This window comes from Curtobacterium sp. C1, from assembly GCF_021049325.1.
Taxonomy (GTDB): Bacteria; Actinomycetota; Actinomycetes; order Actinomycetales; family Microbacteriaceae; genus Curtobacterium; species Curtobacterium citreum.
In genome coordinates this window covers 1-447,801 of sequence record NZ_CP088076.1, presented here as the reverse complement: position 1 = coordinate 447,801, position 447,801 = coordinate 1, and the positions used below count along the sequence as shown (strand labels likewise).

Sequence of the window (447,801 nt, the reverse complement as noted above, 5' to 3'; positions counted from 1 at the left end):
TCAACGACAACCTGCTCGGCTTCAACGCCGCGTGGGCGTTCCGCGCGAGCGCCCTCGTCGTCGGTGTCCTCGAGACCGTGACCGAGGACGGCGACGAGCGTCCCTTCGCGCAGTACGACCTCGGCCAGTCGCTCGCCGCGCTCACGGTCCAGGCGCACGCCGAGGGCCTGCACGTGCACCAGATGGCCGGCATCGACGCCGAGGGCCTCCGCGCCGCGTTCGACCTGCCGGAGCGCTTCCTGCCGTACACCGTGACGGCGATCGGCACAGTGGCGGACCCCGCGCAGCTCGGCGACCAGGCTGCGGAGCGCGAGGTCGCGCCGCGCACGCGGCTCCCCCTCGACGAGGTCGTCCTCGTCAAGGAGTAATTGACGAGGAACGGTCCGCCCCCCCCCCCCCCCTGGAGCGCTCCAGCGCCACGGGGGCGTACCATGTCCGGACATGGATCAGGACACGACACCGGACCGCACGCAGGACTCGACACCGGACCCCACGCAGGACTCGACACCGGACCCCACGCAGGACACGACACCGGACCCTGGCCAGGACCCCGCCGAGCCGGCCCCGGAGATGAACTTCTACACCCGCAAATGGGTCCGCCCCGAGGACCTCAACGCCAATGGCACCCTGTTCGGCGGCAGCCTGCTGCGCTGGATCGACGAAGAGGCCGCGGTGTACGCGATCATCCAGCTCGGCAACGGCAAGGTCGTCACGAAGTACATGTCGGAGATCGTCTTCGTGTCCTCGGCGAGGGAGGGCGACATCGTCGAGATCGGCCTCGTCGCGACCCGGTTCGGCCGCACCTCGCTCACGATGCGCGCCGAGGCCCGGAACCTCTTCACGCACCGGAGCATCCTCACCATCGACGAGGTCGTCTTCGTGAACCTCGGCGAGGACGGCAAGTCCGCCCCGCACGGGTACACCGACATCACCTACGCGCGCGACCGCGTCCCCGCGACGCACCGGGCCTGACGACCGCCCGCACCGGCGGAGCACGACGGATCTGGCAGGATCGAGGGCATGACCACGCCCCGCCTCGTCGCCTTCGACCTCGACGACACCCTCGCGCCGTCGAAGTCCCCGCTCGACCCGCGCATGCTCGAGACCTTCGCGTCGCTGCTCGCCACGGTCCCGGTCGCGGTCATCTCCGGCGGCAACTTCCAGCAGTTCGAGCAGCAGCTCGTGACGCCCCTGAGCGCCCGCGACGGACTCGTCCTCGACGACCTGCACCTGCTCCCGACCTGCGGCACCGCCTACTACCGCTGGTCCGGGTCCGACTGGGCACTGCAGTACGCCGAGGACCTCACCGACGACGAGAAGTCCCGTGCCCTCGCCGCGGTCGAGACCCAGGCGAAGGCAGCCGGGCTCTGGGAGTCGGAGACCTGGGGTCCGATCCTCGAGGACCGCGGGTCGCAGATCACGTTCTCGGCCCTCGGCCAGTCGGCGCCGGTGGACGTGAAGAAGCGATGGGACCCGACCGGCGAGAAGAAGGACCGCCTCCGCCGGCTCGTGCAGGCCGAGCTGCCCGACCTCGAGGTCCGCTCCGGCGGCTCGACGAGCGTGGACATCACCCGGAAGGGCATCGACAAGGCCTACGGCATGCGCCGCCTCGCCGAGCTCACCGGCATCGCCCTCGACGACGTGCTGTTCGTCGGGGACCGCCTCGACCCCGAGGGCAACGACTACCCGGTCAAGGCACTCGGCGTCCCCTGCCACGCGGTGGAGGGCTGGGAGGACACCGACGCGTTCCTGACGGAGCTGATCCCGACGCTGCGCTGAGCGTGCGCTGACGCGCACTGGGCGGACGGGAGGCACGTGGCGGGCTCGCCACGTGCCTCCCGTCCGTCATCCGGTCACGTCCGCGACGCGACGTGATCAGGCCAGGCCCGACCCGGCCGGGTCGGCTCAGGGGATGCTGCGGACCGCCTCGACGAAGGAGCGGATCCGCGCGACGTCCTTGACCCCGCGCTCCGACTCCACACCACTCGACACGTCCACGCCGTCGGGGTCCAGGGCCTCGACCGCGGCGACCACGTTCGCCGGGGTGAGCCCCCCGGCGAGGATCCACGCCTCGTCCACCTTCCCCGCGATCGTCGCGGGGTCGACGAGCCGCCCGCTGCCCGGCACGGCGGCGTCGAGCAGCAGCAGGTCGTGGTCGAAGGCCGCGCGCTGCTCGGGCGTCTCGCGCAGGAAGTCGTCGGCGGCGACGGCACGGATGGTGAAGAACCCGGCGTCCCGCGCACGCGCGAAGTCACTCGCCGACTCGCCCCCGTGCAGCTGGAGCGTGGTGAGCCCGACCTCGGACGCGATACCGACGATCTCGTCGATCTGCTGGTCACGGAACACCCCGACGGCGTCGATGCCCTCCGGCACCCGCTCGACGAGCTCCTTCGCGAGGTCCGCCGTCACGGTGCGGGGGCTGCCGGCGGCGAAGACGAACCCGACCGCGTCGGCACCCGCGTCCACGGCGGCGTCGACGGTCTCGGGCGTCGACAGACCGCAGATCTTGATCCAGCGCTGGTCGCTCATGGATCCATCCTGCCAGGGACCTGGCCCGTCGGAGGCCGGGTCAGTGCAGGGTGCCCGCGATGTACGCCGCGGTGCACGCGGCGAGCACCCCGAAGGCCGCGAACGACCCGACCAGGACGTTCCGGCGACGCCAGCGACGGACCGCCGCGAAGGTGCCGCGCCGTGCGTGCCGGTGGGCGGCGCGGTGCAGCTTGTGGTCGCGCTTGTGCTTCGTCCGCTCCGGGCCGAGGGGCACCGGGCCGGTGATCTGCGTCGACCCGCCACGGAGCGCGCTCGCGACGGCGACCGCGGTCGGTCGGCGGGCCGGGTCGCGGTGGGTCATCTTCGCGAGCAGGTCGTGCCAGTCCGGGCCGACCGAGTCCGGGACCTCGGGGTCGTGCCGCAGCCGGGCGAGGGCCGCCTCGATCAGGGTGCCCGAGTACTCCTGCTTGCCGGTCAGCGACTCGAGGAGCACCAGGCCGAGCGAGTACACGTCGGTCGCGAAGCCGATCGGCTCCCCGGCGACCTGCTCCGGGCTGAGGTACGCCGCGGTGCCGATGATCGTGCCGTCGTTCGTCAGGCGGGAGCCGTCGACGAAGTGCGCGACGCCGAAGTCGGTGAGCTTCACGGCGCGGGCGAAGCCGGAGGCGCCCTCGTCGTTGATGAGGATGTTCGCCGGCTTCACGTCGCGGTGCACGATGCCGCGCGAGTGCACGTACGCCAGGGCGTCGGCTAGCTGCGCCCCGAGGTCGGCGACCTCGTAGTTGTGCAGCGGGCCGCCCGCGAGCCGGCGGAGGAGCGTCGTGTCGGCGATGAGCTCCATCACGATGAAGCGGTGCGGGCCGTCCCCGAACTCGTGGGTGCCGGCGTCGTACAGCGGCACGAGACCCGGGTGCGACAGCATGCTGAGCAGCCGGATCTCGCGCTCCTGGCGGACCCGGTCGGCCGTCGTCATCGAGTCCGGCGTCGCGAAGAGCTTGACCGCGACCGCACGGTACGTGTGTTCGTCGCGAGCTTCGTAGACCGACCCCATGCCGCCCGTGCCGATGAGCTTGACGAGCCGGTAGCGGCCCGCCAGGACCGTGTCGGCCCGCGCGCTGTCGACCAGGGTCATGCTGCACTTCGATCCATCGAGAGCCATCGGGTTCCGCGGCAGACGCCGACAAGGTGACTCACGGTCAACGGTACGCGTCCCACCTCGGATCCGCGGTGCCGTTACGACATCGTGATGGGGGACAGATCCCCGTGGATCCGCGAAAGGGCGGGGGTAGCGTCCGGGTTCCCGGAGAGCCCGGGACTACGCAAGGAGGACATCGTGGCGCTGTCGAAGGGCGACGAGGTGCACTGGAACACCTCGCAGGGCAAGACGACCGGCAAGCTCGTCGAGAAGAAGACGAAGGACTTCACGTTCGACGGTCAGGACTTCAAGCCGACGGACGACGACCCGTACTGGATCGTCGAGTCGGAGAAGTCCGGCAACAAGGCCGCGCACAAGGAGTCGGCCCTCACGAAGAAGTGACCGCTCAGTCGTTCGCGGGTGCCGCACGTCGGCGCCCGCGATCGGCGCGTTCCGCCCGGGCACGCCGGACCCGTCGCACCACGAACGTCACCACGACGACGGCGATCGCGACGTAGAGCACCCGGTCGATCCACTCGGTGTACTGCTCGACCTTGTCGTACTGGGTCCCGAACGCCGCTCCGAGCAGCACCAGGCCGCTGTTCCAGATGCCGCTCGCGATGATCGTGAACACCGAGAACGTGCCGAGGTGCATCCGGTCGGCGCCTGCCGGCAGCGAGATCAGGCTCCGCACGATCGGCACGAACCGGCCGAAGAAGACCGCGCTCCTGCCGTGCCGGTGGAACCAGTCCGCGGCCTTGCGGAAGTCGTCCTCGTCGACGAGCGGCAGCTTCCCGAGCCAGCGCACGGTCCGTTCGAACCCGATCACCGCGCCGAGCCAGTAGAGCACGAGCGCGCCGAGGTACGACCCGAGCGTCGCGAGCAGCAGCACGAGCACGAGGTTCATCCGCCCGGCTCCCGCCAGGAACCCCGCGAGCGGCAGGATCACCTCGGACGGGATCGGCGGGAACACCGTCTCGACGAAGAGCATGATCGCGACGCCCCACTCGCCGAGGGCGTCGATGACCTGCAGCACGAAGCCGGACAGGCCGCCGAGGTCCTCGGTGCCCGCCTCCTGACCCGCACTCCTGGTCGAGGCGGGCAGGGTCGGCGGCAGCGTGAGGGCGGTCGTCATGGGTCCACTCTGTCTGAGCGTCCTGCCAGGAGTCGGCACGCCACCTGTGCGCGAGCCGAGTGCGCGTGGTGCCGCCGCGCTCGGCGACGTGCCGCCGAGGTGCCAAGACTCGCCGCTGCGTGCGCGCCCGGGTGCGACGGACGTCCGCTCCGCACCACGAGGTGCCGGAATTCCGGCACCTCGAGGCACAGGGCGGGCAGGGCGGGAACGGGGGTGCGGCAGACGGACGGGAGGCACGGTGCCAGCTGGCACCGTGCCTCCCGTCCGTCTGGGTGTTGCGTCAGACCGCGGCGGGCGCGCGCTGGCCGATCGTCTCGCCGGCCACCGCCGCCTGGTCGGCGGCCGCCGCCTCGGCGGCGGGTGCCTTGCGCACCCACTTCTTCAGGCCCACCAGGACCAGCGCGGACACGACCGTGCCGGCCACGATCGCGACGATGAACATCGCGACGTCCCCGATGGCGAAGAACACGAAGATGCCGCCGTGGGGTGCGCGGGAGGTCACACCGGCCGCCATCGAGATCGCACCCGTGACCGCGGCGCCGATCATCGACGCCGGGATGACGCGCAGCGGGTCGGCCGCGGCGAACGGGATCGCACCCTCGGAGATGAACGACGCGCCGAGCAGCCACGCGGCCTTGCCGTTCTCGCGCTCCGGCTTCGTGAAGCCCTTGCGGTACAGGACGGTGGAGGCGAGCGCCAGGGCCAGCGGCGGGACCATGCCCGCGGCCATCACGGCGGCCATGATCTCGAACGGCACGACGTTCGTGGCGGTCCCGGCACCGAGCCCGGCGACGGCGAACGAGTACGCGACCTTGTTGACCGGGCCACCGAGGTCGAACGCCATCATCAGGCCGAGGATCACGCCGAGCAGGATCGCCGAGGCGCCGTTGAGCGAGTTGAGCCAGTTCGTCAGCTGCGTCATGAGCCAGGCGATCGGGCCGCCGAGCACGAGCAGCATCAGGCCGGAGGCGATGATCGACGCGAAGAGCGGGATGATCACGACGGGCATCAGGCCGCGGAGCCAGCGCCAGGTCGGGATGCGCCCGATCCAGTACGCGGCGGCACCGGCGATGAGACCACCCACGAGCCCGCCGAGGAAGCCGGCGTTCATGAAGACGGCGATCGACCCGGCGACGAAGCCCGGCGCGATGCCGGGGCGGTCGGCGATCGCGTAGGCGATGTACCCGGCGAGTGCGGCGACGAGGAACCCGAGGGACACCCCGCCGATCTGGAACGCGGCGGCGCCGAGGTAGTAGCCGAGGCCCTCCGGCGGCAGGTTGAGCAGCGTGTAGTTCGTCAGCGTGTACACCGCGTTGTTCTGCCCGGAGTTCCCGTGCGGCAGCGCGATGGCGTAGCCGGCGAGCAGGAAGCCGAGCGCGATGAGCAGACCGCCGCCCGCGACGAACGGGATCATGTAGCTGACGCCGGTGAGCAGCCAGCGCTTGAGCGCCTGCCCGAAGTGCTCGTCGGCCTTGTTCGACTCGGCGGTCGTCGCAGCCCCGCCCTGCACGCGTGCGGCGTGCGGGTCGTCGGCGGCGCGGAGGGCCTCGGCGATCATCTTGTCCGGCTCGTCGACACCGCGCTTGACCGGTCCGGACACCAGCGGCTTGCCGGCGAAGCGGTTGCGGTCGCGGACGTCCACGTCGACCGCGAACACGACGGCGTCGGCGCGGGCGATCAGGGCGGGGTCGAGCGGCTCGACCTGCGAGGAGCCCTGCGTCTCGACGTGCATCTCGGCACCGGCGCGCTCGGCGGCGGCGACCAGGGCGTCGGCGGCCATGTAGGTGTGCGCGATGCCGGTCGGGCAGGCGGTGACGCCGACGATGACCTTGCGGGCGCCCGAGCCGGTGGTGGTCGGGGCCGGGGCGGCGGCAGCGGGCGCCGGGGCGCCGACGCCGGCCTCGGCGACCTCGCCGCCGACCTCGCGCTGCACCAGGTCCACGACGTCCTGCGGTGTCGCGGCCGCACGGAGCGCCGCGGTGAAGTCGTCGCGGATGAGCGCACGCGCCAGGGTCGACAGGACCGTCAGGTGGTCCTTGTCCGCACCCTCGGGCACCGCGATCATGAAGACGATGTCCGCGTCGCCGTCGGGCGCACCGAACGGCACCTTCCGCGCCAGGCGGGAGAACGCGAGCGTCGGGCTCGAGACCGAGGCGGACCGGGCGTGCGGGATCGCGATGCCGCCGGGCACGCCGGTGCCGACGCTCGCCTCGCGCTTGATCGCGTCCTCGGCGAGGGCGCTGCCGTCGGCGGCACGGCCGGTGGCGGCGACGCGGTCGGCGAGCACGCGGATGACGTCGGAGGACGTTCCGCCGAGGTCCTCGTCGAGGCCGACGAGCTCCGCGCTGATGAGGCGCTGCGTCGTGTCTGCGGACATGGGGTTGCTCCTTTGCAGTGGCGCCGAGGCGCGGGCATTGCTGTTCGGGGGTGGTGCTGCGAAGTGGTGGTGGTGCGAAGTGGTGGTGGTGCGGTGGGGGTCGGTCAGGCGATCGGTGCCGGGACCTGCGCCGGGTGCAGGGTCCGGACGGTCACGCTGCCGGGGTCGGTGTGGTCGAGGGCCGGCACGTCGCTGCCCGGGAGCGCCGCGGCGGCCGCTCCGGTGGCGACGGCCTGGGCGAGCCGCTCGGCGGGGGTGGCACCGGCGACCTCGGCGAGCAGGTAGCCGGCGAGCGAGGAGTCCCCCGCGCCGACCGTCGAGCGCGCGACGATGCGCGGTGCGGCGGCGGCGAAGGCGCCCTCGTCCGAGACGAGCACGGCTCCGGCGCTGCCGAGCGTGAGCAGGACGGCGTCGACGTGCTTGTCGCGCAGGCGCTGGGCAGCCACCGCGGCGGCGTCCGGGTCCTGCTCGTACGCGTCCGGGTCCCCGCCGACGACCTCGGCGAGCTCCTCGGCGTTCGGCTTCACCAGGTCGATGCGCTCACCGGACTGCAGCAGCGCGGTGAACGGCAGACCGGACGAGTCGACGGCGATCCGGACGGTGTCCCCGTGGCGATCGCGCACGGCGCGGACGAGCACGGCGAGCGCGTCGTCGGGCAGTCCGGGCGGCAGGGAGCCGGCGAACACGACCCAGCGGGCGGCGGGCCCGGTCGCGGTCGGCCCGGCGGCGTCGGCCACGAGCGCGGCGAGGTCGTCCAGGCGGCCGGCGAGCGAGGGGCCGGGCTCGTTGAGCTTCGTCGTCGTGCCGGTCGGCTCGGTCACGGTGACGTTCGAGCGGAGCGGGGCGCCGATCGGGAGCGCCACGGTCGGGATGCCCCGCGTCGCGAGGCCGAGCAGGACGGGGTCGAGCTCGTCGCCGGGCAGGACCGCGAGGGTGTCCCCGCCGCTGGCGACGACGACCCGCGAGACGTTGACGCCCTTGCCGCCGGGCTCGGCGGTCGTGTGCACGGCGCGTTGGACGGCCCCGCGCTGCAGCTCGCCGGCGAGCTCGATGGTCCGGTCGAGGGACGGGTTGGGCGTCACGGTGACGATGCGGGTGCTGGCGGTGCCGTTCATGCGACCACGACCTCCACGTCGGCGTCGGCGAGCGCACCGGCGAGGTCCGCCGGGGGCTCCTGGTCGGTGACGAGCGTGTCGATCTCGTCGAGGCGGGCGAAGCGCATGAGCGCCTCGACCCCGTGCTTGGCGGCGTCGGCGAGGACGACGCTCCGGCGGGCGGCGAGCACGTAGGCGCCCTTGACGCCGGCCTCGTACTCGTCGGGCGTGCTCAGACCGAAGCCGGCGGACAGGCCGTTCGTGCCGACGAAGGCGACGTCGGGGCGGAGGCCGGCGATCTGCTCGACGGTCGCGGTGCCGACGGCGGCGCTCGTGACCCCGCGGACCCGGCCGCCGAGCAGGTGCAGCTCGACGTGGGGGCTGTGCTGCAGGACGGCGGCGATCGGGACGGAGTTCGTGACGACCGTCAGCGTGGCACCGGGGGTCGCGGGCTCCCACCGGGCGAGCTCCGTGGCGACCGCGGCGCAGGTCGTGCCGGCGTCCAGGGCGATCGACCCGGTGAAGGTCGGCGGGACCAGGCGCATCGCGGCCCGGGCGATCGCGGTCTTGGCCGTGCCGTGCTGGCCCTCGCGCTCGGCGACGGAGAGCTCGACCACGCTGGACCGGCCGACGGGGACGGCCCCGCCGTGGACGCGACGCAGCAGTCCGGCGGTCTCGAGGGCGTCGAGGTCGCGGCGGACGGTCTCGGTGGTGACGTCGAAGTGCTCGGCGAGGTCGGCGACGGACACCCGCCCGGCCGACTGCAGCGCGGCGGCGATGGCGTCCTGCCGCTCCGTTGCGTACATGCCCGAACTCCTTCGTTCCCGTTGGTTTCAGGAACTGTACGTCCGGAAGTCACATGATCGCAACTGTTTCATCCCAGAACCAACACGAACGAAGGTCCGGGGAGCGTGATCAGGCGTCGAAGGGCACCCGGTCGCTCGAGCCCACGCCGGCTCGCTGCCGGTAGGACAGGTGCCCACCGAGGTAGCCGCCGACACCGACGATCGTCAGGCCGACGAACCCGAGTGCCTTGCCCGCCGCGGTGTTGCCCTTCCGGCGCTGCCACCACGACAGTCCGAAGAACGTGATGCCGACCCAGTTCACCGCCTGGTGCACCCAGCCGGTCCGCCGCTGCTCGAGCGACAGCTCCGCCCAGTCGACGTACCCGGCGACCGAGGCGCTGCTCGCCGACACGAGTCCGACCCCCGTGAGGGTCTGTGCGGCACGGGCGTTCCCCTTCCCGCCGATCGTGTCGAGCACCGCCGCGGAGATCCACGCCCCGAGCGGCACCTGCACCATGAGCGGGTGCAGGGGGTGCCCGATCGGCACGCCGTGCAGCAGCCGACGGAGCGCCGCCGGCTTCGCGACGGCGCGCACGACGCGGGTGTCCAGGTCGACGGCCTCGTCGAGCACGCTCGCGCGCTCGATGGCGTCCGTGATGCGTCGCAGGATCGGCAGCTCAGGCATGCCCTGGACGCTAGGCCTGGAGGCCCGGTGCCGGTTCCAGGAACCGGCACCGGGCCTCCAGGCGGTCGCGTCCGGCGGACGAGGCGACCAGTCAGACGGCCGCGAGCGCGGACGTCGGCGGGATGCGCGCGGCGCGCGCCGCCGGGTAGAGCCCGGACACCCCGCCGATCAGGACGGTCGCGCCGAGGCCGCCGCACACCGCCCAGAGCGGGATCGCCACCGGCCAGCCCCGCCCGACGGCGAAGGCCACGGTCACACCGACACCGATCACCACGCCGGCCACGCCACCGAGGAACGACAGCAGGAGCGACTCGACCAGGAACTGGTCCCGGATGTTCCGCCGCCGCGCCCCGAGCGCCCGACGGACGCCCACCTCGGCACGGCGCTCGAGCACCGTGATCACCATCGTGTTCGCGACGCCGATGCCACCGACGAGCAGCGCGACCCCGCCGATGCCCACCAGGAGCCCGGTGAACGAGTCGTCGGTGGCGTTCTTCGCGGCGAGCGCGTCGGACGGCCGGGTGACCCCGACGTCCTGCGGGGCGAGCGGGCTGATCGACCGCGCCACGACGTCCCGCACGGCGGCCACCTGCTCGGGGTCGGTCCGGAGGAACACCGACGTCGGGTGGCCGTCGAAGCCGAGCTGGCCCGCGAGCGACCGCGGCACGAACACCTGGCCGTCCAGGCTGTCCTCGAGCTCGACCGGGGCGAGGATCCCGACCACCTGGACCCACTGCCCGCCGATCCACACCCGGGTGTCCGGGCGGAGGTCGTCGATGCCGAGCGCCCGGGCCGCGTAGTCGCCGAGGACGACCTGGGGTGGGGCGTCGTCGGCGGTGTCGAGCCAGCGCCCCTGGGCGACCGAACCGCCGAGCGTCGCGGGCACATCGCCCCACGCGGCGAGGACGCCGATGCCCTTCGACTCGTTCGCCGGGATGTACGGGTTGCGGTAGACCCGGCCCTCCGTCACCGTGCCGACACCGGCGACCTGCTCGACACCGTCCTGCCGGGCCACGGAGTCCACCGCGGTCTCCGGGAGCGGCGGGGTCTCGCTGAAGCCCTGGGCCTCCGTCGCCGTGAGGACGTTCGTGCCGAGCCGGTCGAGCACCTGGTCGAGCGCGGCCTTGCTCGAGGACGAGATCCCGACGACCGCGATCATCGCCGCGATGCCGATCGCGATGCCGAGCGCCGACAGGACCACCCGGGTCGGACGCGTGCGGAGGCCGAACACCCCGAGGCGCAGCAGGTCCCGGGGGCCGACGGCGTTCCGGGCGCTCATGCGACACCGCCCGGACCGCCGTGGATCGCGGCGGCGAGTTCCGCGGCGTCGGACGACGAATCGGACTGCACGAGCCCGTCCCGCATCCGGATCTGCCGGGGCAGCGAGGCCGCGAGCTCCAGGTCGTGCGTGATGACGAGGACCGTCGTGCCGCCCGCGTTGAGCTCCCGCAGGAGTTCGAGGATCGCGGTGCCGGAGGCCGTGTCGAGCGCCCCGGTCGGTTCGTCCGCGAGCAGGATCGTGGGCTCGCCGACGATCGCCCGGGCGATGGCCACGCGCTGCTTCTCGCCGCCGGACAGCTGGTTCGGCCGGTGGTCGACCCGGTGCCCGAGCCCGACCCGCTCGAGCGCACGGACGGCCCGGGCCTGCCGCTCCGCGCGACGGGTCCCGGCGTACAGCAGCCCGTCGGCGACGTTCTCGGCCGCGGTGGCACCGGACTGCAGGTGGAAGTGCTGGAACACGAAGCCGACGTGGTCCGCGCGCAGCCGGGACAGGGCGTCGTCGGACATCGTGCCGACGTCGTTCCCGGCGATCGTCACCGTGCCCGACGTCGGCCGGTCGAGCGTGCCGACGATGTTGAGCATCGTCGACTTGCCCGAGCCCGACGGTCCGACCACGGCGACGAGCTCCCCCGCCGCGACGTCGACGGACACCCCGCCGAGGGCACGGACGTCCCCGTAGACCTTCGTGACGTCCTGCAGCCGGAGGACGCTGTCGGCCGCCGCTCCACCGCTCGACACACCGCGGTCCGGGGCGACTGGTCGGCGCCGGAGGCCGATCACGAGGGCACCACCACGCGGTCGCCCTCGCGGACGTCGCCCGTGATCGCGGCCCGCCCCTCGGCGACGAACCCGACCTCGACCGGCACGCGCTCCGTCATGTCGCCGCGGACGACGTCCACGGCGAAGCCGGACCCGGATCCCGCCGCGAGCGCGGACACCGGCACGGACAGGACGCCCTGCTCGGTGCGGCCGGCGGCGATCACCTGCGCGGACCCGCTCTCCGGGACCGTCCGGTCGCCGGCGTCGAACGAGATCGTCGCGTCGACGACCTGCGAGCCGTCCTTCGACTCCCCCGGCGCGGCGTCGACGACCCTGCCGGGCAGGGCGTCCCCGGCGCCGTTGATGCGCACGGACACGTCGGTTCCGACCGCCAGGCGCTCGGCGTCGCGGGACGGCACGGTGACCGTGACGACCCGTCGCGTGCTCGTCACCTGCAGGACCGGACCGTTCGCGGGCTGCCCGAGCTGCCCGGCGACCGAGTCGACGCGCACGTCCCTGTCGACGAACGCGACCTGCTGTGCGTCGATCCGACCGGTGACCTCCAGCCCGCGGTCCTCCTGCCACTCCCGGACGGCGCGCTGGGTGCGCGGGCCGAACGTGTCGTCCTGCGCGACGTCGTAGCCGAGGGCCGCCAGGTTCTGGTTGAGCTGCGTGACGTCCTGCCCCTCGTCGCCGCGCTCGAGCGCGCGCCACAGCGGGACCGTGCCGTGCATCGACCGGACGGGCTGCTCGTCGACGGCGTACAGCGGCTGGTCCCGGCCGATCGTCGCACCGGGCTCGGGCAGCCAGGTGAGCGTGCCCTGCGCGGCACCGACGAGCGGCTTCGACGCGCCGTAGCCGAGTGCGCCGGACAAGGTCTTCGAGTCGACGAGGTCGCCCTTCGTGACCGGTGCCGTGCTGCGGTCCGCCGGACGTTCCTCGGCCGCGGACGAGCGGTCGGACGTCCCGACGAGCGCCCACGTCCCGGCACCCGCAGCGAGCACCGCGACGAGGGCCGCTGCCGTCACGAGCGTCCGGCGTCGGTGGCTCGTGCGCGATCGCCCGGTCATCGGTCGAGGGTCTGGGTGTCGGGGGCGAACTCGGCGAGGCACTTCGCACTGACCTCCTCGAACTCGGGTTCCGCTGCTCGGGGGTAGCCCTGGAAGTCCAGGACACCGGCCGGCTGTTCCGGCAGGTCGTCGAACCCGTTCTCACGGATGCAGTCGGCGACCTGGGCGTACTGCCGCTCCCACTCCTGCTCCTGGGAGGCGTCGGCGCGCTCGACACCGGCCTGCTCGCTGCAGGCGGCGGCACGCTCCCCGAACGCGTCGGCGTCCGCGTCGGCCGGCGCCTGGTAGGTCCCGCTCCGGAGCTCCGCGTCGGTCGGGTCCTCGACCGAGAAGCCGGCGTCGCGCATGCAGTCGCCCCACTGCGCGCCGAGGCCACCGGCAGCGCCGGTGCTCGTCGGGGCGGAGGATGCATCCGAGCAGGCGGTCAGCGCGAACGGGGCGCCGAGGACGAGGGCGAGCACCGCAGCGGCGCGGACTGAGCGAGGAGTGATCGTGCTGTTCATGCGACCAGCACATCGCACACCGTGTTTCGCCAGCGGGTCGTCCCGGGTTACACCGACGAAACGCGGATGCGCACGCGCAGCCCGCCGCCCTCCCGCGCTGCCACGTCCAGTGTCCAGTCGTGCGCGTGGACCACCGCGGCCACGATCGACAGGCCGAGACCGCTGTGGCGCCGGCTCCCCTGCTCGCCACCGCGACGGAACGGTTCGAGCAGTCCCGTGACGGTCCCGGGATCGACCGGTGCGCCGGTGTTCTCCACGACGATGCCGTCGGCCGTCAGGCGCACCCACACCGTGCCGCCCGGGACGTTGTACTCGACGGCGTTGTCGACCAGGTTCAGCAGGAGCTGTCGCACGAGCGTGGGTTCGCCGACCACGGTCCCGACCGACACGGCGTCGACGGTGGGCCGCAGGGCGATGCCCGCCGTGTCCGCGGTCGCGCCGAGCTGGGTCGCGACGTCGTCGAGGAGTGCCGCGAGGTCGAGTGCCTCGACGCCGTCGAGCCCACGGTCGGCCTCCGCGAGCACGAGCAACGACTCGACCAGGTGCTCCGTCCGTCGGTTCTGCTCGAGCAGCTCGGCGCGGGCGGCGGCGACGTTCCGCGGACCGGCGTCGTCGGGCAGCCCGATCTGCAGCGCTGCACGCTGGACGGCGAGGGGCGTCCGGAGCTCGTGCGCCGCCTGCGCCACGAAGCGGCGCTGCCCCTCGAAGGACGTCTCGAGCCGGTCGAGCAGCCGGTCGATCGTCCGGGACAACCGTCGGAGTTCGTCGTCCGGGCCGCCGAGGGCGATCCGTTCGTGCAGTGTGGACGCCGAGATCCGGTCCGCGGTCGCCGTCATCCGGTCCACCGGCCGGAGCATCCGACGGCTCACCACCCACCCGACGGCACCGGCGAGCACACCGACCCCCGCGACGGCGACCGCCGACCACTGCCACTGCTGCTGGGCGACCACCGCCACGATGCTGACGGAGTCGCCGCCAGCGGAGCCGGGATCGGGCAGGACCGACGGACGGGGCGCCGGCTCCCACGGGACCGTCGTCGCGCCTCCGTCCAGCCCCACCTGGCCGCCGATCGACCACTGCGACGCGAGGTTCACGAACACGAGCGCCGCGACGGTCAGCGCCATCGCCGCCGCCGCGAACGCCAGTGCGGTCCGGGCGCCGATGCTCCAGATGCGCGTCACAGCGCGTAGCCCTGCCCGGGTACGGTCCGGATCGGGTCCGGTGCGCCGAGCTTCTTGCGGAGCTTCGACATCGTCACCCGGACCGCTGCCGTGAACGGGTCGATGTTCATGTCCCAGACCTTCTCGAGCAGCTCCTCGGCCGGGACGACCCGACCGTCGGCACGCAGGAGCACCTCGAGGACGCCGAGCTCCTTGCTCGTCAGGTCGAGCGGCCGCCCGTCCCGGGTCGCCACGCGTCGGTTCGAGTCCACGACGAGCCCGGCCCGCTCGAGCACGGGCGCGACCGGGGCGACGGTCCGTCGTCCGAGCGCACGGACCCGGGCGACGAGCTCGGGGTACTCGAAGGGCTTCGCGAGGTAGTCGTCCGCGCCGAGCTCGAGTCCGTGCACGCGGTCGGACAGCGTCGTCGCCGCCGTCAGCATGAGGATCCGGGTGAGCGTGCCCCGCTCGGCGTGCCGACGGGCGACCTCGTCCCCGTGCATCCCCGGCAGGTCGCGGTCGAGCACCACGACGTCGTAGTCGTTCACCGCGAGCAGTTCGTCGGCGTCGTCACCGCGGTGGGCGACGTCGACGGCCATGTCCTGTCGGGCGAGGCCCCGGGCGATCAGGTCGGCCAGGGAAATCTCATCGTCCACCACGAGTACGCGCATGCCTGACATTTCACATGCGAGACCTCTGAAGACGCTGGGCTGGGGGTGACTCGACGGCGGTGTGGACGGTCCGTGGTTCCGTCCGCCCACCGTCGCGCCTCCGCCGTTCCGTCACCGTGACGGCCTGGAGGCGCGGTGCCGGTCCACGACCCGCACCGCGCCTCCAAGCCGGCCACGCGCGCATCGCGCGCTACTCCTCGACGACCTCCGCCAGCTGGAAGGGCTCGACCACCAGCTCGTCGCCGCCCGCGGCGACGTCGACACGAACGGTGTCGCCGTCGCGCACGTCACCGGACAGGATGGCGCGCGCCAGCCGGTCGTCGATCTGCCGCTGCATGAGGCGGCGGAGCGGCCGCGCACCGTAGACCGGGTCGTACCCGCGGTCGGCGAGCCAGCTGCGCGCTGCCGGGGTGACGGCGAGCTCGAGTCGGCGGTCCGACAGCCGCCGGGCGAGCCGGTCGACGTACAGCGACACGATCTGGCCGAGGTCCTCGCTCGTGAGCGCCTGGAACACGACGATGTCGTCGAGCCGGTTCACGAACTCGGGGCGGAACGCCTGTTGCACGAGCTCGCGGACGGCCTCCTCGCGCTGCTCGTCCGACAGGGACAGGTCGGTCATGAACTGGGAACCGAGGTTGGACGTCAGGATGAGGATCGTGTTCCGGAAGTCGACCGTCCGGCCCTGCCCGTCGGTCAGCCGCCCGTCGTCGAGCACCTGGAGCAGGACGTCGAAGACCTCCGGGTGCGCCTTCTCGACCTCGTCGAGCAGCACGACCGAGTACGGCCGACGACGGACGGTCTCGGTGAGCTGTCCGCCGGCCTCGTAGCCGACGTACCCGGGCGGGGCGCCGATGAGCCGCGCGACCGAGTGCTTCTCGCCGTACTCGCTCATGTCGATCCGGACGAGGGCCTTCTCGTCGTCGAAGAGGAACTCGGCGAGCGCCTTCGCGAGCTCGGTCTTGCCGACACCGGTGGGGCCGAGGAACAGGAACGAGCCCGTCGGACGGTCCGGGTCGGAGATACCCGCGCGGGTGCGCCGGACGGCCTCGGACACGGTGCCGACCGCGCTCCGCTGCCCGATGATCCGGCGGCCGAGCTCGGTCTCCAGGTGCAGCAGCTTCTCGGTCTCGCCCTGCAGCAGCCGCCCCATCGGGATGCCCGTCCACTGCGCGATGACGGCCGCGATGTCCTCGTCGGTGACGCTGTCGTTGACCATCCGCTCGGCACTCTCGGCCTGCTCGGCGGCGGCGAGCTCGGCCTCGATGCGCGGCTTCTCGCCGTACTCGAGCCGGGACACGGTCTCGTAGTCGGCCTCGCGCTGTGCCCGCTGGCTACGCATGTTCAGCTCGTCGAGCTGCTGCTTCAGCTCACCGATCCGGTTCAGGCTCGCCCGCTCGGCCTGCCAGCGCTGCTCGAGCTCGTCGAGCAGCGTCTGCCGTCCGGCGAGCTCGGCGCGCAGCGTCTCGAGGCGCGCCTTCGAGGCGTCGTCCTTCTCCTGCTTCAGCGCGAACTCCTCGACGCGCAGTCGGTCGACGGTGCGCTTGAGCTCGTCGATCTCGACCGGGCTGGAGTCGATCTCCATGCGGAGTCGGCTCGCTGCCTCGTCGATCAGGTCGATGGCCTTGTCGGGCAGCTGGCGGCCGGAGATGTACCGGTTCGACAGGCTCGCCGCGGCCACGAGCGCGGAGTCGTTGATCGTCACCTTGTGGTGCGCCTCGTACCGCTCCTTGAGCCCGCGGAGGATCGCGACGGTGTCCTCGACCGTGGGCTCCCCCACGAAGACCTGCTGGAAGCGGCGCTCGAGCGCGGCGTCCTTCTCGATGTACTCGCGGTACTCGTCGAGCGTCGTCGCGCCGATCAGCCGGAGCTCACCGCGCGCGAGCATCGGCTTGAGCATGTTCGACGCCGCGACCGATCCCTCACCGCCGCCGGCGCCCATCAGGGTGTGCAGCTCGTCGATGAAGGTGATGACCTGCCCGTCGGACTCGTCGATCTCCTTGAGGACGGCCTTGAGCCGCTCCTCGAACTCACCCCGGTACTTGGCGCCGGCGATGAGCGCGGACATGTCGAGCGAGACGAGGCGCTTGTCCTTGAGCGAGTCGGCGACGTCACCGGCGACGATGCGCTGCGCGAGCCCCTCGACGACGGCGGTCTTGCCGACACCGGGCTCGCCGATGAGCACCGGATTGTTCTTCGTGCGGCGGGTGAGCACCTGGGACACCCGGCGGATCTCGGCGTCCCGTCCGATGACCGGGTCGAGCTTGCCGCTGCGGGCGATCGCGGTGAGGTCGACGCCGTACTGCTCGAGGGCGGTCTTCTGCCGTTCCTGCGAGTCAGGGGCGCCCTGGAGGTTCGCCATGCGGTCCGTCCTTTCCGTGCCGTGGAGATGTACTTGAGCCTACTCGACTCAACTCAGGTGCGCGCGGGATCATTCCGGATCCCGATCGCGCTGACGACGGCGCCGGCGGCGAGCAGGCACGCCATCACGACCGCGGCGCGGTGGAAGCCGGCGGTGCTCATCCCACCGCCGAGGACGACCCCGGCGAGCGCCACCATCACCAGGCTGGCGATCCGCGCGAGGGCGTTGTTCACGGCCGACCCGACACCGGCCTCGGACTCCGGGACCGACCCGAGCACGGCGCTGGTCAGGGGCGTCACCATCGTGGCGATCCCGACCCCCACGAGCACCAGGCCCGGGAGCACCGACCACCAGTACGCCCGCGGGTCCTGACCGGCGGCGAGCATGACGAGCGCCCCGACGGCGGCGACCGCGGGCCCGGCCGCCATGAACCACCGCGGGCCGTAGCGTCCGGCCAGGGCTCCGACGGTGGAGGACAGCAGCAGGAGCAGCAGGGTCGGGGGCAGCGTGGCGAGGCCGGCGAGCCAGGCCGGGAAGCCCCAGACCTCCTGGACGAAGAGCGTCACGACGAAGCCGACCATGCCGAGTGCGCCGTAGACGGACAGCGTCGCGGCGTTGCCGACCGAGAAGTTCCGCGCGCGGAAGAGCTCGAGCGGCACGAGCGGCACCCGACCGGATCGGGTGACGTGACGCTCCCACGGGACGAAGGCCAGCAGGGACGCGGCGCCGACGACGAGCGCCACGACGACCACGGGGTCTGTCCAGCCGAGGCGCTCCTGCTCGATGAGCCCGAGCACCACCCCGCCGACGCCGAGCACCGCGAGCACCGCGCCGGTCACGTCGATCCGTGGCCGGTGGGCCGGGTGGACGTCGCCGGTGATCCGGGTCACGAGCACGATCGTGACGACGATCGGCACCGCGGTGAGCACGAAGATCCAGCGCCAGCCGATGCCGTCCACGATGAGCCCGCCGACCAGCGGACCGAGGATCATCGCCGCGCTCGACCAGCCCGTCCACGTCCCGATCGCCTTCGTCTGCGCCGGCCCCCGGAACGCCGCGACGATGAGTGCGAGCGAGCTCGGGGTGACGAGGGCACCGCCGACGCCCTGCAACGCGCGCGCGACGATGAGGACGGCGCCGGTCGGGGCGGCGGCGCAGACCACCGAGGCGACCCCGAACACGACGAGGCCCCACGTGACGATCCGGACCCGACCGAACACGTCGGAGAGCGATCCCGCGACGAGGATCAGCGAACCGAGCGTCACCAGGTAGGCGTCGACGACCCACTGCTGCACGACGAGGCCGCCGCCGAGGTCCTGGCGGATCGCGGGGAGCGCCACGTTCACGACGCTCGTGTCGAGACCCACCACGAACGAGGCGAGGATCGCGACGACGAGCACGGTGCGACGGTCGTCCCGCAGGGGTGCCGTGGCGGCCGGGGCGCTCATCGGCCCATCATCCTCCGCGGGCGGCGCGGGCGCCGGGAACGCCGAAGCCCCCGCGACCGGTGGTCGCGAGGGCTGCCGACAGGACGGGGCTTGGGTCCTGGATCCGTGGGGGAACCGGCGGTGCGTTACTGCCGGCTGTCCGAGTTCGGCTGCACCGAGGGGCCGGGGTTGACGACCGGCTGCGCGGGAGCGGCCGACTGCGCCGTACCCGTGGTGGTGTCCGGCGCGACGGTGGTGACCGTCGTGTCGTCCTTGCCCTTCTTGTCGTCCCCCATCTCCTTCTTGAAGATGTTGATCGACTGACCGAGGCCCTTGGCGAGTGCCGGGAGCTTGGTCGCACCGAACAGCAGGATGATGATGCCGAGGATGATCAGCAGGTGCACCCCGCCGAGGCCTTGCAACATGGTGACTCCTTGGATCGAGTTCTGGTCGCCGCTGGTTCCGAGTCGCCGTCGACACGTCGGGCGGAAGTCCGTGGTGCCACCATGCTAACCCGCACACCTCCGGAAGCACAGGCGAGCGTCCGAACCGTCACCGTTCGCACAGGCAGGCCCCGCACGGCAGCACCCCCGGAGGCCGTTGCTCTCCGGGGGTGCGCACTTCCGATCGCGGGTCAAGGCACGACGGTGAAGTACAGAGTATCAGTGACCGAGATGGTCGTCGAGCGAGCTCAGGACGAAGGGCTCGCCGAGCCGCCGGACGTCGGCGTCCGTCAGCCCGCGGAGCCGGAAGTCCACCCGCTCCCCCGGCAGCAGCGTCATGAACCCGCGGTCGACGGTGCCGGTCGGGGCGAGCCGGTCGGGCTGGACGAGCAGGTCCCGCACGAGCGAGTCCGCCTCGACGACCAGGTCGTGGCCGTCCCCGTCCGCCGCCGGCGTCACCGTGGTCCGGTACCGCGCCGGCTCCCAGCGCACGTCCTTGTCCGGGGCGGCCGTCCAGACCGCGCGCCGCCAGTCCATGTCCGCCACGACGAGCTCGCGCGTCGGGTCGTCGAGGACACCCACCGACTCGGGCAGTGCGACGACCGCGACCCCGGCCTCGGACAGGCGGACCGGGAGCGTCACCTCGGCGAGGATCGTGCCCGCGACCGTCACCCGGCGGACACGCACGACGCTGTCCCGGCCGGCGCGTGCCGACCGCACGGCGACCTCGACGGGCGACTGCCCGAAGGCGCCTGGTGACACCCCGAGGGACAGCGTGTCGGACAGGGTGACCAACTCGGCCGTCCCGCCGGCGGAGGCCGACGGGACGTCGCGCGCCGCGCCTCCAGGCTGGTCGTCAGCAGCCGGGAGTGACGCATCCGCCGGAGCGGACCCGTCGTCCGGACCAGACCCGTCGACCGCACCGGACCCGTCAGCCGCTTCGGCACCAGCCGGACCCGACGCACGGGTCACCGGACGGATCGTCAGCAGGACGTCGTCGTACAGGCGGCGGAGCTCGTGCGCGAGCGGCTTCAGCCGCCCCGCCGAGTCGACCGCCGACCACGACGACACCGGCCACAGGTCGTTCAGCTGCCACAGCACGACACCCGTGTTGCGTGGCCAGTGGGTGCGCCAGTGCTCGACGCCCGTCGCGATCGCCCGCGCCTGCTGCAGTTGCGTCAGGTAGTGCCAGCGGTCGAACTCCGACGGGTCCACCGCGCCGAACCGCGGCGCGATCCCGCGGGCGAGCTTCGCCATCCCGTCGTCGGCCTTCTGGTGGTGCACGACGCCCGGCGCGTCGACGCGGAGCGGCTCGTCCGTGACGGCGTCCCGCAGGGTGCGCCACGCGGGCGGCGCCTGCCAGCCGAACTCCGACACGAAGCGCGGCACCGAGTCGCGGTAGTGCTCGTCGGACAGGCGGTTCCAGACGTCCCACGAGTGGTGCGTCTCGTGGTCGACGTCGTTCGCGAACAGGCTCTCGGAGCCGGACCACGGCGACGCGACCGTGTAGAAGCGCGAGGGGTCGACCGCGTCGACGATCGTCGGCAGCAGGTCGAGGTAGTAGTCGAGCCCCCAGCCGCGGTCGCCGAGGACCTCGCCCCAGCCGTCGACGTCGTGCAGCCAGATGTTCTCGTTGTTGCCGTTCCAGAGCACGAGCGAGGGGTGGCCCGAGAGCCGGGCGACGTTGTCCCGCGCCTCGGCGACGACCTCGCTGCGGATCGGCTCGATCTCCGGGTAGGCCGCGCAGGCGAACGCGAAGTCCTGCCACACGAGCAGCCCGAGCTCGTCGCACACGTCGTAGAACTCGTCGGACTCGTAGACCCCGCCGCCCCAGACGCGCACGAGGTTCACGCCGAGGTCAGCCGCGACCCGCAGCCGGTCGAGCACCCGGCCACGGTCGACCCGCGAGACGATGACGTCGTCCGGGATCCAGTTCACCCCGCGGACGTCGACGACGGCGCCGTTCACGACCACGTCGAAGGGCTTGCCGACGGCGTCGTCGGTGGTGTCGATCCGCGCCGAGCGGAAGCCGGTCTTCGCAGTCCGGCGGTCCAGGACCTCGCCGTCGACCGTCTGCAGCTCGACCGTGACGTCGTACCGAGGCTGGGCGCCGTACCCCCTCGGCCACCAGCGGAGCGCGTCCGGTACGCGGACGGTGACCACGGTCTCGTCGTCCTTCGGCGTCAGCTGTGCCCGGGAGCGCTGCCGCGTGGTGCCGCCGTCGACCGTCGGTCCGGCGACCGTGACGACGAGCACCAGGTCGTCGTCCTCGCCGTCCTGGTCGAGGTCGTTCATCCCGGAACGCTCGACCCGGATGTGGGCGTCGAGGACACCCTCGCCCGCCTCGACGTCGACGAGGGGCTGGACCTCGGCGAGCCGGGCCGTCGACCACCGCTCGATCGCGACCGGACGCCACGGGCCGCTCGTCACGGCGGTGAGTCCCCAGTCCCAGCCGAAGTTCGACGCCTGCTTGCGGACGTACGGGAACGGCTCGTCGTACGGGCCGGGCATCGCGCCGGCGCGCGCGGCGACCCGACCGGCCTCGCGGTAGGGCGACTCGAACAGCAGCTCGAGCTCGCGCTGCCCCGCCGGACCGGGCACGTCGTTGAGGTCGAAGCGGTAGCGGCGGTGCATGTTCCGCGTGGTCCCGAGGACCACGCCGTCCAGGGCCAGCTCGGCGACGGTGTCCAGGCCGTCGCACACCAGGTCGACGCGCTCGAACCCCCGAGGGTCGACGTCCACGGACCGCCGGTACGCCCAGTCCGCGCGGCCGACCCAGGCGGACGCGTCCTCGTTGCGGTCGAACGTCGGGTCCGCGATCACGCCCTCGCGCTCGAGGTCGGTGTGCACCTGCCCGGGGACGGTCGCGGAGAGCGCACGACCGACGAGGTCGGCGGGTGCCCCGCTCGGCACCTGGTCCCCCGCGATCGCCACGGTCCAGTCGTCACGGAGTTCCTCGCGCTCGAGGGTCATGCGGGTCCTTCGTCGGGTCGTCACGGGCGGCGGTCGGGCCGGGCGGTCGGCAGCGTCGAGGTCACCACCGGCGACGTGCACCGAGCACCGAGCACCGGCGACCGACGTGCAGCCCACGCCGTCGCTGATGGTAGTACGTCAGGCCGCCACGACATCGAGACAGGCCCCTCGTCGCGAGTCCCGCGCACTCGGGATGACTTCAGGAGAAATGCAATATGTTGCAGCCTCGCGACCGGCACCGTGCCGTTCGCTCGAACATGAGGAGTCCCATGCGCACCCGCACCCGCATCACCACCGCCCTCGGAGCCACCGCCGTGGCTGCGGCGCTGTCCCTCGGCGCCGCCCTCCCCGCGAACGCCGCGACCGCCGCCGTGGCCCCGGCAACCCCCGCTGCCGTGTCGTCGGCACAGTCGGTCGCCGCACCGGTCGTGCTCGGCGACGTCGAGGAGGGGCGCGACACCTTCCTGATCGGCTCCGGCGCGCCGGGCGCCCAGGTCACCGTGACCACGCTGCTCTACGGCACGGAGGAGCGGAGCTGGACGACGACGGTCGACCGCGACGGCTACTGGGAGCTGTCCATCGGACGGTTCACCACGTACCTCCGCACCTTCGAGGTCCAGCAGCAGCTCGACGGTGCCCTGTCGCCGATCACGACCTACCGCGGCTGACCCGCCCACGACGGCCGTCCTGCCTGCGAACGGCAGGACGGCCCGTCCGGCCCGCGGCGGACCGACCGGCCCACGGCGTGCCAGTCTGGTGCCGTGATCACCGTCGAGCTCGCCCGGTCCCTCCGCGACGCCGGACTCCGCTGGCACCCGGCCACCGGCGACCGCTTCGTCATCGACAAGCCCGGCGTCGACGACGACGTCTACACGGTGTCCGAGATGACCGTCGAACGGCACGACTACCCGAGCGGCACCGTGCTCGGCTTCAACGGCACGACCGAGTGGGCGCTCGACTCGGTCGAGGCGTCCGAGTCGCTCTGGCTACCGCGCGAGGACCAGCTGCGCGAGCTGCTCGGCCCGGCCTTCGTCTCGCTGACGGCGGGGTTCACGGTGACGGCGACGATCGACGGTACGGCTCGGGAGTTCCCCGCTCCCGACGCGGCACAGGCGTACGCCGACGCGCTCCTCGCCTACATCACGGCGTCACTCGCGTAGCGGGGTCGTCTCCGTCGCGGAGTCGCTCGGGGAGCCCCGGTCGGGGGACGCGCCCGGCTGGACGTTCCCGGGAAGCGCGCTGGGGGCGGTTTGGTTGCATGTCGTCATGACCGTTCCGAACATCACGCTCAACGACGGCAAGACCATCCCGCAGCTCGGCTTCGGGGTGTACCAGATCGAGCCGGAGAACACGAAGGAAGCCACCCTCACCGCCCTCGAGGTCGGCTACCGCCACATCGACACCGCCGAGATGTACGGCAACGAGAAGGAGGTCGGCGAGGCCATCGCCGAGTCCGGCATCGACCGCTCGGAGATCTTCGTCACCTCGAAGCTCAACAACGGGTTCCACGACCCCGAGGCGGCGCTCGAGAACGGCAAGAAGTCGGCCGACCTGCTCGGCGGCTACACCGACCTGTTCCTCATCCACTGGCCGCTGCCGACCGTCTCGGACTTCGTGCCGACCTGGCAGGCCATGGAGGAGCTCTACCGCGGCGGCACCGCCCGCTCGATCGGTGTCTCGAACTTCCAGACCCACCACCTCAACCGACTCGCCTCCGAGACCACGATCACCCCGGCCGTGAACCAGATCGAGGTGCACCCGTACCTCGTGCAGGAGGAGCTCCGCGCCTACGGCCGCGAGCACGGCATCGCGACCGAGGCCTGGTCCCCGATCGCGCAGGGCCTCGTGCTCGACGACGAGACCATCACCCGGATCGCCGGCAACTCCGGCAAGACCCCGGCACAGGTCGTCCTCCGCTGGCACATCCAGCGCGGCGACATCGTCTTCCCGAAGTCGGTCACCCGCTCGCGCGTCGAGGAGAACTTCGCGATCTTCGACTTCGAGCTGTCCGACGACGACATGACGGCGATCACCTCGCTCGACAAGGGACACCGCACCGGTCCCGACCCGGACACGTTCGACTACGTCCCGGCCTGACGGCCGCAGGTCGCCCGAGGCGACCCACACGACGACGGGAGGCCCGTGGCGCACGCAGCCACGGGCCTCCCGTCGTGCGTCAGGACCGCCGTGAGGCGGTGACCGTGAACTTGGCGGTCCGCACGACCTGCCGCGTCGGCCCGACCAGACGCTCCAGGAGCGGCCGGTAGCGCAGGTGCGAGTTCCAGACGCACCACAGTTCACCGCCGGACTGGAGGATCGTGGCCGCGTTCCGGAACATCGCCTCGGCCGCGTCGGTGCTCACCGTGGTGCCCTCGTGGAAGGGCGGGTTGCAGAGGACGAGCTGCGCCGAGCCCTCGTCGAGCTCGTCGCCCGCGTCCGACCGCACGACCGTGACCCGGTCGGCCACACCGTTCGCCGCCGCCGTGGCCCGCGTCGACGCGACCGCGATCGAGGAGACGTCCGTCGCGACCACGCGGACCTGCGGCCGGCGCCGCGCGATCGCGGTCGCGATGACGCCGTTGCCGCAGCCCAGGTCGACGACCGTCCGCGCCGTCGGGACCGCCTGTTCGGCGACGTCGAGCAGCACCCGGGTGCCCTGGTCGAGCGACGTGCCCGCGAAGACCCCGCCGTGTGCGACGAGCGTCATGCCGAGCTCGTCGACGTGCACCGCGCGCGGCCACGGGTTCGTCGTGTCCGCCCGCACCGCGGCGGCGCGCAGGGGGTCCTGCGCGACGAGGAGCCGCGACTTCCCCCGTCCGCGTGAGGCGGTGACCTCGCCGAAGTACCGGCGGAGCACGTCGTTCTGGGACAGCGTCATGTGCTTGGTGACCCCGCCGCACAGCAGCACCACGTCCGGGGCCGCCCACCGCGCGACGGCGCGGGCGAGCTCGTCCAGGCGGTCGTTCGACTTCGAGAGCCGGAGCAGCACGAGCCGGACGTCACGGAAGGCCTGTTCGGCGGTCTCGGCGTGCCGGAAGCCGCGCAGGCCGAAGGTGCCGGCGGCGGCCTGGAGCGCACGGACCCCGACGAGGGAGTCCTGCACCACCCGGACGTCCGAGGCGCCGTGCACCGTGATCAGCCCGAGCGTGAGCACCCCGGCCCGGTCGTCGACGACGGCGACCTCGCCGGGCTGCCGGAGCGCGTCACCGTGCACGTGCGGTGCCTCGTCGAGCAGGAACCGGTCGGTGCCGTCGATCGTCACCAGGTCCGGTCCCCCGTCGTCGGGGTCCCGCCGGAACTGGTCGGCGAAGTCAGACACGCGCATCCGGTCAGCGTACTGAGCGGCCGCTGCGCCCGGCGCTCCGGCCCGTCCGTATATCAGATGTTCATCGGCGCCCGATGTCCCCTATCGTCGAGCCATCGCGGCGATCGGTCCGCGTCTGGTCACGGAACGGGAGGGGCGGGATGTTCGTCCAGGAACAGGCGTTCGGCGCCCGACCCCTGCTCCGGGACCTCGCCCGCGAGCGGCTGCGCGACGAGATCATGGCCGGCGTGCTCGCCCCGGGCACCCTGCTCGACGACGGCGACCTCGCCCGGCGCCTCCGCTGCTCGCGGACGCCCGTCCGTGAGGCGTTGTCGGACCTCGAACTCGCCGGTCTCGTCGAACGCCGGGCCAACCGGTACACCCGCGTCGCCCTGCCCCGCGCCGCCGACATCGTCCCGACGCTGCAGGCGCTCGGTCTGCTCTACGGCGGTCTGGTCCGCGTCTCGGTGCCGCGGCTCGAGGACACCGCACGAACCGCGCTCGGACGACGGATCGGGGCGCTGCTCGACACGGTCCGGCTCGGGGACTGGGACGCCGTGACGGACACGGCAGCGCCCGTCTACCGGAGCTTCATCGAGTCGTGCGACAACCCGGTGCTCTGCTCGGCGCTCCGCGGGTCGATCGACGCCCTGACCTTCCGCCTGCGGCACGAGGACCTGCCGACCGCACTGCCGTGGGACCAGATCGCGAACGGGGTCGTCGCGCTGCGGCTCGCGGTCGAGGGCAACGACGGTCGGCTGGCGGAGCGGGCGCTCTGGTCGATGCACCTGCTGCCGGATCCCGACCGGCCCGCCTGACCTGGGATCCCGGGTCCCAGCGCGCTCAGCGACGCGGCCGTTCTTCGTGGCACGACTGCGGCCGGGGCCGGACCACCACGTGTGTGGCAGCCCGGCCCCGGCCCGTGTCGAGGTGCGTCAGTGCGACGGCACGAGCGAGACCGTCGACCCCACCGGAGGAGACGTGTGATGTTCTGGATGCAGTGATGTGTCAGCCGCGCGGTGGTCGCCAGAGCACCACCTGCGTGTTCCGCTGCGGCCGCATCCCGGCACGCAGCGACACCGCCGCGCCCGTGGTCGTCGCGGCGAACACCCGCGCGCCCGGCCGGTTGATGAGCTGGTCCGCCAGCGCGGTCTCGAGCTCGCTCACCCGCGCGCGGAGCGCCCGGTTCTCGTTCTCCAGCTCGAGCACGCGACGGATGCCCTCGAGCGAGACCCCCTCGGACCCCAGGCGCGCGATCTCCCGCAGCTGCACGACGTCGCGCATCGAGTACCGACGCGAGCCCCCGCGGGTCCGCCCGGGGACGACCAGGCCGAGCCGGTCGTACTGCCGCAGGGTCTGCGGGTGCATCTCGGCGAGCTCCGCCGCCATGGCGATCGCGAAGACGGGCGAGTTCTCGTCCATGTCGGTCACGGCTTGTTCCCTTCCGTCGTCCGCGTGGTCTGGAAACCAGTCTGGAGGCCCGGTGACGGTTCCTGACGGAGCCGCACCGAGCCTCCAGTCCGGTTCGTTGCTGTGGTCGCGCAGCGTCAGCTGCGCGCCTTGGCGAGGAGGTCCTCGCGAGGATCCTCGTCGGGCAGTGCCGCGCGGAGGGCCTCGACGGCCTCGCGCTGCTTGTCCGACAGGTGTGACGGCACCGCGACCTGCACGGTTGCGAGCAGGTCACCGGTCCCGCTCTTCGTCGCGACGCCGCGTCCCTTGACGCGCAGGACGCGACCGGAGGGCGTGCCCGGAGCGACCTTCAGCTTGACGGGGTCGCCGCCGAGCGTCGGGACCTGGATCGTCGCGCCGAGCGCCGCCTCGACGAACGTCACGGGGACGTCCACCCGCAGGTTGAGCCCGTCGCGCTCGAACACCGGGTGCTTCCGGACGGTGACGCTGACGACCAGGTCGCCGGCCTCGCCCCCGTCCGGACTCGGCTCGCCGCGGCCACGCAGACGGATCTTCTGCCCGTCGGCGACACCCGCGGGGATGCGGACGTTCACCGGCCGGCCGTTGCCCTGCGAGAGCTTGACGGTGTCGCCGGCGATCGCGGTCGTGAAGTCGAGCGTCGTCGACGCGGTGACGTCACGGCCCTTGGTCGGACCACCGAAGCCGCGGAAACCGCCGGACGACTGCCCGAAGCCCCCGCCGCCACCGAACATCCCGCCGAGGATGTCCTCGAAGCCACCGGCACCACCGCGACCTCCGCCCTGACCGAAGCGCACGCGCTGCCCGCCCTGTTGGCCGAACATGCCCCCGAACACGTCCTCGAACCCGCCCTGGGCGCCCGGGCCACCCGCCGTGAAGCGGGCGCCCGAGCCCATGGCGCGGACCTGGTCGTACTCGGCGCGCTGCTCCTTGTCGGAGAGCACCGAGTAGGCCTCGCTGATCTCCTTGAAGCGGGACTCGGCCGCGGCGTCCCCCGGGTTGGAGTCCGGGTGGTACTGCCGGGCGAGCTTCCGGTAGGTCTTCTTCAGCTCAGCGTCGCTCGCCGTCTTGTCGACGCCGAGGACCTTGTAGAAGTCCTTGTCGAACCAGTCCTGACTGGCCATCGAGCCCTACCTTCCGTTCCTGGTCGTGCCGAGCCGGCTCAGGCCGGGACCGCGACGGCGACCTTGGCCGCACGCAGGACGCGGTCGCCGAGCTTGTAGCCCGGCTCCACGACGTCCGCGACGGTCTGGTCGGTCGCACCCGGCGTGGGCAGCTGCACGATCGCCTCGTGCACGTTCGGGTCGAAGGTCTCACCCTTCTCGCCGATCTGCACGAGCTTGAACTTCTCGAAGCCACCGCGGATCTTCTGCCCGATGACCTGCATCGGCCCGTCCGTCAGGTCCCCGTGCGCCTCGGCACGGGTCAGGTCGTCCAGGGCCGGGAGCAGGGCGCGGACGACCTCGGCGATGACGGCGTCGCGGTTCGCCTCGCGGTCGCGCTCGACGCGCTTCCGGAAGTTCACCAGCTCGGCCTGTGCACGGAGCATGTCGGCGCGCATGTCGGCGACGAGGTCGCGGTCCTCCTGCGACAGCTTGTCCTCAGCGATGCCGCGCGCGGCGTCGTCCAGGAGTGCCTGGTCCTCCGGGGAGAGGTCCGACTGGGGGCCGCCGGCGGCGGGGGCGTCCGTGGGAACTTCCACGTCCGGCCCCTCCGCCTCGATGAGGTCCTCGGGCTCCTGCGCGTTGGTGGCGTCGCCCTCGACCTGGGGCTCGGCGTCCTCGGGCACGTTGTCCTTGGGATCCGTCATCGTTACTTCTTGTCCTTGTCGTCCTCGTCGTCCACGACCTCGGCGTCGACGATGTCCTCGTCGTCCTGCTGCGCCTGGCCGTCGGCGGTCGGCTGCTCGCCACCGGCCGCGGCACCCGCGTCCTGCTGCGAGTAGATGGCCTGGCCGAGCTTGCCCTGCGACTCGTTGAGCTTGTCGTAGGCGGTCTTGACCGCGTCGTCGTCCTCACCCGCGAGGGCGGACTTCAGCGCGTCGACGTCGCCCTGCACCTCGGACTTGACGTCCGCGGGCAGCTTGTCGTCGTTCTCCTTGATGAGCTTCTCGATCGAGTAGACGAGCTGCTCGGCCTGGTTGCGGCGCTCGTTCGCCTCGCGACGGGCCTTGTCCTCGGCCGCGTGCTCCTCGGCCTCGCGGACCATGCGCTCGATGTCCTCCTTCGGCAGCGACGAGCCGCCGGAGATGACCATCGACTGCTCCTTGCCGGTGCCCTTGTCCTTCGCGGACACGTGCACGATGCCGTTGGCGTCGATGTCGAACGTGACCTCGACCTGCGGGACGCCACGCGGCGCCGGCGCGATGCCGGTGAGCTCGAACGTGCCGAGCGGCTTGTTGTCGCGGGTGAACTCGCGCTCGCCCTGGAAGACCTGGATCGCGACCGACGGCTGGTTGTCGTCGGCGGTCGTGAAGGTCTCGCTCCGCTTGGTCGGGATCGCGGTGTTGCGGTCGATGAGCTTCGTCATCAGGCCGCCCTTGGTCTCGATGCCGAGCGACAGCGGCGTGACGTCGATGAGCAGGACGTCCTTGCGCTCACCCTTCAGGACACCGGCCTGCAGCGCGGCACCGACGGCCACGACCTCGTCCGGGTTGACGCCCTGGTTCGGGGACTTGCCGCCCGTGAGCGACTTGACGACCTCGGCCACGGCGGGCATGCGGGTCGAACCACCGACGAGCACCACGTGCGCGATGTCGTTGACGCTGACACCCGCCTCCTTGATGACGTCGTTGAAGGGCTTCTTCGTGCGGTCGAGCAGGTCGGAGGTCATCTGCTCGAACTGCGCGCGCGAGATGGTCTCGTCGAGGTTGAGCGGGCCGTCCGCGGTCAGCGTCAGGTACGGCAGCTGGATGCTGGCGCTCAGCTGGCTCGACAGCTCCTTCTTCGCCTGCTCGGCCGCCTCCTTGAGACGCTGCTTCGCGATCTTGTCCGTGGACAGGTCGACGCCGTGCTCGTCCTTGAACTTCTTGACGAGGTGGTCGACGATCCGCTGGTCCCAGTCGTCGCCGCCCAGGCGGTTGTCACCCGAGGTCGCGCGGACCTGGATCGTGGAGAAGTCGTCGTCCTTGCCCACCTCGAGCAGGGAGACGTCGAACGTGCCGCCACCGAGGTCGAAGACCAGGATGAGCTCGTCTTCCTTGCCCTTGTCGAGGCCGTACGCGAGCGCAGCGGCGGTCGGCTCGTTGATGATGCGGAGGACGTTGAGGCCGGCGATCTCACCGGCGTCCTTCGTGGCCTGGCGCTCGGCGTCGTTGAAGTACGCCGGGACGGTGATGACCGCGTCGGTGACGTCCTCGCCGAGGTACTGCTCGGCGTCGCGCTTGAGCTTGCCGAGGGTACGGGCCGAGATCTCCTGCGGCGTGTACTGCTTGCCGTCGATCTCGACCTTCCAGTCGGTGCCGATGTGGCGCTTGACACTCGCGATGGTGCGGTCGACGTTCGTGACGGCCTGGCGCTTGGCGGTCTCGCCGACCAGGACCTCGCCGTCCTTGGTGAACGCGACGATCGACGGCGTGGTGCGGAGGCCCTCGGCGTTCGCGATGACGGTGGGCTCACCACCCTCGAGCACGCTGACGACCGAGTTGGTGGTTCCGAGGTCGATGCCTACTGCACGTCCCATGTTGTGGTGCTCCTTCTGTCGGGTGCGTGGTTGCGGAAGTCTGCGGACTTGCGTCCGATGGACTCAACCTTACTCCAGACTGGAGGCACGTCAACTGTGAACGACGAAAGTTGCGTCACCTCGGCGCAACTCACAGGAGATGGCGAAGCTCGTGTGCCCCTGACATGTGTGATATTTTGGATGGCACATCTGCCGTGCCGATCCATGGCGCGGCCCGACCGAAAGACCCCTCACACACATGAAGTCATTCCTTCGAGCTGCGGCCGCGACCGGCGTCGCCGCAGCCACCCTGGCCGCCGGCATCAGCTTCGGTCCGGCAGCGACGGCCGATCCGGCAGCAGTTGCCGCTGAAGCCTCCTCCGGCGTGCCGGTACAGTTCGCATCCAACGAGCCGCGCCTCTACGTCGGCACGCCGTACTACGGCTACGTGGACAGCTTCGGCAACAGTCGCCAAGCCTCGACTGCAGGAGATGCGATCAAGTACGCTGCGATCCTGCGGGCGGTGCCCACCGGGCAGACGACTGCGAACGGCTTCCCGACCTACTTCATCAAGGCTCCCAACGGCAACTGCGTCGCTCACGAGCACCTCGCTGACGGCGGGGGCTCCTGGGACATCATCACGGGGCTGAGCTGCGGGACCGTCGGGGAGAACGGTCGCTGGTTCCTCGAGCCGAGCAAGGGACTGCGGCTGGAAGACGGGTACACCGTCTCGACGGGCTTCACCCCGCGCGGCGGTCAGATGGCGGCGATCCGCGGGTACGCCACGAAAGACCGCTGGGCGCTCTTCCCGGAGACGCTCGGAGTGTGGGCAAAGGCGGTCTCGGTCGACATCGAGGCCGGGACCGCGCAGCTGGCCGACGGTGTTGCGCCCCCGGCGGCCTCGTCGGTCGAGGTGTCCTACGAGGACAAGACGGGGAAGACCGCCCGGTTCGACGAGGACGTCATCGACGGCACGTGGTCGGCCTCCCTCCGGAACTTGAAGCTCGGCGTCACCACGGTGCACCTCACGGCGTTCGACGGCGCCGAGGTGGTCGCCGAGGCCGACGTCGAGGTCGACCTGCCGGTCACCCCGCTCACCGCCGAGGCCACGTTCGGCGATGAGCTCGACGAGGTCGCGACGATCTCCGGTACCGCGACCGCGGAGACCGTGGTCAAGCTCTTCCACGGCGAGAAGCAGATCGCGTCGACGACATCGCTGAAGGACGGCAGCTACTCGATCCCGGTCAACGCACCGAACATGGCGGGCGCGTTCGACCTGACGGTCACGCAGACGATCCGAGGGGAGGACGCGACGCCGAAGGAGCTGTCGATCGACTACGGCGCCGGCGTGTCGATCACCTCGCCGGCCCAGGGCGTCGAGCTCCAGCCGGGCGACCAGCTCGCCATCACGGGCGCGGCGCAGAAGTCCTCGAAGATCCGCGTCTACGAGAAGGGCAAGCCGGAAGCCATCCTCGCCGAGACCACCGCGGGCAAGACGACGGACACCTACCGCGTCGTCCTGCGCGACCTGGAGGACCGCGAGTACCAGCTCGTCGTCGACGCCCTGTCGAAGGGCTACAACCACACCACCGCGGAACTCTCGGTGAACCCGGGCAAGAGCGTCGAACTGGACCCGGCGACCGTGACCACCGAGTCCTTCACCCCCGGCAAGACGAACACGTTCGAAGGCACCGCGACGAAGGACGCGACGCTGCGGGTCGTGAACCGTTGGGGCACCGACCTGCTCGGCAAGGACGTCACGGTCAAGACAGACGGCACGTGGTCCTTCGACCGGGCCGTGTCCGCCTCGTCGACCAAGTTCGAGTTCAGGCTCGTGCAGACCAAGGGCAACCTCAGCACCACAAGCGAAGTCTTCACGATCGCCGCCGACACGGCGAACTCCCTGGTCGACCCGACGGTGACCGCACCCACCGCCGTCGTCCTCGGCGTGAACAACACCTTCACCGGCACCGCCACCGAGGACGCCAGCCTGAAGATCGTCAACGCCTCCGGCACCGACCTGCTCGGCCACCCCGTCACCGTCACCGGCTCCGGCGACTGGACCTTCGACCGCGTCGTGTCGTGGAACGCGAAGAACTTCACGTTCTACATCGAGCAGACCAAGAACGGCACCACCAAGAAGACCGGCCCCTACGTCATCAACCCCGCCGACCCGGCAGCCAGCCTGGTCGACCCGACGGTGACCGCACCCACCGCCGTCGCTCTCGGCGTGAACAACACCTTCACCGGCACCGCCACCGAGGACGCCAGCCTGAAGATCGTCAACGCCTCCGGCACCGACCTGCTCGGCCACCCCGTCACCGTCACCGGCTCCGGCGACTGGACCTTCGACCGCGTCGTGTCGTGGAACGCGAAGAACTTCACGTTCTACATCGAGCAGACCAAGAACGGCACCACCAAGAAGACCGGCCCCTACGTCATCAACCCCGCCGACCCGGCAGCCAGCCTGGTCGACCCGACGGTGACCGCACCCACCGCCGTCGCTCTCGGCGTGAACAACACCTTCACCGGCACCGCCACCGAGGACGCCAGCCTGAAGATCGTCAACGCCTCCGGCACCGACCTGCTCGGCCACCCCGTCACCGTCACCGGCTCCGGCGACTGGACCTTCGACCGCGTCGTGTCGTGGAACGCGAAGAACTTCACGTTCTACATCGAGCAGACCAAGAACGGCGCCACCAAGAAGACCGGCCCCTACGTCATCAACCCCGCCGACCCGGCAGCCAGCCTGGTCGACCCGACGGTGACCGCACCCACCGCCGTCGCTCTCGGCGTGAACAACACCTTCACCGGCACCGCCACCGAGGACGCCAGCCTGAAGATCGTCAACGCCTCCGGCACCGACCTGCTCGGCCACCCCGTCACCGTCACCGGCTCCGGCGACTGGACCTTCGACCGCGTCGTGTCGTGGAACGCGAAGAACTTCACGTTCTACATCGAGCAGACCAAGAACGGCGCCACCAAGAAGACCGGCCCCTACGTCATCAACCCCGCGACCAACTGACACCCGGATCGCACACGAGAGTGCCCCTTCTATTCGGAAGGGGCACTCTTGCTGTATATCACCGTTGGAACAGCACATGTCGGTCATTAGCGTAGGTGGCACCTATCAGAACGGAGTCCCCCATGCGATCCGCCCTCTCGGTCGTTGCGATCATCGCAGCGGCCACCCTGAGCGTGGGCACGGTGCCCGCGCACGCCGATCCCGCACCACACGCCGTCGATCTCGACCTCGGCCCCGCTGTGCTCCAACGAGGGGAGACCGGCGCGGTCGACATCGGGTTCACCGAACTCGGCGGGCGACCCGGCAGCGTCGAAGGTGAGGTCACGGTCACCGTTCCCACCGGGACGACGATCCCTGCGACGGGCAACGACGCCGTCGGGCAGTACCGCAACAACGGATGGCCCACATGGCTCACGACGAACTCGGTGCGTCTGACCGACGCGCGCCTCGATGCTTCCCGGACGCACGCGACGTACCGCTTGCAGGCACCGGCCGCCTTCGACACGAACGTCCAGCTGCGGTTCGCGATCCCGGTCGAGGTCGCGCGGACTGCGCCACTCAGCGGACGTCTCTCGTACACGGCGGTCGGGACACGTGCAGGGGGCCCCACCGGCTCGTGGAGCGTGGACGGATCGACCTCGACCACCATTGCCGCAGGGCTGACGGGAGCGGACGGTCCGGCGACGGCCCTCACGCGCGGCTCGTCCACTCCCGTCCCGGTCACGGCGACCACCACGACGCCGTTCGGTGCCGTGGACGGGACCGTCGAGGTCGCCGCGCCCGCCGGCACCGTCTTCGCCCCGGGCCAGTCCACCGTCTCCGGGTGGTACGAAGAAGCAGGGAGACTCCGTCGCGAGGACGGCGTGCAGCTGACCGGGGGCGTGGTGCTCGAGGGTGGCAAGCGGTACCGCTGGACGTGGCACAGCGGAAGTGCCTGGTCGGTCGGCCGCGACACCCGGCTCGGGTGGGACATCGCCGTGCAGACTCCTCCCGACGCTCCGGCCGGAGCGGGACGGCTCACGGCGACGATCAGCGGCTCCGCGGCGCAAGGCCCCTTCTCGACCGAAGCGCGCACTCCGACGACCATCCCCGTCAACGACGAGGTCCTGGTCGGAGCCGACGCTCCCCCGGTCACCCTCGAAGTCGGCGCATCGACACCGGTCGAGAGCCGCCTGAGGACCACCGTCGCCACCTCGAGCCCGCTGGCCGGATCGATCGTCCGGTTCGCCGCACCGGCCGGCACCACCCTCGCGGACGACACCGCGATCCGCGGTGGGTACCGGCTTCCGGGCGCCGGAGCGTGGACCGCGTTCGACCGCGATCAATTCGTCGACGGGGAACTGACCGACGACCGGAAGACCCTCACCTACCGGTGGGCCAGCACGGGATGGACCCTCCCGGCAGGGACACTCCTGCGGTTCACTGTCCCCGTCCGGACCCCCGAGAGCGCTGCGCCCGGTGACGGTGCACTCACGATGTCGGCCGTCGGCAGCACACCGGCCGGCTCCTTCGCAGCGTCAGCGACCACGTCGGTGACGTTCCCGGCGGCACCCGTGCTCGCTCCGGTCCACGTGCAGAACGAGCGCGTCGTCACCGGTTGGGACAACGTGCTGCGTGGTGATGCCGAGCCGGAAGCGACCCTGCGCATCACCGACCGGTTCGGTGCGGAGCTTGCCTCGGCCAGGGTCGATCCGAACGGCTCCTGGTCCGCGGTGGTTCCGGTCGCCGTGAACGCTTCCGAACTCCGCCTCGGGTTCGAGCAGACCCTCGGGAGCACCACCGAGCCTGGCGGAGCGGTCACACTGCCGGTGGTTGCTCCGCCGAGCGTGTCCTCGACGACCACGACCATGGTGCCCGGCCTGCTCAATCACTTCGAAGGGACGGGTCCGGCACGCGCTCGGTACCGCGTGGTGAATCGATGGGGTACCGACCTCGTGCCGGGCGAATCGGACATCGCGGCGACCGGGTCGTGGCAGTTCGACCGGACGGTCTCGAACGGGGCGACCTCGTTCGCCTTCCGCCTCCAGGTGGCGATCGACGGCTGGGAGGCTCGCACGCCGGAATTCACGGCTGCCGCCGCCGCTCTGGTACCCGCGACCGTCAGCACGACGACGGTCGTCCCGGGCACGGAGAACCGCTTCGAGGGGACCGGCACCGCGGGTGCCGCGTACCGGGTGGTGAACGACTGGGGGACGGAACTCGTGCCGGGCGAGCGGGAGATCGGCACTGACCGCCGGTGGGAGTTCCGCCGCGTGGTCGACCACCGGGCACGCGATTTTCGGTTCCGCATCGAGCAACGGCGCGGTGGCCAGGTCCTGCTCTCCGACCGCTTCGTGATCCCCGCGGCGGATCGGCAGCGCACGGACGGGTGAACGTGCGACGACGGGTGCGGCCCCGACTTCGAGGCCGCACCCGTCGACGCATCGATGCACGAACGTCGTGGCTACGCCGGTGGCCCGCCGTCGGCACCGCGGTCGAACCAGCGCCAGCCGTGCCGGGGCATCACTGCGATCAGGAGGGTCGCCACGAGGAGCCCGTGCGACAGCATGGAGGTCAGGATCGACGTGTTCGACAAGGTGACGGCGCTCATCACGACGAGCACGCCGACGACCGGCACCGGGATCCCCACGCTCCATCGGTCGAGACACCGGAGCCACACGGCCAGCACTGCCGCGATGACGAAGAGCCCGACGGCGCCGAGGTTCGCGTAGCCGTCAGCGAACAGGTTCGCGTTGGCGTTCACCTGCGACCCGGGGAGCATGTACTGCCCGATCGTCTTCGTCGGTGTGGTGTCGTACGGCGACGTCACCCACAGGCGGGTGAAGGACGTCGCCCAGAGCGCCACCGGGTGGTCCGAGAAGTAGTCCGCGTAGACCGAGGTCAGCAGCCCGGGGGTCACGATGAACCGCCTCGAGAACAAGGACGTCCACGTGATGCCGCCGTGCAGCAGGTCGGCGCCGGCGCTGAGGAGCATGAGGAGCACCGGGCCCAGCAGGAGCGGTGTCCCGGACCGTGGTCGCCGACGACGGAGCACCAGTGCGATCGCGACCATCGCGGGGATCGAGAAGAGCACGGTCTTGAACCCGGTCGTGGAGTAGATGACGAACTGCCCGAGCGCGGCCAGGACGACGAGCGGCCAGACGCGGCGAGAGAACGCACGGATCATGACGTACACGTTGACGACGTAGGCCTGCCCGCTCAGCAGGTAGCCGAGCGGGCCGCCGGCGGAGAGGTCGTCCGCGTACGCCGCTCGGACGTCGTACACGTCGTCGAGGGACACGAAGTGGAAGCTGAAGCCGGTGGTCGTCGCCATGACACCGTAGGTCGCCGCCGAGTACACCGCGCAGAGCACCCACGCGAGCGCGTTCCGGTCGACGACCCGGGAGCCGATCCGGACGGTGTCGGGCGCGGTCCGTCGATCGGCTGCGGACAGGTCACCACGGGCGCTCGCGGCGCAGGCGCGGTCCCTACCCCACCGGACCGCCACGACGGCCGCCGCGAACGCGGTCGCGAGCAGGAACGAGAAGCGTGCCGCTGCTGCCGGCGTGAGGTACCCGGTGTAGCCGGCCATCAGGATCGCCGGAGCGAGGCAGACACCGAAGAGCATCCACAGCACGACGTCGGAGGCGCGGGTGATCCGCGCCGGGAGCACCAGTGCGACCCCCACCGCGATGAGCGTGGCGAGCACCCGGTCCTGCCATGGCTGCGACACCACCGTGTACCCGGCGTAGGCGAAGGGGCCGGAGATCAGCCCCGCGTAGACCGCGTGCAGGCTCGCCGCGTAGACGACGACGACAGCGGCGAGGATCGTCGGTCGCCCGAGGACCCGGGCCGACCGGAGCCCGGGCAGGTGCGTGGCGGTCGCCGTGCCGGCGCTCAGGACCGTCATCGGACCGGGTCTCCGATGAGCGTCCGGTACATCTCCACCAGGGCTCGTTCTTCGCGGTCCCACCGGAACGTCTCCCGCGCCGCCGCAGCTGCGGCGGCTCCGTGGCGGGCGAGCAGTCCGGGGTCTCCGGCGTAGTCGGCGATCGCACGCGCGACCGCTGCCGGATCGGTGGGGTCCACGAAGGTGACGCAGTCGTACCCGCGCAGCATGCGCCTCCAGAGCGGGAAGTCCGACGCCACGATGGCCAGCCCGGCCGCCATGTTCTCGAACAGCTTGGTCGGGAGGCAGTCGAGGTGGGCGGGCGTCGGCAAGAGCGTGACGACACCGATGCTCGACGCCGCGAGGAGATCGCGCGCCGCTCCGGGGGAAACCTGACCGTGGAGTTCGACCCGACCGCGCTCGACCCCCTGGTCGAAGCCGTCGACGAGAGCTGCCGGACGGATCGGTCCGGCCAGACGGAGTCGCCACCCCTCCGGGAAGGACGAGTGCAGGACGGCATCCGCGAGGACCTCCGCGCCGCGCGCGACGTCGAGTGCGCCGACGAAGGCGACGGCGGGCTCGCGGTCGTGTGCCTGCTCGTCGTCGTCGCGCAGCCGGGGGAAGTTGCGCACGAGGACGGTCTTCCGCTCGTCGAACCGGTCGCCGATCGTCTCGGTCGCGGCGACGACACGATCCGCCGTCCCGGCGACGCGGACGACCACGGACGCGAGCACCCGTGCGAGTGCGGTCCCGATGCGACCGAGGTAGGCCTTCGTGCGCACCTGGTTCGGCAGGTCCTCGTGCGCGTCGAACACCACGCGTCGGCCGAGCAGGCGGAGGACGGGGATGCCCCAAACGAGTTCGGGGTCGTGGAGGTGCAACACGGTCGCGCCACTGCGCCACCCGATCCAGAGCGCCTGCGCGGAGCTCATCACCACGCGCTGCAGGCGTCGTCGACGAGGAACGGTCCGGAGCTGCACCCCGGTCTCGGGCACGTCGAGGTCGCTCTCGACGGCGACGAGCAGGACCCGCCAGCCGGCAGCAGCGAGCCCGGCCGCCTCGCGCAGGTGCACGCGGTTGTCCGTCCACGGGTGCGCACTCGAGATGTGCGCGATGTCCACGCGGCTCATCGGACAGCCCCTGCGACCTCGAGCACCTCGTCGGCGACCAGGCGCGCGCTGTGTCCGTCACCGTAGGGCGTCGCGCCCGTGATCGGTGTCGTGAGATCGTCGAAGGCCGCCCCGATCGTCGTCGGGTCGTCACCGACGAGCGTGTTCCACCCGAGGTCGACCGTCTCGACCCACTCGGTCTCGCTCCGGACGGTCACGGTCGGGCGCTGGAGCAGGAACGCCTCCTTCTGCAGCCCGCCGCTGTCGGTGACGACGCCGACGCTGTCGCGCACGGTCCGGACGAGCTCGGGGTAGCTCACGGGGTCGGCAACGACGACGCCGGGTCGGTCGAGCAGCAACCGGTGTCGCGCAGCGCTGGCGCGCAGCCGCGGGTGCGCGAGCAGCAGCACGCGACGGCCCACCGACGCCAGTCCCTCGAGGACGGCCGTCAACCGCTCGGGGTCGTCGGTGTTGGTCGGACGGTGGAAGGTCGCGACGACGTACGGGTCGGTCCCGATCTCGGCCGGGAGGCGCGGTGCGGTCCCGGCGACCGCGTCACGGACCGCGAAGAGCACGTCCGTCATCACGTCGCCGACGAGTCGGCTCCGCTCGCCGAGGCCCTCGCGTTGGAGGTGCGCCATGGCGGCCGCGGTGGGCGCGAGACACCGGTCGACCGTGTGGTCGGTGGCGACCCGGTTGATCTCCTCCGGCATCGTCCGTGCGAACGACCGCAGTCCGGCTTCGAGGTGGACCGTCGGGATGTGGAGCTTCACGGCGGCCAGCGCACCCGCGAGCGTGGAGTTCGTGTCGCCGTAGACGAGCACCGCGTCGGGTCGCTCGGCGGAGCAGACCGCCTCGATGCGTTCGAGCATCCGCCCGGTCTGCGCCCCGTGGGTCGCAGACCCCACCTCGAGCTGGTGAGACGGCTGCGGGATCGCGAGGTCGTCGAAGAACACGTCCGACATCGCCGGGTCGTAGTGCTGGCCGGTGTGCACGATGACGTGCTCGCACCTGCCTGCGAGCGCCCGAGCGACCGGGGCGAGCTTGACGAACTGTGGACGTGCGCCGACGACGCTCAAGATCTTCACGGTCGGGTCTCCTTCTGCAGCGATGTGTGCGGGACGGGGTTCAGGGGAGCGAGCTCGTCGAGCACCTCGGCGAGCCGCTCCGTGAGCACCGAGTAGGTGAACGCGGCATCGACTCGGTCGTGGGCGCGCTCGGCCAGGGCGACTCGGTCCTCGGGGCGCATGCGCACGACCGAGGCGATGCCCTCGGCAAGCGCCGCGGGGTCGTCGGCATCCACGACGACCCCGGTCCGGTCGTCGAACACGGGTACGGGCCCGGCGGCTCCGATCACCACGGGACGTCCGACCCGGGCGTACTCGAACAACTTGTTGAACGCGACGCCCCAGCGGTACAGCGGTAGATCCCGCATGTTCGCCACGAGGCAGTCGGAAGCACGGCCGATGGCACGGGCTTCCTCCTGTGGCACACGCCCGGTGAACTCGATGCGGGACGCCGCCGGGCCGGCTGCTGCGCGACGCCGGAGGCCGTCGAGCGCGGGACCGTCGCCGACCACCTGGAGTCGGACACGGACGGCGAGGCTCGTGATCGCCGGCTGCGACATCGCGTCGACGACGGCTTCGAGGGCGTTGGCCCGGCCGACACTGCCGAGGTAGGTGACGACGAACTCGTCCGGACGGTGTCCGACCGGACCGATCTCCTCGCGGTGTGCATCGCTCGTGCCGTTCGAGATCCACGTGCAGGGCAGGATGGCGCCGAGGCGCGCGTAGTACTCGCCGGCACCAGCGAGCGGGGACACCAGGGCGTCCGCTCGACGGAGCAGCGCGCGCTCGACGACGCGCAGCGCCCGCACCGACAGCGATCGCTCGGACTTCCCGCCGAGGGCGACGAGCGTCTCGGGCCACAGGTCGCGCGGTTCGAACACGAACCGCGCGCCGGACCGTCGTGCCAGGAACGCGGCAGCCAGGGCAGCGAACGGGTGGAACGAGCTCCCGACGACGACGTCCGGACGTGGCAGGTCCCGCAGCATGCCCGGCACGAGCACCAGGGCGCTGAACACCGCCATGTCGAGCACACGGCCGCCGGGACCGCGGTACTGACGGCCCCGCACCCGGACGACCTCGTGGGTGCCTGCGTCACGACGCTCGCGAACGGTCAGGCCGCGCAGGGTCTGGCGTCCGGACGGGTGCGCGGTGCTCGATCCCACGAGGACGGCGTGCCACCCGTAGGTGCCCAGGAGACGCGCGAACTGCTCGTGGCGAGAGGTCCTGCCGTCCCGCTCCGACTCGGCGACGTAATGGTTCACGATCCACACGACGTGGCCGCTCACCGAGTGCTCGTCTCTGGTCGGAGTTCGTGCATGGTGGCGCAGTCCACGGCACGGACACCGTGGGCTGTCGTGACCACGACGGCCGTGCGGACCAGGATGCGGAGGTCGAGGAGCAGGGACCACTGGTCGACGTACTCGACGTCCAACCGGAAGCGTTCATCCCAGCCCAGGGCGTTGCGTCCGCTCACCTGCGCCAGGCCGGTCAGGCCCGGACGCATCTCGTGTCGTCGTCGCTCGGCGGGGGTGAACCGCTCACGGTAGGTGGTCGGCAGCGGGCGCGGACCCACGAGGCTCATCTCGCCGCGCAGCACGTTCACGAGACCGGGCAGCTCGTCGAGGCTCGACGCCCTGAGGAAGCGGCCGAGGCGGGTGAGTCGATCGGCGTCCGTCACGAGACCGCGAGCCGGGTCGGCGTGATGCATCGTGCGCAGTTTGACCATGGTGAACGGTTCGCCGTGCTGCCCGAGGCGTTCCTGGCGGAACAGGACGGGCCTCCCGAGGCGCACGGCCACGAGCAACATCGCGACGCCCAGCGGGACCACCGCGGCCAGCAACAGCGCCGATCCGACGAGGACGTCGACGAACCGCTTCACCGTGGCCGACGGGGTGCCGTCGACCAGTCCGGGCATGGTCATGCTGTCGACCCCCGCTTCCGCATCCGCTGCGCGCTGCCCCGCACGACGGGCTGCGCGCTGTAGGCGTACTCGGTGTACCGGTCCTTCCCGGCCCGGCTGCGGGTCATGGTGACCACGGCACCCTGCACCGTGGACCCCACGGTCCGCAGCGCCTCGATCGACGCAGAGACGTCGGCGCGGCGGACTCGACCGGAGGCGACGACGAGGAGCACGTTCTGGACGGACGCGGAGACGAGAGCCGCGTCGCTCACCGAACCGAGCGGCGGGGTGTCGACCAGGACGTAGTCGAAGTCCTCGGAGACCGCCTCGATGAGCGCGCCGAAGGCGGGAGAACCGAGGAGTTCGCTCGGATTCGGCGGGATCGTCCCGGCCGGGAGCAGCTGCAGTCCCGCGGTCCCCCACGGCTGGAGCACGTCCTCGAGCTCAGCTCGGCCGATGAGCAGGTCGGACAGCCCGACGCTGCCCTCGACACCCATGACGTTCGCCAGGTTCGGTCGGCGGAGGTCCGCGTCGATGACGACCGTGCGCAGTCCGCCCTCCGCGAGCGCCACCGCCAGGTTGGCGATCGTCGTCGTCTTGCCCTCCGAGGGACGAGAGCTCGTGACGGCGACCGTCCGTGCGCCCTCCGGACGGGACGCGAGGAACTGCACGTTCGTCCGCAGGCTCCGGAACGCCTCCGCTCGGACGCTCGCCCGCTCGTCGCGCAGGATGAGGGGCCGCTTGGTCGCCTCCTGGTCGAACCCGATGTCCCCGAGCACCGCGAGGTCCCACGTGGACTGGATCTCATCGCGGCCACGGACCTTCGTGTCGAGGGACCACCAGAGGAAGGCGGCGAGCACGCCCACGGCGCCACCGGCCAGCGCGCCGAGCGCAGCGTTCGCGGTGGTGCGCGGTTCCGTCGGCGTTGTCGGCACCGTGGGCGGCGACGTCTCGGTCACCGTCACCCCGGTACCCGCGCCGGCGTTCCCGTCGGCGTTCGCGTTGGCGTCGAGGCGCTGTTGGACGACCTCCGTGAAGCTGCGCGCCACGGCCTCGGCGAGCGCGGCAGCTCGTTGCGGGTCCGGCGACGTGACGGAGACCTCCATCACGACGCTGCCGGTCGGCGAGGTGGCCGAGACCGCCCGGGCGAGCGCGTCGGCAGATGTCGACATGCCGAGCTCCTCGATCACTGGTTCGAGGACGATCGGTTGCGAGACGAGGTCGAGGTACGAGCGGATGCGCTGCTGCGCTGCGTTCGATCCCTGTGCCAGTTCGAGTGCCGACGACTCGGCGTCGCCTCCGACGGACACCCAGAGCTTGGTGGTCGCCCGGTACTGGGGCGTGACGGTGGCGGAGAGGGCCATCGCCGCCGCGCAGCCCAGCAGGATGCCGGCGACGACGATGTACCAGCGGGAGAGGAGCGCTTTGAGGAGCGGGGTCACCGGTGTGTTCCTTTCGAGACGGGGTGGGGATGGACGGCGGTCGGTGGACGGGGCGGCGGACGGTCCGCCGCCCCGAGCAGGTCACCGCGCGGAGAGGGTGTTCCCCTCGCCTTCATCGCTCACTTCGGGGGCCGCGCCGGTGTAGGTCACGGTGTTGCCCGATCCGAGGACGGCGATCTTCTGGACACCGGGCTCGCCGATCGTGATGGTCGCGTTGCTCGCTTCGACCGTGAGCACCTTCACCGCGCCGAGCTCGTAGGACTGGTCGGAGGTGATGATGTTGACGCCGTCGCAATCGACGACGCGTACCGGCTTCTCGGAGCGGTCGACGGACACCTGGGCGGCTCCGTCGAGGCACTCGTTGTACGTGACCTTCGTCGGCTCGGCCGCCGAGGCCTTCGGCTTCGAGGACGCCGACTCGGTCGGGCTCGGGGACTGGCCGCCGGAGCAGGACGAGAGCAGGATCGCGACGAGGACGGCCCCGGTTGCCGCGGTGGCGGTTCGGAAGGCAGGTCGGAGGGACATGGGGTTCCTTTCAGGATGGAGTGGAGCGGATGGGTTCACCGGGCTGCGTCGTGGTGCCGAGCCGCGGTGGCGACGAGCACCCACAGCACCGCGTAAGCGGTTGCCGCGAGCGCGACGTACGTCATGAGGAGGACGGGGGTGCTCGCCCCGGCGACGACCGCCACGAGGAGACCACCCGTCACGAGGAGCGTCCGTCCGACGTCCCAGCCCAGCTGCGTGGCTTGGCGTTCGAGCAGCGGGAGGACCTGGGACACGGGTGACGTGACGAGTTGGAGGGCGTGGACGACGACGAGGACGCGAGCGAACTCGCCGGCGGCTCGCCAGCTCTCGCCGAAGACGAGCGCGAACAGCTCGGGGCCGGCGACCACCACGACCACGGCAGCGCAGGACGCCGGGACGAGGAGCCGCCCGGAGGTCCGCACGACCAGGGGCAGCAGATCACGGTCTGCTGCCCGGAGGCGTTCCGCGAACAGTCCCGCGAAGGACTGCGCGACCGCCTCGGCGAGGACGCCGACCGGTGTCGCCAGCACCCGGACGCTGAGTCCGACGAGACCGGCGACCAGCACCCCCTGACTCGCCGCGATGACGAGCCACGGGAGCTGCTGTCCCGCGACGTTCATCAGTGCCGAGCCGGGCGTGTACCAGACGAACCGACGGTAGCGGCGCAGGGTGGCGCGGACCACGCGGAGCGGTACCGGGCCGTGACCGTCGCGCCGACGTGGCCCGGCGCCGACACCCAGGCTCGCCACCAGCCGACCCACCGTGGGCGCGAGGACGAGTCCGAGCGCACCCGTGGGCGCGAGGACGACTCCGCTCACGACCTGGACGATGCCCTGCACGGCGTTCCGCTGCGCGATGCGACCGTGCGCTCGGTGCCTGATCAGGAGCGCAGCGACGACTCGCTGGCCGCCGATCGCCGCCGCGCCGCACGGGATCGTCCACCACAGGTCGAACAGGCCCGGTGCTGAGAACCGTTCAGCGAGTGCACCTCGTCCGAGGTACGCGACGATCGCGACGACGATCGACCAGGCCACGAGCGACGCAACAGCCGATCGTGCGAGCGCACGGGCGCCGGTGTGGCTCCGCGGCAGGGGTACCGCCCGCTCCAGACCGAGTGTGACGACTGCTCCGACCATCGCCGACGTACTCGTCACCACCGCCAGCGTCCCGAAGCCCGAAGGCGTGTACAGCCGGGTCAGCAGGGGCGAGGCGAGGAGGACCACCCCCTGGCCGATCACACTGCCGGTCAGGATCTTGCCCACCCCGGAACGCCAGGGTCGCCATGAGCCGGCGACGCGGCGCGCCACGTCAGCTACCGGGCGGCGGCGCACCGATGACACGGAAGGCGCACTGCCACGATGCCGCGTCGAGCACTCGACGCCCGTCGACCACGGCTCGGACACCCGGGACGTCGTGGGACGTCCAGCGCCGGTATTCGGCGTGGTCGCTCTGGACGATCACCCCGTCGGCGTGCTCGCCACGGCGCGCGGGACGGAGACCGAGCTCCTCGAGCTCCTGGGCCGTGTAGAGCGGGTCGTGCACCGACACCTCGGCGCCGTGGGCGACGAGCGCCTCGACGGTCGGGAACACGCCGGAGAATGCGGTCTCCTTCACGCCACCTCGGTAGGCAGCCCCGAGGACCAGCACACGTCGAGCGCGGAGGTCGCCGAGCTCGGCGCGGAGGAGTTCGACCGCGTGCGCAGGCATGGTCTCGTTGCGTGCCCGTGCGGCGCGGACGATCGTCGCGTCGGGGTCGTTCCACAGGTACAGCCGCGGGTAGACCGGGATGCAGTGCCCTCCGACGGCGATGCCCGGGGTGTGCAGGTGGCTGTACGGCTGGGAGTTGCACGCCTGGATGACCTGCTCGACGTCCACCCCCGCCCGCTCGGCGAACCGGGCGAACTCGTTGGCGAGTCCGATGTTCACGTCGCGGTAGGTGGTCTCGGCCAGCTTCGCCATCTCGGCGGCCTCGGCCGAACCGATGTCCCAGACGCCGTTCGGGCGCGGCAGGTCGTCTCGGTCGTCGAACTGGAGGACGGACTCGTAGAAGGTGACGGCACGCGCGGCACCCCGCTCCGACAGCCCGCCGACGAGCTTCGGGTAGCGCCGGAGGTCCGAGAAGACGCGCCCGGTCAGCACCCGTTCGGGAGAGAACACGACGTCGAAGTCGCGTCCCTCGACGAGCCCGGAACGCTCCTCGAGCCGCGGTGCCCACCGACTGCGGGTCGTCCCCACGGGCAGCGTGGTCTCGTAGGCGACGAGGGTGTCGGGGGTGAGGTGGTCGCCGAGGGCATCGGTTGCAGCGTCCATCCAGTCGAAGGCCGGCGTTCCGCCGCCGTCGACGAAGAGCGGTACGACGACGACCACCGCGTCTCGGTCGGGCACTCCTCGGGCGTAGTCCGTCGTCGCGCGCAACCGTCCGGCGGCCACGACGTCGGACAGCGCGAGCTCGAGGCCTGCTTCGCCCGGGAAGGGCGCGGTGGCCGCGTTGACCGACTGGACGACACGGTCATCGACGTCGATCCCGATCACGTCGTGGCCGCTCGTCGCGTACTGGACGGCGAGCGGGAGACCGATCTTCCCCAGGCCGATGACGCCGATCTTCATGCTGGTGTCCCTTCAGTGTGCTCGCTCGGGGCGAGTGGGTGGACGATGCTGAGCGTGCGTGCCGACTCGATCGCTGCCTCGGCGACGCGGAGGGTCTGGAGACCGTCGCAGAGGGGAACGATGCGGCTGCGGTCGCCGAGCACGGCGTCGCGGAACGCCTCGTGTTCTGCGACGAGGGGTTCCCGCTTGGCGAACGCGAAACGGGTCACGGGCCCCTCCGACACGCCCCGGAACGCCGAGACCGCGTCCCACTCGGTGGCGACCGTGCCGTTCTCGTGGAACCACAGGTCCCCGGTGAGGGTGTCGGCGACGAACGATCCACCCTCGCCGGTCACGATCGTCACGCGTTCCTTGAACGGCGACAGCCAGTTGACGAGATGGTTCGTGACGGTGCCGTCGGCGAGTGTCCCGGAGAACGCGACGAGGTCCTCGTGCTCGCGCCCGCTCTTGTGGGCGGCCTGCGCGAAGAGCCGGACGAACGGACTGCCGAGCAGCCACGAGGTCAGGTCGATGTCGTGTGTCGCGAGGTCCTTCACCACGCCGACGTCCGCGATCCGGGCGGGGAAGGGGCCCTGCCGTCGGGTGACGACCTGGTACACCTCGCCGAGCTCGCCGGCGTCGAGTCGACGCCGGAGCTCCTGGAGGGCGCTGTTGTACCGCTCGATGTGTCCGACGGCGCCGACGAGGCCGGCCTCGTCGAACCGAGACACCATCCGAGTGGCTCCTGCGACGTCGGAAGCCACGGGCTTCTCGACGAGACAGTGGACACCTGCTTCGGCGAGTTCGAGGGCGATGGCTTCGTGGGCTGAAGTCGGGACCGCCACGACTGCCGCGTCGATCCCGAGTCGGAGCACGTCCGAGGCCGACGGCATCACCGGAACACCGTCGGCGACGCCGTGGCGATCGCCGAGGGCGTCGGCGACCGCCACCAGTTCGACCCCGGGCAGGGAACGCAGGACGCGCGTGTGGTGGCGCCCCATCATCCCGAGCCCGATCACGGCCGTGCGCACGGCGCCCATCAGGCACCCGCCCGGGACAGTGCTTCGACGCCCTGGACGACGCGGTCCAACTGGCGCTTGGTCAGGGTCGGGTACACCGGCAGCGCGAGTACCTCACGAGCGGCACGTTCTGTCTCCGGTAGATCGAGATCGAGAGCGAAGGACGGGAGCCGGTGCGCCGGCGTGGGGTAGTAGACGCCGGATCCGACGCCGTACTCGAGTTCCAGGGCACGGGCGAAGCCGTCACGGTCCTCCGGCACCCGCACCACGTACTGGTGGAAGACGTGCTCGGCGCCGGGCGCCGTCAGCGGCGTCCCGACCGTCGTGATCTCGCGTGAGAGGTACGCGGCGTTCGCCTGCCGCTGCGCGGTCCATCCGAGCACCTTCAGGAGCTGCACGCGCCCGATGGCAGCGTGGAGCTCGCTCATGCGCACGTTGAACCCGACCACCTCGTTCTCGTAGCGGCGTTCCATGCCCTGGTTGCGGTACAGCCGGAGGAGGCGGTCGACGTTCGCGTCGGCGACGGTGATCATGCCCCCCTCCCCCGCGGTCATGTTCTTGGTGGGGTAGAAGGAGAACGCGCCGGCGACCCCGAAGGTGCCCACGGCACGGCCGCACCACCGCGCTCCGTGCGCCTGCGCAGCGTCCTCGACGACGGCGAGTCCGTGCGATGCCGCCAGCGCGCCGAGCGCCGTCATGTCGGCGGGGTGACCGTACAGGTGCACCGGCATGATCGCGGTGGTCTGCGGCGTGATGGCTGCACGGGCGGCGGCCGACGACATGCAGTACGTCTCGGGGTCGATGTCGACGAACACCGGCGTCGCGCCGGCCAGGGCGACGGCGTTCGCAGTCGCGGCGAAGGTGAACGACGGGACGATGACCTCGTCGTCCCGTCCCACGCCTGCGGCCAGCAGGGCGAGGTGCAGCGCGGACGTCCCCGAGTTGACGGCGACGGCGTCGCGCCCGTCGACCAGGGTCGCACCGAACTCGCGCTCGAACGCCGCGACCTCGGCGCCCTGAGCGAGCATCCCACTCGCGAGCACTGCGTCGACGGCGCGTCGCTCGTCAGTCCCGATGAGCGGCTTGGCAGCGGGGATGAAGTCCGACTCGGCTCCGACCGAGGCCATGAGGTCGGTCATGCGGAGACCTCCTGGAGGACGTCACCGTCGAGCCGGTGCTCAGCACCCGTCACCGGGCACGTGAGGAGTCCCGAGGAGTCGGGGACGAGACGACGGCCGGCTCGCCCCACCCAACCGATCCTGCGCGCCGGCACCCCGACCACGAGGGCGAAGTCGGGCACGTCACTCGTCACGACGGCGCCGGCAGCGATCATCGACCAGGCCCCGATCGACGCGGGCGCGACGCACACCGCCCCTGCTCCGATCGACGCGCCGTCACCGACCGTCACACCCACGCTCTCCCAGTCGTCGACAGTCTGCACCGAGCCGTCCGGCCGGACCGCCCGTGGCGTCCGGTCGTTGGTGAACACGACACCCGGCCCGACGAAGACGCCGTCCCCGATCGCCGCGGGTTCGTAGAGGAGCGCGCCGTTCTGGATCTTGCACCGCGATCCGACCCGGACGCCACGCGCCAGGGTCACGCCACGTCCGACGACGGTCTCCGCCCCGATCGTGACGTCCGGTTCGACGTGCGTGTCATCCCAGACACGGGTTCCCGAACCGAGCTGCGCGGACGAGGCGACGACTGCGCCGCGAGCGACGAACGGCGGCGCCGATGCAGCGGTCAGGTCGGATCCTTCGGGCATGGGTTCTCCTTCGGTGAGCAGGTCGAGTTTCGACTCGGACGAGCGTACAACATATCACCCGTTATTCCAAAACACTCGATGTTTTGTCATGTGATATCCTCATCGCGTGACCCGATCGATCCTCCTCTCCCCGCCCGATGTCGGCCCCAGCGAAGCCGCGGCCGTCACCAGGGCAGTGGAGAGCGGGTGGGTCGCGCCGGTCGGTCCGGAACTGACGGCCTTCGAACGCGAAGCCGCTGCACGCGTCGGTCGGGCACACGCCGTCGCCGTCTCCTCCGGCACGGCAGCGCTCCACCTCTCGCTGCTCGCAGCCGGAGTGGGTCCTGGCGACGTGGTGCCGACATCGACGATGACCTTCGCCGCCACCGCGAACGCGATCCGGTACACGGGCGCCCGACCCGTGTTCGTCGACTCGACGGACCTCGACGGCAACATCGACGTCGCCCTCCTGGGTTCGGTCCTGCGACGGCTGCGCGACGACGGGCACCGGATCGGCGCGGTCGTCCCGGTCGACCTCCTCGGCCACGTCGTCGACTACACCGCGATCGGTGCGCTGTGCGACGAGTTCACGGTGCCGCTGATCGCTGATGCCGCCGAGTCCTTCGGATCCCGCCATCGCGGTCGGCCGGTCGGTGCCTTCGGCTTCACGTCGTGCGTGTCGTTCAACGGGAACAAGATCATGACGACCTCCGGTGGCGGCATGGTCTTCACGGACTCCCCCGACGTCGCCGAGCGGCTGCGTCACCTGGCCACGCAGGCCCGTCAGCCCGTCGCGCACTACGAACACAAGGAAGTCGGCTACAACTACCGGCTGAGCAACGTGTTGGCCGCACTCGGTCGCGCCCAGCTCCAGCGCCTCGACGCGATGATCGAGCGTCGACGAGTCGTTCGGGCTGCCTACCGTGACGTCTTCGACAGTGTCCCGGGCGCGCGCGTGCTCGGCCGTGCACCACAGGACCAGCAGGAGAACTGTTGGCTCACGGCCGTGGTCGTGGACCCGCACCGTGCGGGATGGAGCGCGCCGGACCTCGCACAGGCGCTGGCGGCGGCGGACATCGAGAGCAGGCCGCTCTGGAAGCCGATGCACCTGCAACCCGCGCACGCAGGTTCGGACGCGGCCGTCACCGGTGTCGCGGAGGCCCTGTTCACCCGGGGCCTCACCCTGCCGAGCGGATCATCGCTCCGGGACGATGACCTCGACCGTGTCCTCGCAGTGATCCGGAGCGTCGCAGGATGACCGGCAAGGGCGCGATCACCATCATCGGCGGCGGCGGCTTCGGTCGCGAGACCGCAGACGTCGTGCGTGCTGCCGGCCTCGAGGTCCTCGGGGTCGTCGACGATGCACCGTCACCGTCAGCCCTGCAGGTGCTCGACCGGATGGGGATCCTGCACCTCGGGGACCTGACGACATGGCTGATCGACGCCGAGGACGCCCACTACGTGATCGCGATCAACGACCCCGCCGTCCGCGCCTCGATCGACCAGCGCGCGACCGCGGCCGGGGCCGTCGCAGCGACGGTCGTCCATCCGTCGGCCTCCGTCGGCTCGCTCGTCGAACTCGGACCCGGTGCCGTCGTCTGCGCCTCCGCCGTCATCGGGTCGCGCGTGCGCGCTGGGCGACACCTGCACTGCAACCCCGGCGCCGTGGTCGGACACGACGTCTCCCTCGGCGACCACGTCTCCCTCAATCCTCGGGCGACTGTGTCCGGCACGGTGTCGATCGGAGCTCGGACGGTGGTCGGCGCGGGCGCCGTCGTCCTCCAGGACCGCACCATCGGGGCAGACGCCGTGGTCGCGGCGAGTTCGTGCGTCACCCGGGACGTCACGGGCCGCACCACCGTGGTGGGCGTTCCCGCCCGACCCCGCTAGCCCGTCACCCATCCTCGTCCGCCTCAGCACCTGGAGCACCGTGAACCACTCCTTCAGACCGACCGATCCGTCCCGCCGGAAGCACCTCGCGCTCGACGACATCGACATCGCGCGCCTGATCGGCCACGCCTCAGCCCCGAGCGACCTCGAACTCGCCGCGGACTTCCTCCACGGGCGCCGGGTCCTCGTCACGGGCGCCGGCGGATCGATCGGCAGTGAGCTCTGCCGACAGATCCGCCGGTTCGAGCCGGCCGAGGTGATCATGCTCGACCGCGACGAATCCGCGCTCCAGGCCGTCCAGGTCTCGATCGCCGGGCACGGGTTGCTCGACACACGCGACGTCGTGCTCGCTGACATCCGGGACCGCGCAGCCATCGCCGCCATCATGACCGAGCGGCGGCCGGAGGTCGTCTTCCACGCGGCCGCGCTGAAGCACCTGCCGATGCTCGAGCAGTACCCCGACGAAGCATGGAAGACGAACGTCGTGGGAACGCGCAACGTGCTCGAGGCGGCGGCCGCCGCACAGGTCCAGACGTTCGTGAACATCTCGACCGACAAGGCGGCGAACCCCACGAGTGTCCTCGGACGGACGAAGCGGCTGGGCGAGCGGTTGACCGCCTGGGCTGCGTCGACCACGGGCAACGACTACGTCTCGGTCCGCTTCGGCAACGTCCTGGGCAGTCGCGGTTCGATGCTCCCGCTCTTCGTCGAGCTCATCCAGTGCGGTCTCCCGGTCACGGTCACGCACCCGGACGCGACGCGGTACTTCATGTCGATCCCGGAGGCGTGCCACCTCGTCATCCAGGCGGGCGCGACTGCCGGCCCGGGAGAGGTCCTGGTCCTGGACATGGGCGAACCGGTCCGGATCCTCGACGTCGCGGAGAGCCTGATCGCCGAGCTCGATGCGGACGCGGACATCGTGTTCTCGGGGCTCCGTCCCGGGGAGAAGCTCCACGAGGAGCTGATCGGGGAAGGTGAGTCCGACGAGCGCCCGGTCCACCCGAAGATCTCCCATGCGTCAGTGCCACCGCTGTGCCCGACGGCCCTCGACGAAGAGCGGTGGACGATCGACCGCGCCCCCGGCACCCGCGTCCCTGCCTGAGCGACCGGCGCGCTGCGCCCAGGCCCGACCGGGCGGCGCGTTCGCGGGCACGGACGCATCCGTCAGCCGTCGCTGCACCGATCGATCGTGCCGCCACCGCCGACCGGCCGCGCCGCACCGGACCAGTCGTTCGCGAGGGCGGTGACGGTACTCCCGGTGCCGCACACGAGGCCGACGGAACACAGCGTTCCGTCGGTTGCAGGACGGACCCGCGTGGCCAGCACCTGCGCAGACGTCCCGGCAGACGGAGCCTCGATCGCGACCGTCATCTGGGCGGGCTCTGACCGTCCGAGTCCGGACACCGAGTTCCGCGTCACGATGGCGGCGTCGTTGGAGTGGTAGAGGGAGATCGCAGCTCGCTCACACCTGTCCAGGTGGTTGTCGCTGAGCGTGAGCCCCCGGGTGAAGTAGGCGAGGATCCCCGCTTCGCGGGGTCCTCCGCCGTGGCCGATCACCACGTTGCCCGTCACGACGGCATCGGTGCGGTCCAGGTCGTCACCCAGCCGACTTCCTGCTCCGCGGACGACGATCCCCGAGCCGGGCGGCAGGACCTCGTTGCGTTCGATCCGGTTGCGCGCGATCACGGCGCGGTGGCTCCCGATCCGGTAGGACCGGTCGCCCGGGTCCTTGGACGGCACGACGGCGATCCCCACACGACAGTCCCGGACGGTGTTGTCGCAGATCGTGACGTCGTCGCCCGAGTGCGTGTCGATGCCTTCCCATCGACGGACCCCGGAGATCCGGTTCCGTTCGACCCGGACACGCGCACTCCGAGGTGCGGCCGAGAGATCGCGTCGGTCGTCCCTCGACACGATCACACCGTAGGAGTTGACGTACCCGTCCGGCTGGTGGACGTCACGTACCTCGTTGTCGACGACCTGCCCGTCGGTGCTCGACAGCAACATGATCCCCGCGTAGCCCAGATCGGTGACGGTGTTCCGCGCGACGACGAAGTCCCGGACGTGCTCGAACTGCAGCGCGTCGTACGAGAAGTCGCGCACCACGCAGTCCACGACGTGCACGTCCTCGAGCGGCTCCTCAGCGGTTCCGCGAACGTGCACACCTCGTCCGAGACCCGACGCCGCCGCGCCCGCACCGACGAGGCGTGCGCCGATGACCGCGACCGATCCGGTGAGCACCTCGATCGCGGTGACGTCGCGCGTCATGGTGATGGACGACCCCGACTCGAAGACCATCGTCAGCGGACGGTCCACCACCAACGGCGTCGAGCGCGACCACACGCCGCGGAGACGGAGGGTGGAACCCGGAGGAGCAGCCTGGACAGCACGCTCGAGATCGTCGTTGCTCACCGCTGGACCAGCGCCGTCGGGGCCGGACCGGTCAGGTTCGGTGCGACGCGCCGCTTCCAGCGCATGGTCGACCGCGAGGGTCACGCATGCTCCGGCCGAACGGCGCAACAGGGACCGGCGAGAGAACCGCATGCGGTCACCCTCTCGCGGCAGCTCCGCCACATCCGAACATTCCGCATGTCGGAGGGCTGCCGCAGATCGAGCAGGAACGACACTCCTCCTGCTCGGCCCGCTACCCTCGGACCCGTGCGATGGAGTCGAGTGGGCTGGCCCGGGGTCGGGTACGTGTCCCTCGAGGACGTCGAGGGCTACGCCGAACACCTCGCCCGCCTGGTCACCGACGCCCCGCCCTCCGTCGCCGCACTCGCCTCGGTCACCTGGAACGAGGCGCGGATCGCCGAGTGGCAGGTCACCGAGACCCCGGGCGGCGAAACCGCGGGCATCGACGAGGCGCCGACGAGCACGGTGCGCGCAGCCGTCGTGGTCCGGACCGACGAGGTGCTCGACACCCCGGACGGCCTGTGGCGCCGGTGGAACCACGCCCGTGTGACCCTCGAGTTCCACCGCGCCGTGCTCGAGCCGGCGGACACGACGGCGCTGGCGGTCCTCGCGGGCGACGTGCAGGTGTCCCGCGGCGAGATCGCCCACGTCGACGCCGACGTCTGGGAGCTTCGGCTGCTGCTCTCCCCCACCGGTGAGCTCGCGGTGCACTTCCGCGACGTGGTGGTCGAGGTCCGGCCGGTCCCGGAGTCCGTGTGGGCCGCGCTCGGGGAGCGTCCGGCGCACGGCTGGTACGGCCCGGTCCCCGACGGCTGGGTCGAGTGGGCAGCCCCCGCCGTGCGGGCTGCCGCGCACGGTGACGTGGGCGGCCTGTCGCTCGAGCTCGACGGCTTCGGCGCGGACCCGACCGGCATCGACGAGGTCGACACCCGCTGGGGCTTCGCCCCGCTGCACGCCGCGGCCTGGTTCGACCGTCGCGGGACGACGGAGGCGCTCCTCGAACGCGGCGCGGACGTCAGCATGCCGGACGCGGAGGGCCGGACGGCTCTGGACATCGCGCGCGAGCGCGGCTCGCGGAAGGCCGAGGAGGCGCTGCTCGCCTGGTTCGACCGGCCCGCGCCGGACGCGACCAGCTGACGGACTGGCGCGCCCCGCTCAGCGGCAACGCGAAGCGTTGCGCGGGGCGCGCCGACCGAGCCGGCGAGGGAGGGGTGCCAGCTGGCACCGCGCCTCCAGTCCGTCACGGGGTCGCGTCAGCGACGCGTCTCGAGCGCGTTCGCCTGCGCGACCTGCCCGTACCAGCGCGCCGAGTCCTTCGGCGTCCGCGCGAACGTCTGCCGGTCCCACGCCACGAGCCCGAAGGTCGGCCGGTAGCCGGAGGCCCACTCGTAGTTGTCGAGCAGGGACCAGTGCTGGTAGCCGAGCACCTGGATGCCGTCCTCGATGCAGCGGTGGATGCCCTCGAGGGCGCCCTGCGTGTAGGCCACCCGGCGGGAGTCGTCGGCGGTGGCGATCCCGTTCTCGGTGATCATCAGCGGGACGTGGCCGGACAGCTCCCACGCGCTACGGAGTCCGTCGGCGGCTGCCTCGGGGTAGAACTCCCACCCGGTCAGGGTCGTCTCGACGTCGTCCGCGACCGGCACCGGGCCCGAGGCACCGATGAAGGTGCGGGTGTAGGCCTGCACACCGAGGAAGTCGTCGCCGGCGGCCTGCTCGAGGTACCAGTCGTCGCGCGGGTACCCGTACTCGCGGAGCATCTCCTCGGACCCGGGCTCGCCGTTCGCGCGGAACGCCTGGGTGGCGATGGTCCAGCCGGACTGGATGCCGGGGACCTGCGACAGGACCTCGCGGGAGCGCCGGTGCGATGCGAGCAGCTGGTCCGCCACGTGCAGGTCGGGGTTCGGCAGGCCGTACGCGACGAGGTTCGCGGCGTCCTCACCCCCGGCGAGCATCGCGGCGATGTTCGGCTCGTTGATCGTGCAGACGTAGCGGACACCGTCCTGCACGACGGGCAGCGCAGCCTCGGTGTAGCGGGCGAACAGGTCGGCCGCGTCGTCCGCGCGCCAGAAGCCGTCGCGCTCGAACCAGCGCGGGACGGTGAAGTGCATGAGCGTGACGATCGGCTCGATGCCGGCCTCGTGGCAGGCCTCGACCATCCGGCGGTAGTGGTCGACCTCGGTGCGGGAGACGAACCCGCGCTCGGGCTCGATGCGCGCCCACTCGATGCTGAACCGGTAGGAGTTCAGGCCGAGGTCGGCGGCGATGCGGATGTCCTCGCGGTACCGGTGGTAGCTGTCCGCCGCGTCGCCGGAGGGCTCGACGATGGTGGTGTCCGGTTCGTGCTCGTGCACCCACCAGTTGCTGTTGACGTTGTTGCCCTCGATCTGGTGGGCGGCGGTGGCGGCACCCCAGAGGAAGCCGTCGGGGAACTGCAGCGTGGTGATGATGGGTCCTTTCAGTGCGCCGGCGTCAGTGCGCCGACAGGAAGTCGTCGAACAGCGCGATGGTCGCGCCGGGGTTCTCGACGTGGGGGCCGTGGTAGCTCGTGGGGACGACCTCGTACCGGGCGCCGGTGTCCTCCGCCATCTGCCGCTGCCACGGGATCGGCCAGGCACCGTCCCACTCGCCGTGCGCCACGAGGACCGGGAGCCCGGTCGCGCGGAGCTCGGCGGAGGAGTCGGTGTGGTCCTCGAGGATGTGCCCACCGGCGACGACGCTCAGCGGGCTCGTCGCGTCGAAGCGGTCGCGGACCATCCGGACGTCGTCGGGGAGCTCCTCGTCCGGCCGCCCGGCCCACAGCGGGTTCGTCGAGTCGAACAGTTGGCGGAGGTTCCCGCCGGTGTCGTGCAGGATCGTGAGCTCGGTGACCTTGCGGTAGGGCCAGCCGTACGGCCCGGAGCAGAACTGCACGACGCTCCGGAACGACTGCGGGGACGCGATGGCCGCGGCGCGAGCGATCACACCCCCGAGCGAGTGGCCGATCAGGTGCACGGGGGCGCCGTCGTCGAGCAGGGCGGCGACCCGGACGACGTCGGCCGCTTCTTCGTCGAGCGAGTGGTCCGACGGGCTCGTCGGCGCCGCGGAGTCGGCCTGGCCGCGGCGGCTGATCGCGACCGCGGTCCAGCCGGCCTCGCGCAGGAGCGGCATGAAGGTGCGCCAGTCCTCCTTCGAGCCGGTGTACCCGGGGACGACGAGCACGACGCCCTTCGACGGCCCGTCCGGGACCACGCGGTAGGCGGTCAGCCGCCCGACGGGCAGGTCGATGCCGACGGCGTCGACGCCCTCGGGGGTGGGCAGGTGGCCGAAGGGTGCGACGACGGGGAACTCGTGGAGGGTGCTCATGCGAGCAGTGTCCGCCGTGGGTTCGGCACGGCGTCCAGCAGTGCCACCGTGTAGTCGTCCTGGGGGTGCTGCAGCACCTCGGCCGTTCGACCCCGCTCGACCACGGCGCCGTCGTGCAGCACCATGATGTCGTCGGTGATGAGCCGCGCGCTGAGCAGGTCGTGCGTGATGTAGAGCAGCGAGACGCCCCACTGCTCCCGCAGGTCCTCGAGCAGTGCGAGCACGCCGGCTCGCAGTGTCACGTCGAGCATCGAGACGGGCTCGTCGGCGATGATCACCTGCGGGTCGCTCGCGAGCGCCCGGGCGATGACCACGCGCTGCCGCTGCCCGCCGGAGAGCTGGTGCGGGAGCTTCTGCGCGAACTGCTCGACGGGCGTCAGGCCCACGGTCTCGAGGATCTCGAGCATCCGTCGGCGGGCATCGCGCCCGCGGAGCCCGGTGTAGTTCGCGATGGGTCGGGACAGGATGTACTCCACCGTGTGCAGCGGGTTGAGCGCTGCGTAGGGGTCCTGGAACACCATCTGCACCTCGGAGCGCAGGTCCTTCAGGCCCCTTCTTCCCAGACGAGCCACGTCGGTGTCGCCGAACCTGACCGTGCCCGAGGTCGGCTGCTCGACACCGGTGAGCATCTTCGCGATCGTCGACTTGCCCGAGCCGGACTGGCCGACGAGGGCGAGCGACTGCCCGGGCTCGAGCGTGAACGACACGTCGCGGACGGCCTGCACGGGCTGCTCGCCGCGGCGGGGCGCCGGGTACGTCTTCACGAGGTGGTCGACGACGATCGGGTTGCGGGCGGCGCTGCGTTCCCGGGACCCGACGGTGCTGAACGACGAGGTCGTCTGTTGCCGCGTCGCCCCCTCGGACGAACGCAGCGACCGGTCCGGGAAGCCCGGCAGCGAGACCACCGCGGCGCGCGGGTCCGCGTAGTGCGACAGCAGCATCTTCGTGTAGTCGTCCTGCGGGTCGCGGAGGACCTCGAGCGAGCGGCCGTCCTCGACGATCTGCCCCTCGTGCATGACGAGCACGCGCTCGGTCGCCTCGAGCACGATGCCGAGGTCGTGGCTGATCAGGATCGCCGTGAAGCCCTCGGAGCGCTGCAGCTCGATTATCGTGTCCATCACGGCGTGCTGCACGAGGACGTCGAGGGCCGTGGTCGGCTCGTCGAACACCATGAGCTGCGGTTCGAGCGAGAGCGCGAGGGCGATCGAGACGCGCTGGCGCATGCCGCCGGAGAGCTCCCCCGGGTACCGCGCGAGCATCGTCTCGGGCAGCTTCACCTTGCCGACGAGCTCCCGCATCCGGGCGTCCCAGCGCTCACGCGGCACGTGCCCGTGGGCCTTGAAGACGTCGACGAAGTGGTTGCGGACGGTCCGCACCGGGTTGAGCGCGTTCATGCCGGACTGCAGCACCATCGCGAAGCCGCCCTGCCGCTGCTGGCGCAGCGCCTCGTCGTCGAGGTCGCGGATGTCCGAACCCCCGAAGACGATGCTGCCGCCGTTGGTCCGCGCCGGCGGCTTCTGCAGCCGGGTGAGCGCGTAGCCGAGGGTCGACTTGCCCGAGCCGGACTCGCCGACGAGGCCGACGAACTCGCCCTTGCGCAGGCTGAACGACACGTGGTCGACGGCCTGGACGGCCGTCTGGCCGGCCGACTCGTAGACGACCGACAGGTCGCGGACGTCGAGCAGGACGTCCTGCGTGGCGTGCGTGGCGTCGGACGGGAGGCGCGTGGCGGCGCCGCCACGGGCCTCCAGGCCGTCGCTGGTCACGTCGGGTGTCTGGCCGCTCATGCTGCTGCCTCCTTCTTGCGGCGCGCGCCCTCGCGCAGTCGCGGGTTGGACACGGCGTCGACGCCGAAGTTGATGAGGGTGAGGCTCATCGCCAGGAGGGCGATGCAGAGGCCGGGGGCGAACAGCAGGACCCACTGGCCGGTGAGCAGTGCGTTCGAGTTCTGCGCCCAGTAGAGGATCGTGCCCCAGCTGACGATCGACGAGTCGCCGAGCCCCAGGAACTCGAGGCCCGCCTCGGCGAGGATGGCGCTCGTCGCCGCGCCGAAGAAGCTGCCGACGATGAGGCTCGTCATGTTCGGCAGGATCTCGCGGAAGACGATGCGGGTGGCACCGTCACCGGAGAACTGCGCGGCCGTGACGAAGTCGCGGCTGCGGAGCGACTGCGTCTGGGAGCGGAGCACGCGCGCGCCCCAGGCCCAACCGGTCACGACGATCACGGCGATGATGACCGCGATGCCGCCGTTCTGCAGGTAGGCCGCGATGACGATCATGAGCGGCAGGCCCGGGATGACGAGGAACAGGTTGACGATGAACCCGATGACCTCGGCGACCCAGCCGCGGATGTAGCCCCAGCTCAGGCCGATCGCGACGGCGACGAGCGTGGACAGGAAGCCCGCGACCGCGCCGACGAGCACGGAGACCCGGGCGCCGTAGATGAGTTGGGAGAGGACGTCCTCGCCGGCGGCGGTGGTGCCCATCCAGTGCGCCCAGGTGGCGTCGGCGTTGCGGGCGAAGCCGTTCTGGCTGGCGCCGTACGGGGCGAGGAGCGGGGCGGCGATCGCCACGAGGACGAAGAAGGCGAGGATGCAGATGCCGACGCGGGCCTTGGTGTTGCTCCAGACGACGCCGAACTGGCGGGCGGCGGCGCGGAGCTTGGAGGGGGCCTGCTGGTTGTCCTGGTCTTGCTGCTTGTCTTGGGTCCGTACTGCGACGGTCGCGTTGTTGGTCATCGGCGCGTCCTCGGGTGGTGGTTGTGGGCAGAGCACGCCGCCCATCGCGAGTTGGTCGTCATCGGCGCGTCCTCGGGTCCAGGACGCCGTAGAGGACGTCCACGATGAAGTTGGCGATGAGCACCGACACGGTGATCATCAGGAAGAGGGCCTGCATGAGCGGGTAGTCCTGCCCGATCACGGCGTTGAACAGCAGGTAGCCGATGCCCGGGTAGCCGAACACCTGCTCGACCAGGACCGAGCCGCCGACGACACCGCCGAGGGCCAGGCCGAAGCCGGTCAGGTTCGGCAGGATCGCGTTGCGCGCGGCGTACCGGACGGCGACCGTGCGGCCGCGGAGGCCGTTCGCCTCGGCGAAGGTGACGTAGTCGTCGCCGAGGGTGTTGATCATGGCGTTCCGCATGCCGATGATCCAGCCGCCCAGGCTCGTCACGAGGATCGTGACCGCCGGCAGGATCGCGTGCTGGAGCACGTCGCCGATGTACTCGCCGTTCCAGCCGGGGATGCTCGTCGCCGAGGACGCCCCGGTGGTCGGGAACCAGTGCAGGACGTAGCCGAGGAAGAACAGCAGCAGGAGCGCCGTCCAGAAGTACGGGAACGTCGACATGAACGAGCCGGACAGGGTCGGGAGCGAGTCGAGCCAGGTGCCGCGCTTCCACGCCGCCGCGACGCCGATGAGCGTGCCGATCACGAACGCGAGGACCGTGACCGTGCCGACGAGCACGAGCGTGTACGGCAGGGCGCGGCCGACCAGGTCCCCGACGGGCTGGGGGTAGAACGTGTAGCTCGTGCCGAAGTCGAGGGTGACGACCTGGTGCAGGTAGCTGACGTACTGGTCCCACAGGTTGCCGGAGGGGACGCCGAGCTGCGCCTCGATGGCCTTCTTGGTGGCGTCCGTCACGGGGCCGTTCTGGCTGAGCTTCGCCAGGGCGGCGTCGGATGGGCTGCCGGGCATGAGGCGCGGGAGCACGAAGTTCAGCGTGACCGCGGCCCAGAGGGTCAGGACGAAGAGGACGAGTTTCTGCACGATGTACTTCACTTGGCCTGCTCCTCCATGATCTTCCGGCCCGCTTCACTGTCTCTGAGTCGCAGCTTCGTGAAGATCAGCAGCGGTGCCGAGTCGTAGTTCTGCGGTGCCATGTACGGGTCCTCCGCGCTCGGCCAGCCGACGAACTTGCCGGTGTTGAACAGGCCCCAGAGTCCGCCGTAGTACATGCCGATGACGGGCAGGTCGTCGTAGACGATGCGCTGCAGCTGGTTCAGGATGCGCTGCTGCTCGGCCTTGTCCGTCGTCGCCTTGTACGCGTCGAGGAGCTGCTGCGTGTCGGCGTTCCGGTACCGCTCGAAGTTGTTCACGGTCGACTTTCCGACCGGCTGGTAGAAGTCGCTCGACAGCAGCGAGTTGTAGGCCTGGAAGACGTCGCCGTTGCCCATGCCGCCCATCGCCATGTCGAACTGGCCGTTGTTGATGTTCTGCTGGTACCCCGCGGGCTGCGGCGCCTGGATGTCGACCTTGATGCCGATCTTCCCGAGGTCGCGCTGGACCTGCTGCGCGGCGCGGAGCCAGTCCGAGTAGCCGTTCGCGGTCATGAGCTTGATCTCGAGCTGCTTGCCGTCCTTGACGAGCTTGCCGCCCTGCTGGGTGTACCCGGACTTGGCGAACTCGGCGAGGGACCGCTCGGTGTCCTGCGTGATCATGCCCTTGTCCGGGATCGACGGGTCGAGGTACTGCTCCTGGTTCGGCAGGATGAGGCCGGTCTGCCCCGCGGCGCTGAGGTTGCCCTCGGACGCGGTCTCGGCGATGTCGTCGCGGTTCAGCGCGTACGAGATGCCCTTGCGGACGTTGACGTCGCTGTACGGCGCCTTCGTGAGGTTCGGGATGAGTCCGATCACACCGCCGGCCGGAAACCACCACTTGTTGTCGGGGGACGCCGCACCCCACGTGCCCTTGACGTCGGAGATGAACGAGTACGCCCAGTCGTAGCCGCGCGTGACGGTGTCGAGCTGCGTGTTCGTCGCCGGCAGGATCAGGTGCTTGATCGCGATCTTGTCCGCCTGCCAGTACCGCGGGTTCTTGTCCATCGAGTACTGCTGGTCGGAGTAGTTGCCGAGGACGAACGGGCCGGTGCCGACCGGGTCCGGGTCACGCCAGGTGGTGGGGTCCTTGATCTTCCCGTAGTGGTGCTCGGGGAGGATGTAGGTCGCGCCGATGATGTTGAGGCTCGGCACGTCGTCGCTCTTCAGGTGGAAGACGACGTGGTCGCCGTCCCGCTCGATGCGGTCGATGTGCTGCCAGGCGCCCTTGATGTCCATCGCGGGGAACTCCTGGAGCAGGTCGAACGTGAAGACGACGTCCTCCGCACTGAACGGCCTGCCGTCGGACCACTCGACGCCCTTCCGGATCGTCATGTCGATGGTCTTCGCGTCGGGCTGGCTCCACGAGCTCGCCAGCCACGGGGTGCCCTTGCCGTCGAGGGGGTTGATCTCGATGAGGGGCTCGTACATCCACTTGCTCGCGGTGCGGGCGTTCGAGATGTACGGGTTGAAGTTGCGGTCGAACAGCGGGTTGCCGCGGTCCGCGTTGATGAGCATCGTGTCCTTGCCGATGCTCGGGTCCGGTTGGGAGCGGACCTGGATGCTGCAGCCGGTGGCGGCGAGGGCCACGACGGCGATGCCGGCGAGCGCGGCGGCGAGGCGTCCGCGGCGGCGGCGCGGGCGCTCGGGGGCGCGCGTGCGCTGGGCCAGGCGCTGGGCCGTGCGCTGTGGGGGAAGCGTCATTGCTCGGTCGACCTCCGTGTCGAGTGGGTACCCGGACAATGTATGCGCTTACATCGCGCGATGCAACCGGTCGTGTTGATTCCCGGGGTGGCACGTCGACGAACGGGCGGTGTCGAGCGTGCACGACGTGCCGCTCATGTCCGTGGCGGTCGGTGTCGAGCGTGTACGACATGCCGCTCACGTCCGCGGCGGGCGGTGTCGAGCGTGCACGACGTGCCGCTCACGTCCGCGTCGGGGGCACAGATCGTCGGCTGGCAGGGTCGAGCGGGCCACATGTGGCGCGTTCGCCGCCCGACTCGCGCATCAGCACCCCGCCGAGGTGCCACGACTCGCCGCCTGCTGCTCGTCGGAGTGCCGCTCGATGCCGCCAGGAGGGTCGAGCGTCCAGGTATTTCGGCACCTCGGGGGCTGGGGCCGGGCGTGCTGAGGGCGCTGGGGCCCGGCCCCGCCGCTACAGCGCGGGCGGGCAGCTCTCGCGCAGCAGCACCTCGACCGGCAGGCGCACCGCCCGCGGCGGCCCCTCCCGCCGCTCGAGCCGGTCGACGATCGCCCGGACCGCGGCGCGCCCGAGCTCCCCCATCGGCTGGTGCACGGTCGTCAGTCGCGGGCTCGAGAACCGCCCGGCGTCGATGCCGTCGAACCCGGTCACGACCAGGTCGTCCGGCACCCGGAGCCCGCGAGCCCCCGCCGCGTCGAGCACCCCGAGCGCGGACTGGTCGTTCGAGCAGACGATCGCCCGCGGGACCTCGGCACCGTCGAGCAGCCCTGCCGCGAGCTCCCGCGCGCGGGCACGGCCGAAGTCACCGTGGACGACCCGCACGGACCCGGCCGGCACGTCGTGGTCGTCGAGCGCCTGCTGGAACCCCGCCGAGCGCTCCATGTCGTCCGGGGAGTCGATCGGGCCTGCCAGGTACACGAGCGACCGGATCCCGAGCCGACCGATCACGTGCGACGCGAGCGTCCGCATCCCTGCCGCGTTGTCGACGCTCACCGAGTCGAACCCGTGCGACCGTCGATCGTCGGCGAGCACCACCACCGGGACCCGGCGGGCGACGTGCTCGAGCAGGTCGTCCGGCACGGTCTGGGCGAGGACCGCGAGCCCGTCGACCCGGCCGGCGACGTCGTTGACGAGCACGTCCCGGGAGGAGCCCCGCCCCGCTGCCACCATGAGTGCCAGGCCGCGTTGCCATGCCTCGGTCTCGGCGCCGCGGAGGACCTCGTCGAAGTACAGGTTCGACGAGAACGGCTGCGTCACGTGCCGTCGGTCGTCGACCACCCGGACGCCACCGTCGGTGACGAGGTCGGGACGCTCGTCCGGCACGACGTCGAACCCGGGCAGCAGGAGTCCGACCACGCCGGTCCGGCGTCCGGCCAGTGCGCGCGCGGTGCCCGAGGGCACGTAGCCGAGGCTCCGGATCGCCGCCTGCACCCTGTGGCGGGTTCCCTCGCGGACCGCGTCGGGCGTGCGGAGCACGCGCGAGACCGTCGCGATGGAGACGCCGGCCTCTGACGCGACGTCGTAGACCGTGGGGGGTGCGGTGCGCTGCGGACCCACGCCGTGCCTCCCGTCCGGTGTCCGTGTCGGTGCCGCGCTCGGCGCAGCCGGACCATCCTAGGCACGGCGCACGACGCGACTTCTCCACAGGTTGCCGGAATCGCTTGCGCTCCGCGGACAGGCGGCGGCACACTGATCCGACCTCAGTACGTCCCGTGAGGAAGCGCATCCGCAGGCCGGGGGCCTGCACCACCCGATGCCCATACACACAGGTCCACGCAACCAGGAGGAGACCCCATGTCACAGTCGACACGGTCCGGCAGCAAGCACGCCATCCGACTCACCACCGACGAGGCCGAGGTGCGCGACGCGCTGCTCGACCACACCGAGCACGGCGCCTCGTCGGTCACCGATCCGCTCGAGGGGTCGGAGGACGCCGCGCGTCCCTGACGCGGGGCCCGGCAGGCTCGGGCACCGACCCGGGACGCACCCTGTGGCGACACCCGGACAGGAGGCACGGTGCGGGTCGTCCGCGGCCGTCACCTCCGCCGGGTGGTCACGCCGGGTGGTCGGCCGGTACGTCGGCGTGCTGGTGCTCGGTCTCGTCGAGGACGGCCGCCGAGCCGACGATCGTCACGCCCGCACCGCGGAGCCGACGACGCTCCTGCGCGATCCAGCTGAGCAGCCGGTCGTTCGTCCCCGCGACGTGCGCGGCGAGCAGGTCGGCCGCGCGGTCGGCGTCGCCGTCCCGGACCGCGTCGAGGATGGCGCTGTGCTCCGCCCACGCGGCGTCGCGCGCCTCGGCGGTGCGCACCTCGATCCACCGCGTGCGTTCGAGCCGGGTGAGCGCGTCGGCCACGGCGTCGGTGATGAACCGGTTGCCACCGAGCGCCGCGAGGTCCAGGTGGAAGGTCGATCCCATCCGGATGCCCGCCTCGCGGTCGGGGGTGCCCCGGAGGTCGTCCAGGTGCGCGCGGACCTCGTCGAGCTGTTCGGCGGAGGCCCGGTCGACGGCGAGCCGAGCAGCAGCGGGCTCGAGGACCCCGCGCAGTTCGGCGAGCGACGCGATCTCGTCGAGGTCGATGGGCGTGACCGTCCACGAGCGCCCCTCGTGCAGGATGAGGCCCTCGCGCTCGAGGCGGGACAGCGCCGCGCGCACGGGCGTCCGCGAGGCGTGGAAGCGACTCTCGAGTCCGCGCTCCGAGATGCGCTCGCCCGGCGCGATGTCGAGGGTCAGGATCGCTTCGCGCAGGTTGTCGTAGAGCTGGCTCGTCTGCGACACCGGGGCCGCGTCGGTCGTCGCGTCGTCGGTCGTCGTTCCGGTCACGGCGGACCAGCCTAGTGCGGATCGGCCCTAGTTGGTATACCGTAATGGTATACCAATTGGTACCGATCCGGAACGACAGGCTGCACCGATGACCACACCCCGCCGCGCGTGGATGATGCTCGCCCTCGGCGTCGCCGCCCAGGCCGCCGGCACCCTGGTGGTCTCCGCGCCGGCCCTGCTCATCCCGCACCTGGTCGCGCAGGGCATGCCGCTCGCCTCGGCCGGGCTGTTCGCCGCTGCACCGACGATCGGCCTCGTCCTGACGCTCATCGCCTGGGGTGCGGTGACCGACCGGGTCGGCGAGCGCGTGGTGATCGCGGGCGGGCTGGCACTCACCACGGCGACGGTCGTCGGAGCGTGGCTGTCCGCGGGGAACCCGGTGCTGCTCGGTGTGGCGTTCCTGGCGGCGGGCATGACGAGTGCGTCGACCAATGCCGCGAGCGGGCGGGTCGTGGTCGGGTGGTTCCCGAAGGAGCGGCGCGGCCTCGCGATGGGCATCCGGCAGATGTCGCAGCCGCTCGGCGTGACGCTCGCGGCGGTCACGGTCCCGCAGCTCGCCGAGGGGTCCGGCATCCGCGCCGCCCTGGTGCTGCCGTTCGTGCTGTGCGCCGTGCTCACCGTGCTGTGTGCCGTCGGCATCGTCGACCCGCCGCGACCGGCCCGGACAGCCCGGGCCCGGACGACCCCGGGGACGGCTGCGGCCGCGCCCGTGAACCCGTACCGGTCGTCCGGGTTCCTGTGGCGGGTGCACGCGGTTTCGGTGCTGCTCGTGGTGCCGCAGTTCACGCTGTCGACCTACGGGCTGGTGTGGCTCGTCGGGCTCGGCTGGTCGACCCCCGCGGCGGGCCTGCTCGTCGGGGCGTCCCAGTTCGTCGGCGCCGTCGGGCGGATCCTCGTCGGGGCGTGGAGCGACCGCGCCGGGTCCCGGGTCGGGCCGCTGCGCGTGGTGGCGGTGTCTGCCGCGGCGGTGATGGGCGTGATGGCGCTCGTCGACGTGTCGCACTGGGCGGCTGCGGCGGTGTTCCTGCTCGTCGCGACGAGCGTCACGGTCGCGGACAACGGGCTGGCGTACACGTCGGTCGCCGAGGCCGCGGGACCGTCCTGGTCGGGTCGGGCGCTCGGCACGCAGAACACCGGGCAGTTCCTCGCGGCGAGCGCCGTGGGCCCCGGGATCGGCGCGCTCGTCGGGACGCTCGGCTTCGCGGCATCGTTCGGGCTGGTGGCGGTGCTGCCCCTGCTGGCGCTGCCGCTCGTGCCGCGGACGGACCGCTCGCACGACTGAGGTCGGCGAGCGTTCCGTCCCATCGCACCCGACGTGGGAAGACGAACCGCTCGTGGGAGGGCGGAACTCCCGGCACCCCACGAGCGGATCGGCACCCGACGCGCGGATCGGCACCTCACGAGCGATTCAGCGCCGCGCGCGCGGAACGGGCTCAGGCGGGCACGGCGGGCCCCACCGGCCAGCGCAGGAGCGCCGCGGCCGCGGCACCGCCGGGCAGCGAGGCGGCGTTCACGAGCACGAGCTCGGCGTCCGTGAGCACCGCGGCCCGGACGAGCGCGCACACGGCGGGCACCGGACCGACCACGGGCGTCCCGGCGGCCTGCTCCGGCGCGGTCGCGACCCACGGCGCCCCGGCGAGCGCCAGGAGCGTCCGGTCCCCGATCGCGACGGCGTCGAGCGCGACGACCGCCCCCTGCGCCTGCTGCAGCGCGGAGACCACGGAGCCGACCCCGGTCACGGCGAGGTTGTCGCCCCGGCCGACGTGGGTGCGGAGCAGGTCCTCGAGGTCGTGCCGCCGGGTGGCGATGACACGGGCGAGGGCGATCTCGACGTGCTCGACGAACGCCTGCTTCGACGCGTCGTCAGAGCGCGGGTCGACGGGCACGGTCGTGACGAGCGCACGGGCCTCGGCGGAGAGCGCCTTGACGAGCAGCTCACGGGCGGTGACGTCCCCGGCGACGACGACGAGCCCGGGGCGCAGGCGGCGGACGGCTTCGTCCACGGCCCCGGCGACCTCGGTCGAGGTCTGCTTCCAGATCTCCTCGGTGTGCGCCTGCCAGTGCGGCTGCTTCCAGCCGGTGCCGGCCTTCGCGTAGTGCAGCGTGTCGGTGCGTCCCTGCACCTGCTGCTCGGACGCCGCGTCCGGCGCGTGGCCGAGGCGGTAGGCGCGGAACGTCCCGCCCTCGCGTCCGACGTGGACGACCAGGAACGGCAGGTCGACCGGGCGGTGGGCGACGAGGGGCACGAGGTCCGGCACGGCCCCGACGCCGATCGCCTCGGCGCCGTGCAGGTGGCCGGGGAGCACCTCGCTGAGCACGAGCTCGCCGTCGTGGACGAGCACGTACCGGGTGACCGGGGACGGCACTCCCGGCTCCTGCTCGAACTCGGCGGCGATCGTGTCGACGACCTCGGCGCTCGCGCCCTGGGCGCGGAGGGACTCCTCGACGGCGCGGAGCTTCAGCGCTGCCTGCCGTCGCGGGTCCTCGACGTTGCCGGACACGTCCGCGTAGGCCCACGCCCACGTGCCCCCGCCCTCCAGCCGGTCCCCCAGGATCCCGTGCAGTTCGCTCGTCGCGTTCGTGGACGTCATGACAGCTCCTCTCGGCGGTGCGCCGGGGCGTCACGAACCCCGACGTGTCGTGTGCGCCCCACCATCCCCCTGTCCACCCGGACGCGCCCACGGCTCCGAGCCGACACCCAGCCGACACCTGTCGTTCCGGCGCACTACCGGCCCGGGTCACGACCAGCCGTGAATGCTTCGTGAAAGCACAGTGACGCTCGGTTCCGTGCTCTACTGGCGGAGGACCCGATCCGCCGACGAACCGGAGACCAGGCAATGACGCCATCACCATCTGGACGACAGCTGTCGAGACGAAACCTGCTGAGCCTCGGGCTCGGGACAGCCGCGGCGGGACTGCTCGCCGGCTGCGCGGTCCCGGGCTCGACGAACGTGAACAAGGCGGCGGTGATCCCCGCGGCCGGCGGCGACACCGTGCAGATCACGTACTGGGCGTGGTTGAAGGACCTGCAGAAGGTCTGCGACGTCTGGAACGCGAAGAACCCCCGCATCCAGGTCACCGCGAACTGGATCCCGGGCGGCAACAGCGGCGGGTACCAGAAGATGTACTCCGCGCTCGCAGCCGGCGGCGGTCCGGACATCGGGCAGGTCGAGCTCCGGCAGATCCCCGAGTTCATGCTCGCGAACGGCCTGGTCGACCTCGCACGCTACGGCGCGAAGCAGTACCAGTCGAAGTACGACGAGGCCGCGTGGGCGCAGGTCGAGTTCGTCGACGGCGTCTACGGCATCCCGCAGGACACCGGCCCGATGGGCTTCTACTACCAGACCGCGATCCTGGAGCAGGCCGGCGGCGAACCCCCGGCGACGTGGGACGAGTGGAAGGTGCTCGCCGACAAGGTCCGGAAGACCGGCAAGCAGAACTACCTCGAGGTCTTCCCGGTCGCCGACGCCTCGCCCTTCGCGGCGTACGCGCAGCAGGCCGGCGCCCGCTGGTTCAGGACCGACGGCGACGAGTGGGTGGTCGACATGACCGACGACGCCACGCTGCGGGTCGCGGAGTTCTTCGACGGCTGCATCGACGACGGGCTCGTCGACACGTCCGCGGGCGCGTACTCCCCCGGCTGGTACGCGGCGTGCGCGAACGGCCGGATCGCCGCCGTGACGAGTGCGAGCTGGGGCGACGCCCTCATCGAGTCCATCCAGGGCGGCAAGGGCAAGTGGAAGGTCGCGCCGATGCAGAAGTGGGACGCGTCCGGCTTCGGCTCGAGCGCGATCGGCGGCTCGAGCGCCGCGGTCCTCGCCAACGCGAAGCACCCGGCCGAGGCGCTCGAGTTCATCACGTGGATGACCACCTCGAAGGAGGGCATCGACGCGATGATCAAGTACTGCGGCATCGGGTGGTCGCCCGCCCGCGACTACATCGGGGCGCAGCGCGAGCAGCCGAGCGAGTGGTTCTCCGGGCAGAACTACAACGAGGAGGTCTTCGTCCCCGCGGCGAAGGAGCAGAACATCGAGTGGTCGTGGTCGCCCGTGACCCAGTCGGCGTTCACCAGCCTGCAGAACCAGTTCCGTCGCAAGCTCACCGGCGGCCTCAAGCTGACCGACGCCGTCGAGCTCGCCCAGCGGGAGATCGTCCAGTCCTTCAAGGACAAGGGCCTGAGCGTGAGGACCGCACGATGACCGCCACGCAGCCGGGATCCGGCTACCGCACGAGCACGAAGGCCACGAGCGCGCAGAAGCGTGCCCCGTGGATCCTGCTCGCCCCGTTCCTCGCCCTGTTCCTGCTGACGTTCATCATCCCGATCATCAGCGCGCTGTTCCAGAGCTTCACGACCGTCGACCGCGAGGGCCTGTTCGGCGAGGACGGCGTCACCGGCCGCTTCGCCGGCTTCGACAACTACGCGATCGCGCTGCAGGACTCCGGGTTCGTCGCGTCGATCGGCCGCATGCTCCTGTTCGGCATCGTGCAGGTGCCGATCATGATCATCGCGTGCACGATCCTCGCGCTGCTCCTGGAGTCGGCGAGCGCCCGCTGGCCCGCGTTCTTCCGCGCCGTCTACTTCATGCCGTACGGCGTCCCCGGCGTCATCGCGACGATCCTGTGGTCGTTCCTGTACGTCCCGGGCCTGTCGCCGATCGTCGACCTGCTGCAGTCCGTCGGGCTGCAGCCGGACTTCCTCGGCGCGAACAGCGTGCTGTGGTCGATCGCGAACATCGTCACGTGGACGTACACCGGCTACAACATGCTCATCATCGTGGCGCAGCTGAAGTCGATCCCCGGCGAGGTCTACGAGGCCGCGAAGATGGACGGAGCGGGACCCTTCCAGGTCGCCTGGCGGATCCAGGTCCCGCTGATCGCCCCGGCGCTCGTCCTGACGACGGTCTTCTCGATCATCGGCACGCTGCAGCTCTTCGCGGAGCCGCAGATCCTGTCCACGGTCGCCCCGGCGATCGACACGGAGTACACGCCGAACTACGCCGCCTACACGAACGCCTTCGCGTTCAACGAGTACGGCGTCGCGAGCGCGCAGGCCGTGATCATCGCGTTGGCCGCGTTCGTCCTGTCGTTCGCGTTCCTGGCGCTGACGAACCGTCCGCCGAAGCACGAGCGCGACCAGCGGAAGCGGGCGAAGCGGGACGGCCTGGAGGCACGGCGTGCGCTCCAGACGCGCGTCACCACCGGCGACGGGTCGCGCACCGCGACCGGCGTCGCGAACCGCAGCACGACCACCGGAGCCGCCACGGGCCTCCCGGCTGACCGCAAGGGGGCGGAAGCATGACCAGTGAAGCCATCGAGGCGCCCGTGACCAAGCGGGCCGCCGAGCCGGTCGACACCACGTCGATCACGGCGCACCAGCGTCGCAAGCTGGACCGGACCGGGAAGTCGCAGATCGTCGTGACGGGCATCCTCGTCGTCGTCGCGATCTACTTCCTGGTGCCGCTGTACTGGGTCGTCATCGCGGCGACCAAGACGACGGGCGCGCTGTTCGCGACGAACGGGTTCTGGTTCGGCGGCGAGTTCGCCCTGTTCAGCAACATCCAGCAGGTGTTCTCGTACGACGGCGGGATCTTCGTCCGCTGGATCGCGAACAGCGTCCTGTACTCGGGCGTGGGTGCGGTCCTCGCGACGTACTTCGCGGCCGCGGGTGGGTACGCACTCGCGAAGTACGAGTTCCGCGGCCGACAGCTCGTGTTCGGCACGATCCTCGGCGGCGTGCTCGTCCCGGGCACCGCGACCGCGCTGCCGCTGTTCCTGCTGTTCTCGACGATGGGCCTGACCGACACGTACTGGAGCGTGCTCATCCCGAGCCTCGTCTCGCCGTTCGGCCTGTTCCTGTGCCGGGTGTACGCGGCGGCGTCGGTGGACACGGCGCTCCTCGAGCAGGCGCGCATCGACGGGGCCGGGGAGCTGCGGATCTTCCACACGATCGTGCTGCGCCAGATGACGCCGGCGCTCGTGACGGTGTTCCTGTTCCAGGTCGTCGGCATCTGGAACAACTTCTTCCTGCCGCTCATCATGCTGGCGGACCAGAAGCTGTACCCGATCACGCTCGGGCTCAACAACTGGCGTGCGCAGGTCGATCGTCTGCCAGAGTTCTACCAGCTCACCACCGGCGGGGTGCTCGTCTCGGTCATCCCGCTCGTGATCGCGATCATCGTCCTGCAGCGCTTCTGGCGCGGGGGCCTCACGGAAGGATCGGTCAAGGGTTGACCAACGCTGCTCACTCGTCCTCCATCACCACCAGCACCACGCCCGACGCGCTCGCCTCGACGGCACCGGGCTCGGACACCCGGCTCGCGCCGCGGGCCTGGTTGCACACCGACGCCCCGTCCCTGTCGCTCGACGGGGACTGGGACTTCCGGTGGTCGCCGGTCGCGGACGTCCCGCTCCCGGGGGTGGAGGACGGGTGGGGCAGCCTGCCCGTCCCGTCGCACTGGGTCCTGCACGGGCACGGTGCGCCGAGCTACACGAACCTGCAGTACCCGTTCCCGATCGACCCGCCGCACCCGCCGGAGGAGAACCCCACCGGCGACCACCGGCGCACGTTCTCGTTGCCGTCGTCGTTCGACGCCGCTGCCCGGGTGCTGCTCCGGTTCGACGGCGTCGAGTCGCACTTCCGGGTGTGGCTGAACGGCGAACTCGTCGGGTGGTCGACCGGGTCGCGCCTGGCGACCGAGTTCGACGTGACCCCGCTGCTCCGCGCCGGTGACAACGAGCTGCTCGTCCGGGTGCACCAGTGGAGCGCCGCCTCGTACCTCGAGGACCAGGACCAGTGGTGGCTGCCCGGGATCTTCCGCTCCGTCACGCTGCTCGCCCGCCCGACCGCGCCCGTCGACGACGTGTTCGTGCGCGCCGGCTGGACCGCCACCCTCGGCGACGCCGCGACCGCGGGCACCGCCGCCTCGGGACGCCCGTCGACCGGGACGGGGACCATCTCGTTCCCGACGCTCGACGCCGCGTTCCCGGTGCGGTTCGCCGTGCCGTCGCTCGGCGTCGACGTCACCTGGCACGCCCCGGAGGACGTCGCACCGATCACGGTCGAGGGCGTCGAGCCGTGGAGCGCCGAGCTCCCCCGGCTGTACGACGCGACCGTCTCCACCGGGACGGCCGCCGGCGGACGTGCGGGCGGTGAGACGGTCGCGCTCCGCCTGGGCTTCCGCACCGTGCAGATCGTCGGCGACCGGTTCCTGGTGAACGGCGAGCGCGTGGTCTTCCACGGTGTGAACCGGCACGAGACCCACCCGGTCCGCGGTCGGGTCTTCGACGAGGAGCACGCCCGCGCCGACATGGCGCTCATGAAGCGGAACAACGTCAACGCGATCCGCACCTCGCACTACCCGCCGCACCCCCGCGTGCTCGACCTGGCCGACGAGCTCGGGTTCTGGGTCGTGCTGGAGTGCGACCTCGAGACGCACGGCTTCCTGTTCACCGACTGGGTCGGGAACCCCTCGGACGACCCGGCCTGGCGCGACGCGTTCCTGGACCGCATCGCCCGGACGGTCGAGCGCGACAAGAACCACGCGTCGATCGTGATGTGGTCGCTCGGCAACGAGTCCGGCACCGGACGGAACCTCGCCGCGATGTCGCAGTGGGTGCACGACCGCGACGACGAGCGGCCGGTGCACTACGAGGGCGACTACACGGGTGAGTACACCGACGTCTACTCGCGGATGTACCCGACGCTGCAGGAGACCGAGTCGATCGGCGGTGGGACCCCGACGCCGCTCATGGAGTGCGGTCCCGCCGAGGCGGCACGGCAGCGCTCGAAGCCGTTCCTGCACTGCGAGTACGTGCACGCGATGGGGAACGGCCCCGGGCAGATCGCCGAGTACGAGGCCCTGGTCGACCGTTTCCCCCGGCTGCACGGCGGCTTCGTGTGGGAGTGGCGGGACCACGGGCTGCTCGCCCGGACCGCCGACGGCACGGACTACTACGCGTACGGCGGCGACTTCGGCGAGGTCGTGCACGACGGCAACTTCGTGATGGACGGCCTCGTGCTGCCCGACGACAGCCCCACCCCTGGACTGGCTGAGTTCGCCGCGGTGGTCGCCCCGATCCGGTTCTCGCTGGGCGAGCGGACCGTGCTGGTCGAGAACCGGTACCACTCGGCCTCGACCGCGGGACTGCGGTTCTGCTGGACGCTGAGCCGGAACGGTGTCGTCGAGGCCTCCGGACGCTTCGCCCCCGGCGTCGTCGCCGCGCGGGAGTCCGCCACGGTGCCGGTGCCGGACGAGGTGCTCGCCGTCGCGGCGGCCGCACCGGCCGCGGGCGAGGAACTGTGGTTCGACGTCACCGCGGAGCTGGCGGGCCCGACCGCGTGGGCGGACACCGGCCACGTCGTGGCACGCGCCCAGCGGCTCGTCGCGAGCCGACCGGCGAACGTGCCACGGGCCTCCGGTGCGGGGTGGGAGGGCGACCGTCTCGGCGACGGGACGTTCAGCGCCCGAGGCGACCTGGTGTCCTGGAAGGGGCACGAGGTGGCGGGGCCGCGCCTGGAGCTGTGGCGCGCACCGACCGACAACGACAGCCTGTCGTCGCAGGGCGGGTACGAGACGGCCGACCCGGTGCTCACCGCTGGCGTCGGCGACCCGGATGCCCCGGCGTCCGCGGAGCGCTGGCGGGACCGCGGACTCGACCGCCTGACGCACCGGCTCGTCGCGGTGACCCGGACCGACCACGGCCTGGAGCAGCGCGTTCGCGTGGCGGCGGCGAACAGCGGCTGGGGCGTCGACGTCACGCACCGCTGGACCCTGACCGACGCGGGACTGCTGCTGCAGACGGACGCGGTGCCCTTCGGCGCCTGGGACGTCACGTGGCCCCGGATCGGCGTCCGGTTCGACCTGCCCGCCGGGCTGCTCGACGGGTCCGCCGACTGGTTCGGGACGGGGCCGCTGGAGTCCTACGCGGACTCCTCGCACGCCGCCCGTGTCGGACGGTTCAGCGCTCCCGTGCGCTCGCTCGGTGTCGAGTACTCGATGCCGCAGGAGACGGGGCACCGGCCGGAGCTGCGTGCACTCTCGGTGGGGCCGTTCACGGTGACGACGGTGGGGGCGCACCGGGCGGGCTTCACGCTGTCGCCGTGGACCGCGCAGCAGATCGGGAAGGCGATGCACCCGTACGAGCTGCCGACGCCGGACCACACGTACCTGTACCTCGACGCGGCGCAGCACGGGCTGGGGTCGCGGGCGTGCGGGCTCGACGTGCTTCCGGAGCACCAGCTGTGGCCGCAGGCGTTCTCGTGGAGCGTGGTGCTCGGGTAGGGCGCCGGGCCGGCCGGGCCGGCCGGGTCGCAGGCGCACCCGCGTGGTGCGGTGTGCCTCCGCACAACGGAAAGCACTCCGTGCCACGCGATCGCGTGGTGCGGAGTGCTTTCCGTTGTGCGGAACGCGACGCGGACCTCCAGCGTCCGCCGCGGCGCGGGGCCCGCCCCCGCGCTACTGGCCCGCGGTGAGCGCGCGGAGCGCCTCCGGGTCGCTCTGGTCGAGGAAGTCCGTCAGCCGCTCGGGCTCGCCCGGCTCCTCGATCGCCTCGGCCGCGCGCCGCAGGGCGAACAGGGCCCGGAGCACGCCCCGGTTCGGCTCGTGCGACCACGGCACGGGCCCGGCGCCGCGCCAGCCCGCCTTCCGCAGGGCGTCGAGGCCGCGGTGGTACCCGACGCGGGCGTAGGCGTAGGACTCCAGGGTCGCGCCGCGCTCCCAGGCCTCGTCGGCGAGGAGCGCCCACGCCAGGCTCGAGGACGGGTGCGACACGACGACGCTCGACACGGGGGCGTCGGCGGCGAGCGCGGCGGTCACCTCCGGCTCCTCGGGCAGCAGGGTCGCGGGGTTCGCGGTCGGGTTCGGCAGCAGGTTCTCCGGCATGCGTCCAGCCTGTCACCTCTTGCCTGTCATCTCTTGCCTGCGGCCGGGTCCGGCCGTACGGTGGGAGACACCTCGTCGTCACAACGGGGCTGCCGGGGCGGGAGACCGACCGGCGGCACGGGTGGCGGACACGGGGGTCCCCGACGGAAGAGCCGCCTTGCAGTCGATCACCGGTACCGCGCAGTCCTCGCGCTGACACCGTGATCGTCGCGCCCCGTCGGGCGTGTCCGCGCCGTCGACCCCTCCGGGTCGCCGCGGGTCCGGTGTCGTGCGCCCAGCTCACGATCCGGGAGGCAGCCCCATGCCCGCAACACCCTCCGTCGTCCTGCACGACGTCACCTTCACCTGGCCCGACGGCACCGTCGCGCTCGACCACCTGTCCACCGCCTTCGGGTCCGGCCGCACCGGCCTGGTCGGGAGGAACGGGGCCGGCAAGTCCACGCTGGTCCGGCTCGTCACCGGGCAGCTCCACCCCACGTCGGGCACCATCCGCACGTCGGGTTCCGTGGACCTGCTGCCGCAGCGGCTCGCCACACGTCCCGAGGACACGGTCGCGGACCTGCTCGGCATCCGCCCGGCGCTGACGGCACTCCGCGCGATCCTCGACGGGGACGCGGCCCCGGAGCACTTCGAGGCCGTCGGGGACGACTGGGACCTCGAGGAGCGGGCCGTCGCCGCCCTCGACGCCATCGGACTCGCCGCGATCCGGACGGGTGCCGCCGTCCTGGACCGGCCGATCGCGACGCTGTCCGGCGGGCAGGCCGTCCTGGCCGCGGTCGCCGGCATCCGACTGCGCGGCCGGCCGATCGCGTTCCTCGACGAGCCGACGAACAACCTCGACCGCCGTGCCCGCGGCCTGCTGCTCGACCTGGTCGACGACTGGCGCGGGACCCTCGTGGTCGTCAGCCACGACCGCGAGCTCCTGGAGCACGTCGACGAGACCGTCGAGCTGCGGCAGGGCTCGGCGACCGTGTACGGCGGGACGTACGCGCAGTACGAGGCGCACGTCGCCGTGCAGCAGGCGGCGGTCGAGCGCGAGGTCCGGGTCGCCGAGCAGCGGCACCGCGCCGAACAGCGACAGCGCATCGAGGCCGAGACGAAGATCGCCCGCCGCGCCCGTTCGGGCCGGAAGGCCGCCGAGGGCATGCCGAAGATCTTCGCGAACGAGATGCGGAAGCGCGGCGAGCAGACCGCGGGGAAGCTCCGCACCGGGTACGCCGAGGACGAGGCGGCGGCCCTGTCGGCGAAGCACGAGGCCGAGTCCCGCCTGCGCGACGACGAGTCCCTGCACGTCACCCTGCCCGACCCGGACGTCCCGGCGTCGCGGCGCATCGCGACCGTGACGGTGCGGGGCCGGGAGACGATCGTGCAGGGGCCCGAGCGGGTCGCCGTGGTCGGGGACAACGGCGTCGGCAAGAGCACGCTCCTCGACCAGCTCGTCGGGGTGCCGGACGCGCGGGAGCACCCGCTGCCGGAGACATCGGCGGTGCCGCACGTCGACCGGGTGGCGTACCTGCCGCAGCGGAAGGACACGCTCGACGACACCGCGTCGGTGCTCGACAACGTCCGGCGGGACGCCCCGCACGTCCCGGTCGCCGAGGTCCGGAACCGCCTGGCCCGGTTCCTGGTCCGCGGCGACACCGTCGACCGCCCGGCCGGGGCCCTGTCCGGCGGGGAGCGCTTCCGGGTGGCCCTCGCCGCCCTCGTGCTCGCGGACCCGCCGCCCCAGGTGCTCGTGCTCGACGAGCCGACGAACGACCTCGACCTGACGAGCGTCGACCAGCTCGTGGACGCGCTGCGGGCCTACCGGGGTGCGCTCGTGGTCGTGAGCCACGACGAGACGTTCCTGGAGCGGCTCGACCTGACGACACGGATCGAGCTGCGGTAGCCCGGGGTGGTCAGCGCCGCCGGGTCGGCCGGATCGCGAGCGACTCGATCGTCCCGCGCTCCGGCAGGTCGACCACGGTGCGGACCGCGGCGGCGACGTCCTCCGGGGCGAGGTAGTACGCGGTGTCGTAGTCTTCGCCGAGCTTCTCGGTCAGCGCCCGCTGCATGTCGGAGTCCGTCCGACCGGGGTGCACGCTCGACACCCGCACGCCGTTCGCCCGTTCCTCTTCGCGCAGGGCGTCGGCGAACGCGCGCAGGGCGAACTTCGACGCCGCGTACACGCCCCCGCCCGGTCCGGCGACGAACCCGGAGCCGCTGTTCACCGGCACGACGATGCCCCGCGCCGCGCGGAGCGCCGGGAGCGCCACGCGGGTCAGCTCCGCGACCGCGAAGACGTTCGTGGCGAACACGGACTCCCAGACGTCGCGCGGGGTGTCCGCGATCCGGGTGCCCTGCTCGACCCCGGCGGAGTGCACGAGCACGTCGAGCCGCTCCGGCAGCGGGGGCAGGTCTCCGGCGCCGAGGTCCCCGACGAAGGGCGCCGCGCTCGGCAGCTCCGCGACCAGGGCGTCGACCGCGGCAGCGGTGCGGCCACCGACGAGGACGTGGTGCGTCCGCCCGAGGTCGAGCGCGATCGCGCGGCCGATCCCCCGGGTCGCGCCCGTGACGAGGGCGACGGGACGGGTGGCGGCAGGTGCGGTGTCGGTCATGCCCACCACCCTACGGACGGTGCGTGGCGGACCCGCACCGTGCCTCCAGGCCGTGGGCCGGACGCGGTCAGTCCTTGGTGCGTCCCGCGCTCTCGCGGATCCGGATGCCCTCGAGCACGTCCTTCGCGTGCTGCTCGTCCTGCTTCTCGATCTGCCGGGTGTCCCGCTCCGGGAGCTGGATGTCCTCCTCCGCCCGGATGCCCGCCTGCAGCTGCCGCCCGCGCTCGAGCTCGGCGTCGAACTCCGCACCGAACAGCAGCGCGTTGTTCGTGATCCAGATCCACAGCAGGAAGACGATCACGCCGCCGAGGGACCCGTACGTCGCGTTGTAGTTCGAGAAGTTGCCGACGTAGAAGCCGAACCCGACGCTCGCCACGATCCAGATGGTGATGGCGAGCATGGCCCCGCCGCTGACCCACTTGAACTTCGACTGGCGGATGTTCGGCGCCCAGTAGTACAGGACCGCGACGATCACGATCATGATCGCGAGCAGGATCGGCCACTGCACGATCGAGACCACGAGCGCGGCCGCGTCCCCGAGCCCGACGACGTCCCCGAACGTACGCGCCAGGGGTCCGGAGACGAGCACGAGCAGGCCGACGACGAGCAGCACGACCGTGAAGAGCGTCACCCCGAGCATGGTCGGGCGGAGCTTCCAGATCGGGCGGCCCTCGCGGACGTTGTAGATCCGGTTCATCGCGCGGCCGAATGCCCCGACGAACCCGGACGCCGACCAGAGCGCGCCGAGCACACCGACGATGAACGTGATCGGGGCCGCGGGCGAACGGACGAGCCCCTCGATCGGGCTCTGCAGCAGGTCGGCGACCTGTCCGCCGCCGACGTTCCGCACGACGTCGAGCAGGGTCTCGATCGTGTCCTTCGGGTTCGACACGAGGCCGAGGATGGACACGATGGCCAGCAGGCCCGGGAAGAGCGCGAGCACCGTGTAGTATGTCAGGCTCGCGGCCAGGTCGGTGCACTGGTCGCTCGAGAACTCCCGGAGGGTCTTCTTGAGCGTGTAGGTGAAGGACGGCTTCGTGAGGTCCGTCGGGCTGTCCGGCTTCCGGGGGTCGTCCGGCGCGGGCTTGCCGTCGTTCCTGCCGACCGGGTCGCGGTCATCGTGGTGCTTGCTGCGCGCCATCGGCTCAGCCCTTCGTCTTCGCGAGGGCCTTCGCCGCCGCCTTCGACCGCTTCGCGGCCTGCTTCCGGTTCGCCGTCGCCCGACGCTGCACGGCCGAGATGCCGGCCCGCTGCTTCACGCGGTTCCGGTGCACCGGGTCGCGCTCGAGCGACTCCTCGGCCGCCTTCCGACGGGCCTTCCGTGCCTTGCGTCCGCCCTTCGCCTGGTCCGGGTCCGGTTCGCCGCGGGCGCCGAACGGCAGCAGGGCGGTGAACGCCGTCGACGCCGGCGGTCGGTCGAGGTGCCCGGCGTCGGTCCGGCCGATCCGCGCCCCGAGGACGATCGCCGCGATGCCGGTGGCGGCCGTGATGCCCATCGCCACGAGCGGCGTGGGGTCGCGGTGCCACCGCTGGCGCGCCTTCGCGACGGCGAGCCGGGTGCGCGCGGGCACGTCCGAGCGCCGCCGGATCTCGGCGACGCTGTCGGTGAGCCGCTCACGCGTGCGCACGTTCGCGAGCTCCAGCTCGGGGAGACTGTCCTTGGCCATGCATCGTGCCTACCAGTGCGGGACCGGCGAGGTCTCAGCGGAGCCGCCCGACGCAGCCGGACAGCGGACGGGAGGCACGTGGCGGGCCCGCCACGTGCCTCCCGTCCGGTGCGGCGCGCGCTGGTGCGCCGGGCGGCGCAGATCAGTCCGGGAGGACGACGTCCTCGGGGACACCGGAGACGGCCGAACGGCCGGCCGCCTCCATGACCGCGAGGCTCCGCAGGTTGTCGCGGCCGCTCGTCTCGGGGGCCGGACCGCCCTCGACCGACCGGGCGAAGGCCTGCAGCCCGCCCTGCCGGTCGGCGTGCCGCATGGTGGGCAGCTCGACGGGCTCGGCCTCGGCGTCCTGGTCCTTCCGGAGCGTGACGCGGTCCCCGGCGACCTCGCTCGGCGAGCCGTCGCGGCTCGTGAACCAGAGCTCGCCGTCCTCGCCCTGGATGCTCCACTCGCCGGCCCAGGCGGTGCGCGGCGCCCGGCTCAGCCAGCTGCCGCGGTAGCTCACGACGAGGCCGCCCTCGAGCTCGATGACCATCGAGGTGATCGCCTCGTCCTGGTACTTGCTGTACGACGGGTACGAGGCGCGGGCGTACACGCGGACGGCCTCGCGACCGGTGACCATCCGGAGCAGGTCGAAGTGGTGGATCGCCATGTCGTTGATCATCGGGTGCGGGAACCGGTAGTGCGGGTAGGTCTCGACGGGCTCGTCGTTGTCCCACTGCCGGAAGTCGATGTCGATCGCCGAGAGTTCCCCGACGGCGTCCGCCTCGAGCAGCTCCTGCACGACGCGGGGCGCCGGGTACCAGCGGTAGTTCTGGCTGACCTGCAGCACGAGGCCGAGCTCCTCGGCCCGGCGGACGGCCTGCAGCGCCTCGTCCGTGGAGTTCGCGAACGGCTTCTCGACGAGCACGTGCTTGCCGGCCTCGAGCGCCTCGAGCGCGAGCGGCACGTGGGTGACGGCCGGGGCGGTGATGACGACGGCGTCGGCCTCGACCGCGGCGAGGGCCTCGGTGAGGGACGCGAACGCGCTGCGCTCCGGCATGCCGAGGTCGGTGCGGACGGCCTCGAGCGTGGCCGCACTCGGGTCGACGAGCCCGACCACCTCCACTTCGGTGACCTGCGGGATGGCGGTGCGGGCCCAGTTGCCGCCCCACCCTCCGAGACCGACGTGGATGATGCGGACCGTCATGCGTGCACTCCTTCGTGACCGGCGCCCCACGACTCCCGCGGCGCGTGCGTCCAGTCTGTCAGGGGCTGCGGCGCGGGCGCGCAGGCGGGCGGGATCGTCTGCGTCTCGTCGGTGGAGCAGAAGACGTCGGGTGCCCGAGGGCCGACCCGACGTCTTCTGCTCCATCGACGGACGGAACGACGCCGGTCAGTGCGTCCAGGCGTAGGCGATGAGCGCCATCGTGACGATGAAGCCGGCGAGGTAGTTGATCCAGAGGAACCGCTTCCACCCCGCGTTCGCCGACTCGGCCCCGGCGTCCGTGACGTTCCACCACGGCAGGACGTTCAGCGCGTACGGCACGACGACGATCGCCGCGATCGGCCCCGGGAAGTCCGAGAACAGCAGCGCGACGCCCGCGACCAGGTACGCCACGAACGCCAGGCGCACGGTCGCCCGCGCCCCGATCACCGTCGCGACGGAGCCGATCCCGCCCGCCCGGTCCGCGAGCACGTCCTGCACCGCTCCGAACGCGTGCGAGGCCACGCCCCACAGGAAGAACGCGACGCACACCGCGACGAGCTGCCCGGTCCACACGGGACCCGCGAGCGCCAGGCCGTAGACCGCCGGCGACACGAAGTGCGTCGACGAGGTGAGCGAGTCGAGGAACGGCTTCTCCTTGAAGCGCAGCCCCGGCGCCGAGTAGGCGATCACCGCGAACACGCTGATCGCGAGCACCAGCCACGACCACGGGCCGTTGCCGGACAGCGCACCGAGCACGACGAGCGCCACCAGGAACGGGACGTTCGTCACGACCACGGCCCAGAGCGTCGTGCGGTGCACGCTCTTGTCGAGCAGGGCGCCCTCGACGCCGCCCTTCCGCGGGTTCCGCAGGTCGGACTCGTAGTCGAAGACGTCGTTGATCCCGTACATCGCCAGGTTGTAGGGCACGAGGAAGTACACGACGCCGACGAGGAACGCGACGAGCGAGAACCCGCCCCCGCCCTCGACGCCGACCCCGCTGCCGAGCAGGTAGGCCGCACCGAACGGGTAGGCGGTGTTCACCCAGCTGATCGGCCGCGACGACACGAACAGCGCGCGCAGGGTCGACGGCCTGGAGGCAGCGGTGGCGTTCACGGGGTCTCCTCCGGTACGGGGGTGGCCGGGTCGGGCGACGGGCGAGCGCCCGTCCGGTCGGGTGCGGAACGGTCGTGGGCCGAGCGGTCGGCGGCGGAGCGGTCGGCGCGGTCGAACAGGACCCACAGGCTCGGCAGCAGCACGACGGCCGCGATCGAGTACGCCAGGTCCTCGACCGGGATCACCCCGATCTTCAGCCCGCTGATCAGCGATGCGTCGTACGCGACGACGCCCGTGCCGACGATCACGTTGTCGAACACGATCGTCATGACGAGCAGGGCGATGCCCGCGACGACCGAGGTGGCGACAGCGACCCGGCGGGAACCCCGAGCGGCGGCACCGCCAGGTGCCCGACGCCGCGCGACGGCCCCCGCCACGACCGCGACGACGGCGACCACGGCGAAGAACGGCAGCGCGAGGAGCGCGTAGGTGGCGTTCACGACCGCGACCGTCCCGCGGCCGATGCCCGGCGTTCGAGCACGGGTCGGACGAACCCGACCAGGTCCATCGTCGTCCAGCAGAGCAGCACCAGGAAGAAGAGCTCCTCGAGCGGGACGTCCGGCGCGAGCAGGACACCCGTCAGCAGGTCCTGCGGCCCGATGAAGAAGATGCCGAGGGCGACCCCGGCGACGTCCCACACCAGGAAGAACACGAGCCCGACGGCCATCACCGCCGCCGCGCGCCACGGTGCCCGCCAGAAGAACAGCCGGTAGCGGGCGTCGAGCACCGCGATGCCGGCGATCGACACGAGCAGTCCGGCGAGGTACAGCCCCGGCATCAGCCAGCGGTCCGCGACGCGCCCACGGGCGACGGCAGCGGGGTCGGCAGCGGTTCGGTGCTCGTGTCGCCGTGGATGCGCTTGAGCAGGACCTCGGCGCTGATCAGGCACATCGGCAGCCCGATGCCCGGGGTCGTCGAGGCGCCCGCGTAGTAGAGCCCCTGGACCTTGCCGGAGACGTTCTTCTCGCGGAAGAACGCGCTCTGCGCCAGCGTGTGCGCCGGACCGAGCATCGAGCCGCTCCAGGCGTTGTAGTCGTCGGCGAAGTCCTGCGGGCCGATCGTCCGGCGCACCCGGATGCGGTCGCGCAGGTCGGGGACGCCCGCGCGCTCGGCGATGACGTCGATCGCCCGGTCGGCGATCCGCTCGACCTCGGCGTCGCCGGCACCGTCGATCCCGCCCTTGCCGATCGACAGGTCGGCCGGCAGCGGCACCAGGACGAACAGGTTGCTCGAGCCCTCGGGCGCGACGGTGTCGTCGGTGAGCGAGGGCGCGCACACGTAGATCGACGCGGGGTCCGGCACGTGCCGGTCCTTGCCGAAGATCGCGCCGAAGTTCGCCTGCCAGTCCTCGGTGAACACGAGGGTGTGGTGCAGCAGCCCGGGGACGGGGCCGTCGACGCCGAGGTACGCGAGCACGGCGCTCGGACCCGGGTCGCGCTTCCGCCAGTGCGCCTCGGGGTAGGTGCGGTGCTCGGGGCCCAGCAGGTGCAGCTCGGTGTGGTGCAGGTCCGAGGCGCTCACGACGAGGTCGGCCGGCACGGTGTGCCGGGCACCGGACGCGTCGCGGTGGACGACGCCCGTGACGTGGCCGTCCTCGACCAGGATCTGCTCGACCGGCGACTCGGTGGCGATGGTGACGCCCTCGCGCCGGGCCACGCGCTCGACGGCGGCGATGACCTCGGTGATGCCGCCCTTCGGGTAGAGCACTCCGTCGGCCAGGTCGAGGTGGCTCATCAGGTGGTACATGCTCGGCGCCGCGTACGGGCTCGTGCCGAGGAACACCGCCGGGTAGCCGAGGACCTGCCAGAGCCGGCGGTCCTGCACGGCCTTCGACGCGAAGGTCGACAGCGGTTGGAGCAGCAGGCGCGCGAGCTTCGGCAGACGACGGAGCACGTCGGGCGCCGCGAGCTTCGTGAGGTCCTGGAAGGTCGTGTACAGGAACCGACGGACGGCCATCGCGTACGTGTCGGCCGCCGAGTCGAGGTACTTCCGCATGCGGTCGCCGGCACCCGGCTCGATCGACTCGAAGAGCGCGATGTTCGCCTCTCTGTCGGCGAGCAGGTCGATCGGCTCGTCGTGCCCCTCGGAGTACACGCGGTAGCCCGGGTCGAGCTTGATCAGGTCCATCTCGGCGTCCGCGGAGGTGCCGAGCAGCCGGAAGAAGTGGTCGAACACCTCGGGCATGAGGTACCACGACGGCCCGGTGTCGAACCGGAAGCCGTCGCGCTCCCACGAGCCGGCGCGGCCACCGAGCTGGTCGCGCTGCTCGAGCACCGTGACGGCGTACCCGTCCCGTGCGAGCAGCGCGGCGGACGCGAGCCCGCTGATGCCACCGCCGACGACGACGACGCGACGGGCGGACACCGCGCGTCCCGGGGTGGTCGGGACCGCCTTCGGCCTGGAGGCGCGTGGCGGGGTCACCGCGGTCCTCCCGTCCGGTGGTGCGCGGCCCGGGACTCGAGCGGCGCGCGTCCGGCGAGCACCTGCGCGGCGAGCCGGGCCTTGACCGGGTTCGGAACGCGCACCCGGCTGGTGACCAGCCGGTCCGCCGGGGTCGCCGCGATGCGGTCGTTGAGCTCCTGGAACAGCGCGTGCGCGAGCCCGACGGCCTTGCGCGCGTCGGCGGGGAGCAGCGGCACCGTCAGCGCAGCACGGTCGAGGTCGGCCTGCACGTCGGCGACCAGGCGGCGCTTCGTCGCCTCGTCGAACGAGCGGATGTCGACGCCCGGGAAGTACGAGCGGCCGAGGACCTCGAAGTCGGCGTGCAGGTCGCGGAGGAAGTTGACCTTCTGGAACGCGGCGCCCAGGGCCCGCGCGCCGTCGACGAGCACGGTGTCGTCGAACGTCGGGCGGCCCGCGCGGTGCACGAAGGCCCGCAGGCACATGAGCCCGACGACCTCGGCGGAGCCGTAGACGTAGCGGTCGAAGGACTCCTGGTCGTGCTCGGTCTGCTCGAGGTCCATGCGCATCGACGCGAAGAACGGCTTCGTGAGCTCCGGGCCGAACCCGGTGACGCGGGCGGTGCGGGCGAAGGCGTGCACGACGGGGTTCACCGAGAAGCCGAGTGCCATCGCCCGCTCGGTGTCCGCCTCGAGCTCGTCGAGGACCGTCCGGGCGAGGTCGTGGTCGAGCCCGGCCTCGGTCGCGGGACCGTCGACGACCTCGTCGGCGACGCGGACCAGGGCGTAGACGTTCCGGATGTGCTCGCGGGTGTCCTTCGTGAGCAGTCGGCTGGCGAGCCCGAAGGACGTCGAGTAGCGCTCGATGACCACCCCGGACGCAGCCTCGGCCGTCGCGTCGTACAGGGGCAGACGCGGTGGTGCGGTCTGGGTCACCGCACGCGCTCCAGCAGTTCGGTCACGAGGCCCTCCAGTCGGTCGGCGAGGTCGTACGGCAGCGCCGCGAGCTCGGCCCGGGCGAGTGCGGCGTGCTCGGCGATCCGGGACTCGGCAGCCGAGCGGGCGCCGCAGGTCTCCAGGGTCGCACGGAGTTCGGCGGCACGCTCCTCGGTCAGGTCCGGGTCGCCGAGGTACGGCGCGATGTCGTCCCAGCAGTCCGTGGTGGCCGCGTGGGCGATGAGCATGGTGCGCTTGCCCTCGCGGAGGTCGCCGAGGACGGACTTGCCTGTCGCGGCCTCGTCGCCGTAGACCCCGAGCAGGTCGTCCACGATCTGGTAGGCGATCCCGATCTCGCGGCCGAAGGCGCCGAGGGCCTCGACCACGTCGTCGGACGCACCCGCGAGCACCGCACCGGACTGCAGCGGCGCCTCGAACGAGTAGACGCTGGTCTTCGCCCGCTCCATCGCGAGGACCTCGTCCACCGAGGGCATCACGCCGAGCGCCAGGTCGACGTCGGTCATCTCGCCTGCCGCACTGGCGAACACGGCGTCGTCGAGGATCTCGAGCAGGCGGGTCCGTCGCTCGCCGGTGACGCCGGACGCCTCGATGAACCGGGCCGCGGCGACCAGCGCCAGGTCGCCCGCGATGACGGCAGCGCTCACCCCGCGGTGCTCCGCGGTCGGCAGTGCGAGGCCGCCCGTCGTGCCGGTGTCGCGGAAGGAGCCGGCGACGTTCGGCTCACCGCGGCGGGACCAGTCGCGGTCGATGACGTCGTCGTGCACGACCAGTGCGGTGTGCAGGAGTTCGTACGCGGCCGCGACGTTCGCGGCGGCGTGGTGGTCGGTGCCGCCGAGGAAGCCGTAGGCGGTGAGCACCATGCGGGGGCGGAAGCGCTTGCCGCCCATGCTGGCCTTGCGGAGTACGCGCCAGAGTTCCTCCGACGGGCGGCCGAAGCGCCGGGCCCGGGCCGAGGACACGGTGAAGAAGCGTTCGATGCAGTCGTCGACCAGCCCCAGGTCGATCTGCGCCACGGTGGCCGCTTCCTCGCTCATTGGCCTAACCTATCGGGGCAGATGAACACTTTCCCGGAAACCGTCGTCCTGCTGGCCGAGGACCGTACCCCGGTCGGCACGGCGGACAAGTTCGCGGTGCACACGACCGACACTCCCCTCCACCTGGCGTTCTCGTGCCACGTGCGGAACACCGACGGCGACGTCCTCGTCACCCGTCGTGCGCTCTCGAAGAAGACCTGGCCCGGGGTGTGGACCAACACGTTCTGCGGCCACCCCGGCCCGGACGAGGCGTTCGAGGACGCCGTCGCCCGTCGGGCCTCGCGCGAACTCGGCATCACCGTCCGCGACGTCGAGCTCGTGCTGCCCGACTTCCGGTACCGCGCGGTGGATGCCTCGGGCATCGTCGAGAACGAGGTCTGCCCGGTGTTCCGCGCCGTGACCGACGACGTGCCGGCGCCCGCGGACGACGAGGTCGCCGAGTGGGCGTGGGTCTCCGAGGACGCGCTGCGGGAGTCCGTCGCGGGAGCGCCCTTCGCGTGGAGCCCGTGGCTCGGCTGGCAGCTGACGGAGCTCGAGCGGCAGGGGCTGCGCGTCACGCGCTGAGCGCTGGTGGTCCCGCCCGGACCGGGGTAGCGTTGCCCCTCGGTCACGACGGGTGGCCGCGGTCCGTCCAGCACGACGGACCAGCACGACGAACCAGAAGGGCAGGTGAGGCGCGATGTCGGGTGACCATCCTCGATCGGGCCGGACGACCGCCCCGGTCGTCGCCCTGCCCGTTCGCTGACGCACGTCCCGCTCCCCCACGAGCTCCGGGCACGTGCACGCCCCGTCCCGGTCCGCCCGGGTCTCGCGCCGGCCTGCTCCCGACCACGAGGAGCACGACATGGCACTCATCGACAACGCCGTCTACGTCGCAGGACGTCGCGTCGGCAGTCCGTCGACCCTGTCGCCGGACACGCGGGGCGACCTCGCCTGGATCGGACTGCTCCGTCCGGACGACGCCGAGCTCGCCGCGGTCGCGAGCGAGTTCGACCTGCACGAGAACGCCGTCGAGGACGCCAGGAAGGGCCACCAGCGCGCCAAGCTCGAGCGGTACGGTGACACGCTCTTCCTGGTGCTCCGCCCGGCCTGGCACCGCACCGACACGAACGAGGTCGAGTTCGGCGAGGTGCACCTGTTCGTCGGCGACCGCTTCGTGATCAGCGTCCGGCACGCGGCGAAGCCCGATCTGGCGGCTCTGCGATGCCGCGTCGAGGCGGACCCGGAGTTCCTGGCGAAGGGCTCCGAGGCCGTCACCGCGGCGGTGCTCGACGAGGTCGTCGACGGCTACGCCCCGGTGGTCGAGGTCCTGCAGGACCAGGTCGACGCCATCGAGGACCAGCTGTTCGCCGGCCAGGTCGACCCGGGTGTCTCGAAGCGGATCTACCAGCTGCTCAGCGAGGTCCTCGCCTTCCAGCGCGCCACGACCCCGGTGCCCGCGATGGTCCAGGGGCTCCTGCGCGGCGCCGACAAGTACGGCGTCGACGACGAGGTCCAGCACCGCCTGCGGAACGTGCTCGACCACGCGCTGCGCGTCACCGAGCGCGTGGACTCGTTCCGGGCGCTCCTCGAGAACGCCCTGACGCTGCACGCGACCCTCGTCAGCCAGGAGCAGAACGAGGCGATGCGCCGGATGACGAGTGCGAGCCTGGCGCAGGGCGAGGAGAGCCGGCAGCTCGCCCGCGCCGCGCACAAGCAGGGCGAGGAGGTCAAGAAGATCTCGTCGTGGGCGGCCATCCTGTTCGCCCCCGGTCTGATCGCCGGCGTCTACGGCATGAACTTCGACCACATGCCCGAGCTCCACTGGCGCTACGGCTACCCCGCCGCGATCGTCGCGATGCTCGCCCTCGCCGGGATCCTGTGGGTGGTGTTCCGGAAGCGGAACTGGCTCTGACCGGGACGTCACCGGGCCCGGTCGAACAACTCGGCTGGCGCGCAGTCGCCGGACGTGCATAATGATCTGGCTCGGAATGTGAACGTGCACATCGAGGTGCCACGGCCCCGGGCGGGAGAGAGCAACGATGGCGTCACCGCGGACACAGCAACCGCGCTCGCCCAGCATCCGCGACGTCGCGCGGGTCGCCGGCGTCTCGCACCAGACCGTGTCGCGGGTGCTCAACAACTCCGATGCGATCCGTGCCGAGACCCGCGACAAGGTGCTCGCGGCCATGGAACAGCTGCAGTACCGGCCGAACCGGGCCGCGCGGGCGCTGGTGACGAGCCGCACGCACACGATCGGCGTCCTCACGGCGCAGCGGTCGCACTACGGTCCGGCGGCCACGATGCAGGCGATCGAGGACGCCGCCGTCACCCGCGGCTACTCGGTCACGACGTCGAACATCGCCGACGCGACGGACACCGCGGTGCGCGACGGCCTCGGGCACCTGCTCGACCAGGACGTCGAGGGGATCATCGTGATCGCGCCGCAGCAGCGCGTGTTCGACCTCATCGAGGAACTTGGCATGCGGACGCCCTACGTGGCCCTGCGGACGAGCGTCGGGGACGAGCCGACGACCCTGTTCGTGGACCAGATGGAGGGCGCCCGGCTCGCGACCGCGCACCTGCTCGACCTGGGTCACGAGTACGTCCGGCACATCGCGGGCCCGCGGGACTGGATCGAGGCCGAGGCCCGGATGCAGGGGTTCCTGCGCGAGATGAGCGACCGGGACATGCCCGTCGTGCCGCCGATCCTGGGCGACTGGACCGCCGACTTCGGCTACCACGCCGGTCGGGAGCTCCTGCGGTACCGGGACTGCACGGCGATCTTCTGCTCGAACGACGCGATGGCGCTCGGGGTCATGCACGCGGCGCGCTCCTACGGGCTCGACGTGCCGGGTGACCTGTCCGTGGTGGGCTACGACGACATCCCCGAGGCGAAGCACCTCTGGCCGCCGCTGACCACCGTGCAGGTCGACTTCCCCGAACTCGGCCGCCGTTGTGTGGAACTGCTGCTGCCGTCCGCGGACCAGGCGCTCCGCCCCGTGGACCTGGTCCCCCAGCTCGTCGTGCGCGGCTCGACGGGCGCACCCCGGCGTCGCTGACGCGACCCAGCACCGGCCTGGAGGATCGTGGCGGGCCTGCCCCGCGCCTCCCGTCCGTCCCGCACCACGCACGCAACCGGCGGCCGACATACCCCACCTCGGGGGTGAGCCACGCCCTCGTTCCGCCAGATCACGCGGGCCGTTACACAAACGCGACCAATCCGAATTGACAGCCGCGTCAGGGCTGTGCGTAAATTACCTCCGTTCCGCCGATGTGAACGGTCACATGGCCGTCACACGACAAGGACACCGGACGCGACAACGAGGTCCACACAGGACTCCTGTGCCCCCGTTGCCGCAGCTTCACCACCCGAAGGACTGCCGCACTGCAGCGGCAGAAGGAGATGCACCGTGGCGTCAACCCCACAGGGACCGGACCTGGCCACCAGGTCCGTCACCAGCGCCGAGACGATCCTCGAGATGCGTTCGATCACCAAGGAGTTCCCTGGTGTGAAGGCGCTCTCGGACGTGTCGCTCAGCGTCCGCGCCGGCGAGATCCACGCGATCTGCGGCGAGAACGGCGCCGGCAAGTCCACGCTCATGAAGGTGCTGTCGGGCGTCTACCCGTACGGCACCTACAGCGGCGAGATCGTCTACGAGGGCGAAGAGGTCCGCTTCAAGGACATCAAGCAGTCCGAGCAGGCCGGCATCGTCATCATCCACCAGGAGCTCGCGCTCATCCCCGAGCTGTCGATCACCGAGAACCTGTTCCTCGGCAACGAGCCCGGCCGCTTCGGCGTGATCGACTGGACCAGCGCCCAGCTGCGTGCCCAGGACCTGCTCGCCCGCGTCGGCCTCGACGAGGACCCCGACACGCAGATCAAGAACCTCGGCGTCGGCAAGCAGCAGCTCGTCGAGATCGCGAAGGCCCTGCACAAGGACGTCAAGCTCCTCATCCTCGACGAGCCGACCGCCGCGCTGAACGAGAACGACTCGCAGCACCTGCTCGACCTGATCGTCGGCCTCAAGGGCAAGGGCATCGCGAGCATCATCATCAGCCACAAGCTCAACGAGATCGAGCAGATCGCCGACGAGATCACGATCATCCGTGACGGCAAGGCGATCGAGACCCTGAACGTGAAGGGCGACGGCGTCAACGAGGACCGCATCATCCGCGGGATGGTCGGTCGGTCGCTCGAGAGCCGCTTCCCGGACCGCACGCCGAAGATCGGCGAGGTGTTCTTCGAGGTCAAGAACTGGACCGTGCAGCACCCTCAGGACCCGTCGCGCCTGGTCGCCAAGGGCTCGAACTTCCACGTCCGCCGTGGCGAGATCGTCGGCTTCGCGGGCCTGATGGGCGCCGGTCGCACCGAGCTCGCGATGAGCATCTTCGGGCGCTCGTACGGCAACTTCATCGACGGTCAGATCATCAAGGACGGCCACGAGGTCAAGATCGCGAACGTCCAGCAGGCGATCGCGAACGGCCTCGGCTACGTCTCCGAGGACCGCAAGGCACTCGGGCTCAACCTGCTCGACACGGTCAAGCGCTCCACGGTCGCGGCTGACCTCCCGAAGATCTCGAAGGGCGGAGTCGTCGACTCGCTCAAGGAGTACGACGTCGCCGAGGAGTACCGCAAGCGGCTCCGCACGAAGGTGCCCTCGGTCGAGGACAACGTCGGCAAGCTCTCCGGCGGGAACCAGCAGAAGGTCGTCCTGTCCAAGTGGATGTTCACCGACCCGGACCTGCTGATCCTCGACGAGCCCACCCGCGGCATCGACGTGGGCGCGAAGTTCGAGATCTACGGCATCATCCAGCAGCTCGCGGCACAGGGGAAGGGCATCATCCTCATCTCCTCCGAGCTCCCCGAACTCCTCGGCCTCTCCGACCGGATCTACACGATCTTCGAGGGCCAGATCACGGCTGACGTCCCCGCCGACCAGGCCGATCCAGAAACGCTCATGCGCAGCATGACCTCCGCGCGGAAGGGCGCCACCGTCTCATGAAGAACCTGAAACTGCTCTTCGGCAAGGGCAACAGCATCGGCCAGTACGGCATGATCATCGCCCTCATCGCGATCCTGATCATCTTCTCGATCTGGACCGACGGGCTGATCCTCCAGCCGACGAACATCATCAACGTGTTCCTGCAGTACTCCTACATCCTCATCCTCGCGCTGGGGATGGTCATGGTGATCATCGCCGGGCACATCGACCTGTCGGTCGGCTCGGTCGCCGCGTTCACGGGCATCATCGTGGCGCAGTCGATGTCGCAGTGGCACTTCCCGGCGTGGGCCGCGATCCTGCTCGGCCTCGCGGTCGGCGCGGCGGTCGGTGCCTGGCAGGGCTTCTGGGTGGCGTTCGTGAAGGTCCCGGCCTTCATCGTGACCCTGGCCGGTCAGCTCATCTTCCGCGGTGCGAACCAGATCATCGGCAACTCGACGTCGGTCCCGACGCCGAACAACTACAACACAATCGGCTCGGGCTTCCTGCCCGACTTCGGCCCGGACTTCGGGTTCTCGAACGGCACGGTCATCCTCGGCATCATCACCTGCCTGGTCCTCGTCTTCCTCGAGTTCCGCGGCCGCCAGCGTCGCAAGAAGATGCAGGCCGAGCTCGTCCCGCTGTGGGTCTCGATCGTCCGCACGGGCATCCTGGTCGCCGTCACCCTCGTCGCCACGTACCTGTTCGGTGCCGGCCCGGCCGGCACGTCGATCCCGATCGTCGCGATCATCCTCGGCGTCCTGACCATCGTCTACGGCTTCCTCACCAAGAACACGATCTTCGGTCGCCAGGTCTACGCGGTCGGTGGCAACGCGAACGCCGCGGTCCTGTCCGGTGTCAGCGCCCGCAAGGTCAACTTCTTCGTGATGATGAACATGTCGGTCCTGGCCGCCGTCGCCGGCATGGTCTTCGTCGGCTACTCCGGCGCCTCGGGCCCCGCTGACGGCACCGGCTGGGAGCTCGACGCGATCGCCGCCGTGTTCGTCGGTGGCGCCGCGGTCGCCGGTGGCATCGGCACGATCTCGGGTTCGATCATCGGTGGTCTCGTCATGGCCCTGCTGTCGAACGGTCTCTCCCTGGTGGGCCTCGAGTCCAACAAGGTGCAGATCATCCGCGGTCTCGTCCTCCTCGTCGCCGTCGCCTTCGACGTGTACTCGAAGTCGCAGGGTCGTCCGTCCCTGATCGGCGGGATGTTGAAGCAGTTCCAACGCAAGGACACCGAGCAGAACACGGTGGCCGCCCAGCAGCCGCGGTCCATCGAGGACCAGCCGGAGAAGGTCAACATCCAGTAACGCGTGGCGGGCGGCCGCTCCGGTGGCCGCCCGCACGATCCCCTCACCAACACCGCTCCACTCCTCAACGAAGAGAAAGCAATCTCATGCGCAAGAAGCTCATCGCCGGCATCGGTCTGGCACTGGTCGCGGGCCTCGCCCTCAGCGGCTGCTCGGCCCGTGGCAACGACACCGGTTCCGGCTCGTCGACCTCCGGCGCCTCGAACGTCCAGATCAAGAAGGGCGACCTGATCGGTGTCGCCCTGCCGGCCAAGACCTCGCAGAACTGGGTCCTCGCAGGTGCCGCGTTCGAGAAGTCGATCACGGACGCCGGCTTCAAGGCCGACATCCAGTACGCGAACGCCGGCAACCCGGTCCCGGACCAGCAGGGCCAGATCCAGTCGATGGTCACCAAGGGCGCGAAGGCCATCATCATCGGTGCGGCCGACGGCTCGCAGCTCGGCACGCAGGTGTCCGCCGCCAAGAAGTCCGGCGCCGTCGTCATCGCCTGGGACCGCAACATCCTGAACACCGAGAACGTCGACTACTACGTCGCGTTCAACAACTTCAAGGTCGGCCAGCTGCAGGCGCAGGCCCTGCTCGACGGCCTCAAGGCCAAGAAGTCGAGCGGCCCGTACAACATCGAGCTGTTCTCCGGCTCGCCCGACGACGCCAACGCGAAGGTCTTCTTCAACGGCGCCATGGACGTGCTCCAGCCGAAGATCGACGACGGCACCCTGAAGGTCCTGTCCGGTCAGACCTCGTTCTCGCAGACCAACACGCAGGGCTGGCTCGCGCAGAACGCCCAGTCGCGCATGACCGACATCCTGACGAAGTCGTACACCAGCGCCGAGCTCGACGGCGTCCTGTCGCCGAACGACACCCTGGCCCGCGCGATCCTGACGGCCACCAAGGCCGCCGGCAAGCCGAACCCGGTCGTCACCGGTCAGGACTCCGAGACCGCCTCGATCCCGCTCATCATGAAGGGCGAGCAGTACTCGACCATCTACAAGAACACCACGGAGGAGGCGCAGGCCGCCATCGACCTGGTGTCCGACCTGGCCGACGGCAAGACCCCGAAGACCACCGAGGACAAGAACAACGACAACGGCAAGAAGATCGTGCCGGCCGTCGAGCTGACCCCGGTCCTGGTCACCAAGGAGAACGCGGTCGAGGCCTACAAGGGCAACAGCACCCTCGAGGACCTCGCGAAGCAGGGCTGATCCCCTTCCGCAGCGGCACCACAGCAGCACCAGCACCGACGGCCCCGTCTCGCTCCGGCGAGACGGGGCCGTCCCGCGTCCGCAGGGTGCGGACGAGCCGGACGGGAGGCACGTGGCGGGCCCGTCACGTGCCTCCCGTCCGTCTCCCGGTCGCTTCGCGACCGGTCGCGCGTCAGCCGGTCGCGCGTCAGCCGGTCACTCGTCAGGCCGGACCGGACCGCAGTGCGTGTCGCGCATCCGCCGCACCGCCGCGCACAGGGTCGGGACGTCCGTCCGGGCGGTGCCGAACACGACCGACGGCGTCGTGTCGAAGTAGCGGCGGGTGAGCCGTTCCCCCAGGAGCGACACCCGCGACCACGGGATGCCCGGTTCGGACGCGGTCACCGCCACGGGGAGGGCGCGGACCGCCTCACCGATCTCGACCAGGCGCATGCGCACGGCGTCGTAGACCAGGGTCTCGGGCAGTGTGTCGTCGGCGACGTACTCCTGGATGAGCCCGCACGCGCGCACCAGGTCGTCGAGCCGGTGCCGCAGGTCGCGGTTCACAGCGGCACCGCGTCGCGGCGGGCGTCCTCGCCCATCCCGGCAGCGTCGGTGACGTCCACGCGCACCCCGAGCAGCTGTTCGGCGGCGTCCTGGATGCGGAGCAGGCTGAAGAGTCCCGTGCCCGGTTCCAGGTCGACCATCAGGTCGACGTCGCTCCGCGGCCCGTCGTCCCCGCGGGCGACGCTGCCGAACAGCCGCGGGTTCGCGGCCCCGAAGGACTCGACGACCTCGATCAACTCCTCGCGGAGCGCGGCGACCCGCTCACGCAGCGACGGCGGGTCGGGCACCGGACGCAGGTCGAACACCGTCTCGAACCCGGCGGCGCGGACGAGCCGCTGCAGGGCGGCCAACGAGGGTTCGCGGCGGCGGTTCTCGTACGTGCTGATCACGCTCTGCGTGACGCCCGCGCGGGTGGCGAGCTGCACCTGGGTGAGCCCGGCGCGCATCCGGGCCTCGCGGAGGATGTCGGACGCCGCCACCGGCGGCGCCGCGTCTGGGGGTGGAGCGACCATGCCGCCACGATACACAGCATGCAACATTTCCCGCGTGCCGATGTGCACGCGGGGTCCGGGTCAGGCGTCGCGCTGCGAGACGTCCGCGCGGTGGAAGTTCAGCGCCGAGCGGGACGGCGTCGGGCCACGCTGCCCCTGGTAGCGCGACTGGTACTCGGCGGAGCCGTAGGGCTTCTCGGCCGGGCTCGACAGCTGGAAGAAGCAGAGCTGGCCGATCTTCATGCCCGGCCAGAGCTTGATCGGCAGGGTCGCCACGTTCGACAGCTCGAGCGTCACGTGTCCGGAGAAGCCCGGGTCGATGAAGCCGGCGGTGGAGTGCGTGAGGAGCCCCAGGCGACCGAGCGAGCTCTTGCCCTCGAGCCGGGCCGCGATGTCGTCGGGGAGCGTGACGACCTCGAACGTCGAGCCGAGGACGAACTCCCCCGGGTGCAGCACGAACGCCTCGTCCGGGTCGGTCTCGACCAGGCGGGTGAGCTCGGGCTGGTCCTCGGCCGGGTCGATGTGCGGGTACTTGTGGTTGTCGAACAGCCGGAAGTACTTGTCGAGCCGGACGTCGATGCTCGACGGCTGGACGAGCGAGGCGTCGTACGGGTCGAGCCCGATCCGGCCCTCGGCGAGCTGGGCGGTGATGTCGCGGTCGGAGAGCAGCACGGTGGGAAGCCTAGCGGCAGGCGGTCCGCCGTCGGTATGCTGCTCGGCTGCCCTCCGGGCGGCGGACGACGGCCGTCCGACCGGCCGAGTGGGGGACCGACCATGAGCACGTACACCGTCGAGGAACTCGTCGTACCGGCGACGATGGACGACGATCCCGAGCGGGTCCGCGCGTTCTGCGACTGGCTGGCGGTCTCCGACGCCGCCGAGGTCGCCGTGCACGGACTCACCGAGCTGTCGTGGAGGCCGGCCGAGTACCTGCCGATGTGCCACGAACCCGGGTCGCCGAGCCGCCTGTTCGTCGTGCGGGACCCGAACGGATCGGTCGTCGGCGCGGGGTCGTACGACACGAAGACCGAGCCCGGGACCACGAACTGCTGGCTCGCGGTCGGGGTCCGGCCGGACCGGCAGCGCCGCGGGATCGGGACGCTGCTCGCCGACCACCTGGAGGGGCTCGCCCGCGCCGAGGGCCGCACGCAGCGCAAGACCTACGCGGTGTCGCGGCAGGTCGGCCCCGCCACCGGCCCGGGGTTCGTCCCGGCGCCGACCGGCTCCGGCGCGGTCCCCGAGGACGAGGCCGGCGTGCGCTTCCTGACCGGCCGCGGGTGGCACTTCGGTCAGGTGAACCGGATCAGCCGGCTCGGGCTGCCGGCCGACGCGTCGGTCGTCCGGGCCCTGCACGAACGCGCAGCCTCGGCCGCCGGGCCGGAGTACCGCGTCCACACGTGGACCGACCGCACGCCGGACGTCTGGCTCGACGGGGTCGCGCTGCTGCACACCCGGATGAGCACCGACGCCCCGTCCGGCGACATGGCGGAGCCCGAGGACGTGTGGACCGCCGACCGTGTTCGGCAGTCCGAGGAGCAGCTCGCCGACGGCCCGCACACCATGCTCACCGTGGCCATCGAGCACGTGCCGAGCACCACCCTGGCCGGTTTCAGCCAGCTGAAGGTGCCGCACGACGCCTCCCGCGCCGTGATGCAGTGGGACACGCTCGTGCTGCGGGAGCACCGGGGGCACCGGCTCGGGTGGCTCCTCAAGGTGGTCGGGATCGAGACCGTCGAGCGGGACTTCCCGGGGCGGCCGTCGATCATCACGTTCAACGCCGAGGAGAACCGGCCAATGCTCGACGTCAACGAGGCGGTCGGGTTCGTCGGGGTGGGCAGCGAGGGCATCTGGGAGCAGCGGGACTGACGGGAGCCGGGTGTCAGGTGGGCGACCTACCATTGGACGGTCATGACCGTCACGTCAGCCGCCACGCAGCCCGGGGACACGGCACCGGACCCCGCCCCCGTCGCCAGCCGGAACTCCACCGTCGCGACGGTCCTCGTCATCGCGATCCCGCTCGCCGTCGCGTGCGCCGTGCTCGGCATGACCGTGACCGGTGCGTTCACCGCCGGGCAGCAGCTCGTCTCGGCGGGCGAGCTCGTCGAGTACGGCCTGCCGGTCGCCCGGGTGGTGCACGACACCACGGCCGCCCTGACGATCGGCCTGCTCGTCGTGGCGGCGTTCGCGCTCCCCGCCAAGAAGCAGGACCACGGCGCGATGTCGAGCGTGCAGCACCGCGCCGCGCGCTGGGCAGCGTCGGCCGGGGCCGTCTGGTTCCTCGCCGCCGTGGTCGGGATCGTGCTCACCGGGGCGAACACCCTCGGCGTGCCGCTCACCAGCCCGGTGTTCGCGCGGAACTTCCTGCTGTTCGCGTTCCAGGTCGAGATCGGCCAGGCCCTCGTGGTGTCGGCCGTCGCCGTCCTGGCCGCCACGGTCGTCGCGGCGTTCGCCACCCGGGCCACGACGCTCGCCGTCGCCACGGTCCTCGGGCTCTTCGCGCTCCTGCCGCTCGCCCTGTCCGGTCACGCGGCCGGGTCGCTCGAGCACGCGAACGCCGTGAACTCGCTCGCGGTGCACCTGGTCGCCGTGTGCGTCTGGGCCGGCGGGCTCGTCGCCGTGGTCGTCCTGCGCTCCCGGACCAAGGGCGCCACCGGACGCGTCGTCGCCCGGTACTCCACACTCGCGGGCTGGGCGTTCGCGGCCGTCGCGTTCTCGGGCATCGTGAACGCCTCGCTCCGGCTGACCGGCCCGCTCGACCTCGTCACGACGACGTACGGCTGGCTCATCACCGTGAAGGCCACCGTGCTCGTGCTGCTCGGACTCGCCGGGGTCGTGCAGCGTCGGAAGCTCGTGCCGGGGCTCCTCCGCGACCCCCTCGACCGTCGACTGTTCGTCCGCTTCGCCCTGGCCGAGATCGTCTTCATGGCGGTCGCCATCGGCGTCTCGGTCGCCGTTTCCCGCTCGCAGCCGCCGATCCCGCAGACGCCGGAGACCGGCGAGGACACCCGCTCCGGGCTCATCGGGTTCCCGTACCCGCCGGCGCAGACCCTGCACACGTACCTGACCCAGTGGCACATCGACTGGGTGTGGCTCGCGCTCGCCGTCGTCGGGGCCGGCTGGTACCTGCTCGCCGTCCGGAAGCTCAATCAGCGCGGTGATTCCTGGCCCGTCGGCCGGACCATCGCGTGGCTGCTCGGCTGCGCGCTGTTCATCTGGACCACCTCGGCGGGCCCCGCGGTCTACGGGATGATCCACTTCTCGTCGCACATGGTCCAGCACATGCTGCTGATGATGTTCGTGCCGCTGCCGCTCGTGCTCGGCGGTCCGGTGCTGCTCGCCCTCCGCACGCTCCCGGTCCGGAACGACGGCTCCCGCGGCGCCCGCGAGTGGCTCATGCTCTTCACGCACTCGCGGTACATGCAGTTCCTCGCGAAGCCCGCCGTCGCCGGGGTGATCTTCGCCGGGTCCCTCGTGGTGTTCTACTTCACGCCGGCGTACCAGTACGCCATGCAGTCCCACGAGTGGCACGTCGCGATGGTCGTGCACTTCGTGTTCAGCGGCTACCTGTTCTTCTGGGTCTTCGTCGGCGTCGACCCGGGCCCGAAGCGTCCGGCGTACCCGATCCTCATCATCGCGCTGCTCGCGACGCTGGCCTTCCACGCGTTCTTCGGCGTCGCCGTGATGACCTCGCAGTCGGTGTTCGCGATCGACTGGTTCCACGCGCTCGGACAGACGGACGACGCCGCACTGCTCGCCGACCAGCACACCGGCGGCGGGATCGCCTGGGGCGCCTCCGAGCTGCCGATGGTGTTCGTTGCGCTGCTCGTCGTGCGGAACTGGGTGCGGACGGACAAGCGGGACGCCAAGCGCCTGGACCGCAAGGCCGACCGCGACGGCGACGCCGACCTCAAGGCGTACAACGAGCGGCTCGCCGCCATGCACGACCGCGACTGACCGACCCGGAACCATCCCGGTGGCAGCCGCGCGGCGCTAGTCGCCGTGGACGATGCAGAACGCGTCGAGGTCCATCGACGCCTCGAGCGCGGCCGCGACACCCGGCTCCCCCGCGGCGCCGAGCGGCGTCAACGTGTCGACCCACCACAGCGGCGTCGACAGCGACGGGGCGTCCGGCAGGATCCGCCGCACCTCGTCCAGGGAGTCCACGCGCCGGACCCCGAGCACCGTGATCACCGGCGTCGCCGCGTCCCGGCAGACCTGCAGCACGGGGCCGTCGTCGAGCGCACGCACCCCCCATGTCTCGTCGTGCAGGAGCAGCGCCTCGGCCACGTCACGGGTCTCCACCGGCCCGCGGCAGAGGAGCGTCACGTCACGCGGCACCCTGACCGCCCCGCTGTCCACCGGTACGCTGCGACCCGGCGTGCGCGCCGCGGTCGTGTCCGTCGAGGGCGCCGTCGTCGTGCGCGGGGTCGAGGGGTGCACCGCCGACGAGCTGCAGGAAGCGGTCCTCGTCGATCCGGTCCAGGAACGCCTCGAGCGCCTCCCACCCGTCGTCGAACCGCACGACCAGTCCCCCGCCGCCGAACACCGACGTCGTCGTGCGCGGGGGCGGCCAGACACCGTCGCGGTCCAGGAACGCCGTGGCCTCGGCACCCACCACGACCGCGAGGGGTGACGGCTCGCCGTGCGAGGCCGCCCGGACCAGGTGGTCGGCGTCCCCCCGCCGCTGCATCACGACGCCGAACACCGGCTCGACCTCGTCCGACACCCGGTGCACCGCGTCCAGGAGCTTCGACGCGAGCGCCGGGTCCGCGCCGTCCTCCGGGATCGTCAGCACCGCCGACATCGTCTCCACGACCACACCGTCCACCAGGTGCGCGGTCATCGTCGCCGAGAACCCGTTGCCCACCGCGTACGACGTCGACACTCCGGGCGCCTCGTGCTTGGCGTACTGCGTCACGACCCAGCGGTCCCACGGCACCGTGAGCGGCTCGCTCGTGCCCCAGTGCGTCGGACAGGTGCCGACGGTGTCGCAGAGCGCCTCGATCGCGGTGCCGATGTCGACCGCGCGGTCCGCGTGGTGGCGGAGCGTCAGGTCGATGCTGATCTGCCGGACCGAGTCCGCGACCTCGGGGTGCGCCGGCGACGGCGGGCCGACCAGCTCGGGTCCGTGCTCGACGAAGTCCTCGACGCCGGAGGCGGCGACCCCCGTCCGCCCGTCCCGCAACGATCCGTCGGGCTCGTCCACCGCCCACGCGGCGTGGTGTGCGCCCAACGCGTGCCGCAGGGCGGGGGTGAGTGCTGCCTCCCGTCCGGTGCGGAGCACGACCGTACGTCCTGACTCGGCGGCGCGACGCAGGAGGGCGGCCAGCGACTCGGTCAACCAGACCACCGGCGAGGCGGACCGGACCACGATGGCGGGGCCGACCACGTCGTCGATGAGGGGATGCCTGACCATCCGGGTCCTCCTCGCGTCGGGGGCTCGATCCACCTGGACGGTACACACGGCGACGACACCTGTCCGTCAGGTGGGGCACCTCACAGGGGAGACCCAACGAACGGCCTGGAGGCACGGGGCGGGTCCGCCGCGCGACGCGCGGCCGGGTGCTCGGCTGGCATCCAGCGTGGAATCCGCTAGGCTTGCTGCGTCCCGCTCGGCGGGATGCGCGAGTGTAGTTCAATGGTAGAACTCCAGCTTCCCAAGCTGGTAGCGCGGGTTCGATTCCCGTCACTCGCTCTCTGTGGGTTCTGGCGCTTCTCGGTGCCTCCTGGCCTCTCTGCTTCTTCCCTCCTCTGGAAGGGCATCGGCGCGTCGGTTGTCGGCGGCCTGTTCTCGGCGTCGCCCCGGAGATGATCGGGCACTGGAGCGATCGCGCTCCCGCGTCGTCGGACCGTCCTCGGCAGATGTTGTTCAGGAAGGCCGCGGCGCTCTCGGAGCGGCGACGCCTGTTCGGATGGCGCCCCTTCATCGCGAACGTTTGCGGACCACCTATTTGCGACAGCTGATCTCGGAAATCTGCTGGCAGGAGCGGTCACACGACGCTGTGTGGACGGCTGCCTGTTGAGGACCGGCTACTGAGACGGGCCGCCGCCTGTCGGTCGACTACTCAGAACGCCCTCCACGACCCAGCACGCCACGCCCACGACAATCGGAGCGCCACCGATCCAGACCGCGGCGGGGCTACCGGCTTCCACGTTGCCGGCGATCACCGAACCACCAGTGAGCACGAAGAACAGCCCGACACCCCCGATGACCGCGCTGAGCATCTTGGACCGAGGTGACCCCTTCGCCCGGGTGATGCCGAGGAAATCGAGAACGCGTCTCATGCGGCGAGCGTACGGCGTCGGGCGGCCCGTCGATCGATCGGCTATCGAGACCGCATCGGTGTGGTCTCCGGGTGCGGGACGTGCTTGCTGCCAGGCTCGACGAGGGCAGTTCGATTGCCGCCCGTGAGGGTGAGGAGTGAGATGCCGCAGGCGAAGGTCGCTCGTGAGCCCGTGTCGTTCTTTGTAAGCGGTCCGGAAGCAGTGTGGGTGTGGGAACCCGGACGAGGCCTCATCAAGCTCACCGCGCCGTTCCGAGAGCGAAACCCTGACGGCTTTCAACTCTCGGTCGATGGCACGACGCTGCGGTACGGCTCCAGTGGATCCGCGCTACTGCCAGATCGACGATTCTCGTTGGACCTGCTGTCTGGGGTCGAGACCGAGGAGCCAGCATGGCCGAGCAACACGCGGGTCTTCTACGGCGACGCAGCCGACGAATGCCGCGTCGAGTGGGCCGACTGGGTCAACCACCACCCGACACAGTCGATTTACCGGCTCCGCAACGCCGCCGGGGATCAGCTGCCGTCACCGTTCTCGTTGCCGGCAACACGGGAGGACGAATGGATTGAACTCCCCACGCGATTCACATTGAGCACCAGCCTGGATGGGGACACGTTGCAGTTCTCACCCGACGGACACCGACTCGTGGTCAACTGCACCTGGTGGGGTCATCCGGTGGGCGCCATCCAAGTATTCGACCGGACAGCCGGGCTCGTTCACCAGCGGTACGGGTTCGTCACCGAGGGGTCCGGAGTGTGGAGCCCGAACGGTCGGAAGCTCCTCGGACGAACCATCTCCATCGGCCGGTCGATCGAGTACCGCGTGGAGGTCTTCGACCTCGAACGGCGAGATGCGACGCCCCTGCCGATCGACTCCGACGACTATCAACGGTCTGAAGCCCCATGCGTTGGGTGGCTCGACGACGATCACGTCCTGCTCTACACGAGGCAGCAACGCGACATCACCTTCCATGCGTTTCACACTGGAACCGGAGAACGCACGGAGGTCAACACATTCCGCCTACCGATGCCCTCCGGCTCGATGAATGACCTCCACATCGCGCCCAGAGTCGTGGCTAACCGGCCAGGCGCCCTTCTGTGAACCAGCCGCGGCGTAACGACCGGTAGCGGATGCCTGGGCGGACGGCTCTGCGGTCTACAACCCCTTGCGCTTGTTGGTCTCCCAGTAGCCGAGTACCACGTCATCCTCCGGCAGCTCTCGTTCGACGAGCAGCAGCAGACGACGTCCTTGGCGTTCGTGGGAGCGCGCAGCCGCCTCAGTCGGCCAGCCAGTTTCGATGCCGTAGTTCTCGTTGAAGTCGCGAGCCCATTCGAGAATCTCGCGCTCAAGTCGGGGCGAGAACGACGGCGTGCCAGCGTCGCAAGGGCCGTCGTCGTCCCACAGCGGCCAGTCGACGCTGTACTCGTTCATCAGCCGGTAGCGCATACCCGCAGGATCGCACAGCAGGCAAAACGCCGTCCGGTGGCCGATCGGCCATCGGGATTGGTTGCTCGTAGGCTTGCTGGGTGATCGCGCGAGTTCTTGGTTCTGGTCGTCCGATTGTCGCCCTCCACGGTTTCGGTGTCGATCACCGGATCATGCTGCCGCTGGCGGACGCGGTGCAGGACCTGCCTTGGCGACTGGTCTTCCTCGACCTGCCGTGGGCCGAAGCCGCCGCGGCGACCGCAACCGCGACGAGCGCGGCCGACGTGGCCGACGAGGTACTCGCCGACATCGACGACCACCTCGGCGACGAGCCCTTCGCCGTCATCGGGAACTCCTTCGGCGGCATGATCGCCCGACACGTCGCGCACGAACGCCGAAACCGCGTCCTCGGCGTCGCGACCCTGGCGGGTGTCGTGCATCCGGCGCACGCGGACCGCGTCGTTCCCGAGCGCACCGTGCTGCACACCGAATCGTCCGTCCTCGAAGCCGCCGGCGATGTGCGAGAAGCCTTCGAGGAGGTCAGCGTCATCCAGAACGCCGCCGCGTTCACATCGTTCGAGCGGTACGTGCTGCCCGGTCTCCGTGGCGCCGACCCTGCTGTGATGGACCGTATCGCCGCGGATTACGCACTTGATGCCGTGCCGGAGGAGCGCCACCCGGAACCGTTCACCGCTCCGGCCCTGCACGTGTTCGGTCGGCAGGACGACGTCGTCGGGTACGAGGACGGGCTCGCACTCCGAGACCACTACCCGCGAGGGAGCTTCGTCGTCCTCGACGCTGCTGGACACAACGTGCACCTTGAGCAACCCGGGATCACCGCCGCCCTGATCCGCGACTGGCTCGCACGCATCGACCGGTAGCCGATCGGCTATCGAGACGGGGCGATCGGTACCTGGCCCGCTTCGCAGACGGGCACCCCCTCCCATATCGGGCAACGGTGTCGGTGGGTCTCTCTACGGTCACGTTCCGCGAAGATCCTCCTGCTTTCCCGGAACACCGGTGCGATCCTGCCCTTCCTGACCGGACCGGACCACGCGAAGGCGCCGCTCGACGGGTTCCGAATCGCCTACATCAATGACGCGCAGCGATCGTTCACGGGTGCTGCGTTCGTCGAGGCGGAACAGGCCGCCCTCGAGAAGCTCGCTGGCCACATCGTCTCGGTCACCGTACGAGCAACCGACCCCCACCGGTTCGATCAGATCCTCGCGGACGTCGACGCCGTGTACGTGGCCAGCGGAAGCACCTTCGCCCTGCTGGAGGCGTTGCGTGTGAGTGGGAACGCGGCCGTGCTGGTCGGGCGCGTTAGGGCTGGTCTGCCGTACATCGGTGCGAGCGCCGGCTCGATCATCGCCGGACCAGATGTGACCCCGGCCTCCTTGATGGACGATCCCGCTGAGGGGCCAGCGCTCACCGACTACGCCGGACTCGCGCTGATCGATCAGACGGTGGTCCCGCACGCGGACGGCCTCCTACCGCCGTACCCGCCGGAACTCATCCAGAAGACCCTCGACACATACCGCGACTCCTACGCCCTGACTCCGCTGGCTGATGACCAGGCTCTACTCATGGACAACGGGCGACCGAGCATCATCAGATCTGGGCTCTGACCGCGATCGGCGTCCGGCTGAGTCCTCATCAGACAGCCGCTGCGAGACCGACGACGTCGTCGCACTCGAGGATGAGCGTCGAGCCGTCTCGCATCCTGAGTTCCGCAACAGTCCCGCCTCGCTGGAACACTGCCGGTGGCTTTCCCGGTGCGCGACGGACACCGACACCGCCGTACGTCACCGGGTCGATGACCGTCTCACTGACCGAGGTGATCTGCACGGTCGGAACCGCCTTCCGGAAGAAGGGCGTCAGCCACACCACGAGCGTGCTTTCCCGCACCGTGATCACGAGCGATTGGGTTGCCGCGGCCAGTCCGATCAGGGTGCCGATGCTCAGTACGGTGACCAGCATGCTCGCGTCGGCAACGGACCGGCCGGGCATCGACGGCACGGAGGCGGCGAGCGCAGCAGCACTCCCGACAGCGACGATGGTCCCGAGGAGCACGATCCAACTCGGCGCACGGTGGCGTTCACGGAACACGAGCGACCGTTCCTGCTCGGCGTCGCGAGCGGTGGATCTCTCGTTCTTTTCCGTCACGGGGAGGTCCGCCTGCTCGGCGCCGGGGGGAGTTCCAGACGTTCGGAGCTGTGCAGGACCAGGAGGAGCAAGCCGACCAGGAGCGGTACCGCGAGGAAGGTCACGGAGCCACTGTCACCGACGTAGCCGCGGAGCCTGTTGAAGCTGAGCGCCCCGACGTAGGGCGCCAGGCTCAGCATGATCGTGAAGGCAGCTCGCCAGTAGCGTGCGAGCGCCAGCCCGATCGCTCCGAGCTCGAGGACGCCGGTCGCGTACCAGGCGTAGAGGTTCCCGCCCCAGATCGATCGGCTGTACAGCCATTCGCTGAGGTCGCTCGTCGAGACGTAGCTGAGCGCACCGAGCAGCGCCCAGCCGACCGCCGCTGCGGCGGTGTGGTGCGAACGGTGAGGTCGTCCGATGGCTGCGACGACGGCACACGTGCTGAGCAGGAACAGCGTCGCTCGGTCGACGCTCCACACGCCGGACGGGGACGCGAGGAAGTACGGCGACACAGTGGCGAGCAACACCAGGATGAGCAGTGTTGCCCTCCCGACCACCCACCGCCCGGCCAGAGCCGCGGAGAGCGCGACGCCCCAGAGCGCGGCGTACACGAAGCCGGTGTCACGGAACGGTCCGATCTGGGCCATCAGTCCCGGAGCCGGGTTGCTGTGGATCCACGGAGACCAACTCGTGAAGACGAACTCGGCCAGACCGAGGCCGGCCCCCATCGCGAGCGCGGCGGTGCTGACGGCGTTGCGGACCTCCGGGAGGACGATGCGGTCGAGGCGCGTCTCGATGCCGTGACCCGCGATCGCCCACTGTTCCTGGCGGGTCGGATGCGTGCGGTCCTCCCCGTCCGCCACGTCGAGGAGGGTTCCCACGAAGGCTTCACCGTGGACGGCTCGCCACGAACGGGGATACCACCCGAGGAGGCGACGGTACCGGCGCTCCTGCGCGCTGGTCATGCTCCGACCGCCCGACCGGGTGCGACGGACGGTCGGCGGAGTCCGGCTTCGAGGGCTCGTACCTTGAGGGCGAGCCGCTCGGTCTCGTCCTCCAGACGTCGGGTCCCTGCCGAGGTGAGCGCGTAGTAGCGCCGGAGACGCCCGCCGATGACCTCGTCTCCGGCTCCCTCCACGAGACCGTCCGACTCGAGTCGCTCCAGGGTCTTGTAGAGCGTCGTCACGGCGAGCGCGACGTTGCCGGCGGAGAGTTCGGCGACGGACTGGATGATCCCGTAGCCGTGCGCCCGCCCACGAGCGAGCGTGGTCAGGACCCAGAAGGCTGGCTCGCGGAGTTCAGGTGTGCTCACGCAGTGAGCTTATTCCCATGATGGGAGTATGTCCACGACGGGAATGATCGCGATCGTCCGGCGAGACGGTGAGCCAGCCCCACGAATGTAAGCGCTTCCCCACAGAAATCCCCCGCCACTACGGTTCTTGCCGACGGAGCGCGACCGGCGCACTCCCCGACGAGAGCAGGACCCATGGGACTGATGGACAAGTACAAGGCGCTCTTCACCGGCCCGGCGATCGACGTCGCGTCCGAGATCGGCCGGTTGCTCCCGAACGGCGACCGCGTGCTCGTCCACAGCCAGGTGGTCCCGAGCGGCTTCAAGCGGGGCGGTGGCGGCGTCGGCGTCGACGGCCGGCTCATGAACCTCGTCACCTCGGCGGTCGAGACGGCCGTCTCGCGGTCGCAGCACACCGGCGGCGAGGAGGGCTCCACCGCCCGCACCCTGCCGAACGAGGCCGGCCCCTACCTGATGGTCATCAGCGAGCAGTCCCTGTCGATGTGGGACCTCGGGATGACGGGCAATCAGCTCCCCGCGGAGCACCTCGTGACGATCCCGCGGGCGCAGGTCGCGTCGATCGTCGACACCGGGAAGACCGCGCAGGGCGGGGTTCCGGTCGCGCGCCTCACGTTCGCCGACGGGTCGTTCGCGGACCAGCGCCTCATCAGCAAGCCGGGTCCCGAGTTTTGGTCGATCGCCGGCGCGATCTGAGCGCGCAGCGCTCCGCTCCAGAGCCGGCGACCCACCGGACGGGAGGCCCGCGGCGGGCCCGCCCCGGGCCTCCCGTCCGTCCCGTGGGCGCGTCCGGCCGACGGCGGTCCGGCTGGCGCACTCGCGTGCCGGCCGCGACGAACCCGGCCTAGCCTGCCGCTGTGGAGCGGATGAGCAGGGTCCTGGGCAGCGCCGCCGCGGTGGCGCTCGTCGTGGTGGGCATCGCGTCGTGCACGTCCGCACCGCCCGAGGCGGCGCCCTCCGCGGCCGCGGCCACGACCGGGAACCCGGCGCCCGGACTGCACACCGTGCGGCTGACCACTGCGGACGGCGCGCGCGCCGGACGCGCTGCGGGGCGCTCCCTGCGCGTGCCCGGCGGCTGGCGCGCCGAGGTCTGGGCGGACGCCCCCGGTGCGCGGATGGCCGCGTGGCTCCCCGACGGCAGCATGCTCCTGACCACCGGCTCCGAAGGGGAGCTGCTGCGCCTCGAGCCGCGCGGCGGGGACCGGGCGCCGACCGTGCACCGGCTCGCGACCGGACTGGACGACCCGCAGGGCGTCGCGGTGACGGAGCACGACGGCCGGACCGTCGTGGTGCTCGGCGAGGCGACCCGCATCGAGACCTGGCGGTACGACGACGGCGCGCTCGGCGACCACCGGGTCCTGGTCGACGGGCTGCCGACGGGCGGGCACGGCGGCAAGTTCGTCGCGGTGCGGGACGGTGTGGTGGCCTACGACATCGGCTCCGCGTCGAACAGCGACGGCGCCGACCGCCGCGACCACCCCGACCGCGCGGTGATCCGGCAGGTGCGGCTCGACGGGACCGGGGACACGCTGCTGGCCACCGGGGTCCGGAACGGCGAGGGGCTCGCGCACGCGCCGGACGGCACGCTCTTCGCCGCCGTGAACCAGGCCGACCAGCAGCCGTACCCGTTCCACGACGGCAGCGGGCACTACGGGCGGCGGGTGCAGGCGTACGTGAACGAGCACCCGGACGACCAGGTGACGCGGATCACGGCGGGGGCCGAGCTCGGGTGGCCGTTCTGCCAGCCGGACTCCCGCGGGAAGCCCGACCTGCTCGACCTCGGGTACGTCGACGACCCCGCGAACAACCCCGACGGGAAGGCCCTCGACTGCGCCACCGTCACCCCGACGATGGTCGGGCTCCCCGCGCACAGCGCCCCGGTCGGGTTCGTGTTCACCCGCGGGAGCGCCCTGCCCGCGGCGTACGCGGACGGGGCACTCGTCACGACGCACGGGTCGTGGAACCGGAAGCCACCGCGGCCACCGTCGGTGTCGTACAGCGCCTGGGACGACAGCGCGCACACCCTCGGTCGGCCGCGCACGATCGTCGAGGGGTTCCAGGACGACGACGGGTCGCGGTGGGGTCGGTCGGTGGACGCCGTGCCCGGCCCGGACGGCAGCCTGTACGTGACGGACGACACCGCGGGGCTGGTCTACCGGCTGACCCCGGGGTCGTGAGCCGGGGCTCGCGTGCGCCCGGTCCGCAGGGCGGGTGGACACCGGACGGGAGGCACGTGGCGGGCCTGCCACGTGCCTCCCGTCCGGTGTGGGGCCGGGTCCGTCGGGGCCGGGCCTGTCGGATCAGGCGCGCGCGAAGGCGGACGCGAGCGCGTCGGCGACGTCCTCGAGCGCCCGACGCGAGCGGTCGACGTCCCCGGTGAAGGAGAGGAACGCGTGCGGGACCCCCGGGACGACGACGTGGTCGACCGCGACCCCGGCGGCCCGAAGTGCCGCGACGTAGCGGGTGCCCTGGTCGCGCAGCGGGTCCACCGCGGCCGACACCACGAGTGCCGGGGCGACCCCGCGCAGGTCCGGTGACCGGAGCGGGGAGGCCCGCGGGTCGGATCCTTCACCGTCCGGTCCGAGGTACGTGTCCCAGAACCAGTCCATCTGCGCCGCCGTGAGGACCGGGCCGTCCGCGTGCACGCGCATCGACTCGCTGTCGTCCGCGCGGTCGACCACCGGGTGCACGAGGACCTGGAAAACCGGCCGTGGGCCCGGACGGCTCCGCAGGGACTGCGCCACGACGGCCGCGAGGTTCCCACCCGCGCTCTCCCCGAACAGCGCCACCCGGTCGGGGTCGCCGCCGAGCTCACCGGCGTGGTCGAGGACCCAGGTCGTGACGGCCTCGGCGTCGTCGACCGCGGCCGGGAACGGGTGCTCGGGGGCGAGGCGGTAGTCGACGGAGACGACCAGGCACCGGGCGCGGGCACAGACGACGCGGGCGAGGTGGTCCTGGCTGTCGAGGTCACCGAGCACCCACCCACCACCGTGCAGGAACACGGTGACGGGGAGTGCCCGGTCCTGGTCCCGGTTCGGGTCCGGGACCAGGTCGGGATCCGGCGCCGACTCCGGCTCCGGCTCCGGCGTGTAGACCCGGACCGGCACCGGTCCCTGTGCGGTCGGGACGGTCCGGTCGTGGACACGACCGACCCGGACCGTCGGGCCGGCGAGGGCCGCGAACCGGGCGGCCTGCGCGCGCTGGCCCGCCACGGTCGCGGGACCGCCCCCTCCGCCCTCGTCCGTCAGGCGCGCGAGGAGCTCGCGGACCTGCGGGTCGAGCGTCATCCCTTGACGGCCGATCCGGCGACGCTCTGGATGAAGTACCGCTGGAACGCGAGGAAGACGATCAGGACGGGCAGCACGAGCAGGGTGCCGAACGCGAACGTCTGCCCCCAGTCGACGGGCTCCTGTCCGGAGAACACGCTGATCTCGAGCGGCAGCGGGCGCGCGGTCGGGTCCGACGTGACGATCGACGGCCAGAGGTACGACCCCCACGAGCTCAGGAACGTCAGGATCGCCACCGTCGCGAACACCGGGCGGGCGTTGGGGACGACCACGCGGACGAACGTGCCGAAGGCCCCGAGGCCGTCGAGCCGTGCGGCCTCCTCGACGCTCTTCGGCAGGTTGAGGAAGAACGTGTAGAACAAGAAGATCGAGAACGCGTTCGCGATGAACGGGATCATCTGCACCACCAGGGTGTCCCGCTGGCCGTTGAGCAGGTACAGCAGCGGGACCGCGACGGACTCGAACGGCACGATGACGAGCAGCACGACGAGCAGGAACACCAGGTTCTTGCCCTTCCACTGCAGCCGTGCGAACGAGTATCCGGCCATGGCGTTGACGACGAGTCCGCCGACGACGACCACGAGCGAGATGAGCACCGAGTTCGTCATGAACTGCCAGAAGTACCCGGTGGCGTCCGAGTCGAGCGCGCGGAAGACCCCGCGGTAGTTGTCGAGCGACAGGTGGATCGGCAGGAAGCCGGTGAAGCCGTCGAGCACCTCGCTGCTCGGCTTGAAGCTGCCGAGGAGCAGGTAGTAGACGGGCGCGAACATGAGCGCCGACAGGACGATGAGGATCGCGTACGACCCGGCCTTGGACGCCAGGCGGCGGGGGCGGATGGTGGTCAACTCTCACTCCTCTGTCGGAGCACCGCGCGCTGCACCAGCGCGACGACGACGATGATCACGAAGAGCACGACGGAGATCGCGGTGGCGCGGCCGACGCTGTTCTCGGTGATGATCGCGTTCGTGGCCTGGTACAGGACGGTGCGGAGGGCGTTCTCGTTACCCCCGGCGGTGGTGATCAGGATGTACACCTGGTCGTAGACGCGGAAGGCGAAGATCGTGGTGAGCAGCACCACGAAGATCAGGGTGTTGCGGACGCCCGGCACGGTGATGTGCACGAACTGCTGGAACCGGTTCGCCCGGTCCAGTCGCGCCGCCTCGTAGCGCTCCTCGGGGATCTCCTGCAGCGCGGCCAGGATGATGACCATCTGGAACCCGACGCCCTGCCAGATCGACAGGGCGATGACGGACAGCATCGCGGTGGCACCGGAGCCGAGCCAGTCGTGCGGGCCGACCGTTCCCCCGGTGACGGTCTCGACCGCGCTGTTGAGCAGACCGCTGCCGCTCCGGTCGAGGATCACGCGCCAGATCACGGCGACGAGGGCCATCGGGAAGACGACCGGCATGAAGAAGAACGTGCGGAAGAACCGGATGCCCTTGAGCTGCTGGTTGAGCAGGACCGCGAAGACGAGCGCGAGGCCGGTCTGCAGCGGGATGACGACCACCGCGAAGAACAGGTTGTTCCCGAGCGCGCGGAGGAACTGCGGCGCCTCGACCGGGTCGGTGAACAGCCGGACGTACTGGCTGAACCCCACGAAGGTCGGCGGGCGCGGCGAGCCGAGCTGCACGTTGAAGAACGACAGCCCGATGGCCGCGACGAACGGGACGGCGATGAAGAGGACGATGCCGGCCATCGCGGGCAGGGCCATGAGCGGCCCCGCGACGAGGTCACTGCGCTGCCGACGGAGCTGCCGGGGTGCCCGGCGACGCCGTTCGGCGATCGGCGCGGCCGGCGCGGCCGGCGGCGGGGTGGTCGTGCTGGTCACGAGGACTCCTGGTCTCCTGGTTCTGCGGGGTGACCGGGGGTGGGGGCGTCGGACTCCGACGCCCCCACGGCCGATCACTTGTAGTCGTTGTTGTCCGAGTAGGCCTGGTCGATCGACTTCGCAGCCGTGGTCAGCTGCTCCTTCGCGTCGGCGCCGCCCCAGACCGCGGACAGCGCGCTGGCGAACTTCGACGTGATGACCGGGTACCCCGGGGTCACCGGGCGGTAGACGGCGATGCAGCTCTTCGTGATCGCGGTCGCCGGGCACGACTGCTCCAGCTGCTGGCCCCAGAGGGCGAGACCACCGCCGGACTGGTAGACGCTCTGCGCGGAGAACGCCGACTTGGTCGCCGCCGGGGCGCCGTTCGCCTCGGTGATCGCCTTCACGTTCGCGTCGTTGAGCAGGTAGTCGAGGAATGCCCCAGCAGCCTTGCCGTGCTTGGTCGACGAGCCGATGCCCCACGTCCACGAGCCGGCGCCGACCTTCTCACCGTCGCCGAAGTTCGGCAGCGGCAGGGCGACCAGGTCGCTGCCGATCGCCTTGGAGTAGGTCGGGTAGTTCCAGTGACCGCTCAGGCTCAGCGCGACGCGACCGTTCGGGAACGCGTTGCCGTCGGTGTTCGAGTCGACGTAGGGCTTCCAGGACGCGATGTCCTCGAGGGCCTTCACCGAGTCGGACGAGTCGAGCACGCCGGACGCCTTGTCGCCCTTGATCAGGTTGCCGCCGGCGGACTGCAGCATCGGCGAGAAGCCGTAGGTGCCCCACTCGCCGTTGAGCGCCGACTCGGACAGGTCGAGCGACTTGCCCGACGAGTTCGCGGCGGCGAGCTTCTTCAGCGCGTCGGAGAACTGCTCCGGGGTCCAGGCCTCGGACGGGGACGACGGGATCGAGACCCCCGCGGCCTCGAGCAGCTTCTTGTTGCCGTACAGCCCCATCGCCGAGCTGTACTGGGCGAGCCCGTACAGCTTGCCGTCGTACGTGCCCTCGGCGATCGAGCCGTCGGTGGCGTTCGACACGGTCGACTTCGACACGGAGTCGGTCAGCGGGGCGAGCTTGCCGTTGTAGGCGTAGCTCGCGAGCGTCGGGCCGTCCATCTCGAGCACGTCGGGGAGCTTGTTCGTCGGGGTGTTCGTGACGGTGCTCGTGTAGGTGTCGCCCGAGATCAGCTTGAGCGTGACGTGCACCTTCTTCTGCGACGCGTTGAAGGACTTCACGGTGTCCTGGATCGCGGTGACCTCGCTCGTCTGGCCCTGGTGGCCCCAGACGGTGATGTCGCCGGTGCCGTCGCCGGCAGCGCTGCCGGATCCGGAACCGGCCGAGCAGCCGGTGAGTGCGGCGGCGGCGACCGCGAGCACCGCGATGGCCACCCCCGATCGACGGGCGATGTGCTTGGTGTTCATGGTTCTCCTCTGGAGGGGTTCTTCGGGTCGGGACCTCCGGGTCGCAGGCGCTGAGCCGTGGAGCCGGAGGGGTGTGGAGGGGAAGTGAGGGGTGGGGGTCGGGGTCAGCGCGCAGCCGCGCCCGCGGACGTGGTCGCACGCAGGACGAGCTGGCCGTCCACGACGTCGACGTCGACCGGGTCGGTGAGCACGCCGGGCAGCGGTTCGCCCGGAGCGCCGTTCTCGAAGGTCACCAGGGCCCACGAACCGTCGCGGCGCTGCACGAGTCGGCCCGAGTACCGGGTGGCGTCCGTGAGCGGGACCGCGCGGGTGACGTCGAAGGGACCGGTCGGGTCGTCGATCGGCATCGCCCACGTCCCGGGGGTGGTGTCCGCGGCGGGGTGCGCGGGGCTCAGCGCCTCGGCCGGGCACGAGAACAGCAGGAACCAGTGGCCCTGCACCTGGACGACCTGCGGGACCTCGAGGTGGACGAAGCCGGAGCCCGGACTGCTGAGCGGCTGTCGGACCTCCCAGTGCTCGAGGTCCGTGGACACCGCGTGGCCGATCACCCCGCGCTCGTCGAGGGGGCCCGAGTTCGTGCGCGCGGTGACGAGCATGTGCCAGCCGTCCCCCGCCGGGTCCCGGAACACCCAGGGGTCGCGCCAGGCCTCCTCGCGGAAGACCGCGCCGTCGGCGTCCGGTGCGGCGCCGAGCGTCTCGTACCAGCGGGCGTCGGCCCGGGTCACCGGGCCCGGGCGCTTGACCCAGGTGCGGAGGTCCTCGGACACGGCGACACCGACGGTCTCGACGTTCGTGTGGTCGGGCTCGTCGGCGAGGAACCGGGTGCCCGTGTAGAACATCCGCCACAGGCCGTCGTCGCCGCGGACGACACTGCCGGTCCACGTCGTCGTCGCGTCGTGGTCGTCGCCGGATCCGGGGCCGAACGGCTGCTCCGCCGGCTCCCAGTGGACGAGGTCGTCGCTCACGGCGTGGCCGATGCGGGCGGCGCGGTGGCGTCGCCCCTCGTCGCCGAGGGCGGTCGGCGCCTGCAGGAAGAAGACGTGGTGGCGTGCACCGTCGTCGGCGAACCAGAAGTCCCACACCCAGTGGTCGGGCACCCTCAGCACGGCGCACCGCACAGACGGTCAGGGTCGGTCAGGAGGAGGTCACACACTGCTCGGCACCACTCTTCATCGAGGTCGTCATCGGTTGCACCCGCATTGGTGAACCGGTTGATCACGAATGGTGTACCGGTTCACCACCCGCTGTCAAGCCCGTATGATGAGCGAATGCGCAAACAGTCCGCGGAGTTGCCGTGAGCGCGCGACGCGTCACGCTCTCGGACGTGGCGCAACAGGTCGGCCTGTCGAAGGCGGCCGTCTCGCAGGTGCTCAACGACCACCCCGCATCCCGGGTGTCGGCGGACGCCGCCGCGCGCATCCGTGCCGCGGCGGGCGAGCTCGGGTACCGCCCGAACCTGACCGCACGGTCGCTGACGACCCGTCGCTCCGGGGTCATCGGGCTGGTGTCCGAGGCGATCACCACCGACCGGTTCGGCAGCGGCATGATCCGCGGTGCCCTGGCCGAGGCGAAGCGGCAGGGCCACGTGCTGTTCATCACGGAGACCGAGGACCAGCAGGACGCGATGGCCGCGGCGTTCGGGGTCCTCATCGACCACCAGGTCGACGGCCTGGTCTACGCATCGATCCGCCCGCACCCCGTCGACCTGCCCGACGTGGGCGGGGGCATCCCGACGGTGATGCTCAACGCCGTCGCGACCCGGCCCACGGCGACCGTGCTCGCCGACGAGCGCGCCGGCGGCGAGGAGATCGTGCGACTGCTGCTCGACGCCGGGCACACCGACGACGTCGTCCTGATCGGGCGGGACCGATCGGCGACCGTCGAGTGGAGCACCGCCGCGATCGAACGACGGCTCGACGGCATCACGACCGCGCTCGACGCACACGGGGTCGTGCCGGTGGCCGAGGTCGACTGCCACCCCTGGGATCCCGACCACGGGTACGCCGCGATGCGCGACCTGCTCACCGCGGGCCGACGCCCTGCCGCCGTGATCGCGCTGAACGACCGACTGGCGTTCGGCGTCTACCGCGCGCTGGCCGAGGTGGGCCTGTCGGTGCCGGACCAGGTCTCGATCGTGTCGTTCGACGACGACGACATCGCGCTCTACCTGGAGCCGACCCTGACGACGGCCGCGCTCCCCTACGAGGCGATGGGCGCCCTGGCCGTCCGGCTGCTGCTGCAGCCCGACCTGGTGCCGGCCGAGCACCTGGTCCCGATGCCCGTGCGGGTGCGCGGGTCGGTGTCGGCGGTCCCGGCGGGCATCCGGTCGTTCGACCGTCCGCACTGATCTCGGACCCGACCCCTGCGCCAGTACCGACGCCCGGGCGCAGCGGACCGGGTCAGTGGATGCGGAGCTGCGCGACCATCGGGCACGCGAAGGGGTCGCGTGCGGTCAGGCCGACGCGGTTGAGGTAGCGCACCACGATCCCGTACGAGCGCAGCAGCGTCGTCTCGGTGTAGGGCACGTCCAGGGTGTCGCAGTGGTCCCGCACGAGCAGCCGCGCCTGCCGGAGCGCCGGCCGGGGCATCGAGGGGAACAGGTGGTGCTCGACCTGGAAGTTCAGGCCACCCATCAGGAACGACACCCACCAGCCGCCACGGATGTTGCGGGAGGTGCGGACCTGGCGGGAGAAGAAGTCGACCTTGGCGTCGTGCGCGATGGTCGGCATGCCCTTGTGGTTCGGCGCGAACGAGGCGCCCATCATCACGCCGAACACGGCCAGCTGCACGCCGAGGAACGCGCACGCCATCCCGAACGGCAGGAACCAGAACACCACCGTCAGGTAGATCGCGAACCGCGCCACGAGCAGCGTGCCCTCGAGCACGCGGCCCTTCGTGTCCGGACGGCCACCGGCGCCACGGACGACGGAGACCACCGCGTGCCGGTGCAGGTTCACGCCCTCGAGCGTCAGCAGCGGGAAGAACAGCCAGCCCTGGAAGCGCAGGAAGGTGCGCATGAACGGCCCCTTGGCCGCAGCGGCGTCCTCGGGCAGGAAGCGGATGCCGTCCGGCTCGATGTCCGGGTCCTTGCCCACGGTGTTCGGGTTGCCGTGGTGGCGGGTGTGCTTGTTCATCCACCACGAGTAGCTCAAGCCCACCAGGAAGGTGCCGACCCAGCGGCCCGCGTGGTCGTTCCACTTCTGCGACGCGAACACCTGGCGGTGCGCGGCCTCGTGCGACAGGAACGCGAACTGCGTGAACAGCACGCCGAGCACCCCCGCGACGATCAGCTGGAACCACGAGTCGCCGAGGAACGAGAACGCGACCCACGCCAGGGCGAGAGTGGCGACGAGGCCGCCGAACAGCGACCAGTAGAAGCCGGTGCGGCGTCGCAGGAGACCGTGGTCCTTGACCTGGGCGAGCAGCGCCGAGTAGGTGGACGTGCCGGAGCGGCTGCCGTTCCCGGGACGGGTGCGGGTGAAGCCGGGGGCGAGCGGGATCGTCGTCATCGGACCGATCTCTTCGAGGTGAGCGGTCCTTCGACCGGTCCGGGAGTACACGCGTTCGCGCTTCCCGGAACCGTAGGTCGCGCAGATGTGTGTTCGCCTACACCGCGCCGGATGGTCTGTCCGAAATCCGTGCCGTGTGCCGCGACTACCCTCGACGCATGGAACGCACCGCGAGCGCCGAGCCCACCACGCACGTCGTGATCGGCGGCGGGGTCGTCGGCGCCGCGACGGCGTGGGCGCTGACGGCCCGCGGCGAGCGCGTCCTGCTCGTCGAGCAGCACGCCCGCGGCCACGACCGGGGATCGTCGCACGGGGCGACCCGGATCTTCCGGCAGGGCTACACCGACCCGGAGTACGTCGCGTTGACGACCCGGGCGCTCGCGCTCTGGGACGCGCTGGAGCGGGAGTCGGGCGAGACGCTGCTCGACCGGACCGGTGCGGTCGACCACGGGCGTCCCGAGGTCGTCGACGCGATCGCCGCCGCGCTGGCGGACGGAGGCATCCCGCACGAGCGCCTCTCCCCCGCTGACGCCGCGGCACGCTGGCCGGGGATCGCGTTCGAGGGGCACGTCCTCGCCCACGCAACGGCGGGCCGGATCCGGTCGGCGGTCGCGCTCGAGACCTTCCTGCGGCTCGCCGAGCGGACCGGCCTCGCCGAGTTCCGGTTCGGCACGCGGGTCACGCAGGTCGAGGACCACGGCGACGAGCTCACCCTGACCCTCGACGGCGGCGGACCGGGTTCCCACGCACCACGGACGATCCGCAGCCGGTCCGTGGTCGCGGCCACCGGGTCGTGGGCCCCCACGCTGGTCGGCACGGTGCTCGCCGGACGCGAGGCGCGCCTCCCGGCCGTCCGCGTCACCCAGGAGCAGCCCGCCCACTTCCCCAGCCACCTGCCGGACGAGGCCTGGCCGAGCTTCGTGCACTGGGCCGACGGCGACGACGTGTACGGCCTGCTCACCCCGGGCGAGGGCGTCAAGGTCGGGTTCCACGGGACGGGACCGGTCGTCGACCCGGACGACCGGGACTTCGCCCCTCGACCGGACGAGGCGGCACGCCTGCAGGCCTACGTGGCGCGGTACGTCCCCGGGGTCGACGCGAGCCGACCGACGTTCATCAGCTGCCTGTACGACACCACCCCCGACGAGGACTTCGTGATCGACCGACGCGGCCCGCTGACGGTCGCGACCGGGTTCTCCGGGCACGGGTTCAAGTTCGCGCCGCTGCTCGGCGAGCTGGTGGCGGACCTGGCGACCGGTGGGGCGCCGCACCCCCGCTTCGCGCTCGGATCCCGCTAGCGTGGTCGGGTGCGCGTCGTCATCGCTACGGACTCCCTGAAGGGCACCGCGACCGCGGTCGACGTCGCGGGGGCGGTGCGTGACGGCTGGCTGACCGAGCGTCCCGACGACGACCTGGTGCTCGTGCCGATGGCCGACGGGGGCGAGGGCACGCTCGACGCGTTCGCCGTCGCGTACCCGGACGCCGAACGGGTGCCGGTCCGGGTGACCGGGCCGGACGGCCAGCCGGTCGGCACCCACTGGCTGCGACTGCCGGACGGTCGGGCGGTCGTCGAGCTCGCGGCGACGAGCGGACTGCCGCTCCTCGGCGGCGTGCTGCGGCCGGAGACGGCGACGAGCCGCGGCTTCGGCGAGGCGATCGCCGCGGCGCTGGACGCCGGTGCGACGGGGCTCGTGCTCGGGATCGGCGGGAGCGCCTCGACCGACGGCGGGCGACCGGTGCTCGAGGCGCTGGGGCTGGACGCGGGCGACGCGGACGGCGCGGACGGCGCGGACGGCGCGGACGGCGCGGCGAGCGCCGCCGCCGGCGGTCTCCGGCCGCTGCCCCCTGCTGGGGTCGTCGTGCTCACCGACGTCGTGTCGCCGCTGCTCGGACCCACCGGCGCCGCCGCCGTCTTCGGCCCACAGAAGGGCCTGCCCGCCGACCGGATCGGCGCGGTGGACGCCCGGCTGGCCGAGTGGGCCGCCCGGTTCCCCGCGGTCGACCCGACGACCCCCGGGGCCGGAGCGGCCGGCGGCGTGGGCTTCGGGCTGCTCGCCTGGGGTGCGACGCTCGTCCCCGGAGCCCGTGCGGTCGCGGACCTGCTCGGGTTGCCCGGACTGCTCGGCGGGGCCGACGTGGTGGTCACCGGCGAGGGCCGCTTCGACGAGCAGAGCGCGGCGGGCAAGGTGCCGTCGGTCGTGCTGGCGCTCCGGGACGCGCACGCTCCCGCCGCCACCGCGCTGCTCGTGGCCGGCGAGGTGGACGCTCCGCTCGACGCCTTCTTGGCCGCGGCCTCGCTCGTGGTGCTCGCGACGCAGACGACCGGCGAGCCGGACGACGCCCTGCGGGACCCGCTGCGGTTCGCGACGGTGGCGGGGCAGCGGCTCGCGCGGCTCGTCGGCTGAGCGCGGAGCGAAGAGCGCCGCGCGCCAGGCGCAGAGCGCCCAGTGCAGGGCGCCGAGCGGCACGGGCACACGGCACCCGCACCTGAACCCGGCCCGGGGACACGCCCGCCCGCTCCTGAGAGGGGGACCCCAACGCAACCTCCCTGTCCCCAGGACGCGGGACCACACTGGTGGGCGGGCCGCACCCGGCCCGCGAAGCACCACCACGAGGAGACCAATGCGCACCGTCAACGCGTACGCGGCACCGTCGGCCACCGAGCCGCTCGTCAAGACCACCATCACCCGCCGTGACCTCGGCCCGAACGACGTCGAGATCGACATCGCCTACGCCGGCATCTGCCACTCGGACATCCACACCGTCCGCGGCGAGTGGGGTGAGATCCAGTACCCGCAGGTCGTCGGCCACGAGATCGTCGGCCACGTCTCCGCCGTCGGCAGCGACGTCACCAAGCACCGGGTCGGCGACCGTGTCGGGGTCGGCTGCATGGTGAACTCCTGCGGCGAGTGCGAGAACTGCGTCGCCGGCGAGGAGCAGTACTGCCTGAAGGGCAACATCCAGACCTACGCGGGCGTCGACCCCGCCGACGGATCGATCACCCAGGGCGGCTACTCCGAGGCCGTCGTCGTGAACGAGGACTTCGTCCTCCGCGTCCCGGAGTCGCTCGACATCGAGCGCGTCGCCCCGCTGCTGTGCGCGGGCATCACCCTGTACTCGCCGCTGCACCACTGGGGTGCCGGCCCCGGCAAGAAGGTCGCGATCGTCGGCCTCGGCGGTCTCGGCCACATGGGCGTGAAGATCGCGTCGGCCCTCGGCGCCGAGGTCACCGTCCTGTCGCAGACCACCTCGAAGCAGGAGGACTCGCTCCGCTTCGGCGCGGTCGCCCACTTCGCGACGAAGGACCCGAAGACGTTCGAGGAGCTCCGCGGCTCGTTCGACCTCATCATCAACACGGTCTCGGCGAAGATCCCGGTCGGCGCGTACCTGAGCCTGCTCAAGGTCGACGGCACGATGGTCAACGTCGGTGCCCCGTCCGAGCCGCTCGAGGTCCCCGCCTTCGCCCTGATCCCGCGTCGCCTCAGCTGGGCGGGCTCGGCCATCGGCGGCATCCGCGAGACCCAGGAGATGCTCGACTTCTGCGCCGAGCACGGCATCCTGCCGGAGACCGAGCTCATCTCGGCGGACCAGATCAACGAGGCCTACGAGCGCGTGCTCTCCTCGGACGTCCGGTACCGCTTCGTGATCGACACCGCGACGCTGGCCTAGTCAGCACGACTGGTCGCGTCCGCGACGCGACCAGTCGACGGACGGGAGGCGCGGTGCCGGCTGGCACCGCGCCTCCCGTTCGTCATCCCGCCTGTCCGGCGCGCGCGGCCCTTGTCCGCGGAACGCGACCGCCGAGTCCGACCCACGCGACACGCTGCGCGGTCCGGGCACGCGGGGGGAGGCTGGGCCGATGAGTACCACGGCGAACGAGGGACCCCGGTCCCTCGTCTCGGTGTCCGGCACGGACACCGACGCGGCGATCGCCGACCTCGCGGGCATGTACGCCGGCAAGTCCTGGCACTCGTCGCACGTCGACGACGACTACTGGTACCGCTACGTGGCGATCGGCGACGACCGGATGAGCATCCGGCGCTCCCAGATGCACGGCTCCCTGCGCGGCGACGTCGCCGTCGAGGGGCAGGTCGTCGTGCAGTGGATCGACTCGGGGTCCGCGACCGTCGACGTGGGGCGCAACGCGGTCCGCATGCAGCCGGGTGTCCCGACGCTCTTCCCGATCGAGCAGCGCTTCGACATGGAGTACCGCGACTGGGACCAGCGGCTCGTGCACCTGGACCGCGACCTGGTGCTCGACGTCGCGTCGGAGCGGTACCTGGTCGACGGCACGCTCGCGTTCGACCGCTTCACCCCGCCGGACGCCGCCTCGGTGGACCGCTGGCGGACGGCCGTCGGCGGTTCGGTGCGGGCGCTGCGCGACGAGGGTGCCGAGTCGCTCGCCTGGCACGAGGCGCAGCGCGACGTCGTCCGCGCCCTGCTCGACCTGTACCGCTTCCACGGCGAGACGGCCCCGGTCGGCTGGGGCGAGCACCGGAACGTCCGTGTCCGCGCGGCCGTCGAGACGATCCACTCCCGCGCGCACGAGCCGCTCACGGTGTCGGACATCGCACGGGCGGCGGACCTGAGCGTCCGCGGGCTGCAGGAGTCCTTCCAGCGGGTGCTCGAGCGCACGCCGATGGAGTACCTGCGCGAGGTCCGGCTGCGCCGCGCCCACGACGACCTGCTGCGGTCCGAGCCGGGCACGGTGTCGGTCGCGGACGTCGCGGTGCGGTGGGGGTTCACGCACATGGGCCGGTTCTCGGGTGAGTTCCTGCGGCGGTTCGGGGAGTACCCGAAGCAGACCCTGCGGCGCTGACGCGCTGGCTGCTGCGCTGCGGGCTGCTGGTGCTGCGCGCACCGCGTGTCAGCTGATCTCGTCGCCGGAGGGCAGCGCGCCGCACCAGTCGACCGAGGCCGCGTCGATGCTCGCCTCGAGCGCCCCGGAGGACGCGTCGACGATGCTCACCAGGTCGCTCGTCGCCGACTTCGTCGCGACGGCGAGGAACTGCCCGTTCGGCGACGGGCAGACCGCCGTGATGCTCGCGTCCGCGGGCACGACGACGGGCAGCCGGGAGGCACGGCTCGCGTCCACGCGCAGGATCCGCTGGGCGAGGGTCCCGTCCGGACGCACGTCGCCCACCACCCGCACGTAGGTGTCCTCGTCGAGCTGGGCGATCCGCCCGAGGTAGGCGGCGTCGGTGCTCCCCGGCGGGGCGGCCAGGGGCGAGCGCTTCCCGTCCGTGAGGTCGAGGCGGACGACCCCGGCGCCCGTCTCGACCACGGCCGTCGTCCCGGTGCCCACGAAGCCGTGCAGGTAGGTGGCGCTCCCGAGCCGCACGGGGTCGGTCTGCCCGCTGACGTCGACGAGCACGAGGTCGTCCGAACCGGTCCGGACGAGGGCCCGCTCGGTCCGCGGGACGTACGCCCACTGCGCGACGGTCATCGGGACGGCGCCGGCGGTGGGCTTGCCGTCCGCGGCGACGGCGGTCGGCAGGTGCGTGCCGGTCATGTCCACGACGTACAGGCCGACGTCCCGGGACTGCCCGGTCGTGGTGTCCGCGTACTCGAACCCGAAGGACGCGCCGTCGTCGGCGACGTGCAGGGCGGTGACGCGGCCCTCGGCTGTGGGCAGCGTGAGGTGCTCGACGGGCGCGGAGGGGTCCTGCACGCCGCCCGCGAGCGAGACGATGTCGACGGCGGACCGGCCGTCGGTGCCGCTCACGACCACCAGGGAGCGGCCGAGCCGGGCGTACTCGGTGATGTCTGCGGCCTGGTAGACGGTCGTCGCACCGCCGGCGTCGAGGGACCGGCGGACGATCCGGTCCTTGCCGGCGCTCCCTGCGGTGCCGCTCGTCCCGCTCGTGCCGCTCGTCCCGCTCGTCCCGCTCGTCCCGCTCGTGCGGCTCGTGGCCGGGACGAGCGCGAGCACGTCGGTGCTGCCCGTCCGGATCGTCGTCCGGAGCTCCGACGTCGCGGGCTGCCCGGGTGCCCGCACGCCGGTCACCGCGATCTCGTACGACCGGTCGTAGGCGAGCGGCCCGGCGAACTCGACGGCGATGGTGTTGCCGCTCGAGGTCACCGTGTGCGCGGCCGCCGGGGTCACCGTCACGTCTCCGGCGGACACGCGCTGCAGCGCCTGGTTCGCGGTCAGGATCACCCGTTGCGCCGGCCGGGACACCAGCCCGCTCGGGTCGTACGTGACGTCGCGCAGCCGCGGGCCCTGCTGCGCGCCGATCACCGCGGCCACGGCGCCGACGAGCACGAAGACCGTCAGCGACGCGACGAGCCGGCGGCGGAACCGGTCCCGCGGCCGGCGGCGCAGCTGCGGGGGGCGGTCAGTACTCATACGGGTCCGACGGCTGGGCGATCCGGGTGACGCTCGCGGCCCGGATGACGATCCGTGCGTCGGCCGACGGGTCGGGGTTCGCCGCGAGCTTGCCCTCGACCCGGACCCACTGGTCTGCGTCCGGCACGGTGCCGTCGGTGACGACCCCGAGTCCGACGGGCTGGGCGTCGACGGCGCAGCAGCTGATCACGAAGCGCGTGAGGGTGAACGTGCCGTCGGCGCCGGGGACCACGAACCCGGTGAGCCGCACGGGCTTGCCGACGAGCGACGAGGTGTCCGTGGTCTGGCGGATCACCGCGGCCCAGTCCTTCACGCCGTACTGCGAGGTGTCGACGCCGGCGCTGCCGAGGAGCGCGACGTCCTGCGTCCCGGTGGCGTTCGACAGCGTCGGGGTGTCCACGCTCCGCTGCTGCGCCGTCCGGGCCGACAGGGTCGCCGGCGGCAGCACGAGCATCGCGACCGTGACCCCGACGGTGACGAGCGCCGCCGCACCGCCGAGCACCCGGCCGAGGACCCGGCGGCGGGTCGGCGCGGTGGACGAGGTGGGCCCGCCGTGGCCGCCGTGCCCGTCGTGGTGGTCGCCGTCGTCGTCGGCCCCGTCGTCGTGCCGGTGCCCGTGGCCGCGCGCGACCACCACGAGTCCCGCGACCGCGGCCGGGACCGCCACCGCCGCGAGCACGATCGTGAAGACGTCGTACCGCGGGTTGATGTACAGGTCGAGGTGCCCGACGGCGGCGAGCCAGAGCGTGCACAGTGCGACCGCGAGCACCGATCCGAGCCCCAGGTACGCGGGGCCCTTGTCAGACGAGGACATTCATCACCAACCCGACCGCTGCCGTGAACAGAGTGCAGACGACGGCGAGCAGCACCAGGAAGCGCGCCCGGAAGGTCGTCCGGAGCAGGGCGATCATCTTCACGTCGATGATCGGCCCGATGAGCAGGAACGCCGTGATCGACCCCGGCAGGAAGGTCGAGGCGAAGGACAGGGCGAAGAACGCGTCGACGTTCGAGCAGAGCGACACCGTCATGGCGAGGAGCATCATCGCCGCGACGGACAGCACCGGGTTCGCCCCGATCGCGACGAGCGTGGACCGGGGCACCGCGACCTGGATCGCCGCGGCGAGTCCGGCGCCGACGAACAGCGCCGGCATCATCGTCGCGGTCTCGCCGCCGAACTGCGCCGCGCTCTCCCGCCAGCGGTTCCGGGCCCGCGGTGCGCCGACGGCCGCGCGGCACCGGGCCTCGAACGCGGGCAGCAGCAGCTCGGCCGGGCGGCGGTGCGCGGCGACGATCCACCCGACCAGGTTCGCGAGCACGAACCCGCCGACGATGCGCACGACCAGGATCCAGCCGGACCACCCGAACGCCTGCGCGGTGCTGATGATGACGAGGGGGTTGAGGATCGGTGCCGCGACCAGGAACGTGACCGCCTCCGCCGGGGTGAAGCCGCGCAGCATGAGCCCGCGGGCCAGCGGGACGTTGCCGCACTCGCACACCGGGAAGAGCATGCCGATGAGCGAGATCACCGCGCGCCGGGGCAGCGGGCGCTCGGGCAGCAGCTTCTCGAGCACGCCGACGGGCACCCACACCTCGACGACGATCGACAGCACGATGCCGAGCACGACGAACGGCAGCGACTCGACCACGACGCTGATCGCCAGGGTCAGGAAGTCCTGCACGACGTCCGGCAGCCCGGTCGTCCCGACGCTCGGCGACACGACGCGCACGGCGAGCAGCACCACGACGGCACCGAGCACCAGGCCGGGGCCGGTGAGCGTGCGGGTCGGGGTGGGGCGAGTGGGGGCGCTCGTCACCGGGACAGGATAGGCGAGGAGCACGTCCGCTCCCGCCGAGCCGCGCGGTGCCGCGCGGTGCCGGGTCTCAGGCGGTGGGCAGGCCCGTCAGGTGCCGGTCGAGCAGCGCCATCGCCCACTCGCCGGACTCCCCCGGGGCCAGACGCGTGACGTGCACGGCCAGGCCGTCCACGAGGGCGTGCAGCCGCCAGGCCTCGTCGACGCGGTCGTCCTCGGGCACCCCGACCAGCGCGACGATCCGGTCGCACCAGGCGCGCATCTCGGCGACCACCCGGTCGAGGGCCGGCCGGAGCGCGTCGTCCGTCAGCGCCGCGTTCCCGAGCGCCAGGTAGACGTCGAGCTCGACGATGCGTTCGTCGTCGAGCGGCAGGAGCTCGACCAGGATCCGCCTCGCGGTCTCATCGTCCGGCAGCCCGGCGGGGATCGCGTCGATGCGCTCCCGCGTGCGGTCGAACACGAGCGTGATGGCGTGCTCGCGCATAGCGGCCTGGGTCGGGAAGACGTACCGGACGGTGCTCGGCGGCAGCCCGGCCTCGGCCGCGACGCCCCGGACGCTCAACGCGCCGAGGCCGTCCCGGGCGAGCACGCGGCACGCGGCGTCGGACACGTCGACGCGGCGCTGCTCCAGGTCTTCGCGCGTGGTCATCCGTCCATACTCGCACGGTCGTGCGAGTCGTGCTACCGTCGATCCGGCAAGAGTCGCACACTCGTGCGACTCACGAGGGGAACGAGGAGAGGAGCGTCCCATGGCCTGGCTGGTCCTGGTGGCGTCCGGCGTGCTCGAGGCGGTGTGGGCCACCGCGCTGAGTGCGTCGAACGGGTTCAAGAAGGTGGTCCCGACGATCGTGTTCGTCGCCGGCATGACGCTGAGCATGGTCGGCCTGGCCTTCGCGATGACGGCGATCCCGGTCGGCACGGCGTACGCCGTCTGGGTCGGGATCGGCGCGTCGCTGACCGTGGTCGTCGCGATCCTGCGCCGACAGGAGGCCGCGTCGCTGGCCCGGGTCGCCCTCGTGCTCGGTCTGGTCGCCTGCGTGGTCGGCCTCAAGGTGGTGAGCTGAGGTGGCGTGGCTCGTCCTGTTCGTCAGCGCCGCGCTCGAGACCGTCTGGGCGACCGCCCTCGGCGCGAGCGACGGCTTCAGCCAGCCGGGTCCGACGGCCGTCTTCGCCGTCACGATCGTCGTCAGCCTCGTGGCGTTCGGCTACGTGCTCCGGCACATCCCGATCAGCACCGCGTACGCCGTGTGGACGGGCACCGGCGCCGCGCTCACCGTGCTGTGGGGCATGGCCACCGGGGCGGAGCCCGTCACGGTCCTGCGCCTGCTGTTCATCGCCGGGATCGTCGGCTGCGTCGTCGGCCTGAAGCTGGTCCCCGCCCGCCCGGCCCCCGCCCGGCCAGCCCCCGCCCGCACCTCGCACTCCGATCCGCGCGTCGGAGGCTGATTCGCGCGTCGGAGGCCGATCCGCGGATCGGAGGACCGGGAGATCCGGCTTCCGATGCGCGGATCGGCATCCCAGGTCGGTCGCGATGGGACGGAACGTCACCGGCATGACGGACGGGAGGCACGGTGCCAGCTGGCACCGTGCCTCCCGTCCGTCACGCCGGTCACGTGAGCGGTCAGACGGACGCGCCCGTCCACGCATCCTCGGCCGCGACGTGGTCGCTGCCGACGGTGCCGGCGGCGAGGGCCGCGGCCACGCGGTCCGCGTGCGACGGCGGGTCCGACGGCACGTGCGCCGGCCGGTCCGCGTCGTTGATGCGACGGAGCTCGGGGACGATGTCCTCGGCCAGGATGTCGATCTGCTCGAGCACCGTCTTGAGCGGCAGCCCCGCGTGGTCGATCAGGAACAGCTGGCGCTGGTAGTGCCCGACGTGGTCCTTCATCGTCGCGTACCGGTCGATGACCTGCTGCGGCGAGCCGACCGTCAGTGGGGTCTGGGCGGTGAAGTCCTCCATCGAGGGGCCGTGGCCGTAGACCGGGGCGTTGTCGAAGTACGGGCGGAACTCGTTCCACGCGTCCTGCGAGTTCTTCCGGGCGAAGAACTGCCCACCGAGACCGACGATCGCCTGGTCGGCGGCGCCGTGACCGTAGTGCTCGAAGCGCTGTCGGTACAGACCGACCATCTGCTCGGTGTGCTGGATCGGCCAGAAGATGTTGTTGTGCAGGAAGCCGTCACCGTAGTAGGCCGCCTGCTCGGCGATCTCGGGCGTGCGGATCGAACCGTGCCAGACGAACGGCGGGACGCTGTCGAGCGGACGCGGGGTCGACGTGAAGCCCTGCAGCGGGGTGCGGAACTTGCCCTGCCAGTCCACGACGTCGTTCTCCCAGAGCTGGCGGACGAGCGCGTAGTGCTCGATCGCCAGGTTGACGCCCTGGCGGATGTCCTGGCCGAACCAGGGGTACACGGGGCCGGTGTTGCCGCGGCCCATCATGAGGTCCATGCGGCCGTCGGAGATCACCTGGAGCATCGCGTACTCCTCGGCGATGCGTACCGGGTCGTTCGTGGTGATCAGCGTCGTGCTGGTCGACAGGGTGATGTGCTTCGTCCGACCGGCGAGGTAGCCGAGCATCGTCGTCGGGCTCGAGGCGACGAACGGCGGGTTGTGGTGCTCACCCGTGGCGAAGACGTCCAGGCCCGCCTGGTCGGCGTGCTCGGCGATCGTCAGGATGTCCTTGACGCGCTGGGTGTCGTCCGGCGTCCGGCCGGTGGTGGGGTCCGTCGTCACGTCGCTGACGGTGAAGATGCCGAACTGCATGGTGCACGCCTCCTGGCTTGCTCGCTCGCGCCGGTTCGTCCACCAGCGCCCAATCGATGCGTTTGCATCGACTTGGTGGGTACAACGTAGCGCAGGCGGCGGCATTCCCGCCAGTGCCGGGCGACCCGTGCGGTGCCCGCCCGACACCGGCTCTCGCCAGTCGCTGGCTCGTGATGGAGCAGACGATGTCGGGTCCTGCGCCGGTACCCGACGTCGTCTGCTCCATAGACAGGGGCGGCGCGTGTGGGCGGACGAGGCGGACGGGTCGGACGGGGTCGGACGGGCTCGGACGTGCGGGCGTCAGCGCTGGGCGGGCAGCGCGGCGGTGTCGGTCCGGTCCGCGTGGTGCTGACGGTCCGCGAGCCACACCACGGACACGACGGCGAGCACGCTCGCGCTCGACGCCATGCGCCCGGCGACCAGGATCGCACCGTGGTCGTGCGAGCCCCCGGCCAGGCCGACGACGAGCGCCACGACGCCGACCAGGAACGTGACGGCGGTGCCGATCAGCAGGATCGTGGTCACCACCCGCCGAGGTGCTCTGCTGCCGTCACGGTCACCGCGCTCACCGCGGTCCACCCGGGGTCCGACGGCCCGGACGACGCCCACCCAGAACAGGGCGATCGCGCAGGCGCCGACGATGTCGCTCACCCGGTGCCAGCCGTAGACCACCGTCTGGTTCGCGACGAACACCGCGTACGCGGTGCCGAGGAGGGTGACGACCCCGCGGAAGCGCCTCGGCGTCACCATGAGCACGGCGAACAGGGCGGCCAGCGCGATGGTGGCGTGACCGGAGGGGAACGAGTTGGGGGTCGTCGACTGGGCGATCTCCGGGCGCTCGGCGATACGCTTCACGAGCGTCGAGGTCGCTGCCGACGCGAGCACCACGACACCTGCTCCGAGCCCCACCGCGAGCCGGCGTCGGGCGAACGCCACGGCCGCGATGACGACGACCAGCAACAGGATGACCGGCACCGAGATGACGTTCAGCGCAGTGTCCGAACCGAACAGGTCGGACTCGCGGACCCCGCCCAGCGCGGCGTCCTCGACCCGCTGGCCGACGGACGTCAGCACGGCGGCCGCGTAGACGGAAGGAACGATCACGAACCCCAGAGCCGCAAGCAGCCCCCACCGGAGCCGTCGCGAGACGCTCGGTCCCCGCGACTCGGGTGCCGTGCGGTCGGGCGTTCGGGTCACCGGACTGGTCCTCCTCGGTGTGGCGGTCATCGGCCTCCTCGTGCGCCTGGTTCCTCGCGTGCGATTCGGACGGTCGGGGCCGGTCACGATACCGTTGGTCCGCCGGTCTGCGCCTGTGAACGAGGGGAACACCCCCTCCGAGAGCGACGGCCGCACCGCACGCGGCACACGGGCGGACGCACCGGCTCCGTACGCCGGCGGGTCCACCGCCACCACCCTGTACCAGGAGGAGACCGAAGTGGCCATCAAGGAACCGAGCATCACCGCCTCGCCGAACCGCGGCCTGGCCCTGACGGCAGGTGCCCTCCTCGCGCTCTGGGGCTTCCTGGGCTTCTTCCTCGCCGCCGACGGCGACCCCGGTTTCTTCAGCCGTCAGGGCGGGATGCTCTGGAACTCGTTCGGCGTGAACCCGGCGATGGCGCTGCTCTGGGTGCTCCTCGCCGTGGTGCTGCTCATCACGGGCCTCGGCACCACCATCGGGTCGCGCAACGGCAACCTGCTCGTCGGCATCGTGCTCGTCGTCATGGCGGTGTACGGTTTCGCGCTCGGCAACACCTCGGCCAACGTCTTCGCCCTGACCTTCGCGGACAACCTGTTCCACGCGATCGTCGGTGTGGTGCTGCTGCTGACGGCGTTCGGCGCCGACCGTGAGAACATCCGCGCCATCCGCGGTTCGCGTCGCATGGACGCCACGGTCTGATCGACCGCTCCCTCGACGCCCCGTTCACCCCGGTGGGCGGGGCGTCGTCGTGTCCGGGGTTCGTGCCAGGTCGCGAGCGGGCAGGACACGCCGCGCGTCGCCCGCCGAGCGTGCACGATCCGTCGGCGGTGACGCTCGGTCGCGCCAGATCTGGGCCACTCGGCGGACGACGACCGTCGGGCTGCGGGCGCGTCGGACGAGCGGCGGACGCAGTGAGCGTCAGGCGTCGGCGTCGGGCTGGCGGGCGGCCTCGAGCTCGGTCGCCACGATCCGGGGAGCCTCGGACATGAAGCGTCGGACGTCCAGGTCGACGATGATGTCCTGCGGCCGGAGCGGGCGCGTCAGGTACAGCCCCTCGAGCGAGGTCAGCCGGGACAGCGCGACGTAGGTCTGCCCGGCACTGAACACCCGGTTGCCGAGGTCCACCACGGCGCGGTCGTACGTCGAGCCCTGCGACTTGTGGATCGTCACCGCCCAGGCCAGGCGGAGCGGGAACTGCTGGAACTCCCCCACGGTGTCCTTCTTGAGCTCCTTCTTGTCCGGGTCGTAGGAGTACTTGAACTTCTCCCACACGGACGGCTGGACCTCGAACGACTCCCCGTCGACGTCGACCCACACGGTGTCGCGGATGGTCGTCACGACGCCGAGCGTGCCGTTCACCCAGCGCTGGTCGGGGTCGTTGCGGAGGAACATCACGTGCGCGCCGGGCTTGAGCTCGAGCGCTTCGTCGGCCGGGAAGTTCCGACCGCCGAAGTCGCCGTTGACGTCGGCCCTGGCGGTCTTGACCTTGCCGGGGAGCCGCTCGAGCGCCGCCTTGTTGATCCGGGCCACGGTGTCGTTCCGGGTCGCGAGCGTGATCGCGTCGTCGGGCGCCGGCCGTGCCCCCGCGGCGTTGAGCTGCCCGGCGACGTCGGCGGTCACCCGACCGTGCCGCACCGCGGTGAGCATGGCCGCGAAGGCGTCGTCGCGCTGCCGGTGCACGGTGGCGAGCTCGACGATGTGCAGCTCGGCCTCGAGCCACACCTTCGCGTCGAAGAACCACATCGACCGGTAGTGGTCGGTGAAGTAGGCGCGCTCGTCCCCGTCACCCGGGACCGGCGGCAGCTGGTAGGGATCGCCGAACATCACGACCTGGACGCCGCCGAAGGCCTCGAACTGCCGTCCGCGGGCCTTGCGCAGCGAGCGGTCCATGGCGTCGAGGAGGTCGGCGTTCACCATCGAGACCTCGTCGATCACGAGCGTGTCGATGGTGTTGAGGAGCTTGCGGGTCTCGGGTCCCTGTCGGAGCTCGGCGTCGGCGATGAGTCCGATGGGCAGGCGGAAGAGCGAGTGGATCGTCTGCCCGCCGACGTTCAGTGCGGCGACCCCGGTCGGTGCGCAGATCACGACCTGCTTCTCGGTGTTCCACGACAGGTGGTTCAGGAGCGTGGACTTGCCCGTGCCGGCGCGACCGGTGATGAACACGTGGTCGCGCGTCGTCTCGATGTACTCGAAGACGGCCCGCTGTTCGGCGCTGAGTTCGACCGCCATCAGGCGTCCGCCGTCACCGGTTCGGTCGGCCGCGGATCCGTCACGGCACCGCGGTCCCGACGGAGTCGGAGCACGACGACGACCACGACCGTGACGAGCAGGGCCACCCCGGCGACGACGAGGACCACCCCGCCGCGCGCCTGGTCGACGAGCGGGTCCGGACCCCACGTCCGGCCCATCGCCCCGAACCACGACGCCTGCACGAGCCCGAGCGGCCCCTGCAGCGCGACGCCGAGCGAGACCACACCGGCCGCGACGACCACGGCGCCGGCGATCCGGACCAGGGCGGCGGGGACCGAGGCCGAGCGGGCACCGGCGGCGACCGGCGTGAGCAGGGTGGGGACGGCGAGGAGCCCGACCAGGAGCAGGCCGGCGTCGACGAGTGTGCGTCCGGTCGGGTCGCTCACCGACCAGCGCAGGACCTGGGTGCCGTAGAGCGCCCACCACACCGCGGCGAGGAGCACGAACGCCGGGAACGGCTGCACGAGGTACCGCACGACGCCGTTGTCGACGAGGAGCCCTGTCCACTCGCGGACCCCGGTGCTGTCGTCGTCGCGCGGGTGCACGGCGGCGCGGACGAGCCGGACCGGTGCCGCGGCCCAGAGGAGCGCGGGCACCACCAGGCCGAGGACGACGTGCGCGCCGACGTTCGCCGAGACCAGGAAGCGGTCGTAGGTGTGCAGCGAGCCCGAGGTCGCGACGACCAGCGACACGAGCGCGATCCCCATCGCCACAGACCGACCGACCGGCCAGCCCTGCCCGCGGCGGCGGAGCCGGACCACGCCCGCGACGTACGCGGCGGCGACGAGCACCGCGGCCATGAGCCAGAACAGGTCGATGTTCCACGCCGTCAGCCAGCCCCAGGCGCCCGGGTCACGGGGCAACGGGTCGTCGGTCAGGAGCTCGGCGGGCGACGGGTTCGTGGTCTTGCTCAGCGCCACCTGGTCGACCGGGGTCGCGGTGCGTCCGAGTGCGGCGGCGAACCCGCTCGCGATCCCCATCACCGCGAGCTCCACGAGCACGAGGGTCCAGAAGGGTCCGCGGCGACCGGGCTCGGCGGCGAGCGACCGGATCGTCCGACGGCGGTGCACGGCGCCGAGCACGCCGATCGCGAGGAGCGCCGCGGACTTCACGATCACGAGCACGCCGTACGGGCTGCCGAGGTTCGAGAAGGCGCCGACGCGGATCTGCGCCGAGGCGACGCCCGAGACGGCGACGAGGACGAAGCACCCCAGCGCGATGCTCGAGTAGCGTCCGACGACCAACGGCAGGCGATCGCCACCGAGGACTCCGCGGAGCAGCACGACCAGCACGAGCCCGCCGACCCAGAGCGCGGCGCCGACCAGGTGCAGCCCGAGCGCGGTCACCGCGGAGTCGTGGCTCGCGGTGCCGGCGGCGTGCCCCTGCTGCGCGATCGGGATCAGCCCGATCATCGCGATGCCGGCGGTCAGCGCGACCATGCCGCGTGCCCGGACGGCGAAGCACAGGACCGTGACCGCCGCGGCGACCAGGACGGTGACGAGCCAGGCGAGCCCGAGGTCGGTCCCCGTGAGGAAGACCCCCATCGACTGGCCGAACTGCTCGTCGAGGCTGATCCGGGAACCGGCGACGCTGAGGAACGTGAAGAAGGTGGCAACGGCGGCCGCGACGGTCCACACACCGGCCGCGCCCGCGGCGACGTCGATGGCTCGGTTCCACTCCGGCCGGCTGCGCGAGAGCCCCACCGTGGTGAGCGCGAGCCCGCCGATGGTGGCGGCCGCGGCCAGGTCGACGACGAGCCGCGCGATCGGCAGCCCGAAGCGCACGACCGCGCCGGGGTCGGCGATCAGGGCACGGTCCGCGCCTCCGCCGATGACGAGCGCGACGAGGAGCGACACGAACCCGACGAGCAGCAGCACGGCGGGGCCGGCGATGCGCGCGATCCGATCCACCCGACAAGCCTAGGCGCTGCCCGGAGCGACCACCCACCCGACGGGGCTGCCTGTGGGCGGTGGTCCGCGCCTCCAGGCCGGTGCAGGAGTGTCGCGGACCGCCGGCCGGGCCCGGGAACGACGGAAGGGACGGCCGCAGCCGTCCCTTCCGTGTGGTGCAGTGGTCTTACTTGACGGCTGCCTTGAGCTTCGAGCCGGCGCTGACCTTGACCGAGTCGCTCGCGGCGATCTCGATGGCCTCACCCGTCTGCGGGTTGCGGCCGGTGCGGGCGGCGCGGTGGGTCTTCTCGAAGGCGATCCAGCCGGGGATGGTGACCTTGGTGCCGTCGGAGACCGACGACGAGACGACGCTGAACAGCGCGTCGACGACGCCGTTGACGGTGGCCTGGCTCTGGCCGGACTCCTGCGCGACGGCAGCGACGAGCTCGGTGCGGTTCAGTGACTTGTCAGCCATGGATGTCCTCCTCGGACTTCTTGCAGTGTCGGTGGGACGTGCGGGACGCCCGCCCGCCCGGAGCGGGTGCCCTGGACGTTCTGGACCGGCGGGCAGGACACCCGGCGGAACCGTCAGCGAACCTACCAGCCGGACGGGTCGTCGCGGACCGACTCGCCCGGATTTCCGGGGTTGTCGAGGGTCTGGTGAGGTCCGAGTGACGGATGTGACGGCCGTGTACCCCGGTACGGGTCCGCGGACGACGAACGCCCCGTCCCTCGGAGGGGACGGGGCGTTCGCTGGAGCCGGTGCTTACCAGGAGCTCTTCGTGATGCCGGGGAGCTCGCCACGGTGGGCCATGTCGCGGAAGCGGACACGGCTGATGCCGTACTCACCGAGGTGGCCACGGGGGCGGCCGTCGATGGCGTCGCGGTTGCGGTAGCGGACCGGCGACGCGTCGCGGGGGAGCTTCTGCAGGCCGACGCGAGCAGCCTCACGCGACTCATCGGTGCCGTTCGGGTCCACGAGGGCCTTCTTCAGCTCGAGACGACGCTCGGCGTAGCGCGCGATGACCTCGGCGCGCTGGTTGTTCTTCGCGATCTTGCTCTTCTTCGCCATGCTTAGCGCTCCTCACGGAAGTCGACGTGCTTGCGGATCACCGGGTCGTACTTCTTGAGCACGAGGCGGTCCGGGTTGTTGCGACGGTTCTTCTTGGTCACGTAGGTGAACCCGGTGCCCGCCGTGGAGCGGAGCTTGATGATCGGACGAACGTCCTGACCCTTCTTGGCCATCAGATCTTCTCCCCTCGGGCGAGCAGGTCCTTGACGACGGACTCGATGCCGCGTGCGTCGATGACCTTGATGCCCTTCGCGCTGAGCGTGAGCGTGACGTTACGACGAAGCGAGGGCACGTAGTACGTCTTCTTCTGCACGTTCGGGTCGAAGCGACGCTTCGTCCGGCGGTGCGAGTGCGAGATGTTGTGTCCGAAGCCGGGGGTGGCTCCGGTCACCTGGCACACTGCTGCCATGGTTTCCTCCTGAGGTACCGAGCGACCGGACGGCCGCTCCCAAGTTCACTTGCCTGGCGCACACGCGGAACGTCCAGGGACGATCCGAGGGGGTTGTGTGCGCCGCCCAGGCTCGCGGACCCTGTCGAAGGGCCGGGAGCACCGCGCGACCGCGGCGTTCGCGACGGTCGGAGGGCTTGGAACAACTGGGTCTGCCACGCGGACGCGGCGGACCAGGGGACAACGTTACGCGACGGCCGCGCGTGTCGCAAGCCGGGGCGGGCGGGCCGGGTCGGGCGGGCAGGCCGGGTCGGGCGGGCAGGCGGCGGAGCGGCGGGGCGAGGTGGTGCGGGCAGCGGGGCGAGCGGGCCACATCTGGCACGCTCGGCGCGCGGTGACGACGAAGTTCGCCCACTCGACGACACGCGCACGGCATGTCCTGCCCGCTCGACGAACGCCGGCCCGCGCCGGCGCCGAAGATCGCCCTATGCCGCCGCCGTGGGCCGCGGCGCCAACGCCTGCACCAGGAGCTCCCCGAGCTCCGACGGCGCCGTCATCATCGGCCAGTGCCCGGTCTCGAGCCCGACGATCGTCAGGTCCTCCACCGCCGAGAGCTCCGTCGTCCACGCGTGGTGCTCCGCGACCATCGCCGCGAGCTCCGTCGCCGGGACCTCGCACGACACCACGGTCGCCGGGATCGTGTGCCGCGCGGCGTCGGCGTAGTGGAACCGGTCCGAGGGCACCGCCGCGGGCTCCGGGACCGCCCGCTGCTCGAACGCCGCGCGGAGTTCCGGGGTCATCCCCCGCACGGTCGCCGGCTCCCAGACGTCCCACGACGGCAGCGGCACGACACCGTCGACGACCGGGAGCTCGTCGTTGACGCACCCGCCGTCCGGTCCCGGGAACGTGTCGACGTACAGCAGGTGCGCGACGAGCGCCGGTCGCTGGTCCGCGGCCATGAGCACCATCGGCCCGGCCCCGGAGTGCCCCGCGAGCGCGACGGGCTCCTCCGGCGTGGCCACGTCGTCGAGCACCGCCACGATCGCCGCGACCTGCTCGTCGAGCGTGTCGCCGTCGCGCGTGATCGTCTGGACCGAGTGCCCGGCACGCTGCAGGACCGGGGTCACCTCGTCCCACGCGCTCGCGTCGAGCCAGAACCCGGGCACCAGGATGACGTGCATGCGCCGGAGACTACGCGCCGGTCCGCGACGCCGTGCACGCCGCGCACTCGCCGAAGATGTCGACGACGTGGCTGGCGTTCGTGAAGCCGTTCGCGGCCGCGACGTCCTGCGCCCACCGCTCGACCGGGTCGGCCTCGATCTCGACCGTGCGGCCGCAGTTCCGGCAGATCAGGTGGTGGTGGTGCGTGTCGGTGGTGCAGGCACGGTAGAGCGACTCGCCGTCCTGCTGCAGCGAGTCGGCGTCGCCCTCGGTCGCCAGGTCGGCGAGCGCCCGGTAGACGGTCGCCAGACCGATCGTGGACCCGTCGTCCCGCAGGTGCTGGTGCAGCGCCTGCGCGCTGACGAACCCCTCGGTGCTCGACAGGGCGGTTCGCACCGCCTCGCGCTGCCAGGTGTTCCGCTTCGGCTTCTGCACGGCGTTCACGCGGTGACTCCTTCCCTGCGGCCCGCGTCGGTCGACGCGTCGGCTCCGCCGGCCGGGAGGCGCGGCTCGCCCCCGGCGGTCTGCTCGCGGACCGCGACCCGGTCGCGTCCACGGCGGTCTCTCCTGGAGCCGACGATGCGGCAGACGACCCAGATGAGGAACGAGATGGTGGTGACGTACGGACTGATCGGCAGCCCGCCACCGAGGGCGAGCAGGATGCCGCCGACGACCGACACGACCGCGAACACCGTCGACAGGACGGGGACGACCACCGGGTGCGAGGTCAGTCGGAGCGCGGCGGCGGCCGGGGTCACGAGGAGCGACAGGACGAGCAGCGCGCCGACGATCTGCACGGACACCGCGGTCGCCAGGCCGAGCGCGAGCATGAACACGAGCGCGAGCGTCCGGACCGGGACCCCGGCGGCCGCGGCGACGTCCGGGTCGACCGAGGAGAACATCAGCGGGCGCCAGACGAGCAGCAGCGTCACGACGACGATCGCCGACACGACCACGAGCGAGGTGAGCTGGGGGTTGTCGACCGAGACGATCTGGCCGGTGAGCAGGCCGAACTTGTTCGCCGCGCGGCCCTTGTAGAGCGCGAGGCAGAGGATGCCGAGACCGAGGCCGAAGGGCATCAGGACGGCGATGATCGAGTTGCGTTCGCGGGCCCGGGAGCCGAGCAGCCCGATGAGCAGCGCCGCGACGACCGACCCGACGAGCGAGCCGGTGACGACGTTCGCGCCGAACAGCAGCGCCGCGCTCGCCCCCGCGAAGGACAGCTCCGAGATGCCGTGCACCGCGAACGGCATGTTCCGGGCGACGACGAACGGGCCGATCAGGCCGCCGACGATGCCGAGCACCGCGCCGGCCCAGATCGAGTTCTGGACGAGCACGAGCAGCTCGCCGTAGTCCTGGAACGAGAAGACGGTCGACAGCACGTCCATCAGATCCGCCCTTCGTCCGGCACGGTCGCGTGCGGGTCGGGGTCGCAGTGGTGGTGCGCCCCGGTCTGGTCGTGGGGTTCGTTGCCGCCGACGATGACGATGCGTCCCATGGTCCGGACGACGTCCACGGGGGTGCCGTACAGGTCGCTCAGCACGTCGGCGCGCAGGACCTCGTCCGGGGTGCCGATCCGGAAGCGCCCGCCGGCGATGTAGAGGACGCGGTCGACCACGTCGAGGATCGGGTTCACGTCGTGCGTGACGAACAGCACCGCGGCGCCCTGCTGCTGACGCTGCCGGTCGATCAGCTCGGTGACGCCGCGCTGGTGCCGCAGGTCGAGCGAGATGAGGGGCTCGTCGCACAGGAGCAGCGCGGGGTCGGCCGCGATCGCCTGCCCGACGCGGGTGCGCTGCTGCTCGCCGCCGGACAGCTCGGCGACGGGGGCGTCCGCGAACGCCGTCGCGCCGACCTCGTCGAGGATCCGGTCGATCCGCGCGCGCTCCGTACGGCTGGCCGGCAGCACACCCCAGCGCGAACCGGTCACGCCCTGCGCGACCATGTCCCGCGCGCGGAGCGGGGTACCGGACTCCATGAGCCGCTGTTGCGGGATGTACCCGATCCGGCGGTGGCCGCGTCGGACGGGCTGGCCGAGGAACGACATCGTGCCGCTGGTCAGGCGCTGCTGGCCGAGGACCGTGCGCAGGAGCGAGGTCTTGCCGGCGCCGTTCGGCCCGAGCACGGCGACGAACTCCCCGGGTGCGAGGTCGAGGTCGAGGTGCGACCACAGCGCACGGGACCCGTACGAGAGGGCCGCGTCACGGAGTTCGAGCACGGCGGAACCGCCACGGCCGGGGGCCGCAGCGGTTCGCGAGGGGGTCTGGACGGCGGTCACTTCGCGAGGGCCGCCGTGATCGCGTCGATGTTCGCCTGCTGCCACGAGACGTAATCCTTCCCCTTCGGGAGCGTCTCCGTGACACCGACCACCGGGATGTCGGCCTGGTCGGCCGCCTTCTTGACCTGCTCGGTCTCCGGGCTGGACGTCTGCTCGTTGTAGGCGAGGAGCCGCACGGTCTTGTCGCTGAAGAGCTCGAGCGTGGCGTTGAGGGCCGCCGGCGGGACGTCGTCGCCCTCCTCGATCGCCTCCGAGAAGGCTTCGGGCGTGACGTTGTCGAGGCCCATCGCCTCGAACAGGTACCCCGGGACGGGCTCGGTGTAGGCGACCTTGTCCCCGTCGACCTTCTGCTTCTCGGCGGCGGTCTGCGACTCGAGGTCCTCGAGCTTCGTGGTGAGCGTCTTCGCGTTCGCCGCGAAGGTGTCGGCCTGCCCGGCGTCGAGCTTCGCCAGCCGCTGCTCGACCTCGGCCACGAGCTTCACCATGGTGGGGTAGCTGTAGAACACGTGCTCGTTGAACTCCTTGTCCCCGTCCTTCTCGAGCCCGGACAGGTCGACCACGTTGATGGTGGGGGCCTTCGTGTTCGCGGACTTCGCGAGCGTGGTCATGAAGTCGTCGTAGCCGCCCCCGTTCTCGATGAGCAGGTCGGCCTTCGAGACCGCGAGCTGCGTCTTCGCGCTCGACTCGAACGAGTGCGGGTCCTGCGACGGGTCGTCGAGGATGCTCGTCACCTCGACGTCCTTCCCACCGATCGACTGCACGATCGAGCCGTAGACGTTCGTCGAGGCGACCACGCGGACCGTGCCGTCGCTCGACGCGCTGCCGGGGGACGAGGAGGTCGCGCAGCCGGTCAGGACGAGCGCGGCGGCGCCGGCGACGAGCGGCAGGGCGAGGAGGCGGCGGTTCTGCATGCTGACGACCGTAGGCCTAGTTGATAACGATTGTCAAAACCGATCTCATGCGAGCCCGTTCAGATGGACGGGAGGCGCGGTGCCAGCTGGCACCGCGCCTCCCGTCCGTCACGTCGCGCGCGAGCGATCAGGCCTTGGTGGCCGCGTCGATGGTGTTCTCGGCGATGGTGTCGTCCTCGCGGCCGGGGGTCCGCAGGTTCCACTTCTTGATCACGAAGGAGAACAGGACGTAGTACACGACCGCGTACGCCAGGCCGATCGGGATGAGCCAGATCGCCCCATCCGCCTTGCCGAAGTTCAGCACGTAGTCGATCGCGCCCGCCGAGAACGAGAACCCGTCGTGGATGCCGAGGGCGTTCACGAGTGCCAGCGACGTCCCGGTGAGCACCGCGTGGATGACGTAGAGCGGGAACGCCACGAACATGAACGAGTACTCGAGCGGCTCGGTGATGCCCGTGACGAACGAGGTCAGCGCGGCGGACAGCATGATGCCCCCGACGAGCTTGCGGTTCTGCGGCTTGGCGTTCCGCCAGATCGCGAGCGCTCCGGCCGGCAGCGCGAACATCATGATCGGGAAGAACCCGGTCTGGAAGATGCCGGCGGAGGGGTCGCCGGCGAGGAAGCGGGGGATGTCGCCGTGCACGATGTCGCCGGCCGCGTTCGTGAAGCTGCCGAGCTGGAACCACGGGAAGAAGTTGAGCAGCTGGTGCAGGCCGACCGGGATGAGCATGCGGTTCGCGAACCCGAAGATCCCGCCACCGATCACGGCGTTGTCCGCCACGGCCTGCCCGGCGGCGGTGAGCGCGATGTCGAAGTAGCGGTACACGAACGACATGAGGACCGCGATCACGAGGCCGGCAGCCGCCGTGAGGATCGGGACGAGGCGGCGACCCGAGAAGAAGCCGAGGAAGTCGGGCATCTTCGTGCGGTGGAACCGCTGCCAGAGGTTCGCTGCGACGAGCCCCATCACGATGCCGCCGAGGACGCCGAAGTTGATCGTGGCCTGGTCGCCGTTCGCGTCCTTAACGCCCGCGAGGACGATCGGCGACATGACCTTCCACACCTCGTACATGACCATGTAGCCGACGACCGCGGCGAGCGCCGTGGTGCCGTCGGACTTCTTCGCCCAGCCGATCGCGATGCCGACCGCGAAGAGCAGCGGCAACCACGTGAAGATCGCCTGGCCGGCGGCGGAGATGACCCCCGCGCCGGTCTCGAAGCCGGGGATCGCGCCGAGGAGGTCCGGCTGGCCGATGCGGTTGAGGATGCCCGCGGCCGGCATGACCGCGATCGGCAGGAGCAGGCTCCGACCCAGGCGCTGGGCGTTCGCGAAGAGCTTCGACTGCTTCTTCGGGGTCTTCTTCTCCGGCACGTCCGTGGCAGCAGCGGTGCTCATCGGCGGTCCTCTCGTCGTTGGGTGGAGCTGTCGGGGAGTTGAGTCGGTCGGACCGCACCGGTACGCTCGGCGTGACGCCGTGCCGGTCCTGTCCGGTCATGACCAGTTCCCGAGTCTGAACCCGGACCGGACGCATGTCAACCTGGTACGGAAACCCCAACGAGGAGGAAACGATGGCCGACATCAAGGCAGCCGACATCATCGCCGCGCTCGGCGGCGCCGACAACATCGACGAGGTCGAGGGCTGCATCACGCGCCTCCGCGTCGAGGTGGAGGACGGCGACCTCGTCGACAAGGCCGCCCTGCAGGCAGCAGGGGCGCAGGCCGTCGTCGGTGGCGGCACCGGCTGGCAGGTCATCGTCGGACCCATCGCGGACAACCTCGCGCAGGACATCCAGGACGAGCTGTGACGGCGGTCCGGACGCCCTTCGCGGGTCCGGTCGTCGCCCTGGCGGACGTGCCGGACCCGGTCTTCGCCGGGCAGCTCGTCGGAGCCGGGGTCGCGGTCGACCCCACCGGCGTCGAGGGCCCCGTCACCGCTGTGGCCCCGGTCGACGGCTCGATCGTCAAGCTGCACCCGCACGCGTTCGCCCTGCAGGGTGCGGCGGGGACCGACGTCCTCGTGCACGTCGGCATCGACACGGTGAAGCTCGGGGGCGAGGGCTTCGAGCTGCTCGCGGCCGAGGGCGACACCGTCCGTGCGGGCGACCCCGTCGTGCGGTTCACCCCGTCGGTGATCTCCGCCGCCGGCTACTCCCCCCGTCTGCCCGGTGGTGGTGCTCGGCAGCGCGCCGGACTCCGTCGAGCAGTCCACCGTGGGCTCGGTGCTCACCGACGGCGCGACGCTCTTCACGGTCTGACACCGTGCGCAGCGCGGGACCGGCGGTGGAGGTCAGGCGGCCGGACTGGTCGCCGTGACCTCCATCTGCACGCGGTAGCGGTCCGAGCGGTACCAGGAGCGACTGTGCTCCACGGGCCGGTCGCCGGAGTACGACACCCGGTCGAACTCGAGCACTGGTGCGCCCGTCTTCGTCCCGAGCAGGGTCGCGACGTCGTCGGCGGCGGGCTTCGCCGCGACGGTCTGCTGTGCGCGGTCGATCGGGGTGTCGTACTCGGTCGCCGCGAGCGAGTACACGGATCCGGACAGGTCGTGCTCGAGCAGCCCGGGGAACGCGTCCGCCGAGAGCCACGCGTCGTCGATCGACACCGGTGCCCCGTCGGCCATCCGCAGGCGCTTGAGGTGGTACGCGGTCGCACCGTCCCCCAGGCGCAGCGCCGCCACGGTGTCGGCGGGGGGCACGGTCTCCTCGCGGACGAGCACGACGGTGGTGGGCACGTGCCCGAGCGCCCGCATCTCCTCGGTGAAGGACGCCAGGTGCAGCGTCGACTGCACGGGCCGGTGGGCGACGAAGGTCCCCTTGCCGCGCACGCGCTCCAGGTAGCCCTCGTTGACGAGCTGTCCGAGCGCCTCGCGCACCGTGATCCGCGAGACCCCGTACTCGGCGATGAGCTGCCGCTCCGAGGGGATGGCCGCACCGGGGGCGAGCCGGGTCGTCGCGAGGTCGAGCAGGATCCGCCGCAGCTGCTGGTGCTTCGGTTCGGCACCCTCGGTGATGCGGCTCGTCATGCGGGTCCCTCTGCTCCGTCGCTCGGCGTGCTGGTCGTCCAGGTGGTCATGCGCGGACATGACCAGTGGGCCTCACAGTAGCGATTCGATCGGTGTTCGCCAACGTCGTGACAAGATGACGCCCGTGACCACGGTGGTGATCGTCGACGACGAGACGCTCGTCCGCTACGGCTTCGAGCTCATCCTCGGCGCCGCGGCGGACATCGAGGTGCTCGCCACGAGCGGGGACGTGGACGCGGTGGAGACCGTGCGGCGGCACCGACCCGACGTGGTCCTGCTCGACGTGCGGATGCCCCGGGTCAACGGGCTGCAGGTCCTCGCCCAGCTGCGCGAGCTGCCCGAACCGCCGGCCGTCGCGATGCTCACGACGTTCGACACCGACACGCAGGTCGTCGCCGAGGCGATGGACGCCGGTGCGGCCGGCTTCCTCCTCAAGGACACCGACCCCGAGTCGCTCGCCGAGTACGTCCGGGCGCTGGCCCGCGGGGGCATCGTGCTCGCGCCCGGCGTCGACCGCACCCGCCTGTTCGCGCTCCGCCGGAGCGCCGTCCCGCCGGAGCTGTCCGACCGTGAGCACGCCGTCGTGCGACTCGTCGCCGAGGGCGCGAGCAACCCCGAGATCGGCCAGCGCATCGGCGTCAGCACCGGCACCGTGAAGGAGGACGTGCGCGCCCTGCTCGCCGCCTTCGGCGTCACCACGCGCGTCCAGCTCGCGCTCCGCGCGGCCGAGGCCGGACTGCTGGATGGCTGAGACCGCCGGGCGGGTCCGGGCTGCGCTGTCCGGTCTGGACGGGAGGCTCGAGGGACTCGTCGACGCCGGCCTGCGCCGGGCGCGCACCCGGAAGGCGCCGTGGTGGGTGGTCGACGCCGTGTTCCTGGCGGCTGCGGTCGTCGACGCGGTGCTCGACCTGTCGGGAGCCACGACGACGGAGATCACGCTGTCCCTGGTCGCCGCCGGGGCGCTGGTGCTCCGCCGACGCTTCCCCGTGCTGACCTTCGCGCTCACGATGCCCGGGCTCTTCATCGGCTCCGGGGTCGTCGCGGCGAGCATCGCCCTCTTCACCCTCGGCGAGCGCACGAGTCGACGGTGGCTGATGCTCCTCGCCGCGGTCGTGCAGTTCGTCGGGTTCAGCGGCTTCGTCGTCGGTCCCCCGCAGCAGCTCGACGAGATCGTCGTGTCCACCGTCTACGCGCTCATCTTCGCCCTCGGACCACTCGCGATCGGCATGCTCGTCCGCACCCGGGCGGTGCTCGTCGACCGCATCGCCGAACTCCGGGCGTCCCGCGCCGAGGAACGCCGTCGGGGCGCCGAGGTCGCGCTGTCCCGCGAGCGGGCGCTCCTGGCCCGCGAGATGCACGACGTCGTCTCGCACCAGGTCACGCTCATCGCGGTGCAGGCCGGCGGGATGCAGATGGCCGGACGCGACGACCGGGAGCGCGAGTTCGCGCGGACGATCCGGCAGCTCTGCGTCGTGACCCTGCAGGAGCTCCGCGAGATGGTGCAGGTGCTCCGCGCGTCCGGCGGCACCGACCGCGAGATGGCACCGCAGCCCCTGCTCGGCGACCTCGACCGGCTCATCGCGGCGAGCGGCCTGGAGACCTCGGTCGCGGTCGACCTGCCGGACACCCTGTCGCAGCCGGTGCAGCGCGCCGTCTACCGCTTCGTGCAGGAGGGCCTGACGAACGTCCGGAAGCACGCGCCGGGGGCGAGCGTCCGGATCAGCGGCCGGCTGCACCACGAGCAGGTGCTCGTCGACGTCGTGAACGGGCCGGCGCGTGCCGAGCGACTCGAGCTCCCCGGGTCCGGTCTCGGGCTCATCGGGCTGGGTGAACGCGCGTCGCTGCTCGGCGGTCGGCTCGAGTCCGGGCCGCAGCCGGGGGACGGCTTCGCGCTGCACCTGCGCCTGCCCGTCGAGCACGTCCCGCCGGAGGTCGCGGTCGGAGCACCACCGCGCGGGTGACCGGCGATGGCCGATCGGCCACCCGGGTTCACGCCACCGCCCGATGCCGGAGTGACGACACCTCGGCTGTGATGACACCGTGGCACCCAACACCCTCGTCGCAGCACTCCGCCGGCACCCGGTCTCGACCGCCGTCGCCGTGGCCTCCGTCGTCCTCGTCGTCACCGCACGCATCGCGCACGCCGAGCCGGACTTCCCGCACCACCCGCCCGTCGCCTGGGCCGCCCTCGTGGTCGTCGTGCTCGCCACCCTGCTCGCGGAGCGCACCCTCGGGTCGCTCCGCACGGTGGCCATCGGCGTGCTCGCTCCCCTGGCCGCCGCCGGGACGACCCTCCTCGCCGTCACGGTCGGCGCCGCCATGGGCGAGGCGCACGCCGAGACCGCGGCGGGCCAGCCGCTCTTCGCTCCCTCGATGGTCGCGACGGCCCTCGTCGGCGCCGCCTCCGCGACGATGCCCGTCGGCCGCCGTCGCCGGATCCGGGCCGTCCTCTGGACGGTCGTCCTGACCCTCGTGCTGTTCGCCGGGCACGGGTCCGACACCGCGCGTGCCCTCGCGACCCTGTTCGGGACCGCAGCCGGCGCGATCGTGGTGCGCCGTGCCTCCCGAACGGCCCCGGAGCGCCCGCGGACCGCCGCCCGTCCCGCCGTCCAGCCCCGTTCGGTCGTCGTCGCGACGCTCGCGTCGCTCGGTGCCGGCACGCTCGTGACCCTCGTCGTGCCGCAGCCGGACGGCGTGCTCTCGCCGTTCGCGGACGCGATGAGCGACCGGGCGACCGTCCTGGTCGGCATCCTGCTCCTCGCCGCCGCCTGGCTCGTCCACCGCGGCCGTCGGACCGGTGTCGTCCTGGCCGCCGGGCTGCTCGTCGTGCTGACCGCCGTGCTCGCCGACGTGTTCCTCATCGAGCCGATGAGCGAGGGCTTCGTGCAGTGGCGGGGCCTGACCATCGACGAGGTCGAGTGGCAGGTGACGCTGCTCGGCGCCTGGGCCGTGCCCGCCGCCGTGCTGCTGGCCGTCGTGCTCCTGCGCGGCCGGCTCGTCCGGGCCCGTTTCGCCGCGGCGACCCTCGGCGACACGGGCTACCGGAAGATGCTGCGCGACGGGGACGCCGGTACCCTCGGCCACATGGGGACGTGGACCGGCAACGCCACCTGGACCCACCCCGACGGGCTGGGCGCGGTGGCCTACCGGGTGCACGGCGACGTCGCCCTGACGGTGTCCGACCCCGCCTGCGCCGCCCGTGACCGCGCCGAGGTCGTCACCGCCTTCGCCCGAGCCTGCGAGCGGAACGGCTGGACGCCCGCCTTCACGAGCGTCCACGAGTCCGTCCGCACGATCCTCGCCACCGAGGGCTGGGCGTCCTTCCCGGTCGGCGTCGAGTCGGTGCTCGACGTGACGACGTTCGACCTGCGCGGCAAGAAGCGGCAGGACCTCCGGACCGCGTCGAACCGCGCCGACCGCGAGGGCCTGCGCGACGAGTGGACGACCCTGGCCGCGCTCGACCCGGCGATGCGCGCCCAGGTCGAGGCGATCTGCACCCGCTGGGCGGCCGACCGGCGTCTGCCGGAGATGGGCTTCACGCTCGGCGGCTTCCGCGAGCTCGACGACCCCGACGTGCGGCTCCTGCTCGCCGTCACCGCCGACGACCGCGTCACCGCCGTGACCAGCTGGCTGCCCGTGCACGAGCACGGCACCCTGACCGGGTACACGCTCGACGTGATGCGCCGCGGCGAGGACGGGATGCCCGGCGTCATGGAGTTCCTCATCGCCCGCACCGCCCTGCGTGCCCGCGAGGCCGGTCTGACCACCATCAGCCTGTCCGGCACGCCGCTCGCGCCGCACACCGACGCCGGCTCCTGGGTCGCCCGCGGGTCCGCGCTGCTCGCCCGGGTGCTCGAGCCGGTGTACGGCTTCCGGTCCCTGCAGCGGTTCAAGGAGAAGTTCGGCGCCCGACACGAGCCGCTCTGGCTGGTCGTGCCGAGTGCGTTCCAGGCGCCCCGGGTGGCCCGGGCCCTGACGAGCGCGTACGTGCCCGGACTCCGCCCGAAGCACCTCTGGGCCCTCCGGCAGGCGCACACCGCGACCGCCGAGCCCGTCGCGCCGGCACCCGTCGGCGCGGGCAGCCGGTGAGCCCGACCGAGTGGCTGCTCGCGACGCCGCTGCAGGCGCCGAACAAGCTCGTCCCGATCGACACCGCGTTCGTCGTCCTCGCCCTCGTGGTGCTGCTGCCGGCGGTCCGGCGGTGGCGTGACCGCGCGGCCTGGCGACGGGTGGCCTGGCGAGCAGGGATCGCCCTCGCCGGCGCCGGACTGGTGCTCGTGGCGTGCTGGTTCACGACCTCGGTCGTCGACCTGTTCGGCGTCGCGCTGAGCCCGGTCACGCAGATGTGGAGCGCCTTCGCCGGCGCCGCTCTCGCGCTGGCCGTCACCGGGATCGTGCACGGCGGCGGGTGGCGGCGAGCCCTCGCGATCGTGCTCGTCCCCGCGGCGCTCGTCGTGCCCGCGCTCGGGATCAACGTCGAGTTCGCGAAGTACCCGACCCTCGGCACCGTCGTGCAGAGCGACCCGTACCCGACCTACCACGCGGGGGCCCGGTCGACCGCGCACCCGACCCCCGGCGGCCCCACGGCCACCGCCACGCCGACGATGCCGGGGTCCGGGCAGATCGTCTCCGCGGACATCCCGGGCACGCGCTCCGGCTTCCACCCCCGGCCGGCGGTGATGTACCTGCCGCCGGCGGCGCTCGTCCCGGACCCGCAGCCACTCCCGGTCGTGATCGCGTTCTCCGGGCAGCCGGGCGCCCCGAGCGACCTGTTCACCGCCGGACAGCTCGCCACGCCCCTCGACGAGTACGCCCGGGCCCACGGCGGTCGAGCGCCCATCGTCGTGTCGGTCGACCAGCTCTCCTCCCCGGGGCTCAACACGATGTGCGTCGACTCCCGGCTCGGGAACGTCGACACCTACGTCACGCAGGACGTCCCCGCGTGGATCCTCGCGAACACCCCGGCGACGACCGACCGAAAGGCCTGGGGGCTGACCGGGTTCTCGCAGGGGGCGACCTGCACCATGCAGTTCGTGTCCGGGCACCCGGGTGACTTCGGCGCTGCCCTCGCCGTCTCGAGCGAGCTGCAACCGATCGACCAGGGTCCGCGGCACAGCGCCGACCAGGCCTTCGGCGGCTCGATCGCGCGGTGGCAGGCCGCGGCGCCGATCGCCCTGATGCGGAAGAACGGGCTCGGCGGGCACAGCGTGTGGCTCGTCGCGGGATCGGTGGACGGGGAGTTCACGGCGAACGCGCGGGAGCTCGGCGCTGCTGCGACGGCAGCCGGGGCCCGGGTGTCGGTGTCGAGTGCGCCGGGGAGCGGGCACGACTGGAACACCGTGCAGTGGGCGTTCCGGACGGACGTGACGCCGTTCTGCGACGCGCTGTTCGCCGCGCACTCCTGACCTTCGGCCGGGCGCCGATGAACCCGTCAGGCGTTGCGCACGAGCCAGGCGAACTGGTCGTCCGTGAGTGCCCGGTCGGCCCACACCTGGCGCTCCACCCCGTCCGGCAGCGGCGCGGCCGAGCTGCCCTGCCACACGAGCGCGAGTCCCGCCGCCCGCAGCACCGCCGCGGACGCCGGGTTGTTCGTGAGGACCCGACCCGTCACCGGGACGTGGGCGTCGACCCGGGCCGCCGCGTCGAGGGCCGCTCGGGCGATCTCCTTCGCGTAGCCGTGCCCCCAGGACTCGGGCGCGAGCCGGTAGCCCAGGTTCCACACGTGGCCGGCGGTCATGTCGACGCCACCGACACCGACGAACGTGCCGTCGGTCGTCCGGACGGCCCACGAGCCGAGCCCGTGCCGCGCGCGTCCACCGATCTTCCGCTGCACCATGTCGATGGTGGACGAGCGGGTCGTGTGCCGCGCCGTCGGCAGGTGGGTCCACGTGCGCGCGTCGGAGAACAGCGCGTGCACGTCGTCGATGTCCGCCGGGGTGAGCGGCGTCAGCACCAGGCGATCCGTCCGGATCTCCTGCGCCGGGGTCAGGAGCTGGTGGGCCATGCACCGATCATCGCCCGCGCCACCGACAACGCGGTGAACACCACGCGACGTCCGCGTGATCCGGCCCCGGCGTGCGGGAAGCCGCAGTCGCTCAGTCGAGCAGGAGCGCCGGCTCCTCGATGATCGACGCGATGTCGGCCACGAAGCGCGAGGCCACGTCGCCGTCCACCACGCGGTGGTCGAACGAGGCGCCGATCGTGGTCACCATCCGCGCGCGGACCTCGCCGTCGACGACCCACGGCTTCGGCTTGATCGTGCCCATCGCCACGATCGCGACCTCGCCCGGGTTGAGGATCGGCGTCCCGGTGTCCATGCCGAACACCCCGATGTTGGTGATCGTCACGGTGCCGTCGGCCATCTGCTTCGGCGTGGTCTTGCCGTCGCGGGCCGTCAGGGTCAGGTCCTCGAGCGCCTGGGCGAGCTCGAACAGGGACATGTCCTGCGCGTCCTTGATGTTCGGCACGATGAGCCCGCGCGGGGTCGCCGCGGCGATGCCGAGGTTCACGAAGTGGTGGACGATGATCTCCTGGTCGGTCCAGGTCGAGTTCACCGAACGGTTGCGGCGGACGGCCCAGATCACGGCCTTCGCGAAGACGAGCAGCGGCGAGACCTTCACGCCGGCGAACGTCGGCGACGCCTTCAGGCGCTTGACGAACTCCATGGTGCGGGTGGCGTCGACGTCGACGAACAGCGAGACGTGCGGCGCCGTGAACTTCGACGTCGTCATCGCGGTCGCGATCGCCTTGCGGACGCCCTTCACCGGGATCGTCTCGCGGCGGACGTCGCCCCACTCGGGCGTCTCGATGTTCCGGAAGACGCCGGCCTGCTTGGCGTGCCGGATGACGTCGTCGCGCGTGACCTCGCCGGCGAGCCCGGTGGGCACGACCTCGGTCAGCTCGACGTCGAGGTCCTTCGCGAGCTTGCGGATCGGCGGCTTCGCGAGGACGTTCACGGCGGCGAGGGCCTTGCGCGGGCGCGTGCCCTGGGCGGCGACGGCCTGCGCCGTCGAGTCCTCACCCGGGTCCGACGCGGCCTCGGCAGCCGCCTGCGCGTCCGCACTGGAGGCACGGCTCGCCTCGGCCGCGAGGGCTGCGGCCCGGCGGGCACCCGGCTTGCGACGCGACGGGGACGTGGTCGCCGAGCCGTAGCCGACGAGGACGGCCCCGGAGGACTCGTCGGAGCCGACGACCGTGGCGTGGTCGGCGACCTCGGGGGTCGCCGCGGCGTGGCGCGCCGCCGGCGCGGCCGCGGCGGGAGCAGATGCGGCCGGAGCCGCGGGCGGGGTCTGTGCAGCGGGAGCCTGTGCGGCGGGGGCCTGCGCGGCGGGCGCGGGCGCCGGGGTGGACGCGACCACGGGCGAGGTCGGGACGCTGTCGGCGACCGGTGCCGTGCCTCCCGGCTGGACACCGGTGGGTGCACCGGAGGCGACCGACGCGTCGGACTCGACGCGGATGATCGGCTTCCCGACCTCGACCGTGTCGCCCTCGGACACGAGCAGTCCGGTGACGGTGCCGGCGAACGGCGACGGGAGCTCGACGAGGGACTTCGCGGTCTCGATCTCGACGAGGACCTGGTCCACGGCGATCTCGTCCCCGATCGCCACGCGCCACTGCACGATCTCGGCCTCGGTCAGGCCTTCGCCCACGTCGGGCAGGGGGAATTCGGCGGTGGCCACTACGGCTCCTTCGACGGTCAGGACGGTTCTGGTCAGTACGCGAGCGCGCGGTCGACGGCTTCGAGGACCCGGTCGGCGTCGGGCAGGTGCAGGTGTTCGAGCTTCGAGACCGGGAACGGCACGTCGAAGCCGGACACCCGCAGCGGCGGCGCCTGCATCGTGTAGAAGCAGTGCTCGGCGACGGTCGCGGCGATCTCGCTGCCGACGCTGACGAAGCCGGAGGCCTCTTGCGCGATGACGAGGCGGCCGGTCTTCCGCACCGAGGCGAAGAGCGGCTCCCAGTCGATCGGCGAGATCGAGCGGAGGTCGATGACCTCGCAGCTCGTGCCCTCGGAGTCGGCGAGCTCGGCGGCCTGCATGAGCGTCGCCACCATCGCGCCGTGGCCGACGAGGGTGACCTCGCTGCCGGTGCGGGCGACGCGCGTCGTGTGCATCGGGACGTGGCCGCCGATCAGGTCGACCTCGCCCTTCGGCCAGTAGCGGGACTTCGGCTCGAGGAAGATCACCGGGTCCTTCGACGCGATGGCCTCCTGGATCATCCAGTACGCGTCGTTCGGCGTGCTCGGGCTCACCACGCGGAGTCCAGGGGTGTGCGCGAAGTACGCCTCCGGGGACTCCTGGTGGTGCTCGACGGCGCCGATGTGCCCGCCGTAGGGGATGCGGATGACGACCGGCAGCGACATGTGCGCCGGCAGTCGGTTCTGCATCTTCGCGAGCTGCGAGGTGATCTGGTCGAACCCCGGCCAGACGAAGCCGTCGAACTGGATCTCGACGACCGGGCGGTAGCCGCGCAGGGCGAGCCCGATCGCGGTGCCGATGATGCCGGACTCCGCGAGCGGGGTGTCCCGGACGCGCTCGGCGCCGAACCGCTCCTGCAGGCCCTCGGTGATGCGGAAGACGCCGCCGAGCTGGCCGATGTCCTCGCCCATCAGCAGGACCTTGTCGTCCGCCTGCATCGCCGCGGCGAGCCCGGCGTTGAGCGCCTTCGCCATCGGCAGGTTCGGGGTGGGGTCGCTCGGGACCTCGCCGGCACCGGGGTGGGCGCGGAGCGTGTAGTCGAAGAGCTGCTCGGTGGTGCTCATCAGTGGGAGCCCCCTTCGTAACCGGCCTCGTAGCGTTCGAGCCAGGCCTGCTGGTCGGCGACCGTCGGATGCGGCTCGCGGTACACGTTCTGGAACATGACGTCGATCGACGGCGGGGCCAGGGCGACCGTGCGGCGTCGGACGTCGGCGGCGATGTCCTCGCCCTCCTCGTCGAACACGGCGAGCTGCGCGTCGGTGACGCCGAGGCTGCGGAGGTAGGCGGCCGACCGGCTGATCGGGTCGCGGCGGACCCACTCGGCCAGCTCGTCGTCCTCGCGGTAGCGGCTCGGGTCGTCGGAGCTCGTGTGCGCACCGATGCGGTACGTGTCGGCCTCGACGAAGGCGGGACCCTGCCCGCTGCGGGCGTGGTCGGTCGCGACGACGGACGCCGTGTACGAGGCGAGGACGTCGTTGCCGTCGACCCGGACGCTCGGGATGCCGAAGCCGCGGGGGCGGTCGACGAGCGGGCTCGGCGACTGCGTGGTCACCGGGACGGAGATCGCCCAGTGGTTGTTCTGCAGGAAGAAGACCACGGGGGCCTTCGTCGAGGCCGCGAAGACGTAGGCCTCGTTGACGTCGCCCTGGCTGGTCGCACCGTCGCCGAAGTAGACGATCGAGCACGAGTCGACGTCGGGGTCACCGGTGCCGACGACGCCGTCGAGCTGCTGGCCGAGCGCGTAGCCCGTCGCGTGCAGCGTCTGCGACCCGATGACGAGGGTCGAGATGTGCGTGTTGCCGCGCTCGTCCGGGTCCCACCCGCCGTGGGTCTGCCCGCGGTACATCGCGATGATCTCCATCGGCTCGACGCCGCGGTGCATCGTGACGGCGTGCTCGCGGTACGACGGGAAGACGTGGTCCTGCGCCCGGAGCGCGAAGACCGAGCCGACCTGCGCGGCCTCCTGTCCGTGGCTCGGCACCCACAGGCCGAGCTGTCCGGTGCGCTGGAGGTTGTGCCCGGCGTGGTCGAACCGCCGGGTGAGGACCATCCGGCGGTGCATCGCCAGCAGGGTCTCCTGCGGGATCGCCCGGGCAGCGGCGGCGTACTCGGCGTTCTCGTCGGTCTCCACGAACCGGCCCTCGGGGTCGAGGAGCCGGACGGTGGTCGACTCGGGTGCCGCGGCGCGGAATGACATGCCGGTCAGCGTAGCGGGCGGTCCGAGGGGGCCATCTGGAGGTCCTCCACAAGCGAGGCCGCTGTTTCGAGGAGCGTTTCCACAGCCTCGTGCTCGCCGATCGAGATGCGGATCCCCTCGTTCCCGAAAGCCCGCACGATGATCCCCGCGCGGTCGAAGGCATCGGCCGCATGTGCGGTGCGTTCCCCGGTCGGCAACCAGACGAAGTTGCCCTGCGCGTCCGGCACGTCCCAGCCCTGGTCGCGGAGCGCGGCGACGATCCGGTCGCGGGACTGCGCGAGCTCGGCGACGCGCTCGAGCAGTTCGTCCTCGCGCTCCAGGCTCGCGAGCGCGGCCGCCTGCCCCTGCGCCGTCACGGACAGCGGGATGGCGCACGCGCGGACGGCGTCGAGCACGTACGTCGGGCCGAGGGCGTACCCGACGCGCAGACCCGCGAGGCCGTACGCCTTCGAGAACGTCCGCAGCACGACGAGGTTCGGGTACCGCTCGAGCAGCGGAGCGCCCCGGACGGCGGTCGGCTCGGTCACGAACTCGGCGTAGGCCTCGTCGAGCACGACGAGCACCGACGACGGCACCCGCGCCATGAAGGCGTCGAACTCAGCGGCGGTCACGACCGGTCCGGTGGGGTTGTTCGGGGAGCAGACGATCACCATCCGCGTGCGCTCGGTCACGGCGGCGGCCATCGCGTCGAGGTCGTGCCCGCCGTCCGGCCGGTTCGGGACCTGCACGCTCGTGGCGCCGGCGACCGTGACGACGCCCGGGTAGGCCTCGAACGAGCGCCACGCGTAGACGACCTCGTCGCCGGGGGCGCTCACGGCGCGGGCGAGCTCGTGCAGGATCGCGACGCTCCCCGGGGCGACGTGCACCTGGTCCGGGGTCAGGCCGAACCGGTTCGCGAGCACCGCTCGGACGGCGAGGGCGCTGGCGTCCGGGTAGCGGTTGAACGCCGTCTGGGCCTGCACCGCCTCGACGACGCCGGGCAGCGGCGGGAAGGGGTTCTCGTTGCTCGAGAGCTTGAAGGCGTCCGCGGCGGCCTGCCGACCCTGCTGGTACGCGGGGAGGACCGCGATCTCGGGTCGGATGTGCACGCGCGTGTCAGTCACCCAGTCAGCGTAACCGCGGGTCGGTCACGCAGACAGCGTGACCACCGACTCAGCGGAACCGGCGGTGTCGCCGGGCATCATGGCGGCATGCGATTCCTCGTCCGCCTCGTCGTCAACGCCGTCGCGCTCTGGCTCACGACCCTGATCGTGAGCGGTGTCACGGTCGTCCCGTTCGGCACCGGCGACACCACCGCCGTCGTGCTGACGTTCCTGCTCGTGGCGTTCGTGTTCGGCCTGGTGAACGCCGTCGTCGGCACGATCATCCGGGTCGTCGCGTTCCCGCTCTACGTCCTGACGCTCGGGCTCATCTCGCTCGTCGTCAACGCCGTCCTGCTGCTGATCGTCGCCGGGATCTCCGACGCGATGGGCTTCGGGTTGCAGGTCGAGTCGTTCGGCTGGGGCATCGTGGGTGCCTTCGTCCTCGCCGTGTTCTCGTGGCTGATCGGCCTGTTCGTGCGCCCCGCGCTCGAACGGCGCCGTCGGTGACGCGGGCCGGGCGACCGACCGGCACCGTGCCTCCAGGCCGGTGACCGTCGCGCGCACCCGCCGCGACCCGTCATGATGAGCACATGACCGAGGACGGCCCAGCACCCTTCCGCGTGTCGTTCGTCTGCAGCGGGAACATCTGCCGATCGCCGATGGCGGGCATCGTCTTCGCGCAGATCGCGGCGGACGCGGGGATGTCCGACCGGTTCCAGGTGGAGTCGGCCGGCACCGGGGACTGGCACGTCGGGGAGCCCGCGGACGAGCGCACGATCGCGGCGCTCGCAGCGCGCGGATACGATGGCAGCAGGCATCGCGCCCGCCAGTTCGACCCGGACCGGTTCCCGGACCTCGACCTGGTGGTCGCACTCGACCGATCCCACGAACGCGTCCTGCGCTCGTGGGCACCGACCATGGACGACGCCGCCAAGGTGACGCTCCTGTTGCGGTACGACGACGCCTGGCCCCAGCAGACCGACGTACCGGATCCGTACTACGCGGACCGGCACGAGTTCGACCGAGTGCTCTCGACCGTCGAGCGGGCCTGCCGGGCGCTCTTCCGACAACTCGAACCGGCAGTCCGTCAGGGAGCCCCATGACCCCCCTTCCCCCGCAGCCGATCAGCCCGCTCGACGGGCGGTACTACCCGGTCGTGCACACGGTGGGCGAGCACCTCTCCGAAGCCGGCCTCAACCGTGCGCGCGTCGTGGTCGAGGTCGAGTGGCTCGTGTTCCTGACCGACCACGCCATGTTCACGACCTCGCCGCTGAGCGTCGACGACAAGGCCGCGCTCCGTCGGGTCGTCGAGACCTTCGGGCAGCAGGAGATCGCCGAGCTCGCCGAGATCGAGGCGACGACCCGCCACGACGTCAAGGCGGTCGAGTACTTCGTGCGCCGTCGCCTGTCCGACCTCGGACTCGACGCCATCGCCGAACTGACGCACTTCGCGTGCACGAGCGAGGACGTCAACAACCTGTCCTACGCGCTCACCGTCCGGGACACCGTCGAGCAGGTGTGGCTGCCGGCCTACCGCTCCGTGATCGCGACGCTGCGCGCGATGGCCGAGGAGCTCAAGGCCGTCCCCATGCTGTCCCACACGCACGGGCAGCCGGCCACCCCGACCACGCTCGGCAAGGAGCTCGCGGTCGTCGTCTACCGGCTCGAGCGCGTCCTCGCGCAGATCGAGGGCGGCGAGTACCTCGGCAAGTTCTCCGGCGCGACCGGCACGTTCTCGGCACACCTGGCCGCCGACCCCGAGGCCGACTGGCCCGCACTGTCGAAGGAGTTCGTCGAGGGCCTCGGTCTGACGTGGAACCCGCTCACGACGCAGATCGAGTCGCACGACTGGCAGGCCGAGCTGTACGACCGGGTCCGGCACGCGAACCGCATCCTGCACAACCTGGCGACGGACGTGTGGACCTACATCTCGATGGGGTACTTCACGCAGATCCCGGTCGCGGGCGCCACGGGGTCGTCGACCATGCCGCACAAGATCAACCCGATCCGCTTCGAGAACGCCGAGGCGAACCTCGAGATCTCGTCGGCGCTGTTCTCCACGCTGTCCGAGACGCTCGTCACGAGCCGCCTGCAGCGCGACCTCACCGACTCCACCACGCAGCGGAACATCGGCGTCGCGTTCGGGCACTCGCTGCTCGCGCTCGACAACCTGCGCCGCGGCCTGGGCGAGATCGCCGTGAACCAGGTGCGGCTGGCCGAGGACCTCGACCACAACTGGGAGGTGCTGGGCGAGGCGGTCCAGACGGTCATCCGGGCCGAGGTCACCGCGGGGCAGTCGAACATCGAGGACCCCTACGCGATGCTCAAGGAGCTCACCCGGGGCAAGCGGATCGGCCAGGACGAGCTCGTGGCCTTCGTGAACGGCCTCGACATCTCGTCCGGCGCCAAGGCGCGGCTGACGGCCCTGACGCCGGCGACGTACACGGGCCTGGCGGACGAGCTGGTCGACCACCTCGAGGTCTGAGGCCCGGGCCCGGGCAGGTCCGGTCCGGTCCGATCCGGTCAGCAAGACGCAACCTCGGCGGCTCCTCGCAGCGGTACTCCGCTGCGAGGAGCCGCCTTCGTTGCGTCCCGCGGGTGACGGGACCGCACGACCGGACTGGAGGCACGGTGCCGGTCCGGTGCGCGCGTCAGCCGCCCGGGGTGGTGACGTCGCGCGCCTCCGCGACCAGCGCCTCCAGGACGGTCCGGACCGCGGGACGGACCGCGCGGTCCGGACGCACGAGCGCCTCGATGCGCCGCCCGGCGCGGACCGCGCCGAGCTCCGCCAGGTGGAACCGACCCGCCGCCCGGGTGCCCGACGTGTACCGCGGCACCAGGGCGACGCCGTGCCCGGCCGCGACGAGGTTCTCGATGACCGGCAGGTGGATCGTGCGGAAGCCGACGTCGGGCGGGGTGTCGGTCGCGGCGGCCATGGCCGTCAGGACGCGGTCGATCGGGTAGCCCTCGGGGACGCCGATCCAGGGTTCGCCGACGACCTCGTCGATCCGTACCCGGTCGCGGTCGGCGAGCCGGTGCCCGAGCGGCAGCGCCACGTCGAGCGGCTCGCGCAGCAGCGGGACCGTCTCGAGTCGTTCGCGCCCGGCGGGCGGCGCGCCGTCCGGCCGGTGCCCGATGACGACGTCGTGGTCGGCGGTGAGCGGCCCGAAGGCGTCCTCGTCGACGTCGACGTCCGCCAGGACCAGGTCGATCGCGGGGTGGTCCCGCATGCGCGTGAGCAGTCCGGGCAGCAGGAGCTCCGCGGCCGAGGGGAACACCGCGAGGTCGACGCTGCCGACCGTGCCGCCGAGGTGTTCCTGCCACGCGGCGTCGAGCTCCGCGACGGCCGTGGCCACGCCGTCCGCCAGGCGTGCGAGCACCCGGCCGTGCTCTGTCAGCCGGACACCCCGGCCGACGCGTTCGACCAGCGGCACCCCGACCTGTCGCTCGAGGGTGCGGAGCTGTTGCGAGACCGCGCTCGGGGTCCGGTGCACGGCGGTGGCGACCGCCGTCACGCTCCCCCGCCCGGCGAGCTCGCGGAGCACGGCGAGGAGCTGCACGTCGAAGCCGACCATGAAGTGAGGCTACAACGTCGATGCGGAACTCTGCGCTGGTGCTGCACGGTCAGCGCACCCCACGATCAGGAGGTGCGCTCTCGTGACCGACTCCTCGCCGTCCTGGTCGCCTTCGTCTGGGGACTGAACTTCCCCGCGACGGCGCTCGCTCTCGAGCACTTCCCGCCGTTCCTGCTCGCCGCCGTCCGGTTCACGCTGCTGGCCGTGCCGACGGTGCTCTTCGTGCCGCGGCCGCGGATGCCGTTCGGGCGGCTGCTGCTCGTCGGCGCCGGCCTCGGGGTGCTCCAGTTCGCGTTCCTGTACCTCGGCATGGCGGCGGGGCTGCCGTCCGGGCTGGCCTCGCTCGTGCTGCAGGCGTCGGCGCCGTTCACGGTCGTGCTCGCCGGGGTGTTCCTGCGTGAACGGCTGACCGGACGACAGGTGGTCGGCGTGACGATCGCGGTCGCGGCACTCGCGGCGATCGCGGTCCACCGTGCCCATGCCGCGGCGCTCCTGCCGGTCGTGCTCGCGCTGTGCGGTGCGCTCGGCTGGGCGATCGGCAACGTGGCCACCCGCCGCGCCGGTCCGGTCAACCCACTGCACCTGACGCTGTGGTGGTCGATCGTGCCGCCGGTGCCGATGGCCGTCCTCGCGCTCGTCGTCGAGGGGCCCGAGCGCGTCGGCACGGCCCTCGGCACGGCCTTCACCGCGGCGGCGCTCCCCGCGGACCTTGGGCTGCTCTACATCGTGCTCGTCGCGTCGCTGGTCGGGTACGGCATCTGGTCACGCCTTCTGGGTACGTACCCGTCGAGCACGGTCGCCCCGTTCTCGATGCTCGTCCCCGTGGTCGGCGTGCTCGCTTCCTGGGTGGCCTTCGGTGAGGTCCCCGACGTGGTCGAGGTGGTCGCCGGCGTGGTGGTGGTCGCGGCGGTGCTCTGGTCGTCCCGGACGCCCCGGGTCGTGCCGACGGTCGCGCTCCCGGCCGGGGCCGCCGCTCCGGGTCCCGCGGCGGTCGCCGAGCCGCTCCCGGTCAGCCCCGGTGCTGGCGGCGCTCCGCGATGATCCCGGCGAGCGCCCCGCGCAGGTCGGGGTGGCGGAACTCGTAGCCCGCCGCGAGCAGCCGGGTCGGCACCACCCACCGGCTCTTCAGGACGAGTTCGGTCTCGGTCCGGATCGCGAACGACCCGAGTTCGAGCATCCAACGCCACGTCGGGATGCCGATGCGGCGTCCGACGGCCTCGCGGATGGTCGCCATCACGGTGCGGTTGTCCGACGGCTCCGGGCTCGACACGTTCACCGGCCCCTCGATCTCCGGGTGGTCGCGGACGAACCGGACGACCCCGACGACGTCGGCGACGTGCACCCAGCTGAAGCGCTGCCGCCCGTGGGTGTGCCGGTCGTGGTGGTACGTCCCGGCGCGCAGTCGGGATCGTGTCGGGAACCACGGGCCGTCGTACTGCGGTCCGCCGAGGCCGGCCTGCGCGAGTCGGAGGAGCGGGACCAGGGCGCTGCCGTCGCCGAACACGATGGCCATGCGCAGTGCGACCCGACGGGTGGCGGGCAGGTCGGCGTCGAAGAACGCGCGCTCCCACGCCCGAGCCACCGAGACCGAGAAGCCCTCGCCGAGCTCGCCCGTGTCCTCGTCCTGCGGTCGGTCGTCGGCGTGACGGTAGATCGTGGCGGTGGACGCGTTCAGCCAGAGCGGCGGCGGGTGTTCGGCGGTCCGGATCGCCTCGGCCAGCTCGAGCGTCGTGTCGACCCGGGACCGCAGGATCTCCGCGCGGTTGCGGCGGCCGTAGCGGCAGTCGACGCTCTTCCCCGCCATGTTCACTACGAGCGCGGCGCCGTCCACGAGCTCGCGGATGCGCATGGTGTTGCCCCACACGGCGTCGCCGGAGCGTCCGACCGTGACGACCTCGTAGCCCTCGTCGCGGAAGGCGTCCTGCAGGTACCGCCCCACGAAGCCGCTCGCCCCCGCGATGACCACCCTCGGCTGCTCCGGTGCCATCAGCCATCCCCTCGTCGACCGGTGTCGGGCACGACCGCGTAGCGGAAGGTCCCCTCGTACCGGTACAGCGTGCCGAGCACCGGCGCGCGGAGCACCAGGGACACGCGCTGCACGTCGGCATCGTCATCGAATCGTTCCACGAGCGTCACACGCGGCGCGACGCGAGCCGGGACGACCAGGTCGCGCCCGAGCGCCCGGAACGACACCCGGGTGGAGACCAGCCGGAGCGCGCCCGCCTCCGGCCCGGTCGCGTCGACCTCGGCGCGCAGCAGCGCGCTGAGGCGCCCGCGGCGCCCGAGGTGGTCGACCAGCCCGTCCGGTCCGGCGGCGATGGCGTCCACCATCGTGCGGGACCCGGAGCGGAACCGGAAGGTGCGCCGCGCGACCACGGCGATCTGAGCCTCCCGGCCGTCCGCCGCCCCGCGACCGACGCGAGCCGGACGGTTCTCGACGGTGAACGGGACGTCCCGTTCCCAGACCGGGAACAGCACCCCCTCGTGGGCGAGGCACGCGAGGACCGGCCACAGCCAGCGTCGCGGTGTGCCGACCACGGCGAAGACGCCTTCGCCCCGGCCGACGTGACCGGCCGGGACCGGACCGAAGTACGTGCGGAGCCGCGGGTGCAGGCGGGCCAGTACGTGGGGCGGGATCGTCAGCTGCCACGGCGACACGGTCACGTGCCGAGCCTGGCACGTCGTCGGTGCGACTGCCTACGATCGAGGGCATGGGTCACGACCACGGGCACGTGCACGGACACGCCTCCGAGCGGGCGCTCCTGGTCGCGTTCTGCATCTCGGCGGGCATCCTGCTGGCCGAGGTCGTCGGGGCGGTGCTGACCGGGTCGCTCGCGCTGCTCGTCGACGCCGGGCACATGGTCGTCGACACGGGTGGACTCGGCATCGGGCTCGTCGCGACGCGGCTCGCCCGGCGCTCGCCCACCGCCCAGCGGACCTGGGGGTACCAGCGGGCCGAGGTGCTCGGGGCCACGGCGCAGGCGGCGATCCTGCTCGCCGTCGGCGTCTACGTCGTGATCTCCGCGGTCCAACGGCTGTTCGTCCCGGCCGACGTGCACGCCGGACCGCTCCTGGTGTTCGGCGTCGTCGGGCTCGTCGGGAACGTGGTGGCGTACGCGGTGCTGCTCCGGGCCTCCGGCGAGGGCTTCACGTCCCGTGCCGCGCGGCTCGAGGTCCTGAACGACACCCTCGGCTCGGTCGCGGTCATCGCCGCGGCCGTCGTCCTCGGGCTGACAGGGTGGCAACGGGCGGACTCCGTCGCCGCGATCCTGATCGGGCTGCTCATCCTGCCGCGCGCGGTCCGGCTGCTGCGGGAGACCGCGAACGTCCTGCTCGAGTCGACGCCTCCAGGGCTCGACCTGGACGACGTGCGCGCGCACATCCTGGAGCTCGACCACGTCATCGCGGTGCACGACCTGCACGCGACGCTCGTCGCGACCGGGGTGCCGAACCTGACGGCGCACGTCGTCGTGGACGACCACTGCTTCTCGACGGCGCACGCACCGCGGATCCTCGACGCGTTGCAGCAGTGCGTCGCGGAGCACTTCGACGTGCCGGTCGAGCACTCGACGTTCCAGCTCGAGCCGGTGTCGCACCGGCGGCACGAGCACGAGGTGCACGCGTAGGACCTGCCGGCGTCAGCAGCCGTCTTCTCGCGTCGGGTAGGCGGTGATCACCCGGTCCGTCGTCGCCGAGACGATGACCTTGACGAAGGGCTCGTCGTCGGGCCGGGAGCCGTCGTCGAAGCGCACCGGCGCGGCGAAGCACACCTTGCCGTCGCCGGCGTCGGCCGGGTAGCCGTCCCGCGGGGAAACGAGAGCGGTCTGCACCGCGGTGAGCATCGCGTCGTCCCAGTCACGGCTGCCGTGCCCGGCGAGGACGTCCTGCCAGTCGCGGGTGTGCCGGACGCGGATGTGCTCGTAGCCCTGGGCCGACGTCCCGCACTGCAGGACGACCTCGCCGAGCGCGGCCGTGTCGTAGCGGGCGACGACCTGGCGGCTGCTCGACCGGCACTGGTCGAGCACGTCGGCGCCGGGCAGGTCGGGGCCCTCGCGCGGGATCGTGACCGTGACCTCGCCCGGGGCCCGCGCCGCGTCGGTGGCCGTCGTCGCGGGGGTCCCACTGCCCGGGGCCGGGTCGTCCCCGCTCCGCTCGGTCGTCAGCACGACCCCGGCGGCGACCAGGCCGGCGGCGATGACCGCGGCGAGGCCGGCGAGGGCTGGTCGTGTGCGCTTCCGGGCCATGCCACCCAGTATGCCGGGCGGACCCGCGCGGGCCGGGCCCGCCCGGCGTCGACCGGGCTCGCCTGGTCGGGCCGGGCCGGGCCGGGCCGGACCGGAGCGGACCAGGCGGGACCGGGCCGGACCTGGCCGGGCCGGACCGGTGCTGCTGCGTCCTACTCGGCGTTGGCCGCCAGCCGGACACCCGCCACCACGGCGAGCACGACCACGAAGACCACGTACCCGAGCAGCACCGGCAGCGTCGGGACCACGAGGAGCGCCGCGCCGACCGCCACCACCGGGACCGTGAGCCCCGCGTAGGCGATCAAGAAGGTCGCCGCCAGCACACCGCCGCGCTGCTCGGGGCCGACGAGGGACCCGGCGCGGGCGATCGACGCGCGGAACAGCAGCCCCACGCCCGCTCCGGCGACGACCCCGCCACCGATGAACCCGGCGACCTGCAGCACGACGGCGGCGACCGCGAGGACCGCGAGCCCGACGACCAGGAGCACCAGCCCGAGCTGGACCTGCCGACGCTGCGTGAGCCGGGCGAAGACGATCTGCGACACCGCACTCGCCGCGAACACGCCGAACGTGGTCGCCCCGGCCGCGAGCCGGTCGGTCACGTGGAACGTCGTCGCGAGGAACGTCGGCGCCACCGAGGTGAAGAGCCCCTGCACCGCGAGCGCCGCGAACGCCGCGGTCCCGGCGGCCCAGAACGCCCCGGCCTGCCCGGCGGGCGCCTGCATCCGCTGCGGTCGGTACGGCACCGGCTGCTCCGGACGGTCGACGGTCTCGGGCGCCGCGAGCACCACGACGAACGCGACGACCAGCGCCACCACGAACACGACGTACGGCACGACGAGCGGCTGACCGACGAACTCGGCGAGCGCCCCGCCGACGAGCGCCCCGAGCGACAGCCCGCCGAGGTTCACCGCCCCAGCCGCCACGCTCGCGCCCTTCGCGGACGCGTCCGACCCGGTGGCCCGGACGCGGAGCTCGCCGAGGTGCGCGGTGGCCGTCGCGGTGAGGAGCCCCACCCCGAGGCCGGTCACGAGCCGGGCCACGACCAGCCCGGTCACGTCGTCCCACAGCAGGAACAGCACCGCGGCGACGAGTTCGAGGGCCACGGAAACCAGCACGAGGGGGCGGCGTCCGTGCACGTCGCTGAGGTGCCCGGCGAGGAACAGCGACGCCACCACCCCGACGCCGTAGGCCGCGAAGACCACGGTGGTGGTGAAGGTCGGGAAGCCGTCCCGCGCCTGGTAAATCACGTACAGCGGGGCGGGGACGGTGGCGAAGGCCATGACCGCCAGGAACGCGAACGCGACGGCCCAGAAGCCGTAGCCGTGCCGGCGCCGGGTGTGCGCGCGGTGTCCCCGAGGGGCGGGGACCCGGTCGGCAGCGGCGGTGAGAGCGGGAGCGGTGGTCGAGGACATGCCTCGATGGTCGTCCCGCGAGCGGCATCGAGTCCAACGGTTCTCCTTGATGGCCACCATCGACCTGGTCGATACTCGTCGGGTGGAGACCCGCCTGCTCGAACAGTTCGTCGCCGTGGCCGCCGAGGGCAGCGTGACCCGTGCCGCCGAGCGCCTGTGGGCCGCGCAGTCGACCGTCTCGGCGGGCATCGCGTCGCTCGAACGCTCGCTCGGCGTCCGGCTGTTCGACCGGACGGGCCGCCGGACCACCCTCACCGCCGCGGGCGAGGACCTGCTCCCCCACGCCCGCGCTGTCCTCGACGCCCTCGACCGGATGCGCGACCTCGCCACCGTGGACGACGCCGACCTGCGCGGACGGGTCCGGCTCGGGATCTTCACGAGCATGGACATCGTCGACCTCACCGGGGTCCTCCGTCGGTTCCGGCAGCGCCACCCCCTCGTCGCGGTGGAGCTCATGACGTCACCGACCGGGACGACCGGGCTCGTCCACGACCTGGTGGCCGGACGACTCGACCTCGCCTACACGGGGTTGCTCGCGGTGCCGCCGGGCATCACGGTCGAGCCGCTGCGGGAGATGCCGTTCCGCGTGTTCGTGGCGTCCGACCACCCGCTCGCGGGACGGACGTCGGTCGGGCTCGCCGAGCTCGCCGGTGAGCCGTTCATCGACACGGCGCACGGGTTCGGCAACCGGATCATCCTGGACGCGGCCCTCGACCGGCTCGGGATCCGGCGCCGCATCGTCGCGGAGATGAACGACATGCCCGCCGTGGTGCGGTTCGCGACCGCCGGTCTCGGTGTCGGGGTCGTGCCGGACTCCGGCGTGCAGCACGACGGCGCCGTCCTGGAGCTCGAGGACGACGTCGCGCCGCTGCGGATCGGGCTGGCGATGCGGACCGACCCGGAACCCAACCGCGCGACGCAGGCGCTGGCCCGCGACGTCGTCGCGGCGCGGCGGGCGGTCTGACGGGACCCACCGACGGACTGGAGGCACGGGGCGGGGCCCGCCACGCGCCTCCAGGCCGTCAGTCCCCCCAGACCTCCCCGACGATCGCGGGCAGGAGCCCGTTCGTCGGGAAGTTCGACTGGTCGACCTCGATCCAGGTCCCACCACGCTCGAAGCGGGTCCGGGTCTGCGTGCCGCCGCCCTCCGGCACGAACGTCACCCGGCAGACCGAGCCGCCGAGTTCGTCCGTGCAGGTGGGCTCGCGGTCGCCGAAGGTGATGGCGTCCGCCCCCGTGGCCTGCCCGGGGATCAGGGTGCCCATCGTGAGCGCCAGACCGGACCACCCGGAGTTGGATCCCCAGAGACAGTAGAGGTCGGTGACGGGGTAGCCCGGACCGGTCTCCGTGCCGACACCCGAGATCAGCATCGGCTCCACCGCGCCGAAGAGCCGCTCGTACTCGGATGCCGGGACGACAGAGCGGCAGTCGGTCGGGATCGACGCCGTCGTGCTCGGTGTCGAGGCGGATGTCGGGATGGGTGTCGGCCGGCCGGTGATCGGCGCCGAGCTCGGAGTCGTCGCGGACGGCGCCGGCTCGGGCTGCTGCGTCTGCGCGGGCGCTGCCGCCGGACGGTCCTGTTGCGTGAGCGTCAACGCGACCGCACCGGTCGCCGTGCCGAGCGCGAGCAGCGCCACGACGCCGACGACGATGCCGGACCGTCCGCGTCGCCGGGCCGGCCGCGGGGTGGCGCGTTCGAGGACGTGCTGCTTCATCGCGACGAGCATGCGCTGCAGGTCGTCTCCCTCTGGGGGTTCAGTGTTCATCGTGCATCACCACCTTCTTGAGTCGACGACGGTTGCGGGAGACGCGTTGCGTGACGGCCCCCACGGACAGGCCGAGGAGTTCCGCGGCCTCGGCGTACGAGTGCCCCGCGAGCAGGCACAGCTCGCAGATGCGCCGGTCGAGATCGGGGAGCGCCGCGATCTCGGCACGCACCCACCGCAGGGTCTCGGCAGCCTCGCCGTGGTCCGTCGGAGCCGTCAGGGTCTCCGGCAGCTCGTCGGTGCGGTGCTTGGTGCGCTTCCGTCCCGCGTTGAACGCCAGGTTCCGGCACACCACGAGCAGCCACGGCAGCACGGTGTCCGCCGGCAGTTCGAGCGTCGACGATCGCTGCCAGAGCGTGAGGAACGCGTCCTGCACGACCTCCTCGACGTCCTGCCGGTCATCGGCGAGTGCCCACGTGTAGCGGGTGAGGGTCGCGGCGTAGCGGTCGAACATGCGAGCGAGCGCGCCGCGGTCGCCCGTTGCCATCGCCCGGACGAGCATCGCGTCCGTCTCCGTGGTCACTCCCACGTCCCACCTCCCTCATCCCAGAGGTGTCGACAGGACCCGCGATCCTGACACGCCGGTCCGAGATCCGTGCTCCCGGGCGCGTCGTCGGAGACCGGCGCCAGGGCGGCCTCAGTGGAAGTCGTCGCCCTCGACGCGTTCACCGGGGGCTTTGTGCCCACCGAGCATGTCGTTGTCGTCCTGGTCGCTCGACGACGCCAGCTGCAGCATCGCGAGTACCACCACGACGACGATGAACGCGATGCCGAGGAAGACCAGGGCGAGCACGAACTCCCGCGTCGAGAACAGCACGACGAGGCCGATGAAGACGGCGACGATCGCGGAGATCACGAGGAGCTCCGCCGGACGGAGTCGGTCGCGACGGCTGGGGGCGTTCATGCGTGGGGTGCTCCGTCCGGGGCTGCGGTCGGCGCCGCCGTTCCCCACTTGTGCGAGAGGCCGGCGATCACGTGGAAGACCGCCGCGATGGCGAGGTAGGCGCCGAGCAGGCCGACGAGGACGATCGAGGCGTCGAGGGTGCCCGACACCTTCTCGATGCCCCCGAGTCGCTGGGAGTAGTCCGGCGGGGTGAGCAGGAACGCGACGGCGAGGAGCAGCGTCAGTCCGCCGATGGTCGTCCAGTCCCGGGCGAACGGGGACCGGCCGCGCGCCCGCAGCCCCTGCGTGAGCTCTGTCGCCCCGGACAGGACCGCCCAGGCCGCGACGACCGCGATGAACGCCGGCAGACCGGTGCCGCTCGTCGCGAAGGCCGCGACCGCCGCGACGACGTCGATGCCCGCGTGCACCAGTGTCGTCCGCCGCGACCGCGGGTCGTCCGTCAGCCGGCGGGTGCTGGCCACCGCCAGGACGACGGCGTCGACGAGGGCGACGGCGCCGAACAGCACGAGCCCGTAGCCCGCGGCGTGGTTGGCGGAGAAGGTGATGACGACGGCGACGACCGCGGCTGGGACGGCCCGGAGGACGGGGATCGGCCAGTACCGCGCGCGCTCGTCGGCGTCGTCGACGGAGTCGGACACGAGACCTCTTTCGGGCATGCGGGTGGTTCGCCAATCGTACCGCCGTGCCCGCTGCGAGCCGACCGGGCGGCGGCGGCCGGCGCTGAGGGAGCACCGAGCCGCCGCGCGACGCCCGGTCGGTCAGCCGGCGCTCGGATCGACGGGGTCGGTGCGCCGTCGGTTCCGCCGGACCGCCCACCAGCCGGTGCCGCCGAGCGCGGTGGCTGCCACCGCCGAGAGCGCGAGCAGACCGAGGCCGGACGCACCGGTGTAGGCGAGGGACCCGCCGCGGCGTGGCCCGGCCCCGGTGCCACGGTCGCCGGCGTCCTGCTCCGGGAGGGTCGTGGAGGGACCGGGCGTCGGGGACGCATCTCCGCCGTCGTCACCGTCGCCGTCGCCCGGGTCGACGACCCCGATCACGACCCCGGGTGACGGGTCACCGCCGTCGGGATCGGACGGCGAGGTCGCCGTCGCGACGTTGACGACGTCGGAGCCGTCGCCGCGGTAGGCCTCGTCCAGGGCGGCGCGGATCGTGAACGTGCGGCGCTCCCCCGGCACGAGGGTGTCCCCGGATCGACAGGTCACGAGCTGTCCGTCGGCCGTGCAGTCGTCGTCCGAACCGGTGAACCGGACCTGGGCGGGCAGCTCGTCGGTCACCCCCACCTGTTCGGCATCGGCGTCGCCGTCGTTCCGGGCGGTCAGCGCGTAGGTGAGCGTGTCGCCCGGGCGGACGCCGGTCGCTGGCGCGACGGACTTCTCGGTCCCGAGCTGCGCGACCGGGTCGGGTCCAGGTGCGGGTCCGTCGTCACGTTGCACGCGCGCCTCGGCCACCGAGACGTTGTCCTCGAGGAAGGTGTCGGCCAGTCCCGGTGCCGGTTCCACCACCGCGCGGCTGGTCAGGGTGTCCGCCGCGTCGTCCCGGACCGTCCCGGTCACGGTGACCACTGCGCTCCCACCCCGGGGGAGCCCGAGGTCCGTCGCGACGTCCCCGGTGCCGTCTGCGTCGACGCACGAACCGCCGTCCGCACCCCGACACGACCACGAGACGTCCTGCAGCTCGTCCGGCACGTCGACCGTCAGGCTGCTGGGGTCCGACGGGCTCCGACCGCTGTTGCGCGCGGTGACGTCGTAGGTCACGCGTTCGCCCGGTTCCACGGTCGGCTGGAGGTCCTGAACGACGGACAGGTCCACCGGGACCTGCACGCGCAGCTCGTCGATCTCGTGCACGTCGACGAACGATCCGGTCGACGCCGCGAACCCCAGCCGGAGCGACGCCGGCAGCGGCGCCTGGCCGTCGCCCTCCAACGGGACGCGGTCGAGCACCGTGCGGAGGGCTCCGCCGTCGACCTCGAGCCGGACGGTCAGCGAGAGGCCGCCGGCCCCGTCCGGCAGCAGCGTCACCCGGACGGTGCGCGGGACCGGTCCGTCCGTCGCCGTCCCGTCCGGCGCATCGCCTGCGGCCACCCAGCGGTAGCCGTCGGTCCCGTCACCGGAACCCCGGACCACGACCGCGTCGGGCGTGACGCCGGGACCGGAGCCGTTCAACGGCAGGGAGAAGTTGCCGTACCGGTCGAGCGCGACCGCAGCGAAGCCACCGGGGACGCCCGGCTCGGCGCACGGGTACACCGCGCCCTGTGACGTCGCGTCCTTGCAGGCGTAGCCGAGCGCCGCGCCGGTCGCGCCGACGCCCTGCGGAGCCGCGCCGTCGGCGAGGAACAGGAGCAGGCCGTCCGCTCCGGTCTGGGGGCCGTCGTGGTACATGGCGTAGTCGAACTCGATGTCGAGCCCGAGGTCGGACGAGAACGTGTCGTCCGTCGACCACGCCCCCGCCTGGCTGCGCACGGCGTCCGTCAGCCGGAGTCGTCCGTCGACGATCGCGGCGTCCCCGCTCAGCGTGCCGCCGGACACGTCCGAGAAGTCGGCGACGTAGGGGAACGCCAGCGAGCCGGCGGACGACGGCGCGACGAGCACCGCGGGTCCGCCGAGCAGGCCGAGCGCCGTGGCCACGCCGGCGGCGACGAGTCCGGGCCGTCGGCGCCACCAGCGCCTCGAGCAGTCCGTCGCGGGTCGGACAGGACGGTCAGCGGGCGCTGCGGATGCGGCGGGTGCGCCGCCGGGTGGGGATGTGTGTCGGTTCATGCCCCGATCGTCGCGATCGGGGAGCACCCGCCGACGGCGCACTCCTCACACTGTGGAGAGCCGCCCGCCGCCGACGGCTTGGGGAGGAGGGAGCCTGTCGGTCAGCTGAGCCAGACCGTCGTCTCACCAGGCAGCGTGTGCTCGTCGTCGAGGGGCCCGGAAGCGACGACGACCGCACCCGCGGGCATCGGCACCGGCGTCGTCCCGAAGTTCGTGACGGAACGCCAGCCGTCGTGCCGCGCGAACGCCACGACGCCGTCGCCCGCCTCGACCCAGTGCAGCTCCTCGCCGCGCTGCAGCCGACGCCGGGCCGCCGTCGCCGCGCGGTACAGCTCGAGGGTCGACCCCGCGACGCCGTCCTCGGCCTCCACCGACCACGCGCCGAAGTCCTCGGGCTGCGGCAGGTGCGGCGCGGTGTCGCCGAAGCCGAACGACGGCCCGGAGCGCGTCCACGGGATCGGCACGCGGCAGCCGTCCCGACCCTTGACCGTGTGCCCGGTGCGCAGCCACTTCGGGTCCTGCAGCTGCGCGTGCGGGATGGCCGCGGCCTCCTGCAGGCCGAGCTCCTCGCCCTGGTAGACGTACGACGAGCCCGGCAGTGCGAGCACGAGCAGCGTCGCCGCCCGCGCACGCCGGAGCCCGCGCTCCCGGTCGAGCACCGGGTCGGTGCCGTCGGTCATCAGCCAGGCGTCCGTGTCGGTGCCGTCGGGCAGCCCGTACCGGGTCGCGTGCCGGACGACGTCGTGGTTCGAGAGCACCCACGTGCTCGACGCTCCGGACTCGGCGGACGCGGCGAGGTTCCGTTCGACGATCGAGCGGAAGGAGTCGGCGTCGAACGGTGACTCGAGCAGGTCGAAGTTGAACGCCTGCCCGAGCTCGGTCGGCCTGGCGTAGAGCACGCGACGCGGCGCCGGCGCCCAGGCCTCGGCGACGGCGGCGCGGGGTGGGTCGTACTCGTCGAGCACGGTCCGCCAGGTCGCGAAGATCTCGTGCACCTCGTCGCGGTCGTACAGCGGGTCCGAGCCGTCGAGCGGCAGCGCCTGCTCGTCCGAGTGCCGGTACGGCGTCGACAGGTCCTTCGCGAGCCCGTGCGCGACGTCCACGCGGAAGCCGTCGACCCCGCGGTCGGACCAGAACCGCAGCGTGTCCTCGAAGTCGGCGCGGACCTCGGGGTTCGACCAGTCCAGGTCGGGCTGCTCCGGCGCGAACAGGTGCAGGTACCACTGCCCGTCCGGCACCCGGGTCCAGGCGCTCCCGCCGAAGTTCGAGACCCAGTCGCTCGGCGGCAGCGACCCGTCGGGGCCGGAGCCCTCGCGGAACACGTACCGCGCACGCTCCGGCGACCCCGGTTCCGCGGCGAGCGCCGCCCGGAACCACTCGTGCTGGTCGGAGGTGTGGTTCGGCACGATGTCGACGATCACCCGCAGGTCGTGCTCGTGCGCGACGGCGAGCAGGTCGTCGGCGTCGGCAAGCGTCCCGAGCCGCGGGTCGACGTCGCGGTAGTCCGCCACGTCGTACCCGCCGTCGGCCAGCGGCGACGGGAAGAACGGGGACAGCCAGATCGCGTCGACGCCGAGCGCGGCGAGGTAGGGCACACGGCTCGTCACCCCGGCGAGGTCGCCGAGGCCGTCGGCGTCCGTGTCCGCGAAGCTCCGCGGGTACACCTGGTAGACGACGGCCTGCCGCCACCAGTCCGGGTCGGTCGTGCGAGGTGTGCTGGCGGGCGTCCGAGGGGTGCTCACCCGGTCAACCTACCGAGCAGGGGCCGTGTCGGGAATGGGCGACCCAGCCGACTCATTGGTTGTTCCTGACACCATTCGTGTCCCGAGAGAAAGGATCTCCATGACGAACGTCCTCGTCCTCGTCGGCAGCCTCCGCGCCGGCTCGATCAACCGCCAGCTCGCCGAGGCGGCCGACCAGCACGCTCCGGAGGGCATCACGCTCTCGACCTTCGACGGCATCGTCGACCTGCCCTTCTACAACGAGGACATCGACGGCGACACCCCGCCGGCCGCCGCCGTCGCGTTCCGCCAGGCGGTCGCCGACGCGGACGCCGTGCTGCTCGTCACGCCCGAGTACAACGGCACGATCCCGGCCGTGCTGAAGAACGCGCTCGACTGGGGTTCGCGTCCGTTCGGCGCCTCGCCGCTGTCCGGCAAGCCGCTCGCCGTCATCGGGTCCGCCTTCGGCCAGTACGGCGGCGTCTGGGCACACGACGACGCGCGCAAGGCCGCCGGCATCGCGGGCGCCCGTGTCCTCGAGGACGTCAAGGTCGCCATCCCGCAGTCCGTCGTCCGCTTCGCCGAGACGCACCCCCGTGAGGACGCCGAGGTCGTCGAGCTCGTCCAGGGCGCGCTGCGCGCGCTCGCCGAAGCCGCCGCGGAGCCCGTCGCGGCCTGAGTCCGCGGCCGCCACCTGGTCGCGACCGAGCGCGACCACATCGGAGAAGGGAGGCACGGTGCCAGCTGGCACCGTGCCTCCCGTCCGTCCGCTCGTGACGACGGACCGCTAGACAGGCGAGATACCAGAGGGGTTACCCTGAACGCCATGTCGACGCAGGAGATCACGGAGGCGTCGGGGTACTGGTTCCCCGACGACGACGCCACCCAGCGCGGTGTCGCCGTGCTCAACGCGCTCCGTCGCTACCGCGCCGCCGAGACCGCCATGCGCCGCCGCACCCGCGACTCGATGGGCATGGGCGAGACCGACCTGCTGGCGGTCCGGTACCTGCTGCAGGCGCAGCGCGCCGGCCGCATCGTGAAGCCCAAGGACCTGGCGGCCTACCTGAAGATCTCGTCCGCGTCGACGACGATCCTGATCGACCGGCTCGTGAAGTCGAACCACGTCCGCCGCGACCCGCACCCGACCGACCGCCGCGCGCTCGTCATCACCCCGACGACCGAGACCGACGACGAGGTCCGCGCCACCCTCGGGGTCATGCACCGCCGGATGATGTCCATCGCCGAGGGCCTGACCGCCGACGAGGCCCGCGTGGTCGCGACGTTCCTGGAGCGCATGCGCGGTGCCGTCGACCAGGTCGACGCGGCACCGGCCCACTGAGCCCCGCGGGGGACACCTCCGTCCACGGGCTCTGGGAACCGTGCGGGCCGGACCGCGTAGACCGGAAGGGTCAGTACCGATCCGGAAGGAGCCGATCATGCACGCATCGGACACGCTCGCCAAGAACCTCCAGGCCGTCCTCGTCGACCTCATCGACCTGCACCTCCAGGGCAAGCAGGCCCACTGGAACATCCTCGGGACCAACTTCCGCGACCTGCACCTGCAGCTCGACGAGATCGTCGACGCCGCACGTGAGTTCGCCGACGACACCGCCGAGCGCATGCGCGCCCTGTACGCCGTGCCGGACGGCCGCTCGGCCACCGTCGCCGCGACCAGTCACCTCGACGCCTTCCCCGAGGGCGAGGTCACCACGCACGACGCGATCGACCTCGTGACCCTGCGTCTGTACCAGGCCACCGGCACCATGCGCGACGTGCACGACGAGGTCGACGACGAGGACCCGACGACCGCCGACCTGCTGCACGGGTTCATCGAGCGCCTCGAGCAGCTCGCCTGGATGGTCTCCGCCGAGAACCGTGCCCCGCGCACGCCGCTCGCGTCGGCCACGAGCCCGGCGACCGCCGAGGCATCGACGCACGCCTGATCGTGGACCTCGGGATCCAGGGCAGGACCGCCCTGGTCTTCGGCGGCGACTCCGGCATCGGCTGGAACACGGCGCGCATCCTCCTCGCGGAGGGGGCGACCGTGGTCGTCACCGACCTCGACCAGGGCCGTCTCGACACCAGCGCGGACCAGCTGGAGGCGCCTCCGGGCAAGCTCTTCGCCTTCGCCGCGGACGTGACCGACGCCGGGAGCCTCGCGGCACTGCACGACCGGGTGCGCGACGCCGTCGGCGAGATCGACATCCTCGTGCAGTCCTCGGGCATCACCGGCGCACAGGGCCTGTTCCACGAGGTCGACGAACAGGGATGGCTCGACACCATCGACGTCGACCTGATGGGCCCGGTCCGCATCACCCGCGAGTTCATCGCGGACCTGCGGAACGGCGGCTGGGGCCGGATCGTGTACCTCGTGTCCGAGGACGCGTCCCAGCCGTACGACGACGAGCTGCCGTACTGCGCCGCGAAGGCGGGCGTGCTGTCGTTCGCGAAGGGACTCTCCCGCTCGTACGCGTCCGAGGGGCTGCTCGTGAACACCGTCAGCCCCGCCTTCATCCACACGCCGATGACCGACGCGATGATGGACAAGCGGGCGAAGGAGCGGGGCACGTCCTTCGACGAGGCGATCACGAGCTTCCTCGACGAGCAGCGCCCGTACATGGAGCTCGGCCGCCGCGGTGAGCCCGAGGAGGTCGCGAACGTCGTCGCCTTCCTGTGCTCCGACCTCGCGAGCTTCGTCAACGGGTCGAACTACCGGGTCGACTCCGGCTCGGTCGCCACCATCTAGACACCCACCCACACGAGGGACGCACATGACCGACTTCCGGTACCTCATCGTCGGCGGCGGCATGGTCGCCGACGCCGCAGCCCGCGGGATCCGCGAGATCGACCAGGACGGCTCGATCGGGATCCTCAGCGAGGAGCACGACCGCCCGTACGCCCGCCCGGCCCTGTCGAAGAAGCTCTGGACCGACCCGGAGTTCGACTGGGACGAGAAGGTCGACCTGCACACCGAGGAGACCGGCGCGACCTTCGTGCTCGGGTCCGCGGTGACCGCGATCGACCGCGCGGCGAAGACCGTCACGACCGCCGACGGCCAGACCCACGGCTACGAGCGACTCCTGCTCGCCACCGGTGGCAAGCCCCGCGGCCTGCCGGGACTCGAGCCGTCGGACCGCGTCCTCGACTACCGGAGCGCGGCGGACTACCGGAAGCTCCGGGCCTTCGCGGACGCCGGGGCGCACGTCGCCGTCGTCGGCGGCGGGTACATCGGCACCGAGATCGCGTCGGGCGTCGTGCAGAACGGGGCGAAGGTCACGCTCGTGGACCCCGACGAGACCGTGGGCGCGCGGATGTTCCCCGAGGGGCTCGCGCACGCGTTCCAGCAGCGCTTCGTCGACCACGGGGTCGAGCTGCGCCTCGGCCGCCGGGTCGAGTCCGGCACGCAGACGGCGGACGGCGTCACCCTGACGCTGGACGACGGCTCCGTGCTCGAGGCGGACGCGGTCGTCGTCGGTCTCGGCATCGAGCCGCAGACGCAGCTCGCCGCCGACGCGGGCCTGACGGTGGACGACGGCATCGTGGTGTCCTCGACGCTGGTCACCGACGACGAGTCGGTGTTCGCGGCGGGTGACGTCGCCGAGTACCCGGACCGGATCCTCGGCACGCGCCGGGTCGAGCACGTCGACAACGCGCAGCAGCAGGGGCGCCAGGCCGGCCGAAACCTCGCCGACGCGGACGAGACCTACGACCACACGCCGATGTTCTACTCGGACGTCTTCGACATGGGCTACGAGGCCGTCGGGCAGGTCTCGACGAAGCTGCACACCGTCGAGGACTGGCAGGAGCCGAACGTCACCGGCGTCGTCTACTACCTGGACGACGACGACACGGTCCGCGGTGTCCTGCTCTGGAACGTCTGGGACAAGACCGACGACGCCCGCAAGGTGCTCGCCGAGGCGCACGCGCTGACGCGCGACATGCTCCCCGGACGCATCACCGCGGACGCGTAGTCTCCCGCACCAGGGCGACCGACTGGAGGCCCGGTGCCGGTCCGACGGACCGGCACCGGGCCTCCGGTCCGTGCGTCCGGCAGCACCTTCCAGCTCGTAAGCGGGACGCGGCTACCGGCCCCGCACCTCGGGCGCGACCTCGTCGACGACCTCGCGGCGGTCCTCGGGGTCGACCGGGATGCCGTCTCCGTCCGCCATGGCGACCGCGTGCGCGGACTTCGCCTGCTCGAGTGCCTCGTCGTCCCCGCGGGCCATCCCGGCGAGCTCGATGAAGCGGGACTTCAGGACCAGCCACGCCTCCTTCGGGCTGAGCCGCGCCAGGTCGGACGACGTCGTGGTGTCCCGGACCCGCTGCAGCGACCCGACGCCGCGGTCGGTGATCCGCTCCGCGACGTGGTCGACCGCGAGCCGCGCGACGGCGTCCGCCTGCGCGTGCATGACGGAGTGCGCGCCGTCGACGACCTCGCGGAGGACCGCGTGCGGGAAGACCCGCGCCAGGCTCCGCACCCAGTCCCGCGGGACGAGCGCGTCGTGCTCACCGCGCACGATGAGCGTCCGCGCCTGGACCTCGGCCGCGCGCTCCTCGATCGGGAAGGCGATCATCCGCGGCAGGACCTTCCGGAACCAGTGCCAGCCGCACAGCGCGTACGCCGTGACGCCGTGCCAACGGACCGCCGCCGGCTCGTGGAGCGACGAGCGCAGGAACCGTCCGGCGGACTGCCGGATCGTCCGGGCGCGACGGTCGACCACCGGGCTGATGAGGACGAGGTCGCGCAGCTCCGGTCGGCGCGCGGCGACCTCGGTGACGACCTGCGTGCCCATCGAGTGCCCGACGAGCACCGGGTCCTCGAGCCCCAGGTCGTCGAGGACCCGCTCGACCGCGTCGGCGTACCGCTCGATCGACACCGCACCCCGGAAGCGCGGGACGCCCGCGAAGCCCGGCAGGTCGAGCGCGTGCACGGGGCCGTTCTCGTTGAGGTGCGGGGCGAGCCGCTCGTAGTAGGTCGCGGCGATGCCGAGCCCGGCGACGAGCACGAACGCCCGCGCGCCGGGGTGACCGATCGAACTGACCCGGACGTAGGTGCCGTCGACGGCGATCCGGTCGACCTCCACCGTGACGTCGGCGTCCTCGGCGTCCGCGAGCCGTCCGGCCGGGTCCGGTGCCGGCGCGGCCGTGCCGCCGTCGGGCGCGGTTCCCTCGCTCGGCGCGCTCCCCTCGCCGGGCGCGGTCCCGTGGCTGTGCGGGGTGGTGTCGTCCTCGTGCACGTGGGCCTCCCGTGTTGCTGGCGACCGCCCACGATACCCGCGGTTCAGCCGCCGAACGCGGACGCCGGGCTGCCGTGCACGCGAGTCCGCACAGCGAACACGGCGCCGGAGTGCGGCGCGCGCTCGAGCTGCTCCTCGGTCGCGTTCTCCCGCGCGGTGCCGATGAACAGCGTCGACAGGTCGGGTCCTCCGAAGGCCACCGAGGTGACGTTCGGCGCCGGCACCTCGACGGTCTCCAGGTGCTCGCCGTCGGAACTCCAGCGCTCGACCCGGCCGCCGCCGTACACCGCTGTCCAGAGACACCCCTCGTCGTCGCGGACCAGGCCGTCGTGCGCGGCACCGCTGACGAACGGCTCGAGGTCGCCGAGCTCCCCGTCCGGCCCGTAGCTCCCCCGGTAGATCGTCTGCGTGCTGGTGTCGGTGACGTACATCACGGAGCCGTCCGCGGACCACTCGATGCCGTTCGTGACGCCGAAGCCACCGCGGAGCACCCGGACCGACCCGTCCGGCGCCACCGAGTACAGCGCACCGGCCGGGTCGCGGTCGGTGAGGTCCATGCTGCCGACGAGGAACCGGCCGAACGGGTCGCACTTGCCCTCGTTGAAGCGCATGTCCGGCGTCGCGTGCCGGACCCGGGCGAGTTCCCGTTCGACGGTGCCGCGCGCGTCGGTGAGCACGACGGTGTCCCCGAGGGCGGCGACGAACCCGCCGGTGGCCCGCGGCTGGAAGCTCGCGAGGGGCGGCGGCAGCGCGACGCTCGACTCGACCGTGCCCTCGGCGCGGGCGGTCGTGAGCAGGCCGAGCGTGATGTCCGTCCAGCGGAGTCGCTCGTGCTCGGGGTCCCAGACGATGCTCTCGACGAGCACGGCCTGCTCGTCGCAGAAGACGGTCACGGGTCCGGTGGCGGCGTCGGTGTGCATGCTCCGTCCCTACCGGTGGACGCCTCCGCACGCGTCCAACATGTTCAGCGTCCGCGACCCCCGCCGGGCGTCGTGGCGGCGGTCAGAGGCGGGCGTACTTCGCGCGGAAGAAGCTGTAGACCCCGTAGGCGAGGAACCCGACGCCCACCAGGACGAGCACGACCCCACCGCCCGGCATGCCGTGGATCGCCTGGAACGCCCCGTCGAGCCCGGTCGCCTGGCTCGGGTCGCTCCGGAACGCCGCCACGACGATGAGCACGCCGACGACCACGACCGCGATGCCCTTGCCGACGTAACCGACGATCGCGAGCACCGTGACGGGTCGGTCGATGGCGCTCGGCAGCGGCACGAGCTGCTTCCGGAAGGAGCGACGGACCCCGGTCACGACGAGTCCGACGCCGATCGCGATCGCCGCGACGCCGGCCGCGACGAGGACGAACACCCCGCCGGGCGTCGCGAGGGCCTGCGCGGCGGCACCCCGGCTCGAGCCGCTCGAGCTCTTGCCGGCACCGAGCGCGAAGGTCACCGCCGTGTACGACACGACGCCGTAGACCACGGCCTTGCCGGCGTCCTTCGCGCGCGCGGCCCAGGCGCGGGTGCTGTCCGACCGGCCGCCGACGACCGCCTCGACCACCAGGCGCAGGGCGAGGGCCGCGGTGCCGACCGCGACGACCCACAGCAGCACGATCCCGCCGGGGACCGCGGCGAGCTGCTGGAGCGCACCGGACTGGTCGGTCTCCTCGCCGGAGGCGCTGCCGATGCCGAGCAGCACCACGAGGTACCCGACGAGCAGGTGCACGATGCCGCTGCCGACGAACCCGGCGCGGGCGGTGGTCTCGAACCACCGGCTGTCGGCGATGCGCCGCGCCTGTCGTCCGGTCTCGCGCGCTGCCCGTTCCGCCTGGTCGCTCATCCTGACCAGCGTGCCCGCTCCGCGGCACGCTGTCCGTGACGCGCCGCTGCGCGCACCGGACGGGAGGATCGTGGCGGCGTCCCCACGATCCTCCCGTCCGTCGGTCAGTCGCCCTTGACGTTGACGACCTGCCGCAGCGTGTGCCGGATCGCGACCAGCTCGGTCGCGTCCGCCATCACCTGGTCGATCGGCTTGTACGCGGCCGGGATCTCGTCGAGGAACGCGTCGGTGTCCCGGTACTCGATCCCGACCATCGCCTCGCGGAGCTGGTCGTGCGTGAACGTCCGCCGCGCCGCGGACCGCGAGAACAGCCGACCGGCGCCGTGCGGGGACGACTCGAGCGACGGCTTGTTCCCGAGGCCCTCGACGACGTACGAGGCGGTCCCCATCGACCCGGGGATGAGCCCGGGCTGGCCGGCCTTGGCCTGGATCGCACCCTTCCGGGAGACCCACACGCTCTTGCCCCAGTGCGTCTCCCGCTGCGTGAAGTTGTGGTGGCAGTTGATCCGCTCCTGCTCGTCGACCGCGGTCCCGAGCACCTCGGACAGCTGCCGGACGACCCGGTCCATCATCTCCTCGCGGTTGAGCAGGGCGAAGTGCTGCGCCCACCCGAGCTCGGCGACGTACCGCGTGAACTCCGGGGTGCCCTCGACCAGGTACGCCAGGTCGGGGTCCGCGAGCTGGATCCACCAGCGCTGCATAAGCCGCTTGGCGACCGTGATGTGCCGCTGCGCGATCTTGTTGCCGACGCCCCGTGACCCGGAGTGCAGGAACAACCAGACGCGGTCCTGCTCGTCGAGCGAGACCTCGATGAAGTGGTTCCCGGACCCGAGGGTCCCGAGCTGGTTCCGCCAGCCGCCGTGCACGCCCGCCGGGTCGAACCCGGCCCGCTCGGCGAGTGCCTCGAGCTCGGCGATCCGCGGCTCGGCGGTCGCGACGATCTTCCGGTTCGACGCACCGGCGGACAGCGGGACCGCCCGCTCGATCTGCTCGCGGAGGGGCTGCAGGTCGTCCGGCAGGTCCCCGGCGGTGAACTGCGTCCGGACCGCGATCATGCCGCAGCCGATGTCCACGCCGACGGCCGCGGGCATGACGGCGCCGAGGGTCGGGATGACCGACCCGACGGTCGCGCCGAGCCCGAGGTGGGCGTCCGGCATGAGCGCCAGGTGTGGGAACACGAAGGGCATCCGTGCCGTCGTGCGCGCCTGCTGCTCGGTGTTCTCCTCGAGCAGCGAGGCCCAGCTCAGGAGCTTGTCGTCGATCTTCTTCATGGGGGTGCCTTTCCGTCGTGACGGTTCGACGACGGCCGGGTGGCCGTCGGTGGTGACGGTCCGGGGCGAGCGGGACCCGCGCCTCCTGGTCGGTGCCGAGCACCGGTGGAGGAACGACGGGAAGGACGCCCCGGGCCGGGTGGGCACGGGACGTCGGGAGACGGGCCGTGCCTACGCGGGGTCGCGGAGGGACTGGTTCGCGTACTGCGTCGCGGGCAGCACGACGAGCGCTTCGAGCTGGCGCTCGAGGCTGCGTTCGTGGTGCTGCACGGTGTGCACGGCGGTCCTTCCGAGGTGCCCGGGGCGGGCGGTGGTGCCCGGCGGGTGTCCGGTCGGGCGGTGGTGCCCGGCGGCTGTCCGGTCGGGCGGTGGTGCCCGGCGGCTGTCCGGTCGGGCGGTCCTGCCCGTCGGGCAGGAGGACCGACAGTAGTGCGACACGCCCGGGGTGCACAAGGCGTCCGGGCGTGTCGCGGTCGGGAGGGCCGGTTCGGCCGTCCGGGGCGGGGTACGCCCGGCTGATGGTCGCCTCCACGCCGCGGGCAGGCTGGCGGCATGACGGAACGCACCCGCGACACCCCCGACGCGCACGACAACGAGGAGCGCACCGACGGCTACGTGCCGCTGCGGTCCTACGGTGCGATCGGCGACGGTCGCACGGTGGCGCTCATCGCGCTGGACGGTCGCATCGACTGGCTGCCGATCTCCTCGATGGACTCCCCGCCCGTGTTCGCGAGCATCCTCGACGCCGAGCACGGTGGTCACGTCGCGCTGCGGCCGACCGGTGACGCGACGGTGGAACGCCGGTACCTGCCCGGGACGAACGTGCTCGTCACCACGTGGACGACCGACTCCGGGTCGTGCACCGTCACGGACGCGATGGTCACCGGCGTGGCCGGACGCCTGCCGTGGGCGGAGATCGGCCGGTGCGTGCAGGGCGTCACGGGCAGCGTCGAGATGGAGTGGGCCGTGGTGCCGGGCACGCTGCTGAACACCGCGGAACCGAAGCGCCTCGACACCGCGAACGGGACCGTCATCGGCATCGACGGCGTCACGATCGGCATCGTGCAGCACGGGTTCGAGCCGGTCCACGACGACGGCCCGCGCTTCTCGGGTCGCTTCACCACGAGCGAGGGGTCGAAGTCGATCCTGACCATCGTGGGCACCGAGAACGAACCGATCTTCCTGCCGGAACCGGAGCGCACCCTCGACGCGGTCGACCGCACGATCGCGAACTGGTCGACGTGGTCGGAGACGTTCTCGTACGACGGCCCCTGGGCCGACGCCGTGCAGCGGAGCGCCCTCGCCCTCAAGCTGCTCATCTACTCGCCCACCGGTGCGATCGCGGCCGCGCCGACGACGAGCCTGCCCGAGGACCGGACCGGCGGCAAGAACTGGGACTACCGGTTCGCCTGGGTCCGCGACCTGTCGTACACGGTGCACGCCCTGACCCGGTTCGGGCTCCGCGAGGAGACGCACGCCGCCGTGTCGTGGGTGATGCGCACCATCGCCGAGCACGACGAGACCATGCCGATCTTCTACGACCTGAACGGCGAGAAGACCGACGGGGTCGAGGAACGCGACGTCCCGGGCTGGAAGGGCATCGGCCCGGTGACGATCGGCAACCGCGCCGGCGACCAGCTCCAGCTCGGCGTGTGGGGCGACGTGTTCGAGATCCTGCGGCAGTACGTCCGGGCCGGGAACGTGCTCGACCGGCAGACGGCCGGCGTGCTCGAGCGGCTCGCCGACGACGCGTGCCACCGCTGGCCCGAGGCGGATTCGGGCATGTGGGAGCTGCAGGACACGCAGCACTACGTGTCGAGCAAGATCGGCTGCTGGCAGGCGCTCGACGCGGCGGTCGAGCTCCACGACGCCGGGATGATCGACGGCCCGCGCGACAAGTGGATCGAGAACCGCGAGCTCATCGAGCAGTGGGTCGCCGACAACGGCTGGGACGAGGAGCGCGGGTACTACGTGATGTACCCGGGCAGCGACGCCCTGGACACGTCGATCCTGCTCCACGCGATGTCGTCGTTCGACCGCGGACCGCGCATGGAGTCGACGATCCGGGCGGTGGAGGAGCAGCTGCAGCGCGGCGCGCTCGTCTACCGGTACTCCGGGATGGACGCCGAGGAGTCGCCGTTCGTCGCGTGCTCGTTCTGGCTCGCCGCCGCGATGGCCTGCGTCGGCCGGGTCGACGACGCCCGCGAGCTCATGGACGCGATGGTCGAGCAGGCCAACGACGTCGGGCTGTTCAGCGAGATGCTCAGCGAGGACGGCGACTTCATGGGGAACATCCCGCAGGGGCTGTCCCACCTCGCCCTGATCCAGGCGGCGCTGACCATCGAGGAGGTCGCGGCGGAGTCCTGAGTGGACTCCTGAACGGACTCCTGGGTGCGCTGTCGCCCGTGCGTTGCATCATGGGACGACCATGAACGACGTCGATGCCCGGATGGACCGGCTGCGACGAGCCGCGCGGTACCGGTACCAGCAGCTCGTCGACAGCGAGGTGGAGCGTGGCTCGCTGGACCCGGACGAGGTCCGCGAGGAACGCCGACTGCTGCGGGCGCAGGACGTCGGCCAGCACGCGCGGATGCTCGTCGAGCAGGCGGAGCGCCGCGGGGTCTTCGACGGCAACCCGTACCACGGCAAGCCGCTGCCCGGGAACGACGGCCGCCACGACCCGGACTGGTGGATCAAGGCGAAGATCGAGCGCGAGGACATCCGCGGCATCGCCCCGCCCGCCTTCGCCCTGCGCACCGAGGACGCCGAGCTCGACGGGCACCTCGACGCCCTCGCGACCGAGGACGACGTCCGCGCGGTGCTCGTGGACTTCAACGCCCGGGTGAAGGAGGCCAGACGGCAGCTGCTCGGCGGCCCGCCGGTGGTGACCCCGATGCGGGACGTCGACGCCGAGGTCGAGGCCTGGGCCGCCCGGCGACGCGACCGGCTGGCTGCGGCGGCCGAGGTGGCGGAGGCGGCGCCACCACCGGCGCGGCCGCGCCGGTGGTGGCGCCGCCGCGACTGAGCACGCGAGACGCGACGACGGCCGGTCCCTTCCGGGGCCGGCCGTCGTTCGTGTGGTGCGGGGGTGTTACTTGATCTGTGCGGTGATGGTCGCGGTCCCGACGAGGAGACCACCCTTGACCGCGTCGGTCTTGAAGGTGCTGTTGAGCAGCTTCGCGGCGTCGTCGGAGACGTGGACCGTGGTGCCGGTCAGGATCGCGTTGTCACCCTCGAGCTGCAGCGGCTTGAGCGTGCCACCGTGCAGCGAGAACAGGTACGCGTTGGACGCTGCGACCTGGCCGTTGACCAGCACGTCGCCGTAGAGCTTGGACGAACCCGGGTTCACCACGAAGTTCTCCAGCGTCACCGTGGTGTCACCGGCCTTGAGCGTCAGGCCCGAGTCGTCGTGGTTCAGCAGCCCCTGCACGTACGGGCGGTAGTTGCCGTCCGGCGACCAGTACGTCACCGAACCGGCCGTGATCGGGAACGACACCGACCCGTTCTCGAGCTTCGCGTTGCCCGACACGCCCGGGGTCAGGCCCAGCGAGGTCAGCGCGTCGGTGAAGCCCTTGTCCAGCGCGACGGCGGTGTTGCCGCCCTTGACCTCCGGCACCGACGCGACCGGGCCGGGGATCTTCGACGAGGACGAGGAGACGGTGTGGACGGTGCCGTCGGCCTGCGCGGCGGACACACCGAACGCGGCCCCACCGAGCACCAGGGCGCCCGTGGTGGCGAGGGTGATCGAGGTCTTCAGGCTCTTACGCATGAGTTCGTTCCTTTCGTGGTCGCGCTCGGCGCGCGATTTCGCAGTGTGCGCGCCGAACACACCCCGGACAGGGGTGGAGAACCAGCTATCTGCGGCTGGTGAGCGCTCCGGGTGTCTCCCGGGTTGTACTGGTGGTTCGACACCCCCCCACCGAACGGATTGGACCGATTTCCTGGGCGGTTCCTGTCCCCCGTTCCGTAGCGTGGGGGCATGGCCCCCGCACACATCGCGACCACGGACCGGATCCGGGCGATCGACGCCTGGTGGCGCGCCGCGAACTACCTCACGGTCGGACAGATCTACCTGCTCGACAACCCGCTGCTGACGCGCCCGATCGACCCGGACGACGTCAAGCCCCGGCTCCTCGGGCACTGGGGCACCTCCCCCGCACTGAACCTCGTGTACGCGCACCTGAACGCGCTCATCACCGAGACCGACCGCGACCTGCTCTACGTCTGCGGCCCCGGGCACGGCGGACCGGCGATGAACGCGAACGCCTGGCTCGAGGGGACCTGGGGCGAGTTGTACCCCGACATCACCCCGGACCCCGACGGCCTGCGGAAGTTCTTCCGGCAGTTCTCGTTCCCCGGCGGGATCCCCTCGCACGCGGCCCCGGAGACGCCGGGCTCGATCAACGAGGGCGGTGAGCTCGGCTACTCCCTCGCCCACGCGTACGGCGCGGCGCTCGACAACCCGGACCTCGTCGTCGCGTGCGTGGTCGGCGACGGCGAGGCCGAGACCGGCCCGCTCTCCGGCTCCTGGCAGGCCCACACGTTCCTCGACCCGGTGTCCGACGGCGCGGTCCTGCCGATCCTCAACCTGAACGGGTGGAAGATCGCGAACCCGACGGTGCTCGCCCGGATCCCGGACGAGGACCTCACCGCGTACTTCCGCGGCCTCGGGTACGAACCGATCGTCGTCGACTCCGCCCGGGTCGGCGACGACCCCTACGCCGTGCACGCCCTGTTCGACGGCGCGCTCCGCCGGGCCCTCGCCGCCATCGACGACATCCAGGCCGCCGCACGGGCCCAGGCCGAGCGCGCGGCGGCCGGGCAGTCGGCCGGCGCCGCGGACCTCCGCCCGCGCTGGCCGATGATCGTGCTCCGCACGCCGAAGGGCTGGACCGGCCCGCAGGAGGTCGACGGCGAGCGCGTCGAGGGCACCTTCCGTGCGCACCAGGTGCCGCTGCCCGCGGTCCGCGAGGACGCCGGACACCGTGAGCAGCTCGAGGAGTGGATGCGCTCCTACCGCCCGGACGAGCTCTTCGACGCGGACGGTCGTCCGATCGGCATCCTCACGACGATCCGTCCCGCGGGCGACCGCCGGATGAGCGCGACGCCGCACGCCAACGGCGGACTCGTCCGTACGGCGCTCGACCGGCCGCCGCTCGAGCCGTACGCGGTGCCGGTCGGCGAGGACGCCAGCGCCACGGCGACGCTCGGACCGTGGCTCGCCGAGCTGACGTCGCGGAACGGTTCGACGTTCCGGCTGTTCGGCCCGGACGAGACGATCTCGAACAAGCTCGACGCGGTCTTCGACGTGACGAGCCGGGTCTGGCGTGCGCGACGCGGTCCCGGCGACGAACACCTCGGCGCCCGCGGCCGCGTCATCGAGGTCCTGTCCGAGCACCTGCTCGAGGGGCTGCTCGAGGGCTACGTCCTGACCGGGCGGCACGGTCTGCTCAACACCTACGAGGCCTTCGCCCACATCATCGACTCGATGGTCGGCCAGTACGCCAAGTGGCTCGAGTCGTCGACCGACATCGACTGGCGCGCACCGGTGTCGAACCTGTCGATCCTGCTGTCGTCGCACGTCTGGCGCCAGGACCACAACGGCTTCTCGCACCAGGACCCCGGGTTCCTCGACGTCGTCGCGTCGAAGCAGCAGGACCTCGTCCGGATCAAGCTGCCGGCGGACGCGAACACCCTGCTCGCCGTCGCCGCGCACGCCTTCGAGACGACGGACCGCATCGAGGTCATCGTCGCCGGCAAGCACCCGGAGCCGGTCTTCCTGTCGCTCGAGGACGCGACCGCGCACGCTGCGGCCGGGCTCGGCGTGTGGGACTGGGCCGGGACCGAGCAGACCGTCGGTCGCACCGACGTCGTGATCGCGAGCGCCGGGGACGTCCCGACGGTCGAGGCGGTCGCGGCAGCCGACATCATCCGCCACCACGCGCCGGAGGTCGGGGTCCGCTTCGTCAACGTCGTCGACCTGCTGTCCCTCGGTGACCCGCGGAAGCACGAGCACCCCGTCAGCGACGAACGCTACGACGAGGTCTTCCTGCCGGGGACGCCCGTGGTGTTCGCGTTCCACGGGTACCCGTCGCTCGTGCACCAGCTGACGTACCGTCGGCACGGGCACGACGACCTGCACGTGCACGGGTTCCTCGAGCAGGGCACGACGACCTCGCCGTTCGACATGCTCATCCGCAACGACATGGACCGCTTCGCGCTGGCGCACGACGCGCTCAGCCGGGTGGACGCGACGGCGCACGCGGACCTGCTCACGACCCTCACGGAGGCCCGTGACGCAGCCCGCGCGTTCGCGTACTCCCGTGGTGAGGACCACCCGTCGGTCGCCGGGTGGCAGTTCGCGGGGTGGCCGCAGGACGAGCCGACCGACGGCGGCACCGGTGGCGACCCGGGTTCGGGCGAGTCCGAGGGGGCCGCCCCCGGCGCCTGACGCACGTCCGTCGTCCTCCACACGGCCTGGAGGCACGACCCGCCTCCACAGGACCGGTCACGCCCGACGCGTGGCCGGACCTTTGTCGTCAGGGTGGGGCCATGGGCATCGGGGTGGCAGGACTGGTCGGGGCGCTGACCGGCGCCGTGATCGCGGCGATCGGCATCGTCGTGACGGTGGTCGAGGGTCGGCGGACCCGGCGAAATACAGAGTTCTCGGCGCATCGGGACCTGTGGTGGCAGCGTTGGTCGTGGGTCGCCGACCGGGCGCTCTCCGCAGACGTCACGGAGCGCGAACGCGCGGCACTGATGGCCCAGGCGCTGATGACCCGGTCCTGGGTCACCAACGACGACAAGTGGGTTGAAGAGGCGCTCGCGCGCCACGACGAACCGGCCGCACACCGCCAGCCGGACGGAGAGGAGCAGGACGATGATCTCTGACGTGGACGACCGAGAGTTCAAGCGGCGGCTCGACCGCATGGAACGGAACTACCCCTCGCTGCTCGCCGATCCGCACTACGGCCCGCTCCTGCGCGCTGAGGGCGGCCCGGAGCGGCTGGCGGCTGCCCGTCGGGAGTGGCGCGAGCGCGAGGAACGGGCACGTGCGCGCCGTCTGCGGTGGGAGGCGAGCGTCGGCGAGGGATGATCGCGTCCGCCCGCCCGCAGATGCAGCTGCCGAGCTGGTCTCCGGTCCGGCCCTGCGCGTCAGGAACGCCGGGCCGGGACCGGAGGCGGGGCCGCTCTACGACTGCGAAACGCAGACTTCCTTGATGCTCGTGATGTGGCCGTTCGTCGCACCGAACTGGAACGTGAACGTGCGGTACCCGGAGTTGTAGCTGTACGAGCCGCTCTTCGTGACCTCCCGGAGCAGGTTGTTGCCGGCCGTTTCTCGGTCCGGACCGCCGAAGAGCCGCACGGTGCCGGTGCTCTTCCAGTTGATCTGGGCTGTCTTGCTGCCACAGCCGAAGGTGAGCGGCGAACCGTACGGATCAGCCTGCGCGGGCCCGCCGATCACCGTGGTGGTCGCCACCACGGTCGTCGCCATCAGGAGCAGGGCGCCGAGTCGCCTCGCCCGCCCCACCCGCTGCGCTGACCGTCGTGCAGGAACGTTCATCGTGGATCCCCTCATCAGATGTCGCGATCGACCGAGCCCGGCCGACCGGGCGTGGTCCCCTGTGGCCACGTCCGGACGCTAGCACCGACCGCGACGGCCGCTCAGTCCGCTGTTCGGGGGACTGCGACTCGCCCTGTCAGCCCACCCGTCGGCGACGGGCCCCCGTCCTGGCCGCCCACGTGGCAAGGTGGGCGGGTGTCCGACCTCGTCATCGACCCGCCCGAGCAGCCGACGCTGCCGACCTCGACCGGCGGCCGCTTCCCGGTCCGCCGCGTGTACTGCGTCGGGCGGAACTACGCCGCGCACGCCCGCGAGATGGGCCACGACCCGGACCGCGAGCCGCCGTTCTTCTTCACCAAGCCCGCGAGCGCCCTGGTGACGGACGACGGGGACACCCCGTACCCGCCGCAGACCGACCGGCTCGAGCACGAGGTCGAACTCGTCGTCGCCCTCGGAGCGGGTGGCAGCGACGTGCCGGCCGACCGGGCGCTCGAGCTCGTCTGGGGGTACGCGGTCGGGCTGGACCTCACCCGGCGGGACCTGCAGGCCGAGGCCAAGCGGCTCGGTCGGCCGTGGGACCTCGCGAAGGGGTTCGACGCCTCGGCACCGATCGGCCGGCTCGTCCCCGCGGCGGACGTCGACCCGACGACGGGAGCGGTCACGCTGCACGTCGACGGCGAGCTGCGGCAGTCCGGGGACCTCGCCGACCAGATCTGGTCGGTCGCCGAGACGATCGCCGAACTCTCGCGCTTCGTCGCCCTCGCGCCGGGCGACCTCCTGATGACCGGGACCCCGGACGGCGTCGGACCCCTGGCACGCGGCGAGCGGCTCGAGGGCAGGATCGACGGGGTCGGCTCGGTCACCACGCGCATCGTCTGAGCCGCCGCCCGGCGCGAGCCCGCTGGGAGCCCGTCGAGGTGGACGGCGTACACATGGTGCACGGCGCGTGGGGACCAGCTGCGCCGGGATCACGAGGACACCAGCACTGCGACGGGCCGACGGCGGGTGTCCGGAGCCAGGAGGTGCACCGTGCAGGAACACGACCTGCTCGCGACGTCCGGGACCTGGGCCGGCGACGCTCCCGTTGCCGAACGGGTCCGGGCGGTCGGGGACGCCGGGTTCTCCGGGCTGTCCCTGTCGCTCGACGACCTGCACGAGGTGCGGGCGACCACGGGCTTCGCCGCGCTCCGGCGGGTGCTCGACCGGGCGGGGATCGTCTGGGTCCAGCTCGGCCCCCTCGACCGGTGGTGGTCGTCGCCGCAGCGCTCCACCGACGACGAGGCCGACCGGGGCGTCCTGCTCGAGGCCGCGTCCGCGCTCGGTGCGTGGCAGGTCGTCGCGCGCGCCGACAGCGGTGTCGCGGCGGTGTCGCCCGTCGCCATGGTCGACGACTGGGTGGACCTCGCCGCGCAGGCCGAGAAGGTCGGCGCGCAGCTCCTGCTCGAACCGGAGCCGTGGTCGAACCTGCCGACGCTCGAGCGGGCCGCGCGGTTCGTCACGGCCGCGGGCCACCCGAACGGCGCCGTGCTCCTCGACGCGATGCACACCCTCCGCGGCGGCTCGACGCTCGCCTCGATCGCGCAGGGGCTCGCCCCGGGGGTCCTCGGTGCCGTGGAGCTGAGCGACGGGCTGCTGCACACGCCGGCCGGCCTGACCCTGGCCGAGGAAGCCCGTTCCGCACGGCACCTGCCCGGTGCCGGGGCGTGGGACCTGCCCGGACTCGTCCGGGTCGCTCGCGACCTCGGGCACGACGAACCCTGGGGCGTCGAGGTCCGCACGGACGCACACCGGGCGATGCCCCTGGCCGACGCGCTCCGGACCGCCGCCGCCGCCACCCGAGCCGTGCTCGACGCGGCCGACGCGGTCGGGCAACCGGCGGCTCCGGCGATGCCGTCGACCCCGGCGCCGACCTCGGCCGTCGACTTCGAGCCGTCGTCCGCACCCACCGTCGGCCCCGCGATCGACACGACGACCGGGATGCACCTGCCGCGGCGCGATGCCGACACAGGGGCGCCGGCGTAGCGTCACCGTCATGACGGATCACGCACCAGCAGCAGACGACGACCTCCTCCGCCGGTCGCAGGAGTCCATCGACGAGGCGAAGGCCGCAGCCGCCGAGGTCGACCTGCCCGAGCAGGAGGAACTCATCGACGAGGACCTGCCCGCGGCGGACGACGCCGCCCCGGCGGACGGTCCCGCCCCCGCCGCCTGACGGACGACCGGCACTGACGGACGACCGGCACTGACGGACGACCGGCACTGACGGACGACCGGCACTGACGGACGGACCGCACGGCCTCGACGGACCGCCCGGGAGCACCTGCTCCCGGGCGGTCCGTCCGTGTGCGGGACGATGCCGCGGAAAGAACTTCCGATCGGGTGTGACGATCCGGCGACTCGACCCGTCACAGCAGTGTGTTCCGGGACCGTGGGGGTCCCGGCGGTCCGGGATCACGGGTGACCCGGGCCTCGGACGCACCGCGGCCGGGCATCCCTGAAGTCCCGGTCGCGGTGCCTCGACGGCGGCCCGTGCGTTCCCTGATCCGGCGCACGGGTCGTCTTCTCACGTTTCGGGTCCGGCCTCGCGGACGACGTCGTCCGGGTCCTTGTCCGGCCGCCACCCTCGCCACGACGGCTGGCGCAGCCGCCCGTCCGCCGTCCACTCGGCGAACACGACCTCGCCGACCCGGTCGGCGCGGACCCAGTGTGCGTCCCGGGCGTCCGGTCGGGGGACGTCGACGAACGGGGAGGTCTTCCGGGCCCGGGAGCGGAGCACGTCGGCGATCTCGTCGAGGTCGCGGTCGCGGAACCCGGTGCCCACCTTGCCGACGTACTCGAGTCCGTCCGGCCCGGGGACCCCGAGCAGCAGCGAGCCGATCCCGCCCGCGCGACGACCGGCCCCGGGCTTCCAGCCGCCGACGACGACCTCCTGCGCGGCGAGGTGCTTGACCTTCACCCACGACTCGGACCGGCGGCCTTCGGTGTACCGCGAGCGCCGCTTCTTGGCCACGACCCCCTCGAGCCGCAGCCGGGCGGACTCCGCGACGGCCGCGTCGAAGTCCCCGTCGAACGCCGGCGGCACCTCGATCGCACCGCCGGGGTCCACGACCGTCGCCAGGGCGTCCCGGCGGGCGTCGTAGCCGAGCCGGACGAGGTCGTGCCCGTCGGCCTCGAGGACGTCGAAGAGCAGGAAGCGCACGGGCGTGGTCGCCTGCGCCGCGTCGACCTCGCGCTTCCGCGTCAATCCCATCCGGTCCTGCAGCCGCTGGAACGACGGGCGGCCCGCCTCGTCGAGCGCCACGACCTCGCCGTCGAACACCCCGTCGACCCCGGCCCGGTCGGCGAGCTCCTGGAGTTCGGGGTACTGCGCGGTCAGGTCGTTGCCGTTCCGGCTCCGGAGCGTCACGGCGCCGTCCCGCACGGTGGCGAGTGCCCGGACGCCGTCCCACTTCATCTCGAACGCCCACACGTCGGGGTCGAACGACGGCGTACCCGACACCGGCGACGCGAGCATCGGGCGCCGCTCGGTCGGCGTGTTCGCCGCCGCCCCGTCCGACACTGCGGCGGAGCCCGAGCCCGAGGCCGGTGCGGCCCGGCCCTCGTCGGGCGTCCGCGACGGCTGCTCCTTCGTCCGGTGGATCAACCAGTTCTTCTCGTCGCCGTCCTTCCCGCGACCGCGGCCGCGGGTGTGCAGGAGCGCCAGTCGCCGGTTGCCGTTCGTCCGTCCGTGCAGGGTGACGATGACCTCCTCGCCCTCCCGCCACTTCTCGAGTTCGTAGGTGCCGTCGTCCCAGATCGTGACCGTGCCGGCGCCGTACTCGCCGTGCGGGATCGTGCCCTCGAAGCCGCCGTACTCGAGCGGGTGGTCCTCGGTCTGCACCGCGAGGTGGTTCTTCCCCGGGTCGGTCGGCTCGCCCTTCGGGAGCGCCCAGCTGACGAGCACCCCGTCGTGCTCGAGCCGGAAGTCGTAGTGGTCCCGGGTCGCGTGGTGCTCCTGGACCACGAACGTCGGTGTGCCGTCCTTCCGGACCGTCGGTGCGCCCTCCGGGACCGGCTCCGGTGTCTTCGAGGCGTCCCGTTTCGCGCGGTACGCGGCGAGGCGGTCGCGACCAGGCTGCTCCGCGTCGTTCGCACGCTGGGTCCGGTCGCCGTCCCAGTGACCCGAGTCGGGCCTCCCGACCGACAGCGAGGCGGACGCGACCGGGTGCAGGCGGTCCCCACGCTCCTCCAGGCGGTCGAGCACCTCGTCCAGGGTGAGCTGGGCGAGTCCGCGCGACGTGAGCTCGTCCCAGGTACGCGGTGCGGCGACCGTCGGCCGGTCCCGGCCGCGCAGCGAGTACGGCGCGATCGTCGTCTTGTTGCCGTTGTTCTGCGACCAGTCGACGAAGACCTTGCCGGCGCGCTCCGCGCGGCTCATCGACGACAGCACCAGGTCGGGCAGGTCCTGCTCGAGCGCCCTCGCGAGCTCGTGCGCGACCTCGGAGACGTGCTGCGCGGCGGACCGTCCGTCCAGCGCCGCGTACAGGTGGATGCCCTTCGAGCCGGACGTCACCGGGTGGGGGTCGAGGCCCATGCCCTGCAGGAGCTCACGGGCGGCGACCGCGACCTCGATGCACTCGGGCAGGCCGACCCCCTCACCCGGGTCCAGGTCGAGCACGAGCCGGTCCGGGTGCTGCTGGCCACCGCGCGGACCGAACCGCCACTGCGGCACGTGCAGCTCGAGCGCGGCCTGCTGCGCCATCCACACGAGCGTCGGCAGATCGTCGACGACCGGGTACTCGGTGTCGTGCTCCTTGTGCGCGATGGTGTGGTGCCGGATCCAGTCGGGCGCGGAGTCCGGCAGGTTCTTCTCGAAGAACACCTTGCCGTCGACGCCGTTCGCCCAGCGCTTCCGTGTCACCGGACGGTCCTTGACGTGCGGGATCATCCACGGCGCGACCCGCTCGTAGTAGGCGATCACCTGCCCCTTGGTCGTCCCGCTCTCCGGGTACAGGACCTTGTCGGTGTTGGACAGTGCGATGCGGCGGTCCCCGACCTGGACCGTCGTGCGCCGGGAGACGGGGCTCACAGCGCGACTCCGGTCGCTCCCGCCACCGTGAGGGTGCTGCCGGACGTGTACGACGACTCCGGGCCCGCCAGGTACACGTACGCGCCGCCGAGCTCGACGGGCTGCGCCGGGCGCCCGAACGGGGTGTCCTGCCCGTAGGCCGCGATCTCGTCGCCCGGGTAGCTGATCGGCTGGAGCGGTGTCCACACCGGTCCGGGGACGACCGTGTTCGCGCGGATCCCCCGCGCCGCGAGCTGCCGGGCGAGACCGTTCGTGTACGTGATGATGGCGGACTTCGTCGCGGCGTAGTCGATCATCCGGTCCTGCGGCTGGTACGCCGACACCGAGCTCGTCGTGACGATCGCGCTCCCCGGCGCCATGTGCGGGACGGCCGCGCGGACGAGCCAGAAGAGCGAGTACAGGTTGACCTTCATCGTCCGGTCGAAGTCCTCGGTGGACTGCTGGGTGACGTCCTCGTGCACCTGCTGGTGCCCTGCGACGAGCACCAGGGCGTCCAGCCCGCCGAGCTCGCTGACGGCGTCCCGGACCAGCGTGGCGCAGAACTCCTCGTCGGTCAGGTCACCCGGCAGCAGCACGGCCTTCCGCCCGAGGTCGCCGATCACGTCGCGGACCTGTTCGAGGTCCTCGCGCTCCTCGGGCAGGGCGTTCAGGGCGACGTCGGCGCCCTCCTTCGCCATCGCGATCGCCGCCGCCCGGCCGATGCCCGAGTCGGCGCCGGTGACGAGCACGCGGTAGCCGGGCATCCGTCCCGTGCCGAGGTAGCTCGTCTCGCCGTGGTCGGGCTGCGGGTCCATCGCGCTCGCCAGCCCGGACCCCTGCTGGGTCTGCGGCGGGAACGGCGGTCGGGGGAACTGCGAACGCGGGTCCTGCTTGTCGAGCTGGCTCATGGGCCCATGGTGCTCGCGCGGGCGGAGTGGCGGTTCAGCGTCGCGGAGTTGCGCTGAGCAGCTGCTCCGCCCTGGCCACGTCTCCGCGGTACCACCCGAGTCCTGCGACGGCGATCCCCACCCACACCGCCGCGAGGACGCCGTCGCTCGGCGTGCCCGTGACCGCGCTGAGGCCCCAGAAGACCGCGAGCACCAGGCCGATCCATCCGCTCAGCCGACGACGACGCAGCTCGCCTGCCCAGCGCTCGACCCGCGGTCGCCACACGGAGTCGGGAACGTCGGCCGGCACGCTCCCGACCTGAACCCAGCGTCGGGTCGCGAGGACCGCAGCGCGCCCACCGCGCCGTGACCAGGTCCGGACCTGCGCCGCCGGCAGGACGACCGCGAGGGCGAGGCCGAGCACGACGACCGCCGTCCACGGCACCGGATGCGGGCGGAGCACGAAGTAGAGCGCCGGCGCGCCGGCACCCACGACGACCAGCCCGACCAGCTGCCACCACCCCACGGCGTCGATGCGGTCGTCGTCCACCGCCCGCGCGGCGTCGATGCGGTCGTCGTCCACCGCCCGCGCGGCGTCGGTGCGCTGCGTCGTCGTCTGGTCCCCCGTCATGCCCGCGAGACCCTACGCCCTCGGCCGCCCGTCCACACCTGCCGATCCGCTCGGAACTGAGGACCCGTCCGCAGCCCCGCGGGCATCATGTTGCGCATGAGGTCGATCTGGAAGGGCTCCATCGCGTTCGGGCTCGTCAACGTGCCCATCAAGGTGTACGCGGCGACCGAGACCCACGACGTCTCCCTGCACCAGGTCCACGACGAGGACAAGGGCCGGATCCGGTACAAGCGCGTGTGCGAGTTCGGCCACGAGGTCGAGTACGCCGACATCCAGCGCGCCTACGACGACGGCGACAAGACCGTGGTGCTGACCCCGGACGACTTCAAGCAGCTGCCGCAGGAGCAGTCGCACGAGATCGAGGTCCTCGAGTTCGTGCCCGTCGACCAGGTCGACCCGATGATGTTCGAGAAGTCGTACTACCTGGAGCCGGACTCCCGCTCCCCCAAGGCGTACGTGCTGCTCCGGGAGACGCTGGCGAAGACCGACCGTCTCGCGATCGTGCAGTTCACGCTCCGGCAGAAGACCCGGCTCGGCGTGCTCCGTGTGCACGACGACGTCGTCCTGCTGCAGGGGCTGCTGTGGGGCGACGAGGTCCGGGCCGCGGAGTTCCCGTCGCTCGACGCGTCCGTCAAGGTCAGCGCGAACGAGCTGAAGATGTCGTCCTCGCTCGTCGACAGCATGTCCACCGACTTCGACCCGGATCGCTACACCGATGCCTACCAGGAGGAACTGCAGCAGCTCATCGACGCGAAGCTCGAGGCCGGGGACGACGTCGACACCGCCGAGACGTTCGGTGAGCAGGCGTCCTCCGACGACGACGACGAGGGTGGCGACGTCATCGACCTGATGGCCGCCCTGCGGGCGTCCGTCGACAAGAAGCGGTCGGGAGGATCGGGGTCGCGTCCGTCGTCCGGCCCGCGGAAGGCGGACGGCGGGTCCCCGGCGAAGAAGGCGACGGCGACTGCGACGGCGACGGCAGAGAAGGCGCCGGCGAAGAAGCCGGCCACGAAGAAGACCGCCGCGAAGAAGCCGGCGGCGAAGAAGGCCCCCGCGACGAAGAAGGCGCCGGCGGCGAAGAAGCAGGCCAGTTAGCCGTCCCGGCTCGTCCTCCGCAGCGCGAGGGGGATCGAGACCCACAGCGCCGCCGTCCCGACGAACACCACGACCCCGCCGACCACCCCGCCCACGTCCCCGATCACGACGTCGAACACGAACAGCACCGTGCCGGAGAACAGCAGGGCACTCGCTGCGAGCGCCGCGATGAGCAGCGCGTTCCCGGCTCGGACGAGGTCGTGCTTCTGCCGTTGCCGGAACACCAGCCGGTGCGCGGACACGGCGGAGAGCGCCACGACGGTGATGACCACCGCGAGCGCCACCAGCACGAGGTAGACGACCTCCTCGCTCGGACTGAGCATCGTGAACCGCTGCTGGAACGGCAGCGTCAGCAGGAACCCGGCGAGGATCTGCGTCCCCGTCTGGACGATCCGGAGCTCCTGCTGGATGTCTGACCAGTTCCGGTCCCATCGCTCGGTCGGGGTCTCGTGCCGACCGCGCTCGGTGTCCGGGGTTCCACCGCTGACGTCGCTCATGCCCAGAACCTACTGCGGCGTCACGAACCCGAAACACGACTCCGCGACACTGTCCAGATGACTCCACAAGAGCCTGGGAGCCTGCAGTCGTCATCCGTGACCGCCGGCCCGCCCGTCACCGTGTCCATCACCCGCCTCGTCGAACCCGACCGCATCCCCGACGCCACCGCCTGGGTGCAGTCCGGGGTGAACCTGGCGAACCGCTACCCGGGCTTCCTCGGCTCCGGGTGGGTCCGGTCGCACGCCACGAGCCACGAGTGGCACATGCTCTACCGGTTCGCCGACCACGAGCAGCTCGCCACGTGGGAGAACTCCGACGACCGGCTCCGGTGGCTCGACCGCGGCCGGGACCTCGTCGTGGAGTCCCGGGTCGAGAAGCGGACCGGCATCGAGGGCTGGTTCGATGCCCCGCAGGACGCCCCGACCTCGAGCGCCCCGCCGCGGTGGAAGCAGGCCGTGAGCATCTGGCTCGGGTTCTTCCCGGTGAACCTGGCGTTCACGTTCCTGGTCGGCTGGCTCGTCCCCGCGTTCGGCTCCCTCGCGGTGCTGCCGCGCGTCCTGGTCACGACGCTCGTGCTCACGCCGATCATGACGTTCTGGGTGCTGCCCTTCGTGACGCAGCTGATCCGGCCCTGGCTGCTCGCCCCACCGCGGAGCGCGGGCGCGGGGCTCGACCGACAGCGGTAGGACTCAGCCGAGCACCGACAGCTGGTCGAGCCGCTCCAGGATCACGCCCTCGCGGAGCGCCCACGGGCAGATCTCGAGCGCCGGCAGGTCGAAGATGTCCAGGCACGCCTCGGCGACGAGCGCTCCCGGGACGACCTGGTGGGCGCGGCTCGGCGAGACCCCCGGCAGCGCGGCGAGCTCGGTCACCGACTTGGTCAGGAGCGACGGCAGCAGCCGCCGCAGCTCGGCGCCGTCGAGCGCCCGTGGCACGAGCGGCCCGTCCCCGGACGGTGCGGCCCCGCAGATCCGGGCGATCGAGCGGAAGGTCTTCGACGTCGCGACGGCACGGTCCGGCCGCCCGGCGCGCAGCAACAACCCCGCGTCGCGGGCGATCGCGACGCGGATCTCGTGTCGGATGCGGCGGACGTCGTCGTCGCTCGGGGTCCCGTCCGCGAAGTACGAGCGGGCCAGGCGAGCGGCCCCGATCGGCATCGACCACGCGACGTCGGGTGCCTCGTCCGCGCCGCCGGCGATCTCGAGCGAGCCCCCGCCGATGTCGAAGACCGCGAGGCGTCCGGCGGACCAGCCGAACCACCGCCGGACGGCCAGGAACGTGAGCCGCGCCTCGTCCTCGCCGGACAGCACCGCGAGCTCGACGCCGGTCTCCCGTTCGACGTGTGCGAGCACCGCGTCGGAGTTCACGGCGTCGCGGACGGCCGAGGTCGCGAACGCGAGCATGTCCTCGCACCCGCGGTCCTCGGCGACGCGGACGGACGCGGCGACGAAGGCGGTGAGGGCGGCGATCCCCTCCGGGGTCACCGCGCCGGACTCGTCGAGGTGCTCGGCCAGGCGCAGCGGCTGCTTGTACGACGACGCGGGCAGCGGCGCCGCCCCGCCGTGGGCGTCCACCACGAGCAGGTGGCCGGTGTTGGACCCGATGTCGAGGACTCCCACGCGCATGCCACCACGCTAGCGGCGTCGGTGGTCCCGCAAGACGCAACCGTGGCGGTTGCTCGCAGCGACATTCCGCTGCGCGAAACCGCCGACGTTGCGTTTTGCGGAAGGGGCGGGGCTGAAGGGGCGGGGAGGGCGGACGGGAGGCGCGGGTCAGGACCGCAGGAAGCGCTCCAGCTCGGCGGGGGTCGGGTAGGACGCCTGGGCGCCCGGCTTCGTCGCGGCGTACGCCCCGACGCCGACGGCGAACCGGGCCGCGTCGACGAGGGTGTCCCCCGCGTCGAGTCGGAGCGCCACGGCCCCCATGAACGCGTCGCCGCAGCCCGTGGTGTCCACCGGCTCGACCCGCACGGCCTCGACCACGACCGGCTCGGCGTCCCCGTCGTGCACCACGCAGCCGTCGCCACCCCGCGTCACGATCGACCGGGCGACGCCGTGGTCCCCGAGCGCGACCGACTCGTGCTCGTTGACGAGGAGGACGTCGGTCAGGTCGAGGAGCTCCTGCGGCACGGCACCGAAGGGCGACAGGTTCGTCAGCACGGTGGCGCCGGCGGCACGTCCGGCGCGGGCGGCCGCGAGCACGACGTCGATCGAGACCTCGAGGCAGAGGCCGAGCACCCCGGCGCCGTCGAAGGCGTCGGCGGGCAGGTCGTCCGGCGTGAGCGTGGCGTTCGCGCCGCCGGAGACGACGATGGTGTTCTCGCCGGCGGCGTCGACCGTGATGACGGCGGTGCCGGTCGGCACGCCCTCGCGGACGGCGACGTGCGTGGTGTCGACCCCGGCAGCCGCGACGGAGTCGCGGAGCAGTCGACCGTTCCCGTCGTCGCCGACCGCACCGATCATGCGCACGGTGCCCCCGAGCCTCCCGGCTGCGACCGCCTGGTTGGCGGACTTGCCGCCGGGCAGGGTGGCGAGGTCGGACCCGTGCAGGGTCTCACCGGGCTGGGGGAAGCGCTCGGTGCGGACCACCAGGTCCGCGTTGAGGCTCCCGACGACGACGATGCCGCTCATGCGGTGGCTCCTGTCTCGGCCGAGGCCGGGCGCGGGATGAGGAAGGACGTGGCGAGGGCCGCGCAGGTGATCACGGCTCCGAGGAGCATGCCACCCGAGTACCCGGTGGTCCCGGCGGACCCACCGGTCCCGAGGGCGATCTGCAGCGCCGGCAGGACCGCGAAGCTGATGCCGGCGCCGAGGTTGAACGCACCGGCGTTGAGACCGGGCAGGAACCCGGGGTTCGAGTCCGGCGAGAGCACGATGCCGAGGCCGTTCAGGATGATGTTCGCGATGCCCGCGTAGGTGATGCCGATCAGGACCGTCGCCGCCACGAGCACCGGCAGCGAGTGCACGCCGACGATCGCCATCACGACCGTGGCGACGATGCTGCCGACCAGGCCCACGCGGAGCACGGCACGGTAGCCGAGGGTCGGCGCGAGCCGTCCCGCGAAGGGTCCGACCACCCAGCCGACGAGCGCGTAGGGCGTCAGGAACGCGAGGGAGGCGAGGTCCGGCTCCATGCCGAAGCCGACCTCGGGGTTCTGCGCGAGGCTCGTCACGAGGCCGTTCACGACCGCGAAGACGCCGGTCATCGTGAGCAGGGTCGTCACGAGGAGCGCCCACGTCGCCCGGCGCTTGAGGAACCGGGTCTCGACCAGGGGTTCGCGGACCCGGGACTCGACGGCCCAGAACACCCCGAAGGCGACGAGGGCGAGCACGACCGCGCCGACCACGAGAGCCCAGTCCGCGGCCGCGAGCTTGCCGGCCTCGTTGAACGCGGTCAGGAGGGCGCCGACGCTGACGACCAGCGGCAGCACGCCCCACCAGTCCATCCGGGTGCCGGCCGAGGGCGTCGACTCGACGCCCCACGCGGCGACCATCACGGTCGCGACCACGGTGACGACGGCGATCACCCAGAAGATGCCGCGGAAGCCGAAGTTCGTGGCGATCCACCCGCCGGCGAGCGCATCGACGCCCGCGATGCCGCCGTTCACCGCGGTCAGCAGCCCGAGGGCCGCGCCGTACCGCTTCGGGTCGGCGATCTCGTTCCGCAGGATGAGCAGCCCGATCGGCACGACCGGGCCGGTGACGCCCTGGATCATGCGACCGGCGAACAGCATCGGGACGTTCACGGCGAGTGCGGCGACGACGCTGCCGACGAGCATGACCGCGAGCATGGCGAGGAGGACGCGCTTCCGGCCGACGATGTCGGACAGGCGGGGCAGGAACAGCGAGAACAGCGCGGCGAGCGTGAAGAACAGCGTCTGGGACAGGCCGATCGTGGCGTCGTCGGTGCGCAGGTCGCGCGCCATCGTGACCAGGGCCGGGCTGAGCATGCTCGCGTTGAGCTGGAACGCGATGCACGCCGCGAGCAGGGCGGCGGTGAGGGCCGCGGTCGACTTCTTCGTCGAGGTGGTGGTCACGGCGCTCAGACCTCCGTGGTGCCGGCGTCGGCAGGGGTGGCGGCTGCGGCGTCGGCGCGCGGCGTCCAGCCGGTGTCGGGCGTCTCGCCGATCCGCTCGAGGGCGTCGACGACCAGGTCCCAGAAGCGCTCGTGGTCGAGTTCCATGGCGGCGCTCGTGCGGCAGTCCTCGGGCGCGGGTGCACGGAGGTCGGCGACCGTCATGCCGAGCGTGTGCGTGCCCGTGGTCTCGATCGCGATCGGCATCTTCACGGCGCGCACGATCGTCGGGTCGATGACGTACGCCACGGCGCAGGGGTCGTGCACGGGCGGCGAGTCGAAGCCCTGCGCGTCCTCGTAGGCCTTGCCGAAGAAGTCGAGCAGCTCCCCGACGAACGCGGCCGGGCCGGTGCCGACGGCGGCGATGCGCGCCGCGACCTCCGGGGTGGCGAGCGCCTGGTGCGTGAGGTCGAGGCCGACCATGACGACGTCCCAGCCGGCGCGGAAGACGATGTCCGCGGCCTCGGGGTCGATGACGATGTTGAACTCGGCGACCGCGCTCCAGTTGCCGACGTGCACGCCGCCGCCCATGAGCACGACCTGCTTGACGCGCTCGACGATGCGCGGCTCCTTGCGGACGGCGAGGGCGATGTTCGTCAGGCCGGCGGTCGGCACGATCGTGACGGTGCCGGGCTCGTGCGCCATGACCGTGTCGATGATCAGGTCGACCGCGTGCCGCTCGTCGAGGGCGAAGGACGGCTCGGGGAGCATCGGGCCGTCGAGGCCGCTCTCGCCGTGGATCTCCGGGGCGACCTCGATCTCGCGGAGCAGCGGGCGCGGGCTGCCGGCGGCGAAGGGCACCCCGGTGATGCCGGCGATGCGCGCGACGGCGAGGGCGTTGCGGGTGACCTTCGGCAGGGTCTGGTTGCCGACGACGGTCGTCACGGCGAGCAGTTCGATCGCCGGGCTGCCGTGCGCCAGGATCATGGCGACGGCGTCGTCGTGGCCGGGGTCGCAGTCGAGGATGATCTTCTGCTTCGTCGCATCGGACACCGTGGGGCTCCACTTCATCGGGGGGGGGTGCTGGACGACCGGGAGGTCTGTGCTTGACGCGGTGGGGTCCGCGTCGTGGAGGAACCAACTCCGGCGCGGCGCGTCAAGCGTTTGACATCGAAACACGTCAAGCGCTTGACGTCAACTCCCCGAGCGGTTCTCGGCTTGCCGGGCCGCGTGCGTCGCTAGGCTCGACGGGTGCCATCCTCTGCCGTCCCGGCCCGCCGTGTGACCGCGGCGATGGTGGCCGAACGCGCCGGCACGAGCATCGCCACGGTGTCCCTCGTCGTGAACGGCAAGGACCGTGGCCGGGTCTCCGCCCCGATCGCGGCGCGGGTGCGCGACGCCGTGGACGAGCTCGGGTACGTGGTCGACCACGCGGCGAGTTCCCTGGCGCGGGGCACGGGCGACCTCGTGGTGCTCATCGCCCCCGATCTGTCGAACCCCTTCTTCGCCGAGGTCATCCGGGGCGTCCGGGACACCCTTGGCGACCGGTACCAGCTCGTGCTCTCCGTCACCGAGCGCGGGGCGCAGCCGGCCACGAGCGACCTCCGGCGCTTCGAGCGGCTCCGGCCGGCGGGCATCCTGGTCGACGCCCCGGCCGCCGGCGAGTCGCTCGACGCCGCCGTCCCCGTCGTGCTGCTCGACGCTCCGGATGCCCCGACCGGCGCGGTGGCGGTCGACTACGACCTGACCTCGGGCGTCGCGGAACTCGTCGCGCACCTGCGGGAGCGCGGGCACGAGCGGGTCGCGTACCTCGACGGCACGGCACGGGTCGCCACCTTCGGCGTCAGGCACCGTCTGTTCCAGGAGGCCTGCGCAGCCGCCGGCATCACCGTGTCCGAGCTCGGCGCCCGGGCGGACCTGACGGTGGACGCCGCCGCAGCCGCGACGGAGCACGCACTCGAGGCCTGGCACGAGGACGGCGTAACCGCGGTCGTCGCCGCCGCCGACACCCTGGCCTACGGAGTGCTCCGCGTCGCCGCCGCGACCGGGCTGCGGGTCCCGGAGGACCTTGCGGTCGCGGGTTTCGACGACCTGCCCTCGTCCTCGGTCACCGCGCCGGCCCTGACGAGCGTCGCACTGCCGGGAGCGGAACTCGGACGCGCAGCAGCCCTCCGGCTGCTCGCGGCGGTCGACGGCACGGCGGCCGAGCCGGTCGCGCTGCCGACGCGTCTGGTGCGGCGGGCGAGCACCGGCGGCTGAGCGGCGCGCACCGCGCGCCCGGCAGGGCCGAGACTCGGCTCAGCGGACACGACTCGCGTCCGTGGGCGCGAGTCGCGTCCGCCAGCGCGAGTCTCGCGCCGTTCGGGTGGGGCGCACGGACGGACGGGAGGCACGGTGCGGGCCCGCCACGTGCCTCCCGTCCGGTGGGGGTGCCGGCCCCGCCACGGGCGCGGGACGGCCCCGTCAGGGCGGGACACGCCCGGAACGGCGAGACGCCCCCGGGAACGGGGGCGTCTCGATGACTCAGCGGCGTCTCGGTGACCCGGCGGAGTCCGCGTCGGTGTCGGCATCCACGTTCGACTCCACACCCGCCGCCCGGCCGGCCCGCTGGGCCCGCTCGAGCTCGTCGGCCTCGGCGCCACCGACGGCCTCACCGCGGGCCACCATGCCGGCCGTGTCGGACAGCGCGATCTGCGGCAGGAACAGCGCGAGCAGGAACGCGATCGCGATGAACGGCAGCAGGTACCAGAACACCGGCGCCAGGGAGTCGGCGTAGGCGTTCACGATGCCGTCCTGCACGGCCTCGGGCAGCTTCGCGACCGTGGCCGGGTCGATGCTCCCCGCCGAGGACGCCGCGTCGGTCGCCGAACCCCCGGCACCCCGGAAGACGTCGGTGAGTGACGTGGTGAGCCGGGCGGTGAACAGCGCACCGAAGACGGCCGTGCCGAGGGAGGCGCCGACCTCGCGGAAGTAGTTGTTCGTCGAGGTCGCGGTGCCGACCTGCTCGGCGGGGACGGCGTTCTGCGCGACGAGGACGACGACCTGCATGATCAGGCCGAGGCCCGCGCCGAACACGAACAGGTACGTGCAGATCAGCCAGATCGGGGTGTCCGCGGCGAGCTGCGTCATGGCGAGCATCGCGATGGCGACGAGCACCGTGCCCGCGATCGGGAACAGCCGGTAGCGGCCGGTCTTCGTGATGAGGTTGCCGGACGCGATCGAGGTCCCGATCAGGCCGACCATCATCGGCAGCATGAGCAGGCCGGAGACCGCGGCCGAGGTGCCCGACGCCATCTGCAGGAACGTCGGCACGAAGCCGATCGCGGCGAACATGCCGATCCCGAGCACGAGGCCGATGCCGGTCGCGAGCAGGAACGTGCGGTTGCGGAAGAACGACATCGGGAGCACCGGGTCCTCGACGCGCGACTCGACGAGGACGAGCAGCGCGGCCGCCACCACGAGGCCGGCGACCCAGGCCCACGTCTCGAGGGCGTCCCACCCGTGGTCCTTGCTGCCGCCGAACTCCGAGAAGAACACCAGGCAGGTCGTCGCTGCGGACATGAGCACGACGCCGAGGACGTCGATCTTCTTCTCGGCCTTCTTGGTCGGCAGGGTCAGCGCGAACCAGGCGACGAAGAACGCGGCGATGCCGACGGGGATGTTGATGTAGAACGCCCAGTTCCACGTGAGGTGGTCGACGAAGAAGCCGCCGAGCAGCGGGCCGCCGATCGCCGAGAGCCCGAAGATCGCGCCGAGCGGCCCGAGGTACTTGCCGCGCTCCGAGGCCGGCACGATGTCGGCGATGATCGCCTGCGACAGGATCATCAGACCGCCGCCGCCCAGGCCCTGCATCGCGCGGAACACCACGAGCTGCGTGAAGTCGCCCGCGAAGGCGCACCCGGCCGACGCGATCGTGAACAGCGCGATCGCGACGAGGAACAGGTTGCGGCGGCCGAGGACGTCGCCGAACTTGCCGTAGATCGGCATCACGATGGTCGAGGCGAGCAGGTAGCCCGTCGTCAGCCAGGCCTGGTGCGCGACGCCGCCGAGCTCCCCGACGATGGTCGGCATCGCCGTGGAGACGATGGTCTGGTCGAGGCTCGACAGCAGCATCCCGGCGATCAGGGCGGAGAAGATGATCCAGATGCGGCGCTGCGTCAGCAGCAGCGGCCCGTCGGATCCGGGTCGGGCACGCTTCGTGCCCTGCGCGGTCGCGCTCATGCGGTGTGGTCCTGTCCGGTGGTGGTGACGGCCGCCCTGAACTGGCGGAGGTTCTCGGTGAGCAACGCGTCGAACGTCGGGCCCGTGGACTCGTCGAACGCGTCGTCGAAGTAGGTGCCGGCAGTGACCTTGAGGAGGCCCGCGGCGGCCTCGGCGACGAGCTGGGCGCGTCGGTCGCCCGGGTCGGTCCAGCCGAACCGCTGCCGGACGGCCCGACCGACCGCGGCGAGCTGGACGTCGGCGGCGGCGAGGAACTTCGCCACCATCACCGGCTCCCGCTCGAACACGCGGCGGACCAGGGCCTCGTCGGCACGGTCGAGCCCGACGACGTGCATCTGCTCGATCGCGAGCGCGACGATCGACCCGAGCGGGTCGACGTCGGTCGAGATCAGGGTCCGGGACGCGTACGCCGCGAGGAGCTCCTCCATCGCGCCCTGCTCGATGCCGAGCACGGCGTCGTCCTTCGACGCGAAGTGGTTGAAGAACGTGCGACGGGAGACCCCGACCGTCTCGCAGAGCTGCTCGATCGTGAAGCCGTGCAGCCCGTGCTCGATGGTCGCCCGGCGTGCTTCGACGACCATGCGTCGGCGTAGCGCGCGGGTGCGTTCGGTGGTGCTCACCGAGCAAGAATTGCACTCTGCTAGTGAAAGTGCAACGGGTGGTCGGGGGACAGCTGGGCTACTGCCCGGCTACAGCGCCTTCGCGAAGCAGCTACAGCGCCTTCGCGAAGCAGTAGGACCAGGGCATGGTGGCGGCGTAGGGCTCGTACACGTCGATCTGCTGCCAGCCGGTCTTCCGGTAGAGCGCGACGGCCTCGGGCTGCTTGTCCCCGGTCTGCAGGATGACCCGGGCGGCACCGGCCTCGCGCGCGACCTGCTCGCCCTCGGACAGCAGGGCGGTCGCGGCACCCTTGCCCCGGGCTGCGGCGAGGACGATGAGGCGCTTCAGCTCGACCTCGTCACCGAGCCACCGGACCGCGATGTGCCCGAGGGGCGTGCCGTCCTCGTCGACGGCGAGGAGCGAGGTGATCACGGTGGCCGGGTCGACCGTCAGCACGCGATCGCGCTCGGCGGTGACGGCGGGGTCCTCGTCCAGGTGCCCGGCGCCGTAGCGCTCGTGCATCTCCTCGTCCATGGTGGCGCGGAGGGCCACACCACGCGGGTCCTCCCAGGCGACGCGCTCGATCGTGATCACGATCGACCATCCTCGCACGGGCGGGGCCTGCCCGGGCCGGCGGTGGGAGCCCCGAGTCTCGCGCTGCACGACGAGTCTCATGCCCATCGACCCGCGACTCGTCGCCCAGTCCGAGACTCGGCCCGGCGGCCCGGGCCGGCCGCCGCCCGCTCAGGCCAGCGCGGCGATCGGCCCCTCGCCGTCGCGGAGCGCCCGCAGCACCGCCGCGGCGTCGTCGTACACGGCCGCCGCTCCCGCTCGCCGGAGCTCGTCGCCGCCGATGCCACCGGTCATCACCCCGACGCACGGCAGCGCGACCTTTCCCGACGCCTCGACGTCCCACATCGCGTCGCCGACCATCACGGCGTGCTCCGCGTCGACCCCGACCCTGTCGAGCGCCACCTGCACGATGCCGGGCGCGGGCTTCGCCTCGTCGACGTCCTCCGAGCTCGTCTCGGCGGTCACCCACGCGGCCGCGTCGAGCAGCTCCCGCAGCGCGGCCAGCTCGTGCTCGGGCGCGCTCGTCGCGAGGACGACGGCGTGTCCGCGGCGGGCGACCTCCTCGAGCAGCTCGCGGGCCCCCGGCAGCAGGCGGAGCTGCGGCACGTGCTCGGAGTAGAACGCCGTGTGGAACTGCTTCGCCTGGTCGCGGACGTCGTCGCCGGCCTCCGGCAGCAGCTCGTCGAGCAGCCGTCCGGAGTCCATCCCGATGGCACGGTGGATGCGCCACGCGTCGACGGACTCCCCCGCGGCGCGGAACGCCCGCCACCAAGCGTCGACGTGCGCGTAGTTGGAGTCGGCGAGGGTCCCGTCGATGTCGAACAGGACCGCGGTCGAGGGAGCATCAGCCATCCGTCCAGCGTGCACCCCCGACCGGGAGCGACGACTCAGCCCGACGCGACCGGGACCGGCGCGGCTCAGACCGTGATGCTCTCCCCCGCGGGCAGGATCGTCACCGGGACGCTGCCGAGCACCTCCGGCCCGAGGAACCGCGCGGTGGACTGCTGGCCGAGGTCGCTGAGCATCGCCTCGTGGATCTGCACGATCCGCTCCGGCGCGACCGCGCGGACGTAGTCGACCGCCTCGGCCATGTGCGTCCACGGCCCGCTCGTCGGCATGAGCAGGGTCGGCACCGACACCCCGGGGACCAGGTACGCGTCGCCCGGGTGGAACACCGCGTCGTCGACCAGGTAGCCGACGTTCGGGATGACCGGCACGTCCGGGTGGATCACGGCGTGCTGCTCGCCGAAGACCCGGACCGCGAAGGGGCCGACCGTGAAGGCGTCGCCCGCGGCGACCGCTCCGACGCGTCCGTCGTGTGCGCCGAGCTGGTCGACGACGGGCTGCGGGCCGCGGACGACCAGGTCCGGGTTCGCCTCGAGTCCGGCGCGGACGGCGTCGACGTCGAGGTGGTCGAAGTGCTCGTGGGTGACGAGCACGGCCGTGGCCGAACGGACGAGGTCGGCGGCCTCCGGGGTGAACGCACCGGGGTCGACGACGAGGGTGGCGCCGTCCCGCTCGAGGACGACCGTGGCGTGGTTGTACTTCGTCAACTGCATGCCCCCAGTCAACGCCCGTCGCGCGGACGGTCGTCCCGAGACGGACTGAGGGCACGCTCAGTCCCGACGTGGCCGGTGGACGGACGGGAGGATCGTGGCGGCGCCGCCACGCCCTCCCTCGCAGGCTCGGTCGGCGCGCCCCGCACAACGCTTCGCGTTGCCGCTGAGCGCGGCGCGCCCGTCCGACCGCGCGTCCGTCCAGCGCGGACCCGGCAGGATCACAGGGGTGCAGCGTGTCTCCGTCGTCGTCCCCGTGCTCGACGACGCCGCCCTGCTGGAGCGCTGCCTGCAGGCCCTCGCCGCGCAGAGGCACCCCGCCGACGAGGTGATCGTCGTGGACAACGGCAGCCGGGACGACAGCGCCGCGGTGGCCCGTGCCGCCGGCGCCCGCGTGCTCGTCGAACCGGAGCGCGGCATCGCCCGGGCGTCGGCGCGGGGCTACGACGCGGCGACCGGCGACGTCCTCGTCCGGCTCGACGCGGACTCGGTGCCGCCGCCGGACTGGATCGCCGAGGCACTCCGGCTGCTCGGACGTCCCGGCGTCGTCGCGGTCACCGGACCCGGCCGGCCGCACGACGGCAGCGTGCTCGTCCAGCGGGTGTGGGACGCGCTCTACATGCGTCCGTACTTCGTCCTGATGTGGGCGGCGCTCGGTCGGCCGCCGCTGTTCGGTTCCGCGACCGCGATGCACCGCGCCACGTGGACCGCCGCACGGTCCCGCGTGCACCGGGACGACCCCGAGGTGCACGACGACGTCGACCTGTCGATGGCGATCGACCCGGCGCTCCGGGTGGTCGCGTCGCGGCGGCTGCTCGTGCAGGTGTCCTCGCGACCGTTCTCGGGCTTCGGGTCGGTGGTCCGCCGGACCCGCCGCGCGTTCCACACCTTCCGGGTCAACGGCCGCCGGGCGAACCCGCCCCGCCGGTGGGCCCGTCGCTACCGGGTCGCCCTGCGGGTGCGGCTGCGGAGCGCGTGGTCGGAGCGCTGAGCGCCCCGGGCGAAATCCACAGGGTGCAGGCCGAGCGGCCGACGTCCGGTAGGCAGGTCGGTCATGGACGGTCCCGCGACGCGCACGATCAGGCCGCTCGCGGAGTGGTGGTTCGTCGACGAGTCGAAGAGCCGGGGGTACCACGTCGTCGCGGTGGCCGCGGCGGAACCCCGACTCGCCGCTGTCAGGAAGGACCTCCGTGCGCTCTGCCGCCCCGGGCAACGACGGCTGCACTTCACCCGGGAGAGCGAAGCGTCTCGACGGCAGCTCACCGGCGCGCTGGTCCGGCTCCCGGTCCGGGCGCGGGTGTGGTCCGTCCGGGGCCGTGACGACAAGTCTGCCCGGATCGACTGCCTCGCCGCGCTCGTCGCCGACGCGAGCGCGGTCGGTGCCGCACGCCTGGTGCTCGAGCGTGACGCGTCCATCGAGGCCGCGGACCGCCGCATCCTCCGCGAGGAACTGCGGCGGGTGGACGACACGACGATGCGGTACGGCCACCTGGACGCGCACGAGGAGCCGCTGCTGTGGGTGGCGGACGCCGTCGCCTGGGCGCAACAGGCGGGCGGTGACTGGCCGCGCCGGTTCGCCCCGCTCGTGCAGCAGATCCGTCGGCTCGACCGCGAGACACGACGGTGACGGCCCCGAGATGTGCGCAGGCAGGGAGGCGCGCACAGCGCGGACGCCGGGAGACACGCGCCCAAGACACGCAGGCCCTTGTCGACACCGACCCTTGACGACACCGGCCCAGAAATGCGCGAGCCTGGCTCGTCGTACCGTCCGGAAGACTGCCAGGCTTACTTCGCCCGACACGGCCGGGCGCAGGTCCGATGATACATCAGACCGCGCGCCGCACCAGTGACCGCCGCCCTCACCGCAGCGCGACCCACACCGGGAACACCGCCGCCGCACTCCACGCCTGGGGCCGGCACGCCGCCGGGTAGGGCGCCGGTCGGGACACCTCGGCGGCGGCGTCTCCCGCGTGCAGCTCGGGCATCCGGAAGTCGAAGGCGACCGCCGCCGCGAGCAGCTGCTCGGCGAGCGCCCGCGCCTCGTCCCGGAAGCCCGAACTGGTGAGCCCGGCGACGACCACCGCGGTGTCGTGCGCCCACACCGAGCCGCCGTGGTAGCTCAGCGGCCAGTAGCCCGAGGCCGTCGTGGACAGGGTCCGCAGACCGAAGCCGCTCGCCATGTCCGGTGCGACGACCCGGGCGGCCACGACGGCCTCCTCGCGCTCGTCCAGGAGTCCCGTGCCGAGCAGGTGGCCGATGTTGCTCGTCGCCGAGTCGACGGCGTGCTTCCGGGCGTCGAGGGCGATCGCCGGGTGCGGCCCGACCGCGTCCGTCACCCAGAACGTCGCACGGAAGCGGTCGGCCAGGCGCGCCGCCCACGCCCGCCACTCCGGTCCCCCCGGCAGCCCGAACGCGTCGAGCAGGTCGGCGCCGTGCACGGCCGCCTCGTGCGCGTACCCCTGCACCTCGCAGAGCGCGATCGGGCCGTCGGCGAGCCGTCCGTCGCGCCACTGCACACTGTCGCCGGAGTCCTTCCACCCCTGGTTGGCCAGCCCGCGGCCGGACTCGTCGACGTACTCGAGCAGGCCGTCCCCGTCGGCGTCGCCGGAGTCCCGCATCCACGCCAGGGCGCGCTCGAGGGCGGGCAGGAGCGCCCGGACCTGGTCCTCCGGCAGGCCGGCCCGCCAGGCGTCGTGCAAGGTGCAGATCCACAGCGGGGTCGCGTCGACGGTGCCGTAGTACAGCGGCGGCAGCGAGATCTCGTCGTTGTCGACCGGCAGCGATGCCTGCCGGAGCTCGTGCGGGATCTTCCCGGGCTGCTCGGCGGTGGCGGGGTCGTCGCGCGTGCCCTGCAGCGCGGCGAGCACCCGGAGCGTGCTGCCGGCCACCGTGGTGTCGACCGGCAGCAGGAACCGGGCGGCCCAGAGCGAGTCGCGCCCGAAGAGCGTGAAGAACCACGGTGCCCCGGCGGCGAGGAACTCCCCCTCCGGCCGGCGCAGCCGCAGCGCGTCGAGGTCCTCGACGGCGCGGTCGAGCCATCGGCGGAGCCGGTCGTCCTGCACGCCCTGCGGCGCGTGGAACGTCCGCGGCGTGGTGGCGCCGACCGCCACGGCGTCCGGGGCCGTGACGCGGCAGTCCCAGGCGACCTCGACGGTCCGCGCGTGCGGCAGGCTCCAGGTCAGGACGACGGCGTCGCCGTCGGTGGTGACCGTGGCGCCGTCGGCACGCAGGGTCACGGACACCGATCCCGCCGTCCAGGAGGCACGGTCCGCGTCCGTCCCGCCGCCGTCGGCCGCGAGCACGGCCGGGACCGGCACCGGCGGTGCGCCGACCTTGACGGCGTCCATCCCGCTCGCGTCCGGCACGATCCGGACCGTCACGGTCCGTCCGGAGTGCTCGGCCGCGGGTTGCCCGGGGGCGAGCCGGTCCGTGATGCGCAGGCGTTCGTGGACGCCGTCGACGCGGACCGTCCGGATCCGGTCGAGCCGCACGTCCGGGTCCGCTCCGGGGCCGTCGAGCCCGCGGAGGAGCCCGGTGAACACGACCTCGCGGGCGCCCGTCGGCACCGTCGCCACGGGCTCCACCGACGACCCGGCGACGGCCAGAGTCACCGCCGAGACGACGCGCTGGTCGCCCGTCCAGTACCCGTGCACGGGGTTCGTGCCGACGTCGCCGTGCCGGTCGGACCACGCCTGGGTCGGCGCGGCGAGCACGACGACCTCGTCGTGGAGCAGGGGTTGCCGCGGCACCGCGTGGGCGGCCTGCTCGGCGGCGTCGGGCGGCGTGGTGGTCGTCGTCATGGTCACTCCTTGACCGCCCCGTCGCTGGTGTTCATGATGCGCCGCTGGAACACGAAGAACGCGACGGCGACGGGGATCGTCATCACGAAGGCGGCGGCGAGCTTGATCGGGAACTGGTTCCCGGCGCTCAGGGCGCCGGAGGCCAGCGAGGCGACGCCCTTGGTCAGGGTCGTCAGTCCGGGCGAGGACGCCGACACGATGAAGTGCGGGAGCTCGTTCCACGACCCCTGGAACGACAGGATCGTGATCGTCACGACGGCCGGACGGGCCATCGGCAGCACGATCGACCAGAAGGTGCGGAACACCCCGGCGCCGTCGATCTTCGCCTGCTCCTCGACGCTGACCGGGATCGACTCGAAGAAGTTCTTCATGATGAACACCCCGGCGGCGTCGACGAGCAGCGGGATGATCATGCCCGAGTACGAGTCGTACATGCCGAGCTGGTTGATCACGAGGAACTTCGGGATGAGCAGCACCACGGCGGGCACGGCCATCACCGCGACGATGAGCGCGAAGACGGTCTGGCGTCCGGGGAACCGGATGCGCGCGAGCGCGTAGCCGGCGAGCGAGTCGAAGAAGATCCGACCGAGCGTGACGACCACGGCGACGATCACCGAGTTCATCGTCCAGACGCCGAAGTCGGAGTTCTCGAAGAGCGTCCGGAACGCGGCGCCCGTCCAGGTGGTGGGGAGGGCGAGCGGGTGGAGCGAGGCGTCCTCGTCCGTCTTGAAGGAGTTGACGATCGCCACGTAGAACGGCAGCAGGTAGACGACCGCGATGACCGCGCCGACGACCAGCAGGACGATCCCGCGACCGGTGAGGCGGCGGGGCCCCCGGCCCGGGCCGGGCGCCTGTGTGACGGTGGCGGCGCGGAGGTCCGGCACCGTGCCTCCCGTCCGTGCCGAGGTGGGTGCGGCGGTCATCGTGACCCTCCCTGTTCGATCCAGCGCATCCGCCGTCGTGAGACGGGGCGGTCCCGCAGTGCCCAGCGCTGCAGCAGCGTGAAGACGACGATGATCCCGAACAGGATGAAGGCGATCGCCGCACCGACACCCCACTGCTGGCTCTGGAACGCGGACGTGTACGACAGGTACGCCGGGGTGAGCGTGGTGTTCGCCGGGGCGCCCTTCGTGCCGGTGTAGATCTGGTCGAAGACCTGCCACGTCCCGATCAGCCCGAGGGTGAGCACCGTGAAGAGCGTCGGGCGCAGCTGCGGGAGCGTCACGCGCCAGAAGCGTGTCCAGGCGCCCGCGCCGTCGATCATCGCGGCCTCGTCGACGTCGGCGGACAGGTTCTGCAGCGCCGCGATGAACAGCAGCATGAACGTGCCGCTCGTGGTGAACACGGCGAGCAGGATGAACGCGCTCATCGCGACCGACGGTCCCGCGGTCCACTCCCACCACGAGATGCCGAGCATCGTGTGGTCGGCGAGGAACGCCGGAGGCTGCCCCGCCCCGAGGTGGAAGATGCCGGTCGGCTCGTTGAACCAGTTCGGTCCGCGCACCCCGATCCACCCGATGATCGTGTTCACCGCACCGGAGGACGAGAACAGGAACAGCCAGAGCACGGTGATCGCGACCGAGCTCGTGACGGACGGGAAGTAGAACGCGGTCCGGAAGAACCCCCGCCCCTTCAGTGCCCGTCCGTTCACGAGGACGGCCAGGCCGAGGGCGACGGCGGTCTGCAGCGGCACGACGAACACGACGTACCAGAGGTTGTTCCGCAGGGCCGTGCCGAAGTTCTGCTCGTCGAGCCCGCCCCCGCCGAGGATCTTCGCGTAGTTCTCGCCGCCGACGAAGGACACGTCGGACGAGAACGGGCTGCCGACCCCGCGCCAGTTCGACACGCTCACCCATGCGGCCATGAGGACGGGCACGAGCAGGAACAGGCCGAGGACGATCACCGTCGGGGCGGTGAACAGCCAGCCCGAGACGGCTTCGCGGCGGTTCTTCCGGGACATCGCGGTCAGCCCTTCAGCGCAGCGGCCATGTTCTTCTGGACGCCCTCGAGCAGGGTCTGCACGTCGGTCTTCTGCAGGGAGCCGAGCTTCGAGTCGAAGTCGGCGACCACGTCCGACGTGCCGGCCTTGTTCGGCAGCCCCTGGGCGACGTCGGCCTGGTCGAGGAACGCCGCGTACTGCGGGTAGTCGCGCTTCCAGGTGCTCGCAGCGGACTCGACACTCGGCATCACGCCGAAGTCCTTCGCGAAGGTGAGCTGCTGGTCGGTGCTCGTCATCTTCTCGACGAACGACAGCGCCGCCTTCTGGTTCGGGGAGTCCTTCGCGATGCCCCAGCAGTTCGTGAACTGCAGGGTGCCGGCGCCCTTCGGACCCTTCGGCAGTGCGACGACCTGGTAGTCGACGCTCGGGTAGCTCGAGGACATCGCGCCGGTGAGCCAGTTGCCCTCGATGGTCATCGCGGCCTTGTTCTTCCCGAACGCGTCGCCGCCCCAGCTCTCGCCGAGGTCGCTCGAGAACTTCATCGAGCCGTCGTCGAGCAGGCCCTTCACGTAGTCGAGCGCCTGGACGTTGGCGGCGGAGTCGACGGTCGCCTTCGTCTGGTCGGCGTTCGTCAGGGCGCCGCCGGCCTGGGCCATGAACGCCCCGAGGCGCTCGACCTGCGGGCTGGTCGAGAGTCCGACGCGACCATCCCGGGTCAGCTTCTCGGACACGGTCTTCAGCTGGTCCCACGTCGTCGGGACGTCGGCGTCGGTCAGCCCGGCCGCCTTCCAGTCCGCCTTGTTGATGAACAGCCCCAGGGTGGAGAAGTCCTTCGGCGCGCAGTACAGCTTCCCGTCCACGGTGAACGACTTCGTCAGGGTCGGGTAGAAGTCGCCCTGGTCCTGCAGCTGGTCGCCGTAGGCCAGGAGCGAGCCGTTCGCCGCGTACCCGGCGAGCGACGACGTGCTGACGTAGAACACGTCGGCGGGCTTGCCGGAGGCGAACCCCTGCGCGAGCTGCTGGTCGAGGTTGTTGGCGGCCTGGACGCTCACGCCGGTCCCGGAGGACTTCGACCAGGCGGCGGCCGCGCTCTTGACCGCGGCGGTCTCGGCGTCGCCGGAGGAGCCGATGAGCACGGAGAGGGACTTGTCGCTCGAGGTGAGCCCCCCGGACCCGGAGTCCGAACCGGAGCCGCTGAAGCCGGAGCCGCAGGCGGAGAGGGACAGCGCTGCGGTCAGGGCGATCGCCCCTGCGGACAGCGCGCGAGCTGTGCGTCGTGACATGGGTCGTTGCATCGGGTACTCCTCGTCGAGTAATCGTTGGATCGTTCAATTTGATCGATCAAACGCCATCACGATACACCGCCGAGGCGCTACGGTGAACCCCATGTCGCAGCCCGCCACCGTCGCCGACGTCGCCGCGGTCGCCGGTGTCTCCCGGCAGACCGTGTCGAACGCGCTGAACCGGCCGGAGGTCGTCCGTCCGGACACCCTGGACCGAGTGCGCTCGGCGATCGAGACCCTCGGGTACCGCCCGCACGCCTCGGCACGGCGGCTGCGGACCCGGCAGAGCTCGACTCTGGGCGTCCGGCTCGAACCCGTGCACGGCATCTCCGGCGCGGTGCTCGACCGCTTCCTGCACGCCCTGGTCGAGCACGCGGACGCGCGGGGCATGCGGATCCTGCTCTTCACCGCGCGGGATGTCGACGACGAGCTGACGCACATCGAACGGCTCGTCGAGGGGTCCGACGTCGACGGCTTCGTGCTCACCTCGACGTTCCACGGCGATCCTCGGCCCGGGTGGCTCGCCGACCGGGACGTCCCGTTCGTGCTGTTCGGACGCCCGTGGGGGCAGTCGGCCGAGCGCGCCGACGTGCTGCCGTGGGTGGACGTCGACGGTCGGGCCGGCCTCCGGGCCGCGACCGCGCACCTGCTCGAGGCGGGGCACCGACGCATCGGGTTCCTCGGGTGGCCGAGCCCCTCGGGGCAGGGCGACGAGCGGCGCCACGGCTGGCAGGACGCCCTCGCCGCGGCGGGTCTGCCCGACCAGGTGCAGCTCGTCTGTGAGGACGACGTCTCCGCGGCGACCGAGGTCGTCGCCCGGGCGGTCGCGGACGGGGCCACCGTCGACGCGGTCGTCTGCGCATCGGACACGCTGGCGCTCGGGGCACGGTTCGCCCTCGGCCCGGACGTCCCGGTGGTCGGGTACGACGACACCCCGGTGGCCGAGGCCCTGGGGATCTCGAGCGTCGAGCAGCCCCTCGGTGACGCGGCCGCGGCGGCGCTGGACCTGCTGATGGGCACCGGCAGGTCGGTCCTGCCCGCACCGACCGGGCACCGCCTGCTCGAACCGACGGTCGTCTGGCGCCCCTGACCCGGACCCCGCGCCGTCCGACGGACGACCACGGTCACGATCCCGTCTCGGACCGGCAACGGTTCGGTACCGGCGACTCCAGCGGCTCAGCACCGTCGGTAGCGTCGGCAGCACCGCGGCACGAGAACGTCCGAGCCGCCGAGACCGGGGGACCTCATGCGCACCGCACGCACCACGACACTGCTCGCGACGATCGGGATCGGCGCCGCGCTCGTCCTGAGCGCCTGCACCGAGGGACCGGACGTCGTGACCACCCCGACGGCCTCGTCCACGCCGACGACGTCGACCACGCCGTCGGCGACGAGCACCCCGAGCGCCACGGCTTCGCGGACTCCGTCGAGCACCCCGCGGCCGACGTCCACCATCACCCCGGTCCCCGGCGTCGACTACGACGGCGGCACGGTGCCGTCCGAGTGCTCCGACCTGATCACGGCCGGCAAGTGGAAGTTCGCCGAGGCTCCGCTGAACGACCCGAAGGTCGTCGGTGACTCGTGGTCCCGCCCGAAGGACGCCTTCACGTCGGTCCTGCAGGCCGACGGCAAGCACCTGTCGTGCGTCTGGCGGGATCCACGGGCGGACATCACGAACCTGGTGATCGACGTGGTGGTGGTCGACTCGTCCCGCGCGTTCGGTGCACTGCAGGCGCTGCCCGCGAAGGGCTACGACTGCGCACACGTCGCCGAGGGATACCGCTGCCAGAAGGTCTCGCAGAACTCGCAGTACCCGGTCATCGACGGCGACACGTACTTCACCCGCGGCGACATCGGCATCCGCATCAGCCAGTCGAACACCCCGACGGACGGCCTGCTCGACGACGTGACGGCGCACGTCTTCGGCTGACGCCACCGACCGGCTGCCCCGCCAGCCGGCTGATCCGCCCGGCGAGCGAAGCGCCCGGCTCAGTCCGCCCGGGCCGCCGGTCGCGACCGCACGTGCGCCCGCTCGCCCTGGGGCCCGTACAGGCAGAGCACCTCGGTGACCTCGTCCGTGATGTTGCCCACCCAGTGCGGCGTGTGCGTGTCGAACTCGACGACCTCGCCGGGCCCGAGGTCGAACTCCCGGTCACCGAGCAGCAGCCGCAGCCGCCCGGACAGGACGTAGAGCCACTCGTAGCCCTCGTGGGTCTTCAGTGTCCGATCGCTGTTCGCGGGTTCCGGCGGGATGAGCTGCTTGAACGAGCGCACACCCCCGGTCCGCTTCGTGAGCGGGATCACCACCCGCCCGCCGTGCCGCTCGGGGCGCAGGTGGACGCGCGGATCCCCCGTCTGCGGCGCCCCGACGAGGTCGTCGAGCGGCACCTGGTACGCCCGGGCCAGCGGCAGCAGCAGTTCGAGGGTCGGTCGCCGCTGGCCGGACTCCAGCCGCGAGAGCGTCGACACCGAGATGCCGGTCTCCGCGGCGAGCGCCGCGAGCGTGACGTCACGCCGTTCGCGGAGCGCGCGCAGGCGCGGACCCACCGCGTCGACGACCTGGGCCGTCGTGCGTGGGGTGATCCGATCCTCCCGTCCGTGTGCCATGCCGGCCATGTTGCCAGACCGGCAAGATTCGTTGCTGATCTGGTCGAGCGCGCCGCACGCTGTGGTCATGTCCGATCACTTCGACGTCATCGTCATCGGCGGCTCGGCCGCCGGCCTGTCCGCCGCCCTGATCCTGGGGCGGTCCCGCCGCTCCGTCCTCGTCGTCGACGCGGGCGAGCCCCGCAACGCGCCCGCGGCCGGTGCGCACAACTACCTCGGGCGCGAGGGGGTCGCCCCCGCCGAGTTCACCCACATCGGACGGGACGAGGTCGCCGCCTACGGCGTGCAGGTCACGGCCGGGAGGATCGTGGCCACGTCCGCCACGGACGGTGACGGGACCGACCCGGTCGGTTTCTCGGTCACGCTCGACTCCGGCGCGGTCGTCACCGCTCGGCGGCTCGTCGTCGCCTCCGGCGCCGTCGACGTGCTGCCGGAGGTCCCAGGTCTCGCCGAGCAGTGGGGGCGCGGGGTCGTGCACTGCCCGTTCTGCCACGGGTGGGAGATCCGCGACCAGCGCATCGGGATCCTGGTGACGACTCCGAACGGGGTGCACCACGCGCTGATGTTCCGGGCGCTGAGCGACCGGGTGACGGCGTTCGTGACCGACCCGGCGCTCGTCGACGACACCGCCGTTGCTGGTCTCACGGCCCGTGGCATCGGGATCGTCGCGGGGTCGGTTGCCCGCGTGGTCTCCTCGGGCGACGTGCTGACCGGGGTGGAGACGGCGTCGGGCGAGGTCGTCCCGCTCGACGCCCTCGCCGCCGCCAGCACCGCCGAGGCCCGCGTCGGCTTCCTGGCCGGGCTGGGCCTGGTGGCGGAGGACGTCGTCGTGGGCGGCTCCCGGTTCGGGAGCGCGCTCGTGGTCGACGCCGCGGGGCAGACGGGCGTGCGCGGCGTCTACGCGGCGGGCAACGTGACGGCGCCGATGGCGACCGTGATCGCGGCGGCCGCTGCCGGGACGCAGGCGGGCGCGGCGGTGCACGGCGACCTGGTGCAGGCGGACCTGGCGGCGGCGCTGGCGGGGGTGGCGGCGGGAGCCGGGGCCGCTGCGGCCGCTGGCTGAGCGCGGAGGTTCCGGGCTGAGCGACAGTTCACGCCGTCCGCGGCCCGTGAGGTGTCGCCCAGCGCATGAACTCCCCGCCCGCCAGCGGACCGGGCGAGCCGGCGGCGGCCGACTGGCGGGGTGGCCGGCGGCGCGCGTCAGTCCACGCGGTAACCGGCCTGCGCGGCCAGGAGCGGCGCGAGGGCGTACAGCTGGTCGGCACCGATCGTCGCCCCGCGGAACCCCTCGAGCCGCTCCACACGGTCCAGGTCGGCGGCCCGCAGGTCGACGTGGTCGATGCGGGTGTTCGAACCCTCGGCGGAGCGGATGCGTGTGCCCTCGAAGGACACGCGGAGCAGTCGGGCGTCGGCGATGTCGAGTTCGTCGAGCACGCAGTCGCGGAACACCACGTCGGCGAGCGTCGACCCGCGGAGGTTCACGAACCCGAGCTTCATGCCGACGAACTCGACCGCGTTCAGCGTCGCGTCGTACAGCTCGGCGGACCCGACCCTGCCGCCGGCGACCCGGACCTCGCGCCAGGCGCTGCTCGAGGCGCGGAACACTGGGGCGTCGAGCGTCTCGACGACCGAGTCACGGACGCGCAGTCCGCGGAGATCGGTGCCGTCCGCGCGGAGGGTCTCGACGACGCACTCCTCGACCTCGAGGTCGGGCAGCCGCTCCCCGGCGACGTCGAGCACCGCGATGCGCTTCGCCTCGATCCGGTCGCCGGTGAGCAGGTCGCCGGGTGCCGGTGACCAGTCCCGCAGGTCGGTCGGCTCGGTCAGGGTGATCCGCGGGGCGTCGGTGCCGGTCGAACGTGCCATGCGCTCAGTCTGCCGGTCCGGTCCGACGCTGCGTCAGGCCGGACCGACGCTGTGCCGGTCCGACGCTGCGCCGTTCCGACGCTCGAGCACGCTGTCGAGCCGGTAGTCCTTCGCGGGACCCCTGGCCTCCCAACGCACCGTCCACCGATCGGCGACGCCGCCGAGCACCCCGGTGTAGTCGTCCGGCGCGCAGGCGTGCTCGACGACGGAGCCCCACACCCAGTCGTGGAAGACCTGGCCGTCGGCGAAGTGCACGGTCCAGTGCGCGTCGGCGCCGCGTCGGACGAGCAGCGTCCGGGACACCGTGGTCTCCCGACCGCCGAACCGCATCACGCCGGACTCGTCCCAGCGCACCTCGTCCGGACCGGTCAGCGTGAGCGTGGTGCGGCCGGTGACGGTCCCGCGGACACCGGCGGCCCGGTCGTCCACGGTCCGTGCGAGGTCCCAGTCCCCGAGCAGGTCCGTCGGCAGCAGCACCCCCTCAGGCTACGCGGCGTCACCCGCGCAGGGGTCCGGACGCGGGCACGCGGGCGCCGTCGGCGAAGCCGCCGACGAGTTCCCGCAGGGCGTCCTCCGCCGTGTGCTGCGGCGCCCACCCGAGCTCGGTCCGGGCCCGGTCGGTCCGCATGATCGGCACGCCGGCGGCGATGTCGAGCCACCCGGCGTCCGTCGGTTGGAGCCGGAGCCGCCAGGTCAGCGTGACGACCCCGCGCAGCAGGCGGAGCGGGATCCGCACCGCGCCGAGCATCCCGGCGGCCCGGGCCATCCGCGGCGGGGTGAGCAGCGGCGACGCCGCGATGTTGAACGCGCCGGCGGCCCGCCGATCGATCGCCCGCCAGAACGCGTCGGCGAGGTCGTCGGCGTGCACGGCCTGGAACACGAACGGCAGCGGCAGCGGCAGGACCGCGAACCGGGCCGCACGCACGACCGACATCGGGACGAGGTGCCCGAGGAACAGCCCACGGAGCTCCGCCGCGACCGACCGCTGGAACACCAGCCCGGGCCGGAGCCGGGTCACGACCACGTCCGGGTGCTCGCGCTCGAACGTGTCCAGTGCCCGTTCGTTCTCGGCCTTGTGGACCGAGTACGTCGCCGTCGGGATGCCGGTGGCGGGGAAGGACTCGTCCACCGGCGTCCGCTTGCCGTCCACGTCGACCCCGCGGTAGGCCCCGACCGACGAGGCCACGACGACCTGCTGGGCCCCGGCCCGGGCCACGGCGGCGAGCACGTTCGCCGCGCCCCGCACGTTGGTCCGGTGCTGCGCGGGGATGTCGTGCGTCGGCTGGAGCGCCCACGCCAGGTGCACGACGGCGTCGGCCCCGCGGAACACGGCGGCGAGCTCCTCGACGGCACCGTCGCCACCGACGTCGACGGCGTGCCAGACCGCGACGTCGTACGGTGCGACCCGGGCGTCGGGCAGCCGCCGGGCGACCCCGACGACCTGCAGCCCCTCGTCGGAGCCGGCCCGGCCGTCACCGGCGAGCCGGGCCGCCGCGAGCCGCCGCAGCACGGCGGTCCCGACGTTCCCGGTCGCCCCGACCACCACGACGCGCATCAGCCGTGCCCGTCCGTCACGCCGCCGCGGGCGCGAGCGACGGGTCGAGGACGACCTTGATGCAGCCGTCCTCCTTCTTCTGGAAGACCGAGTACATGTGCGGGGCGTCCTCGAGCGACACCCGGTGCGTGGTCAGGTCGAGCGTGCCGAGCGGGTCCGAGGGGTCGGACACGAGCGGCATCAGGTCGTCGACCCAGCGGCGGACGTTGCACTGTCCCTCGCGGATCGTGATCTGCTTGTCGAACAGGGTCATCATCGGCATCGGGTCGGCCATCCCGCCGTACACGCCGGACAGCGACACCGTGCCACCGCGTCGGACGAGGTCGATCGCCGCGTGCACCGCCGCCAGCCGGTCGACGCCCGCGGTCTCGATCGCCTTCTGCGCGAGCTTGTCCGGCAGCAGGCCGGCCGCGCGCTGGGCGAACCCGGCGACGGGGTTGCCGTGCGCCTCCATGCCGACCGCGTCGACCACGCCGTCCGGCCCGCGACCGTCGGTGAGGTCGACGAGCTGCGGCACGACGTCGTCGGACAGGTCGAACACCTCGATGCCGTGCTTCGCCCCGAGGTCGCGGCGGACCTGCTCGGGGTCGACGGCGAGCACCCGGTAGCCGAGGTGCTTGCCGATCCGTGCGGCGAACTGCCCCACGGGGCCGAGGCCGAGCACCGCGAGCGTCCCGCCCTCGGGCACGTCCGCGTACTGCACGGCCTGCCAGGCGGTCGGGATGATGTCGCTCATGAACAGCCACTGGTCGTCCGCGCCGGTGTCCGGCACCTTGATCGGGCCGTAGTCGGCGTGCGGCACGCGCAGGTACTCGGCCTGCCCGCCGGGGACCTGGCCGTACATCTTCGTGTAGCCGAAGAGCGAGGCGCCGGTGCCGTACTCCTTCACCTGCGTCGTCTCGCACTGCGACTGGAAGCCGTGGCGGCACATCCAGCAGTGGCCGCACGAGATGTTGAACGGGACGACGACCCGGTCGCCGACCTTCAGGTTCGTGACGGCGGAGCCGACCTCCTCGACGATGCCCATGGGCTCGTGCCCGAGGACGTCGCCCTTGTCGATGTACGGGCCGAGCACGCGGTACAGGTGCAGGTCGGAGCCGCAGATGGCGGTCGACGTGATCCGCACGATCGCGTCGGTCGGCTCCTGGATGGTCGGGTCGGGGACGGTCTCGACGGACACCTTCTCGGTGCCCTGCCAGGTCAGTGCGCGCACGTCGCGCTCCTCTCGTGGTCGCGTCGGGCCGGCCGGGAGGCACGGCTCGTCTCCCTCTCGTCGGTACCCGCCCGCCCCGTGGCGCGTTCCCAGCCCCGCCCGCGCGCCCCGCTGTTCCACCGATCCGCGCGTCGCAGGCCGATCCGCGCGTCGGAGGCCGATCCGCGCGTGGGAGACCGATCCGCGCGTCGGAGACCGATCCGCGCGTCGGAAGCCGTTCCTTCCGCCACACGACGCGCGGATCCGCCTCCGATCACGGGCGCGATGGGCTCGAACGTGGCCGATCGGCCAGTCGGTCTCCGCCCGTCCGCCGATGCGCCCGGTGCCGCCCACCCGCCACGCTGGCTCCGATGGACCACCGCACCACGCGCCGCAGCCTGCTCACCGGGGCCGGAGCGCTCCTCGCCGCCGGGGCGCTCGCCGCGTGTTCATCCGAGCCGCCCCGGCGGGCGCCGAGCGCGACGCCGACGCCGACACCGACAGCCACCCGGACACCCACGGGCACGCCCACACCCACACCGACCCCGACCCCGACCCGTCCGGCACTGACGAAGGTGCCGCTGCCCCGGGGGACCGTGACGGGTCTGCCAGCGGGGACGCCCGGGATCGCGTGGACGGTGGACGACGGGGCATCGTCGGACGTCGTCGCCGCCTACGCCCGGTTCGCCGCCGAGACCGGCACACGCCTGACCTTCTTCGTCAACGGCGCCCGGCCTGCGTGGACCGAGCACGCCGACCTGCTGCGGCCCCTCGTCGCCTCCGGGCAGGTCCAGCTCGGGAACCACACGTGGGACCACCCCGCCCTGACGAAGCTCGGCGACCAGGCGGTCCAGGACCAGCTGACGCGGAACCACGCCTTCATCCAGGACACCTACGGCGTGGACGCGAAGCCGTACTTCCGGCCGCCGTTCGGCTACCACGACGCCCGGGTCGACCGGGCGGCGGCGGCCGTCGGCTACACGACCCCGCTGCTCTGGTACGGGACGCTCGCGGACTCCGGGGACATCACGTCCGACCAGATCGTCGGCTTCGCGGAGCAGTGGTTCCAGCCGGCGCACATCGTCATCGGGCACGCCAACTTCCCGGGCACCATCGGCGCGCTGCCGCGGCTCCACGCCCTGCTCGAGCAGCGCGGCCTGGCGACCTACACGCTCGACGACGTGTTCTCCCACTGACCCCGGCCCCACGCGAGTCGCTTCCCGGCGATCGGTCCCGCAAGACGCAACGCTGGCGGTTCCTCGCAGCGGAATGTCGCTGCGAGAAACCGCCGCAGTTGCGTTTTGCGAGCCGGCGGACGGACGAGCGGGCGAGGCGGGCGCGGGCGGGCGGTCAGGCGCGCAGCCGGTCGCGCTCGGCCGGGGGCAGGTGCTCGGTCGCGGTCGCCCGTGCCGCCGGGGTCAGGAACCGCCCGTGCCGCTCGAGGAACGCCACGAGCGCCGGCTCGGACGCCCGCTTGCCGGTCTCGCGCAGGACCCACCCGAGCGCCGACTGCACGGTGTCGCTGCGCTCCCGGACGAGCCGCCCGACGATCCCGAGCGGGACCTCGGCGTCGCCCTGCTTGGCGAACGCCAGGGTCGCCACGACCGCGATCCGGCGCACCATCGCCACGTCGGACTTCACGAGCGCGAACAGCGGCCCGGTCGACCCGCCGACGAGCGGAGCGCCGACGAGCTCTTCCGCCGCGAGGTCGACGAGCGTGGTGTCGTCGAAGCGCTCCGACTTCGCAGCGGCGAGGTACTCGTCCGTCAGCTCGGCGTCCGGCCGCGCCCGCATCGCCTGCACGAGGAGCACCACCGCGACGAGCCGCGCGCCGGGGTCCTCGCTCCAGAGCAGGGCGGAGCGCTCCCCCGCGTCGAGGTCGGCGAACTGCCGGGCGACCCGCCGCGCCGCCGCCACGTCCCCCGGGGTCCGCGCGAAGGCGACGAGGACGTCCTCGGCCGACGCGCCGTTCACGGGGTGACCTCCTGCATGCCGCAAGTCTGGCAGCCCGGTCGCCACGGTCCTCCCGGCCGGCCCGACCGACGACGTGGTCAGGTGCGGTCCGCGTCCGAGCCGGGACGACGACCGGCGCGGCGCTCGCCGCGCTGCTGCAGGGCGGCGAGCACGAGGAAGAGCACCCCGACGGCGAGCAGCACCGCGGTCGTCGAGACCGCTCCGCCCATCGTGATCGAGGACAGCAGGCTGAGCAGCCCGATCACGGTGAACGCCCCGCCGACCAGGTACCCGGCCTTGACGCTCACGAACCAGCGCGGCCGCCCATCGGTGTCGGCCCGGCGGTTCTCGTCGTCCTGCCGGCTCCGCCACGCGGGTCCGCGCTTCCGGAGCACCGTCGCCCAGAGCAGCACGGCACCGCCTCCGAGCACGACGAACATCGCGGACAGGCCCGCTGCGACCCCGACCCGCCCCTCTGCCCAGAGCGGGGCGAGCGTGACGAGGCCGACGACCGCGACCGCGGCGACCACCCACGGCATGACGTTCCGCGCCCACGACTGCTGCACGCGCGCGGCACCGCGGTCGACGCGCAGGAACCGCCGCTCCCACGGCGCACGCTCGGCCTCGGGCTTGTGCATGATGCGCCCCTCGAGCGCCACCACGACGACCACGACCACCAGGGCGATCCCCAGCACCACCCACACCACGGTCTGCATGGCGCGGAGCGTACCGGCGACCTGAGCGCGGCTCACGGCGAGCCGTACCCCGCTCGGGTCAGCGCACGGCGGAGTCGGTGGCTGTCTCTGCGCCGGTATCGACGTCCGGCGCAGCGTCGACCGTGCCGGACCGGCGTGCCGCGGAACGCCGACCGCGGACGAGCACGATCACCGCCACGAGCACCAGGAACCCGGCGAACAGCCACGTGCCCACCTGCGGGTCGACCAGTCGCGCGATCCACGCCCCACCCGGCGAGCACACCGCCGCGGTCACGCCGACCACGAGCCCCACCCGCAGGTCGACGGCCCGGCGCCGCAGGTTCGCGACCGTGCCGGAGACCGCGGTCGGCACCATGGTGAGGAGCGACGTGCCCTTCGCGAGCAGATCGCCGGCCCCCAGGGCCACCTCGAGTCCGGGCACGATGACGACCCCGCCGCCCACCCCCACCAAGCCGGAGAGCGCCCCGGACAGCAGCCCGAGGGCGAGCAGGACGAGCGCCTCGACGACACCGAAGTGCACGTCGCCGCCGCGGGTCGGGACGCTGGTGAACAGCGACACGAGCACGACCGCGATGAACCCCACGAAGATCCACGGCAGCACCCGGAGCGGCAGCCGTCGCAGGAGCCGTGCGCCGAGCGGGGCCCCGACGACGCTGCCCACCGCCAGGGTGAGCGCGGCGAGCCAGTGCACCTCGCCCTGCACCCCGTAGGTGACCGCACCGACGACCGCCGCCGGGGCGATCGCCACGAGCGACGTGGCCGAGGCTCGGCGCTGGTCGAGGTGCAGGAACGCCATGAGCGCGGGCACCACGACGACACCGCCGCCGACGCCGAACAGCCCGGAGAGGACGCCGGCGACGACGCCGACCGCGACGAGGACGGCGCTGCGGCCGAGGCGGGAGGACATCGCCACCAGGGTACGTCCGAGGTGTTACGCGCCCGAAACACAATGTGTACAAAAACGAGTCACGATCCGTGATTGTATGCAATCACCGCACTCCTGAGCGTGACTCCACAAGAGTCGCCACGCACACCGCAGCTCCAGGAACACGATGTCCCAGACCTCCCCCCGACGCCGCCGGACACTGCTCGCCGTGCCCGCCGTCGCCCTGGCCGCCACGCTCGCCCTCACCGCCTGCGTCCCGGTCCAACGCTCGAAGGCCGGCGGCGCGACCGCCGGCACCGTCACGACCGTCCCGATCGGCGACCAGCAGGTCCGCGAGGGCGGTGACCTCGTGATGGCGCTCTCCGCCGAGCCGGACCGACTCGACCCGACCACCTCGTCGTCGCTGTACACCCGGTACGTCATGGAGACGATGTGCCAGAAGCTGTACGACATCGACGCCGAGGGCACGGTCGTCCCGATGCTCGCGACCGAGCTCCCGACGGTCTCCGACGGCGGGAAGACCGTGACGTTCCCGGTGCACACCGGGTACCGCTTCGCCGACGGCACCCCGTTCGACGCGGACGCCGTCGTGACGACGCTCGAACGCAACCTGACGAAGGACGACTCGAGCCGGAAGAGCGAGATGGGCCCGGTGTCGAGCATCGACGCGGTCGACGACCACACCGTCCGGATCCGCTACGCGACGCCCTTCGCCCCGATCACCGCCGCGCTCGCGGACCGTGCGGGCATGGTGATGTCGCCGACGGCGCTGGAGCAGGAGGGCGACGGCTTCGGTGATCACCCGGTCTGCATCGGCCCGTACAAGTTCGTCGAGCGCGTCCCGCAGACGTCGATCACGGTCGAGCGCGACCCGCAGTACCACGACCCGGCGAGCGCGCACTTCGACCGGATCACCTACCGGATCATCACGGACGCGAGCATCCGCGCGCAGAACCTGAAGTCCGGCGACGTGCAGGTGGCCGACTCGATCTCGACCCAGGACGTCGACGAGCTCATGCGGCGGAAGGACCTCAGCGTCCTGCGCACCGGGTCGCTCGGCTACCAGGGCATCACGATCAACCTGGCCAACCAGGACGGCGTCGGGACGGACCCGGAGCCGCTCGACACCCCGCTCGCCACGCAGCGGACGGTCCGGCAGGCCCTGTCGATGTCGATCAACCGCGCCGAACTCGTGCAGAGCGTGTTCCGCGGCTGGGCCGACGTGGCGTGCTCGCCGATCCCGGACTCGAGCGTGTTCGCGACGGACGCGAGCAAGGCCTGCCCGGAGTACGACCCCGAGCGGTCGAAGCAGCTCCTCGAGCAGGCCGGCGTCGAGCAGCCGTTCCCGATCGAGATGGAGGTGACGAACACCCCCGACACCGTGCGGTTCGCCCAGGCGCTGCAGGCCCAGGCCCGCGCCGGCGGCTTCGCGATCACGATCACCCCGGTCGAGTACACGACCCTGCTCGACGACCAGACCCGCGGCGACTTCCAGGCGCTCCAGCTCGGCTGGTCAGGCCGGGTGGACCCGCACGGCAACATCGGCTCGTTCCTGGGCACCGGCGGCGGCAACAACTACCCCGGGTACAGCGACCCCGACGTCGACGACCTGATCAGCCGTGCGGCCCAGGCCACCGACCAGCAGGAGCGCGCCGACCTGTACGGGCAGCTCGTGACGAAGGTGCAGCAGGACGACCCGATCATCTACCTCTACCGGACCCGGAGCATCACGGGCGTCAGCAAGGACGTCGCCGGGGTCTCCACCTACGCCGACGGCGTGGTCCGACTCAGCCAGGCGGCGTTCGTGGAAGGCGGCAGCAAGTGATCCGGTACGTCGTGACCCGACTCTGGCAGGCGGCGCTCACGCTCGTCCTCGCCTCGGTCGTCGTGTTCTTCGGGGTCCGGCAGCTGCCGGGCGACCCCGCCCTGGCCCTCGCCGGTGAAGAGGCGAGTCCCGAGCGGCTCGCGGCGGTCCGCGCGGACCTCGGACTCGACGACTCCCTGCTCGTGCAGTACTGGCGCTTCGTGGTCAACGCGCTGCAGGGCGACCTCGGCCAGTCGACGCGCACGGGGACGCCCGTCACCGAGCTGCTCGGCTCGACCCTGCCGGTCACGCTGTGGCTCGCGCTGTACGCGATCGTCGTGGCGGTCGTCGTCGGGGTCGCCCTCGGCACCCTCGCCGAGCGGTACCGCGGCCGTTGGCCCGAGTGGATGGCGAACGCCGCCGCGCTCGTCGGCCTGAGCGTCCCGAACTTCTGGCTCGGGATCCTGGCGATCGTGTGGCTCGCCGCGGGGCTCGGCTGGTTCCCGGCGTCCGGCTACGTCGCGGTGACGAGCGACCCCCTCGGCGCCCTGCACCACCTGACGCTGCCGGCCCTGATCCTCGGGACCTCGCTCGCCGCCGTGATCATGCGGCAGACCCGTGCCTCGATGATCGAGACGATGAAGACCGACTTCGTCCGGACCGCCCGCGCGAAGGGCCTCAGCCGCCCGCGCGTGCTGTTCCGGTACGGCCTGCGCAACTCGATGATCGTCGTCGTGACGATCGTCGGCCTGCAGCTCGGCGGGCTCATCTCGGGCGCGGTCGTCACGGAGCGCATCTTCGCGCTGCCGGGCTTCGGCAAGCTCACGCTCGACGCCGTCTTCACCCGCGACTACCCGGTCATCCAGGCCGTCGTCCTCGTGATCACCCTCGGCTACGTCCTCATCAACTTCGCCGTGGACGTCCTGTACTCCGTCATCAACCCGAAGATCCGCGTGGGGGGCACCGCATGACCACCATCACAGCGCCGTTCGACCTCGGGTCGAGCCGCGGTCGCGTCTGGAAGCAGGTCCGGACGAACCGCCTCGGCATGACCGGCGGCATCATGCTCGCCGTCGTCGTCCTCGCCGGGGTCACCGCCCCGCTCGTCGCACCGTACGACCCCACCACGACGCACTTCGACCTGCCGTTCCAGGTGCCGTTCACCGTCGGCTTCGGCCTGGGCACCGACGACCTCGGGCGCGACATCCTGTCCCGCACGCTGTACGGCATCCAGGTCTCGCTCGTCGTGGGCGTCCTGTCGGTCCTGCTCGCGGTCGTCGTCGGCACCCCGCTCGGGCTGCTCGCCGGGTACTGGCGCTGGCTCGACGCGATCATCAGCCGTCTGACGGACGTCGCACTCGCCTTCCCGTTCCTCATCATCGCGGTCGGACTGGCCGCGATCAGCGGACCGAGCCTGACGAACGCGGTGGTCGCCATCGGCATCTCGCACGTCCCGGCGATGATCCGCATCGTGCGCGGCGAGACCCTCCGGATCACGAGTGCCGACTTCGTGACGAGCGCGAAGACGCTCGACGCGGGCGGCGCGCGGATCATCCTGCAGCACGTCCTGCCGAACTGCGTCTCGGCGATCATCGTGCAGGCCACGGTGATCATGCCGGTCGCGGTCATCGGCGAGGCCCTGCTGTCCTTCCTCGGCCTCGGCATCCAGCCGCCCACCCCGAGCCTCGGCATCATGCTCTCGGACGCGCAGCAGTACCTCGGCCAGGCGCCGTGGGCCGCGGTCGTGCCCGGCGTCGCGATCGCCGTCGTCTGCCTCGGCTTCAACCTGTTCGGCGACGCCCTGCGCGACGCCCTCGACCCCACCGCCTCGGACCGGAAGTAACGCATGCGCACCACCAACCCCGCCTTCACCGCACCGCCGACCGAGACCACCCGGCCGGACCTGCAGGGCACGTTCGGCATGGCCGCCGCGACGCACTGGATCGCGACCGCGACGGCCCAGTCGGTCCTGGAACGCGGCGGCAACGCCTTCGATGCGGCCGTCGCCGGCGCGTTCGTCCTGCACGTCGTCGAGCCGCACCTGAACGGCCCCGGCGGTGACGTCACCGCCGTCTTCGCCACCGCGTCCGACAAGACCCCGACGGTGCTGATGGGCCAGGGACCAGCCCCCGCCGGCGCGACGCCGGAGCACCTCCGTTCCGAGGGACTCGACCTGGTGCCGGGATCGGGGGCCCTCGCGGCCGCCGTCCCCGGTGCCGTCGACGCGTGGCTGCTGCTCCTCGCCGAGCACGGCACGTGGGAGCTCGCCGACGTGCTCGCCCCCGCCGTCGGCTACGCCCGCGACGGCCACCCGGTCGCCCCGCGGGTGGTCGCCACGATCGCGACGGTGCAGGACCTGTTCCGGGACCACTGGCCCACCTCCGCCACGCAGTGGCTGCCGGGAGGCACGGTGCCGGTCCCCGGGACCCTCGTGCGCAACGAGGCATGGGCCGGCGTCCTGGACCGGCTCGTGCAGGCCGGTCGCGGTGTCGACACCGACGCGGCGGGCGACGCACGCGTCGCCCGGATCGAGGCGGCGCGCACCGAGTGGGCCGAGGGCGTCGTCGCGCAGGCGGTCGACGCGTTCGTCCGCACCCCGCACCGGCACGCGTCCGGCACGGACCACGCCGGCGTCATCACCGCCGCCGACATGGCGGCCTTCCGGGCGTCCACCGAGCCGGCGACCACCGCCGAGTTCCGCGGGCACACGATCGCGAAGACCGGACCCTGGGGGCAGGGCCCGGCGCTCCTGCAGACCCTGCGCCTGCTCGAGCCGCTCGACGACGAACGCCTCGACCCGTCCACCGTGCTCGGCGCGCACACCATCGTCGAGGCGCAGAAGCTCGCGCTGGCCGACCGCGAGGTGCACTACGGCGAGCGCGACGTCCCGATGGCCGAGCTGCTCTCCGACGCCTACTCCGACGAGCGCCGGACCCTGATCGGCGACCGCGCCTCGCACGCGTTCCGACCGGGTGCCGTGTCCGTCCCCGGCGGCACCGTGCCCCCGCTCCGCGAGACCTACACGCCGCGTGGCGAGCCGGTCGCCGGCGTCGGCGAGCCCACCGTCCCGGGCGCCCGCGGCGAGGCCCCGGTGGAGACTCCGGTCGCGGCCCCGGCCGAGGACGACCCGGTGCACGAGGACCGCGGCGAACCGATCGTGATGGCGACCGGCGAGACGCGAGGCGACACGTGCCACATCGACGTCGTCGACCGCTGGGGCAACATCGTCAGCGCGACACCGTCCGGCGGCTGGCTGCAGTCGTCCCCGACGATCCCCGGCCTGGGGTTCTGCCTCGGCACCCGCCTGCAGATGACCTGGCTCGAAGAGGGCACGGCGTCCACGCTGACCCCCGGTGCCCGACCCCGCACGACGCTCACGCCGACGCTCGTGCTCCGGGACGGCGAGCCGGTCGTGGCGATGGGCTCCCCCGGCGGCGACCAGCAGGACCAGTGGCAGCTGCTGTTCCTGCTCCGCACGATCGTCGGCGGGTGGTCCCCGCAGCAGGCGATCGACGCCCCCGCGCTGCACACGACGTCCTTCCCGGGCTCGTTCTGGCCGCGCACCTGGACCCCGGGCGGCCTGGTCGTCGAGGACCGTCTCGGCGACGAGGTGATCGCCGGGCTCGAGGAGCTCGGCCACGTCGTCACCCGCGCCGGCGACTGGTCGCTCGGCCGCCTGTCGTGCGTCACGCGCGACCCCGACACCGGCGTCATGGGCGCCGCCGCCAACCCCCGAGGAGCACAGGGCTATGCCGCAGGACGCTGAGAACGTGACGACGACCACCGGGGCCGCACCGCGCCTCCCGTCCGACGCCGGAGCCGACCGCCTGCTCTCCGTGCGCGACCTGCGCGTCGCGTTCGGGGACCGCGAGGTCCTGCACGGCGTCGACCTCGACGTCCGCCGCGGCGAGCGCGTCGCGATCGTCGGACAGTCCGGCTCGGGCAAGTCGACGCTCATCGCGGCGCTCCTCCGGTTGCTACCGGGCGCCGGGCACATCACCGGCGGGGCGATCACGCTCGGCGACGACGACATCGCGCACGCCGACGAGCCGCTCATGCGCCGGATCCGCGGCGGCCGGATCGGCCTGGTGCCGCAGGACCCGTCGACGAACCTCAACCCGTCGATGCGGGTCGGTGCGCAGATCGCCGACGCGCTCCGTGCCGGCGGGCTGCGCGGACGGTCCGCCGTCCGTCGCCGCGTGGTCGAGCTCATGACCGAGGCCGGCATCCCCGAGGCCGCCCGCCGCGCGGACCAGTTCCCGCACGAGTTCTCCGGCGGCATGCGGCAGCGCATCCTCATCGCGGTCGCGCTCGCCCGACAGCCGGAGCTCCTCATCGCCGACGAACCGACGAGCGCCCTCGACGTGACGGTGCAGCGGCAGATCCTCGACCACCTGCAGACCCTGGTGGACCAGCACGGCACCACGCTGCTGTTCGTGACGCACGACCTCGGCGTCGCGGCGGACCGGACCGACCGCATCGTGGTGATGCTCGACGGCGAGGTCGTCGAGCAGGGCGCCCCCGCGGCGATCCTCCGCGACCCGCAGCACGAGTACACGAAGCGGCTCATCGCGGCCGCGCCGGCGCTGTCCGGGGTCGCCCCGGAGCCGACCGCACCCGGGGAACCGATCCTCGTCGTGTCCGACCTGGTGAAGGAGTACCGGCTGCGCGGCCGCGGCGCCGGCACCCTGCGGGCGAGCGACGGGGTGTCGTTCACGGTCCGCCGGGGCACCACCACCGCGGTGGTCGGCGAGTCCGGGTCCGGCAAGACCACGGTCGCGCGGATCGTGCTCGGGCTCGAGACCCCGACGTCCGGCACGGCGCTCGTCGACGGCCTGTCGATCGGCGCCGCCCGGGGCCGGGAGCGTCGGGCCGTCCGTCGTCGCGTGCAGCCGGTGTTCCAGGACCCGTACGGGTCGCTCGACCCGACGTCGACCATCGAGCGGATCATCGACGAACCCCTCCGCGTGTTCGGGGTCGGCGACCGGGCGTCCCGGACCGAGCGCGTGGCGACGCTCCTCGACCAGGTGGCCCTGCCCCGCGAGGTCGCGCAGCTCCGACCGAACGAGCTCTCCGGCGGGCAGCGGCAGCGCGTCGCGATCGCCCGGGCGCTGGCCCTCGAGCCAGAGCTGATCATCCTCGACGAGGCGGTCTCCGCGCTCGACGTGCTCGTGCAGGAGCAGATCCTGACGCTCCTCGACGACCTGCAGGACCGGCTCGGGCTGAGCTACCTGTTCATCACGCACGACCTCGGGGTGGTCCGTCGGATCGCGGACGACGTCGTGGTGATGCGACGGGGGAAGGTGGTCGAACGCGGGTCGGTGGCCGCGGTGTTCGACGACCCGCAGGAGCAGTACACGCGGGACCTGCTCGACGCGATCCCGGGCCGGAGCCTCGCCGAGGCGGTCGTGTGAGACGATCGGCCCCGTGCTGAACGGGACGAGCGTCATCGACGCCATCCGCCACGACATCGTGTCCGGTGCGCTGCAGCCCGGGACCCGGGTGACCGAGGCGTTCCTCGCGGAGCGTCACGGCGTTTCCCGAGTGCCCGTTCGCGAGGCCCTGCGCGGCCTCGAGGGCGAGGGGTTCGTCGTGTCCCGCCCGAACGCGGGCTCCCGGATCGCCGACATCCCCTTCGACGAGGCCGACGACCTGTTCGCCGTCCGGGAGTCCCTCGAGACCGCCACCGCCCGCCGCGCCGCCACGCGCGCCCGCACCCTGTTCGACGCACCGGCCCCGCCGGAGGACTGGTGGCGGGTCCGCCGGGAGCTCGGCGAGGTCCTCGACGCCGGGGACGCCGCCGTGGCGCGCGACGAGCTCGACCTGCTCGTCGACCTGAACGAGCGCTTCCACCTGCTCGTCGCCGAGCTGTCCGGCAGCAGCACGCTCGCGACGCTCCTGCGCCAGCTGTCCCGGAAGATCGAGTGGCTCTACGCGCTCGACACGTCGTCCCGCGGCAAGCGCCTGTGGCCGGACCACCGCCGGATCCTGGCGTCGATCGACGCGGGCGACGTCGACCAGGCCGCCGAGCGCATGGCGTGGCACGTCCGCGAGAGCCGGATCGGGTACGCGGCACGCACCTCGCCCGACCGCGCCGCCGACCTGCGCGCGGCCGGACCCGCCGTCAGCGCGGCCGGACCCGCCGACCTGCGCGCGGCCGGACCCGCCGTCAGCGGAAGCGCGCGGCCCGACGTCAGCGGAAGTGCAGGATCGTCATCGGGTCCTTGAGGGTCCCGCCGACCCGCGTCTCGACGTGCACGTGCGGCCCGGTCGACTGGCCGGTGTTCCCGGACCGTGCGATCTCGGTCGACTTCGCGACGACCTGCCCCTTCGTCACCTCGATCACGCTGAGGTGCGCGGTGAGGACGGTCGTCATCCCGTACTGGACCACGACGTAGTTGCCGAAGGACGGGTCGTTCGCGACGGTCTGGGTCACCGTCCCGCCGCCGGACGCGTAGACCGGCGTCCCCACGGGCACGTTCGCGTCGGTCCCCTGGTGGTAGCGGGGCGTGTGGCCCGCCCCGCGGTCGTCGCCGTACTTCCCGGAGATCTTCGTCGAGGCGACCGGCCACAGCATCCCGGTGACCGGCCGGGTCGACCACACGCGGGTGTCCGAGGCGCCGTAGAGCACCACGTTCGCGTCGGCCTGCACCATGAGCTGGCCGGCACCGGCGCGACTGGTCCGCGAGGACCACAGGGCCCTGCGGTCCGGGCCGTAGACGACGAGGTTGCCGTCGGTCTGGACGGCCGCCCACGCTCCCGGGTGCCCGCTCGTGTTCGAGGCCCACGTCGCCGCTCCGTCGACGTACTGCACCAGGTTCCCGTCGGCCTGCATGGTGAACTGCCGTGAGGTCCCGGCGTCCGACCGCAGGACCGTACCGGGCTGGATGACGTTGCCGGCGGTCACCCGGTCCTGGAACGACCGGATCGTCCAGAGCGTCTTCTTCGCCGAGTCGCGCATGCGCAGCGTGCCGTCCGGCAGGACGCCGAAGTCCCGTCCGACCACGCCACCGGCACCCCACCGCGCGATGAGCTGTCCGCCGCGGCGGAGCACGAGCACCCCGTCGGTCCCGACGTCCATGACCGCTCCGGGGTACTTCGCCGTGTTCGACGCCCAGACGACGACGTTGCCGACGCCGTACTCGACGAGGTTCCCGTCGCCCTGCATCACGAGTCGGAACTGTCCGTTGGACGACGTCATCGCGTCGCCCGGTTGCAACGTCGTGCCCGACGGCACGCTCGTCGACACGACGGTCGCCGCCCGTGCCGGTGCGGCGGCGGCGAGGCCGCCGACGAGGATCGCCGCCGCGGTGACGACCGCGGTCAGCCGCCTGGTGGTGGTGCTGTGCATGGTTCCCCTGTCCCCGCGGAGGACGGCGCGGGCCGCCGGCCCGGTGCGGGCCGTGTGCGACGCGCCCTGTCAGCGTCGCCGGACGATCGTCACAAGTGCGTCCGTCCGGACACAGCCCCAGTTCCGGGGTGACGGCGCGGGCCGGTACCCCCGAGCCGCCGCTGTACCCCGGACCGTCCGGGACGGACGCCCGCTCCGACGTCTTCCGGACTCCGGGCGGTGTCGTCCGCGCCGAGACTGCGTCTTCACCGAGAACGGCTTGCGAGAACGGTCGTTCTCCGATTGACTCGGCTGCGGCGGTCCCGGTCGGGTCCGTCCCCCACACGAAAGGAACGCGAATGCCCACGCGCACCGCACGCACCGCCTGGAACGGCGGCCTGAACGACGGCTCCGGTCAGGTCGAGCTGTCCAGCTCCAAGGTCGGCACCTACGACGTCTCCTTCCCGAAGCGCGCCGCGGACGAGGCCGGTGGCACCACCAGCCCCGAGGAGCTCATCGCCGCCGCGCACTCCGCCTGCTACGCGATGCAGTTCTCCGCGATCCTCGGCGAGGCCGGCGGCACCGTCGAGGCCCTCGACGTCAAGGCCGACGTCTCGCTCGGCCCGGACAGCGCCGGCGGTTTCAAGCTCACCGGCATCGTCCTGACCGTCAACGGCGAGGTCTCCGGCATCGACGAGGCCGCCTTCCTCAAGGCCGCCGACGAGGCCAAGGCGACCTGCCCGGTCAGCAAGGCGCTCACCGGCGTCGACATCGAGCTCAAGGCGACCTTCGAGCAGTAGCGGTCACGTCCCACGGGACGTCACCACGTGACGGACGGGAGGCACGGTGCCAGCTGGCACCGTGCCTCCCGTCCGTCTGCTGCCTACGCTGGGACGCGTGCTCCGTCTCGTGTCGTCACCCACCCGCATCGTCGGCTGGGCCGGCCTGGCTGCCGTCCTCGTGGGCATCGTGCTGATTGCGACGGCTCCGCACCCGATCACCGGCTGGTTCGCGTACGCACCACTGTCCGACACGACCTTCGTCCCGGACCAGCACCCCTGGCAGGAACGCGCCGGCCAGGCACTCCTCGCGGTCGGTGCGCTGGTCGTCGCGTTCGTGGTGGGCCGGCTGAGCGCACAGCGCCGCCCCTGACCGCGTCCAGCCGACGTCCGGACTCGGCGGCCGACGGCTGGCACCATGGCGGGATGGCCGAGCAGTTCCTTCCCGGTGTCCCACGGCCCCCGCGTCCGCCGCGGCCCCGCGTGCGCAAGCTCGCCCAGCACGACATCCGCGACGCGCGCGCCCGGCTGCGCGGCACCATCTACGAGGACGTGACGCCGGACACGCGCTCCCGCGAGCAGTACTCGCCGGTCCAGATCGTCGACTTCTGCCTCGACCTGGCCGAGGTGATGCTCGCATCCGGGGCGGACACGCGCAGCGTGGAGACCGCCGTCGTCGCGGTGTCGACGAAGTGGAACCTCGCGCCCCTCGACCTGGACTTCTCCGGCAGCTCGGTGACGATCCAGTACGCGCCGACCGACCACCCGCCCCTCGTGAAGGTGCGGACCGTGCAGTCGGACGGCTCGGACCTCGACCGACTGGCCCGCGCCAACCAGATCGTGGACGACCTCGTGCACGGCGAGCGGGACATGACCTCGGCGGTGAGCGCCCTCGTCGCGGTGCTCCGCCTGGCGCCGCGGTGGCCGTCGTGGTTGGCGGACGTCGGTCTGTCGGTCCTCGGGACCTCGATCGCGATGCAGGCGGGCGGTGGGTGGCGAGCAGGGCTCGGCGCCTTCGTCCTGATGCTCGGGATCATCCTGTCGGGACGGTGGCTGACCGGCCGGGGCTTCCCGCAGTTCTTCGTCTCCGGTGCCCAGGCAGCCGTCGCCTCGGCACTCGGCACCCTCGCGATCTTCGGCGACGTGCTCACCCCGACGGGGGCAGCCACCATGGTCGCCGCGCTCGTCGTGCTGCTCCTGCCGCACGTGTCGCTCGTCACCTGGGCGCAGGACGCCATCTCCGGCTTCCGGGCGATGGCCGTCGCCCGGGCGTTCTACATCGTGCTCGTCATCGCCGCGATCGTCGTCGGGGTGCCGGCGGGCATCGCGGTGCTGCACTGGCTGAGCATCGAGGTCGACCCGTCCGGGATCGTGCTCCGACCGCTGCCGCTCTGGGTGTCCCTGTCCTTGACGGTGGTGTCCGCGGCGGCGAACTGCTTCGTGCAGCAGGCCAGCGCGCGGGTGATCCCCGTCGCGGTGGTGTTCTCGGTCGCCTCCGGCGCGTTCCTGTGGGAGCTCCGGCACCTCGGGATGCCGCTCCTCGGCGCCACGTTCGTCGCGTCGGTGCTGCTCGGCGTCCTGTCCACCATCGCGGCGGTCCGGATGCGCACGGCGGTGGCGGCGATCGCGGTACCGGCGTTCTGCGGCGCGCTGCTGCCCGGTGTCGCGGTGTCGAACGCACTGCTCAACTTCATGTCCGGCTCGTCCGGGGCCGCGCTCGACTTCGTGGCGGCGGTGTCGGTCGCCCTCGGGATCGGCGCCGGCCTGGTGCTCGGCGGACTCGTGGCCACCCCCGGGGCGCGGCGTGCACTGCGGCGGGCGCGACGGGTGACCGTGCACTCGGTCCACAGCGACACGACGGCGATCCCGGTCCTGCGGGACACCGGGTACGACCCCGGCAACGGGAGCGTCCCGCGGGGGTCCCGGCCGCGCTGATGCGCGCGGCGACGGTCGCTGCCGGCGGCTGCGCTGCCCCGAGCCTCGGGCTGGGCGACGAGTCCCGGGCACGGGGCCGCGGGACTCGTCACCCACGCCGGGACTCGGCGCGCCTCAGCCCGCGTCCGAGACGGCCTTCGACACCGCGGTGGGGGCGTCGTAGTCGCCGTCCGGGATGCCCCGCAGTGCCTCGAGCACGTCGCCGTCGGCACCCTCTTGCTCGGCCTTCGAGACGATGTCGTCCTTCGAGGCCGGGTAGTCGATGCCGCTGAGGTACTTCTGGACCTGGATCGGGTTCGGTGCTGCCATGTCGATCTCCTTCGTTCGCGAGACCCACTGACTACCCGGCCGCCCCTCGGCGCCCTGCCGGTCAGTGCGTCCAGCGGCCGAGGCGCGCGGACCGACGCCCCGCACCGCGGCGCGCTCGGCGGCTCAGATCTCCCAGCTGCCGCCGTCGCTCCACGCCGAGAAGCGCTGCGCCGCCGCCGGCTCGTACCGCTCCATCCAGCCACGCTCGAGCCGCGCCACCGCCCGGTCGAACGCCGCGACCAGGTCGAGCTCGGCGCGGAGGAGCGCCTGGAGCTGCAGTCCCTCGTACAGGGCGATCAGCTGCTCGGCTCCGCGGCGCGGGTCCATCGTGTGCGGCGCCCGACCCACGGCGACGTCGTGCTCCAGGCCCCGCTTGATCTGCGAGTAGAAGAGCTGGTACCGGGACCGCAGGTAGGTCGCCATCGGGTGCGCGGGGTTGCCCGCGACGGAGAGCAGGGCGACGAGGAGTCGCATGAGCGCGGGGTCCTCGGCGTTCGAGGCGACGATCGCGCGGAGCAGGTCCACGGTCGAGCCGTCCCCGACCTCGCGCGTGACCTCGTCCATCCGGGCGCCGTTCCAGCGGTCCAGCGCCGCGAGCACGAGACCGTCCCACGACGGGAAGTGCTGTCGGAGCTCCGCGACCGAGATGTCGAGGCGCTCGGCGACGAGCCCGACGTGCGCCTCGTGGAAGGGGACGTCGCGGAGCAGGTCGACGGTCGCACCCACGATCGTGATCCGCAGGTGCAGGGTCGCGGCCGCAGCGGCAGCCGCCTGCGTGTCCGCACTGGTGTGTTCGAGCATCATGCCCTCCGTCGTGCCGCGGACGTCCTGTCCGCACCCCCATCCAACCGCCTGCACGGGGGCCACCAGAATCCCCGTAACGGGTGTCGGCATGTCGGGGGACAAGCGTTCGACCCGCACCACGTGCGCTGCGCTCGCGGACGGGACGTGCGACGATGCCGGGATGACCCCGGAGGACCCCGTCGCACAGGGACTGGCGACCATGGCGTCGGCGGGCTTCGAGTTCGGGAGCGACGCCGAGCAGGTGGCCCACGACGTCCGGACGATGTGGCAGCAGCTCGGTGCACCGACCGGTGCGTTCGCGGCGGCGGCCGACGCAATCGCCCGGCTCACGCAGCGCCCCGAGGTCCCGGTCGCCGACCAGGCACGTCGTCGGGCGTTCGAACGGGCGGTCGGGATCAACCCGGTCGAGGTCGAGCTCACGGCGGCGATGTCGGCGCGGGAGCTGCTCGAGCGGATGGCACGTTCCGTCGCCTGCTGACGCGACCCTGTGACGGAGTGGAGGCGCGGTGCCAGCCGGCACCGCGCCTCCACTCCGTCACCAGCGGCGACTACGGCGTGGGCATGCCACCGTCGACGTGCAGCGTCTCGCCCACGACGTAGGACGACTCGCCGCTCGCCAGGAAGACGAAGGCCGGCGCGAGCTCGGCCGGCTGCCCCCAGCGGCCGAGGTACGTCTGCTCACCGGCGGACGGCAGGGCCTCCGGCGGCTGACCACCGGCGGGCTGCAGCGGGGTCCAGATCGGCCCGGGGGCGACCGCGTTCACACGGATGCCCTTCGGCGCGAGCTGTGCGGCGAGCCCCTTCGCCATGTTGTTCACGGTCGCCTTCGTCGCGGCGTAGTGCACGAGGTGCGGCGAGGGTGCGTACGCCTGGATCGACGTCGTGTTGATGATCGTGGAGCCGGGCTGCAGGTGCGGCACCGCGGCCTTGGTGATGCGGAACGTGGCGTAGGCGTTCGTCTTGAAGGTCTCGTCGAACTCCTCGTCCGAGATCTTCGTGATGTCGTCGACGTTCTGCTGCTTGCCGGCGTTGTTCACCAGGATGTCGAGACCGCCCAGGCCGTCGACCGCCCGATGAACGAGCTCCTCGCAGAACGCCAGTTCCGTGATGTCGCCCGGGATCGCCACGGCCGTGCGACCGGCGTCCTCGATGAGTCCGACGATGCGGTCGGCGTCCTCCTGCTCCTCGGGCAGGTACACGATCGCGACGTCCGCACCCTCGCGGGCGAAGGCGATCGCGACCGCCGCGCCGATGCCCGAGTCGCCGCCGGTGACGAGCGCCTTGCGCCCCTCGAGCCGACCGGAGCCGCGGTAGGTGTCCTCGCCGTGGTCCGCAGGGACGTTCTGCGCCATCTCCTCATCGGTCCCGGCGCCCGGGAGGTACTGCTCGTCCGGCTTCTTGTCGGCGTAGAGCTTCGTGGGGTCCTGCATCGTGTACTGGTCGCGACCCGTCCGGCCGCCCTGCTGCTCCGTCATGCGGGCGACGGTACGCACCACCGGACCCGGGCCCGTCCAGCGGGGTGTCCCCCGTCGCGGTTCCGTGACACATCCCCGAATGTCACGAACGCATGACGACGAGGACGCGATTCGGTAACACCTGTCGTTCTGTCCGGTCGGGCGTCGTACGGTCGAATGGTGACTCCCCGGACCCTGCTCGCGCTCGGCGCTGCCGCGCTCGCCGTCACGGCGGGTTCGCTGGGCGTCGGCCCGAGCCAGCTCGACGGGGTGCCGACCGCCGCCGCGGCAGAGTTCCCCGGTGACGGCACACCGTCCGCGACGCCGTCCGTCGACGTCTCCACTGCCAAGCTCCGGCGCGTCGACGCCGTCGAGCTCGACGCGGAGTCCCTCGTGTTCCGCAGCGGGGACAAGACCGTCGCCGACGTGTCCATGCGCGACTCGCGGTCGACGGTGGACCTGCTGAACCGGCTGCTCGGCACCCCCGCGCGGACACAGACCGCGATCGGCTCGGGCGGCGCGTGCTTCCCGTCCGGGACCACCTACACGTGGGGCGGCGCCCTGCGCGTCGCCGCGATGACGACCCCGGCCGAGGCGGGCAACGCCGTGGAGATCCGCGTGCTCAAGGACGCCGTCCGCTCGCGGTCCGGCGACCCCGTCGCCCTGTCCGGCCCCGACGGGGTCCGGGTCGGTGACGACATCGAGGACGAACTCCGCGCTGCACCGCGCTCCGACAAGGTGTCCTTCGGCTCGGGCGACTCCCGCGCCTGGCAACTCCTGCTCGAACCCGGATGGGCGCCGACGACCGATGACGACGCCCACACCGGCGACAGCAGCGGAGCCAGTGACACCGCAGCCGACGACGACGACACCGCGGGCTCGAACGGGGTCTCGGCCTTGACGAACGGCACCGTCGTGAGCGTCCTCGGCTCCCCGATGCCGGTGCACACGCAGCGCTCCTGCTGACCGCCGCGCGTCAGCGCTCGGGCTGACCGCCGCGCGTCAGCACTCGGCGGCCCCGGGTCAGACCCGGATCGTCGCGACCACCGGGAAGTGGTCGCTCGCGGCCCAGGTCTCGGGCCCGTCGTGGTCGATCACGACCCGGTCCACCGCGCGCACCCCGCGCGTGAACACCCAGTCGATGCGCTCCCCCGAGTCCACCGGCGCCTGCCAGTCGTTGTACGTCGCCGTCCGGTCGTCCGGGTCCCCGGCGTCGAGCCAGGCGTCTCGGTAGCCGGCGTCGACGAACACCTGCCAGGCGGCGCCACCGCCCGCCGGTTCGTTGCAGTCGCCCGCGAACACGACCGGTCCGTCGACGGCGTGCAGCCGCTCCACGACCAGCGCGGCGCTCCGCCGTCGGACGTCGTCGCCGTGCGCGTTCTCCTCGTGGTCGAAGTGCGAGGTCAGGAGCGTGAAGGACGACCCGTCGACGTCGAGGAACCGGGCGTGGTTCGCCACCCGCGGGTACAGGCTGCCCCACGTGTTCGACACCGGCTCGTCGGGGGTGTCCGACAGCCAGAACGTGCCCTCGTCCACCGGGCGCAGTCGGTCACGGCGGAAGAACACGGCGGCGTGCTCCCCCGCGGTCCCGCCCTCGCGCCCCTGCCCGACGTCGCCGTGGTCCGGCAGACCGGCTCGCAGGTCGTCCATCTGGTGGTCGAAGGCCTCCTGCACGCACAGCACGTCGGGGTCGTGCCGCCGGATGACCTCGAGGACCAGCGGCAGTCGGGCCGGCCAGTCGTGGGCCGGGTCCGGGTTCTTCACGTTGTAGGTCATCAGGGTGATCGGGCGCGCGGCGGAGGTCACGGCACGAACCTACCGAGGCGGTCCTGCCCGGTGCGCCAGGGAACGCCGGAGTGCCGAGACGCCGTCGCGCGCACGGCTCTTCGCGGTCCCGAGCGGGACCCCGAGCCGGTCCGCGAGCTCCGGTCCGCTCAGCTCGACCAGGTGCCGGAGCACGACCGCCTCGCGCTGTCGGTCCGGCAGCGACCGGACGGCGTCGCGGAGCGCGGCCCGGTCGAGCACCCCCTCGGCCCGCTCGAGCGACGCGTGGTCGACGAGCTCCAGGTGCCGCGCGCCGATGCGCAGGTCGCGCTGCCGGTCGGCCTCGCTCGACCGCACGCGGTCGATCGCCCGACGCTGGGCGATGGTCCGGATCCACGCGACCGCACTGTGCCGGGGGTCGTACCGTCCGGCGATCTGCCACACCTCGAGGAAGACGTCCTGCACGACCTCCTCGGACTGCCACGGGTCGACCACCACGAGTCGCACCCACCGCTCGACGAGCGGTCGGAGCCGGCCGTACAACCGGCCGAACGCGAGCCGGTCCCCCGCAGCGGCGGCCAGCAGCCACGCGCGTTCTTCGTCCCGGTTCGTCTGCAGTTGCGCTCGCACGCTGACATTCCACATGCCGGTCGGCACGAACGCCAATCGAGGGGCACCGTCACAGCAGCCTGCCGGGCAGCACTCAGTTGATGCAGACGCCTTCCTTGCCGTACGACTTCACGTCGGTCGACGACGGCGAGGGCTCGGACGACGACGAGGACGAGGACGACTCCGGCGCAGCGGGCTCCGACGAGCCGGCGTCCGGCGACGCGGGGGCGGCCGGGGCGGACACGGTCTTGCCGTCGGACCCGAGCACGAGCGTCACGCCGGTCACCTTCGTCGAGCGCACCGCGACGGCACCGGGCACGACCGCGGCGACGGCCTTCGCCTGCGCCTCCTGTCCCGCCGGGTACTGCACCTGGGTGGTCTTCGTCTCGTCGGAGGACCCCGGGGCGCCGACCTGGAAGCCGCGCGCCGTCAGGGTCTCGCCCGCGGCGGCCGCGGCACCCGTGACGCCGCTGCCGTTCAGGACCGTGACGGTCGTCGCGGCGGGCTCCGCCGCGGTCGCCTTCGTGTACTCCTCGGGCTCGCCGACGAGTCCCTGCACGAAGGCGGGCAGCCCGACGGTGTCGACCTGGACGATCGACAGCGCGGAGCCGCCGACGTAGATCGTGGGGGTGCCGAGCGTCGGGATCGTCGCCGACTGGATGTTCCCCGGCCGTAGGTTCCGCATCTGGGTCGCGAGCGAGATGAGGTCGGTGTCGGTCTGCACCGAACCGCCCACCGCGCTGAGGATGTTGTTCATCTTCACGGGGTTGAGCAGCGTGCCGGCGGACAGCACCTTGCGGGCCTCCTGCGACAGGAAGTACTGCTGGCGGACGTTGCGGTCGAGGTCACCGTTCGGCAGTCCGTGGCGCTGGCGCACGAAGGAGAGCGCCTGCTTCGCGTCGAGCTGGGACGTCCCCGCGGGCAGGTCCACCCCGGAGTACGGGTCCTTCGCGGGTTGGTTCAGGCAGACCTCGACCGGCCCGAGCTGCTTCACGACCTGGTAGAAGCCGAGCAGTGAGACGCGGACGTAGTGGTCGATCGTCAGGCCACTGAGGTCCTGGATGGTCTGGATGAGGAGCTTCGCGCCGCCGGTGTCGCCCCCGCCGTTGAGCGTCCCGTAGTAGAAGGCACTGTTGAGCTTGCCCTTGCCGACACCGGGGATGTCGACGTACGAGTCGCGCGGGAACGAGATCATCGTCGCCTGGGACCCGTCGGCGCTGATGTGCAGCACGATCATCGTGTCGGTGTTCGTCGCGCCGCCGTCGGACTCGGTGCTGAGCTCCGCCATCTCCTCCGGCGTCGCGTTGTCCGGCCGGTGGTCGTCGCCGACGAGCAGGATGTTCTGCGCGGTGCCGTCGACGTCGTCCGCTCCCTTGGCCTTCGGGACGATCGCGTCGATCTTCGTGACGTTGTTGGACAGGCTCGCGTACGCGAACGCGGCGTACCCGCCGGTGAGGACCAGGCCCATCGCCAGCACTCCCGCGACGGCGGGCAGGACGACCCCGCCCCCGCGCTTCTGGCGCCCGTGGCGTGGCGGCACGTGGCCGCGGCGGGCGCGGCGCGTCGTCTGCTCGGGTTCGATGCTCACCCGGAAACCATAACCGCACAGCGTGGAACGGACAGGGAGAGTCCTGGACACTCGCCCCCGGCGCGGGGCCGGGACGGGCCGGACGGGAGGCACGTGGCGGCGCCGCCACGTGCCTCCCGTCCGTCTCGCACCGCGTCCGCGACCGCAGCCGCGTGGCGGGGCCGCGCCGTTAGGAGCGCGTCGGGAGCAGGTGGACGGCCTCCATCGCCAGCTCGGCGGCGATCGGGTCCTGGGCGAGGACGGCGGCCTTCAGGTTGTCCAGCTCGGGCCGGACGACCTCGTTCGGGACGAGCTCGGCGAACTCCGGCACGCGCAGCTTGAACGCGAGGCCGTCCGTGGTCGCGCGGCAGAGCTGCGCGAGCGACGGGTTGCCGCAGGCGTCGGCCCACATCCCGTACAGGTCCGAGCCCTCGCGGACGACCTCGTCCTGGTGCTGGGCGTCCATCCGGGCCGCGACGTCGTCGAGCATGGCGACGATCTTCTTGCGCTCCGCCGCCGTGAACCGCGGCACCGCGAGCCGGACGACGCCGCCGTAGATCACGCCGAGCGTCCGGAACGCGTCGAGCATCTCGTCCTTGGACGGTGCGGCGACCCGCGTGTAGCGGTTCGGCGCCATCTCGATGAGGCCGGCCCGGGCGAGCTCCGCCAGTGCCTCACGGATGGGGGTCCGGGAGACACCGAGCCAGGCGATGAGGTCGTCGTCGTTCAGGCGCTCGCCGGGCTCGAGCGTGCCGTCCATGATCGCGTCACGGATCTTGTCCTGCACGGTGTCGCGGAGGAGCTTCCGCTCGGCGGCCGGCTGCGTGGAGGGTACGGGCATGGGACCAGCGTGTCACATGTGATGGGTCGCGCGCGAGAGGCGCGACGGCCACCACGCGCGGCGACCGAGGTCGTACACGACCGCCGGCACGAGCAGGGAACGGACCACGATCGTGTCGAGCAGGACGCCGAACGCCACGATGAACGCGATCTGCACGAGGAACAGGATCGGGATGACGCCGAGCGCCGCGAACGTCGCCGCGAGGACGATGCCCGCCGAGGTGATCACGCCGCCCGTCGCCCCGAGGCCGCGGAGCACGCCCTCGCGCGGTCCGTGCCGCAGCGCCTCCTCGCGGACCCGGGTCATGAGGAAGATGTTGTAGTCGACTCCGAGTGCCACGAGGAACACGAACGAGAACAGCGGGACCGAGGGGTCGGCGCCCGGCAGGTGCAGGACGTGGTCGAAGACGAGCGCGCCGACGCCGAGCGCGGCCACGAAGGACACGATGACGCTCCCGATGAGCACCAGTGGCGCCACGACGCTCCGCAGCAGCAGCATCAGGATGAGCAGGATGACCACCAGCACGATCGGGATGATGACCGTCCGGTCGCGGATGCCGGTGTCGTTCGTGTCGAGGGCGGTGGCGGTGACCCCGCCGACGAGCGCGTCCGGCGACACCCGCTCCACCGCGGTCCGCAGGTCCCGCACGGTCTGCTCCGCGCGTTCCGAGTCGGCGGGTGCGGTGAGCGTGGCCTCGAGCAGTACGTCCCCGTCCGAGACCGTCGGGTCGGCGACCGGTCCCCGGGCAGCGGTGTCGTCCTTCGTCGTGGTCCCGACGGGGGTGGTCCCGGACGGGCTGTCCTTCGCCGCCGCGACGACGCCGTCCACCCCGTCGACCGAGCGGATCGCCGTGACGAGCCGGTCGAGGTCGCGCTCCGGGCCGATCACCTGCGCGGGGCTCCCGGAGCCGCCGGGGAAGTGGTCGGCGAGGACGTCCTGGCCGTCGCGGGCCTGGGAGGACCCGATGACGAGGTCGCTCTGCGGGACACCGTCCGCCCGGAGCCCGACGATGCCGGCCCCCATCGCGAGCAGGGCCACCGTGCAGACCACCCACACCGTGCGGGTCCGACGCGCCACGAGCCGCCCGACGCGCGCCCAGATCCCCCGGGCGTCCGGCCCGGTGAGCACCTTGTGCGCGCTGCCGTACGCCGGCCGCAGCGGCCAGAACGCAGCCCGACGGAACGCCATCAGGAGCGCCGGCAGCAGGGTGAGCGCGGCGAGCAGGCTGAACGCGATGCCGATGGCCGCGACCGGACCGAGCGCCTTGTTCGAGTTGAGGTCCGAGAACAGCAGGCACAGCACGCCGACGATGACGGTGCCGCCCGACGCGATGATCGGCTCGAACGCGCCACGGAGGGCCGCCTTCGTCGCACCCCAGCCGGTCCGGTGGTCCCGCAGCGCCTCGCGGTAGCGCGCGGTGTACAGGAGCGCGTAGTCCGTCGCGGCACCGATCACCAGGATCGACAGGATGCCCTGCACCTGGCCGTTCACCGTGACGATGCCGGCGTCCGCGAGCCAGTACACGACGAGGATCGAGGCGCAGAGGGCGAAGGTCGCGGTGCCGAGCACGAGCACCGGCAGGAGCGGCGAACGGTAGACGACGACGAGGATCACGAAGACCGCGGCGAGGGCGACCCCGAGCAGGATGCCGTCGATGCCCGCGAACGCCTCGGTCAGGTCGGCCGTGAAGCCCGCCGGACCGGTGACGTACCCGGAGAGCCCGGCGGGCAGCGCGTCCTCGACGTCGGCGCGGATCGACGCCACCGCGTCACCGGTCTCGGCGTCCTGGGTCAGCGTCGCGACGATCTCGACCGCGTCGCCGTCCTCGCTCGGGATGACCGGGCTCACCCCTCGGACGTCGCTCCGGTCGCCGAGCGTCGCCGCGAGCTGCTCGGCCGCCGTCCGGTCGCCGTCGCGGAGCCCGCCGTCCCGCTCGAGCACGACGATCGCGGGCGCCCCGGACGCCTGCCGGAACGCCGAGGAGCGCTCCTGCACCTTCGTCGCGTCGGCCGAGGCGGGCAGGAAGGACGTCTGGTCGTTGGTCGCGACGCCCGAGATCTTGCCGAAGACGGGACCGCCGACGGAGGCGACGACGAGCCAGACCACGATGACGACGGCGGGCAGCACGATGCGGAGGAAGCGGGGCACGACGGTGAGCGTACACGGATCGTCAGCATGCTGATCACTTCGGTCGTCCGGGCGCGCCGTAGACTCCGATCATGCACGAGCAGGCGGAGCAGTGGCCCCTCGGCCGCCTGCTCTCCGCGGCAGCCCGGGCCGTCGAGCGCGACTGGGACGAGCGACTCCGGGCGATCGGCCTGACCCACGCGGCGCTCATCGCGATCGACATCCTGATCCGGACCGGGCCGACCGGCGCCGACACCCTCGCGCGGACGGCGCACGTCCGACCGCAGACGATGTCCCTGACGCTCGAGCGGGCCGAGCGCGACGGGCTCGTCGAGCGGACACCACACCCCGACGACCGCCGACGCCGGGTGGTCTCGGTCACCGACGCCGGGCGCGCGGCCTGGGACACGGCGCGCCACATCGAGCGCGAGGTCCTGCCCGACGACGACGCGCTCCGGGAACGGCTCACGAGGATCCTCTCCTCGGACTGATATCCACATATCACCTGCGGTATGCTGGCGTCGTCGACGTCAGGGTCGACCCGACCCGCAGGAGCAGCCGTGTCCGACCGCGCCGACGTCCCGTCTCCCGTCTCCGAGCGCCGAGCCGCCCGCGCGGCGGCCGAGGCCGAGCTCCGAGCATCCCGGGGCAGCCGCCGCCCACGGCCCGACCAGCAGGCACGCAAGCCACGCCGTCGACGTCCGGTCCTCCGCGCGGTCCTCGCCACGACCGCCTCGCTCGCCGGCGTCGCCACCGTGCTGGCCGTCGTCGGGGCGGTGTTCGTCGGCGGACTCGTCCGGAGCTTCGACACCGAGAAGGACGTCATCGCCGACGCGTTCCCGACCGGGGAGCGTCCCGCCCCTACGGCCGGCGCGCAGAACGTCCTGCTCATCGGCTCGGACTCGCGAGCAGCCCGCGACCCCGACGGCGACCAGACCCTCGGCGGGCGGTCCGATGCCCTGATGCTCGCGCACGTCCCGGCGGACCGGCACGCGGTCTACCTGATGTCCATCATGCGCGACGCCTGGGTCGACGTGCCCGGCCACGGCCAGGCGAAGATCAACGCCGCGTACTCGTGGGGCGGCGTCCCCCTCACCGTGCAGACCGTCGAGCAGCTGCTGGACGTCCGGATCGACCACGTCGCCGAGATCGACTTCGCCGGGTTCGAGGACCTGACGGACGCGCTCGGCGGTCTCACCGTCTCATCGCCGCAGGCGTTCACCGCGCACGGACACACCTTCACCGCAGGGCCCAACCGGCTCGACGGCGCCGAGGCCCTCGCGTTCGTGCGCGAACGGCACGCCTTCGCCGACGCCGACCACACCCGCGTGCGCAACCAGCAGGCGTTCATGCGGGGGGTGTTCCAGCAGGCTCTCTCCCGCGGGACCCTCACCCAGCCCGGTCGGATCCAGGAGGCCGTCGCCGTGACCAGCCGCCACCTCGCGGTCGACCCGGGCCTGGACGCCCCGACGCTCTTCGGGCTGGGCTGGTCCCTCCGTGGCGTCCGGGCCGACGACCTCCGGACCTTCACGATGCCGACCGCGGGTTCGGGCACGAGCACCGACGGTCAGTCGTACGTCACGCTCGACGACGGCGACCGACGGACCCTGTCGCAGTCGCTCCGCTCGGACGACCTCGATCGGTGGCTCGCCGCCCGCGATCACTGACTCCGCATCGCGCCGAACACGGACAGCACGAGACCCCCGCGACGCGTGGTCGCGGGGGTCTCGTGCTGGATCGGGAGGTCGATCAGGCGGGGAGCTGCAGCTCCTGGCCGGCGTAGATCAGATTCGCGTCGTCGATGGTCGACGTGTTCGCGGCCCACAGCTTCATGTAGCCGCCGTCGACGCCGAGCTTCGTCGCGATGCTGTCCAGGGTGTCGCCGGACTGGATCGTGTACGTCTTGCCGCTCGTCGGGACCGCAGCGGGCTTCGACGGCGCAGCGGGCTTCGCCGCCTGCGTGGCCGCCGGTGCCGTGCGCTGCGGGGCGACCTGCTTCGGCGCCGCCTGCTGCGGGGCGGCCTGCTGGGGAGCGGCCTGCTGCGGGGCCGCGGCCTGCGGTGCTGCACCGGCGGTGCCGCTCAGGCCGAGCTTCGCGGAGCAGGCCGGCCAGGCACCCCAGCCCTGCGAGGCGAGGACGCGCTCGGCCACGGCGATCTGGGCCTCGCGGCTCGCCGACGCCGGGTTGCCCGAGCCGCCGTTCGCCTGCCAGGTGCCGAGGTTGAACTGCAGGCCGCCGTAGTAGCCGTTGCCGGTGTTGATGGCCCAGTTGCCGCCGGACTCGCACTGTGCGAGCGCGTCCCAGGTCGAGCCGGACGCTGCGTTCGCGGGCGCCGCCGCGAGGCCGACACCGGTCGCGGCGATGCCGGCGAACGCCAGGCCACCGACGATGGTGCGGGTACGGGAAAGCTTCTTCATGGTTGATCGCTCCACCGGGACCACGGACCGCACGCCGCCGGAGCGGTCTCGGTCGCCACTGCCCGTCCCGACCGATCGCGGTCGTGTCGTGGGGTGCGCCTCCGGGGGCAGTGGTCTCGTGCCGGCGGCGTCTGGTCGGCCACCATAGGAAACTCAGGACTGTTATCAAACCGAGACCAACGGTTCTACCCGTTACTGCTATGTACCCCATCGCTGTTCCTGTACGCGGCGATCGCCGCGTTCATGGTGATCACGCCGTACCCGGGTACGTGACCTTGGCAGTTCCCTGGCAATGCGACGGACTGGAGGCGCGGGGCGGGCTGGTGCAGAGCCTCCCGTCCGTCCCCTGGTCGCCTCCTGGTCAGTCCCTGGACAGCAGGGTGACCGCCTCGAGGTGGCCGGTCTGGGGGAACATGTCGAGCACCCGCGCGCGGCGCAGCCGCAGCGACGGCATGCGGGCGAGGTCCTTCGCGAGGGTCACCGGGTTGCAGCTCGAGTAGACGACGTGCCGCACGTCGGACTGCTCGAGCCAGGCGGACAGCGTCTCGCCGATGCCCCGGCGGGGCGGGTTCACCACGACGAGCTCGGGGACGGCGTCCGGACGGGCGCGGAGGGCGTGCTCGGTCGCGTCGTCGGCGGCGAAGCGCACGTCGGACAGACCGGCCTCGCGCGCGGACTGCTTCGCGGAGCGGACGGCCTCGCGGCTCGTCTCGATGCCGGTCACGGCGCGTCCGGGGCGTGCGGCGTGCAGGGCGAAGCCGCCGACGCCGCAGTAGAGGTCCCACATCGAGGCCGGTCCCACCTCGTCGATCCAGGTCGACGCCTGGGCGTACAGCTGCGTGGCGACGGACGTGTTCGTCTGGAAGAAGCTCTGCGGCCGGAGGTGCATGGTGACGTCGTCGAAGCGCATCGGCAGCGTCTCCTGCTCGGTGAGCACGACCTCGCGCTCGCCCTCGGTCACGGCCTTGTGCTCCGGGAGCAGGTTCGCGGTGACGACGACGGCCTCGGGGAGCACTCGCCGCAGGGCACCGAGGTGCTCGCGGAGGCGCGGCAGCTGCCCCTCGGAGCGGAGCACGAACCGGACCATGAGCTCGCCGTCCGGGGACTCCGTCACGAGCACGAACTTCAGCTCGCCGCGACGGGCGGCGACGTCGTACGGGATGAGCCCGGCGTCCGCGACGAAGGCGGCCAGGACCGGGAGCGCCCGCTGGATGCCGGGCGTGCAGATGCCGCAGTGCCGCAGGTCGACGCCGCGCTGGCGGTCGTCGAGGATGCCGATCGTCGGCCGTTGGACGGGCCCGCCGACGACCATCTTCGCCTTGTTCCGGTAGCCGGACTCCGGGCTCGTGATCGCCGGGAGCCAGTCGACCGCTCCGGGACCCCCGGCGTGCTCGACGGCGTCGTGCAGGAGTTCGCGCGTGCGGATCTCCTTGTCGAGCACCTGGTCGGCGTAGGGCTGACCCATCAGGGTGCAGGAGCGGCACACCCCGCGGTCGAAGTAGTCGCACTGCATGGCCGGGTCAGGATACGTCAGCGGGCGGTGGCGTCCCGGGTCGTGGTGCGCAACCGGTGGACGGACGTGGTCGCGGTGACGAAGAGGGTGCGGCCGTCGGCGCCGCCGAAGCACAGGTTGGCGACGACCTCGGGCACCGGCACGTCGCCGATCCGGGTGCCGTCCGGCGCGAACACCGAGACCCCGCGGTGGGTGGACGACCACACGTTGCCGTGCTCGTCGACGCGGATGCCGTCCGGGACGCCCTCCCCTGGGTGGAGACGGACGAACTCGCGGCCGTTCTTGACCCGGGCGCCGTCGCGGTCGTAGGCGCGGATCACGGGCAGGTCCGCGGACGAGCTGGCGACGTACAGCACCCGCTCGTCGGGCGAGAACGCGAGGCCGTTCGGCTCGTCGCAGTCGAGCACGACCGGTCGCAGGTCCTCGCCGTCGGTGCCGCACCGGAACACCCAGTGGTCGCCGTACTCCCGCTCGCCGGGGTGCCCCTCGCGCGGCTGGGTGATGCCGTACGCCGGGTCGGTGAACCACACGCTGCCGTCCCGCGCGACGACGACGTCGTTCGGCGAGTTGAGGCGTCCACCGGCCCACCCGTCGACGATCGGGGTGACGACGCCGTCCCGGTCCCGTTCGACCCGACGGCGGCCGTGCGAGCACTGGACGACCGAGCCGTCGCGGTCGAGCACCCGACCGTTCGTGAACTCGACCCCGGTGGCGTACTCGGTCGTCTCCCCCGTGTCCTCGTGCCACTGGAGGATGCGGTCGCCGGGGATGTCCGACCACCGCAGGGTCCCGGTGGCGGGGATCCAGCACGGCCCCTCGGCCCAGGTGCTGCCGGTCGCGATCCGCTCGAGTGCGGCGGGGTCGGGGACGAGGTCGGTGAGCTGCACGGTTGTCTCCTCCGGGGTCTGCGGTCAGTGCTGCGCGACGGGGGACAGCACGAGTTCGTCGATGCGGACGTGCGGCGCGGCGCCGAGCACGAACGCGACGGTCCGGCCGACGTCCTCGGGCTGCAGCATGCGCGCCCGGGCGTCGGCGTCCGGCACGACGGGGCGCTGGTCGAGGAAGTCCGTCGCGACGTCCCCGGGGCACAGGTGGGTCGCCCGGACCCCGTGCTGCGCCTCCTGCTGGTTGAGCGTCCGCACGACCGAGCCGAGCGCGGTCTTCGAGGCCGAGTAGGCGACGCCGGCCCCCGGCTGGAACGACCACCCGGCGTAGGACGACACGACGACGACCACGCCGCCGGTGGCGCGGAGGGCGGGCAGCGCGGCGTCGACGACGGTCACGACGGCCGTCAGGTTCGTGTCGAGGACGGCGCGGACCTGGTCGAGCGACTGGTCGTCCCACCGGCGCCGGGGCGTGTTCAGGCCCGCCGCGAGCAGCAGTCCGTCGAGCCTCCCGTGCCGTTCGAGCACCGTGTCCCCGGCCGCACGCACCGCGTCGGCATCGGCGACGTCGACGGGCAGGACGTCGGCGGTGCCACCCGCGGCGCGGATCGTCCCGGCGACCTGCTCGAGCCGGTCCGCCCGACGCCCGCTGAGCACGACCGTCCAGCCGTCCCGCGCGGCCGCGACGGCTCCGGCCGCCCCCATGCCGCTGCCGCCACCCGTGGTCCAGAGCACCTTCGCCGTCATGGTGGAACAGTATGGCTCTCGCGGCGTCGCGGTGGTCGGCGCGCGACACCGACGACAGGAGCGACGATGCACCTCGACCTGACCGACCGCGTGGTCCTCGTGACCGGGGCAGCCCGAGGGATCGGCGCCGTGCTCGCCGACCGGTTCGTGACCGAGGGCTGCCGGGTGGTGGCGCTCGACCTCGCGTTCCCGGACGCCTCGACGACCGGCGTCGACCAGGTCCGCTGCGACGTGACCGACCCCGCGTCCGTGCGCGCTGCGGTGGACGGGGTCGTCGCCCGGTACGGCACGGTCGACGTGCTCGTGAACAACGCCGGCATCAACGTCGAGGGCACGGTCGCCGAGCTCGGGTGGGACGCCTGGCGCCGGTGCATGGACGTCAACGTCGGCGGCACGTTCCTGGTGGCCCAGGCGGTCTCGCCGGTCATGCAGGCCGCCGGACGCGGACGGATCCTCAACGCGGCGTCGTTCGCGGCCATCGTGCCGAGCGTCGGGAGCGCGGCCTACGCGGCATCGAAGTCGGCGGTCGTCGCCTTCACGCGGGTGCTCGCGTCCGAGCTCGGGCCGTGGGGCATCACCGTCAACGCCTACGCGCCGGGCATGGTGCCGACGGCGATGAACGGGTTCGCCGAGATGCCGGCCGCCGCGCAGGACCGGCTGCTCGACACGCTGTCGATCCGGCGGTGGGAGTCGGCCGACGACGTCGCGGACCTGCTCGTGTTCCTCGCGAGCGACGCGGCCGGGTACGTCACCGGGACGCTCGTCGACGTGTCCGGCGGGAAACTCGCGACGCAGATCCCCGCGAAGGCGTACGAGCGCTGACCCGCAACGCCCGCGCCGGTCGCGGTGCAGAGTGGTGGGGCAGTCTGCTCCCGTACGTCGCCGGCTGTCCGGCCGTACAGGAAGTTGCCAACCGCCTGCTCGTAGGCTGTGAGGGCCCAGTGAGCCGGACTGCAGCCCGACCCCGAGGAGGTGCCCGATGGTCTCCGTCCTCGTCGCGTTCGCGATCGTCGCCCTGATCGTCCCCGCCCTGACCCCCCTGCTCGGGCGCCGCGTGTTCTACGTCGCCGCCCTCGCACCGGCCGCCGCCGCGGTGCTGACCGTCGCCCGGACGGACGCCGCACTGCACGGCGGGGTGACGAGCACGTGGCGGTGGATCCCCGAGCTCGACCTGGCGATCGCGCTGCGGATGGACGCCCTGTCGTGGGTGCTCGCGCTCGTGGTGTCCGTCGTCGGCGCCCTCGTGCTCGTGTACTGCGCGTCGTACTTCGGTCGCGACGAACCCGGGACCGGCCGGTTCGCGGGCGTCCTGACCGCCTTCGCCGGCTCGATGTACGGGCTCGTGGTCGCCGACGACGTGATCGTGCTCTTCGTGCTGTGGGAGGCGACGACCGTCTTCTCCTACCTGCTCATCGGACACGACGCCGCGAAGCGGGCCAGCCGCGCGGCCGCCATGCAGGCGCTCATCGTCACGACCGCCGGTGGCCTGGCGATGCTCGCGGGGCTCGTCGCCCTGTCCGTGACCGCGGGGACCTCGAGCCTGTCCGGCATCATCGCGCGGGCCCCGGAGCTCGTCGACCGACCGGGACCGCTCGTGCCGGTGGCCGTCGTGCTCGTGCTCCTCGGCGCCCTGACGAAGTCGGCGATCGTCCCCTTCCACTTCTGGCTCCCCGCCGCGATGGCCGCCCCGACCCCGGTCAGCGCCTACCTGCACGCCGCGGCGATGGTGAAGGCCGGCATCTACCTCGTCGCCCGGCTGGCCCCAGCGTTCGCGCTGGTGACCGGCTGGCGCGAGACCGTCACGGTGCTCGGCGTCGCCGGCATGCTCATCGGTGGGTACCGCGCCCTGCGCCAGACCGACGTCAAGCTCCTGCTCGCGTACGGCACCGTCGCGCAGCTCGGCTTCCTGGTGCTCGCGGTCGGCTGGGGCGTGCCGGCCCTGGCGCTCGGCGGGGTCGCCCTGCTCGTCGCGCACGCCACCTTCAAGTCGACGCTCTTCCTGGTCGTCGGGGCGGTCGACCACGCCACCGGCACCCGCGACCTCCGGAAGCTCAGCGGGCTCGGGCGCCGCACGCCGTGGCTCGTCGTGGTGAGCGTGCTCGCGCTCGCGTCGATGGCCGGGCTGCCGCCGACGATCGGCTTCGTCGCGAAGGAGGCCGTGCTCACCGGCTTCGTCGAGGAGCTGCACGGTGCCCAGGCCGGGTGGGCGTGGGTCGCCCTGATCGGGGTCACGCTCGGGTCGGTCCTGACCGTGGCGTACTCGCTGCGCTTCCTCTGGGGCACCTTCGCCCGGAAGCCCGGGGTCGCGGCCACGGAGCCGCACGGACTGCACGGCCTCGGCGTCGTGCCGTCGGTGCTCGCCGTCGCCGGGGTCGTCCTCGGCCTGCTGACCCCGGTGGTCGCGCACGGCATCGAACCGGCGGCCGCCGACGCCGCGCTGCCGGGCGAGGTCCCGCACCTGGCGCTCTGGCACGGCCTCGAGCCCGCCCTCGGTATCTCCGCGCTGACGCTCCTCGGCGGCACGGCCCTGTTCCTGCTCCGTCGTCCGGTCGGCGCCCTGCAGGACCGGCTCGAGGGCTCGCCGAGCGCCTCGGGCACGTACCGCCGGACCATGCGCGGGCTCGACCGCTTCGCGACCGGCCTGACCGCCAGCCTGCAGCGCGGCTCGCTCCCCTACTACCTGACCGTGATCCTGTCGGTGTTCGTCGCCGGGGCCCTCGCGAACCTGGTGCTCGGCGGTCCGTGGGCGTTCCACGTCCGGTTCGCGGACTCGTGGGGCCAGGTGCCCGTCGTCGTCGTGATGGCGATCGCGGCGATCGCCGTGCTCACCGCGAAGACCCGGTTCGCCGCGGCCGTCCTGGTCGGCGTCACCGGCTACGGCATGTCCGTGCTCTTCGTCCTGCACGGCGCCGTCGACCTCGCGCTCACGCAGCTCGTGGTCGAGACCGTGACGCTCATCGCGTTCGTGCTCGTGCTCCGCCGGCTCCCCCCGCGGATCGCGACCGCGAACCCCTCGCGGTTCCGGATCGTCCGCGCGCTCTTCGCCGCCCTCGCCGGGGTCACCCTCGCGGTCGTCGTCGTCGTCGCGGCCTCCGCCCGGACGGCCGAGCCGCTCTGGCCGGACCTGCCCGCGCTCACGAGCTCGTTCGGGCACGGCCTGAACGTCGTGAACGTCGCCCTCGTCGACCTGCGCGGCTGGGACACCCTCGGCGAGCTGACCGTCGTCGTCGCCGCGGCCACGGGCGTCGCGAGCCTGATCTTCCTGGACTCCCGCGAGGACACGCTCCCGCGGCTCCGGGACCTGCCCTCGAGCGTGACGAGCGACAAGCACCGCCCGGACGGGGAACCCCGCGCCTGGCTGCCGACGAGTGCCGCGATCCCGACCGGTCGCTCGGCCCTGCTCGACGTGGTCGTGCGCCTGCTGTTCCACGGGCTCATCGTCCTGTCGCTCTACCTGCTGTTCGCCGGGCACAACGCCGCCGGCGGTGGGTTCGCCGGTGGGCTCGTCGCCGGGATCGCGCTCGCTGCCCGGTACCTCGCCGGTGGTCCGGCCGAGCTCGGCGCCGCCGCCCCGGTCCGCGCCGGACGCCTGCTCGGGCTCGGGGTCGCGACCGCGGCGACGACCGCGATCGTGCCGCTGTTCTTCGGGAAGGAAGCCCTGTACTCCGAGTTCTTCGAGGCCACCGTCCCCGTGCTCGGCCACGTGGAGTTCGTCACCGCGACGTTCTTCGACATCGGGGTCTACCTGGTCGTCGTCGGGCTCGTGCTCGACGTGCTCCGGAGCCTCGGTGCCGAGGTCGACCGCCAGCGCCTCGAGGACTCCCGCGCCCCGATCGCCGACACGACCGAGTCCGACCCCGCCGACGACGCCGCAGCCTCGACCCCGGAAGGGAGTGCCGCATGACCATCACGCTGGTCCTCGTCATCGCGATGGCGGTGCTGTTCTCGTGCGGGGTGTACCTGCTGCTCGAACGCTCGCTGACGCGGATGCTGCTCGGCTTCCTGCTGCTCGGCAACGCGCTCAACCTGCTGCTGCTCATCATGTCCGGCGCCGCAGGCCGGCCGCCGATCGGCAAGTCCGCCGAGGGCATCACCGACCCGCTCCCCCAGGCCTTCGCCCTCACCGCGATCGTCATCACCTTCGCCGTGAGCGCGTTCCTCCTCGCGCTCATCCACCGGTCCTGGAAGCTCTCCCGCGCCGACGAGGTCGAGGTCGACGAGGCCGACGCCGCGATCGGCAAGGACCGCGACGACCCGGCGGACGAGGACCCCGAGATCGACACCGACCCCGAAGCCGCGCAGCGCGAGGAGGCCTCCCGATGACCTGGCTCGTCCCGCTGCTCGTCCTCGTCCCGCTGCTCGGCGCGGCCGTCGCGCTCGGGCTGCTCCGGCACCAGAAGCTCCAGCGTGCGATCACCGTCGCGGTGCTCGCGGTCGCCGTCGCGGTCGCGGCGACGCTCATGGTCCTGGTCGACCAGCACGGCACGATCGTCGTGCAGGTCGGCGGCTGGGAGGCGCCGTACGGCATCTCGCTGGTGGTCGACCGGTTGAGCGCCCTGCTCCTCACCGTGAGCGCGAGCGTGCTCCTGCTCGTCCTGCTGTTCTCGATCGGGCAGGGCCTGGCCGCGGACGACGAGGACGCCCCGGTCACGATCTTCTACCCGACCTACCTCGTGCTCGCGGCGGGTGTCCTCGACGCGTTCATGGCCGGCGACCTCTTCAACCTCTACGTCGCGTTCGAGATGCTCCTGGTGGCGAGCTACGTGCTGATCACCCTCGGCGGCAGCGAGCAGCGGGTGCGCGCCGGCACGACGTACATCGTCACGAGCCTCATCGCGTCGGCGATCTTCCTCGCCGCGATCGGCCTGGTCTACGGGGCCACCGGCACCGTGAACATCGCGCAGATCTCGCAGCGCATGGCCGAGCTCCCGGAGCACGTGCAGCTGCTCCTGCACACCATGCTGCTCATCGGGTTCGGCATCAAGGCCGCCGTGTTCCCCCTGGCGTTCTGGCTGCCGGACTCGTACCCGACCGCCCCGGCCCCGGTCACGGCGGTGTTCGCGGGCCTGCTCACGAAGGTCGGCATCTACGCGATCATCCGTCTCGAGACGATCATCTTCCCGAGACCGCAGCTCAACACGGTCCTGCTCGTCGTGGCGGTCCTGACGATGATCGTCGGCGTGCTCGGCGCGGTGTCGCAGACCGACGTCAAGCGACTGCTGTCGTTCACGCTGATCAGCCACATCGGCTTCATGGTGATGGGCATCGGCCTCGGCACGGTCGCGGGCACGGCGGCCGCGGTGTTCTACACGGTGCACCACATCGTCGTGCAGACCACGCTGTTCCTGGTGTCGGGCGTGATGGAGCGCGTCGGCGGCACGACCTCGAGCCGGTCGCTCGGCGGGCTGCTCAAGGCGGCACCCCTCCTGGCGGCGCTGTACCTGGTCCCGGCGTTCAACCTCGGCGGGATCCCGCCCTTCTCCGGCTTCATCGGCAAGCTCGGCCTGTTCCGCGCAGCGGCCGAGGACGGCTCCCCGATGGCGTGGGTGACGGTCGCCGCCGGGGTCGTCACGAGCCTCCTGACCCTGTACGCGCTGATGCGCGTCTGGGACGCCGCCTTCTGGCGACCGAAGCCGGCCGCCGAGGCAGCGGCCCCGCACGTCACGACGGCCGAGCCGCACGCGCACCTGCGGTCGCCGGAACCGGCGCCCCTCACCGTCTCCGAGGAGACGGGCGAGGCGTACCACCCGGGAGGCTCGACCACCGTCACCGACGCACCCCACGCGAGCAGCGCCTCCCGTCCGGCGACCGGCGCGACGGCCACCGCCGGCGAAGCGCCGGAGCCGGCCCGCCTGCCACGCATGCTCGTCGCCGTCACGACGGTGGCGGTCCTCGGGTCGGTCGCCCTGACGGTCGTCGCCGGGCCGCTCTACGGCTACGCGACCCGCGCGGCGGAGTCCCTCGAGTCCCCCGACCGCTACGTCCAGGCCGTCCTCGGAGGTGCGCGATGACCGACGTCCGCCGGATCTCGAACGCACGACGCATCGCCGTCGCGTGGCGCTACGACGTGCCGCTCGTCGCCGGACTGACCGTGCTGTGGGCGCTGCTGTGGGGGTCGTGGACCGTCCTGACGCTGCTCTGCGGCGTGGTCGTCGCGCTGCTCGTCACCCAGCTCCTCCCGCTCCCGCCGGTCCCGCTGTCGAAGCGGCTCTCGCTGCCCCGGCTGCTCTGGTTCCTGGTGGTCTGGGCCGGGCTCGTCGTGGCAGCCTCGTTCCGGGTCGCCTGGGTCGCGGTCCGGCCCCGCGGGGTTCGGCGCAGCTCGATCGTGCTCGTGCAGCTGCACACGACGTCCGAGATGACCTTCACGCTCGCGACGCTGGCGATATCGCTCGTGCCGGGGTCGTACGTCGCCGACGTCGACCTGCCCCGTCGACGGCTGCTGCTGCACGTGCTCGACACCGAACGCGTCGAGCAGGTGCACGCCGCGACTCGCGAGGCGCACCGGATCGAGGAGATGGTGATCCGGGCGATCGGCTCGCGACAGGACGTGTCCGAGCTGACCGAGCCGCTGCCGGAGGTGACCCGGTGAGCGCCGCGGTCGTCGTGATGGCCGTCGGGGTCGTCCTGCTGCTCGTGCTGCTCGGTGCGACGCTCGCCCTGGCGGTCGGTCGGATCGTCCGCGGGCCGACCATCCTGGACCGGATGATCGGCTCCGACATCGTGCTGACCACCGCGCTCATCGTCATCGCCGCGGCGATGGTGGTCCGCCGGGACCTGACCGCCGTGCCGGTGCTCGTGGTCATCGCGGCCACGAGCGTGTTCGCCACGATCGCGGTCGCCCGCATCGTCACCCCGTCGTCCGACCCCTCCGACGAGGGGCTCGACGCGACCACCCCGGAGCACGCCGTCGACGAGGAGCGCCGCCCGTGATCGAGATCCTCGAGTCCTTCGTCGACACCGCCGGCGTCCGCGCCTGGGTCGCCCTCGTCCTGCTGCTCGTCGGCGCCGCGCTGTCCCTCGCGGCGGCGATCGGCATCGTGCGGTTCCCGGACCCCCTCGTCCGGCTGCACGCGATGGCGAAGCCGCAGGTCCTCGGGCTGGCGATGGCGCTCGCGGCGGTCGTCGTCGCGGTGGGGACCTGGACGGCGTTCTGGGTCGTGCTGCCGGTGATGGTGTTCCAGCTGTTCCTGGTGCCGGTGTCGTCGCACATGATCGCCCGGGCCGGCCTGCGGTCGAACGACTACCGGCACGAGGACCTGCTGGTCGACGACACCGAGGACTGAGCCGGCGCTCCGGCGCGCTGGCTCAGGCCGTGCGACCGTGCGGCCGGGGCGTCGCTGTCGTCAGCGCCCGGTGAGCAGTGCGTCCTCGTCGTCGTCGGACAGCCCCGCGCCGTGCGGGTGACGCGGCTGCCGCACCTCCCACGCCAGGGCGTCGCACAGGGTCTCGGCGAGCGGACGCAGCGTCAGTCCCGCACGGACCGCCCGGGCGTTCGACCGGTCGTTCATCCCCTGGTGGTCCGCGTCGGGGATCCACAGCGGCAGGGAATGCGCGCCGGCCCACGGCGCGACACCGTGCCCGAGCAGGGTGTCGTCGTCGAGGGCCACGACCGGGACCGACGCCCCCGCGACGCTCCGGGCGGCACCGAGGTGCTGGCGCAGGGTGACGGGGTCGCCGCTGACGTTCGAGACGCCCGGCCGACCGCCCTCTGCGGCACCGACGAGCCAGGCGGCGAGGTCGCGGACGTCGACGACCGCGGTGGGACGGTCGCCGTCGGCCGGCACGACCACCGGGCGGCCGGTCGCGGCGGCGTGGGCGAACCGCCAGGGCCAGTACCCCGACCTGCCGGAGTGGTCGCCCGGTCCGCCGACGAGTCCCGCCCGGGCGATCGACGCGCGCTCCGGGCCGAAGCCGTCGGTGACCGCGCGCTCGCACGCGACCTTCGCGGCGCCGTACTCGGCGGGGTCGTCGCTCGGCGGCAGCAGGGCCGCGGTCTCGTCGGCACCGCGCTCGGCGTGCGAGGCGTACACGCTGACGGTCGAGACGAACACGTACCGGTCCGCGACCGGCTCGAGGGCCCGGACCGCGCGGCGCACGTGCGCGGGCGTGCGGGACACGTCGACGACCGCGTCCCACCGACCGTCCTCGACGACCGCCTCGAGGGCGTCCGGGTGATCCCGGTCGGCGACCACCGACCGGGCACCCGCGGGGACGGCCGAGCCGCGGGCGAGGCACGTGACGTCGTGACCGGCGCGGAGGGCGTCGTCGACGACCGCGGCGCCGAGCCAGGCGGTGCCGCCGAGGACCAGGAAGCGCATGCCGCCATCCTGCCCCGGTGAGCGGGCCTGCGGTCTCCGGCCCGTCAGGCCGCGCGGCGGGCCAACACCAGGTTGAGCACCGCCGCGAGCACGACGAGCGCCGCCGCGTACGCCGGGAACGCCATCGCCGCGCCGGTCCCGGCACGTTCGGCGACCTCGCCGACGATCGCGGACGCCACGGACTGCCCGACGATGACCGCCGAGCCGAGGATCGTCATCGTGGTCGCCGAGCGACCGACCGGGGAGCGCTCGGACCCGAGGCTGTACTGCGCCACCAGGGTCGGCCCGATGCCGATGCCCATCAGGCCGAGCACGAGGGCCACGGCGCCGACCGAGTCCGCCGCCGCGAACGCCACCGCGCCGGCGAGCAGCACGACGCCGAAGGCGAGCCAGCGCCACCCGACGCCGAACGCCCGCGGGAAGGCCGCCGAGCCGAGCGCCAGAGCCGCGGAGCCGATGCCCATGATCCCGTAGAGCAGCCCCGCCTGGGACGACTCCCCGTGCTGCTCCATGAACGCGGTCAGCGAGGTCAGCGTCGAGCCGAAGAACAGCCCGACGCCGAGGATCCCGAGCACCACGACGACGAGCCGCGGGCGGAGGAGCTGCGTCGCGGGCGCCGGGGTCTCGCGCTCGGCGCCGCCGACGACGAGCCGTCCGGTCGGATGCAGTGCGAAGGCCGTCACGAACACCAGGGTCAGGGCGGCGGCACCGGCGACCGCGACCCACGGGGCGATCGCGCTCGCCAGGAGCCCGACCAGGAACGGTCCGACGATGAACACCGTCTCGTCGGCCGCGGACTCGTAGGCCATGGTGCCGCTGAGGACGCGCTCGTGCCGCTGCGGTGCCATCCGCTGCCGGATGATCGCGACGAGCCGGGTGCGGGACATCGGGGCGACCTGCGGCGCGCTCGCGCCGATGCAGAACGACATCGCGAGGACGGCGAGGTCCGGCGCGGTGCCCGCGACGACGAACGGGAGCGCGCCGAGGAGCACCGCGTTCGCCAGGCCGACGGGCACCAGCACGGCGCGCTGGCCGAACCGGTCGGCGGCGGCACCGACCAGCGGGCCGAAGACGGCCGAGCCGATGCCGACGAAGGCGGAGTTGACGCCGCCGAGGGCGACCGAGTCACGGGAGGCGACGACGAGCGTCAGGACCCCCACGACCATCATGGCGAACGGGAGCCGGGCGACGAACGCGATCGGGAAGTACCAGCGACCGGCGAGGGAGACGAGGGACGCATCGGTGCGTCGGGGTTGGAGCATCAGGGGTGTGCCTTCTGGGGCCGGCCTGGATCGAGCGGGCCCATCGGGTGCCGCCGTTGTCCGTCGGGGTGCCGACGGCCGGTAGATACACACTGCGTGTCTTGTTCGCCGTCGAGGGTACCAGGGGCCGCTGCGCGCGGTCGTAGGATCTCGACCATGGTGGAGATCCCGGAGCCGAAGCCGACCGACCTGCTCTCCATCGGCGAGGTCGTCCAGCGCACCGGGGTGGCCGCCTCGGCCCTGCACTTCTACGAGCGCAAGGGCCTGATCCACCCCGAGCGCACGACCGGCGGCACGCGGCTGTACCCACGGCACGTCGAGCGGCGGATCGCGATCATCCAGGTCGCCAAGCGGCTCGGCATCCCGCTCGCCGAGGTCGCCGAGCAGTTCGCCGCGCTGCCGACCGACCGGATGCCGTCGCTCCGCGACTGGGCACGACTGAACGAGCGGTGGCGGGCACGGCTGCGGGCGCGTCAGCTCGAGCTCGAGCGGCTGCAGCAGGAGATGACGCAGTGCATCGGCTGCGGCTGCGTGTCGCTGAACGCCTGCCTGGTCGTCAACCCGGGGGACGCGCTCGGCGCGGAGGGTCACGGCGCCCGCCGGCTGCTCCCGATCGACGACGAGGCGTCGCGACAGCGCGTCTGACCGCTCACCCGATCGCGCGGACCGGCCCCACACCGGACGGGAGGATCGTGGCGGGCCCGCCACGATCCTCCCGTCCGACGTCAGTCCCGTCGTCGCAGGCCGTCGTCGAGTCGTGCCAGCAGGGCCGCTGCGGCCTCGAGGCCGCGCTCGTCGCCGCCGAGGGCGGCGCGCAGCCGCCCCGCCCAGGACGCGTGCAGTCGGGCGATGCTCTCGTCGGCGAGCGGCGTCGGGTGCAGCTGGACGGTGCGGGCGTCCTCCGGGGCGGTGCGGCGCTCGACCATGCCCTTCGCGACGAGGGAGCGGAGCGCGGCGCTGCAGTTGCTGCGCTGGAGGGCCGTGGCCTCGGCGACCGCACTCGGAGAGGCCCCCGGGTTGCGGTGCACCCAGCGCATGACGAGCGCCTCGGTCCCGGTGAGCGGGACGATGTCGAGGGCGTGCTGGCCGTGCGGGTCGACCTCGCGACCGATGCGCAGGACGACGTCGGCGAACTCGGCGAGGGCGTCGTCGGAGACCGCTGGTGCCATGCGGTCACTGTACCGTCCCGACCGCATCAGTTATGCTTTCATAACCATGACGACCGACACCGGATCCATCCGCGCCACGACGGCGAAGCCCTCCTCCCGGCCGACGGGCATCACGACACCGCTCCTGCTCGTGCTCGGCCTGCTCAGCGCGGTCGCCCCGTTCGCGACCGACCTGTACCTGCCGGCGTTCCCGCAGATGACCACCGAGCTGGCGGCGTCCGCGACGACCGTGCAGCTGACCCTGACCGCCTTCCTGGTCGGGGTGACCGCCGGGCAGCTCGTGTTCGGCCCGCTGTCCGACCGGTTCGGCCGCGTGCCCCCGCTGCTGGCGGGGGCCGCGCTCTGCGTGCTCGCGAGCGCCGCCGCGGTGCTCGCGCCGAACGTCGCCGTGCTCGTCGTCGCCCGGCTGCTGCAGGGCCTGGGCGGCGCGGCCGGGATGGTGATCGGGCGGGCGGTGATCTCCGACCTCGCGACCGGCAAGCCCGCGGCGCGCGCGTTCTCGCTCATGATGATCGTCGGCGGGGTCGCCCCCGTGGTCGCGCCGCTGCTCGGCGGGCTGCTCACCGGGCCGATCGGCTGGCGCGGGCTGCTGACGATCGTGCTCGGGCTGTCGGTCGTGATGCTCGTCGCCGTGCTCGCGGTCGTGCGGGAGACGCACCTGCGCTCCCGGCGGGACGCGCTGCGCGCCGAGCGGGTGTCGGCCGGGTCGCCGCTGCGGGCGCTGCGTTCGCGGACGTTCGTCAAGTACACCGCGGTGTTCGGCTTCGCGTTCGCGGTGATGATGGCCTACATCTCGGCGTCGCCGTTCCTGTACCAGGGGATGCTCGGGCTCGACACGGTCGGCTACGGGATGGCGTTCGGCCTGAACGCGCTCGCGCTGATGGGTGTGAGCGTCCTGTCGGCCAGGCTCACCGCGACCCGCTCGGTCGAGGGCGTCCTGACGCTCGGGATCGTCCTGGTCGTGGCGTCGACGGTGGCGTTCGCGCTGCTCGTCGCCACCCGGGCGCCGGTCTTCTGGCTCGCCGTGCCGCTGTTCACCGCGGTGGGGTCGCTCGGCCTGGTGCTCGGCAACGCGACGGCGCTCGCGCTCGGGGCGGTGCCCGGGGTGGCCGGCAGCGCGTCGGCGGTGCTCGGGGCGCTGCAGTTCGGCCTCGCGGCGCTGGTGTCGCCGCTCGTCAGCCTGGGCGGGGAGGGCACGGCGGCGCCGCTCGCGGTGGTGATGCTCGCGTCGGCCGTCGTCGCCGTCGGGGCGCTCGTGGTGGCGCGGCGCGCGGGCGCAAGCCGAGTCTCGGGCTGAGCGACACGACTCGGGGCCGCGGTCCCGAGTCGTGTCGCCGGTGGCGAGACTCGGGGCCGGCGGCCGGCGGAGGGTGTCAGCGGCCGGGGCTGACCGGGACGGCGGCGCCCTCGCGCGGGCGGAGGAACCGGATCCGCGGGGTGATCCAGTCGACCCAGACGACCCGCGCCGCCGGGGCCACCGCGAGCGCCCAGAGGATCGAGGCGGCCGCATCCGTCGGGAAGTGCACGGCGTCGATCGACACCGACAGGAACACGACGACGATCGCCACGACGCCGAGGGCCTGCGCGAGCCGGTGCCACCGGGTCTCGCGGACGACCCAGACGAGGGCGATGACGAACGCTGTGATGTAGACGGTGTGGCCGCTCGGGTAGCTCGGGTCGGGCTGCACGGGGAACGGGTGCGGCAGGAGCGCCACGTCCGGCCGGGCCCGGTGCACGATCTCCTTCACGACCGCCGAGGGCAGCCACGTGATCGCGATCGTCATCCCGAAGCCGAGCGCCGGTCGCAGGTCGCGGGCCCGCCACCAGATGATCCCCGCGACGACGAAGGTCAGCGCGATCGCCGGCACCGGGCTGATCACGTGGTAGACCGCGGTCGTGAAGGCCCCGAGGGCACCGACGTGCACCGTGTTGAACGCCTTCGCGAGCCCGAGGTCGACCGTGCCGAGGAAGAACCCGACGACGGTCAGCACCAGCACGGCGACGACCGCGACGAGGACCGTGGTGAGCGGGCGCGGGTTCGGTTCGAGGATGCCGACCACGTCGGCCGTGCGCCGACGGCGGCGGAACTCAGGGTCGGTCATCCGTCCATGGTGGCAGGGGCGACGGCTCCCGGAGCGCCGAGCCGGCGGCGCGAGCCTCCGAGAGCACTCAGGAGGTGCTTCGAACTCGCAGCACTAGACTGCCGGTGTGACCGAACCCGTGCCGCCGCTCGACCCCGCCGAACTCGGTGCCTACTTCTCGCTCATCGAGGTGAGCAGCCTGCTCCGGCACACGGTCGAGCAGCAGCTCAAGGACGCCGGGGGCCTGAGCTACGTGCAGTTCCAGCTGCTCGCCACGCTCGGCGACGCCGCGGACGGCAGCCTGCGGATGACCGACCTGGCGGACGGGGTCGTCTACAGCCGGAGCGGTCTGACCTACCAGGTGGGGCTGCTCGAACGGGACGGCCTGGTCGTGCGGGCCCCCTCGGCCGAGGACGAACGGAGCGTCACCGTCTCGCTCACCGACGCCGGCCGCGCGCTGCTCGGTCGGGTCTTCCCCGGGCACGTCGAGGTGCTCCGACAGTTGTTCCTCGATCCCCTGTCGCGCGAGGACGTACAGGCGCTCGACGACGTCCTGGGCCGGGTGAAGGCGCACATGCGGACGGTCCCGCCACGGTCGGCCCGGCCGCGGCGCAAGCAGGCCTGAGCGGTCGGTCGGCGCAGCGGGGCCGCTCGGCCCGTGCGGCGAGCTGGCCCGGTGCCGTCAGTCGGCGACGTCGAACACCACGACGCGCTCGCTCGACGCCCCGATGTGGTCGGCGACCGGTCGGTGCTCCGGGTGCGGCAGGTAGGCGGCGAGCGCCTCGGCGTCCCGGAAGCGCACCGCGAGCATCCAGTCGAAGCCGTCCTCCAGGCCCTCCGTGCTGATGCTCGGCCCCGAGTGCACCGACTCGACCCCGTCGATGCGGACGAGGTGCTCGCGGCAGAGCGCGTCCGCGCGGCTCCCGGCCTCGTCGTCGCCTGCCCACGTCACCAGCACCACGTGCGTCACCCCGGCCATCGGTTGCTCCCGTCGTCGTGACCGATGCTGCCAGCGTGCCCCTGGGACGGACGGGAGGCTCAGGGCGGTGTCGCCACGTGCCTCCCGTCCGGTGTCACGCGCGTTCCGTCCCATCGCACCCGACGTGGGATGCCGATCCGCGCGTACCGGGTCGGAACGGACGACCCGCTACGCGCGGAACAGCTTCCCTCGCGCGGAACGGCCTGGGACGCGCGGAACGGCTTCCTGCGCGCGGGTCAGAACGCGGGGGTGCCGCCGGCGATCGTCACCGTCGAGCCCGACTGGTAGCTCGACTCGGGGCTGACCAGGTGCACGTAGGCGGCGCCGAGCTCGGCGGGCTGGCCCGGGCGACCGTACGGGGCCTGCTCGCCGAAGTGCGCCACCGTCTGCGCGTCGTCGGAGCCGGGCTGCAGCGGGGTCCACACGGGCCCGGGTGCGACCGAGTTCACACGGATGCCCTTCGGTGCGAGCTGCTGGGCGACGGCCTCGGTGAAGGTCTTCACGGCGCTCTTCGAGATCGCGTAGTCGACCTTGTCGGGCGACGGGGTCGACGCCTGGATCGACCCGGTCGTGACGATCGTCGACCCGGGCTCGAGGTGCGGCACCGCCGCCTGGGTCAGCCAGAACAGGGAGTAGATGTTCGTCTTGAACGTCGAGTCGAAGTGCTCGGTCGACAGCGTCAGGATGTCGTCGTTGCTGTCCATCCGGCCGGCGACCATGACCAGGGTGTCGAGGCCACCGAGCTCGTCGACGGCCTGCTGGACGAGGTCCTTGCAGTACTGCTCGTCGGAGATGTCGCCCGGGACGAGCACGGCACGGCGCCCCTCGGACTCCAGGAGGTCGCGGACCTGCTCGGCGTCCTCCTGCTCGTCGGGCAGGTAGGAGAGGACGAGGTCGGCGCCCTCGCGGGAGAGCGCGATCGCCGCCGCGCGTCCGATGCCGGAGTCGGCGCCGGTGACGATGCCGCGGAAGCCGGTGAGCCGCCCCTTGCCGACGTAGCTCTGCTCGCCGTGGTCGGGCTCCGGGTCCATCTTCCAGGCGGCTCCCGGCAGGGACTGCTCCTGCTCGGGGAACGGCGGCTTCGGGTAGAGGGAGATCGGGTCGCGCTTCTCGTACTGGCTCATGGGGCCATGGTGCTCGGCGGCTGCTCCGCGCCGGTCCAGCGGGTGCTGTCACCCGCGCACCCAGGCCACGCCCGGGCGACGGGCGTTGCCTGCTCGCGGTCACCCGAACAGCAACAGGAGGCACCACATGGCCAAGACCTGGTTCATCACCGGCGCATCGAAGGGCTTCGGCCGCGAGTGGGCGGAGGCCGCCCTGGAGCGCGGCGACTCCGTCGCGGGCACCGCCCGGGACACCGACGACGTGCAGGCGCTCGTCGAGCAGTACCCCGACACGTTCCTGGCGATCCGCCTCGACGTGACGGACAAGGACGCGGACGTCGCCGCCGTCCGGCAGGCCGCCGACCACTTCGGCCGGCTCGACGTCGTCGTGAACAACGCGGGCTTCGGACACTTCGGCATGGTCGAGGAACTCACCGAGGACGAGGTCCGCGCGCAGCTCGAGACGAACTTCTTCGGCGCGCTCTGGGTCACGCAGGCGGCGCTCCCGATCATGCGCGAGCAGGGCTCTGGGCACATCGTGCAGGTGTCGAGCATCGGCGGCATCAGCGCGTTCCCGACCGTCGGCGCCTACCACGCGTCGAAGTGGGCACTCGAGGGCCTGTCGCAGTCGCTCTCGCAGGAGGTCGCGGGCTTCGGCATCCACGTCACGCTCGTCGAGCCGGGCGGCTTCTCGACCGACTGGTCGGGCCCGTCCTCGAAGCACAGCGAGGAGCTCGACGCCTACGCCGACGTCCGCGAGGCCGCGTCGAAGCGCCCGTCCGCCTCCGACCCGGGCAAGCCCGAGGCCACGCGCTCCGCGATCCTCAAGGTCGTCGACGCGGACCAGCCGCCGCTGCGGGTCTTCTTCGGCAAGGCGCCGCTCGGCATCGCCGAGCAGGACTACGAGTCGCGCCTCGCGACGTGGCGCGAGTGGCAGCCGGTCGCCGAGGAGGCGCACGGCGCCTGACACGGGTGCAGACCGCTCGCGTCACGGACGCGGGTGGGTGCTCTCCGCTCGCGTCGTGGACGCGGGCGGTCGACGGACGGGAGGCGCGGTGCGGGCCGGCACCGCGCCTCCCGTCCGTCAGGTGGTGACGCTGGTCAGACGCCGGCCGTGGAACGGATCCACGAGGACGACTGCGACAGGAGCGCGTAGTTCGAGCCGGCCGTCGTGTCCGCGCCGGGGTCGGCGCTGTCACCGGTCGAGCAGACGGCGACCACCTTGCCGTTCACCAGGAGCGGGCCGCCGGAGTCGCCGTGGTTCGAGGCGCCGGTCACACCCGTGACGTGCTGCGCCTTGCCGCTGTAGGCGTCACGCGAGGCGCCGGTCAGCGAGACCGTCGCCTGGTAGAGCCCGTCGGACTGCTGCGCGTTCGCCCGCAGGCCGTAGCCCTCGATGACGCCGGTGCCGCTCGACTTGGCGGCGGCCGTCAGGTCGAGGGGCGCGTAGGTCGACAGGGAGTAGGTGCTGCGCAGGTGCACGAGGGCGATGTCCCCGGCCGGGGCCGCGGTGACCCGGTCGACGGCGACGGCGGAGCCGCGGTTCGTCGTGGAGTTCGAGTGGTAGACGTTCATCGCCCCGATGCCGTCGATGCAGTGCCGCGCGGTGAGGATCCACGAGGCGTTGATCTGCTCGCCGGTGCAGTTGCTGACGTAGCCGGACGGGATGGTCCCGCCGGAGGCCTCGAGCTGGACGGCCCAGGTCGTGGTGGGCGCCTTCTCGCCGCCGACGACCTCGGTCCCGGCGGGCAGCGCCGTGGCGGGGGTGGCGGCGAACACGCCGCCGGCGACGACGGCCACGGCGGCGAGCGCCGCTGCGAGGGTGTGCTTCATGTGGACTCCTCGGTCAGGACCCTGCTGCGTTGCAGGGTGCAACTAGGAGGCCCATCCTGACCCCCGTCCAGGGGGTGCGGTAGTCCGCACTTCGACCGACACGTGCCGACCGACGGCGCTGCCTATGCTGTGACCGTGTCCGACTCCGCCGTCCCCGCCGCCGTCGCCGCGCCACGCCGTCCGGTGGTCGCGATCGCCGGACTCGCGATCGAGACCTCGACCTTCACGCCGACCCGGACGGACGCCGCGGCCTTCCACCCGGTCCGCGGGCAGGACGTCGTCGCCCGGTCCCCGTTCCTCGCGGTGTACGCGGACGTGGTCGACCTGCGCGGGACCCTGACCGGGCACGCGCTGCCCGGCGGGGTGGTCCTGCGCTCGGCGTACGAGGCGCTCGCGGGCGAGATCGTCGAGCGGCTGACGTCGGTGGTCGCGGGCGGCCCGGTCGACGGACTCTGGTTCGACGTCCACGGCGCGATGGTGGTCGAGGGTCTGGACGACGCCGAGACGGACCTGCTCGGGCGCATCCGCGCGGTCGTCGGGCCGGACACGATCGTCTCGGCGTCGATGGACCTGCACGGCAACGTCACCGCGGAGCTCGCGCACCAGCTCGACCTCGTCACCTGCTACCGGACCGCCCCGCACGAGGACGTCCTCGAGACGCAGGAGCGGGCCGTCCGCAACCTGGTCGACGTGCTCACGACCCGCGCGCCCGGGCGGCGCCGGCCGGTGAAGGCGTGGGTGCCGATCCCCGTGCTCCTCGCCGGCGAGCAGACCTCGACCCGGGTCGACCCGGCCGCCGCGCTGTACGCGCGGGTCCCCGAGGTCGAGGCGTGCGAGGGGGTCCTCGACGCCGCGGTGTGGGTCGGGTACGCGTGGGCCGACCAGCCGCGGGACCGCGCGGTGACGGTCGTGACGGGGTGGGACCGGGACGCGGTCGTCGCCGGGGCCGAGCGGCTGGCGCGGGCGTTCTGGGACGCGCGCGAGGACTTCGGGTTCGTCGCGCCGACGGGCACCTTCGCGGCCTGCCTCGACGCGGCACTCGCCCCGGGAGCGCCGCGGCCGTACTTCGTCTCGGACTCGGGCGACAACCCGACCGCCGGCGGCTCGGGCGACATGACCTGGGGGCTGACCGAGGTCCTCGCGCACCCCGCGTTCCGGGACCCGGACGGTCCCGTGCTCGTCTACGCGAGCGTCCCGGGACCGGCCGCCGTCGACACCGCGGTGGCCGCCGGCGTCGGTGCGACCGTCACGGTGACGGCCGGGGCCGCGGTGGACGACGAGCACGCCGGCCCGGTGACGATGACCGGACGGGTGCACGCGATCCGGCACGGCGACCGGGACGCGGACACCGAGGTCGTGCTGCAGGTCGGCAGCGTGTACGCGATCCTGACCCGACTGCGGAAGCCGTACCACCACGAGCACGACTTCACGGACCTCGACCTGTCGCCCCGTGATGCGGACGTCGTCGTCGTGAAGATCGGCTACCTCGAGCCCGAGCTGTTCGACATGGCCGCCGGGTGGATGCTCGCACTGACCCCTGGTGGGGTCGACCAGGACCTCGTCCGACTGGGCCACCACCGCGTCGAGCGGCCGCTGTTCCCCTTCGACCGAGACTTCCCGTCCCCACCGGACCTGCGCGCCCGGATCGTGCCGCCGTCCGACGAGCCGCTCGGGACCCTGGCATGAGTGCCGGAGGCGCCGGGACAGCCGGGGTCGCGCTCGAGGTGGCGGTCACGTCGCCCGCCGGGGCGGTCGTCGCGCGGGACGCCGGTGCCGACCGGGTCGAGCTCTGCTCCGGGCTCGAGCTCGGTGGGCTCACGCCGTCGCAGGCCCTGGTCGAGATGACCCACGAGACCGGCATCCCCGCGCACGCCCTGGTCCGGTGCCGTCCCGGCGGGTTCGTGCTCGACGCCACCGAGGTCGAGCTCACCGAGCGCGAGGTCCGCACGGTACTGCGCTCCGGAGCGGCGGGCGTCGTCGTCGGTGCCCTGCGCCCGGACCGGACCCTCGACGAGGACGCCCTCCGCCGCTTCGTGGACGCGGCCCGCACGGTCAGCGCCACCGCCGAGGTCACGCTGCACCGTGCGGTCGACCACGCGGCGGACCCCGTCGCGGCCGCCGCCCGCCTGGCCGACCTCGGGTTCACACGGGTGCTCACCTCCGGCGGGGCGGCGAGCGCCGCGGCGGGTGCGGGGACGATCGCCCGCATGGTGGCGGCGGCGGGGCCGGTGCAGGTGATGGCCGGAGCGGGGGTGACGCCCGCGGACGTCCCGGCGCTCGTCGCCACCGGGGCCGCGGCCGTGCACCTGTCGGCGAAGCGGTCCGCTGGTGTCGGGCACGCCGGGGTCCCGATGGGCGCCGGCGACCGGGGCGACGGGCACTTCGTGACCGACGGTGCGGTGGTGGCGGCGGTGCGGGCGACGCTCGGCGGCTGAGCCGGGCGCGCTCAGCCGAGCGTGACGACACGGTCCGCCGCCGCGACGGCGACCGGGTCGTGTGCGGCGTGCACGACGACCGCGCCACGGGAGGCCTCCTCGGCGAGCGCCGCCACGACGAGCGCCGCGGAGGCCGCGTCCACGCCGGCCGTCGGCTCGTCCACGAGCAGCACCGGTGCGCGCTGGGCGAGCCCGAGCGCCACGAGCGTCCGCTGCCGCTGGCCCCCGCTCAGCTCGTCGAGCGACCGGTCGGCCAGGTCGGCGATCCGCATCCGGTCGAGCTGTGCGTCCACGACGTCCCGGTCGTGCCGGCCGAGCGGTCGCCACCAGGGCTTCCCCCGCCAGCGCCCCATCGCGACGGTCGCCCGGACGGTCAGCGGGAGGGCACTCGGCGGCACCGCCTGCACGACGTAGGCGACCCCGTCCCCCGGTCGCGTCACGGCGCCGACCTCGGGCGCGACGACACCGGCGAGCGCGTCGAGCAGCGTCGACTTGCCCGAGCCGTTCGGTCCGGTGAGCGCCGTCACGGCTCCGGCGGGGAACGTCGCGTCGACACGGTCGAGCACCGTGCGGTCGCCACGGCGGACGGTCATCGCGGCGACCCGCACGGCGGGGTCGGTGGTGGTCGTGGGCACCTGAGCACGCTATCAGTATCGATAGTCATTTTCATGTAGCGTCTCCGGCGTGACCTGGCTGACCGACCCGTTCTCCGTCGACTTCATGGTGCGCGCCCTCGTCGGCGGCGCCCTGGCCGCGGTGCTGTGCGCGGTCGTCGGCACGTGGGTGCTGGTCCGCGGGATGGCGTTCCTCGGCGAGGCGCTCGCCCACGGGATGCTGCCGGGCGTCGCGGTCGCGGCCCTCACGGGTGTCCCGGCCGTCCTGGGTGCCGCGGCGAGCGCGGGCGTGATGGTCCTCGGGGTCGGGGCGCTCCGACGTCGCGCGCGGCTGTCGTACGACACCTCGATCGGACTGCTCTTCGTCGGGATGCTCGCCCTCGGGGTGATCATCGTCTCGTCGTCGCGGTCCTTCGCGACGGACGTCACCGCGATCCTGTTCGGTGACGTCCTGGCGGTCACCCCCGCGGACCTCGTCGGACTCGCGGTCGCCGTCGCCGTCGCGCTCCTGCTCGCGACCGTGTTCCACCGCGCCTTCACCGCCGCCGCCTTCGACCAGCGCACGGCCACGACGCTCGGACTGCGGCCGCGCCTGGCCGAGGTCGTGCTCGTCGCCCTCGTCACGCTCGCGGTCGTCGCGTCCTACCGGGCGGTCGGCACGCTCCTCGTCGTCGGCCTGCTGCTCGCGCCGGCGGCCGCGGCCCGCGCGTGGACCCGGCACGTCGCCTCGACGATGGTGCTCGCCGCCGTCCTGGGGTCCGCGGCGGTCACGGTCGGCCTGCTCGTGTCGTGGCACCTCGGCACCGCGGCCGGCGCCACCACCGCGTTCGCCGCCGTCGCCGGGGTCGCACTGTCCCGCACCCTCGCCGCCCTCGCGGCCCACGGCCGTCGACGCCGGGCCACACCCGTCACCCGACCCGAACCCGGTCCCGTCCAGCGGACCACACCGACCCCAGCACCACGAGAGGGAGCATGAACCCGACCGCCCGACGCACCCCGCGCCTCCTGACCGCGGCCGTCGCGACCACCCTGACCACCGGACTCGCCCTGTCGGCGACCGCCTGCACGACCGGCGGGTCAGCCGCACGGTCCGACGAACCGTCGCCGGACCGCTCGTCCACGGCGCGGCCGCACGGCTGGGTCGAGGGGGCGAGCGAGGCGCAGGAGCCACAGCTGCGACTGCTCGCCGTGTCCGCGTCCGGCACGACGACGCTCCACGACCTGCTCGGTGGTGCCGCCACGTCCCTCGACGCGGTCGACGCCCCGGCGCACTCGGCGACCGACGGACGGTTCCTCGTGACGAGCGACGCCGACCGGACCACGATCACCGACGGCGGCGCGTGGACGGTCGACCACGGCGACCACACGCACTACTACACGGCCGATCCGCGGGTCGTGGGCGTCCTCGACGGCGGCGGACCGGTCGCGGTCCACTCGTCGGAGACCGTCACCACGATCAGCTGGCCGGAGCGCCGGCAGGCCGTCGTGCTCGACCGCGCCGCACTCGGCCAGGGCGACGTCGACGTGACCGCACGGCTGGACGCCGCCGTCCTGCTCCCGTTCGGTGACGGCCTGGTCGCCGCCACCGACGTCGGGGTCCGGCTCCTCGACGCGGACGGCGAGCCCGTCGGAGCCGCGACGCCGTGCGCCGCACCCGCGGGCGGCACCGTCACCCGCGCGGCGGCCGCCGTCGGGTGCGCGGACGGCGCGGTGCTCGTCGCCGAGGACGGGACGGCCACCGTGGTCCCGCTCCCCGACGGCGCCGAGCGGCCGACGTCCTTCGCGGCGCGGGGCGGACGCCCGACCGTCGCCGGGACCGCCGGGGGCCGCGGTGCGTGGTTGCTCGACACCCGCGAGGGCAGCTGGCGACTCGTCGAGACCGAGCGTCCGCTCCGGACGGTCGTCGCGGTCGACGACCAGGAAGAGCACGTCGTCGGGGTCGACGACCTCGGGCGGGTCGTCGTCCTGACGGTCGCGACGGGTGCGGTCGCGACGACCGGTCCGCTCCTCGACCCGGACGCCGAGCCGTTCCTGCAGCTGGACGCCCAGCGCGCCTACGTCGCGGACGACGCCGGGCCGCGCGTGCACGAGGTGGACTTCGCCGACGGTGCCCGCGTGGCCCGGACGATCGAGCTGCCCGCCGCCCCCGCCGCCCTCGCGGAGGTCGGGCTGTGACCCAGCGCGACGCCGAACGCCGCGGGGCCGGACGCCGGAGTGGACGCTCGGTCACCGCGCTCCTGCTCGCCGCCCTCGTGCTGGGCGGTACCGCGGCGTGCACGACCGGACCGCCCGACCGACCGACGGTCGCGGTGACGACGAACATCCTCGGGGACGTCGTGCACGAGGTGGTCGGCGACGCTGCCGACGTCCTCGTGCTCATGCCGCCCGGAGCGGATCCGCACTCGTTCGAGGTCTCCGCGCAGGACGCCGCCCGACTCCGCTCCGCGGACCTCGTCGTCGAGAACGGTCTCGGACTCGAGGAGGGCATCGCGCGGCACGTCGAGGCCGCAGCGGCCGACGGCGTCCCGGTCTTCACCGCCGGCGACGCGGTCGACGCCCTCGAGTGGACCGCGGACGGCGACAGCGGACCGGACCCGCACCTGTGGACCGATCCCGTCCGGATGATCGACGTCGTACAGGACCTGGACGTGGCGCTCCGTGACGTCGGCGTGGACCCGACCGGCACCGACGCCTACCTGGACGAGCTCGCTGCGCTCGACGCCGAGATGGCCGCCGCCTTCGCCCGCATCCCGGACGACCGGCGCGCCCTGGTCACGAACCACCACGTCTTCGGGTACCTGGCCGACCGCTACCGGTTCCGGGTGGTCGGCGCGGTGGTCCCGAGCGGCACCACGCTCGCGTCCCCGAGCGCGGCGGACCTGCGCGACCTCGCCGAGGCGATCGAGGACGCGGGCGTCCCGACGATCTTCGCCGACCTGTCGCAGCCCGCCCGGCTCGCCGAGGTCCTGGCGGACGAGGTCGACGTGCACGTCGAGATCCGCTCGCTCGCGACGGAGTCGCTGACGCCGGACGGCGCGGCCTCGACGTACCTCGGCATGATGCGCGCGAACACGACGTCGATCACCGCCGGGTTGTCGGTTCGTAATTGAGAATGAGAATCAGTACAGTGAACAGCATGACCCCTCGAACCGCCCTCGCGCCGGCGACCCTGCTCGGCGCGACCGCCCTCCTGCTCACCGGCTGCACCGCCGCTCCGACCGGCGCCGACCGCGCCGACGCGCGCGCCGACGCCACCGCTCCCGACGGGGCGCGCATCGTCGTGACCTACGACGGCGGGCTCCTGACCCTCGACCAGGACCTGCGGGTCGTCGCCGATGACGCGATCGACGGCTTCACCCGCGTCAACCCGGCCGGGGACGGCCGGCACGTGCTCGTCACCGTCCCGTCCGGCTTCCGCGTGCTCGACACGGCTGCTGATCCGGCCCTGACCGACGCGGTGTTCCCCGCCGACACCGGTGGCCACGCGGTCGTGCACGGCGACACGACCGCACTCTTCGCGGACGGGACGGGCGACGTCACGGTCTTCGAGCACGACGACCTCGACGGCGACCGGCTCCCCGAGACCCGCACCACCACGTCCGAGGCCGCGCACCACGGCGTCGCGATCCAGCTCGAGGACGGCACGCTCCTGACCACCGTGGGAACGGAGGCGTCACGCTCCGGCGTGCGGGCGCTCGACGAGGACGGCACCGAGACCGCGCGCTCCGAGTCCTGCCCGAACGTGCACGGCGAGGGGGCCGTCGAGGACGAGGTCGCCGTCTTCGGGTGCACCGACGGCGCGCTCGTGTTCCGCGACGGCACCTTCACGAAGATCGACGCCCCGACGACGTACGGCCGCACCGGGAACCTCTTCACGACGGAGTCGAGCCCCATCGCGGTCGGTGACTACAACGACGACCCGGACAGCGAGGGGTACCTGCTCGACCAGGTCGCCCTCATCGACACCGCGACCGACGAGTACCGCGTCGCCGACCTGCCCGAGGGCGTCGGCTTCACGTTCCGGGACCTGGCCCGCGGCCCCGGCGACGAGGCCGTCGTGCTCGGGTCGGACGGCGCGCTGCACACGATGGACGAGCGGTCCGGCGAGCTCACGGCGTCCTACCCGGTGATCGACGCGTGGCAGGGCCCGACCGAGTGGCAGGACGCGCACCCCGCGCTCAAGGTGGTCGGCGACGTCGCGTACGTCACCGACCCGGCGGAGCGGAAGGTGCACGCCGTGGACCTGACGACCGGGGAGGTCCGCACGTCGAGCGACGTCCTGCCCGGCGTCCCGAACGAGATCGCGGTCGCCTAGCGCGGACGGTCACCACCCGACGGACGGGAGGCACGGGGCCGGCCGGCACCGTGCCTCCCGTCCGTCGGTCCACGGGACGGGCGGTCAGCGCCAGTCCGGCCGCGCGCTGCGGATCGCGGCGCGCGCCCGGGCGATCTGCCCGCGGACGGTGGACTCGGGCAGGCCGACCGCGTCGGCGATCTCCCGGTAGGACCGGCGCCCGAGGTGTCGCAGCTCCCAGCAGCGTCGCTGCTCGTGCGGCAGGGCGCCGAGGAGCCGTTCGGCCACCGACACCATCGCCGCGCGCTCGGCGACGGCGTCCGGGCAGTCGTCGGTCCGTGCGACCGCGTCCGCCTGCAGCTCGGCGCGACGGCGACGATCGGGAGCACGGAGCCGGTCGTAGCTGCGTCGTCGGGCGGTCGTGGCGAGCCAGCCCGCGATCGCGTCGCCCTCGACGAGGTCCGCCATCCGCAGCCACGCGGTGAGGAAGGTCTCCTGCACCACGTCGTCGACCTCGGCCGTGCCGTCGAGGATCCGGCCGACGACGGCCCGGAGCATGGTCTCGTGCCGGCGGACGAGCACGGCGAACGCCCGGTCGTCCCCGGTGGCGGCGCGAGCGACGAGCGATCCGGGCCTGGCCGCCGACGGCGACGGCGGCGGGGATGACGGCTCGGGTGGCAGCAGGTGGTCGGGCGGGGTGGTGGTCCGGGTGGGGTCCGGGAGCGTGGCGAGCATGGTGGGTGCCCTCTGATCGGCGGGGGTGGTTGCCGATGGTTCGGAGGGGACGACCGCCCGGGGTGGTGCGGCCGGTACCCCAGGTCACGGGGCAGACGGCCTCAGTGCCGCCCGGGCAGCCGCAGGTCCCGCCACGTGAAGCCACCGCGCGGCGGGAGGGCCGCCCGGATGTGCTCGTCGTCGAACCGCGCCGACGGGGCCAGGTCGGCGGGCAGGTCCTCCGTCGGCGGCGCGGCCTCGGTCACGCCCTCGGCGAGCATCCGGACCTGCGCCTTCGCCACGAGCGGCACACGCATCGTCCACTCGGTCAGCTGGCCGAGCGCCTGGTGCGCCCAGACCGGCGCGGGGAACACCAGGACGCGCCGACCCACCACGCGGGCGACCCGGCGCACGGCCTCGCTGAGCAGCAGGGCCTCACCTCCCCGGACCGCGACGGTCCGCCGGGACAGCCGGCCGTCGAGCGCGGCCACGACGACGTCCACGAGCTCCGCGACCGGGATCGGGCTGATCGTCCGCTCGTGGAACCCGACCGAGGCGAAGAGCGGCACGGTCTGCACGGTGTGGCTGAGGTGGTCGACGAGGTGGTCCCCGTGCCCGTAGACCATCCCGGCCTTCAGCACGGTGTGGTCGAGGCCCGAGGAGCGAACGAGCTCCTCCGCCGCCCACTTCGTCTCGTGGTACGGCGAGCCGGTGCCCGGGCGGGCGCGCAGGAAGCTCAGCAGGACGACGCGCTGCACCCCGGCCCGCCGCGCGGCCTCGAGCACGGCTGCGGTGCCCTCGACGTGCACGCGCTGGAAGGTCTGGTCGCCGAGCTCGCGGTTGATGCCCGCGCAGTGCGCCACGGCCTCGACCCCGGCGAACGCCGCGGTCAGAGCGTCGACGTCGTCGATCGGCACTCCGGTGCGCCGGGACACCACGACGACGTCCTCGGCCGGGTACCGCTCGGCGAGGTGTCGACCGACGAACCCCGTCCCACCCGTGATCGCGATCCGCACCGGTCCCCCTCCCTCCCCGGGTGCACGCCTCGTGCCCCGCTGCGGACACTAGCGCGTCGCGGTCGCCGCCGGTCGCCACATCGACACCGGTCTCGCCGCGCCGAGGCCGGTGATCGGCGCCCCTTCCCCGAACCCGTGCCGACGGTAGAGCCGGCGGTTCTGCGGCGTCGACGACTCCAGGTAGGCGTCCTCGCCCCGGCCGTCCACGCGGTCGAGGGCGTGCTCGAGCAGCAGCCCGCCGACGCCCCTGCTCCGGGCGACCGCCGCGACACCGATCTCGGCGAGGTACCAGTGCGGCGCCTCCGGACGGGCACGGTCCATGCGGCCGAGGTGTCGGACGGCGCGGAGGGCACCGCCGACCCCGAGCGTCCGCAGGAAGGCCGGGACCTGCCGGAGGAACGCGAGCGCTCCCCCGGCGTGCGGCCGCGGCGCCTGCCAGAAGGCGGCACCGACGACCCGGCCGTCCTCGACCGCCACGTCGAGCGCGCGGGACGCCGTCGGGACGGACCGGACCAGCGCGGTGAACAGGTCGGTGAGGACGGCCTCGCGGTCCTCGTCGGCGCGTGCCGGGCGGAACGCCCGGAGGACCGGGTCGTCGGCGAAGGCCTCGGCGAGGACGGCGGCGGCCGTCGGCACCTCGTGCTCAGCGGCGGGTCGGACGGTGATCGACACGGGGGCTCCCTCCAGATTCGGCCACTTGGCCGAATGCAGTCTCCCGAGGACACCTGCACGCAGGCCGTACGCTGCCTGTGATGACCCCGGAATCCGCTCCGCGCGCCTACCGCAGCCGTGCCGAACGCCGCGACGAGCTGCTCGACGCGGCCGCCCTCGTGGTGCGGGACGGCGGGGTCGAGGCGCTCACCACCCGGGCGGTCGCGGAGCGCGCCGGTGTCGCACACGGGGTGGTGCACTACGCCTTCGGGGCGCGGCAGCACCTGGTGCTCGCGCTGCTCGAGCGGCAGGCGCGGGACGTGCTCCCCCGCGTGCTGGCGGCGGCCGAGGAGCACGACGACCTGGCGGGAGCGCTCGAGGCCGGCGTCTCGGCGTACCTGGCGCTCGTGCGGGCCGAGCCGGAGCGGTTCCTGCTGCTCGAGTCGTTGAGCGGGACGGCCCTGGGTGGGGCGGCACTGGGCGGGGACGATGCGCTCGTCCGGGGAGAGCGTGCGCTCTGGCACGACGGCCTGGTCGCCGCGATCGAGCGGTGGACGGCTCGACACGGGGTCGCGCTCGCGGAGCCGGCGGCGGTTGCAGCCGATGCCGTGCTCGCGTTGGTCGACGGGCTCGGCCGGACCGCGTGGAGCGATCCGGACGGGTCGGCCACGGACCGCGCGCGGGCGCTCCTGGTGCGCGGCCTCGCGCACGCGCTGACGCGCTGACCGGCCGCACGCGCCCAGCGCAACCCCGGGACGGACTGGAGGCACGGTGCCAGCCGGCACCGTGCCTCCAGTCCGTCAGGTGGTCGTGGGCGTCAGCCCGCGACCGGGATCGACTGCGCCTTGAGGGCCGCGATCGTCTTGGACTGTCCGCTCTTCAGCGCGTCCTCGAGCGTCCCCGAGCCGGAGGCCGCGGCACCGAAGCCGTCCGAGACGTCCGCGTAGGTCTGCGTCATCGTCGGGCCCCAGGTGAAGGGCTGGATGTCCTTCGCGGCCGAGGCGAACTCCTCGTAGATCTTCTGGTCGCCGTAGAAGGGCAGGCCCTGGGTGAGCGCCGGCAGGTCGGCACCGGTCGAGGACGCCGGGTACAGGTTGGCCTCCTTGTTCAGTGCGCTGAGCGCCTCGGTCGAGGTGTTCAGCCACACGAGGAACTTCGACGCCTCGGCCGGGTGCTTGCTGCCCGCGAAGACGACGTTCGACGAACCGCCCCAGGCGGCGGACTTGCTCTCACCGGACTTCCACTGCGGCATCGGGGCGACGGCCCACTTGCCGGAGGTCGAGGGCGCACCGCTCGAGATGGTGTTCGCACCCCAGACGGCGGAGACCCAGGTCCAGTCCTGCCCGCTGTCGTACGCGGCGTTCCACTGGTCGGTGAAGCTCGGGACGGTGTTGACGAGCTTCTTGTCGATCAGGCCCTGCCAGTAGTCCGCGACCTTCTTCGACGCGCTGTCGGTCAGGTTCACGTCCCACTTGTCGCCGGAGTTCGAGAACCACTGGCCGCCGGCCTGCGAGACGAGCCCGGCGAACTGGTTGACGTCACCCTTGGCGAAGTTCGTGATGTTGCCGCCCTTGGCCTTGATCTCCTCGGCGGCCTTCGCGTACTCGTCCCACGTCTTCGGGACCGGGATGCCGGCCTGCTCGAACAGGTCCTTGCGGTAGTACAGCGCCATCGGGCCGGAGTCCTGCGGCACCGCGTAGACCGACTTCGACTCGCCGAACGTCACCTGGTTCCAGAGGCCGTCGGAGAAGTCCTTCTTCGCGGCGCTGATGCCGGAGCAGGCGCCGATGTCCTCGAGGCCGCCCTGGACGCGGAAGGCCGGCAGGGTGTCGTACTCGACCTGGCCGATGTCCGGCACCTGCTTGGCCTTCAGCTGGTTGAAGAAGTTCTGGTACGTGCCGCTGTTGCCGTTCGCGACGATGGAGACCTTGACCTGGATGTCCGGGTTCTCCTTGTTCCAGATGTCCACGACCTTGTCCATGTTGGGCACCCAGGTCGTGAAGTCGAGGGCGACCTTGCCGCTCGACGGCTTGCAGCTCGCGGCGGCGGAGTCGGAGCCACCGCTGCCGGAGCCGCCGGTGCTGCAGCCGGCGAGGGCCACGGTCGCGGCGACCGCCACGGCGGCGACGCTGAGGAACTTCGTTGTCTTCATGCTGTTTCCGTTCGGATGTGGGTGAGGAGGAGGTGCTGGTCCGGGGTGCGGGCCGCGGTGGCTCGGGGCCGGGCTACTTCAGGCCGCCGGCGCCGAGGCCGGACCGCCAGAAGCGCTGCAGGGAGAGGAAGGCGACGAGCAGCGGGATGATCGAGACGAACGACCCGATGAGCACGAGGGTGCGCAGGTCCGGGTACTGGTTCACGCTCGAGTTCCACGTGTAGAGGCCGAGGGTGACGGGGAACAGCGACGAGTCGCGGAGCATCACGAGCGGCAGGAAGAAGTTGTTCCACACGGCGACGAACTGGAACAGGAAGATCGTCACGAGCGCGGGCGACATGAGCCGCACGGCCACGGTGAAGAACGTGCGGACCTCGCCGGAGCCGTCGATGCGCGCGGCCTCGATGATCTCGTCCGGGACGCTCGACGCCGCGAACAGCCGCGACAGGTACACGCCGAACGGGCTGACGATGCTCGGCAGGAACACCGACCAGAACGTGTCGGTCAGGTCGACCTGGCTGAAGATGAGGAACAGCGGCAGGGCCAGCGCGGTCGCCGGCACGAGGACGCCGCCGAGGAACACGTTGAACAGGGCCTCGCGTCCGCGGAACCGGTACTTCGCCAGGGCGTACCCGCACATCGCGCTGAGCACGGTGCCGAGCAGGCCGGCGACCCCCGCGTAGGCGATGCTGTTGAGCAGCCAGCGCAGGTAGATGCCGTCCTGGCGGGTGAACAGCTCGACGAGGTTGCCGAAGAAGTCCTGGAACGAGGTCGCGCTGAACCACAGCGAGAACGTCGTGTTGAAGTTCGACGCCGTCTTGGTCGACGAGACGAAGAGCCAGAAGATCGGCAGCAGGAAGTAGACGGTGAAGACGCCCATCACGATCATCGCGGCGGAGCGCGAGATCACGCTCTCGCGCGGTCCGCGGGCTCCCGGCTCGTGCGGACGGGAGGCACGGTTCGGCTTCAGGGGTCGGCCTGCGTCCGCGACGAGGTCGCGTCGGGTGGGTGCGTTGACGGTCACTGGGCGGCCTTCCGCTGGGTCAGTCGGAGGAACCCGATCGACAGGACGAACGTGGCGAGGGCGAGGACGACCGAGAACGCGGCCGCGAGGTTGAAGTTCGGCACCGACGAGGTCGAGTAGACGAGCATGTTCGGCGTGAAGGTCGACGAGATCGTCGAGGTGAACTGCCGGAACACGGTCGGCTCGGTCAGGAGCTGCAGGGTGCCGATGACGGAGAACACGGCGGTGAGGATGATCGCCGGGACCACCATCGGGATCTTGATCGACAGCGCGATCCGCAGCTGCGACGCGCCGTCGAGCTTCGCCGCCTCGTAGATCTCGGTCGGGATCGCGAGGAGCGACGAGTAGATGATGAGCATGTTGTAGCCGACGTAGACCCAGGTCACGACGTTCGCGACGGCCCACAGGACGGTGCTCGCGGAGAGCAGGTCGACGTTCGACGTCAGGAACGAGAACGGCGACAGGTCGGGGGCGTAGAGGTAGCCCCACATGATCGCGGCGATGACGCCGGGGACCGCGTACGGCGCGAAGAACGCCAGGCGGAAGAACCGCTTGCCGCGCAGCAGCGGGGAGTCGAGCAGCAGCGCGAAGACGAGCGCGAGCCCGAGCATCACCGGGACCTGCACGATGCCGAACAGCAGCACGCGGAGGACGGAGCCCCAGAACTCGGAGGCCTGGAACACGAGCACGTACTGGCTCAGGCCGCCGAACACCTGCGTCGGGGCGCCGAACGTGCCCTGGCGCTCGATCTTCTGCAGCGACTCCCACACGGCGTACAGGATCGGTGCGAGGTAGAACGCGGCGAACAGCAGCGCGAACGGCAGGACGAAGAAGGCGATCGCGCGCCGGTAGCGCGTGCCGCCGGGGCGACGCCGGGGCGTGGTCGGCCGGGTCGTGCGGCGCGACTGGGCGGTGGTGGTCATGGGCGGGCTCCGTCGATGCGGTCGGTGCGGATGATCTGGGTGCCGCCGGCGGCGAGGACGGTGACGCCGTCGACGGGCCGGTCGGCGACGAGCTCGTGGCCCGCCACGGTGTGCGCGACCTCGCGGTCGGTGTGGTTGAGCAGGAAGACCCACTCGTGCGCGTCGTCACGGCGACGGACGACCTCGAGGCCCGGCTCGGCCACGGGGTCCGGGGCGACCCCGGCGGTCTCGAGGACCCGACGGAGCAGGGCCGCGCGGGCGCCGTCCTCGAGAACGGTGGAGACGTACCAGGCGTCGCCCGTGCCGACGGTGTTCCGGGTGACGGCCGGGCGTCCGGCGAGGGGCCCCTCGGCGTAGGTCGTGACCGCCTCGGCGCCGCGCAGCTCGACGGGCTCCGACCAGGTGTGCGCCCGGGTGCCGTCGGACAGCGCGAGGGTCTGGCCGGCGCCGAGCGGGCGGAACTCGTCGACGCGGATGCCGAGCAGGTCGCGGAAGGCGCCGGGGTACCCGCCGGTCCGGACCCGGTCGTCCTCGTCGACGATGCCGCTGAAGAACGTGACGACGGCCTGCCCGCCGCGGGCGACGTGCTCGGCGACGACCGCCGCGTGCTCGTCGCGGACCAGGTAGAGCTCCGGGACGACGACGACCGCGTACCCGTCGAGCGGGGCGCCGGGCGCGACCACGTCGACCGTGACGCCGAGGTCCCACAGCGCGGCGTGGAACGCGTGGACCTGTTCCAGGTACCGGAGCGCGGTGGTGGGGTGCGCCTCCAGGTCGGCGGCCCACTGGACCTCCCAGCTGAAGACGAGCGCGACGTCGGCGACGACGCGGGAACCGCGGAGCTCGCCGAGGCGCTCGACCAGGGCGCCCAGCGCGACGACGTCGCGCCAGGTCTGCGACTCGGTGCCGGCGTGCGGCAGCAGTGCGGAGTGGAACTTCTCGCTGCCCTGCACGGACGCGCGCCACTGGAAGAAGCAGACGCCGTCGGCGCCGCGGGCGATGTGCGTCGCGGTGTCGCGGAGCATCTGGCCCGGGTCCTTCGCGACGTTGTGCGGCTGCCAGTTCACGGCGCCCGTCGAGTGCTCCATGAGCAGCCAGGGCGCCCCCTTCGCCAGACCGCGCGTGGTGTCGGCGGCGAACGCGAGCTCGGTGTGCGGGCGGGGCAGGCGGTGGTCGAGGTAGTGGTCGTTCGCGATGACGTCCATGTCGTCGGCCCACGTCCAGTAGTCGAGCGCGGTGATGTGCGCCGCGACCATGAAGTTCGTGGTGACGGGCTTGTCGCTCAGCTCGCGGAGCACCGCGGCCTCGGCCCGGTGGTGGCCGAGGAGCTCGTCGGACGAGAACCGGTCGAAGTCGAGCGTCTGGCCGGGGTTCGTGAAGGAGAGCGTCGCGCGCGGCGGCAGCACCTGCTCCCACGCCGAGTAGCGCTGGCTCCAGAACGCCGTGCCCCACGCGGTGTTGAGCGCCTCGAGCGTGCCGTACCGGTTCCGGAGCCAGCCGCGGAAGGCGTCGGCGGAGACGTCGCAGTAGCAGTGCGCGTTGTGGCAGCCGAGCTCGTTCGAGACGTGCCAGAGCTTGACCGCGGGGTGGTCGCCGTAGCGCTCGGCCGTGGCGCGGACCAGGGCCAGGGCGTGCTCGCGGTAGACCGGGGAGCTCGGGCAGAACGCCTGGCGGCCGCCGGGCCAGCGCGTGGTGCCGTCGGCGACGACGGGCAGGACCTCGGGGTGGGCGGTGGTCAGCCACGGCGGGGTCGAGGCGGTCCCGGTGCCGAGGTCGACGCCGATGCCGGCGCCGTGCAGCAGTTCGACGACGCGGTCGAGCGCGGTGAAGTCGTACTCGCCCCGGTGCGGCTCGACGTGCGACCAGCCGAAGATGTTGATCGCGACGAGGTTGACGCCGGCCTCGCGCATGAGCCGGACGTCCTCGACCCAGACCTCGGGGTCCCACTGCTCGGGGTTGTAGTCGCAGCCGAACGCGAGTCCGGTCGAGCCGAGCCCGAGCGCCGTGGTGGCTGGTGCCGGGAGGGTGGTGGTCACGGTGGTCCTCGCTGGTCGGGGCGGTCCGCCGTCCCGGTCGCGTGCGACCCCTTCGACGGCGAAGGCCACCCAGTGTTCTGGGAGCGCTCCCAGATGCCGCCGACCGATCGGGGTCGGAGGGTTTCTGGGAGCGCTCCCAGAGTGAACACGAGATCGCGGCCGGTGTCAACCCGGGGGCGCTCGCGCGAGGCGGGGGCGACTTCACGGCCTCAGCGACACTTCACGGCCGGCCGGGCCCGTGAAGTGTCGCTGGGCGCGTGAGGTCACCACGGACGGGCAGCCGGCATCGCCACGATCACGGGACCGCGCGGCCCGGGCGGCCCGCCCCCGCGACCGGCCCCCGCACGGCCGCCGGATACGCTTGCGCCATGACCGACGTCCGTGCCGCACGCACCCGTGCGACGATCCAGGACGTCGCGGACGAGGCCGGCCTGTCCCGCGGCACCGTCTCCCGCGTCCTCAACGACGAGCCGTACGTCTCCGCCGAGGCCCGCGAGGCCGTCCAGGCAGCCGTCCGCCGCGTCGGCTACGTGCGGAGCGCTGCGGCCCGCAGCCTCGTCACCCGCCGCTCCGGTGCCGTCGCGCTCATCGTGCACGAGCCGAGCGTCCAGGTGCTCGACGACCCGAACATCGGCAACATCCTGATCGGCACGAACACGGTCCTGTCCGAGGCGGACCAGCAGCTCGTGACGATCATGGTCGACTCCGGCCGGGACAACGAGCGCGTGGTCGAGTACCTGCGCGGCGGGTTCGTGGACGGCGCGATCGTGCTCTCCGCCCGGGACGGCGACCCCGTCACCCGGGCCATCGAGGAGATCGGGCTCCCGGCGTGCTTCGTCGGCCACCCGTCCGATGCCCCGAACACCTCGTACATCGCGATCGACAACCGCGCCGCCGCCGAGCAGATCACCCGACGCCTGGTCGAGACCGGTCGGCAGCGCATCGGCATGCTCGCGTCCGGGCTCGACCGCGACTCGGGGCAGGACCGCCTCGAGGGCTTCACCGCCGCACTCGGCGACCGGTTCGACCCGTCGCTCGTGGCCCGGAACCCCCTGTTCAGCTACACCGCGGGCGTCGAGGGCATGCGGGAGCTGCTCGACCGCGCCCCCGACGTCGACGGGGTCTTCGCGGCGTCGGACGCGGTGGCCGCCGGGGCGATGGACGTTCTGCAGCGCGCCGGCCGATCGGTGCCGGGCGACGTCGGCGTGGTCGGCTTCGACGACAGTGCGTGGGCGCTCCGCTGCGACCCTCCGCTGTCGACCGTCCGGCAGCCCGCGCGCACCCTCGGCGAGCACGCGGCGCAGCAGGTCCTCGCGCAGATCGCCGGCACCGACGAGGGCCCGCACGGTCTGATCCTGCCGACCGAGGTGGTCTGGCGCGGGAGCGCGTAGCCCACCCCCGACAGCGCACGCCCCACCCGCATCACCGCCAGGTGCGCGCCACCACCCAGCCGTCGCCCTCCGGCACGATGTCGACCACGACCGCATCCCCGTCGGCACTGACCTGGAACCGCCACCCGACCGTCCGCTCCGGGGCGTGGGTCATCGCCGACGGCAGGAACTCCGCCGTCGCGGTGAGCCGCGTGGGGCTGTCACTGACCCGCCAACGCCGGTCGCGCCACACCATCCGGTCCGGCACGCCGCGCTCCCACCACACCGTGGCGACCTCGTGCGTGAGCATCATCTCGACCTCCTGTTCGAACGTGTGTTCGAATGCTACGCGATCCCCGCCGACGTTCCGCGTGTCGCAAGGCCGTTCCGCGCATCGGGAGCCGATCCGCGCGTGGTGCGCAGGTCCTTCCGCCCCTCCACGCGCGGATCGGCACCCCATGTCGGGTGCGATGGGCAGGAACGTCCCAGCGCATCCCGACATCGGACGGGAGGCACGTGGCGGCCCCGCCCCGCGCCTCCCGTCCGGTGTGGGGTCGCGCCCGCCCGCACGACGCGCCCCGGCGCGCACGTCCAGGTGCCACGACCCACCGCGTGCACACCGCCGAGGGTGCGCGACTCGGCCCGCGTACCGCTGAGATGCCACGATTCCGGCACCTCGGCGGACCGCCCCGGGACCGCCCCGGCCGCACCTCGGGGGCACCGCCCCCGACGCGTCGCACGCCCCGGCCACCCGGACGGCGGCGGCCCGGGGTACGCGGCCGCCACGAGGACACAGTCGCCCACCACTAGAAGGGCATCATGACCACTTCCTCCCGCACGCCGCTCGGCGTCACGCTCGTCGACGGCGGCGCCAACGTCGCGCTCTTCTCCAGCACCGCCGAGCGGGTGGAGTTCTGCCGGTTCGACGAGGACGGCACCGAGCACCGCACCGAGCTGCGGAACCGCACCGGGTACACCTTCCACGACGTGGTCCCCGACGTGACGGTCGGCACCCGCTACGGCTTCCGCGTGCACGGCGCCTGGGACCCGGCGAACGGCCTCCGCCACAACCCCGCCAAGCTCCTGCTCGACCCGTACGCCACCGCGATCGACGGCACCTACGAGTGGGGCCAGGCACTGTTCGGCCACGACATGGACGCCCCCGAGCAGCGCGACGAGACCGACTCGGCGAGCGCCATGCCGAAGTCCGTGGTCGCCGACCGCGACTTCGACTGGGACGGCGACACGCAGCTGCGCACCCCGTACGCCGACACCGTCGTGTACGAGGTGCACGTCAAGGGCTTCACGAAGCAGCACCCGGACGTGCCCGAGGAGATCCGCGGCACGTACGCAGGCCTGGCGCACCCCGCCGCGATCAAGCACCTGACCGACCTGGGCGTCACGGCCGTCGAGCTCCTGCCGACCCACCAGTTCGTGCAGGACTCGACCCTGGCCGACAAGGGCCTGCGGAACTACTGGGGCTACAACTCGATCGGCTTCTTCGCGCCGCACGACGAGTACTCGTCCTCGGGCACGGCCGGGCAGCAGGTCGCCGAGTTCAAGGCGATGGTGAAGGCCCTGCACGCCGCCGGGCTCGAGGTCATCATGGACGTCGTCTACAACCACACCGCCGAGGGCAACCACCTGGGCCCGACGCTGTCGTTCAAGGGCATCGACAACCAGGCCTACTACCGCCTGGTCGAGGGCGACGAGGCGAACTACTTCGACACCACCGGCACGGGCAACAGCCTGAACGTGTCGCACCCGTCGGCGCTCGGGCTCATCACCGACTCGCTCCGCTACTGGGTCGAGGAGATGCACGTCGACGGCTTCCGCTTCGACCTCGCGACGACGCTGACCCGCCAGGACGGCGAGGCCGAGAAGCACTCCGCGTTCCTCGACATCATCCACCAGGACCCGGTGCTCCGCGAGGTGAAGATGATCGCCGAGCCGTGGGACACCGCGGGCTACCAGGTGGGCGGGTTCCCGGCCGACTGGTCCGAGTGGAACGGGAAGTACCGGGACGACCTGCGGGCGTTCTGGCGCGGCGACGAGGGCACGCTCGGCGACGCCGTGCAGCGCGTCCTGGGCTCCCCCGACGTGTACGAGGGCTCCCGCCGCTCGCCGCTCTGCTCGGTCGACTTCGTCACCGCGCACGACGGCTTCACGCTGGCGGACCTGACGATGTACGCCGAGAAGCACAACGAGGCGAACGGCGAGGACAACAACGACGGCGAGAGCAACAACACCTCGTTCAACGGCGGCATCGAGGGCCCGACCGACGACGGCGCGGTGAACGACTACCGCGACCGTCAGCGCCGGAACTTCCTCGGCACGCTCCTGCTCTCGGCGGGCGTCCCGATGATCCTCGGTGGCGACGAGATCGCCCGGTCGCAGGGCGGCAACAACAACGCCTACTGCCAGGACGACGAGATCTCGTGGTTCGACTGGGCTGCGGCGGACCGGGACCTGCTCGCGTTCACGACGTCGGCGATCGCGTTCCGCAAGGAGCACGCGGCGCTCCGCCCGTTGTGGTTCCGCACGGCGCCCGGCGACTCCGAGTCGACCGTGTCGGTGCTCCGCGCCGACGCGCAGGGGTTCGAGGACGGCGACTGGGCCGACGGCGGCAACCGTGCGGTGCTCCTGGTGCTGCAGCAGGGTGACGACACCGTCGCGGTGCTCCTGAACGCATCGGACACCACGGTCGAGTTCACCCTGCCCGAGAAGCCGGGCGGCGGCAGCTGGGCGCTCGGCCTGTCGAGCGACCCCGACCAGGCCGTCGAGGACGGCGCGACGACGCTGCTGGTCCGCGACGCGTCGTTCACGGCGCTCGTCTGATCTGCCCCGCTGCGGTCCGACGAGCTGCGGTCTGACGGGCTGCGGTCCGCCACGGACCGGGTGACGGACGGGAGGCACGGTGCCGGCTGGCACCGTGCCTCCCGTCCGTCAGGGGGTCGCGTCGGGACGGACGTCGGCGGGCAGCTCGTCCGTGGTGGGCGGGTCCGCGCCGGGGCGGGAGACCGTGACGGCGGCGCACGCGAGGGCGAGCCCGGCCAGGCGCCCGAGGTCGTCCTCGTCGAGGTCCGTCGGCGCGGTCCCGGTCGCGAGGACGGCGGCGAGCAGCCCGGCCATGAACGAGTCCCCCGCGCCGATGGTGTCCGCCACCGTCACCGCGGGAGCGGCGATCCGTCGGCGGGCTCCGCGGGAGGCGACCGCGCACCCCGAGCCGCCGAGCGTCACGGCCGCGAGCGTCGCACCGGCCGCGAGCAGCCCGTCGAGCACGGCGTCGACGTCCCGGTCCGGCCAGAGCCACGCGGCGTCCTCGTCGCTGCACTTCACGACGTCGGCCTCGGCCAGGAGCGGCTCGAGGGTCGCGAGCACGGCGTCGCGGTCCGGCGTGATCGACGGCCGGACGTTCGGGTCGAGGGAAAGCAGCGTGCCGGCGGGTCGGGCGCACACGGCGTCGAGCACCGTCGCAGCACCCGGCTGCAGGACCGCGCCGATCGACCCGACGTGCACGAGCGGCGTGCCCTCGGGGACGTCGACCGGGTCGATCCGCCAGTCCAGGTCGAAGTCGTACGAGGCCCCGCCGTCCGCGGCGATGGTCGCGACCGCCGTCGAGGTCCGCGGGACCGCCGTCGCGTCCACCCGGACACCGCTCGCCTCGACGTGCGCACGGACCGCGGCGCCGCGGTCGTCGTCGCCGAGCGCGCAGACGAGCCGGGCCGGGCGACCGAGCCGGGCGAGGCCCACCGCGACGTTCATCGGACTGCCACCGGGGTGCTCGGACCGCCCCTCGGGGCGGTCGACGACGTCGACCAGGGCTTCTCCGATGACGATGACGCTGCTCATGGCGACCAGCCTGACAGAGGTGCCCGCTCCGTGACGGCAGCGGCGTGACAGACGCGCCACGATCCTCCCGTCCGTCCCCTGGTTCCCGTGTGCCGGACCTGGGCCGGGGAGTTGACTCGGCCGTACCCGACCCGACCGTCGAGATGGAGTCCCGATGCTGTCCCTGACCTACTCGAGCGTCGCCACCGACGCGCTCGACGACGCCGACCTCGCACAGCTGCTCGCGCAGAGCCGTCGGGCCAACGCCGAGAACGACATCACGGGGGTGCTCCTGTTCCGGAACGGCTACTTCCTGCAGTTGCTCGAGGGTCCGGACCAGGCCGTGCGACGCAAGATGGACACCATCAAGCACGACCCTCGGCACACCAAGGTGACGGTGCTGCTCGAGGAGGTCATCGAGGAACGGCAGTTCCCGGAGTGGACGATGGGCTACCCGGCAGCGGACACCGATGTCGAGCAGGCGCCCGGGTACCGGACCACCTTCGACGACCTCGACGCGGCGGACGGGGACTCCGTGACGTCGCTGCCGGCGCTCCGCGAGCTGATCCGCTGGTTCCGACCCCGCGGCTGATCGTGACCCCGGTGTGACCACGGGCCGTGGCAGGATCGCGGCGTGGGGAACGTGGTGGTGCTGCCGGCGGATGCGCCGCGACGGGTCGAGCTGGAACGGCGGGGATGGCGGGTCGTCGCGCGCTCGTTCGGGGCGCAGCTCGACGGTGACGCGGTCGACCGGGCGCGGCTCCGCTCCCTGGTCGACCGGGCCGGGCTGACGGTCCGCGCGCTCGACGACGCCGACGTCGACGCGGTGCTCGCCCTCGACGCGGCGACCATCGGGCACTACCCGGGCAGCGTCGCGACGCGGCACGAGCCGTTCGACCGGGAGCGTGCGACACCCTCGGCGACGCGGCGGGGGTTCGGGGTGTGGTCCGGGGACGACCTCGTCGGGATGACGTTCGTCGACGTGCTGGTCGGTGCTGGCGGTGCCGCTGCCGGTTCCGATGCCGGTTCCGATGCCGCTGCCGGTTCCGCTGCCGCTTCCGTCTCGGCGGCGACTGACGTCACGGTGGTCGCTGCCGGCCACCGCGGGCGCGGGATCGGGACCGCGGTGAAGGCCGCATCGGTCCTCGCGCTCCTCGACGCCGGCGTGACCCGGTTCCGCACCGGGGGCTCAGCCGACAACCCGGCTATCATCGCCGCGAACACCGCGCTCGGGTACGTCCGCGACGAGGAGTGGGTCACGCTCGAGCCGGGTGTGTCGTGAACGACCGCTCCGGAGGACGGCCGTGGTGGCACGTCGTGTCGGCGACGCTCGTCGGGATCGGTGCGGCGTACCTCGTGCACGTCGGCGTGGTCCTGCTGTTCCTCACCGGCGTCGGCGGCCTCGTCGCCCTGCCGGTGGTGACCGTCCTGGCCGGTGTCGGACTCGGCCTCTGCGGTTTCGTGGGCACCGGTCGTCGCCGCGCCTGGTGGCTCGGGGCGACGGCGCTCGTGCTGGTGCCCGGCGCCCTCGTCACAGAGGTCGTCCCGTGGGTCGTCGCGTCGCCGGGTCCGCTGCTGCTCGCCCCGTCGCCGCTGCCGTACCTGATCGGGGCGGTCGTCGGAGCCGTCCCCGCGCTCCTGGTGCACCCCGGTCGGCCGAGGCTCGCAGGGCTGGTCTCCGGCGGGACCGCGGTGCTCGCCGTCGCCGCGCTCGTCACCGTGCTCGGCGTGCAGGCGCACGGCCGCGCAGTCGAACGCGACCAGCAGGCGATCGCGCGGGCACAGGTCGCGATCGGCGCCGACTTCCGCCCCGTCACGATCTCGCCGCCGGGCTACGGCTCCGACTTCGAGGCGAACATCGAGCGGCGGCTGCCCGGCTTCCTGCAGGTGTTCTCCTCCCCCGCCTCCCCGGCGCACTACCCGGGCAACACGAGCGGGGACGACCTGACCGTCGTCACCCTTGCCGCGGATGCGCCGTCGTGCGGACGGGCGCTCGAGGGCGTCGGTCCGGACGGTGCGTCGGAGCCCGAGACCGGGTGCACCACCACGGACGGGGTCGTGGTCCGCACGAGTGCGCACGGACACGAGGTCGCCGCCGTCGTCGGGGACACCCTCGTCGCGGTGAGTGCCCTGCGCGCGGTCGACGAGACGGTGCTGCGGGCCGCGGTCCGGTCGGCCGAGCCGATCGGTGACGCGGCGTACCGGCACGTGCTGCTCGGGGACGGGGACGAGTACACGGACGAGCTCGACGGGAACCGGTGCCCGGTCACGGGGGCGGTGTGCGGTCCGTGACCGCGCCGAGCGTCACGCTGCTCCCGGTGGACCTGGCGCACCCGGTCGGTCGGTCATGGCTCGTCGCTTTCCTGACCACGAACCGCTTCCCGTTCCACGTCACGTCGGCCCCGACGCGCAACGGGGTCGAGCGGCGCGTCGCGGACGGGGACTTCTCGGGTCCGGCGCACGCCCTGTTCCGTGTCGAGGCCGACGGCGCGGCAGTGGGGATGGTCGCCCTGGACGACCTGGACGACGGCGCACCGTTGATCGACGTGCGGCTCGCGGAGCGGGCCCGAGGGCGAGGGCTCGGCGTGCCGGTCGTCCGCGCGCTCGCCGGCACCGTGTTCGCCGGGTACCCCGACGTCGATCGGCTCGAGGCGCAGACCCGGGACGACAACGTCGCGATGCGGAAGGTCCTGGTCCGGTGCGGGTGGGTCCAGGAGGCGCAGTACCGGCGGGCGTGGCCCGTCGAGGGTTCGGCGCCGAGGGACTCGGTGGCGTACGGGCTGTTGCGGGAGGACCACCGAAGTGGGCGGGTGACGCCGTTCCTCGGCCGGTTCGACGCGGGCGAGTGAGTCGGGCTGCTCAGCGGTGGGACGCGAGCAGGCGGCGCTCGACGCGGGCGAGGATCGACAGCAGGGTCGTGTCGTCGTCGTGGGCGCGCGCCGGGATCAGGGCACCCTGGATCGTCGCGACCGCGTCGATCGCACGCTCGTCACCCAGGGTCATCGTGGCGAACAGGGGGTTTCCTGTGGCGGTACCGGTGGGATTTGAACCCATCTCCGCGCCTCCGCACGGACGAGACCGATGGTCGGATCGCTGTGGACACGGGGCTTCCGCCGGCTGATCGAGCCAAGCTGAGCCAGCGGTGGACAGGTGGCGGTGCACCAAATTGCACCACGGGCAGACCTCTACGGCGCTGCCCAGAAGCAAGCATGATCGCAGTGCGGGACCGTTCCCAAACGCCGCCCCAAGCGCCAGGGCCAGGACCGGGACCCGGCGAGCGATCGCGACAGCCATGTTGTCCGCACCATCGGTGCGAGCGCTGATAATGTGTCTTGTGTCAGTTTGGACACGCTAGGAGCCGTAGTTCCGACGATGCCAGTGGCCTGACGAGCCGCCAGCAGGATCGGGCCGCAGCAGCGGCTATGGACTCTCGTCGCTGGGGTGATCCTCGACCCAATGATGGCTCTCGTCCCAGTCGTGCTGCTCGGTGATCGCCATAGCGACGCCAGGGACAGCCCACTCGAGGTCGAGCATCGTCGGGCGCATGTCTGTGGGGCCCGCGATGTGGATGCGATCGACGTGCTGTAGGCGCAGGATCGGTGACCAGTCGCGGTCGTCGGGTTCGACGCCGAAGCTCAGGTCGCGCAGCATCGGAAGTTCGGTGAGGAACTCCAGGTTTGGTGTAGTCGACTTCCCGCGCTCGGTGCCTGGGTGGACAGCGAGGTACTCGAGGCGTTTGAAGGCTCCGATCGGGCTGTAGTCGTGTACGCGGAACGTGCCGATCAACACGAGGCTTCGGAGCGATGGGATGTCGGCGATCGGGTTCAGGTCAATCAGGGCTGGGGCGCTGTGCAATTCGAGGGTCTCCAGCGACCGCATACCGCCCAGTGGAGCGAGGTCGTCGTAGTCACCCCATTTCGTGATCAGGGACTGGAGCTGTGTCTGACCTTCGAGGGCCGCGAAGAGCCGCTTCGGGGTCCGGCTGGTGAACTCGAGCTCCCGGATCTGGCTCGGCCCGATGCGGAAGAAATCGCACCACTCCGCGACGATGCGCGTTGCCATCGATCTCGACACGTCCAACTGCGTGGCCTGGACGGCGACGGCGAGATCGTCGTCGTAGTCCTCAGGCCGTTCGAGGACCACCGTGCCGTCTCGGCCGATCGATCGCATGGCCGCATCTTCGCAGACGGCGACGAGCCGGAGTCGCCTGCAGGCGCCGATGCCTGCCTTTGTCGTACCGTAGGCAGGCTCCGAGCAGCAAGACCTGACCGTCTGCGGATCTAAGCGCAGCCCGCGTCGTGCCGCTCGTCGCCGCCTCCTCACCGAATCGGAACGGACACGAACAGCCTTGCCGTCACTGCCAGAATCACTTCCAGCGACGCGACCCCTTAGAGGGGTCGAGCGGTGGGTGATGGTTGCTGTTGCGCTGCTATTGGTCGCCCTCAGCTACGGCCACAAGCTCTCCTGCTCGACGCTCGGTGCAGGCATCGGCAACCCCGCGGACCGGTACGACACGCACGTTTACCGTCTCGCCTGCTACTCGGACACGCTCACGCTGTTCAACCTTCGAGACCTCGGGAGCCACGTCTTCCCCTACGTCCATGGCTGGTACACCGCAACCCCGCTGCCTGCGGTTCACGGCGGCACGGTCGAGTACCCGACGCTCACCGGCGTCTGGGTGTGGTTGAGCGCGCTGCCGGTGTCGAGCGCCGCCGGCTTCCTCACCGTCACTGCTCTGACCTTCCTTCCCGTGGTCGCGCTGACGGTGCTTTGGTTGCAGCAGGTTGCGGGTCGTCGTGCGTGGATTTTTGCCGCGACCCCGCCCTTGTTGCTGTACGGGCTCTACAACTGGGATCTTCTCCCGGTCGCTGCCACGGCTGCCGGACTCGCGATAGCGCTCGCGGGTCCGCGACGGTGGTCGCCGCTGACCCGCGCAGTCATCGCAGCGGTCGCGTTCGGGATCGGTGGGGCGTTCAAGCTGTACCCGGTCACGTTCGCGGCCCCGCTCGCGTTGACCTTCCTCTTCGACCAGTCAGCGCCAGCACGAAGTCGGGTGGGCAACTGCCTTGCGGTCCTCGGCGCAGCCGCGGCGACGCTTCTCGCAGCGAACCTCCCGTTCATGCTCATCAACTTCGACGGTTGGCTGTCGGTCTTCCAATTCCAAGCGCATCGCATGATCGGCGCATCGACGCTGTCGGTCTGGTACTGGGGGCTTCTGCCGTGGTCCGCGTCCCCCACGGGCACGACCCAACACCTCATGGGGCTCCTTGCCACAGGTGCCACCGCGCTCGGCCTCCTGCTGGTTCTCGCTGCCGCCGCCGTCATCGGGAAGCGACGGGGCTCCGTGCCGTGGATCGGTGCTGCAGCGGCCATGCTCTGCGTCTACATGGTGTTCAACAAGGTCAACTCGTTGCAGTACGTCCTGTGGCTCTTGCCGTTCTTCGCAGTCCTGCGGATCCGGCTCGCCTGGATCATCGCCTATTTCGTCATGGACCTTGCCGCGTTCATCGGGTGGTACCGCGTGTTGTTCTACACCTCGCTTGGAAACCTCGAGTCGACGTGGGCGAACCAGGCGCTCGCGATCGGCGTCTGGGGGCGCGCCGGCCTGCTCCTCGCGCTCATCGTCACGTTCCTGCAGGCGACGCCAGCCAGCCCGAACACACGGGACGGCCGCCGGTCAGTTCACCAGGCAGCGGACATGCCATCAACCAGCGCAGTGCCCCCGAGCGATGCACCCTCGGACGGCTCGGGCGATTCTCTTGTTCCAACAGGACGAAGGTAGCCTTGCGTGCCGAGGTGAGTCCCTCGCGAGGAGAGTTCCGATGACTAGTGCCCTGGGCGAGACAACCTCCCCCTTCGCCGACGCCCCCGACGTCGTGACCGTGCGGAACGTGTCGAAGCGGTTCACGATCCGCAAGGACAACTCGCTCAAGGAGCGCGTCGTCACGCTGGGTCGCGCGGGCCGTCGCCACAGCGAGGACTTCTGGGCACTCAAGGACATCAGCCTCGACATCCCCGCCGGCACCACGATCGGCCTGCTCGGCCCGAACGGCTCCGGGAAGTCGACGCTGCTCAAGACGATCGGCGGCATCCTCGAGCCCACCAGCGGCTCGGTGGAGCGCCGCGGTCGCCTCGCCGCCCTCATCGAGCTCGGCGCGGGCTTCCACCCGGACCTGACCGGGCGCGAGAACGTCTACCTGAACGCTGCGATCCTCGGCCAGACGCAGGAGGAGACCGAGGCCCGGTTCGCCGACATCCTGCAGTTCTCCGGGATCGGCGACTTCATCGACACCCAGGTGAAGTTCTACTCGTCGGGCATGTACGTCCGACTCGCGTTCGCGGTCGCGATCAACACCGACCCCGACGTGCTCCTCGTCGACGAGGTCCTCGCGGTCGGTGACGAGCAGTTCCAGAAGAAGTGCCTCGACAAGATCCGCGAGTTCCAGGAGCAGGGCCGCACGATCATCCTCGTGTCCCACTCGCTCGGCCAGGTCCAGGAACTCTGCGACTCCGCCGTCGTGCTGCACCACGGCGAGGTGAAGTTCCAGGGCTCCGCGCGCCTCGCGGTGAAGAACTTCCGCGAGATCCTCGAGGGCCGCCGCGTCGCCGAGGCCGAGGCCGCGCACCCGGAAGAGGACGCGAACCCCGCCAAGGTCGAGCGCGTCGAGCTCGAGATCCCCGGCCGCGCACCCGGCGAGAAGCACCAGCACGGCGACGACCTGGTGATCCGCGCAACGTTCTCGCACAAGGACGTCCTGCCCGAGTGGCACTGCGGCATCAAGATCGAGAACCAGTTCGGTCACCCCGCCTACGGCGTCGACAGCCGGATGCTGCGATCCGTGCACACTCCCCTCGACGGCACCGCCACCATCGAATGGCACCTCCACGACCTGCGACTCGGCGGCGGCCAGTACTTCGTGCACGTGTTCCTGGCGAAGGCGAACGGCGAGCACATCGTCATCGAACGCGAAGCTGCCACCTTCAAGGTCGCCGACGAGGACACCAGCACCGGAATCATCTGGGCGAAGGGGTCCATGACCAGCTACGACGGTCCCATCCGGCGGTCCTAACATGCAGCAAGCAGCGCTTCGACACGCGTTCCGTCTGATCAAAGACCTCCCCCGGGACCGCCGCTGGCAGCGACAGCTCGGCACGATCCTTGAGCAAGGAGTTCACACGACGGAGGGCGTTGCCGCCCCCGGGTTCACCGACGGCGCCGTCCCCATCATCATGTGCCTCTGGAACCGCCCAGAACGGATCCGCGGCATCATCAACATGCTCGAGGCGCTTGATTGGAAGCGCCCCGTCCGCCTGGTGCTGTGGAACAACAACGCCGACGACGCCGCGTTCTACACGAACGTCATCCGGGAGTGGCACGACAAGCAACGCGGCCAAGAGCCGCACGTGCTCCGCGCCATCGACCTGATCAACAGCCCCACCAACTTCGGCGGGCTGGGACGTTTCCTCGCCGCCCGCCTGATGTGGAACGCCGGCTACCGGGGACCGATCGTCACCCTCGACGACGACCAAAACGTCTCCCCGTACTTCATCCGCGACCTGAAGCGGCAGTGGACTCCCCACTCCATCATCCCGTGGTGGGGATTCAAGCTGCACGGCTCCTACTGGCGGCGCTCCGAGATCGAACCCGGCACCGTGCCCGATCACGCCGGCACCGGCGGCACCATGCTCGACATCGAGCTCGTCGCGGACGACCGATTCTTCTCCCGGCTCCCCCATCGGTACGCCTATCTCGAGGATCAGTGGATGACGTTCTTCGCGAAATCGAAGAACTGGCGCATCATCAAGGCGCGAACAGAGATCACCCTTGTCTCCGAGGAGAAGAACCAGTACCACGGCTTGAAGCCGTTGAAGGACGTCTTCTACATGTGGCAACACACGGTCGGCAGCCTGTGGCTTCGACTGCCCGCGAAAAGCCGCCCCGAATGGTCCGCCGGCCGCATCAACGAAGCGTCGGACCGGTTCTCATCGACTCGGTGGATGAAGACCAGTCGAGGAAGCACGGGCCACGGCGAACGCTGATGAGCTACACGGTCGAGTACTGGGACATCCCGTCGGGACGCGGTCCGTACTGGATCGGGCCCTTCAGCAGCATCGACAACGCCCAACGTGCCCGCAGCGGCTACGAACTGTGGGCCACGAACCAGCTCTACCTGATCCGTCACGGCCGCACCCCGGGGCCGAACCGTGTGGTCGCCGCGATCCTCGACCAGCGATGGACTGCTGTTCCCGTCGCGGAGTGGTGGACCCGTGCGAAACCCCACACACTCCGCCAACTGCGTGCGGGACCCTCGTTGCCGCTGACGAGCCGGCTTCTGATCGAAGTGGTCTCCGCCGGCGGAAGCGTTGATGGATCCGTCTCTGCAGCAGGGCAACGCCAGGACCGACTCTCCCCCACCCAGCAGCAAGCACTCCACCTTCGAGCGCTGCAGCCACCTTCGACCTCACCGATTACGCATCAACACCGCGCACGGCGGCGCGCACGATCAGTCGTTCCGCTGGCGAGGGTGCTGCTGGCCGCTGGGACGGCGCTGCTGCTGCTGCTCCGGCGGCGCCGATAGACGGATTTCCCGGCTATGCGGTGATGTGCCAGGGCAGGTAGAAGACCGCGAACGCGTACGCAACGGTGCCCATGGCGGACACGGCGCCGATCGCGGCAATGAGAACCCACCCGGCGACGCGCCACCGCAGCAGCGTCATCGACGCTGCGATGAAGATCGGAAACAGCGCCAGCAGCATCCGAGGGCGCGGTCCGACGCTTGACCACAGCAGCACCAAGGCGAGCGTCACCACAACGAAGACCCACCACGTCAGCGGGATCCGACGCCACGAGACCGCGGCGAGGATCACCGCGGCGCAGAGGACGACGCTCATCACGAGCATGACCGCCCAATGGCGGTAGTCCGCCCCGTGCGACGGCACCGTCTCGGTGAACGCAACAAGCAGCCCGTGCCCGAAGTCGAAAACCTGGTTCCACTGCGCTTGTGCGCGACGCCAGACGAACGGGTCGCCGGTCCGATGCGCCGCGTAGATGAAATCGACCACCACACCCAACGCGCCCGCGACGATCACCACGAGGTGTCCCCACGGCAGTCGCCGACCCCGCAGCCAGCTCACCAGAGCGTGCACGGCGATAGCAACGATGAGCGCGAGACCAGTGGACCGGGTGCCGCATGCCATGAACGCAGCGACTGCAGCCAACCCGGTCAGCCACCACGGGCGAGCGGCTGCTTCGAGGTGGGCGGTAACCGTCATCGGTGCTGCCCGCGCGGTGCCGAGCGCGAGCAGCGCGACGATCGACCAGAAGATGAACGAGCCCTCCGTGTACGGCATCGTCAGGGAGAGCGTGCCAGGGAAGACCGAGAACAGCACGGTTGAAGCGAGGGCGACGCGTCGGCCGCCGAGGAGATACGCCGCGACCCAGACTCCTGCAGTGACAAGGAGCCCATATATGGCGGTAGCGATCGCGGCGGCCGCGAGCGGATGATCGCCGAGGACCGCGGACAGCGCGCGGATCGTCCAAGGCCAGAACGGGAAGAACCCCCACGGCCCGTAGAACGGCCGGCCCGGCAGATCAAGGGTCGGCGGATACCCGTCCCGGGCGAGCATGACGTACCACTCACCGTCCCAACGAGCCGCGAGTGGCGCCCATCCTGCAGGCTGCCCCTGCGCATGCTGGGCGAGGGCGAAGCCAGTGATCGTGAGTCCTCGACCGAGAAGCCACCCCACCACCACAACCAGCGCCGCCTGCAGGGCAGCGGCGCCCCGGCGACCCCAAAGCTGCCGGTACGCCCTGCCCGCGGAACGCCGACTCGTCGAGCGCGTCCCCACCATCGCGTCGCCGGTACCCATCGCTACATCGTAGGAGGCATATGGCGGCAGGCTCGTGTCCCGGTCGGGACGACCTCCTCCACGCAACAAGAGAAAACTTCCGCGGAGACGTCGGCTTGCGGACCCCTCAGCTATTCGCGAACATCCGGCACAAGCATCCAGCCGAGCCTCCCATAGCGTTACCGCCAAGGAGCTTGAGGGGAAGCAGCATGAGCGATACGCGCGACGAGTTCGGCTTCCGTTCCTTGAGCATGACCGCCCAGCAGATGCTCACTGCGATCAGGTCGCAGTTCGCCGCCGACGACCGCGCGTCGTTGCTCGGCCGCATGCGATTCGCTCGACGGCCGGAACGAGACCGAATCATCGATGCCGCGTTCACCCTCCGTCGAGTTGTCGGTGAAGCTGCCCGTCGAATCGAGGGTGACAAAGCTCCTCACGAACCAGCTTTGCGCCTCATGGACAGGTACCTCATGCAGCAGGCGGTACGCGACGAAGCTTTCTCCATCATTGCCGATCCGAAGCTGCTGCGGCGATTTCGAGGAATCGATGCGCATGCCGCCTGGAGCAGTCGGGCCGTCCGCGACTAACGCGGTACCTACATCACACTACACCCTTTGATGCTCACCCAGTGAGAGGAGTGAGCGTCGGCCGTGGCGTGTTCAACCCTGCCGAGCAAGCGTGGGAACGACACCCAAATTAACCGACATTGCAATGTCAGTAATCGTAGTCACCGATTCGGGCAACCACACGAAGGTCTACGTTATTCCGAAAGGCCCACTGCTCCACATCTCTCGGTCGGTGGACATAAAGGATTTCACGCACGTGGATGTCGTTCTGCGCTAGATCACGCCGGACTTCTGCGCCGAAGCGGAGGAGCTGAAGGAGAGCCCTCATTGTCACTGCAGCGGGCGCCAGAATCAGCACGAGGAAAATCCAGTAAGGCCCGATGTGAAAGATTAGGAAAGCCCAAGCTGTCACCCAAAGAACGAGCTGCACTACTACAGATATGACGACAGTGAATTGTCGTCTCGCAATGTCGATGGCATAGCGCTTACCGAGCAACGGGAGCCACGGCGCGCAAAGTCGCGCGACTGCGGTCGGTACTCGCTCTGGCACCACACGACCAGTTTAGTGAGCACGAGGTGTGCCCCGTGTACGACCTAGAACATGCCGCCCGGCTCCACATCTCTCCCTGCTGCTGCACTGCCGCTCGAACCAGACAGGCTGATGTTGGCTCTCCTGGCTACCCGGCTGGCTGAATGCGCAGTCGCCGCTGCCGGACTCCTCTACTGGGACAGGGTCGCCCCGCGAAACGATCCGATGTCGGCACTTGCCTTGCAGATCCTCGCTGCCTTACGCGCTGCACCTCCAGAGCACGGAACGTCGATCCTCACTGACCATGAGGCAGGCCAGCCACTCGAGTGGAACGCCCGCAACGGCGTGATCCAACGAAAGAGCCGAGCCCGCGGCGTACCCACGCCCATCAGCGACGTACTCGTGCCCCTCCTCGCAGCAGCAAGCAACGGCCCCGGGTAGAGCAGCCTGCTGAGCACCCCTAGCAAGGGAACGGACTGGGTCGCTGCTCTCGTTTGCTCGATCAGTCGGACACGGTCGAATGCCTGACCCCTCCTTGCGAATACTTGCTGAATCTCACGCAAGAAGGTGCATTTTCCGGCATTATTAGGGCCGACTATTGCTGTGATAGACTCTGAAATGGAAACCTGGATTCCGTTCGTCAGAGTCACGTTCTTCAGCTTCATGTACCGCTTCCTCGGCGCGATCGATCGGCGTGCTTAGCCGATATTCACTCGTCACCCTACCCGGGGCCTGCTGGTCAGGGACATACCTCAGTGCCACGGGCGCCGATGGCTGCGAGGCTGCACTCCCGGAGTCTGCGATACGTCGCCACGTCTGAACGCTGATCTAGAGCTTGCGCAGCGCGAAGTAGTGGTCGGCGCAATCTCGCTCGCCACGGGCGTCGAGGTACGAAGCCTTGGACTAGACCGCCCGTTCGCTCGACACGCGGGGCCAACTCCGGTGTGAGTTCGGACGACTTCGGCCGCGCAGCACGGGGCATCCTGAGCGGGGTCTGCACCAAAGACGCACCACGGGCACTCCCGGAAACGAGAAAACCCCCGCGTGAACGGGGGTTTTCTGTGGCGGTACCGGTGGGATTTGAACCCACGGTGGAGTTGCCCCCACACATGTTTTCGAGACATGATCCTTCGGCCGCTCGGACACGGTACCGGGAGATAGTTTACACGATCCGGGAGGCGCGTCGAACCACCGCAGGTCGGCCCACCCTCCACAGGCGGTGTTGTCCGACCTCCTGTCCACAGTCCAGCTCGGCCGGAGTCGAGGACGAGCCGGCCCGCGTACCGTCCTCGGCATGAGAACGCGCACCATCGTCGCCCTGCTCACCTCGGTCCTCGGCGGACTCGCCGTCGTGGGTGGTGGGCTCATCGGCGCCCGGGCCGGGGTCCGCGAGCAGCGGGCCGCTGCGCAGCGGGTGGTCGACATGCTGCCGGTGCACGCGGACTGGTGGCGGGAGCGCCTGCAGCACGAGGGCCAGCTGACCTACCTGGCGATCGGCGACTCGGCGGCGCAGGGCGTCGGGGCGACGACGCCGGCACGCGGGTACGTGGGGCTCCTGGCACGCCGTATCCGACACCGGTCGCGGATGTCCGTGCGCGTGGTCAACCTCAGCGTCTCGGGGTCGACGACGTGGGGGGCGAAGAACGACCAGCTCCCGAAGCTCCGGAACCACACCCCGGACATCTGCACGGTGTCGATCGGCGCCAACGACATCGCGGACTTCCACCCGGACAAGTTCGAGCGGAACATCCGGGCGATCTACAGCGCGGTGCCCTCCCACGCGATCGTCGCGGAGCTGCCGTGCATGTTCGTGCCGGACCGGGAGCGCAAGGTGGCGGTGGCGAACGAGATCGTCCACCGGGTCGCCGACGAGCTCGGGCTGACCGTGGCACCGCTGCACGTCATCACGAAGCGCGTGGGGCTTCGTCGCACGTTCTTCAACAGCTACGGCGACCTGTTCCACCCGAACGACCGCGGCTACGAGATCTGGGCGAGCGCGTTCGAGCCCGCGGTGGACGCCCGGGTGGACACGGTGGCGGCGATCCGGCAGTACCTGTCCGCGCGCGAGGCCGAGGACCTCGGGCGCGAGGCCGGCGCGGTCGCCACGGCGCGCGCGGAGCAGGACACCGAGCACGCGGCGGAGCTCGACCACAGCGAGCGACCGGGGCGGGTGGAGCGGCTCCGGCACCGGATGACGGGCTCGATCCCGCTGCCGCACCAGCGCGAGGTCGAGAACGAGAACGCAGACAGCAACAGCACCGGCACGGGCACCGGCACCAGCACCAGCGCCAGCACCCGTGCCGGCACAGACGACCACTCTGACACCGCCCCGGGCCGGCGGACGGGCGATGTCGGCGGAGCGGCCTAGCCTCGACGTCATGGCGCGCACCCAGTCCCTGTACCGCTGCTCGGAGTGCGGGTGGACCAGCATCAAGTGGGTCGGCCGCTGCGGCGAGTGCCAGGCGTGGGGCACCGTCGAGGACACCACGGCCGCAGCCGCGAGCTCCCGCGGCACCGCCCCGGTCGCCGTCGCCGGAGCCCGGGTGGCCCGTCCGATCACCCAGGCGACCGGCACCGCCGTGCAGCGGTGGAACACGGGCATCGGCGAGTTCGACCGCGTCCTCGGCGGCGGCATCGTCCCCGGCGCCGCCGTGCTGCTGTCGGGAGAGCCGGGTGTGGGCAAGTCGACGCTGCTGCTCGAGGTCGCCTCTCGCGCAGCGGCGACGGGGAAGCGCGTCCTCTACGTCAGCGCCGAGGAGTCCGTCGACCAGGTCCGACTCCGCGCCGAGCGCACGAACGCCATGCACGACGAGCTCTACCTCGCGAGCGAGGTCGACCTCGGCGTCATCCTCGGCCAGATCGACCAGGTCCGGCCCGACCTGGTGATCGCGGACTCGGTGCAGACGATCTCGTCGAGCACCGTCGACGGCATCGCGGGCGGGACCTCGCAGGTGCGGGAGGTCGCGTCCACGCTCATCCGGGTGGCGAAGGAGCGGGCGCTGCCGGTCCTCATCGTCGGGCACGTCACGAAGGACGGCACGATCGCCGGGCCCCGGCTCCTCGAGCACCTGGTGGACGTCGTGTGCCACTTCGAGGGCGACCGCCAGACCGCGCTCCGCTTCGTCCGGGCGCTCAAGAACCGCTTCGGTCCGACCGACGAGGTCGGCTGCTTCGACATGGCCGGCGACGGCATCCACGAGGTCCCGGACCCCAGCGGACTGTTCATGTCGCGCAACGGCACACCGGTGTCCGGCACGTGCGTCACCGTCGCGATGGAGGGACGTCGGGCCCTGCCGGTCGAGGTGCAGGCCCTCGTGGTGCCGAGCTCCGCACCCCAGCCGCGCCGCGTTGTGAACGGGGTCGACGCGTCCCGGGTCGCGATGCTCCTCGCCGTGCTCGAGCGTCGAGTGGGGCTGAAGCTCTCGGATGCCGACGTGTACGTGTCGACAGTCGGCGGCATGAAGCTCACCGAACCGGGCGCAGACCTGGCGATCGCCCTCGCGCTCGCGAGCGCCGCGCGGGACCGCCCGTACCCGCACACGCTCGCGGCGGTCGGTGAGATCAGCCTCGCCGGCGAGATCCGTCCGGCCACGGGGGCGAAGCAGCGGGCGAGCGAGGCCGCACGACTCGGGTTCACGACGGTGCTCGGCGCAGGGTCGGAGCACCTCCGCGAAGCACTCCGGGTGGCCTTCTCGATGACGCAGTCCGCGCGCGAACGCGAGCTCGACCGGGCGTTCTGACCCGGCGCACGCCAGCCCGGCCACCGACGGAGGCAACCGGCGTGATGCGAGCGATCCGATCCTCCAGGCCGGAGCGGCCGACTCGGCCGGCTGCCGTGACCGACGACGCGGCCGACGGCCCGCGACCGACGACCCGGCCGACCGGCAGCGACGGCCCTGACCACCGCGGCCGCAGGACCGAATCCGACCGCGTCAGGCGCGCAGCGCCGCCAGCAGGTCCGCCGGGGTCGACTGCATCGTGTGCGGCCCCGCGATGTCGAAGAACACACCCTCGAGCGAGTCGAGGTGCGCAGCGAGGAACTCCTCGAGCCGCGGCCCGTCGTAGACCATGACCTGCCGGATCTTCTCGTCCGGCACCATCGCCGTGTACGCGTCCGCGGACGAGAACAGCAGCAGGATCCGCTTGTCGGACCCCTCGCGTCCGAAGACGCGCACCTGCATGTCCTTCTTGCCCGTGACGAGCCGCGGCACGATCACGATGTCGTTGCGCAGGGCGAACGCGACCGCGGCCACGTCCTGCTTCGCGAGGGCCTCCTCGAGCTGCTCGCTCCGGAAGCGCTGTTCCTTGTCTGCCATCGCCCCTAGTCCACCACTTCTGCGGCGCTTCCGTGACCGCACCATGCTCGGCTCCGACGGCGCAGGACTGCGGAAAGCGGCCGTGGAACGCTGTCCTCGTGCACAGATGTCGTCACGGGACTCCCGCTGGGGCCGTTCGGCACGGTAGGTTGGACGCAACCGCCTCGGCGGGAGTCCATCGTTCTTCTGGTGCTCTGCACCTTCGAGCGCCAACGGTCACTGACCCTCTCAGGTCGCCTGGCCCCGAACCCGTTCCGCCGGCCCATGCCCGCGGGGCGCATCGATCTGACGACATCCGTCGGTGGATCGGCGGCAGTACGTGTCGCCTCGCAAGACAGGCAGCGATATCTCGCCTGGCAAGAAAGTAAGGAAACGCCATCATGGCAACTGGCACCGTCAAGTGGTTCAACAACGAAAAGGGCTTCGGCTTCATCGCTCCGGACGACGGCAGCGCCGACGTCTTCGCGCACTTCTCCGCGATCGCTGGCAACGGCTACAAGTCGCTCGAGGAGAACCAGAAGGTGGAGTTCGAGATCACCGAGGGCCGCAAGGGCCCGCAGGCGGAGAACATCTCCGTCATCGGCTGATCACCTCAGCTGTCGGAACGGGCTCGTCGTCTTCGGACGGCGGGCCCGTTCGCTGTTGCCGGGCGGGGCGACGAGCCGCGCGCACCGTCGCCGCGCATGGAACCACGAAGACGACGTCGAACCAGAGGAAGCGCTTGGTTCGACGTCGGAAACCTGGTTCGACGCGCACACCACCGACACGCGCCGGCACCGCCGGCCGCCGGCCGCCGGCACCTCAGTTCAGCACGAACTGCGCCGACTTCTCCGACTTCAGGTCCCCCACCGCCACCTGCAGGTGGTAGCTCGCACCCCCGCCGGTGACCGCCGGCCGGGACGAGTCGCACGTGGTGGTGGACGAGCGCGTCCGGTCCCACGTGATCGACGGCGTCGTCAGGGTCTGCCCGGCCTTGATCGTGACGTCCTGGTTCGTGCCGTTCGTCTGGCAGTCCTTCGACGACCAGTACTGCTCGTCACCCGAGCTGATCGTCAGCACCTGCTGCGCCGAGCCGAGGTCCATGTGGCAGGCGTCCGAGCCGGTGTTCGTGATCGACATCGCGATCTTCGGGTCCTCGGTGGGGCCGTACACGGTCTTGTCCAGCACGGCCGCGAGCGTGATCTGGTCCGCCGAGCAGGTCGACCCGGACCCGGACGCCGCCGCGGAAGCCGACGCAGACGCAGCCGGCGCAGCAGCAGCGGAAGCTGCGGAACCGGCACCACCGGCCGAAGACGAAGACGAGGACGAAGACGAAGCCGACCCCGATGCCGACGCCGTCGCCCCGGGCGCCGACGCCGAGGACGCGCCGCTCCCCCGGCCGACCACGATCAGGACGACCACGACGACGATGAGCAGCAGGACCCCGCCGACGAGCGCACGACGGCGCCAGTAGACACCGGACGACTCGGGGCCGACGGGGTGGCGGAACGAGGACATGCGCACAGGGTAGGACGGGATCGCCCCACGCCCGGGACGCGACGCCGAGGCGCCCCCGAAAGCGTCAGAGGATCTTCAGCATGCGGGTGTTGCCGAGGGTGTTCGGCTTGACCCGGGCCAGGTCGAGGAACTCGGCGACCCCTTCGTCCGACGAGCGCACGAGCTCGGCGTAGACGTCCGGCGACACGACCTGCTCGCCGATCTCCAGGTACCCGTGCTTCGCGAAGAACTCGACCTCGAACGTCAGGCAGAAGATCCGGGCGACGCCGAGCTCGCGGGCGTCGTGCTCGAGCGCCTCGAGCATCCGGTGCCCGACGCGCTTGTGGATCCACCGCTCGTCGAGGGCGAGCGTGCGCACCTCGGCGATGTCGTCCCAGAACACGGCGAGGGCGCCGCACCCGATCGGCACACCGTCGGGTCCCTCGGCGATCCGGAACTGCTGGATCGACCCGTACAGCGCGACGTTCTCCTTGCCGAGCAGGATGCGCCGGTCGACGTACGGCGCGATGAGCCGCTGGATGTGCGGCACGTCCGACGCGAGCGCCGGTCTCACGCGGATCCCGTGCTCGTCCCGTTCGTCGAACGCGTGCTTGGCGTGTCCAGTCATCCGTTCGAGCATAGAACGCCCGCCGCCCGAGCAGGGGGACACCGCCCTGGAGGCCGCCCAGCCGCCCGCGCCTACCGTCCCAGGTGCACTCAGGACCGAACGAAGGAGCGAGCATGCCCCAGATCATCGAGACCGTCGACGTCACCGTCCCCGTCCGCCAGGCCTACGACCAGTGGACCCGGTTCGAGGAGTTCCCCACGTTCCTCGACGAGGTCGAGAAGATCGTCCAGGTCGACGACGAGACCACCGACTGGACCGTCAAGGTAGCGGGCCAGGAGCGTGACTTCCGTGCCGTCATCACCGAGCAGCACCCGGACGAGCGCGTCGCGTGGACCGTCAAGGACGGCGACGTCGAGCACGCCGGCGTGGTCACCTTCCACAAGCTGTCGGACAGCGAGACCCGTGTCACCGCGCAGATCGACTGGGAGCCCACGGGCCTGCTCGAGAAGCTCGGCTCCGCCGTCGGCGTCGGCGGGCACGCCGTCAAGAAGGACCTGCAGAACTTCAAGGAGCGCGTCGAGAACGCACCGACCGAGCCGGGCTGGCGCGGCGACGTCCAGGCCTGAGACGGTCCGGACCCACTGACGGGAGGCGCGGTGCCAGCTGGCACCGCGCCTTCCGTCCGTCCGTGGTCGCGCCGGGCCCGCGCACCCGGCGGTGGCAGAGTGGGCACCATGAAGCTCCTGCGCACCGCACTCACCGGCACGGTCATCGCGAGCGCGGCCAGCGTGGCCCTCGGGGCAGCTGCCGCGCGGCGACTCCTCCGTCCCGCGCCGTTCACCCCGCCGGAGTCCGAGCTCGTGTACGCCGACGAGCAGGACGTCCCGGGCATCGAACCCGACGGGGTCGCCGAGACGCACGTGGTGCACGTCCACGGCCAGTCGATCGGCCCGCAGCAGGTGCTCCGTGGTCTGCGGGTCTGGCGGTCGCTCGGTGCCTCGAACCAGGTCGTCGAGACGACGGACCTGCCGCTGCGCTCCCTCGACCCGGCGGCCGTCGACCGGATCGCCGCCGCAGCCCACGCCGCCCGGGCCCGCGGTGCCCAGCGGGTCGTGCTGCAGGGCTGGTCCGCCGGGGCCCTCGCCGCGTCCGCCGCCGCGGCCCGCACCCCCGTGGACGGCATCGTCGGGGTCGCCCCGCTGCTCGACGTCCGCTCGGCACTCCGCGGCGCGGTCACGGCTGCACGCTTCCCGGCCGCCGTCGGCACCGTCGCCGTCCGGGTCGCCACGACCCCCGGGCTCAGCCGTCTGGCGGGCGTGCCGCATCCACTGACCGTGACGCGGTGGCAGGACGACGGGACGCCGACGCTCCTGCTGCACTCGGCCGCGGACGCCCTCGTCGCCGCGGACGACGTCGCCCGCCTGGCGGCACGGGGTGCCCGCGTCGAGACCTTCCGCGACGCCCGGCACACCCTGGAGTGGAACGAGGACCCGGACCGCTGGGAGGGCGCCGTCCGCGCCTTCGCTGCGGCGCTCTGATCCCGCCCGCGCACGTGCAAGTGGCCCCGGTCCGAAGGACCGGGGCCACTGACGTCCGACCTGTTGGGGGGAACCAGCCGGACATCGTGCACGAGGCGTTGGGGGGAACCCTCGCACTCCCAAGATGCTACCCCCGGACGGGGGTCCGGTCCGGCGCGAGCCGGATCACGCACATCGGGACCACGAACGGACTGGAGGCGCGGTGCCAGCTGGCACCGCGCCTCCAGTCCGTCGTGTGGTCGGGTCTGATCCGGTCCTAGGACTCGATCTCGCCCTGCGGGGTCTCCGGCGCCTTCTCGAGCGTCGGCGCCCCGGCCAGGACCTCCTCGCGACCCGGCTGACGCCCGGTCTCGAACTGGAACTTCCCCTCGGCGAAGTCGACCTTCACGTGGTCGCCGGCGTTGAGCTCACCCTGCAGGATGTGCTCGGACAGCTGGTCCTCGACCTCGTGCTGCATCGCGCGACGCAGCGGCCGGGCACCGAGTGCCGGGTCGAAGCCGACCTTGATGAGCTGCTCCTTGGCGGCGAGCGTGAGCTCCACCGTCATGTCGCGGTCGAGCAGGCGGTCCGCCAGGCGCTTCACGAACAGGTCCACGATCTGCAGCAGCTCGGACTGCGAGAGCTGCGGGAACACGATCGTGTCGTCGACGCGGTTCAGGAACTCGGGCTTGAAGTGCTTCTTGAGCTCCTCGTTCACCTTCGAGCGCATGCGGTCGTAGCCGACGGCCGAGTCACCCTCGACCTGGAAGCCCACCGGGCCACCGGCGATGCCCTGCGAACCGAGGTTCGTGGTCATGATGATGACGGTGTTCTTGAAGTCGACCACGCGGCCCTGGCCATCGGTCAGGCGACCCTCTTCGAGGACCTGCAGCAGCGAGTTGAAGATGTCCGGGTGGGCCTTCTCGATCTCATCGAACAGGACCACGGAGAACGGCTTGCGACGCACCTTCTCGGTGAGCTGGCCGCCCTCCTCGAAGCCGACGAACCCGGGAGGGGCACCGAACAGCCGCGAGACGGTGTGCTTCTCGCCGAACTCCGACATGTCGAGGGAGATCAGGGCACCCTCGTCGTCGAACAGGAACTCCGCGAGGGCCTTGGCGAGCTCGGTCTTCCCGACGCCCGTGGGGCCGGCGAAGATGAACGAGCCGGAGGGCCGGTTCGGGTCCTTCAGGCCGGCACGGGTGCGGCGGATCGTCTTGGAGAGGGCCGAGATGGCCTCTTCCTGGCCGATGACGCGCTCGTGCAGGGCCTTCTCCATGAAGACGAGACGCGAGGTCTCCTCTTCCGTGAGCTTGAAGACCGGGATGCCCGTGGCCTGCGCCAGGACCTCGGCGATGATGCCCTCGTCGACGGTGCCGGACGCGGCGACGTCACCCGCACGCCACTGCTTCTCGAGGCGGAGACGCTCGCCGAGGAGCTTCTTCTCCTCGTCGCGCAGGCTCGCGGCCTTCTCGAAGTCCTGCTCCTCGATCGCGGCTTCCTTCGACCCGCGGACCGTCGAGATCTTCTCGTCGAACTCGCGGAGCTCCGGCGGCGCCGACAGGATCGACAGGCGGAGACGTGCACCGGCCTCGTCGATCAGGTCGATGGCCTTGTCCGGCAGGAAGCGGTCCTGCACGTAGCGGTCCGCCAGGTTCGCCGCGGCGACGATCGCACCGTCGGTGATGGACACCTTGTGGAACGCCTCGTACTTGTCGCGGAGGCCCTTGAGGATGTTGATCGCGTGCGGCAGCGACGGCTCGTTGACCTGCACCGGCTGGAAGCGACGCTCGAGCGCGGCGTCCTTCTCGAAGTGCTTGCGGTACTCGTCGAGCGTGGTCGCACCGACCGTCTGCAGCTCACCGCGGGCGAGGAGCGGCTTGAGGATCGACGCGGCGTCGATCGCGCCCTCGGCAGCGCCGGCACCGACGAGCGTGTGGATCTCGTCGATGAAGACGATGATGTCGCCGCGGGTGCGGATCTCCTTCGTGACCTTCTTCAGGCGCTCCTCGAAGTCACCGCGGTAGCGGGACCCGGCGATGAGCGACCCGAGGTCGAGCGAGTAGAGCTGCTTGTCCTTCAGCGTCTCCGGGACGTCGCCCTTGACGATCGCCTGGGCGAGGCCCTCGACGACCGCGGTCTTGCCGACGCCCGGCTCACCGATCAGGACGGGGTTGTTCTTGGAGCGGCGGGAGAGGATCTGCATGACCCTCTCCATCTCCTTCTCGCGCCCGATGACCGGGTCGAGCTTGCCGTCGCGCGCGGCCTGGGTCAGGTTCCGACCGAACTGGTCGAGGACCTGCGACCCCTGCTGGGCGTTCTGCTGCGTCTCGCCGCCGACGGCGACCGCTTCCTTGCCCTGGTAGCCGGACAGGAGCTGGATGACCTGCTGGCGGACGCGGTTGAGGTCCGCGCCGAGCTTGACGAGCACCTGTGCGGCGACACCCTCGCCCTCGCGGATGAGGCCGAGCAGGATGTGCTCGGTGCCGATGTAGTTGTGGCCGAGCTGCAGCGCCTCGCGCAGGGACAGCTCGAGCACCTTCTTGGCGCGCGGCGTGAACGGGATGTGCCCGGTCGGCTGCTGCTGCCCCTGCCCGATGATGTCCTGGACCTGCTCGCGGACGGCATCGAGCGAGATGCCGAGCGACTCCAGCGCCTTGGCGGCGACGCCCTCGCCCTCGTGGATGAGGCCGAGGAGGATGTGCTCGGTGCCGATGTAGTTGTGGTTGAGCATCTTCGCTTCTTCTTGAGCGAGGACGACAACACGACGGGCTCGGTCGGTGAATCTCTCGAACATGTGCTCTCCCTTGCCGGGCTCGTGGGAGCTCGGTGACGTACATCGAGACTAACCAGCGGACCCCCGGAGGGCTGCCCCTGTTCGCCGTGGGCGTGACCTCGCTTCGCCCAGTGGGCAGGCGGGGTGTGGTGGGTACCCTCGGGGCATGGAGCAGCCCGTCGTCGGCCTCGTCGTCCACCCCACCAAGAACGTGCAGGAGTCCGTCGCGACCCTGCAGCGGTGGAACGCCTCCGGACAGGGGCGGCTCGTCGCACGCCGCTCGGACGCGCAGCGCCTGGGCGGCGGTGTGGACGTGGTCGACGAGGACGACTTCACCGAGCAGATCGACCTCGTCGTGGCGCTCGGCGGGGACGGCACGATGCTCGGGGCGATGCGCCTGGTGGCCAAGCGCCCGGTGCCGGTGCTCGGCGTCAACTACGGCAACGTCGGGTTCCTCGTCGAGATCGAGCCGCCGGAGCTCGAGGCGGCGCTCGACCGGTTGTCCGCCGGCGAGTACCAGCTCGAGCCGCACCACGCGCTCGAGGCCCGGCTGTCCTGGAGCGGTGCACGGACCGACTACCTGGCGTTCAACGACCTCACCGTGGTGCGACGCCCCGGCGCCGGCCAGGTCTCCGCCGACCTGAGCGTCGGCGGGCTCGGCTACGGCTACTACCGCGCGGACGCCATCGTCGCCGCCACCCCGGCGGGGTCCACCGCGTACAACTACGCGGCCGGCGGTCCCGTGCTCTCCCCCGCGCTCTCCGGCTCCGTCGTGACCCCGGTGGCGCCGATGGCCGGGATCGACCGCGCCGTGGTGCTCGCCGCGCGGGAGCGCTACCGACTCGACATCGCCGAGGGCACGAGGAGCGCCGCACTCGAGGTCGACGGACTCGTCGTCGGCGAGGTCGCGACCGGGGCGCAGATCGACGTCCGGCTGCGGAAGGACGCCGCGAGCGTGGTCCGCCTGGACGCCGAGCGGCACGGACGCACCGGTCGGGTGAAGCTCAGCCTGCTCGACCTGCCCGTCCGCCCGGACCAGCTCATCGAGCTCATCCCCCAGGACCTGCGGCAGCGGCTGAACCGCGACCTCGAGGACGGCTGACGACGGGACGGCGGCCAGGACCCGTCGGCAGACAGACGAGTGGCCCGCCCAGGCAGTGCCTGGACGGGCCGTCCCATCACCCCACCGGACCGCCTTCCCACAGGACGGCCCGGTTCCCCGTGCCGGCACTGACGCGCCGGCCGAAGCCTGCTGACCTCAGTCGGTCAGGTACAGCTGCATGTCCTGGCTCACGGCCTTCGCGAACAGGCGCAGCTTCGCACGGGACTCGACGCGGCTGACCGCCTGTCGGGTCGTGTGCACGATCTTCGAGATCTCGTCGAGCGTCATCGGCTTGTCGTCGTCCAGGCCGTAGCGCATCCGGATGACGTTCGCCTCGTCGCTCGGCAGCTCCGCGACGATCGAGCGGATGTCGCGGTGCAGGAGCGTCGTCTCGGTGAGCTCGTTCGGGCTCGCGGCGTCCTCGTCCTCGATGAAGTCGCCGAGCTCGCTGTCGTCCGAGTCGCCGACCACGGTGTGGATCGAGACCGGCTCGTGCGAGCGGCCCTTCAGGTCGAGGAGCTCCTCGGTGCTCATGCTGAGCTCCGCGGCGACCTCGTCGGGCATCGGCGCACGGCCGAGGTCGACGGTCAGGTCGCGCTCGGTGCGCGAGATCTTGTTGATGAGCTCGACGGTGTGCACCGGGATGCGGATCGTGCGGGCCTTGTCGGCGAGACCACGCGAGATGGCCTGGCGGATCCACCAGGTGGCGTACGTCGAGAACTTGTAGCCCTGCGTGAAGTCGAACTTCTCGACGGCACGCACGAGGCCGAGGTTGCCCTCCTGGATGACGTCCATGAACGGCAGGCCGCGCTGCGAGTACCGCTTCGCGATGCTCACGACGAGGCGGAGGTTCGAGGTGATCATGCGCTCCTTGGCGCGCTCACCGTCGCGGACGAGCCAGCGCAGCTCGCGCTGCAGGGTCTTGTCGATGCCCGGCTCCGTGGCGAGCTTCTCCTCGGCGAACAGCCCGACCTCGATGCGGCGGGCGATGTCCGCCTCCTCCTCGGCGGTGAGGAGCGAGAGGCGGCCGATGTGGCGCAGGTAGTCACCGACCTGGTCGACCGAGGCGCCGCGGACACCCGCGAGCTGCTCGTCGGCTTCGACCTCGGTGTCGAGCGTGGTGGTCTCCACCGCGGCGTCCGCGGTCTTCGCTGCTGCAGCCTTCTTGGTGCGGCGCGCGGTGGTGCCAGTGGTCGTCGTCTTCGGTGTTGCGGTCGCGATCGTCATGGTGACTCTCCCTGCGGTTCGACGGTGATGGCCTCGGTGGGGGGTGTTGACGAGTAAAGCGGTCCCGAGGTGTACCCCACAAACCGATCGGATCGATTCCCAGGGAACCTCGTGCTTCACCGCCGGAACTGTCCCCCACGGGGTACGTCCTGGTCGACAGCATGGTCCGCCTCGATGCCCGGGCGCAAGGGGATGTCGCCGTGTTTCCGCTGTTGCAGGGGTGTTTCATCGACGTTGCCGAGGGTGTACCCCGGCCGACCGCGTCCCGTGGACACGAAAACGGGGTACGTCGGCCGGGATCGGTTCGATCCGGCGTGACGTACCCCGAAGGAGGACGATCTGGGGCTCACCAGGAGGGCTCGAGCCACCCGTCCCGTCGCTTCGAGACCTCGAGGTCGGCGTCGCGGTCGAACTCGTCGTACTCGCTCTCGATGTCGCCGACGAGGCTGCGACCGGTGAAGACGTGCGTGGTGGACATGCCGACGATGCTCACGCCGCCGGGCGACGGCGCGGTGAACGGCCGGTGACCGGGAGCGGACGGTCAGACGTCCACGTCGTCCTCGTCGAGGTCGTCCTCGTCGTCGTCCAGCCAGGACGCGTCACGGACCGCGTCGGGCAGCACCGGGTGTCCGAAGGCGTCTTCGGCGTCGAGGTCAGCAGGATCCACCGCGTCAGTGCACCACCGACGGGTGAACGCAGGGTGAAGCGGCTACTCGGCCGAGGTCGGTGCCGGGGCGGGACGGCCGTGCTCGCGCTCGAAGCGGGCGCGCTCTTCGGCCTCGACCTTCGCGTAGGCAGCGCGCTCCGTCCGGTCGGCCCGCATGATCGCGCGCATGACGAACCAGAAGATGAGGCCGACGACGATCGTCGGCGTCACGGCGAAGATGATCCCGGTCACGACTCCCTGCGGCACCCGGCGATCATAACCCGGCCGACCGTGGGAGGCGCCGTGCGGGGCGGACCCGCACCGCGCCTCCAGGCCGGGTGGGACGTGACCGGTCCGTCTACTTGACCAGCGGGAACAGGATCGTCTCGCGGATGCCGAGCCCGGTGATCGCCATCAGGAGGCGGTCGATGCCCATGCCCATGCCGCCCGACGGGGGCATGGCGTGCTCGAGGGCACGGAGGAACTCCTCGTCGACGCGCATCGCCTCGGGGTCGCCGCCCGCGGCGAGCTTCGCCTGCTCGACGAAGCGCTCACGCTGCACGACCGGGTCGACGAGCTCCGAGTAGGCCGTCGCGAGCTCGAAGCCGCGGACGTACAGGTCCCACTTCTCGACCACGCCGGGACGCGTGCGGTGCTGCCGCGTGAGGGGCGAGGTGTCGACCGGGAAGTTCATCACGAACGTCGGGGCGTACAGCTCGTCCCCGTTGAAGTGCTCCCACAGCTCCTCGACGTACTTGCCGTGCGTGGCGTGCGCGACTTCGACGCCCTCGGCGTCGGCGAGCGCCTGCAGCTCCGACAGCGGGGTCTCCGGGGTGATCTCGTGACCCGACGCCTCGGACAGGGACTCGTACATGTCCATGCGCGCCCAGTCGCCACCGAGGTCGTAGTCGGAACCGTCCGGCAGCGTGACGACGAGCGAGCCGCCCGTGACGGCCTTCGCGGCGTTCTGGACGAGCTCCTGCGTCAGGTCGGCCATCTGCTCGTAGTTGCCGTACGCCTGGTAGGCCTCGACCATCGCGAACTCGGGCGAGTGCGACGAGTCGGCGCCCTCGTTCCGGAAGTTGCGGTTGATCTCGAAGACGCGGTCGATGCCGCCGACGACCGCGCGCTTGAGGAACAGCTCGGGCGCGATGCGCAGGTACAGCTCGGTGTCGAACGCGTTCGAGTGCGTGACGAACGGGCGGGCGGACGCACCGCCGTGCTGCGTCTGGAGCATCGGGGTCTCGACCTCGAGGTACTCGTGGCCGGTGAAGGTGCTGCGCAGGGACGCCATCACCGCGGCACGGGCACGGACGGTCGCGCGGGCCTGGTCGCGGACGATGAGGTCGAGGTACCGCTGGCGGACCCGGGTCTCCTCGTTGAGCTCGTTGTGCAGGTTCGGCAGGGGCAGGATCGCCTTGGCCGCCATCGCCCAGTCGTCGACCATGATCGACAGCTCGCCACGGCGCGAGGAGATCACGCGGCCGTGAACGAAGACGTGATCGCCGAGGTCGACGAACTCCTTCCAGCGGGCCAGGGAGTCGTCGCCGACCTCGGCCAGCGAGACCATGGCCTGGATGCGGGAGCCGTCGCCGGACTGCAGGGACGCGAAGCAGAGCTTGCCGGTGTTGCGGGAGAACACGATGCGGCCGGCGATGCCGACGACGTCCTGGGTCTCCTCGCCGGTCTCGAGGTGGGCGTACTGCTCGCGGACCGCGGGGATCGTCGTGGTGATCGGGAGCTCGGCGGGGTAGGCGTCGATCCCGGCGTCGAGGAGCTTCGTCCGCTTGTCGAGCCGGACCTGTCGCTGCTCGCTGGTCTCCTCGGCGGACAGGGCTTCTGCGGCGGTCTCTTCGCTCATTGCTGGTGCGGCTCCGATGGGGTCGTGGGGGACGCTCCGATGGTACCCGGCGCTTCGCGCTCGGACGGGCGCTCGTCGGCGCGGGCGGCCGCACGTCGGCGCGGGCGGCCGCACGTCGGCGCGGGCGGCCGCACGGCGGGGCGGGCGGCCGCACGGCGGGGTGGGGGCGCTCGCCCGCGTCAGGGGGCCAGGCGCGCCTCGACCACGAAGTTGTCGCGGGACGGGCCGCCGTCCGGTCGTTCCAGGCAGGTGATGACCACGAGCCGCCCCGGGACGTCCGCCCACACCGTGGCGTCGCCGCTGATCGACGGCTTCGGCACCGTCCTGGTCCCCGTCACGACGTAGCGGGCGCCCGCGACCTCGACGGCGTCGCCGACCCCCACCCGCGACGTGCCCGACGCCGTGTCGTACAGCGCGTTGCCCGGACCGACCCCGCCGCCGCGCAGGGAGTGCATCGCGATGAAGACCGTGCCGCGCTCCGGGGTCCGGACGCCGGTGCCGAGGTCCCGGATCCAGAACGCGTCCGTGAAGGTCGGCGGCTGCACCTCGTGGTCGACCGTGACGAGGGACCGCAGTGGGACGTCGAGCCCCGCGGACGGCACCCGGAACGCGTCGCCGTCAGCGGCCCGGACGGCCATCCGGCGCACGGCGGCCGGGGACGGTGCGAGCCCGGGGGCGGCGTCGACGCGGTTGCCCCGGAGGTCGGGGAGCGACGGGGTCGCCGGCGGACGCTCCCCCTGCTGGACGATCCCGACGACGCCGACCACGACGAGCACGCCGGCGACCAGGAGCGCTGCCGTCGTCGCGAGCCGCCGACCACGTCCCGGTCCGCCCGGGCCACCGGGCCGGGTCATGCGGCGCGGTCCCCGAGCACGGCGCGCACCACCTCGTGCACCCGTTCCGCGGCGCGTCCGTCGCCGTAGGGGTTCACCGCGCGGCCCATCGCCCGGTACCGGTCGTCGTCGTCGAGGAGCGCGGCCAGTTCGGCCCGGACGACCGCGCGGTCGGTGCCGATCAGCCGGGAGGCGCCGGCCTCCAGCGCCTCGGGCCGCTCGGTGGTGTCCCGCGTCACGAGGACGGGCGTGCCGAGCGTGGGTGCCTCTTCCTGCACCCCGCCGGAGTCCGTCACGATGCAGTGCGCGACCTGCATCGCCCGGCAGAACGTCGGGTAGTCCAGGGGTGCGTCGACGAGGACGTGGTCGAGACCGGCGAACGCGGGCTCGATCGCCGCTCGGACGATCGGGTTCGGGTGCAGCGGCGCCCAGACGAACACGTCGTCGCGGTCGCGGACGGTGTCGGCGATGCCCGCGGCCGTGTCGGCGAGGCCGCTCTCCCACGACTCACGGCGGTGGCCCGTGACGAGCACGAGGCGGCGTCCGGCGTCGATCGCGGCCTGCACGGGCACCGGGAGCGGTGGGGCCGTTGTGTCGAGGGTGTGCAGGAGCGCGTCGATCACGGTGTTGCCCGTCACGTGCACGGCCGCTGGGTCGGCTCCCTCGGCGAGCAGGCGGTCGGCGGCACGCTGCGTCGGGGCGAGGTGGACCGAGGCGAGCTGCCCGATGACCCGGCGGTTCGCCTCCTCCGGCCAGGGTGACCACAGGTCCGCCGACCGCAGCCCGGCCTCGAGGTGTGCGACCTCGACGTGCGCGTAGTGGGCGGCGAGCGCGGTCACCGCGGCGGCCGAGGTGTCCCCGTGCACGAGCACCAGGTCCGGGCGACGTCGGGCGATGACCGCGCCGACCGCCGTCATCGTCCGGGTGGCGAGGGCGGTGAGGTCCTGCCCGGGCACCGCGACGTCGAGCCGCTCGTCCGGGTCGAAGTCGAAGGTCGCGTACACGGGCTCGAGGAGTCCGGCGTGCTGGCCGGTGTCGACGACCGTCGTGTCGATCGAGCGGTCGGCGCGGAGTCGTCGCACGACGGGGGCGACCTTGATGGCCTCCGGACGCGTCCCGAAGACGACCATGACGTGCGGGTTCACCGGTGACCTCCCGGTCCGGTCGGTCGGAGCGACGAGACGTGCCGGGGCTCCTGGTGGGTGGTGCGCCGGACCGGGCCGGTCCGACGCCGTGCGCCGCGGGCGGAACCACTGCGCGGGGTGGCGATCCGCCGGGCGAGGAGCGCGGCGGACAGCGGGATGCTGACGAGGAGGAGCATGTTCAGCAGGTCGGTGACGAGCAGGTGCTTGTAGATCTCCGACGCCCCCTCCGAGAGCATCACGGCCCAGAACTGCGCCCAGGTCGCGACCGCGGTCACGACGACCGTCGCCCCGAAGGCCGCGGCACGGTCGCCGAGCTGCCGCCGCCGGAATGCGAGGCCGAGGCCGAGCGCGAGGGCGACGATCTGCAGCAGGACGATCGCCGACGGCACGGTCCCGAGGAGCGCCGACACGACCACGACGACGGGGAAGCGGTGCTCCTGCTGCCACGGCTCGGCACCGACGTCCGGTGGGTACGCACCGACGTAACCGAGCACCGGCTGCGTCATCGCCTCGAGCCCGCGGTCGGCCATCCCGACCAGTCGGGCCGGGTGCGTCACGTAGAACAGGGCGATCCGGCCCTGGGAGACCTCCTCGGTGAACCGCGGGAAGTCCGGCCGGTGGACGGCCGCGTTCTCCGACGCCACCGTCGTGCCGCTGCTCGACGCCCAGTCGGCGGGCAGGCCGAACCAGCGGAGGTCGCCCTCGGGGTCCGGGCTGTGCGGGAGCATCTCGACGAAGACCGCGTTGTAGGTGTTGAGCAGCGTGAAGTGCCGCGGCTGTATCGCCGCGTACCCGACGGCGACCCCGGCGAGGGCGACCACGAGCGAGGCCCCGAGGAGACGGGGGACGACGCGGCCGCGGGGACGCGGGCGCCCGGCGCGCGGGTCCGGGTCGCCCCGCCGGCGGCGCGCCTGCGCGACCGGGTCGCCCCGTCCCCGGCGCGCCCGCAGCGGACGCCAGAGCAGCGCGAGGGCCGCGGCGGGCAGGAGGGCGACCATCTGGGTCTTCGCGGTGATCGTGAACACCGTCGCGAGCGAGAAGAGCAGCATGCCCAGCCACGTCGGGTCGCCCCGCCGCCACATCGCCAGCAGGCAGACGACCATGGCCAGGACCCCGAGGAAGCACGCGGCCTCGGAGTACGGGGACACGAAGAACCGCGCGAAGACGCCGTCGCCGACGACCGCGACGACGAGGGCCGCGGCGATCAGCCGGAAGAGCGCACGTCCGGGCAGGAACGCCACGAAGAGCGCGACGAGCACCCCGAACACGAGCACGCAGACGATGCCGACTGCGCGGGTGTCGATGCCGGCGCCCCAGCCGAACAGCGGCGTCAGCACGACGGCCGGCCACACGAGCAGCATCTGGGACGACACGTAGGGTTCGCCGGACCCGCCTGCACCGCACGCCTCGCCCGCCCAGCGGTGCGGCACCCACTGCGTGAAGACGTACTGCGTGCTCGCGGCGTAGTCGTACGGGGCGGTGTTCGCGACCCCGAACGCGCACATCAGCCGCTGGCCGTCCCCCTGGTCCCCCATCCCGACGACGGTCGGGACGAACAGGTGCAGGAGCAGCACCGCGACGGCGAGGCACCCCGCGGCGACGGCCGTGGCCCACCGGCCCCGCGGGTCCTCGGCCGGCCCACCCGGGGCGATCCACCGCCAGACCAGCAGCAGCCAGGCGCTCGCGGCCCGCCGGGAACCGCGGGTCGCCGGCGCCGACGGGGTGGCGACCGGGGCGGGGGCCGTGTCAACCACGGCTGGTCGGGAGGAACGCTCCCGTGGTGAGTCCGGCACGACTGTCTCCTCCGACGGCGCAGTGCAGTGAGTGGGTCCCGTTGGTCTGCTGCACGGCCACGCCGGTGACGAACGTGGTCGGGTAGTCCCCGACGAAGGGGGAGCACATCCGCTCGACGTCCTGCTGCGTCGGATCCCCGGTCGTGACGTCGAGCCAGGCGTTCACGTCCTGGCTGCTGTGCGGTGCCGAGCAGGGCACGGCCGTCCCGGTCGGCTCCCACGTGCCGTCCGGCCGAGCCTGCTGCCGGTAGCACTGCCGCACGTCGGCGGACGAGCGGGTGGGGAGCACGCCCTCGAGCGAGCGGGTCACGGTGCGCGGTCCGCCACCGGTGCCGACGAGCCCGACGGCGCACGTGACCGCGCGGTCGCCGTCCGCCCACTCGGCAGCGGTCGGCCAGTACGCCCAGGTGGCGAGCGGGACGACCCCGTCGCGTTCCGCGGCCCCGACGAACGCCCGCGCCTGCTCGTACCCGCACAGCCGGCTCGTCAGCCGCTGCAGGACCTGCTGCGTCGGACGCTCCCGCTGGTCGGCCGGGGACCCGGTCAGCTCGGTGGTCGCGGACACCTGCAGCGTGTGCTCGTCGTCGCAGTCGACCGCGGGGGCACCCAGGCTGACCGCCGTGACCTCGGCGAGGTAGCGGAGGTCGAAGCACGTGCCGACCGGCGCCGGGGTCGAGGCCGCCGGCGGCTGACGGTCGAGCACCCCGCACCCGGCGGTGGCGCCGACGACCAGGACGGCGGCGGCCGCCCCGACGACGCGTCCGAGCGTGCGGGACGCCGACACTCCGAGCACCCGGCGCATCAGGCCCGCCGCCGCCCGGCGCGACGCACCCCGATGCCGGCGCCAGCGCCAGCGCCCACGCCAGCCCCCACGCCAGCGCTTGTGCCTGCCGCGTGTTCCGTGCCCGCGCGACGGGGCCCACCGTCGGCACGCCGTGCCCGGCCGGCAGCACGACGGACCCCGGTCCCGCGCGTCCGGTCCTGTGCGGTCCCCCGGCGCCGACCCCGGACCGACACGACGACCTGCAGCAGCACCGCCCCGGCGAACCCGAAGATCACGAACAGCGACCCGACGTACTCGTGCACGACGTCGAAGCCCGCCGTGCCCCAGCGCTGCAGTGCCACCGACGACCCGACGTACCGGATGACGTTGCAGGCCACGGCGATCGCCAGCGCCCCGAGGAGCGCGATGGCCGCTCGACGGAACGGCACCGAGCCGAGCAGCATGAGCACGCCGCCGAGCGCGAGCAGCGGCACGAGCAGCACCACGGTCGAGCACATCGGCGTGATCTGGATGCCGTGCACGTCCTGCGTGCCGATGCCGAAGTAGATGACGTCGACGGCCGCGTTCGACCGTCCGTCCGTGAACTGTCCGACCACCCAGGCCGTGACCTCGGCCTCGACCGTGCGGAAGGTCGGCTGGACGACGAGGAGCGCCGCGGCGAGCGCGAGGAGCAGCAGTCCGACGGCGCGGCGGGGGCCCGCGGACGGGACGACGGGGGCGGTCACGGCGTGCGACACGTCAGGCCTCCTTGGCGACGAACAGGTGGTCGGTCTCCGCGTTGCGGCGGGTCTTCGCCCAGCCGTTGCGGGAGGTCAGGATGCGGGTGAAGGCCCGCGGCACGCAGACGTAGCTCTGGTACATGTAGATCCAGTAGCCGAGCGCCCACCCGAGCGTGGTGCCGAGCCCCGTCCGCTCCCCGATGTGCCGGCGGTAGATGAGCGGCCACAGCGCGAACGGCGCGATGCCGGTGATGACGACGAGCGGCAGGAGCCACCAGGCCTCGGCGAACCAGGCCCAGAACGAGCCCTCGGAGACCGATCCCTGCGCGACCATCGCGACGAACACGGTCGGCCAGAGCAGGACGCCGGCCATCTGCAGGTACGGCTGGACCAGGAAGTAGCTCGCCTCGAGCGCCCCGGCGTTGGTCACGTGCGGCGAGGTGAAGATCCGCAGGAGGTACCGCGCGCACTGCATGCCGCCCTGGCACCAGCGCGTGCGCTGCGTGAGCAGGCGCCGGGTGCCGGGGAGCGCCTCCTGCTCGACGTGGGTGTCGTGCAGGTACACGTTCCGGAACCCGGCGAGCATCACGTGCACGCCGAGCTCGTAGTCCTCGAGCAGCGATCCGTGCCACGGCGTCCGCTCCCCCTGGGCGATGGCGTCGAGGGCGCTGAGCCGGGTGAACTGCCCGTTGCCGCCGAGCCCGACGGAGAGCGTCCGGCCGCGCAGGCACTGCATGGCCGCGATGGTCGTGCGGAACTCGATGTCCTGCATCCGGATCAGGTACCGGGACCACCAGCGGCCGAGCCGACCGGGGGCCGCGCCGGCGGGGTCGCGGTCGTCGCGGTTCGACATCCACACCGCGGCCTGGCACGCGCCGGTCGCGGGGTTGCCGAACGCGTGGCGGCCGGCGGCCTGCCGGAGGGCGTTCTCGGCGAGGATCCCGTCCGCGTCGACGACCACGACGACGACCGCAGAACGGTCCGTCCCGGCCGGCAGCCACGCGTCGAGCTGCGCGTAGGCGGCGTTCAGCGCGTCGCCCTTGCCGGTGCGCGCGGCCGGACGGCGGCGCTGCACGAGGTGCACGTGCGGGTCGACCGCCGCCCGCTCGGCGATGATCGTCGCGGACCGGTCGTCGCTGTCGTCGTCGATGACCCAGACGTGCATCGCCGGGAACCGGGAGCGCATCCGTTCGATGGTCGCGCCGATCACGACCTCTTCGTCGCGGCAGGGCACGAACGCGTGCCACGTGAACGCGTCGGCGTCGCCCTCGCGATCGGGACGGCGCCGGAGGAACGGCACGAGGATGGCGAGGACGTAGGCCAGGAAGACCACGAGCAGGACGAAGGCGAGGATCTGCGCGGACTCGGTTGCGGACACGGTGGACGGCTCCAGGGGGTTCGAGGCCCGTGGCACCGCGTCGTGCTGTCGACGCGGTGCCACGGGAGGGGCCGACCGTGGTGAGGGGTCGACCGCAGGTGCCGGACGGGACCTGAGCCCGTCGGCGGGAGGCCGGTGGTCGCCCGAGGGAGGGCGACCACCGGCGGGGACCGCAGGGCACGCGATCGTGCGACGGTTCCCCGTGGGGTGCGACACCGTCCCGACACGGTGCCGCACCCCGAGCGGTGCGGCGGTGGATCCGGTGCGCTACCCGAGCGAGCCGGAACGCTGCTGGCGTCGTCGGTACAGCGTGCGGATGCCGATGAAGGCCACGATCGCGATGCCCACCGCCAGCAGGAGGAACGGGCCGAAGGTGGTCTGCGACCCGGCGACGACCGCGCCGCCGGTCAGCACCGCGGGTCCGACGATCCCGCTGCCGCTGCCGGTGTACATCAGCGAGCGACCGCGAGGGCCTGACGACGACGGACCACCGTGAGGGCGAACGCCGCGGCGACGAGCAGACCGACACCGCCCGCGATCCCGGCCGAGGCGGGGTTCACGATCGGGACGGCGGCACGGCCGGCGTTCGGACCGGCGGTCGCCGAGGCGAGGTCGACGGTCGTCAGCGAGCCGGCGTTCAGCAGGCCGACACGGAGCGCCGTCTGCGTGAAGGCGCCGTCGGCGCCGGTGGTCTTCACGTTGACGTTGAGCTGCGCGATGCCGTCGATCGCGGTCCGGAGCGGGCCGGTGAGGGTCGTGCCGAGCCCGGCCAGGACCGGAGTCAGCGTCGCGGTCGCCACGCCGAGCACGGCACCCACGAGTCCGCCGACAACGCCACCCGCCGCCACCGCGGCCTGCGCGTCCGCCAGCACCTGGTTGACGGTCCGCGTGACCTGCGCCGTGACCGCTGCGGGCACGTACTGCAGCAGGTTCGTGTTCGCCGGCAGCTGGTTGATGTCCGACACCCCGGCGACCGCGAGCAGTTCGGCCAGCGACACCTGGACGGTGCCGGTGGCCGAGATCGGGTTGGTGACCCCGAGCGCGTTCGTGACGGGCTGCAGCGTGCTGCGCAGGCTGGCGAGCGTGCTCGCCAGCGTCGTCCCGCCGACGTTCACGGTGAGCGCGCCCACCGTGTACTGCCCGCTCTGCGACCCGTCGACCGCCTGCTGCGCCGATGCGGCGAGGGCGCCGGCACGGACGTCCAGGCTGACGGCGGAGGTCGGCGCACCGAGCGAGATCTGCGCACTGCTGTTGCCCGCCGGTGCCCCGAGGTTCGAGGCCGAGACCTGGTTCGCCGCGACGCCGATCAGGCTCGGCGCCTGGCTCACCGCGCCGGAGAACGCTGCGGAGGACCCGTCCGCGTTCGCCACCGCGTACTGCCCGACCGCGCCGAGCTGGATGATGCCGTTGTCGCCGAACAGGTTCACGCCACCGCTCTGCAGCCCCACGGACTGCAGGGCCGTGGCGTCGAGCGGGGTGTTCGCGACGACGTCCGCCGAACCGTCCGCGTTGACGGCCGATGCGCCGCGGAGCGACGCGATCGAGTCGAGGGTGCCTGTGGTGAGCAGCGTGGTCGACACGAGCCGGCCGTTCGCCTGGGAGACCACGGGCGCTGCCTGCGCCGCGGTGGGGATGAGGAGGGTGAGCGCGACTCCGAGAGCGGTCGCCGAGGCGACCCCTGCGGAGGTCGCGGCAAGGGTGTGCCGCGGCATAGGGGAAACTCCATCTGATCTCTGGGTGAGGACCCGCCTGGTGAGAGCGAGCCGTGCGGATCCGCCTGGTGAGGACGGGTCCCGACCCGCTTCCGCTGGTGAGACGGAGCTGAGCCGATCTCGACGCTAGCAGGATGCACAGGGAGAGCACGACCCCCGGTCCGTGCCCCTCTTCGGGGGTCGACGGTCGGGTCCGCTACAGCGCGGCCTGTCCGTCGGCCGCCGCGAGCGCGTTGTCGACCGCTGACCGCACCAACGCACCGAGTACCCGGCCCGGCCGCTCGACGCCGATCCCGGACAGCGTGCCGGCGGACTGGTCGACGATCGCGGTCGAGAACGACACCGCCGCACGCACGGCGTCGGCGTACGCGGGCCGGTCCTGCTCCGCGACGACGAAGGGCTCCGCCCCCATCTCGACGACCAGGGCCTGCGCGATCGGGAGCACGGGCGCCGGCGCGGTGACGGCGCAGTACGCGTCGCGGAGGCGCGTCAGGTCGACGCTCGTGCCCGTGAACGCCATCGCCGGGTGGATCGCTAGGGGGATCGCGCCGGCCGCGAGCGCCGGTGCGAGCACACCGACGCCGTGGTCCGGGCTGGTGTGCACGACGAGCTGCCCGGGCTGCCAGATCCCCGCGTCGGCGAGCCCCCGCACGAGCTCCGCCAGCTGGTCGTCGGGCACCGCGAGCAGGACGAGCTCGCTCCGCTCGACCAGGTCCGGGGTCCCCAGCACGGGGGCACCCGGGAGCATCGCCTCGGCGCGGTCGCGTCCCGCGTCCGACACGGCGGTCACCCCGACCACCGCGTGCTCCGCGTTCGCGAGCGCTGCGCCGAGGACCGGTCCCACCTTCCCCGCGCCGACGACGCCGACCCCGAGTCGACCCGCCCTCACCGTGCGGCTCCCGGTGTCGGGACGTCGCCCCAGCCGGGAGGCGCGGTGCGGGTCGACGGGAACGCGTCGCCGGACGGGGTGGTCGCGCTGGTGCCCGACGTGGCGGGGCCGCGCCGTGCCTCCCGTTCGCGCCAGCGGTGTGAGGTGTCCGCCGCGGCCGCCTCGACCGCGCGGTGCGCGGTCTCCGACCACAGGCGCTGCGCGTCGCGCGCGTCGAGCGCACCGACGCGCGCCGAGACCGGCCCGTGCACGGTGTGCACGTGTGCCGAGGCGAGTCGCAGCCAGCGCTCGAGGGGCCCCTGCTCGACCTTGACGCTCTGCACGCGGGGCAGCGGCACGATCACGAGCGACCGCCACACCGCACCGAGCCGGAGCAGCACCGCGCCTGGCACGAACCGGTAGCCGTTGCGGCGGAAGGACAGCGGGCGGAGCCACGCGCCCCGTCGGGGCGAGTGCACGAAGCCGCCGCGGTCGCCGGTCGTCGTGAGGCTCTCGTCGACGACGTCCACGGCCTCGGACGCGCCCTCGCGGAGTGCCGCGCGGGACGCCGACGGTCCGGCCACTGCCGTGCCGACGAGCCCGGGCAGGATGATGTCGAGGACCTGGCGGACGTCCTCGGCCCGGCCCACCGGCAGCACGATCGACGACGCCTGCTGGTTGTTCGACGCACCGTTCCCGGCGTTCGTCGCCCGGTTGATGCGCACGTCCCACCACCCGAACGGCCGCCACAGCAGGGGTTGCGCCACGCTGACGGCGTGGATGCGTCCCGGCGGGAGCGTCTCGTTCGACGTGGAGACGAGCCCGAAGCCGATCCGGATGCCGTCGCGGGTGTCCGCGATCGTGTACTGCAGCGACCGGGAGAACTTCCGGACGTAGTACCCGCCCGCACCGATGACGGCGGGGAACAGGCCGAACAGGATCCCGTACTCGCCGGTGAGCGCGACGCTGACGATCATCGCGGCGACCGCCAGCAGGATGAACACCGTCGTGCCGGACAGCAGCATCGAGGCGATCAGTCGACCGGGGTGCACCTTCACGACGCGGGTGGCGTGCACGGCGCCCGGGTCGAGCTCGGGCGAGAACAGCTCCTCGACGCGGTCCTGCAGCGGGCCGTACGACGTGCGCTCCACCGCCGGGTCGTCGTCCTTCGCGCCGGATGCGAGCACGAGGATGCGGGAGCGGAGGTCGTCGGCCGCCCGGGCCCCGAGGTACGCGAGCTGCACGTTCGCGTCGTTGCCGGCCTGGGCGATCTCGAGCTTCGCCGTGCCGACGATCCGCGGGATGATCGGCCGCGAGATGTTGATGCCCTGGATCCGGTCGAGCCGGGCCCGGCGGTTCGTGCGGAAGAGCACGCCCGACCGCACCTCGACGATCTCGCCCGTGACGCGGAACTCGTGCATCCGCCACGACAGGTAGAAGAGCCCGATCAGCACGATCAGCAGCACCACGATCCCGAGCAGCACCCACCCGACGGCGCCGTGCTCCCACACGTAGCGGACCGGGTCGCCGTCGTCCTGGGGACCTGCGCCGGGGATGACGAACTCGAGCAGCTGGTCGCGGAGGTTGTTCAGCACGTACCCGAGCACGACGATGAGCACGATGCCGCCCTTGAGGAGCGGTGTCAGCGGGTGCAGGCGGTGCCACTCGCCGTCGGTCAGGGGCGCTGCGGCGGCGGCGTCGCCCTTCGTGGGCGGTGCCGGTGGCGGTGGTCCGGGTCGGAAGGTCACGGTGCCCCCTACAGCCCGGCGCGACGGGTCTCGGCGAGCTCGACGAGCCGGTCGCGCAGCGCGTCGGCGTCGGCAGCGGGGATGCCCGGGATGCGGACGTTCGTCGAGGCGGCCGCCGTCACGAACTTCAGCTCGCTCAGGCCGAGCACGCGGTCGAGCGGGCCGCGGTTCACGTCGACGAGCTGCATCCGGCCGTACGGCACCGCGGTGAAGCGCTGCCACATCAGGCCGCGGCGGAGCACCAGGTCGTCGTCGCGCAGGGCGTACCCGATCGCACGGACCCGACGGGGCGTGAGGACCGCGGTCACGAGTGCGACCACGGCCACGACGATCGCGATGAGGCTCCACACGGTGCCGGCGGTCTGGCCGAAGCCGTCGTTCAGCACCGCGAACAGCACGCAGCCGGCGGTGAGCACGAGCCCGACGAGCACCGTGCTGACGAGCTCGGTCCAGACGAGCTTCGGCGACACCCGCGTCCACGTGGTCCCGGTCAGGCCGAGGCCCGGCTCGTCGAGTCGTTCCAGCGGCATCACGGCCTCCTGCGGTCGTCGGTCAGTTCGCCGTCGTGCCGCCTCTGGGGAGGTCGTCGTCGTCGTCACCCGGGGGTGGCGCGATGCACATGCGCTCGGCGACGATCGCGCACACCACGAGCACGGCACCGCCCCCGACCGCCACGGCGTTCGGCAGGACCGAGCCTAGCGGCGGCAGCGCGGAACGGGTCAGGACGTACACCAGGAGCCCCGCGCCGAAGCCGCCGAACAGCGCGCCCGCGACGCTCGACGCCTTCGCGAGGACCACGACGCGCGTCGCGTAGAGCGGGTCGACGGCGCGCTGCCGGGACGCCCCGTCGCGAGCATGCCGCCGCACCGGGCGGGCCATCAGCACGACGGCGACGCCGATCAGGGCGAGGGTCGCGCCGAGCGGGGTGGACAGGAACAGCGTGGGCGCCTGGCGCGAGGCCAGCACCGCGTCGAGCGCGAAGCCGGCGACGGCCGCCACGAGCGCGACGCTGACGAGGGTGGAGGCGCGGGTCGGCTTCACGCGGTCGGCTCCGGTGCGACCGGCTCCGACCGGGAGGCGCGGGTCGGACGGGAAGCGCGGGTGGGCTCGTCGAACAGGCGCGGCTCGTCGACACGCTCGGTGTCGTCCCCGACCGCCGCGAGCAGGTCGGCCACCGGTCCGGCACCCGGCAGCACGGCGTCCGGGTCGGCGTCGAGCCACGGCGCGAGCACGAACGCCCGTTCTCCGGCGCGCGGGTGCGGCACCGTCAGGGTGGGCGTGTCGAGCACGAGGTCGTCGATCGCCACGACGTCGAGGTCGAGCGTCCGGTCGCCCCAGCGCACCTCGCGGGTGCGGCCGTGCTCGTCCTCGATCCCGTGCAGCGCGTCGAGGAGTTCCTGCGGGCCGAGGTCCGTGTCGACCACGACGACGCCGTTCCGGTACCGCGGCTTCGTCGTGTCGAGGCCGTCCAGGGTCAGCGCGACCGACTCGACCTCGCGGCTCGACGCGACCGGGCGGACGCCGGGCAGGTCGGCGATGGCCCGGGCGGCTGCGCGCAGGGTGCTCCCGCGGTCGCCGAGGTTCGCGCCGAGGGCGATGACCGCCCGGCTCACTCTTCTTCCTCGGACGGGACGGCACCGCCGCGGGTCCGCCGGATCGTGATCGACACGTCGCTGAACGGCACAGTGATCGGCGCCTGCGGCTTGTGCACGGTGACCTCGGTCGCCAGGGCCGCGCGGTGCGTCAGGACCGCGGCGGCGATGCGCTCGGCGACCGTCTCGATGAGGTCCACCGGGTCGCGTTCGATCTCGGCGACGACCTGCTCGGCGAGCACGCCGTAGTGCACGGTGTCGGCGAGGTCGTCGCTGCCGGAGGCGGTGCTCGCGTCGACCTCGACCGCGACGTCGACGACGAAGTCCTGGCCGTCCTGGCGCTCGTGGTCGAAGACGCCGTGGTGGCCCCGGGCGCGGACCCCGGTCAGTCGGATGGTGTCCCTCATGTACGTGCTGCCCTCCAGGCATCCCAGACGTCGAGCACGGCACGCGTCGGTGCCGGGTCGTGCACGCGGACCCCCCAGGCGCCGCGTTCGGCGGCGAGGAGGCTGATCGCGGCGGTGGCGAGGTCGCGGTCCCGCGGTGGGGCGCCGGCAGCGCTGCCGACCCCGTCGAGGAACCGCTTGCGGGAGGCGGCGACGAGCACCGGCAACCCGATCGAGGCGAAGCGTTCGTAGCCGGCCAGGATCTCCCAGTTCTGGACGCCCTGCTTGGCGAAGCCGAGGCCGGGGTCGATCACGACCTGCTCCTGCCGGACCCCGAGCACGATGAGCTCGGCGACGCGCAGCTCGACCTCGCGGCGGACCTCGTCGACGGCGTGCGCGTACTCGGCGTTGCGGTACATGCGGTCGCTGTGCCCGCGCCAGTGCATCACGACGAAGCCGACGCCGGTGTCGCGGACGACCCGCACCATGTCCTCGTCGGCGAGCCCACCCGAGACGTCGTTGACGATCACGGCGCCGGCCTCGACCGCGAGCTCGGCGGTCGCGGCGTTCATCGTGTCGACGCTCACCGCGATGCCCTCGGACACGAGCTGGCGGACGACGGGCAGCACGCGCTGCTGCTCGACGTCCACGGGGACCCGTTCGGCGCCGGGTCGGGTGGACTCCCCGCCGACGTCGACCAGGTCGGCACCGTCCGCGACGAGCTGCCGGGCGTGGGCCACGGCGGCGTCGTACGCCTGGTGCAGCCCGCCGTCGCTGAACGAGTCGGGCGTGACGTTGAGGATGCCCATCACGCGCGTGCCGTCGGCGACCGTCCGTCCGGCCGCGGTCCGGTCGGCGCGGGTGGACGCGGTCACGATCTCGGGCACCGGTGCAGGCGCCCGGAGGTCGATCGCGACCGTCGGGGGCTCCGCGGCGGCGGCACGGGCGGCGAGCTCGACGTCGCGCGCCGAGCTCGCCTCGGCGAGTCGGCGCGCGCGTCTCGTCGGCAGGTCGGTCATGCCGGCCTAGGCGGGGGCGATACCGGGGTTGCCGAACGGCCGACGGCGGGGCTTCGACGGCGACTCGGTGTCGCCCTGCTCCGCCGCGGTCGAGGCGGCCTTGCCCGGGAACTCGATCGCCGGCAGGTTCGAGACCGGCCGCTTGTCGCTCGAGAGCCACTGCGGGCGCTCGGGCAGCTTGCGGACGTCCTTGAAGATCTCGACGAGCTCCGGCGCGTCCAGCGTCTCCTTGTCGAGGAGCTCGCCGGCCAGGCGGTCGAGGATGTCGCGGTTCGCGTTGAGCACCTGGTAGGCCTCGTCGTGCGCGGCCTCGAGCAGGGCGCGGGTCTCGGCGTCGACGGTCTCGGCGATGTTCTCCGAGTAGTCGCGACCACCGTTGCCGCCCATGTCGCGACCGACGAACGGCTCGCTCGACCCGGAGCCGAGCTTGACCGACCCGACCGCACGGCTCATGCCGTACTCGGTGACCATCTTGCGCGCGGTCGACGTGGCCTTCTCGATGTCGTTCGAGGCGCCGGTCGTCGGGTCGTGGAAGACGATCTCCTCGGCCACGCGGCCACCCATGGCGTACGTCAGCTGGTCGAGCAGCTCGTTGCGGGTCACGGAGTACTTGTCCTCGAGCGGGAGCACCATCGTGTAACCGAGGGCACGGCCGCGCGGCAGGATCGTGATCTTCGTGACCGGGTCGGTGTGCCGCATCGCCGCAGCCGCCAGGGCGTGCCCGCCCTCGTGGTAGGCGGTGATGAGCTTCTCCTGGTCGGACATGATCCGGGTGCGGCGCTGCGGGCCGGCCATCACGCGGTCGACGGCCTCGTCCAGCGCACGGTTGTCGATGAGCTGCGCGTTCGAGCGGGCGGTCAGGAGCGCGGCCTCGTTGAGGACGTTCGCCAGGTCGGCGCCGGTGAACCCGGGCGTCTTGCGGGCGAGGAGCTCCAGGTCGACGCTCGCGGCGAGCGGCTTGCCCTTCGCGTGCACCTCGAGGATCTGCTTGCGACCAGCGAGCGAGGGCGCGTCGACACCGATCTGGCGGTCGAAGCGGCCGGGGCGCAGGAGCGCGGGGTCCAGCACGTCGGGACGGTTCGTCGCGGCGATGAGGATGACGTTCGTCTTGCCGTCGAAGCCGTCCATCTCGACGAGCAGCTGGTTGAGCGTCTGCTCGCGCTCGTCGTTGCCGCCACCGATGCCGGCGCCGCGGTGGCGACCGACGGCGTCGATCTCGTCGATGAACACGATCGCCGGGGCGTTCTGCTTCGCCTGGTCGAACAGGTCGCGGACGCGGCTGGCACCGACGCCGACGAACATCTCGACGAAGTCCGAACCGGAGATCGAGTAGAACGGCACACCGGCCTCACCCGCGACGGCGCGGGCGAGCAGGGTCTTGCCGGTCCCGGGAGGGCCGTACAGCAGCACGCCCTTCGGGATCTTCGCGCCGACGGCCTGGAACTTGGCCGGCTCCTGCAGGAACTCCTTGATCTCGTGGAGCTCCTCGATCGCCTCGTCCGAGCCGGCGACGTCCGCGAAGGAGACCTGCGGGTTCTCCTTGTTGTTCATCTTGGCGCGGGACTTGCCGAACTGCATGACCTTCGAGCCGCCGCCCTGGGCGCTCGAGAGCAGGAACCAGAACAGGGCACCGATGATGAGGAAGGGCAGGATGATGCCGAGGAGCGACAGGAACCAGTTCCCCTGCTGCACGGTGTCGTTGTAGCCCTTGGGGAGGTTGGCGTCGTTGACGGCCTGGATGACCTCTTCGCCACGCGGCGTGGAGTAGTAGAACTGCTCCTTCGCGTTGCCGTCCTTGAGGGTGAGGTCCACGCGCTGCTCGGTGGAGTTCACCACCACGGAGGAGACCTTGCCGTCCGAGAGCTGCTCGAGACCCTTCTGGGTGTCGATCTGCTGGGTGCCGGACTGGCTGATCACGGCCCAGCCGATCCAGATCCCCACGATCGCGATCAGCACGTAGATGTACGGCCCGCGGAGGATGCGCTTGAAGTCCATGTGATCCGGGCACGGAGGCCCGACACCTTTCTCTGCCGGAGTTGCGTGGTCGTCAGCATACGGCCGCGACTCTGTGGCGGGGATGGGTGTCCTCTGCGGGCGAACTCCACACGCTCGACGAGTCGGCCGAGCGGGCCGACCGGACCGTCAGGAGTAGACGTGCGGCGCGAGCACGCCGATGCCGCGCAGGTTGCGGTAGCGCTCGTCGAAGTCCAGGCCGTACCCGACCACGAAGGCGTCCGGGATCTCGAAGCCGGCGTACTTCACGTCGACCTCGACCTTGGCGGCCTCGGGCTTGCGCAGCAGTGCGACGATCTCGACGCTCGCGGCCCCGCGGGACTCCAGGTTCTGCTTGAGCCACGAGAGCGTCAGGCCGGAGTCGATGATGTCCTCGACGATGATGACGTCGCGGCCGTGCAGGTCGGTGTCGAGGTCCTTGAGGATCCGCACCACACCGGACGACTTCGTGCCGGAGCCGTACGACGACACCGCCATCCAGTCCATGCGCGCCTGCATCTTGAGGTGCCGGGAGAAGTCGGCCATCACCATGACGGCGCCCTTCAGCACGCCGACGAGCAGCGGGTCCTTGCCCGCGTAGTCACGGTCGACCGCCGCGGCGAGGTCGGCGAGCTTCGCGTCGATCTGCTCGGGGGTGAAGAGCACTTCGGACAGGTCTGCCTGGACGTCGGAGAGTTCCACCGGTCCAGGGTAACCGTCACGGCGCGGCGCTGAACGCCAGCCGGTCGCCCTCCCGTGCGGCCTGCACCCCGGGCAGGTCGATCGGCCCCTGTCCACGCCAGTCGGTGACGAGCCGGCAGACCTCGAGCGTCTGGGTGCGCGACAGCGTGACGCCGAACTCCCCCTCGACCGCCAGCCGGACGAGTCGCTGCCGGAGCGCGGGCGGGTTCGCGAGGAGCCCCGACACCGACAGCGAGATGCCCGCCTCGGCGTGCTCGGCGAGGTCCTCCGCGAGCTCCTCGGCGAAGTGGTCGAGCGCGGCCGCGTCCTCGCGGAGCTGGTCGGCCGTTCGGGCGAGCGCCTCGGGCACCCCCGCGCCGAGCTCCCGCTCCAGGGCCGGCAGGAGTGTGTTCCGCACCCGCACCCGGGTGAACGCGGCGTCGTCGTTCTGCGGGTCGTCCCACGGGGCCAGTCCGGCGGCGACGCAGGCCTGGCGGGTGGTGTGCCGACGCACCGCGAGGAGCGGCCGGCCGTAGGCCGGTCCCTCCGCCCGCCGCACCAGCGGGGCCATGCCGGACAGGGCGTCCGGCCCGCTGCCGCGCAGCAGGCCGAGCAGCACCGTCTCGGCCTGGTCGTCGAGCGTGTGCCCGAACAGCACCAGGGGCGACCCGGTGGCGGTCGCGACGAGCGCGACGGCCGCGTGGCGCGCCTCCCGTGCGGCCGCCTCCGGACCACCGTCGGACCCGACCGCGACCCGACGGACGGTCACCGGCTCGAGTCCCAGCGACGACGCCTGCCGGGAGGCACGGATCGCCACCGCCTCGCTGCCCGCCTGGAGCGCGTGGTCGACCACCACGGCGCCGGCCCGCAGGGCCTGCTTCGGCGCCTCGAACGCGGTCGCGGCGGCGAGGGCGAGGGAGTCCGCACCACCGCTCAGCGCGACGGTCACGAGGTCACCGTCGTGCACGATCCCGTCCTGCCGGGCCTGCGCGAGCAGGCCGCGGACGGCGCGACGGGTCTCGGCGACGGCGGGGTCGAGCCGGGGGCGCGGAGCGTTCACCCGGTAACGTTAGCCGCGCTTTCGGAACCACCGACAGCCCGATCGACAAACCAGGAGTGCAGACATGGCCGCGTACGACGTCGTCGTCGAGATCCCCAAGGGCAGCCGCAACAAGTACGAGGTCGACCACGAGACCGGTCGCGTGTACCTCGACCGCGTGCTCTTCACGTCGTTCGTCTACCCGACCGACTACGGCTTCTTCGAGAAGACCCTGGCCGACGACGGCGACCCGGTGGACGCGCTCCTCCTGCTCGAGTACCCGACCTTCCCGGGCGTGGGCGTCAAGGTCCGCCCCGTCGGCGTCTTCAAGATGAGCGACGAGGCCGGCAACGACGCGAAGGTGCTCGTCGTCCCGGCGAAGGACCCGCGCTGGGCCCACGTCCAGGACATCGCGGACGTCCCGGAGCAGACCAAGGCCGAGATCGCGCACTTCTTCGAGCGCTACAAGGACCTCGAGCCGAACAAGTGGGTCAAGGCCGAGGGCTGGGGCGACGCCGCCGAGGCCGAGGCGATCGTGCAGGCCGGCCAGGCCGCGTACGTGCCCGCCGGTCACTGACCGCCTGACACCGACGACGACGCCCGCCCTCCGATCAGGAGGGCGGGCGTCGTCGTTCGTCGCGGGGTCGCCGGGATCTGCGCTCGGGGTCAGAGCGAGCCGGTCGGGCGGGCGACGTACGGCAGGAGCTGGCTCGGGGTCCAGATCGCCCGCTCGAGCACGCCGCGCTGCGGGTTCGCCGCCTCGACCATCATCCCGCCGCCGGTGTAGATCGAGTCGTGGTAGGCGCCGCTCACCGAGCCGTTGCTCGAGTAGAACAGGATGTCGCCGGGCTGCCGCTGCGACAGCGGGACGAGCCGGCCGATCGACTGGAAGTGGTTGTACTGCCAGACGACGTTGTGGCCGCCGGTCGCGACGCCCTGGGAGCCGTAGGCCATCATCACGAGACCGGAGCAGTCCCAGACGTTCGGGCCGGCACCGCCGAAGACGTAGGCGTCGCCGATCTGCGCGCGGGCGTAGGCGATGGCGCCGGCGGCCTTGGACGGGCTGCTCTGCACCGGGGTCGGCGCGGGAGCGGGAGCCGGGACGGGCTTCGGCGCGGGAGCGGGCTTGGGTGCCGGTGCCGGTGCCGGGGCGGGTGCCGGGTTGCTCGGCTGGCTCGTGCTCGGCTGGTTCGAGCTGGGCTGGTTGCTGCTCGGCTGGTTCGCGCTGGGCTGGTTGCTGCTGGGCTGGTTCGCGCTGGGGCTCGTGCCGCCGGACGGGGTGTTCGTCGACGGGCTGTTCGACGTGTTCGAGCCGCTCGCCCGGCCACCGGTGGTCTCCGCCGCGAGCTGCGTCTCGGAGCGCTGCGCCTGCTGCGCGTTCCAGTACGCCGTCTCGACGTCGACGCTCGTGCCCTTGAGGAACGCGAGCTGCGCGAGCACCTCGGCCTGCTTCGACTGCTCCTGCTGCACGCGCGTCTGGGCGGAGCTGGCGGCGGAGTTCGCCGCGTCGAGGGCCCGCTCGGACGCCGCCGTCGCCTTCGCGAGCGCGGTCGCCGCCGAGGACTGCTGCGCGGCGAGGGCGTCGACCGTGTTCTGGTCCGCCTGGGCCTGCGCGAGCGCCGTCGCCGAGCGCTCGGACAGCTGCGACATGGTGCCGACGCGGTAGAGCAGGTCCTTCGAGTCCGACGAGTCGACGAGCATCGAGGTCGAGATGTTGCCGCCACCCGTGCGCGACAGCTCGACCATCAGCCCGGCGACCTGCCCGGCGGACTCCTTCGCCCGCTGCGCCGCGCGCTTCGACTGCGCCCTCAGGTCGTCGAGGGTGTCCTTCGCCTGCTGCTGCTCGGACGCCGCCACGGCGTACGCCTGCCCGGCCTGCATCTCGACCACCTGTGCCGCGTCCGCCGTGTCCTGCAGCGACTGCAGCCGACTCGACAGCTCGTCGACGGTCTGCTGCGCGTCGGCCGCGTCCGCCTTCGCCGCTCGGACGTCGTCCCAGCTCGGCGTGGAGGGCGCCGCGTGCGCGGGACCGACCACGACGATCGACAGACCGATGCCGAGTGCTGCGACCATCGCGGTGCAGCCGGTGCGGGTGGCGGACTTCATGGTCAGTGCCTCTCGACGGCGCGCTCGTTCATACCGAGATCCCCCGCGCGGCCATGAAGGGGACCGGGTCGACGGCGGAGCCGTTCACCCGGGTCTCGAAGTGCAGGTGGCACCCGGTCGACCAACCGGTGGAGCCGATCTTCGCGATCTGCTGGCCGGCGGAGACGTGCTGCCCGACGGACACCAGGATGCCGCCGTCGACGATGTGCCCGTACGCGGTGGAGATCCCGCCGCCGTTGTCGAGCACGACCTCGTTGCCGTAGCCGCCGCCGTTGGCCGCGAACGTCACGGTGCCGTCGTGTGCGGCGTAGATCGGCGAGTAGCAGCCGGGCGCCAGGTCGACCCCGGCGTGCAGGGCGTGGGCGTGCGTGTACGGATCGACGCGCCAGCCGAACGGGCTGGTCTGGTACCCGCCCGCGGGACGGACCCAGCCGGACGAGGTCGGGGCACCGCCACCGGAGCCGCCGGACCCGTTGCCCGAGCCACCGCCCTGGTTCGCCGCGGCCTGCGCGGCTGCCGCCTGTCGGGCCTGCTCGGCCGCGATCGCCGCGAGCCGGGCCTTCTCGGCCGCGACGCCCTTCTGGTAGTCCGCCTCGACGTTCTGCTCGTTCGTCGTCAGGAGCGTCAGCTGCGCCTCGAGCCGCGTCTTGTTGTCGTTCTGGGCGTCGACCGCGGTCTGTGCGTCGTCCGAGGCCTGCTGCGCCTGCTTCGCCTTCGCCTGCGCCGCCTCGGCCAGGGCGCCGAGGGCCTGCTTCGCCGACTGCGCCTTGTCCGCCAGGCCCTGGGCGACGCCGCGGTCCTGGGTCGCCTGGGCGTAGATGCCGTCGGCCTGCTCGGTGAGCTTCGACATCGCGCCGAGCTCGTAGAGCAGGTCGCTCGACGAGGACGGGTGCGTGAAGATGTCCGTCGTCACGTCGTCGCCGCTCGCCCGACCGAGCTGGGCGGCGAGCTGCCCGGCCTGCGCCTCGGACTGCTTCGCGGTGCGCTCGGCCTCGTCCGCCTGGGACTGCAGCGTCTGGTGGGTGAGCGTCGCCTCGTCGAACTTCGTCTGCGCCGTCTGGTAGGCGGTGCCGGCGGCCTCGGCCGCCTTCTGGGCGGCGGACGCCTTGGTGGTGAGGTCGGCGAGGAGTGCCTTGATCTCGGTGACCTTCGCCTGCTGGGCGGCCTGCGATGCCTTCGCGGCCTGCACGTCGTCCCAGCTGGGGTAGCTCGTCGCGGACGCCAGGGCACCGAGCGCGCCGGCTGCGAGCGCGACGGCGACCGCGGCGGCGAGGACGCGGCGGCGGGGCAGACGGGAGAACAGGGGTGCAGTCGTCATGAGTCTCGATTTCGTAACAGCGCGGCATGGCTCACGCACGTAACACTGTCAACAGACGCAACAGTAACAACAGGGGTCGCAGCAGGGACACCCCCGTGCGAGGGTGCCTGGCCGTCGACGATGCTCGCACTCCCCCACCGATCGGACCCGTCTCCGCAGCGCGACACGCCGGGGATGCACGTTCCGGGGCGCTCGATTTGTGCATCGCCCGGGGCATCCGTATGCTTGTCCATCGGTAGCGCACGGCGCAGCTTGCGGCCCTATCGTTTAGTGGCCTAGGACACCGCCCTTTCACGGCGGCAGCACGGGTTCGAATCCCGTTGGGGTCACTCCACGTGAGTGAGCAAGCGACCGAGCAACGCCGAGGAGTACACACAAATACACATGGCCCTGTAGCGCAGTTGGTTAGCGTGCCGCCCTGTCACGGCGGAGGTCGCGGGTTCAAGTCCCGTCAGGGTCGCCACGGCTGGATAGCTCAGTTGGTAGAGCGTTCGACTGAAAATCGAAAGGTCCACGGATCGATGCCGTGTCCAGCCACGGTGAAGAGCCCCTCACGAGAGTGAGGGGCTCTTTTGCGTTCCCGGGGGTGTGCTCGAGGCTCGGCCTCGCAGCTCGGCGTGCCGCCGCACAACCGGAAGCACGCCGCGCCGCGCAGTTCCGCGGTGTCGCGTGCTTCCGGTCGTGCTGAGCGACGGAGACCCGCCGCGGGCCTAGGCCTCGCGGGTCTTCGGGCTGCTGTCGTTCGTCTTCGCCGGGTCGCGCTCGACGACCGAACCGAGGGCGTCGTCGATCCGGGACATCAGCTCCGCGGGGATCGTGACCCCGGCAGCGCCCGCGTTGTCGTGCACCTGCTCCGGCCGCGAGGCGCCGATGATGGCCGACGCGACGTTCTGGTTCTGCAGCACCCAGGCGACCGCGAGCTGCGCCATCGACAGGCTGAGCTCGTCCGCGATCGGCTTGAGCTCCTGCACCGCGGTCAGGACCTCGTCGTTCATGAAGCGCTCGATCATCTTCGCGCCGCCCTTGTCGTCCGTGGCGCGCGAACCCTCCGGCAGCGGCTGCCCGGGCTGGTACTTGCCCGTCAGGACACCCTGGGCGATCGGGGACCAGACGATCTGCGAGATGCCGAGCTCCTCGGAGGTCGGGACGACCTCGCCCTCGATCACGCGCCAGAGCGCCGAGTACTGCGGCTGGTTCGAGATGAGCTGGAACCCGAGGTCCTTCGCGAGGGCGTGCCCGGCGCGCAGCTGCTCGGCCGTCCACTCCGAGACGCCGACGTACAGGACCTTGCCCTGCCGGACGACGTCCGCGAAGGCCTGCATGGTCTCCTCGAGCGGGGTCTCGTGGTCGTACCGGTGCGCCTGGTACAGGTCGACGTAGTCGGTCTGCAGCCGCTCGAGGGAGCCGTCGATCGATTCGAGGATGTGCTTCCGGCTCAGCCCGGTGTCGTTGTGGCCCTTCGGACCCGTCGGCCCGAAGACCTTCGTGGCGATCTCCAGGGACTGCCGGCGCTCCCCCTTCAGGGCTTCGCCGAGGACGGTCTCGGCGCCGGTGTTCGCGTAGACGTCCGCGGTGTCGAAGGTCGAGATGCCGACGTCCAGGGCGGCCCGGACGCAGGCGATCGCCGCGTCGTTCTCGACCTGGGAGGCGTGGGTGAGCCAGTTGCCGTACGTGATCTCGGACACCTTGAGGCCCGAGTCGCCGAGGTAGCGGTACTCCATGTGCGTGTCACTCCTGTCGTGGAGCGCGTCGGTGCGCCCCGACCCGTGACGGTAGTCCGCAGTCCTCGTGCTGCGTCCCACCGACCACGTGACGACCGGTACGGTGAAGTACCAGTTCGCGCCTCGGGCAAGACGAAACCCCGGCGATGTGGCACAGGGCCAGGGATCGTTCCGGGGTCTTCGAGCCCAAGGGTACACGGAGGGTCGACGGTGGGGGAAGGACCGATGTCGAGCGGTGACGACGAAGCGCTGCTCGACTTGTTGACGACCGGCCGAATGTCCTCGTACTCCAGCGCGACCGGCTCGCCGTCGGCAGCGCTGCGGCTGTACGAGTGGAACATGCACGCGTCGGCCAGCGTGATGGAGCTGACCGGCATCGTCGAGATCGTCGCTCGGAACGCGCTGGACCGGGAACTCGCGGCGTGGGCTCGGAGGCGCCTCGACACTCCGGAGTGGTTCGGCCGTGCGCCCCTCGACCAGAGGGGCACTCGTGACGTCTCCAAGGCTGAGGATCGATCGCGACGGGCGGGGGCGCCGGGCGAGCACGGTCGGGTGGTCGCCGAGTTGTCCTTCGGTTTCTGGCGATACCTCGTCGGATCGCGTTACCACGCATCGCTCTGGGTGCCCGATCTGCATCGTGCGTTCCCGTACGGACCGCGAGACCTGCGCGCACGGCGGAGAGAGGTCGAACGCCGCATGCGCGAGCTGCACTTCGTGCGCAACCGGGCCGCTCACCACGAACCGATCCACCAGCGCGACCTCGGCCGGGACCTCACGTTCGCGCTCGAACTCCTCGGGTGGGTCCACCCCGTCGCGGCCGAGTGGGCCGCACGGGTGACGACCCTCCGCGCGGTCGTCGATGCTCGACCCGTGACGGTACGCGGCGGCTGAGGGGCAGGATCGCAGGAGCGCGGTGCACAGCAGCACCGCCGGGAGCGAAGGAGCATCCATGTCGGGACCGAGCGTGCTGTTCATCGGCGGCAGCGGCATCATCAGCGCCGCCTGTGTGCGTGAAGCCGTCGAGCAGGGGTTCGACGTGACCGTGCTGAACCGGGGCGAGACGGACAAGCGGCCGATCCCGGAGCGCGTGACGCGCCTCCAGGCCGACGTGTCGGACCGCACCGCGCTGGAAGCCGCGATCGGCGACCGACGGTGGGACGTCGTCGTCGACTTCGTGGCGTTCAGGCCGGACCAGGTGCAGCGCGACGTCGAGGTCTTCACGGGGCGGACGCGGCAGTACGTCTTCATCTCGTCGGCCTCGGCGTACCAGACGCCCGCCACACACCTGCCGATCACCGAGTCGACACCGCTGAAGAACCCGTTCTGGCAGTACTCGCGGGACAAGATCGCGTGCGAGGACCTGCTCGTCGAGGCGTACCGCGAGGACGACTTCCCGATGACGATCATCCGCCCGTCGCACACCTACGACGAGACCCTCGTGCCGTTCTCGGGCGGGTGGACGGTCCTCGGGCGGATGCGTGCGGGCAAGCCGGTCGTGGTGTGCGGCGACGGCAGCTCGCTGTGGACGATCACGCACGCGCGGGACTTCGCCGTCGGGTTCGTCGGGCTGCTCGACCGCGCCGAGGCGATCGGCGAGGCGTTCCACATCACGGGCGACGAGGCACCGACCTGGGACCGGATCGCGCACGAGCTCGCGGCCGCTGCCGGGGTCGAGGACCTGGAGATCGTGCACGTGCCGTCCGATGCGATCGACGCGCTCGACACGGACTGGGGTGCGAGTCTGCTCGGCGACAAGGCGAACACCTCGGTGTTCGACAACACGAAGGTGCAGACGCTGGTGCCGGAGTTCGCGCAGACCACGTCGATCCGGCAGGGTGCGCGGGAGATCGTCGCGTGGTTCGACGCGGACCCGTCGCGGCAGGTGACGGACGAGCGGCTGGACGGCCTGATGGACCAGCTGGTGGAGCGCTGGCGGGTGCGCTGACGCCGGAACAGCCGGAACGACGGACGGGCGCGCCCCGCTCAGCGGCGACGCGGAGCGTTGCGCGGGGCGCGCCGACCGAGCCCGCGAGGGAGGACGTGGCGGATCCGCCTCGTGCCTCCCGTCCGTCGGGTGGTCGCGTCGCGTCAGCGCGCGGCCAGCACCTCGCCGAGGGTCCCGATCGCGAGCCGGACCTCGTCGTCGGTGACGACGAGCGGCGGCGCGAAGCGGATGGTCGACCCGTGGGTGTCCTTCACGAGCACACCGCGGTCGGCCAGGTCGTGCGCGATCTCCTTGCCGGTGCCGAGCGCGGGGTCGATGTCGATCCCCGCCCAGAGCCCGGCCACGCGGTGCGCCACGACCCCGCGACCGACGAGGTCGTCGAGCAGACCGCGCAGCAGCGGTTCGCCGGCGAGCGCCCGCTCCTGGAACGTGCCCTCGCCGAGCATCGCCACGACCTCGGTGCCGACGGCGGCCGCGAGGGGGTTGCCGCCGAACGTCGAGCCGTGCTCGCCCGGACGGAGGACGCCCAGGACGTCCCGGGAGCCGACGACCGCGGACACCGGGACGATGCCGCCGCCGAGCGCCTTGCCGAGGGTGACCAGGTCCGGCCGCACCCCGACTCGCTCGACGGCGAGGGTGTGCCCGGTGCGTCCGAGCCCGGACTGGATCTCGTCGGCGACGAACAGGGCGCCGAAGTCGTCGCAGACCGCGCGCACGGCCGGCAGGTAGTCGGCGGGCGGGATGACGACCCCGCCCTCGCCCTGGATCGGCTCGAGCAGCACGGCGACGACGGTCTCGTCCATCGCCGCGCGGAGGGCGGCCGCGTCGCCGTACGGCACCGTGCGGAAGCCCGGCGTGTACGGGCCGAAGTCGTTGCGGGCGTCGGGGTCGTCCGAGAACGACACGATCGTGGTGGTGCGGCCGTGGAAGTTCCCGGACGCGACGACGATCGTGGCCTGTCCGGCCGGGACGCCCTTGACGCGGTAGCCCCAGGCGCGCGAGACCTTGATCGCCGACTCGACCGCCTCGGCCCCGGTGTTCATCGGGAGCACGAGCTCGGTGCCGGTCAGTTCGGCGAGCGCCGACGCGAACGGGCCGAGCCGGTCGTTCACGAAGGCACGGCTCGTCAGGGTCACCCGGTCGAGCTGGGCCCGGGCGGCGTCGAGCAGCCGCGGGTTGCCGTGGCCGAAGTTCACCGCGGAGTACGCGGCGAGCCCGTCCAGGTAGCGCTTGCCGTCGACGTCCGTCACCCACGCACCGTCGCCGGACGCGATGACGACCGGGAGCGGGCTGTAGTTGTGGGCGAGGGAGCGGTCCTCGACGGCGAGCGCGGCCGAGGTGTTGGTCCCCGTCGCGGTGTGCATCAGGACCGCGCGACGGAGGTGTCGGTGCCGACGGTGTGCAGGTCGAGCGTGCAGCACTTCACGCCGCCGCCGCCGAGCAGGAGCTCGGACAGGTCGACGCCGATCGGGTTGTAGCCCTTCTCGCGGAGCTGCTCGGCGAAGGTCGTGGCGCGCGAGGCGATCACGACGTTGTAGCCGTCGGAGTACGAGTTCAGCCCGAGGATCGCGGCGTCCTCCTCGGTCGCGATGATCGCGTCGGGGAAGCGCTCGCGCAGGATCGCCAGCGAGGGCTCGTCGAACGCGCTCTCCAGGTACGCGATGTTCGAGCGGCCGGAGGCGTCCGGCACCGGGTCGAGGATCGCGATCGCGGTGTCCAGGTGGTAGAAGTTCGGGTTCACGAGCTGCAGCGTGATGACCTGTCGGCCGTAGACCTTCGCGATCTCCTCGTGCGAGCTGCTGTCCGACCGGAAGCCCGTGCCGGCGAGGATGACGTCGTCGATGAGCAGGAAGTCCCCCTCGCCCTCGTTCGTCTCGACGGGCTCGGCGACGCGCAGGCCGGCGTCGCGGAACCAGTCCATGTACGCGGGGCCCTCGGGCTGGCGCTCGGGGTACTGGAACTTCGCGCCGTACGCGACGCCGTCGAGCACGAAGCCGCCGTTCGCCGCGTAGACCATGTCCGGCAGGCCCTCGATCGGCTCGATGTACGAGATGTCGAAGCCGAGCTGCTCGTAGACGTCGACGAGGGACTGCCACTGCTCGACGGCCTTCGACGTGTCGGTCGGCTCCTCCGGGTGCATCCACGGGTTGATCCGGTAGCTGACCGTGTAGTGCGTCGGCTTGCACATCAGGATCGTGCGCTTCGTGGCGACACGGGCCGGTGCTGCCTGCGGTTCGGTTGCGGTGTTCGACATCAGTCCTCCTGGGACCGGGGCCCGAGCCTGCCAGGAACCACCACGGGTGAAGCACTCCGGCGAGACGCAGGCTCACTCACCGCAGCGGACCAGGTCGACGCCGGCTCGATCCTTGCACGACTGACCGCAGCGGAACAGCACCAACACGAGAACCGACGCCGGATCCCCGGCACGAACCGTCCGATCGGTGCAGCAACGGTTCGATCACGCCCTGGCACCCGTTCGGGTGACGCACGATTCCTGCGTCGGACCCACCGGACTCGCAAGAACCGCGCGTACGATTGACGAACATGGATACGCTCGACCACCGCATCCTGGACCAGCTCCGGGAGAACGCCCGCGCCGGGTACGGCGACATCGGGTCGGTGGTCGGACTCTCGGCCTCCGCCGTGAAGCGCCGGGTGGACCGGCTCGTCGCGGACGGGGTGATCCAGGGCTTCACGATCAAGGTCGACCCGGCGGTGGAGGACCGCGGGACCGAGGCCTGGGTCGAGCTCTACTGCCGCGGCACGGTCTCCCCCGACGAGCTCCGCACGCTGCTCGACACCGTGCCCGAGGTCGTCGACGCCGGGACCGTCACGGGCAGCGCCGACGCCGTGGTGCACATGCGGTCGCGGGACCTGTCGGCCCTCGAGCTGGCGCTCGACCGCGTCCGCCTCGCACCGCAGGTCGACCACACCCGCAGTGCGATCGTCCTCTCGAAGCTCGTCAGCCGCGAGTCCGCGTAGGGTCGCGTCCGTGGGACGCGGGACGACGGCCGGGAGGCACGGGGCTGCGCCCGGCACGTCGACGGCGGCCCGCCACCTGGTCACCGCTGCGTCGGTCGCATACCTGGCCAACTGCCTGTGGGGCATGGCGGTCGCCGTCCGCGTCATCCGGACGAAGAAGCTCCGCGTCGTCCACCACGGCCTGTTCGTCGTCACGGCGACCCTGACCGGCGTCGCCGCGACGACCCCGGTGTGGACCCGGGACCGCTCGGCGCTGTTCCTGCTCCCGGCACTCGTCCCGCTCGCCGTCGCCCCGCGCACGAACCCGCGCTCGCGAGCACACTGGAGAGTCGCGGTCGCCGCGGCACCGTCCTACCTGGGGGCGCTGCTCGCACGCGGGCGACCAGGAGGGTGATCCGTGGAGCTGTTCGAGGCGATCCGCCGCCGGCGCACGACGAACGGGGCGTTCCTGCCCGACCCGGTGTCCGAGGAGCACCAGCGGCTGCTCATGGAGCTCGCCGGACGGGCCCCCTCGCAGCTCAACAGTCAGCCGTGGCGGTTCGTCCTGGTCGAGGAGCGCCCGACGATCGAGCGCATCGCCGAGATCAGCGGCCGCTCGATGACCCGCACGATGGCCGAGGGGACGTTCTTCGAGCGGTACCGGCCGTACTTCCGGTTCTCGCAGGCCGAGATGGACGAGCGCCGCGACGGGATGCTCTTCGACAAGCTCCCCGGACCGCTCAAGCCCTTCACGAAGCAGGTGTTCACAAAGCGCGGGCAACTGCTCATGAACACCCTGCGGGTGCCGCACACCCTGGGTGAGGAGAACCGCCGGCTCGTCGCGGGGTCGCCGCTGCTGCTCGGCGTGCTGCTCGACCGCCACGAGTACCGGAAGGAGGAGCTGTCCGGCTTCTACTCGGTGTTCAGCATGGGCGCGGCGATGGAGAACGTCTGGCTCGCGACGACGGAGCTCGGCCTCGGGATCCAGTTCGTGTCGTTCCCGATGGAGACCCCCGGCGCCTGGGCGGAGATCGAGGGGCTCCTGCACGTGCCGGACTCGCTCGAGCTGATGGCCGTCTACCGGATCGGGTACCTGCCTCCCGAGCGCCGCCGCCCCGCGATCGACTGGACCTCGAGCGAACGGAAGCGCGCCTCGCAGTACGTGTTCCGCGGGACCTGCGACACCCCGCAGCAGGGGTGGGACGACGCTCCCCTGGCGACCACCGCCGTGGACGGGAGCGACTCGTGACCGGCGGCCGGTCCGCCGGGGCCGAGCCGGGCCTCCAGGCCGTCGCCTCGGTCGCACCGGCCCTGCGGGGGCGACCGTGGATCTCACAGGACTGGCTCGACGTCGTGTTCGTGCACTGGCGGGTCGACGTGTCCGCGGTCGCGCCGCTGCTGCCGGCGGGTGCGCGACCGGACACGATGGCGCTCGACGGTACCGACGACGGTGCGACCACGTGGGTGGGTCTGATCGGCTTCCGGTTCACCGACACCCGCTTCCCGCCGCTCGGACCGCTCGGGCGGGCCGGCAGCGTCGGTGACTTCGTCGAGGTGAACGTCCGCGTCTACACGCGCGACGACCAGGGCCGACGCGGGGTCGCGTTCCTGTCGCTCGACGCCGGGAAGCTCCTGCCGACGGTCGGCGCGCGCGTCGCGACGGCGCTGCCGTACTGGTGGGCGCGCGCCGAGGTGCGGACCGGTGGCGGACGCGTCGGCTACGCGATGCGGCGGCACGGGACGCACTTGCGGTCGCTGTTCGAGGTCGAGGTCGGCGAGGCCGTGGCGGAGCCGTCCGCCCTCGAGACCTTCCTGACGGCGCGCTGGGGCATGCACGTGCGTCGGGCGGGGGCGACCCGGTACTGGCCGAACGAGCACGAGCCGTGGCCGCTGCACCGGGCGACGCTCCGGACGCTCCGGGACGACCTGGTCGCCGCGGCGGGGCTGCCGTTCGGACTCACCGGGCTCGAGCCGGACTCGGTGCTGTACTCCCCCGGTGTGACGACCCGGTTCGGCCGGGGCCGCTGACGGGCCGCGCCGCGCCGAGCGGACCGCGCAGCGGGGTGCCGCGCGCTGAGCGGGCCGCCCGGTGGGCATGAGTAGCGTCCGACCGGTGAACGACAGCGCGCACCAGCAGGACGTCCGACGCCGGGCGGGGTGGCTCCCGCAGGACCAGTCCGGGCTCGAGGGGTGGCTCCGCGGCCGCCGCGAGCGGCTGGACGAACGCGACCCCGACCGGGTCCTGCACCCGGCCGTCGCCGCGCTGCGGGACCTGGTCGAGGGCGACCCGCTGCTGCGCATGCAGGCGTCCGAGATGATCGCGCAGGTGCCGCAGGGCCGCGCGTACCGGGAACGGCACCTACGCAGCTTCGACGAGTTGCTCATGCTCGTCGACGACGTCGTGACGACGGCTCCGGAGTACAGCGACGAGCAGATGGTGATGACGCCCCTCGACGGCGTCCTCGACTGGACGAAGGCCACGCCGGCCGGCTTCGCCTTCTACCGTGACCCGCGGGTCAACGCGGCGATCCGCGACATCCTGCAGGGCTGGTGCACGTTCCTGGACAGCGAGAACTCGCTCCTGGTACTGGTCGACGAGCCCTCCGGGTGGTTGAACGACTCCGCGCGGCGGGCCCTCGGGATGGACCAGTTCGTGCACGACCCCGACGCCGAGCACTGGGGCTTCCCGTCGTGGAACGCGTTCTTCACGCGGGAGTTCAAGGAGGGCGCGCGTCCCGTCGCGGCACCGGACGACGACGCCGTCGTGGTCAGCCCGTGCGAGGCGACGCCGTACCGGATCGCGAGCGGTGTCCACCGCCGTGACGACTTCTGGATCAAGGCCGAACCGTACTCCGTCGAGGAGCTGCTCGCCGGCGACGAGTCCGTCGACCTGTTCGTCGACGGCACCGTGTGGCAGGCGTTCCTCAGCGCGCTCGAGTACCACCGCTGGCACAGCCCGGTGGCGGGGACGATCGTGCGCGCCTGGGTCGAGCCGGGCACCTACTACTCCGAGGCCGACTCGCAGGGCGCCGACGCCGCGGAGCCGCAGCGGTCGCAGGGGTACCTCGCGCACGTGGCGACCCGGGCGATCGTGCTCGTCGAGGCGGACGACCCGGCGATCGGGACCGTCGCGGTGGTGTTCGTCGGGATGTCCGACGTGTCCTCGTGCGTGATCGGCGAGGGCGTCGAGGAGGGCGCGCACGTCGGCAAGGGCGACGAGCTCGGGTGGTTCCGGTTCGGCGGGTCGAGCGTCTGCGTGCTCTTCGGCCCCGGCGTCGTCGAGTCGTTCTCGCTCGGCGCGGTCCCGCAGGCCCCCGACGAGGAACCCGCCCTGTTGCACGTGCGGTCCCACCTGGCGACTGCCACGCGGCGCACGGACGAGCAGTAGCGTCCGGCCCGGCGCCGGCGCCCACCGGTCGCCGCCGGGGTACGACCCCTGGGTGGTCGCCCGTCGCGCGGTGCGTACAAGGGGAGCATGACGCGTGTGGCTGTGGTGACCGGAGGATCGGCGGGACTGGGACGGGCGACCGTCCGGGAACTCGCGGCACGCGGATGGGACGTCGCCGTCCTGGCCCGTGGTCGCGACGGGGTCGAGGCCGCGGTCGCCGAGGTCGAGGCGGCCGGACGTCGGGGCCTCGCGCTCGTCGCCGACGTGTCCGACCGGCAGGCCGTCGAGGACGCCGCGGACCGGGTCGAGCAGGAGCTCGGGCCGATCGACCTGTGGGTGAACGGCGTCATGGTCGGGGTGTTCGGCAAGTTCCTGGACACCGCGGCCGAGGACTTCGAGCGTGCCCTGCACGTCACCTACCTCGGGTTCGTGAACGGCACCCGCGCAGCGCTGCGCCGCATGGTGCCCCGCGACCGCGGCCACGTCGTGCAGGTCGGCTCGGCGCTGGGCTTCCGGGGCATCCCGCTGCAGGCCGCCTACTGCGGGGCGAAGCACGCGATCGTCGGGTTCACCGAATCGGTGGTGTCCGAGCTCGAGCAGCAGGGCAGCAAGGTGGCGGTGTCCCGCGTGGACATGCCGGCGCTCAACACGATCCAGTTCCAGTGGGTGCAGTCGACGCTGCCGCACCTGGCGCAGCCGGTCGCACCGATCTACCAGCCGGAGGTCGGCGCCCGAGCGATCGCCACGGTCGCCGAGCGGCCCCGCCGTCGGACCTGGGTGGGCGAGTCGACGGTCTACACGATCCTCGGTAACCGCATCAGCGGGCGCTTCGCCGACTGGTACGCGGCGAAGACCCTCGTCTCCGGCCAGCAGGCGCCGCAGAAGGACGGGAACCAGATCGGGGTCAACCTGTACGAACCGGTCCCGGGTGACCACGGCGCGCACGGGGTGTTCGACGACTCCGCGCACGCCTGGTCGCCGCAGACCTGGTGGGTGGAGCACCGTCGGCTCGGCAACGGCCTGCTCGGTGCCGCGCTCGGGATCGCCGGCGCGGTCGCACTCGCCGCCGGACGTCGTCGATGAGCCGGTCGCCGCGGCATCGGTCGGCACGGCCCCGCTCGGCACAGGACGGTCGAATCGTCGAGGTCGTGCGCGCGGTCGTCGGCGTCGCGCACCTGGTGCTCGCGGGACGACGCGGTGCGCCGCACCGGGTCCTGCACGGGGTGCTCGCCGTCCGACAGACCGGGCAGGCGGCGATCACCGCACGGATCGACACGGCCGACGCCCACACCGCCGGTGCGGTCGTGGACGTCCTGCACGGCGCGACGATGCTCCCACTGCTCCTGCTCCCCCGGTTCCGCCGGTTCGCACTCGGTCAGGCCGTGCTCGCGGTCCTGCTCGCGGTCGCCGAGGTCGCGTCGGTCGGGCGCGGACGCCGCTGACGGCAGCGCGCCTTCCGCACAGGGCCACACTCGCGCACGAGGGCACGGCGTAGCGTCCGGGGCATGAGCAACCACGACGAGGGCGTCCAGACCGAACCGGTGATGGACGGCGCGAACGAGGCCACGAACCACGAGAAGCTGCGCGGGCTGATCGAGCAGGTCGACCACGACCACCACGGCGAGGGCGCCGGTGCGATGGCCGACCACCTCCGCGACCGGATGGACGAGACCGGCGTCGAGCACGAGGACGGCGCAGCCACCGAGGACTGACCTCGCGTCCGACGGCGCACGTCCGGCGTGCTCCGGCCGCCTGTTCCGGACCGGAGGCGCGGCTCACGTGACGCGCGCGCGGAACGTGCGCAGGGCCTCCAGTCGGGCGTCGTCGAGTCCCGACGACGCGACGAACCCGTCGACGTCGAACGCCGCCAGCGCTGCGCGGAACGCGTCGGCGACCGTCGTGCCGTGCTCCGCGCAGAGCGCGTCGATGCGGACCTGCTGGTCCGGGACACCGAGCGCCGCCCACAGGGCGGCGAGGTCCGTGGCGCTGACCAGGTGGTCGGCGACGATCGCCTCGGGCTCGACGTCGGCGATCGTCAGGAGGGCGAGCGCGACCATGCCCGTGCGGTCCCGGCCGGCGGCGCAGTGGAACAGCACGCCACCCGGGCCCGCATCTGCGATCGCGGCGAGGGCGGCCCCGGTGCGCTCGGGCAGCTCGCCGAGGTGCGCGCCGTAGTACAGCGGCGTCGCGACGAGACCGTTCTCCCAGTAGCGGTCCCAGAACGCCGGGGCGTCGTCGCGACCGTCGTGGTCGACCGCGACCGTCGTGACCCAGGACGGGCGCGGGTTCTCGTCACGGGCACGCTCGTCGGGCGCCCGGAGGTCGACGATCGTCCGGATGCCGGCGTCGTGCACCGCGCGCCAGCCCTCCGCCGTCAGCCGGTCGACGTTCTCGGACCGGAACACGCGGCCGGTCGGGGTCGTCGTGCCGTCGCGCCGCGGCAGGCCGCCGAGGTCGCGGGCGTTCACGAGACCGTCGGCGACGAGCCGGCGCAGGCTCCCGGACCGGGCGGATCCGGACACGCTAGACACGGAGCGCCGCGAAGGCCGGGTCGACGTCGCCGAAGCGGTGCGCGGTGATCGCGATCGATTGCTCCCGCAGGTAGTGCAGCATCTCGACGACGCCGGACTCGACGACCGGGGCGTCCACCACGTCGACGTCCACGCTCGCGCCGAGGGCTTCCTCGAGCGCGAGGGGGTCGCCTCCGACGATCCGGATCCGGGCGCCCGGGCCGCCGAACGCGGCGGTCGGCGGGCGGTCCTGGCCCTCGGTCTGGGCGAGCACGGCCTCGAGCGCGTCCTGCGGCTCGTCGCCCGTGCTCCAGTCGCTGCGGAAGACGGCGCCGGACGCCGCTCGGCCCAGGAAGTCCTCGTCGGACTCGACCAGGTGGTCGACGACGTCGAGCGGTGACCGGGGTCCGGCGAGCAGCTGGGTGAGGGGGCCGGGCAGGGGGCGTGCCGTGCTCAGCAGGACGTGGGCGCGCGCCGAGGTCGCGGCGACGAGCGTCCGGACCAGGGCACCCGTCGGAGCGCCCTCGGCGTGCCGGACGACGACCGACCGGGGACGCCAGCGGTGCACGTTCCGCTCGATGCCCAGCCCGGTCGGGTCCTGCGAGCGGCCGTACAGCGACTGACGGGCGCGGACGTCGCTCAGGGCGCCGGCGCGGACCTGGTCGAACTCCTCGAACGACAGGCCGCTGCGGGCCGCCTCGATGAGGGTCGTCACGCGCGACGGTAGCCCGGTGAGCTGGATGCTCTTGTGCACGCTGCGCGGGACGGGCTCCCACCGGCCGAGCGTCGCGACGTCGAGCGGACCGCCGGTCTGGGCACCGGGGCCGACCGACGAGGCCTTCCAGCCGCCGGTCGGACGCCGACCCACGACGGCGCCCGTGGTCCGACGGTTGACGACGAGCTCGCCGGCCTGGACCGACGCGACCCAGGTGCCGACCTCGTCGACGTCCAGCGAGTGGAGCCCGGCGACGAGTCCGGAGTCAGGGCCGTTCTGCACCGCGATCGCCTGCTCGAGGGTCTCGACGTGCACGATCCCCAGAACGGGCGCCGCGGCCACGTCGTGGTGGAAGGCGCTGCCCGGACGGACCCCGTCGCGGATGCCCGGCGACCAGAGCCGCCCGGTGTCGTCGAGCGGGGCGGGCTGCACGAGCCACGACTCGCCCGGTCCGAGCTCGGTGAGCGCACGGAGCACCGCACCGCTCGGCTCCGAGACGAGCGGACCGACCTGGGCGGTGGGGTCCTGCGGCCACGCGACCCGGAGCGTCCGGGTGGCGTCGACGAGCTGTCGGCGGAACCGCTCGCTCTCACCGACGGAGCCGACGAGCACGACGAGGGGCGCGGTGGCGCGGTCCTGGCCCGCCTGGCCGAACGCGGAGTGCACGACGTCCTGCGCCGCCTGGTCGAGGTCGGCGCTCGGCGTCACGACGACCGTGTTCCGGCTGCTCGTCGCCGCGGTGAGCGGCAGACCCGCCCGCCACCAGCGGAACGAGCGCGCGGTGTCGGTCGTCCCGGTCAGGAGCACGCGGTCGACGGTCGGGTGCGCCACGAGGTCGCGGCCGAGCTGGTCGACGTCGAGGTCGACGAGCTGCAGCAGGGAGTGCGGGACCCCGGCGTCCCAGAGCACGTCGGCGAGCACCGCGCCGGAGCGTCCCGCTCGCGGCGAGGGCTTGAGGACGACACCGCTCCCCGCGGCCAGCGCAGCCGTGACCCCGGCGGCGGCGATCGCGACGGGCGCGGTCCAGCTCGGGACGACGACGGTCAGGCGCGGGGGCACGAAGCGGGCGCCGTCGCCGTCGAGCCCGGCGAGGTGCCGTGCCCGGTCCGCCGCGTGGTGCGCGAGGTCGACCGCCCGGGTGACCTCGGTGTCCGCCTCGGTCAGGGTCTTGCCGGTCTCGGCGACGAGCACCTCGACCAGGTCCGCACGACGGGCCGCGAGCTCGTGGCCGATCAGGTCGAGGAGTTCGGCGCGGTCGCCCGGGTCCTGGCGACCCCAGTTCACGCCGGCCTGCGCGGTGCGCGCGACGATCCGCTCGAGCTTCGACCGGTCGGCGGTCCGGGCGCCGCGCAGGGTCTGCACCCCGAGCCGCGACGACGGCACCCGGCCCAGGACGTCGGCGGCCCACGCGCGGTTGCCCGGGGTCGAGGGATCGGTGTCGGCAGCGTTCTCGAAGGCCGTCCGGATCGTCGGGCTGCCCAGGGGCTGTCGGCGGTCCTGGGTGCGGTGGGTCGCGGGCACCGGCTCGTCGAGGGCGTCGAGGGCCTCGCGGTGCCGCGCGGCCTGCTGCTCCAGCGCGTGGGGGTCGATCGGCCCGGCGCCGATCGCGGCGACGAAGTGCTCGGGGCCGGCGTTCTCCTGCAGGCGTCGGGCCAGGTAACCGATGGCCGCGTCGAAGTGGTCCGGCTGCACGACCGGCACGCCGAGCACGATCGGCCCGACGTCCTGGCGCACGGCGTCGGTCGTGCCCGTGCCCATCCCGAGCAGCATCGCGACCCGGACCCCGTCGGCCACCCCGCGCCGGCCGGCGAGCAGCCACGCGGTCGCGAGGTCGAACAGGTTGTGACTGCCGACCTCGACCCGAACGGCGTCGATCCGCTCCGGCGTCAGTGCGGCGTCGAGCAGCCGGAGGTACGCGGTGTCGGTCTCGCGCTTGGACCCCCACGTGGCGAGCGGCCAGCCGCGCAGGACGGACTCGACCCGTTCGGCGGGGAGTTCGGCGCCCTTGACGAGCCGCACCGTGACGGGAGCCCCGCCGCGTGCCCGACGCTCCTGCGCCCACGTCGTCAGGTCGTCGAGGGCCGCCGCGGTGTCCGGCAGGGCGGCCTGGAGCGTGATCCCGGCCTGCAGACCGGTGAACTCGTCGCGGTCGAGCAGCGCCCGGAACACCGCGATGGTCAGGGCCTGGTCGGCGTGGAGACCGGCCTGCAGGGTGACCGTGCCGGCGGGACGGCCGAGGGCGATCGGGGCGGCAGCCGCCCGGAACAGCGGCACGAGCCGGTCGACCGCGCGCTCGACGGTCCGCTCGGGGGCCCACGGCGCGAGCTGCGGCACGACGCTGCGCAGCGAGACCGCCACGCGGTCGACGTCCGGTCGTTCGAGCAGCTCCACGGTCGCCTGCAGCCGTCGGTCGCTCTCGGCGCTGCCGAGGACGGCGTCGCCGAGCAGGTCGACCTCGACCAGGGTGCCCGCGCCGCCGACCTTCGCCAGGGCGGACCCGAGCTTGGCGGGGGTCGCGTCGACGACGAGGTGCCCGGCGACGCGACGCAGGATCCGGCGCGCGGTCGGCACCACGGCCCACGGCGCCATCGTCGCGAAGCCGCCACCGAGGGTCACCGCGCCGCGGAGGTACCAGGCCAGGTCCTCCGGCACGTCCTGGCTGACCTGCTCGAGCGTCCGTGCCGCGACCCGCGGGTCCTCCGGCCGGACCACCCGGTCGAGGAAGCCGCGGGTGAAGGCGAGGCCCTGCTCGTCACGGAGCACCTGGGCCAGTCGGGCTGCACCGGCGTCGGGCTTGCGTCCCGCGGACGCCGCCGTCCACCGTCGCACGAGGGCGACGGCGTCGTCGGTGCAGTCCTGCAGTCGCGCGCTCGGCATGCCCCTGATCGTATGCCGAGCCGCCGACGCCACCTCGGAGCGTGCTGGACGTGCCGTGGAGGTCGTCCGGACGGATGATCCTGGTGGACGCCGACGCGCCGGTGGATACGCTGAGCGGCATGTCGACGGAGGGCAGCGGTGACCACGACTGGGCCACCTGGGACGCGTACCACGACGCCTGGCGACGGCTCGACCGGGCCCTCGACCGGGCGGTGCAGGAGGGGGCGGGGATCTCCGTCCCCGAGTTCGAGATCCTGATCGGCCTGCACCGCGATCCCGAGCACCGCCTGCGGGTCCGCGACATCTCGACGGGCATCGGCTGGGAGAAGTCGCGCGTCAGCCACCAGGTGACGCGCATGGTCGCGCGCGGCCTGGTCGTCCGCGCCGACTGCCCGCAGGACGGGCGCGGCAGCTGGGTGGAGATGACGCCGGACGGGCGGCGCGCGGTCCTCGCCGGGATCCGCGCGCACACGGGCGCGCTCGAGGAACTGTTCTGGAGGCCCGTGGGGACGGACGCGGACACGCTGCGGTCGGTCAGTGCGCGCCTGGACGAGGCCGTCGGCCCCGACGATCACGAGGGTCCCGCCGCCGACTGAACGGCACGACGGACGCCCCGGCGGTTTGTACATCAGTACTGCAGTTCTACGAGTCAACCTCTACCGTCGTGATCGCGGAGTCCAGCGCACTCCGGTTCACCAGCGAAGGAGTTGCCCGTGTCGTTCCGCGCTGCGCGTGAGGGCCGAGCAGCAGTGAAGATCCTGACCGATCTCACGTTCTCGATCACGGTCGCGGGCTTCCTCCTCGCCTCGAGCTCAGCGCTGTTCGCTGCCACGCTCGACACCCCTGCCCGCCCACTCGGTGTCCTCGCCTCCGGGGTCGCCGTCGGACTGAGCGGGATCTACGTCGGCACGGTCGCGCGACTGCGTCACGCGCGCCGACACGGAGATCGGGCCCGCTAGCAACGACGACCCGCTCGATCGCGGGCCTCCCCGGCGCAGCCGGGGAGGCCCGCGATCCGTCAGAGGTGCACGTCGGCCAGGACGCCGGACTCCCCGCGGAGCCGGACCTCGACGGTCGCGATCTCGTCGCGGGGGATGTCGGTCGAGGCGGAGAGCCCGCGGGCCTCGGCGCCGGCGGCCGACCACGACGCCACGGTCTGCACGGTGCCGTCGGTGCGGACCACCACGAGGTCGTACATCACGGAGCCGTCCGACGACCACTGCTTGCCGCCGTAGGAGCACCCCCAGTCGAAGCGCGTGCCCCACTGCTCCCCGCTGACCGCGAGGTCGACGTCGAGACTCTGCGAGCCGGTCATCGTGTAGCGGTCCCCCGGGCCGGCGGCGGTCGGCGACGCACCGGCCTGGACGGTACCGCGCTCCCCCGCCGTCCCGACGGCGAGCCCGCCGAGCACGGCGGCGACGACCGCGAGCCCCGCGGTGGCCGCGACCCAGACCCGGCGACGACGACGGCGGTGCCGGACGCGGTGCGCGACGGAGGCGAGGGTGCCCGCGGAACCGGTGTCCTGCCTCCCGTCCGGTTCGGCGATCTCGATCGCCTGGTCGGCGGGCAGCTTGCCCAGCAGGCCGGGCAGACCGACCAGCTCGGCGACCGCTGCGGTGCAGCGGGGGCACGACTCCAGGTGCCGCTCGTACTCCAGCCGCTCGTCGGCGGGCAGGGAGCCCAGCACGTAGGCGGCGTCCCACTCGGCGTAGCGGTCGTGCGCGGTCGGGTCCACGCTCATCGGGTCACTCCTCGTTCCTGCAGGGCGAGCCGGAGGGCTCGCAGCCCGTAGTGCAGCCGCGACTTCGCGGTGCCCTCGGGGATGTCGTGTCGTCGGGCGATCTCGGGGACCGTGTGCCCCAACCAGTAGGCGTCGACCACCACGCGGCGGTGCTCGGCACTCAGCGATGCCAGTGCGTCGGCGACCACGATGCGGTCGAGGACGGCGTCGGTGCGGTCGGCCTCCGCACGGTCGACCGGGTGTTCGGAGCCCTGCTCGCGTCGGTTGCGGGCGGAGCGGGCGTCGTCGACGACCAGGTTGCGGGCGACCGTGAAGAGCCAGGCGCGTGCGCTGTCCGGCGCGAGCTCGAGGACGGCCGGACGCTGCCACGCGCGGACCATGGTCTCCTGGACGACGTCCTCGACGATCGAGCCGTCCCGCGTCAGGTGCCGGACGTACCGCGTGAGCGCGTCACCGTGCTCGCGGTGCAGCGTCGCCAGCAGTTCGTCAGCGGGACGGCCCGTCATCGTCACTTCCCCAGGTCGAGGGAGAACTCGACGGAACCCTTGTCGTCGACGGTGACGAACCCGAGCGACGGGGCCTGGACGCCGTAGTCGGCGAAGGTGATCGGCACGCTGCCGACGACCTGGACGGTGCCGCCCTGGCCGACGGCGACCTGCGCGTCGGCGGTGACGGGCTTCTCGACGCCGTGCAGGTCCATCGTGCCGGTGAGGGTCACGTCCTGGGCGGTGCCGTCGAGCGCCTTCGAGACGTCGACGGGCTGGGTGAGCGTGAACGTCGCGGTTGGGAACTTGGCGGTCTCCAGCGCCTTGTCGCGGAAGTACGCGTCGCGGGCGGCCTCCGGCGTGCTGATCTTGCCGACCTGCACGGTGACCTCGGCCTTCGTGAGGGAACCGCCGGCGACCTCCGCCGTGCCCTCGACGTCCTTCGTGCGACCGACCACGTTCACATCATTCCCCTGCAGGACCTCGTGCACGCGGTACCCCGCATAGGACGTGCCCTTGCTCGTCCAGGTGCCGTTCGCCTCGTTCGCGGTGAGCGACCCGGCGGCGCCGGACGCACTCGCGCTGAGGGAGGGTGCGGCTGCGGCCTGGCCGTTGACCGTGTTCGCGTAGATGACCGGGCCGGCGATCGCGGCGGCGGCCCCGATGACGACGACGCCCGAGGCGATGCCGATGATGACCTTCGTACGTGTGCGGAGTCCCATACCCCGACGACGAGACGGGGCGCCGGATCGTTCAGATCTCGTCGGAGCAGTTCTCGTCCGCCGGGGCGGCGGTCGCTGCTCCGGGCGCGCGAACGGCGCCGTCCCTGGAGGGGCGACGCCGTTCGTGTGGTGCGGTGCGGTGGTGTTCCGCGGGGGTGTTACTTGATCTGTGCGGTGATGGTCGCGGTCCCGACGAGGAGACCACCCTTGACCGCGTCGGTCTTGAAGGTGCTGTTGAGCAGCTTCGCGGCGTCGTCGGAGACGTGGACCGTGGTGCCGGTCAGGATCGCGTTGTCACCCTCGAGCTGCAGCGGCTTGAGCGTGCCACCGTGCAGCGAGAACAGGTACGCGTTCGACGCTGCGACCTGGCCGTTGACCAGCACGTCGCCGTAGAGCTTGGACGAACCCGGGTTCACCACGAAGTTCTCCAGCGTCACCGTCGTGTCACCGGCCTTGAGCGTCAGGCCCGAGTCGTCGTGGTTCAGCAGCCCCTGCACGTACGGACGGTAGTTGCCGTCCGGCGACCAGTACGTCACCGAACCGGCCGTGATCGGGAACGACACCGACCCGTTCTCCAGCTTCGCGTTGCCCGACACGCCCGGGGTCAGGCCCAGCGAGGTCAGCGCGTCGGTGAAGCCCTTGTCCAGCGCGACGGCGGTGTTGCCGCCCTTGACCTCCGGCACCGACGCGACCGGGCCGGGGATCTTCGACGAGGACGAGGAGACGGTGTGGACGGTGCCGTCGGCCTGCGCGGCGGACACACCGAACGCGGCCCCACCGAGCACCAGGGCGCCCGTGGTGGCGAGGGTGATCGAGGTCTTCAGGCTCTTACGCATGAGTTCGTTCCTTTCGTGGTCGCGCTCGGCGCGATATCTCTGTATGCGCGCCGAACACACCCCACATGGGGGTGGAGAACCAGCTGGCTGCGGCTGGTGAGCGCCCCGGGATTTTCCCGGCTGTTGCATCTGATTCGGGAGCCTACGGAGATCGGTTTGGCCGAATTCAGCGACGTTACCGTTCTGTTACCAAACCGGGGGACGAAGGCGCTCGACGGCCGTGGCAAGGTCGAGGGGTGCAGCACACGAAGACCGCCGTCATCGCCGGGTGCGGGGACCTCGGGACCGAGGCCGGACTCCGCTTCGCCGACCAGGGGTACAGGGTGGTCGGGCTCCGGCGCCGAGCCGAACGGATCCCGGCGCCGATCACCGGCCGGAGCGTCGATCTGCGACGGGAGTCGCCGACCATCGACGCGGACACGGCCGTCGTCGTCGTGGCGTTCGCCGCAGGCTCCCGTGACGTCGACGAGTACCGCGCGACCTACGTGGACGGCCTGCGGAACGTGCTCGACGGCATCGAGGCGTCCGGGGCCTCGCCGCGGGTGGTCGTGGTGTCCTCGACCGCGGTGTACGACGAGTCCGACGGCGGCGAGGTGTCCGAGGAGACCCCTGCGCGGGCCGGGACACCGACCGCTGGTGTGCTGCTCGAGGCCGAGGAGCTGCTGCGCGCCCGACGCCCGGACGCCGTGCTCGTGCGGCTCTCCGGGATCTACGGCCCCGGGCGGGAACGGTTGATCGACCAGGTGCGGGACGGCTCCGCCCGGCTGGCCCCCGTCGCGGGCGGCTCACCGCACACGAACCGGATCCACCGGGACGACGCCGCCGCGGCGCTCGTGCACCTGGCGACCGTCCCGGACCCGGCGCCGACGTACCTGGGGACCGACGACGAACCGGTCCGGCTCGACGACGTCCTCGTGTTCCTGGCCGGCGAGCTCGGCGTGCCGGTGCCACCGCGGGCCAGGGCGGCCGGACGGCAGGCCGGCGGCGACAAGCGGCTGTCGAACGCGCTGCTCCGGTCGGCGGGCTGGGAACCGCGGTACCCGACGTTCCGCGAGGGCTACCGCGCGGTGCTGGCGGGCGAGGGCGTGCGGCACCCGTAGCGCTCGGGGCACCGCGCCGCGCCGGCGGGGGCGGCGAGGGTGCCACATCTGGGACGCTCGATGGCCTGCGGCGACGTGTCGTGCCCACTCGGCGGAACGTATGCGGCGTGTCGTGCACGCTCGACGAGACGCACGAGCACCCGCCCAGCACCCCCGGCCGCGCTCCGCCCGCCCGCGCACCGACCGGCTCCTCAGTGGAACCGGTGGTCCTGGATCGTCATGCGCGGCCCGAACGCCGGCTTCCGGAAGCCCGAGCCGCCGATCAGCCGCACGACCCGCTCCCGGTGCCCACGCCAGGGTTCGAGGAGCTCGAGCATCCCGTCGTCGTCCACCGGCGCCCCGGCGAGCGCCCACCCGACGAGGGCCGGCACGTGGTAGTCCCCGACGCTCGGTGAGTCCGGGTCACCGTGCGCACGCTGCGCGGTCTCGGCAGCGGTCCACCGGCCGATCCCGGGCACCGACTGCAGCCGCTCGGCCACGACCGCTCCCCCACGGCCGAGCCCGAGGGTCCGCTCGAGCGCCGGGGCGACGCGCATCGCCCGCATCACGGTCGCCGACCGGCCGGGTTCGATGCCGGCCCGGTGCCACTCCCAGCTCGGGATCCGGGCCCACTGCTCCGCGGTCGGCTGCACGAACATGCCGTCGGGCGCCGGCCCGGGCGCGGATTCACCGAAGCGCCGCAGCAGGTACCGCCAGGCGCGCCAGGCCTGCCGCGAGGTGACCTTCTGCTCCATGACCGCCGGCACGAGCATCGCGACGACCGTGTTCGTGCGGAGCAGCCGGAGTCCGGGTTGGCGGTGCCGCGCCTCGGCCAGGAACGGGTGCGCCCGCACGTCCAGGTCGGACCAGTCGTCGCCCCGGCCGAGCAGGTCGGGGGCGTGCTCGACCGCCCATCCGGCGCCGTCGCCCCACGCCGACACCGCGACGGCGTCCGCGCCCGCCCGGCGGACGAGCACCGAGGCCGCGCCGGTCGGCGTGCGCAGGGCGAGCCACGTGTCGGCGCCGACCACCTGGAAGGCGGGGTCGCCGGAGCCGCGCTGCAGGGGCCGGAGGGTCGCGCGGACGTCCAACGCGCCTCCAGGCCGGTAGACCGTGTCCACGCGACCGGCCGCAGCCGACGGGGCGGCGGCGACGGGAGACGGGACGGACACACGGGGATGGTAATGCCACACCACCGTCGGACATGATGGGACCGTCCCCGCACCACCCGACAAGGGAGTCTCCATGCGCATCGGCATCCTCACCTCCGGAGGCGACTGCCCCGGCCTGAACGCGGTCATCCGCGGCATCGTGCTCAAGGGCATCGCGATCCACGGACACGAGTTCGTGGGGTTCCGTGACGGCTGGCGGGGCGTCGTCGACGGCGACATCGTGCCGCTCGGACGAAAGGACATCCAGGGCATCGCGAAGCAGGGCGGGACCATCCTCGGCACGAGCCGGACGAACCCGTTCGAGGGGCCGAACGGCGGTGTCGAGAACATCACGGCCACGCTCGAGCGGCACGGCATCGACGCGATCGTCGCGATCGGCGGCGAGGGCACCCTCGCGGCCGCGAAGCGCCTGACCGACGCGGGGCTCAAGATCGTGGGCGTCCCGAAGACCGTCGACAACGACCTCGGTGCGACCGACTACACGTTCGGCTTCGACACGGCCGTCGCGATCGCGACCGAGGCGATGGACCGCCTGCGCACCACCGGCGAGTCGCACTCCCGCTGCATGGTCGCCGAGGTGATGGGCCGCCACGTCGGCTGGATCGCGCTGCACTCCGGGATGGCCGCGGGCGCGCACGCGATCCTCATCCCGGAGCAGAAGACGAGCATGGAACAGATCGCCGAGTGGGTGCGGTCGGCCTACGACCGTGGCCGCGCCCCGCTCGTCGTGGTCGCCGAGGGCTTCGTCCCCGACCACGAGGACAACGCGCACACCGAGCGCGGGCTCGACGCGTTCGGGCGGCCGCGGCTCGGCGGCATCGGGGAGCGCCTCGCGCCGATGATCGAGGAGCTGACGGGCATCGAGACGCGGGCGACGACGCTCGGGCACATCCAGCGCGGCGGGACGCCGACCGCGTACGACCGGGTGCTGTCGACCCGGCTCGGGCTCGCGGCGATCGACTCCGTCGTCGAGGGTCGCTGGGGCCGGATGGTCGCGCTGCAGGGGACGGACATCGTGCACGTCTCGTTCGAGGACGCGCTCGGGGAGCTCAAGACGGTGCCGCAGGACCGCTACGACGAGGCCGCGATCCTGTTCGGGTGAGCGGCGGGTGCCGTTCCGCGCGTGGGGTGCCGATCTGCGCATCGGAGGCCGTTCCGCGCATGGTGGGTCGTTCCTTCCGGCCCACCATGCGCGGATCGTCCTCCCATCGCGGACGCGATGGGCCGGAACGACGGACTGGAGGATCGGGGTAGCGTCCGACGCATGACGCGCGCAGTCCTCGTCTCCCGTTCCACCCCGCCCGCCGTCACGCAGGTCGACGTGCCCGAGCCCGACGAGGGCGAGGCCCTCGTCGACGTCACGTACTCGAGCGTCAACTACAAGGACGGCCTCGCCCTCGCCGGCAACCCCGGCGTCGCCCGGGTCGACCCGCTCGTCCCGGGCATCGACGTCGTCGGCACGGTGTCCGCGCTCGGCCCCGGGGTGCACGACGTCGCGATCGGCGACCGGGTCGTGTGCAACGGCGCGGGCCTCGGCGAGACGCGGCACGGCGGCTGGGCCGAGCACGCGGTCGTCCCGAGCGGGGCCCTCGTCGTGCTGCCGGACGGCATCGAGGACTCCTTCGCCGCCGCGATCGGCACGGCGGGCTTCACGGCGATGCTGTCGGTCCTCGCCCTCGAGCGGCTGGTCGCGCCGGATGACGGCCCGGTCCTGGTCACCGGCGCCTCGGGCGGGGTCGGCACGGTCGCGATCGCACTGCTCGCGGCGCGTGGGTACCGGGTCACCGCCTCGACGGGGCGCACGACGAACGAGGCCTCGCTCCGCAGGCTCGGTGCGACCGAGGTCGTCGACCGGAGCACGCTCGCCGAGCTCGGGAAGCCGCTGCAACGGGCGACGTGGGCGGGCGCGGTGGACAGCGTCGGCGGCGCGACCCTGGCGAACGTCCTCGCCGCGACCCGGTGGGGCGGTGCGGTCACGGCGTGCGGTCTGGCGCAGGACTCGGCGCTCCCGACGACCGTGATGCCCTTCATCCTCCGCGCGGTGTCGCTCCTCGGCATCAACTCCGTCGAGGCCCCGCTGCCCCTGCGGCAGCGGGCGTGGGACCGGCTCGCGACCGACCTCGACCCGGCGCTCCTGGCGGACGTCACGCGCACGGTCGACCTCGAGCGTGCGATCGGCGTCGGCGCGGACGTCGTCGCCGGGCGGGTGCACGGCCGGACGGTGGTCGACCTCCGCGCCTGAGCAGCGGCGGCGCGGGTGAGAGTTCGGCTCGCGGGTGATTTGCCAAACGCTTGCACACTGACACGCTAGGTTTGGTACACGGCACACACCGGACCCGTGAGGAGCACCATGCCCGTCCCCAAGTCGACCGTCGACAACTCGCCTCGCAAGCTCCTGCGGGACGTGGTGCTCGAGAAGATGCTCGCCGCGATCCAGGACGGCACCCTGCAGGCCGGTGAACGCCTGAACGACGACGAGCTCGTCGCCTGGCTCGGCGTCAGTCGGACCCCGATCCGTGAAGCCATCGCGAAGCTCGTCGACTACGGCCTGGTCGAGATGGAGGCGAACCGCTACACCCGCGTCGCGTCACCGACCCGCGAGCAGTACGACGACGCGTTCCAGCTGCTCTTCGGTTTCGCCGAACTCGCCGCCCGCTGGGCCGTGCCCAACCTCGACGACGCCGCGGTCAAACAGCTCGGCAAGCTCCTCGACCAGGCCCGCAAGCACGCCGACGCCGAAGACCGCTCCCTGAACGACGACGTCGACGCGCTCATCGCGTTCCTCGTCGCGCACTCGGGCAACGAGCTGCTCATCAAGACCGCCGAGGGCATCGTCAACCGCGCGAAGTTCGTCCGCATCGGGCAGCCGGAGTTCGTCTTCTGGGACGTCAAGCACGGGCTCGACTCGTTCCGCGCAGCGGCGAAGGCCCGCGACGGCGAGGCCGCCGGAGCGGTGATCCGCAGCATGTCGCGCGCGATGGCCGAACACCTGGTGGAGATGCGCGCCGCGAACGCGAGCGCCTGACACCCGCGGACCGGGTCGCCCGACCGGGCAGACTGGTCGGGTGACCGACGTCCTGCTCCACGCCGAAGCCCTCCGTGTGACCCGGTCCGGGCGGGACCTGCTGCACGACGTGTCGTTGACCGTCCGCGGCGGGGAGCACTGGGCGCTGCTCGGGCCGAACGGCGCGGGCAAGTCGACGCTCCTCGCTGTCCTCGGCGCGACGAGCCACCCTTCCGCTGGCACCGTCGACGTGCTCGGCCGACGGCTCGGACGTGTCGACGTCCGAGCGCTCCGCGAGCACATCGGGCACGTCGACCCCCGCCACCGGGTGTCGTCGCCGCTGACCGTGCTCGAGGTCGTGCTGACCGGCGTCACCGGGACGACCGACCTGATGATGCGGTGGTCACCCACCGCGGACCAGCTCGCCACCGCACGGGGTCACGTCGCGGACGTCGGCCTGGAGGCGCGGGTCGACGCCGCCTGGCCCGTCCTGTCCCAGGGTGAGCGGGGTCGTGCGCTGATCGCACGGGCCCTGATGTCCGACCCCCGCCTGCTGCTCCTCGACGAGCCGGCGACGGGCCTCGACGTCGCCGCTCGTGAGCACCTGCTCGACACCGTCGACGCCCTCCGACTCCGGCGCCCCGGCCTCGGCAGCGTGATGGTCACCCACCACCTCGAGGACCTGCCGACGTCGACCTCGCACGCGATGCTGCTCCGGGACGGTGCCGTCGTGGCGCAGGGCACCGCCGACCGGGTCATCACGTCTTCCGCGGTCTCGCACGCCTTCGACTTCCCGCTCGCCGTGGTGCGGACCGAGGGCCGCTGGCATGCACGCCGGGCGGCCTGACCACCGACCCCGCCCCGCCCCCCGCAAGACGCAACGTCGGCGAGTTCGCGCAGCGGAATGTCGCTGCGAGGAACCGCCGACGTTGCGTTCTGCGAACGCCGCCGTCGATCGGCCCCTACGCCGTCGCGGCAGCGGCCGCCTTCGCCGCTGCCGGCAGCGCCTCGAGCACGCGGCCGACTGCACGGTCGTCGTGGGCGGCCGTGACGAACCACGCCTCGAAGACACTCGGCGGCAGGGTGACCCCGGCGTCGAGCATCGCGTGGAAGAACGGCGCGTACCGGAATGCCTCCTGTGCCCGGACGTCGTCGTAGTTCCGCGGCGCCTCGTCCAGGAACGCGAACGAGAACAGGTTCCCCGCGTGCTGCACGGTGTGCGCCACCCCCTCGGCGGACAGCGCGGCGCTCGTGGCCTCGGCGATCGTCGCCGCGGTCCGGTCCAGGTGCGCGTACACCTCGGGCGTCGCGGCCCGGAGCGTCGCGGTGCCGGCGGCGACGGCGAGCGGGTTCCCGGACAGCGTGCCCGCCTGGTACACGGGGCCGAGCGGAGCGAGGAAGTCCATGACCTCCCGACGGCCGCCGAGGGCGGCGAGGGGCATGCCCCCGCCGATGACCTTGCCGAACGTGACGAGGTCCGGCTTCCACCCGATGCCGTCCGGCACGGTGTTGGACGCCTCGAGCCCCCACCAGCCGGCGGGGCCGACCCGGAAGCCGGTGAGGACCTCGTCGACGATCAGCAGCGCGCCGTTCGCCTTCGTGATCTGCGAGAGCGCCCGGTTGAAGCCGCGCTCCGGGGCGAGGACGCCCATGTTCGCGGCGGCGGCCTCGACGATCACGGCGGCGATGCGCTCGGAGTGCTCGTCGAACGCACGGCGCACGGCGTCCAGGTCGTTGTACGGCAGCACGAGGGTCTGCGCGGCGGTCTCCGCGGTGATGCCCGCGCTGCCGGGGAGCGCGAGCGTCGCGACGCCCGAGCCCGCCTCGGCGAGCAGGGAGTCCGAGTGCCCGTGGTAGTGCCCGGCGAACTTCACGAGGAGGTCGCGGCCGGTGTACCCGCGCGCCAGACGGATGGCGGTCATCGTCGCCTCGGTGCCCGTGGACACCATGCGGAGCTTCTCGATCGGCCCGTCGCCGTCGACCTGCACCCGCTGCTTGACGAGCTCGGCGAGCTCGGTCTCCCCCGGGGTGGACGCCCCGAACGACAGCCCGCGGGACGCCGCCTGCTGCACGGCCTCGACCGTGCCGGGGTGCGCGTGCCCGAGGATCGCCGGACCCCACGACGCGACGAGGTCGACGTACTCGCGCCCCTCGGCGTCGGTGACGTAGGCGCCCTTCGCGGCGGTCAGGAAGCGCGGGGTGCCCCCGACGGAGCCGTACGCGCGGACGGGCGAGTTCACGCCGCCGGGGATGCTGTTCTTGGCGCGAGCGAAGAGCTGGCCGTTCGCTCCGGACTGCGCTGCCGTGGTCGCCGTCGTGGTGGTCATTCGGGGGCCTTCCCGGTCGAGGCGACGCCGGACACCGCCGCGGTGCTGCCGGTCGTGCGCAGGCCGGCCTCCTGGTTGAGCTGGCGCGCGACGTCCACCGCGAAGTAGGTGAGGATCGCGTCGGCACCGGCACGCTTGATGCCGACGAGGGCCTCCATCGCCGCGGCGTCGCGGTCGATCCACCCGTTCTGGGCGGCTGCCGTGATCATCGCGTACTCGCCGGAGATCTGGTACGCCCACACGGGGACCTCGGAGACGTCGGCGGTGCGGGCGAGCACGTCGAGGTAGCTCATCGCGGGCTTCACCATGACGATGTCAGCGCCCTCCTCGATGTCGAGCAGGACCTCGCGGAGCCCCTGCCGACCGTCGGCGGCGTCGATCTGGTAGGTCCGGCGGTCGCCCTGCAGGGTGGACGCCACGGCCTCGCGGAACGGCCCGTAGAACGCGCTCGCGTACTTCGCCGAGTACGCCAGGAGCGCGGTGCCGCTGTGCCCGGCGCTGTCGAGGGCGTCGCGGGCGGCGGCGATCTGGCCGTCCATCATGCCGCTCATGCAGACGAGCTCGGCACCGGCCTCGGCCTGGGCCACCGCCATGTCGCGGTAGCGCAGGAGCGTCGCGTCGTTGTCGACCGAGCCGTCGGCCGCGAGCACACCGCAGTGGCCGTGGTCGGTGAACTCGTCGAGGCACAGGTCGGACTGCACGACGAGTGCGTCGCCCACCTCTTCCTTCGCGATGCGGATCGCGACGTTGAGGATGCCGTCGGGGTCGGTCGCGCCGGACCCCTCGGCGTCCTTCGTCGTCGGCACGCCGAACAGGTTCACGCCGCCGACGCCCTGCTCCGCGGCCTCGTTCAGCGCGCGGCGGAACGAGTCGAGGGAGTGCTGCTGCACGCCCGGCATGCTCGAGATCGGGATCGCGGACGCCGTGCCCTCGCGGATGAACATCGGCAGCACGAGCTCGGCGGGGTGGAGCCGGGTCTCGGCGACGAGTCGTCGCATGGCGCGGGTGGCGCGCAGCCGACGGGGGCGGACCTGCGGGAAGTGTCCGGTCACGATGACCTTCCTGTTCTGGGGTTCGGGTGGAGGGTCTCGACGACGGCGTCGAGGAGGGCTGCTGCGGACCGACCGCGGGCGACGACGTGCACGGGCAGCCCGGCTGCACGGGCGGCGTCTGCGGTGGCGGGTCCGATGCACGCGACGAGCGTGCGGGGATCGAGGGGGGTCATCCGGCGGACGACCTGCTGGGCGACGCTCCCGCTCGTCACGAGCACGGCGTCGGGTGGCGGGACGAGCACGACCGGGTCGTCGCCCGTCCCCACGGTACGGTACGCGACCACGTCCGACACGTCGATGCCGCGGGCCCGCAGTCCGTCGACGACCGTGGGTGCGGCGATCTCGGAACGCGGGAACAGGACCGGCCCGGCGGTGTCCGGCAGTGCGGCCACCAGTCCCGCGGCGGACTCGTCGTCCGGCACCAGGTCGACGGGCCAGCCGGCCTCGCGGGCGGCGCGGGCGGTCGCCTCACCGACGCAGGCCACGGCCACCCCGGCCGGGAGGCGCACGGTGCGTCCGGCGACCACACGGACGGCCGTCGCACTGGTCACCACGAGCCACCGGGCACCGGGCGCGACCCCGTCGTGACCGGTGCGGTCCGCGGGCCGCGCGCCGAGCCTCCTGTCCGGATCCGCCCCGAGGCGGGCGAGGGCCGCGTCGAGGGCTGCCGGGTCCGCCGGCGGTGCGTCCGTGATGAGCGGGACGACGACGGGCTCGAGCCCGCGTGCACGGGCCGCTGCGGCGACCTGGTCGCCCCACGCGCCCCCGCGCGGGACGAGGACGACCGGGGGCCGTGCCTCGTCCGCGACGGGGGTGCTGTCGTCCGTGGTGACCGCCTACTCCGCGGGGGTGGCCAGGCCGGGCCCGGCCGAGTGGTCGCCGTCGGCCGGCTCCCGTGAAACGGACGAGGCGAGGTCGGCCAGCTCGGCCGCACCGTTCTCGAGCAGCTCCGCGGCGACACGACCGGCGACCGCGAGGGCCTCGTCGAGCCGGTCCTGCGCCGAGCCGTCGAGGTGGGCGGCGTGCGACGCCGTGCGGTACTCGGACCCGTCCGGGCGGTAGACCGTCGCGGAGACGAGCAGCAGCTCGGCGTCCACGACCGCCGTCGCACCGATCGGGGCGGAGCAGCCGGCCTCGAGCTTCGCGAGGACCTCGCGCTCCGCCGTGACCGTCAGGCGCGTCGGGGCGTGGTCGAGCTTCCGGAGTGCGGCGAGCAGGTTCTTGTCCGTCTCGCCCGTCCGGATCTCGACCGCCAGCGCACCCTGTCCGGGCGCACTCGGCCAGAAGCCGAGGTCGAGGAGCTCCGTCGCGGCGTCCAGCCGGTCGATCCGACCGAGACCGGCGGCGGCGAGCACGACCGCGTCGAGGTCGTCCTCGACCCGGCCGAGCCGGGTGTCGATGTTCCCGCGGATGTCCACGACGTCCAGGTCCGGCCGCTTCGCCCGGAGCTGCGCGACCCGGCGGGGCGAGCCCGTGCCGACCTTCGCGCCCTCGGGCAGGGTGTCGATCGTCGCGGCGTTCCGGGCGACCAGGACGTCACGGGCGTCCGCACGCTTCGGCACCGACGCGATCGTCAGGCCGTCGTACGGCGCCGTCGGGAGGTCCTTGAGCGAGTGCACGAGCACGTCGACCTCACCCGCGACGAGCGCCTCGCGCAGGGCGCTGGCGAACACGCCCGTCCCGCCGAGGCTCGCGAGCGACGCACGGTTCGTGTCGCCCTCGCTCGTCACCGTGACGAGCTCGACGGGCCGACCGGCGGCCTTCGCCAGCCGGTCGGCGACGTCCTGCGACTGCGCGACCGCGAGCCGGCTGGCGCGGGTGCCGAGCCGGATCGGGGCGGGGCCGTCGGACGCTGCCGAGCCGTCGGTCGTCGTCGGCGCGCTGTCCGCGTCCGTCACGGTGCGACGCCGGCCGCCGCGGGCTTGAACCCGGCGCGGACGTTCTCGCAGCAGCCCGGACGGCACACGTCGTACCAGGGGCCGATGTCGGTCAGGTGCGGGCGTTCGCTCGTCGGCGTGCCGTTGACGCGCTCGAGCACGAGGTCGACCAGGCCGGACACGTACGCCGGGTCCACACCGGGCGTCTGCGTGCGGAGCGACCAGAAGCCGAGTTCGCCGGCGGTCTCGGTGGCCTCTTCGTCGAGGTCCCACATGACCTCCATGTGGTCGCTCACGAAGCCGAGCGGGACGATGAGCACGGCGCGGGTCGGGCCGCCCTGGAGCTCGTCGTTCATGTAGTCGTTGATGTCGGGCTCGAGCCACGGCTGCGACGGGGGGCCGGAGCGCGACTGGTAGACGAGCTTCCAGGCCGGCTTCGACGTGCCACGCAGGTGCGCGTGCTCGGGCTGCTCGAGCAGTTCGTTCCACGCCTGCTCGAGGACGACCTCGGCCACGGCGAGGTGCTGTGCCTCGTACGCGCCGTGGTCGTCGAACCCGCGGAAGTCCGGGCCGGACTTCGCGGCGTCCGAGGACGGGATCGAGTGCGTCGAGAACAGGACGTGCAGTTCGGTGGCGACGTCGAGCCCGTCGTTCTCGGCGATCGCGCGGGCCATCCCGTCGCGGACGCCGTCGACGAACGGCCGGACGAAGCCCGGGTGGTCGAAGAACTGGCGGACCTTGTCGACCTGGATGGTGTCGATCAGCCCGGTCTCGGTGAGCACCCGGGCGTAGTCCTCGCGGTACTGGCGGCAGCTCGAGAACGACGAGTAGGCGCTCGTGGCGATCGCGATGAGCTTCGTGAAGCCCTTGTCGGCGGCCTCGGTGAAGGCCTCTTCGAGGTAGGGCGCCCAGTTCCGGTTGCCCCACAGCACGGGCAGGTCGATGCCGCGCCGCGCGAGCTCGGCCTCGAGCGCCGCCTTGAGGGCACGGTTCTGCGCGTTGATCGGGCTGACACCGCCGAAGTGCCGGTAGTGGTGCGCGACCTCCTCGAGCCGCTCGTCCGGGATCCCGCGGCCGCGGGTGACGTTGCGGAGGAACGGGATGACATCGTCCTGGCCCTCGGGACCACCGAAGCCGGCCAGCAGGATCGCGTCGTACGGGGTCGGGACCTCGACGTGCTCGGGGCCGTCGGCCGCGGCGGGCGTCGCGGCGAGGACCGTGCCCCGCCCGTTCGAGATCTGACTGGTGTCGGTCACGACAGCACCTCCGGCAGTTCGGCGGTCGTCACCCGACGACCGGTGAAGAAGGGGACCTCTTCGCGCACGTGCAGGCGCGCCTCGGTGTAGCGCAGGTCGCGCATCAGGTCCACGAGGTCGACGAGCTCCGGGCTCTCGAGCGGCAGGATCCACTCGTAGTCGCTCAGGGCGAACGTCGCGATGGTGTTGGTGAGCACCCGGCGGTACTTCGCGCCGGCGATGCCGTGGTCGCGGAGCATCTTCGAGCGCTCTTCCTCCGGCAGGAGGTACCACTCGAACGAACGGACGAACGGGTACACCGTGATCCAGGCCTCGGGGTCCTTGCCGCGCAGGAAGGCGGGGGTGTGGCGCTTGTTGAACTCGGCCTCGCGGTGCATGGCCATGACGTGCCACACCGGCTCGGCGTCCTGGAACAGCCCCGTGCGACGGACCTCGCGCAGGACCGCCTGGATCGCCTGGGCGTCGTCACCGTGCAGCCAGATCATGACGTCGGCGTCCGCGCGGAAACCGGACACGTCGTAGAACCCGCGGATCGTGACACCGCGCTCGGCAGCAGCGGCCACCACGGCGTCGAGCTCGGCGACGGCGTCGTCACCCGGACGGTGGACCGGGCCGAGCGGACGGCGGAAGACCGCCCACAGGGCGTACGCCGTCAAGAGGTTCGGGTCGATGCCCGAGGAAGGGTCTGTCTCGTGTGCGGGGGACTGCACGTCGGAGCTCATGGGTCCTCGTCCTGTCGGTTGCCTGGGTCGTGGCTGCGCGCCGCGTCCGGAGGACCACCGATGGGGCGGTCTACCGCCGTCGGAGCACCGCTACGACGATACTCCCGACCACTGCCACACCGGCTGCGAGCCCCGCCAGGTAGGGCACGGGCTTCTCGTCGATCCCCCGCTTGACCTTCGACGCGGCGATGCCGAGCTGCTTCGGGACGTTGAGCTTGTCCTCGATCGCGTCGAGGGTCTCGAAGAGCTGGTCGCGGTCCGCCTGGACGCGCTTCGCCAGGTCGTCGTGCTGGTCCGTCACGGTTCCTCCGTCGGGGTGCTGGTCGCGGTCGTGCTCGTCAGGACCGGATGCCGGGTCGGCTCGAGGGCTTGTTGCCCATGCCCTTCACCGCGTTGATGTCGTCCTTGACGCTGTCGATCGTGCGCTTCGGGGTGAGCGGCAACGCCTTCTGGAAGCGCTTCCACCCGATCAGTCCGAGGATCGCGGCGACGATCAGCATGACGACGGCGACGATCAGCGCGGCGAGCCACGCCGGCATCACGACGGCCAGGCCCATCACGGCCGCTGTGAGCAGGACGCCGATCGCGTAGAGCAGGACGACCAGGGCGCCGATGAGCAGCCCGGCGGCGAGCCCGATGATCTTCGCCTTGCCGATGAGCTCGGCCTTGAGCAGGTCGATCTCGCCCTTGACCAGGTTCTTGACGAGCTTCGGGACGTCCCCGACCAGACCGAACAGCGAGCGGGACCCACGGGAGCGGGTGTCGCTCATGAGGTGTGGGCGTCCTTCTTCTGACCGACCTTGCGGACGACCTTCTTCGTCTGTTCGCCGACGAACTCGGCGACGTCCGGGGTCTTGTCCTGGATGAAGTCCTCGGCGACGTGCACGCCCTTCTGGACGCCGTTGCTGTTCCAGATCTTGCCGCTGACGGTCTTGATCTGCTCGTACCGCGCCCGTCCGGCTCGCGATCCCAGGACGTACCCGAGTGCGGCGCCGGCGACGAACAGGAGCTTGCCTCGCATGTGCGAATCCTCCGTGGTTTCGGTGTGCGGTGGTCATGCGCCGAACGGAATACGTCCGGCGTCCCACCACAGTAGCCCTCGAGGGGTCCCCGGTCCGCTCAGGATCCCAGGACGCGCTCAGCGGACGCCCGGGCCGCAGCCACGATGCCCGCGAGTCCGCGGCCGCTCGAGGCCTCGCCGATGCCCTCGACACCCTCGGCCAGACCGGCCGCCGTCAGGTCCGGCCCGTACCAGCGGACGCGGGCTGCGCCGGCCACCCGGTCCGGGGTCACCGGCACGCCGAGCAGGGCGGTGGCGTCCCGGGTGGCGCGGGTCCCGACCGCGTCGTCCGGGTCGACCGGGAGGCTCGTGGCCACGCCCGCCGGGTCCGTCGCGTCGTCGTGCGGTGCGGTCGCGTAGCTGAGGCGCAGGACGTGGCGCCCGCCGGCCGCCTCGGCGAGCCACGGCCACTTCGCGGTCGCGTGCGTCAGGGCCTTCGCGCTGACGCCGTCGGCCTCCGGGTGCACGAGCATCCCGGTGCCGCGCGGCGCGGCGTCGAGCTCGGGCTGGTCGACGACGAGCGTGACGAGCTCGATGCCGGTGCGGTCGGGAGCGGCGGTACGCATCGGGTCGGCGGTGGACGACAGCACGACCTGCGCCGGGATCCGCTCGCGGGTGCCGCGGGCGGTGACGACCTCGACCGCGTGCCGCTCGACCGCGGTCGCCCGGGTGCGCATCCGGACCTCGACGCCGTACGTCTCGGTGTCCGCCACGAGTTCGTCGACGAGCCGGACGATGCCGCCGCGGATGCCCTGGACCGCGGAGCCGGCGGCGGCGCGGGAGCGCAGGGCCAGCACGGCGCGGGCGAGGGACCCCTCGCGCTGCAGGGCCGCTCGGAGCCCGGGGGCGACGCGGTCGGGGTCGAGCTGGTCCGGGTGGGTCGAGTACACGCCGCCCGCCACCGGCACCACCAGGTCGTCGAGCACGCGCTCGCCCATGCGCTTCCGGACGAGGGCGCCGAGCGACGTCGCCTTCGCGCCCACCGGGGACGGCAGCAGCGAGTCCATCTGCGCGCGGAAGCCCCCGCCCTGGCCGATCACCGCGGTGACGTCGGCGGCCATCGGGGTCCCGGGGATGCCGAGGAACCCGGTCTGCGGGATCGGGGCCGTGCGGCCGTCTCGGGTCATCAGCCAGGCGCCGCGGGGGTCGGGCGTCACGATGTCGTTGCCCAGGCCGAGCTCGGTCGCGAGCCGCGCGACGGCGTCGGTCCGGGTCGCGAACGACTCCGCGCCCATGTCGAGGTCGAGTCCCGCGACCGTGTGCCTGCGGAGCATCCCGCCCAGTCGGTCCCCCGCCTCGACGAGCACCACGTGCGCGCCGCCCTTCGCGAGGTCTCGGGCGGCGACCAGGCCGGCGACCCCGCCGCCGACCACGACGACGTCGGTCACGCGGCGGTCTCCTCGCCGTCACCAGCGCCGTCGGCCGCGCCGCTCCCGAGCGAGTGGACCAGCTCGACGACGCGGGTCAGCACGGTCGGGTCGGTCTCCGGCGGGACACCGTGCCCGAGGTTCACGACGTGCGCCCGGGCCGCCCCGCCGCGGCGCACGACGTCGCGGACGTGGGCCTCGAGCACCGACCACGGGGCCGCCAGCATCGCGGGGTCGACGTTGCCCTGCACGGTCACGCCGGGGCCGACGCGGCGGACGGCCTCGTCCAGGGGCACGCGCCAGTCGACGCCGACCGCGTCCACCGCGAGCGTGTCCGCCGGGTCGCCCATCGTCGTCATCTCGTGCAGGACCTCGCCGCTGCCGACGCCGAAGTGGATCCGCGGGACCCCGAGGTCGGCAACGTGCGCCAGCGCCGTGGCGGAGTGCGGGGCGACCGAGGCGACGTAGTCCGCACGCGAGAGCGAACCGACCCACGAGTCGAACAGCTGCGCGGCGGACGCCCCGGCGGTGACCTGCGCCCGGAGGAACGCCCCGGAGACCCCCGCTGCCCAGTCGAGCAGCCGGGCCCAGGTCTCGGGCTCGGCGTGCATCATCGTGCGGGCGCGGATGTGGTCCTTCGACGGACCGCCCTCGACCAGGTACGCGGCGAGCGTGAAGGGCGCACCGGCGAACCCGATGAGGGGCTTCTCGCCGAGCTCCGCCACGGTCCGCTGCACGGCCTCGGTGATCGGTGCGAGCGCCGCCGGGTCGAGCGGCTCGAGGGCGTCCACGTCGGCCGCGGTGCGGATCGGCGACCCGAGCACCGGCCCGCGCCCGGGGACGATCTCGACGTCGACCCCCGCGAGCTTGATCGGCACGACGATGTCGCTGAAGAAGATGCCGGCGTCCACACCGTGACGGCGCACGGGCTGCAGGGTGATCTCGGACGCGAGCGCCGGGTCGAGGCACGCGTCGAGCATCGCGGTGCCGACCCGCAGCTCCCGGTACTCGGGCAGCGACCGACCAGCCTGCCGCATGAACCACACCGGGAGCGTCTCCGGCCGGTCCCCGCGGAGCGCCCGGACGAGCGGCGACCCCGAGGTCCGACCGGTCACGAGCGGGTGGGTGTCGGGCAGCGCAGGGGTGGTGGCGTCGGTCACCGGACGATTCTCCCATCGGTCGCGGGGCTGTCCATGAGCACGCGGTCAGCGAACAGCCCGCGCAGCGATCGCGGGTTACGATGGAAGACGTGCTCATCTGTCTCACGGCGTCGCACCGCAACGCCAGCTTCGATCTCCTGGAGCGACTGAGCATCGGCGCACCGACCGCCGCGAGCCGTCTGGTGACGGACTCCGACGTGCTCGACGGAGCCGTCGTCCTCGCCACCTGCAACCGCTTCGAGGCCTACCTCGACATCGCGGGCGACGACCGCGACTCCGCCGTGTCGGCCACCGTCGACGCCGTCGCGACAGCGAGCGACCTCGTGCCCGCCGAGGTCGCCGAGTCCGTCCAGGTCCTGGGCGGCGGGGACGTCGTGCAGCACCTGTTCGCCGTGTCGAGCGGGCTGGAGTCCGTCGTCGTCGGCGAGACCGAGATCTCCGGCCAGGTCCGACGCGCGCTCGAGGACGCCCGCGCGAACGGCACCACGACCTCCGAGCTCGAGCGGCTCTTCCAGGAAGCCGCGCACACCTCCCGCGGCGTCAAGACCCGCACCCGCATCGGCGCCGCCGGACGCTCGCTCGTCCGCCTCGGCCTCGAGCTCGCCTCCTCGCGCATCACCGACTGGGCGCACACCCGCGTGCTGCTCGTCGGCACCGGCAGCTACGCCGCCACGACGATCGCCGCGCTGCGCGAGCGCGGTGCCGCGAACATCCAGGTCTTCTCGCCGTCCGGTCGCGCGCCGTGGTTCGCCGCCAAGCACGACCTCGTCGCCGCCACCGACCTGCGCGGGGCGATCGCGTCGAGCGACGTCGTCATCACGTGCACCTCGAGCGAGGTCCCGGTCGTCGAACCGGCCGACCTCGACGACGGACAGCGCCGGATCGTCATCGACCTCGGGCTCCCCCGCAACGTCGACCCCGACGCCGCGGACGTCGACGGCGTCGAGCTCCTCGACCTCGAGACGATCAGCATCCACGCGCCGATCGCCGAGCTGAACGCCGAGTCCGAGGCGCGCCAGATGGTGGACGACGCCGTGTCGCGCTTCCGTGCCCAGGCGCTCGAGCAGTCCACGACCCCGGCGCTCGTCGCGTTCCGGAAGCACGTCTTCGACATCCTCGACGACGAGATCGAGCGGGCGAAGCGCCGTGACGCCGACCCGGAGTCCGTCGAGCAGACCGAGCGCGCACTCCGGCACCTCGTCGGCGTCCTGCTGCACCGCCCGTCCGTCCGCGCCCGCGAGCTCGGCCGTGCCGGGCGCGGCGAGGAGTTCGTCGGCGCCCTCGACGCCCTCTACGGCGTCCACCCCGAACCCGAGGCCGAGCTGCCGTCCCCCGTCGTCCCGCTGGCCGACCGGACCGCACCCGTCGCGGACCGGACCGACGCGGCGGACGCGAGCTGAGCCTCCAGACCGGTCCCCCGACGCTGCGTGTCAGCGCCCTCCTGCTGGTCCGCGACCGGCGCGTCCTGATGGTGCGTGCGCGCGGACGGGACGTCCTCTACCTGCCCGGCGGAAAGGCGGAGCCGCACGAGACCGACGTCCAGGCCGCGCTGCGCGAGGCCGACGAGGAGATCGCGGTGCGGCTCACCGCCGCCGACGTCGAGCCCTTCGGGACGGTCACGGAACCGGCGCACGGACAGGCTCCAGGGACGATCGTCGCGATGGCGCTCTTCCTGGTCCGACCGGGAGGCGCGTCGGACACCGCCTCGCCGGTCGCCTCCGCAGAGGTGGACGAGGTGGAGTGGGTCACGTCCGGGGACGCGGACCGGTGCCCGCCGGCGGGCGTCGAGACGCTCCGCCGGCTGGTCGCCGCCGGTCTGGTCGACTGAGCCCGACCAGGCTGCGGGCTACTGGTCCTTGTCGGTGTAGTGCCCCGCGGCCTCGCCCAGGGTCGGCTCGGCCTCGCCCGGGATGTCCGACTCGACGTACTCGCCCTCGTCGCGGCCGTCGCCGGCCCCCTCGGGTCGGGTCTCGCCGGGGATGTCGCTCGACACGAACTCGCCGGCGGGCTCGTTCGACGTGACGTGCTCGTCGCCGGGGATGTCGCTGTCGACGAACGCTCCGGCGCGGGGCTCGACGCCGTCCGCGCGGCCCTCGTCGCCGCGTGCCTGTTCGTGCTTGCCTGCCATGTCCGACCTCCGTCGCTCGTGTGGCGTGGCTGGTGCCTCGTCGTCGCGAGCATGCTCGGCGCGGCTGGGCGTGCGCCGAGACCCGTCCCCCGGGCCGGGTGTTGCGTTGCAGCGTGCAGCGGAACGTGAAGACGATCGTCGTGTCCACCGCCACGGGCCTGCTCGCCGTGGTCGCCCTCGCCGGGTGCTCGTCAGGGCCGGCTCCGTCGGTGACCAGGACGGTCACCGCGTCGGCCACGCCCGGGTCCTCCGCGTCCGGGATGCCGTCCGCCGCCGGCCAGGCGGCACCGTCGCCCGGTGCCACGCCGACCGGGACCGGGGGCGCGGCCGACGGTTCCGGGACGACCTGCACGGTCTCCTCGCTCGCCGGCGGGACCGAGGCCGGCAGCGGTGGCGCCGCGGGGAGCACGATCATCCACCTGACCCTGCGCAACACCGGCTCGACGACGTGCACGCTCCAGGGCTGGCCCGGTGTCTCGTTCGTCGGGGACGGCGACGGGACGCAGATCGGTGCCGCCGCGACGCAGGACCGATCGTCGGCGCACCCGACCGTGACCCTCGGCCCGGGACAGATCGCGGTGGCTCCGCTGAAGATCGTGAACGCGCAGAACTTCTCGAACGCCGCCTGCTCGCCGGTCGCCGCGGACGGCTTCCGCGTCTACCCGCCGGGGTCGACGGAGTCCCTGTTCGTCCGCGCGTCGGGCTACACCGCCTGCGCCGAGTCGAGCGCGGCCCTGCTCGACGTGCAGGGGCTCGTGCCCGAGGGGCAGGCGACCGACTGACCGCGGTCAGCGGTAGGACGGGGCGTGCACGACCTCGAGCACCTCGGTGCCGAGTGTCCGGAGCGCCTCCACCACCCCGAGGCGTCGCTGGAGCGAGGCGTCGTCGAAGGTCACCGTGACGGCGTAGCTCACCGACGACCCCGGCCCGCGGAGGATGCCGGCCTCGGCCCGCACCCCCGTCGACGACCCCGTCACGACGACCGCCTGCAGACCGTGGTCGAGCGCCCGGTGCGCCAGGGGGTCGAGACCGAACGAGCCCGCGACGAGGGACAGGTCGCTCGCCAGGGACAGCCAGCCGAGCACCCGGTTCGACACGGCCTCGTCGACGACCTCGCCGAGCGCCAGACCCCGCATCAGCCAGGCGAGCTCGCCGGTGGGGGCCACCGAGGCGTCCGGGGCGTCGTCCGGCCCGCGGCGGTCCCGGACGCGGTCGATCAGGGCGGTCCGCTCGATCCCGAGCGCCTCCGCACGCTCCCGCACGGCGTCGATGCCGACCGTGGAGAGCAGCGCGTTCATCGCCCAGGAGTCGGCCGTCGCACCGACGAGCGTCGCGAGGTCGGGGACCTGCATGGTCGGTTCCTGCAGGAACTGCCACAGGCCGGCACCCGTCGCAGTGTCCCGCGCCATGCGCTGCAACCGGTCCCCGTGCAGGCGGCCGTCCTCGAGCTGCGCGGCGGTCTCGATGAGGAGCAGGACGCGTCCGAGGCTCGCCACGGGCTGCACGAGCGTGTCGTCCACCGCCAGCAGGGCCCTGCCGGTCGAGGTGTCGATGACGGACGCACTGACGGACGCACCGTCCCGGGCCAACGCACCCAGTGCCTCCAGGCCGGCCGTGAACCGCTCGTCCGCACCGCCGCGGTGCCGTCCGCGCGCACGGACGCCGTCCGCGGCGTCGACGTGCTGTCGACGCCGCGGACGGCGGGTGGAACCCGGTTCGGAGGACGCGGACGCGTCCGGTTCGGTCATCACCAGATCGCGACGCGCTCTGCCGGGTCGAGGTACATGGCGTCCTGCTCGGTCACGCCGAAGGCCTCGTAGAAGCCGTCGATGTTCCGCACGACCTGGTTGCAGCGGAACTCCGTGGGCGAGTGCGGGTCGATCGAGAGCAGGCGTGCTGCCTCTTCCGGGCGGATGGCCATCCGCCAGGCCTGGGCCCAGCTGAGGAAGAACCGCTCGGCGCCGCTGAGGCCGTCGACCACGGGCGGCTCCTGGCCGTCGAGGGACAGCAGGTACGCCTTCCACGCGATCGACAGACCGCCGAGGTCGCCGATGTTCTCGCCGATGGTGAGCGCGCCGTTGACGTGGCCGTCCGGGACCTCGGTCGGGACGAGGGCGTCGTACTGCGCGATGAGCGCCTTCGTGCGGTCCTCGAACGCGGCACGGTCGGCCTCGGTCCACCAGTTCTGCAGGCGGCCGTCCCCGTCGTACTGCGAGCCCTGGTCGTCGAAGCCGTGCCCGATCTCGTGCCCGATGACGGCGCCGATCGCGCCGTAGTTCGCGGCGGCGTCACGGTTCGCGTCGAAGAACGGGAACTGCAGGATCGCCGCGGGGAACACGATCTCGTTGAAGCCCGGGTTGTAGTACGCGTTGATCGTCTGCGGGGTCATGAACCACTCGTCGCGGTCGATCGGCTTGCCGATCTTGCCGAGCTCGCGGTCCACCTGGAAGGACGCGACCGCGCGGACGTTCCCGAGCAGGTCGGTCGGGTCGACGGCCAGCGCCGAGTAGTCGCGCCACTTCACCGGGTAGCCGATCTTCGGCGTGAACTTGTCGAGCTTGTCGAGCGCCCGGGCGCGGGTCTCGTCGGTCATCCAGTCGAGCGCGGTGATGCTCTGGCGGTAGGCCTCGACCAGGTTGGCGACGAGGTCGTCCATCTTCGCCTTGGACGTCTCGTCGAAGTGCTCCTGCACGTAGATCCGACCGACGGCCTCGCCCATCGCACCCTCGACCAGGGAGACGCCGCGCTTCCAGCGCTCGCGCTGCTTCGGCGCACCGGTGAGGGCCGTGCCGTAGAACGAGAAGTTCGTCGCGGACAGCGCGCTCGTCAGGTAGGCCGCGGATCCTCGGACCACCTGCCAGCGGAGCCAGTCCTTCCACGCCTCGACCGGCTCGCGGTGCAGGAGCGCGACCAGCCCCGTGATGAACGAGGGCTCCCGCACGACGACCGTCTCGAAGGCGCCGGCCGGGGCGTCGATGGCGTCCACCCAGTGCTGCAGGTCGGTGCCGTGGGCGAGTCCGGCGATCTCCGCCCAGGGCATCTTGTTGTAGGTCTTCTGGCTGTCGCGGGTCGTCACGTTGTCCCAGTGCTCCGCGGCGAGCGCCGTCTCGAGCGCGATCACGTGATCGGTGCGCTCCGCCGCGTCGTCGAAGCCCGCGAGCGGGAACATCGCGGCGACGAACTCGCGGTACTTCGCGCGGATGTCGGCGAACCGGTCCTCGCGGTAGTACGACTCGTCGGGCAGCCCGAGGCCGGACTGCTCGAGGAACACGACGTACGACTCGGGGTCGCCCGGGTCGTTGTCGACGAAGAGCTGCAGGAACCCGGGAAGCCCGAGCCGTTCGAAGCGGCCGACCATGCGGACGACGTCCTCGACGGAGTCGACCGCGTCGACCTCGGCGAGCAGGGGCTCGATCGGCTCCGTGCCGAGCGACTCCAGGTGCTGCTCGTCCGTGAAGGACGTGTAGAGGTCCCCGACCTTCCGCTCCTCGGTCCCCGGAGCGGCCTGCTGGGAGCGCTCGACGATCGCGCGGACGGCTTCCTCGGCAGCCTCGGCCAGCACCGTGAACGAGCCGTACCGCGCCTTGTCGTCGGGGATGGGCGTCGCGTCGATCCACGAGCCGTTCACGTGCCGGTACAGGTCGTCCTGCGGTCGGACCGCGGGGTCGAGCTCGTCGGTCGTGATCCCGGAGCCGAGGGCTCCCGAGGTCTGCGTGGTCCCCGTGCTCGGGTTCCCTGGCGTGGGTGCGACGTCCGTCATGCGTCCACGATAGCCACCACCACCGGCTCGGCACCCGGTCAGTGGCCACCCCTGTGGACGACCCCACAGGGTGCCGGCGGCCCGGTACGGTCATCGCATGGGACTCGGCTGGAAGCTGCACGGGGACGGCGCGACCGTCTCCGCCTCGACGATCGTGGCGCCGGACGAGCGCCTGAGCTGGGGGCGGACGATCGGCCTCGGTGTCCAGCACGTCGTCGCGATGTTCGGCGCGACCTTCCTGGTCCCACTGCTGACCGGCTTCCCACCGTCCACCACGCTGCTCTTCAGCGGTGTCGGGACCCTCCTCTTCCTGCTCATCACGGGCAACCGGCTGCCGAGCTACCTCGGTTCCTCGTTCGCCTTCATCGCCCCGATCGCGGCCGCGACGAAGATCGGCGGCATCCCCCTCGCCCTGTCCGGCATCATCGTCGTCGGCGCCCTGCTCGCGCTCGTCGGCCTCGTGGTGCACCTGGCCGGCGCGGGCTGGATCGACCGGCTCATGCCACCCGTGGTCTCCGGTGCGATCGTGGCCCTGATCGGGTTCAACCTGGCGCCGGCCGCCCGCGACAACTTCACGAAGGCACCCCTGACCGCGGTGGTCACCCTCGCGGCGATCATCCTGGTGACCGTCCTGTTCAAGGGGCTCGTCGGCCGCCTGTCCATCGTGATCGGTGTCGTCGTCGGCTACGTCGTGGCCGCACTGTCCGGGCAGGTCGACCTGTCGAAGGTGTCCGAGGTCCCCTGGGTCGGCCTGCCGACCTTCACGGCGCCGGCCTTCGACCCCGGGCAGCTCGCCGTGTACCTGGGCTTCGTGCCCGTCGTCCTCGCGCTCGTGGCCGAGAACGTGGGCCACGTCAAGGGCGTCGGGCAGCTGACCGGCCGCGACCTCACACCGCTGACCGGCCGCGCGCTCATGGCGGACGGCCTGTCGACGGTGCTCGCCGGCGTCGGAGGCGGTTCGGCCACGACGACCTACGGCGAGAACATCGGCGTCATGGCCGCCACGCGGGTCTTCTCCACCGCCGCGTACTGGGTCGCGGGCATCGTCGCGATCCTGCTCGGGCTGTCGCCGAAGGTCGGGATGGTCATCTCGTCGGTCCCGGCCGGCGTGCTCGGCGGTGCGACCACGGCGCTGTACGGCCTGATCGGCGTCATCGGCATCCGCATCTGGGTCGAGAACAAGGTGGACTTCGCCAAGCCGAAGAACCAGCTGACCGCGGGCATCGCCCTGATCATGGGCATCGCCGACTTCACGTTCTCGTTCGGTGGCGCGACCTTCGGCGGCATCATCGTCGGCACCGTCGCGGCGATCGTCGTCTACCACCTGATGGACCTGGTCGGCCGGGCACGCGGTACGGAGCAGGGAGCACCGAAGGCCTCGGACGCGGCGCACGCCGCGACCGGCGCGGTCCCGGCGGAGCCGCGCGCGGACTGACGCACGGACCACCGGACGGGAGGATCGTGGCCAGCCCGCCACGATCCTCCCGTCCGGCGTCCCGCCAGCCCGTCAGCCCACCTGCCCGCCTGCCCGCCTGCCGGGACCGACCGCGTCAGCGGAGGCCGGTGAGGCCGACCACCAGCTGGACCACCGCCAGCACGACGAGCACCACCACCAGGCCGACGGTGCCCCACCGCTCGATGCCCACCCGCAGGGCGGACAGGGGTCGGTGCGCACGCGGACCGGCGGCAGCCGCGAGGACGACCGGCGCAGCGACCGTCGAGGCGGCGACGACCACGAACAGCACGGCCGCCACGACGGCCTGCCCCGGCGCGGGGTCAGCGTCGCCGAACGCCAGTCCCGCGGTGAGCGCGAGCAGGAGCGCCTTGGGGTTGCAGAACAGGAGCAGGCCGAGGCCGAAGCCGTGACCGGTGCCGAGCCGCTCGACGGCGTCCGACCACCGGGCACTCGACGGACGCCCGTCGGGCAGGCGCCGTGTCGTCCACTGCCAGACGGCGAGTCCGGCGAGCACCGCGGCGGCGGCGAGCGCCACGACGGCCTGCACCGACGACCCGCCGGCGGTCTCGAGCGGGAGCCGCTCGCCGACGAGGACCGCGACCACGAGCGCCACGGCCACCGCCGTCGCCCACCCGACCACGCAGGCGATCGCGGGTCCGTACCCGCGGCGGTGCCCGAGCAGGAAGACGACCGACGCGATCGGCAGGGGGCTCAGGGCGATCCCGACGGCACCGGGCACGAGGGCGGTCAGGTCCACGGTCGGAGCGTACCGCCACCAGAATGGTGCGGTGCCCCGTCCTCCCGCGTCCGCCGAGCGCCCTGCTCGCTCCGAGCAGCGCGGGGTCGACCGGGACATCGTCCGGCTCGCGGTGCCCGCCCTCGGGGCGCTCGTCGTCGAGCCGCTCTTCCTGCTGACGGACACCGCGCTCGTCGGGCACCTCGGGGCGACCTCCCTCGCCGCGGTCGGCCTGGCGGGCGCCGTGCTGCAGACCGTGACGGGGCTCCTCGTCTTCCTGGCGTACTCGACGACCCCGGCCGTCGCCCGGGCCCTCGGTGGTGGGGACCGTCGCGGCGCGGTGCACGCCGGCATCGACGGGATGTGGCTCGCGCTCGCGCTCGGCGTCGTGCTCGCGCTCGTCGGGTGGCCGCTGGCCGGGCCGCTCGTCGACCTGTTCGGCGCCTCGCCCGCGGTGTCGGCGGCGGCGACGGCGTACCTGACGGTGTCGCTGATCGGCCTGCCCGGGATCCTCGTCGTGACCGCCTCGACCGGACTGCTGCGCGGCCTGCAGGACACCAGGACCCCGCTCGTCGTCGCGACCGTCGGCTTCGTGGCGAACGGGCTGCTCAACGCCGTGCTCATCTACGGCGCGGGATGGGGCGTCGAGGGCTCGGCGGCCGGCACCGTCATCGTGCAGTGGGCCATGGCCGCGGTCTACGTCGGCATCGCGGTCCGCGCAGCCCGGGCGTCCGGTGCGCCGCTGCGGCCGGGAGCGTCCGGCGTCGCACGCGCGCTGCGGTCGGGGGCGTGGCTGTTCCTCCGCACCGCCTCGCTGCGGGTCGCGATGCTCGCGACCGTCGGGACCGCGGCGGCGCTCGGGACCACCGGGCTCGCGACGACGCAGGTCGGACTCACCGTCTTCTCGACCCTGGCGTTCGCGCTCGACGCCCTCGCCATCGCCGGGCAGGCCCTCGTCGGGCACGGCCTCGGCGCGCGCGACCCCGACCGGGTACGGCTCGTCACCCGGCGGCTGGTGCTGCTCGGCATCGCCGGGGGCGTGCTCCTCGGGCTCGTGACGGTGGCGGTGAGCGGCCTGCTCGGACCGGTGTTCTCCGACTCCGCCGCGGTCCGGGACGCGCTGCCCGTCGTGCTCGTCCTCATCGCGGTCGGGATGCCCGTCGCGGGCTACGTCTTCGTGCTCGACGGCTTGCTCATCGGCGCGGGTGACGCCCGGTACCTGGCGATCGCCGGCGGGGTGAACCTGGTCGTGTACCTGCCGCTCCTCTGGTGGGCGGGCGGCACGCTCGCGGGACTCTGGGCGGCGTTCGCGCTCGGGTACATCGGGGTCCGGGCGGTGACGCTCGGGCTTCGGGCGCACCGACGAGGCTGGATCGAACAGGCGCTGGCCCGGTGACGCGCTCCGGGGAAGGGACCGCGGTCGCGTCCTCCGCGGTGCTCGCGACGGTCGGCATCGGGGTGCAGGGGGTCGCGAAGCTCCTCGTCACGGTCGTCGTCGGCCGGGTGTTCGGCACCGAGACGCTCGGGCACACCACGGCCCTGCTGTCCCTGTCGGTCTTCGCGGCGCTGCTCTGGCCGAACGCGGCGGGGAACACGGCGTCGCGGTACCTCGCGGTCGCGCTCCGGGCCGGCCGGTCGGACGCCGCGGTGAACCGACTGCTCGGGGCTGCGATGGCGGTGTCGAGCGTCGTGCTCGCCGCGCTGACCGTGCCGATCGCCGTCGCGTGGGGCAACGGGCCGTGGACCGTCGTCGGCGGCGTCGCGGTGGTGGTGGCCTACGGCCTCTACTGCCACGCGCGGGGTGCGCAGCTCGGCTACGGTCGTGCGCCGCTGACCGCGCTGTGGGACACCGTCACGAGCGTGCTCGCGCTCGGGCTGCTCGTGGCCGTGTGCGTCGCCCGCCTCGAGCCCCTCGTGCTGCTCCCCCTGGCCGTCGGCTACACGGTGTTCGCGGTGGCGTGCTGGCCGAGGGGCAACCGGGCCGCCGGTCCGCCGGAGCCGACGACCGGGGTGCTCGGCTTCGCGCTGTGGAACGTCCTGGCCGTGACCACCGCGAACGGCCTGCTCCAGCTGACGATGATCGCGGCGCAGGTGAGCGTCTCCGCGCGCGAGGCCGGGGTCTACGCCGCCGCGTTCACGCTCGCGACGCCCGCCTCGATGCTCGGGCAGGCCCTGGGGCAGGTGCTCGTTCCGGCCTTCGCGCATCGGACGGACGGCGGGTCGCTGCGCTCCCGCGGCGCCGCCGTGCTCGTCGGGGGCTTCGCGGGCGGGACCGCGGTCGTGTTCGGACTCGTCGCCCTGCTCGCCGGGTGGTTCCTGCCGATCGTCTACCCGGCCGAGGGGGCGGCAGCCGTGGCGGACCTGCGGTACCTGATGGTCGGCGTGTGGGTGTTCACGGTCGGGCTCGTCCCGGCGGCGCTCCTGCTCGCGGCCGGTCGGTCGCGGGCGGTGGCGCTGGCCTCGGTCGCGGGGTTCGTCGTGGGTGCGGTGCTGATGGCCGTGCTCGCGCCGGTCGCCGGGGTCGCGGGTGGGACGACCGGGTTCCTGGTCGGCAGCGCGGTGAACCTGGTCGCGGTGCTCGGACTCGGGTTGCGGCGGCGCTGAGCACGGCTGCCCCGTCAGTCGAACGTCGGCGTGGTCGCCGAGCACCGCACCGGCTCGCCCGGCCCACTCGAGGTGGCGGAGGCGATCTCGCGCCCGCCGTCGAGCATGATGTGGCAGGTAGCGGTCGCCCCGGCGGCGGGCGTCGCCCGGACCGAGGCCCGGTCCTCCGCGAGCACGACGAGCTCGCGCGTCCAACGCGATCCGCCGTCCGACGCCTTCCGAGTCTTCCGGTCGCCGAGGTCGACCTCGCGGGGCGCGTCCCCGCGGCCGTCGGCGCCCTCGACGTGGACGTCCGCGAGCGTCGCGCCGACGGGCTGGTCGACCGTCACCTCGTACGTCACGGCCCACGCGTCGCCCAACTGCTGGTGGACGACGCTGCAGCCGGTCAGGAGCCCGATGGAGGCGGCTGCGGCGACGAGGGCGGCGGAACGACGGACGGTGGTGCGCGTGCTGGTGCTCATGCTCCGAGCCTGTCCGGTCGGCGCCCGGGGATCGTCCGCCCTCGGTCTCGACGGGGTCGGCCGGCGGGTGGACCCTCGGTCATCCGGACGAGGGGGTCGACCACTGCCTGCAGCCGCCGGAGGACCTCGAGGGCACGGCGTCGGAGGTCACACCGGGGGAGGGAATTGCGCGGCGAATCCGCTCAACGCCATGGGGTTTCCGCTGCGGTCTACCCTCACCGGTCTCTCGGGTCTGATCGGGTGGTCACGCGTGCTCGGCACCCTCCAGCCAAGCAGAGATCTCCCTCGTCTGCTGTGCGGCACGGGTTGGGCCGCACAACGTCCCCGATGGACGGCGCAAGCGGACTGACCCCTCGTCATTCCTGATGCCGAAAGCCATCACCTTGAGGAATCGGCCACTTCCGTCGAGATTCCCGGCGTTCAAGAAGCCTTCGTAACTCACGGCCCGGCAACTCGTTATCGCAGCACGATTCCATCGTGACGTACGGAACCAGCTCCGAACAACAAGGACCTGCCCGTTGATGTAGATACCCATGAACAGGCTCCGCACCAGGAAATACCCCATGGCGGACACCACAACACCGAGGATTATCCCGGCCGGAAGCGTGCGCGGCACCGCGGTGCCACTGAGGAGATTCAGAAGGATGACGGACAACGCAGTTGAGTAGATCGGCAACGCAATCCACCGAGCCGTGTTGCCTGAGTGAGCGACGCGTCGCACTACCTTCTCCATCCACGCCCCGGAAGCATCTTGCAGTCCCACACCGAAACGGACCCGCTTGATCTAGTTACCGAAATCCTCCTTCCCATGACCCCTGGTCACAGTCGCGAACACTCACTCCGGCAACTCTTGTGCATGAGCAATCATCCACACGAACGGTAGTCAGTATCGAATCATGTCGTCTACCATATCTCCTGAATCCGTCGGAGCAACTCCGAGGGACACGCTTCAGCCAGGATCTGTTCGTCGATCACGTGGGTACGGCTTCTCGTTGCCTGAGACCTCAGGGCCAGTATGGCGGTCTCGCGCCAAGAGGATTCGCTTGCGTATTCACTTCTGAGAGCAACTTCCACAACACCACCAGCCTCCGCAACCATGGTCATCTCCTTGAAACCAGAATCGAAGGCAATTTCTACCTCGAGCGCGAGTTCCCACTCGAAGGCACCCGTGGCAATGTCAGAAAAGGCAACGCGGTAGGGGTGATAGTCCAGGTCAAACGCAATCAAGGGGTATTGGAATGCCAAAAGCGTCCCCCAAATTTTCCAGACTTTCGCCACAGTCGATGCTGCCCAATGTTCCCACTCCCAAGACGAGGATAATGGGGTAGATATCTCGCGATTCCTCGATTGGACTTCACTCAATACCCGTGAATGCAGTGCAGCCCGATCGATTTTTGCGGCAATGACCTGAAGATAGGTGCTGCGCAGCGCGAAGCTTGGCGTTCTACCGGAGCTCGCCGTCCGTGACAGACACGGCTCTTCCTACCTGCGAGGACGGCTCCTACACTTTTCAAGTTCAACCAATGCTTCCATCGCGCCGCGTCGCGCCGACGCAGCGAGCGGACCCGGAGATACCCAAAAGGCAAAAAGCGGTGAGAAGCGTTTGCGGCCGTGTTGATTCCAGCCAATAAAGGGCAACGATACGACATCTTCAGATTGCGGCATGGCAAAGATTGTCGCATATGCAATTCGCCTATTCCGAATCAAGCCCCGTATAACAAGGTGGTCTCGTGCTACTTCCGCGCCGGTTCGTAGGGCGCGCCAAAACATGTAGCCTCCGACTGTCACGCTGATGGCGGAGAGAACTACTGTTACCCACTCGAGTCGAAGATGATTCCCGATCTGCCGCGCGAGCACGATACCGGCTAGCGCTGCCATTGCGTCACATGCTGCAAGTGAGTAGCGAGTGGCAACCGGGCCAAGAAGAACTATTGCGTCTTTTCTCATTTTCGTCAACGCTCTTTCTTGCATGTCGACTCTACCGATACTTGAATCCGTCGCGCGCTTTGGCTCGGACTCAACTTGCGCTTTGATAGCTACCGTAGCCGGTATCTGCATAATGATGAGGTCGAATTACGTAACGTTTGAATTTGTACGCTCGCAGCCTCACGGCATGCCGCGCCACGCGATTAGCTGGTCGACCTCTCACGAATCGAGGAATTCGGGCGAGTCCGATCGGAACACCATCGTGCCGTCGTCCTCCGTGGTGGCTGCGAGGCCCTTGCCGCGCACGCGCCACGACCACGAGTCCCGCGCCTTCGTCGGCAGCTCCGACAGGACGAGCTCCTCCTTCACGGTCCCGTTCGTCACCGTGTAGTGCAGATCCGTGTCCGGGAAGACGTCGCGGTAGGTGACCTCGTCACCCGCGCCGCCCTTGTTCGTGTGCGACAGTGGGCTGTCCGCCGCGTCCTCGAGCGAGTACGCGAGCGTGAACCCGTCGTGGTGCATCGTCAGGACGTCCGAGCCCGACGCGTTGTCCGCGAACACCGGGTCCAGTGGGTGGTCGTCGACGACACCGGTCCCCGCCGACGTCACGTCCACGTCCGTGTTCACCGGGACCCACTTGCCCTGGTCGTCCTTGATGTTCTTCGGGACCTGCGAGATGACCGCGGTCTTCGAACCGTCGGTGTTCTCGTAGGTGTCCTTGAACGTCGAACGCCCGACGAGCTTCGACGTGTCCGGATCGAACGGCGAATCCGGCGCAGCAGGCTGCAGGTCGCCGCCGAGTGCGTTCGTCCGGTCGTCCGCGGTCGCCGTGGGCGCCTGGTCGTAGGCGATCTTCGGAGCGTCGACGACCCCGTCCGGGACAGTCGGCGTCGGAGCGGGGACCGCGTCCGAGGTCACCGCCGGCAACGAGGTCACCGGCCGGTCGTCGACCTCCGCCGCCTGCACCGGCACCGCGACCAGGACCTCCGCGACCAACGCGCTCGTGGTGATCACCGATGCGAGCACTTTCGCCGCGGTACCGGTTTCGGGGTACGACCGCAGACTGAAGCTCCACTCAGACTACGCTGCTCGTGCGCGCAGTCCCGGCGCCGGGCTCAGGGACCGGGGGCGAGTCCGATCCGCGGCACGAGCCACGCCATCCCCGCCGCGATCGCCGCCCGCGCAGCGAGCCAGTTGTGCTTCACGCCGGGGACCACCCAGGTCGTGACGTGCATGCCCGCAGCTGCGGCGTGCGCGGCGACGACGGGCATCGCGGGCCCGTAGTGCGAGTCGAGCTGCGCGGCGGTGAAGAACGCCGAGCTGTCCCGGTAGGGCCGGTGCGCCGCGAGCAGGGCCTCGGGCTGCGCGGCGCGGTACGCGGCGGCGTTCCCGGAGAAGCCGCGGGCGATCGAGGCCTCGGGGCTGCCGAGGGTCGGGCCGAGCTCCCCGGACACGTCGATGAGGTTGCCGAAGCGATCGGGGTCCCCGGCGCCGAGCTGGATCGCGCACGTGCCGCCCTGCGAGAACCCGCCGATCGTCCACGCGGACGCCCCCGTCTGGACGCGCAGGTGCGACGTGATCCACGCCGGGACGTCCTGCTCCAGGTACGTGCGGCTGTTGCCGAGCGGGCCGTCGACGCACATCGGGTTGCCGGAGTCCGGGCCGAGCTGGTCCGGCACGACGACGATCGGCGCGAGTCCGGCGTGCATCGCTGCGACCGCGTCCATCGTCTCGGTGAGGTGCCCGCCCGTCTCCAGGTCCTCGGGGCCGGAGCCGCGGGACTGACCGGGGAGCAGGACCACCACCGGGAGCGCCGGCGGGTCCGGCACCAGGGCGGCGGGCGGCAACCAGAGCAGCCCGGGCCGGGCGGTGAAGTGCGACCGCGTCGCCGGGATGGTCACGTGCAGGAGACGCCCGGCGGTCGGCAGGTCCGTCCGCGGGGCCCAGGTGTGCGCCAGGTCCAGGGTCGCCGGGCCCTGTGACGCGGACGGGTGCTCGGCGAGGGGGATGCCGTCGGACCCCACCGGGTCGGGGAGGACGGTCGGTGTGGGCGTGACGGCCGGGGTGGGCGTGGCCGTCACCGTGACCGCGGCGGTGGGGTCGGCCGACGCCCGGCTCCACCAGGTCGCGCCGACCCCGACGTTCACGACGGTCAGGGCCAGGACCACGACGAGCACGGTCCAGACCGTCCTGCCGGGGCGTCGAGCGTGCTGCACGGCGCTGAGCGTACGTGCCGTCGCCCGGCGGCACGGCCGACATCGTGCCCGCGGTGCTGAGGGATTCCCCAGTCAGCTCCGAGCGGGGCCCGTCGTGTCGCCGATCCGCAGCTCGGACCGGAACGCCGCCGGGTGCGGCTCGCCGCCCTCGAGCATCGCGAGCGCCGCGCGGGCCGCGGCACGGCCCTTCTGCTCGAAGGGCTGCACGAGCGTGGTGAGCTGCCGGATCGGCGAGCGGTGGAGCAGGCTGTCGTCGACCGTGATGCCGTCGAAGCCGACGACGCTGACGTCCTCCGGCACACGGAGTCCGGCGTCGAGTGCGGCCGAGATCACCCCGACGGCGAGCAGGTCGCTCTGCGCCACCACCGCGGTCGGGATCGCGGCCCCGGAGGCTGCGCCGGCGAACAGGGACTGCCCGGCGATGCGGCCCTCCTCGACCGAGCTGCCGGCGGCCTCCACCGCGGGGGCGTCCCCGTACACGCCGCGGACCCCACGGAGCCGCTCGAGCGTGGTGTGGGCGACGCCCTCGGCCTCGCGGGCGGGGTCGACGAGCCCGCGACGGCGGCTCCCGTCGAGGGGCAGCGTCACGATGGTCACGGCGGTGTGCCCGAGGTCGCGGAGGAACGCGGCGGCTCGGCGCGAGGCCTCGCGGTTGTCGAGGTGGATCGGGACCGCGCCCTCGATCTCGTCCGCCTCGATCGCCACGACCGGGATCTGCCGGCGACGGAGCACGGCGACGGCGGGGTCGATCCGGACGTTGCAGCCGACCAGGACCACGGCGTCCATCGGGGCGTCGACGATCGGGCCGATGCCGCGTTCGTCGTCGAGCGGGCTCCGGACGAGCAGCAGCGACGCCCCCGCCTCGCCGGCGACCTCGGCGATGCCGTCCAGGGTCAGGACGTTCACGGGATCGCGGAACGCGTCGCTCAGGCGCTCGTCCATCACGACGCCGATCACCCCGGACCGACCGCGGCGCAGCGAGCGCGCCCGCGGGTCCGGTCCGCCGTAGCCGAGCTCGGCGGCCGCGGCGAGCACGCGGGCCTTCGCGTCCTCGGAGACCGGTCCGGCACCGCTGAAGGCGAGCGACGCCGTGGACGGGGCGACCCCGGCCGCGCGGGCGACGGCGGCGAGGGTCGGGCGGGGTCCACGGCTCGCCCCACCGTCGGCGCCGGTCCGGGACGCTCCGGTCCCGGACGCGCCGGGTCCTGTTGCCGGTTCGTCCATCGCCCGTTAGCGTAGTCACCGAACGGGGTCGAATCGATTCGACACCACCGCGACACGCATCGCAGGACCCACGCAGCACCGGCACCAGCACCGATCAGCACCGACCCGGAAAGCCCGACATGACGACGACGTCCGCCCGCACCGCCCCGACCACCCGCGTCTGGATCGTCGCGGTCTTCGTGGCCTTCACGCTGTCGGGCCTGGCGATCGCGACCTGGCTCGGCCGCATCCCGAGCGTCCGCGACTCCCTCGGCGCGACGACCTTCGAGATGGGCCTGCTCGTCCTCGGCATGGCCGTCGGCTCGATCGGCGGCCTGACCTTCGCCGGGCACATCGTGTCGAAGCTCGGTGCGCGCCGCGGGGTCCAGGTGGCCTCGGTCTGCCTGGCCGTCGGGCTGACCTTCGCCGGCTTCGCGGTCACGTACGGGTGGGGCTTCGCCGCCATCTGGGTCGGTCTCATCGCGTTCGGCTTCGGCAACGGCCTGGTCGACGTGTCCATGAACGTGTCCGGTGCCGCCGCCGAGAAGGCCGGCGGGCGGACGATCATGCCGCTCTTCCACGCGGCGTTCAGCGTCGGCACGCTCGCCGGCGCCGGGCTCGGGGCGTTGACCGAGGCGCTCGAGGTGCCCGTCGTGCTGCACTTCGCCGTCCTCGGCATCGTCACGTGCGTGGTCATGCTCGCGGCCGCGTCGCGCTTCGGCGACGAGCACCGGTTCGATGAGCACACCTCGACCGCGACCAGCCCGACCCCCGTGCAGCTCACCCGCTGGCAGGTCTGGGCACAGCCGTCGACCCTGCTGATCGGCGTGATCGTGCTCGGCATGGCGCTGGCCGAGGGATCCGCGAACGACTGGCTGCCGCTCGCGATGATCGACGGCCACGGCCTCGACAACGCCGCGGGCTCCGCCGTGCTGACCGTGTTCCTCGCCGCGATGACCGCAGGGCGCATCGCCGGCAGCCCGCTCATCGACCGCTTCGGCCGCGTGCCGGTGCTCCGCGTGAGCGCCGCCGTCGCCGTGGTCGGTCTCGGGCTGCTCATCTTCGTCGACGTCATCCCGATCGCGATCGTCGGGGTCGTGCTCTGGGGCCTCGGCGCGAGCCTCGGGTTCCCGATGGGCATGTCCGCCGCGGCCGACGACCCGCGCTCGGCCGCGCTCAAGGTCAGCGCCGTGGCGACGATCGGGTACGTGGCGTTCCTCGCCGGTCCGCCGCTCATCGGCTTCCTCGGCGAGCACATCGGCCTGCTCGGTGCGCTGCTCGTGGTCTTCGTGTTCATCATCGGCGCCGGCCTGGCGTCCGGGGCGGCGCGCGAGACGGGCGCTGCGGCCGAGACGCTGCGCCGCCGACGTGCGCAGCAGGCCGGGCGCGACCGGACGACGGGCCGCAGCGGGGACGACGGGGACGACCCGCGCCTCCAGGCCGGAACGCCCACCCCCGGAACGGAAGCCCGCACGCCCACCCCCGGGACGGAAGCCGCCGCACCGACCGCCGACCGGGCGGAGAGCGCGACGCGCGACCACCGTTAGGATCGCCGGGTGCGTCTCGTCATCGCCCGCTGCTCCGTCGACTACGCCGGACGCCTGTCGGCCCACCTGCCGCTCGCGACCCGTCTGCTCATGCTCAAGGCGGACGGCTCGCTGCTCGTCCACTCGGACGGCGGCAGCTACAAGCCGCTCAACTGGATGAGCCCGCCGTGCTCGATAGAGATCGGCGAGCCGGACGAGGAGCAGGCCTCCGCCGGCATCACCCAGGTGTGGACGGTGACGCAGAAGAAGACGCAGGACAAGCTGATCGTCAGCCTGTACGAGGTCCTCGCGGACGAGTCGCACGACCTGGGCGTCGACCCCGGGCTGGTGAAGGACGGGGTCGAGGCGCACCTGCAGCAGCTCCTCGCGGAGCAGATCGAACTGCTCGGCGACGGCCACACGCTCGTCCGCCGCGAGTACATGACCGCGATCGGACCGGTGGACATCCTGGCCCGTGACGACGCGGGCGCGAGCGTGGCCGTCGAGATGAAGCGCAACGCGAACATCGACGCGGTCGAGCAGCTCACCCGGTACCTCGAGCTCATGAACCGCGACCCGCTCCTGCGACCGGTGCAGGGCGTCCTGGCGGCGCAGACGGTGGCACCGCAGGCGCGCACCCTCGCCGAGGACCGCGGGATCCGCGTCCTCGTGCTCGACTACGACGCGATGCGCGGCATCGAGGGCGGGCACACGCGCCTGTTCTGAGCGGAGCGACCGGGCGCCGCGGCCCACGTCCGTCATCGGGACGGCTCGCGCCCGTCGTCGGGACGGCTCCCGTCCGTCGTCGGTGCGAGCACCGGCCTGGAGGCACGGGTCGCCCCCGACACGCCGACTAGGCTGGGCAGGACATGACGCGCCCCTTCACCGCCATCCTGTTCGACCTCGACGGCACCATCAGCGACTCCGCTCCGGGGATCCTCGAGAGCATGACGCACACCTTCCGCACGGTCGGCGTGCCCGTCCCGGACCACGAGACGCTCATGTCGTTCGTCGGCCCGCCGATCATGGACACGTTCCGCACGGCGATGGGGATGGACGAGGCGCAGGCGGAGCACACGCTCGCCGTCTACCGCGAGCACTACCTGTCGCACGGGGCGCTCGACTCGGCGATGTTCCCCGGCATCGACGTCGTGCTGCGGACCCTGCACCAGGCCGGACTGCCGATCTCGACGGCCACGAGCAAGCCCGAGACCCCGGCGACGTACATCCTCGAGCACTACGGGCTCACCGGGGACATCGACGTCATCACGGGCGCGAGCGACGACGAGGTCCGGAGCGCCAAGGCCGACGTCGTCGCCGAGGCCCTCCGCCGCCTGGACGCCCGCGGCTTCGACGTGAGCCGGCCCGTCCTCGTCGGCGACCGCCTGCACGACGTCGAGGGTGCCGCGGCGAACGGCGTCCCCGTGGTCTTCGCCGAGTGGGGCTACGGCTCCCCGGCCGAGGCCACGGGCACCGTCGCACAGGCCGCCACCCCGCTCGACCTGCTGCCGATCCTGCTGCCGGACGCCGCGTGACGACCGCGGCCCGTCGGGGGCTCCGCGGCGCGGCCTGGGTGCTGCCCGCCGCGATCGTGCTGATCGCGCTGAACTTCCGCGGGCCGATCGTCGCCCCCGCGCCGGTGATCGGCGACGTCCGGGTCGACCTCGGGCTGACCGCGACGGTCGCCGGCCTGCTCACGACCATCCCCGTCCTGTGCTTCTCGCTCGCGACGCCGTTCGCCAGCTGGGTGATCGCCAAGGCCGACCCCGAGCGCGCGGTGTCCCTGTCGCTCGTGATCGTCCTCGCGGGCACGGTGCTCCGCTCGGTGCCCTCGGCGACGGCGCTGCTCGTCGGCACGGCGGTGATCGGCATCGGCATCACGATCGGCAACGTCGTCGTGCCCGTCGTCATCCGGCGGGACACCTCCCCGGAGCGCGTCGGCCTGGTCACGGGCGTGTACACGTCGGCGCTCAACTTCGGGTCGATGATCACGTCGCTCGGCACCGCACCGATCGCCGCCGCCTGGGGCTGGCCGGTCGCCATCGCGGTGTGGGCCGTGTTCGCGGTGGTCGCCGCCGCGGGGTGGACGTACGCCGTCGGCACCCGCGCGGCCTGGCTCCGACCGGAGCGCACCGAGCCGGTGCCCGCGACCGGGCCCGTCGAGCTGCTCACCGAGACGGGGTCGATCCGCACGGTGTCGACGAGCGGCGCTCCGACCGTCCGACCCGCTCGACGGCTGATCACCTGGGGGCTGACGCTCGCCTTCGGTGGACAGGCGTTCTCGTACTACGCGCTGACCGCGTGGATCCCGACGCTCCTGCACGACGAGATCGGGTTCTCGGCGGAGTCGTCCGGCGCGAGCTCGTCGGTGTTCCAGATCCTCGCGGTCGTCGGGGCGCTCGGGGTCCCGGTGCTCGCGACGCGCTGGCGGCCGCGGGCGATCGTCGCCCTCGTCGGCACGTTGTGGCTCGCGATGCCGCTCGGGCTGCTGTTCGCGCCGCAGCTCTGGCTGCTCTGGTCGGTCCTCGGCGGGGCGGCGCAGGGCGGCGGCATCACCGTGATCTTCATCATCATCGTGCGCATCGTCACGAGCGACGACGACGCCCGCCGGATGTCCGCGTTCGTGCAGGGCGGCGGCTACCTGATCGGCTCGGCCGGGCCGCTCGTCGCCGGGAGCCTGCACGGCGCGACCGGAGACTGGACGGCGCCGCTGCTGGTCGTGCTGGTGGCGGTGCTGACCCTCGGGGTGATCGGCACCCTCGCCGCCCGTCGCGTGACCTGACCCGCGCCGGACGGGACCCGTCGCGCCGGACGCACCACGAGCCTCCCGGCCGCCTGTGCGTCAGCGCGCCTCGAGCACCTCGCGCAGCGTCATCGGCCGGCGGCCGGTGACCCGCTCGACGTCCCCGGAGACCGGCGCGAGCACACCCTCCGCGATCGCCGTGTACGTGCTCACCCACGCGTCCGCCTGCCACGGCTCCGGCTGCCACTTCGCCCGCGACGCGTACGCCTCGTCCAGGGTCTCCTCGTGGTAGCTGACCGGGCGTCCGCGGACCTCGGAGACGATCGCCGCGGCCTCGGCCAGGGTGATCGCGACCGGCCCGGTCAGGTCGTAGGTGCGGTCGAGGTGCGCCGACGGGTGCAGCAGCACCTCGGTCGCGACTCGGGCGACGTCCGCGCGCGCCACCGCCGCCATCGCACCGTCGCCGGCCGGACCGCGGATCACGCCGTCCTCGCCGACCAGGTCCTCGACGAAGTCCAGGTAGAACGAGTCGCGCAGGAACGTGTGCGCCATCGAGGTCGCGCGGATCGCCTGCTCCGTGGCCCAGTGGTCGCGGCCCAGGGTGAAGGTCGCGTCGGCCGCGGCACCGGCGAACGAGGTGTACACGATGTGCTGCACGCCCGCCGTCGCGGCCGCGCCGACGAAGGCGCGGTGCTGGGCGAGCCGGTCCTCGGCCTCGGCGCCGGACACCATGAGCAGCAGGTCGACGCCCTCGAGGGCCCGGCGCGACGCGTCGACGTCCGCGAAGGATGCGACGGCGACCTCGGCGCCGGGCAGCTCCGGTGCGCGCGACGGGTCGCGGACGAGCATCCGGAACGGCGTGCCCGCCGCGGCGAGCGCGCGGGCGACCGCGCCCCCGATGTTGCCGGTGGCCCCGGTGATGGCGATGGTCATGGTCGCTCCCGTCGTGTCGGTGGTCGTGGGTGCCGGACTCAGGTCCGCACCGTCCTGGAGGCGCGTAGCAGCGTCGCCGCGACCCTCGCGGCGTTCACGCCGTCGACCTCGAGCGCCCAGGCGCGGGCTGCCGCGCGGTCGCGTCCGTGCCGCACGTGTCGTCCGACGAGGCGGTCGACGCGGACGTCGTCGTCGACGACGACCGCCCAGGTCTCGGTGAGCAGGGTCCGCAGCGCGGTCCACGGTGCCTGGTCGTCGAGCAGGTAGTTGCCCTCGGTGACGACGAGCCGGGTGGCGCGCGGGACGGCGATGCTGCCGGCAACGGGCTCGTCGACGCGACGGTCGAAGTCCGGTGCCCAGACGACGTCCTCCTCCGCGGCGACGAGTCGGCGGACCAGGGCGACGTAGCCGTGCGCGTCGAAGGTGTCGATCGCGCCCTTGCGGTCGTGTCGGCCGAGGGCGTCGAGCGCGGCGTTCGCCAGGTGGAAGCCGTCCATCGGCACCTGCACGGCCGTGCCGGGGCCGTGTGCGGCGTCGACGGCCGAGACGACCCGGCGGGCGAGCGTCGACTTGCCGGCTCCGGGGGCGCCGACGATCCCGAGGACGACCCGGCCGGGTGCGGCGGCGAGCGTCACGGCGTGGTCGACGGCGGCGTCGGGGTTCGTCACCTGGTCATCATCGCAGCCGGGCGTCGCCTCGATCCGTGCTCGCGACGCGCGGTCAGTCACGGTCGCCGAACAGGCCCATGCCGTGCTTCGTCAGCACGTCGTAGGCGTCGCCGAAGGTCTCGGGCACGGGCGCGTCCGGCTCGTAGCGGGCGAGGAGCAGTCCGAGCAGCCCCTTCGCCGGCGCCGTGATCGGCCGGTCACGCTCGGCGCCGCGGGGACGACGACGGCGGGCGGCGGCCTCCGGGTTGGTGGGCACGTAGGGCGGGGTGACCTCGGGCCAGAGCTGCGGCTGCCGGGGCACCGTGCGGTTCAGGACGTTGTGGATCCCCTCGGCCTCGGCGTCCCGGTGGGTGAGTGGCTCGAGACCGTGCTGCTGACAAAGGGTGTGCGCGATCGACCCGTGGTGCATCGTGGCGTTCACGATGGTGCCGGGGTCGGTGTACGCCGAGACCACGACGGTCGGGACCCGGCCGCCGAGCCGGTCGAACCCGAAGCCCATCTCCCCCGCCTCGGGATCGCCGGACGGCGGTGTGGCGGTGGGCGGCGGGACGTGGTCGTAGATGCCGCCGTGCTCGTCGAAGGTCACCACGAGCGCCGTGTTCACCGCGTTCGACCCGGTCGTCGAGCGAGCGTCCCGGATCGCGCCGTAGACCTCGGCGAGCAGGGCCTCGGCGGCGCGGACGTCGCTCATCGCACTGTCGAACGTCGCGCCGTCCGGTTCCGCGACGACCTTCGGACGCGAGACCGGCGGGTGCATGTCGTTGTGGTCGAACATCATCCGCGGCTCGACGAAGGCGTAGTCGGGCAGGGTGCCGTTCGCCGCGTCCTCGTGGAACTGCGCCATGCTCCGGAAGTTGGTCTTCCAGTACCGCTCGATCGACGGCGCGTGCAGGAAGCCGGTGAGCGAGACGACCTGGTCGGCGTCGAAGTAGACGCGCCAGCTCTTGCCCGCGTCCTCGAGCCGGGTGAACAGCGTCGGGACGTCCGGGGCGTCGAGCCACTTCGCGGGGCCGTCGGGCTGTCCGTTCGTGACGAACCCGTGCGAGGTGCTCGCGTGGAGGAACGAGCGGTTGCAGAAGGTCTGCGAGGGGACGGCGCAGAACCAGTGGTCGTAGACGGCGAAGGACTTCGCCAGGGTCGAGAACACCGGGAGCATCGCGGGCGAGAAGCCGCCCATCACGCGCTCGTACTCGTCGCGGGTCGGCTCGACACCGCGCTCGAGCCGGTAGTTCACGACGTAGTCGCGGACGAAGCCGGACATGGTCGGGCGGCTCGTGTCCGCCGGGGCGTTGTACGGGGCCGCGTAGCCGTTCCGTCCGGGGTCGGCGTTGCCGGGCGGGTCGACCGTGCCGAACCACTGCGTGTTGACGTGCGGGTAGAACTCCCCTGGATCGGGGTCCGGCTGGCTCATCACGACGTCGGTGCTGCCCTCGTATACGTGCGCGGCGACGACCGTGCCGTCCGGGGCGGTGTTCTCGTGGGTCCCCCGCTGCAGTCCGGCGAACGACTGGCCGGGTCGGAGCTCGGCGTCGGTGTACAGCCGACCGAGCACGTGGTCGAAGCTCCGGTTCTCGAACATGAGCACGACGACGTGGTCGAACCCGGGCTCGGCGCGCTCGGGGAGCGGGGCGAACCCGTAGCGCGCGGCGTCGGTGCCCCGGGCGGCGGCCACGCCGGCGCCGACCGCACCCGCACCGACGGCGGCGCCTGCGGCGCCGATGCCTGCGCGGCGGAGGAACGCCCGTCGGCTCGTACGGGCGTCGTCCGGGTCGTCGCGGTTCCCTGCGGCCATGCGACGTTCCTACCACCGGAGCGTGCGCGTCCGCGATGCGCGGCGGTGGTCGCGGTGGTTGCCTGGGCGCATGGTCGATGCGACGACGGCGTTCAGCGGGTTCTCGGTGCGGGACGTGCCCGAGGCCCGGGCGTTCTACGAGGGCGTGCTCGGCGTCCCGGTCAGCGAGGAGCACGGGATGCTCACGCTCCACCTCGGCGACGGGCACGGCGTGCTCGTCTACCCGAAGGGACCTGCCCACGAACCTGCGTCGTTCACCGTCCTGAACTTCCCGGTGCCCGACGTCGACGCCGCGGTCGACGAGCTCGCGGCGGCCGGGGTCCGGTTCCTGCAGTACGACGGGGTGACGGACGAGCGCGGGGTGAACCGGCAGGGCGGGCCGCTCATCGCGTGGTTCACCGACCCGTCGGGGAACGTGCTGAGCGTCATCGAGCAGTGACGCGGTCCCACCGCTCGCGGACCGGGCCGGGCGGCAGGACGGCATCGACCTCGTCGTGCAGGGTGGTGATCGCGGCGAGGTGGTCGGGCAGCAGCAGGTCCCACGGCACCGGGGCGACGTCGAGCAGCGCCGGCAGCGTGTGGTCGTGTCCCGGCGCTCCCCACTGCTCGGCGAGTGCGTGCACGAGGACGTCCCGCTCAAGCCGGACCGCGCCGAGCCGATCGAGCAGCACGGATCGGGCGGAGTCGTCGGTGGCGTCCCGGAGCTGCCCGAGGATCGCCCGCTCGTCCCAGAGCCGGGCGGACAGGTCGGTGGCTGCGCCGCTCACGTCCGCTCCCCTCGTCGCCGTGCCCGAACGCTACCGGAGCAGTGCTCCGGCCCACCCCAGTGCGATCGGGACGACCAGGCCGTGCCGCCGGTGCGGGAGGTCGGCGATCGGGACCCATGCGGCCTCGTCCGTCGTGCCGTCGGTCTCGTTGCGGAGCTCCCCACCCGTGATCGTCGCCCGGAAGACGACCTGCACGGCCTTCATCGGACGCCCGGTGTCGTGGAGCCGACGCTCCTTCGGCACGATGTGGTGCCGGATCCCGAGCAGGGCGCCGCACTCGGCGTGGTAACCGGTCTCCTCGTGGATCTCGCGGACGACGGCCTGCTCGACGGTCTCGTCGAACTCGACACCGCCGCCGGGGAGCGTCCACGTCCCGGCCTCGGGCACCCGGAGCCGGGCGAGGAGCACGCGGTCGCCGTCGGTGACCACGCCGTAGGCGGCGAGCCGGGTGTCGTAGTCGGTGTACTCCATCTGCCGACTGTGCCACCGACCCCGGACAGCCGGAGCGGGACGCGCCGCCGCATCGCCCGCGGGGACGGTCCGTCGTGGCCGCCCGGCCAGCGCACCACCGTCGGCCGACCACGCAGGGTGCGGGATGACTCAGGATCAGCCGCGAAGCCGCCGCAGACCGGGCGTCCAGTGCTCTCGTGGACACCTCGGGTCGCTACGGTGCCGGAGACCCCGCCGATCCCGCGGTCCGCCGTGTCGGCGCCGCGTGGAGCCTCCCGACCCACCGGACGACCCGATGACGACCCTCCCGCTGCTCTCCGCGCACCTGCTGCTGCCCCTGTACGCCGTCACGGTGCTCGTCGCCCTCGGGGTGGTCTTCCTGCTGCGGCGGTCCTGGCGGCCGTTCGCGATCGCCCTCGTCGCCGGGGCACTGGCCGGGGCGCTGCTGTCGTGGTTGTTCGGCGACGTCCTCGACGTGCTCGGGATCGCGCCGACGTGGGTCGACCGGATCTGGACCGGGGTGGTCTGCGCGCTCGTCGGGGTCGCGGTCGTCGGGCTCGTCCGCGCCGGGACCCGGGCGCGCGGTCGGCTCGTCGTCCGGGTGCTCGCCGTGGTGCTCGTGCCGCTCGCGGTCCTGTCCGGCGCGCTCGCGATCAACCGCGACGCCGGACTGTTCCCGACGGTCGCGGACGCCCTGGGCGAGTCGCACGTGCCGCCGCTCCGACTGCCCGACGACCCCGCGCCGCGGTCGGGGACGATCGACGCCACCGACTGGCACGCCCCGGCCGACCTGCCGGAGCACGGCCGCTACGGATCGGTCCGCATCCCCGGGGACGTCTCGCACTTCCGGGCACGCCCCGCGATCGTGTACCTGCCGCCCGCCGCACTCGTCGAGCACGCCCCGGAGCTCCCGGTCGTCGTGATGCTCTCCGGGCAGGGCCCCGGCGCCGCCCCCGCGAACATCATCGAGGCCGGCCGGATGGTCGATCGGCTCGACCGAATCGCGGCGCGGCACCACGGGCTCGCCCCGATCGTCGTCATGCCCGACCAGCTCGAGGCGGCGTCGAACAACCCGATGTGCCTGGACGGCCCGCTCGGCAACAGCGCGACCTACCTGACCCAGGACGTGCCGGCGTGGGTCAGAGCGAACCTGCACGCGTCGACCCGCGCGTCGGACTGGGCGATCGCGGGCTTCTCGCAGGGCGGCACCTGCGCGCTCCAGCTCGGGGCGACCTTCCCCGACCGGTTCGGTTCGTGGATCGACGTCTCCGGGCAGCGCGGGCCGACGCTCGGCGACGAAGGTGACACCATCAAGCGGGGTTTCAAGGGTGACCGAGCGGCGTACGAGGCCGCGCAGCCGCTCCGGATCCTGGCCGACCGGGCGCCCTACACCGCGTCCGCCGCCTTCATCGCGGCGGGGGCGGACGACAGCCGGTACGGGCCGATCGTGCCGGTCGTCGCGCAGGCCGCACGGGCCGCCGGGGTCGCCGTGACCCAGCGCTTGGTCGAGGACGGCGGGCACGACTGGCACACCGCGGGGACCGCCCTGGCCGAGGGCGTCGAGTGGTTCATGCGGCGGACCCACCTGGCCCGCTGATGCCGTTCACCGTCAGCCACGCGGTCGTCGCCCTGGCCGCCCGGCGCCTGCCGGTCCCGGTCGCCGCGGTCGCCGTCGGGTCGATGGCACCCGACGCCGTGCTCTTCGCGCCGGTCCTCCCGCCGTACGAGGCGGCGCACTCCTGGTGGGGCATCCCGACGATCGACCTCGCGGTGTCCCTCGTGGTGCTCGCCACGTGGTGGTTCCTGGTCCGTCCGGCCTGGGCGCCGGTCGTGCCGGGCGTGCGCGACCGCGTGCCCCGCGCCTGGTGGTCGCGCCCGACGCTCGACGTCCGCACGGTGCTGGTCGTCGTGCTCGCGTGCGTCGCCGGCAGCGTGACCCACGTGGTGTGGGACGGCTTCACGCACGGACACGGCTTCGTCGTCCAGGCGTGGCCGGCGCTCCGCGAGACGTCGATCGGCGGGTACTGGCTGCCGTTCTTCCTGCAGGACGCGTCGAGCGTGCTCGGACTCGCCGCCCTGCTCGTGGCCGCGGCGGTCTGGTGGCGGCGGACCGCTGCGGTGCCGACGGCCGTGCCCAGCCGGGCGGAACGGGTGGTGGTCGTCGTGGTCGCGGCGGCCGTGCTCCTGGCGACGGCGACCCAGGCGGGGAAGGTCCTGCTGCACGGCGGCGGTGTCGGGGACGTCGTCGTCGCACTGTCGTTCCGCGTGCCCGTCTTCGTCGCGGTCGGACTCGTGTTCGGCGCCGTCGTCCTGCTCGTGGTCCGTCACCGCGTCGGGCCGCACACCGGACGCGGTGCCCTTGGCGACCGGACGGCACCCTGACCGCTCCCCGATCGCTCCCCCGGACTGGGGAGCGGGCGAGCCGTCGGGTGCGTGCCAGCATGGCGTGTGCCCGAGCAGACCCACCCCGTCCCGATCATCCACGCACCGACCGTCGGACCCGTCACGGCGCGGCTCGTGTTCGGGGCCGGGACGTGTGACGAACCCGTGTTGCTCGCCGGAGTCGCACACCTCGTCGAGCACCTGGTCGTCCGTGCCGCGCTCCCGATCGCCGCGCCGCACAACGCCGTCACCCAGGACCGGATCACCGTGTTCGAGGTCGTGACGACCACCACGGAGGAGGCCCTGGACCTGGTGCGTGGTCTCGCCGCTGCCGTCCGGGCCGTGCTCGACGTGTCGGAGGAGACCGTCGAGCGCGAGCGCCGGATCGTCGCGCGCGAGGACCCCCTCCGCGCCGACGAGATGGTCCCGTCCGTGCACACCGCGCGTTTCGGTCCCGCCGGACCCGGGCGATCAGGTGCCGGTGCCGCTCCTGTCGCGGGGATCACGTCCGCCGAGGTCCGGCACTGGGTGGAGCATCACCTCGTCGCCGGGAACGCCATCGTGTCGGTCGCCGGCGGAGCCGTGCCGCCCGCCACCGTCGACCTCGCGCTGCCGCCCGGGCCGCCCACCGCACCCCTGCCGTCGTGGGCGGGACCGATGCGGACGGGTGCCCTCGTGGAGTCGCCGCTCGGTGGCATCGCGGCGTCGATCGTCGTCCCGGCCCGCGTCGCGCCGCTGCTCGAGGCCGTCCTCGAGCACGAGGTGTTCGACGCGCTCCGGATGGGGGCCGGCTTCGCGTACGCGATCGACTCCCACTCGGTCGCGCTCGACGGCGAGCGCTCCGTGGTCGTCGTCACCGCGGACCCGGGCGAGGCGGACACCGAGGCGGCGGCGACGGTCGTCGTCGAGACCCTCCGACGCCTGGCGGCGAGCGGGCCGAGCACGTCGACGACCGCGCGCATCGACGCGGCCCGCGCGGTCAACGCGACCGATGCGGCGTTCCGCGCGGACCTCCGGGTCTCGGCCGAGGTGCTCATGCGGCTCCGCGGCCTGCCGACTCCTCAGCCGGTGGACGGTCCGGTCGCCCCGACCGAGCTCAGCGACCTCCGGAGCACCCTCGCGGACGCCCTCGGGACCCTCGTCGTGTGCGTCGACCAGGACGCCGACACGGACTTCGCGGCTCTGGCGGAGCGACACGGCCTGGAGCACGTCGACGCTTCGCCGGGTGTGCCGGTGCCCGAGCGGGTGTTGTTCCTCCCGCGTCCGGGTGCTGGTCGGAGCGTCCACCGCACCGCGCTCCTGCCCGCGTTCGCCGACGCGCACCTCGAGGTCGACGGCACCCGGGTCACGCTGCGACCACGGGGACTGCCCGCGCGGATGGTCGACCTCGCCGAGGCCGCGGTCGTGGGCCGACGCGGTGACCTCGGCGTGACGGTGGTCGACGGCGCGGGCAACACCCTGCACCTCCGTGCGGACGAGTGGTGGCGCGGTCGTCGCATGGTCGACGCCGTCGTGCGGGCGACACCACCGCACCTGCTCCGGGCCTTCTCGGCCTGACGCCAGCAGGACTGACACCCGCAGGACTGACACCCGCAGGCCCGACACCAGCAGGCCCGACGCCCGCACCGACGCCGCGACCGCGCTCACGCCGCGACGTCGACCGCCCACCCCGCCCGCATCCGCGCGACCGCCCGGTCCCACCCGCCGAGCAGGTCGGCGTCCTCGCGCAGCATCGCCTGCAGCTGCAGCCCCTCGTAGAGCGCCACGAGCTGTTCCGCAGCGTGTCTCGGGGACGCACCACGAGCCTCCCGGCCGGCGACCACGTCGCGCACCAGCGCGAGCGTGACGTCCTCGAACGACCGCGTGTACTGCGTCCGGAACCACCCCGACGCCGGATGGCGGGGCCCGGAGGCGGCGCTCAGCAGCGCGATCCGGAGTCGCACGAGTCCTGGCTCGCGCTGCCCGGCCTCGAGCCGGGCGCGCAGGTAGGCGACGGCGCCCTCCTGCTCGGCGACGGGCCAGAGCGCCCGTTCGGTGGCCGCGGCCCAGCGGTCCACGACCGCGACGACGAGCAGGTCCCACGTGGGGAAGGCCCGGTGCACCTCGGCGACGTCGACGCCGGCGTGGCGGGCGACCTCGTCAGGGCCGACGGCGTGGAAGTCGTTCGTGCGGAAGGCCTCGACCGCGGCCGTGACGATGCGGGCGCGGAGGTCAGCGGACATGCGTCGATCCTGCCCACGGTCGGCCCGGGACGCGACCGCCCGTTCGGGGGCGGACCGAGCGGGCAGCACCGAGCGGCTCCGCCTACCCCCGGTCGAACGCGATCGTCACGTCGTCGGCCGCCGTCACCCGCCCGGTCCGCGCGAACTCCGCCCACACCGCACGGAGCGCCCGCCCGCGACGGTCGACCTCCGGCCAGTCCCGCTCCGGCACGAACCGGCTCCCGACCCAGGCCTCGCGCCCGCCGAGCAGCATCGGCACGTCGCTCATGTGCACCGCTCCCGTCGGCGCCGCCGTGGCCCCGCGGAGCAGTCGGTACGCGACGGCGTTCCCACCGGCGGCCCGGTGTCGCGCCGCGAACCGGCGGACGTCCCGGCCGTAGACGACCTCGGACACCGGTCGGACGACGAGCCACCGCAGCAGCGATCGCGCGGGCCGCCACCGTGCGAGCGTCCGGACGCCGGGGATCATCGGCACGTACATGCCGGTCTCGTCGGACCCGGAGCCGATGAGGACGTCGACCTCCGGGGCGACCGCCCGCCACGCCCGGTCCGTGTCGCGCTCGGCGGGCAGCGGCGCGTGGCCGTACTGCGTCCCGAACGGCATCGCTCCGGCCAGGCCGAAGACCCCGCCGGCCCGTTCGCCGCGGACCTGCCGGTCGAGCACCTCGTCGAGGGGCGTGTCCGGCCCGACGGTCCCGACGGCCCGGAGCACCGCCCGGGTCATGCGCGCGCGACCCCGGGACAGCCCGAGCGGGGCGCTCTGCACGATCGCCCGGCGGAACAGCCCGCGTGCGCCCTCGCTGATCATCAGGTGCGCGGTCGCGTCGCCACCGGCGGACTGCCCGAACACCGTCACGGTGTCCGGGTCGCCGCCGAACGCCGCGATGTTCTCGTGCACCCACCGCAGGGCGGCGACCAGGTCGAGCAGCCCGAGGTTCGCGGGGACGGTCTCGCCGTCGCCGAGGAACCCGAGGACGCCGAGCCGGTAGGTCACCGTCACCACGACGACGCGCTGTTCGGTCACCAGGTCCCGGGGGTCGTGGATGGGCAGGTCGCCGCCGCCGATCACGTAGGACCCGCCGTGGATCCACACCATCACGGGGAGTCGCTCGTCGGGTCGGACGTCGCTCGGCACCGTGACGCTCAGCCGCTGGCAGTGCTCGTCCACCTGCAGGTCCATCGGCGGCAGCAGCTGGTCGACGGCCGGCGAGCTCCGCTGCGGCGCGACGGGCGCGGGCGTGGTCGCCGGGTACGGCTCGGTGGTCGCCGGGACCGGCTCCGGCGGCGCGAAGCGCTCGGCCCGCGCGTAGGGGATCCCGAGCGCACGGGTCACGTCGCCGTCGACGACGGCGGTGAGCGGTCCGGCAGGGGGGTCGAAGGAGCGTGTTGCGGGAGACGGCACCGGCTCACGCTACCGACGTGACCGGGGGACGCAACGGGAGGCACGGTGCCGGCTGGCACCGTGCCTCCCGTCCGCGGAGTGGTCGCGTGTCGCGTGTCGCGTGTCGCGACGGGCGCTACCGGACCCGCTTGATCGGGATGACGACCAGCGCGCCCAGCAGGGCGACCGCTCCGGCGGCCCAGCACATGAGCGTGTAGTTGTCGGCGTGCGTGCTGCCGATGGACAGGAAGAACAGCGAGATCGCGGGGGCGAGCGACTGCGGCAGCGCGTTCGCGATGTTGATCACGCCGAGGTCCTTGCCGGGGCGGTCCGCGTTCGGCAGGACGTCCACGACCAGGGCCGTGTCGATGGCCGAGTAGATGCCGTACGCGAAGCCCATGACGACCTCGGCGACGTAGAAGCCGGTGACGGTCTCGGCGTGCGCGAGCACGACCAGGCCGACCGCGAACAGCGCCGTCGACCCGCCGACGAACACCTTGCGGCGACCGAGCCGGTCCGAGGCCCAGCCGGAGAGCGCCGCGCTGACGAGCAGGGCGACCGTGTAGAGCAGCACGCCGAAGGCGACGGCCTCCGTCGCGGCCTTCGCGTCCGCGATGCCCAGGTGCTCCTGCATGTAGAGCAGCCGGTAGGTCGTGAACATGAACGTCGCGAGGATGATGAGGAACCGCGACCACCACGCGAACGCGAAGTCCGGGTTCTTGATCGGGTTCGTCCAGAACGACGACACCAGGTTGAGCCAGGTGAACTTCTTGAGCGGGTACGTCGGCAGGTCGTCCCGTGCGACGAACGCGTAGACGAGGACGAGGAAGATCGCCAGGATGCCGGGCGCGATGAACAGCACCGGCAGGTTCGCGACGAAGAACACCGAGAGGTAGGTGCCGGCGAGCACGGCGGTGTTCTGGGCGAGCGCGATGATGCTCGACGACCGGCCGCGCTGCACCTGCGGGACGTTGTCCGCGAAGCTCGCGAGGAGCGTGGCGAGCGTCGCGTTCGCGGCGATCTGCGCGAGCAGCCAGCCGAGCGTCAGGTTGAGGACGTCGGGCGCGTAGGCGATCCAGACGAGGGCGACCGCGAAGAGGACCACACCACCGACGAGCCACGGCCGACGGCGGCCCCAGCGCGTGCGGGTGCGGTCGGACAGGGCACCGGCGAGCGGGTTCATGAGGAGCGCGCCGAACGCACCGATCGGCAGGACGGAACCGATCACGGTGGCGGCGTCCTCGCCCACCAGGGCCTGCGCCTTGAGCTGCATGCTGACGTAGACCGGGGCCATGAGCGCCACGAAGAGGCCGAACTGCCCGAGGAACAGGGCGATCTGGTAGCCGATCCCCACCCGCACGGTGCTGACCGGTTGGGTGATGCCCTCGTCCAGGTCCAACAGGGCCGGACCGCCGGGTTCGGGTGTGCTCATGACGCCTCCTTGAGTCGATGCAAAAACCTTGTCGTGCAAGGTTTTACCTCGACGAGCATACAACGACACGTGTCGGCTTGTTGCCCCGTGCCGAGGAAAACTACACAGCGGGTGGTTTTTGGGGTAGCGTCGAGATCGGTCTCGCCGGGGAGCATCGCTCCTCGACGGGCTGCGACACCCGATGCCGCGACACCCAGACAGGATCGAAGGAGCCCTCTGCCATGCCCACCACCTCTGTGCAGCTCTACTCGCTGCGCGACGCCATCGCCGAAGACCTCGACAAGGCCATCGCCCGGGTGCGCGAGATCGGTTACGAGAACGTCGAGCCGTACGCGTTCGTCGAGCGTGCCGCGGACCTCGAGAAGGCCTTCGCCGCCACGGGCCTCAAGGCCCCGTCCGGTCACGTCGCCGTGATCGACGCCGAGGACACCGCCCCGATCTGGGACGCCGCCGAGCGCCTCGGCATCCAGACCGTCATCGACCCGTTCATCCCGACCGACCGCTGGCAGACCGCCGACGACGTCGCGAAGATCGCCGAGCGCGTCAACGTCCTGACCGCCGAGGCCGCGTCGCGTGGCCTGCGGTTCGGCTACCACAACCACCAGTGGGAGTTCACGAACAAGGTCGACGGCACGACCGTCTACGAGCACTTCGTGTCGCAGCTCGCGCCGGAGACCGTGCTCGAGGTCGACACCTTCTGGGCGACCGTCGGCGGCGCAGACGCCCCGGCCGTGCTCCGCTCGCTCGGGGACCGCGTCGTCGCGATCCACGTCAAGGACGGCAAGGTCGACGGTGACATCCTCACCGCGCTGCCGTCGTCGGAGAGCGCCCTCGTCGTGCCCGAGGCCCTGCAGCGCGCCTTCGAGAACCAGACCCCCGCCGGCCAGGGTGACGTCGACGTCGTGGGCATCCTCGCCGCCGCGCCGCAGGCGATCCGCGTCGTCGAGTTCGACGCCTACTCCGGCGACGTCTTCCAGGGCATCACCGAGTCGCTCGAGTGGCTGAAGGCGAACGACACCGCCGGGAGCGCCGCGTGAGCCGCGTCGGGATCGGCATCATCGGTGCCGGCAACATCTCGACCCAGTACCTCGAGAACCTGACGCAGTTCGCCGACGTCGAGGTCCGCTTCGTCGCCGACGTGCTGCTCGACCGCGCCGCCGCCCAGGCGGAGGCCTACGGCGTCGCCGCGTCGGGCACCGTCGAGGAGCTCCTGGCACGCGACGACGTCTCGATCGTGATCAACCTGACGATCCCGGCGGCGCACGCCGAGGTCGACCAGCAGATCATCGACGCCGGCAAGCACGTCTGGAGCGAGAAGCCGATCGCGACCGACCACGACTCGGCCGCCGCGGTCCTGGCATCGGCGAAGGCGAAGGGGCTGCGCGTCGCGACGGCGCCGGACACCGTGCTCGGCGCCGGCATCCAGACGGCGCTCCGGGCCATCGCCCGCGGCGACATCGGCGAGCCGCTCACCGCGACGACGCTGTTCCACGTGCCGGGACCCGAGGCGTGGCACCCGAACCCGGACTTCCTGTTCGCGAAGGGCGCCGGCCCGCTGTTCGACATGGGCCCGTACTACGTCACCACGCTCGTGCACGCCTTCGGCGCCGCGTCGCGCGTGCAGGCCGTCTCGTCGAAGTCGCTCGACCGCCGCACCATCGCGTCCGGTGACCGTGCCGGCGAGACGTTCCCGGTCGAGGTCCCCACGCACCACGCCGCCCTCATCGAGTTCGCCGGCGGGCAGTCCGCCCAGTCGACGTTCTCGTTCCAGCACGCGCTCCCCCGCATGGGCTTCGTCGAGATCAACGGCACGCTCGGCACCATCTCGCTCCCCGACCCGAACACGTTCGAGGGCTCGTCGCAGCTCTGGCGCTACGGGCAGGAGGAGCCGGAGACGCTCGAGGCCGTCGGCTCGACCTGGGGCCGGGGCACCGGCGTCGTCGAGCTCGCCCGCGCGATCGCCGAGGACCGCCCCGAGCGTGCCTCGGGCGAGGTCGCGCTGCACGTGCTCGACGTGCTGCTCGGCATCCGCGACGCCGCCGAGTCCGGGTCCGCCGTCACGATCGAGTCGTCCGTCGAGCGGGTCGCTCCGCTGCCCGAGGACTTCGACCCCGCCGCCGCGGTCCTCACCGCCTCGGTGGACGCCTAGGCACCACCCGCACCACCTCGACGGCCGGTCCCCTGTCGGGACCGGCCGTCCGTGCGCCAGGATGGGACCGTGACCGGGGAACAGCACGAGGGACCACACGTCGTCGCGGTGAGCAGGGACGACGAGCACCGCTTCAGCAAGCCCGTCGTCGACGAGGTCGTCCTCGTCGCCGGCTGGGGCATCGAGGGGGACGCGCACGCCGGCACCACCGTGCAGCACCGCTCCCGGGTGGCGCGGGACCCCTCGCAGCCGAACCTCCGTCAGGTGCACCTCGTGCACGCCGAGCTGTTCGACGAGCTCGAGCCGACCGGGCACCACGTGGCACCCGGGGAGCTCGGCGAGAACGTGACCACCCGCGGCGTCGACCTGCTCGGGCTGCCGACCGGCACGGTCCTGCACCTCGGCGCGGACGCCCGGGTGCGGGTGACCGGACTGCGCAACCCCTGCCAGCAGATCAACGACCACGACCCGGGACTGCTCCGCCGGGTGCTCGGACGGGCCGAGGACGGCACGGTCGAGCGGAAGGGCGGCGTGATGGGCGTCGTGCTCGCGGGCGGCGTCGTGCGTGCCGGTGACCCCGTCGTCGTCGAGCTGCCCGAGGGCGACCAGGAGCCGCTGCAGCCGGTCTGATCCCGCCGTCGACGCGGGCGGGCGGTCACGTCGTCCGGCAGGGGTCAGTCGCCGGACATCGCGATCGCCGACATCTTCGCCATCAGGGACCGCGGGACGAACCGGTGCACGTTCGCCACCGCCGCGTTCGCCCCGCCGGAGACCACCGTCGGACCGCCGGCGCGACCGAACGCCCGGAGCCCGACCGCCGCGACCTGCGCCGCCGTCTGCCGGCCCCGTTCGAGGAACCGCCCCTGGGCGCCGCCGCGCGTCGCCGCGTCGAAGAACCCGGTCGACGTCGGTCCCGGGCAGAGCGCCAGGATGCGCACGCCGGACCCGCGGGACTCCTGCCAGAGCGCCTCGGTGAACGACAGCACGAACGCCTTCGTCGCGCCGTAGACCGCCATCGACGGGGTCGGCTGGAACGCAGCGGTCGACGCGACGGTCATCACCCCGCCGACCCGGCGCGCGAGCATCGGCGGCAGGAACGCGTGCACGAGCCGGACGACGGCCGTGCAGTTCAGGTCGACCTGGGTGCGGAGCCGCTCGTCGGTGGCGTCGACGAACGCGCCGTGGTCACCGACCCCGGCGTTCGCCACGAGGACGTCGACCCGCACGTCGGCGAGCGCCGCCACGACCCGGTCGACGCCGTCCGCCTGCGCCAGGTCAGCGGGCACCGTGGTCGCCTCGACGCCGTGCTCCGCGCGGATCCGGGACGCGAGCGCGTCCAGCCGGTCGGCGGACCGGGCGACGAGCACGACGTCGGCACCGGCGGCGGCCAGGCCGAGTGCGAGCTCCTCGCCGATCCCGCCGCTCGCGCCGGTGACGAGGGCACGGAGGCCGTGGAAGGGGCTGCGAGATCGGGGCATGCTCCATGGGTACACCCGGTGGGTGCGACCGGACGGGAGGCGCGGGGCGGGCCGGGCACGTGCCTCCCGTCCGCCCGTGGCCGGCCCCGCGACCGTGGTGACGGCTACGGGGCGGGCTGCGCTCCGGGCGGGACGATCGACTCGAGCAGCCGCAGCACCCGCTCGCCGTCCACCGCGTCGGGGTCGAGCAACCACTGCACCTGCAGGCCGTCGGACGCCGCGATGCTCAGGCTCGCCAGGTCGATCGGGTCCAGGTCTGCCCGGATCCGCCCGGCAGCCTGGTCCGCCGCGATGAGCTCCGCCAGGTCCGCCCGGAGGCGGGTGAACCGCTCCCGCATGAAGTCCCGCGTCGTCGGGTGTCCCTCCTGCACGGCGTCGGCCGCGAGGGTCGTGTAGAGCTGCACGAGCCCCGGCACCCCGCGGTTGCGCGAGGCGCTCTCCCGCATGTCGCCGATCGCCGACTTCAGCCGGTCGGGGGCGCCCTGCTCGCGGACCTCGTGCTCCCGGTACACCGCGAGCAGCAGGTCGTCGCGGCTCGGGAAGTAGTGCCGGAGTGCGGCGTGCGTGATGCCGAGCGCATCGGCGACGGAGCGCAGGGAGGATGCGTCGACGCCCTGCTCGGCGACCATCCGGATCATCTCGTCGAGGATCTGCGCACGTCGCTCGGCACCCTTGCGGTACCCACCGCGCCGGGGTGGGGTCGCGTCGTCGTCGACCTCGTGCGTCATCCCCCCAACTTACCGCTGGAAGGTTTTCGCGCCACCCCGCGCGGCTCGATCGGGGAACGCCCGGGTCAGGCCGGGTCGGCCGTGTACTCGTCGACCGGTGCGGGTCGCCCGCCGACCAGGGCGTCGGTGACCTGGTCGAGGCACCGCGTGAGCACGGCGTTGTCCTCGGTCGACAGGTGGTCCATCACCTCGACCACGGCCTCGTGGAAGCGCGCGTACGACGAGTCGATCTTCTCGGCGGCCTGCACCGTCGGCTCGAGCACCTGGGCCCGGCGGTCCGTGGGGTGCGGCGCACGGACCAGGTCGCCCTTCGCGACGAGTCCGTCGACGATCTTCGTGACCGACGCGTTCGAGACGCTGAGCATGACCGCGAGGTCCTTCGGTCCCATCGACCGTCCGTCGCGGTGCGCCTGGAGCAGGTAGCGGACGGCCAGGAACTCGTTCTTCGTCAGGCCGCTCTCGGTCCGCGCCTGCTCGAGCTGCTGCTCCTCGGCGTGCTGGAGCCGGAGGAGGGCGTCCACGGCGACCTTGGCCGCACGCGAACGGGGCTCACGGGCGTAGAGGTGCGTGTGCTCTCGGCGGACGACGGTCAGCGGCATCGGCTCGTGCGGTCTCTCTGTCGGGTGGTCGGCCGACGCGGCGGGTCAGACCGCGGTGGCCGTGAAGAAGTCAGCGTACGACGGTTCGGAGCGGCGCGACAGGAGCGACGGGTCCTGGATCCGGCGCTCGACGTAGGCGTCGATGACCGCGGGGTCGGTCAGACCGACGCGGGTGTGCGTCGCGCCGGCTCGTGTGGTGTGCGGCATCCCGGTGTACGTGCTGTGCATTGTGATCCCGCCTTCCCGTGTCGTGGTCGTCCTCGTCCGGACGCGAGAACTGTTTCACGACGCGAACTACTTGTGCAACGAACTGTTCGATTTCTGTACATTCCGCGCGGGAGCAGCGACGCCACCAGCGGCGACAGCGACGACCGCAGCCGTCTGTGAACACCTCGTGAACGCATGTTTCACAGTCATCAAAACTCGTGAACAGATCGTCCATCCGGCCCTACGCTGCCCGATGTGTCCTCCGCCACCACCCCCCGCCCCGTGCTCGTCCTCGACTTCGACGGCACGGTGTGCACGGGCGACGCCCCGGTGTGGGCGTACGCGGACGAGGTCACGGCCGCGCTCCGGGGACGCGGGTCGGAGACCGCTGCCGACACGGTCCGCGACGGCCTCCGCGCCTTCCTCGACGGTGCGCCGGACGCCCCCGCGTGGGCGGACGGGTACGAGGCCGTCGCCGAGCTCGCCGTCGCCGCCGACCCCGCCGCCGCACCGCTGCTCGAGGACGCCTACCGCCGCAGCCGGTCGGCCCTCGCGGACGGACGCCTCGCCGTCACCGCCCCCGAGGGACTCGCCGCACACCTCGCCGAGATCGGCGAGCACGCGGACCGGGTGCTCGTGACGAACGCGCCCCTCGCCGGCGTGCTCGAGACGCTCGCCGTCCTCGGACTCACCGAGGTCGTCGACGCCGTGCACGCCGAGGCCCGGAAGCCCGGGGGCTGGGACCTCCTGCTCCCCCGACTGCTCGAGGGCCGCCGCCCGGGCGACCTGCTGTCCGTCGGCGACATCTGGGCGAACGACCTCGCCGCGCCACGCGCCGCCGGGTGCCGGACCGCCCTGATCGACCGGTTCGGGCACGCCGCCGGGCCCGCCGACCTGGTCGCCCGGTCGTTCCCCGAGCTCTACGCCGACATCGCCGCGTGGTCCCGGGACCCCGCCGCGGTCCCCGTGCCCGCCGCCTCCTGACCGCACCACACCACACCCGCTCAGCCCCACACCAGAACGGAATCGTCATGCCCCTCCGCACGACCACGCTCGCGACCGCCACCGGCGTCGCCCTCCTCGCCACGCTGGCGCTCTCCGGCTGCGGTGCCTCGCAGCAGACCGCCTCCGCCGGATCCTCCGGCACCGCCGCGGCCGCGTGCACCGGCCGCTCCGACGACTCGGCCGCCGCGCCGAAGTCCCTCACGCTCGCACTCGTGCCGTCCGGCGACGCAAAGAAGCTCGTCGAGACCGTGAAGCCCCTCGAGGAGGCCCTCACGAAGCGCCTCGACATCCCCGTGAAGGGCGTCATCACCCAGGACTACCAGGCGTCGGTGGAGGCGATCGGCAGCGACCAGGCCCAGATCGGCATGCTCCCGAGCCTGCAGATGAGCCAGGCGTGCGACAAGTACGGCGCGGTCCCGGCCCTGCAGACCGAGCGGAACGGCAAGCACAGCTACGCCGCGCAGTTCTTCACGAACGACCCCGACAAGTACTGCTCGGACACGCCCGTCGCCGGTACGAACGGGATGCTGTACTGCAACGGCACCCAGTCGGGCACGGGTCCCGCCGGGCTCGACGCGCTGAAGAAGCTCAAGGGTGCGAAGATCTCGCTCCTGCAGGCCGCCTCGCCCGCCGGCTACATCTTCCCGGTCGCCGCGATGAAGGCCGCCGGCCTCGACGTCGACAAGGACGTCTCGGTCACCCAGGTCACCGCGAACGACGCGAGCGTCCTGTCCGTGTACAACGGCGACACCGAGGTCGGCACGAGCTACTGGGACGCCCGCAGCGTCGTCGCGACGGACACCCCCGACGTCGGGAAGAAGGTCGTCGTGTTCGCGCTGACCGACGAGATCCCGAACGACGGCGTCTCGCTGTCCTCCGGCCTGAGCAAGCAGTGGCAGCAGAAGATCACGACGGCCATGAAGGACTACGCCCGCACCGCGGAGGGCAAGCAGGCGCTCACCGCGATCTACCAGATCACCGGGCTGACCGACGCCGACCCGGAGGCGCTGACGAAGACGCAGCAGACCGCCGCGACCATCGGGCTCGGCTGATGACGACGCCCGACCGGACCCACAGCGAGCGGGGAGGTGCCGGCATCCGCTTCTCCGACGTCGGCGTCACCTACCCGAACGGCCACCACGGCCTGCGCGGCATCGACCTCGACATCGCCCCCGGCGAGATGGTCGCCGTCGTGGGTCTGTCAGGCGCCGGCAAGTCGACGCTCATCCGCACGATCAACGGGCTCGTCCCGATCACCTCCGGCGGGATCACCGTCGGCGACACCCGCGTGGACGGCCTCCGCGGTCGGGCGCTCCGGGACCTGCGCGCGGACATCGGCATGGTCTTCCAGGGGTTCAACCTCGCCAAGCGGACCAGCGTCCTGAACAACGTGCTCATGGGCCGGCTGCACCACACCTCGGCCTGGCGGTCGCTCCTCGGCGCGTGGCACCGGGACGACGTCGAGCTCGCGATGCAGGCCCTCGAGCGGGTCGAGATCGTGCAGAAGGCGTACGTGGGCGCCGCCGAGCTGTCCGGCGGGCAGCAGCAGCGCGTCGCGATCGCCCGGACCCTCGCGCAGCGGCCGCGGGTGGTCCTGGCGGACGAGCCGGTCGCGTCGCTCGACCCGCCGACCTCGCACGTCGTGATGCGCGACCTGCAGCGGATCAACGCCGAGCTCGGCATCACGGTCGTCGTGAACCTGCACTTCCTCGACCTCGCCCGGCGGTACGGCACCCGACTCGTCGGGCTCCGCGCCGGCGAGGTCGTCTACGACGGCCCCGGGGCCGACGCCGACGAGTCGGTGTTCGAGGCGATCTACGGCCGGTCCCTCACCGCCGAGGACGTCCTCGACGCGCCGGCGGTGCAGCTGTGACGACGGCGGACGCGACGCGGTCCGGCGGACGCACCCCGTGCCTCCAGGCCGACGGCACGGGCCGTCCCCGCCGGCCGCGCACCCTCGGACGCACGCTCGCCGTCGTGGCGGTCGTCGCCGCGATCACCGTGTGGTCCGCGATCGCCGTGCAGGTCGACGTCGCAGCCCTCGTGACCAACGCGCGGAACGCGTCCGCCACCCTGGTCCAGCTGGTGCAGCCGGACTACTCGTTCATCCCGGAGACGCTCCCCGCGCTCCTGCAGACCGTGCAGATGGCCGTCGTCGCGACGGCCGTCAGCACGGCCGTGGCGATCCCCCTGTCCTTCGCGGCGTCGCGCGCGACGAACCCGAACGGTCCGTTCCTGGCGGCCGTCCGTCTCGTCATGAACGTCGTCCGCAGCGTGCCGGACCTGCTGTTCGCGTCGCTGTTCGTGACGGTCGTCGGGACGGGTGCGCTGTCCGGTGTCCTCGCGCTGGTGCTGTTCAACGTCGGGATCCTCGTGAAGCTCGTGTCCGAGGCGCTCGACGGCGTCGACCGCGGCGGACAGGAAGCGGCCCTGGCGAGCGGTGCCACCTGGCTCCGCGCGAACCGCGCCGCGGTGCTCCCCGAGGTCGCCCCGTCCGCCGTGTCGCAGGTCGTCTACGTCCTGGAGCTCAACATCCGCGCGTCGACCGTCATCGGCCTGGTCGGCGCCGGCGGGCTCGGCATGCTCATCGACAAGGTGCGGACGTTCTACCAGTACCACTACCTGAGCACCGTCATCCTGGAGGTCCTCGTGCTCGTCGTCCTGCTCGAGCTCCTCAGCTCCGTCACCAGGAAGCGGCTCCTCCGATGAGCGTCGCCGTCGGCCCGGCTCCGACACGCCCCGGCTCCGGCACCGGCCGGGAGGCACGCCCCGCCACCGCGCGCCCGACCCGTCCTCGTCGGGTCGGCCGGGCGCTCGTCGCGGTCGCCGTCGTCACGGTCGTCGCCGCCGCCTCGTGGGGGGTCGACCTCGACTGGGGCGCCCTGCCGGCGCTGCCCGCGAAGTCCGCGCACCTGCTCGGGCTGATGTTCCTGCCCCCGGCGTGGTCCGCGCTGCCGGACGCCCTGTCCGCCACCCTGCTGTCCGTCGCGATGGCGTGGTTCGGCACCGTGCTCGGTGCCGTCCTCTCGCTGCCGCTGTCCCTGCTCGCGACCGACCGGCTCGCGCCCGCGGTCGTCCGGGTCCCGCTCCGTGCGGTCTTCGCGGTGCTGCGTGCGGTGCCCGAGGTCGTCATCGCCGTCCTGATGCTGTCCGTCACCGGCCTGACCGCGTGGACCGGGGCGCTGGCGATCGCGATCGGGTCCGTCGGCACGCTCGGCAAGTGGGGCTACGAGGCGTTCGAGTCCGTCGACCGCGGGCCGGTCGAGGCGACGACGGCCGTGGGGGCCTCGCGGTGGCAGGTGATGCGGTGGGGCGTGTGGCCGAGCGCCCGGCCCGACGTGCTCGCGTTCTGGCTGTACCGCTTCGAGATCAACGTCCGGGCGTCGGCGATCCTCGGACTCATCGGTGCCGGCGGGATCGGCAAGATGCTCGTCGACAACGTGCAGTTCCGCGTGTGGGACGTCGTCGGGATGCTCCTCCTGGTGGTCGTCGTCGTGACGATGGCGATCGACCAGCTCAGCGGCGCGGTCCGCACCCGGATCATCACCGGGCGGTGGGCGATCCCGCTCGTCGGGACGATCCGTCGGGGTCACGGGGCGCGCCGGACCCGTAGGGTCGAGCCGTGAACGACCAGCCGGGCGCGGTCATCGCCACCATCCGGAGCCTCATGCCGTCCCTGCTGCCGACCGAGCAGACCGTCGCGGCCGTGCTGCTCGAGCGCTCCGCCGAGATCGTCGAGCTGAGCGCGCAGCAGGTCGCGGACGCCGCCGGGGCATCGCGCGCGACGGTGGTCCGGACGTGCCAGAGCCTCGGGTACTCCGGGTACCAGCAGCTCCGGGTCCTGCTCGCGCGGGACGCCGCGGCCGCCCCGGTGCGTCCGACGGGGGCGACCCCGGACGGCGCCGCCGGGATCGTCACCGCGACGTTCACGCAACTGGCCGACCGGGTGCACGACATGACGGCGCTCCTCGACGGCGAGGCGCTCGACCGCGCGGTCACCCTGCTCGCCGACGCACGCCGGGTCGTCATCGTGGGCAACGGCCTGTCCGCGCCGCTCGCGCAGGACGCCGCCGCCCGGCTGACGAGCATCGGTCGCCCCGCCGAGGCGCAGTCCGACGTCATCGGACAGCAGATCAGCGCGCGGCTCCTCGGGCCCGGAGACCTGCTCCTCGTGGTGAGCGGGAGCGGGGCGAACGCGCTGACGCTCCGGACCGTCGCCGCGGCCACCGCGGCCGGGGCGGACGTCGTCGCCGTGACCGCGTTCGGTCGGAGCCCGATCGCGCAGGCCGCCACGGTCGCCCTCGTCGTGACGATGCCGGACCTGACGTTCCGCGACGAGCTGACCCTGGCGTCGCGGTTGCCGCAGGCGATCCTCGTCGAGGGGCTCGTCGCGGCGACGGCGGACCGGCTCGGGGACGTGGCGGTGCGGGCGAAGGCGTTGGCGCTCGACGCGATCAGCGCGAACCTGTCCGACTGACGCCGAGCGCACCGGGCCGCGTCCGGGCACGTCGGGCCAGGATGGGACCCATGTCCTACATCGCCGCGGACGACCGCTACGACTCCATGCCCTACCGCCGGACGGGCCGCTCCGGCCTCGACCTGCCACTGCTCTCGCTGGGCTACTGGCACAACTTCGGCGACGACAAGCCGTTCGAGACGCAGCGGGCCATCAGCCGCCGGGCGTTCGACCTCGGCATCACGCACCACGACCTCGCGAACAACTACGGCCCGCCCTACGGCGCCGCCGAACTGAACTTCGGCCGACTCATGCGCGAGGACTTCCGCCCCTACCGCGACGAGATGGTCATCTCGACCAAGGCGGGCTGGGACATGTGGCCAGGCCCCTACGGCCAGGGCGGCGGGTCGCGGAAGTACGTGCTCGCCTCGCTCGACCAGTCGCTGCAGCGGACGGGCCTGGACTACGTCGACGTCTTCTACTCGCACCGGCTCGACGCCTCGACCCCGCTCGAGGAGACGATGGGCGCCCTGCACACCGCGGTCCAGCAGGGCAAGGCGCTGTACGTCGGCATCTCGTCGTACGACGCCGAGCGCTCCCGCCGGGCCGCCGAGATCCTCCGTGACCTCGGGACGCCGCTCCTCATCCACCAGCCCTCGTACTCGATGCTCAACCGCTGGATCGAGGACGAGGGCCTGCTCGACGCCGCCGGCGACCTGGGCTTCGGCGTGATCGGGTTCACCGCGCTCGCCCAGGGCCTGCTCACCGGGCGCTACCTGGACGGCGTCCCCGAGGACTCGCGCGCCGCGGCGGGCAAGTCCCTCGACGCCGGCTCCCTGACCCCGGAGGTCGTCGAGCACCTGCGCGCGCTGAACGGCATCGCCGAGGCCCGCGGGCAGAGCCTGGCGCAGCTCGCCCTGGCGTGGGCGCTCCGCGACGAACGGGTGACCTCGCTCGTGATCGGCGCCTCCCGCGTCGAGCAGCTCGAGCAGAACGTCGCGGCGCTCGGCAACCTGTCGTTCACCGCCGACGAGCTGGCGTCGATCGACGAGCACTCCGTCGGGGTGCTCGACGTCGACCTGTGGTCGGGCGCCCGCTCGGGCCAGGTGAGCTGACCGCTCGCCCGGCCGCAGCAGCCCGGTACGCTACACATCAGTGGGGCGGTTCGCCGGGTCGTCCTGCGGGCAAGACTGAAGCCCACCACCGCGGCAACGGTGATGGGCTCCGGGTTGCCCTCCGGGTGGAAGGCCGAGGGCGCACAACCGCCCCCGAGTTCACTTGCTCGGGACCAGCATACGCAGGTCCTCCCGCGTGTGCAGCCCTCGGCCGCCTCCGCTCCTCGTGTCCGCCGGCGCTGACACGGAAGGTGGTCTCGATGTCGAAGGACACCGAGCCCGACCGCAGGCGACAGGTGCCGTGGCTGGGGATCGCGAGCTTGCTCGTGACCCTGGTCCCGCTCCTGCACGACCTGTGGCGGAAGGGCCAGTAGGCACGGCGGCCCGTACCCGATCGGGTACGGGCCGCTCCGGTCTCCTGCGTCAGGGGGCCGGGGGGCGTCATACCAGACCGAGGCGCTCGTCGAGCAGCGCCAGGAGCCGCTGCCGGAACGGCACCGCCGACCAGCCGTGGTCCGCACCGTCGACGACCGTGAGCGTCGCCCCCGGCAGGAGTTCGGCGTAGCGGCGGCCGTACGACACCGGGACGATCGCGTCCTCGGTGCCGTGCACGACGTCGGCCGGACCGGTGTACCCGGCGGCAGGGCCGTACACGTCGAGCCCGTCCCGGACGTCCGCGATGAACGCCGTCCCGAGCACCATCCCGCCGAAGTCGAACCACCCCTGCTCGCGCGCCGGGGCGAGGGGCTGCCCCTGGATCGCGTCGTGCACGGTGATGTCGTCGACCACGACGCCGGCTGGTGACCACAGGGTCAGTGTCCGGACGGCCTCCGGCACCCGGGCTGCGGCGAGCGCCGACTCCACGGCGCCCAGGCTGTGCGCCACGACGTGCACGCCCTGCCCCCGGTCCGCGGCGCGGATCATCGCGACGACCTGTTCGACCTCGTCACGGAGGGTGATGTCCGCGAACTCGCCGTCGCTGGCACCCTGGCCGAGCCGGTCGTGGCTCCGGACGAGGGCGCCGCGGGCGACGAGGTGTCGGGCGGTCTGCACGAACAGCTGGTGCCCGCCGAGGGCACTGTCGCTGAACCCGTGCACGAGGAGGACGACGGGGGCGTCCGGGGCGGCGCCGTCCTGCGGTTCCCACTGCCAGCCGCGGATCGTGCGACCACGGTGCTCCAGGGTCGTCGGGGTGGTGCGGGGGTCCGTCCCCTGCAGCGGCACGGTGCCCATCAGTTCGTCCGGTCCGCCCAGCCGGCCGGCAGGTCGCCGGGAGCGGTGTCGACGACGGTCTCGTCGTCCTCGCCGACGTGCTCGAACCGGGTGATGTGGGCGAACTCCGGCACGACGTAGATCGGGTACGTGGGGCCCTCGTCGCGGTAGCGCTGCATCTCGTCCAGGTGGTCGTTCTGGAACAGGACGGTCTTCGAGCCGTCGAGCTCGATCCAGCGTGGGAAGAAGATCGTGCCGTGCAGCACGCGCTGCTCGGGCAGCACGTTGACGACGACGCTCGTGCCGGTGGGCTCGTTCCACGAGACCTTGTAGACGCCCGGCGCGAGGGCGACGAGGTCGACCGTCTGGTCCTTCACCCACCGGCCACCGACGTGCCCGGTGTGGATCCGGTAGTCGATGGTCGTGGCGTTCTTGACGTACATCTCGTACTGCCAGCCGTTGGCGTACGTGTAGATGAACCGGTGTCCGACGATGCCGGAGAGGTCCTGGGGCGGTTCCGGGTGCTCGACCGAGGTGGTGGTGTCCATGTCCTCGAGTGTGCTCCCGAAGTAGTTTTGTTGCAAACAAAACTTGCTGGTAGGTTGCCGAGCATGACGGGTAGAGGCGACGAGACCGCTCGGATCGCCCGACGACTGAGCGACCGGATCGGTCCGTTCCGCCGGACCCTGCTGCGGACCTCCCGCGCCGTGGCGGACCTGCCCGACATCCCGGACGCGCAGGTCGAGGTGCTCCGCGCCCTGGCTGCCGGAGCCGCTGCGGCTCCGGGCGCGGACGCTCCCGGTGCCGCCCCCTCGGCCCTCGCGACCCGCCTCGGCCTCGCCCGCTCGACGGTGAGCAACCTCGTGTCCGCGATGGAACAGTCCGGACTCGTCGAGCGTCGACTGGTCGGGGGCGACGGTCGCCGTACCACCGTGCACCTGACCCCGCTCGCGGTCGATCGCCTCCGCACGTACGACGACGCTGCGACCTCGGTGCTCGTCGACGCCCTCGGGCACCTGTCCGCGGAGGACGTGCACGCCCTCGCCGCGGCCCTCCCCGCACTCGAGCGCCTGCACCGCGAGATCACCCCGCCGCCCGCACCCTGACCGGCACCGCGCGACCCTCAGCAACCTCGAAGCGATCCTTTGGCACTCCTGAGGCAAGAGTGCTAAAACGGACGCCAGTTGAGTCGAGGGGACTCAACGAGGACCACGAAGGAGTTGATCTCGATGACGATGCAGTTCGACCCGTTCCGCGAGCTCGACCGACTCGCAGGCTCCCTGCTCGGAGCCGGCGCCGGTGCACCCCGGTCGATGCCCATGGACCTCTACCGCAGCGGTGACCACTACGTCCTCGACGTCGACCTGCCGGGCATCGACCCGGGCTCGGTGGACGTGGACGTGGACGGTTCCGTCCTGACCATCCGCGCCGAGCGCACGCTCGGCGCACCCGAGGGCTCGCAGTGGATCACGCGTGAGCGCCAGCCCGGCACCTTCGTGCGGCAGCTCACGCTCGGTGACCACCTGGACGCCGAGCGCATCAGCGCCGCCTACGACAACGGCGTCCTGAGCGTGACCATCCCGGTCAAGGAGTCCGCGAAGCCCCGCAAGATCCAGGTGTCGACCGGCGGCGGCGCCCAGCAGCTCGCCGTCGGCTCGAGGGGCGAGTGACCGGAAGGGCACGGCAGCGATGGCAGCACTCGGCAACGCGCTCCTCGCCGTCGGCGTCCTGACGGCAGCCCTCACCGCGACGGCCCTCGACCGTCGCACCGCGGCACTCCTCGGAGCCACCGGCGGCACCGTCGGGAGCTTCCTCGCGTGGCTCCTCGCCCCGCAGGCCTGGACCGGCTCCTGGCTGCTCCCGTGGATCGCCGCCGGAGCGGGGACGGTCGCGGTCGTCGCCGGATGGGCGGCAGCTCGCGCGTACACCGGCCTCACCCGCTCGCCGCGGGAACACGAGGACGACACGACGAGCATCACCACCCTGCCGGGCTGAGTGGGTGACGGGACGGGAGGCGCGGTGCCAGCCGGCACCGCGCCTCCCGTCCGTCTGCCGGTCGCGCCCCGCGACCGGCGTGACGCTCACTCCTTGTTGAGCGTGTCCTGCACGAGACCCGCGGTCTTCTCGACCACGTTCGGCAGCTCGGTCGTGCCGTAGAAGCGCACGTCAGGGTGCGTCGGCGGCGGAATCGGCACCGAGGACGTCGGGCCGTCGTGGTACGAGTACTCGCCCTTGCCGTCGAACGAGGGGCCGCTCGCCCAGGGCCCGTCCGCGGCCGCGGCGCCGTCGGAGAAGTTGAGGTACTGGTGGACGCGACCCTGCATCTCGGCGTTCTCGTTCGCCGTGAAGTCCGCGAGCAGGTTGCCCGACGCGGTGATGTACGAGCCCTGCCAGGCGTTGCCGTTGCTGTCCACGGGGCGTGCTCCGGCGCCGGCGACGATCGCGTGCTGCACGTCGGTCCCGCCGACGATCGCGGCGACGGTCGGGTCGTCCTGCAGTGCGTCCTCGGTGATGCCGAGCGGGCTCTTCTCGAGCAGCTGCGCGATCATCGTCGCGAGCATCTCGACGTGGCCCATCTCCTCGGCGCCGATGCCGAGCACCATGTCCCGGTACTTGCCCGGGATGTGCATGTTCCACGCCTGGAACTGGTACTGCAGCGCGACGGAGATCTCGCCGTACTGACCGCCGAGCACCTCCTGCAGCTTGCGGGCGTACACCGCGTCCGGCTTGTCAGGGACGGCCTTGAACTGGAGTTCCTGCTTGTGGAAGTACGGATCGTGCTCCTGTCTGCCTCGTGACCCTGGTCGCCGTCGGTGGTCGGCGCACCCGTCGGGGCCGACGGTCGGCGCTGCCGTCTGGACGGCCGTCCGGTGTGGACGGATCGCGCGGGGACGGTGGCCGGATCGCGCGGACGGGCATCGTCAGCGCGGCCTACCGTGGCCGTCATGGACCTCGAACTCACCGGCCGTGTCGCGCTCGTCGTCGGCGGCCAGGGCTACATCGGCGCCGTCGTCGCGGAGACCCTCCGCCGCGAGGGCGCGACCGTCGTCGTCGCCTCCCGCAGCGCCGGCGGCCCGGACGCCGTCACGATCGACACCGCGTCGCAGGCCTCCGTCGACGCGGGGGTCGCCCGCGTGCTCGAGCAGCACGGCCGCATCGACGTGCTCGTCGTCACGGCAGCGCCCGCCGCCGGCACCCTCGACCCCGAGAAGGCGTCGGATCCGGAGCAGGTCGCGACCGCGATCGACGGCAAGGCGCTCGGGTTCCTCCGGGTGGCGAACGCCGTGCTCCCCCACCAGCAGCGCGCCGGCTCCGGCCGCGTCGTCGTCATCAGCGGGCAGAACGCCTACCTCGCGGGGAACATCACGACCTCGCTGCGGAACGCGGCGACGAGCATCATCGCGAAGAACCTCGCCGACCAGGTCGCGGGATCCGGCGTCGCGGTGAACGTCGTGAACCCTGGCACGGTGACGGACGAGCCCGCTGCCGAGGTGCAGCAGGGCGCCGGCGGGGAGTCGAGCCCGCAGCAGATCGCGGACCTGGTCGCGTTCCTCGCCTCACCGCGTTCCGCGGTGAGCGGCGAGTCCGTGTCGATCGCGCACCGCGTGCGCGGGCAGCTCACGATCTAGACGCGCCACGGGACGGACGGGAGGCACGTGGTCGCGCGACCACGTGCCTCCCGTCCGTCACGGCCACGCGTCCAGGACGACCTCGACCGCTCGGGCCGCGACCCGTACGAGCCGGTCCCGCCAGGTCGTCGGACGGGCCGGCTCCGGCTGCATCCGTCGGAACAGCGCCGCGGGGACGACCGCACGGCACAGCGTCGCCCCGGGTGCGGCCTGCTCGTGGTCACGCTCGAACACGCACTCGTCGCAGACCGCGGTCGTGGACGTCGGAGCGCCCGGGTGCTCCTCCCACGGATGCCCGCACGTCGGGCAACTCGTCTCCCGGAGTCGGCGGCGCAGCGTGCGCGAACCGACCTCGGAGGAAGCACCGGTCGTCACGTCGCGATGATGCCACGGTCCTCGTGCCGGCCGGACGTCCCCGAGCAGGCGACACGGTCCTCGATCGGTGCGCGCTTCGTCCTCGCGGACGAGGCCGTTCGTCCCTCCGCACGATGCCGACCGGGCCCGCACCACGGGAGCCTGGGTGGCATGGAGAGCTCGACCAAGCACGTGATCGCCACCCTCGTGACCTGCGCCGCCATCGTCGCGGTCACCGCCGCTGCCCTCGTGGCGATGTCGCCCGTCCCGTGACCGCCGCCACGCCCGGCCGTCGTGCGATGATCGACCCGTGAGGGACGGGCGCGGGTTCACCAGACCGCTGCCCCTCCGCAGTGTCGTCGCCGACGTCACCTGGGCGCTCCTGGCCGCGCTGGTGTTCCTCGCCCCGATCGACCTCGAACTCGAGCACGCGAGCCTGCCCGCCGTCGCGACCGCCACCGCCGCGATCGCCGTCCGACGGTTCTCGCCGTCCGGTGCGATGCTCGCCGCGGTCGCCCTCGGGGTCGTGCAGGTGCTCGGCGGCGAGCGCCCCTCCCTCGTGGACCTCGCCCTGTTCGTCGTGATCGGCAGCGTCGCGATCGTCGGCACGCGGCTGGAGGTCGTCCTCGCCGGGCTGCTCGCGGTGGTGGCCGGAGCGACCGCCGCTCTGTACCTCTCCAGGACAGGTTACCGCTACGCGCTCCTGCTGAACAGCGGGCCGACGGACCAGGCGGTCCTCGTGCTCGCCGCCCCGACGCTCGCGTTGGTCGCGGTCTGGGCCTCCGGACTCGCGACCCGGGCCGTCCGGTCGCAGAACGCCGAGTCCGTCCGTCGCGCCGACGCCGAGGCCGCCGCGACCCGCGCCGAGGCGGTGGCGAACCGCGCCGAGGCCGTCGCCACCCGCGCGGTCGACGAGGCCGAGGCCGAGCGCATCCGCGCCGACATCGCCCGCGACGTCCACGACGTCGTCGGCCACTCCCTCGCGGTGATCATCGCCCAGGCCGACTCGGTGCCGTTCCTCGACGACGAGGCCCGCATCCGCGAGGTCAGCGCCACGATCGCGAGCACCGCCCGGAGCTCCCTCACAGAGGTCCGTCAGGTCCTCGGGCACATCGACGGGTCCGACGCCACCGCCGACCCGACCTCGTTCGAGGAGATCGTCCGGGGCATCCGGGACGCCGGCGTCGACGTCGAGCACGCCGTCCGCGGGACCGCCAGACCACTCGGGGCCGTGCACGGGACCGCTGCCCGACGGGTGCTGCAGGAGATGCTGACGAACGCGCTCCGGCACGGGGTCCCCGGCGGCGCCGTCGAGGTCCGGGAGACCTGGCGCTCCGCCGACCTCGTGCTCGAGGTCGAGAACGCCGTGCCCCGAGCCGCCCTGCCCGTCGGCGACGGCCTGGGGATCGACGAGCTCGCGGCGCACCCGCGGGGCTCGGGCCGGGGGCTCACCGGCATGCAGACCCGACTCACCACGATCGGCGGCTCGTTCGACGCCGCCGTGCTCGACGACGTGTTCACCGCACGAGCACGCATCCCGTTCGACGTCCGAGGGGGGACGAACCGATGACCGACCCGATCCGCATCCTGCTCACCGACGACCAGGCACTGTTCCGCGCCGGGCTCCGGGTGGTGCTCGACGCCCAGGAGGACATGGTCGTCGTCGGCGAGGCCTCCGACGGCGCCGAGGCCCTCGCCGCGATCCCCGAGCTGCGTCCCGACGTCGTGCTGCTCGACATGCGGATGGCCGGGGTCGACGGCGTCGAGACGGTCCGGCGGCTGTTCGCGGACGACGGGCCGGTCGGTGCGCCGCTCCCCCGCGTGATCGTGCTCACCACGTTCGGCCTCGACCCCGCCGCGGCGACCGCGATCCGCCTCGGCGCGAGCGGGTTCCTGCTCAAGGACACCACCCCGCCCTTCCTGTTCGCCGCCGTCCGCGCCGTGCACGAGGGCAGCTCGGTCATCGCACCGAACGACCTGTCGCAGCTGTTCGGCGCCGACGTCGAGCGCGCCCCGGCACCGCAGCCGCCGGCGTTCCAGACCCTGACGGACCGGGAGCGGATCGTGTTCGGGTGGGCGTCCCGCGGGCTGTCGAACGCCGAGATCGCCGCGAAGGAGTTCGTGACCGAGTCCACGGTGAAGACGCAGATCTCGAGCATCCTCGGCAAGCTCGCCCTGCGCGACCGTGTGCAGCTCGTCGTGTACGCGCACGACCACGGGCTCGCCGGGACGCGCGAGCCCTGACCCGGAGCACGCCGGTGGCCGGGGACCGGTCGGCGCCGGTCAGGGGACCTGCACGAACCGCAGCGCGCCACGCTCCCGCTGCCGGAAGCCGAGGTGCTCGTACAGGCCGATCGCCCCGGTGTTGCCCGCGGCCGCGTGCATGAGCGGCACCTCGCCGCGGGCCCGGATGCCGTGCGCCACCGCGAGCACCAGCCGTCGGCCGAACCCCTGCCCGCGGTGCTCGGGGTCGGTGCAGACGGCGCTGATCTCGGTCCACCCCGGCGGGTGCAGCCGCTCCCCTGCCATCGCGACGAGCCGCCCGCCACGACGGACGCCCAGGTAGGTCCCGAGCTCGATCGTCCGCGGCAGGAACGGTCCGGGCTTCGTCCGCTCGACCAGGTCGGTCATCTCCGGCACGTCGTCCGGGGTCAGCACGACGGCCTCGTCGTCCGGCTCCCCCGCCACCGACTCCCCTGTGAGCTGCACGCCGCCCGCGTTCTCGACCGGCGACCACCCCGCCGGTGCGACGTCGTCCGGCCCGATCCGCACCACCGCCCCGGAGCCCGCGAGCACCCGGACGTCCTCCCAGTCGTCCGGCGTCGCCCGCGCGGGGATGCCGATCCACACGGACACGTCCGGCCGGTACCGGACGACCGCGCCGCGCCGCTCGGCGAACCGCGCGTGGTGGGAGTCGAGGGCCGCGAGCGCCGGGTTGTCGAGGACGCGCGTCGGGGTGCCGTCCGCGGCCCGGGACAGGTCGAGGGCCCACAGGTCCGCACCGCGGTCGTCGTCCCGGAACCCCAGGTCGGCCAGGAGTGTGCGCTCGGCTCCGGTCCACCCTGTCGTGTCGGCGAGCACCCCCACCGCGAAGCGATCGCGGGCCCGGTCGACCACGGCCGTGACGTCCGACGGGCGTGCGGTCGGGAGCTCCCCTGGACGGACGGGCAGGGCGGTGTCGGCGGTGGTCGTCATCCACACATCCTCCGCCCGGTGCGGCTGTCCACAGGCATCGTTGCCCCGCGTGACGGGGCCGATCCGAGCGGCTACCGTGCCGACATGGGGTGGGAACGAACCCGGCTGACGCCGGAACAGCGCGAGGCGGTCCGGCGGGTGCTGCCCGACGCCGAGGTCGTCGCCGACGAGTCGTGGGGGCTGCTCGACACGGTCGTGCTGCACGTCCGGGCCGCTGGATCGGAGTGGACGGTCAAGGCGTCGGGCCCCGACAACACGCACTTCCCACGCGAGCTCGAGGCACACCGCGGGTGGACGGCCGCCCTCGTGGCCCACGGCGACGCCGGTCGGCTCCGCGCCGCCGACGAAGCCGCACGGGTCCTCGTGCTCGAGCGGGTGCCCGGGCGTCTCGCCCTCGGCACCCCCGACGAGCACGACCCGGCGGTGCACCGGCAGGCCGGGCAGCTCCTTCGGCGACTCCACGATCAGGCGTCCCGGCCCGACGCGACGTGGCTCGAGCGAGAGCGTGCGAAGACGACGGGTCTCCTCGACCACCCGCACGACATCCCCGCCGATCGGGTCGATCGGCTCCGCACCCTGCTCGCCCAACACCCCGTCGGCCCGGTGGTCCTCGTCCCGACCCACGGCGACTGGCAGGCGCGGAACTGGATCGTCGACGCCGGCCGGCTCCGGGCGATCGACTTCGGCCGGTTCGCGTTCCGCCCGGCGATGACCGACTGCACGCGCGTCGCCGTCCAGCACTGGCAGCACGACCCGGCGCTCGAGCAGGCCTTCCTCGACGGCTACGGCGACGACCCGCGGACCCCCGACGCCTGGCGCTGGCTGCAGCTCCGCGAGGCGGTCGGCACCGCGGTGTGGGCGCACGAGGTCGGGGACCGACGGTTCGAGCAACAGGGACACGACATGCTCACCGACGCCCTCGCCGCCTTCCCGGACGACCGGTGGTGAGCGGATGCGGACGGTGACCGGACGCCGGTCGCGCGCGGCGCGACGGACGGGATCCGCGCCTCCAGTCCGGGGGGCGCGACCGCAGGCGGACCGCCGGCCAGGAGGCGCGTGGTGCGCGCGCCGCGTCGCTGCCGTCACGCCGTGGCCGGCTCGCGACCACCTGCGCGCCAGCTGTCCCCGGGAATGCGAGAAGGCCCCCGGATTCCTCCGGGGGCCTTCTCCTGCGTGGTGCGCGAGGGGGGACTTGAACCCCCACGCCGTTTCCAGCACACGGACCTGAACCGTGCGCGTCTACCAATTCCGCCACTCGCGCCAGCCCGGCAACACTAGCACGTTGCGGAGTACCTCCGTGACCACGTTCAGACGCGCACCGGGGCCAACCACTACCATGCAGGGGTCCCTGACCGACGACACTGGAGACACATGGGCCTGCTGGACAGCTTCGAGCGAGGGTTGGAGCGCGCCGTGAACGGCGCCTTCGCGAAGACCTTCCGCTCCGGCGTGCAGCCCGTCGAGATCTCCAGTGCCCTCCGGCGCGAGCTCGACACGAAGGCCGCCGTGGTCTCGCGGGAGCGCATCCTCGTGCCGAACGAGTTCACGGTGCGCCTCGCGCCGCCGGACCACACGCGCATGCACGACATCGGGCGTCCGCTCATCGACGAGCTGTCCCAGATGGTGCAGCAGCACGCCGTCGCGCAGAACTACTCGTTCTCCGGTCCGGTGACCATCCGACTGCAGCAGGACGGCACGCTGTCGACCGGCATCCTGCAGATCGACTCGTCGACCGTGCAGCGGGACGTCGCCTGGGTCGCCGTCCTCGACATCGGGTCGCAGCGACACAAGCTGCACCGGGGCCGGACCGTCATCGGTCGCGGGACGGACGCCGACATCACGGTCGCGGACACCGGCACGAGCCGCAAGCACGTCGAGATCGTCTGGGACGGCAAGCACGCGCAGGCCAACGACCTCGGCTCCACGAACGGGTCGAAGCTGAACGGCGAACGCTTCCAGCAGGCGATCGTCGAACCGGACTCCACGATCGAGATCGGTCGTACCCGTATGGTGTTCCGGGTGATCCCCGAGAACGACGGAGGTGCTCGATGACCACAGGGCTGACCCTGCTCGTCCTGCGCTTCGCGTTCCTCGCGGTGCTCTGGCTGTTCGTGTTCGTGATCGTCTTCGCCCTGCGGAGCGACCTGTTCGGCCAGCGCGTCCGCACCATCCCGACCGATCCCAAGGCCGGTGCCTCCGGTCCGACGACCCCCGCGATCCCGACGGCGGCCCCCGCGGCCGCGTCCGCATCAGCCGGGGCGTTCACGGAACTCATCGGCCAGTCCCCGGGACCGACGCAGGCCACCGCAACCGGGGTGGCCACGCGACTCGTCATCACCGAGGGCTCCCGCGAGGGCATGGAGATGCCGCTCGGCGGCGGGCCCATCACGATCGGGCGCTCGAGCGAGTCGAACGTCGTGATCCGCGACGACTACACCTCGACCAACCACGCCCGCCTCGAGCTCCGCGCTTCCGGCTGGGTCCTCACCGACCTCGACTCCACGAACGGCACCTTCGTCGACGGGCAGAAGGTGACCGCCCCCGTCACCGTCGGGGAGCGGACGCCGATCACCATCGGGACGACGACGTTCGAGCTGCGGCGGTAACCCGGACATGACGGCTCGCACGCTGAGCGCCGCTGTGTCCCACGTCGGGCGCATCCGCGCCAACAACCAGGACTCCGGCTACGCCGGCGCCCACCTGTTCGCGGTCGCGGACGGCATGGGCGGGCACGCCGGCGGCGACGTCGCCTCGGCGATCGCGATCCGGCGCATCCGCGAGGTGGACCGCGAGTTCCCCTCGGCGCACGACGCCGAGTTCGCGCTGCAGTCGGCGCTCATCGCGGCGAACCAGCTCATCACCGAGACGGTCTTCGAGCACCAGGAGCTCACGGGCATGGGCACCACGGTGTCCGCGCTCATCCGGGTCGGCGACCAGATCGCGATCGCGCACATCGGCGACTCCCGCATCTACCGCATGCGCGACGGGGAGCTGCAGCAGATCACCTCGGACCACACGTTCGTCCAGCGACTCGTCGACAGCGGACGGATCACGCCCGAGGAAGCCGCCGTGCACCCGCGCCGCTCGGTCCTCATGCGCGTGCTCGGTGACGTCGACGCCGCGCCCGAGGTCGACACGGCCGTGATGGACATCCAGCCGGGCGACCGCTGGCTGCTCTGCTCCGACGGCCTGTCGTCGTACCTCGCCGAGGAGCGCATCCGCCACGCGCTCGCATCGACGATGGACGCGAACCAGGTCACGCAGCGGCTCGTCAAGGAGACGCTCGACCACGGCGCCCCGGACAACGTGACGGTCGTCGTGATGGACGTCACCGACGCCGAGGTCGACGACTCCGACGACGCCGCCACGACCGTCGGGTCCGCCGCCGCGCCGCTGACGTTCGAGGCGGCGACCGGCCGCAAGCCGATCCGCCTCCCCACGATCCTGCTGCACCCGCTCAAGGTCTCCACCGCGCCGGAGGACTCGCACTTCGAGCCCGAGTCCGACCAGTACTTCGCGGAGCTCATCGCCGAGGACCGCCGTCGTCGTGTCCGTCGCCGGATCGCCTGGACGGTCGCGCTCGTCGCCGCCGTCGCGCTCCTCGTCGGCGCGGTCTTCCTGGGCTGGCGGATCATACAGGCGCACTACTACGTGGGCAGCGACCGCGGCACCGTCGCGATCTACAAGGGCGTCCAGCAGTCGATCGGTCCGATCGCGCTGTCGGACGTCTACGAGGACAGCGACATCTCGGTCCGCTCCCTGCCCGAGTACACCCGCGAGAACGTCCGCTCGACGATCAACGCCACGTCGCTCGACGACGCCCGCGAGATCGTCGAGCGCCTGCGCAAGGCCGCCGAGACCGGGCAGGACCAGGCCGGGACCGGCGGGGACGGCGCATCGCCGTCGCCGACGTCCACGGCGTCGCCCACGCCGACGGCGTCCCCGACCCCGGGGTCCGGCGGATGAGCGCCACGACCTCCCAGTCCTTCACGCAGGCGATCACGATCAAGCTGCGTGAGCCGGCCCGCGCCCGCAACCTGGAGCTCGTGCTGCTCGTCATCGCCTGCGGCATCTGCGCCGGGGCGATGGTCCTCGTGCAGCTCGGCACGAAGGGTCGGCTCTTCGACACCGGCGTGCTCTGGGTCGGCGCGGGCATCCTCGGGCTCGCGCTCGTCATGCACGTCGTGCTGCGGGTCGTCGCGAAGAACGCCGACCCGTTCGTCCTGCCGGTCGCGCTCGTGCTCAACGGCATCGGCATCGCCGAGATCTACCGGATCGACGTCCACAACGGCCTGACCGGCTGGGACGCGATCGGCGTGAAGCAGATCGTCTGGACGATGCTCGCGATGGTGCTCGCGACGATCACGGTCGTCCTGGTCCGGAACCACCGCTTCCTGCAGCGCTACCGCTACATCTTCATGGCGCTGACGATCTTCCTGCTGCTCATGCCGATGCTGCCCGGGATCGGCGAGAACATCGGCGGCGCCCGGGTCTGGATCCGCATCGGCCCGTTCTCGTTCCAGCCGGGCGAGCTCGCGAAGATCACGATGGCGCTGTTCTTCGCCGGCTACCTCGTCACGGCCCGCGACTCGCTGTCGATCGTCGGTCGGAAGTTCCTCGGCATGACCTTCCCGCGTGCCCGGGACCTCGGTCCGATCCTGGTGATGTGGGGTGCCGCGATGGCGGTCCTCGTCTTCCAGCGCGACCTCGGCACCGCACTGCTCTACTTCGGGCTGTTCCTGGTGATGATCTACGTCGCCACCGGCCGGCTCAGCTGGGTCGCCATCGGTCTGACGCTCTTCGTCGGCGGCGCGATCGTGGCGCAGGCGGCGCTCGTGTACGTGCGCGGCCGCTTCGAGCAGTGGCTCGACCCGTTCGACCAGACCATCTACGACCGCGCGACGCAGGGCAGCTACCAGCTCGTGCAGGGCCTGTTCGGCTTCGCGAACGGCGGCATCACGGGCACCGGCCTCGGTCAGGGCCGCCCGTACATCACCCCGGTCGCGAACGCCGACTACATCGTCGCGTCCCTCGGCGAGGAACTCGGCCTGATCGGCGTCTTCGCGATCCTGGCGCTGTTCATCGTCCTGGCGTCCCGAGGCCTCCGGGTCGCGTTCATGGCGCAGGACGACTTCGGCAAGCTGCTCGGTGTGGGCTTCGGCTTCACGATCGCGCTGCAGGTGTTCGTCGTCGTCGGCGGCATCACCCGGATCATCCCCGTCACCGGCCTGACGACACCGTTCATGGCCGCTGGTGGCTCCTCCCTCATCGCCAACTGGATCATCGCCGCGATGCTGCTGCGACTGACCGACGCCATCCCCGCCGAACAGCGCGTCCAGCAGGGTGCGATCCCCGCCCCGCGGGGGAAGGCCGCGCGCAGGAAGGAGGCCAGCCGGTGAACCGACAGCTCCGCGGCGTCTCGACCGTGATCGTGCTCATGTTCGTCGCGCTCTTCGTGTCGACGACGTCCATCCAGTTCTTCGCGTCCGACTCCCTGCGCGCCGACGCACGCAACTCCCGCACCATCCTCGACAGCTACTCGACGAAGCGCGGCGCCATCCTCGTGAACGGCAGCCCGATCGCCGAGTCGACCCCGTCGGACGACCAGTACCAGTACCAGCGCAAGTACACGAACGGCGCGCTCTACTCGGCCGTCACCGGGTACTTCACGATCGGCCAGGGCAACGCCGGCATCGAGAGCGCCGAGAACGCCGTCCTGTCCGGCAACTCCGACGCGTCGTTCTTCCAGAACCTCAACGCGATCCTGACCGGCCAGGACGTCCAGGGCGACAACGTCAACCTGACGATCGACCCCGACGTGCAGCAGGCCGCGTACGACGCCCTCGGGCAGAACACCGGCGCGGTCGTGGCCATCCAGCCGAAGACCGGCAAGATCCTCGCGATGGTGTCCAAGCCCGACTACGACCCGAACGCGCTGACCTCGCACGACACCGCGGCCGTCAAGCAGCAGTACGACGCGCTGCTGGCACAGAGCCCGACGCCGCTGCAGAACCGCGCAATCGGCGGCGACCTGTACACGCCGGGATCGGTGTTCAAGCTCATCGTCGCCTCGGCCGCGCTCAAGGACGGCAAGTACGACCTCGACTCCGAGTTCCCGAACCCGTCGCGGCTGCAGCTGCCGGGCACGAGCACGTACATCAACAACGCCGAGGGCGGTTCCTGCGGTGGCGGCGACACCGTCAAGCTGCGGACCGCCATCCAGTACTCCTGCAACATCCCGTTCGCCGAGCTCGGGCAGAAGCTCGGGTACGACGAGATCAAGTCGATGGCCGACGAGTACGGCTTCGGCGACCAGATCGAGGTCCCGATGAAGGCGACCGCGAGCCAGTACCCGGACGTCGACTCGACCGCCCAGCTCATGCTGAGCGCCTTCGGCCAGGCCAGCGTGCGCGTCTCGCCGCTGCAGATGGCGATGGTCTCCGCCGGGATCGCGAACGGCGGCAAGGTCATGCAGCCGTCCGTCGTCGACTCGATCACGACGAGCGACCTCAAGACGGTCGAGTCCTTCTCGCCGAAGCAGTACAGCGACCCGCTGTCCGCCTCGGAGTCGGCCGACCTGACCGAGGCGATGCAGAGCGTCGTGAACGCCGGGACCGGCACCAATGCCAAGATCGACGGTGTCGACGTCGCAGGGAAGACCGGCACGGCAGAGGGCGGTACGGGCAGCCCGTACACGCTCTGGTTCACGGGGTTCGCCCCCGCGAAGGACCCGGAGGTGGCCGTCGCGGTCGTCGTCGGCAACGGCGGCGGGCTCGGGCAGTCCGGCGTCGGCAACACGGTCGCGGCCCCGGTCGCGAAGAAAGTCATGGAGGCGGTGCTGAACAAATGAGACCCACCAGCGGACTCACCTTCGGTGGGCGGTACCAGCTCTCCTCCCGCGTCGCGATCGGCGGCATGGGCGAGGTCTGGCAGGCCACCGACCTGGTCATCGGGCGGACCGTCGCACTCAAGATCCTCAAGGACGAGTACCTCGGTGACCCGGGCTTCCTCGAGCGCTTCCGCGCCGAGGCCCGGCACGCTGCGCTCGTCAACCACGAGGGCATCGCGAACGTCTTCGACTACGGCGAAGAGGACGGCAGCGCCTACCTCGTGATGGAGCTCGTCCCCGGCGAAGCCCTGTCCACGATGATCGAGCGCGAGCACACGCTCCCCGTCGACAAGGTGCTCGACATCGTCGCGCAGACGGCGAACGCGCTCCAGGCCGCGCACGCGGTCGGGCTCGTGCACCGCGACATCAAGCCCGGCAACCTGCTCATCACGCCGGACGGTCGCGTCAAGATCACCGACTTCGGCATCGCCCGCATCGCCGACCAGGTCCCGCTCACCGCGACCGGCCAGGTGATGGGCACGGTCCAGTACCTGTCGCCCGAGCAGGCGAGCGGTCACCCCGCGTCGCCCTCGACGGACATCTACTCGCTCGGCATCGTGGCGTACGAGGCCCTCGCCGGCCGCCGTCCGTTCACGGGCGAGTCGCAGGTCGCCATCGCGATGGCGCACATCAACGAGCAGCCGCCTGCGCTGCCGTCGGACGTGCCGGAGCCCGTCGCCGCCCTCGTGCTGTCCTGCATCGCGAAGAAGCCGGCCGACCGTCCCGCGACCGCCGCGAACCTGGCCCGTGCGGCACAGGCGCTGCGCCGCGGGGACGTCGCCGCGGCCACGGTCGCGGTGCCCGCGATCGGCGGTGCCGGTACGGTGGCGTTCAACCCGCCGCAGGGCCAGGGCGACGACCAGGCGACGGCGCTCATCGGCACCCAGGCCGGTGCACTGAGCGGTCCGCCGCGGACGCCAGGCTCGCCCGTGACGCCCGATGACGAGGAACCGAAGAAGAAGCGCGCCTGGATCTGGTGGCTCGTCGGTGCCCTCGCGGTCCTGGTGATCGCGGGCGTCATCGCAGCCCTCGCGCTGAACAACGGCGGCTCCGCGGACCCGACGCCGTCGGCGACCGCCACCCAGTCGACCCCGAAGCCGAGCAACACGCCGACGCCCACCCCGACCCAGGTGCGCCAGTTCCTCGACAAGTCGCAGTACGTCGGGCAGCCGACGGACCAGGTGCGCTCGGCGCTCGAGGGGCTGGGCTTCGTCGTCGACGTCCAGGACGGCAGCCCGGCACCGACCGCCGACCAGGCGAACACCGTCGCCGACCTGACGCCGACCGGCAGCGTCGTCGAGGGCACGACCATCACGGTCACGCAGTACACGACCCCGCCGACGGCGAACAAGCCGAACACCCCCACGGCGGGCCCGGTCTCGAGCAGCGGCTCGGTGACGTTCAGCTGGTCCGCCGCGACCTGCCCGGACGGCTACTCGGTGTCGAAGTACTCGTGGAAGGTCACCGGCGGGAAGGACGCCTCCGGCGCGACCTCCGGCGACACGAGCTCGACCGCGGTCACGATCCAGGCGGACGCGGCCGGCGACGACGTCACCTTCACGTACAACGTGACGTGCGGGAGCCTCGCCGCCTCCGAGGACTCGGACCCCGCCACCGCGACGTGGACCGTCACGCCCACCCCGACGCCCACCGGCAACGGGAACGGCAACGGCAACGGCAACGGCAACGGGAACGGCTCGTCGAACGGCTGATCGCCACCCGGACGGGGGCTTCCGACACCGTTGCGTAACGGTTGTCCGGAGGTCCCCGTCACCAGCCTCCCGCCAGGAAGTGCTGCCGTACACTGTCCCGGACGGACATTCGGAGGAGTACGTGCCAGAAGGTGTGACCGCGGGGATCACGCTCCTCGCCAACCGCTACGAGATCGGTGACGTCATCGGTCGCGGCGGCATGGCGACGGTGCACGTCGGCAACGACACCCGTCTCGGCCGCAAGGTCGCGGTGAAGCTCCTCAAGCCGAGCCTCGCGAACGACCCGTCCTTCCGCGTCCGCTTCCGACAGGAAGCCCAGGCGGCCGCGCGCATGGCGCACCCGACGATCGTCCGCGTCTACGACGCCGGCGAAGAGACCGTCGTCGAGCACTCCGGCGCCGAGGTGCAGGTCCCCTACATCGTCATGGAGTACGTCGAGGGCCGTGCGCTCTCCGACATCGTCGCCGACGGGCCCATCGCCCCGGACGAGGCGATCCGCATCACCGAGGGCATCCTGACCGCCCTCGAGTACTCGCACCGCGCGGGGGTCGTGCACCGGGACATCAAGCCCGCGAACGTGATGGTCACGAACGCCGGCCAGGTCAAGGTCATGGACTTCGGGATCGCCCGCGCGATCACGGACACGTCGGCCACGGTGGCGCAGACCACGTCGATCCTCGGGACCGCCTCGTACTTCTCGCCGGAGCAGGCCCGTGGCGAGACCGTCGACGCCCGTACCGACATCTACTCCACCGGTGTGGTGCTCTTCGAGCTCCTCACCGGCCGCCCGCCCTTCGTCGGGGACTCCCCGGTCGCCGTCGCCTACCAGCACGTCAGCGAGCAGCCCGTCGCGCCGTCAACCATCTCCGCCGACGTCTCGCCGGCGCTGGACGCGGTGACCCTGCACGCCCTGGTGAAGGACCGCACGCGCCGCTTCCAGAACGCTGCCGAGTTCCGGTCCGACCTGCAGCAGGCGGCGCAGGGCAAGGTGCCGACGTCGACCCGGAAGCTGGCCCAGAACGCCGCGAACGACGCGTCGACGATGCTCTTCGGCGTCAACCCGCGCACGACCTCCAACCCGGCGGTCGCCTTCCGCGAGCTCGACGACGACACGGCGGAGCACCGCCCGCAGCGCACGCAGAACCGTCCGCCGGTCGCGTGGATCTGGCTCGGCATCATCCTGACGGTCGCGGTGATCGTCGGCGTCGGCTTCTTCGTCGCGAACCTGCAGCCGGGCAAGGCCCCGGTCTCGTCGTCGGTCTCCGTCCCGAACGTCGTCGGCGCGACGTGGGACTCCGCGAAGTCGGACCTCGACAAGCGCGACCTGAGCCCGGTCGAGGTCGGCGAGAACTCCGACGACGTCCCGAAGGACACCGTCATCCGCACGGAGCCGGGTTCCGGCACGAACGTCGCGCGCAACCAGAGCATCCGCGTGGTGGTGTCGCTCGGGCCGGAGCAGGTCGCAGTGCCGGACCTGGCCGGGCAGACCCAGGACGCCGCCCAGCAGGCCCTGAAGTCCGCCGGTTTCGAGGTCGGGGCGATCAACACGGACTACTCGCCGGACGTCCCCGAGGGCACGGTGATGAGCTCGGACCCCGGGTCGTCCACGCAGCTCGCCAAGGGTTCGGTCGTCAACCTCACCGTCTCGAACGGCAAGGTGCAGCTGCCGAACGTCACGCAGCAGCCGTTCCAGACCGCGAACGCGACCCTGGCGCAGCTCGGGCTGACGGTGCAGCCCGCCCCGGCGTACTCGTGCACCGGCGGCACGGTGCTGCAGCAGAGCGTGCCCGCCGGCGACGTCGCGCAGGGCAGCACGATCGTGCTCACGTACTGCGCGGCTTCTGCGCAGAAGCCGTCCCAGCAGCCGTCGGCGCCCGCCACGGGCGCGCCGGCGTCTGGTTCCAGCGGCCTCTAGACCGCAGCACGTCGCCGGACTCGCGTCCGGCGCGGGGTCAGCTCCGCCGGCCTGGAGGATCGTGGCCGCGTCGGTGCTCCGGCTCCATCCCACGCGTGGCCGGGTCGACCCCCTTCGGTCCGGCGGATCAGGCCCGCGGCGACGCGATGAGGGGCGTCAGGTCGGCAGCCCGCTCAGCAGCACCGTGCAGGCCCGTGGTCTCCAGCCAGTTGCCCACCATCCGGTAGCCGCCCTCGGTGAGCACGGACTCGGGGTGGAACTGCACCCCGTACACCGGGGACTCGCGGTGCTGCACGCCCATGATGACGCCGCCACCGGTCCGCGCCGTGACGGTGAGTTCGTCGGGCACGGTGCCGTCGACGATCGCGAGCGAGTGGTACCGGGTGGCCGTGAACGGGTGCGGGACGCCGGCGAAGAGCACACTGTCGTCGTGGTCGACCTGTGAGGTCTTGCCGTGCATGAGTTCTTCGGCGTGGGTCACCGTGGCGCCGAGGGCCTCCGCGATGGCCTGGTGCCCGAGGCACACACCGAGCAACGGCTTGTCGGCCACGATCGCCGCCCGGACGGTCGGGATCGAGACGCCTGCGTCCGCGGGGGTGCCGGGACCCGGGGAGAGCAGCACGCCGTCGTAGTCCGCGATGCGCTCGGCGATCTCGGACTCCGGGAAGGCGTCGTTGCGGACGACGTCGGTCTCCGCACCGAGCTGCTGCACGTAGCCGTTCAGGGTGTAGACGAAGCTGTCGTAGTTGTCGACGACGAGGATCTTGGTCATGGTCGGATCACCGTACTCGTGGAGGATGTGCGCGGGCTCCTGAGGGTCTTCCCACACACGCGGTCACGGTAGGATACCGGCCATGGCCAAGGACAAGGACCGCACCAAGCCCGCCCGGAGGACCCGAGCCGACTCGGTCGACACGGCGGGGGACCAGCCCAACCCCGTGTGGTTCAAGCCCGTCATGTTCGGCTTCATGCTCGTCGGGCTCGCCTGGGTCATCGTCTTCTACATCTCGAACACGACCCTGCCGGTGCCGTCCCTTGGTTCGTGGAACATCCTCATCGGCTTCGGCATCATGTTCGTCGGCTTCCTGATGACCACCCGCTGGCGCTAGTCACCCCACGCACGCACGACGCCCGTCGGACCCTGCACGGTCCGGCGGGCGTCGTCGTTCGTCCAGGCCTCGGCTTGCCACGTCCTGTCCACAGGCGGTGCGGGCCTGAACACTCGCTCTCCACACGGAGCAGCCCCTTCTCCACAGTTCTCCACACTTTCCACACGGTCATCCACACGACGATCCCCGAGTTATCCACACCTGATTCCACAGTGGGGATAATCACACGCGTGTAACTCACCGATTTGTCCACAGTTGTGGAGAACTCGCGCCGTGCGTGTGGAAAAGCCGCTCCGCGACGGTGTGAACGGCGAACGCCCCGCCGCACCAGGGGGTGCGACGGGGCGTCAGGCGATTCGGACGGGTGCGGCTCAGCGGAGCAGGCCGTACCCGCCGACGGCGACGTAGGCCGCCGCGATGGCGCCGAGCAGGACGACCGCCTCGGCGACGAGCAGGCCGATCTGCAGCCCGCGCTGCTTGACGTTCCGCGTCCGCGCGAACACGAGCCCGGTCAGGAAGCCGATCACGATCCCACCGACGTGTGCCTGCCACGAGATGTTCGTCCCGGGCAGGAAGCCGACGAGCAGGTTCAGCCCCATCACGACGAGCAGCTGGACGGCGTTGTAGCCGAGGCTGCGCTGGATGATGAAGAACGCCGCGAACAGACCGAAGATGGCGCCGGACGCCCCGACCACCGGCGTGCCGGGAGTCAGGAACGACACTGCGACGTCGCCGCCGAGGCCCGCGAGGAAGTACAGCGCGAGGAAGCGCCACGTCCCGAGCAGGTTCTCGAGGATCCGGCCGAAGATGTACACCGCGAACATGTTGAAGGCGATGTGCAGGATCGACGAGTGGACGAACAGCCCCGTGACGATCCGCCACGGCTGCGTGCCGACGAGGGGCGTGTAGTACGCGAACCACGTCGTGAAGAACCGGCCGGTGATCTGGTCGAGCAGCCAGATGACCACCGACACCGCGATGATGACGACGGTGGCCTTCTGGTCGAGCATGGCGAATCGGCGGCGGGCGACCGTCAGGCCGCTCGCCGCCCCCGACGCACGTCGGTTCGCCGTGTAGGCCGCGCGCTGCTCACGCACGCACTCCGGGCAGTGCACGCCGACCGCTGCCGGCGTCTGGCACTCGGTGCAGATCGTCCGCCCGCACCGCTGGCACAGGATGAAGCTCTGCCGGTCCGGGTGCCGGTAGCAGTAGTTGGCCCGGTTCGCGGCCTGGTCCGTCACCGAGCTCAGACGTCCTCGACGTCGATGCTCTGGATGACGACGTCCTCGACGGGCTTGTCGCGACCGTCGGTGGCGACGCCCTCGATCGCGTCGACGACGGCGCGGGACTCGTCGTCCGCGACCTCACCGAAGATGGTGTGCTTGCCCTGCAGCCACGGGGTGGCAACGGTCGTGATGAAGAACTGCGAGCCGTTCGTGCCGCGGCCGCCCTGGATGCCGGCGTTCGCCATCGCGAGGATGTACGGCTTCTGGAAGGTCAGCTCGGGGTGGATCTCGTCGTCGAACCGGTAGCCGGGGCCACCGATGCCCTGACCGAGCGGGTCGCCGCCCTGGATCATGAAGTCCTTGATGATGCGGTGGAAGACGACACCGTCGTAGAGCTTGTCGGTGGAGACCTTGCCGGTGCCGGGGTGCGTCCACTCCTGCTTGCCCGTCGCGAGGTCGACGAAGTTCTTGACGGTCTTCGGGGCGTGGTTGCCGAACAGGTTGACGCGGATGTCGCCCTTGTTCGTGTGGATCGTTGCGACAGCGGTGTGCAGAGACATGTTCCGATTCTCGCATGTACGGCTGACGGTGACACGGATCACACAGCAGAGGCTCCGTGACCTGTCAGGCGTCGCGGTGGCAGGATGGGGACACGCCGATCCGATGGAGGTACCAGATGACGACGATCGAGATCCCGCGCAAGCGTCGGAAGCAGATCAAGAAGCTCAAGGGCAAGACCGCCTCGCTCCTCGGCGAGCAGCGCAAGGTCCTCGAGCACGCGAACGCGATCCTCGCCGAGGCCCGCTCGCACGCTGCCGACGCAGCCCGCAAGGACATCGCGCCCCGCGTGCAGAACGCGATCGACAACGGGATCCGTCCCGCGGTCGCCACGAGCGTGCACGCTGCGACCTCTGCCGCGCAGAACGCCTCGCACCGCTTCCAGACCGAGGTCGTCCCCGGCCTGGTCGCGACGGCCGGCTCGGTCCTCAGCGTGAAGGACCTCGCGAAGGACCCGCGCGTCAAGAAGATCGTGAAGGACGCCCAGAAGAAGGGCAAGAAGGCCAAGAAGGCCGCCGCGAAGTACACGCCCGGTCACCAGAAGAAGGGCCTCGGCTTCGGTGGGGTCGCCCTCATCGTGGTCGGTGTCGTCGCGGTCGCCGGTGCGGCCTACGCTGCGTACCAGACGCTCCGCGCGGACGACGACCTCTGGGTCGCCGACGACGCGGACACGGCGGAGAAGCCCGCCGCCTGACCTCCTCGGTTCGTACGAAGGGCCCCGGCGCACGCCGGGGCCCTTCGTCGTCCCCACCGCCCACACCGCGGCGCACCGATGAACCCGAGCGACCCCGTCGAGCGAACCAGAACGGGCGCGCTCGCCGGCCGCACACGACCCCGATCGACCACGCGACAAGACGCGGACGGCGTGTCGTGCCCACTCGCCGTCAGTCGCGGACGCAACCATCGCGGAGCGGCGCGCCGAAGGCGCCGGACGAACACGACGACGAATGCGGCGGAGCGAGGAACGAGCGGAGCAGCGTCCGCCCTGAGGGAGTGGAGCCTAGGAGAATCGAACTCCTGACATCCTGCTTGCAAAGCAGGCGCTCTACCAACTGAGCTAAGGCCCCGGAGCGTCCAGCCTACTGGACGGGGAGTGGATGGTGGGGCTACAAGGACTTGAACCTTGGACCTCTTCGTTATCAGCGAAGCGCTCTAACCGCCTGAGCTATAGCCCCTCAGACCGGATGAAAGCCTACCGTACCGATCCCGAAGTGCGAAATCGAGCGGCGGATGCCATCCGGCCGGGTGTGTCAGTTGTTCGTGAAGCCGACGAGCAGGCCGCCGGTGATCCGCACACTGAGGTTGTAGAGGACGCTCACGATCGCGCCGAGCACGGTGCCGACGACCACGTTGAGGATGCCCACCACGACGGAGAACCCGAGCACCTGGCCCAGCGAGAACTGGTCCATGATCGAGTAGTTGTTCTGCCCGGTGACGTCCTTCAGCAGGGAGTCCACCTGGGTGAACACGCCCGTCTGGTTCAGGATGACCCACACCAGCGCCGTGGCCACGACGATCACGATGGACCCGGCCAGGGCGATGAGGAAGGACAGCTTCACCATCGACCAGAAGTCGAGGTACACGAGCCGCAGCCGCACCTGACGGGTGCCGACGGGCCGCTTCGCCTTCTTCTGGAGCTTCTCGGCGACACTACTCATTGGTTGACTGGTCCTCTCCGGCCACGGTCTCGGTCGGTTCGGGGGCCGCTTCGTCAGGGCTGACCGTCTCCACCGGGCCCGCGGGCTCGATCTCGGCGTCGTCCTGGTCGTCCAGGTTCCGCTCACTGTTCCGGGCCACCGCGATGATCCGGTCGTTCTCCGCGAACCTCGCGAAGACCACACCCATCGTGTCGCGACCCTTGGCGGGCACCTCGGACACGGCAGACCTTACCACCTTGCCCGATTGCAGCACGACGAGCACCTCGTCGTCCTCACCGACGATGAGAGCGCCCACGAGGTCGCCCCGGTCGGCCGCCAACTTGGCGACCTTGATGCCGAGACCGCCGCGGCCCTGGACCCGGTACTGGTCGACACCGGTGCGCTTGGCGTAGCCGCCCTCGGTCATCACCCAGACGTAGCCGTCGTCCGAGACGACCCGCGCCGCGAGCAGCGCGTCGTCGTCGCGGAAGGACATCCCCTTCACACCGGAGGTCGACCGCCCCATCGGGCGGAGGGTGTCGTTCGTCGCGGTGAAGCGCAGCGACATGCCGTGCTTCGACACGAGGAGCAGGTCGTCGGTCTCGTCGACGAGCAGCGCCTGGACGAGCTTGTCGCCCTCACGCAGGTTGATCGCGATGATGCCGCCGGTGCGGTTCGTGTCGTACTCGGTCAGCGCGGTCTTCTTCACGAGGCCCTGCGACGTGGCGAGCACGAGGTACTGCGCGGCCTCGTAGTCGCGGATGTCGAGCACCTGCTGGATCTGCTCGTCGGGCTGCATCGCGAGCAGGTTGGCGACGTGCTGGCCCTTGGCGTCGCGGCCGCCCTCTTGCAGTTCGTACGCCTTCGCCCGGTAGACGCGACCCTGGTCGGTCAGGAACAGCAACCAGTGGTGCGTCGTCGTGACGAAGAAGTGCTCGACGATGTCGTCCGCGCGGAGCTGGGCGCCCTTGACGCCGCGGCCGCCGCGGTGCTGCGAGCGGTAGTTGTCGCTCCGCGTGCGCTTGACGTACCCGCCGCGGGTGATGGTGACGACCATCTCCTCCTCGGGGATGAGGTCCTCGATGGACATGTCGCCGTCGTAGCCGAGCAGGATCTCGCTGCGGCGGTCGTCGCCGAAGCGGTCGACGATCTCGGCCAGTTCCTCGCCGATGATCGTGCGCTGCCGGGTCTCCGACGCCAGGATGTCCTGGAAGTCGGCGATCCTCCGCTCGAGCTCGTCGGCCTCGTCGTGGATCTTCTGGCGCTCGAGGGCGGCCAGGCGACGGAGCTGCAGCTCGAGGATCGCGCGCGCCTGGATCTCGTCGACGCTGAGCAGGTCCATCAGCCCGGTGCGGGCTTCCTCGACGTCGGGCGAGCGGCGGATGAGTGCGATGACCTCGTCGAGGGCGTCGAGCGCGGCGAGGTAGCCCCGCAGGATGTGCGCACGCTTCTCGGCCTCGCGCAGGCGGTACTGCGTCCGACGCACGATGACGTCGATCTGGTGGTCGACCCACGCCGAGATGAACCCGTCGAGCGCCAGGGTGCGGGGCACCCCGTCGACGATCGCGAGCATGTTCGCGCCGAAGTTCTCCTGCAGCTGCGTGTGCTTGTAGAGGTTGTTCAGCACGACCTTCGCCACGGCGTCGCGCTTCAGCACGATCACCAGGCGCTGGCCGGTGCGGCCGGAGGTCTCGTCGCGGATGTCCGCGATGCCGGCGAGCTTGCCGTCCTTCACGCCCTCGGCGATCTTGATCGCGAGGTTGTCCGGGTTCACCTGGTACGGCAGCTCGGTGACGACCAGGCACGTGCGGCCCTGGATCTCCTCGACGTTGACGACCGCGCGCATCGTGATCGAACCACGACCGGTCCGGTAGGCGTCCTGGATGCCCTTGGTGCCGAGGATCTGGGCGCCGGTCGGGAAGTCCGGACCCTTGATCCGCTGCATGAGCGCCCCGAGGAGTTCCTCGCGGGTGGCGTCCGGGTGCTCGAGTGCCCACTGGGCGCCGGCGGCCACCTCGCGCAGGTTGTGCGGCGGGATGTTCGTCGCCATACCGACCGCGATGCCGACCGACCCGTTGACGAGCAGGTTCGGGAAGCGCGCCGGCAGGATCGACGGCTCCTGGGTGCGGCCGTCGTAGTTGTCCTGGAAGTCGACGGTGTCCTCGTCGATGTCCCGGACCATCTCCATGGCGAGCGGCGCCATCTTGGTCTCGGTGTACCGCGGGGCGGCGGCGCCGTCGTTGCCCGGCGAGCCGAAGTTGCCCTGGCCGAGCGCGAGCGGATACCGGAGCGACCACGGCTGCACCAGGCGCACGAGGGCGTCGTAGATGGCGCTGTCACCGTGCGGGTGGAACTGCCCCATCACGTCGCCGACGACGCGCGAGCACTTCGAGAACGCGCGGTCGGGGCGGTAGCCGCCGTCGAACATCGCGTAGATCACGCGGCGGTGCACCGGCTTCAGGCCGTCGCGGACCTCGGGCAGGGCGCGTCCGACGATGACGGACATCGCGTAGTCGAGGTACGACCGCTGCATCTCGAGCTGCAGGTCGACCTGCGAGATGCGGTCGCCGGAGACGACGATGTCGCCGGAGTCGCCGTGCACGATCTCGGGCTGCTCGTCGTTCGTCTCGTTGTCGTCAGCCATGTGGCCTGGTCACCTTTCTGCACTGCCTGGAGGCAGGGGTTCCGTCGGTCGCGCCGGGCGCGACCACAGGTGGTCGGGACTGGTCGACGCGGCTGGCACCGCGCCTCCAGGCCGGTCTAGATGTCGAGGAAGCGAACGTCCTTGGCGTTCTGCTGGATGAACTGGCGACGCGACTCGACGTCCTCGCCCATGAGCGTCGCGAAGACGCTGTCCACCGCTGCCGCGTCCTCGAGCGTGACCTGCAGGAGCGTCCGGGTGTCCGGGTTCATCGTGGTGTCCCACAGCTCCTTGTAGTCCATCTCGCCCAGACCCTTGTAGCGCTGGATCCCGTTGTCCTTGGGGATGCGCTTGCCGGCGGCGAGGCCGGCGGTCATCAGCGCGTCGCGCTCCCGGTCGCTGAACACGTACTCGTGCGCCGAGTTCGACCACTTCAGGCGGTAGAGCGGCGGCTGCGCGAGGTACACGTAGCCGCGCTCGATGAGCGGCCGCATGTAGCGGAACAGCAGGGTGAGCAGCAGCGTCGTGATGTGCTGACCGTCGACGTCGGCATCGGCCATCAGCACGATCTTGTGGTACCGGGCCTTGTCCGGGTCGAAGTCCTCGCCGATGCCGGCGCCGAACGCCGTGATCATCGACTGGATCTCCTGGTTCGCGAGCGCGCGGTCGAGCCGGGCCTTCTCGACGTTCAGGATCTTGCCGCGCAGCGGGAGGATCGCCTGGGTCATGGGGTTGCGTCCCTGGACCGCCGAGCCACCGGCCGAGTCGCCCTCGACCATGAAGATCTCGGAGACCGTCGGGTCCTTCGACTGGCAGTCCTTGAGCTTGCCGGGCATGCCGCCCGACTCGAGCAGCCCCTTGCGGCGGGTGGTCTCACGCGCCTTGCGGGCGGCGATGCGCGCCTGCGAGGCCTGGATCGCCTTGCGGATGACGTCGCGCGCCTGCGTGGGGTTGCGGTCGAACCAATCGGCGAGCTCGGTGCCGACGACCCGCTGGACGAAGGACTTCGCCTCGGTGTTGCCGAGCTTCGTCTTCGTCTGGCCCTCGAACTGCGGCTCGCCGAGCTTCACGGAGATGACGGCCGTCAGGCCTTCACGGATGTCGTCACCCGTGAGGTTGTCGTCCTTCTCCTTGATGATCTTCGCCTCGCGCGCGTAACGGTTCACCAGCGAGGTCAGCGCGGCGCGGAAGCCCTCTTCGTGGGTCCCGCCCTCGTGCGTGTTGATCGTGTTCGCGAAGGTGTGGACGCTCTCCTGGTACGAGGTGTTCCACTGCATCGCGAGCTCGAGCGCGATCTTGCGGTCGGTGTCCTCGGCCTCGATGGCGATGACGTCCGGGTGGACCAGGTCGGCCTTCTTCTGCGAGTTCAGGTACTCGACGTAGTCCGGCAGGCCGCGCTCGTACCGGAAGGAGTCCTTCCGCGACTCCTCGCCTTCGTCCGGGGTGCGCTCGTCGCGCAGGCTGATCCGCAGGCCCTTGTTGAGGAAGGCCATCTGCTGGAAGCGCGTGCGGAGCGTCTCGTAGTCGAACTCGACGGTCTCGAAGATGTCGGCGTTCGGCCAGAAGGTGATCGTGGTGCCGGTCTCGTCCGTGGCTTCGTCCTGCGACACCGGGGCCACGGGGACGCCGTCGGTGTAGCTCTGCCGCCACACGTGGCCCTGGCGACGGACCTCGACGTCGAGCTCGGAGCTGAGCGCGTTCACGACCGACGAGCCGACGCCGTGCAGACCGCCCGAGACCGCGTACCCCCCGCCGCCGAACTTGCCGCCGGCGTGCAGGACGGTCAGCACGACCTGGAGCGTCGAGACGCCCTCGGCCGCGTGCACGTCGACCGGGATGCCGCGGCCGTTGTCGACGACGCGGACGCCACCGTCCTCGCGGATGGTGACGTCGATGGTGTCGCAGTAGCCCGCGAGGGCCTCGTCGACGGAGTTGTCGACGATCTCCTGCACGAGGTGGTGCAGACCGCGCGGGCCCGTCGAACCGATGTACATGCCGGGGCGCTTGCGGACGGCTTCGAGCCCCTCGAGCACCTGGATCTGATCTGCGCCGTACGATGGTTCCGACTGCGGAGCCTGTTCGGTCTCGCCCTGCGGGATCGTCCGGTCGTCGTCAGATTCTGCTGCCATGTCGAAGGTGCTCCTGCCTGCGCGCGGAACACCCGCACACTGCACTCCCCAGTCTACCGCAGGGACCCCCTTCCCGAGGGCGTATCCGGCCTCCAGACGGGCTTTTTTCGTCCCTGAGGACGATTTCGTCTGGCTAGCCGTAGGTGTCGCGGGGGCCGCGCCCCTGGACGGTCCTGGGACCGCGTTTCCACGTGGGGACGTCCGGCCCGGAAACCCGGATGGACTGCACGCCCGCCTCCGGGTGCCGCTCGGCGATGGTCGTCGTGATGGTCGACCGCATCAGCCGGAGCTGCGTCGCCCACGCCGTCGAGTCACAGCGGATGACGAGTGCGCCGTCGTCGATGGTCATCGGCCGGGAGTGCTTGGCGAGCTCGTCGCCGACCACGGCGGGCCAGTCCACGAAGAGCTCGGAGCGGGCGAGGGGTTCGGTCCAGCCGAGCTCGGCGGCCAGCGAGCCGACGACGTCGCCCAGGCCGCGGGGCTCGCGCCCCTTGCCGTACGGGACGGTGTCGGCGTCGAGTTCGCGGGCCCGCCGGCGGCGGGCATCGACGGTGCGGAGCGACGGGTCGCCGTAGACCGCGCGCAGGTGGCGGTAGACCCGGGCGGGCTCGGTGGGCTTCACGGGCTTCGGCATCAGACGCCGTCGACCGTCGTGCTCGGGGCGGTCGGACTGGAGGCACGGCTCTCGTCCGCCTCGTCGGTCACGATCGTGCCCGCCTCGATCCGGACGGTGTGTGCCGCGAGCTGCTCCGGCACGTCACCGAACACGGCCGCGGTGATGAGCACCTGCTCGTAGTCGGCGACCGCCCCGGCCAGGCGCTCCCGGCGGGACTCGTCGAGTTCGGCGAACACGTCGTCGAGGATGATGATCGGGTCCCCCAGCGAGGACTCCGCGCGGAGCACGGCGGCGCTCGCGAGCTGGACGGCCAGTGCGAAGGACCACGATTCACCGTGTGAAGCGTACCCACGAGCGGGTAACCCGTTCAGCTGGAACAGGACATCGTCGCGGTGCGGGCCGACGAGGGTGAGCCCGCGGTCGAGTTCGTCCCGTCGACGCCGCTCGAGGGCGGCCCGGAAGGCATCGGCCGCCGCGGTGACCGAGACCGGCTCGTCCGGGGTGCCGAGCACGGGGTCGGTCGCCGCCGCGTCCTCGGGGTCGCCGCCGCGCACGCTCAGGACACCGGCGATGGTCGCCTCGTGGCGTTCACCGGCAACGGTCGCGTAGGCCTCGGTGACGAAGGGGGCGAGTCGCCGCGTCAGGTGGTCGCGCGCGGCGATGATCTCGGCGCCGAACGCGACGAGGCGTTCGTCCCAGACGTCGAGCGTCGCGAGCGACCCGGTGCGCGACCCCGTGGCCCGCGCGGACTTCAGCAGGGTGTTGCGCTGCCGGAGCGTGCGGTCGTAGTCGGCGAGCACGCCCTGCATCCGCGGGGCGATCTGGCCGAGGAGCTCGTCGAGCATGCGTCGCCGGCCCGAGGGTTCGCCGCGGACCAGGGCGAGGTCCTCGGGGGCGAACAGCACGCTCGTGCAGTAGCGCGGGAGCTCGCGGGGCTTGATCGCGGCTCGGTTCACCTGCGCCCGGTTCGAGCCGGTGCGGTTGATCTGCACCTCGGCGAGGATGCTGCGGTCCTCGTGGGCGAGGCGCGCCCGGACGATCGCGGCGTCGCAGCCCTGCCGCACGAGCGCGGCGTCCGTCGGGACCCGGTGCGAGCCGAGGGTGGAGAGGTACCCGATCGCCTCGACCAGGTTCGTCTTGCCCTGTCCGTTCCGTCCGACGAACAGGTTCGGCCCGCGTGCGAGGTCGACCTCCGCCTCCCGGTAGTTCCGGAAGTCGGTGAGTTGCAGGTGGTCGACGTGCACGCGGGCCGAGACGAGCTCAGGTGGTTACCTGAACTACGCCTTCTTGACGGCGTGGCCGCCGAACTGGTTGCGGAGCGCCGCGACAGCCTTCATCGTCGGGGACTGGCTGCCCTGACGCGAGACGAAACGGGCGAACATGGCCGCCGAGAGCGCGGGCATCGGCACCGCGAGCTCGATCGCCTCTTCGAGGGTCCAACGGCCCTCGCCGGAGTCGTCGACGTAGCCCTCGAGCTCGTCGAGCTTCGGGTCCTCGTTGATGGCGAGCACGAGCAGGTCGAGCAGCCAGGAACGGACGACCGTACCGCGCTGCCACCCGGCGAAGACCGCGGGGACGTCGTGGACGATGTCCTTGGCCTCGAGGAGCTCGTAGCCCTCGCCGTAGGCCTGCATGATCGCGTACTCGATGCCGTTGTGGACCATCTTGGCGTAGTGCCCGGCGCCGACACCGCCGGCGTGCGAGAAGCCCTCTTCGCGCGGGCCCTCGGGGCGGAGCGCGTCGAAGACCGGCATGGCGAACTCGACGTCCTCGGCCGCGCCGCCCACCATGAGGCCGTAGCCGTTGTCCTTGCCCCAGACACCACCGGAGACGCCGGCGTCCATGTAGCGGATCCCCTTGGCGTCGAGCTGCTTCGCGTGCACCTCGTCGTCGAGCCACTTCGAGTTGCCGCCGTCGATGACCAGGTCACCGGGGCTGAGGACCTCGGCGAGGTCGGTGATCACGTCGTCGGTGATCTTGCCGTGCGGGACCATGACCCACACGAGCTTCTTGCCCTCGGGCAGTGCGGCGGCGAGTGCGCCGAGGTCGGCGACGTCGGAGACGGCCGGGTTCGCGTCGTACCCGGTGACCTCGATGCCTGCGTTGCGGAGACGGGCACGCATGTTGTTGCCCATGCGACCGAGGCCGACAAGACCGATGTGCATGATTTCCTCTTCTGTTCGTCGTCGCGCTGGTGCGTCGAGCACGTCAGCGCAGTGGTACGGCTGTTGCGCTCACCGCAGCAGGAGATTGGGCTGCAGCAGGTACCGGTATCCGTCCGTGGCCGGGGCCTCTTGCGAGGTCTGCCCGGTGATGAGCACCGGACCCGGCTTGTTGGGGTTCTCCGTCTTGGTGAAGGAGATGCGGACGAACTCGGAGTGCACCGCGTTCAACCCGTCCAGGAGGAAGGCGGGCTTCAGCGAGACCACCGTTTCCTCACCGGTCAGCAACGCACTGATCGACTCTGACGCCTGCGCTTGTTCGGAACCGATCGCCTCGAGCGTGAGCCCGTCGACCGAGAAGGAGAACCGGAGCGCCGCTTCGCGCTCCAGGACGAGGGAGACCCGTCGGACGGCCTCGACCAGTTCCGCGGTGTTGATCACCGCGTGGTCCTGGACCGTGTCGGGGAAGAGCCGGCGAACCGGCGGGTAGTTGCCCTTGATGAGCAGGGAGGTGACGGTCTTGTCGTCGGCGTGGAACGCGATGAGCTCGCGGTCCGAGCTGCCCGAGATCGAGACCGAGACGGTGGACGCCGATCCGAAGGTGCGGCCCACCTCCTGCAGGGTTCGGGCCGGGACGAGGGCGTGCAGCGGCTCGGAGCCGACGCGGCCGGAGTCCCACGCGATCGTGCGGATCGCGACGCGGTACCGGTCGGTCGCCGTGAGCGAGAGGTCGTTGTCCCCGACCTCGAGCTGCACGCCGGTGATGACCGGGGTGACGTCGTCGCGGCTCGCGGCGACGGCGACCTGGGAGACGGCCTCGGAGAACGCGTCGCCGGGGATCACGCCGGTCTGCTCGCCGATCTCCGGGAGCGTCGGGTACTCCTCGACCGGCATGGACAGCAGCGTGAAGTGCGCCGAACCGCAGGTGACCGAGATCTTGGTGTCCTCGGTCGTGAAGGTCACCGGGGCGTTCGGCAGTCGGCTCGCGATGTCGTTGAGCAGGCGACCGGAGACCAGGACCGTGCCCGGGTCGTCGATCTGCGCCGTGATGGACGTCTGCGCCGAGACCTCGTAGTCGAACGACGACAGCGTGAGGCGGTCGCCCTCGGCGTGGATGAGGACACCGGACAGGATCGGGAGGGTCGTGCGCTGTGGGAGGAGCTTCACCGCGAAGGAGACGGCTTCGGAGAAGACGTCCCGGTTGACCTCGAACTTCACAGCTGGGACCCCTGTCGATCGGTTGGACTGTCCGGCCGCCCCATTGTGGCACAGCGGGAGGAGCGCCGGATTTCTTGTCATCCCGCCGTCCACAAGGTTGGCCCCTCCAACCAGATCGTTAACCAGGATCAATGGTGTTAACGCCTGTGCACAGTGTGGATAACTCTGTGCATCCCGCTTCTCCACAGGGAACTACACACGTGTGAGTTGTGAGTCGCGTGTTGACGGCGTCTGGATGAACAAAACTCATCTATCCACTTCCATCCCCAGTCTCCACAGGTGGGGTCAGATCTGTGAACAACGCGACCGCGTGTCCTCCACAGTTATCCACAGGCTTTCCACACTGTGTGAATCTCGGCCCATGGAACCGTCTCAGATGGTGGATGCGCGCTCGGGTGGGCCGATCCGGGGTGGTGATCCGTGCCTCCAGGCCGGCCTTCCTGCGATGACGGAGGCGGGCGCGACGGCGGACGCGTGCCCGGAGGCTCGCGTTGACGGCACGGATGCCGGTGCGGATCAGCGGTAGCGGCGGTCCTGCTTGATCCGCGTGGGTGCAGTTTCGGTGCCGGTGCCGGTGCCGGTGCGGATCAGCGGTAGCGGCGGTCCTGCTTGATCCGGCTGGTCAGTTCGGTGACCTGGTTGTAGATCGACCGACGCTCCTTCATGAGCTCGGTGATCTTCTTGTTCGCGTACATCACGGTCGTGTGGTCGCGGTTGCCGAACAGCTGGCCGATCTTCGGCAGCGACAGGCTCGTCATCTCGCGGCAGAGGTACATCGCGATCTGTCGAGCCGTCGCGATCGCCTGCGAGCGGGAGGACCCGTAGAGGTCGTCCACGGAGAGCTTGAAGTACTCCGCGGTGTGGTTGATGATGTCCGTCGGCGCGATCACGTTGTCGTCGTCGAGCGTGATGAGGTCCTTCAGGACCGTCTGCACCAGGGCCATGTCGACGGCCGTCCGGTTCAGGCTCGCGAAGGCCGTGACGCGGATGAGCGTCCCCTCGAGCTCCCGGATGTTGCTCGACACCTTCGAGGCCATGAACTCGAGGATGTCGTCCGGTACCTGCAGGTGGTCGGACTGCGCCTTCTTCCGGAGGATCGCGATGCGCGTCTCCAGGTCCGGGGCCTGCACGTCGGTGATGAGGCCCCACTCGAAGCGCGAGCGCATCCGGTCCTCGAACCCGGTCAGGTGCTTCGGCGCGACGTCCGACGTGATGACGACCTGCTTGTTGTGGTCGTGCAGCGTGTTGAAGGTGTGGAAGAACGCCTCCTGGGTTGAGTCCTTCCCCTGCAGGAACTGGATGTCGTCGATCAGCAGGATGTCGATGTCGCGGTACCGCTGCTGGAACTGGTTGGAGCGGTTGTTCGCGATCGAGTTGATGAAGTCGTTCGTGAACTCCTCGCTCGACACGTACCGCACCCGGATCCCGGGGTAGAGGCTCTCGGCGTAGTGGCCGATCGCGTGCAGCAGGTGCGTCTTGCCGAGCCCGGAGTCGCCGTAGATGAAGAGCGGGTTGTACGCCTTCGCGGGGGCCTCGGCGACGGCGACCGCTGCGGCGTGCGCGAACCGGTTCGAGGAGCCGATGACGAAGTTGTCGAAGTTGTACTTCGGGTTGAGCCGCGACTCCGGGCGACCGCTCGTGCCCGGGGCGTCGATCTGGCTCGGGACGAACGGCGCCTCGATGTACTGGCGGGGCGCGGCGCTCTGCTCGACCGGCTGCTGCACGGGCTCGGCGTACTCGGGGACGTGGCTCGGCACGACGGTGTCCACCCGGGGCTCCGACGCCATGTCCGGGTTGACCGTGATGGCGAAGTTCGCGACCGAGTCGTCACCGACGCGCGAGACGGCCTCGGTGATCGGGATCCGGATGCGCTGCTCGAGCATCCCGCGGGTCAGGTCGTTCGGGACCTCGAGGTACAGGGTGCCGGCGAGGACGCCCTTCGGTTCGACCAGGTTGAGGAAGCCGTGCAGCTGCGGGGTGATGCGGTCGTCCTCCGACAGGAGGCCCAGGACGGAGGACCAGAGGTCCTCGACGGGATCGGCCGGCATCGTCAT

437 protein-coding genes, 8 tRNA genes and 3 pseudogenes (1 of these 448 only partly in view) are annotated in these 447,801 nt (G+C 72.1%); 186 read left to right on the top strand and 262 right to left on the bottom strand.

Going from position 1 to position 447,801, the window contains the following annotated elements; translation table 11 throughout:
• From LQK89_RS02235 to LQK89_RS02225, 3 genes are all read left to right on the top strand, one after another.
• On the top strand, positions 1–368 hold the 3' portion of the coding sequence (locus LQK89_RS02235) for a nitroreductase family protein (protein WP_058741766.1). The gene continues 226 nt to the left of window position 1, outside the view; the window shows 368 of its 594 coding nt (coding positions 227–594); its start codon lies off the left edge, out of view; its stop codon occupies positions 366–368.
• A gap of 202 nt (positions 369–570) precedes the next feature.
• Positions 571–972: an acyl-CoA thioesterase gene (locus tag LQK89_RS02230; RefSeq protein ID WP_231050830.1), complete on the top strand. Its 402-nt coding sequence runs from the start codon at positions 571–573 to the stop codon at positions 970–972.
• A gap of 48 nt (positions 973–1,020) precedes the next feature.
• Positions 1,021–1,779 (top strand): HAD-IIB family hydrolase, encoded by a 759-nt coding sequence (locus LQK89_RS02225; protein WP_175325121.1) that lies wholly within the window; start codon positions 1,021–1,023, stop codon positions 1,777–1,779.
• Between the two features lie 126 nt (positions 1,780–1,905).
• Here the strand turns inward: LQK89_RS02225 and LQK89_RS02220 are convergent, their stop codons facing one another.
• Together LQK89_RS02220 and LQK89_RS02215 are read right to left on the bottom strand one after the other, a co-directional pair.
• Positions 1,906–2,529, bottom strand: a complete 624-nt coding sequence (locus tag LQK89_RS02220; protein WP_058741764.1) for a phosphoribosylanthranilate isomerase — start codon at positions 2,527–2,529, stop codon at positions 1,906–1,908.
• 40 nt (positions 2,530–2,569) lie between these two features.
• Positions 2,570–3,622 carry a serine/threonine-protein kinase gene (locus LQK89_RS02215; RefSeq protein ID WP_181819252.1) on the bottom strand — a complete coding sequence of 351 codons (1,053 nt, stop codon included), beginning with the start codon at positions 3,620–3,622 and terminating at the stop codon, positions 2,570–2,572.
• Between the two features lie 201 nt (positions 3,623–3,823).
• On the opposite strand from LQK89_RS02215, the gene LQK89_RS02210 reads away from it, so the two are divergent.
• A complete protein-coding gene (locus tag LQK89_RS02210; protein WP_058741762.1) occupies positions 3,824–4,027 on the top strand; it encodes a DUF2945 domain-containing protein in 204 nt (67 codons plus the stop codon).
• A gap of 4 nt (positions 4,028–4,031) precedes the next feature.
• Here LQK89_RS02210 and LQK89_RS02205 read toward each other — a convergent pair whose 3' ends face one another.
• From LQK89_RS02205 to LQK89_RS02135, 15 genes are all read right to left on the bottom strand, one after another.
• A complete protein-coding gene (locus LQK89_RS02205; RefSeq protein ID WP_231050024.1) occupies positions 4,032–4,760 on the bottom strand; it encodes a DedA family protein in 729 nt (242 codons plus the stop codon).
• Positions 4,761–5,040: 280 nt separating this feature from the next.
• Positions 5,041–7,137 carry a PTS fructose transporter subunit IIABC gene (locus LQK89_RS02200; RefSeq protein WP_114850282.1) on the bottom strand — a complete coding sequence of 699 codons (2,097 nt, stop codon included), beginning with the start codon at positions 7,135–7,137 and terminating at the stop codon, positions 5,041–5,043.
• A 104-nt stretch (positions 7,138–7,241) separates the two neighbouring features.
• Positions 7,242–8,252: a 1-phosphofructokinase family hexose kinase gene (locus LQK89_RS02195; RefSeq protein WP_231050023.1), complete on the bottom strand. Its 1,011-nt coding sequence runs from the start codon at positions 8,250–8,252 to the stop codon at positions 7,242–7,244.
• Complete coding sequence (locus LQK89_RS02190; RefSeq protein WP_058743263.1) at positions 8,249–9,037, bottom strand: DeoR/GlpR family DNA-binding transcription regulator; 789 nt, start codon at positions 9,035–9,037, stop codon at positions 8,249–8,251. Before LQK89_RS02190 ends, LQK89_RS02195 begins: the two co-directional genes overlap by 4 nt.
• A 109-nt stretch (positions 9,038–9,146) precedes the next feature.
• Entirely contained in the window at positions 9,147–9,701 is a 555-nt protein-coding gene (locus tag LQK89_RS02185) for a DUF2231 domain-containing protein (protein WP_231050022.1), read from the bottom strand.
• Between the two features lie 91 nt (positions 9,702–9,792).
• Positions 9,793–10,980, bottom strand: coding sequence for an ABC transporter permease (locus LQK89_RS02180; RefSeq protein ID WP_231050021.1), 1,188 nt, complete (start codon positions 10,978–10,980; stop codon positions 9,793–9,795).
• A complete protein-coding gene (locus LQK89_RS02175) occupies positions 10,977–11,720 on the bottom strand; it encodes an ABC transporter ATP-binding protein (protein ID WP_231050020.1) in 744 nt (247 codons plus the stop codon). The genes LQK89_RS02180 and LQK89_RS02175 overlap by 4 nt, the downstream gene beginning before the upstream one ends.
• A 38-nt stretch (positions 11,721–11,758) precedes the next feature.
• Positions 11,759–12,811, bottom strand: a complete 1,053-nt coding sequence (locus LQK89_RS02170; protein ID WP_231050019.1) for a peptidoglycan-binding protein — start codon at positions 12,809–12,811, stop codon at positions 11,759–11,761.
• A complete protein-coding gene (locus tag LQK89_RS02165; RefSeq protein WP_231050018.1) occupies positions 12,808–13,314 on the bottom strand; it encodes a hypothetical protein in 507 nt (168 codons plus the stop codon). The genes LQK89_RS02170 and LQK89_RS02165 overlap by 4 nt, the downstream gene beginning before the upstream one ends.
• Positions 13,315–13,361: 47 nt before the next feature.
• Positions 13,362–14,495: a sensor histidine kinase gene (locus LQK89_RS02160; protein WP_231050017.1), complete on the bottom strand. Its 1,134-nt coding sequence runs from the start codon at positions 14,493–14,495 to the stop codon at positions 13,362–13,364.
• A complete protein-coding gene (locus LQK89_RS02155) occupies positions 14,492–15,145 on the bottom strand; it encodes a response regulator transcription factor (protein WP_231050016.1) in 654 nt (217 codons plus the stop codon). The genes LQK89_RS02160 and LQK89_RS02155 overlap by 4 nt, the downstream gene beginning before the upstream one ends.
• A 190-nt stretch (positions 15,146–15,335) precedes the next feature.
• Positions 15,336–17,504, bottom strand: coding sequence for an ATP-dependent Clp protease ATP-binding subunit (locus tag LQK89_RS02150; RefSeq protein ID WP_231050015.1), 2,169 nt, complete (start codon positions 17,502–17,504; stop codon positions 15,336–15,338).
• 53 nt (positions 17,505–17,557) lie between these two features.
• Complete coding sequence (locus LQK89_RS02145; RefSeq protein WP_231050014.1) at positions 17,558–18,952, bottom strand: MFS transporter; 1,395 nt, start codon at positions 18,950–18,952, stop codon at positions 17,558–17,560.
• 125 nt (positions 18,953–19,077) lie between these two features.
• The gene (tatA, locus tag LQK89_RS02140; protein ID WP_058740778.1) at positions 19,078–19,356 is read right to left on the bottom strand and encodes a twin-arginine translocase TatA/TatE family subunit; all 279 of its coding nucleotides are present in this window, start codon (positions 19,354–19,356) and stop codon (positions 19,078–19,080) included.
• Positions 19,357–19,593: 237 nt separating this feature from the next.
• A complete protein-coding gene (locus tag LQK89_RS02135; protein ID WP_231050013.1) occupies positions 19,594–22,347 on the bottom strand; it encodes a glycoside hydrolase family 2 protein in 2,754 nt (917 codons plus the stop codon).
• A 269-nt stretch (positions 22,348–22,616) separates the two neighbouring features.
• On the opposite strand from LQK89_RS02135, the gene LQK89_RS02130 reads away from it, so the two are divergent.
• From LQK89_RS02130 to LQK89_RS02120, 3 genes are all read left to right on the top strand, one after another.
• Positions 22,617–23,015 carry a hypothetical protein gene (locus tag LQK89_RS02130; RefSeq protein WP_231050012.1) on the top strand — a complete coding sequence of 133 codons (399 nt, stop codon included), beginning with the start codon at positions 22,617–22,619 and terminating at the stop codon, positions 23,013–23,015.
• 93 nt (positions 23,016–23,108) lie between these two features.
• Positions 23,109–23,507, top strand: coding sequence for a hypothetical protein (locus LQK89_RS02125; RefSeq protein WP_058740781.1), 399 nt, complete (start codon positions 23,109–23,111; stop codon positions 23,505–23,507).
• A 106-nt stretch (positions 23,508–23,613) separates the two neighbouring features.
• On the top strand, positions 23,614–24,444 hold the full coding sequence (locus LQK89_RS02120; protein ID WP_231050011.1) for an aldo/keto reductase: 831 nt from the start codon (positions 23,614–23,616) through the stop codon (positions 24,442–24,444).
• A 79-nt stretch (positions 24,445–24,523) separates the two neighbouring features.
• Here LQK89_RS02120 and LQK89_RS02115 read toward each other — a convergent pair whose 3' ends face one another.
• Positions 24,524–25,672 (bottom strand): class I SAM-dependent methyltransferase, encoded by a 1,149-nt coding sequence (locus LQK89_RS02115; RefSeq protein WP_231050010.1) that lies wholly within the window; start codon positions 25,670–25,672, stop codon positions 24,524–24,526.
• A gap of 140 nt (positions 25,673–25,812) precedes the next feature.
• Between LQK89_RS02115 and LQK89_RS02110 the strand changes: the two genes are divergently transcribed.
• Positions 25,813–26,469 carry a GntR family transcriptional regulator gene (locus tag LQK89_RS02110; protein ID WP_175325137.1) on the top strand — a complete coding sequence of 219 codons (657 nt, stop codon included), beginning with the start codon at positions 25,813–25,815 and terminating at the stop codon, positions 26,467–26,469.
• Between the two features lie 190 nt (positions 26,470–26,659).
• On the opposite strand, the gene LQK89_RS02105 is transcribed toward LQK89_RS02110, so the two are convergent.
• From LQK89_RS02105 to dnaK, 4 genes are all read right to left on the bottom strand, one after another.
• Entirely contained in the window at positions 26,660–27,073 is a 414-nt protein-coding gene (locus LQK89_RS02105) for a heat shock protein transcriptional repressor HspR (RefSeq protein ID WP_174779534.1), read from the bottom strand.
• Positions 27,074–27,198: 125 nt separating this feature from the next.
• Positions 27,199–28,203 (bottom strand): DnaJ C-terminal domain-containing protein, encoded by a 1,005-nt coding sequence (locus tag LQK89_RS02100; protein WP_175325138.1) that lies wholly within the window; start codon positions 28,201–28,203, stop codon positions 27,199–27,201.
• Positions 28,204–28,241: 38 nt separating this feature from the next.
• Entirely contained in the window at positions 28,242–28,889 is a 648-nt protein-coding gene (locus LQK89_RS02095; RefSeq protein WP_231050009.1) for a nucleotide exchange factor GrpE, read from the bottom strand.
• Between the two features lie 2 nt (positions 28,890–28,891).
• Positions 28,892–30,760 (bottom strand): molecular chaperone DnaK, encoded by a 1,869-nt coding sequence (gene dnaK / locus LQK89_RS02090; RefSeq protein ID WP_058740787.1) that lies wholly within the window; start codon positions 30,758–30,760, stop codon positions 28,892–28,894.
• Between the two features lie 238 nt (positions 30,761–30,998).
• Between dnaK and LQK89_RS02085 the strand changes: the two genes are divergently transcribed.
• Positions 30,999–33,764 carry a hypothetical protein gene (locus tag LQK89_RS02085; protein WP_231050008.1) on the top strand — a complete coding sequence of 922 codons (2,766 nt, stop codon included), beginning with the start codon at positions 30,999–31,001 and terminating at the stop codon, positions 33,762–33,764.
• A 122-nt stretch (positions 33,765–33,886) separates the two neighbouring features.
• Positions 33,887–36,136, top strand: coding sequence for a hypothetical protein (locus tag LQK89_RS02080; RefSeq protein ID WP_231050007.1), 2,250 nt, complete (start codon positions 33,887–33,889; stop codon positions 36,134–36,136).
• A gap of 71 nt (positions 36,137–36,207) precedes the next feature.
• Here LQK89_RS02080 and LQK89_RS02075 read toward each other — a convergent pair whose 3' ends face one another.
• From LQK89_RS02075 to LQK89_RS02020, 12 genes are all read right to left on the bottom strand, one after another.
• Positions 36,208–37,653 carry a hypothetical protein gene (locus LQK89_RS02075; RefSeq protein ID WP_231050006.1) on the bottom strand — a complete coding sequence of 482 codons (1,446 nt, stop codon included), beginning with the start codon at positions 37,651–37,653 and terminating at the stop codon, positions 36,208–36,210.
• Positions 37,650–38,762, bottom strand: coding sequence for a glycosyltransferase family 4 protein (locus LQK89_RS02070; protein ID WP_174778990.1), 1,113 nt, complete (start codon positions 38,760–38,762; stop codon positions 37,650–37,652). Before LQK89_RS02070 ends, LQK89_RS02075 begins: the two co-directional genes overlap by 4 nt.
• On the bottom strand, positions 38,759–39,829 hold the full coding sequence (gene wecB, locus LQK89_RS02065; protein ID WP_231050005.1) for a non-hydrolyzing UDP-N-acetylglucosamine 2-epimerase: 1,071 nt from the start codon (positions 39,827–39,829) through the stop codon (positions 38,759–38,761). The genes LQK89_RS02070 and wecB (LQK89_RS02065) overlap by 4 nt, the downstream gene beginning before the upstream one ends.
• A complete protein-coding gene (locus LQK89_RS02060) occupies positions 39,826–41,094 on the bottom strand; it encodes a glycosyltransferase family 4 protein (RefSeq protein ID WP_231050004.1) in 1,269 nt (422 codons plus the stop codon). Before LQK89_RS02060 ends, wecB (LQK89_RS02065) begins: the two co-directional genes overlap by 4 nt.
• Complete coding sequence (locus LQK89_RS02055; protein WP_231050003.1) at positions 41,091–41,729, bottom strand: sugar transferase; 639 nt, start codon at positions 41,727–41,729, stop codon at positions 41,091–41,093. The genes LQK89_RS02060 and LQK89_RS02055 overlap by 4 nt, the downstream gene beginning before the upstream one ends.
• The gene (locus tag LQK89_RS02050; RefSeq protein ID WP_058740795.1) at positions 41,726–43,150 is read right to left on the bottom strand and encodes a polysaccharide biosynthesis tyrosine autokinase; all 1,425 of its coding nucleotides are present in this window, start codon (positions 43,148–43,150) and stop codon (positions 41,726–41,728) included. The genes LQK89_RS02055 and LQK89_RS02050 overlap by 4 nt, the downstream gene beginning before the upstream one ends.
• 81 nt (positions 43,151–43,231) lie before the next feature.
• Positions 43,232–43,675 (bottom strand): DUF3060 domain-containing protein, encoded by a 444-nt coding sequence (locus tag LQK89_RS02045; RefSeq protein WP_058740796.1) that lies wholly within the window; start codon positions 43,673–43,675, stop codon positions 43,232–43,234.
• Positions 43,676–43,710: 35 nt separating this feature from the next.
• The gene (locus tag LQK89_RS02040) at positions 43,711–44,937 is read right to left on the bottom strand and encodes a lipopolysaccharide biosynthesis protein (protein ID WP_058740797.1); all 1,227 of its coding nucleotides are present in this window, start codon (positions 44,935–44,937) and stop codon (positions 43,711–43,713) included.
• 46 nt (positions 44,938–44,983) lie between these two features.
• Positions 44,984–46,282 (bottom strand): nucleotide sugar dehydrogenase, encoded by a 1,299-nt coding sequence (locus LQK89_RS02035; protein ID WP_144803130.1) that lies wholly within the window; start codon positions 46,280–46,282, stop codon positions 44,984–44,986.
• Positions 46,279–47,301 carry a Gfo/Idh/MocA family protein gene (locus LQK89_RS02030; protein ID WP_231050002.1) on the bottom strand — a complete coding sequence of 341 codons (1,023 nt, stop codon included), beginning with the start codon at positions 47,299–47,301 and terminating at the stop codon, positions 46,279–46,281. Before LQK89_RS02030 ends, LQK89_RS02035 begins: the two co-directional genes overlap by 4 nt.
• Positions 47,301–48,419 (bottom strand): DegT/DnrJ/EryC1/StrS family aminotransferase, encoded by a 1,119-nt coding sequence (locus LQK89_RS02025; RefSeq protein WP_231050001.1) that lies wholly within the window; start codon positions 48,417–48,419, stop codon positions 47,301–47,303. Before LQK89_RS02025 ends, LQK89_RS02030 begins: the two co-directional genes overlap by 1 nt.
• Positions 48,416–49,045 carry an acyltransferase gene (locus LQK89_RS02020; protein ID WP_058740801.1) on the bottom strand — a complete coding sequence of 210 codons (630 nt, stop codon included), beginning with the start codon at positions 49,043–49,045 and terminating at the stop codon, positions 48,416–48,418. The genes LQK89_RS02025 and LQK89_RS02020 overlap by 4 nt, the downstream gene beginning before the upstream one ends.
• Positions 49,046–49,151: 106 nt before the next feature.
• Between LQK89_RS02020 and LQK89_RS02015 the strand changes: the two genes are divergently transcribed.
• Genes LQK89_RS02015 through LQK89_RS02005 form a run of 3 tightly spaced genes read left to right on the top strand, consistent with a single transcriptional unit; the run spans position 49,152 to position 52,016 of the window.
• Positions 49,152–50,282 (top strand): DegT/DnrJ/EryC1/StrS family aminotransferase, encoded by a 1,131-nt coding sequence (locus LQK89_RS02015; protein WP_174778997.1) that lies wholly within the window; start codon positions 49,152–49,154, stop codon positions 50,280–50,282.
• Positions 50,279–50,914: a NeuD/PglB/VioB family sugar acetyltransferase gene (locus LQK89_RS02010; protein WP_231050000.1), complete on the top strand. Its 636-nt coding sequence runs from the start codon at positions 50,279–50,281 to the stop codon at positions 50,912–50,914. The genes LQK89_RS02015 and LQK89_RS02010 overlap by 4 nt, the downstream gene beginning before the upstream one ends.
• A gap of 40 nt (positions 50,915–50,954) precedes the next feature.
• Positions 50,955–52,016: a UDP-N-acetylglucosamine 4,6-dehydratase family protein gene (locus LQK89_RS02005; RefSeq protein WP_411914178.1), complete on the top strand. Its 1,062-nt coding sequence runs from the start codon at positions 50,955–50,957 to the stop codon at positions 52,014–52,016.
• A gap of 62 nt (positions 52,017–52,078) precedes the next feature.
• Here LQK89_RS02005 and LQK89_RS02000 read toward each other — a convergent pair whose 3' ends face one another.
• Positions 52,079–53,410, bottom strand: coding sequence for a right-handed parallel beta-helix repeat-containing protein (locus tag LQK89_RS02000; RefSeq protein WP_231049999.1), 1,332 nt, complete (start codon positions 53,408–53,410; stop codon positions 52,079–52,081).
• A 162-nt stretch (positions 53,411–53,572) separates the two neighbouring features.
• Between LQK89_RS02000 and LQK89_RS01995 the strand changes: the two genes are divergently transcribed.
• The gene (locus LQK89_RS01995) at positions 53,573–54,463 is read left to right on the top strand and encodes an ankyrin repeat domain-containing protein (RefSeq protein WP_231049998.1); all 891 of its coding nucleotides are present in this window, start codon (positions 53,573–53,575) and stop codon (positions 54,461–54,463) included.
• Between the two features lie 116 nt (positions 54,464–54,579).
• On the opposite strand, the gene LQK89_RS01990 is transcribed toward LQK89_RS01995, so the two are convergent.
• The 7 genes from LQK89_RS01990 to LQK89_RS01960 all read right to left on the bottom strand — a co-directional run bounded on the left by LQK89_RS01990 (position 54,580) and on the right by LQK89_RS01960 (position 63,738).
• Positions 54,580–55,773 carry a glycoside hydrolase family 1 protein gene (locus tag LQK89_RS01990; RefSeq protein ID WP_442874072.1) on the bottom strand — a complete coding sequence of 398 codons (1,194 nt, stop codon included), beginning with the start codon at positions 55,771–55,773 and terminating at the stop codon, positions 54,580–54,582.
• 22 nt (positions 55,774–55,795) lie between these two features.
• A complete protein-coding gene (locus tag LQK89_RS01985; protein WP_231049997.1) occupies positions 55,796–56,668 on the bottom strand; it encodes an alpha/beta fold hydrolase in 873 nt (290 codons plus the stop codon).
• Positions 56,665–58,455, bottom strand: a complete 1,791-nt coding sequence (locus LQK89_RS01980) for an ABC transporter ATP-binding protein (protein ID WP_231049996.1) — start codon at positions 58,453–58,455, stop codon at positions 56,665–56,667. Before LQK89_RS01980 ends, LQK89_RS01985 begins: the two co-directional genes overlap by 4 nt.
• The gene (locus LQK89_RS01975) at positions 58,452–59,405 is read right to left on the bottom strand and encodes an ABC transporter permease (RefSeq protein ID WP_058740807.1); all 954 of its coding nucleotides are present in this window, start codon (positions 59,403–59,405) and stop codon (positions 58,452–58,454) included. Before LQK89_RS01975 ends, LQK89_RS01980 begins: the two co-directional genes overlap by 4 nt.
• A 58-nt stretch (positions 59,406–59,463) precedes the next feature.
• Entirely contained in the window at positions 59,464–60,444 is a 981-nt protein-coding gene (locus tag LQK89_RS01970) for an ABC transporter permease (RefSeq protein WP_231049995.1), read from the bottom strand.
• On the bottom strand, positions 60,441–62,183 hold the full coding sequence (locus tag LQK89_RS01965; RefSeq protein WP_231049994.1) for an ABC transporter substrate-binding protein: 1,743 nt from the start codon (positions 62,181–62,183) through the stop codon (positions 60,441–60,443). The genes LQK89_RS01970 and LQK89_RS01965 overlap by 4 nt, the downstream gene beginning before the upstream one ends.
• Positions 62,184–62,634: 451 nt before the next feature.
• Entirely contained in the window at positions 62,635–63,738 is a 1,104-nt protein-coding gene (locus LQK89_RS01960; RefSeq protein WP_058740809.1) for a LacI family DNA-binding transcriptional regulator, read from the bottom strand.
• A gap of 237 nt (positions 63,739–63,975) precedes the next feature.
• On the opposite strand from LQK89_RS01960, the gene LQK89_RS01955 reads away from it, so the two are divergent.
• Positions 63,976–64,128 (top strand): hypothetical protein, encoded by a 153-nt coding sequence (locus LQK89_RS01955; RefSeq protein ID WP_174779004.1) that lies wholly within the window; start codon positions 63,976–63,978, stop codon positions 64,126–64,128.
• Positions 64,129–64,234: 106 nt separating this feature from the next.
• On the opposite strand, the gene LQK89_RS01950 is transcribed toward LQK89_RS01955, so the two are convergent.
• The gene (locus LQK89_RS01950; RefSeq protein WP_231049993.1) at positions 64,235–65,005 is read right to left on the bottom strand and encodes a GntR family transcriptional regulator; all 771 of its coding nucleotides are present in this window, start codon (positions 65,003–65,005) and stop codon (positions 64,235–64,237) included.
• Between the two features lie 88 nt (positions 65,006–65,093).
• Between LQK89_RS01950 and LQK89_RS01945 the strand changes: the two genes are divergently transcribed.
• Positions 65,094–66,287, top strand: coding sequence for an MFS transporter (locus LQK89_RS01945; protein ID WP_231049992.1), 1,194 nt, complete (start codon positions 65,094–65,096; stop codon positions 66,285–66,287).
• A gap of 151 nt (positions 66,288–66,438) precedes the next feature.
• Here LQK89_RS01945 and LQK89_RS01940 read toward each other — a convergent pair whose 3' ends face one another.
• On the bottom strand, positions 66,439–67,596 hold the full coding sequence (locus LQK89_RS01940; protein WP_144803157.1) for a baeRF2 domain-containing protein: 1,158 nt from the start codon (positions 67,594–67,596) through the stop codon (positions 66,439–66,441).
• Between the two features lie 246 nt (positions 67,597–67,842).
• On the opposite strand from LQK89_RS01940, the gene LQK89_RS01935 reads away from it, so the two are divergent.
• The 4 genes and pseudogenes from LQK89_RS01935 (at position 67,843) to LQK89_RS01920 (ending at position 74,286) form a co-directional block, all read left to right on the top strand.
• The gene (locus LQK89_RS01935; RefSeq protein ID WP_175325211.1) at positions 67,843–69,204 is read left to right on the top strand and encodes an ABC transporter substrate-binding protein; all 1,362 of its coding nucleotides are present in this window, start codon (positions 67,843–67,845) and stop codon (positions 69,202–69,204) included.
• Positions 69,201–70,118, top strand: a pseudogene (locus LQK89_RS01930) (carbohydrate ABC transporter permease); the annotation flags it as partial. The gene LQK89_RS01935 and the pseudogene LQK89_RS01930, both read left to right, overlap by 4 nt.
• A 182-nt stretch (positions 70,119–70,300) precedes the next feature.
• Entirely contained in the window at positions 70,301–71,236 is a 936-nt protein-coding gene (locus LQK89_RS01925; protein ID WP_231049990.1) for a carbohydrate ABC transporter permease, read from the top strand.
• Complete coding sequence (locus tag LQK89_RS01920) at positions 71,233–74,286, top strand: glycoside hydrolase family 2 TIM barrel-domain containing protein (protein ID WP_442874057.1); 3,054 nt, start codon at positions 71,233–71,235, stop codon at positions 74,284–74,286. The genes LQK89_RS01925 and LQK89_RS01920 overlap by 4 nt, the downstream gene beginning before the upstream one ends.
• Positions 74,287–74,460: 174 nt before the next feature.
• On the opposite strand, the gene LQK89_RS01915 is transcribed toward LQK89_RS01920, so the two are convergent.
• Positions 74,461–74,886 (bottom strand): DUF3151 domain-containing protein, encoded by a 426-nt coding sequence (locus LQK89_RS01915; RefSeq protein WP_114850325.1) that lies wholly within the window; start codon positions 74,884–74,886, stop codon positions 74,461–74,463.
• 301 nt (positions 74,887–75,187) lie between these two features.
• Between LQK89_RS01915 and LQK89_RS01910 the strand changes: the two genes are divergently transcribed.
• Positions 75,188–76,774 carry an ABC-F family ATP-binding cassette domain-containing protein gene (locus LQK89_RS01910; protein WP_231049989.1) on the top strand — a complete coding sequence of 529 codons (1,587 nt, stop codon included), beginning with the start codon at positions 75,188–75,190 and terminating at the stop codon, positions 76,772–76,774.
• Positions 76,775–76,784: 10 nt separating this feature from the next.
• Here the strand turns inward: LQK89_RS01910 and LQK89_RS01905 are convergent, their stop codons facing one another.
• The 10 genes from LQK89_RS01905 to LQK89_RS01860 form a co-directional block, all read right to left on the bottom strand.
• Entirely contained in the window at positions 76,785–77,483 is a 699-nt protein-coding gene (locus tag LQK89_RS01905) for an SDR family oxidoreductase (RefSeq protein WP_231049988.1), read from the bottom strand.
• 67 nt (positions 77,484–77,550) lie between these two features.
• Positions 77,551–78,624: a YihY/virulence factor BrkB family protein gene (locus LQK89_RS01900; protein WP_174779008.1), complete on the bottom strand. Its 1,074-nt coding sequence runs from the start codon at positions 78,622–78,624 to the stop codon at positions 77,551–77,553.
• A gap of 4 nt (positions 78,625–78,628) precedes the next feature.
• Complete coding sequence (locus LQK89_RS01895; RefSeq protein ID WP_231049987.1) at positions 78,629–79,150, bottom strand: hypothetical protein; 522 nt, start codon at positions 79,148–79,150, stop codon at positions 78,629–78,631.
• Between the two features lie 142 nt (positions 79,151–79,292).
• A complete protein-coding gene (locus LQK89_RS01890; RefSeq protein WP_231049986.1) occupies positions 79,293–80,336 on the bottom strand; it encodes a Gfo/Idh/MocA family protein in 1,044 nt (347 codons plus the stop codon).
• A gap of 186 nt (positions 80,337–80,522) precedes the next feature.
• A complete protein-coding gene (locus LQK89_RS01885; protein WP_231049985.1) occupies positions 80,523–81,449 on the bottom strand; it encodes a prenyltransferase in 927 nt (308 codons plus the stop codon).
• Positions 81,446–81,889 (bottom strand): lycopene cyclase domain-containing protein, encoded by a 444-nt coding sequence (locus LQK89_RS01880; RefSeq protein ID WP_231049984.1) that lies wholly within the window; start codon positions 81,887–81,889, stop codon positions 81,446–81,448. The genes LQK89_RS01885 and LQK89_RS01880 overlap by 4 nt, the downstream gene beginning before the upstream one ends.
• Entirely contained in the window at positions 81,886–82,227 is a 342-nt protein-coding gene (locus tag LQK89_RS01875; RefSeq protein ID WP_058741906.1) for a lycopene cyclase domain-containing protein, read from the bottom strand. The genes LQK89_RS01880 and LQK89_RS01875 overlap by 4 nt, the downstream gene beginning before the upstream one ends.
• Positions 82,227–83,870 (bottom strand): phytoene desaturase family protein, encoded by a 1,644-nt coding sequence (gene crtI / locus LQK89_RS01870; RefSeq protein WP_442874056.1) that lies wholly within the window; start codon positions 83,868–83,870, stop codon positions 82,227–82,229. The genes LQK89_RS01875 and crtI overlap by 1 nt, the downstream gene beginning before the upstream one ends.
• Complete coding sequence (locus tag LQK89_RS01865) at positions 83,867–84,784, bottom strand: phytoene/squalene synthase family protein (RefSeq protein ID WP_174779014.1); 918 nt, start codon at positions 84,782–84,784, stop codon at positions 83,867–83,869. Before LQK89_RS01865 ends, crtI begins: the two co-directional genes overlap by 4 nt.
• The gene (locus LQK89_RS01860) at positions 84,781–85,839 is read right to left on the bottom strand and encodes a polyprenyl synthetase family protein (protein ID WP_175325221.1); all 1,059 of its coding nucleotides are present in this window, start codon (positions 85,837–85,839) and stop codon (positions 84,781–84,783) included. Before LQK89_RS01860 ends, LQK89_RS01865 begins: the two co-directional genes overlap by 4 nt.
• 21 nt (positions 85,840–85,860) lie before the next feature.
• Here LQK89_RS01860 and idi point away from each other — a divergent pair, with 21 nt between their 5' ends.
• The 6 genes from idi to LQK89_RS01830 all read left to right on the top strand — a co-directional run bounded on the left by idi (position 85,861) and on the right by LQK89_RS01830 (position 93,315).
• Positions 85,861–86,403, top strand: a complete 543-nt coding sequence (idi, locus tag LQK89_RS01855) for an isopentenyl-diphosphate Delta-isomerase (RefSeq protein WP_141860118.1) — start codon at positions 85,861–85,863, stop codon at positions 86,401–86,403.
• Between the two features lie 280 nt (positions 86,404–86,683).
• On the top strand, positions 86,684–87,733 hold the full coding sequence (locus tag LQK89_RS01850; protein ID WP_114850440.1) for a magnesium and cobalt transport protein CorA: 1,050 nt from the start codon (positions 86,684–86,686) through the stop codon (positions 87,731–87,733).
• A gap of 127 nt (positions 87,734–87,860) precedes the next feature.
• Entirely contained in the window at positions 87,861–88,880 is a 1,020-nt protein-coding gene (locus LQK89_RS01845) for a LacI family DNA-binding transcriptional regulator (protein ID WP_175325222.1), read from the top strand.
• Positions 88,881–89,300: 420 nt separating this feature from the next.
• Positions 89,301–90,824, top strand: a complete 1,524-nt coding sequence (mmsA, locus tag LQK89_RS01840) for a multiple monosaccharide ABC transporter ATP-binding protein (protein ID WP_058743015.1) — start codon at positions 89,301–89,303, stop codon at positions 90,822–90,824.
• On the top strand, positions 90,821–92,113 hold the full coding sequence (gene mmsB, locus LQK89_RS01835) for a multiple monosaccharide ABC transporter permease (protein WP_175325223.1): 1,293 nt from the start codon (positions 90,821–90,823) through the stop codon (positions 92,111–92,113). The genes mmsA and mmsB overlap by 4 nt, the downstream gene beginning before the upstream one ends.
• Positions 92,114–92,199: 86 nt before the next feature.
• Positions 92,200–93,315: a substrate-binding domain-containing protein gene (locus LQK89_RS01830; RefSeq protein ID WP_175325224.1), complete on the top strand. Its 1,116-nt coding sequence runs from the start codon at positions 92,200–92,202 to the stop codon at positions 93,313–93,315.
• Positions 93,316–93,510: 195 nt separating this feature from the next.
• On the opposite strand, the gene LQK89_RS01825 is transcribed toward LQK89_RS01830, so the two are convergent.
• Genes LQK89_RS01825 through dcd form a run of 3 tightly spaced genes read right to left on the bottom strand, consistent with a single transcriptional unit; the run spans position 93,511 to position 95,024 of the window.
• Positions 93,511–93,861 (bottom strand): HepT-like ribonuclease domain-containing protein, encoded by a 351-nt coding sequence (locus LQK89_RS01825; RefSeq protein ID WP_175325225.1) that lies wholly within the window; start codon positions 93,859–93,861, stop codon positions 93,511–93,513.
• On the bottom strand, positions 93,858–94,373 hold the full coding sequence (locus tag LQK89_RS01820) for a helix-turn-helix domain-containing protein (RefSeq protein ID WP_175325226.1): 516 nt from the start codon (positions 94,371–94,373) through the stop codon (positions 93,858–93,860). Before LQK89_RS01820 ends, LQK89_RS01825 begins: the two co-directional genes overlap by 4 nt.
• A gap of 60 nt (positions 94,374–94,433) precedes the next feature.
• Positions 94,434–95,024: a dCTP deaminase gene (dcd, locus tag LQK89_RS01815; protein ID WP_058743010.1), complete on the bottom strand. Its 591-nt coding sequence runs from the start codon at positions 95,022–95,024 to the stop codon at positions 94,434–94,436.
• Positions 95,025–95,126: 102 nt separating this feature from the next.
• Between dcd and LQK89_RS01810 the strand changes: the two genes are divergently transcribed.
• Positions 95,127–96,218, top strand: a complete 1,092-nt coding sequence (locus LQK89_RS01810; RefSeq protein WP_231049983.1) for a GNAT family N-acetyltransferase — start codon at positions 95,127–95,129, stop codon at positions 96,216–96,218.
• A gap of 42 nt (positions 96,219–96,260) precedes the next feature.
• Positions 96,261–98,306 carry a cytochrome c oxidase assembly protein gene (locus LQK89_RS01805; RefSeq protein WP_231049982.1) on the top strand — a complete coding sequence of 682 codons (2,046 nt, stop codon included), beginning with the start codon at positions 96,261–96,263 and terminating at the stop codon, positions 98,304–98,306.
• Between the two features lie 36 nt (positions 98,307–98,342).
• On the opposite strand, the gene LQK89_RS01800 is transcribed toward LQK89_RS01805, so the two are convergent.
• Both LQK89_RS01800 and LQK89_RS01795 read right to left on the bottom strand, forming a co-directional pair.
• Entirely contained in the window at positions 98,343–98,678 is a 336-nt protein-coding gene (locus LQK89_RS01800; protein WP_231049981.1) for a hypothetical protein, read from the bottom strand.
• 1 nt (position 98,679) lies between these two features.
• Entirely contained in the window at positions 98,680–99,768 is a 1,089-nt protein-coding gene (locus LQK89_RS01795) for a DUF6177 family protein (protein WP_231049980.1), read from the bottom strand.
• 208 nt (positions 99,769–99,976) lie between these two features.
• Here LQK89_RS01795 and LQK89_RS01790 point away from each other — a divergent pair.
• Positions 99,977–100,047: transfer RNA gene (locus LQK89_RS01790), tRNA-Gly, on the top strand.
• Positions 100,048–100,382: 335 nt separating this feature from the next.
• Here LQK89_RS01790 and LQK89_RS01785 read toward each other — a convergent pair.
• Positions 100,383–100,637, bottom strand: coding sequence for a hypothetical protein (locus tag LQK89_RS01785; RefSeq protein ID WP_231049979.1), 255 nt, complete (start codon positions 100,635–100,637; stop codon positions 100,383–100,385).
• 141 nt (positions 100,638–100,778) lie between these two features.
• Here LQK89_RS01785 and LQK89_RS01780 point away from each other — a divergent pair, with 141 nt between their 5' ends.
• A complete protein-coding gene (locus LQK89_RS01780; RefSeq protein ID WP_231049978.1) occupies positions 100,779–101,735 on the top strand; it encodes a hypothetical protein in 957 nt (318 codons plus the stop codon).
• A gap of 54 nt (positions 101,736–101,789) precedes the next feature.
• Here the strand turns inward: LQK89_RS01780 and LQK89_RS01775 are convergent, their stop codons facing one another.
• Positions 101,790–102,080, bottom strand: a complete 291-nt coding sequence (locus tag LQK89_RS01775; RefSeq protein ID WP_058741000.1) for a hypothetical protein — start codon at positions 102,078–102,080, stop codon at positions 101,790–101,792.
• Positions 102,081–102,160: 80 nt separating this feature from the next.
• On the opposite strand from LQK89_RS01775, the gene LQK89_RS01770 reads away from it, so the two are divergent.
• A complete protein-coding gene (locus LQK89_RS01770) occupies positions 102,161–102,940 on the top strand; it encodes an alpha/beta fold hydrolase (protein ID WP_269145913.1) in 780 nt (259 codons plus the stop codon).
• A gap of 3 nt (positions 102,941–102,943) precedes the next feature.
• Positions 102,944–103,687 (top strand): Type 1 glutamine amidotransferase-like domain-containing protein, encoded by a 744-nt coding sequence (locus LQK89_RS18140; protein WP_442874071.1) that lies wholly within the window; start codon positions 102,944–102,946, stop codon positions 103,685–103,687.
• Positions 103,688–103,715: 28 nt separating this feature from the next.
• On the opposite strand, the gene LQK89_RS01760 is transcribed toward LQK89_RS18140, so the two are convergent.
• The 3 genes from LQK89_RS01760 to LQK89_RS01750 all read right to left on the bottom strand — a co-directional run bounded on the left by LQK89_RS01760 (position 103,716) and on the right by LQK89_RS01750 (position 105,516).
• The gene (locus tag LQK89_RS01760) at positions 103,716–104,225 is read right to left on the bottom strand and encodes a hypothetical protein (protein ID WP_231049975.1); all 510 of its coding nucleotides are present in this window, start codon (positions 104,223–104,225) and stop codon (positions 103,716–103,718) included.
• Positions 104,222–105,085, bottom strand: coding sequence for a hypothetical protein (locus LQK89_RS01755; RefSeq protein WP_231049974.1), 864 nt, complete (start codon positions 105,083–105,085; stop codon positions 104,222–104,224). The genes LQK89_RS01760 and LQK89_RS01755 overlap by 4 nt, the downstream gene beginning before the upstream one ends.
• 80 nt (positions 105,086–105,165) lie before the next feature.
• A complete protein-coding gene (locus tag LQK89_RS01750; RefSeq protein WP_058741725.1) occupies positions 105,166–105,516 on the bottom strand; it encodes a PadR family transcriptional regulator in 351 nt (116 codons plus the stop codon).
• Between the two features lie 174 nt (positions 105,517–105,690).
• Here LQK89_RS01750 and LQK89_RS01745 point away from each other — a divergent pair, with 174 nt between their 5' ends.
• Together LQK89_RS01745 and LQK89_RS01740 are read left to right on the top strand one after the other, a co-directional pair.
• On the top strand, positions 105,691–106,209 hold the full coding sequence (locus tag LQK89_RS01745; RefSeq protein ID WP_231049973.1) for a hypothetical protein: 519 nt from the start codon (positions 105,691–105,693) through the stop codon (positions 106,207–106,209).
• 170 nt (positions 106,210–106,379) lie between these two features.
• Positions 106,380–107,690: a PQQ-dependent sugar dehydrogenase gene (locus LQK89_RS01740; RefSeq protein ID WP_231049972.1), complete on the top strand. Its 1,311-nt coding sequence runs from the start codon at positions 106,380–106,382 to the stop codon at positions 107,688–107,690.
• A gap of 123 nt (positions 107,691–107,813) precedes the next feature.
• On the opposite strand, the gene LQK89_RS01735 is transcribed toward LQK89_RS01740, so the two are convergent.
• The 5 genes from LQK89_RS01735 to LQK89_RS01715 form a co-directional block, all read right to left on the bottom strand.
• Positions 107,814–108,800, bottom strand: coding sequence for an alpha/beta hydrolase (locus tag LQK89_RS01735; protein ID WP_231049971.1), 987 nt, complete (start codon positions 108,798–108,800; stop codon positions 107,814–107,816).
• Positions 108,797–109,645, bottom strand: a complete 849-nt coding sequence (locus LQK89_RS01730) for a carbohydrate ABC transporter permease (RefSeq protein WP_058741728.1) — start codon at positions 109,643–109,645, stop codon at positions 108,797–108,799. The genes LQK89_RS01735 and LQK89_RS01730 overlap by 4 nt, the downstream gene beginning before the upstream one ends.
• Positions 109,642–110,628 (bottom strand): carbohydrate ABC transporter permease, encoded by a 987-nt coding sequence (locus LQK89_RS01725; RefSeq protein WP_231049970.1) that lies wholly within the window; start codon positions 110,626–110,628, stop codon positions 109,642–109,644. Before LQK89_RS01725 ends, LQK89_RS01730 begins: the two co-directional genes overlap by 4 nt.
• Positions 110,629–110,702: 74 nt before the next feature.
• The gene (locus LQK89_RS01720) at positions 110,703–112,028 is read right to left on the bottom strand and encodes a sugar ABC transporter substrate-binding protein (RefSeq protein WP_141860054.1); all 1,326 of its coding nucleotides are present in this window, start codon (positions 112,026–112,028) and stop codon (positions 110,703–110,705) included.
• 104 nt (positions 112,029–112,132) lie between these two features.
• Complete coding sequence (locus LQK89_RS01715; protein WP_231049969.1) at positions 112,133–113,134, bottom strand: glycosyl hydrolase family 32; 1,002 nt, start codon at positions 113,132–113,134, stop codon at positions 112,133–112,135.
• A gap of 218 nt (positions 113,135–113,352) precedes the next feature.
• Here LQK89_RS01715 and LQK89_RS01710 point away from each other — a divergent pair, with 218 nt between their 5' ends.
• Positions 113,353–114,375, top strand: coding sequence for a LacI family DNA-binding transcriptional regulator (locus LQK89_RS01710; RefSeq protein WP_231049968.1), 1,023 nt, complete (start codon positions 113,353–113,355; stop codon positions 114,373–114,375).
• A 52-nt stretch (positions 114,376–114,427) separates the two neighbouring features.
• Here the strand turns inward: LQK89_RS01710 and LQK89_RS01705 are convergent, their stop codons facing one another.
• Complete coding sequence (locus LQK89_RS01705; RefSeq protein ID WP_231049967.1) at positions 114,428–115,537, bottom strand: fatty acid desaturase family protein; 1,110 nt, start codon at positions 115,535–115,537, stop codon at positions 114,428–114,430.
• Positions 115,538–115,695: 158 nt separating this feature from the next.
• On the opposite strand from LQK89_RS01705, the gene LQK89_RS01700 reads away from it, so the two are divergent.
• The 4 genes from LQK89_RS01700 (at position 115,696) to LQK89_RS01685 (ending at position 120,356) form a co-directional block, all read left to right on the top strand.
• Positions 115,696–116,835: an FAD-dependent oxidoreductase gene (locus tag LQK89_RS01700; RefSeq protein WP_231049966.1), complete on the top strand. Its 1,140-nt coding sequence runs from the start codon at positions 115,696–115,698 to the stop codon at positions 116,833–116,835.
• Between the two features lie 9 nt (positions 116,836–116,844).
• Complete coding sequence (locus LQK89_RS01695) at positions 116,845–117,942, top strand: glycerate kinase (RefSeq protein ID WP_231049965.1); 1,098 nt, start codon at positions 116,845–116,847, stop codon at positions 117,940–117,942.
• Positions 117,943–118,159: 217 nt separating this feature from the next.
• Positions 118,160–119,206 (top strand): NAD(P)-dependent alcohol dehydrogenase, encoded by a 1,047-nt coding sequence (locus tag LQK89_RS01690; protein WP_144803250.1) that lies wholly within the window; start codon positions 118,160–118,162, stop codon positions 119,204–119,206.
• 190 nt (positions 119,207–119,396) lie between these two features.
• The gene (locus LQK89_RS01685; protein ID WP_231049964.1) at positions 119,397–120,356 is read left to right on the top strand and encodes a helix-turn-helix transcriptional regulator; all 960 of its coding nucleotides are present in this window, start codon (positions 119,397–119,399) and stop codon (positions 120,354–120,356) included.
• 48 nt (positions 120,357–120,404) lie between these two features.
• Here LQK89_RS01685 and LQK89_RS01680 read toward each other — a convergent pair whose 3' ends face one another.
• The 4 genes from LQK89_RS01680 to LQK89_RS01665 form a co-directional block, all read right to left on the bottom strand.
• On the bottom strand, positions 120,405–121,886 hold the full coding sequence (locus LQK89_RS01680; RefSeq protein WP_231049963.1) for a hypothetical protein: 1,482 nt from the start codon (positions 121,884–121,886) through the stop codon (positions 120,405–120,407).
• Positions 121,876–122,700 carry a TIGR03943 family putative permease subunit gene (locus LQK89_RS01675; protein WP_231049962.1) on the bottom strand — a complete coding sequence of 275 codons (825 nt, stop codon included), beginning with the start codon at positions 122,698–122,700 and terminating at the stop codon, positions 121,876–121,878. The genes LQK89_RS01680 and LQK89_RS01675 overlap by 11 nt, the downstream gene beginning before the upstream one ends.
• Positions 122,687–123,700 carry a permease gene (locus tag LQK89_RS01670; RefSeq protein WP_144803257.1) on the bottom strand — a complete coding sequence of 338 codons (1,014 nt, stop codon included), beginning with the start codon at positions 123,698–123,700 and terminating at the stop codon, positions 122,687–122,689. Before LQK89_RS01670 ends, LQK89_RS01675 begins: the two co-directional genes overlap by 14 nt.
• A 67-nt stretch (positions 123,701–123,767) precedes the next feature.
• Positions 123,768–124,346, bottom strand: a complete 579-nt coding sequence (locus LQK89_RS01665) for a TetR/AcrR family transcriptional regulator (RefSeq protein WP_231049961.1) — start codon at positions 124,344–124,346, stop codon at positions 123,768–123,770.
• A 100-nt stretch (positions 124,347–124,446) separates the two neighbouring features.
• On the opposite strand from LQK89_RS01665, the gene LQK89_RS01660 reads away from it, so the two are divergent.
• Positions 124,447–124,761 carry a DMT family transporter gene (locus tag LQK89_RS01660; protein ID WP_231049960.1) on the top strand — a complete coding sequence of 105 codons (315 nt, stop codon included), beginning with the start codon at positions 124,447–124,449 and terminating at the stop codon, positions 124,759–124,761.
• Position 124,762: 1 nt separating this feature from the next.
• Positions 124,763–125,143 (top strand): DMT family transporter, encoded by a 381-nt coding sequence (locus LQK89_RS01655; protein WP_231049959.1) that lies wholly within the window; start codon positions 124,763–124,765, stop codon positions 125,141–125,143.
• A gap of 175 nt (positions 125,144–125,318) precedes the next feature.
• Here LQK89_RS01655 and LQK89_RS01650 read toward each other — a convergent pair whose 3' ends face one another.
• Positions 125,319–126,458: an LLM class flavin-dependent oxidoreductase gene (locus LQK89_RS01650; protein ID WP_231049958.1), complete on the bottom strand. Its 1,140-nt coding sequence runs from the start codon at positions 126,456–126,458 to the stop codon at positions 125,319–125,321.
• A 300-nt stretch (positions 126,459–126,758) separates the two neighbouring features.
• Complete coding sequence (locus tag LQK89_RS01645) at positions 126,759–127,655, bottom strand: phosphatase PAP2 family protein (RefSeq protein WP_231049957.1); 897 nt, start codon at positions 127,653–127,655, stop codon at positions 126,759–126,761.
• A gap of 238 nt (positions 127,656–127,893) precedes the next feature.
• Here LQK89_RS01645 and LQK89_RS01640 point away from each other — a divergent pair, with 238 nt between their 5' ends.
• Positions 127,894–128,355 (top strand): DUF4383 domain-containing protein, encoded by a 462-nt coding sequence (locus LQK89_RS01640; protein WP_231049956.1) that lies wholly within the window; start codon positions 127,894–127,896, stop codon positions 128,353–128,355.
• 219 nt (positions 128,356–128,574) lie between these two features.
• Here LQK89_RS01640 and LQK89_RS01635 read toward each other — a convergent pair whose 3' ends face one another.
• From LQK89_RS01635 to LQK89_RS01580, 12 genes are all read right to left on the bottom strand, one after another.
• Positions 128,575–129,885 (bottom strand): ATP-dependent DNA helicase, encoded by a 1,311-nt coding sequence (locus LQK89_RS01635; protein WP_442874055.1) that lies wholly within the window; start codon positions 129,883–129,885, stop codon positions 128,575–128,577.
• Positions 129,885–131,816: a cytochrome c oxidase assembly protein gene (locus LQK89_RS01630; RefSeq protein WP_231049955.1), complete on the bottom strand. Its 1,932-nt coding sequence runs from the start codon at positions 131,814–131,816 to the stop codon at positions 129,885–129,887. Before LQK89_RS01630 ends, LQK89_RS01635 begins: the two co-directional genes overlap by 1 nt.
• A 166-nt stretch (positions 131,817–131,982) precedes the next feature.
• A complete protein-coding gene (locus tag LQK89_RS01625) occupies positions 131,983–132,270 on the bottom strand; it encodes an HU family DNA-binding protein (RefSeq protein ID WP_058741891.1) in 288 nt (95 codons plus the stop codon).
• 291 nt (positions 132,271–132,561) lie between these two features.
• Positions 132,562–132,867 (bottom strand): 30S ribosomal protein S14, encoded by a 306-nt coding sequence (rpsN, locus tag LQK89_RS01620; RefSeq protein WP_022903745.1) that lies wholly within the window; start codon positions 132,865–132,867, stop codon positions 132,562–132,564.
• A 2-nt stretch (positions 132,868–132,869) separates the two neighbouring features.
• The gene (gene rpmG, locus LQK89_RS01615; protein ID WP_022908193.1) at positions 132,870–133,040 is read right to left on the bottom strand and encodes a 50S ribosomal protein L33; all 171 of its coding nucleotides are present in this window, start codon (positions 133,038–133,040) and stop codon (positions 132,870–132,872) included.
• Complete coding sequence (rpmB, locus tag LQK89_RS01610; RefSeq protein WP_022903747.1) at positions 133,040–133,276, bottom strand: 50S ribosomal protein L28; 237 nt, start codon at positions 133,274–133,276, stop codon at positions 133,040–133,042. Before rpmB ends, rpmG begins: the two co-directional genes overlap by 1 nt.
• Positions 133,277–133,740: 464 nt before the next feature.
• Positions 133,741–134,436, bottom strand: a complete 696-nt coding sequence (locus LQK89_RS01605; protein ID WP_231049954.1) for an alpha/beta fold hydrolase — start codon at positions 134,434–134,436, stop codon at positions 133,741–133,743.
• Positions 134,437–134,446: 10 nt separating this feature from the next.
• On the bottom strand, positions 134,447–134,860 hold the full coding sequence (locus LQK89_RS01600; RefSeq protein WP_083519943.1) for a Fur family transcriptional regulator: 414 nt from the start codon (positions 134,858–134,860) through the stop codon (positions 134,447–134,449).
• A complete protein-coding gene (locus LQK89_RS01595; protein ID WP_058741889.1) occupies positions 134,857–135,804 on the bottom strand; it encodes a metal ABC transporter permease in 948 nt (315 codons plus the stop codon). Before LQK89_RS01595 ends, LQK89_RS01600 begins: the two co-directional genes overlap by 4 nt.
• Complete coding sequence (locus LQK89_RS01590) at positions 135,804–136,634, bottom strand: metal ABC transporter ATP-binding protein (protein WP_231049953.1); 831 nt, start codon at positions 136,632–136,634, stop codon at positions 135,804–135,806. Before LQK89_RS01590 ends, LQK89_RS01595 begins: the two co-directional genes overlap by 1 nt.
• A gap of 56 nt (positions 136,635–136,690) precedes the next feature.
• Positions 136,691–137,605, bottom strand: coding sequence for a metal ABC transporter solute-binding protein, Zn/Mn family (locus LQK89_RS01585; protein WP_231049952.1), 915 nt, complete (start codon positions 137,603–137,605; stop codon positions 136,691–136,693).
• A gap of 127 nt (positions 137,606–137,732) precedes the next feature.
• On the bottom strand, positions 137,733–139,001 hold the full coding sequence (locus LQK89_RS01580) for a PTS transporter subunit EIIC (RefSeq protein WP_058741886.1): 1,269 nt from the start codon (positions 138,999–139,001) through the stop codon (positions 137,733–137,735).
• A gap of 173 nt (positions 139,002–139,174) precedes the next feature.
• Between LQK89_RS01580 and LQK89_RS01575 the strand changes: the two genes are divergently transcribed.
• Both LQK89_RS01575 and LQK89_RS01570 read left to right on the top strand, forming a co-directional pair.
• The gene (locus LQK89_RS01575) at positions 139,175–139,411 is read left to right on the top strand and encodes a PTS transporter subunit EIIB (protein ID WP_058741885.1); all 237 of its coding nucleotides are present in this window, start codon (positions 139,175–139,177) and stop codon (positions 139,409–139,411) included.
• Positions 139,408–139,704 (top strand): annotated as a pseudogene (locus LQK89_RS01570) (PTS sugar transporter subunit IIA); the annotation flags it as partial. The gene LQK89_RS01575 and the pseudogene LQK89_RS01570, both read left to right, overlap by 4 nt.
• A 189-nt stretch (positions 139,705–139,893) precedes the next feature.
• Here the strand turns inward: LQK89_RS01570 and LQK89_RS01565 are convergent.
• Complete coding sequence (locus tag LQK89_RS01565) at positions 139,894–140,628, bottom strand: GntR family transcriptional regulator (protein ID WP_141860010.1); 735 nt, start codon at positions 140,626–140,628, stop codon at positions 139,894–139,896.
• A 124-nt stretch (positions 140,629–140,752) separates the two neighbouring features.
• On the opposite strand from LQK89_RS01565, the gene LQK89_RS01560 reads away from it, so the two are divergent.
• The 4 genes from LQK89_RS01560 (at position 140,753) to LQK89_RS01545 (ending at position 146,033) form a co-directional block, all read left to right on the top strand.
• The gene (locus LQK89_RS01560) at positions 140,753–141,379 is read left to right on the top strand and encodes a response regulator (protein ID WP_206609173.1); all 627 of its coding nucleotides are present in this window, start codon (positions 140,753–140,755) and stop codon (positions 141,377–141,379) included.
• Complete coding sequence (locus LQK89_RS01555) at positions 141,372–142,589, top strand: sensor histidine kinase (RefSeq protein WP_231049951.1); 1,218 nt, start codon at positions 141,372–141,374, stop codon at positions 142,587–142,589. Before LQK89_RS01560 ends, LQK89_RS01555 begins: the two co-directional genes overlap by 8 nt.
• Positions 142,590–142,668: 79 nt before the next feature.
• Positions 142,669–144,717, top strand: a complete 2,049-nt coding sequence (locus LQK89_RS01550; protein WP_231049950.1) for a bifunctional lysylphosphatidylglycerol flippase/synthetase MprF — start codon at positions 142,669–142,671, stop codon at positions 144,715–144,717.
• The gene (locus tag LQK89_RS01545) at positions 144,714–146,033 is read left to right on the top strand and encodes an alpha/beta hydrolase (RefSeq protein WP_231049949.1); all 1,320 of its coding nucleotides are present in this window, start codon (positions 144,714–144,716) and stop codon (positions 146,031–146,033) included. The genes LQK89_RS01550 and LQK89_RS01545 overlap by 4 nt, the downstream gene beginning before the upstream one ends.
• A 26-nt stretch (positions 146,034–146,059) precedes the next feature.
• Here the strand turns inward: LQK89_RS01545 and LQK89_RS01540 are convergent, their stop codons facing one another.
• From LQK89_RS01540 to hisC, 5 genes are all read right to left on the bottom strand, one after another.
• Positions 146,060–146,632: a GNAT family N-acetyltransferase gene (locus LQK89_RS01540; RefSeq protein ID WP_231049948.1), complete on the bottom strand. Its 573-nt coding sequence runs from the start codon at positions 146,630–146,632 to the stop codon at positions 146,060–146,062.
• 91 nt (positions 146,633–146,723) lie between these two features.
• Positions 146,724–148,307 carry a dihydrolipoamide acetyltransferase family protein gene (locus tag LQK89_RS01535; protein WP_231049947.1) on the bottom strand — a complete coding sequence of 528 codons (1,584 nt, stop codon included), beginning with the start codon at positions 148,305–148,307 and terminating at the stop codon, positions 146,724–146,726.
• A gap of 32 nt (positions 148,308–148,339) precedes the next feature.
• Positions 148,340–149,299 (bottom strand): alpha-ketoacid dehydrogenase subunit beta, encoded by a 960-nt coding sequence (locus LQK89_RS01530; protein ID WP_231050825.1) that lies wholly within the window; start codon positions 149,297–149,299, stop codon positions 148,340–148,342.
• Between the two features lie 89 nt (positions 149,300–149,388).
• Entirely contained in the window at positions 149,389–150,522 is a 1,134-nt protein-coding gene (locus LQK89_RS01525; protein ID WP_174779059.1) for a thiamine pyrophosphate-dependent enzyme, read from the bottom strand.
• A 5-nt stretch (positions 150,523–150,527) separates the two neighbouring features.
• Entirely contained in the window at positions 150,528–151,625 is a 1,098-nt protein-coding gene (hisC, locus tag LQK89_RS01520) for a histidinol-phosphate transaminase (protein WP_231049946.1), read from the bottom strand.
• A gap of 87 nt (positions 151,626–151,712) precedes the next feature.
• Between hisC and LQK89_RS01515 the strand changes: the two genes are divergently transcribed.
• From LQK89_RS01515 to purB, 3 genes are all read left to right on the top strand, one after another.
• Entirely contained in the window at positions 151,713–152,111 is a 399-nt protein-coding gene (locus LQK89_RS01515; RefSeq protein ID WP_058741871.1) for a phage holin family protein, read from the top strand.
• An 83-nt stretch (positions 152,112–152,194) separates the two neighbouring features.
• The gene (locus tag LQK89_RS01510; RefSeq protein ID WP_058741870.1) at positions 152,195–152,707 is read left to right on the top strand and encodes a low molecular weight protein-tyrosine-phosphatase; all 513 of its coding nucleotides are present in this window, start codon (positions 152,195–152,197) and stop codon (positions 152,705–152,707) included.
• Complete coding sequence (gene purB / locus LQK89_RS01505; RefSeq protein ID WP_231049945.1) at positions 152,704–154,089, top strand: adenylosuccinate lyase; 1,386 nt, start codon at positions 152,704–152,706, stop codon at positions 154,087–154,089. Before LQK89_RS01510 ends, purB begins: the two co-directional genes overlap by 4 nt.
• A 166-nt stretch (positions 154,090–154,255) precedes the next feature.
• Here the strand turns inward: purB and LQK89_RS01500 are convergent, their stop codons facing one another.
• Positions 154,256–155,179, bottom strand: a complete 924-nt coding sequence (locus tag LQK89_RS01500) for a LysR family transcriptional regulator (RefSeq protein WP_231049944.1) — start codon at positions 155,177–155,179, stop codon at positions 154,256–154,258.
• 72 nt (positions 155,180–155,251) lie between these two features.
• On the opposite strand from LQK89_RS01500, the gene LQK89_RS01495 reads away from it, so the two are divergent.
• Positions 155,252–156,220 (top strand): EamA family transporter, encoded by a 969-nt coding sequence (locus LQK89_RS01495; protein ID WP_231049943.1) that lies wholly within the window; start codon positions 155,252–155,254, stop codon positions 156,218–156,220.
• Here LQK89_RS01495 and LQK89_RS01490 read toward each other — a convergent pair.
• A complete protein-coding gene (locus LQK89_RS01490) occupies positions 156,189–157,166 on the bottom strand; it encodes an epimerase (protein ID WP_231049942.1) in 978 nt (325 codons plus the stop codon). The genes LQK89_RS01495 and LQK89_RS01490 overlap by 32 nt on opposite strands.
• Positions 157,166–157,843, bottom strand: a complete 678-nt coding sequence (locus LQK89_RS01485) for a DUF4166 domain-containing protein (protein WP_174779066.1) — start codon at positions 157,841–157,843, stop codon at positions 157,166–157,168. The genes LQK89_RS01490 and LQK89_RS01485 overlap by 1 nt, the downstream gene beginning before the upstream one ends.
• Positions 157,844–157,890: 47 nt before the next feature.
• Here LQK89_RS01485 and LQK89_RS01480 point away from each other — a divergent pair, with 47 nt between their 5' ends.
• Positions 157,891–158,805 (top strand): cation diffusion facilitator family transporter, encoded by a 915-nt coding sequence (locus LQK89_RS01480; protein WP_231049941.1) that lies wholly within the window; start codon positions 157,891–157,893, stop codon positions 158,803–158,805.
• Between the two features lie 12 nt (positions 158,806–158,817).
• On the opposite strand, the gene LQK89_RS01475 is transcribed toward LQK89_RS01480, so the two are convergent.
• Complete coding sequence (locus tag LQK89_RS01475) at positions 158,818–159,423, bottom strand: hypothetical protein (RefSeq protein ID WP_175325305.1); 606 nt, start codon at positions 159,421–159,423, stop codon at positions 158,818–158,820.
• Between the two features lie 152 nt (positions 159,424–159,575).
• Positions 159,576–160,838, bottom strand: a complete 1,263-nt coding sequence (locus tag LQK89_RS01470) for an MFS transporter (RefSeq protein WP_231049940.1) — start codon at positions 160,836–160,838, stop codon at positions 159,576–159,578.
• Between the two features lie 49 nt (positions 160,839–160,887).
• Between LQK89_RS01470 and LQK89_RS01465 the strand changes: the two genes are divergently transcribed.
• The gene (locus LQK89_RS01465; protein ID WP_231049939.1) at positions 160,888–161,802 is read left to right on the top strand and encodes a LysR family transcriptional regulator; all 915 of its coding nucleotides are present in this window, start codon (positions 160,888–160,890) and stop codon (positions 161,800–161,802) included.
• Positions 161,803–161,860: 58 nt separating this feature from the next.
• On the opposite strand, the gene LQK89_RS01460 is transcribed toward LQK89_RS01465, so the two are convergent.
• From LQK89_RS01460 to LQK89_RS01435, 6 genes are all read right to left on the bottom strand, one after another.
• Positions 161,861–162,604, bottom strand: coding sequence for a hypothetical protein (locus LQK89_RS01460; protein ID WP_231049938.1), 744 nt, complete (start codon positions 162,602–162,604; stop codon positions 161,861–161,863).
• Complete coding sequence (locus LQK89_RS01455; RefSeq protein ID WP_231049937.1) at positions 162,594–163,133, bottom strand: RNA polymerase sigma factor; 540 nt, start codon at positions 163,131–163,133, stop codon at positions 162,594–162,596. The genes LQK89_RS01460 and LQK89_RS01455 overlap by 11 nt, the downstream gene beginning before the upstream one ends.
• Before the next feature lie 108 nt (positions 163,134–163,241).
• Complete coding sequence (locus tag LQK89_RS01450; protein ID WP_058741858.1) at positions 163,242–163,508, bottom strand: hypothetical protein; 267 nt, start codon at positions 163,506–163,508, stop codon at positions 163,242–163,244.
• Positions 163,505–164,146: a DUF308 domain-containing protein gene (locus LQK89_RS01445; RefSeq protein ID WP_231049936.1), complete on the bottom strand. Its 642-nt coding sequence runs from the start codon at positions 164,144–164,146 to the stop codon at positions 163,505–163,507. Before LQK89_RS01445 ends, LQK89_RS01450 begins: the two co-directional genes overlap by 4 nt.
• Before the next feature lie 120 nt (positions 164,147–164,266).
• Positions 164,267–166,264: a lectin-like domain-containing protein gene (locus tag LQK89_RS01440; RefSeq protein WP_231049935.1), complete on the bottom strand. Its 1,998-nt coding sequence runs from the start codon at positions 166,262–166,264 to the stop codon at positions 164,267–164,269.
• A 101-nt stretch (positions 166,265–166,365) separates the two neighbouring features.
• Positions 166,366–168,006 carry a glycoside hydrolase family 13 protein gene (locus LQK89_RS01435; RefSeq protein WP_231049934.1) on the bottom strand — a complete coding sequence of 547 codons (1,641 nt, stop codon included), beginning with the start codon at positions 168,004–168,006 and terminating at the stop codon, positions 166,366–166,368.
• 100 nt (positions 168,007–168,106) lie between these two features.
• Between LQK89_RS01435 and LQK89_RS01430 the strand changes: the two genes are divergently transcribed.
• The 5 genes from LQK89_RS01430 to LQK89_RS01410 all read left to right on the top strand — a co-directional run bounded on the left by LQK89_RS01430 (position 168,107) and on the right by LQK89_RS01410 (position 171,956).
• The gene (locus LQK89_RS01430; RefSeq protein ID WP_058741854.1) at positions 168,107–168,664 is read left to right on the top strand and encodes an NADPH-dependent FMN reductase; all 558 of its coding nucleotides are present in this window, start codon (positions 168,107–168,109) and stop codon (positions 168,662–168,664) included.
• Positions 168,665–168,811: 147 nt separating this feature from the next.
• Positions 168,812–169,324 (top strand): MarR family winged helix-turn-helix transcriptional regulator, encoded by a 513-nt coding sequence (locus LQK89_RS01425; RefSeq protein WP_058741853.1) that lies wholly within the window; start codon positions 168,812–168,814, stop codon positions 169,322–169,324.
• Between the two features lie 97 nt (positions 169,325–169,421).
• Positions 169,422–169,928 (top strand): Dps family protein, encoded by a 507-nt coding sequence (locus LQK89_RS01420; protein ID WP_058741852.1) that lies wholly within the window; start codon positions 169,422–169,424, stop codon positions 169,926–169,928.
• Between the two features lie 2 nt (positions 169,929–169,930).
• Positions 169,931–170,731, top strand: coding sequence for an SDR family NAD(P)-dependent oxidoreductase (locus LQK89_RS01415; RefSeq protein ID WP_058741851.1), 801 nt, complete (start codon positions 169,931–169,933; stop codon positions 170,729–170,731).
• A gap of 25 nt (positions 170,732–170,756) precedes the next feature.
• Entirely contained in the window at positions 170,757–171,956 is a 1,200-nt protein-coding gene (locus tag LQK89_RS01410) for an NAD(P)/FAD-dependent oxidoreductase (RefSeq protein ID WP_231049933.1), read from the top strand.
• Between the two features lie 111 nt (positions 171,957–172,067).
• Here the strand turns inward: LQK89_RS01410 and LQK89_RS01405 are convergent, their stop codons facing one another.
• From LQK89_RS01405 to LQK89_RS01390, 4 genes are all read right to left on the bottom strand, one after another.
• Positions 172,068–173,222 (bottom strand): alpha/beta fold hydrolase, encoded by a 1,155-nt coding sequence (locus tag LQK89_RS01405; RefSeq protein WP_231049932.1) that lies wholly within the window; start codon positions 173,220–173,222, stop codon positions 172,068–172,070.
• A 44-nt stretch (positions 173,223–173,266) separates the two neighbouring features.
• Complete coding sequence (locus LQK89_RS01400) at positions 173,267–174,142, bottom strand: SMP-30/gluconolactonase/LRE family protein (RefSeq protein ID WP_231049931.1); 876 nt, start codon at positions 174,140–174,142, stop codon at positions 173,267–173,269.
• A gap of 82 nt (positions 174,143–174,224) precedes the next feature.
• Positions 174,225–175,055, bottom strand: a complete 831-nt coding sequence (locus tag LQK89_RS01395; RefSeq protein WP_231049930.1) for a DUF1206 domain-containing protein — start codon at positions 175,053–175,055, stop codon at positions 174,225–174,227.
• A 104-nt stretch (positions 175,056–175,159) separates the two neighbouring features.
• Entirely contained in the window at positions 175,160–176,326 is a 1,167-nt protein-coding gene (locus tag LQK89_RS01390) for an RtcB family protein (protein ID WP_058741846.1), read from the bottom strand.
• Between the two features lie 552 nt (positions 176,327–176,878).
• Between LQK89_RS01390 and LQK89_RS01385 the strand changes: the two genes are divergently transcribed.
• Entirely contained in the window at positions 176,879–178,693 is a 1,815-nt protein-coding gene (locus LQK89_RS01385; protein WP_231049929.1) for a glycoside hydrolase family 15 protein, read from the top strand.
• Positions 178,694–178,754: 61 nt separating this feature from the next.
• Positions 178,755–179,351 (top strand): DnaJ family domain-containing protein, encoded by a 597-nt coding sequence (locus LQK89_RS01380; RefSeq protein ID WP_231049928.1) that lies wholly within the window; start codon positions 178,755–178,757, stop codon positions 179,349–179,351.
• 66 nt (positions 179,352–179,417) lie between these two features.
• Here the strand turns inward: LQK89_RS01380 and LQK89_RS01375 are convergent, their stop codons facing one another.
• Positions 179,418–180,095, bottom strand: coding sequence for a hypothetical protein (locus tag LQK89_RS01375; protein ID WP_058741600.1), 678 nt, complete (start codon positions 180,093–180,095; stop codon positions 179,418–179,420).
• Positions 180,096–180,305: 210 nt separating this feature from the next.
• On the opposite strand from LQK89_RS01375, the gene LQK89_RS01370 reads away from it, so the two are divergent.
• The 3 genes from LQK89_RS01370 (at position 180,306) to LQK89_RS01360 (ending at position 183,422) form a co-directional block, all read left to right on the top strand.
• Positions 180,306–182,777 carry a phosphoketolase family protein gene (locus tag LQK89_RS01370; RefSeq protein WP_231049927.1) on the top strand — a complete coding sequence of 824 codons (2,472 nt, stop codon included), beginning with the start codon at positions 180,306–180,308 and terminating at the stop codon, positions 182,775–182,777.
• A gap of 101 nt (positions 182,778–182,878) precedes the next feature.
• Positions 182,879–183,217 carry a hypothetical protein gene (locus LQK89_RS01365; RefSeq protein ID WP_231049926.1) on the top strand — a complete coding sequence of 113 codons (339 nt, stop codon included), beginning with the start codon at positions 182,879–182,881 and terminating at the stop codon, positions 183,215–183,217.
• Entirely contained in the window at positions 183,207–183,422 is a 216-nt protein-coding gene (locus tag LQK89_RS01360) for a hypothetical protein (protein WP_174779082.1), read from the top strand. Before LQK89_RS01365 ends, LQK89_RS01360 begins: the two co-directional genes overlap by 11 nt.
• Before the next feature lie 96 nt (positions 183,423–183,518).
• Here LQK89_RS01360 and LQK89_RS01355 read toward each other — a convergent pair whose 3' ends face one another.
• Complete coding sequence (locus LQK89_RS01355) at positions 183,519–183,890, bottom strand: hypothetical protein (RefSeq protein WP_141859951.1); 372 nt, start codon at positions 183,888–183,890, stop codon at positions 183,519–183,521.
• A 195-nt stretch (positions 183,891–184,085) separates the two neighbouring features.
• Between LQK89_RS01355 and LQK89_RS01350 the strand changes: the two genes are divergently transcribed.
• The 3 genes from LQK89_RS01350 (at position 184,086) to LQK89_RS01340 (ending at position 186,102) form a co-directional block, all read left to right on the top strand.
• The gene (locus LQK89_RS01350; protein WP_231049925.1) at positions 184,086–184,769 is read left to right on the top strand and encodes a fumarylacetoacetate hydrolase family protein; all 684 of its coding nucleotides are present in this window, start codon (positions 184,086–184,088) and stop codon (positions 184,767–184,769) included.
• Positions 184,770–184,919: 150 nt separating this feature from the next.
• A complete protein-coding gene (locus tag LQK89_RS01345; RefSeq protein WP_231049924.1) occupies positions 184,920–185,912 on the top strand; it encodes a sugar phosphate isomerase/epimerase family protein in 993 nt (330 codons plus the stop codon).
• Between the two features lie 10 nt (positions 185,913–185,922).
• Positions 185,923–186,102 (top strand): hypothetical protein, encoded by a 180-nt coding sequence (locus tag LQK89_RS01340; RefSeq protein ID WP_114850741.1) that lies wholly within the window; start codon positions 185,923–185,925, stop codon positions 186,100–186,102.
• Between the two features lie 351 nt (positions 186,103–186,453).
• Here the strand turns inward: LQK89_RS01340 and LQK89_RS01335 are convergent, their stop codons facing one another.
• The 3 genes from LQK89_RS01335 to LQK89_RS01325 are packed head-to-tail and all read right to left on the bottom strand — an operon-like array spanning position 186,454 to position 190,455.
• A complete protein-coding gene (locus tag LQK89_RS01335) occupies positions 186,454–188,958 on the bottom strand; it encodes an ATP-dependent DNA ligase (protein WP_231049923.1) in 2,505 nt (834 codons plus the stop codon).
• Complete coding sequence (locus tag LQK89_RS01330; RefSeq protein WP_175326419.1) at positions 188,955–189,845, bottom strand: SDR family oxidoreductase; 891 nt, start codon at positions 189,843–189,845, stop codon at positions 188,955–188,957. Before LQK89_RS01330 ends, LQK89_RS01335 begins: the two co-directional genes overlap by 4 nt.
• Before the next feature lie 34 nt (positions 189,846–189,879).
• The gene (locus LQK89_RS01325) at positions 189,880–190,455 is read right to left on the bottom strand and encodes a hypothetical protein (protein WP_231049922.1); all 576 of its coding nucleotides are present in this window, start codon (positions 190,453–190,455) and stop codon (positions 189,880–189,882) included.
• Positions 190,456–190,551: 96 nt separating this feature from the next.
• Here LQK89_RS01325 and ku point away from each other — a divergent pair, with 96 nt between their 5' ends.
• Positions 190,552–191,550: a non-homologous end joining protein Ku gene (gene ku, locus LQK89_RS01320; RefSeq protein WP_231049921.1), complete on the top strand. Its 999-nt coding sequence runs from the start codon at positions 190,552–190,554 to the stop codon at positions 191,548–191,550.
• Here the strand turns inward: ku and LQK89_RS01315 are convergent.
• Positions 191,547–192,047 carry a DUF6328 family protein gene (locus LQK89_RS01315; protein ID WP_144805403.1) on the bottom strand — a complete coding sequence of 167 codons (501 nt, stop codon included), beginning with the start codon at positions 192,045–192,047 and terminating at the stop codon, positions 191,547–191,549. The two genes, ku and LQK89_RS01315, sit on opposite strands and share 4 nt — an antisense overlap.
• Before the next feature lie 57 nt (positions 192,048–192,104).
• Here LQK89_RS01315 and LQK89_RS01310 point away from each other — a divergent pair, with 57 nt between their 5' ends.
• Positions 192,105–192,734 carry an antibiotic biosynthesis monooxygenase gene (locus LQK89_RS01310; RefSeq protein WP_231049920.1) on the top strand — a complete coding sequence of 210 codons (630 nt, stop codon included), beginning with the start codon at positions 192,105–192,107 and terminating at the stop codon, positions 192,732–192,734.
• Between the two features lie 3 nt (positions 192,735–192,737).
• Here LQK89_RS01310 and LQK89_RS01305 read toward each other — a convergent pair whose 3' ends face one another.
• The 4 genes from LQK89_RS01305 to uriH all read right to left on the bottom strand — a co-directional run bounded on the left by LQK89_RS01305 (position 192,738) and on the right by uriH (position 197,133).
• Positions 192,738–193,673 (bottom strand): Ppx/GppA phosphatase family protein, encoded by a 936-nt coding sequence (locus LQK89_RS01305; protein WP_058741833.1) that lies wholly within the window; start codon positions 193,671–193,673, stop codon positions 192,738–192,740.
• 147 nt (positions 193,674–193,820) lie between these two features.
• Complete coding sequence (locus tag LQK89_RS01300; RefSeq protein ID WP_175326414.1) at positions 193,821–194,678, bottom strand: ribokinase; 858 nt, start codon at positions 194,676–194,678, stop codon at positions 193,821–193,823.
• Complete coding sequence (uriT, locus tag LQK89_RS01295; protein WP_231049919.1) at positions 194,675–196,084, bottom strand: uridine transporter UriT; 1,410 nt, start codon at positions 196,082–196,084, stop codon at positions 194,675–194,677. Before uriT ends, LQK89_RS01300 begins: the two co-directional genes overlap by 4 nt.
• Before the next feature lie 5 nt (positions 196,085–196,089).
• A complete protein-coding gene (gene uriH, locus LQK89_RS01290) occupies positions 196,090–197,133 on the bottom strand; it encodes a uridine-preferring nucleoside hydrolase UriH (RefSeq protein WP_231049918.1) in 1,044 nt (347 codons plus the stop codon).
• Between the two features lie 180 nt (positions 197,134–197,313).
• On the opposite strand from uriH, the gene LQK89_RS01285 reads away from it, so the two are divergent.
• Positions 197,314–198,321: a LacI family DNA-binding transcriptional regulator gene (locus tag LQK89_RS01285; protein ID WP_231049917.1), complete on the top strand. Its 1,008-nt coding sequence runs from the start codon at positions 197,314–197,316 to the stop codon at positions 198,319–198,321.
• Positions 198,322–198,585: 264 nt separating this feature from the next.
• On the opposite strand, the gene LQK89_RS01280 is transcribed toward LQK89_RS01285, so the two are convergent.
• From LQK89_RS01280 to LQK89_RS01260, 5 genes are all read right to left on the bottom strand, one after another.
• The gene (locus tag LQK89_RS01280) at positions 198,586–200,283 is read right to left on the bottom strand and encodes an MDR family MFS transporter (protein ID WP_231049916.1); all 1,698 of its coding nucleotides are present in this window, start codon (positions 200,281–200,283) and stop codon (positions 198,586–198,588) included.
• A complete protein-coding gene (locus tag LQK89_RS01275) occupies positions 200,280–200,903 on the bottom strand; it encodes a TetR/AcrR family transcriptional regulator (RefSeq protein ID WP_231049915.1) in 624 nt (207 codons plus the stop codon). Before LQK89_RS01275 ends, LQK89_RS01280 begins: the two co-directional genes overlap by 4 nt.
• A 91-nt stretch (positions 200,904–200,994) precedes the next feature.
• A complete protein-coding gene (locus LQK89_RS01270; RefSeq protein WP_231049914.1) occupies positions 200,995–201,477 on the bottom strand; it encodes a GNAT family N-acetyltransferase in 483 nt (160 codons plus the stop codon).
• A gap of 150 nt (positions 201,478–201,627) precedes the next feature.
• Positions 201,628–202,308, bottom strand: coding sequence for an HAD family hydrolase (locus LQK89_RS01265; RefSeq protein ID WP_231049913.1), 681 nt, complete (start codon positions 202,306–202,308; stop codon positions 201,628–201,630).
• 65 nt (positions 202,309–202,373) lie between these two features.
• A complete protein-coding gene (locus LQK89_RS01260; protein ID WP_175326409.1) occupies positions 202,374–203,015 on the bottom strand; it encodes an MBL fold metallo-hydrolase in 642 nt (213 codons plus the stop codon).
• A 226-nt stretch (positions 203,016–203,241) separates the two neighbouring features.
• Here LQK89_RS01260 and LQK89_RS01255 point away from each other — a divergent pair, with 226 nt between their 5' ends.
• Together LQK89_RS01255 and LQK89_RS01250 are read left to right on the top strand one after the other, a co-directional pair.
• Positions 203,242–204,003 carry a glycosyltransferase family 2 protein gene (locus LQK89_RS01255; protein ID WP_231049912.1) on the top strand — a complete coding sequence of 254 codons (762 nt, stop codon included), beginning with the start codon at positions 203,242–203,244 and terminating at the stop codon, positions 204,001–204,003.
• Between the two features lie 63 nt (positions 204,004–204,066).
• Complete coding sequence (locus tag LQK89_RS01250; RefSeq protein ID WP_058742073.1) at positions 204,067–204,639, top strand: hypothetical protein; 573 nt, start codon at positions 204,067–204,069, stop codon at positions 204,637–204,639.
• Between the two features lie 232 nt (positions 204,640–204,871).
• Here LQK89_RS01250 and LQK89_RS01245 read toward each other — a convergent pair whose 3' ends face one another.
• The 4 genes from LQK89_RS01245 to LQK89_RS01230 are packed head-to-tail and all read right to left on the bottom strand — an operon-like array spanning position 204,872 to position 210,034.
• Entirely contained in the window at positions 204,872–206,812 is a 1,941-nt protein-coding gene (locus tag LQK89_RS01245) for an amylo-alpha-1,6-glucosidase (RefSeq protein WP_231049911.1), read from the bottom strand.
• A 2-nt stretch (positions 206,813–206,814) separates the two neighbouring features.
• Positions 206,815–207,735 (bottom strand): carbohydrate ABC transporter permease, encoded by a 921-nt coding sequence (locus LQK89_RS01240; protein ID WP_083519970.1) that lies wholly within the window; start codon positions 207,733–207,735, stop codon positions 206,815–206,817.
• The gene (locus LQK89_RS01235) at positions 207,732–208,772 is read right to left on the bottom strand and encodes a carbohydrate ABC transporter permease (RefSeq protein WP_058742075.1); all 1,041 of its coding nucleotides are present in this window, start codon (positions 208,770–208,772) and stop codon (positions 207,732–207,734) included. Before LQK89_RS01235 ends, LQK89_RS01240 begins: the two co-directional genes overlap by 4 nt.
• A gap of 5 nt (positions 208,773–208,777) precedes the next feature.
• Entirely contained in the window at positions 208,778–210,034 is a 1,257-nt protein-coding gene (locus LQK89_RS01230; protein ID WP_231049910.1) for an extracellular solute-binding protein, read from the bottom strand.
• Positions 210,035–210,137: 103 nt separating this feature from the next.
• Between LQK89_RS01230 and LQK89_RS01225 the strand changes: the two genes are divergently transcribed.
• On the top strand, positions 210,138–211,124 hold the full coding sequence (locus tag LQK89_RS01225) for a LacI family DNA-binding transcriptional regulator (RefSeq protein ID WP_231049909.1): 987 nt from the start codon (positions 210,138–210,140) through the stop codon (positions 211,122–211,124).
• A 156-nt stretch (positions 211,125–211,280) separates the two neighbouring features.
• Entirely contained in the window at positions 211,281–211,964 is a 684-nt protein-coding gene (locus LQK89_RS01220; protein ID WP_231049908.1) for a hypothetical protein, read from the top strand.
• Positions 211,965–212,023: 59 nt separating this feature from the next.
• Here LQK89_RS01220 and LQK89_RS01215 read toward each other — a convergent pair whose 3' ends face one another.
• Complete coding sequence (locus LQK89_RS01215; RefSeq protein ID WP_431605132.1) at positions 212,024–212,650, bottom strand: helix-turn-helix domain-containing protein; 627 nt, start codon at positions 212,648–212,650, stop codon at positions 212,024–212,026.
• Positions 212,651–212,708: 58 nt separating this feature from the next.
• On the opposite strand from LQK89_RS01215, the gene LQK89_RS01210 reads away from it, so the two are divergent.
• Positions 212,709–213,704 (top strand): NAD(P)/FAD-dependent oxidoreductase, encoded by a 996-nt coding sequence (locus LQK89_RS01210; RefSeq protein ID WP_231049906.1) that lies wholly within the window; start codon positions 212,709–212,711, stop codon positions 213,702–213,704.
• 137 nt (positions 213,705–213,841) lie between these two features.
• Here the strand turns inward: LQK89_RS01210 and LQK89_RS01205 are convergent, their stop codons facing one another.
• The 4 genes from LQK89_RS01205 to LQK89_RS01190 are packed head-to-tail and all read right to left on the bottom strand — an operon-like array spanning position 213,842 to position 217,275.
• The gene (locus tag LQK89_RS01205; protein WP_231049905.1) at positions 213,842–214,507 is read right to left on the bottom strand and encodes a pentapeptide repeat-containing protein; all 666 of its coding nucleotides are present in this window, start codon (positions 214,505–214,507) and stop codon (positions 213,842–213,844) included.
• A 33-nt stretch (positions 214,508–214,540) separates the two neighbouring features.
• Positions 214,541–214,984, bottom strand: coding sequence for a DUF6314 family protein (locus LQK89_RS01200; protein ID WP_231049904.1), 444 nt, complete (start codon positions 214,982–214,984; stop codon positions 214,541–214,543).
• Positions 214,985–215,003: 19 nt separating this feature from the next.
• Positions 215,004–216,062: an NAD-dependent epimerase/dehydratase family protein gene (locus LQK89_RS01195; protein ID WP_231049903.1), complete on the bottom strand. Its 1,059-nt coding sequence runs from the start codon at positions 216,060–216,062 to the stop codon at positions 215,004–215,006.
• A 16-nt stretch (positions 216,063–216,078) separates the two neighbouring features.
• The gene (locus tag LQK89_RS01190) at positions 216,079–217,275 is read right to left on the bottom strand and encodes a zinc-dependent alcohol dehydrogenase (protein WP_174779114.1); all 1,197 of its coding nucleotides are present in this window, start codon (positions 217,273–217,275) and stop codon (positions 216,079–216,081) included.
• A 350-nt stretch (positions 217,276–217,625) separates the two neighbouring features.
• On the opposite strand from LQK89_RS01190, the gene LQK89_RS01185 reads away from it, so the two are divergent.
• Positions 217,626–218,450 carry a polysaccharide deacetylase family protein gene (locus LQK89_RS01185; protein WP_231049902.1) on the top strand — a complete coding sequence of 275 codons (825 nt, stop codon included), beginning with the start codon at positions 217,626–217,628 and terminating at the stop codon, positions 218,448–218,450.
• Positions 218,451–218,604: 154 nt separating this feature from the next.
• Here LQK89_RS01185 and LQK89_RS01180 read toward each other — a convergent pair whose 3' ends face one another.
• From LQK89_RS01180 to LQK89_RS01170, 3 genes are all read right to left on the bottom strand, one after another.
• A complete protein-coding gene (locus tag LQK89_RS01180) occupies positions 218,605–219,228 on the bottom strand; it encodes a DNA alkylation repair protein (protein ID WP_231049901.1) in 624 nt (207 codons plus the stop codon).
• A gap of 77 nt (positions 219,229–219,305) precedes the next feature.
• Positions 219,306–219,923, bottom strand: coding sequence for a hypothetical protein (locus LQK89_RS01175; protein WP_231049900.1), 618 nt, complete (start codon positions 219,921–219,923; stop codon positions 219,306–219,308).
• Between the two features lie 58 nt (positions 219,924–219,981).
• The gene (locus LQK89_RS01170; RefSeq protein WP_231049899.1) at positions 219,982–220,830 is read right to left on the bottom strand and encodes a sulfite exporter TauE/SafE family protein; all 849 of its coding nucleotides are present in this window, start codon (positions 220,828–220,830) and stop codon (positions 219,982–219,984) included.
• Between the two features lie 145 nt (positions 220,831–220,975).
• Here LQK89_RS01170 and LQK89_RS01165 point away from each other — a divergent pair, with 145 nt between their 5' ends.
• The 6 genes from LQK89_RS01165 to LQK89_RS01140 are packed head-to-tail and all read left to right on the top strand — an operon-like array spanning position 220,976 to position 228,841.
• Positions 220,976–222,634 (top strand): ABC transporter substrate-binding protein, encoded by a 1,659-nt coding sequence (locus LQK89_RS01165; RefSeq protein ID WP_231049898.1) that lies wholly within the window; start codon positions 220,976–220,978, stop codon positions 222,632–222,634.
• Positions 222,631–223,584 (top strand): ABC transporter permease, encoded by a 954-nt coding sequence (locus tag LQK89_RS01160; RefSeq protein WP_231049897.1) that lies wholly within the window; start codon positions 222,631–222,633, stop codon positions 223,582–223,584. The genes LQK89_RS01165 and LQK89_RS01160 overlap by 4 nt, the downstream gene beginning before the upstream one ends.
• A complete protein-coding gene (locus tag LQK89_RS01155; RefSeq protein ID WP_174779119.1) occupies positions 223,581–224,456 on the top strand; it encodes an ABC transporter permease in 876 nt (291 codons plus the stop codon). The genes LQK89_RS01160 and LQK89_RS01155 overlap by 4 nt, the downstream gene beginning before the upstream one ends.
• Before the next feature lie 3 nt (positions 224,457–224,459).
• Complete coding sequence (locus tag LQK89_RS01150; RefSeq protein ID WP_231049896.1) at positions 224,460–226,379, top strand: gamma-glutamyltransferase family protein; 1,920 nt, start codon at positions 224,460–224,462, stop codon at positions 226,377–226,379.
• Positions 226,363–228,027: a dipeptide ABC transporter ATP-binding protein gene (locus LQK89_RS01145; RefSeq protein WP_442874054.1), complete on the top strand. Its 1,665-nt coding sequence runs from the start codon at positions 226,363–226,365 to the stop codon at positions 228,025–228,027. The genes LQK89_RS01150 and LQK89_RS01145 overlap by 17 nt, the downstream gene beginning before the upstream one ends.
• A gap of 13 nt (positions 228,028–228,040) precedes the next feature.
• Positions 228,041–228,841: a GntR family transcriptional regulator gene (locus LQK89_RS01140; protein ID WP_231049894.1), complete on the top strand. Its 801-nt coding sequence runs from the start codon at positions 228,041–228,043 to the stop codon at positions 228,839–228,841.
• On the opposite strand, the gene LQK89_RS01135 is transcribed toward LQK89_RS01140, so the two are convergent.
• The gene (locus LQK89_RS01135) at positions 228,807–229,964 is read right to left on the bottom strand and encodes a peptidoglycan DD-metalloendopeptidase family protein (protein WP_231049893.1); all 1,158 of its coding nucleotides are present in this window, start codon (positions 229,962–229,964) and stop codon (positions 228,807–228,809) included. The genes LQK89_RS01140 and LQK89_RS01135 overlap by 35 nt on opposite strands.
• A 338-nt stretch (positions 229,965–230,302) precedes the next feature.
• On the opposite strand from LQK89_RS01135, the gene LQK89_RS01130 reads away from it, so the two are divergent.
• From LQK89_RS01130 to LQK89_RS01120, 3 genes are all read left to right on the top strand, one after another.
• Positions 230,303–230,743, top strand: coding sequence for an OsmC family peroxiredoxin (locus LQK89_RS01130; RefSeq protein WP_058742613.1), 441 nt, complete (start codon positions 230,303–230,305; stop codon positions 230,741–230,743).
• 97 nt (positions 230,744–230,840) lie between these two features.
• A complete protein-coding gene (locus LQK89_RS01125; RefSeq protein WP_231049892.1) occupies positions 230,841–231,095 on the top strand; it encodes a hypothetical protein in 255 nt (84 codons plus the stop codon).
• Positions 231,096–231,148: 53 nt separating this feature from the next.
• Positions 231,149–232,657, top strand: a complete 1,509-nt coding sequence (locus tag LQK89_RS01120) for a threonine/serine ThrE exporter family protein (protein WP_231049891.1) — start codon at positions 231,149–231,151, stop codon at positions 232,655–232,657.
• A gap of 114 nt (positions 232,658–232,771) precedes the next feature.
• Here the strand turns inward: LQK89_RS01120 and LQK89_RS01115 are convergent, their stop codons facing one another.
• Together LQK89_RS01115 and LQK89_RS01110 are read right to left on the bottom strand one after the other, a co-directional pair.
• Positions 232,772–232,966, bottom strand: coding sequence for a DUF2795 domain-containing protein (locus LQK89_RS01115; RefSeq protein WP_058742616.1), 195 nt, complete (start codon positions 232,964–232,966; stop codon positions 232,772–232,774).
• A 123-nt stretch (positions 232,967–233,089) separates the two neighbouring features.
• Positions 233,090–233,770: a TetR/AcrR family transcriptional regulator gene (locus LQK89_RS01110; protein WP_058742617.1), complete on the bottom strand. Its 681-nt coding sequence runs from the start codon at positions 233,768–233,770 to the stop codon at positions 233,090–233,092.
• A gap of 160 nt (positions 233,771–233,930) precedes the next feature.
• Here LQK89_RS01110 and LQK89_RS01105 point away from each other — a divergent pair, with 160 nt between their 5' ends.
• Positions 233,931–234,248 (top strand): hypothetical protein, encoded by a 318-nt coding sequence (locus tag LQK89_RS01105; RefSeq protein ID WP_231049890.1) that lies wholly within the window; start codon positions 233,931–233,933, stop codon positions 234,246–234,248.
• A gap of 70 nt (positions 234,249–234,318) precedes the next feature.
• On the opposite strand, the gene LQK89_RS01100 is transcribed toward LQK89_RS01105, so the two are convergent.
• A complete protein-coding gene (locus LQK89_RS01100) occupies positions 234,319–235,245 on the bottom strand; it encodes an SDR family oxidoreductase (RefSeq protein WP_442874053.1) in 927 nt (308 codons plus the stop codon).
• Between the two features lie 159 nt (positions 235,246–235,404).
• On the opposite strand from LQK89_RS01100, the gene LQK89_RS01095 reads away from it, so the two are divergent.
• Positions 235,405–236,190, top strand: a complete 786-nt coding sequence (locus LQK89_RS01095) for a hypothetical protein (protein ID WP_231049889.1) — start codon at positions 235,405–235,407, stop codon at positions 236,188–236,190.
• A 57-nt stretch (positions 236,191–236,247) separates the two neighbouring features.
• On the opposite strand, the gene LQK89_RS01090 is transcribed toward LQK89_RS01095, so the two are convergent.
• The 5 genes from LQK89_RS01090 to LQK89_RS01070 all read right to left on the bottom strand — a co-directional run bounded on the left by LQK89_RS01090 (position 236,248) and on the right by LQK89_RS01070 (position 242,153).
• Positions 236,248–237,030, bottom strand: coding sequence for an endonuclease/exonuclease/phosphatase family protein (locus LQK89_RS01090; RefSeq protein ID WP_231049888.1), 783 nt, complete (start codon positions 237,028–237,030; stop codon positions 236,248–236,250).
• A 9-nt stretch (positions 237,031–237,039) separates the two neighbouring features.
• Positions 237,040–237,618 carry a sigma-70 family RNA polymerase sigma factor gene (locus tag LQK89_RS01085; protein WP_231049887.1) on the bottom strand — a complete coding sequence of 193 codons (579 nt, stop codon included), beginning with the start codon at positions 237,616–237,618 and terminating at the stop codon, positions 237,040–237,042.
• Positions 237,619–237,691: 73 nt separating this feature from the next.
• Entirely contained in the window at positions 237,692–239,185 is a 1,494-nt protein-coding gene (locus LQK89_RS01080) for an LCP family protein (protein WP_231049886.1), read from the bottom strand.
• A gap of 169 nt (positions 239,186–239,354) precedes the next feature.
• Entirely contained in the window at positions 239,355–240,005 is a 651-nt protein-coding gene (locus LQK89_RS01075) for a GntR family transcriptional regulator (protein WP_231049885.1), read from the bottom strand.
• A gap of 12 nt (positions 240,006–240,017) precedes the next feature.
• Positions 240,018–242,153: an MMPL family transporter gene (locus LQK89_RS01070; protein WP_231049884.1), complete on the bottom strand. Its 2,136-nt coding sequence runs from the start codon at positions 242,151–242,153 to the stop codon at positions 240,018–240,020.
• A gap of 71 nt (positions 242,154–242,224) precedes the next feature.
• Between LQK89_RS01070 and LQK89_RS01065 the strand changes: the two genes are divergently transcribed.
• On the top strand, positions 242,225–242,623 hold the full coding sequence (locus LQK89_RS01065; protein ID WP_175325485.1) for a MarR family winged helix-turn-helix transcriptional regulator: 399 nt from the start codon (positions 242,225–242,227) through the stop codon (positions 242,621–242,623).
• Positions 242,624–242,692: 69 nt separating this feature from the next.
• Positions 242,693–243,799 carry an LCP family protein gene (locus tag LQK89_RS01060; protein ID WP_231049883.1) on the top strand — a complete coding sequence of 369 codons (1,107 nt, stop codon included), beginning with the start codon at positions 242,693–242,695 and terminating at the stop codon, positions 243,797–243,799.
• A gap of 82 nt (positions 243,800–243,881) precedes the next feature.
• Here LQK89_RS01060 and LQK89_RS18095 read toward each other — a convergent pair whose 3' ends face one another.
• The 4 genes from LQK89_RS18095 to LQK89_RS01035 form a co-directional block, all read right to left on the bottom strand.
• The gene (locus LQK89_RS18095; RefSeq protein WP_174779131.1) at positions 243,882–244,550 is read right to left on the bottom strand and encodes a LysM peptidoglycan-binding domain-containing protein; all 669 of its coding nucleotides are present in this window, start codon (positions 244,548–244,550) and stop codon (positions 243,882–243,884) included.
• 361 nt (positions 244,551–244,911) lie between these two features.
• A complete protein-coding gene (gene rlmC, locus LQK89_RS01045; protein WP_231049882.1) occupies positions 244,912–246,063 on the bottom strand; it encodes a 23S rRNA (uracil(747)-C(5))-methyltransferase RlmC in 1,152 nt (383 codons plus the stop codon).
• 17 nt (positions 246,064–246,080) lie between these two features.
• Positions 246,081–246,950, bottom strand: coding sequence for an SMP-30/gluconolactonase/LRE family protein (locus LQK89_RS01040; protein WP_231049881.1), 870 nt, complete (start codon positions 246,948–246,950; stop codon positions 246,081–246,083).
• 24 nt (positions 246,951–246,974) lie between these two features.
• Complete coding sequence (locus LQK89_RS01035; protein WP_144805340.1) at positions 246,975–247,694, bottom strand: SDR family oxidoreductase; 720 nt, start codon at positions 247,692–247,694, stop codon at positions 246,975–246,977.
• Positions 247,695–247,760: 66 nt separating this feature from the next.
• Between LQK89_RS01035 and LQK89_RS01030 the strand changes: the two genes are divergently transcribed.
• The 7 genes from LQK89_RS01030 (at position 247,761) to mnhG (ending at position 254,977) form a co-directional block, all read left to right on the top strand.
• Positions 247,761–248,516, top strand: coding sequence for an SDR family NAD(P)-dependent oxidoreductase (locus LQK89_RS01030; RefSeq protein ID WP_231049880.1), 756 nt, complete (start codon positions 247,761–247,763; stop codon positions 248,514–248,516).
• Positions 248,517–248,673: 157 nt separating this feature from the next.
• The gene (locus tag LQK89_RS01025; RefSeq protein WP_231049879.1) at positions 248,674–251,598 is read left to right on the top strand and encodes a Na+/H+ antiporter subunit A; all 2,925 of its coding nucleotides are present in this window, start codon (positions 248,674–248,676) and stop codon (positions 251,596–251,598) included.
• Complete coding sequence (locus LQK89_RS01020) at positions 251,595–252,017, top strand: Na(+)/H(+) antiporter subunit C (protein WP_058741433.1); 423 nt, start codon at positions 251,595–251,597, stop codon at positions 252,015–252,017. The genes LQK89_RS01025 and LQK89_RS01020 overlap by 4 nt, the downstream gene beginning before the upstream one ends.
• On the top strand, positions 252,014–253,705 hold the full coding sequence (locus tag LQK89_RS01015; protein WP_058741434.1) for a Na+/H+ antiporter subunit D: 1,692 nt from the start codon (positions 252,014–252,016) through the stop codon (positions 253,703–253,705). The genes LQK89_RS01020 and LQK89_RS01015 overlap by 4 nt, the downstream gene beginning before the upstream one ends.
• Positions 253,702–254,283, top strand: coding sequence for a Na+/H+ antiporter subunit E (locus LQK89_RS01010; RefSeq protein ID WP_175325480.1), 582 nt, complete (start codon positions 253,702–253,704; stop codon positions 254,281–254,283). Before LQK89_RS01015 ends, LQK89_RS01010 begins: the two co-directional genes overlap by 4 nt.
• A complete protein-coding gene (locus LQK89_RS01005) occupies positions 254,280–254,624 on the top strand; it encodes a sodium:proton antiporter (protein ID WP_114850684.1) in 345 nt (114 codons plus the stop codon). The genes LQK89_RS01010 and LQK89_RS01005 overlap by 4 nt, the downstream gene beginning before the upstream one ends.
• Positions 254,621–254,977: a monovalent cation/H(+) antiporter subunit G gene (mnhG, locus tag LQK89_RS01000; protein WP_114850683.1), complete on the top strand. Its 357-nt coding sequence runs from the start codon at positions 254,621–254,623 to the stop codon at positions 254,975–254,977. The genes LQK89_RS01005 and mnhG overlap by 4 nt, the downstream gene beginning before the upstream one ends.
• Before the next feature lie 60 nt (positions 254,978–255,037).
• Here mnhG and LQK89_RS00995 read toward each other — a convergent pair whose 3' ends face one another.
• Together LQK89_RS00995 and LQK89_RS00990 are read right to left on the bottom strand one after the other, a co-directional pair.
• Positions 255,038–256,012, bottom strand: a complete 975-nt coding sequence (locus LQK89_RS00995) for an NAD-dependent epimerase/dehydratase family protein (protein ID WP_231049878.1) — start codon at positions 256,010–256,012, stop codon at positions 255,038–255,040.
• Between the two features lie 44 nt (positions 256,013–256,056).
• Positions 256,057–257,274 (bottom strand): MFS transporter, encoded by a 1,218-nt coding sequence (locus LQK89_RS00990; protein WP_231049877.1) that lies wholly within the window; start codon positions 257,272–257,274, stop codon positions 256,057–256,059.
• Positions 257,275–257,430: 156 nt separating this feature from the next.
• On the opposite strand from LQK89_RS00990, the gene soxR reads away from it, so the two are divergent.
• Positions 257,431–257,919 (top strand): redox-sensitive transcriptional activator SoxR, encoded by a 489-nt coding sequence (gene soxR, locus LQK89_RS00985; RefSeq protein ID WP_231049876.1) that lies wholly within the window; start codon positions 257,431–257,433, stop codon positions 257,917–257,919.
• Positions 257,920–257,999: 80 nt separating this feature from the next.
• Here soxR and LQK89_RS00980 read toward each other — a convergent pair whose 3' ends face one another.
• Positions 258,000–258,443: a MarR family winged helix-turn-helix transcriptional regulator gene (locus LQK89_RS00980; RefSeq protein ID WP_114850680.1), complete on the bottom strand. Its 444-nt coding sequence runs from the start codon at positions 258,441–258,443 to the stop codon at positions 258,000–258,002.
• A 46-nt stretch (positions 258,444–258,489) separates the two neighbouring features.
• Here LQK89_RS00980 and LQK89_RS00975 point away from each other — a divergent pair, with 46 nt between their 5' ends.
• Complete coding sequence (locus tag LQK89_RS00975) at positions 258,490–259,740, top strand: multidrug effflux MFS transporter (RefSeq protein WP_231049875.1); 1,251 nt, start codon at positions 258,490–258,492, stop codon at positions 259,738–259,740.
• A gap of 76 nt (positions 259,741–259,816) precedes the next feature.
• On the opposite strand, the gene LQK89_RS00970 is transcribed toward LQK89_RS00975, so the two are convergent.
• Complete coding sequence (locus LQK89_RS00970) at positions 259,817–260,545, bottom strand: phosphatase PAP2 family protein (protein WP_231049874.1); 729 nt, start codon at positions 260,543–260,545, stop codon at positions 259,817–259,819.
• A 106-nt stretch (positions 260,546–260,651) separates the two neighbouring features.
• Here LQK89_RS00970 and LQK89_RS00965 point away from each other — a divergent pair, with 106 nt between their 5' ends.
• Entirely contained in the window at positions 260,652–261,149 is a 498-nt protein-coding gene (locus tag LQK89_RS00965; RefSeq protein ID WP_231049873.1) for a MarR family winged helix-turn-helix transcriptional regulator, read from the top strand.
• Positions 261,150–261,206: 57 nt separating this feature from the next.
• Here the strand turns inward: LQK89_RS00965 and LQK89_RS00960 are convergent, their stop codons facing one another.
• Together LQK89_RS00960 and LQK89_RS00955 are read right to left on the bottom strand one after the other, a co-directional pair.
• Positions 261,207–261,503 carry a Dabb family protein gene (locus LQK89_RS00960; RefSeq protein WP_231049872.1) on the bottom strand — a complete coding sequence of 99 codons (297 nt, stop codon included), beginning with the start codon at positions 261,501–261,503 and terminating at the stop codon, positions 261,207–261,209.
• Positions 261,504–261,739: 236 nt separating this feature from the next.
• Entirely contained in the window at positions 261,740–262,627 is an 888-nt protein-coding gene (locus tag LQK89_RS00955; protein WP_058742871.1) for an SDR family oxidoreductase, read from the bottom strand.
• A gap of 127 nt (positions 262,628–262,754) precedes the next feature.
• Between LQK89_RS00955 and LQK89_RS00950 the strand changes: the two genes are divergently transcribed.
• On the top strand, positions 262,755–263,573 hold the full coding sequence (locus tag LQK89_RS00950) for an SDR family oxidoreductase (RefSeq protein ID WP_114850676.1): 819 nt from the start codon (positions 262,755–262,757) through the stop codon (positions 263,571–263,573).
• A gap of 134 nt (positions 263,574–263,707) precedes the next feature.
• On the opposite strand, the gene LQK89_RS00945 is transcribed toward LQK89_RS00950, so the two are convergent.
• Positions 263,708–264,439 (bottom strand): S1 family peptidase, encoded by a 732-nt coding sequence (locus tag LQK89_RS00945; RefSeq protein ID WP_231049871.1) that lies wholly within the window; start codon positions 264,437–264,439, stop codon positions 263,708–263,710.
• A 135-nt stretch (positions 264,440–264,574) separates the two neighbouring features.
• On the opposite strand from LQK89_RS00945, the gene LQK89_RS00940 reads away from it, so the two are divergent.
• Positions 264,575–266,125: a M81 family metallopeptidase gene (locus LQK89_RS00940; protein ID WP_231049870.1), complete on the top strand. Its 1,551-nt coding sequence runs from the start codon at positions 264,575–264,577 to the stop codon at positions 266,123–266,125.
• Positions 266,122–266,874, top strand: coding sequence for a copper homeostasis protein CutC (locus LQK89_RS00935; RefSeq protein WP_231049869.1), 753 nt, complete (start codon positions 266,122–266,124; stop codon positions 266,872–266,874). Before LQK89_RS00940 ends, LQK89_RS00935 begins: the two co-directional genes overlap by 4 nt.
• Before the next feature lie 11 nt (positions 266,875–266,885).
• Here LQK89_RS00935 and aztA read toward each other — a convergent pair whose 3' ends face one another.
• On the bottom strand, positions 266,886–267,509 hold the full coding sequence (gene aztA / locus LQK89_RS00930) for a zinc ABC transporter ATP-binding protein AztA (protein ID WP_231049868.1): 624 nt from the start codon (positions 267,507–267,509) through the stop codon (positions 266,886–266,888).
• A gap of 49 nt (positions 267,510–267,558) precedes the next feature.
• Here aztA and aztB point away from each other — a divergent pair, with 49 nt between their 5' ends.
• From aztB to LQK89_RS00910, 4 genes are read left to right on the top strand one after another with little or no spacing between them, the layout of a single operon-like run.
• Positions 267,559–268,464: a zinc ABC transporter permease AztB gene (gene aztB, locus LQK89_RS00925; RefSeq protein WP_231049867.1), complete on the top strand. Its 906-nt coding sequence runs from the start codon at positions 267,559–267,561 to the stop codon at positions 268,462–268,464.
• Entirely contained in the window at positions 268,461–269,663 is a 1,203-nt protein-coding gene (locus LQK89_RS00920) for an ABC transporter (protein WP_231049866.1), read from the top strand. Before aztB ends, LQK89_RS00920 begins: the two co-directional genes overlap by 4 nt.
• Entirely contained in the window at positions 269,660–270,598 is a 939-nt protein-coding gene (locus tag LQK89_RS00915) for a metal ABC transporter substrate-binding protein (protein WP_231049865.1), read from the top strand. The genes LQK89_RS00920 and LQK89_RS00915 overlap by 4 nt, the downstream gene beginning before the upstream one ends.
• A 26-nt stretch (positions 270,599–270,624) precedes the next feature.
• Positions 270,625–271,803, top strand: a complete 1,179-nt coding sequence (locus LQK89_RS00910; protein WP_231049864.1) for a hypothetical protein — start codon at positions 270,625–270,627, stop codon at positions 271,801–271,803.
• An 84-nt stretch (positions 271,804–271,887) separates the two neighbouring features.
• Here the strand turns inward: LQK89_RS00910 and LQK89_RS00905 are convergent, their stop codons facing one another.
• The 3 genes from LQK89_RS00905 to LQK89_RS00895 form a co-directional block, all read right to left on the bottom strand.
• The gene (locus LQK89_RS00905) at positions 271,888–272,517 is read right to left on the bottom strand and encodes an RNA polymerase sigma factor (protein ID WP_231049863.1); all 630 of its coding nucleotides are present in this window, start codon (positions 272,515–272,517) and stop codon (positions 271,888–271,890) included.
• Positions 272,518–272,618: 101 nt separating this feature from the next.
• Complete coding sequence (locus tag LQK89_RS00900; protein WP_231049862.1) at positions 272,619–273,512, bottom strand: NAD-dependent epimerase/dehydratase family protein; 894 nt, start codon at positions 273,510–273,512, stop codon at positions 272,619–272,621.
• Positions 273,513–273,560: 48 nt separating this feature from the next.
• Positions 273,561–274,184, bottom strand: a complete 624-nt coding sequence (locus tag LQK89_RS00895) for a GNAT family N-acetyltransferase (protein WP_231049861.1) — start codon at positions 274,182–274,184, stop codon at positions 273,561–273,563.
• Between the two features lie 80 nt (positions 274,185–274,264).
• On the opposite strand from LQK89_RS00895, the gene LQK89_RS00890 reads away from it, so the two are divergent.
• Positions 274,265–274,888, top strand: a complete 624-nt coding sequence (locus tag LQK89_RS00890; RefSeq protein WP_231049860.1) for a TetR/AcrR family transcriptional regulator — start codon at positions 274,265–274,267, stop codon at positions 274,886–274,888.
• Positions 274,889–274,980: 92 nt separating this feature from the next.
• On the opposite strand, the gene LQK89_RS00885 is transcribed toward LQK89_RS00890, so the two are convergent.
• The 4 genes from LQK89_RS00885 to LQK89_RS00870 all read right to left on the bottom strand — a co-directional run bounded on the left by LQK89_RS00885 (position 274,981) and on the right by LQK89_RS00870 (position 280,298).
• Positions 274,981–276,315 carry an ABC transporter substrate-binding protein gene (locus LQK89_RS00885; RefSeq protein WP_231049859.1) on the bottom strand — a complete coding sequence of 445 codons (1,335 nt, stop codon included), beginning with the start codon at positions 276,313–276,315 and terminating at the stop codon, positions 274,981–274,983.
• Between the two features lie 73 nt (positions 276,316–276,388).
• Complete coding sequence (locus LQK89_RS00880) at positions 276,389–277,339, bottom strand: carbohydrate ABC transporter permease (protein WP_231049858.1); 951 nt, start codon at positions 277,337–277,339, stop codon at positions 276,389–276,391.
• Positions 277,336–278,262, bottom strand: a complete 927-nt coding sequence (locus tag LQK89_RS00875) for a carbohydrate ABC transporter permease (protein ID WP_231049857.1) — start codon at positions 278,260–278,262, stop codon at positions 277,336–277,338. The genes LQK89_RS00880 and LQK89_RS00875 overlap by 4 nt, the downstream gene beginning before the upstream one ends.
• Positions 278,259–280,298, bottom strand: coding sequence for a beta-galactosidase (locus tag LQK89_RS00870; protein ID WP_231049856.1), 2,040 nt, complete (start codon positions 280,296–280,298; stop codon positions 278,259–278,261). Before LQK89_RS00870 ends, LQK89_RS00875 begins: the two co-directional genes overlap by 4 nt.
• A gap of 368 nt (positions 280,299–280,666) precedes the next feature.
• Here LQK89_RS00870 and LQK89_RS00865 point away from each other — a divergent pair, with 368 nt between their 5' ends.
• Positions 280,667–281,689 (top strand): LacI family DNA-binding transcriptional regulator, encoded by a 1,023-nt coding sequence (locus tag LQK89_RS00865; RefSeq protein WP_144805311.1) that lies wholly within the window; start codon positions 280,667–280,669, stop codon positions 281,687–281,689.
• Between the two features lie 31 nt (positions 281,690–281,720).
• Here the strand turns inward: LQK89_RS00865 and LQK89_RS00860 are convergent, their stop codons facing one another.
• A complete protein-coding gene (locus LQK89_RS00860; RefSeq protein WP_141859811.1) occupies positions 281,721–281,981 on the bottom strand; it encodes a hypothetical protein in 261 nt (86 codons plus the stop codon).
• A 506-nt stretch (positions 281,982–282,487) separates the two neighbouring features.
• Here LQK89_RS00860 and glgX point away from each other — a divergent pair.
• The gene (glgX, locus tag LQK89_RS00855) at positions 282,488–284,506 is read left to right on the top strand and encodes a glycogen debranching protein GlgX (protein ID WP_231049855.1); all 2,019 of its coding nucleotides are present in this window, start codon (positions 282,488–282,490) and stop codon (positions 284,504–284,506) included.
• Positions 284,507–284,614: 108 nt separating this feature from the next.
• Here the strand turns inward: glgX and LQK89_RS00850 are convergent, their stop codons facing one another.
• Positions 284,615–285,520 carry a carbohydrate kinase family protein gene (locus LQK89_RS00850; RefSeq protein WP_231049854.1) on the bottom strand — a complete coding sequence of 302 codons (906 nt, stop codon included), beginning with the start codon at positions 285,518–285,520 and terminating at the stop codon, positions 284,615–284,617.
• 154 nt (positions 285,521–285,674) lie between these two features.
• On the opposite strand from LQK89_RS00850, the gene LQK89_RS00845 reads away from it, so the two are divergent.
• From LQK89_RS00845 to LQK89_RS00830, 4 genes are read left to right on the top strand one after another with little or no spacing between them, the layout of a single operon-like run.
• Complete coding sequence (locus LQK89_RS00845) at positions 285,675–286,091, top strand: BLUF domain-containing protein (RefSeq protein WP_058742628.1); 417 nt, start codon at positions 285,675–285,677, stop codon at positions 286,089–286,091.
• A gap of 42 nt (positions 286,092–286,133) precedes the next feature.
• A complete protein-coding gene (locus tag LQK89_RS00840) occupies positions 286,134–286,781 on the top strand; it encodes a GNAT family N-acetyltransferase (RefSeq protein WP_231049853.1) in 648 nt (215 codons plus the stop codon).
• The gene (locus tag LQK89_RS00835) at positions 286,778–287,791 is read left to right on the top strand and encodes a hypothetical protein (protein WP_231049852.1); all 1,014 of its coding nucleotides are present in this window, start codon (positions 286,778–286,780) and stop codon (positions 287,789–287,791) included. The genes LQK89_RS00840 and LQK89_RS00835 overlap by 4 nt, the downstream gene beginning before the upstream one ends.
• Positions 287,779–288,348, top strand: coding sequence for a GNAT family N-acetyltransferase (locus tag LQK89_RS00830; RefSeq protein ID WP_231049851.1), 570 nt, complete (start codon positions 287,779–287,781; stop codon positions 288,346–288,348). The genes LQK89_RS00835 and LQK89_RS00830 overlap by 13 nt, the downstream gene beginning before the upstream one ends.
• A 10-nt stretch (positions 288,349–288,358) precedes the next feature.
• On the opposite strand, the gene LQK89_RS00825 is transcribed toward LQK89_RS00830, so the two are convergent.
• Both LQK89_RS00825 and LQK89_RS00820 read right to left on the bottom strand, forming a co-directional pair.
• Positions 288,359–288,502 (bottom strand): hypothetical protein, encoded by a 144-nt coding sequence (locus LQK89_RS00825; RefSeq protein WP_231049850.1) that lies wholly within the window; start codon positions 288,500–288,502, stop codon positions 288,359–288,361.
• 417 nt (positions 288,503–288,919) lie between these two features.
• Positions 288,920–289,669, bottom strand: a complete 750-nt coding sequence (locus LQK89_RS00820; RefSeq protein WP_231049849.1) for a hypothetical protein — start codon at positions 289,667–289,669, stop codon at positions 288,920–288,922.
• 241 nt (positions 289,670–289,910) lie between these two features.
• Here LQK89_RS00820 and LQK89_RS00815 point away from each other — a divergent pair, with 241 nt between their 5' ends.
• The 4 genes from LQK89_RS00815 to LQK89_RS00800 are packed head-to-tail and all read left to right on the top strand — an operon-like array spanning position 289,911 to position 294,078.
• Positions 289,911–291,281 carry a hypothetical protein gene (locus LQK89_RS00815; protein ID WP_231049848.1) on the top strand — a complete coding sequence of 457 codons (1,371 nt, stop codon included), beginning with the start codon at positions 289,911–289,913 and terminating at the stop codon, positions 291,279–291,281.
• Between the two features lie 40 nt (positions 291,282–291,321).
• Positions 291,322–292,569: an ABC transporter ATP-binding protein gene (locus tag LQK89_RS00810; RefSeq protein WP_231049847.1), complete on the top strand. Its 1,248-nt coding sequence runs from the start codon at positions 291,322–291,324 to the stop codon at positions 292,567–292,569.
• A 1-nt stretch (position 292,570) separates the two neighbouring features.
• Positions 292,571–293,539, top strand: a complete 969-nt coding sequence (locus LQK89_RS00805) for a hypothetical protein (RefSeq protein WP_231049846.1) — start codon at positions 292,571–292,573, stop codon at positions 293,537–293,539.
• On the top strand, positions 293,539–294,078 hold the full coding sequence (locus LQK89_RS00800; protein WP_231049845.1) for a hypothetical protein: 540 nt from the start codon (positions 293,539–293,541) through the stop codon (positions 294,076–294,078). Before LQK89_RS00805 ends, LQK89_RS00800 begins: the two co-directional genes overlap by 1 nt.
• Before the next feature lie 13 nt (positions 294,079–294,091).
• Here the strand turns inward: LQK89_RS00800 and LQK89_RS00795 are convergent, their stop codons facing one another.
• Together LQK89_RS00795 and LQK89_RS00790 are read right to left on the bottom strand one after the other, a co-directional pair.
• Complete coding sequence (locus LQK89_RS00795) at positions 294,092–295,369, bottom strand: hypothetical protein (protein ID WP_231049844.1); 1,278 nt, start codon at positions 295,367–295,369, stop codon at positions 294,092–294,094.
• Positions 295,370–295,527: 158 nt separating this feature from the next.
• On the bottom strand, positions 295,528–295,902 hold the full coding sequence (locus tag LQK89_RS00790; protein ID WP_231049843.1) for a hypothetical protein: 375 nt from the start codon (positions 295,900–295,902) through the stop codon (positions 295,528–295,530).
• 613 nt (positions 295,903–296,515) lie between these two features.
• Between LQK89_RS00790 and LQK89_RS18090 the strand changes: the two genes are divergently transcribed.
• The gene (locus LQK89_RS18090) at positions 296,516–296,884 is read left to right on the top strand and encodes a ketopantoate reductase C-terminal domain-containing protein (protein ID WP_331000563.1); all 369 of its coding nucleotides are present in this window, start codon (positions 296,516–296,518) and stop codon (positions 296,882–296,884) included.
• A 621-nt stretch (positions 296,885–297,505) separates the two neighbouring features.
• Here LQK89_RS18090 and LQK89_RS00780 read toward each other — a convergent pair.
• Positions 297,506–297,595 (bottom strand) — tRNA-Ser (locus tag LQK89_RS00780).
• Positions 297,596–297,737: 142 nt separating this feature from the next.
• On the opposite strand from LQK89_RS00780, the gene LQK89_RS00775 reads away from it, so the two are divergent.
• Together LQK89_RS00775 and radA are read left to right on the top strand one after the other, a co-directional pair.
• Positions 297,738–298,811: an SGNH/GDSL hydrolase family protein gene (locus tag LQK89_RS00775; RefSeq protein WP_231049841.1), complete on the top strand. Its 1,074-nt coding sequence runs from the start codon at positions 297,738–297,740 to the stop codon at positions 298,809–298,811.
• A 10-nt stretch (positions 298,812–298,821) separates the two neighbouring features.
• Positions 298,822–300,183, top strand: a complete 1,362-nt coding sequence (gene radA, locus LQK89_RS00770; RefSeq protein ID WP_231049840.1) for a DNA repair protein RadA — start codon at positions 298,822–298,824, stop codon at positions 300,181–300,183.
• Between the two features lie 192 nt (positions 300,184–300,375).
• Here the strand turns inward: radA and LQK89_RS00765 are convergent, their stop codons facing one another.
• Positions 300,376–300,759 carry an SseB family protein gene (locus tag LQK89_RS00765; RefSeq protein ID WP_114850646.1) on the bottom strand — a complete coding sequence of 128 codons (384 nt, stop codon included), beginning with the start codon at positions 300,757–300,759 and terminating at the stop codon, positions 300,376–300,378.
• 380 nt (positions 300,760–301,139) lie between these two features.
• Here LQK89_RS00765 and cspE point away from each other — a divergent pair, with 380 nt between their 5' ends.
• Positions 301,140–301,346, top strand: coding sequence for a transcription antiterminator/RNA stability regulator CspE (gene cspE / locus LQK89_RS00760; protein WP_022904520.1), 207 nt, complete (start codon positions 301,140–301,142; stop codon positions 301,344–301,346).
• Positions 301,347–301,560: 214 nt separating this feature from the next.
• On the opposite strand, the gene LQK89_RS00755 is transcribed toward cspE, so the two are convergent.
• Positions 301,561–302,256: a hypothetical protein gene (locus tag LQK89_RS00755; RefSeq protein WP_231049839.1), complete on the bottom strand. Its 696-nt coding sequence runs from the start codon at positions 302,254–302,256 to the stop codon at positions 301,561–301,563.
• A 64-nt stretch (positions 302,257–302,320) separates the two neighbouring features.
• On the bottom strand, positions 302,321–302,863 hold the full coding sequence (locus LQK89_RS00750) for an amino-acid N-acetyltransferase (protein WP_058742237.1): 543 nt from the start codon (positions 302,861–302,863) through the stop codon (positions 302,321–302,323).
• Positions 302,864–302,976: 113 nt separating this feature from the next.
• Between LQK89_RS00750 and LQK89_RS00745 the strand changes: the two genes are divergently transcribed.
• Both LQK89_RS00745 and LQK89_RS00740 read left to right on the top strand, forming a co-directional pair.
• Positions 302,977–303,429: an SRPBCC family protein gene (locus LQK89_RS00745; RefSeq protein WP_231049838.1), complete on the top strand. Its 453-nt coding sequence runs from the start codon at positions 302,977–302,979 to the stop codon at positions 303,427–303,429.
• Between the two features lie 108 nt (positions 303,430–303,537).
• Positions 303,538–304,341 (top strand): hypothetical protein, encoded by an 804-nt coding sequence (locus LQK89_RS00740; RefSeq protein ID WP_231049837.1) that lies wholly within the window; start codon positions 303,538–303,540, stop codon positions 304,339–304,341.
• 256 nt (positions 304,342–304,597) lie between these two features.
• Here the strand turns inward: LQK89_RS00740 and LQK89_RS00735 are convergent, their stop codons facing one another.
• A complete protein-coding gene (locus LQK89_RS00735; protein WP_058742230.1) occupies positions 304,598–307,117 on the bottom strand; it encodes an ATP-dependent Clp protease ATP-binding subunit in 2,520 nt (839 codons plus the stop codon).
• Between the two features lie 145 nt (positions 307,118–307,262).
• Here LQK89_RS00735 and LQK89_RS00730 point away from each other — a divergent pair, with 145 nt between their 5' ends.
• Complete coding sequence (locus LQK89_RS00730) at positions 307,263–308,198, top strand: NAD(+)/NADH kinase (protein WP_141859782.1); 936 nt, start codon at positions 307,263–307,265, stop codon at positions 308,196–308,198.
• Between the two features lie 156 nt (positions 308,199–308,354).
• Here the strand turns inward: LQK89_RS00730 and LQK89_RS00725 are convergent, their stop codons facing one another.
• From LQK89_RS00725 to tilS, 23 genes are all read right to left on the bottom strand, one after another.
• Positions 308,355–309,425 carry a sigma-70 family RNA polymerase sigma factor gene (locus tag LQK89_RS00725; RefSeq protein WP_058742232.1) on the bottom strand — a complete coding sequence of 357 codons (1,071 nt, stop codon included), beginning with the start codon at positions 309,423–309,425 and terminating at the stop codon, positions 308,355–308,357.
• A 346-nt stretch (positions 309,426–309,771) separates the two neighbouring features.
• Entirely contained in the window at positions 309,772–309,903 is a 132-nt protein-coding gene (locus LQK89_RS18000) for a hypothetical protein (RefSeq protein WP_257222155.1), read from the bottom strand.
• 63 nt (positions 309,904–309,966) lie between these two features.
• Positions 309,967–310,092 carry a hypothetical protein gene (locus LQK89_RS17995; protein WP_269145912.1) on the bottom strand — a complete coding sequence of 42 codons (126 nt, stop codon included), beginning with the start codon at positions 310,090–310,092 and terminating at the stop codon, positions 309,967–309,969.
• A gap of 42 nt (positions 310,093–310,134) precedes the next feature.
• Complete coding sequence (locus LQK89_RS00720) at positions 310,135–310,338, bottom strand: hypothetical protein (RefSeq protein WP_058742233.1); 204 nt, start codon at positions 310,336–310,338, stop codon at positions 310,135–310,137.
• A 91-nt stretch (positions 310,339–310,429) separates the two neighbouring features.
• Positions 310,430–311,932 carry a lysine--tRNA ligase gene (gene lysS / locus LQK89_RS00715; protein WP_231049836.1) on the bottom strand — a complete coding sequence of 501 codons (1,503 nt, stop codon included), beginning with the start codon at positions 311,930–311,932 and terminating at the stop codon, positions 310,430–310,432.
• A 179-nt stretch (positions 311,933–312,111) separates the two neighbouring features.
• Positions 312,112–312,786, bottom strand: a complete 675-nt coding sequence (locus LQK89_RS00710; RefSeq protein WP_231049835.1) for a class F sortase — start codon at positions 312,784–312,786, stop codon at positions 312,112–312,114.
• Positions 312,783–313,910, bottom strand: a complete 1,128-nt coding sequence (gene wecB / locus LQK89_RS00705; RefSeq protein ID WP_231049834.1) for a non-hydrolyzing UDP-N-acetylglucosamine 2-epimerase — start codon at positions 313,908–313,910, stop codon at positions 312,783–312,785. The genes LQK89_RS00710 and wecB (LQK89_RS00705) overlap by 4 nt, the downstream gene beginning before the upstream one ends.
• Entirely contained in the window at positions 313,907–315,664 is a 1,758-nt protein-coding gene (gene wsfD, locus LQK89_RS00700; RefSeq protein WP_231049833.1) for a glycan biosynthesis hexose transferase WsfD, read from the bottom strand. The genes wecB (LQK89_RS00705) and wsfD overlap by 4 nt, the downstream gene beginning before the upstream one ends.
• Positions 315,657–316,505: a septum formation family protein gene (locus tag LQK89_RS00695; protein ID WP_114850637.1), complete on the bottom strand. Its 849-nt coding sequence runs from the start codon at positions 316,503–316,505 to the stop codon at positions 315,657–315,659. Before LQK89_RS00695 ends, wsfD begins: the two co-directional genes overlap by 8 nt.
• Complete coding sequence (gene xrtS, locus LQK89_RS00690; RefSeq protein WP_231049832.1) at positions 316,505–317,224, bottom strand: exosortase S; 720 nt, start codon at positions 317,222–317,224, stop codon at positions 316,505–316,507. Before xrtS ends, LQK89_RS00695 begins: the two co-directional genes overlap by 1 nt.
• Position 317,225: 1 nt before the next feature.
• Positions 317,226–318,584, bottom strand: coding sequence for a glycosyltransferase family 2 protein (locus LQK89_RS00685; protein WP_231049831.1), 1,359 nt, complete (start codon positions 318,582–318,584; stop codon positions 317,226–317,228).
• Between the two features lie 267 nt (positions 318,585–318,851).
• Positions 318,852–319,037, bottom strand: coding sequence for a hypothetical protein (locus LQK89_RS00680; protein ID WP_231049830.1), 186 nt, complete (start codon positions 319,035–319,037; stop codon positions 318,852–318,854).
• Positions 319,037–320,296: a PVV-CTERM domain-containing choice-of-anchor G protein gene (locus LQK89_RS00675; RefSeq protein WP_231049829.1), complete on the bottom strand. Its 1,260-nt coding sequence runs from the start codon at positions 320,294–320,296 to the stop codon at positions 319,037–319,039. Before LQK89_RS00675 ends, LQK89_RS00680 begins: the two co-directional genes overlap by 1 nt.
• A 196-nt stretch (positions 320,297–320,492) precedes the next feature.
• Positions 320,493–321,185 carry a Rossmann-like and DUF2520 domain-containing protein gene (locus tag LQK89_RS00670; protein ID WP_231049828.1) on the bottom strand — a complete coding sequence of 231 codons (693 nt, stop codon included), beginning with the start codon at positions 321,183–321,185 and terminating at the stop codon, positions 320,493–320,495.
• On the bottom strand, positions 321,182–322,912 hold the full coding sequence (locus tag LQK89_RS00665; RefSeq protein WP_231049827.1) for a PH domain-containing protein: 1,731 nt from the start codon (positions 322,910–322,912) through the stop codon (positions 321,182–321,184). The genes LQK89_RS00670 and LQK89_RS00665 overlap by 4 nt, the downstream gene beginning before the upstream one ends.
• An 8-nt stretch (positions 322,913–322,920) precedes the next feature.
• Positions 322,921–323,442 (bottom strand): PH domain-containing protein, encoded by a 522-nt coding sequence (locus tag LQK89_RS00660; protein WP_058742270.1) that lies wholly within the window; start codon positions 323,440–323,442, stop codon positions 322,921–322,923.
• A gap of 22 nt (positions 323,443–323,464) precedes the next feature.
• Positions 323,465–323,953 carry a DUF3180 domain-containing protein gene (locus tag LQK89_RS00655; protein ID WP_231049826.1) on the bottom strand — a complete coding sequence of 163 codons (489 nt, stop codon included), beginning with the start codon at positions 323,951–323,953 and terminating at the stop codon, positions 323,465–323,467.
• The gene (folK, locus tag LQK89_RS00650; protein WP_231049825.1) at positions 323,950–324,525 is read right to left on the bottom strand and encodes a 2-amino-4-hydroxy-6-hydroxymethyldihydropteridine diphosphokinase; all 576 of its coding nucleotides are present in this window, start codon (positions 324,523–324,525) and stop codon (positions 323,950–323,952) included. Before folK ends, LQK89_RS00655 begins: the two co-directional genes overlap by 4 nt.
• Entirely contained in the window at positions 324,522–324,911 is a 390-nt protein-coding gene (folB, locus tag LQK89_RS00645) for a dihydroneopterin aldolase (protein WP_141859758.1), read from the bottom strand. Before folB ends, folK begins: the two co-directional genes overlap by 4 nt.
• Positions 324,908–325,909 carry a dihydropteroate synthase gene (gene folP, locus LQK89_RS00640; protein ID WP_231049824.1) on the bottom strand — a complete coding sequence of 334 codons (1,002 nt, stop codon included), beginning with the start codon at positions 325,907–325,909 and terminating at the stop codon, positions 324,908–324,910. The genes folB and folP overlap by 4 nt, the downstream gene beginning before the upstream one ends.
• Before the next feature lie 6 nt (positions 325,910–325,915).
• Complete coding sequence (gene ftsH, locus LQK89_RS00635) at positions 325,916–327,904, bottom strand: ATP-dependent zinc metalloprotease FtsH (RefSeq protein ID WP_058742467.1); 1,989 nt, start codon at positions 327,902–327,904, stop codon at positions 325,916–325,918.
• A gap of 147 nt (positions 327,905–328,051) precedes the next feature.
• Positions 328,052–328,603, bottom strand: a complete 552-nt coding sequence (hpt, locus tag LQK89_RS00630) for a hypoxanthine phosphoribosyltransferase (protein ID WP_058742466.1) — start codon at positions 328,601–328,603, stop codon at positions 328,052–328,054.
• 16 nt (positions 328,604–328,619) lie between these two features.
• Positions 328,620–329,642 (bottom strand): tRNA lysidine(34) synthetase TilS, encoded by a 1,023-nt coding sequence (gene tilS, locus LQK89_RS00625; protein ID WP_231049823.1) that lies wholly within the window; start codon positions 329,640–329,642, stop codon positions 328,620–328,622.
• A 64-nt stretch (positions 329,643–329,706) separates the two neighbouring features.
• On the opposite strand from tilS, the gene LQK89_RS00620 reads away from it, so the two are divergent.
• Positions 329,707–330,198 (top strand): inorganic diphosphatase, encoded by a 492-nt coding sequence (locus LQK89_RS00620; protein ID WP_058742464.1) that lies wholly within the window; start codon positions 329,707–329,709, stop codon positions 330,196–330,198.
• 89 nt (positions 330,199–330,287) lie between these two features.
• Here the strand turns inward: LQK89_RS00620 and LQK89_RS00615 are convergent, their stop codons facing one another.
• Complete coding sequence (locus LQK89_RS00615) at positions 330,288–331,727, bottom strand: C40 family peptidase (RefSeq protein ID WP_231049822.1); 1,440 nt, start codon at positions 331,725–331,727, stop codon at positions 330,288–330,290.
• Between the two features lie 28 nt (positions 331,728–331,755).
• The gene (locus LQK89_RS00610) at positions 331,756–333,045 is read right to left on the bottom strand and encodes a M23 family metallopeptidase (RefSeq protein WP_231049821.1); all 1,290 of its coding nucleotides are present in this window, start codon (positions 333,043–333,045) and stop codon (positions 331,756–331,758) included.
• A 256-nt stretch (positions 333,046–333,301) separates the two neighbouring features.
• On the opposite strand from LQK89_RS00610, the gene LQK89_RS00605 reads away from it, so the two are divergent.
• The 3 genes from LQK89_RS00605 (at position 333,302) to LQK89_RS00595 (ending at position 333,582) form a co-directional block, all read left to right on the top strand.
• Positions 333,302–333,374: transfer RNA gene (locus tag LQK89_RS00605), tRNA-Glu, on the top strand.
• Positions 333,375–333,431: 57 nt separating this feature from the next.
• A tRNA-Asp gene (locus tag LQK89_RS00600) sits at positions 333,432–333,508 on the top strand.
• Position 333,509: 1 nt separating this feature from the next.
• Positions 333,510–333,582: transfer RNA gene (locus LQK89_RS00595), tRNA-Phe, on the top strand.
• Between the two features lie 173 nt (positions 333,583–333,755).
• On the opposite strand, the gene LQK89_RS00590 is transcribed toward LQK89_RS00595, so the two are convergent.
• Positions 333,756–334,766, bottom strand: coding sequence for an aldo/keto reductase family protein (locus LQK89_RS00590; RefSeq protein WP_058741621.1), 1,011 nt, complete (start codon positions 334,764–334,766; stop codon positions 333,756–333,758).
• A gap of 210 nt (positions 334,767–334,976) precedes the next feature.
• On the opposite strand from LQK89_RS00590, the gene LQK89_RS00585 reads away from it, so the two are divergent.
• Complete coding sequence (locus LQK89_RS00585) at positions 334,977–335,657, top strand: hypothetical protein (RefSeq protein ID WP_231049820.1); 681 nt, start codon at positions 334,977–334,979, stop codon at positions 335,655–335,657.
• A 58-nt stretch (positions 335,658–335,715) separates the two neighbouring features.
• Positions 335,716–336,711, top strand: a complete 996-nt coding sequence (locus LQK89_RS00580; protein ID WP_231049819.1) for an SDR family oxidoreductase — start codon at positions 335,716–335,718, stop codon at positions 336,709–336,711.
• Positions 336,712–336,854: 143 nt separating this feature from the next.
• Here the strand turns inward: LQK89_RS00580 and rocD are convergent, their stop codons facing one another.
• A complete protein-coding gene (gene rocD, locus LQK89_RS00575) occupies positions 336,855–338,075 on the bottom strand; it encodes an ornithine--oxo-acid transaminase (RefSeq protein WP_175326179.1) in 1,221 nt (406 codons plus the stop codon).
• Positions 338,075–338,965 (bottom strand): dimethylargininase, encoded by an 891-nt coding sequence (gene ddaH / locus LQK89_RS00570; protein ID WP_231049818.1) that lies wholly within the window; start codon positions 338,963–338,965, stop codon positions 338,075–338,077. Before ddaH ends, rocD begins: the two co-directional genes overlap by 1 nt.
• A gap of 290 nt (positions 338,966–339,255) precedes the next feature.
• Between ddaH and LQK89_RS00565 the strand changes: the two genes are divergently transcribed.
• The 8 genes from LQK89_RS00565 (at position 339,256) to LQK89_RS00530 (ending at position 344,772) form a co-directional block, all read left to right on the top strand.
• Positions 339,256–339,693: an Lrp/AsnC family transcriptional regulator gene (locus LQK89_RS00565; RefSeq protein ID WP_058741615.1), complete on the top strand. Its 438-nt coding sequence runs from the start codon at positions 339,256–339,258 to the stop codon at positions 339,691–339,693.
• A gap of 10 nt (positions 339,694–339,703) precedes the next feature.
• Positions 339,704–340,087, top strand: coding sequence for a hypothetical protein (locus LQK89_RS00560; RefSeq protein WP_231049817.1), 384 nt, complete (start codon positions 339,704–339,706; stop codon positions 340,085–340,087).
• A 3-nt stretch (positions 340,088–340,090) separates the two neighbouring features.
• Positions 340,091–340,921, top strand: coding sequence for a nitroreductase family protein (locus tag LQK89_RS00555; RefSeq protein ID WP_231049816.1), 831 nt, complete (start codon positions 340,091–340,093; stop codon positions 340,919–340,921).
• Positions 340,918–341,700 (top strand): YqjF family protein, encoded by a 783-nt coding sequence (locus tag LQK89_RS00550; RefSeq protein WP_231049815.1) that lies wholly within the window; start codon positions 340,918–340,920, stop codon positions 341,698–341,700. Before LQK89_RS00555 ends, LQK89_RS00550 begins: the two co-directional genes overlap by 4 nt.
• An 85-nt stretch (positions 341,701–341,785) precedes the next feature.
• Complete coding sequence (locus tag LQK89_RS00545) at positions 341,786–343,060, top strand: phosphatidylserine decarboxylase family protein (protein WP_231049814.1); 1,275 nt, start codon at positions 341,786–341,788, stop codon at positions 343,058–343,060.
• Positions 343,061–343,147: 87 nt separating this feature from the next.
• Entirely contained in the window at positions 343,148–344,143 is a 996-nt protein-coding gene (locus tag LQK89_RS00540; protein WP_175326184.1) for an SDR family oxidoreductase, read from the top strand.
• Between the two features lie 65 nt (positions 344,144–344,208).
• Positions 344,209–344,502: a hypothetical protein gene (locus LQK89_RS00535; protein ID WP_231049813.1), complete on the top strand. Its 294-nt coding sequence runs from the start codon at positions 344,209–344,211 to the stop codon at positions 344,500–344,502.
• Between the two features lie 63 nt (positions 344,503–344,565).
• On the top strand, positions 344,566–344,772 hold the full coding sequence (locus LQK89_RS00530; protein WP_058741608.1) for a hypothetical protein: 207 nt from the start codon (positions 344,566–344,568) through the stop codon (positions 344,770–344,772).
• 63 nt (positions 344,773–344,835) lie between these two features.
• On the opposite strand, the gene LQK89_RS00525 is transcribed toward LQK89_RS00530, so the two are convergent.
• Both LQK89_RS00525 and LQK89_RS00520 read right to left on the bottom strand, forming a co-directional pair.
• Complete coding sequence (locus tag LQK89_RS00525; RefSeq protein WP_231049812.1) at positions 344,836–345,582, bottom strand: tyrosine-protein phosphatase; 747 nt, start codon at positions 345,580–345,582, stop codon at positions 344,836–344,838.
• Between the two features lies 1 nt (position 345,583).
• Positions 345,584–349,162 carry a bifunctional proline dehydrogenase/L-glutamate gamma-semialdehyde dehydrogenase gene (locus LQK89_RS00520; protein WP_231049811.1) on the bottom strand — a complete coding sequence of 1,193 codons (3,579 nt, stop codon included), beginning with the start codon at positions 349,160–349,162 and terminating at the stop codon, positions 345,584–345,586.
• Between the two features lie 119 nt (positions 349,163–349,281).
• Here LQK89_RS00520 and LQK89_RS00515 point away from each other — a divergent pair, with 119 nt between their 5' ends.
• Both LQK89_RS00515 and LQK89_RS00510 read left to right on the top strand, forming a co-directional pair.
• Complete coding sequence (locus LQK89_RS00515) at positions 349,282–349,758, top strand: MarR family winged helix-turn-helix transcriptional regulator (protein WP_175326187.1); 477 nt, start codon at positions 349,282–349,284, stop codon at positions 349,756–349,758.
• A gap of 117 nt (positions 349,759–349,875) precedes the next feature.
• On the top strand, positions 349,876–350,121 hold the full coding sequence (locus LQK89_RS00510) for a hypothetical protein (protein WP_175326188.1): 246 nt from the start codon (positions 349,876–349,878) through the stop codon (positions 350,119–350,121).
• A 59-nt stretch (positions 350,122–350,180) separates the two neighbouring features.
• Here LQK89_RS00510 and LQK89_RS00505 read toward each other — a convergent pair whose 3' ends face one another.
• The 4 genes from LQK89_RS00505 to LQK89_RS00490 all read right to left on the bottom strand — a co-directional run bounded on the left by LQK89_RS00505 (position 350,181) and on the right by LQK89_RS00490 (position 352,946).
• A complete protein-coding gene (locus LQK89_RS00505) occupies positions 350,181–350,903 on the bottom strand; it encodes an anti-sigma factor family protein (RefSeq protein ID WP_231049810.1) in 723 nt (240 codons plus the stop codon).
• The gene (locus tag LQK89_RS00500) at positions 350,900–351,409 is read right to left on the bottom strand and encodes a sigma-70 family RNA polymerase sigma factor (RefSeq protein ID WP_114850614.1); all 510 of its coding nucleotides are present in this window, start codon (positions 351,407–351,409) and stop codon (positions 350,900–350,902) included. Before LQK89_RS00500 ends, LQK89_RS00505 begins: the two co-directional genes overlap by 4 nt.
• A 2-nt stretch (positions 351,410–351,411) precedes the next feature.
• A complete protein-coding gene (locus tag LQK89_RS00495; protein WP_231049809.1) occupies positions 351,412–352,110 on the bottom strand; it encodes a YceI family protein in 699 nt (232 codons plus the stop codon).
• A gap of 158 nt (positions 352,111–352,268) precedes the next feature.
• Complete coding sequence (locus tag LQK89_RS00490; protein ID WP_058741600.1) at positions 352,269–352,946, bottom strand: hypothetical protein; 678 nt, start codon at positions 352,944–352,946, stop codon at positions 352,269–352,271.
• A gap of 236 nt (positions 352,947–353,182) precedes the next feature.
• Here LQK89_RS00490 and LQK89_RS00485 point away from each other — a divergent pair, with 236 nt between their 5' ends.
• The gene (locus LQK89_RS00485) at positions 353,183–354,046 is read left to right on the top strand and encodes an NAD-dependent epimerase/dehydratase family protein (RefSeq protein WP_231049808.1); all 864 of its coding nucleotides are present in this window, start codon (positions 353,183–353,185) and stop codon (positions 354,044–354,046) included.
• Positions 354,047–354,237: 191 nt separating this feature from the next.
• Here LQK89_RS00485 and LQK89_RS00480 read toward each other — a convergent pair whose 3' ends face one another.
• Positions 354,238–355,197, bottom strand: a complete 960-nt coding sequence (locus LQK89_RS00480) for a DNA-3-methyladenine glycosylase family protein (RefSeq protein WP_231049807.1) — start codon at positions 355,195–355,197, stop codon at positions 354,238–354,240.
• A 73-nt stretch (positions 355,198–355,270) separates the two neighbouring features.
• Between LQK89_RS00480 and LQK89_RS00475 the strand changes: the two genes are divergently transcribed.
• The 4 genes from LQK89_RS00475 (at position 355,271) to LQK89_RS00460 (ending at position 359,048) form a co-directional block, all read left to right on the top strand.
• A complete protein-coding gene (locus LQK89_RS00475) occupies positions 355,271–356,299 on the top strand; it encodes a 6-phosphofructokinase (RefSeq protein WP_058741596.1) in 1,029 nt (342 codons plus the stop codon).
• A gap of 162 nt (positions 356,300–356,461) precedes the next feature.
• Positions 356,462–357,439, top strand: coding sequence for an MDR family oxidoreductase (locus LQK89_RS00470; protein WP_231049806.1), 978 nt, complete (start codon positions 356,462–356,464; stop codon positions 357,437–357,439).
• A 108-nt stretch (positions 357,440–357,547) separates the two neighbouring features.
• On the top strand, positions 357,548–358,222 hold the full coding sequence (locus LQK89_RS00465) for a GntR family transcriptional regulator (RefSeq protein ID WP_174779220.1): 675 nt from the start codon (positions 357,548–357,550) through the stop codon (positions 358,220–358,222).
• A 40-nt stretch (positions 358,223–358,262) separates the two neighbouring features.
• On the top strand, positions 358,263–359,048 hold the full coding sequence (locus tag LQK89_RS00460) for an ABC transporter ATP-binding protein (RefSeq protein ID WP_231049805.1): 786 nt from the start codon (positions 358,263–358,265) through the stop codon (positions 359,046–359,048).
• A 115-nt stretch (positions 359,049–359,163) separates the two neighbouring features.
• On the opposite strand, the gene hemL is transcribed toward LQK89_RS00460, so the two are convergent.
• The 11 genes from hemL to hemE all read right to left on the bottom strand — a co-directional run bounded on the left by hemL (position 359,164) and on the right by hemE (position 369,022).
• Positions 359,164–360,528 carry a glutamate-1-semialdehyde 2,1-aminomutase gene (hemL, locus tag LQK89_RS00455; protein ID WP_174779222.1) on the bottom strand — a complete coding sequence of 455 codons (1,365 nt, stop codon included), beginning with the start codon at positions 360,526–360,528 and terminating at the stop codon, positions 359,164–359,166.
• On the bottom strand, positions 360,525–361,580 hold the full coding sequence (gene hemB, locus LQK89_RS00450) for a porphobilinogen synthase (RefSeq protein ID WP_269145911.1): 1,056 nt from the start codon (positions 361,578–361,580) through the stop codon (positions 360,525–360,527). The genes hemL and hemB overlap by 4 nt, the downstream gene beginning before the upstream one ends.
• On the bottom strand, positions 361,577–362,275 hold the full coding sequence (locus LQK89_RS00445) for a uroporphyrinogen-III synthase (RefSeq protein ID WP_269145926.1): 699 nt from the start codon (positions 362,273–362,275) through the stop codon (positions 361,577–361,579). The genes hemB and LQK89_RS00445 overlap by 4 nt, the downstream gene beginning before the upstream one ends.
• A gap of 141 nt (positions 362,276–362,416) precedes the next feature.
• A complete protein-coding gene (hemC, locus tag LQK89_RS00440) occupies positions 362,417–363,478 on the bottom strand; it encodes a hydroxymethylbilane synthase (RefSeq protein ID WP_442874052.1) in 1,062 nt (353 codons plus the stop codon).
• Positions 363,475–364,713, bottom strand: a complete 1,239-nt coding sequence (locus tag LQK89_RS00435) for a ferrochelatase (RefSeq protein ID WP_231049803.1) — start codon at positions 364,711–364,713, stop codon at positions 363,475–363,477. The genes hemC and LQK89_RS00435 overlap by 4 nt, the downstream gene beginning before the upstream one ends.
• Entirely contained in the window at positions 364,710–365,435 is a 726-nt protein-coding gene (hemQ, locus tag LQK89_RS00430) for a hydrogen peroxide-dependent heme synthase (RefSeq protein ID WP_058741589.1), read from the bottom strand. The genes LQK89_RS00435 and hemQ overlap by 4 nt, the downstream gene beginning before the upstream one ends.
• A 70-nt stretch (positions 365,436–365,505) precedes the next feature.
• Positions 365,506–365,736, bottom strand: a complete 231-nt coding sequence (locus LQK89_RS00425; RefSeq protein ID WP_114851233.1) for a hypothetical protein — start codon at positions 365,734–365,736, stop codon at positions 365,506–365,508.
• A gap of 37 nt (positions 365,737–365,773) precedes the next feature.
• Entirely contained in the window at positions 365,774–366,205 is a 432-nt protein-coding gene (locus LQK89_RS00420; RefSeq protein ID WP_058741587.1) for a phage holin family protein, read from the bottom strand.
• Positions 366,202–366,456, bottom strand: coding sequence for a hypothetical protein (locus tag LQK89_RS00415; protein ID WP_058741586.1), 255 nt, complete (start codon positions 366,454–366,456; stop codon positions 366,202–366,204). Before LQK89_RS00415 ends, LQK89_RS00420 begins: the two co-directional genes overlap by 4 nt.
• 98 nt (positions 366,457–366,554) lie before the next feature.
• Complete coding sequence (locus tag LQK89_RS00410; RefSeq protein WP_331000562.1) at positions 366,555–367,883, bottom strand: protoporphyrinogen/coproporphyrinogen oxidase; 1,329 nt, start codon at positions 367,881–367,883, stop codon at positions 366,555–366,557.
• Complete coding sequence (hemE, locus tag LQK89_RS00405) at positions 367,880–369,022, bottom strand: uroporphyrinogen decarboxylase (protein ID WP_231049802.1); 1,143 nt, start codon at positions 369,020–369,022, stop codon at positions 367,880–367,882. The genes LQK89_RS00410 and hemE overlap by 4 nt, the downstream gene beginning before the upstream one ends.
• Before the next feature lie 89 nt (positions 369,023–369,111).
• On the opposite strand from hemE, the gene LQK89_RS00400 reads away from it, so the two are divergent.
• Both LQK89_RS00400 and LQK89_RS00395 read left to right on the top strand, forming a co-directional pair.
• Entirely contained in the window at positions 369,112–370,422 is a 1,311-nt protein-coding gene (locus LQK89_RS00400; RefSeq protein WP_231049801.1) for a glutamyl-tRNA reductase, read from the top strand.
• Between the two features lie 68 nt (positions 370,423–370,490).
• Entirely contained in the window at positions 370,491–370,850 is a 360-nt protein-coding gene (locus tag LQK89_RS00395) for an NUDIX hydrolase (RefSeq protein WP_083519900.1), read from the top strand.
• A gap of 18 nt (positions 370,851–370,868) precedes the next feature.
• Here the strand turns inward: LQK89_RS00395 and LQK89_RS00390 are convergent, their stop codons facing one another.
• Complete coding sequence (locus tag LQK89_RS00390; RefSeq protein ID WP_144803541.1) at positions 370,869–371,150, bottom strand: hypothetical protein; 282 nt, start codon at positions 371,148–371,150, stop codon at positions 370,869–370,871.
• Between the two features lie 113 nt (positions 371,151–371,263).
• Here LQK89_RS00390 and LQK89_RS00385 point away from each other — a divergent pair, with 113 nt between their 5' ends.
• The gene (locus LQK89_RS00385) at positions 371,264–371,932 is read left to right on the top strand and encodes a DUF4232 domain-containing protein (RefSeq protein ID WP_231049800.1); all 669 of its coding nucleotides are present in this window, start codon (positions 371,264–371,266) and stop codon (positions 371,930–371,932) included.
• Between the two features lie 6 nt (positions 371,933–371,938).
• Here the strand turns inward: LQK89_RS00385 and LQK89_RS00380 are convergent, their stop codons facing one another.
• Together LQK89_RS00380 and LQK89_RS00375 are read right to left on the bottom strand one after the other, a co-directional pair.
• A complete protein-coding gene (locus LQK89_RS00380; RefSeq protein WP_231049799.1) occupies positions 371,939–372,898 on the bottom strand; it encodes a serine hydrolase in 960 nt (319 codons plus the stop codon).
• Entirely contained in the window at positions 372,898–374,910 is a 2,013-nt protein-coding gene (locus LQK89_RS00375; protein WP_217507769.1) for a M13 family metallopeptidase, read from the bottom strand. Before LQK89_RS00375 ends, LQK89_RS00380 begins: the two co-directional genes overlap by 1 nt.
• A gap of 97 nt (positions 374,911–375,007) precedes the next feature.
• On the opposite strand from LQK89_RS00375, the gene LQK89_RS00370 reads away from it, so the two are divergent.
• Positions 375,008–376,345, top strand: coding sequence for a uracil-xanthine permease family protein (locus LQK89_RS00370; protein ID WP_231049798.1), 1,338 nt, complete (start codon positions 375,008–375,010; stop codon positions 376,343–376,345).
• Between the two features lie 115 nt (positions 376,346–376,460).
• On the opposite strand, the gene LQK89_RS00365 is transcribed toward LQK89_RS00370, so the two are convergent.
• Positions 376,461–377,123, bottom strand: a complete 663-nt coding sequence (locus tag LQK89_RS00365; protein WP_231049797.1) for a GAP family protein — start codon at positions 377,121–377,123, stop codon at positions 376,461–376,463.
• 31 nt (positions 377,124–377,154) lie between these two features.
• On the opposite strand from LQK89_RS00365, the gene LQK89_RS00360 reads away from it, so the two are divergent.
• Both LQK89_RS00360 and LQK89_RS00355 read left to right on the top strand, forming a co-directional pair.
• Positions 377,155–378,498, top strand: a complete 1,344-nt coding sequence (locus LQK89_RS00360) for an MATE family efflux transporter (RefSeq protein WP_231049796.1) — start codon at positions 377,155–377,157, stop codon at positions 378,496–378,498.
• Entirely contained in the window at positions 378,495–379,706 is a 1,212-nt protein-coding gene (locus LQK89_RS00355) for a lipopolysaccharide biosynthesis protein (RefSeq protein ID WP_231049795.1), read from the top strand. Before LQK89_RS00360 ends, LQK89_RS00355 begins: the two co-directional genes overlap by 4 nt.
• A 14-nt stretch (positions 379,707–379,720) precedes the next feature.
• Here LQK89_RS00355 and LQK89_RS00350 read toward each other — a convergent pair whose 3' ends face one another.
• From LQK89_RS00350 to LQK89_RS00330, 5 genes are all read right to left on the bottom strand, one after another.
• A complete protein-coding gene (locus tag LQK89_RS00350; RefSeq protein WP_231049794.1) occupies positions 379,721–380,167 on the bottom strand; it encodes a hypothetical protein in 447 nt (148 codons plus the stop codon).
• Positions 380,168–381,070: 903 nt separating this feature from the next.
• Positions 381,071–381,445, bottom strand: a complete 375-nt coding sequence (locus tag LQK89_RS00345) for a hypothetical protein (RefSeq protein WP_175325556.1) — start codon at positions 381,443–381,445, stop codon at positions 381,071–381,073.
• Positions 381,446–382,312: 867 nt separating this feature from the next.
• Positions 382,313–383,107 carry a hypothetical protein gene (locus tag LQK89_RS00340; RefSeq protein WP_231049793.1) on the bottom strand — a complete coding sequence of 265 codons (795 nt, stop codon included), beginning with the start codon at positions 383,105–383,107 and terminating at the stop codon, positions 382,313–382,315.
• Positions 383,108–383,208: 101 nt separating this feature from the next.
• A complete protein-coding gene (locus LQK89_RS00335; RefSeq protein WP_231049792.1) occupies positions 383,209–384,309 on the bottom strand; it encodes an alpha/beta hydrolase in 1,101 nt (366 codons plus the stop codon).
• A gap of 72 nt (positions 384,310–384,381) precedes the next feature.
• On the bottom strand, positions 384,382–385,533 hold the full coding sequence (locus LQK89_RS00330) for a LacI family DNA-binding transcriptional regulator (RefSeq protein ID WP_231049791.1): 1,152 nt from the start codon (positions 385,531–385,533) through the stop codon (positions 384,382–384,384).
• Between the two features lie 119 nt (positions 385,534–385,652).
• On the opposite strand from LQK89_RS00330, the gene LQK89_RS00325 reads away from it, so the two are divergent.
• From LQK89_RS00325 to LQK89_RS00310, 4 genes are all read left to right on the top strand, one after another.
• Complete coding sequence (locus tag LQK89_RS00325; protein WP_231049790.1) at positions 385,653–387,059, top strand: MFS transporter; 1,407 nt, start codon at positions 385,653–385,655, stop codon at positions 387,057–387,059.
• Positions 387,060–387,068: 9 nt separating this feature from the next.
• Positions 387,069–387,764 (top strand): endonuclease NucS, encoded by a 696-nt coding sequence (gene nucS / locus LQK89_RS00320; RefSeq protein ID WP_231049789.1) that lies wholly within the window; start codon positions 387,069–387,071, stop codon positions 387,762–387,764.
• Positions 387,765–387,907: 143 nt separating this feature from the next.
• Positions 387,908–388,573 carry an HAD hydrolase-like protein gene (locus LQK89_RS00315; protein ID WP_231049788.1) on the top strand — a complete coding sequence of 222 codons (666 nt, stop codon included), beginning with the start codon at positions 387,908–387,910 and terminating at the stop codon, positions 388,571–388,573.
• Positions 388,570–389,820, top strand: coding sequence for an MFS transporter (locus LQK89_RS00310; RefSeq protein ID WP_231049787.1), 1,251 nt, complete (start codon positions 388,570–388,572; stop codon positions 389,818–389,820). Before LQK89_RS00315 ends, LQK89_RS00310 begins: the two co-directional genes overlap by 4 nt.
• A gap of 60 nt (positions 389,821–389,880) precedes the next feature.
• On the opposite strand, the gene LQK89_RS00305 is transcribed toward LQK89_RS00310, so the two are convergent.
• From LQK89_RS00305 to LQK89_RS00295, 3 genes are read right to left on the bottom strand one after another with little or no spacing between them, the layout of a single operon-like run.
• Complete coding sequence (locus LQK89_RS00305; protein ID WP_174779243.1) at positions 389,881–390,714, bottom strand: SDR family oxidoreductase; 834 nt, start codon at positions 390,712–390,714, stop codon at positions 389,881–389,883.
• Positions 390,715–390,752: 38 nt separating this feature from the next.
• On the bottom strand, positions 390,753–391,382 hold the full coding sequence (locus LQK89_RS00300) for a nucleoside/nucleotide kinase family protein (RefSeq protein WP_231049786.1): 630 nt from the start codon (positions 391,380–391,382) through the stop codon (positions 390,753–390,755).
• A gap of 52 nt (positions 391,383–391,434) precedes the next feature.
• Positions 391,435–393,174, bottom strand: coding sequence for an alkaline phosphatase family protein (locus tag LQK89_RS00295; protein ID WP_231049785.1), 1,740 nt, complete (start codon positions 393,172–393,174; stop codon positions 391,435–391,437).
• Positions 393,175–393,244: 70 nt separating this feature from the next.
• On the opposite strand from LQK89_RS00295, the gene LQK89_RS00290 reads away from it, so the two are divergent.
• Positions 393,245–393,613, top strand: coding sequence for a VOC family protein (locus tag LQK89_RS00290; protein WP_058741566.1), 369 nt, complete (start codon positions 393,245–393,247; stop codon positions 393,611–393,613).
• On the opposite strand, the gene LQK89_RS00285 is transcribed toward LQK89_RS00290, so the two are convergent.
• Positions 393,600–393,941 carry a hypothetical protein gene (locus LQK89_RS00285; protein WP_058741565.1) on the bottom strand — a complete coding sequence of 114 codons (342 nt, stop codon included), beginning with the start codon at positions 393,939–393,941 and terminating at the stop codon, positions 393,600–393,602. The genes LQK89_RS00290 and LQK89_RS00285 overlap by 14 nt on opposite strands.
• Positions 393,942–393,971: 30 nt before the next feature.
• A complete protein-coding gene (locus LQK89_RS00280) occupies positions 393,972–394,412 on the bottom strand; it encodes an NUDIX hydrolase (protein ID WP_231049784.1) in 441 nt (146 codons plus the stop codon).
• A gap of 274 nt (positions 394,413–394,686) precedes the next feature.
• Here LQK89_RS00280 and LQK89_RS00275 point away from each other — a divergent pair, with 274 nt between their 5' ends.
• From LQK89_RS00275 to LQK89_RS00265, 3 genes are all read left to right on the top strand, one after another.
• On the top strand, positions 394,687–395,988 hold the full coding sequence (locus LQK89_RS00275) for an alpha/beta hydrolase (protein WP_231049783.1): 1,302 nt from the start codon (positions 394,687–394,689) through the stop codon (positions 395,986–395,988).
• Positions 395,988–396,773, top strand: coding sequence for a DUF4184 family protein (locus LQK89_RS00270; RefSeq protein WP_231049782.1), 786 nt, complete (start codon positions 395,988–395,990; stop codon positions 396,771–396,773). The genes LQK89_RS00275 and LQK89_RS00270 overlap by 1 nt, the downstream gene beginning before the upstream one ends.
• Before the next feature lie 66 nt (positions 396,774–396,839).
• Entirely contained in the window at positions 396,840–398,330 is a 1,491-nt protein-coding gene (locus LQK89_RS00265) for a hypothetical protein (RefSeq protein WP_231049781.1), read from the top strand.
• Positions 398,331–398,416: 86 nt separating this feature from the next.
• Here LQK89_RS00265 and LQK89_RS00260 read toward each other — a convergent pair whose 3' ends face one another.
• From LQK89_RS00260 to LQK89_RS00250, 3 genes are all read right to left on the bottom strand, one after another.
• Positions 398,417–398,995, bottom strand: coding sequence for a TetR/AcrR family transcriptional regulator (locus LQK89_RS00260; protein ID WP_231049780.1), 579 nt, complete (start codon positions 398,993–398,995; stop codon positions 398,417–398,419).
• Between the two features lie 82 nt (positions 398,996–399,077).
• Positions 399,078–400,397, bottom strand: a complete 1,320-nt coding sequence (locus tag LQK89_RS00255) for a carboxylesterase family protein (protein ID WP_231049779.1) — start codon at positions 400,395–400,397, stop codon at positions 399,078–399,080.
• Between the two features lie 115 nt (positions 400,398–400,512).
• On the bottom strand, positions 400,513–401,808 hold the full coding sequence (locus tag LQK89_RS00250; protein WP_175325542.1) for an MFS transporter: 1,296 nt from the start codon (positions 401,806–401,808) through the stop codon (positions 400,513–400,515).
• Between the two features lie 221 nt (positions 401,809–402,029).
• Between LQK89_RS00250 and LQK89_RS00245 the strand changes: the two genes are divergently transcribed.
• The 3 genes from LQK89_RS00245 to LQK89_RS00235 all read left to right on the top strand — a co-directional run bounded on the left by LQK89_RS00245 (position 402,030) and on the right by LQK89_RS00235 (position 404,587).
• Positions 402,030–402,845 (top strand): sugar phosphate isomerase/epimerase family protein, encoded by an 816-nt coding sequence (locus LQK89_RS00245; protein ID WP_231049778.1) that lies wholly within the window; start codon positions 402,030–402,032, stop codon positions 402,843–402,845.
• Complete coding sequence (locus LQK89_RS00240) at positions 402,842–403,957, top strand: Gfo/Idh/MocA family protein (RefSeq protein WP_058741071.1); 1,116 nt, start codon at positions 402,842–402,844, stop codon at positions 403,955–403,957. The genes LQK89_RS00245 and LQK89_RS00240 overlap by 4 nt, the downstream gene beginning before the upstream one ends.
• Positions 403,958–404,026: 69 nt before the next feature.
• Positions 404,027–404,587 (top strand): MOSC domain-containing protein, encoded by a 561-nt coding sequence (locus LQK89_RS00235; RefSeq protein WP_231049777.1) that lies wholly within the window; start codon positions 404,027–404,029, stop codon positions 404,585–404,587.
• A 44-nt stretch (positions 404,588–404,631) separates the two neighbouring features.
• Here the strand turns inward: LQK89_RS00235 and LQK89_RS00230 are convergent, their stop codons facing one another.
• The 4 genes from LQK89_RS00230 to LQK89_RS00215 all read right to left on the bottom strand — a co-directional run bounded on the left by LQK89_RS00230 (position 404,632) and on the right by LQK89_RS00215 (position 406,990).
• A complete protein-coding gene (locus tag LQK89_RS00230; RefSeq protein ID WP_175325539.1) occupies positions 404,632–405,435 on the bottom strand; it encodes an SDR family NAD(P)-dependent oxidoreductase in 804 nt (267 codons plus the stop codon).
• 104 nt (positions 405,436–405,539) lie between these two features.
• The gene (locus tag LQK89_RS00225) at positions 405,540–406,163 is read right to left on the bottom strand and encodes a TetR/AcrR family transcriptional regulator (protein WP_058741068.1); all 624 of its coding nucleotides are present in this window, start codon (positions 406,161–406,163) and stop codon (positions 405,540–405,542) included.
• A gap of 65 nt (positions 406,164–406,228) precedes the next feature.
• A complete protein-coding gene (locus LQK89_RS00220; RefSeq protein ID WP_058741067.1) occupies positions 406,229–406,762 on the bottom strand; it encodes a MarR family winged helix-turn-helix transcriptional regulator in 534 nt (177 codons plus the stop codon).
• Between the two features lie 45 nt (positions 406,763–406,807).
• Positions 406,808–406,990: a hypothetical protein gene (locus tag LQK89_RS00215; RefSeq protein WP_058741066.1), complete on the bottom strand. Its 183-nt coding sequence runs from the start codon at positions 406,988–406,990 to the stop codon at positions 406,808–406,810.
• 234 nt (positions 406,991–407,224) lie between these two features.
• On the opposite strand from LQK89_RS00215, the gene LQK89_RS00210 reads away from it, so the two are divergent.
• Genes LQK89_RS00210 through mgrA form a run of 7 tightly spaced genes read left to right on the top strand, consistent with a single transcriptional unit; the run spans position 407,225 to position 413,545 of the window.
• The gene (locus LQK89_RS00210; RefSeq protein ID WP_231049776.1) at positions 407,225–407,953 is read left to right on the top strand and encodes an HAD family hydrolase; all 729 of its coding nucleotides are present in this window, start codon (positions 407,225–407,227) and stop codon (positions 407,951–407,953) included.
• A 47-nt stretch (positions 407,954–408,000) separates the two neighbouring features.
• On the top strand, positions 408,001–409,026 hold the full coding sequence (phnD, locus tag LQK89_RS00205; RefSeq protein WP_231049775.1) for a phosphate/phosphite/phosphonate ABC transporter substrate-binding protein: 1,026 nt from the start codon (positions 408,001–408,003) through the stop codon (positions 409,024–409,026).
• Complete coding sequence (gene phnC / locus LQK89_RS00200; protein WP_231049774.1) at positions 409,026–409,847, top strand: phosphonate ABC transporter ATP-binding protein; 822 nt, start codon at positions 409,026–409,028, stop codon at positions 409,845–409,847. The genes phnD and phnC overlap by 1 nt, the downstream gene beginning before the upstream one ends.
• Positions 409,844–410,683, top strand: coding sequence for a phosphonate ABC transporter, permease protein PhnE (phnE, locus tag LQK89_RS00195; RefSeq protein WP_174779259.1), 840 nt, complete (start codon positions 409,844–409,846; stop codon positions 410,681–410,683). The genes phnC and phnE (LQK89_RS00195) overlap by 4 nt, the downstream gene beginning before the upstream one ends.
• Entirely contained in the window at positions 410,680–411,600 is a 921-nt protein-coding gene (phnE, locus tag LQK89_RS00190) for a phosphonate ABC transporter, permease protein PhnE (protein ID WP_174779260.1), read from the top strand. Before phnE (LQK89_RS00195) ends, phnE (LQK89_RS00190) begins: the two co-directional genes overlap by 4 nt.
• The gene (locus LQK89_RS00185) at positions 411,597–412,451 is read left to right on the top strand and encodes a MurR/RpiR family transcriptional regulator (RefSeq protein WP_231049772.1); all 855 of its coding nucleotides are present in this window, start codon (positions 411,597–411,599) and stop codon (positions 412,449–412,451) included. The genes phnE (LQK89_RS00190) and LQK89_RS00185 overlap by 4 nt, the downstream gene beginning before the upstream one ends.
• Before the next feature lie 50 nt (positions 412,452–412,501).
• Positions 412,502–413,545: an L-glyceraldehyde 3-phosphate reductase gene (gene mgrA / locus LQK89_RS00180; protein ID WP_174779262.1), complete on the top strand. Its 1,044-nt coding sequence runs from the start codon at positions 412,502–412,504 to the stop codon at positions 413,543–413,545.
• 441 nt (positions 413,546–413,986) lie between these two features.
• Here the strand turns inward: mgrA and LQK89_RS00175 are convergent, their stop codons facing one another.
• The gene (locus LQK89_RS00175) at positions 413,987–414,778 is read right to left on the bottom strand and encodes an alpha/beta hydrolase (RefSeq protein WP_144803612.1); all 792 of its coding nucleotides are present in this window, start codon (positions 414,776–414,778) and stop codon (positions 413,987–413,989) included.
• A complete protein-coding gene (locus LQK89_RS00170) occupies positions 414,778–415,305 on the bottom strand; it encodes a phenolic acid decarboxylase (protein WP_114851281.1) in 528 nt (175 codons plus the stop codon). The genes LQK89_RS00175 and LQK89_RS00170 overlap by 1 nt, the downstream gene beginning before the upstream one ends.
• A gap of 63 nt (positions 415,306–415,368) precedes the next feature.
• On the opposite strand from LQK89_RS00170, the gene LQK89_RS00165 reads away from it, so the two are divergent.
• The 3 genes from LQK89_RS00165 (at position 415,369) to LQK89_RS00155 (ending at position 416,752) form a co-directional block, all read left to right on the top strand.
• Complete coding sequence (locus tag LQK89_RS00165; protein ID WP_231049771.1) at positions 415,369–415,863, top strand: MarR family winged helix-turn-helix transcriptional regulator; 495 nt, start codon at positions 415,369–415,371, stop codon at positions 415,861–415,863.
• A gap of 123 nt (positions 415,864–415,986) precedes the next feature.
• A complete protein-coding gene (locus LQK89_RS00160) occupies positions 415,987–416,427 on the top strand; it encodes an Hsp20/alpha crystallin family protein (RefSeq protein ID WP_058741058.1) in 441 nt (146 codons plus the stop codon).
• Positions 416,428–416,446: 19 nt separating this feature from the next.
• The gene (locus LQK89_RS00155; protein WP_174779264.1) at positions 416,447–416,752 is read left to right on the top strand and encodes a hypothetical protein; all 306 of its coding nucleotides are present in this window, start codon (positions 416,447–416,449) and stop codon (positions 416,750–416,752) included.
• A gap of 86 nt (positions 416,753–416,838) precedes the next feature.
• On the opposite strand, the pseudogene LQK89_RS00150 reads toward LQK89_RS00155, so the two are convergent.
• Positions 416,839–417,528, bottom strand: a pseudogene (locus LQK89_RS00150) (manganese catalase family protein); the annotation flags it as partial.
• 174 nt (positions 417,529–417,702) lie between these two features.
• On the opposite strand from LQK89_RS00150, the gene LQK89_RS00145 reads away from it, so the two are divergent.
• Complete coding sequence (locus LQK89_RS00145; RefSeq protein WP_058741086.1) at positions 417,703–418,386, top strand: SDR family NAD(P)-dependent oxidoreductase; 684 nt, start codon at positions 417,703–417,705, stop codon at positions 418,384–418,386.
• A gap of 57 nt (positions 418,387–418,443) precedes the next feature.
• Here LQK89_RS00145 and LQK89_RS00140 read toward each other — a convergent pair whose 3' ends face one another.
• Positions 418,444–418,761, bottom strand: a complete 318-nt coding sequence (locus tag LQK89_RS00140) for a hypothetical protein (RefSeq protein WP_058741055.1) — start codon at positions 418,759–418,761, stop codon at positions 418,444–418,446.
• 289 nt (positions 418,762–419,050) lie between these two features.
• Here LQK89_RS00140 and LQK89_RS00135 point away from each other — a divergent pair, with 289 nt between their 5' ends.
• Both LQK89_RS00135 and LQK89_RS00130 read left to right on the top strand, forming a co-directional pair.
• Complete coding sequence (locus LQK89_RS00135) at positions 419,051–420,310, top strand: sensor histidine kinase (protein WP_058741053.1); 1,260 nt, start codon at positions 419,051–419,053, stop codon at positions 420,308–420,310.
• A complete protein-coding gene (locus tag LQK89_RS00130; RefSeq protein ID WP_058741052.1) occupies positions 420,307–420,984 on the top strand; it encodes a response regulator in 678 nt (225 codons plus the stop codon). The genes LQK89_RS00135 and LQK89_RS00130 overlap by 4 nt, the downstream gene beginning before the upstream one ends.
• Positions 420,985–421,023: 39 nt before the next feature.
• Here the strand turns inward: LQK89_RS00130 and LQK89_RS00125 are convergent, their stop codons facing one another.
• Positions 421,024–421,935, bottom strand: a complete 912-nt coding sequence (locus LQK89_RS00125; RefSeq protein WP_231049769.1) for a GNAT family N-acetyltransferase — start codon at positions 421,933–421,935, stop codon at positions 421,024–421,026.
• Between the two features lie 84 nt (positions 421,936–422,019).
• On the opposite strand from LQK89_RS00125, the gene LQK89_RS00120 reads away from it, so the two are divergent.
• On the top strand, positions 422,020–422,883 hold the full coding sequence (locus LQK89_RS00120; protein ID WP_231049768.1) for an aminoglycoside phosphotransferase family protein: 864 nt from the start codon (positions 422,020–422,022) through the stop codon (positions 422,881–422,883).
• A 226-nt stretch (positions 422,884–423,109) separates the two neighbouring features.
• Here LQK89_RS00120 and LQK89_RS00115 read toward each other — a convergent pair.
• Positions 423,110–423,196: transfer RNA gene (locus tag LQK89_RS00115), tRNA-Leu, on the bottom strand.
• A 110-nt stretch (positions 423,197–423,306) separates the two neighbouring features.
• Here LQK89_RS00115 and LQK89_RS00110 point away from each other — a divergent pair.
• From LQK89_RS00110 to pknB, 7 genes are all read left to right on the top strand, one after another.
• Positions 423,307–423,987: an FhaA domain-containing protein gene (locus LQK89_RS00110; protein WP_114851288.1), complete on the top strand. Its 681-nt coding sequence runs from the start codon at positions 423,307–423,309 to the stop codon at positions 423,985–423,987.
• The gene (locus LQK89_RS00105; RefSeq protein ID WP_058741049.1) at positions 423,984–424,541 is read left to right on the top strand and encodes an FHA domain-containing protein FhaB/FipA; all 558 of its coding nucleotides are present in this window, start codon (positions 423,984–423,986) and stop codon (positions 424,539–424,541) included. The genes LQK89_RS00110 and LQK89_RS00105 overlap by 4 nt, the downstream gene beginning before the upstream one ends.
• Positions 424,542–424,548: 7 nt before the next feature.
• A complete protein-coding gene (locus LQK89_RS00100; protein WP_058741048.1) occupies positions 424,549–425,901 on the top strand; it encodes a Stp1/IreP family PP2C-type Ser/Thr phosphatase in 1,353 nt (450 codons plus the stop codon).
• A complete protein-coding gene (locus tag LQK89_RS00095) occupies positions 425,898–427,334 on the top strand; it encodes an FtsW/RodA/SpoVE family cell cycle protein (RefSeq protein ID WP_231049767.1) in 1,437 nt (478 codons plus the stop codon). Before LQK89_RS00100 ends, LQK89_RS00095 begins: the two co-directional genes overlap by 4 nt.
• Positions 427,331–428,785, top strand: a complete 1,455-nt coding sequence (locus LQK89_RS00090; protein WP_231049766.1) for a peptidoglycan D,D-transpeptidase FtsI family protein — start codon at positions 427,331–427,333, stop codon at positions 428,783–428,785. The genes LQK89_RS00095 and LQK89_RS00090 overlap by 4 nt, the downstream gene beginning before the upstream one ends.
• Positions 428,782–430,536, top strand: coding sequence for a protein kinase domain-containing protein (locus tag LQK89_RS00085; RefSeq protein ID WP_231049765.1), 1,755 nt, complete (start codon positions 428,782–428,784; stop codon positions 430,534–430,536). The genes LQK89_RS00090 and LQK89_RS00085 overlap by 4 nt, the downstream gene beginning before the upstream one ends.
• Before the next feature lie 121 nt (positions 430,537–430,657).
• Entirely contained in the window at positions 430,658–432,451 is a 1,794-nt protein-coding gene (gene pknB, locus LQK89_RS00080) for a Stk1 family PASTA domain-containing Ser/Thr kinase (RefSeq protein WP_269145908.1), read from the top strand.
• Positions 432,452–432,578: 127 nt separating this feature from the next.
• Here the strand turns inward: pknB and LQK89_RS00075 are convergent, their stop codons facing one another.
• Complete coding sequence (locus LQK89_RS00075) at positions 432,579–433,223, bottom strand: anthranilate synthase component II (RefSeq protein ID WP_231049764.1); 645 nt, start codon at positions 433,221–433,223, stop codon at positions 432,579–432,581.
• Positions 433,224–433,305: 82 nt separating this feature from the next.
• Here LQK89_RS00075 and LQK89_RS00070 point away from each other — a divergent pair, with 82 nt between their 5' ends.
• On the top strand, positions 433,306–433,560 hold the full coding sequence (locus LQK89_RS00070) for a cell division protein CrgA (RefSeq protein ID WP_058741043.1): 255 nt from the start codon (positions 433,306–433,308) through the stop codon (positions 433,558–433,560).
• Between the two features lie 371 nt (positions 433,561–433,931).
• Here LQK89_RS00070 and LQK89_RS00065 read toward each other — a convergent pair whose 3' ends face one another.
• Together LQK89_RS00065 and LQK89_RS00060 are read right to left on the bottom strand one after the other, a co-directional pair.
• Positions 433,932–434,801 (bottom strand): rhomboid family intramembrane serine protease, encoded by an 870-nt coding sequence (locus LQK89_RS00065; RefSeq protein ID WP_144803634.1) that lies wholly within the window; start codon positions 434,799–434,801, stop codon positions 433,932–433,934.
• A gap of 5 nt (positions 434,802–434,806) precedes the next feature.
• Positions 434,807–435,346 (bottom strand): peptidylprolyl isomerase, encoded by a 540-nt coding sequence (locus LQK89_RS00060; RefSeq protein ID WP_231049763.1) that lies wholly within the window; start codon positions 435,344–435,346, stop codon positions 434,807–434,809.
• 116 nt (positions 435,347–435,462) lie between these two features.
• On the opposite strand from LQK89_RS00060, the gene LQK89_RS00055 reads away from it, so the two are divergent.
• On the top strand, positions 435,463–436,038 hold the full coding sequence (locus LQK89_RS00055; RefSeq protein WP_058741040.1) for a hypothetical protein: 576 nt from the start codon (positions 435,463–435,465) through the stop codon (positions 436,036–436,038).
• A 300-nt stretch (positions 436,039–436,338) separates the two neighbouring features.
• On the opposite strand, the gene LQK89_RS00050 is transcribed toward LQK89_RS00055, so the two are convergent.
• The 10 genes from LQK89_RS00050 to dnaA all read right to left on the bottom strand — a co-directional run bounded on the left by LQK89_RS00050 (position 436,339) and on the right by dnaA (position 447,801).
• Positions 436,339–436,411 (bottom strand) — tRNA-Ala (locus LQK89_RS00050).
• Positions 436,412–436,442: 31 nt separating this feature from the next.
• Positions 436,443–436,519 (bottom strand) — tRNA-Ile (locus LQK89_RS00045).
• 75 nt (positions 436,520–436,594) lie between these two features.
• Complete coding sequence (locus tag LQK89_RS00040; protein WP_058741039.1) at positions 436,595–437,002, bottom strand: DUF3566 domain-containing protein; 408 nt, start codon at positions 437,000–437,002, stop codon at positions 436,595–436,597.
• Entirely contained in the window at positions 436,995–439,625 is a 2,631-nt protein-coding gene (gene gyrA / locus LQK89_RS00035; RefSeq protein WP_058741038.1) for a DNA gyrase subunit A, read from the bottom strand. The genes LQK89_RS00040 and gyrA overlap by 8 nt, the downstream gene beginning before the upstream one ends.
• Before the next feature lie 116 nt (positions 439,626–439,741).
• Positions 439,742–441,751, bottom strand: a complete 2,010-nt coding sequence (gene gyrB / locus LQK89_RS00030; RefSeq protein WP_114851293.1) for a DNA topoisomerase (ATP-hydrolyzing) subunit B — start codon at positions 441,749–441,751, stop codon at positions 439,742–439,744.
• A 133-nt stretch (positions 441,752–441,884) separates the two neighbouring features.
• Positions 441,885–442,385 (bottom strand): DUF721 domain-containing protein, encoded by a 501-nt coding sequence (locus LQK89_RS00025; protein ID WP_058741037.1) that lies wholly within the window; start codon positions 442,383–442,385, stop codon positions 441,885–441,887.
• Positions 442,385–443,611 (bottom strand): DNA replication/repair protein RecF, encoded by a 1,227-nt coding sequence (recF, locus tag LQK89_RS00020; protein WP_231049762.1) that lies wholly within the window; start codon positions 443,609–443,611, stop codon positions 442,385–442,387. The genes LQK89_RS00025 and recF overlap by 1 nt, the downstream gene beginning before the upstream one ends.
• 33 nt (positions 443,612–443,644) lie before the next feature.
• Positions 443,645–444,532 carry a phosphogluconate dehydrogenase (NAD(+)-dependent, decarboxylating) gene (gene gnd, locus LQK89_RS00015; protein ID WP_114851295.1) on the bottom strand — a complete coding sequence of 296 codons (888 nt, stop codon included), beginning with the start codon at positions 444,530–444,532 and terminating at the stop codon, positions 443,645–443,647.
• Positions 444,533–444,601: 69 nt separating this feature from the next.
• Positions 444,602–445,747, bottom strand: a complete 1,146-nt coding sequence (dnaN, locus tag LQK89_RS00010) for a DNA polymerase III subunit beta (protein ID WP_058741034.1) — start codon at positions 445,745–445,747, stop codon at positions 444,602–444,604.
• Positions 445,748–446,334: 587 nt separating this feature from the next.
• The gene (dnaA, locus tag LQK89_RS00005; protein WP_058741033.1) at positions 446,335–447,801 is read right to left on the bottom strand and encodes a chromosomal replication initiator protein DnaA; all 1,467 of its coding nucleotides are present in this window, start codon (positions 447,799–447,801) and stop codon (positions 446,335–446,337) included.

What these genes read in the sequence shown, in the direction of transcription:
- LQK89_RS00245 (WP_231049778.1), top strand. Translation starts at nt 402,030, where the DNA reads ATGCCCACCACCTCTGTGCAGCTCTACTCGCTGCGCGACGCCATCGCC.
- LQK89_RS00465 (WP_174779220.1), top strand. Translation starts at nt 357,548, where the DNA reads ATGCCCGTCCCCAAGTCGACCGTCGACAACTCGCCTCGCAAGCTCCTG.
- LQK89_RS01980 (WP_231049996.1), bottom strand. Translation starts at nt 58,455, where the DNA reads ATGAGCGGCCAGACACCCGACGTGACCAGCGACGGCCTGGAGGCCCGT.
- LQK89_RS01475 (WP_175325305.1), bottom strand. Translation starts at nt 159,423, where the DNA reads ATGGCCCGGAAGCGCACACGACCAGCCCTCGCCGGCCTCGCCGCGGTC.
- LQK89_RS01020 (WP_058741433.1), top strand. Translation starts at nt 251,595, where the DNA reads ATGACCATCACGCTGGTCCTCGTCATCGCGATGGCGGTGCTGTTCTCG.
- LQK89_RS00110 (WP_114851288.1), top strand. Translation starts at nt 423,307, where the DNA reads ATGGGCCTGCTGGACAGCTTCGAGCGAGGGTTGGAGCGCGCCGTGAAC.
- gyrA (WP_058741038.1), bottom strand. Translation starts at nt 439,625, where the DNA reads ATGGCTGACGACAACGAGACGAACGACGAGCAGCCCGAGATCGTGCAC.
- LQK89_RS01170 (WP_231049899.1), bottom strand. Translation starts at nt 220,830, where the DNA reads ATGTCCTCCCGCCTCGGCCGCAGCGCCGTCCTCGTCGCGGTCGGCGTC.
- LQK89_RS01565 (WP_141860010.1), bottom strand. Translation starts at nt 140,628, where the DNA reads ATGACGAGCCGCATCACCGAGGGTGCCGAACCGAAGCACCAGCAGCTG.
- LQK89_RS02085 (WP_231050008.1), top strand. Translation starts at nt 30,999, where the DNA reads ATGAAGTCATTCCTTCGAGCTGCGGCCGCGACCGGCGTCGCCGCAGCC.
- LQK89_RS00330 (WP_231049791.1), bottom strand. Translation starts at nt 385,533, where the DNA reads ATGGACGAACCGGCAACAGGACCCGGCGCGTCCGGGACCGGAGCGTCC.
- gyrB (WP_114851293.1), bottom strand. Translation starts at nt 441,751, where the DNA reads ATGGCAGCAGAATCTGACGACGACCGGACGATCCCGCAGGGCGAGACC.
- phnC (WP_231049774.1), top strand. Translation starts at nt 409,026, where the DNA reads ATGACGACGCCCGACCGGACCCACAGCGAGCGGGGAGGTGCCGGCATC.
- LQK89_RS02215 (WP_181819252.1), bottom strand. Translation starts at nt 3,622, where the DNA reads ATGACCCTGGTCGACAGCGCGCGGGCCGACACGGTCCTGGCGGGCCGC.
- LQK89_RS00125 (WP_231049769.1), bottom strand. Translation starts at nt 421,935, where the DNA reads ATGACGACCACCGCCGACACCGCCCTGCCCGTCCGTCCAGGGGAGCTC.
- LQK89_RS01410 (WP_231049933.1), top strand. Translation starts at nt 170,757, where the DNA reads ATGACCGACTTCCGGTACCTCATCGTCGGCGGCGGCATGGTCGCCGAC.
- LQK89_RS01155 (WP_174779119.1), top strand. Translation starts at nt 223,581, where the DNA reads ATGACCACCATCACAGCGCCGTTCGACCTCGGGTCGAGCCGCGGTCGC.
- LQK89_RS00515 (WP_175326187.1), top strand. Translation starts at nt 349,282, where the DNA reads ATGTCGACGGAGGGCAGCGGTGACCACGACTGGGCCACCTGGGACGCG.
- LQK89_RS01480 (WP_231049941.1), top strand. Translation starts at nt 157,891, where the DNA reads ATGGGTCACGACCACGGGCACGTGCACGGACACGCCTCCGAGCGGGCG.
- LQK89_RS00620 (WP_058742464.1), top strand. Translation starts at nt 329,707, where the DNA reads ATGGCCGCGTACGACGTCGTCGTCGAGATCCCCAAGGGCAGCCGCAAC.
- LQK89_RS00120 (WP_231049768.1), top strand. Translation starts at nt 422,020, where the DNA reads ATGGGGTGGGAACGAACCCGGCTGACGCCGGAACAGCGCGAGGCGGTC.
- LQK89_RS01440 (WP_231049935.1), bottom strand. Translation starts at nt 166,264, where the DNA reads ATGAACCGACACACATCCCCACCCGGCGGCGCACCCGCCGCATCCGCA.
- LQK89_RS00565 (WP_058741615.1), top strand. Translation starts at nt 339,256, where the DNA reads ATGGATACGCTCGACCACCGCATCCTGGACCAGCTCCGGGAGAACGCC.
- LQK89_RS00800 (WP_231049845.1), top strand. Translation starts at nt 293,539, where the DNA reads ATGAGCTACACGGTCGAGTACTGGGACATCCCGTCGGGACGCGGTCCG.
- LQK89_RS00790 (WP_231049843.1), bottom strand. Translation starts at nt 295,902, where the DNA reads ATGCGCATCGATTCCTCGAAATCGCCGCAGCAGCTTCGGATCGGCAAT.
- LQK89_RS01595 (WP_058741889.1), bottom strand. Translation starts at nt 135,804, where the DNA reads ATGGACGTGCTGTCGACCGTCTTCTCGTTCCAGGACTACGGCGAGCTG.
- LQK89_RS00165 (WP_231049771.1), top strand. Translation starts at nt 415,369, where the DNA reads ATGACGGGTAGAGGCGACGAGACCGCTCGGATCGCCCGACGACTGAGC.
- LQK89_RS02190 (WP_058743263.1), bottom strand. Translation starts at nt 9,037, where the DNA reads ATGTACGCAACGGAGCGGCAGGACGCCATCGCCGCCGCGCTGCAGTCG.
- LQK89_RS01280 (WP_231049916.1), bottom strand. Translation starts at nt 200,283, where the DNA reads ATGAGCGCGACCGCGCAGGGCACGAAGCGTGCCCGACCCGGATCCGAC.
- LQK89_RS00775 (WP_231049841.1), top strand. Translation starts at nt 297,738, where the DNA reads ATGAGAACGCGCACCATCGTCGCCCTGCTCACCTCGGTCCTCGGCGGA.
- LQK89_RS01430 (WP_058741854.1), top strand. Translation starts at nt 168,107, where the DNA reads ATGACGAACGTCCTCGTCCTCGTCGGCAGCCTCCGCGCCGGCTCGATC.
- LQK89_RS00275 (WP_231049783.1), top strand. Translation starts at nt 394,687, where the DNA reads ATGACGACCCTCCCGCTGCTCTCCGCGCACCTGCTGCTGCCCCTGTAC.
- LQK89_RS02120 (WP_231050011.1), top strand. Translation starts at nt 23,614, where the DNA reads ATGACCGTTCCGAACATCACGCTCAACGACGGCAAGACCATCCCGCAG.
- LQK89_RS01830 (WP_175325224.1), top strand. Translation starts at nt 92,200, where the DNA reads ATGCGCAAGAAGCTCATCGCCGGCATCGGTCTGGCACTGGTCGCGGGC.
- LQK89_RS02230 (WP_231050830.1), top strand. Translation starts at nt 571, where the DNA reads ATGAACTTCTACACCCGCAAATGGGTCCGCCCCGAGGACCTCAACGCC.
- LQK89_RS00370 (WP_231049798.1), top strand. Translation starts at nt 375,008, where the DNA reads ATGGGACTCGGCTGGAAGCTGCACGGGGACGGCGCGACCGTCTCCGCC.
- LQK89_RS00580 (WP_231049819.1), top strand. Translation starts at nt 335,716, where the DNA reads ATGTCGGGACCGAGCGTGCTGTTCATCGGCGGCAGCGGCATCATCAGC.
- LQK89_RS01400 (WP_231049931.1), bottom strand. Translation starts at nt 174,142, where the DNA reads ATGCACACCGACGCCGCCACCGGACCCGTGACCGTCTTCTGCGACGAG.
- LQK89_RS01195 (WP_231049903.1), bottom strand. Translation starts at nt 216,062, where the DNA reads ATGCGCGTCGTGGTGGTCGGGGCGACCGGGAACGTCGGGACCGCCGTG.
- LQK89_RS01100 (WP_442874053.1), bottom strand. Translation starts at nt 235,245, where the DNA reads ATGACGGAGCAGCAGGGCGGCCGGACGGGTCGCGACCAGTACACGATG.
- LQK89_RS02205 (WP_231050024.1), bottom strand. Translation starts at nt 4,760, where the DNA reads ATGACGACCGCCCTCACGCTGCCGCCGACCCTGCCCGCCTCGACCAGG.
- LQK89_RS01260 (WP_175326409.1), bottom strand. Translation starts at nt 203,015, where the DNA reads ATGCAGTTGACGAAGTACAACCACGCCACGGTCGTCCTCGAGCGGGAC.
- LQK89_RS01120 (WP_231049891.1), top strand. Translation starts at nt 231,149, where the DNA reads ATGGCCGAGCAGTTCCTTCCCGGTGTCCCACGGCCCCCGCGTCCGCCG.
- LQK89_RS00530 (WP_058741608.1), top strand. Translation starts at nt 344,566, where the DNA reads ATGAGCAACCACGACGAGGGCGTCCAGACCGAACCGGTGATGGACGGC.
- LQK89_RS01805 (WP_231049982.1), top strand. Translation starts at nt 96,261, where the DNA reads ATGACCGTCACGTCAGCCGCCACGCAGCCCGGGGACACGGCACCGGAC.
- LQK89_RS01250 (WP_058742073.1), top strand. Translation starts at nt 204,067, where the DNA reads ATGGACGGTCCCGCGACGCGCACGATCAGGCCGCTCGCGGAGTGGTGG.
- LQK89_RS01490 (WP_231049942.1), bottom strand. Translation starts at nt 157,166, where the DNA reads ATGGCACCGGAGCAGCCGAGGGTGGTCATCGCGGGGGCGAGCGGCTTC.
- LQK89_RS00230 (WP_175325539.1), bottom strand. Translation starts at nt 405,435, where the DNA reads ATGCCCCGATCTCGCAGCCCCTTCCACGGCCTCCGTGCCCTCGTCACC.
- LQK89_RS02165 (WP_231050018.1), bottom strand. Translation starts at nt 13,314, where the DNA reads ATGAACAGCACGATCACTCCTCGCTCAGTCCGCGCCGCTGCGGTGCTC.
- LQK89_RS00145 (WP_058741086.1), top strand. Translation starts at nt 417,703, where the DNA reads ATGGACCTCGAACTCACCGGCCGTGTCGCGCTCGTCGTCGGCGGCCAG.
- LQK89_RS01745 (WP_231049973.1), top strand. Translation starts at nt 105,691, where the DNA reads ATGGGACTGATGGACAAGTACAAGGCGCTCTTCACCGGCCCGGCGATC.
- LQK89_RS00415 (WP_058741586.1), bottom strand. Translation starts at nt 366,456, where the DNA reads ATGCGAGGCAAGCTCCTGTTCGTCGCCGGCGCCGCACTCGGGTACGTC.
- LQK89_RS00220 (WP_058741067.1), bottom strand. Translation starts at nt 406,762, where the DNA reads ATGCCGCTGACCGTCGTCCGCCGAGAGCACACGCACCTCTACGCCCGT.
- LQK89_RS00995 (WP_231049878.1), bottom strand. Translation starts at nt 256,012, where the DNA reads ATGCGCTTCCTGGTCCTCGGCGGCACCGCCTGGCTCGGCGCCGCGGTC.
- LQK89_RS00250 (WP_175325542.1), bottom strand. Translation starts at nt 401,808, where the DNA reads ATGAGCACACCCGAACCCGGCGGTCCGGCCCTGTTGGACCTGGACGAG.
- LQK89_RS00160 (WP_058741058.1), top strand. Translation starts at nt 415,987, where the DNA reads ATGACGATGCAGTTCGACCCGTTCCGCGAGCTCGACCGACTCGCAGGC.
- LQK89_RS00710 (WP_231049835.1), bottom strand. Translation starts at nt 312,786, where the DNA reads ATGACCCGGCCCGGTGGCCCGGGCGGACCGGGACGTGGTCGGCGGCTC.
- LQK89_RS18095 (WP_174779131.1), bottom strand. Translation starts at nt 244,550, where the DNA reads ATGAAGAAGCTTTCCCGTACCCGCACCATCGTCGGTGGCCTGGCGTTC.
- LQK89_RS00420 (WP_058741587.1), bottom strand. Translation starts at nt 366,205, where the DNA reads ATGAGCGACACCCGCTCCCGTGGGTCCCGCTCGCTGTTCGGTCTGGTC.
- LQK89_RS18000 (WP_257222155.1), bottom strand. Translation starts at nt 309,903, where the DNA reads ATGTCCACCACGCACGTCTTCACCGGTCGCAGCCTCGTCGGCGACATC.
- LQK89_RS00085 (WP_231049765.1), top strand. Translation starts at nt 428,782, where the DNA reads ATGAGACCCACCAGCGGACTCACCTTCGGTGGGCGGTACCAGCTCTCC.
- LQK89_RS00490 (WP_058741600.1), bottom strand. Translation starts at nt 352,946, where the DNA reads ATGCGTAAGAGCCTGAAGACCTCGATCACCCTCGCCACCACGGGCGCC.
- LQK89_RS00805 (WP_231049846.1), top strand. Translation starts at nt 292,571, where the DNA reads ATGCAGCAAGCAGCGCTTCGACACGCGTTCCGTCTGATCAAAGACCTC.
- LQK89_RS00060 (WP_231049763.1), bottom strand. Translation starts at nt 435,346, where the DNA reads ATGTCTCTGCACACCGCTGTCGCAACGATCCACACGAACAAGGGCGAC.
- LQK89_RS02170 (WP_231050019.1), bottom strand. Translation starts at nt 12,811, where the DNA reads ATGACCGGGCGATCGCGCACGAGCCACCGACGCCGGACGCTCGTGACG.
- LQK89_RS01115 (WP_058742616.1), bottom strand. Translation starts at nt 232,966, where the DNA reads ATGGCAGCACCGAACCCGATCCAGGTCCAGAAGTACCTCAGCGGCATC.
- LQK89_RS00475 (WP_058741596.1), top strand. Translation starts at nt 355,271, where the DNA reads ATGCGCATCGGCATCCTCACCTCCGGAGGCGACTGCCCCGGCCTGAAC.
- LQK89_RS00980 (WP_114850680.1), bottom strand. Translation starts at nt 258,443, where the DNA reads ATGGCACCAGCGGTCTCCGACGACGCCCTCGCCGAGTTCGCCGACGTC.
- LQK89_RS01395 (WP_231049930.1), bottom strand. Translation starts at nt 175,055, where the DNA reads ATGAGCGACCAGGCGGAACGGGCAGCGCGCGAGACCGGACGACAGGCG.
- LQK89_RS00215 (WP_058741066.1), bottom strand. Translation starts at nt 406,990, where the DNA reads ATGCACAGCACGTACACCGGGATGCCGCACACCACACGAGCCGGCGCG.
- LQK89_RS02225 (WP_175325121.1), top strand. Translation starts at nt 1,021, where the DNA reads ATGACCACGCCCCGCCTCGTCGCCTTCGACCTCGACGACACCCTCGCG.
- LQK89_RS01845 (WP_175325222.1), top strand. Translation starts at nt 87,861, where the DNA reads ATGGCGTCACCGCGGACACAGCAACCGCGCTCGCCCAGCATCCGCGAC.
- LQK89_RS02055 (WP_231050003.1), bottom strand. Translation starts at nt 41,729, where the DNA reads ATGACCATGCCCGGACTGGTCGACGGCACCCCGTCGGCCACGGTGAAG.
- LQK89_RS01030 (WP_231049880.1), top strand. Translation starts at nt 247,761, where the DNA reads ATGCACCTCGACCTGACCGACCGCGTGGTCCTCGTGACCGGGGCAGCC.
- LQK89_RS01205 (WP_231049905.1), bottom strand. Translation starts at nt 214,507, where the DNA reads ATGGCACGTTCGACCGGCACCGACGCCCCGCGGATCACCCTGACCGAG.
- LQK89_RS01965 (WP_231049994.1), bottom strand. Translation starts at nt 62,183, where the DNA reads ATGACGCTTCCCCCACAGCGCACGGCCCAGCGCCTGGCCCAGCGCACG.
- rocD (WP_175326179.1), bottom strand. Translation starts at nt 338,075, where the DNA reads ATGCACACCGCGACGGGGACCAACACCTCGGCCGCGCTCGCCGTCGAG.
- LQK89_RS02150 (WP_231050015.1), bottom strand. Translation starts at nt 17,504, where the DNA reads ATGGCGAACCTCCAGGGCGCCCCTGACTCGCAGGAACGGCAGAAGACC.
- LQK89_RS01075 (WP_231049885.1), bottom strand. Translation starts at nt 240,005, where the DNA reads ATGCCCGTACCCTCCACGCAGCCGGCCGCCGAGCGGAAGCTCCTCCGC.
- radA (WP_231049840.1), top strand. Translation starts at nt 298,822, where the DNA reads ATGGCGCGCACCCAGTCCCTGTACCGCTGCTCGGAGTGCGGGTGGACC.
- LQK89_RS01220 (WP_231049908.1), top strand. Translation starts at nt 211,281, where the DNA reads ATGCGCACCGCACGCACCACGACACTGCTCGCGACGATCGGGATCGGC.
- LQK89_RS00305 (WP_174779243.1), bottom strand. Translation starts at nt 390,714, where the DNA reads ATGACCATCGCCATCACCGGGGCCACCGGCAACATCGGGGGCGCGGTC.
- LQK89_RS00850 (WP_231049854.1), bottom strand. Translation starts at nt 285,520, where the DNA reads ATGAGCAGCGTCATCGTCATCGGAGAAGCCCTGGTCGACGTCGTCGAC.
- LQK89_RS02095 (WP_231050009.1), bottom strand. Translation starts at nt 28,889, where the DNA reads ATGACGGATCCCAAGGACAACGTGCCCGAGGACGCCGAGCCCCAGGTC.
- LQK89_RS01685 (WP_231049964.1), top strand. Translation starts at nt 119,397, where the DNA reads ATGAGTACCACGGCGAACGAGGGACCCCGGTCCCTCGTCTCGGTGTCC.
- LQK89_RS01580 (WP_058741886.1), bottom strand. Translation starts at nt 139,001, where the DNA reads ATGAGCACCGCTGCTGCCACGGACGTGCCGGAGAAGAAGACCCCGAAG.
- uriH (WP_231049918.1), bottom strand. Translation starts at nt 197,133, where the DNA reads ATGAAGTGGAGCCCCACGGTGTCCGATGCGACGAAGCAGAAGATCATC.
- LQK89_RS01135 (WP_231049893.1), bottom strand. Translation starts at nt 229,964, where the DNA reads ATGCACAGCACCACCACCAGGCGGCTGACCGCGGTCGTCACCGCGGCG.
- LQK89_RS01300 (WP_175326414.1), bottom strand. Translation starts at nt 194,678, where the DNA reads ATGAGCGGCATCGTCGTCGTCGGGAGCCTCAACGCGGACCTGGTGGTC.
- LQK89_RS01735 (WP_231049971.1), bottom strand. Translation starts at nt 108,800, where the DNA reads ATGACGCTCGACCCGCAGGTCCGCGAGCTCCTCGCGCGCCTGACGGAC.
- LQK89_RS01365 (WP_231049926.1), top strand. Translation starts at nt 182,879, where the DNA reads ATGGGCATCGGGGTGGCAGGACTGGTCGGGGCGCTGACCGGCGCCGTG.
- LQK89_RS02130 (WP_231050012.1), top strand. Translation starts at nt 22,617, where the DNA reads ATGCGCACCCGCACCCGCATCACCACCGCCCTCGGAGCCACCGCCGTG.
- LQK89_RS00735 (WP_058742230.1), bottom strand. Translation starts at nt 307,117, where the DNA reads ATGTTCGAGAGATTCACCGACCGAGCCCGTCGTGTTGTCGTCCTCGCT.
- LQK89_RS00680 (WP_231049830.1), bottom strand. Translation starts at nt 319,037, where the DNA reads ATGTACACCGGCAGCGGCAGCGGGATCGTCGGACCCGCGGTGCTGACC.
- LQK89_RS00505 (WP_231049810.1), bottom strand. Translation starts at nt 350,903, where the DNA reads ATGAGCGTGGACCCGACCGCGCACGACCGCTACGCCGAGTGGGACGCC.
- LQK89_RS00325 (WP_231049790.1), top strand. Translation starts at nt 385,653, where the DNA reads ATGACGACGACGTCCGCCCGCACCGCCCCGACCACCCGCGTCTGGATC.
- LQK89_RS01065 (WP_175325485.1), top strand. Translation starts at nt 242,225, where the DNA reads ATGCACGAGCAGGCGGAGCAGTGGCCCCTCGGCCGCCTGCTCTCCGCG.
- LQK89_RS01175 (WP_231049900.1), bottom strand. Translation starts at nt 219,923, where the DNA reads ATGCAGACCGTGGTGTGGGTGGTGCTGGGGATCGCCCTGGTGGTCGTG.
- LQK89_RS00055 (WP_058741040.1), top strand. Translation starts at nt 435,463, where the DNA reads ATGACGACGATCGAGATCCCGCGCAAGCGTCGGAAGCAGATCAAGAAG.
- LQK89_RS00875 (WP_231049857.1), bottom strand. Translation starts at nt 278,262, where the DNA reads ATGACCACCACCGCCCAGTCGCGCCGCACGACCCGGCCGACCACGCCC.
- cspE (WP_022904520.1), top strand. Translation starts at nt 301,140, where the DNA reads ATGGCAACTGGCACCGTCAAGTGGTTCAACAACGAAAAGGGCTTCGGC.
- gnd (WP_114851295.1), bottom strand. Translation starts at nt 444,532, where the DNA reads ATGCACATCGGTCTTGTCGGCCTCGGTCGCATGGGCAACAACATGCGT.
- LQK89_RS00820 (WP_231049849.1), bottom strand. Translation starts at nt 289,669, where the DNA reads ATGCGATCGATCGGCCGAGACGGCACGGTGGTCCTCGAACGGCCTGAG.
- LQK89_RS01740 (WP_231049972.1), top strand. Translation starts at nt 106,380, where the DNA reads ATGAGCAGGGTCCTGGGCAGCGCCGCCGCGGTGGCGCTCGTCGTGGTG.
- LQK89_RS02100 (WP_175325138.1), bottom strand. Translation starts at nt 28,203, where the DNA reads ATGGCCAGTCAGGACTGGTTCGACAAGGACTTCTACAAGGTCCTCGGC.
- LQK89_RS00520 (WP_231049811.1), bottom strand. Translation starts at nt 349,162, where the DNA reads ATGCCGAGCGCGCGACTGCAGGACTGCACCGACGACGCCGTCGCCCTC.
- LQK89_RS01575 (WP_058741885.1), top strand. Translation starts at nt 139,175, where the DNA reads ATGGCCGACATCAAGGCAGCCGACATCATCGCCGCGCTCGGCGGCGCC.
- LQK89_RS02075 (WP_231050006.1), bottom strand. Translation starts at nt 37,653, where the DNA reads ATGACGGTCCTGAGCGCCGGCACGGCGACCGCCACGCACCTGCCCGGG.
- LQK89_RS00660 (WP_058742270.1), bottom strand. Translation starts at nt 323,442, where the DNA reads ATGCCGCTGGAACGACTCGACGAGCCGGGCCTCGGCCTGACCGGGACC.
- LQK89_RS00040 (WP_058741039.1), bottom strand. Translation starts at nt 437,002, where the DNA reads ATGAGTAGTGTCGCCGAGAAGCTCCAGAAGAAGGCGAAGCGGCCCGTC.
- rpsN (WP_022903745.1), bottom strand. Translation starts at nt 132,867, where the DNA reads ATGGCGAAGAAGAGCAAGATCGCGAAGAACAACCAGCGCGCCGAGGTC.
- LQK89_RS00070 (WP_058741043.1), top strand. Translation starts at nt 433,306, where the DNA reads ATGGCCAAGGACAAGGACCGCACCAAGCCCGCCCGGAGGACCCGAGCC.
- LQK89_RS02030 (WP_231050002.1), bottom strand. Translation starts at nt 47,301, where the DNA reads ATGGGCGCCGTGCGCACGGCCGTGATCGGGCTCGGGATGATGGGGCGC.
- LQK89_RS01225 (WP_231049909.1), top strand. Translation starts at nt 210,138, where the DNA reads ATGTCGCAGCCCGCCACCGTCGCCGACGTCGCCGCGGTCGCCGGTGTC.
- LQK89_RS01940 (WP_144803157.1), bottom strand. Translation starts at nt 67,596, where the DNA reads ATGACGTCCACGAACGCGACGAGCGAACTGCACGGGATCCTGGGGGAC.
- LQK89_RS01910 (WP_231049989.1), top strand. Translation starts at nt 75,188, where the DNA reads ATGCCCGCAACACCCTCCGTCGTCCTGCACGACGTCACCTTCACCTGG.
- LQK89_RS01680 (WP_231049963.1), bottom strand. Translation starts at nt 121,886, where the DNA reads ATGAGTACTGACCGCCCCCCGCAGCTGCGCCGCCGGCCGCGGGACCGG.
- LQK89_RS01525 (WP_174779059.1), bottom strand. Translation starts at nt 150,522, where the DNA reads ATGTCATTCCGCGCCGCGGCACCCGAGTCGACCACCGTCCGGCTCCTC.
- LQK89_RS01775 (WP_058741000.1), bottom strand. Translation starts at nt 102,080, where the DNA reads ATGCGCTACCGGCTGATGAACGAGTACAGCGTCGACTGGCCGCTGTGG.
- LQK89_RS02195 (WP_231050023.1), bottom strand. Translation starts at nt 8,252, where the DNA reads ATGAACGGCACCGCCAGCACCCGCATCGTCACCGTGACGCCCAACCCG.
- dnaA (WP_058741033.1), bottom strand. Translation starts at nt 447,801, where the DNA reads ATGACGATGCCGGCCGATCCCGTCGAGGACCTCTGGTCCTCCGTCCTG.
- rpmG (WP_022908193.1), bottom strand. Translation starts at nt 133,040, where the DNA reads ATGGCCAAGAAGGGTCAGGACGTTCGTCCGATCATCAAGCTCCGCTCC.
- LQK89_RS00290 (WP_058741566.1), top strand. Translation starts at nt 393,245, where the DNA reads ATGGTCGATGCGACGACGGCGTTCAGCGGGTTCTCGGTGCGGGACGTG.
- LQK89_RS00725 (WP_058742232.1), bottom strand. Translation starts at nt 309,425, where the DNA reads ATGACGATCGCGACCGCAACACCGAAGACGACGACCACTGGCACCACC.
- LQK89_RS01625 (WP_058741891.1), bottom strand. Translation starts at nt 132,270, where the DNA reads ATGGCTGACAAGTCACTGAACCGCACCGAGCTCGTCGCTGCCGTCGCG.
- rlmC (WP_231049882.1), bottom strand. Translation starts at nt 246,063, where the DNA reads ATGCAGTGCGACTACTTCGACCGCGGGGTGTGCCGCTCCTGCACCCTG.
- LQK89_RS01935 (WP_175325211.1), top strand. Translation starts at nt 67,843, where the DNA reads ATGACGCCATCACCATCTGGACGACAGCTGTCGAGACGAAACCTGCTG.
- LQK89_RS01945 (WP_231049992.1), top strand. Translation starts at nt 65,094, where the DNA reads ATGACCACACCCCGCCGCGCGTGGATGATGCTCGCCCTCGGCGTCGCC.
- LQK89_RS01660 (WP_231049960.1), top strand. Translation starts at nt 124,447, where the DNA reads ATGGCCTGGCTGGTCCTGGTGGCGTCCGGCGTGCTCGAGGCGGTGTGG.
- LQK89_RS01780 (WP_231049978.1), top strand. Translation starts at nt 100,779, where the DNA reads ATGCCGCAGGCGAAGGTCGCTCGTGAGCCCGTGTCGTTCTTTGTAAGC.
- LQK89_RS00750 (WP_058742237.1), bottom strand. Translation starts at nt 302,863, where the DNA reads ATGACTGGACACGCCAAGCACGCGTTCGACGAACGGGACGAGCACGGG.
- LQK89_RS00470 (WP_231049806.1), top strand. Translation starts at nt 356,462, where the DNA reads ATGACGCGCGCAGTCCTCGTCTCCCGTTCCACCCCGCCCGCCGTCACG.
- LQK89_RS01130 (WP_058742613.1), top strand. Translation starts at nt 230,303, where the DNA reads ATGCCCACGCGCACCGCACGCACCGCCTGGAACGGCGGCCTGAACGAC.
- mmsB (WP_175325223.1), top strand. Translation starts at nt 90,821, where the DNA reads ATGAAGAACCTGAAACTGCTCTTCGGCAAGGGCAACAGCATCGGCCAG.
- LQK89_RS01650 (WP_231049958.1), bottom strand. Translation starts at nt 126,458, where the DNA reads ATGCAGTTCGGCATCTTCACCGTCAGCGACGTGACGACGGACCCCACC.
- LQK89_RS00540 (WP_175326184.1), top strand. Translation starts at nt 343,148, where the DNA reads ATGACGCGTGTGGCTGTGGTGACCGGAGGATCGGCGGGACTGGGACGG.
- LQK89_RS00225 (WP_058741068.1), bottom strand. Translation starts at nt 406,163, where the DNA reads ATGACGCACGAGGTCGACGACGACGCGACCCCACCCCGGCGCGGTGGG.
- LQK89_RS00495 (WP_231049809.1), bottom strand. Translation starts at nt 352,110, where the DNA reads ATGGGACTCCGCACACGTACGAAGGTCATCATCGGCATCGCCTCGGGC.
- LQK89_RS01810 (WP_231049983.1), top strand. Translation starts at nt 95,127, where the DNA reads ATGAGCACGTACACCGTCGAGGAACTCGTCGTACCGGCGACGATGGAC.
- LQK89_RS01370 (WP_231049927.1), top strand. Translation starts at nt 180,306, where the DNA reads ATGGCCCCCGCACACATCGCGACCACGGACCGGATCCGGGCGATCGAC.
- LQK89_RS00500 (WP_114850614.1), bottom strand. Translation starts at nt 351,409, where the DNA reads ATGACGGGCCGTCCCGCTGACGAACTGCTGGCGACGCTGCACCGCGAG.
- LQK89_RS01385 (WP_231049929.1), top strand. Translation starts at nt 176,879, where the DNA reads ATGACGGAACGCACCCGCGACACCCCCGACGCGCACGACAACGAGGAG.
- LQK89_RS01240 (WP_083519970.1), bottom strand. Translation starts at nt 207,735, where the DNA reads ATGACCGCCGCACCCACCTCGGCACGGACGGGAGGCACGGTGCCGGAC.
- LQK89_RS02135 (WP_231050013.1), bottom strand. Translation starts at nt 22,347, where the DNA reads ATGACCCTCGAGCGCGAGGAACTCCGTGACGACTGGACCGTGGCGATC.
- LQK89_RS01310 (WP_231049920.1), top strand. Translation starts at nt 192,105, where the DNA reads ATGACTCCACAAGAGCCTGGGAGCCTGCAGTCGTCATCCGTGACCGCC.
- LQK89_RS01110 (WP_058742617.1), bottom strand. Translation starts at nt 233,770, where the DNA reads ATGATGCTCGAACACACCAGTGCGGACACGCAGGCGGCTGCCGCTGCG.
- LQK89_RS00765 (WP_114850646.1), bottom strand. Translation starts at nt 300,759, where the DNA reads ATGGCAGACAAGGAACAGCGCTTCCGGAGCGAGCAGCTCGAGGAGGCC.
- LQK89_RS00095 (WP_231049767.1), top strand. Translation starts at nt 425,898, where the DNA reads ATGAGCGCCACGACCTCCCAGTCCTTCACGCAGGCGATCACGATCAAG.
- LQK89_RS00950 (WP_114850676.1), top strand. Translation starts at nt 262,755, where the DNA reads ATGGCCAAGACCTGGTTCATCACCGGCGCATCGAAGGGCTTCGGCCGC.
- LQK89_RS01690 (WP_144803250.1), top strand. Translation starts at nt 118,160, where the DNA reads ATGCGCACCGTCAACGCGTACGCGGCACCGTCGGCCACCGAGCCGCTC.
- LQK89_RS01915 (WP_114850325.1), bottom strand. Translation starts at nt 74,886, where the DNA reads ATGCCGGAGAACCTGCTGCCGAACCCGACCGCGAACCCCGCGACCCTG.
- idi (WP_141860118.1), top strand. Translation starts at nt 85,861, where the DNA reads ATGAACACTTTCCCGGAAACCGTCGTCCTGCTGGCCGAGGACCGTACC.
- LQK89_RS00610 (WP_231049821.1), bottom strand. Translation starts at nt 333,045, where the DNA reads ATGACGACTGCACCCCTGTTCTCCCGTCTGCCCCGCCGCCGCGTCCTC.
- LQK89_RS01165 (WP_231049898.1), top strand. Translation starts at nt 220,976, where the DNA reads ATGTCCCAGACCTCCCCCCGACGCCGCCGGACACTGCTCGCCGTGCCC.
- LQK89_RS00990 (WP_231049877.1), bottom strand. Translation starts at nt 257,274, where the DNA reads ATGCTCCAACCCCGACGCACCGATGCGTCCCTCGTCTCCCTCGCCGGT.
- glgX (WP_231049855.1), top strand. Translation starts at nt 282,488, where the DNA reads ATGACCACTTCCTCCCGCACGCCGCTCGGCGTCACGCTCGTCGACGGC.
- LQK89_RS01015 (WP_058741434.1), top strand. Translation starts at nt 252,014, where the DNA reads ATGACCTGGCTCGTCCCGCTGCTCGTCCTCGTCCCGCTGCTCGGCGCG.
- LQK89_RS02115 (WP_231050010.1), bottom strand. Translation starts at nt 25,672, where the DNA reads ATGCGCGTGTCTGACTTCGCCGACCAGTTCCGGCGGGACCCCGACGAC.
- hemL (WP_174779222.1), bottom strand. Translation starts at nt 360,528, where the DNA reads ATGACCACCACGACGGCGACCACGGCAGCGCAGTCCGGAGCGAACGGC.
- LQK89_RS01145 (WP_442874054.1), top strand. Translation starts at nt 226,363, where the DNA reads ATGCCGCAGGACGCTGAGAACGTGACGACGACCACCGGGGCCGCACCG.
- soxR (WP_231049876.1), top strand. Translation starts at nt 257,431, where the DNA reads ATGGTGGAGATCCCGGAGCCGAAGCCGACCGACCTGCTCTCCATCGGC.
- LQK89_RS02220 (WP_058741764.1), bottom strand. Translation starts at nt 2,529, where the DNA reads ATGAGCGACCAGCGCTGGATCAAGATCTGCGGTCTGTCGACGCCCGAG.
- LQK89_RS02185 (WP_231050022.1), bottom strand. Translation starts at nt 9,701, where the DNA reads ATGCCTGAGCTGCCGATCCTGCGACGCATCACGGACGCCATCGAGCGC.
- LQK89_RS01905 (WP_231049988.1), bottom strand. Translation starts at nt 77,483, where the DNA reads ATGACCGACACCGCACCTGCCGCCACCCGTCCCGTCGCCCTCGTCACG.
- LQK89_RS00395 (WP_083519900.1), top strand. Translation starts at nt 370,491, where the DNA reads ATGGTGCGTGCGCGCGGACGGGACGTCCTCTACCTGCCCGGCGGAAAG.
- LQK89_RS02035 (WP_144803130.1), bottom strand. Translation starts at nt 46,282, where the DNA reads ATGAAGATCGGCGTCATCGGCCTGGGGAAGATCGGTCTCCCGCTCGCC.
- LQK89_RS01380 (WP_231049928.1), top strand. Translation starts at nt 178,755, where the DNA reads ATGAACGACGTCGATGCCCGGATGGACCGGCTGCGACGAGCCGCGCGG.
- LQK89_RS01500 (WP_231049944.1), bottom strand. Translation starts at nt 155,179, where the DNA reads ATGGTCGGCTTCGACGTGCAGCTCCTCGCCGTGCTCCGCGAGCTCGCC.
- LQK89_RS01325 (WP_231049922.1), bottom strand. Translation starts at nt 190,455, where the DNA reads ATGACGGGGGACCAGACGACGACGCAGCGCACCGACGCCGCGCGGGCG.
- LQK89_RS00970 (WP_231049874.1), bottom strand. Translation starts at nt 260,545, where the DNA reads ATGACCGACCCTGAGTTCCGCCGCCGTCGGCGCACGGCCGACGTGGTC.
- LQK89_RS00860 (WP_141859811.1), bottom strand. Translation starts at nt 281,981, where the DNA reads ATGATGCTCACGCACGAGGTCGCCACGGTGTGGTGGGAGCGCGGCGTG.
- LQK89_RS01215 (WP_431605132.1), bottom strand. Translation starts at nt 212,650, where the DNA reads ATGGCCGGCATGGCACACGGACGGGAGGATCGGATCACCCCACGCACG.
- LQK89_RS00315 (WP_231049788.1), top strand. Translation starts at nt 387,908, where the DNA reads ATGACGCGCCCCTTCACCGCCATCCTGTTCGACCTCGACGGCACCATC.
- LQK89_RS00350 (WP_231049794.1), bottom strand. Translation starts at nt 380,167, where the DNA reads ATGAGCACCAGCACGCGCACCACCGTCCGTCGTTCCGCCGCCCTCGTC.
- LQK89_RS00075 (WP_231049764.1), bottom strand. Translation starts at nt 433,223, where the DNA reads ATGACCAAGATCCTCGTCGTCGACAACTACGACAGCTTCGTCTACACC.
- LQK89_RS01900 (WP_174779008.1), bottom strand. Translation starts at nt 78,624, where the DNA reads ATGGCGCGCAGCAAGCACCACGATGACCGCGACCCGGTCGGCAGGAAC.
- LQK89_RS01985 (WP_231049997.1), bottom strand. Translation starts at nt 56,668, where the DNA reads ATGAGCACCCTCCACGAGTTCCCCGTCGTCGCACCCTTCGGCCACCTG.
- LQK89_RS01470 (WP_231049940.1), bottom strand. Translation starts at nt 160,838, where the DNA reads ATGTCCTCGACCACCGCTCCCGCTCTCACCGCCGCTGCCGACCGGGTC.
- LQK89_RS00170 (WP_114851281.1), bottom strand. Translation starts at nt 415,305, where the DNA reads ATGGACACCACCACCTCGGTCGAGCACCCGGAACCGCCCCAGGACCTC.
- LQK89_RS01375 (WP_058741600.1), bottom strand. Translation starts at nt 180,095, where the DNA reads ATGCGTAAGAGCCTGAAGACCTCGATCACCCTCGCCACCACGGGCGCC.
- LQK89_RS01515 (WP_058741871.1), top strand. Translation starts at nt 151,713, where the DNA reads ATGCGATTCCTCGTCCGCCTCGTCGTCAACGCCGTCGCGCTCTGGCTC.
- LQK89_RS01105 (WP_231049890.1), top strand. Translation starts at nt 233,931, where the DNA reads ATGACCCCGGAGGACCCCGTCGCACAGGGACTGGCGACCATGGCGTCG.
- LQK89_RS00380 (WP_231049799.1), bottom strand. Translation starts at nt 372,898, where the DNA reads ATGACCGAACCGGACGCGTCCGCGTCCTCCGAACCGGGTTCCACCCGC.
- hemQ (WP_058741589.1), bottom strand. Translation starts at nt 365,435, where the DNA reads ATGAGCTCCGACGTGCAGTCCCCCGCACACGAGACAGACCCTTCCTCG.
- LQK89_RS01540 (WP_231049948.1), bottom strand. Translation starts at nt 146,632, where the DNA reads ATGGCCCACCAGCTCCTGACCCCGGCGCAGGAGATCCGGACGGATCGC.
- LQK89_RS00695 (WP_114850637.1), bottom strand. Translation starts at nt 316,505, where the DNA reads ATGCGCCGGGTGCTCGGAGTGTCGGCGTCCCGCACGCTCGGACGCGTC.
- LQK89_RS02020 (WP_058740801.1), bottom strand. Translation starts at nt 49,045, where the DNA reads ATGCCCGAAGGATCCGACCTGACCGCTGCATCGGCGCCGCCGTTCGTC.
- purB (WP_231049945.1), top strand. Translation starts at nt 152,704, where the DNA reads ATGACCCCCCTTCCCCCGCAGCCGATCAGCCCGCTCGACGGGCGGTAC.
- LQK89_RS01330 (WP_175326419.1), bottom strand. Translation starts at nt 189,845, where the DNA reads ATGAGCCAGCTCGACAAGCAGGACCCGCGTTCGCAGTTCCCCCGACCG.
- LQK89_RS01315 (WP_144805403.1), bottom strand. Translation starts at nt 192,047, where the DNA reads ATGAGCGACGTCAGCGGTGGAACCCCGGACACCGAGCGCGGTCGGCAC.
- LQK89_RS01390 (WP_058741846.1), bottom strand. Translation starts at nt 176,326, where the DNA reads ATGAAGAAGATCGACGACAAGCTCCTGAGCTGGGCCTCGCTGCTCGAG.
- LQK89_RS01210 (WP_231049906.1), top strand. Translation starts at nt 212,709, where the DNA reads ATGTCCGATCACTTCGACGTCATCGTCATCGGCGGCTCGGCCGCCGGC.
- LQK89_RS01530 (WP_231050825.1), bottom strand. Translation starts at nt 149,299, where the DNA reads ATGGCGAAGGCGCTCAACGCCGGGCTCGCCGCGGCGATGCAGGCGGAC.
- LQK89_RS01420 (WP_058741852.1), top strand. Translation starts at nt 169,422, where the DNA reads ATGCACGCATCGGACACGCTCGCCAAGAACCTCCAGGCCGTCCTCGTC.
- LQK89_RS00025 (WP_058741037.1), bottom strand. Translation starts at nt 442,385, where the DNA reads ATGCCGAAGCCCGTGAAGCCCACCGAGCCCGCCCGGGTCTACCGCCAC.
- LQK89_RS00260 (WP_231049780.1), bottom strand. Translation starts at nt 398,995, where the DNA reads ATGTCCGCTGACCTCCGCGCCCGCATCGTCACGGCCGCGGTCGAGGCC.
- LQK89_RS01265 (WP_231049913.1), bottom strand. Translation starts at nt 202,308, where the DNA reads ATGGCTGATGCTCCCTCGACCGCGGTCCTGTTCGACATCGACGGGACC.
- LQK89_RS01460 (WP_231049938.1), bottom strand. Translation starts at nt 162,604, where the DNA reads ATGAACACTGAACCCCCAGAGGGAGACGACCTGCAGCGCATGCTCGTC.
- LQK89_RS00270 (WP_231049782.1), top strand. Translation starts at nt 395,988, where the DNA reads ATGCCGTTCACCGTCAGCCACGCGGTCGTCGCCCTGGCCGCCCGGCGC.
- LQK89_RS01605 (WP_231049954.1), bottom strand. Translation starts at nt 134,436, where the DNA reads ATGCACGTCATCCTGGTGCCCGGGTTCTGGCTCGACGCGAGCGCGTGG.
- LQK89_RS01450 (WP_058741858.1), bottom strand. Translation starts at nt 163,508, where the DNA reads ATGAACGCCCCCAGCCGTCGCGACCGACTCCGTCCGGCGGAGCTCCTC.
- LQK89_RS00740 (WP_231049837.1), top strand. Translation starts at nt 303,538, where the DNA reads ATGAAGCTCCTGCGCACCGCACTCACCGGCACGGTCATCGCGAGCGCG.
- LQK89_RS01875 (WP_058741906.1), bottom strand. Translation starts at nt 82,227, where the DNA reads ATGCCGGGGCTGTACCTCGCCGGACTGCTCGTGTCGATCGCCGGCATC.
- LQK89_RS01245 (WP_231049911.1), bottom strand. Translation starts at nt 206,812, where the DNA reads ATGACGACGACCACCACGCCGCCCGACGCCGCCGAGCAGGCCGCCCAC.
- tatA (WP_058740778.1), bottom strand. Translation starts at nt 19,356, where the DNA reads ATGTTGCAAGGCCTCGGCGGGGTGCACCTGCTGATCATCCTCGGCATC.
- LQK89_RS00945 (WP_231049871.1), bottom strand. Translation starts at nt 264,439, where the DNA reads ATGAAGCACACCCTCGCAGCGGCGCTCGCCGCCGTGGCCGTCGTCGCC.
- ddaH (WP_231049818.1), bottom strand. Translation starts at nt 338,965, where the DNA reads ATGTCGAACACCGCAACCGAACCGCAGGCAGCACCGGCCCGTGTCGCC.
- LQK89_RS01850 (WP_114850440.1), top strand. Translation starts at nt 86,684, where the DNA reads ATGGCACTCATCGACAACGCCGTCTACGTCGCAGGACGTCGCGTCGGC.
- LQK89_RS00390 (WP_144803541.1), bottom strand. Translation starts at nt 371,150, where the DNA reads ATGGCAGGCAAGCACGAACAGGCACGCGGCGACGAGGGCCGCGCGGAC.
- mgrA (WP_174779262.1), top strand. Translation starts at nt 412,502, where the DNA reads ATGTCCTACATCGCCGCGGACGACCGCTACGACTCCATGCCCTACCGC.
- LQK89_RS00155 (WP_174779264.1), top strand. Translation starts at nt 416,447, where the DNA reads ATGGCAGCACTCGGCAACGCGCTCCTCGCCGTCGGCGTCCTGACGGCA.
- LQK89_RS01010 (WP_175325480.1), top strand. Translation starts at nt 253,702, where the DNA reads ATGACCGACGTCCGCCGGATCTCGAACGCACGACGCATCGCCGTCGCG.
- LQK89_RS00730 (WP_141859782.1), top strand. Translation starts at nt 307,263, where the DNA reads ATGGAGCAGCCCGTCGTCGGCCTCGTCGTCCACCCCACCAAGAACGTG.
- LQK89_RS01795 (WP_231049980.1), bottom strand. Translation starts at nt 99,768, where the DNA reads ATGGTCAGGCATCCCCTCATCGACGACGTGGTCGGCCCCGCCATCGTG.
- mmsA (WP_058743015.1), top strand. Translation starts at nt 89,301, where the DNA reads ATGCGTTCGATCACCAAGGAGTTCCCTGGTGTGAAGGCGCTCTCGGAC.
- LQK89_RS00105 (WP_058741049.1), top strand. Translation starts at nt 423,984, where the DNA reads ATGACCACAGGGCTGACCCTGCTCGTCCTGCGCTTCGCGTTCCTCGCG.
- LQK89_RS01635 (WP_442874055.1), bottom strand. Translation starts at nt 129,885, where the DNA reads ATGGCGGTCGAACTCAGCGCCGAACAGCGGGCCGTCTTCGAGTACATC.
- LQK89_RS00175 (WP_144803612.1), bottom strand. Translation starts at nt 414,778, where the DNA reads ATGGGCACCGTGCCGCTGCAGGGGACGGACCCCCGCACCACCCCGACG.
- LQK89_RS00590 (WP_058741621.1), bottom strand. Translation starts at nt 334,766, where the DNA reads ATGGAGTACCGCTACCTCGGCGACTCGGGCCTCAAGGTGTCCGAGATC.
- LQK89_RS02080 (WP_231050007.1), top strand. Translation starts at nt 33,887, where the DNA reads ATGCGATCCGCCCTCTCGGTCGTTGCGATCATCGCAGCGGCCACCCTG.
- folP (WP_231049824.1), bottom strand. Translation starts at nt 325,909, where the DNA reads ATGACCGACCTGCCGACGAGACGCGCGCGCCGACTCGCCGAGGCGAGC.
- LQK89_RS00815 (WP_231049848.1), top strand. Translation starts at nt 289,911, where the DNA reads ATGGTTGCTGTTGCGCTGCTATTGGTCGCCCTCAGCTACGGCCACAAG.
- LQK89_RS01675 (WP_231049962.1), bottom strand. Translation starts at nt 122,700, where the DNA reads ATGTCCTCGTCTGACAAGGGCCCCGCGTACCTGGGGCTCGGATCGGTG.
- LQK89_RS00885 (WP_231049859.1), bottom strand. Translation starts at nt 276,315, where the DNA reads ATGAAGACAACGAAGTTCCTCAGCGTCGCCGCCGTGGCGGTCGCCGCG.
- ku (WP_231049921.1), top strand. Translation starts at nt 190,552, where the DNA reads ATGAGGTCGATCTGGAAGGGCTCCATCGCGTTCGGGCTCGTCAACGTG.
- folB (WP_141859758.1), bottom strand. Translation starts at nt 324,911, where the DNA reads ATGAGGGACACCATCCGACTGACCGGGGTCCGCGCCCGGGGCCACCAC.
- LQK89_RS02070 (WP_174778990.1), bottom strand. Translation starts at nt 38,762, where the DNA reads ATGAGCCGCGTGGACATCGCGCACATCTCGAGTGCGCACCCGTGGACG.
- LQK89_RS00375 (WP_217507769.1), bottom strand. Translation starts at nt 374,910, where the DNA reads ATGACGGACGTCGCACCCACGCCAGGGAACCCGAGCACGGGGACCACG.
- ftsH (WP_058742467.1), bottom strand. Translation starts at nt 327,904, where the DNA reads ATGGACTTCAAGCGCATCCTCCGCGGGCCGTACATCTACGTGCTGATC.
- LQK89_RS01150 (WP_231049896.1), top strand. Translation starts at nt 224,460, where the DNA reads ATGCGCACCACCAACCCCGCCTTCACCGCACCGCCGACCGAGACCACC.
- LQK89_RS02180 (WP_231050021.1), bottom strand. Translation starts at nt 10,980, where the DNA reads ATGAGCGCCCGGAACGCCGTCGGCCCCCGGGACCTGCTGCGCCTCGGG.
- LQK89_RS01820 (WP_175325226.1), bottom strand. Translation starts at nt 94,373, where the DNA reads ATGGTCGCTCCACCCCCAGACGCGGCGCCGCCGGTGGCGGCGTCCGAC.
- LQK89_RS00910 (WP_231049864.1), top strand. Translation starts at nt 270,625, where the DNA reads ATGACCCCTCGAACCGCCCTCGCGCCGGCGACCCTGCTCGGCGCGACC.
- dnaK (WP_058740787.1), bottom strand. Translation starts at nt 30,760, where the DNA reads ATGGGACGTGCAGTAGGCATCGACCTCGGAACCACCAACTCGGTCGTC.
- LQK89_RS01955 (WP_174779004.1), top strand. Translation starts at nt 63,976, where the DNA reads ATGTCACAGTCGACACGGTCCGGCAGCAAGCACGCCATCCGACTCACC.
- LQK89_RS01585 (WP_231049952.1), bottom strand. Translation starts at nt 137,605, where the DNA reads ATGCAGAACCGCCGCCTCCTCGCCCTGCCGCTCGTCGCCGGCGCCGCC.
- LQK89_RS02010 (WP_231050000.1), top strand. Translation starts at nt 50,279, where the DNA reads ATGACCGGCAAGGGCGCGATCACCATCATCGGCGGCGGCGGCTTCGGT.
- LQK89_RS01025 (WP_231049879.1), top strand. Translation starts at nt 248,674, where the DNA reads ATGGTCTCCGTCCTCGTCGCGTTCGCGATCGTCGCCCTGATCGTCCCC.
- LQK89_RS02025 (WP_231050001.1), bottom strand. Translation starts at nt 48,419, where the DNA reads ATGACCGACCTCATGGCCTCGGTCGGAGCCGAGTCGGACTTCATCCCC.
- LQK89_RS01925 (WP_231049990.1), top strand. Translation starts at nt 70,301, where the DNA reads ATGACCAGTGAAGCCATCGAGGCGCCCGTGACCAAGCGGGCCGCCGAG.
- LQK89_RS01860 (WP_175325221.1), bottom strand. Translation starts at nt 85,839, where the DNA reads ATGAGCGAGGAAGCGGCCACCGTGGCGCAGATCGACCTGGGGCTGGTC.
- LQK89_RS00825 (WP_231049850.1), bottom strand. Translation starts at nt 288,502, where the DNA reads ATGACCCTGGGTGACGAGCGTGCGATCGACGCGGTCGCGACGATCCAG.
- LQK89_RS01720 (WP_141860054.1), bottom strand. Translation starts at nt 112,028, where the DNA reads ATGAACACCAAGCACATCGCCCGTCGATCGGGGGTGGCCATCGCGGTG.
- LQK89_RS01355 (WP_141859951.1), bottom strand. Translation starts at nt 183,890, where the DNA reads ATGAACGTTCCTGCACGACGGTCAGCGCAGCGGGTGGGGCGGGCGAGG.
- LQK89_RS00890 (WP_231049860.1), top strand. Translation starts at nt 274,265, where the DNA reads ATGACCCCGGAATCCGCTCCGCGCGCCTACCGCAGCCGTGCCGAACGC.
- LQK89_RS02045 (WP_058740796.1), bottom strand. Translation starts at nt 43,675, where the DNA reads ATGTCCCTCCGACCTGCCTTCCGAACCGCCACCGCGGCAACCGGGGCC.
- LQK89_RS00905 (WP_231049863.1), bottom strand. Translation starts at nt 272,517, where the DNA reads ATGCTCGCCACGCTCCCGGACCCCACCCGGACCACCACCCCGCCCGAC.
- LQK89_RS00745 (WP_231049838.1), top strand. Translation starts at nt 302,977, where the DNA reads ATGCCCCAGATCATCGAGACCGTCGACGTCACCGTCCCCGTCCGCCAG.
- LQK89_RS02155 (WP_231050016.1), bottom strand. Translation starts at nt 15,145, where the DNA reads ATGCGCGTACTCGTGGTGGACGATGAGATTTCCCTGGCCGACCTGATC.
- LQK89_RS00615 (WP_231049822.1), bottom strand. Translation starts at nt 331,727, where the DNA reads ATGAAGTCCGCCACCCGCACCGGCTGCACCGCGATGGTCGCAGCACTC.
- LQK89_RS01235 (WP_058742075.1), bottom strand. Translation starts at nt 208,772, where the DNA reads ATGTCCCGGAAGAACCGCCGCGAAGCCGTCTCGGGCTGGCTGTTCACC.
- LQK89_RS02145 (WP_231050014.1), bottom strand. Translation starts at nt 18,952, where the DNA reads ATGAGCGCCCCGGCCGCCACGGCACCCCTGCGGGACGACCGTCGCACC.
- LQK89_RS01895 (WP_231049987.1), bottom strand. Translation starts at nt 79,150, where the DNA reads ATGGCCAAGGACAGTCTCCCCGAGCTGGAGCTCGCGAACGTGCGCACG.
- LQK89_RS00920 (WP_231049866.1), top strand. Translation starts at nt 268,461, where the DNA reads ATGAACCCGACCGCCCGACGCACCCCGCGCCTCCTGACCGCGGCCGTC.
- LQK89_RS01510 (WP_058741870.1), top strand. Translation starts at nt 152,195, where the DNA reads ATGACCGAGGACGGCCCAGCACCCTTCCGCGTGTCGTTCGTCTGCAGC.
- LQK89_RS00960 (WP_231049872.1), bottom strand. Translation starts at nt 261,503, where the DNA reads ATGGCCGGGGTGACGCACGTGGTGCTGGTGACGTGGGCAGGCGACGAC.
- LQK89_RS01360 (WP_174779082.1), top strand. Translation starts at nt 183,207, where the DNA reads ATGATCTCTGACGTGGACGACCGAGAGTTCAAGCGGCGGCTCGACCGC.
- LQK89_RS01665 (WP_231049961.1), bottom strand. Translation starts at nt 124,346, where the DNA reads ATGACCACGCGCGAAGACCTGGAGCAGCGCCGCGTCGACGTGTCCGAC.
- LQK89_RS00935 (WP_231049869.1), top strand. Translation starts at nt 266,122, where the DNA reads ATGAGTGCCGGAGGCGCCGGGACAGCCGGGGTCGCGCTCGAGGTGGCG.
- LQK89_RS18090 (WP_331000563.1), top strand. Translation starts at nt 296,516, where the DNA reads ATGCCGCCCGGCTCCACATCTCTCCCTGCTGCTGCACTGCCGCTCGAA.
- LQK89_RS00845 (WP_058742628.1), top strand. Translation starts at nt 285,675, where the DNA reads ATGCTGTCCCTGACCTACTCGAGCGTCGCCACCGACGCGCTCGACGAC.
- LQK89_RS01425 (WP_058741853.1), top strand. Translation starts at nt 168,812, where the DNA reads ATGTCGACGCAGGAGATCACGGAGGCGTCGGGGTACTGGTTCCCCGAC.
- LQK89_RS02105 (WP_174779534.1), bottom strand. Translation starts at nt 27,073, where the DNA reads ATGGACGAGAACTCGCCCGTCTTCGCGATCGCCATGGCGGCGGAGCTC.
- LQK89_RS01700 (WP_231049966.1), top strand. Translation starts at nt 115,696, where the DNA reads ATGGAACGCACCGCGAGCGCCGAGCCCACCACGCACGTCGTGATCGGC.
- LQK89_RS01185 (WP_231049902.1), top strand. Translation starts at nt 217,626, where the DNA reads ATGGACCACCGCACCACGCGCCGCAGCCTGCTCACCGGGGCCGGAGCG.
- LQK89_RS00955 (WP_058742871.1), bottom strand. Translation starts at nt 262,627, where the DNA reads ATGAGCCAGTACGAGAAGCGCGACCCGATCTCCCTCTACCCGAAGCCG.
- LQK89_RS00755 (WP_231049839.1), bottom strand. Translation starts at nt 302,256, where the DNA reads ATGTCCTCGTTCCGCCACCCCGTCGGCCCCGAGTCGTCCGGTGTCTAC.
- LQK89_RS01890 (WP_231049986.1), bottom strand. Translation starts at nt 80,336, where the DNA reads ATGACGGTCCGCATCATCCACGTCGGTCTCGGAGGGTGGGGCGGCAAC.
- LQK89_RS02110 (WP_175325137.1), top strand. Translation starts at nt 25,813, where the DNA reads ATGTTCGTCCAGGAACAGGCGTTCGGCGCCCGACCCCTGCTCCGGGAC.
- LQK89_RS01465 (WP_231049939.1), top strand. Translation starts at nt 160,888, where the DNA reads ATGGCCACCATCGACCTGGTCGATACTCGTCGGGTGGAGACCCGCCTG.
- LQK89_RS00975 (WP_231049875.1), top strand. Translation starts at nt 258,490, where the DNA reads ATGACGACCGACACCGGATCCATCCGCGCCACGACGGCGAAGCCCTCC.
- phnE (WP_174779260.1), top strand. Translation starts at nt 410,680, where the DNA reads ATGAGCGTCGCCGTCGGCCCGGCTCCGACACGCCCCGGCTCCGGCACC.
- rpmB (WP_022903747.1), bottom strand. Translation starts at nt 133,276, where the DNA reads ATGGCAGCAGTGTGCCAGGTGACCGGAGCCACCCCCGGCTTCGGACAC.
- LQK89_RS02200 (WP_114850282.1), bottom strand. Translation starts at nt 7,137, where the DNA reads ATGTCCGCAGACACGACGCAGCGCCTCATCAGCGCGGAGCTCGTCGGC.
- LQK89_RS00795 (WP_231049844.1), bottom strand. Translation starts at nt 295,369, where the DNA reads ATGGGTACCGGCGACGCGATGGTGGGGACGCGCTCGACGAGTCGGCGT.
- LQK89_RS00280 (WP_231049784.1), bottom strand. Translation starts at nt 394,412, where the DNA reads ATGGAGTACACCGACTACGACACCCGGCTCGCCGCCTACGGCGTGGTC.
- LQK89_RS01705 (WP_231049967.1), bottom strand. Translation starts at nt 115,537, where the DNA reads ATGACGACGATCCCGCTCGCCCCCGGCTTCACCCGCACCCGTCCCGGG.
- LQK89_RS00295 (WP_231049785.1), bottom strand. Translation starts at nt 393,174, where the DNA reads ATGGCCGCAGGGAACCGCGACGACCCGGACGACGCCCGTACGAGCCGA.
- lysS (WP_231049836.1), bottom strand. Translation starts at nt 311,932, where the DNA reads ATGAGCGAAGAGACCGCCGCAGAAGCCCTGTCCGCCGAGGAGACCAGC.
- LQK89_RS00100 (WP_058741048.1), top strand. Translation starts at nt 424,549, where the DNA reads ATGACGGCTCGCACGCTGAGCGCCGCTGTGTCCCACGTCGGGCGCATC.
- LQK89_RS01035 (WP_144805340.1), bottom strand. Translation starts at nt 247,694, where the DNA reads ATGACGGCGAAGGTGCTCTGGACCACGGGTGGCGGCAGCGGCATGGGG.
- LQK89_RS00810 (WP_231049847.1), top strand. Translation starts at nt 291,322, where the DNA reads ATGACTAGTGCCCTGGGCGAGACAACCTCCCCCTTCGCCGACGCCCCC.
- LQK89_RS01975 (WP_058740807.1), bottom strand. Translation starts at nt 59,405, where the DNA reads ATGACCAACAACGCGACCGTCGCAGTACGGACCCAAGACAAGCAGCAA.
- LQK89_RS01305 (WP_058741833.1), bottom strand. Translation starts at nt 193,673, where the DNA reads ATGCGCGTGGGAGTCCTCGACATCGGGTCCAACACCGGCCACCTGCTC.
- LQK89_RS00865 (WP_144805311.1), top strand. Translation starts at nt 280,667, where the DNA reads ATGACCGACGTCCGTGCCGCACGCACCCGTGCGACGATCCAGGACGTC.
- phnD (WP_231049775.1), top strand. Translation starts at nt 408,001, where the DNA reads ATGCCCCTCCGCACGACCACGCTCGCGACCGCCACCGGCGTCGCCCTC.
- LQK89_RS01230 (WP_231049910.1), bottom strand. Translation starts at nt 210,034, where the DNA reads ATGTCACGACGCACAGCTCGCGCGCTGTCCGCAGGGGCGATCGCCCTG.
- LQK89_RS01555 (WP_231049951.1), top strand. Translation starts at nt 141,372, where the DNA reads ATGGCTGAGACCGCCGGGCGGGTCCGGGCTGCGCTGTCCGGTCTGGAC.
- LQK89_RS01785 (WP_231049979.1), bottom strand. Translation starts at nt 100,637, where the DNA reads ATGAGACGCGTTCTCGATTTCCTCGGCATCACCCGGGCGAAGGGGTCA.
- LQK89_RS00130 (WP_058741052.1), top strand. Translation starts at nt 420,307, where the DNA reads ATGACCGACCCGATCCGCATCCTGCTCACCGACGACCAGGCACTGTTC.
- LQK89_RS01340 (WP_114850741.1), top strand. Translation starts at nt 185,923, where the DNA reads ATGACGGATCACGCACCAGCAGCAGACGACGACCTCCTCCGCCGGTCG.
- LQK89_RS00675 (WP_231049829.1), bottom strand. Translation starts at nt 320,296, where the DNA reads ATGCCGCGGCACACCCTTGCCGCGACCTCCGCAGGGGTCGCCTCGGCG.